Below are 461,373 nucleotides of genomic sequence, written 5' to 3'. Positions count from 1 at the left end.
TTTGCAATAGTATGTGCATCGATATCATGCCCAGATCTAAAGAGAACTGCCTATCGTGGAGGAAATTTAGAAAAACAGCTTTTGGAACAAAAGCTAAAATTTTTAGATGAAAAAAATAAAGGGGTTTATACAGTGGGAGATACTATATATATATCTAAAATTTTTAAATGGTATAAAAGCGATTTTGGAAATATAAGGAAATATCTAGATATTTCTCCAGATAAAAAAATAAAATATCTGGACTATAATTGGGAATTAAATGAGATGAATCAATAAAAATTTGTCAAGTAGATTAAATTTACAAAAACACTTGAATTTATGTGGTTTTTCTGATATAATTACTCTCGTGAATAAAAAATTTTTTATAAAGGAAGGTGACTAGAATGAAAAAAGGTATTCATCCTGATTATCACTTAATTAACGTTGAGTGTTCATGTGGAAACAAATTTGAAACTAGATCAACATATACAAAAGAAACTTTAAATGTAGCTGTTTGTTCTGAGTGTCATCCATTCTATACAGGTAAGGCGAAATTCGTTGATGCTGCTGGTAGAGTAGATAAGTTTAACAAAAGATACAACCTTAAGAAATAATAAAAGTAGGACTTTTTTTAAAGTCCTATTTTTTTAGGAAAAAATAAGTGTAAAAAAATTAGGAGGAAAAAAATGTCAGTAATAGAAATTAATCACCCATTAGTACAACATAAATTAACTTTACTTAGAAATAAAGACGCAGAAACAAAATTATTTAGAGAAACTTTAACGGAAATAACAGGGTTAATGACTTATGAAGCTACAAAGGACTTTAAATTAAAGGATGTAGAGGTTGAAACTCCTATAATGAAGACAACAGCTAAAGTATTAGCTGACAAGGTAGCTGTAGTTCCTATCTTAAGAGCTGGATTAGGAATGGTAGAAGGTGTTACTACATTTATCCCAACGGCTAAAATAGGGCATATAGGGGTATACAGAGATGAAGAAACATTACAACCAGTATACTACTACTGTAAATTACCAGAAAATATAGCTGATATGAAAGTTTTATTAGTAGATCCTATGCTTGCAACTGGTGGATCAGCAATCTACTCAATCGATTACCTTAAAGAAGCAGGTGTAAAAGATATTTCATTTATGTGTATCATAGCAGCTCCTGAAGGGATCGCAAAAGTAATCGAAAAGCATCCTGATGTAGATATCTTTGTAGGAAAGATGGATCAAGGATTAGATGAAAATTCATATATCTATCCAGGATTAGGAGATTGTGGAGATAGAATATTTGGAACTAAGTAATAAAAATTAGTGATTAATAGAAAAATAAAATAACATAATTTTAAAGGATTTCCCTTAAGGGAAATCCTTTTTTTTTAAGTTTTTATTATGAAAATTAACAATACTGGTGTTATAATGACTTTGGTATAGATATTATTATTTAGAAATATATAATATCAAAACAAATTGAAGTGATTTAAAAGAAGAAGAAAGCTTTCATTAAATTTTCATTAATGCAGGTTATCATAAAATATATTAAAAAATAATAAGGGAGAGACTAGATGAAAGTATTGTATATAAAAGCAAGTCCAAAACCGAAAGACAAGTCAGTTTCCCATAGAATTGCAGAAGCATTTATAGAGGAATATAAAAAAAATAATCCAAAGGACGAAATAACAGAATTAAACCTTCATGATGAGGGATGTCCATATGTAGATTATAAGATCCTATGTGATTCATTTGAAGGAAAGGGGCTTATGGTAGAAACTGCAAATAAATTTGTGGAATATGATAAATTTATAATTAGCTCTCCCATGTGGAACCTTTCAATACCAGCGATTTTAAAATCTTATATAGATCTTATCACTGTAAAAGGAATTACTTTTGAATATAGCAGGTTAGGAATTCCAAGAGGCCTTGCAAAGGGAAAAAAAGCATTTTATTTAGGATCTAGAGGAGGGGGGTATCCGTTCCCACTTTCCTTGATTGCATTTGATATGAGATATATAAAATATATCTTTAGGTTTATAGGGATAAAAAACTTTAAAAGTTTTATCCTTGAAAACGTAGACAAATCCCCAGAAAAAACAAAACAAAATTTTGAAAAAAGCCTAGAAAAAGTCAGGAAATTGGCAAGAAGATTTTAATTTAAAAAGAATAGGATGGTAATAGATGTATACGACTGGTAAATTTATGAAACAACTTTTAAAATCAAATAAGATGTACAACACAGTGGTCAAAGAAATAAGGAAAGACCTCTCTGAACTATCTTTTTTTGATAAAATAGAGGTAAAGGAAGAAAATTTAAAAGAGAATTTTAAAAAGAATTTTTTCTCTGTATTCATGCTGAGTTTAATAGAGTTTTTAGAAGCTGAAAGGGAAGATATAGTTAAATATGGAAAATGTTTATTCTATCTTAGAGGAATAATAACCTGTACAGACAATATTATAGATGATGAGAGTAAGGGAGTTATATTTTTAAATGGGATAGAGGAGAAAACGACGGAAAATACCCTCTTGACCCTAGTACTCCAGAAAAATCTAGAAAAAATTATCTCTGAATTAGATGAAAAAAATACAGGAATAAGCAGCAGAGTACTTGAAAGTATATATTTGATAGCTAAAAGTGAGGGGATGAGAGATCGGTCTATATATGAAAACTATCCAGGTTATAATTTTATTTCCCATGAGACCCATAGCGGAATTGGAGGAGAGTTGTTAAAAATAGGTGTTCTGGTTCCACTATATAGGGAAAAAAATGATAAATTTAAGGATATATCAAAGGCACTATATAGTTTAGGGATGTCCTTACAGGGATTGGATGATCTCTGTGATATGGGGGAGGATTTTTCTGCTAAAAAGATAAACTTAGCCACTTCATTTTTCATGGATAGATTAAAAATAGATGAGGAGAGTGCTGCTAGTTTGGATATCTTAAATACACCTGTTACAGGGGAATATTTACAGAAAATCATGAGTTATTCTATGAAAAGTTTTAATATATTGGAGGAGATCGGTTATCCAATCAATAAAAAATTAGGGATGAAATTACTATTTCATCTATTTAAGATAAGGGGATTAGAAGACCTTTGGAGTATTTATAAAGAGGAGGAAGAAAATGAGAAAAATGATTTTGGGATTTATGCTTTTAATAACTAGTTTAACCTTTGCTCAAGAAGGATATACAGGGTATTGGATGATGCCGGAAGGGAAATTTATCATCCATATTCAAAAAACTGGAAACGATGAATATATAGGTCAGGTTGCCTGGCTGAAAGATCTGTATTATCCTAAGGGAGATAAGATGGAAGGGATAGAGCAATATGATAGGAACAATCCCGATAAAACTATGAGGAGAGAGAGCAGAAAAGTTATGGGGCTGCCAGTTGTAGGAGAACTATTTGAAAAAGATGGTAAATTAGAAGATGGATGGATCTATGATTCTTGGAATGGGAAGATGTACCATGGAAGTGCTAAATTATTGGATGAAAATACTCTAAAGCTGAGAGGATCTTTTGATAAATGGGGGATTCTAGGATTGAGTCAAAAGGCTAAAAGGGTAGTGGATCTGAAAAAATACGGGATACTAACCGATGAAAAAAAATAATTATAGTGAAAGATCTAAGATTTTTTTTAATAGAGTTGCAGATACTAACTATGGCAATTCGGAAAAATTAGACAGGTATATCTTAAAAAATATAGTTATAGATGATGAAACAACTGTTCTTGATTTAGGTTGTGGTGATGGAAGGTTTTTACAAAAATTAAGAAGTTTGAATTCAAATAATATTCTCTATGGGCTGGATATATCTCAAAAAATGCTGGAGATAGGTAGGTCTAAAAATATAGAAAAATGTGAGTTTAGTCTTGGGGACAGCAGTTATTTACCTTATAGTGATGGAAGTGTAGATTTAATAGTCTGCCTGAATTCATTTCATCATTATTCGACTCCCAATTTGACTCTAAAGGAGATAAAAAGAGTTTTAAGTTCAGATGGAAGGGTAGTAATAGGGGATATATTTACCCTGCCGATTATCAGAGAGATGATTAATTTATATCTGCCATACAGCAGAAGTGGAGATTATAAGATGTATTCTAAGAAAAGTTTAGATAAAATTTTTAGTGTAGAAGGATTTAAAAATCAAAACTTTTCTATAGTATCTCCTTGGCTATTTGTTTCAGAATATAAAAAGAAATAAGAAAAATCATCCTCAATTGGATGATTTTTTTGATAAACTATTAATTTTTTTAGTGGGAAATAATATTTTTTTTAATATAGTAATAAGTATAGAATGGTGATATACTTTAAACATTAATTTTTTTTAATATATAGGGGGATTACAATGGATAGGGAAAGGATACGGGAAAAATTAAATGATGGGATAATAGGAAGAGAAAAAAATTTTAATAGTGCAGTACTTGCTAGTATTATAGAGATAGACGGAAAGTATAATTTTATTTTGGAAAAAAGATCGAAAAACATAAGGCAAGGTGGAGAGATAAGTTTCCCCGGAGGAGGATGGGAAGAAACAGATAAAAATTTTGAGGAAACGGCTATAAGGGAAACTGTAGAAGAACTGGGAATACTCTCTAAAAATATAGAGATACTGGGGAAATTGGGGACTCTGATAATTCCTGCCGGTGTATTGATAGAGGTATATGTAGGTGAGATCCTATGCAGGATAGAAGATTTAAATATAAATCTAGAAGAAGTGGATGAAATTTTGATAATTCCCATAGATTATTTTAGAAATAATCCTCCTAAGCTTGAAAAAATAACTGTACAGATGCATCCCCACTATGAAATAGACGGAAAAAGAGTAGAATTCCCAGCTAAATATTATAATTTACCTGAAAAATATCACAAACCTTGGAATGGAAGGGAGAGAGAGGTATATATATATGAATATCATGGAGGAGCTATTTGGGGAATTACAGCAGATATAATCTACGAAATTATAAATAAAATAATTTAATAGATAGGAAAAAGTATTTAATGTTCGTAAATTATTGAGGTAAAATAAAAATAAAGGCGGTAAAATATGATAAATGAAATAAAAGTACTGACAACAATAAAATTTTTGCTCTACTTGGTGTTGCTGGGAGTATTTCGAAATGGGATGACCGATGCAGTAGTAATAGATATAGTAGTTACAATGGTTATCTACTATCTCTTCAACAGTTATTTTATAGAGAGGGATATAGACAAACTACTGGTGATTGCATTTGTTAATATAATCAACTTCATAATAACAATAAATAGTTTACCCCTAACGATAGGGATAACTATCTATAGCTTGATGTTTTTATATCAAATTTTGAGTAATAAATTTCTAAAAAAACATCTAAAACAGGAAAAGTCTATCCTTATAATTGGGGAAACAGAAAAAAAACCTGAAGCACTAAAACTGATAGAGGAGAGCGATGATTATAAGGGGGTTCATCATTTTTTCAAAGATGATCTAACCCTATTTGATGAAAAAAACTTCATGAAATTTATAAAGGAAAAAAAAATCCATGAGATTTTGGTATTGGATAAAGATTTGAAAAATCAAGTGGTAACAAATATATTGAATGTAAAGGTTACAGGGATTAAAATTTATAATTATTATGAGTTTTTTGAGTATATAAGAGGACAGCTTCATCTAGAAGAGTTAGATGAGAAAAAACTCTTATTTGACCATGGGTTTGGTGTCTATCATAATCAATTTCAAAAACAATTAAAGAGAACTGTAGATATAATTTTAGCTATATCAGTGGCTATAGTAGTAGCTCCAATTGTAGTGGTAGCCGCACTGATTGTAAAGCTGGAATCTAGAGGGCCTGTATTATTTAAGCAGGATAGGGTAGGAGAGGGAAATAAGGTTTTTAAGATGATTAAATTTCGTTCAATGAAACTGCATGATGAAAATGCCCACTCAAAATATGCAGGGAAGACTGATTCTAGAATAACTAACTTTGGAAAGATAATGAGAAAAACCAGGATAGATGAACTGCCTCAACTTTGGAATGTTATAAAGGGAGAGATGAGTTTTGTAGGTCCGCGGGCTGAGTGGGTTAAGTTAGCTAATGAATATGAAAAAAATATTTCTTTTTTCCCGCTTCGACATACAGTCAGACCAGGGCTGACTGGCTGGGCTCAAGTAAACTATCCATATGGGGCTTCAGAAGATGATATGAAAAAAAAATTGATGTACGATCTTTATTATGTAAAACATCAGACTGCAGGGATAGATCTAGTGATCTTATTAAAAACTGCTGGTGTAGTATTTTTAGGGAAGGGGCAATAATATGAATAAAAAAAAGGGAACAGGTGGGAAAAAAAAGATAGGAATGGTAGTAAATGAAGCTTGGAATATGTATAACTTTAGAGGTGGTTTGATAAAAAAGTTGATACTGGAGGGGTATGAAGTTGTAGTGATTGCTCCGACAGATAAGTTTGACGAAAAATTAAAGAGTTTAGGAGCTAAAGTAGTAGATGTTCAGATAAATTCCAAGGGAACTAATCCAATGGAAGATTTGAAATTGATATTTAGCCTCCGTAAAATATATAAGAGGGAAAAATTAGACATAGTTTTTAACTATACTATAAAACCAATAATCTATGGAACTATTGCGGCTAAACTTGCAAAAGTCATACCCATAGCCGTGACAACGGGTCTCGGATATGCGTTTATAAAGGAGGGAAAAGTAACCAAGGTAGTTGAAAAATTATACAGGTTTTCTCTCAGGTTTGCCAAAGAAGTCTGGTTCTTAAATGAAAATGATAAGAAGGTATTTTTAGAAAGAAAATTAGTGGATTCAGATAAAACATTTGTTTTAAATGGAGAGGGAATTGATACCGACTATTTTAAACCTCTGAAAGAAACAGGATCAGACCGTAAAATAAAGTTTTTGATGATAGCCAGAGCCCTCTGGGATAAGGGAGTAAAGGAATATTGTGAAGCAGCTCAAATTATAAAATCTAAACACAGGGATAAGGAGATAGAATTTCTATTTTTAGGAAAGGTAGGAGTACCGAATCCATCAGCTGTTCCTAAGGAATATATAGAAAAATATCATAATGAAGGGATAATTAACTATCTAGGAGTGGTAGATGATGTAAGTGAAATAATTGAAGAATCATCTTGCTTTGTGTTGCCTTCGTATAGGGAAGGAATTTCTAGAGTGATAATGGAAAATGCATCTATGGGGAAACCTATAATAGCGACTGATGTTCCTGGATGTCGTGAATTGGTGGATGATGGGAAAACTGGATATCTTTGCACACCTGGGGAGTCTAAAGATCTGGCTCAAAAATTGGAGTGGTTTATAAATCTGCCTGAGGAAAGAAGGGAAAAAGCAGGAAGGTTAGGGAGACAGAAGATGATAGATGAATTCTCTGAAAAAATGGTAGTAGAGGTCTACTCAGATAAATTAAAAAAATGGCTTAATTAATCTTTAGGTTTAAAACTAAAATAACCAAGCTGAGTTTATGTAAACTCAGTTTGGTTATTTTTTATTATATATAAAAGTGCCTATCTGGATGCAACGTTACGTAGCTTTTTATGCTTGCATCTCAGTATTTAAAGCTTCTTCTAATTTATTTTCTTTCTTTGCAATCTTAGGAAGGATAAACCCTAGACCTACTAAAACCACAGGTGTTAAAATATTTAGAGTGATTTGGAAAAACCATTCAGATGAAAATAATACAAGACCCTTTGGGAAAACTCCCATTAAACAAGCAAAGGCTGTAAAAGCAAAACACCAAGCTCCTACAAGGTAGGCAACTTTATCATTTTTTATAAAGATGTAATCACTGTTTTTAGATATATCTTTGTTCCTCTTAAATCCTCTAAGTGCCATATAAGCTAGGAATACCCATAAATATCTAAGAGGCATAACTATAGAGTTAAGATCTAGCAGCCAGTTATATAATGTATTCATATTTCCAATCCCAATAGCAGGAATTATTATCAGGATACTTACCAGAATACCTGTTAATTTATATCCATTAATTGGAGCTCCGTGTTTATTTAGTTTAGCAAATGATTTTGGAATAAAGTTTCTGTCTGCATCTCCTATAAGGATCTTAAGAGGGGCATCTATAGAAAACATAAGAGCTGATATTTGAGCTAATGTATTTGCTATTGCAAATAGTATGATTAAGAAATTCCCAACACCATAATATTCTCCTAATAATTTAAATGCATAATATTGTCCATTCATCTTTAAATCAGCAGGGATGAGATCACTATTAAACATCATTCCCATAGCTACCGAACCTAAAAGTGCAGAAATTCCTACCATGATAGCCAAGGCTAACATTCCCTTAGGGAAGTTTTTAGAAGGGTTTTTAATTTCTTTTACATAGGGAGATAATTTTTCACACCCTCCTACAGCAAACACTAACATTGAGATAGTAGTGAAATACTTAAAATCAAATGAAGGCATAAGTGTAGATGCGTCCCATGTTGTAGTAGCCGATTTAAGGTCTACAAGAGATGGGGCTGCCAGCATCATTAGAATATATAAGATTCCCATGATAAACATAGCTGTTCCTGCCAATGCTCCAATTCTTTTTAAAGAAGTGACACCACGGGAAGCGATCCAAAGAAAAATTATAAAAATGACTAAAACAATAGATTGTAATAAGATAGGATTTACACCTTTAACTAAATCACCGTCTTGAAAAAATACCCAGCTGAGAGCTACTAATATACTCTGTGGTTTTTGAGCTAAATAAGGTACATGCACTACCCAGTATGTCCATCCTGCAAAGTATGCTAACATTGGTCCATATGTAGAACCTATCCAACTAGAGACTCCTCCACTCTTATCCTTGAAAGCAGAACCCATCTCTCCAACCATCAATGCATAGGGAATAAAATATAATGATAATATCAATATCCATGAAACAACAACTGCTAACCCTTGATTAGCATAGTTATTTACTACATTCCCAAATCCCCAAACAACTGTAAATCCCATTAAGGCTAACATTTTCCAACTTGTTTTCTTACTACTACTGTCCATTTATATCTCCTTTTGTAAGTAATTTGTGCTATATAAATATCCTATCATGATGAATTATAATAATAAAAATATATTATTTAAATGATTTAGTTATTTTAATCAAGTTTTAAGAATCTTTATAATTTATCCGTTAAAATCGTATTTCTTTTCTAGTATCAAATTTGATAAAAGTTGTATATAAAGAAACTTTTTCCAATTGAAAATAATAACAATATATTCAATATATGTAATTCAATAAAAAAACTTAATAAAACTATTTAAAAAATTAAATTTTTTTATTAAATCTTTCCTAATCTAGTCAACTTTTAGAGGGTGTGATATAATAGAAGTAAATATAATTAGAAATTAAACCTCAATTTTCTTTGGGATCAGACAAAAAAATCAATGATTGTTATTTTGATTTTTTCTGATTTTAGAGAGTTAACGAAAAGATGAGATTTTTAAATTACCGATGGAGGAAGAATTTTGAATAAAAATTGTGAGATATTAGATGTGGAAAATACAGATTTAAATGGATTTGAGAGTCGTGGAAAGATGGCAACTGACAGCTTGAGAAAAACTTATAGAAAAGAAATATGGAGGAAGTTTGTCAAGGCTATAAAGGATTTTGATTTGATTGAAGATGGGGACAAGATAGCTGTAGGAGTATCAGGAGGAAAGGATAGTCTACTACTTTGTAAATTACTTCAGGAATTAGCCAAGGATAGAACTAAAAATTTTGAGCTTAAATTTATCTCTATGAATCCGGGGTTTGGATCTATGGATATAGAGCAGTTTAAAAAAAACTTAGAGGAATTAGAGATCCCATGTGAGATTTTTGATGCCAATGTCTGGGAAGTAGCCTTTGAAGAAAATCCGGAAAGCCCGTGTTTTTTATGTGCAAAAATGAGAAGGGGAGTACTATATAAAAAAGTAGAGGAATTAGGTTGTAATAAATTAGCCCTAGGACATCATTTTGACGATGTAATCGAAACTAGTTTGATAAATATGTTTTATGCTGGAACTATAAAAACTATGATCCCCAAGGTAAGTTCTACCAGTGGAAAACTATCTATAATCAGACCTTTAGTCTATGTGAAGGAAGCTAATATAATAAACTTTACTAAATGGAATGGGATAAAACCAATGAGCTGTGGCTGTCCTGTAGAAGGGGAAAAAACTGATTCTAAAAGAGCAGAACTGAAAAAATTATTGGAGACTTTAGAAGCTACAAATCCAAATATAAAGCAGAGTATATTTAATTCCATGAAAAATATAAACTTAGATTATGTGTTTGGTTATACAAGGGGAAATAAGAAGGATAAGTAGAAATTGAAAGGGTATTACCTAAAAAGCAGATGAGGAGTCAGAATGAAAATAGAAAGAATTGAAGATTTAGATAATTTAAAATATGAAAACTTTAGGTTTCAAATTATAGAGGATGAACTGATTATAAAAAATATTGGGGAAAACTATGAGATAAAGTTTCCTTTAAATGAAAAAAGAAGGGTAAAAACAGCTGAATCCATAGAAAAACTTACAGGTTTAAAATTAAGATTTTCAAAGTTAGATGGAAGGGAGGTTACATCTTATATTGAATCTAAGGGGTTTAATAAAAGTATCTGGAGTCTGGCTGGAAAGGCTATGTGTGACTATAATATGGTTGAAGAGGGAGACAGGATAGCGGTAGGAGTATCAGGAGGAAAGGACAGTCTTACCCTTCTAAATGTATTAGTTCGTGTAAAGATGATAACCAGAGTGAACTTTGAGATAATCCCTATTCATATCCACCCTAAGCAAAAAAGCATTGCAACAAATGAAATTGAAGACTATTGTAAATCTTTAGGGTTAGAACTGATCGTAGAAGAAACTAATTTAGAGGATATCTTATTTGGAAAGGATAAGATGAAAAATCCTTGTTTTATGTGTGGACGTATGAGAAGGGGAATCCTCTATAGAATGATGAAGGAAAAAAATATCAATAAATTAGCCTTGGGGCATCATAAAGACGATATTATTGAAACATTTTTATTGAATACCTTTTATCAGGGAAACTTAGGAGTAATGAAACCTAGATATATGTCAAAGGAACATGGGGTAGAGGTTATAAGACCTATGGCGTATATAGAGGAAAGTACCATAATTAAGTATGCTCGTAGGATAAAATTGCCGATATTAAAATCTGAATGTGAATATGAGACAAGTAAAGATTCCAAGAGGTTAGAAGTAAAGGAAATGATTGAAGAGCTGAGTAAAAAAAGTGAAAATATCAGAAGTGTAATTTTAAATAGTATAAAGCCGTTATTGGCAGATTAAATAAAAAAGAGGTATTTTCTAGTTATAGAAAATACCTCTTTTAAAATTACTATTTATTTTGAGTTGATTTCATCTAATCTTGCTTTAACTGTATCTATAAACCATTTCCTGTCCTGGGGATTTTCTTTTATATCTACATTATCCACATTGATTCTCAAGATGTTTGAAAGATTATAAGAGTTGAAATAACTTTCATAATTTTGATTCAAACTTTCCCAATAAGTCCTAGGAACAACCTTTTCGTAGTCTCTACCTCTTCTAGAGATCTTTTCAATAGCACCTTCTACAGATGACTCTAGATAGATCATTAGTTTAGGAGGAGAAAGATGTTCTAGCATATTATAAAGTAATTCTTCATAGAGTTCAAACTCTTCAGGAGTCATATCTCCATCTTCCATAAGCATCCTAGCAAAGATTACGTCACCATAGATACTCCTGTCCATAACACAACCATCTAATAAGTTAGCTTCCTTTATCATCTTAAATCTCTTGTTCAAGAAAAATATTTGAAGAGGAAAACTATATCTTTTTTTATCATAGTAGAATTTATCCAAAATAGGGTTATTTAAGACAGGTTCTTCAAATAATGAAATTCCTAATTCTTTAGCTAAAATATCCCCTAGAGTACTCTTTCCAGCTCCTACAACACCATCAATACAAATAATTCCGTTCATGTCATCTCCATTTAATTTAGTTTTTTTAAAATATTCATTATAATACATAATTTCCTCACAAAATTTATTAATATAAAATTATTTACTTATCTTTCTTAAGATATCTTTTATAGCCATTTCTATAGTGTCATATGATTCTATATCCTTAGAAGTGACAAATTTATCGATATCTTTTTTAGAATATCCAAGAGCACCTAAAGCCAGGTAGATATCTTCTTCTAACTGAGCCTTGATACTACCAGTACCAGTATCAATATTGTCTACAAGTTGAAGATTTTTCATCTTATCTTTCACATCAACTATTAGTTTTTGAGATTTTTTAGCTCCTAATTTAGGAACCTTAGTAAGTAATTTTGTGTCCTCATTGGCAATTATCTGTTTTAGATCGTTAATAGTGAATGTAGATAGGATGGCCAAACCAAGGGACATCCCTATTCCATTTACATTGATAAGGATCTCAAAGAAATCTCTTTCTCTCTCCTCAGCAAATCCAATTAACTTAAACATATCTTCCTTTACATGATTGTAGATATACAGTCTTGTAGTTTCATCTAGTTTAATTTTATCTAAAGTTTGAAGGGATACAAATACCTTGTAACCTAAACCATTTACATCTATGGCAACATAACCCATTTTTTTTATGGTGATCTTACCATCTAAATATTCAAACATTTTAACCTCCTGTAAGTTAGGATAGAGATATAAGAAAAGAGTTTGATTATCTCTTTCTCATTCTTTTAAACACTTTTTCAAAACTAGCAGGGATCTTAGTTTCAAACTTATATTCTTTTCCTGTTATTGGATGAATAAACTCTAATACTCTAGCATGTAATCCCATTCTTTTGATTGGATTTCCATCAGCACCATACTTTTTATCTCCTACAATTGGATGCTTTAGGTCTTGCATATGTACTCTGATTTGGTTTTTTCTTCCAGTCTCAAGGGATGCCTCTAGTAGTGTGAAGTTATTAGTTTTTTTGATAACTTCATAATTTGTGATGGCTTTTTTTCCACCGTTATCTGTTTTACTTGAGTAAACTACAAATGCAGTATTCTCTTTTAACCAAGATGTGATAGTTCCCTTATCATCTTTAATTTTTCCCTCTACTAATACAGAGTATTTTCTGCTGACAATATATTTCTTCCAGTCACTTTGTAAAAGCTGTTGAGCTTCGGCGGTTTTAGCGAACATCATTATTCCAGAGGTATTTCTATCTAATCTGTGAACGATAAAGATCTTATTCTTAGGATTACTTGATTTAACATGATCCTTCAATTTATTATAGGCAGTATTTTCATCTCTGCCACCAGTAGATACTGACAGGATACCTGCATCTTTATTTGCAACGATGATATTATCATCTTCAAATAAGATTTGAACTCCCTGCATCTTCTTTACATCTCTATCCTTATTCCAGTTAATTTTAACCTCTTGACCAACTGCTAAAACATGATTAAACTGACTGACAATTTGGCTGTCTACAGTTATTTGACCATGGGTAAGCAATGATTTTAAGTTATTTTTACTCTTTCCTTGTAGGTGGAAAGTTAAAAATTCCATTAACTCCATTTTTTCCTTTACTTTTAATATTGTATCTCTTTTTATTTTCATATTTTTTTTCAAAATAAATCTCCTTGTCTTACATTTTTTTATTTACCTATAATTATATCATTTTATCAATAGTTTAGCCATGAAATTTTAAGAATATAAAAATGCTGATGATTTCCACCAGCATTTTTATATTCTTATTTATTTTTTATTTATAGTCACATAAGAGCGTCTATTAGGAACAGTCTATCTCTTTCTAAATATCATAGAATAAATTAATATTAAAACTGAATATATCTCCAGTCTACCTAAAAGCATACAAAAGATAAGGACTCCCTTGCTGTATGGATCAAAGAATCCAAAGTTTTCAATAGCTCCTACTCGAGCTAGCCCTGGTCCAATATTTCCAAGACAAGAGATAGCAGCAGTAAAACTTGTGATAATATCATATCCCATTCCCGCCAGGAAAAGTGTAGATCCAGCAAAGATAAATACGAATAATATTGAAAATCCCAAGACATTTCTAACTACGTGATTCTCCACATGTTCCTCTCCTACTCTCAGGGAGAAAAATGCTCTAGGATGTGCTAATTTTTTTATTTCATTGTATAGGTGTTTAAATAGTATTAATATTCTAATTTGTTTCATTCCGCCCCCTGTAGATCCGGCACAACCACCAAAGAACATAAGTGCCACCAAGAGAAGGGCAGAAAATGAAGGCCATAGGTTAAAATCGGCAGTCATAAATCCAGTTGTGGTAGTAATAGATACCACTTGAAATGCAGAATCAAGGAGTGCACGACCATAATTTACGGTATATTTTTCTATTCCAGAAGAAAAATATATATTCAACGAGATTAGGATAGTTGTAATAGTAATTACCGCTGTATAAAATCTCAGTTCACTGTCTTTAAGAAAATCTCTAAATCTTCCCTTGATAAGGTAAAAATGAAGTGCAAAGTTAACTCCAGCTAAAAACATAAATACAGTTATAACTATCTCTATATAAACACTGTTAAAACCTGATACAGAGGTATTTAATGTAGAAAAACCGCCTGTAGCTACAGTAGCAAACGAATGGTTAACAGCTGTGTAAAGATCCATTCCGCCAAACATCAAAAATATAGTTTCAATAATAGTAAGACCGATATAGATGAGCCACAATATCTTAGCAGTGTCCTTTATTTTAGGACTCAACCTATCTTTTGTAGGTCCTGGAACTTCTGCATTGTAAAGCTGCCCAGGAGCGATTCCAAACATAGGTAAGATAGCGATGGTGAATAAAACTATTCCCATTCCACCCAGCCAATGAGTCAATGATCTCCAAAACAATAACCCTCTGGGAATAGATTCAATATCGGATAAGATAGTAGAACCAGTAGTAGTAAATCCTGACATTGCTTCGAAAACACAGTTTATATACGGCCCAAAGGAACCATGAAAAAAATATGGCAGGCCTCCAAAGAGAGCGGCCAAAATCCAGCCCAATGAAACACTTGCAAATCCTTCTTTAGCTTTAAATTTTTTATCCGATTTAAATATAAATATAAAAGCTAATCCGGTAATTAAAGTTATTGCAATAGAAAGAGCTATAGCCCCTAGATCTCCTCCACTATAATGAAATGAGATCATAAGAGGAAAGGTCATCATAATTCCTAAGATAAGTAAAAGATAACCCTGTACTTTTATTATTAAGCTCCAGTTCATCTTCTACCTCCAAATTTTGGGGCAGTAAACATCTTTTCTACCTCATATATTGCCTCTGGAAGTAAGAATACAATGACTTTATCTCCCATTTTTATTAGATCATTTCCAGTAGGGATGATAACGTTATTGTCTCTGATTATCACACCAATTATGGATTTTTTAGGGAAATTAATATCCTTTATAGGAGTATCTAGGATAGGTGAATTTTGGGTAACATTTATACCTATTGTCTCTGCATCAATCTCTGTAAATGGAGAGACTGAGAAAAGGTCAGTTTTTCTAGTATATTTTAAGATATCTCCAATTGTAAGTGCATGGGGAGAAAATACAGTATCGATGGGATCAAGGTTGTTGATCAAGTTTACGATAGAGCTGTTTTTTACCATACACATAGTTTTAGAAGCACCGTATTTTTTTGCTGTAAATGCCGATAAGATATTATATTCATCGTTATCACTCATACTGATTACACAAGAATCTTCTATAGAGACTTCATCCATCAAGTGGGAATCAGTAGCCGATCCATTCATGACTAGGACATTATCTAATAGGAAACTTAATTTTTTACATCTGAATTTATCCTCTTCAATGATTGTGATGTTCTTTTTTGATTTATTGAGAGCCTTAGAAAGTTCGATGGCATGCTTAGTTCCGCCAACAATAATTATATTTTTTAAATTCATAGGGCTGGAAAAATGTTCTTCAACTATATTTTTCACAATGTTTGTCTTACCGACTAAATATAATTTATCTTTAGGATAGATTACATCCTGCCCCTTTGGAACGATAACTTTCCCTTCTCTTTGTATGGCTACTAACCTAACTTTGGAAAAGATATTATCTTTTGAAGAAATTTCAGAGATAGGTATTCCCTTATGTTTGAAATCTCTTTTAACTTTAACCCCTACTAGTTGAGCCATATTGTCTGCGTAGTTCATGATTTCAAATATATTTGGATTATTCATAAGTTCCATAATTTTTGCAACAGTAATTTCTAGCGGCTTTATAATAGTTTCTATACCAAAATCATTAGGAGAAAGATATTTCTCATTAAAATACTGGTAATAACTGTCGATCTTACAAGTTATAGAGATGTTATTTTTACAGCATTTTTTAACAATACTGCAAGCGATAAGGTTATCCCCGTCACTGTTTGTAACTGCGATAAAAGAATCGGCACTTAAGATGTTTGCCTCAATAAGGGTATTGATATTAGTTGCATCTCCCTGTATGATCATGGCATCCAACTTACTTTGTAATGTTCTGATTAATTGTGGATCTTTTTCTAAAATTGTAACGTCGTGGTTTTCATAGATAAGTTTCTCGGCGATCTTTACTCCGACATCTCCCCCACCAGCAATAACTATTTTCATTTCATTCCTCCAGTATATATATGTACATAATGTTTTTAAGTGTGACATAAATAATAATTTCAATCATTTATTATATAGTCATTTTTGATTACTGTCAATAATATCAATATTTAAAGGATTATTGATGAGCTCATAAACGTCATATAATGTTGAAAAAAATTAAGTACAAAAAAATCTCCGCGAAAAGCGAAGAATTTTAATGTTTTTTTATTAATCACCTATAATCTGAATCCATAGGGGAAAAGGTCGGTAAATTTGACTACTTTATATTCTTTTTTCATGTTTGCCATTATGACAATGGTATCTTCAGTAGAAAATTCATTTATAACTTGTCTGCAGGCACCACATGGTGAGATAGGACCCTCTGTCTCTCCTACAACAGCTATAACTTTAATCTTCTTCAGCCCTTTGGAAACAGCGTGGAAGATAGCGTTTCTTTCGCCGCACATAGATAACCCATAAGAGGAGTTTTCTACGTTACACCCTGAATAGTGGTTACCTCTATCGTCGATTAGAGCAGCTCCTACCTTAAAATTTGAAAACTTTGCATATGCACCTTCACGAGCTACGATAGCTTCGTCGATTAATTCTAATATCTCTTTTTCATTTAACATACTCTCACCTCTTTTTTTATTGTCTAAGAAATTATAAATTTAAATTATGTATAACTGGATACAACGTCATGTTGCCCAAGGGTATCAAAAGGCACACCAGATGGTATGCCCTTTGTATTATAACATATAATTTTATTTTTTATGTGTGCAGAGTCACTCTATTTTTATAAAGTACCCAGTGCTATTTCGATCATTCCACCAAAAGTAGTTTGTCTTTCAGCAGAGGTAGTTTCCTCTCCAGTCACCAAATGATCAGAGATAGTAAGTAGAGTAAGAGCTTTTACTCCGTGTTTAGCTGCTACAGTATATAGACCAGCTGTTTCCATCTCTACACATAGTACACCATATGATGCCCATTTTTTATAGTCATCGAAGTTATCTCCGTAAAATTCATCTGAAGTAAATACATTCCCAGCTTTTACTTTGATATCTTTTTCCTCAGCAGATTTGATAGCCTTCATCATTAGATCAAAATCAGCTGTAGGGGCATAGTCTGCACCATTAAACCTGATTCTGTTTAATCCTGAATTTGTAGAAGCTGACATAGCTAAAACGATATCTCTTACTTTAATATCTTCTCTATAAGATCCGGCAGACCCTACTCTGATTAAGTTTTTTACTCCAAAATCTTTAATTAATTCATTTACATAGATAGAGATAGACGGAACACCCATACCAGTTCCCTGAACAGATACTCTTTTTCCCTTATAAGTACCAGTATATCCATACATTCCTCTAACTTCATTATAACACACTACATCTTCTAAAAATGTGTCAGCGATCCATTTTGCTCTAAGTGGATCTCCTGGTAGTAATACTGTTTCTGCGATATCACCTTTTTTTGCGTTAATATGTATACTCATCTTCTATTTCCTCCTAATTTTGTGCTCTTTCCTTCTTATGTTTTCTCTCTGAGAAAACATAAGAAGGAGGAGTTTTATTTTTATTTACATTTGCATTTATGATTTTTTCCATGATTATGGTGACCATTATCACAACATTTAAATAGATCTTTAGCAAAACTAGTTCCAGGAAGTTCATTTGAATCTAAGATCAGCTCTTCGATAGTGGAAGCTATATCGGCAAATGACTCTCTGTCTCCTAAGTTTACTCCTTTTTTTAATCCGTGTCCATATGTAAGAACAGGAATATATTCCCTGGTATGATCTGTTCCTTCATATGTAGGATCGCATCCATGATCGGCAGTTAATATCAGAAGATCTCCTTCTTTCATAGCATCTACAATCTCAGGTAATTTATTGTCAAATTCTTCTAGTGCTTCTTTGTATCCTTCTGGATTTCTTCTGTGTCCAAAATTCATGTCGAAGTCAACTAAGTTTGTAAAAATAAGTCCCTTAGTATCCTCTTTGATGGCTTTTATAGTCTTATGAATACCATCCATGTTATCAAGGTTTGTTCCACGAGTATCGGTTACTCCTGCACCTGCAAAGATATCATTTGTTTTTCCAACAGCGACTACATCTAAACCTTTATCTTTAATCTTATCTAAAAGTGTAGCTTTTGGTGGAACTACTGAATAGTCATGTCTGTTAGGAGTTCTTGCATAGTTTCCTACGCCGTCTCCAAGATAAGGTCTTGCAATTACTCTAGCTACAGGAGCCATCTCATCGCATATTTCTAATGCTATTTCACACGCTTTATACAGCTCTGCCAGAGGAATATCTTCTTCGTGGGCTGCTATCTGAAGTACAGGGTCAGCTGAAGTATAAACTATCCAAGCTCCAGTTTCTTTTTGTTCAACTCCATAATCATCTAGAACTTTAGTCCCTGAATATGGCATGTTGCAAAGAACTTTTCTTCCTGTTCTTTTCTCTAATTCATCCAAAACTTCCTTTGAAAATCCATTTGGATACGTTGGGAAAGGTGTTTCATTGATAATTCCAGCAATTTCCCAATGACCTGTTGTAGTATCTTTTCCTTTAGAAGCTTCTTTTGCTTTTCCATAAGCTCCAAATGATTTACCACTACAACAATCTGTAGTTTCAGCTACTCCTTTTATATCTGTTAAGTTTCCTAGACCTAATCGTTCCATATTAGGTAGACTAATACCACCTGTAGAACTTGCAATATGACCAAAGGTATTTGCCCCTGCATCTCCATAATCTTTAGCATCAGGTAATTCTCCTACACCAGCACTATCAAGTACGATGATTATAGCTCTATCTATGTTTTTCATAACTACCTCCCTGTATTTTTATACTTTTAATCATTCTATAACGATTAATCTATGATATATAGGACAAATGTCTTTGTTTCTTTAAGTTGGTACCTATATATGTGTAATTTTAAAATATTCATTCTTTTCCATTCTAATTCACTATTACATTCTACTCTTTTTTTTATAAAAATTAAGAATTTATTTTAAAAAATACTGGAAAAAGGAATGAAATTAAATTTTGGTATATTTTATATGGAGGAGGTGATTAGTAGGATGGAAAATCAAATTATGATTAGTGGGAAAAAATTGTTCTATAAAAAAGGTTATTTTAAAACGAAGGTCTCTGATATAACAGCTGATATAGGAATATCTACGGGTAATTTCTATACTTACTATAGCTCCAAAGAGGTACTTTTGGATAAAATTTTGAGGGAACAATTGAATGTTTTAAATAGGGAATTTAAGATAGCTGTAGATATAGATGGAAATTTACCGGAGATATTAAATAATTTTTTTATTACAACGATTAATTTTGTAAAAAATATGAGCCCGCTGTATATTTTGAAGGAGGAAGTTGAGGGAAATATCAATAAATTCAAAGATTCAACTATTAAAATAATAAGGGAATATGATGTGATTTTATCTCACTATATCAAGATAATTATCTTGAAAGAATCTGTAAATTTAAAACAGTTAGATATAATAGTATCTCTTATAAATATTCAAACCAAAACATATATAGCCCACCTTATAAAGGAGAGAAAATTAGAATATTTAAATGCTAAAAATATGAAAAAAAAGGCTGAAATCTTGACGTCGTTATCCCTTTCAACCTGTACTATATTTAATTTGAATTTTGAAAACATGAACAAATATGACAGTTTAACAGGAGTATATTCGGAGGAATATTTCATTAATTTTTTGAAAGAATTAACCTTAGTTAATGAGATGGATGATACAGCTTTGTTTTTGGTCTATCCGCTGAGGTTAATAACGAATAAAAAAGATTTCTTTTCAGATTCAATATTAAAGGGAATATCTGATATTTTGAAAAAATATACAAAATCAGATGATGTTATAGGTATTCTAAATAAAATATATTTTATTATATATATGAAAAAAATAGATGGCGGAAAAGTTAGAGAATCTATTGAGGACAGGTTGAAAAAGATGTTTGAAAAGGTAGAGGAGAAATATTCTAATGGAGGAGATTGTGCAATACAAATAGAATTTATCTCTCTGAAAGAATCGATGTCTTACACTATAATTAAATCAAAGATAGATGAAATTATATATGGTGAAACAAAAGAATAAAAACTAAGGGGGTCTAAAGGTTATTCTTTTTGCCCCTTTTTATTTGTAAGATTAAATGTGAATGGTGTAAGATAGTTGTAGACATAAAGATTATAAAGAAGGAGGAAATTGTGAATAATAAGATTATTATTAAAGGAGCACGAGAACATAACCTTAAAAATATAAATTTAGAGATACCCAAATATAAATTTGTAGTTATTACAGGGGTAAGTGGCAGCGGAAAATCATCCCTTGCCTTTGACACAATATATTCTGAGGGGCAGAGAAGATATGTAGAGAGTTTATCAGCCTATGCCAGGCAGTTTATCGGGCAGATGACAAAACCGGATCTAGACAGCATAGAGGGGTTGTCTCCTGCAATTTCAATTGAACAGAAAACAACCAATAAGAATCCAAGATCAATAGTAGGGACTATGACCGAAGTATATGATTATATGAGGCTGCTCTATGCTCATATTGGGACGGCATACTGTCCCATATGTAATTCTCCGGTAAAAAAACAGAGTGTAGATGAGATTGTAGACACTATTATAGAGAAAGGAAAGTTAGGGGATAAACTCCTCCTCCTGTCTCCAGTTATAAAAGACAAGAAGGGTACTCATAAGAATTTATTTATCAATTTAATAAAAAAAGGATTTGTGAGAGCCAGAGTAGACGGAGAGATCCTGTATTTAGAAGATGAGATAGACTTAGATAAAAATAAGAAACATAATATAGAGGTAGTTATAGACCGATTGATAATAAAAAAAGAAAATGAATTTTTAACTCGGCTGACAGATGGGATAGAGAGTTCGATCGGATTATCTGAAGGCAGAGTCATAGCCAATGTAAATGGTATAGATCATTCATACAGTGAAAATTTTACCTGTCCTAATCATGAGGATATAGAAATACCTGATATCAACCCTAGATTATTTTCTTTTAATGCTCCTTATGGAGCGTGCCCAGAGTGTAATGGATTGGGAAAAAAATTAGAGATAGATGAAAATAAGCTGATTATAGATGAAAATAAATCTATTAATGATGGAGGACTTTATATACCTGGAGCTTCAAGTGCAAAGGGGTATGTATGGACGATATTTTCTGCTATGGCAAAAGCTTTTAAGATAGACCTAGATAAACCGTTTAAAAAACTGACAAAGAAAGACAAAAATATCATATTTTATGGAAGTTCTGGAAAAAAATTCAAAGTTGACTATATTGGACGGGAATTCAGCTATAATGGGATGAAAAATTTTGAAGGAATAGTTAAGAACTTAGAGAGAAGATACTATGAAACCAATTCTGAGTCTATGAAAGATGAGATAGAGAACAAATACATGATGCGTAAAATCTGTAACAAATGTCACGGGAAGAGGCTCAGAGACGAAGTTTTGTCAATTACAATTAATAAGATGAATATAATGGATGTGAGTTTTTTAAGTATAAAAGACTGTTTAGTATTCTTCAATGAACTAATTCTGAATCCTAAGGAAGAAACTATCGCTAAAGATATATTAAAGGAGATAAGAGAACGTCTTAACTTTATGATAAATGTAGGTTTAGATTATCTGAGTCTTGCCCGGGAGACAAGAACGCTATCTGGAGGAGAATCCCAAAGGATTAGATTGGCTACTCAGATTGGAAGTGGATTGACAGGGGTACTCTATGTATTGGATGAACCGAGTATAGGTCTTCATCAGAGGGACAATGATAAATTGTTGAAAACCCTTAATAGACTTAAAGAATTAGGAAATACTCTGATAGTGGTAGAACATGATGAGGATACCATGATGCAGTCGGATTATATCTTTGACCTAGGGCCCGGGGCTGGAAGGTTTGGCGGGGAGATAGTGGCTAAAGGGACCCCTAAACAGATTATGAAGTCTAAAAAATCTCTTACTGGAAAATATTTAAAGGGAGAGATAAATATAGAGGTTCCTCCAAAAAGACGTAGATCCAAAGAATATTTGGAATTATTGGGAGCTTGCGGGAATAATCTAAAAGGTATAGATGTGAAAATACCACTGGGGATAATGACAGCTGTTACAGGAGTCAGCGGCAGCGGAAAATCTACCTTGATCAATCAAACTCTATATCCTGTACTGTTCAATAGTTTGAATAAAGGGAAGTTATATCCATTGAACTATAAAAAAATAAAGGGATTAGACCACCTAAATAAGGTGATAGACATAAATCAAAGTCCAATAGGCCGGACTCCCAGATCAAATACAGCTACTTATACCAAGATGTTTGATGATATTCGTGGGATATTTGCTGAAACTCATGAAGCTAAACTTCGTGGATATCAAAAAGGAAGATTTTCATTCAATGTAAAAGGAGGAAGGTGTGAAGCCTGCCAAGGGGCGGGGATCATTAAGATTGAGATGAACTTCCTGCCTGATGTTTATGTGGAATGTGAAGTGTGTAAGGGGAAAAGGTATAATCGTGAAACTCTAGAAATAGAGTATAAAGGAAAGAATATCTCTGAAATTTTGGATCTCAGTGTAGGAGATGCTTATGGACTCTTTAATAAGATACCGTCTCTGGAGAGGAGACTAAAGGTATTGATAGATGTAGGATTGGATTATATAAAATTAGGTCAGCCTGCCACTACCCTGTCTGGAGGGGAAGCACAGAGAATAAAGCTGGCAACCGAGCTGTCGAAGATGAGTAGGGGTCATACAATCTATATATTGGACGAACCTACTACGGGTCTTCATTTTGAAGATATAAGAAAGTTACTGGAAGTATTGAATAGATTGGTAGATAAGGGGAATAGTGTAATTATAATTGAACATAATTTAGATGTGGTGAAAACAGCAGATTATGTGATAGATATCGGGCCTGAGGGAGGAGACGGTGGTGGAGAAATCATAGCCATAGGAACACCTGAAGAGATAATAAAATCTAAAACTTCATATACTGGAAAGTATCTAAAAAAAATATTAGGTTAGGTAAAAATTTAAAACTTCAACTTTACAAAATGTGATTATTTTGTTATAATACTTTAAATTCATATCTAGGTTTTGGGGTGTCGCCCTTGGCTTGGTTTGGATAATTTAATTTTTAGGAGGAACAAACAATGGCAATGAGAACTAAAGCAGAAATCATTAAAGATTTCGGAAAAACAGCAACTGATACAGGATGTACTGAGGTACAAGTAGCTATATTAACTGAAAGAATCAATCACTTAACTGATCACTTAAGAACTAACAAGAAGGATCACCATTCTAGATTAGGATTAATGAAAATGGTTGGTAAAAGAAGAAGATTATTAGACTACATGATCAAGAAAGATTTAGATGGTTACAGAACGTTAATCTCTAAGTTAGGAATCAGAAAGTAATTAATTAGACAGGTCTTGGACCTGTCTTTTTTTTATTGTACAAACAGTTTTTATGTTGTATAATTTTGGTAACAGACGGAGGGTGATTAACATTAATATGATAGAATTTTTTATAGCTAAAAAGCATATTTTAGAGAGAAAAAGACAGAGTATAATAGCTATATTAGGTGTGGCTATTGGTGTAACGGTACTTACGGTTTCCATAGGAATAGCCAACGGATTAGATAAAAATATGGTTGACAGCATACTGTCTATAAGTTCCCATGTAGTGGCTACAAAGAATGGAGAAGCTATAGATGATTATAGGGAACTCCAGACCCAGATAGAATCGATAAAAGGTGTAAAGGGTGCAGTACCTCAGATATCCACCCAGGGGATCTTAAAATATAGTGGTATTTTTGGTTCATATGTTTCAGGAGTAAAGATAAACGGGTTAGATTTTGATGATGCCAAAACAGCCATGAATATAGATAAAAAAATAGTTGCAGGAACGATGGAAATAAAGAAACCTACAGAATTTCTCATAGGAAAAGAACTGTTTGATCAGCTGGGAGCAAAATTAGGAGATAGGATAACTGTGGTATCTGCCGATAATAGAGAGATGCATCTGACTATAGTAGGAGTCTTTCAATCAGGGTACTATGAGTATGACACTACTATGATAATAATTCCGCTCCGTGCAGTACAAATTTTATCCTATACTGGTGATACAGTCACTAGTTTAGAGGTTTTTTTAGATGATGTATACAGTGCCAACAAAGTAGCGGGACAGATTCAAATGAAAACCAATATGAGCACAAGAACTTGGGGAGATCTAAATAGAAATTTACTGGCTGCCCTATCCCTTGAAAAAACAGTGATGATACTGGTATTTTCATTGATTGTAATTATTGCAGGTTTTGTAGTATGGGTAATATTAAATATGCTGGTTAAGGAAAAAACAAGAGATATAGGGATAATGAGGTCTATGGGATTTAGCAGTAAAAATATAATGAGAATATTTATGTTGGAAGGACTTTTTTTAGGATCTTTTGGAATTGTAGTTGGACTGAGTATATCAGGAGGGATTCTTTGGTATGTAAAGGACAATGCAATAAATCAAATAACTAATATTTACTATTTAAACAAAATACCTGTAGAGATAACTTCTAAGGAAGTGTTGGTAATAGTTGCGGCAAATATAGTTATTATATTTTTATCTAGTATTTTTCCAGCTTATAAAGCGGCAAAATTAGAGGTAGTTGAAGCGTTGAAGTATGACTAAAAGGTAGAGGTTACTAAAGATTAAAAAAAATGCGGGTAAAGCAAAATGTTTGAAAAAATAGGAGATGAAAGATGTCTGATATAATATTAAAGATAGAGAAGTTAAACAAACGTTATAAGGATAAAAAAAGAGATATACAGATATTGAATGATTTGGATTTTGAGATAAACAGGGGAGAATTTGTTTCAGTACTTGGTAAATCCGGTTCAGGGAAAACTACATTTTTAAATATGATAGGGATGTTAGATAAACCGGATTCTGGAGATGTTTATTATGCAGGTAAAAATGTAAGTGTGGCACACAGCTCAAAGATAGACCTTTTAAGAAATGAGATGTTAGGATTTATATTTCAATTTCATTACCTCTTACCGGAATTTTCAGCTCTTGAAAATGTTATGCTGCCGGGACTTATAGGGAAAAAGAAAAATCGTGAAGAAGTAAAGAAAAAAGCCGTAGAATTACTTACAGAGATGCAGTTAGGGGAAAGATTAGATCATAAACCTACCGAGCTGTCTGGTGGAGAAAAACAGAGGGTAGCGATAGCACGGGCAATGATAAATGAACCTAAGATAATATTAGCCGATGAGCCTACAGGAAATTTAGATGAAGAAACCAGTGAGGTTATCCATGATCTTTTGAGAAAAATCTGTAGGGAAAAAAATCAAACGATAATTGTGGTGACTCATAGCACAGAACTAGCAAACATAACAGATAAAAGGTATCATCTGACCAAGGGAAAATTAGAGCTAGTAACTGATTAATTAAAAAGGGATTACGAATTAAAATCTTATAATTACTCCACTTGGAGTAATTATAGGTTTTTAGTTTGTATGAAATATAACCGAGGGGGGCAAGATGAAAAATTTTGAAGAAATACTATCTAAGGCACAACAGCAAGGGGAAAAAAAAGTTATTTCTGTAGCTGTAGCTCAAGATAGGGAGGTTTTATTATCTGTAGAGGAAGCTAGAAAAAAAGGTGTAGTAGATGGAATATTGGTAGGAGATTCTGCCAAGATAGAGAAGGTCGCGAAAGAGCTGAACATAGACCTGTCTAACTACAAAATTATCGACAAAACAGATGATGTAGAAGCTGCTAGACAAGCTGTAATAGAAGTATCTAGTGGAAGAGCAGATATGTTGATGAAAGGATTAGTGGATACAAGTGTAGTTTTAAAAGCTGCATTAGACAGGGAAGTTGGTCTTAGAGGAGACGGAATACTATCTCATGTTGCTGTATTTGAAATTGAAAATTATGACAGATTATTTTTTATTACGGATGCGGCGATGAATATAGCTCCAGACGTGGAAGCTAAGAAAAAAATAATAGATAACTCTGTAAAGGTAGCTCGTGCATTGGAGATAGAGGTTCCAAAGGTGGCTTGTATTTGCGCTAAAGAAAAAATGAATCAAAAAATGCCAGATACAGTGGATGCACATGAATTAGAAGAGATGAATAAAAGGGGAGAGATAGAAAATTGTATAGTAGGAGGACCTTTTGCACTAGATAATGCCGTATCATTAGAGGCTGCTAAACATAAAGGAATCGATCATGAAGTAGCTGGAATGGCGGATATTTTATTGGCTCCAGATATCGAAGGTGGAAATATCTTATATAAATCTATATCTTATTTTGCAAGATCTAAGGGAGCAGGGTTGATAGTAGGAGCTACAGCTCCAATTATTCTTACTTCCAGAGCAGATAGTGAAGAAACTAAGTTAAATTCTATAATCTTAGGAGCAATGACAGCAGGAAAATTATAAATTTATATATGGTCCATAGGGGGGATAAAGAAATGAGTTACAAAATATTGGCAATTAATCCAGGGTCTACATCTACAAAGATAGCGATCTATGAAAATGAAAAGGAGATCTTTGAAAAAACTTTGAGACATACTAATGAGGAATTAGCACCATTTGAAAACATTTCAGATCAATTGGAGTTTAGAAGGGAAGTTATCTTAGATGCGGTATCTGAATCAGGTATAAAAATAGAAGAATTAGCAGCTATAGTAGGTAGAGGTGGATTGTTAAAACCAATTGCTGGTGGAACTTATGAAGTGAGTGAAGATATGCTGGCAGATTTAAAGGTTGGAGTATTGGGAGAACATGCTTCAAACTTAGGTGGAAGGATAGCTCATGAGATAGCTTCTACTATCTCTAAACCTTCATACATCGTAGATCCTGTAGTGGTAGACGAGTTAGATGAAGTAGCTAGAGTATCTGGTATTCCTGAATTAGAAAGAAAGAGTATCTTTCATGCATTGAACCAAAAAGCAGTGGCTAGAAGAGCTGCTAAAGAGATGGGAAAATCTTATGATGAATTAAACTTAATTGTTGTACATCTTGGTGGGGGAATCAGTGTAGGAGCTCATTCAAATGGTAGAGTTATAGATGTAAATAATGCACTGGATGGAGATGGACCATTTTCACCTGAAAGATCAGGACAGTTACCTATTGGAGATCTTTTAAAGATGGCTACAAGCGGTAAATATGATCTGGATTTCATAAAAAAAAGGATCAAAGGAAATGGCGGGGTAGTAGCATATTTAGATACCAATGATATGAAAGAAGTTACTGATAATGCTGAAAGCGGAGATGAAAAATCAAGTTTAATTGTAAAAGCTATGGGTTATCAAGTGGCTAAAGAAGTAGGAGCTATGGCTGCTGTACTTTCTGGAAAGGTAGATGCAATAATCTTAACTGGGGGAATCGCTTATTCTAAGAAAATAGTAGGGGATATCACAGATAGGGTTTCATTTATAGGAGAGGTAAAGGTATATCCTGGAGAAGATGAGATGTTAGCTTTAGCTGAAGGTGGTTTAAGGGTATTGACAGGAGAAGAATCTCCTAAAAAATACTAATATATATAATTTATTAGAAAAAGGGCTCCCACAATGGGAGCCCTTACTTTTATAATCTAGCAATTACACTCCCGATGGGTATCACCAAGATTTCTATTTAAATAAAGGTATTACTAAAGGATCTAAAAAAATATGAAATATACAAAAAAATAAAAATCTAGACTGTGCCTATCTGAATGTGATGTTACATTACTTATTTTTATATAGAAAATTTTTTTTTAAAATTAAAGTAGGAAAATCAAAAAAATGAGGTATACTTAAATTAAGAGGAACAGTTAAAACCTCTAAATACATAATTTCTAATAAAGGAAGTGAAGTCTATGAGAATGATTATAAGCGGGAGACATTTAGAAGTTACACCAGGAATAAGAGCGCATGCTGAGAAAAAAATAGGAAAAATCAAAAAATATTTTGATCAAATAGCGGAGGTGTATATCACTCTTTCAGCACAACACGTAAAAACAGGAAAAGTTCATACAGCAGATGTATTAGTTTATGTAAATGGTTCTAAAATAAAAGCTACAGTAGAAGAGGTAGATTTATATGCTGCTATTGATGAAGTAGTAGATGTACTTGAAAAACAATTGACTAAATATAAGGAAAAATTAAGAGACAATAAACATGCTAAAGCTCTTAAGAAATTTGACTATAATGCTGAGACTGGAAATATAACAAGGGAAAAAACAAGTAAGGTCATTCCTACTAAGATAATGGCTAAGCCTATGGAAATAGGAGAGGCTATCTTACAGATGGAAACAATGGGTAAAAAATTCTACATATTTATGAATGCTGAAACAGAGGAATTAAATGTAGTATATAAAAGAAGAGACGGAGATTACAGCCACGTAGAAGCTGGATGGGAATAGAAATAACTTAAAAGGGGTTAATCATACCGATTAACTCCTTTTTTTCTTGTTTTTATCACTGTAAATAAACCTTAAATCATGGTATATTTTGATATGTTATAAATATTTAAAGAAAAAATGAAATTTTTTAGTTTCGCTATAAGCGATGGGGGGAAAAAATGAAAGAACATAAAAATCTAATGGTTCAGGGAACAGCATCATCAGTGGGGAAGAGTTTGATAACTACTGCGTTATGCAGGTTGATATATAAGAAGGGGTATAGTGTTTGTCCATTTAAATCGCAAAATATGGCACTTAATTCATATATAACTGAAAACGGACTGGAAATGGGAAGAGCTCAAGTAGTGCAGGCAGAGGCTTGTGGGATAAAGCCAGAGGTATATATGAATCCAATATTACTAAAGCCTACCAGTAATAAAAAATCTCAAGTGATTTTAAATGGTAGAGTTGTAGAAAATATGGGAGCTGTGAAATATTCAGAGTATAAAGAAGGATTGAAAAAAGAGATCTTAAAAAATTATGATTATATAAAATCTAATTATGATGTATCTATAATTGAAGGGGCGGGTAGTCCCGTAGAAATCAACCTTACAAAGGGGGATATAGTGAATATGGGGATGGCCCATATGGCAGATTCACCTGTAATCCTAGTGGCAGACATAGACAGGGGAGGAGTGTTTGCAAGTGTAGTAGGAACTATGACACTTTTTAATCCTGAAGAAAGAGCCAGAGTAAAGGGGATAGTTATAAATAAATTCAGAGGAGATGTGAAGATCTTAGAACCTGGACTCAGACAGTTAGAAGAAATTATAGGAGTTCCTGTTTTAGGAGTAGTGCCTCACACAAAATTAGATATAGAAGATGAAGACGGAGTAACTGATAAATTTAAAAGAAAAACTATAGATAAAGACATAAGAATATCGGTGATAAAATTAAAACATATGTCCAATTTTACAGATTTAGATGCATTTAACCTATATGAAGATGTATCTATAAAATATATAGACAGGGTAGAGGATTTAGGGGATGAGGATATGATAATTATTCCTGGGTCTAAGAGTACAATAGATGATTTGAAAGAATTAAAAGAAATGGGAATAGCAGAGAAGGTAGTGAAATTAGCTAAGAGTGGAACTATAATATTCGGTATCTGTGGCGGGTATCAAATGCTAGGAGGTAAGATAGAGGATCCTCAGAAATTAGAGGGGAATGTCAGTGAAATATCCGGGTTAGGATTACTTGACCTTACTACTACTATGGAAAAATCAAAGAACACCCTTCAATATAATGGTGAAATATTAACAGATGACGGGTTATTTGACGGACTTTATGGTAAACCAATAAAGGGATACGAGATCCATCAAGGTATAACTAACGGTAAGGAAAAGGGAATATTTTTAGATGGAGAAAAATATATAAATGGAGTTATAAAAAATAATATAATCGGGTGTTATATCCATGGTATTTTTGATAATACTGAATTCACTCGTGGTTTTTTAAATAACATAAGAGCACAAAAAGGTTTAGATGGAATAGATGCTACAACTACTTTTGAGGAATTTAAAGAAAGAGAATATGATAAATTAGCTAAAGTTGTAGAAGAATCCCTAGATATGGAAAAATTATACAAGATAATAGGGGTATCCCGTTAATTGAAATGTCAGTCTATAAGTGATATACTAAACTAAAGCCATAATCTTTAGGTTATGCAAAGTATACAGGGGGAACAATGGGAAAAATTATATATATAACAGGAGGAGCTAGGAGTGGGAAGAGTACTCTGGCTGAAAGTATAGCTCTGAATAATTATAAAACGAGAACATACCTTGCCACAGCGATCCCATATGATGACGAGATGGTGGACAGGATAGATAAACATCTGATTCAAAGGGGAGAAAAATGGCAGACTGTAGAAGGATATAAGAATGTAACGAAACTTTTAGAGGGCAAGATAGAAAGTGATGTGGTTCTTCTAGATTGTCTGACTAATATGGTAAGTAACCTTCTTTTGGATAACCATGTAGACTGGGATATGGTGACTCCTTCAGAGGTGAACGAGATGGAAGCTAAAATAATCTTAGAGATAGATAACCTTTTGGCATGCATAAGTTCACACAGAGGGGATTTTATAATTGTCAGCAATGAATTAGGGATGGGGCTGGTACCGCCATATCCCCTGGGAAGATATTTTAGAGATATTTCAGGCAGGATAAATCAAAGAATTGCTGAAGAAAGCCATGAAGCTTATATGGTGGTTTCAGGACTTAAAGTTAAATTAAAATAGAGAATTAATAGGAGGAATGTGATGAAGGGATTTTTACTTCTTTTACAGTTTATGACAAGAATACCTACTCCAAAAATGGAGTATGAACCAAAAAAATTAGGGAAGGCTATGAAGTTTTTTCCAGTAGTTGGAATGATAATAGGAGCGATTTTATATTATTCATTTATAGTTTTAAATCAATTTTTTGACAGCCCAGAGGTAATAGCAATATTGATAATCTTAATAGATATAGTACTTACAGGTGGACTGCATCTAGATGGTTTAGCTGATACATTTGATGGGATATTTAGTTATAGAAGTAAAAAACGTATGCTAGAGATAATGAAAGACTCTAGGATTGGAAGTAATGGAGCATTATCTTTAATAATTTATTTTGCTCTAAAAGGAACACTGTTAAAAGAGGTTATATCGGTAGATGAATCACCTTATTTTTTACTTGTAATGCCTGTAATAGCAAGATTTAACAGTACTTTAAACTGTGGAGTAGGAAAATATGCCAGACCTAGTGGAATGGGAAAACACATAGTAGAGGAAACAAATATGGTAGGTGTGATGATCTCGTTTGCTATAACAGCTGCTTTTTCATATTATTTTATAGGTATGACAGGAATATACGCTCTTTTAGTAGTTAGTATCTTGGGAATATATTTTGCTAAATTAATGGAAAGAAAGATCGGTGGGATAACAGGTGATACCCTAGGTGCTGTAGTTGAGATGTCTACAATAATTGTACTTCTGGTTGGAGCTATAAATGGGTAAACTAGTTTTGGTAAGACATGGAGAGAGTGAACTGAATAAAGAAAATATTTTTTTCGGGCATTTGGATCCTAAACTTACAGAAAAAGGACAGGGTCAAGCTCTGAGAACAAAGGAGATATTATCTAGTATAGAGTATAAAGAGATCTATAGCAGCCCATTAAAAAGGGCAGCAGAAACAGCTGAGATAATAAATATAAAAAATTATGATTTGAATTTGGTAGAGGAACTGAAGGAACTGAATTTTGGGGTTTTAGAGGGTCTTACCTATGAAGAAATATTGGAAAAACATCCTGAAGATGCTGTGGAATGGAAAGAAAATTGGCAGTCATACGACTATAAAACAGGGGAAAGTGTCCAGCAATTGCAGGAAAGATGTGTGAGTTTTGTAGAATCATTGGACCTATCTGGTGGGAATATAGTGGCAGTATGTCATTGGGGAGTAATAAATTGTATCTTAAGTTATTATTTTTCTGGCGAATTGAATGGATACTGGAAATTTGCTCCTAATTATGCCGGAATAATAGTTATAGAATTTACAGATGGATATCCAATCTTAAAGGGGATTAATATAGGAGATGTCGATGGAATTATATAAGACAACATTAAAGAGGATAAAACCTTTGAATATCGAGGTAGCTGAAGAGGCCAAAAAAATATTGGATGGAAAGATGAAGCCTTTAGGCAGTCTCGGAAAATTAGAAGAGTTAGCTATTCAAATTTCTGGAATAACCGGAAGGCTGGATAATGCGATTTTAAAAAAATTACATCTAGTGGCTTCGGCAGACAATGGAATAGTTGAAGAAGGAGTTTCGTCTTGTCCTATTGAATATACTAAGATTGTTTCTGAAGCGATGCTGTCCAAGGTAGCTGCTATTGGAATTTTATGTGATACATTGGATGTTGATTTTAAATTAATAGATATAGGGATAGCAGGAGAGATAGACAGAAAATACCCAAATCTATACAGAAAAAAAATAAAGAAAGGTACCAATAACTTTGTATATGAGCCGGCTATGTCCTATGATGAATGTATAAAAGCTATAGAAGTAGGTATATCTATCGTTGAAGAAAACTTGGATTATGATATATTCTCTAATGGAGAGATGGGGATAGGAAATACTACTACAAGTAGTGCTATTCTATATGCATTGACAGGGGAAAATTTAGATCTGATTGTGGGCCGTGGTGGCGGACTGAGTGATCAGGGACTTATGAAGAAAAAAAAGGTGATAAAGGATGCTGTAGAAAAATACAACCTCTTTGAAAATGATCCTATAGAGATCCTACGATGTGTAGGAGGTTTAGATATTGCTTGTATGGCAGGGATATACCTTGGATGTGCAGCTAATTCTAAACCGATATTGATCGATGGATTTATATCAAGTGTGGCGGCATTGGTTGCTCAAAAAATCGCTCCTAATACAGTGGAATATATGATTGCTACCCATAGAAGTGAAGAACCTGGAATGGCAATTATAAGTAAAACTTTGGGGAGAAAAACATTTTTAGACATGAATATGAGGCTTGGAGAAGGAACAGGGGCAGTACTTGCCTATCCAATAGTAACCTCAGCTTTAGAGGTTATGAAAAGGATGAAAACTCCAAAACAAGTCTATAAAATCTTAGGATAGCAGGGGGAATGTCGTGAAAGCTAAAGAACATTCAGGGCATAGAGACAGGATTAGAACTAAAATTTTAAAAAATGGTCTGGATGGATTTCTAGAATATGAAATTTTAGAGGCACTATTGTTTTATACCATCCCAATGAAAGATACGAAAGAATCAGCCAAGGAGCTTTTAAATGAGTTTAAAACTTTAGAGAGGGTTTTGAGCGCGTCTAAAGATGAGATATTGTCATTAAAAATAAAAGGAATAACCGAAAATACCTGTATTTATTTTAGACTCCTACACGATTTAAATAAAAAATTATACAAGGAAAAATTCAGAGAACAGATTGTTTTAAATTCTGTAGAAGCTGCATATGATTATTTAAAAAGTAGTATAGGACTCTTAGAGAAAGAAGTATTTAAAATTATATTTTTAAGTGCTGATAACAAGTATTTAGGAGATGAAATTATATTTTTAGGAACGATAGATAGGAGCCAGATATATCCTAGGGAGATAGTGAAATGTGTATTGAAATATAATGCGAAATCGGTTATATTTTCTCATAATCATCCTTCTGGGAATCCAAAGCCATCTCAGGCAGATCTTGAGATGACTAAAAAGTTAAAAAAGATACTAGAACCTTTGGAAGTGAGGGTTTTAGATCATATAATTATAACCCCGGAAAAATATTATAGTTTTTCAGAAGAGGGGATTATATAGAGGAGGCTACAATGAATAAATCTAACAAGATGACTATAGAGGAAAAAATGGCCATGAGATTAAGGGAAAAAAATAAAAAAGAAACTCCGAAAAAAGAAATAACAGATGAAAATCATAAAAATAAAGTAGAAAACAAAAAAGATGATAAAAAAACTAGACCGGAAGTAGAAAAAAAAGAGATAAAAAAACCAAATAAACCGAATAAACAAAAAAAAGTAGAGAAAACGGCAAAAGCAGAGAAAGTTAAAGAGGAAGAATTATCTATGCCGGCACCTGCTGCGTGTGGGACAGAACCATGTGATGAAAATTGTGTAAAAAAGAAAGCTGCCAAAGAGGAATTAAATAAAGATGTTTTAGATGAAAAATGGGAAGCAGAAAATAAAGCAAAAGAAGAAAAGGTAGAAAAAAAACAATACAAAATCTTGGGGATAATGTTTGAGATAACTAGAAAAAGGTATTATTTTGAAGTAGTGGATGATATTGATTATGTAGTAGGAGATAGAGCTGTAGTTGATACTGCAAGGGGTAAGGAAATTGGTTTGGTATATATGGCTCCTAAAATGATGGAAGAAGAGTCACTGGTATTACCATTAAAGCCGGTAATCAGAAAGGCTACTTCAGAGGATAATCATCAATTTGAAACTCTCAAAGCAGAAGCTGAAAAGGCCAATGTTATAGGAAAAGAAAAGATAAAAAAACATGAATTGCCTATGAAGTTAGTGGCTACAGAATTTACCTTTGATAAATCAAAACTAATCTTCTACTTTACAGCAGAAGGTAGAATAGACTTTAGAAACCTAGTAAAGGAATTAGCTACAATATTTAAACTTAGAATTGAATTACGTCAAATAGGTGTAAGAGATGAAGCTAGAATATTAGGAAGTTTAGGAATCTGTGGAAAAGAACTCTGCTGTAGGGTTTATATCAACAAATTTGACTCAGTGTTAATTAAGATGGCAAGAGATCAAGGTTTAGTAATAAATCCTTCGAAAATTTCTGGAGCCTGCGGTAGACTGCTTTGTTGTATTAAATATGAATATCAACAATATGCCGATGCTCTATTAAAATGCCCAAGTATGGGTCAAATAGTAAGTGTGGAAAATAGCAGAGGAAAGGTAGTCGGAATAAATCCATTGAATGAATATCTATATGTAGATGTAGAGGGTAAAGGCAGAATGAGATTGAATTTAGATGAGGTAAGTTTTGACAAAAAAGAAGCTAGAAAACAACATAAATCTAAGAAAAAAACACCTGAAGAAGCAGCTGTGAAAGGATTGGAAGCAAAATAATGAGAGAAGATGAAAATTTAGAACCCCTAGATCATGGGATGGTTATTTTACAGAAAAAAGATGGATTTAGATTTGGAGAAGATGCTGTCATGGTGGCAGATTTTTTTACACCGACTAAAAATGGAAAGCTGCTGGATATAGGAACAGGAACAGGGATAATCTCCCTTATCTTGTCTAGAAATCCAAAGGTAGATAATATTACATCGGTAGAAATCCAGGAAGAGATGGCTGGTATGGCCAAAAGAAGTGTGAAAAAAAATGATCTTACAGAAAAAATAGAGGTTCTCAATATAGATATAAAAAAATTGAACAGAGGAAATACCTATGATTACATAGTAAGTAATCCACCCTATATGAAAAGCTCTAATGGGAAGGTCAATCCCCACTCTATGAAAGCGATCTCTAGACACGAGATTACTTTAAATTTGAAAGAATTAATAGATGAGAGTAAGAGGCTTCTAAAACCAGGAGGTACTCTGACACTGATCTATAGAAGTGAGAGGATGGTAGAACTACTTAATAATCTATCGGAATTGGGATTTTATCCAAAGAGGATACAAAATATATTCAGTGAAAACACTAAAGTTTCTAAACTTTTTATGATAGAAGCTGTTAAAGGGAAAAATAAAGGTTTTGAATTTTTAGAGCCCCTGTATATAAAATAAAAAAGATATAGAGTGTTAGTTTATATCTAAAATTTTAAACTATATATTTTTAATTTTTAACTAAAAAAGAGGCATTGCCTCTTTTTTATTATTCAGAAAATTCTAAATTTTTCATAAAAATAAAGTTAAAAAAATGCTGTATTCTGCACAACTGGATGAAACATCACGTTTCTTTTATTTTGTGGTATAATAGGAGAATAGAAGGTGAATAAATAATGATATTAGAAAAAATTTCAGAAAATATAATAGAAAAAATGAAAGAGGAAATTGAGAACGCCCATGGAAATGAGGTGTTTTTTCGTGGTATACCAAATGATGAAGGAATAGTAGATGAGATAGAGGTAATTGCCAGAGGGAATAAAGGAGCAGTCCCGGCTCTCCTCAAGAGGATGAAAAAAAGGGAAGTAATAATCCACAACCATCCTTCAGGGTATCTATACCCTTCTGATGCAGATGTAGCTGTGGCTTCTATGTATTCTGATCAAAAAGACGGGGCTTCGTATATTGTAAATAATAGTGTAGATGATATCTATGTTATGGTAGAGATAAATAAAACAGAGATTCAAAAGATCGATATAGGACCCTACTTCGAGGAGAAAGGTCTTTTAGCAGGAATATTTAAGGGATTTGAGTATAGAAAAGAACAATTTCATATGGCTAAACATATTGAGGAAGGTTTGAACAATAAAACTAAGGTTGTAGTAGAAGCAGGGACAGGAACTGGAAAGACCCTCGCTTACTTAATTCCTAGTATAGAATGGGCTATAAAAAATGAGAAAAAAGTAATTATTACAACAAATACTATAAATTTACAGGAACAGCTCCTCCACAAAGATATTCCTATAGTTAAAAAATTGCTGCCACAGAAATTTACCTATGTCTTGGTTAAGGGTAGGGGTAACTATCTGTGTAATAGAAAAGCTGCTAATATAGGGATAGGAGGAAGTTCAGAGATCGATGAGATGAGTAGTTCTCAGAAAGATCAAGTGAGCTATATATTGAAGTGGTTTAAATCTACTGAAACCGGTGATAAGGGAGAACTTCCCTTTGAGGTAGATTACATAGTCTGGGAACAATTTATGAGTGAGACAGATATATGTGCAGGGAGTAAGTGTGCTTTTAAAGAGAGCTGCTTCTTTTTAAAATCCAGAGAGGAAAAGAAAAAGGCTGATGTGTTGATCACCAACCACCATATGTTTTTTGCTGACCTATCCATACGAAAGGAAGTAGGGTTCAACACAGATTATTCTATATTTCCAGACTATGACTTGGTAGTATTTGATGAAGCCCATAATATAGAGAATGTAGCCCGGGATTATTTTTCCTATGAGGCATCTAAATATTCATTCAATAAAACGATGAACAACATCCATCATATAGGGAAGAAAAAAGATGCCAGCAAGTATACAGGTCTTTTGAATTATTTAAGAAATATAAATTATAAAGGGTATGACTCTATAAAAAAGGAGATCATAGAAGAGTTGATATCCCGGCATATAGATCTGTCTAACCGTGGGAATGAATACTATCTAAAGGTTATAGAAGCCTTTGCAGGACAGTCCCAGGGGAATATCAGTCTTCGTCTGAGAAAGGAAGAGCTAAAACACTGGGAACATTGGGAGACATTGAAGGAATTGGAGGAGGAGATGCTCCTGACTTACAATGCTTATATGAGAAGGTTAAAGAGTTTAACTCGGGTAATAAAGGATATTGATGATGAAACAGGAATAATAAGTGATTTTACAAAATATACTGAGAGGCTGGAAACATATTTTTCTAACTATAATTTTATAAAGGAGATGGATGATAAAAACTTCATCTATTGGATATCTCTGAATCAAAAAAAGAGTAACGTAAAATTTGTAGCAACACCTTTAAAAATAAGTGATGAATTGGATGAAAATTTATATTCTAACTTGGAACATATGGTGTTTACATCTGCAACTATAGCAATTAATGGTAGTTTTAAATATTTCAAAGAATCTATAGGCCTACATGAGGAGGTCTTGGAAAAAATTATCGATTCACCCTTTGATTATGACAGGCAGATGAAAGTATATATTCCAAGAGATCTCCCATCTCCTACAGATCGTGGATTTTTAGATGGGATAAAAGATTTTGTAGAAAAACTTATAAAGAGGACAAAGGGGAATACATTTTTATTGTTTACCTCATATTCTACATTAAATTATCTATATTTTATGTTAAAAGATAGACTAGAAGAGGAAGGATATGACTTATTTATCCAGGGGCAGGCACCGAGGAATCAATTGGTGGATATGTATAAAAAAAGCAATAAACCTGTACTCTTTGGAACAGCATCATTTTGGGAAGGTGTAGATGTGAAAGGAGATAAGCTTAGCTCTGTAATCATAGTTAAACTACCATTTAAAGTACCCAGTGATCCTGTGGTAGAAGCCATTATAGAAAATTTAAATGATGAGGGGAAAAATGCCTTTATGGAATACCAGATACCTGAATCGATAATTAAATTTAAACAGGGAATCGGGAGGCTTATCAGAAGTTGTGATGATAGAGGTGTAATAACAATTTTAGATAATAGAATTATAAAGAAACGATATGGAAGTCTATTTATAGATTCCATTCCAACAAGAAATATTCATATAAAAAACAAAGATAATATCATATAGGAATGGTATTGGAGGCAAAATTATGAAGAAAATTGAACTTTTTGGTAGAAGGTTGACAATTGGATTTGAGAAAAAAGAAAAAATGAAAAAAGAGATTAAAGATCTAGAATATTCTGCAAAGGAAGTAGTTAATGAGAAAGTAGTATATCTTATTCTAATCTTAGTGCTGACTGTAGTCAGTGCAAATACATATTTATTTAACGGTTATTTAAAATTAGGAGACGTAGCCATAAGGGATGTAGTCGCTCCTACAGATATAATTTACAACGATACAGCGGCTAAAGAAAGGATAATATCTGAGATAATAGAAAGTTCTCAGAAGGAATATATAAGTGTAGGAAGTGTAGAAGAAGAGACAATTCAGAGGGTAAAAGTTTTTTTTCAACAAATAAAACAAGAGAAAAAAGTAGAATCAGAGCTAGCCTATCAGAATATAAAAAATAGTTTTAATATCAAAATTTCATCTGAACTTTTCATGTATTTATTTGAAAAATCAGATAAGGAGTTAGATGATCTAAGGGATAAATATTTAAATGATATAAATATCTTATATAAACAGGGAGTCAAAAAAGACGGGAACTTATTGAGACTTAATAAGTTGTTTGAAAAGATTGATGACCTGGATTCCTATGAAGAAAATTTTATGAAAATTTTTATCAAACCTAACTATATCTTAGACAGTGAAAAAACTGAAGAGTTACTCAACGAAAAGATAGAACAGGTAAAAAATGTTTCAGTGCGTATAAATGCTGGTGCTGTAATTTTGAAAAAAGGTGAGGCAGTTTCAGAGAGTAAGGTAATCATATTAAAAAATGCAGGACTTTATGGGAAAACTAGTAAGGTAATAAAATTTATGGGGACACTTATCTATCTATTTATATTATCTATAGTATTTAAAAATATTTGTACGAAGTTTCTATTCAATGAAATAAGAAAAAAAAGTTATTATAGCGCTATAATGTTATCTATTGCTGTGGGAATAATCTCTTTCAGGGTTATAGACCCCAATTGGAAATATATCCTGCCTATAGAAACAGTATTTATTTTATTGGGAATCTTAGTAAATGTAAAAACCAGTTTAATTATAGGTGGTTTTTTGATCCTTTATGGTATACCATTAAATGGATTCAGCATAGAGTACCTAGTTATAGAAATATTTAGTTTGATAGTTTCATTATATCTGATAACAAAAATAAAAAATAGAACTAATATCATTAATACTGGTATCTATATAGGGATGACCAAGGTGTTTATAGTCTTAACCATAGCAGTTGGAATGAATATGGAGTTTATAGACAGCCTGATTAAGAGTGGGGTATTATTTTTGTCGGGAGCTTTTACAGGGATGTTAACTATAGCACTTCTTCCATATTTTGAAAGGACATTTAATATTTTAACAGATATAAAACTGCTGGAATTAGGAGATTTATCCCAGCCCTTGCTCAGACGGTTATCAGTAAATGCTCCTGGGACATTCCATCACTCTATGATGGTAGCAACCCTATCAGAGCAGGCTACAGAAGCTATAGGCGGTAACCATGTATTGGCTAGAGTAGCATCTTATTACCATGACATAGGAAAGATGAAAAGACCGCAGTTTTATGTGGAAAATCAGGCTGATGGAGTAAATCCGCATAATAACCTGAGTCCTACTTTGAGTACCCTTATAATAACATCTCACACTAGAGATGGTGATGAAATGGGAAGGGAGTATAATCTGCCCAAAGAAATAAGGGATATTATGTATGAACATCAGGGGACAACTTTACTGGCTTATTTTTATAATAAAGCAAAACAAAGTAATCCGCATTTAGAAGAAAGTGACTTTAGATATAGTGGACCTAAGCCTAGGAGTAAGGAGTCAGCTGTAATAATGCTGGCAGATTCTATTGAGGCAGCAGTAAGGTCACTAGATGAAAAGACACCGGTAACGATAGAGAAGATGCTCCGAAAAATTATTGGGTCAAAGATCGAGGAGCAGCAGCTTTCAGATGCAGACCTTACATTTAAAGAGATTGAAATTATAATCCAAAGTTTTACAAAGATACTTATGAGTATCCATCATGTAAGGATAAAGTATCCGGGACAGAAATAATTAAATGATATGAATAAAATAAAAGAATAAAATTGCAGGAGGAAAAATGGAAATAACTGTTGAATTAACTAAGGGAATAGAAGGGTATGATGAATTTATAGATTTAGAGACTGTAGAAGATTATATAAAAACTGTCATAGAGGATGAGTACACTAACGAAAGAGATGTTTATATGTCACTTTTACTTACCAATAATGAAAATATACAAGCTGTAAATAGAGATTACAGGGATAAAGATCAGCCTACAGATGTGATCTCATTTGCATATCTAGACAATGAAGATGACTTTCAATTAGGACCTTACTTGACTCTAGGTGATATAGTAATATCTTTAGAGAGGGTAGAAGAACAGGCCAGTGACTATAATCATAGTTTTAAAAGAGAGTTTTACTATGTATTGACACATGGTATCTTACACCTCCTGGGTTACGACCATATAGAGGATGAGGATAAAAAAATAATGAGAAAGAAAGAGGAAGAAATCCTAAAGAAACACGGATATAGCAGAGATATTTAAAGTTATTTTAAATATCTCTAGACTAAAAAAGTTATGGGGATCTAAGTAGAATTTTATGTCTGAGCCACTACTGATACTGATTAAAACCAATAAGAAAAAGGAAATTATTCAATATAGAGATATAATGAATTAAAAGTTTTTATTTTGAGATTAATAAGCTGGATAGTTGGTGAAATAGATCTGAAATTTATTTTATCGCTTTTAAAGTTATCGGTTTTTAAGTTTCGCTGTAGGCGATTTGGGGTGGTTTTATGACAAAAAAAATAACTAAAAATGGTAAATTTAGTGAAAGTATAAATTATGCTCTAGAGGGTATAGTTACAGCTATAAAAACAGAACGAAATATGAGGGTTCATATATTTGCCGGGATCTTAGTGGTTATATTGAGTCTTATATTTGGTGTAACAGGATCTGACCTGAAAAGCCTTTCTTTTGCTATATCCCTGGTGTTTTTTGCAGAACTTATGAATACCGCTATAGAAGCTGCAGTGGATATTAGTACAACTAGGTATCATCCACTGGCTAAAAAAGCCAAAGATGTAGCAGCTGGAGCGGTACTGGTGGTATCTCTCAATGCTCTGGTGATAGGTTATATAATTTTTAGTAAAAAATTAAAAAAAGATACTTTTGAGGTCTTTAGATTGTTGAAATCTTCCTATGTGGACACTGTTTTACTCATAATATTTATAGTGGTAATTGGAGTTTTTATAATTAAATCTTATTACAAAAAAGGAAAATTACTGCATGGAGGAATGCCCAGCGGGCATTCAGCAGTAGCTTTTGGACTCTGGGTAGGGGTATCTTATGCTACAGAAAATATAGTGGTAACAATACTAACTTTTGGAATAGCACTTTTAGTGGCTCAATCGAGGATTGAAGGCCGGATTCACTCTCCTAAAGAGGTTATGGCAGGAAGTATTTTAGGGACATTTGTTACCTATATTTTATTGAGATTGATATTTTAAGGTGGTAAAATTATGATAACAGAATTAGATTATTTAGTTCTCAGTGGTCTTTCATATGGTGATTTTAAAGAGGAAGATATAGGATTTTCCTTGGAGGAAATCTTGTTTTTAAACAGTGAATCAAAAAAAAGGCTACTTTCTTTCCCCAATGAGGTTTGGTCCTATGGGGGAAGTGAGATATTTGAAAGAACATTCCATACTTTTTTATGTGAATGGAAAATCATAGGTATAATGGACGATACCTATAAACAGGGAACAGAAAAAACAGGCTTTTATGCTATAGCTTTTGAAAAAAATAAACAGATAGTTATCTCCTATAGGGGGACAGAACTCAGTTCATTTGGTGAAGCATATAAAGATTTTATAGAAACTGATCTTTTACTAGGTGTGGACAGAAAACCAAAACAATTAGAACAGGGAGTAGAATTTTATAAGAAAATGTTAAAGATAGAGCATGAAAGTATAGCTCTGACTGGACATTCCCTAGGGGGAGGAATAGCTCAATATGTTGCCTTGATCTCTGACTTAGAAGAGTATGGGATCCCAAAGGTTTACACGTGGAATGCTGTTGGAATCAATAAAGTTGGGATCTTAAGTTTAGAGGATTTTTTAGAATTTGATTTAATAGCAGAGAGGAAATGTCCGTCTCTAAGAAATAACGAAGTTCTGTATAAAAGGGTAAAAACTTATTACTACAGTTACCTTTTGAAACTTTTGAAAAGAAATAACTATATAAAAGATAAAGAGAGTATAAAAAAAATCTCTAAATTAGAGTTTAAACTGGAATTAGATGAAGATGCAGAGAAAAGGTTGGAAAATATATTTACAACAACTAATAAGCCTTTATTGCCCTTTTTTGCTAAAAAAGAAGAACAAAAAAATGAATTGGTAATGAGTCCTAAAGTTTTTATAGATGACTTCTTCAATGAAGATATGATCTATGAGGAGCTGACCAGGGCAAGGAAATTTATTAAGAAATTCAAAAAAAATAATAAATACGACGAACACATAATTAATTTTGTTCATTCAGAAGACTTTACAATTACACTTTATCCTCATTTGGGAAGTACATATGCAATAAATAAAGGACTGATTAGGTCAGATGAAAAACTACATCCCCTTTTAAAGAAGATGTATGCCTTTACCAAATCTATGAGAAGTTATCATATGTACCAAGTATTCTTACCTTTCTTTAGTTTTGAAGGGGAAGACAGGGGACAGATAAAAAAAGAATTAAGTATTGACTATATAGCTACTGAAGTTAGAAGAGTTATCTATCAGGAAAAGAACTTATCCGATGAATTTTTGGGATTTTATTATAATGGTTTAGAATTAGACAGTGAAAATTATTATAAAATTAAAAAAACTCTCCTCCATGGAATGGGAATGACCAAGGCGGATATAAAATATTTGAAGGAATCAACCCTAATGATAAAAAGGATGAACTTTGAAAAATTTAGAGAATTATGGAAAAAAGTTCAAAATAAGGTAGGGAGTCCCTATATGAAAAAAGATATATATGACCTGATAAGCTTTCATGAAAGACATAAATAACCCTTATTTATCTTGAAGATTCTTACGAATTATTGTATAATTAATTAAAAATGTCGATCATTTTGATCGGCTATCAAGGAAAAAGAAAAAATATGGAGGAATAAAATGAAATCGGCAGATAAATTAAGAGCAGGAAGTACATTTGAAGTAAATGGAGTACCATTTTTAATATTAAAGGCAGAAAGATTCCAATCAACATCAGGAAAGAGACAAAGAGCACCTGAGATCACTTTTAAAGTAAAGGATCTTATCAGTGGAAGAATCAACGAAACTACAGTAAAGGCATCTGATATGATGAATGACATCATGTTAGATAAGCAATCTATGCAATTTTTATATGAAGATGGTGGAGAATATAACTTCATGAATCAAGAAACATTTGAGCAAATTGGATTACAAAAAGATGACTTAGATGGTGCTGTAAACTACTTAAAGGAAGAAGTTATCATCGATATCTTATTCTATGAAGGAAGACCAGTAGGAGTAGAATTAGAAAACCATATGGTATTCAAAGTTACTTATACAGAGCCTGGATTAAAAGGTGATACTACAGGAAAAGCACTTAAATCTGCTACAATTGAAACTGGCTATGAATTAATGGTTCCATTATTTATTGAGATGGATGAATTAATCAGAATTGACACAAGAACAGGTAAATATGTAGAAAGAGCTAAGTAAGAGGTATTTAAACCTAGAAAATTTTAATTTTCTAGGTTTTTTTAAACTAAAATGAAATTCGTAAGTTTAAAATATCTGGATAATTATAGAAAAGAAAAGTTAGGGATAAGAAGAAAATAATAGAGGATATGGGAGGGGAAGCTATGAAAAAGATATTAAAATTAATAGTAATATTTCTGACTATTGGTATATTTGCCTTTGGATCAACAGCACATATTGCCAGTTTTAATACCCTTCATCTAGGATGGAAAAATGATCACAGGCAGGAAAAGATAGAGGGACTAGCTAGTATCATATCTTCCTTTGATCTGACAGGAATTCAAGAGGTTATGAAAAAAGATGAAGTGAAAAAACTGACCAATGAACTGAAAGCTCAGACAGGGGTAGAGTGGAGGTATCATATCTCTCCCTATGCAGTAGGAAGTAAGAAATACAGGGAATATTTTGCATATATCTATAGAACAGACAGGGTAAAACTCCTAAAAAAAGGTAAATTTTATCCAGAAGAAAACAGAGGAAAATACTTTATGAGAGAACCATATGGTGCTAAATTTCAAATGGGAGACTTTAAATTCACCTATGTTTTGGTACATTCAATATTTGGAAAGAAAAAAACTGAAAGGCAGCTAGAGGGCATGCAGATGATCGATGTATATGATTGGTTTAAAGAAGAATATGATAAAAGTGATGAAGAAAATATAGTTATAATTGGAGGAGATTTTAATATCCCTTCATATGATGATGCTTTTTCTGGATTCTTAAAGCATTCTGATGTGATTGTCGATGCAATACCTCCTAATCAAAAGACGACCATAGGAAAAAGTGGTCTGGTATCTAGTTATGATCACATCTTTTATCCCTATGAATTGATGCAAGGATGGTATACAGGAAGAAGTGGGGTATTAGATTTTACAGACAACAATTACAGGGAGATAAGAAAGGTAATTTCAGATCATCTACCTGTATTTATAGAGGTAAATACCAAAAGAGATGAGGGAGAATAGGATGAAAAAAAAGGCAATAATATTTTTAAGTGGAAGGGTTAACTTAAAAGCAGATTATTATAAAGATATAAAATACAATGAATATGATATATATTGCGCAGATGGTGGAGCAAACCATGCCTATAATTTGGGAGTAATTCCCAAACTTATATTGGGAGATCTGGATTCTATTACAGAAGAGGTAATAACTCATTATAAAAAATTAGACGTGAAATTTGAAAAATTCCCTGTATCTAAAAATTTTACAGATGGAGAATTGATCTTAGAGAAAGTAACCACTGAATATAAAGATGTTTTAATCCTGGGAGGGTTAGGAGGGAGAACAGACCATTTTTTAACGAACTTGAATCTCTTGGAAAAGTACAAAAATGTTACATATGCAGACGAGAATGAAATAATTTTCTGGATAAAAAAAGATATGGAAATTTGTGGTCAAAGGGGTAAAACTATCTCTTTTATTCCACTTACTTCCATAGATTCATTGACATTGGAAGGATTTGCCTATCCATTGGACAGGGTTGATATTCCCAGGTCTAGCTCCCTCTGTATGAGTAATATAATAGGTTGTGAAGTTGTACGAATAAAGTACGATAACGGTTCTGTTATAGGAATAATTCAGAAATAGTTATCAGCATTTATAGGAAAAACAGAAATAATATAGTATATATATAATATAAGATTAGGAGGTGATTGTGATGATGTATATTACGCTGTTGTTAGTAGTATTGGCTATTATAATATTTTATTTGGCAGCACTTTTGGTATTTACGCCCTATGAAGAAGATGATAAATACGTTCTTAAAATTTTGGAATCAGGATACAAACTTCATCTGGTCGCTACTGAAAAACACGGAATAATAAAAAAAATAACGGATAATGGTGCTAAATTGATATTGACCTTGGTATACTATATCTTAAAGGATAGAAAATATACCGATAGTATTGAAACTAAAAATGAAGATGATGATGATACTAATTAAAAAAATCCCAAAATAGTAATCTACTATTTTAAGGGATTTTTTTAATATATAGGATGTAACATCATATTACTTTTTTTAATATTCGATAGATTTAAAAATTTGACCATCCAAATCTTTAATATTCCAAGAGGAAGAAGTTAAAATTCCATATGAATTGGAATTTCCTCCTTTGGGAAGGGTAATAGACCCTGGATTAAATATAAAGATATCCTTTTTTTCTGCCAATGGCAGGTGGGTGTGTCCTGAGATCAGGATATCTCCCTTACCTATGGGAAGTTTTCCCTCTGTAAAGAGGTGACCATGGGTAGCAAAGATACGTTTGCCTCCTAAAAACAAATTAGTGAAATCACTCATAATAGGAAATTCTAAAAGCATTTGGTCTACCTCACTGTCACAGTTTCCTCTCGTAGCTATGATCTTGTCTTTGTATAAGTTCAATTTTTCAGCAACTAACTTTGGGTTGTAATCTGTAGGAAGAGGATTACGTGGTCCATGATAAAGGATATCTCCTAATATCAGGATGTAATCGGCCTCCTCCATTTTAAAACATTCCAATGCTTTTTCTAGGTAGTATATTGAACCATGTATGTCTGACATAACAAATATTTTCATCTTAATATCCCTCTGGGTTATTAGACTGCCATTTCCATGAATCCCTGCACATATCTTCTAAAGTTTTTTCAGTTTTCCAGTTTAGTTCTTTTAGAGCTTTTTCAGAGTTAGCGTAACAAGTAGCCACATCTCCAGCTCTTCTTTCGACTAATTCATATGGGATCTTTACATTATTTACTTTCATAAATGTATTTACTAGATCTAGAACACTGATCCCGTCTCCAGTCCCTAAGTTATATGCTTCTACACCAGTTTTATCTTTGAATCTTTCCAGTGCTCTGATATGACCAATAGCTAGATCAATGACATGAATATAGTCACGGACTCCAGTTCCGTCATGGGTATTATAGTCAGATCCAAATACACTTAATTTTTCTCTTTTTCCTACAGCTACCTGAGTAATATAAGGCATTAAGTTGTTTGGAATACCATTTGGATTTTCCCCAATCCTTCCACTTTCATGAGCTCCAATAGGATTAAAATATCTTAGAAGGGCAATTCCCCACTGATCATCAGAGATATACAGGTCATTTAAGATCTGCTCAATCATAAGTTTTGTACTACCATATGGGTTTGTAGCACTTAATGGCATAGTTTCTAGTAGCGGTGATGTATTATTTAATCCATATACAGTTGCAGATGAACTGAAGACGATCTTCTTAACGCCATGGTTTTTCATTACTTCACACAGAACAAATGTAGTTGTCAGATTGTTGTGGTAGTATTCGATAGGCTTGGCTACCGATTCTCCTACTGCTTTATATCCTGCAAAATGAATTACAGCATCTATCTCATTTTCTACAAATACTTTGTTCAAATTTTCTTTATCTAATAGGTCGATCTCATAAAATTTAAAATCTTTACCTGAAATTTCTTTTATCCTGTCCAATACCTTTGGATTACTGTTGGAAAAATTATCTGCAATAACTACCTCATAGTTTTCTTTTAATAATTCTATCACTGTGTGGGAACCAATGTATCCAGCTCCTCCAGTTACTAATATTTTCATAACTTTACCTCCTGCCTATGGCAAAATATTTTGTATTGATTTTAAAATTATTATACCACAAAGAGAAAAAACTTTCTTGAGGTATATAGGAGTTTTATATGAAATGTTTTGTAATTTTATGGGAAAAGTGATATAATCTTTTCAATAAAAAAAACTTATATAAATTTCGGATATGGCGAAAAGTTTCTACCAGCTACCTTAAACAGCTGACTATAAGAAGATAGATACCTAATATTTTAATATATATAGAGGTTCTGTTTTCCTGAAACAAAGGGAAACGGGATCTTTTTTTATTATCTAGGGGATTATACTCGTAAGGGGCATCACCAAAATGCTATTACTTTACTACATAAACATAGGATTTTGAGATAAAATTTACGGGATAAATGATTATAAAAACCTGAATTGTGCTTATTTGAATGCAACGTCACGTTGCTTTTTTATTTAAAAAAAGTATAAAATTATTAGATACTACCTATTAAAAATTTAAGGACGGGGGAAGTAGAATGTTGGAAAGAATGTTTAAATTAACCGAAAGAAAAACTTCGGTAAAGCAAGAGGTTATTGGGGGACTTACTACATTTATGACTATGTCATATATTATATTTGTAAACCCTTCAATAATGGCAGATACAGGGATGGATAAAGGAGCTCTTATTACTATTACATGTTTAAGTGCCGCAATAGGTAGTTTGATAGCAGCTTTTTGGGCAAATGCACCATTAGGATTAGCACCAGGAATGGGACTTAACGCATTTTTTACATATACATTGGTTATTGGAAAGGGAATACCTTGGGAAACAGCATTGGGAGTCGTATTTATATCTGGATTATTCTTCTTAATTATGTCTATTGGTGGGATAAGAGAGAGGATAGCTCAGGCAATTCCAGTAGAACTAAAGATAGCTTCTACAGCTGGAATAGGACTTTTCATAGCTTTTATAGGACTAAAGAGTATGGGACTTATAGTAGCTAACCCGGCAACATTTGTATCTCTCGGTAAATTTACTCCTACAGTTGTTTTAGGAGTGATAGGAATAATGGTATCGGCTCTCTTAGAGCTTAGAAATGTAAAGGGTGGAATGTTGATCGGGATGATCACTACGACTGTTTTAGGGATGATGATAGGGGTAGTTGAGCTTCCTACACAGATAATGTCTATGCCGCCGTCAATAGCACCTATTGCGTTTAAATTAGATATATTAGGAGCTTTACAATTTGCGTTGATCGGGCCTATATTCTCATTTATGTTTGTAGACCTGTTTGATTCATTGGGAACTCTTATTGCCTGTGCAAAGGAGATGGGAATGGAAGATGAAGACGGGAATATCCTATCTCTAGGTAGAATGATCCATACAGATGTAGCCTCTACAATAGTAGGGTCAGTATTGGGATCTAGTACAGTTACCACGTTATCAGAGACTACAGCAGGGATAGCAGCAGGAGCCAGAACAGGGTTAGCTTCAGTTGTCATCGGAATATTATTCTTACTTTCACTGTTATTTACACCGATTGTAGGGATTGTACCGGCTTATGCTACAGCACCAGCTCTTATTATTGTTGGAATCTATATGTTTAAAAATCTGAAGGAATTGAATCTTCATGATTTTAAAACGGCACTACCTGTGTTTGCAACAGTTATCATGATGCCTCTTACATATAGTATCAGTACAGGACTTAGTTTTGGATTCTTATCATTTATAGTAGTCCATGTAGGAACAGGGGAATATAATAAAGTTTCTCCGGTTTTATGGGCTATAGGGGGACTTTCACTTCTAAGTTTAGTGGTATAAAGGATAAAAAAAAAGAACTCCATGGAGTTCTTTTTTTTATAACTTTTTAAAATTTAAAGCTATTTTTTTCTAGTATAAAAATTTGATATAGTTTTCTTAATATAAAGGGTAGTGCAAACATAAATAGAAAAATAAATTTATTTGGTGAGTCGCCAGAAATATAATTAATTCTTGGAAAAAGAGACATGAAGTTAGAAACTCCATGAAAAATAATAGGATACAATATGTTTTTTTCTTTATAGTATATATAAGCTATATAAAAAGTACCGCCACTTAAAAAAATATTTAACCCATCAGAAAGACCATGAATAAAACTAAAAATAATACATGTAGCTAAAATAGCTACTTTTAAACCATATCTAAAAATTAAATTTTTAAAAAGGACCCCTCTAAAGACTATTTCTTCTACCACAGCAGGAAAAATAGTTAAAGAAACAAAAAAAATTAACTGACCAAGATGAGTTTTACTATAAGGCTTTAAATTTTCAGTTTCGTTATAAAATTTTAAATGAGTGTAGGTCGATAAAATCCAGTACACGAAATTTGACATAATAAAAAAAATAATACAGTAAAATAAGATTTTAAGGATTTTTAAAACTTCTAATTCTCGGATTTTAAAATTAATATCTTCTAAGACTCCTTTTTTTAATTGAAAATAACAAAGTAAAACTAAAAAAGTTACTGTATAAGCAATAATACCTATTAAATCGTCATTATCAGTTATCATATAAGCGATAACAACACCAACAGCGCTAAAAACGAAGAATAAAAATAAAGTTATAAAGGTCGATGCTTTTTTTTGTTCAATAATTTGTTCCATGACTCCTCCAATAATTTATTACTATAGAAAAAAGATTTTTAATTATTTTAAAAGAAAATAATCTTGATATCAAAGTTACTTGCCCTATATAGCTTTTTCTAAATTTATTTTTATTTCTTTCAAATCCAACCTCCTTACCACTACAATAGAGTAAAAAATAAAACATAAGCCACAGGCTATAAGAGATAAATAAAATGGATTAACTTTGTCTATAATTCCTGCTACTAAAAAATAGCCAATAGGAGTTAAAATAGACCCAAATATCTCTATCAATGAAAAAGCTCTGCCTTTTATTTTATGGGGTATTATTATCTCAAAATATACAAACAAAGTTTCAACATATATAATATTAGTTGCCCCAAAGATAGAAAATAAGCTGACTATACTTAACTGACATAACAGTAAATTATTGCTGAAAATATACAGTGAGATAGGGATGCCTGCGAAAGTTATAAAATTAATTACAACCATTTTTTTCCAGAACTTCCCTCCCAATTCAAATTTTTCAGTGTATCTAGCTAATATTCCTCCTCCTACAATACATCCTATTGCAGAACTAGACATAGTATACCCTAAAAATATTACAGGAAGTTTTAGGTAGCTGGTAATAATAAATGGAAAAACAACTGATACTATAGGATTAAAAAAGAAATTTATAGATAGTATAAACAATATAAGACCTTTAAAACTCGAATTAGAATCTTTTATATATACCAATGGTTCTTTATATTCTTTAATAATATTTAGCTTTTCTCTTTTGTTTTGTTTTGTTAAATGTGACTTATACCTAATAAAAAATTCTAAAATCCCAGAGACTAGAAATGATATTAGATTAATAGTTAGAATAAAGTTTAATCCTAGTTTCGTATAAAGAAAAATTCCTATAGGTGGAGCTGAGATATTTATGATTCTAATCACAGTTTTCATAACTGATTTTCTCTTTAACAAGTCTTTACTTTTTACAATTTGACTAAAAATAGTTGCAGAAGCTGCAAAGAAAAGTTTGTTCACTGAATTTTGTATAAAAATAAGAGCAAAAAGGTAGCTTATATCTCCTTGAGCTAAGAGTATGTATCCACCTAATAAAGCTGCATTTATTAGATCACAAATGATCATTATATATTTCCTATTAAATTTATCTGCTATAAACCCTGCTATAAATGAAGTTAATAAAAGTAACACTTCTTGTACACCTAAAACAGAACCCAGTGCTCCACCAGACCTCGTTCCCTCTAAGATTACAATGGGAATAATAGCATTTTGTAATGATCCTCCTAAAATTGAAGCTATCCTACACCCAAAATATAACCAATAATTTTTCATACTTCCTCCCTACACTACAATATAATTTTAAACAGGGGATTTTATATCAAAACTAAACTCTTTTAAATTTTAAGATTTGAAATATCTAAAGAATAAATTTTACTTTTCCTTCTTTTATCCAGCCAACTCCAATCATTAGCAACAAAATAAAGGTTGTTTTTATCAATTATAGGTGTTGATAATATCTTTCCATTAGCAATAAATTTAGAAATGACTTTCTTACTATTTAGATCTTTAAAATATATAATATTTTCTATACCTGAAATTTCAATATTTTTATAGGTTATTTTATTTACCTTTCCTTTATAGGGCTGGAATTCTTCCTCAAACTCATATCCACCTTTTTTACTTAAGATAATTCCCTTTATAGAGTCTAAAATAAATGTTTGTGGTAAGTTGTAGTAATTTTTCCTATAAAGATCATTATTACCTAATACTTTAATATTTGAATCTAAAATTTTTATATTTGATGTAAGAGCTCCATTTAGAGGAGTCTCCCAATTTATTCTATTTTGGTTGTTGTAAAAATTTGTACAATAAATATTTACTAAAATTATGAGTGTAAAACCTAAGGAAAAGTAAATATCAATAATTTTTATTCTCTTATCATTGCTTTTCTCTTTAATAGGTATCTTTTTTAAAGAAAAATAAATTCTAACAAGGAATATAATTATTCCTATGAAAGAGCCTATATAGAACCCTTCTGTATTATTATTCAAAAATAAAAACACACTACTTGGAATTAATAACATTACTAAAGAATAATATTTTTTAAAGCTATTTTTAAATAAAAGTTCACCTTGAAATTTAGCCAAAACAGCTTCAGTAATTCCAATAAAAGTAAGTAACCTAATTGCAATAGAATGGCCTAAAAATACATAGCTGATAATACTAGTAACCATTAAAATTGATATTAATGGTATGCTCATAATGTAATAATTTCTTTTCATAATAATATCCTCCAAAATTTTATTGATGTTATTTAAAAAAATAACAAAAAGAGATTTTTACTCCTTTTTAATTTGTTTGTACCTTATTCCAAGTGTTAATATAGTATATTATTTTGTTAAAACAAATTTTTCAATTTTTTTCAAAAAAAACGTAAAAACTGAATTTTAAGGACCTTTTTATTCAGTTTTTATCAAAAATTGAATTTTAGTGGAAAAAACTGAATATTAATCATATAATACGGTTACATTTCAGGAGGTCAATATGGAAGATAAAATATTTGAAATAGCCAAAATATATAAAATAACTTTTAAAGAACTGGGATGTAAAGGGATTACCTCTACTTATCTCACTAAAATAAAAAAAGGGCAAAATTCTTTTAAAGAAAAACATATCCCCCTGTTGGTTGATTCTTTTAATAGAATTTTTCAGGAAAGAAATATAAATAAGATTATTACTATGGAAGAGCTGTATATCACTCCCCAGCAGGAACTGGATAAATTAGTTGATGAAAGCTTGATAGATAAAACAATCTATTCCAAAGAAAAACAAGAAGAAATAGAGAATTTTGGAAGAGAGAAAGAAGTTCACAGCTGTAAATATCGGTATATTATAGCCAAATATAATCAAAAGATAGGCAAGGAAGAAGAAGCTTTAAAGATCTATTATAACCTGTTAAATCACTTCCCTTGCTTTAGTTTTTTTTATTCCATTCTAATTGAGATAATTCGTTTGGAAAAAGCAGAGCTTACCTATGAAATATATCTGAAATATCAAAAGAAAACCGATAAAGCGCCATATAAAACAAAAGCACTCTTAGCTTATAATACCGGAGTAAGTCTTTTAGAAACTAAAAAATGGAGTAAAGCTATTACGTGTTTTGAGGTTCTTATTGAGATGGAAAAAATTACAAAACATTACTATCATTCCTACAATAACCTAGGTATTTGTTATCAAAAATTAGGTAAATATGAAAAAGCCATTGAATTCTTTAAGAAAAGTGTTAGCGACCCATTAAATTATAATGATTTAGAAATTTGTTATACTAACATTATTTCTTGTGCTAAAGAAATGAAAAATGAAATACTGATAAAAATTACTGTTAATAAACTTGAAAAGATCCTTAAAGAATTACAAAACAAAACTTTATATCAAACTTATTGGAATTTAGGGCTATCTTATCTATATTTAGGTGAGAAAAAGGAAGCTATTGTTGCTTTTGAAAAGGAAATTTCATTCCCTTTAGATCTTAACCATCATCACTTTAGTCCTACTAAATATTTAGACTCTATAAAGCAGCTTGTTTTACTCTATGGTCATCAGCCATTAAAACAACAAAACTTAATAAAAATAATTTGTGAAATACCAAAACAAATCATGTGTTACGACTTTTCTATGTATATATTAAAATTTTATTTTAATAACAATATGGAATATGAAGCATCGCTTCTAATTAAAAGTATTAATTTATAAAAAAAGGGATAGCTATGAATAGAAAAATATTGATTTGCATCGGATTTTTAATACTTTTTACCTTAGTTTTGTGTAATGAATATATTGGTCAAGGAAGAAGAATACCTAAAGTACTAACTAATATATCTAAGTTTATATTTGAACAAAACTAAAAAATAACCCTTAAATCACATGTGATTTAAGGGTTATTTTTTTTATTCTTTAGGACCACAACTAGTAATTTTTATCTCATCGGCAGGGACAACTTCCTTGATAGAGATCTCCTCTTTGATCAATTTACTTCCACTTTTTTTATCGTAAAAATAAAAACCTAAAAATGAGATTACCAAGGTAGCGAAACTGACAAAGATTCCTTGTCCTTCACTGGCGCCTAATTTAGCAGCTATGATATAGCTTAGAATCATTAAAATTACAGGGAGGATATAGATGAGAAGAGCTAAATTCAAGATGAATTTATTGTTTATCTCAAAGGTTATTAGGTCTCCTACATTAACTTTGATATCCTCATTGAGTTCATATTGATATAGGTCAGCGATAGTTTTATCTTTCTGCCCGCACCCAGAGCAATGAGCACAAGAGCTGTCTCTAAATAGTTCTATATATAAGTTTTTTTCTTCAATTTTTCTAACAATACCTTTATTTTCCAAGGTGATTCCTCCTCAATATATTATAAAAATAGTATATCATATTTTCTTCTATCTGTAATTCATATATAGGAAGCGTATAAAAAATATATAAAAAATGGAAGGGAACCCTTCCATTTTTTACTACTATAATTAAGTTACTTTAAAATTAATATTTTAAAATAAGATAATCTGTTTTTCTAAGAGCGTCTATATTATTTCCACCTGCATAGGAGATAGAACTTTGGATATCTTCTTCCATTTCAATCAGAGTATCTATGATAGGGCCTCTATAATCTACTAATATTTTTTTACCTTCAACATTTTTCCGCTCACCTTTATTGAATTCAGAAGCAGAACCATAATATTCTTTCAATTGGATACCATCTTTGACAACTAGCTCACCAGGGGATTCTTCGTGTCCCGCAAACATCGATCCTACCATACACATAGTAGCTCCAAATCTGATAGATTTCGCGATATCTCCATTATGTCTTAAACCACCATCGGCAATAAGAGGTTTTGTAGCAACTTTAGCACACCATTTCAAGGCTGATAGCTGCCATCCTCCAGAACCAAATCCAGTTTTAAATCTAGTAATACAAACCTTTCCTGGACCAATTCCTACTTTTATGGCATCAGCACCCCAATTTTCTAAGTCGATTACCGCATCAGGGGTAGATACATTTCCAGCAATAATAAAAGTTTCTGGTAACTTCTCTTTGATATATTTAATCATGTCTCTAAGATTATTACTGTGTCCATGTTTGACGTATTATAAGCGTTTATAACCTCTAAATCATTGTAAAGAATAATTTCGATATTCTTTTGTATTGTTTCGATACTTAATGGTTGACAATTTAGAGAAAATGAACTAGACTAATACTAGAAGCAAATGAAACGTTTCCAAAAACTTTTAAAGGGGGAAGAAAATGAAAAAATTTTTATATGGGATGATGATTTTTATCTTATCATTTGGGATGATGGCATGCGGAGGAAAGGAAGAAAGCAAAGATGCTCCTAAAGAAGCAGAGGCTACTCAAACGGCAACTAATGAGGTTGTACCAGAAGAGGGAGCGGTATTAAAAATATGGGAATCTAAGGGAACAGTTGGAGAATATATTAAATTTGCAGCAAAAAAATATGAAGAGAAATATGGTGTGCATGTTGTTTTAGAAGAAAACAACATCTCTACTATTAAAAATAAAGTAATTCAAGATGGACCGGCAGGAACAGCAGCAGATGTCTTTGTTGCACCTCATGATCAAATTGGTGATCTAGTTCAATCGGGACTTATTATGGAAAATTTAGTGAGTGCTGACAGGGTAAAAAATGACTTTTTACCTGCTGCAAGGATAGGAGTAACAAATAAAGGGAAAGTATATGGATTCCCTCTAGCAATTGAAACATACGCTCTATATTACAACAAGGATCTTTTAACTGAAGCTCCAAAGACATTTGAAGATTTGATTAAATTTGGAGAAAACTTCACAGATAAATCTAAAAATAAATTTGGAATTTTCTGGGATATTCCTAACTTTTATTATGCTCATATGTTCATGGCTATGGACGGAGGATATGTTTTCGGAAAAGATGGTACAGATGCTAATGACATAGGTTTAGATAATGAAGGATCTATTAAGGGGATCAATAAGATGTTATTATTGAAATCTATCTCAGTTCAAAATGCAGGAGATGTAAGTTATGACGCTATGACAGGTTTATTTGCAGAAGGAAAGGTAGCTGCTATTATAAATGGACCATGGGGATTAGAAGGAGCAGAAAAATCAGGAGTTAACTTTGATGTTGCACCAATTCCTACATTTGATGGAAAACATCCAGCTTCTTTTTCTGGAATCAGAACTTTATTAGTAAACTCATATACTAAATATCCAAAGGCAGCTCAATTATTCGCTGAATTTGCAACTTCTGATGAGATGTTAATCGAAAGATTTAAGATGACTAATCAATTGCCACCAGTTAAGGCTTTGATCGATGCACCTGAGATCGTTAACCACAAATATACAAAAGCTTTCTTAGAGCAGGCTCAATATGCAGTACCTATGCCGGCAATTCCTGAGATGGGGTTAATCTGGGAACCAGCAGGAGCAGCAGTTACAGATATTTGGAATGGAAAAGTAACCGCTGAAGAAGGGTTGAAAAATATGACTAAAATCATAAAAGAGCAAATGGAAACTAGAAAATAATTGTAAATGTAATGAGCACTTGTTTTAACAGGTGCTCAAATAATATATAGAAAAGAGGTAGGAGATGAATAGGGAAAAAAGATCAATGTTGCTGTCTTGTCTTTTTATGGGACTAGGGCAGTTATATAATAAATATTTTCTTAAGGGAATAATTTTATTTATAATTGAATTATTATATCTTATAAAAATACCAAGAATTATAAAGGGAATTTGGGGTGTTGTAACACTGGGGGAAACTACTCAGAAAATGAATGGATTCCAAATTATACAGGGAGATCATTCGATTTTTTTACTGATTGAGGGTGTTGTAACTATTATAATGTTGTTTATTTTCTTAGGAATATATATATGGAATATTAAAGATGCCAAGAGAATAGGACATGAGATGGACAATGGACAATCTTATATGACAACAAAACAATATTTAATAAAGGTATATGATCGCAGCTTTGTATCTATAATGTTAACACCGGCTACAATGGGTGTCTTATTTTTCATTTTGTTACCGATATTAGTAACTGTTCTAGTAGCTTTTACAAATTATTCAGCACCAGATCATATCCCTCCTAGAAATTTAGTGGATTGGGTAGGGTTTAAGAACTTTATAGATATCTTCCAATTAAAAATATGGAGTAAAACATTTATTAAAATAGGAAGTTGGACAGTAGTATGGGCGATACTTTCAACACTGTTAAATTATTCGTGTGGGCTGATCATGGCTCTTATGATGAATAGAAAGAATATTAAATTCAAGGGGTTCTGGAGGACCATATTTATCCTGCCTTATGCTGTTCCGGCATTTATCTCTTTATTGGTATTTAGATTACTATTTAGTGGAGTTGGACCTATTAATAACTTAATTGTCAGCTTCGGCTTTGACAAAATACCTTTTTTAACAGACCCATTATTGGCCAAAGTTAGTCTGATATTAATCAATACGTGGCTTGGAGCACCTTATTTCATGGTGTTATTATCGGGATCTCTAACAAATATTTCAGATTCAATATATGAAGCAGCAGAGATTGATGGTGCATCTAAATGGATTCAGTTTTGGAAGATAACCTTACCACTATTATTATTTCAGACAGCACCTGTATTAATATTAACTTTTGCATATAACTTTAATAACTTTGGAGCAATATACCTATTAACAGACGGGAAACCGACTAATTCAGCCCTGAGATATGCAGGGGAAACAGATATTTTAATAACCTGGATATTTAAATTAACCAATGATCAAAGTCAATTTCATATGGCGGCAGTGATATCAATAATTTTATTTATTTTTATAGCATCATTTTCCACATATCAATTTATGAAAAGTAAATCATTCACAGAGGAGGATATGATGTAATGAGTAAAACAAAAATTATAGATAAGATTTTAGATGGATTAACATATCTTGGTTTAATATTGATAGCACTTAGTGTACTTATGCCCTTAGTATGGATTGTATTGTCATCTATGCAGGTTGGAAACAGTCTTTACAGTTCGACCTTCCTGCCGAAATCATTGACCTTGGATCATTATAAAACTTTGTTTACAAAGACAGACTTCCCTATTTGGTATATGAATACATTAAAAATAGCAACATTGAATATGATTTTAGGAGTTATTATTACAACTCTTACAGCCTATACATTTTCGAGGTATAAATTTAAGGGAAGAAAACAAGCTATGATAGGGATGTTGGTATTACAGATGTTTCCGTCATTTTTAGCTATGACAGCTATCTATATCTTAATCACTAAGATGGGACTTATGGATACCCATGCAGGACTTCTAATAGTTTATATTGCTGGACAGATTCCATATAATTCATGGTTAGTAAAGGGATATTTTGATGGGATACCTAAGAGTTTGGATGAGGCAGCCAGAGTAGATGGGGCAGGTCATCTAACTATATTTTTAAAGATAATTATGCCTATTACAAAACCGATAGTTGTCTTTGTTGCATTGACGAATTTTATTGGACCATGGTTTGACTTTATCTTTCCAAAACTACTGCTTAGAAGTGCAGAGAAGAAAACTCTAGCTGTTGGGATTTTTGAATGGATCTCAAGCAGGGCAAATGACAATTTTACACAGTTTGCAGCAGCGTCGATCTTGATCGCTGTACCTATTGCCGTTTTATTTATGTATCTACAAAAACATATCGTGGCAGGATTATCTGCTGGAGCAACTAAGGGATAGGTAAAACCTTCTAAATTATTGATTTTGATAATTTAGGAGGTTTTTTTATTAAATTATATTTTGAAGAAACCAACTCTTCGATTCTAAAGACTTATATAACAGGAAAGTTTAGTTACTAAGTTTTTTTATACTATGTTATAATAAAGGCTATAGAAGAGGTGAAAAAATAATGAAAAAAGAGATGAAAAAATATAAAAAAGTATATATAGAGATAACTAATAGATGTAATTTAAAGTGTAGTTTTTGCCCTCAAGGGGTGAGAATTCCTAAGGTTATGAGCCTGGATGAATTCAGGCATATCTTAGATGAAATAAAGCCATACAGCGACTATGTCTATCTCCATGTAAAAGGGGAACCTCTGTCGCATCCAGAGATAGCTGGTTTTTTAGACATTGCAGAGGAAAAGAACATAAAGGTGAATATAACTACCAACGGAACCTTGATAGGCAGAGTAGGAGAGAAGATAGTAAATAAAAAAGCATTCAGGCAGATTAATTTTTCCCTTCATTCATTTGATGGTGATATAGATAAGATAGACAAAGATGATTACCTGAAAAAAATATTAGATTTTACAAAAAAATCACTTTCTTTAGAAAATACCTATATTTCCCTACGGTTATGGAACTTCCATGATGGAAATAAAAGTAAGGTTCAGATGGAGGGAAACAGGAAGATCTTAGAGAAGATAGAAAGATACTTTGATTTAGATTATAAGATAGAGGATAAGCTGGTTCCAGGTCGTGGACTGAAGATAAAAAACAGGTTATATCTCAATACAGATTTAGAATTCAAATGGCCTGAACTAGCTGATGAATATGAAAATGAAGATGGTTTTTGCTATGGGTTGCGTACTCAAATAGGAATCTTAGTGGATGGGACAGTAATTCCATGTTGTCTCGATGGTGAAGGGGTAGTAAATCTCGGGAATGTTTTTGAAACGTCATTTAAAGAGATAGTAGAGGGAGAAAGAGCAACTGCAATTTACGATGGATTCAGCAATAAAAAAGCTGTTGAGGAACTCTGTAAGAAGTGTACTTTTAAGGAGAAGTTTTAAATATAAGATTGTTGTAATTTAGGAGGAAACTCTATGTATGAAAAACTGAAAAAAATAATAGATAAGAGTGAGAATATTGTGTTCTTTGGAGGAGCTGGTGTTTCTACAGAGAGTGGGATCCCTGATTTTAGGAGTGCTAAAGGTCTGTATTCCCACAGCCCTGAATATTTGGTCAGCAGAACATATTTCGATAAAAATAAAGATGGTTTTTTTGAATTTTATAAGAAACACCTGGTGTATGAAGATGTTAAACCAAATGATGCACACAGGGTATTGGCATATTTGGAAAAAATAGGTAAATTAAAGGCAGTTATTACCCAGAATATAGATGGCCTGCATCAAATGGCAGGAAGTAAAAATGTTTTAGAGCTCCATGGGAGTGTCCATAGAAACCATTGTATGGACTGCGGAACTTTTTACACTTTAGATGAACTTATGGATAGGAAAGGTGTTCCCTACTGCTCTAAGTGCAGTGGGATAATAAAACCAGATGTTACTCTCTACGAAGAAATTCCAGATATGAATAGCTACGACAGAGCCATGCATTATATTGCCAATGCAGATGTTTTAATCGTAGGTGGAACTTCATTGGTCGTTCAGCCTGCGGCTTCACTGGTAGATCTTTATAGGGGAAATAAATTAATTTTGATAAATAAAGATTCCACAAGGTATGATAAAAGAGCTAATCTGGTTATTTCAGATAAGATAGGGAAAGTTTTAAAGGCAGTAGAATAAAAGATTAAAGGATCTTTAAATTATAAAGAAAAGTAGTTTTAAAATAATAGGAGGAAAAATATGTACGATTTACAGGAATGTGTAGAAAAATTAAATAGTTATTTAGAGGAGTTATTGCCTGAGATAGATGGTGAGATAGATATTGATATGAGTGAGGAAAAAGACAACTATTATTGGAATTTTGACTATGATAAAAGAAGTTATATGCTTACTTGCAATAAAGAAACAGGAGCTATTCTAGGGGAAAGCTGGAGAGAAGGAACTAAAGCACAGTATAAAAGACATTAAAAATAATGGAAATTTTTACAAAATAAGAAAATCATCCCTAAAATTTGAGATATGTTAAAAAAAAGTTGTAATTTTGGGGTATTCTGATACAATAAAGTACAAATAAGTATTGCAGGAGCTTTTGCTGAGAGGAGATGTTATAGTCTCGACTGTTAACCTGATCTAGATAATGCTAGCGTAGGATGAATTTTTATAGGGTATGAATAGTATATTTGTATTTAATAAGGCTTCCTTCGGGAGGTCTTTTTTGTTTGAATTATAGGGGTAATTATTGATTACCCCTACGTATTATTAATTTCGCAAAAAGCGATTAAGAGGAGGAAGGAAATGGCATTGGCAAACATGGATATTCAAATATTACCTACGATAGAGGGTGGAGAAAAGGAAAAGTATACTGTGATAGACAGGGTAATAGAGCATATCATAGGAACAGGTCTAAAATATGAGGTAGGAGGACTGGGGACAACTATAGAAGGGGAGTTCAAAGACCTTTTGGGGATATTGGAAAAAGCCCAGGAAATTTGTTTCAATGAAGGTGCTGAAAGGGTAACAACTATAGCAAAATTTGATCATAAAAAAGAAGGGATAACTATAGATGAAAAAGTCGGTAAATACAGAAAGAAATAACTTATTTTTAATAAGTTTATTGGTATTAGTAGTGGGATGTGAGGTATTAATCAGAATCTTGGAGATACCTGGATATATCTTGCCCGCTCCTACAAAGGTAATTAAAGCGTTATACAGCCAAAAAGAGGTTTTATTCAGCCACTCATTAGTTACTCTTTTTGAAGCTTTAACAGGGTTCATCCTATCAATTATATTGGCTCTGATTATAGGAGGTATTGTATATCCATTTGAGAAGGTAAAAAAAATGCTGTATCCATACCTTTTAATCAGTCAAACGATTCCATTGATAGCCATAGCACCTGTTATATTGATTTGGTTTGGGTTTGGAATTCTGCCTAAGATAATAATTGTGATGTTAATTTGTACCTTTCCTATGCTTCTCAGTTTTTTAGGGGGATTGGAGGAGGTAGACAGGGAAATACTGGATCTATTTCAGGTTATGGGAGCCGATAAAAAGTATATATTTTTTAAAGTTATCCTGCCCTCAAGTCTGCCTAGTTTTTTTTCAGGGGTAAAGATATCGGCGACGTATTCTATCATGGGAGCGGTAATAGGAGAGTGGCTGGGAGCTAAAAGCGGGTTGGGAATATATATGACCAGAGCTATCAGTTCGTTCAAAACAGACTATCTTTTTGCAGCGATAATAGTTGTGGTTATCCTCAGTCTGTTAATTTTTAAGGGGATAGAGTGTGTAGAAAAAGCAGCTATGCCCTGGAAACAGTTGAAAAAATAGAAAATTGTAGAAGAAATAGGGGGAAGAATGAAAAAAAGAATTATAAGTTTATTGTTAATTTTAAATGTTGTGAGTGTATTTGCACTGGAAAAGGTGGATATAGTTTTGGACTGGACACCTAATACAAATCATACGGGGATATATGTAGCGAAAAAAATGGGATATTTTAAAGCAGAGGGGATAGAGGCGGATATATTACAGCCGGCCAATGGAACTTCTACCCAGTTAATAGCCACAGGAAGAGCTGATTTTGGTGTAACCTATCAGGAAGCTGTAACTTTTGCTAGATTAGAAGGGCTGCCTGTAGTTTCATTGGGAGCAATAATCCAGCATAACACATCTGGTTTTGCTTCGTTGAAGGAAAAGGGGATAGAAAAACCATCGGATTTTAAAGGTAAAAACTATGGTGGATGGGGGTCACCTGTAGAGGAAGCTACCCTAAAGGAATTGATAGAAAAAGATGGCGGTAAGGTTGGAGATATAAATATTCTTACAACAGGCTCTATGGACTTTTTTAAATCCAGTGTAAATGATGTGGATTTTGCCTGGGTATTTGAAGGGTGGACAAATATAGAGGCCAAATTGCAGGGGAAAAAGCTAAACTATATTAGACTTAGAGATTATTCGAAAAATCTAGATTATTATACTCCGATATTTGCAAGTAGTGAAAAACTTATAAAAACAAATCCAAAATTAGTAAAAAAAGTAATGAGAGCTATAAAAAAAGGTTATGAATACAGTATAGAAAATCCAGAGAAAGCTGGAGAGATCCTTCTGAAGGATGTTCCTGAATTGGATAGGAATTTAGTTATTGAAAGTCAAAAATATCTGGCTTCTAAATATACCGATGATGCTCCTTACTGGGGACATCAAAGATTAGAAGTATGGGAAAGATATCAAAAATGGCTCTATAAAAATAATTTGATAGACGGGACTACAGATATGAAAAAAGCTTTCACCAATGAATTTTTAAAAGATTAAAAATAGGAGATTTATGATATTAGAAATAGAGAAACTATCAAAAAAATATGGGGATGTAGAGGTAATAAAGGATTTAGATTTACATATAAAAAAAGGTGAGTTTATCTCCATAGTCGGGCCTTCCGGGTGTGGGAAAAGTACTCTTTTTAAGATAATCACAGGGCTTTTGACAGAATATAGCGGCAGAGTCAGGATAGATGGAAATATGATCAAAAATAAAGTTATCTCCTACCTGCCTCAAAAAGACCTACTGCTACCATGGAAGACTCTCTATGAAAATGCTACGATACCATTGGAAATAAGCGGAATAAAAAAAGAATGTTGGAAAGAAATTATAGATCCACTGATGGAAGAATTTGGTCTTTTAGGGTTTGAAGACAGATATCCTCATGAATTGTCTGGGGGGATGAGGCAGAGGGGAGGCCTTCTCAGAAGTTTTTTAATCGATAGTGATCTAATGTTATTGGATGAACCTTTTGGGGCCTTGGATGCTCTGACTAGGTCATCTATGCAGGACTGGCTTTTGGAAATCTGGAAAAAACATAATCATTCTATCTTGTTTATAACCCATGATATAGAGGAAGCAATCTACCTTTCAGACAGAGTATATATTATGTCAGCCAGACCAGGCAGATTTTTAGATGAGCTGGAGATCAAATTTCCCAGACCGAGAAAAAAAGAAGTTATCCTGTCACAGGAGTTTTTAGAATATAAGGGAAGAATATTAGAAAAATTAAAATAGGGGGAAGAAGATGAAAAAAAGTATTTTATGGATTTTAATGGTATTATTAGGAGTAACAAGTTTTTCAAAGGAAAAAATAGTGGTCTATGTACCTAGTTCTATGACATTTTTACAGGAAGAAATAGGACAAGATTTCTATGAAAAAACAGGGGTAGAAGTAGAGATTGTAGGAATAAAAGGAATTCCTGCCAGATTAAAATTAGAAAAAAGAAGACCAAAAGCTGATATAGTTTTGGGGTTATCAGAGATAAATGTAATTCAGGCAAAAAAAGAAGGGACTATAGCTAGCTATAAACCTAAAACAGCCGGGAAGATAATGAAAGAGGAGTATATGATAGACAATGAATGGTACTCTACTCCATTTGATTTCGGATCGTTGGCTATAAATGCAAATAAAGACAGCTTAAAGAAGATGCCGGCATCTTTTGAAGATCTGAAGAAGCTAAAAGGGCAGTTAATCGTTTTGGATCCCAATTCATTTACCGGTCAGGAGTTTATGATGTGGACAGTTGCAGTATATGGAGAAAACTGGCTAAAATTCTGGGAGGAGTTAAAACCTGCCATGAAAACAGTGGCTCCAGGATGGAGTGAAGGATGGGCAAAATTTACAACCAATGAAGCACCTCTTATGGTAGGTTATGCTACCAGTGATCTTTATTTTGACGAAAAGAGTTCATATAAAAGTTTTATTCCAAGTGAAGGGGGATATATCTATGTACAGGGAGCTTCTATCGTGGCAAAAAAAGATATAAAGGACGGAGCAAAGTTATTTATGGACTATATCTTAGAGGATAAATTTCAAAGAGCCATGGCAGAAAAAAATTATATGCTTCCAGTAACAGATATAAAATTAGGGGATGAATATAATAGGGTTCCGACATCGGCGAAACTAGTAAAAGTTAAAGCCAGTGATTTGGAAAAGATAGAAGAATACAAGAAAGAATTAATTAAATTATTGAAGAAATAAACTGTGAATTTCAAAAAAATCTAAGAAAAACTATGTAATCTGAGACAAAGTATTAATTGAGTATAAATAATTTTAATAATCATGAATAGAAAGTTCCAAAGTTTCTGCCTTTGATACGGGACACTTTTTCTCAACAGCTAGAAAAAGCATCTAAAAAGAGCCAGAAGTTTCTAATTGTCTTAGTGGGGAAGTGCCAGTGATTCCCGTTTCTTAGTGGGATGCCTGACGGACATAGTAGGGTCGACGAAACTCGTAAGGTGTTTATGGTATAAGCTGGACGACTAGAAACTTCAAAAGTCAGATTTTAGTCTGCGTCAGAAAAAGGTAGTAAAAATAGTAAAAAAGTGAGGGAGAAAAAAGATGAAAAAAGCTAGAATTTTGAATATAGGGTATCTGATATTATGGATATTTCCTATCTATATATTTGGAAGGGATTTCTTCCATGTAGAAGACTTAATAGGAATTATGGATAGAGAAACTTTGGATCTCATCTTTATGTCCTTTAAGCAGGGGATTCTATCTTCAATTTTAGCTTTTATTGCAGCCATCCTTCCTGCATATTATGTAACTTATAGAAGGGGATTACTTAGCACTCTATTGGAGGGGACTATATTTATCCCCTTCTTTTTTCCTGTAATATCTACAGTAATAACATTTTCATTGGTATTCAACCTGCCTTTATTAAAGAATTTGGGAATCTTATATAGTTTGAAAGCTATCTTGATTGCAAATGTATTTTATAATGCACCGATATTTGTCAAATATCTGTCTCTAGGGTTGAAGAGGATCCCCAATGAAGTAATAGAAGCTGGTTTGGAGTGCGGGGCAAGTAAGTGGGTTATTTTTACAAGGATAAAACTGCCTCTTATCTTACCTCAGATATTCAGAGGTTTTTTCCTGGTGTTTACCTATTCATTTACCTCTTTCGGGATAGTATTATCTTTAGGAGGATTAAAATTTTCCACTCTGGAAGTAGAGATAGTAAATTCCCTTATGGGAAGTGCTGATTTTTCTAGGATGTTTGCTCTGGGGATAGTTCAGTTTATAATTTTGACTGGGGTGAATATTATCGGTGAGAAGATTACCGGGTATGAACTGGAAGAGGATGAAAAAGTTGGAGAAGTATCTCTGATTACAAAGGTATATAGTTACCTGTTTATTCTCTTTGAATTTGGGATTGTGGGAATAAATTTAGTTTTTTCCTTCTACAACTATTATGATAAGAGGTTCTCTTTTAGGGCCTTTATAGATATTCTTTCACCTGCCTTCAATAAAAAATACCCAGTGGTAGAATCTATTATAAACTCAGGGATGATAGCTATGGTAACAGCTTTTATAGTGGTGATATTTACCTATCTATTGTTGAAATTATCCGGTAAATTTAGTACATATATAATATTTTCTACCTTTGGAATCTCTAGTGGATTTTTGGGAATAACCCTGGTCTATACAAATATCATCTATGATATTCCCTATATACTTTTACTTATAGGAGGATTTTTTCTGACTACGGTTCCCCTGGCTTATTCATTTATGTATCAATATATAAAGAAATTTAGATTAGATATATTGGAAGCCAGTAGTATTGATGGAGCAAATAAATTCCAGACCTTTATCTATGTGGAGTTCCCAATTTTAAAGGAAGTTCTGACAGGAACCTACCTGCAGATCTTTGCTGTTATCTATGCAGAGTTTACTATAACCTATACCATGCAGCTGGGAAGATATCTTCCATTATCGTCAGTTGTAAACTATAATCTGTATACCAATAAATTATTTTTAGAGAGTGCAGCCATGAGTAGTCTGAATATAGTTATAATAGGAATACTATTTATGATTCCTTATATGAAAAAAAGAAATAAGAAAGCCTAAGTCCTTTAAAAATATCTTCTATGAACTAATAGTTTTTAGGAGGTTTTTTTATTTATTCAATTCTTCTTCTTTTAATGTTAATATTATAGAATACAAATAAGGAGGTTTAATAAAATTATGAAAAAAGTATTATTATTAATTTATATTTTTACTGTTTTAGCAACAACAACTTTTACAAAAGATATAAATATCCAGATATCAGAGGAAACTATCAACTCTTTTATTAAAGCTACTGGGCCCATAACTACAAAAAAAGAGGCTAAAATTTTAGATCAAAAGACTTTGATTGAATATACTGTGAAAGATATGGTCGTTAGTTTAAAAAAAGAAGGAATCGACATTACTGGTAAAATTGATGTGAACTTAAATGGTTCTACTATAAGCGCTGCTTTAAGGGGAGAATTAGAGCCTGTAATAGATGATAAAACTGGTCAATTAGCCCTTAAATTAGCTAAATTTGACATTGTAGGATTAGAATTTTTGAAGCTTGATAAGGTCATAAAAAAAGATTTGTTGATTCCACTGGATTTTACAGATATGAAGCCTATTAAAGTTAAAATAAACGAGAATAAATATAAAGAGATCTATCCTCAAATAACCAATGCTAATATAGTTGTTGAAGATAAAAATATCAAGATATTAGGAGATATTTATTTTTCTGACAAGGGAACAAATTTAAAAAAGAAGTAATTATACTTAAAAAAAATTCCCTAGAAATCTTTAAATTTCTAGGGAAAAGTGTATTATTTTTTATATAATGTTATTGATTCATAAGCCCTTAATTTCACGATATTTTGTTTGAAATTAGTATTTTTATAATTTGAAATTAAAATATCATATTTTTCTAATTCCTCAATTTCTATCTCAATTTCTTCTTCATAAAAATTATTTAAACAAATTAATTCTTCAGTGTTTAATTTTCTTTTATATCCAAATATCGATTTATGGTTTTCTAAAAATCTATCGAAGCTACCATTAGATATTATTTCATAATCTTTTCTTAATTGTATTAATTTCTTGTAGTAATAAAAAATTGAATTTTTATCTTTTAATGATTTTTCAGCATTTATTTCTTTATAATTTTTTATACACGATAACCAAGGTTTAGCTTCACTAAATCCACCATTAAGGCCATCATTCCACTGTACAGGAGTTCTAGAATTATCTCTAGAACGTTGATTTAATATGTGGAGTGTTTCCTCTGTAGTCTTTCCTTGTGATTTTAAAATTTCATAATAATTTAATGATTCGACATCACTGTATAATTCTATGTTGTCATATTTTGCATTGGTCATCCCAATCTCTTCACCTTGGTAGATATACGGAGTTCCTTTCATCATGTGTAGTGTAGAAGCTAACATTTTTGCAGATTCTAATCTATATTTTTTGTCGTTACCAAATCTTGAGACAGCTCTAGGTTGATCATGGTTACACCAAAATAATGCATTATAACCATTGTTTTTATCCATCTCAACCTGCCAAGTAGATAAAAGGTCTTTTAATTCTAAAAAGTCAAAATCTTTTAATGACCATTTATCGTTATCTTTATAATCTACTTTTAGATGATGAAAACTAAATGTCATAGACAGCTCTTTTTCTTTTGGATCACTGTATTTTATACAGTTTTCTAGTGTAGTAGAACTCATCTCTCCTACAGTAATAACATCATTATATCTCCCAAAAGTGTTTTCATTTAATTCTTTCAAGTATTGATGGATCTTAGTTCCATCAGTATAAAATCTTCTACCATCTCCTATGAGATCATCCTCATATTTTTCAGGTTTACTAATTAAGTTTATTACATCTAATCGAAATCCTTTTACACCTTTTTCTAACCAAAAATTTGCAACTTTATAGATCTCTTCCCTCAATTCTGGGTTTTCCCAATTGAGATCTGCTTGAGTTTTATCGAATAAATGGAGGTAGTATTTATCTAAAGTTTCTATATATTCCCATGCATTCCCACCAAACTTTGATGTCCAATTTGTAGGAGGAGTATTGGAGTTGTTATTATCTTTAAAAATATAATAATCTTGATATTTTTTTTCTCCTTGTAATGCTTTTTGAAACCAAATATGATCTGTAGAAGTATGGTTAAATACCATATCTAACATCAACTTTATCCCTCTTTTATTTGCTTCCTCTACTAATATATCAAAATCTTCCATAGTTCCAAAGTCAGGATTTATATTTGTGTAATCTGCAACATCGTAACCATTATCATTCATTGGAGAAGGGTATATAGGAGTTAACCATATATATTCTACTCCTAATTCTTTTAGGTAATCTAATTTTTCTATAACACCGTTTAAATCTCCGTGAGTTTTATTTGTTGTACAATTAAAACTCTTTGGATAGATTTGGTAAACTACTTTATCTTTAAAACTCATACTATAACTCCTCTAAATTGGTTTTTAATTTATATTTAATAATGGATCGTTTTTAGCTAATTTTCTCTTGTAAATTATCATAGTTAAGACTACAGGAACAACTATAGCTACTAAGATACATATGAGATAAACAGCCCAATATTGTGGTTTAATAGATAATATTCCTGGAATACCTCCAATACCTATACCGTTGGACATCACTCCAAAAAGTCCTGCTATAATTGCTGCACAAGCTGAACCAACCATAGCACATAACATTGGAAACTTGTATTTGAGGTTGATACCGTACATTGCAGGTTCTGTTACACCTAAATAGGCTGATATTACTGCAGGTATAGATACTTCCCTTTCTTCTTTATTTTTTTTATTAGCCAAAATAATACCTAACACAGCCGAACCTTGAGCAATATTTGATAGGGCGATTAATGGCCACAACATTGTTCCTCCTAAATTTTGAACTAGCTGGAGGTCGACTGCGTTTGTTGTATGATGAATTCCCGTTATCACTAATGGTCCGTAAATAAATCCAAATAATGAAGACCCTATAACAGCAAATGGTCCTGTTAATGCTGCTTTAGCTAAAAACGCTACTCCATCTCCTAAAGATCTACCTATTGGTCCGATTATAGTATGGGCTAAGATTACTGCTCCTAATAATGCTACAAATGGAACCAATATCATTTGGATAGAGACTGGTGTTATTTTTTTCATCTTGTTTTCAATCCATGCAAGTGATACTCCTGCTAACATTGCTGGTATTACTTGAGCTTGATAACCGACTTTTGGAATATTAAAAAATCCAAAGTTCCATACATCTGGCACTTGAGAACCGATAAGATAGGCATTCATTAACTGTGGTGACACCAATGTAATCCCTAAAACAATACCGAGAATTGGTGTTCCCCCCATTTTCTTTACTACAGACCAGGTAATTCCTACTGGTAAGAAATGAAAGATCGCTTCTCCAATCAACCATAAAAATGAGTTTGCACCTGCCCAAAACTGACTTATTTCAACCAATGTTTTCCCATCAAACATCTTTATGTCACCAATAATATTTCTAAAACCTAAGATTAATCCTCCGGTTATGATGGCAGGTAAAAGGGGTACAAATATTTCGGCTAAGTTCGAGATAATTCTTTCTAATAACTTCATATTCCCCTTAGCAGCTTGTTTAACCTCAGCTTTATCCATAGAGCCTAATTTTGCAGTCATTATAAATTCTTTATAAAACATATCTACTCCAGGTCCAATTATTACTTGGAATTGACCTGCACTAGTAAAGCAACCTTTTACTGACTTTAATTTTTTTATTGAATCAACATCTGCTTTATTCTCATCTTTTAAAGCAAATCTCATCCTTGTAATACAATGTGTAACACCAGAGATATTATCTTTCCCACCAACTAATTCAATCAAATCTTTGATCTCTTCTTTATTTATCTTATTCATATAAATCAACAACCTCCTAACATTTTCGTGGGAACGTTCCCACTGATTAATAAAAATATACATTATATTCCATAAGAAGTCAAATTAAATTAAATTAATACAAAAAAGAGATTTCTTAAAATCTCTTTTCCTGTGAAATAGCTATATTTTTTATTATAAGGTTATATTTCCATCTATGATAATATCTTTGACATCTTTTTTATTTATTTTATCTAATATAGCTTTTCCTGCTAAATTTCCTATTTCATCATATCCAAAACTTATAGAGATATAGTCATCGTATAAAAATTTGATCAGTGGATCATTTCCTACACCTGTAACTAAAACTTCTTTTATTTGGTGTTTATCTAAATATTTTTTAACTCCTAGTGCTATACTATCACTGGCACAGACTATAGAATCTACTTGTTTTTCTTCTAAAAATAATTGTTTTGCTAAGTTATATCCGCTATTATATGAAAAATCACCAAAATAAGAGATGTTTTCTTTATTATATTTGATTGTATAATCCCGATAAGCAGAGTATCGTTGAAATCCTGTAGTGATATCCTTATTATCCACTCCTATATAAGCTATATTTTTATAGCTATTTTTAATGAGGTAGTTTAATATAGATTCTATTGCCCCATAATCATCATAGGCAATACTGGTAAAACCGTCTACTTTTTTCGCTACCATGATAATTGGTATTTTTAATTTCTTTAAAAAATTATATTCTAGAGTACTTATAGCAAAAATTATGATCCCGGCAATATTTTTATTTTTTAATACCTCAATATGTTCTACTGTTTTTTCTTGAGAAAATAAACTTTCTAAAATAATAGCATCATAATTATCTTCGTATAGTGTATTTAATATATTTTTAATTACTTTTGTCTCTGATTTTGACTCTAGACGGGTATTTATAATTCCTATGACTTTATTTTTTTTTGATCTCATATTTTGAGCACTTTGGGAAGGTTTATAATTATTTTCTTTTATAACTTCTAATACTCTTTCCTTGGTTTCTTGGCTGACTTTTTTATCATTGTTTATAACTCTAGAAACAGTAGATTTACCTACTCCTGCTAATTTAGCTATGTCTATTATTGTAAGTTTTTTCATAATTATATTTTAATTTGGATAAAATCCAAAACCTCCTATATATTTAAGATATAATATAATATATCATTTTTTAAATGATTTTAAAATTTATACTAAAAAAAATAAATTTAAAGTATAATTATATAGTCATCTACTGTTAAAAGGTGTCTATTTAAAATTGACAAAAGTTAAAATTAATGGTAACATTTATGAATAAATTTAGAGGGAGGAAATACATTTATGAAAAGAGTAGAGGTCAAAGTTAATCACATTTTAATCAAATTGATATAGGTGATAGCTATGGTTTTGAATTTTTATAAAACCCTTGAATAATATAAAGAGATTAAAGTAGCTATTTTGAATTAAATAGCTACTATTTTTTTGTAAAATAAACTTAGGAGGTCAGTTATGACGGAATTAGACAAGATATATTCTCCGACGGAGATAGAAAGTAAATGGTACAAAACATGGGAAGAAAATAAGTATTTTAGAGCAACAATGGACGATGAAAAACCTAACTATACTATAGTTATGCCACCACCAAATGTTACAGGTGTATTACATATGGGACATGTTCTAAATAACAGTATCCAAGATACTATTATTAGATGGAAAAGAATGAGTGGATACAACACTCTTTGGATGCCGGGAACAGACCATGCAGGAATCGCTACTCAAAACAGAGTAGAGAGAAAATTAGCAGAAGATAACCTAACTAGAGATGACCTTGGAAGAGATAAGTTTATCGAAAAAGTTTGGGAATGGAAGAATGAATATGGTGGGATAATCACTAATCAATTAAGAAGATTAGGAGCGTCTCTTGACTGGGAAAAAGAAAGATTTACAATGGATGAAGGTTGTTCTGAATCTGTAAAAGATATATTTGTAAAACTATATAATGATGGATTAATTTATCAAGGTGAATATATGGTAAACTGGTGTCCACAATGTGGAACTGCTTTAGCTGACGATGAAGTAGATCACAGTGAGCACAAAGGTCATATGTGGCATATAAAGTATCCTGTAAAAGATTCTGATATGGAGTTTGTAGTAGCAACTACTAGACCAGAAACGATGATAGGAGATACAGGAGTAGCTGTAAACCCTAATGATGAGAGATATAAAGATCTAATAGGTAAAACGGTAATTCTTCCTCTTACAGGAAAAGAAGTTCCAATTATAGCTGACGATTATGTAGATATGGAATTTGGAACTGGTGTAGTGAAGATGACTCCAGCTCATGACCCTAATGACTTTGAGATCGGAAAAAGACATAACTTAGAGATTATGAATATATTTACTCCTGATGCTAAGATGAACGCTCTTACTGGAAAATATGAAGGTATGACCCGTGAAGAGGCAAGAGTTGCTATCGTTGCTGATCTAGAAGAGCAAGGATTCATGGAAAAAATAGAGGATTATGACAATAAAGTCGGTGGATGTTATAGATGTAACACAAATATAGAATCTAGAATATCTAATCAATGGTTCGTTAAGATGGAGTCATTGGCTAAAGACGCATTAGAAGTAGTTTATAATGGTGACGTTAAGATCATGCCAAAAAGATGGGAAAAAGTTTACTACAACTGGTTAGAAAATATAAGAGACTGGTGTATCTCTAGACAGATCTGGTGGGGACATAGAATACCTGCATACTACGGACCTGATAACCACTTATTCGTAGCTAAATCTGATGAAGATGCAGCAGCTCAGGCTCTTGCACACTACGGAAAAGAAGTTGAATTAGTTCAAGAAACAGATGTATTAGATACTTGGTTCTCATCTGCTCTATGGCCTTTCTCAACATTAGGATTACCTGAAAATAAAGATTTAGAAAGATTCTACCCGACAAATACATTGGTAACAGGAGCAGATATCTTATTCTTCTGGGTTGCTAGAATGGTAATGGCAGGAATGTATGAGATGAAGGAAATCCCATTTGAGAATGTATTCTTACATGGAATAGTTAGAGATGAGCAAGGAAGAAAGATGTCTAAGTCATTAGGAAACTCTCCTGATACACTAGAATTAATAGATAGATATGGTGCAGATGCTATCAGATTTACTATGATCTACAACACATCTCAAGGACAGGATGTACATTTCTCTGAAAAATTATTAGAGATGGGAAGAAACTTCTCAAATAAAATATGGAATGTATCTAGATTCGTATTGATGAACTTAGAAGATTTCGATATCAACAGTGTAAATAAAGATGAATTAGAGTTAGAATTAGTAGATAAGTGGATCTTCTCTAAATTAAATAAAGCTTCTAAAAAAGTAAATGAAAACTTAGATAGTTTCACATTAGATGAAGCTGCTAAGGGAGCATATGAATTCTTAAGAGGAGACTTCTGTGACTGGTATGTTGAGTTAGCTAAGACTAGACTATATAACAGTGAAGATGAGAAATCTAAGAAAACTGCTCAATATGTATTATGGACAGTATTAGAAGAAGGATTAAGATTATTACATCCATTTATGCCATTTATTTCAGAAGAAATCTGGCAAAAATTAGGAGCGAAAGGTGAAACAATCATGCTTGAATCTTTCCCTACTTGTAATGAAACTTTAGTAGATGAAGAAGCGGAAGCATCTTTCGAATACTTACAATCTGTGGTTTCTGCCCTTAGAAACATAAGAGCTGAGATAAATATATCTCCTGCAAAGGAAGTAAAGGCAATCTTAAGAACAAGTAATGAATCTGAACTTAAAACTTTAGAAAACAATAAAACATTCCTAACTAAGTTAGCTAAATTAGAAACTTTAGAATTTGGAGATGTTGAAAAACCTACAGGTGCAGGATTCAGAGTAGTAGAAGATTCTGAACTATATGTACCACTAGCAGGATTATTAGATCCTGAGGTTGAGATCAAGAAGATCGAAGCACAAATGGTTAAGGTAGAAAAAGACCTAGCTAAGGTAAATGGTAAATTATCTAATGAGAAATTTACTTCTAAGGCACCTGCTCATATCTTAGAAAGAGAAAGAAAAATACAAAAAGAGTACCAAGATAAGTTAGATAAATTAACTGAAAACTTAGAAGCATTTAAATAAAAGCAACCTAACGTTGCATCTAGATAAGAAAAAAACTCAGGGAATCCATTTGGATTCCCTGTTTTTTTATGAAATTATTAAAGATTTTTCTTAAATGAATATTTTTCTGAATGTATGACCATACATTTAAAATGAAAGCACGTACATTTTATTGTTGATATAATAATTTTAACGAGGTGGAGTTATGAAGAAATACTTTAAAATTTCAGAAAAAGAAAATATAAAAATAATAAATATTATTAAGTCAATGTCTATAGAGGACAAGATTGGGCAGCTTTTATTTTTAAAGCAGGAAGGTGAAGAAAATTTTTCATTTACCCCTGGAGGGGTAATGTTTAGGCCTTTATCAGAAGGTGATTTAGGAAAGCTAATAAGAAAGAATAATTCAAGATTTAAAATTCAATCTTTTATATCAGCTAATCTAGAAAGTGGTCCTAAGGGAATGATATTGGACGGTATTGATGGAGTTACACCACTACAAGTTGTAGCAAGCGATGAGGTAAAAAGTGCTTATGATTTGGGAAAAATCTCCGGAGAATTCGGTAAATTAGCAGGAGCAAATATGACATTTTCTCCCATTGTGGATATAAATATGAATATGAATAATCCTATGGTGAATACAAGAAGTTTTGGAGATAGTGTAGAAAAAATTATTGAATATGGAGAACATGAGTTTAATGGATTTTTAGATAATGATGTTATTCCTGTAATTAAGCACTTTCCTGGAGACGGAGTTTCCGATACCGATCAGCATCTATTGACAGCTGTAAATGATTTAGACTATGAAAAATGGAAATCGACCTATGGAAAAGTATATAGTAAATTTATTGACCTAGGAGCAGAAGTTATTATGGTAGGTCATATTTCACTGCCAAAATATGTTTCTAAATTTAATGAAAAAGAATCATATCATCCTGCATCGACATCAAAATATATTATAAAAAAACTTTTAAAGGAGGAGTTGGGTTATGATGGGTTGATCATGACTGATTCCACATTGATGGCTGGTTATACCAGTTACCATTCCCGTAAAGAAGCAATTATAAGATCTTTAAATTCAGGTGTGGACATGATTTTATTTTCCCGTGATGGAAATGAAGATTTTGAGTATATTAAAGAAGGTTATGATGAAGGAAAAATATTACTTAAAGAGATAGATGAGAAAGTAAAGAAAATCCTAAGTTTAAAAATAAAATATGATATTTTAGAAGGAAAAATAAAAGAAAATTCTATTAGTAAGGAGTTAAAGGAAGAGGGGAGTGAAGTATTTAATAATATTATTGGTAATTCTATTACCCTATTAAAAGATTCTCAAAAATTATTGCCTATTAAATTTACAGGTAAGAAAATTTTATTAATTCCTATAACAAGAACAAAGAACAAAAAAGATATAGAGGTAGAATATTTTATAGATCTATTAAAAAAAGAGAATGTAGATGTGAGTGTAAAAAAATATAGAGGAACGGGCTGTAATGAGATGGAAGATTTAAAATTATCTGTTAAAAAATTCAAGGAAAAATATGATTTGGTTATCTATTTAGTTAATGTAAAGGTTCTTTCAAATAGAACATCTATTAAAATGGAATACAATGCTTTTAATGGGGTAGATGCTCCATGGTTTATAAATGAAGTGAATACGATGTTGATATCTTTATCTAATCCGTTTCATGACTATGATGCACCTATGATTAAGACAGTTATTAATGGATACAACGATACAAAAGGAACTATAGATTGTATTATGAAGAAGATTAAAGGAGAGGATACTTTTAGAGGGGTAGACCCTTTTGGATTAAGGAGGGGTTATGAATAAAGATTTAATAATATATGAAATATTTCCTAAGTGTATTTCAGAGAAAAAAGAAGGGAAATTAATAGATGTTATTAATAGATTACCATATTTATCTGAATTAGGAATAAATACTATCTGGATAACTCCCATATTTAAATCGCCTCAAAAAGATAGTGGTTATGATGTATCAAACTACTATAAAATTGATCCTATTCATGGAGATGAAGAAATTTTAAAAGTACTTATAGAAAAAGCTCATAGTTTAAATATCAAAATAATTTTAGATTTTGTTCCAAATCATACTAGTAATTTACATGAATGGTTTATTAAATCAGAAAATAAAGATTTATTTTATAAAGATTTTTATATTTGGAGAGACCCTAGAGATGGAAAAGAGCCAAACAATTGGATCAGTAAAAAAAATACTGGATCAGTATGGGAGTATTCAAAGAAAAGAAAGCAGTATTACCTGCATTTATATTCTAAAGAACAGCCGGATTTAAATTGGCAGAATGAAGGTGTTAGAAAAGAAATATATTCTGCTATGGGTCATTGGCTGGATATAGGGATAGATGGATTTAGGCTAGACGTTGTAAATAAACTTTCAAAGGTTAATTTAGATAAGGATACAGATCATGCAGAAATTTATTATCAAAATATGCCAGATACCTTTGAATATATAAAAGAGATGAGGGAATATTTCTCTAAAAAATATCGTAGAAATATTATTTTAATTGGACAGGCTGAGGGGATAGATTTTAAATTAGGAGAGAAATATCAAGAAAATTTAGATTTAGTTTTAGAATTTGCCAATAACCATATGGGAAGGGGAAAAAACTACAGGACTTTAAAGAGTAATTTTGAAGAAATAATAAAGGTTTATTTACAGTGGCAGCAAAATCAAGAATATTGGCCGACTTTATTTTGGGGATCCCATGATCTGCCAAGGGCTGCATCGAGGTATATGTTAGATGATGATGGAGAAAATACTGGCAAGATCATAGGAGTATTTACTTTAATAGGTAGGGGAACACCTATAATATATAATGGTGATGAATGCGGGACACTGAATTGTAACTTTAATTCAATTGAAAAATACAAGGATGTTCGATCGCAAAATATATATAACTTAAGGTCACAGGCTGAAAATAAAAATAAAGTTTTTAGTGATATTAGAGCCTGGTCACGGGACAATGCAAGACAATTGATTGATTGGGAAAATAATTTGCAAGTAAGTAAATTTTATAAAAGTTGTATAGAGATAAGGAAAGAATATAATGATGTTATCAGCTTTGGAAAATTAGAGTATGAAACTTGTAAAGACATGATTATATATACAATTAAAAAGAATGATAAATATATTAAAGTTACATTTAATAATTCGAACAAAAATAAAAAAATTGATTTAACTAATATTTTATTGAGAACAAAAAATAACGATGGCGAGAATATAGCTTCTTATGAAGCAATAATAGAGGGGAATTTATGAAGATATTTTATATTGATTTAGATGGTACACTGCTAAAAAAACCAAACTATAATTTTACAAAAGATGATGTTGAAGCATTGAAAAAATTACAAAATTCAGGAAATAAATTTGGGATTGCCAGTGGTAGATCTGAAGTTGAGATTGACTTTTTAGAAAAACAACATAGTCTGAAATCTAATCTGACTATAGGATTGAACGGAATGGTTGTAAAAAAAGATGATCAGATAATAAAAGTAGACTTAGATCAAGATGTTTTGGATATATTATTACATAATGGTATAAAATTTGAGGCACAAGATGGAAAAAATAGAGTGTTTTCATCCCAGGAAGAGCATGATTTTATACCCAAAATATTAGGTACTGAGATGATAGTAACTAAAAAGATGGAAAATTTTAACATCAGAAAAATAGTTGTAAGACAATTATTTAATGAGATGCCATTATCTCAAATAACAAAGATAATTGAAAAAAAAAGTGAAAATAAATATAACTTTTTCTGTGTAGATAATAAATCTTTAGAAATTGTAAAAAAAGATATATCTAAGGGGGAGACGATAAAAAAACACTTTAATGAAAATAGTGTGATAGCCATAGGAGACAGCGTAAATGATGAAGAGATGATTTTACTGGCTGATCAAGGGTATGTTATGACAAATGCTTTACCTGAACTAAAAGAGAAATTAAAAGCTCAAGGTGTAATTGAAATTAAAGAAGTATTTGAAGCCATAGAGGTGGAGTTAGCAGAGATAAAAGGAATTTTATTTGATCTAGATGGAGTTATAGCAGATACTGCTAGATATCACTATTTTGCATGGAAGCATGTTGCTAAAAATCTTGGAATCGAGATGGATGAAGAGTTTAATGAAAGCCTTAAAGGGGTAAGTCGTGAAGAATCATTAGAAAAAATATTAGCTTTAAAAAATATTGTTTTAAATGAAGAGGAATTTAAGAGTATTCTTTTAGAAAAAAATGAATTATATTTAAAATATCTGGAGGAAGTTGATGAAACTTCGATCCTGCCAGGGATAAAAGACTTTATGATAAATTTAAAAAAGAGAGGTAAGAAAATAGCTGTTGCTTCAGCCAGTAGAAATGCACCTTATATACTAAAAAAGCTGAATTTATTGGGATATATAGATTATATAGCGGATCCAAGTGTAGTTAAAAATGGAAAACCAGAACCGGATATCTTTTTGGATGCAATGGAAAAAATTGGATTGAAAAGAGAAGAAGTTGTTGGAATAGAGGATAGCCAGGCAGGGGTAGATGCATTGTTAAAAGCAAATATTTTAGCTATAGGAATAGGAGAGTTAAAAAATTCATTATATAATTTAAATTCAACCAATGAATTAAATAATAAAAAAACTACAAGGTTAATATTTTAAAGGGGGTAAGATGAAAAAAATAATAATAGGAAAGTTGGAGAAGTTTGGCCGGGCGTTTTTGGTTCCAGTTGCCATACTACCATTTGCAGGAATTATTTTAGGAATAGGTAATGGTTTTACAGGGAACGAATTAGTAAGGGTAGTGCCGTTTTTAGGAACACCAATAATGGCATTTATTTTTGGGTTATTTAAAGTTACAGGGGGAGCTGTATTTTCAAACTTACCAATTATATTTGCAATTGGTTTAGCAGTTGGACTGAGTAAAAGGGAAAAAGGAACAGCCGGTTTATCTGCTGGTCTTGGTTACTTTGTATTTATCAATGTAATGAACTTTGTATTAAAAGGGCGTGGGTTGTTAGTATCTGAAGATTTAGCCAGTCATGGGCAAAAATTAGTTTTTGGTATTCAAGTGTATGATGTAAATGTATTTGGAGGAATTATAATTTCAATCCTTGCATATTATTCAATAAAACATTTTATTGATATAAAGTTACCCTCTGCACTATCATTTTTTGAAGGTCCTAGATTTGTACCTTTAATAGTTATGTTATATAGTATTTTAGCAGGAATTGTATGTGCATTAGTTTGGCCAAGTATAGCTGGAATGATAACTCAAATATCTATATTTTTAACATCTTTAGGAGCTTTTGGAGCTTTCTTCTATGGAATGATAGAGAGGTTGTTAATACCATTTGGTTTACATCATGCTCTTAACTCAATGATGAAATTTACTGAATTAGGTGGATCAGCTACAATTAATGGAACCACTTATTATGGTTTTGTAAATGTATTTGCAGGAGTATTAGAAAATGCAGGGGCCCCGTTTACAAGGGGAATGACTCAATTTTACGCTGGTCAGTTTATAGTTAAAATATTTGGACTGACAGGAGCAGCTTTTGCTATGTATAAGACTTCATTTTTACAGCATAGAACAAAAACAAAAGCAGTGTTGATTGCGGCATCAATAGCGTCAATTTTAACAGGAATAACTGAACCACTTGAATTTACATTTTTATTTGTTGCACCAGTTTTATATTTGATTCATGCTTTTTTAGCAGGAACAGCATTTTTCGTAATGTATATAACTAATACAGTAGCCTTTGGTATACAAGGTGCAGGCCTGATTAACTTTATTTTATATAATGTATTAAACTCATCTCGTGTAGGTTGGTTTGGTGTTTTATGGATTGGCCCGTTATACTTTTTACTATATTTCTTTATCTTTAAATATATGATTTTAAAATTTAATTATAAGACACCAGGAAGATCTGAAGAAATGACAGGATTAGCATCTAAAAAAGATGCCAGAGAAAAATATGGGATAAAGGCACAGAGTTCAGCTAAAGGTGGAAGTAAAAGTAATGAAAAGAAAGAAAGAGCTTTAAAATTGATTGAAGTTCACGGAGGAAAAGACAATATTGTTGATGTAGATGCCTGTATAACAAGATTACGTATAGATGTTAAGGATAAGAGTATTGTAAAAAAAGAAACTATTACTGAAGAACTTGCAGCCATGGGAGTTACAGAATCTGGAATGCAGATTCAATCGATCTATGGTGGAGATGCAAAAGATTATAAATTATTGATTAGAGAACAATTAGGAATGGAAATATAATTTTAAAATGGCTATGAGTATTTTACTATAGCCATTTTTTCTTATTTAGTGTATTATGTTACCAAATAAGTTATAAAATAATTTTTATGGAGTAGATATATGGCGAAAAATATATTAGAAAATATAAGTAAAAAAGCGTTTACAGAGCAAGATAATATAATTTTTGATTATATTTCAAACAATAATATAACTTCTTTAACCTCTCATGAGTTGGCACAGGAGTGCTACTGTTCAACTGCTACCATCAATCGTTTTTGTAAAAAAATAGGTGTAGATGGGTTTGGAGAGTTGAAAATTTTATTAAAATTGAATCAAAAATATGCTCAAGGTTACAACGATAATAAATTGAATACTAGAAATATTTCTGAAATCAGAGAAATTTCAAGAGAGATAAAAAAAAATAAACCTATATGTGTTTTTGGAAGGGGAGCCAGTTCTATTAGCGGCCAATATCTGTTCAGACAATTATTAAAATTGGGATATCATGTTTCATTCGTTATGGATATCGAGTTATTCTATGAGTTAAAAGGGTATAATTTAATAATTATATCTAATTCGGGAGAGAATCAGTTTGGGTTGAGATTGATAGATATTGTTAAAGAAAATGATGTAAACATTATGTCTATTACTTATAAAAATTCTTCAATTGATAAAGCGAGTAAGTATTCACTAACTCATATGAATAAACAAAATTTTAAAAACTTAATTGAAAGGGAACAGCAGTTACATTTAATATTACTGATAAATCACTTAATTAATGCATTAAATATCAAAGACTAAGAACAGGGAATCCATTTGGATTCATTGTTTTTTTTATTGAAAGGGATTTCTAATATTTTGTTGTATACTTGGAGTGGGAACACGGAATATGTTATTAAAGGTAAAGATATAAATAGGAGGGAAGATGAAGAATTTAATAGTAAAAGCTATAGAAGAGAAAAGATTGATATCATTGACCTATGATACTTTAGACAGGGTTGTAGAGCCCCATGCCTGCGGTATATCAACTAAGGGGGATCAAACATTACGTTGTTTTCAGATAAAAGGAGAGCACGCTTCTAAAAAACATCATGACTGGATGCTCCTAAAGTTTTCAAAGATAAGTAATTTACAAATCTTGGAGAAAAAATTTGATAATCCAAGAACAGGATATAAAAAAGGTGATAAAGCATTTGAAATTATCTATAAGGAGTTATAAATCGTGTATAAAAACAAAAACTTCACTGCTGTTTTACTTGTAAAATTCATAAAGTTATAGTAAAATTTCGGGATAAAAGCAAGTAATTGGAGGAGAATAGATGAACTATAAATTAGAACATGGATGTATCAGAGTAATGGATTTGGATAAATCACTGGAATTTTATAAAAAAGCACTATCTTTGGAGGAAGTAAACAGACTGGACTATTCGGAGTATGAATTTACTTTGGTATATTTAAGTGATAAAAACAGAAATTTTGAAATAGAGTTAACATATAATTATAACACTGAAAAACCCTATGAGATGGGAAATGGATTCAGTCATTTTGCATTGACTGTAACTGACTTGGAAAAATCCCATGAGTTCCATAAAAATATGGGGCTGGAAGTAACTGACCTTAAGGGATTACCTGGGGAAAAACCAAGATATTATTTTGTTACAGATCCCGATGGATATAAGATAGAAATTATAAGAGGGTAGATACCTCATCTCTTTTTTCCTCTTTACTAAAAAGGGGGAGTTTGGGAATAGAGTTTATAGATAGGGGTTCCAATAGGGATCTCTTTTTTTATGTGATTAATAATTATATTTGATCCTCTGTAATGTATATTTTTATTTCAAGTTAACTTTTTTAACCTTTGTATGAATAGAACTTACTCTATATTATCGTTGAATATATTTAGAAAAATCAGTTATAATACCTTATGCACAACATTTAAAGGATAAATTTCTAGGAGGAAATATTTTGATAAAATTAATAGCAACTGACATGGATGGGACTTTATTAAATAGTAAACATGAAATAAATCCTGAATTTTGGGAAGTTTGGGAAAAACTCAGAGCAAAAAATATTACTTTTGCTTGTGCCAGTGGAAGGCAATATTATAATTTGGTTAAAAAATTTGAAGATATAAAAGATGATATTTATTTTATTGCAGAAAATGGAAGTTTTGTAGCTTATAAAGGTGAAATTTTACATATAAATACTCTGGAGAGGAAGAAAACTTTTGAATTTATAGAACTTGCGAGAAAAATAGATGGTGTAAATATCGTATTATGCGGAAAAAACAGTGCTTACATAGAATCAAATGACTCTAAATTTATAGAGGAAGTTAAGCCATATTATGAAAAGTTTGAGATAGTTAATTCTTTAGAGGAAGTAGAAGATGATTTTTTAAAAATTGCTCTATGTGATTTTAAGAATTCAGAAGAAAATAGTTATAAATATTTTAAAGAGTTTGAAGATAGATATAAAATCACTGTTTCTGGGGGAGTCTGGCTGGATATTTCTAATTTAGATGCCAATAAAGGAAATGCTATGAGAAAATTACAGGGGATATTAGGTATAACTCCTAAAGAAACTTTAGTTTTTGGAGATTATTTAAATGATGTGGAGTTACTGGAAAGTGGAGAGCATAGTTATGCCATGGAAAATGCTCATCCTAAACTAAAAGAAATTGCAAAAAACATAGCTAAAAGCAATGAAGAAAATGGAGTAGTTGAAAAAATAAAAGAATTATTTGAATTATAGGAAGGTAGAAAATAGAATAAAAAATCTAAAAGCCAGGAAATGGGTTAACCCAATTTTCCTGGCTTTTTAAGCTATGAGACCACTATCTTCTTTGCTATCTTAGCTACATGTTCACCTTGGAAACGTGCAATTTTCATTTCTTTGTCATTAACATCCTCCTCATTTTCATGGGTAAAAACATCTATAGATATATTGACCAAAAACAAAAGAATCCTTTTAAATTTACGATGAGAAATACTGATTAGGAGATTTTAAATAGCAGGAAAAGAAAATATAAGGAGTAGTTATTAAGGTATGGATGAATATTGAATTTAAGGTGGTGTAAGTCATGAAAAAACAAGAAAAAGAAGCACTGGTTAAGTTTTTGAGTGGATTAGGATTTATAGTTTTGTTGATTGGCTTATTCACAGATTTATATGAATTTACTCACGGTTTAATCGGAGCAATTGCAATAGGGATAATAGCGGGAGTGATTGCCAGATATTTAGGTGTTAAAAAAAAATAGGTGAGCGATTTAATAAATCGTTCACCTATTTAATATATATTTCTAGATTGATTATATATTTAGTTTTTTTCCTCTAGAAAAAAATTTAAACATAAGTATAGAAAGAACAGATATAACTGTCAGGATAGTTGAAAGAGCTGCTGCACTTCCAAAACTATCTCGAATAACTTCTGTATAGATGGCAACAGCAATAGTTCCTGTTTTCCCGGTATATAATATAATACTTGAACTCAGTTCATTTATAGTAGATATCCAGCTGAGGATTAATCCAGAAAATATACCTGGTCCCATCATAACAGCTGTTACCTTGAAGAAGGTCTTCATAGGAGAGACTCCTAAATTTATAGAAGCTTCCTCTATACTGGGATCTATCTGGTGCAGAATGGCAGTTCCGGATCTAACGGTATATGCTAATTTTCTGATAACATAGGAAACTATAAGGATAAACCCTGTTCCACTTAGAAGTAATGGTCTCTTATTAAAACATACCAATAATCCTATTCCTAGAACTGATCCCGGAATAACATATGGGAACATAATTAAAATATCCAGGATAGGAGCTAATCTATTTTTCTTTTTAAAGATAATATAAGAGAGTACAAGTCCTAATAACAGCATAGCCAATATAGATATAACAGAATACAGGAAAGTATTATAGATATTAGATGAAAGTTTATTCATAATATTATAGTAGCTGTCCAGACTAAATCCTGAAACAAATAATGGCCCGTTTGTTTTAAGAAACGAAGTATAGATAACAACTAACTGGGGCAGGAATGCTATAAATGATATAATTCCTACAAATATAGTAGCTAAAATTCTTTTCCTAGGTGTAAGGCTGGCTTTTTTCGGCGGCCTAAGAGCATTCATCTTATAATTTTTCTTGGAAATAAGATATTTCTGGAGGAAAAGTATGATGGTAGAACAAGCTACAACCACAACACTGATAGTACTTGCAACAGTTGTATCTCCACCCATTTCACTCATGAATTCATCGTATATCATAACAGGTAAAACCTTGTATCCTTCACCAATCAGCATGGGAGTACCAAAATCAGCTAACGAGGTCATAAAGACCATAAGAGCTCCGGCAGTGATAGAAGGCATAACTAGTGGAAAAGTTACTGTAAATAATCTTTGTAACCTGCTCATACCTAAGTTTTCAGAAGCCTCCTCCAAAGAGGCATCGATACTATTTAGAGCTCCCGAAGTATAGATATATACATAGGGGAAAAATTTTAGAGTAAATACAATTACTATTCCTGTAAATCCATAGATAGTTGGCATAACTATTCCAAATGGGCTCAACAAATTAGTGATCCATCCGTTTCTTCCCAAAAGTAAGATCCAAGAATATGCTCCGATAAATGGAGGAGACAGAAGGGAAATCATGATAACCAGATCTAAAAATCCCTTAAAATATATATTGGTTCTACTCATAAAATAAGCTATAGGAATCCCTATCAAAGTAGCAAAGATAGTTGTAACAAAACAAACTGCTAAACTATGCTTTAATGCATTAAAATAATATGGCAGGGAAAAGAAGTCTATATAATTTTCTAAAGTTAATTTTCCTGTTGTAGAACTTATAAAACTTTCACTTACCAGTGAAAATGAAGGATAGATCAAAAATAAAAATATAAGTGCTAAAGATATTATGGAAATAATATTCCAAAAGTTTAGATGTTTATTTATCTTCATTAACACTCCTCACTTTTATCAAAATGTTTCCTCTTATCTTCAGGGAAAAGAATTCCAACTTTCTCTCCAATTCGTTTAATTCCTATATTTTTAGAAAATACTTTTACTTCTATATCTTCTTTATTTTCCAGTGTGATCTCGTAGGAAACACATTCACCTAAGAATGTAGTCAAAGTGATCTCTCCATTGATAGTCCCGGAATCTGTATCTACAATTAAGGTATCTTCCGGTCTTACAGAGAGGATCTTTGTTTTATCTCCTGTAAGAGCGCTATCATAGATAAAGTTTGAAGTACCTATAAAGTTCGCAACAAATGCATTGGCTGGGAAAGAATAGATCTCTTCTGGAGTCCCGATCTGTTGAACTACTCCTCTGTTCATAACTGCAATCCTATCTGAAACAGCAAGTGCTTCTTCTTGATCATGAGTCACGTAGATAGTTGTTATATCCAAAGAAGACTGAAGTTTTTTAATGGTGGCTCTCATCTTAACTCTAAGTTTCGCATCCAGGTTAGAAAGAGGTTCATCCATTAAAAGGATCTCAGGATGGATGACGATAGCTCTGGCAAGAGCTACTCTTTGCTGTTGCCCACCGGAAAGTTCAGCAGGTTCTTTTTCTGCCTGGTCTCTCATCTCAACCATGTCCAGAGCATTTAAAACTCTTTCTTTTATCTCTGTTTTAGAGACCTTCCTGGCTTTTAATCCATAAGCTACATTATCAAATACACTCATATGAGGGAAGATAGCATAGTTTTGAAAAACCATCCCAATATTTCTTTTGTGAGCAGGAGTATTGTTTATTTTATTCCCGCTTATAAGAACATCCCCAGAAGTGATCTCGTTAAATCCTGCAATCATCCTTAAAAGAGTAGTTTTCCCACAACCAGAAGGTCCTAGTAGTGTAAAAAACTCTCCTTTTTTAATATCTAAATCAGCTCTATTAACAGCTATAAAATCATCATATTTTTTAGTTATATCTTTAATATTAACACCCATTTTTATCTCTTACTCCTTTCCTGAAACTATATTTTTCCATCTTTTTACTATTGTCTTTTTACTTTCTGAAGCCCAACCAAAATCATAGTCAACTAACTTGATCTCTGAGAGAGGAAGTAAACCTTCTGGAGCAGCAACATCGCTTCTTACTCCTCTGATTTTAAAGTCGCTTGCTAAAGTTTTTTGAACTTCTTTACTTACGATGTAATCTAAGAATAATTTAGCGTTTTCTTCATTGACAGCACCTTTTATTAAAGCTGCAGCATCAGGAACAGCAGAAGTTCCCTCAGATGGATATACTATTCCTAGATGCCCACCAGCATTTTTATATTTAATAGCTCCTTTTTCATGAGCTAAACCAATGTAATATTCTTTGTCTACGACACCTTTAGGAACACCAGAAGAACTTCCTAAAATCTTACCATCTAAATTAGCTACAAATTTTTTGATGAAATCAAATCCAGATTCTGTATCTTTTCCAAAGGCAGTTAATAAAGTAGCTGTGATCGTGTAAGAAGATCCAGATTTAACAGGAGAAGCCATAGCAACTTTCCCTTTCCATTTAGGATCAGTTACATCAGCCCAAGAAGTAGGAATATCGTCTCCAGTTACAAGGTCAGTGTTATATATAATAACCATTGGTAACAATGCAAAACCAAACCACTTATCTTCAGGGTCTCTGAATAAAGGGTCTATTTTATCGTGACTTGCAGTTTTATATGGTGCAAAGTATTCCTTGAATGAGTTAAGAGATTCAGCTCCTCCACCCCAGATAACATCTCCCAAAGGGTTTGTACTTTCAGCTTGAATTCTCTTAAGAATTTCTCCTGTTCCAGCTGCGACAACATTTACTTTTATTCCTGTTTCTTCAGAAAAACTATCTGTAATAGTAGTTAAAAGTTGAGATGGGTGTGATGAATATACAGTCACCTCGTTACTTTTAGTAGCAGTTTCAGTAGTTTTTGTTTCTTCTTTTCCACAGGCTACAGCCAATAGAAGTGATAGTGCTAGCACTATCTTAAAAATTTTTGTTAGATTTTTCATATGTTTCCTCCCTAGTCTTGTTTTATAATAAGTCTAATAGTTATTTTTTTAGACAGTTATATTAAATAATATCAAATTTAATTCATGATTGCAATTGAATGTTTTACTTTACTTTAACTATATTTTAATTTTATCTTAACTTAAATTATATCTCAATAATTACTCTTTTTCTGAAACGATGTTTTTCCATCTTTTTATTATTTTATTTTCTGATGCCCAGTCAAAATCATAATTAAGTAATTTGATATCTGAAAAGATCTCTATTAAGAGTGGTTATTTTTATGTTATACTTTTCTATAGTTTGAAAAATAGAAAATTTTTATATAAGATGATGAAGGAGAATTAAGATGAAAAAAAGACCTACATTGGTTATTATGGCAGCAGGTATGGGAAGCAGATACGGAGGATTAAAGCAGATTGATCCGGTCGGTCTAAACGGAGAGATTATAATGGATTACTCTATCTATGATGCAAGATTAGCAGGCTTTGGGAAAGTAGTATTTGTTATAAAGGAAGAATTTTATGATATATTTAAGGAAAAAATTGGAGACCGAATATCAAAGTTAGAAAATATAGAGGTTAAATATGTGTTCCAAAATATAAAATCTATTCCTAATAAATATAAACTTCCAAAAGATAGGATAAAGCCTTGGGGAACAGGTCATGCTGTTTTATCTTGTAAAGACGTGATAGATGAACCTTTTGTAGTTATAAATGCCGATGATTTTTATGGTTCTACAACTTTTAAATTGATCTATGATGAACTTATAAATCAGACAGATGAATATGGGTATTCAATGGTAGGATTTCAATTAGATAAGACAATCAGTAAAAATGGTAGTGTTGCAAGGGGAATATGTACTTTAGATAAGGAAAATCACTTGATTACGGTGGAAGAAAAAACTAAAATAGAGGAAGTTTCGGGAACTATTTATTCCTTTGAAGATAGACAAGATTCTATTAGTGGAATAGCAGAACCCCTGAAAATAGAGTTAGAAAGGAATATCCCTGTATCTATGAATATTTGGGGATTTATGCCATCAATATTTAAAGAATTAGAATTAGGATTCGAGAAATTCTTAGATGAAAATATAGGGGAATTAAAATCTGAATTTTATATTCCCAGCGTTGTAGATGATTTGATTAAATCTAAAAAAGCTACTGTAAAAGTGATTAAAACTGTGGAAAAATGGTATGGAGTAACTTACCAACAGGATAAAGAAGACGTTTCGAAAGCTTTACAAAGTATGACACCCAATGTGTATCCAGATAGATATATAAATAGTTAAAAAAGTGGAAATAAAAAGAGATAAAGATTTAAATTTTTATCTCTTTTTATTTTTTTCTATATTTTGAATCATAGAAAAAAAGGGTATACTAAAGGTAAGGTATTAAAATATATTAGTCAAAAAATTAATACGTATTTTATAGATTATTATAGAAAGACTAATTTTTTTAATTATTTGAAAGAATCTAAATACCTTAAGAAGGGGAGAGAGATTATGAGGGGATTAGTTGAATCAATTCAGGATAAAAATGCTATTTTATTTGTTGGTGCCGGTGTATCTATGAATTTAGGTCTGCCTTCTTGGAATTCATTGCTGGATTATATTGCAAAAGAATTGGATTATGAGCCTGAAGTATTTAAATCTTTTGGAAATGCACTGACCCTGGCAGAGTTTTATAAGATAAAAAAAGGTGATATCGGCCCTCTGAGGAGTTGGATGGATAGAAACTGGCATAGCGGGGATATAAAAATTGAAGATTCCAAGATACATAAACTAATATTTGATTTGGACTTTCCTATCATATATACTACAAATTATGACAGGTGGATTGAAAGAACCTATGATTGTTATAAAAAAAATTATAAAAAAATAACCAATGTAGGAGACCTGGTAAATTTAAATAGTATGCATACCCAGATAATTAAATTTCACGGAGACTTTGACGATGAAAAATCCATTGTATTGACGGAATCCAGCTATTTTGAAAGATTGGATTTTGAAACACCACTGGACATTAAACTCAGGTCAGATATACTGGGCAAATCAATTTTATTTATAGGATACAGCCTTCACGATATCAATCTTCGTTACCTTCTGTATAAGTTGAATAAACTTTGGGAAAACAGTACCCAGTCCAGTTCGAGGCCTAAATCTTATATATTTTTAGTGGATTCTAACCCTGTAGAAGACTTAATTCTCGAAAAGCGGGGAATTAAAACATTTACTTCAAAAAATAAAAACCCCAGTGAGAGTCTGCTGGAATTTTTGGAAAAATTAAATAATAATTTATCAGAATAGGAGTGCAAAAAAAGTTATAATAAGGAAAAAAGGATCACAAGGGCGTTCAAAAGCTTTGAGGTGATCCTTTTTTTAGTATAAAAATTACTGTATTTTAGAAGGACTTATATTACGATAAAAAAACAGTTGTAATTCAAAAAAAACGCCATCTTAATGTAATGGTTTTAAATTTAAAGTTGTTGTTGACTTTTGTTTATCACAGTGGTAAACTAAGTCTCATTAAATATGGAAATCAATATATTTATATTGAAATATGTATGAAGTGTGATGGGGAAAATGAAAAAAATTTGGGAGGGAAAGAGATGAAAAAGGGAATTTTATTTTTAGGGGCGATTTTATCAGTTGTAAATATCGCGAATGCAGAAACAGGAGATTTCGAACTAAAAGTATCGTATAAAGAAATGGCAAAAACACAATCAGTATCAGAATGGATAACAGAACATCAAATTAGAGTTGTAGATAATCATACTGGAATAGGTAATAATACTGAAGATATAGGTAAGAACTTTGTGACCTCTAATAAAAATAAGGAAGAGTTGGTTGAAGTTAATTCTAAAATAAAAGTGGTTGAAAAAGGTATATCGAATAATACAACAAATATAACAGATAATAATGAAAAAATAGTGAAAAATAGTGAAAATATAGCAAGTAATACAGCAGATACAGGTAAAAATACAAGTTCAATAACTGCAATAAATAAAGAATTGGGTGATCATAAAATAGAGTCAGATAAGGCTATAGCTCAACTTAAAGAACAGGATAGGCAATTAAAAGCAACAGATACAAAGGTAAATACTGCAATTGACAACCTTAAAGAAACAGATAAAAATTTGCAGACGACAGATGCTAAACTTGTTCAAACAGATAAAGAATTGAAAGATACAGTAACTACATTGGAAAAACATCATGATGCAGTCTACGAAACTATTGGAACAACCAGGAGTGCCTATGCAAAAGATATAAAAGTTGTTAAGGCTGATATTAACAGGGGTAGAATAATAGCTCTAGAAGATCAGACGAAGTCAGTAGCAACAAATGAAGCTGAGATATCGAAGAATACGACAAACATAGAGGGGAATAAAACAAATATTTCTAAAAATACGACAAATATAGAGAGTAATAAAACAAATATAGCAAGCAATAGAAATGAAATTTACAACAACTCAGAGAGAATAGGTAGTTTAGAAGGAAAGGTAGACGGTCTTGAAACTGAGATGAAAAAAGGATTTGCCATGGCAGCGGCCATGTCTTCTATAGATTTTCAGGTACTGGATGTAGGAGATGCAGGATTTGGTTTTGGTGTAGGAAACTATAAAAATTCAGACGCGGTGTCTCTTGGTGTAGGAGTAAGACCTACAGAAAATATGACTTTAAATGTGAAGGGAGCAATGTCTACAGGAAAAGGTCAGGAAACAATGGTAGGGGGAGGAGCGGTCTACAAGTTTAATTTATTTGGTGGATAAAATAAATGTCAATCCAACAGCTTTCTATGATCTAGAGATTTTATATGGGAAAAAAATGAGATAAAAGATGTGGTTGTGAGGGAAAAATAAAACTTGTAAAGTTTAAATAAAAAGGCAGGGACTCCTAATTAGGAGTCCCTGATCTTTATATTTCACGTAAATCAATAAATAGAAATACCTAAATTTTCTTTCATTTTACTAAAATCAATTCCTCTGTGTTTTGCTAAAGATTCTACCTGGTTTTCATCGATTTTTCCTAGATCAAAATATTTTGCCTTTTCACTAAAAAATAATAGGCCACAGACGCTATGAATAGGTGTCATAGTATAATTTGGACTAAGAGTTATTCCTAATTCCCATACATTCATCAGATCAAAAACCTCTTTTTTCATAGAATGATCGGGTAAAATTGGATAACCTATTGCTGGCCTTATACTAACTGGAATTATTTTACTCACATTTTTCTCTAGATACTCTGCTGCAGCTTCTGTTAATCTGTTTCCGAGTAATTTATACATAATATCTTCATATTCTGTTTTTCCAGATACGGTATCTATCGACACAGCAAAAGTTCCAATATAATCCTTGTCTTCTACAAAATCTGCTAACGACAAGGAAGTTTCCCATTGCTGGGTTCTAACCATTGGAAGGTCAATATCATTAATCTTTAGAATATCCATCGGTTTCTTCTCCACGTCAAAAATCCCATATCTTGCAGATATTTTTATTTTTTTATTTTTTAATATTTCTAGATATTTTTTACCATCTATTAAAATGTCGATCTCTTTAGAGGTATCCTTTATTTTCCAATCGTGTAAAAATATATCCCAGTTGATAGATTTTTCGATATCTGTGATATTAATATTTAGATCGAATACACCTGTTTTAGCTGGCTCTATTACCTTGTTATCGATTTTTTCCTTTCTTTTAAAGGCTTCTTCTAAACTTAGATAGGATCTATCTTCTTCAGTTTTTTGATAAGCTTTTCTCAACTCTTCATATGAATTTAATACAGCAGATTTATATTCTATATCTCCACCTAAGATCTTATCTAACACAACTACCGTGTTAGAAGCATCTGTCAGATGAAATACACGTCCACTATAATTTGGTTCTATTTTTATGGCAGTATGAAGGCTGGATGTAGCAGCTCCTCCAATGAAAATGGGGGTATCAAATCCCTCTTTTGCCATTTTCTCAGCTACCCTTGCCATCTCATGTAGAGAAGGTGTGATGAGTCCGCTTAATGCAACTGCATCTACATTTTCATTTTTTACTGCAGCTATAATATCATCCATAGAAACCATCACTCCTAGATCGATGATCCTATAACCGTTACATTCTAGAACTGTTTTTACTATGTTTTTTCCGATATCATGGACATCGCCATCTACAGTTGCCATAACTATGGTTTTCCTGTGTCCCATATCTATTTTTTCATTTTTAATTTTGGGAGTTAAGTAAGTTACGGCTTCTTTCATAATCACAGCACTTTTGACTACCTGGGGGAGGAATAATTTACCATTATTAAAATGTTCTCCTACTTTTTCCATCCCTTCCATCAATATATCCTGTATTATTGAGATGGGAGAGTAATCCTTTAATAACAGATCTATAAGAATTGTTAAATTCAATTTACTTCCATTAACCAAATTATCTATAATCTGAACCCTTGGATCAGATTTTTTTTCTGTTGTTTTAGGAGTTGTTATTTTTTCTATCTGTTCATCTAACAATGAATCCAAGATATCTTCTGTATTTATGATCAGGCTGTAGATCTTATCTTCCAGAGATTTTGTTATCTCCATTGTTTTTTCTGCTGGATTCATTATTACCATATCTAACCCGCTTTCCTTGGCTAACCTCAAAAATACTTGGTGAATAGCATGTCTTAATGGGTTATTTCCCCTGAACGCAAATGAAACATTGCTTAATCCACCACTTGTTTTGGCATAAGGTAAATTTTCTTTTATCCATTTTATAGAGTTTATATAGTCTCTTGCATAATTTCTATCTGTTTTTTCCCCCGTTCCGATAGTTAGAATGTTTGTATCAAAGATAATATCCGCAGGAGAAAAACCTATTCCTAACAGCAAATCATAGGATCTTTTGGAAATTTCTATCTTTTTTTGAAATGTATCTGCCTGACCACTTTCATCAAAGGCCATAACTACCAGAGCAGCACCATATTTTTTTACTATTTTGGCTCTCCTAATAAACTCCTCCTCTCCGTCTTTTAGACTGAGTGAGTTAACAATTCCTTTAGAGGGTAGATTTTTTAATCCTTCCTCTATTATCACAAAATCCGAGGAGTCAATCATGATAGGAATATTCGCAGTATCGGTAGAAGATAGGAGTAACTTTATATATATTTTCATTTCTGCCTTAGAATCTATCAATCCATCGTCTAGGTTGAGGTCTAGGATATGAGCTCCTCCACCTACTTGAGTTCTTGAAATTTCTAAAGCTTCATCATATTTTTTTTCCTTTATCAGCCTTGCAAACTTTTTAGACCCTGCTACATTATTTCTCTCTCCTACGATCAAAAATCCCTCTTCACCTAAGACTTTATTTCCTGAGATACTAAACTCTAAGTTTTTTATCTTTGGAATTCGAGATTTTTTATCTTTGACTGCTTCTGCTATGAGTTCTATATGTTTAGGGGTTGTACCACAGCACCCTCCTATAATATTTATTCCTGAATGATTTATTAAATTTTTTAAAATTTCTGTCATCTCTTCCGGAGTCTGACTATATTCTCCTATTTCATTGGGTAATCCAGCATTAGGATATATAGAGATAGGTTTATGGGTAAATTTCCCTAATTTATGAATCAGTGGTATAAGCTCAGCTGCTCCAAAGGAACAGTTCAAACCAAAGGATAGGATAGAATCTCTGTCTAAGGAAACAACCAATGATTCCATGGTCTGCCCAGATAATAGTCTACCAAATTTATCCACTGTAGCTGAGATCATAATCGGAAGTGTCCCTCCCTCCTCCTCAAAAACCTCCTCTGCTCCGACAACTGCCGCCTTTGCATTCAAACCATCAAATATAGTTTCGATAAGAAGCAGATCTCCTCCTCCATGAAGGATTCCTCTGATTTGATTTTTATAGGCATTCTTTAGGAAATCAAAATTCATTTCCGATGAATCTATACTTATACTTTTGTTGGAAGGACCTATAGAACCTGCTATCCATACTTTTTTTCCAGTTTTTTCAAAATGATCCAAAACTCTAAGTTTAGCAAGTTTAGTTCCCTCTAAGGAAACTTCATATGCCAGCTCCCCTAGATTATAATCTGCCATAGATATAGTATTTCCATTAAAAGTATTGGTCTCTATAATATCAGCTCCGGCCTCTATATAGCTGTTATAGATCTCTTTTATAATATCAGGTCTGGTCAGGTTGAGAAGTTCGTTAGCTCCTTTTAATTTAGAAGGGAAATCTTTAAACCTCTCACCTCTAAAATCTTCCTCGGTTAAATTATAGTTTTGAATAGATGTTCCCATAGCTCCATCTAAAACCATTATTTTTTCTTTTAAAATCTGTTTTATATCAATATCTATATTTATATTCATTTGGCCTCCTCAATTAATTCTCTATGAAGGAGGGATACCGCCTTTTCTAGATTTTTCTGGTGGATGATACAGGAAATATTTATATCTGATGAAGATACCATCTCAATGGAAATATTATTTTCAGACAATACTTTAAAAACTTGTGCTGCTACCCCCTTTGATTTCACACCTATTCCTATGACAGATACCTTTCCGAGATTTGGGATATGAATTAGGTTTTTTCTACTCTCAGGGTATTTGTCTTCTAAAACTTCAAAAGCACTCTCCAATAACTCCTGTTTTAAAATACATGAGATTGTAGCCCCCCTTTCAAGGTCAAAATCATGGGTAATAATATCGATGTTATACCCTTTATTAGATAAGGTGTTTATAACATCTACCAATCTATGGGGGGTATCTCTTAAAGTTATTTTAGATAAATTTTTACTGTGGGTAATTCCTCGGATTACTTCTTTTTCCATCTCATCTTCTCCCTTGACAATACTCCCTTCCTTCCATGAATATGAGGAACGTAAATGTATTTTAATATTGTATTTACAGGCCAGTTCCACACTTCTACTGTGGAGGACTTTAGCTCCGTTTCCAGCCATCTCTATCATCTCACTATAGTTAATTTCATCTATTTTCTTAGCATCTTTAACTACCCTTGGATCCGCGGAATAGATACCATCAACATCTGTATAAATCTCTACTTCTTGTGCATCTAAAGCTACTCCTAATGCTACAGCAGTAGTGTCAGAACCTCCCCGTCCTAGTGTGGTTATATTTCCATATGGATCGACTCCTTGGAATCCTGCCACAACAACTATATTCCCTTCCTTTAATGCTTCTTTTATCTTTTTATTCTCTATATCCAAGATCTGGGCACAGTTGTAATTACTACAGGTTTTTATCCCTAGTTGTGTTGCAGTAAATGAAATCGCACTTTCACCTAGTTCCTCTATTGCCATAGCCAAGAGAGCTATAGAGATCTGTTCTCCAGTTGATAACAATACATCTAATTCCCTTTTTTTAGGAGTTTTGGATATATTGTGTGCTTTTTTTAAAAGGGTATCGGTATATCCTCCTTGGGCAGATAATACAACAACTATATCATCTCCCAGCTTTTTTCTTTCTACAATTTTTTTAGCAATTTCTAATATTCTTTCTGTATTTTTTACAGAGGTTCCTCCAAATTTCTGAATAATAGTTCCCACTCTTATCTGCCTCCGTTAATATTATATTTATTTGATTATCATATCTAACCAATTTTTATAAAAAATATCCCTGTGTTTATCCCAAGTAAATAATATTTCTTTAGTTGGGTCATTACCTCTATAGTAGTTTTCAGGGAGGTTTTTCAGGTCTCTTCGATATTCTTTATCTAAAGTATTTATTTGATATTCACCATGCCCTGAGATATAGATTTTTTGCAAGTTTTTTGTAGTCGCCATGTATACTCCAGCTTTTTCATTTTCTGCGACTATCACAAGACCTGCCTCTAGAAGATCTTCTTTTTTATTGTAGGTATTTCTAGAATGTGGTGCATGAAACTTATCTAATTGAATTAACTTATTTTTATTAACACTATGATTAAAAATCCCGAAGATCTTCTCTTTTAGCGGGTGTTTTGAAATCTTATAATGGTGATATAATGCTCCCTGACTGGCCCAGCAAATATAGATACTGGGAATATCCAAATCAAATATAGGTTTTAATTTCCCCCAATACTTTACATCTTCAAACTCTCTATTCTCTATAGGAGCCCCTGTTATAATCAGACCCTGGTAATTCCTTTCCTCTAATTTACTGAGTGGAATATAGTTTTTTTCTAAATATTCCATTGAGGTGTGTTTTGAAATATGATTGTCCGGGTATAAAAATTCGACCTCTACTGCTAGACTATACCTACCTAGGAGGTTAAAAAATTGAGATTCAACCTCTACCTTAAAGGGCATTAAATTTATAACTCCGATCTTTATCTTAGCAGTAGATTTTTTTTTATTTTTAAAGAGGATACCGCTGTCTTTAGAGTCTGCTATACCTCTCAAATTATTATTACATAGAATAGATATTTTACTCGGCCTCCCCGATTCCTTTACGAATATATTTTATATTTTCTAATATTCTTCTGGTCACGTCGACCTTATTCATTGTATAAATATGAATTCCTTCTACACCAGAAGCTATTAAATCTATGATCTGTTCTGTGGCATAGGTTATTCCAGCCTCTTCTAATGCTTTTGGATTGTCCTTGAACTTATCTAGTATAGCCTGAAATTTCCTTGGGATCCTTGCATTACATAGTTCCCTTACTTTTTGGATCTGTTTATAATTTGTTACAGGTAGGATTCCTGCAACTAGTGGAATATTTAAATTTAATTTTTGAGTTTTTTCTTTAAATGCATAAAAATCTTCATTATCAAAAAACAGTTGTGAGACTAAAAAATCCGTTCCAGATTCGACCTTTGTTTTCAGATGGAAAAGATCTAATAGATCATTATTTTCAAAGTGAACCTCAGGATAAAAGGCTCCTGCCACAGAAAAAGTATTTTCTTTCTTTATATGTTTTACCAGGTCACTGGCATAGCTAAACTGTGAATCATAGACTTTATCTCTGGGAATATCCCCTCTCAGGGCTAAGATGTTTTTTATTCCATTATTTTTTAACTGGGTTAAAGTACTATTTATAGACTCTTTGGTAGCGCCTATACAGGTTAAATGAGCCATGGTTTCTATCTTATTTATATTTTTAATTCTCTTGGTGATCTCTACAGTTCTACTCTGACTGGTTCCCCCTGCTCCATATGTGACACTTATATAATCCGGTTTTAGTTCTGCTAGTTCATCGATAGTTTTATATATTTTTTCTATGGGGAACTTATTGTTGGGTGGAAAGATCTCAAATGAGATTACTGTATCTTTATTTTTAAATATGTCTTTTATCTTCATAATGTCTCCCTGTTAGTAAAGTTATGATTTTTCTATTATATATGTCTAATAAAATTAGTTTATTTGGAGTTTGTTATTGCATTTTCAAGATCTCCTATGAGATCATCTATATTTTCTAATCCTATTGAAATTCTTATCATATTTGGTTTTATCCCTGCTGCTTTTAATTGTTCATCACTTAACTGGCCGTGAGTTGTACTTGCAGGATGGATAATTAAAGATTTGGCATCTGCTACATTGGCTAGATGGGAAAAGATCTCCAAACTTTCTATAAATCTTTTGGCTCTTTCCTTTCCACCATGTAATCCAAGGGTAAATATCGATCCGACACCTTTTTTATAATATTTATTGGCTAATTTTTTTTGTTCTTCAGTCGTAAATTCTGGATGAGTTATCCAATCCACTTCCGGATGAGAGTTTAGGTATTCAGCTATTTTTTTTGAATTTTCTACATGTCTTTCTACCCTGAGAGAAAGTGTTTCAATCCCCTGTAAGATCAAGAAAGCACTAAAAGGAGAAAGAGCTGCTCCTGTGTCCCGTAATAATCTCACCCTAGCTTTTAGTATAAATGCCTGTTCTCCTAAATCTGAATAGACCAGATTATTATATCCCGAATCAGGAGTATTAAATGATTCAAATCTATCATCTTTCCAATCAAAATTTCCACCATCTACGATAACTCCTGCTATTGTAGTTCCATGACCGCCTAAAAACTTTGTAGCTGAATGAACTACTATATTAGCCCCATGTTCAATGGGTTTTATTAGATAGGGTGTCCCAAAGGTATTATCTACAACTAGGGGTAATCCATGTTTTTTAGCTACCTTTGATATGGCATCTAGATCGACTATTTGTCCTGTGGGATTTTCCAATGTCTCTATAAAAACCACCTTTGTTTTAGGAGTTATAGCATCTTCCAAAGTCTTTAAATTAGAGGTCTCGAAGAACCTAGTTTTTATCCCAAAATCCTCTATTGTATTGGACAAAAAGTTGTAGCTTCCCCCATAGATCCCCTTGGCTGAAACTATCTCGTCTCCTGATCTAGCTATAGTCAGAAGGGCATAAGTTATAGCTGCTGATCCCGAGGCGACTGCCAATCCTCCTACCCCTCCTTCTAATGCTGCTACCCTTTTTTCTAACACTTCAGTTGTAGGGTTCCCTATTCTTGTATAGATGTTTCCCTCCTCTTCTAGGTTAAACAGTCTAGCTCCGTGATCAGCATCTTTAAAAGTATATGATGCAGTTTGATAGATAGGGACTGCTCTAGCTCCTGTTAAGGTATCTTTTACTTGTCCTGCATGTAGTTGTAATGTCTCAAATTTAAAATTCATAGTTGTTCCTCCTTATATTTTGGTTATACGTTCTAAATATTTTATCTCTGCCAACTTTTACTGTTTATCACCTTATAGAGATCTGAAATCACTGCATTTGCTGTAGCATTTCCTCCTGCCCCTTCCCCATAAAAAATTGTTTTTCCTGTATAACTTCCCTCTATTTCTATAGCATTGTATATTCCGTTGACCTCGTAGAATAGGTCACCTTTTCCCACTAATATTGGTTTAACGGCTAGGGTTATTTTTTGTGTATCTTCATCTATGGCAGCTTCACCTAACAATTTATATTTCTGGTTGTTCTTAGCAGCTTTTTCTATATCTTTGGCTGTTAATCCTGTGATCCCATCTATTTTTATCTCTTTAAATTCTTTTATTTCTCCCCAAGCCAGATAACTCAGTAAACTGATCTTATGAGCAGAATCAATTCCTTCAACATCAAATGTTGGGTCTGTTTCAGCGTATCCTTTTTCAGTTGCATCTTTTAAAGCTTGTTCATAACTGGCTCCTTCACTCATCTGTGTCAAAATATAATTTGCTGTTCCATTTAATATTCCTCTTATTTTTTTAAAATTATTGGGAAAGAGAGATTCTTTTAGGGGAGATAAGATAGGTATTCCTCCTCCTACAGCAGCTTCAAAAAAGATTTTTACATCCTTTTCTTTTGCCAGCTGGAATAACTCATTTCCATGGATAGCTAAAAGCTCCTTATTAGCTGTAACCAGATTTTTTTCTGCTGTCAGAGTTTTTTTAGCTATCTCCAATGGAATCTTTATCCCTCCCATTAATTCAATGACAGTATCAATAGATGGATCCTTTAGGATCTCTTTATAGTCATGAGTGAATGAATAATCTTCATATTCTTCCCTGGGCGTTCTATTACATATCTTTTGGACTTCGATCTTTTCTCCCAATAATTTTTCTATCTTTGCCCTCTGGCAGGAAATAATATTGATAACCTCCCTTCCTACGGTACCTATTCCAATAATTCCAACTTTCATCTATTACCTCCAAATAAATTTTGTAAAATAAAAAAGCCTGTGGAGTTTCCCACAGGCTTTCTAGTTAAAGATGCTTGTGAACAAACTCGTAAGTTACTACAAAACGAGTCTGTTCTTAAATTTAAAAAATTTAAGTTACAAACCCTACCAAAGCATCATCATTAGCATATTTAATTGTCCGATTCTTGAATTAACCATCTTAATCAGCTCACTTATTTTTATTTTTTTCTCTCAGATTAAAACTTTTTTGTTACTAAAGTTTTAATTTTTAAACATTCTAGCATATTATTTTCTCTATGTAAAATTAATTTTTTTGATTTAGTTATTTTTTATTATTTCAGGATATCTTTTCTCTTAAACTTTTTACCCTTTTTTTCAGGTAGAATTATCCTGATCAAAGAATTATAAAGGTGGAAAAAAATTATTTTTTTTATTCTACAAGAGAACTCTCTAACTCTAATAGTGTCAATAATTTAACCCGTTAGTTTAAATATTTGGTATAAAATAAAAATTTTATTTTTTAAAAAAATGTTGACAGAAAAAAATTAAACTGTTATTATCTTTCTTAATTACAAAACGAGGAGGAAAAGAATATGATTTTAACTAATATCTTATCTATAAATTTATTATTATTGCTGCTGTTATTATTATTGCCGTTAGGCTGCAAGCAATTGAATAGATTACAAATGATATTGGGAAAATTATATACTTTTGAACACCCTGTTTTAAAATAATTGGGAAGAGTATAACTATGATGGCAGCTGATATTATTGGCTGCTTTTTTTTATAAAAAATTATAAGAGAAAATATAAATTTTTTTAGGCAGCTATAATTATAGCTGTTTTTTTTATAGCCTAAGGAACTGGATGCAGCTTCACGTTGCTTTTTATAATCATTGAAGGATAGATAATTGGGAGGATAGAACTATGGAAAAGATGATAAAGATATTTGATACAACATTGAGAGACGGGGAACAATCACCAGGATGCAGTATGAATATAGGAGAAAAAATAGAGGTTGCCAGACAATTGGAAAAATTAGGAGTAGATATCATAGAGGCAGGATTCCCAGCTTCATCTAAGGGGGATTTTAATTCCGTCAAAGCAATAGCTGAAAGCGTCACAAATGTAAAGGTTGCAGGACTTGCAAGAGCATTAAAGGGGGATATAGATACTGCATGGGAAGCCATAAAAGATGCTAAATATCCAAGGATCCATACATTTATCGCTACATCTGATATCCATATGAAATATAAATTAAAAAAGACACCTGAAGAGGTTTATAAACAAGCAATAGAGATGGTTACATATGCCAAAACTAAGTGTGATGATATAGAATTTTCAGCAGAGGATGCTACAAGAACAAGACCAGAGTTTCTTTATAAAATAGTAGAGGGAGCTATAGAAGCAGGAGCTACAGCGATAAACATACCTGATACGGTAGGATATACTACCCCAGACGAGTTCTATAAGATAATCAAAGGGGTAAGGGAAAATGTAAAAAATATAGATAAAGTAGATATATCGGTACATTGTCACAATGATTTAGGACTGGCAGCCGCTAACTCACTAGCCGCAGTAAAGGCAGGAGCAACACAGATAGAGTGCACCATAAATGGGATAGGAGAAAGAGCAGGAAATGCAGCTTTAGAAGAAGTAGTTATGGCTATGGGTGTAAGAAAGGATATCTATCCCGGACAAAATAGGATAAATACAGAGGAGATATACAAAACCAGTCAGCTTATCACAAAAATAACAGGAGTTGAGGTACAACCTAATAAAGCCATTGTAGGAGAAAATGCTTTTGCCCATGAATCAGGGATCCATCAGCATGGGGTACTAGAAAACAAAGAAACTTATGAGATTATGACTCCTGAATCCATAGGACTGAGTAAAAACAAGATGGTCCTTGGAAAACACTCAGGGAAACATGCTTTTGAAAGTCATTTAAAGGAATGCGGCTATGAAATGAGCAGGGAAAAGATGGAAGAAATCTTCATACGGTTCAAAGAATTAGCAGACAAGAAAAAAGATGTATCAGCAGAAGACATCGAAGCTCTGATAGACGGAACAAAGGAAGTAAAAAATAAGACCTACATATTGAATAGGTATACTGTAAATACAGGTAATACAATCACTCCTATAGTTTCTATAAATATGGAAAAAGATGGTGAAAACATAGAAAATGTAGCCATTGGAGACGGACCTGTAGATGCAGCATTTAAAGCTATAGATAAGATTGTCGATGTAGATTTCAAACTAAATAAATACGTTATAAAAGCAGTGACTGAGGGTAGTGATGCTCAGGGAGAAGTCTTCATAAGGCTGGGTAAAGATAAGAGAAATTATAACGGTAGATATACAAGTACCGATATAGTAGAAGCCAGTATCAGAGCATATATGGGAGCCATAAATAATTATTTTAACGAAGAAGGGAGAATATAGATGACTATAGTAGAAAAAATTTTAGCAAACAGGTCAAATAAAGCAGAAGTAAAACCCGGAGATAATATCTGGGTAGATGTAGATATTCTAATGACTCATGATGTGTGCGGTCCGGGAACTATGGGAATATTTAAAGAAAACTTTGGTGAAGATGCCAGGGTATGGGATAAGGAAAAGGTAGTTTTAATTCCAGATCACTATATATTTACAAAAGATAAATATGCCATGAGAAACATAGAGTATGTAACTAAATTTGCCAAAGAACAGGAGATAAAACACTTTTATGAACCATTTACCGATGACTACAAGGGTGTATGTCATGTAGCTCTTGCAGAGGAGGGGCACAATAAACCGGGAGATGTATTATTCGGAACAGATTCCCATACATGCACCTCAGGAGCCTTTGGACAATTTGCTTCTGGGATAGGGAATACCGATGCAGGATTTATTATGGGAACAGGAAAACTTTGGGTGAAAGTTCCTGAATCAATTAAATTCCAGTTTGATGGTAAATTTCCCAGCTATATTATGGGAAAAGACGTGGTGCTACAGACAATTGGAGATATTGGATTTGATGGTGCGACATATAGATGTATGGAATATGGTGGAGATGCCATCTCAGGGTTAAACATGGAAGAGAGGATGACAATCTGTAATATGGCCATAGAAGCCGGAGGAAAGTGTGGAATAATAGCTGCTGATGAAGTGACTAAAAAATATCTAGAGGAAAGAGGTGTAACAGGTTATGAAGTTCATAACTCTGATGAAGATGCAACTTATCATTCTGTTCATACCTATGATGCTAGTAAAGTAGTTCCGGTAGTTGCAAAGCCATACTCTCCAGGGAATGTAGAACCTGCAGAAAACTTATCTCATATAGAGGTAACAAGATCATACATCGGGTCTTGTACAGGGGGGAAAACAACAGATTTTATAGCCGCAGCTAAGGTACTTAGAGGAGAAAAAGTAAAGATAGAAACCTTTATAGTCCCGGCGACAAAGAACGTAGAAAGAAATTTTGAAACGATTACCATAGGGGGAGAAACACTAAGAGAGATCTTTGAAAATGCAGGTTGTAAGATAGGACCACCATCATGTGCAGCATGTTTAGGTGGACCAAAGGACACATTTGGAAGAACTCATTCAGATGAGGTAGTAATATCTACAACTAATAGAAATTTCCATGGAAGGATGGGTTCTATGGCATCCAAGGTATACCTGGCTTCTCCTTATACAGCAGCCGCATCAGCATTGACAGGAAAGATAACGGATCCAAGAAAATATATTGAAAAAATAGAGGTGGAAATAGATGGATAAGATAAGGGGAAAGGCATATGTAGTAGGAGATAATATCGATACGGATCAGATAATTCCGGCTATTCATTTGGTATATAGGACAGATATAGAGGAGGAAGCTAAAAATTATGGTAAATATGCCATGTCTGGGATGGATCCTAGTTCTATCAAAGTTCCTTTTATAGAGGGTGACAGATATGAATCGAACTATACAATAATGATTTCAGGAAAAAACTTTGGATGCGGATCATCTAGGGAACATGCTCCTCTATCACTTGATAAAGCTGGGATAAAAGCTGTAGTAGCTGAGAGTTATGCAAGGATATTTTATAGGAATTCCGTAGACGGAGGTTTTTTAATTCCATATGAAACTAAAGACAGGTTAGTAGATGAGGTTAAAACTGGAGATGAGATAGAAATCTCAGGAAATGTATTAAAAAATATAACTACAAATAAAGAATATATCCTGGGAGAACTAGGAGATATAGAGGGGATAATAAAAGCTGGTGGGATATTTAATTACGCTGTGGAAAACGGGTTTATAACTAGATAGGTATACATTAAATTAGGAGGCTAAAGATGGAATACAAAATAGCAATTATGCCGGGAGACGGAATCGGTAAGGAGATATCAGAAGGAGCAGTAAGTGTCATAAAAAAAATAGGGAAAAAATATAACCATGAATTTAATATAAACTATGCTGATATTGGAGGAGTTGCTATAGATAATCACGGAACTCCTCTTCCAAAAGAAACTATAGAAATATGTAAAGATAGTGATGGAATAATTTTAGGAGCAGTAGGAGGTCCTAAATGGGATCACCTTAAGGGGGAAGATAGACCGGAAAAAGGTCTTTTAAACATCAGAAAAGAATTAGGGCTATATACTAATTTAAGACCAGCTATAGTCTATGAACCATTAAAAAATGCTTCTCCACTAAAGACAGAGATAATCGGTGAAGGCCTTGATATCTGTATAGTCAGGGAACTGACCGGGGGGATTTATTTTGGTGAAAAAGGTGTAAGAGAAGATGGAACAGCCTATGATATTCTTTCTTATAACGCTGAGGAGATAAAAAGGATAGCAATCAAAGGTTTTGAAACAGCCATGAAGAGGGACAAAAAAGTGACAAGTGTGGATAAATCCAATGTATTAGAAAGTTCGAGACTGTGGAGAAAAACTGTAATAGAAATTTCAAAAGACTATCCAGAGGTAGAGTTAAATCATATGTATGTAGACAATGCAGCTATGCAGTTACTGATAAATCCGACTCAATTTGATGTGATCTTAACGATGAATATGTTTGGAGATATCTTATCCGATGAAGCCAGTATGATAACAGGTTCTATTGGGATGTTACCATCAGCCAGCATAGGAGAAAAATATGGATTATATGAGCCTATCCATGGATCTGCACCAGATATAGCGGGACAAGATATAGCCAATCCAATAGCTACTATTTTGTCGGCAGCTATGATGTTTAAGTACTCTATGGGATTAGTGGAGGAGGGAGTTGCGATAGAGAAAGCTGTGGAGAAGGTTTTAAATGATGGTATGAGAACAAAAGATATCTATACAGATTCAACTAAATTAGTTGGGACCAAAGAGATGGTAAGTTCGATAGTAGAAAATATTTAATAGATAATATATTTAGGAGGAAATTATGATAGATACTAAAAAGATATGGATAAATGGGGAGATGATAGATCATGATAATGCCAAGGTCCATGTTTTATCCCATGCAATGCACTATGGAAGTAGTTTTTTTGAAGGAATAAGAGCGTATAAAACAGAGGAAGGAACAGCTATATTTAGATTAGATGAACATATTGACAGGCTATATAACTCTTGTAAGATATATAGAACTGAAATTCCTTATACTAAGGAAGAGATAAGAAAAGCAATATTCGATACTATAAAAATCAATGGGATAAAAACAGCATATATCAGACCATTGGTATACAGGGGATATAATTCTTTAGGAGTAGATCCATCCAGCTGTCCAGTGGAAACAATGATTGCCACTTGGGAATGGGGAGCATATCTAGGAGAAGAAGCTTTAACTAAGGGAGTAGATGTCTGTGTTTCATCATGGAGGAGGTTAGCTCCAAATACAATGCCTACAGCGGCTAAAGCGGGAGGAAATTATCTGAGTTCCCAGCTTATCAAGATGGAAGCACTGGAAAATGGATATGATGAAGGGATAGCATTAGATTATTCTGGAAATGTAAGTGAGGGAAGTGGGGAAAATTTATTTGTGATCTCTAATGGGAAGATATATTCTCCTCAATCGGGGTCATCTGCTCTTATTGGAATTACCAGGGATTCTGTTATAACAATAGCCCGTGATCTAGGGTACGAAGTTATGGAAGAAACGATTTCCAGGGAATCGTTATATACAGCAGATGAACTATTTTTTTCCGGGACTGCTGCTGAGATAACGCCAATAGCCAGTGTCGATAAGATAAAAATAGGAAAGGGTCAAAGGGGGCCTATTACGGAAAAAATTCAAGAAGCGTTCTTTGAGATGACCAAAGGGAAGGATAGTAAATATGATTCTTGGTTAACTTTGGTTAAATAGGTTTGATTAAAAAAATGAGGCGGATCTAAAAAGATCCACCTCATTTTTTTAGTCTAGAAACTTACAAAGGTCTAGTTTACACCTGTCTGAATACAACGTCACATTGCTTTATTTTTTTAAAATATAGGCTTTTAAAAGAACGGCTTCATCCTTTATATTCCTATGGGTTACCGATTTGACGTCAAAATCAAACATTTTAAAAACATACTGTATAAAACTGCCGGTGAATACTGCTGTAATCACGGTACCTACTCCTGCATATCCTCCTAAAAAATATCCTATAACTAAAACAGTAACTTCAATTGTACTTCTTATAAACATTATAGAAAAATTAGTTTTTTTTGTGAGAGCAACCATCAATGCATCTCTGGGACCGCATCCAAGACCAGTAGAGATGTAGAGGTAACAGCCGACACCTAAGATAAACAATCCCATAAACATCATGGGAACTCCCAGAAGAGGAGTGTGGCTAAGAGGAATCAGTTTGGAGAAAAGGATTAAATCCATAAAAACACCAATGAATATAATATTAAATACGGTACCGCTGCCGATCTGTTCCCCTAAGAAAACATCCAAAGTTATAACCAAGATTCCAACAAGGATGCTGGCCTGGCCGATTGTAATATTTCCGACTTTTGAAATACCTTGATGGAGAACATCCCAGGGAGAAAAACCTAGATTGGATCTTATAATGAGAACAATTCCTAAGGAACAGACGAAAAAACCTAAAAATAATTTTATATATTTTAAAATTTCATTTTTCATTGAATACCTCCTGTATATATTTTTAATATTGTTGTAGTATAACTTGTTTTTTATTTAATCACAAGGTGAAAAAAGATAAGAAATTTATTTTGGAATAAAAAAACTCATAATTGTTTCAAAAGAAGAATTTTTTATAGTATAATCTATCATAAAATAAGAGAGGTGAAAGATATGAAGAAGATGAAAAAAATGTTGATAGCTTTAGGGTTAGGTTTAGGAATCTTAGGATGTACAAACATTGCAGAGAGCACAGTGAAGGCAGATACACTTAAAGTAAGAGCAGAAAAGATAGTAGAAGGGATGAGTGACCGTGAAAAATTAGGACAGCTGATGATGATAGATTTTAGAAATTGGAATGAAAGACCATTTACTGCAATGAACTCAGAGGTGAAACAAATTATTCAGGATTATGAGGTAGGAGGTATTATCTTATTCAGGGAAAACTTGGCAAATACAGAGCAGACAGTAAAATTGATAGATGATATGCAGAGGTCCTCTAAAAATATGCCGCTATTTATAGGTACAGATCAAGAGGGAGGATATGTTACCAGATTACAGGAGGGAACAGAGATGCCGGGGAATATGGCTTTGGGAGCGAGCAGAGATCTGGATTTAGCTTATGAGGTGGGAAAAACTATTGGAACAGAGCTGGATGCATTGGGGATAAATTTTAATTTTGCACCAGTTGTAGATGTAAATTCCAATCAAAAAAACCCTATAATTGGAGTGAGGTCTTTTGGAGATAATCCTAAATTAGTAGGAAATATGGCAGCTTCTTATATAGATGGACTTCAGGGTGAGGGATTGATCTCTACAATAAAACATTTCCCGGGACATGGAAATACAGAGGCTGATACCCATATTGGACTGGCTACAGTAAATTATAATAAAAGACAGTGGGAAAATATAGATAAGATACCTTTTCAAATGGCTATTGATAATGGGGTAGAGGCTATAATGACAGCCCATGTTATTATTCCTACCTTAGATGATACGAAAATAAGGTCTCAAAAAGATGGAACTTTGATTGGAACTCCCGCTACTCTTTCTAAACCAATAATGACCGGAGTATTGAGAGATGAAATGAATTTTCAAGGAATAATAATAACAGATGCTTTGAATATGCATGCTATATCTGAAAATTTTGGAGAAGCTGAAAGTGTTGAAAGGGCAATATTGGCAGGGGGAGATATCATGCTTATGCCGGTAATTGTGTGGAGGCAGAAGGAGGTTAAAAAATTAGATATCTTATACTCTACTATATTAAAAGAGATGAAGAGTAATAGAGAACTGAAAAACAGGGTAGAAGAATCAGCAGAAAGAGTTGTAGAGTTGAAATTAAAAAAAGGATTAGATAAAAAAATAAATGTTGAGAAAAAGATAAAAGATGCAGAAAAAATTATAGGAAGTAAGGAAAATAAAGGTATAGAAAAAATAGCAGCTGAAAGAGGGATAACCCTTATAAAAAATGAGAATATTTTACCTATGAATCTGGCAAAGGGTAAAAAAATACTATTGATTGCTGAAACTAAAACCCGTGGAAACATGATGGAAGATGAAATCCTCAAGATAGAAAAAGATATGAAGATAGAAAAACTCACAGTAGATTATAGGGACGGATTAACAAATGAATTAAAAAATGGAATAAAAAATTCCGATTATATACTTTTAGCCACTTATAATCTGAAAAACGATACTAAGATCAATGAAATAATTGAATTTTCCAATAAGAATGAGAAAAAAATGGTGAGTATATCCACAAGAAACCCCTATGATATCATCTATACTCCTACAGTAAAAGCAAATATAGCCATCTATGGAATAACCGGGTTTGACCAAACTAACTATGGAAGAAATTCGTTGGAAGCCAACATCAGAGCGGGAATAAGAAGTATATTTAAAGGAAATGACGGTTCTTTGGTGGTTCCAAATGGGAAATTGCCTGTAAATATAAGGAATGAAAAGGGAGAAATAATTTATAAAATTGGTCATGGATTGAGTTATTAGGTGAAGAGTAGTGTTACATTTTATTTAATTTGAAAAATTTAAATTTTGATTGTAATATTTAAAGCATTTTAGCGATAAAAAATCTTTTTCTATTTGACTTTTGGAATAATTTATTCTAGAATAGTGGTATATTTAGTTTGGCGGAGGAAATCATGGAATTAAACTTAAAACAGATGGTAACGGAGAGCAGGAATGAAAATACTACAAATATAGACATGTTAAATACTATGGAGATGGTAAGGGTAATAAATAACGAGGATAAAAAAGTTGCTTTAGCAGTGGAAAAAGAATTAGGAAATATTGCAAAAGCTATAGATAAGATAAGCTCTGCATTCTTAAATGGAGGCAGACTCATATATATAGGGGCTGGAACATCTGGACGATTAGGAATCTTAGATGCCAGTGAGTGTCCTCCTACATTTGGAACACCGGCAGAATTAGTAGTGGGACTCATTGCAGGAGGAAAAGATGCAATCTTAAAAGCTGTAGAAAATGCTGAAGATAGTAAAGAGCTGTGTGTGGATGATTTAAAAGGGATCGGGTTTAATTCTAAAGATATATTGGTAGGAATAGCAGCAAGCGGAAGAACCCCATATGTAATGGGAGGAATTGAATATGCCGAAGAATTGGGAGCTGTAACTGTTGGTGTCAGTTGCAACCCTGACAGTATATTAGCTGAATCTGTAAAGATACCAATATCTCCAGTAGTAGGAGGAGAGGTGGTGACAGGATCGTCTAGGCTAAAGGCTGGAACAGCACAAAAATTGGTGTTGAATATGCTGACCACTGGATCCATGATAAAGATAGGAAAGGTATATGGAAACTTAATGGTAGATGTAGAGGCTACAAATGAAAAGTTAGTGGAAAGACAAAAGAAAATAGTCATGGAAGCTACTGATTGTTCTAGAGAGGAAGCCAGCTCTGCCTTAAAAGATACAGGAGGACACTGTAAGACTGCTATCCTTATGATCTTAGGAGGCTTAGAAGCAAAGGAAGCTAAAATACTGCTTTTAGAAAAAAAAGGTTTTATTAGGGAGGCACTGAAAGCAGTCAAATTTATCTGAAAATAGATATTTAAATGTATGAAGAGGAATGATTACCTGTATTTATAAATTTAAATTATCGATTATATATTCGACTAGGAGTCGTTATAGGGGGGGAAGATGGATTATAAGGAAGTTGTAGAGAAAATAATGAAGCTTGTGGGAGAAAAGAAAAATATCAGTGGGTATACAAGCTGTATGACACGTTTGAGGATATCGATAAAGGATTTAGAAAAAGTAGATCTGGAAAGATTAAAAGCCGTTGAAGGAGTATTGGGGTTAAAAGAAAATGGTGATGAATTACAGCTGATATTTGGTCCTGGAAAGGTAAAAAAAGCATATACAGCAATGGATCAACTCTATAAATCAACTGATGAAAATCAAAGCGATCAAGAGGAAAAATTTGAAGATACTATAAAAAAACAAAAAAGTGCTGTAAAAGCCAAAAGGACAAGTAAGTTTCAAGGATTTATGGCAAATTTTTCTAATATATTTGTTCCATTAATTCCGGGATTTATCGCAGCAGGAATGCTGGCAGGATTAGCAGGACTGTGTAAGGAGTTAAATATAACAGGTGACTGGGTTAATTATATAAATGTCTTCAATAAATCGCTGACTAAATTTATGTATATAATGATAGGGTTTAATGCTACTAAGGCATTTGGCGGGTCAGGAGTAATAGGAGGGATGTTGTCGGGGCTGTTTTTACTTGGGTATGGTGATGGTGGAAATAGTGGTATGGCAGAATTTTTTGGTCAAACTATTGAACCTCGTGGAGGCATGATAGGGATATTATTCACTACAATAATTGCAGCTAAATTTGAAATATTTATCAGGGAGAAATTTTCATGGGAACCGACGGATATAATTACCACTCCTATAATTACCCTATTAGCTATGGGAACGTTGACTTACACATTGATTATGCCTTTATCATTTAAATTATTCGGTCTTATGAACTTTGCCTTTGCAAATCTAAATGGAAATCCAATTGGAGGGGGAATTTTGGCAGGATTATTTCTCCCCTCAGTTATGATGGGAATACACCAGGGATTTGTACCGGTATATCAGGGATTGGTAGAAACAACAGGGATGAACTCATTATTTCCAATCTTAGCCATGGCAGGAGCAGGACAGGTAGGTGCAGCACTAGCTCTCTATGTAAAATCTCCTAAAGAATCCAATTTACGAGAAAATATCAGAGGGGCAATTGTACCGGGATTCTTAGGAATAGGGGAGCCGTTGATCTATGGTGTTACTCTGCCCAGAGTCAAGCCATTCTTTACATCTATGGCAGGAGGAGCCATTGGAGGAATATATATAGGTATAATGTCTCAAATGGGCTTTTCCTTTGGATTAAATACTGTATTTGGATCTTCAGGAATACTAGGGTCATTTGCTATGACATCTAACAGCGGAGTATTCACAGCAATAATTCTATATATGTCAGCATTGGTAATTGCATATATTTCAGGGTTTATCCTTACATATCTATTTGGATGTAAAAATGTAGATCTATCCTAAAAAATAAAAAAGATTTAAATATTTTAAATTAGGGGTGGTATAGGTGATAGGAATTTCAGTATTTCCTGGAATGGATATGGAAATAGAGGAAAACATAAAGTATATGAAAAGAGCTAAGGAAAACGGAGTTGAGATAGTATTTACCTCTATGCATATTCCAGAAGCGGATGAAGAAAGAATTTTATTTGAGTTTGAAAAAATTTTAAAACAGACAAATGAATTAAATATGAAATTAATTGTAGATATTTCAAAAAAATATATAGAGAAGTATAAATGGGAGGATTATAATATTTTTGCCTTGAGGTTAGATTTTGGTTTTTCAGATGAGGAGATAGTGAGGTTAAGTAAAAAATATCCTATTCAATTAAATGCCAGTACTGTATCCGAAGAATGGATGGAAAATCTCATGAAAATGGGTTTGGACAGTTCTAAGATAACAGTTTGTCATAATTACTATCCCAGAAAGGATACAGGGATATCTATAGAATTATTAAGGCGGAGAAATAAATATTACAAATCTTTAGGGATGGAAATAATGGGGTTTATATCAAGTGACTTTAAAAAAAGAGGGCCTGTCTATGAGGGGCTTCCCACTGTGGAAGCTCATAGGGGGCTTCATCCTATAGTAGGAGCTCAAGAATTATTGGGAGAAGGCTGTGATCTTGTTATTGTAGGAGATCTTATGGCAAGTAAGGAAGAACTATTACTTTTGGGAAAGTTAGACAGAGATTCCTGGCTGCTCCCTGTAAAAAAGTATGAGATGAGTTTAGGGGAAGAAGAGATCTTTAATATTCTTCATAAAAATAGGATGGATCCAGGAGATTTTCTCATAAGGTGTGAAAAATCAAGGGGAATTTTCAAAGATCCCATAAAAAAAAATAATATTATAGATAGAAAACCTGGATCGGTGACAATAGATAATATAGGATATGAAAGGTACAGTGGAGAATTGCAGATATGCCAAAAAGATTTTCCTTCAGACGAAAGAGTGAATGTAGTAGCACAAATTTTAGATGATGAAAGGCTGATCCAAAGGATAGGAGAGGGAGATAAATTTAGATTTTGTGAGGTATAAAAAGCTGAGGAAGTATAGGTACTAAAGGTTGAAATTACTCTTAAATTGTAACTAAATTAAAACTTGTGAAAAAAAGTATTTTTTTTACAAGTTTTTTTAGTTTTTAGGGTATAATAGCACCACGAACAAAATATAGGGGGGAAGAATATGAAAGGCATCAATAAAAATTTAAAAGATAAAGTAGTATATCAGATATATCCTATGAGTTTTATGGATACCACTGGAACTGGGATGGGAGATATCAGGGGGATAATAAGTAAATTAGATTATTTGGAAAATTTAGGAGTGGATCTTCTATGGCTAACTCCTATCTACAGCTCTCCTAAAAATGATAATGGCTATGACATTGCAGATTATTATCAGATCGATCCGGAGTTTGGAAGTATGGAAGATTTTGATCTGCTTTTATCTGAGGCAGAAAAAAGAGGGATGGGAATCCTTATGGATATAGTGGCTAATCATACATCTACAGAACATACTTGGTTTAAAAAAGCTCTTTCAGGGGACAAAAAATATCAGGATTACTATGTCTTCAGGGAAAAAGAATTTGTGGAGGATCATCCTATAACTTCGATATTTGGAGGAGATGCCTGGGAGTATATTGAAAACCTGGATCTATACTACCTGCATAACTTCGATAAAACCCAGGCTGATCTGGATTGGGATAATGATGAAGTAAGGGAAGAAACGTATAAGATGATGAACTTTTGGTTAGAGAAGGGTGTAAAAGGGTTTAGATTTGACGTAATAGATATGATCAGTAAGGTCTGGGAAAAGTGCGAGATGTCCAATGGTCCAAAACTTCATGAATATATAGAAGAGATGGCTAACGCTACCTACAGAAATTATGATGATACTTTTACTGTAGGAGAAACCTGGTCAGCTGATTTAGAGCATGCTAAAAAATATTCTAACCTAGAGAACACTGAATTTTCAACAATTTTTACATTTGAACATACTATGTTTGGACCAGATAAATGGAGCACATCTATTGACCTATTAAAGCTGAAAGCAATTTTTGAAAAGTGGCAAAAAGGAATGCATAATGATGGATGGAACTCACTTTTTTATAATAACCATGATCTGCCCAGGGCAATATCCAGATTTGGAGATGATAGGGAGGAATTCAGAGAACTATCAGGGAAAGGGTTAGCAATCTTACTTCATTTGATGGAGGGAACTCCCTATATCTATCAAGGGGAAGAGATAGGGATGATTAATCGGCCATGGACTAGGGAAGAGATGAAGGATGTAGAAGCTATAAATTATTTTGATATGGCAGTGGAAAAGGAAGATAAAAAAGAGGTGTTAAAGAGAGTAAAGAATATCTCCAGAGATAATGCAAGAACACCGATTCAGTGGGATGACAGTAAAAATGCCGGATTCACAGATGGAATACCTTGGATTGTAGTCAATGAAAGCTATAAAAAAATAAATGTACGAGATGCATTGGAGGATAGAAACTCCATATTCTATACCTATAAAGAGTTGATAGAAATAAGAAAAAAAATGGACCTTATTAAAGATGGTACCTTTGATTTGATCGATAAAAACTCTAAGGAACATTTCTCGTATATCAGGGAATATAAAGGGGAGAAACTCTATGTTTTTTCTAATATGACAGATAAAGACATAGTGGTTACAGAGATGGAAAAGTTAAAAGGTGGAGAAGTGATTATTTCAAATTATAATGAGACGCTTAAAGGTGGGAACTTGAGACCATACGAAACTTTGGCATTGAGAGTTAAAAGCAATAAATAGATAAAAAAAGAAGTAGAAGATGGACAATGTCCCTTCTACTTCTTTTCAATTTTAATAGTTCCATTGGATGTTCCCAGGATCAAAAAATTATTGGTCTTTAATTGTGGGAATTCATTTTTTACATGGATTAGATCACCGAAAATAGAAAAGTTAAAATTATGATTTTCAGGGATCTTTATCGTAAGACTATGATTTGAAGTGACTATTTTTGAATCTGAGATAATATTCTGGAATTCAGCGGAAATAGAAGCATTAGATGTGGATATATTTCCTACCTTTTCAGCATTTTTTATCTTTATTTTCCTATCGGTAGTTTTAATATTGAGGACACCCAGGGTATTTTCAGTAATTACTCGGCTGAATAGACCTTTTACATAGATGTCTCCTACAATATTAGATAATTTAATATCTCTATTTGAGTTCATAACCTCTAGAGTTCCGACCAGGTTATCTATATTGATCTTTCCCTTGGAGTTATCGATAGAAAAATTTCCATTTATCCCGTTTATAGAGATGGAGCTGTTTGTAGTTTTTATAAGATATTTAAAGTTAGTATTTTGAGGAATCAAAAGATCGAATTTAATCTTGGTTTTAAAAAAACTATTTTTTTTCTCATTGTTTAAATTATATTGTAAAGTATCTTTGGTTACATTATTTTTTATTATGGGATTTTTTTTATTTGATAACTGATTTAATATGATACTCTCACCAGCATAGGGAATGATATTAAGGTTGATATATTGTCCCTTAACCTCAATAGTTTTGATACCTTTAGAGGCAATTGTCCCATTGGAAAAGGTGGTGATATTAATCAATATTAAGAAAAAAAACAAAAATATTGAGTTCTTCATAGGTCGCCTCCTAAATTATTTATACTAAATAAATTATAACATTTTATTATAAAAAATGCATGAAAACCTAAAAGAAAAAAAGATATTTAGAAAAACTCTAGAAGGACCCTTATATTATTGAAATTAGTTATTGAATAAGAATATAGATGTGTAGTATACTGAAATATAATTAAATTATTGAGGTGGGGAAATTTGGATTTACACTATTTAAGAATATTTTATGAGGTAGCTAAAGAATGTAGTTTTACAAAAGCAGCACATAATTTATACATAAATCAGTCGGCAGTATCTATACAGGTAAAAAAGTTTGAAGAATTACTAGGAACTAAGTTATTTGACAGAAGTTCAAAGAAGATAAAATTAACTTATTCAGGGGAAGTTTTATATAAGATGAGTGAGGATATCTTCCAAAAAGTTAAACGTGTGGAAAAAGAGATGGCAAGAATAGTAGAAGTGGATAGAGCTAGGATAAGTATTGGAGCTACAACTATCATAGGAGAACCACTACTGCCAAAATTAATGAGAGAATTTTCTAAAGTATATCAGGAGATAGAATATGATATCTTAATAGCTTCTAAGAAGGAAATTTTGGAAAGGTTAAGAGACGGGGATATAGATGTAGCTATCATCGATGAAACCCATATAACAGATATAAATTTAGAGATTATAGATGTAGGCAAATTTCCACTATGTTTAATCAGTGCAAAGGATTATAGAGATATCAAGGAAGTTGCTGATACTCCTCTTATTATACGTAAGCAGATATTAAAACATAATGAAGCTGTAACAGCCATAGAAAATAATCATGAAATAGAATTTAAAACTAAAATTCCAATTACTGGAAGTTTAAGTATGATCAAGTCTTCCGTCAGAGAAGGAGTTGGAAATGTGGTGTTACCTTATTATACAGTCTATGATGAGGTTAAATCAGGAGAATTTAAAGTTATTGAAAAGATAGACGAAGTATCAGATGGGTACCAAATAGCTATCACAAAGGATAAAAGGAGTTTATTGGAAATAATTAAATTTATAAACTTCACGAAGAACTTTAAAATAATATAAGAAAGGAGAAAAATATGAATTTAATTGAGTCATATGAAATAGAACTAAATCTATTAAAAGATTTTATAGAAAAAGAAAAAGAAGAAAAATTAACAGAGAAAGTGGCCAAGAAATTAGCGGAAGCTTTTGGAAATAAAAATAAAGTACTTATCTGTGGAAATGGTGGAAGTAACTGTGATGCCCTTCATTTTGCAGAGGAATTTACAGGGAGATTTAGAGGGAACAGGAGAGCACTTCCTGCAATCTCAATTTCAGATTCATCTCATATAACTTGTGTTGGAAATGATTTTGGTTTTGATGAGATATTTGCCAGAGGTGTAGAAGCTTATGGTAAAGAAGGGGATTTCTTTATCGGAATATCTACTAGTGGAAACTCTGCTAATGTAATAAGAGCAGTGGAAGAGGCTAAAAAATTAGGAATGACTACCTGTATGCTCCTAGGAAAAGATGGAGGAACATTAAAGGGAATGTGTGACTATGAATTTATTATTCCTGGGCAGACTTCAGATAGAATACAAGAGATTCACATGATGATCTTACACATTATCATAGAGGGTGTAGAAAGAATAATGTTTCCTGAGTTATATTAGGAAATAAAATAAAAAAGCTAGGAAATCATTTTGATTTTCTGGCTTTTTCTTTTATCCAATAAATTATAATTATAAGGGCACGTCAAAATATAAACTGTGCCTTTTTAGATATAACGTCACGTTTTTTTTAAGATATTTTAGATTAGACCTTCAAAATTTTTCTCCCTTTAAAGAGATTTTCATAGACTAAGGTTGTAGCTCCTATAGTTGCAGCATCACTGCCCAATTTAGAAGGGATGATCTTTAGATCCAGCGTAGAAGTTTTTAAGGAGTATTTTTTTACTCTATTCATTAATTTTTTATAAAATAACTCCCCTCCGCTATTGATCTCACCAACTATGATTATAACTTTTGGATTTAAGAGGTTGACCAAAAAGGAAAGGGTATATCCAAGATTTTCAGCAATCTCCTCCAATATATTTATTGAAAATCTGTCCCCACCCACTGCTAAATCACATATTTTTTCTATACTAGGATCCTCCATATAGAATTTCCCTTTTTCAGTACTCACATGGTCTAAAATTTTCTTACTTCCAACAATAGCTTCCAGACATCCATATTTTCCACATGAACATAGATGAGGACTATTTTTTTCAATGGTTATATGACCGATCTCCCCTGCACTATATCCCTCACCTCTATAGAGTTGGTTGTTGAGTACAATCCCGGCTCCGATCCCTTCTCCGATATTGATAACTACAAAATTATCTTCATCTATGCCTATCCCGTTTTTATGCTCTCCCAATGCCATAGCCCTAACATCGTTGTCGATAATTACAGGGAGGGAAAACTCTTCTTCGACTACAGCTCTTAAATTAAAATTTTTCCACTTATAGTGGGGTGAAAAGATGGAAACTCCATTTTCATAATCGACCATCCCATTGAGGGCAATTCCGATCCCTAAAATTTTAGCCCTATTCACATTATCGATAAGGTTGGAAATAAGGGTGGATAAATTATTTAAGATATGTTTTTTTCCTTTATTTTCTAATATGAAATTTTCTTTGAATAAGATAGCGCCGTTGACGTCGCTTAAAATCCCCTGAATCTCATTAGGAGATAAGGTGATTCCCAGGATATAGCCGGCATGAGGATTGATATCTAATAATATAGGCGGCCTTCCTCCAGAAATGACGCCAATCCCAGATTCTATAAGGATATCTAAATCTATCAGTTTTTTTGTTAATTTAGTTATACTAGCTGGAGTGAGTCCTGTTAAAACAGCCAGGTCAGCTCTAGATTTTAATCCTTGAGTTTTTAAAATTTCTATAATATTTGAGATGTTTATCCTCTTAATCAGGTCTGAATTACCCATCGTTCGTTTTATCATAATGACTCCTAAAATATATATTTTATTTACCTTAAAATTAGATTTAAAGATTATAAAGATCTAATGGTATCTAAAGAAATTATATGTTTAAAGAAAAAATAAGTCAATAAAAAAGATGACTTGACTTTTAAAAGAAAAAAGCATATAAATATATCATAAACAACCTTTATTAACTTAGTTAATAAAGTGTGGAAAAGTAAAAGAGGGGGAAGATGAGATGTTAGAAAAATTAATAGGGGATTTTAAAGATAGATTCGGACTAGGAGAAGTGAGAACTTTTTTTGCACCTGGAAGGGTAAATTTAATCGGAGAACATACAGATTATAATGGGGGACATGTATTCCCGTGTGCACTTTCATTTGGAACCTATGGGCTAGTAAGACCCAGAATGGATAAAAAATTAAGATTTTATTCGAAAAATTTTGAAGAGTTAGGAATATTAGAGGTAGATTTAGAGAATTTGACCTATGATGAGGGAGATCATTGGACAAACTATCCCAAGGGAGTGGTAAAGATCTTTAAAGACAGCGGGTACGACCTTGAGACGGGTTTTGATATGCTGGTATTTGGGAATATCCCAAATGGGGCTGGACTATCCTCCTCTGCATCTCTAGAACTTTTGACATCTGTGGTATTAAAGGGGCTTTATAATTTAGATATAGATATGATTGAGATGGTAAAAATGAGCCAGAAAGCTGAAAATGAATTTGTAGGGGTAAACTGTGGAATAATGGATCAATTTGCCATAGGAATGGGAGAAAAAGATAGGGCAATATTACTGGATTGTAATACACTGGAATATATATATGCACCTGTAGAATTAGGAGATGCATCTATCATAATAGCCAACACAAATGTTAGGAGAGGACTGGCTGACTCCAAGTACAACGAGAGAAGGGCAGAGTGTGAAAGATCCTTAGAAGAACTTCAAAATAAATTAGACATAAAATCTTTGGGAGATCTATCTGTAGAGGAATTTGAAGAAAATAAAGAGCTGATAAAAAGTGAAATAGACAGGAAGAGAGCACGGCATGCAGTCTATGAAAACCAGAGAACAATTGAAGCTGTAAAGAAACTAAACAATGGGAATATCCAAAGATTTGGGCAATTGATGAATGAGTCTCATATCTCATTACGGGATGATTATGAAGTGACAGGAATAGAATTAGATACTATGGTTAGACTGGCATGGAGTGAAGAAGGAGTGATTGGAGCCAGGATGACAGGCGCAGGATTTGGAGGGTGTACGGTAAATATCGTAAAAAATAAAAATATAGATAGTTTTGTAAAAAATATAGGTGAAAAATATAAGAATGAAATAGGTTTAACAGCAGACTTTTATGTTGCTAGTATTGGTGATGGAGCCAGGGAACTGATTTAAATTTATTAGAAAGGGGTAATTATGAAAATATTAAGAACAGAATTTGGTGTTTTAAAAACAGGGGAAGAAGTTTTTAAATATATATTAAAAAATGACAGGCTGGAAGTCAGTATATTAAACTATGGTGGAATAATAACAGAAATTCTGATGGCTGATAGGGATAGGAAAAAACAAAATGTAGTCCTGGGGTATGATAATATTAGAGACTATGAGGAAAAATCACCATATTTTGGAGCTATCATAGGGAGGATCGCAGGCAGAATAGAAGGAGGCAGCTTTGAATTAGGAGGAGTACGCTACAATCTAGCTGTAAATAATGGAAAAAATAACCTTCACGGAGGAATAAAAGGCTTAGACAAAAGGATTTGGGATGTTTTTGAGGTAGAAAACGGGATAGAATTGTCCTATACAAGTCCTCATATGGAGGAGGGATTTCCTTCGAAAGTAGAATTCAAGGTACGGTATACTTTGCTAGAAGATACTTTGGAAATTTCATACTTAGGAACTCCTGATAGAGATACCATCTTAAACCTCACCAATCATAGTTATTTTAATCTTTCGGGAGATTGTCAGGAGGATATACTAGACCATGAGTTGTGTATAGAAGCTGACAGGGTTTCATTTTTAGATGGAAATGCCATTCCCCATGGACAAACTTTTAATCTGACGGGAACACCATTTAATTTTAAAACTCCTAAAAAAATAGGAAAAGACATAGATTCAAATAATCTCCAATTGAGATCTGCCAGAGGCTATGATCATCCATTTATCTTAAAAAAAGAGAAAGAACTGGAAATATCTCTATTTCATGAAAAAACAGGCAGAAAATTAGATGTATATACAGATCAAAAGGCAGTAGTGCTCTATACAGGAAATTATTTGGGAGATAATGAGGGGAAACTATCTTGCGGAGTCACTGCTAGACCTAGATTAGGTGTGTGTCTTGAGACCCAAGACCTGCCAAATCATATCAACGTAGATGAATTTAAAACTACTGTATATACACCAGATAACCCGTATAGAGCCGTGACGAGATATGTATTTACCAACAGTTAATTAATTGTGTAGCAACGAACAAAATTAGGGGGAGAAAATTGATAGATATAAATTATGAGATAGAACGTCTCCTGCAATATGGGATACAGAAAAAATTATTGGATAAGATGGATCTGATCTATATTAGAAATTCCATCTTAGAAGTATTGGAAATAGAGGAGTTTAAAGGTGTAGAAGTGAGAAATGAAACTTTAGATGATCCGGTAGAAATCTTAGAAAATATAATGGATTGGGCAGACAAAAATAATAGGTTGACCGAGAATACAGTTACCTATAGAGATCTTTTAGATGCAAGGTTGATGGGGTGCTTGATGCCCAGGCCATCTGAAGTAGTAAAAGAATTTTATGAAAATTCAGAAAAAAAAGGGATTAAATATGCTACTGAAAATTATTATGCAATGTCCAAGGCATCCAACTATATAAGAACTGAAAGGACAGCAAAAAATATGCACTGGTACTCTCCTACAGAATACGGAGATTTAGAGATAACTGTAAACTTATCTAAGCCAGAAAAAGATCCTAAAGCCATAGCAGCAGCAAAGCATATTAAAAACAGCACTTATCCAAGCTGTGTACTGTGTAAGGAAAATGAAGGGTATAGAGGGAGGGTAAATCATCCTGCCAGACAAAATCATAGGATAATCCCCTTGGACTTAAGTGGTGAGGAGTGGTTTTTACAGTATTCACCCTATGTTTATTACAATGAGCATAGTATCGTATTTTCAAGTGAACACAGACCCATGAAAATTTCAAAAATTACCTTTATGAGATTACTGGAATTTGTAGAGAAATTCCCCCATTACTTTATAGGATCTAATGCAGATCTGCCGATTGTAGGAGGATCTATCCTGTCTCACGATCATTTTCAGGGAGGGAATCATGAGTTTGCTATGGCTAAGGCTCCTATAGAAAAAAAGATTAAATTTCAAAAATATCCAAATGTAGAGGGTGGAATAGTAAAATGGCCCATGTCAGTAGTAAGACTCTCTTCTGAAAACAGTTCGGATTTAGCAGAATTAGCAGATGAGATACTCTGTACTTGGAGAAATTATTCAGATGAAGAGGTCGGTATATTTGCTGAGACCGGAGGTGAACCCCATAACACAGTAACTCCCATTGTTAGGAGGAGAGGTAAAATATTTGAGTTAGATATGGTTTTGAGAAACAACAGGACTTCAGATGAACACCCATTGGGTATATTTCATCCCCACGAGGAAGTCCACAATATAAAGAAGGAAAATATAGGGCTTATTGAAGTCATGGGGTTAGCGGTGCTTCCAGGTAGGCTCAAAGAAGAATTGGCTATATTGGAGGAAGTTCTTTTGAAAGATAACTATATAGAGGAAATAGAAAATAATAAAACAATAGAAAAGCACCTAAACTGGGCAAAGGAAATTAAAGAAAATTATGATAACCTTACTTCAGACAGTGTGAAGAAAGTTTTACACGAAGAAGTAGGAGTGGCATTTTCTAAAGTATTAGAGGACGCAGGAGTGTATAAAAGGGATGAAGAAGGGCAAGATGCTTTTATGAAATTTATAAAAATATTCTGCTAAGGCAAAATGAATGCTGTAGAAACCTTAGTATTTAAAATATACCTGATTAAACTACAGCTTAAATTTTTTATTTGTTGATGAAAAATGATCCTAAAGAGATCTTAGGAGAAATACACTGCACTGAGGGCATAGTAGATAGCCAGTAGGCCAGAAAAAACAGCGCTAGAAAAAAACCTAAATTTTATAGGGATAAGGTTTTGTATGATGAAATTACCAAAAATACTTATGGGGAGAGCTCCTATAAAACTTTTTAACCCAATATTTAAGATAAACCATCCGATTTTTCCCATAGAAAAAAGCTGAATGAAAAAAATGTGTCTAGCTATCCAAATAGGATTAAAATAACAGAGAGCTAAAACTGTTTTTATGATTTTTTTATGTTTAAAAGGGGCAACTTTTTTATCGATCCAAATGAAATAATTTGGGACTTCAAAGGCATAGATTGTGCCACCCAATAACATCATGCCTAGTATTCTTAGAGGGGAAACGTCGCCTCTTATAAGAGTTGCTATAGTATCTCCAGCAGAGTAGATAAGCAGCCCTCTCAAGATATTGTTTTTAGTGTATATTAACTTCATAAGATACCTCCCGGGGACAGAATAAATCATTATAAAATATTTTTAACAGAGATTAAATTTGGAAGTTTTTATACTATAATTTACCGATAATATAAAAAAATCCTTTTAAATAGTATAGGAAGGATAAATAAAGCTTAACCTCTAATAAATTTCTAAGAAAAAGTATTGACACCACCAATATCTTGTAGTATTATTAAATTAACAAGAGACCTTACCTATTAGCGACCATCTTGATGTTTTGGGCCTAATGTCGTCGCCGGGGTCGGCGCTGTATATGATAGATCAGAAAAATCACGAGGGTATAACGAGCCCCTACGGATACTGTATATTATATATATCTGACTACCACTTTTTGAACCAGGCGACCAAAACTATACAGAGGGCTGTAGGTCAGGGCTTGTTTAAAGACTTCTATGAGGTCTTTTTTTTTATGTCTATTAAGTTTTAAATTATTTACAAAAGTAAAAGTTAAAAAACGTCACATTACTCCTAATTGGATGAAACGTTACGTTTCTTTTTTATTACCTATTAAATTGAGCTTTATTTTGATAATATATAGATATAAAATTATTTGAGGTGAAATAATGGAAATATTTATTATAACGGGAATGAGTGGTGCAGGAAAATCAACGGCACTTAATTATTTTGAAGATCGAGGATATATGACCATAGATAATATGCCCTGTTTTTTTATAGATGGATTTAAGCTGTCTGTATATAGAGAAAGGATAAAAAATGTCGCAATAGGGATGGATATAAGGTCCTTTGAAAGGACAGATGAATTTTTAGAGTTGTTAGAGAGTTTGAAGGGAGAGGGAGTTTCTTACAAGGTCCTTTATTTAGATGCCAAAGATGAGGTGATATTAAACAGATATAACCTAACTAGAAGATCCCACCCCTTGAAAAGGTCTAATTCTATCGTTGAAAATATCTATTTAGAGAGAAAAATGCTGTCTGAAATAAGAGAATTGGCAGACATAGTAATAGACACCAGTGATTTTACACCTAAAAAAATGATTGAAAATTTAAAATCTAGGTTAGAATATAAAAAAATAAGGGATTTGGTGCTAACCATAACTACATTTGGATTTAAATATGGAGCCCCTATAGACCTGGATATGATGTTTGATACCAGATCACTGCAAAATCCATACTATATAGATGAATTGCGGCCTAAAAATGGGGATGATAAAGTTGTTCAAGAATATGTGATGAGTGGAAGTGGCAGTGAAGAATACTTAAAGAAGATAGAGGAAATGTTGGAATTTTTATTACCACATTTTATAAAAGAGGGAAAGACCCACCTGACTGTTGGAATTGGATGCAGTGGTGGAAAACATAGATCGGTGACTATAGCTAATAAACTTTATGAATATTTTAATAAAAAGGAAAATATTAAGGTGTTATTAAATCATAGGGAGCAGGAGAGATGGAGTCTTTAATAGATAGGTATGAAATTCCAGATCTTCCTGGAGTTTATTTGATGAAAGGCAAAAAAGAGGTAATATATGTAGGGAAGGCTAAAAATTTAAAAAAAAGAGTCTCTTCATATTTTAAAAAAGTTCATATAGATAAAAAAACAATGGAATTGGTAGATCACATAGAGGATCTAGAGTTTATAGTCTGTAAAAGTGAATTAGATGCACTTATTTTAGAAAATAATCTAATAAAAAAATATATGCCGAAATATAATATCCTTCTAAAGGATCAAAAGACCTATCCCTATATCAAAATATCGCTAGAAAAATTTCCTAAGGTTTCTATTATTCGAAGAAGTAAAGATATGGATATAAAGAATGGAGATTATTTTGGTCCCTATCCCAATGGGAGCGGATTTTTGCTAAAGACCCTTATAAAGATATTTAAAATAAGGGATTGTAATAGAGATATGAAAAAAATATATCCTAAACCTTGTTTAAAATATTATATGGATCGATGTATGGGCCCTTGTGTTTATAAGGGGGTAGAGGAGAGTTATAAACAAAGTGCTGAAAATGCTAAATATTTTTTAAAAGGTAGGGTAGATAATCTCTTAAAACAGATGAAAGAAGAGATGGAAAAATCCAGTAGATCTATGGAGTTTGAAAAAGCTATCCAGTATAGGGAACAGATTAAAGCAATTGAAAATTCATTAAAAACACAGGTAACAGAAGTTTTAAAAAATATAGACGAGGATGTCTTTGTGTGCAGACAGGATGGAGATCTATTATTTTTGACTATATTAAAGATCAGAGACGGGAAGATCTTAGGAGTTAACAATTTAAGAGTAGACATCCCCATAGAAGATGACATATTGGTCGAGAGTTTTCTGAGGTATTATTCTAATGAAAAAATGCCTAAGAATATAATTTTAGACAGTTTGTTTGCAGAAAAAAAAGAAATTCTAGAGGGATGGGGTAAAAATTTTCTCCATATAAATTTAAAACTATACTTTCCTGTAGTTAAAAGCAGAAGGAAAAAGCTTTTAGAGATGGCATACCTTAATTTAGAGGAAGAGATTAAAAAATATTATAATCAAAAAGATGTATTGGAGGAGGGGATGAAAGTCCTCTATGAAACTTTAAACTTAAATAAATTTCCTCGAAAAATAGAGTGTTTTGATATATCTAATATCTCAGGGAAAGATGCGGTAGGAGCTATGAGTGTAGCTGTAGAAGGAAGGCTGGCAAAGAAGCATTATAGAAAGTTTAAGATAAAAACTAAAGACACTCCAGATGACTATCATATGATGAGAGAAGTGATTCAAAGAAGATACTCTAAGTTAGCTCAGATAGATCTACCGGACCTGATCCTGATAGATGGTGGTTTGGGTCAGCTAAATGCAGTGGAAGGAGTTTTTATAGGGTTAAAAAAGGAAAATTTGGTGGATATAATCAGTATAGCCAAGAGGGAAGAGGAAGTGTTCAAAGCAGGAGAAACCAGCTCCTACATCTTTTCCAAAAATACAGAGGCTCTAAAAATATTACAGAGGCTGAGAGATGAGGCTCATAGATTCGGAATAACTTACCATAGAAATTTACGAAAAAAAAGGGTAATATCTAGTGAGTTAGATGAGGTAGAAGGAATAGGTCCAAAAAGAAAAAAAGACCTCCTAAAAAGATTTAAATCGGTGAAAAGGATAAAAGAAGCAACTTTAGAAGAATTATTAGAAATCGTACCAGAGAAAATAGCATGGCAGATAAAAAAGGTTTTGAACTAACTTTATTTGTTAGTTATTAGTTCCATTAAAGGTAATGAGGGGGAGAGAGATGAAAAAAGTGTTAGTTGTAGATGATGAGTTAAGCATTAGATTGTTACTGAGAGAGATAATTGAAGACCTGGGTATGGAGGTTTTTGAAGCTGAGACTGCTATAGTAGGTTTACAGATGATAGAGACGGAAAAATTTGACCTTATCATCATGGATATTCAGATGCCACAGATGAATGGATTGGATGCCATGAGAAAATTAAGGGAGATAACAGATACTCCGGTGTTTATTTTGACTGCATTCAGTCATTTAGAAGGTGTTGTAGAAAACTTAGGGGTAGAGATCCAAGGGTTTGTAGAAAAGCCATTTGATATAGATGAACTAGCTCAGAAGATACAAAAACAAGTGGAAGGTAATAGTAATCAATAATTAAAAATAGTTATGGAGTTATAGATTTAGAATAAGAAACTTTGAAAGTAAAAAAATTAAGAAAAGAAAGGAGAAAAAAACGTGTATAAATATATATTGCTTTTAGTATTAGCGCTAAGCACTACTGCCTGTACAGGAGTGTCCAAGGTAAAGGAAAGGTATCACAGGGCACCTTTTGAAAAAGAGATAAAAAAAGGGGATTATGAGCTGACACTCTATAGTATTAACTATCCCTTAAAGTATGAAGAGAAAATAAAGTTTTATAATGACTTTGATATTCTTATGAGGAAATTATTAGTTTATGATTCAACGATAAATATTATGTACTCTGAGAAATTAAAAGATGACATTATTCATCTAAAAAATAGCTATATCCTCCCAGAAGAGGTAGCTTTTTCAAAATCTGCATCGGAACTATCTCAGGTAGACAGGGATAGTATAGATAAAAAAGTGACAATAAAATTAGATGAAAAAATCGGAAGGACTCAATACTATTTAAATAAACAGGTTTATTTTTGGAAAAAAATAATGATGAGTGACAAGAAATTTAACAGTTCGATAAATTATACAGAATTAGATAAAGAAAAACTTGTTTTACAGATGGAAGATAAGAGAAAAAAATTATTTAAAATAGTAGAGCAGGTAGAATTAAATTTAATTCTAAAGGTAGAGGAGCCTTATTCTAACAATAAAAATGAATATTGGCAGGAAAAAAACGTCTATATAGATAGAAGTACGGATTTAACTCCTAAAGTCTTTAAGGAAGAGGGATATCTATACTTAAATGCTGTACAGGAAAAAGATGTGAAAAAAATAATGGGGAATCAATTGAAGTTTGATTCAAAAATTGTAGTAGTAGAAAATAAATTATACAATGGTTATACAGTTACAGATGGAAATTATATCTTTTTTTATGGTGGGAAATACAGAGTTAGTTACTATGATGGTTATAATTTGAAGATAAAAATAAAAGATGTATCTTTGGAAGATTTATTGACTATAGATGAAGAATTTTTGATAGATGATTTTTTAAACCCAAAATCTTATAAAGAGAGGCAGGATAAATAATGGAATATGTTTTAATTGTTTTTATAGTAGGAGTGTTATCGTTGATCCTGCTGAAAAAAAATGAAAGAAAGAATATAGACGAGATGCATACACTTATAGAAAAAATAGGTAAGAGGGAAGATTATTCAGAGATAATGGATGAACTCAAAGAATCTTATGAAGAAACGGTAAAAACCATAAGATTTCAGGAGGCTCAGTTGAATAACTCGGTCAAGGAGTTGAAAGAATTTAAAGAGGAATTAAATGTTACCTATGACTCCCTTTTAAAAAAATCAGCTCAATTGGAGTATTCCAACGAGGAATTAGAAAAAAAAGTAGCGAATTTATCTAATATAAATGCAGTAGCAAGGACAGTTCTGTCAACCTTGGAATTAGATAAGATTATAGGCGTTATCCTAGATGCTTACTTTGTTTTAACAGGGGTAAAAAAAATAGCAATATACCTGTGGAAAGACGGGGAACTGGAGTTGAAACAGACAAAGGGGAAGTTTATAAATACAGGAAATGTAAATTTTTCACTGGAAGAGCTGGCTAAATATACAAGAAGTGACTATAAAAATATATATACCCAGATATCTAAATCCATAGAAGCTACAGAGGATGAAAGTATCGTTATCTCTGATCTGGTAGTAAAAGGGAAGGAACTAGGAGTAATCTATATAGTAGAAGATAGAGAAAAGCTCAGCTATAGTGATGAGGCGACAATTTCAGCTCTGGCTATCCAGGTAGCTATTGCCATAAATAATGCGTTGATATATTCAGAATTAATAATAAAGGAACGTCTAGATAATGAACTAGAAGTTGCCTCAAACATACAGAAAAAATTATTACCTCAGTCATTGGGGGATATAAATGGTGTTGAGATAGCTCAGTACTTTAATCCAGCCAAGGAAGTGGGAGGAGATTATTATGATTATTCTCTTTCAGGGGACAACAAACTTTGGATAACTATAGGAGATGTAAGTGGAAAAGGAGTTCCAGCTGCATTTTTGATGGCTTTAATAAGGTCTGTATTGAAAACATTAGAATATAAGGATTCATATCCACTTGAAGTTTTAACTGATCTAAATGATATTATCTATCCAGACATAAGTGAAGACATGTTTGTGACTATCTTCCACAGTCAATATGATTTCTTAACTAAGACACTTTATTACTCCAATGCAGGACATAATCCACTTATCTTGTATAGAGCTAGAACGGGAGAAGTTTTAGAGGAAAATATTAAAGGGGTAGCAGTAGGATTTTTAGAATCTTATGAGTATAAGATGGGGAAGATAAAATTAGAGAAGGGGGATGTCCTTCTGTACTATACTGATGGATTGACAGAGGCTGAAAACCCAAGAAAAGAACTTTATGGAATTGAAAGGTTAAAGGAAGTTATCGGAGAAAATTATGAGATGACTGCTGAAGGAATAAAGGTTGAGCTCTTAGATTCTCTCAATGAATTTGTAGAAGAGAAGGAACAGATAGATGATATGACATTTGTCATTTTAAAAATCGAATTATAAAAAGGACTCATGTCCTTTTTATTTTTGTTTTTAAACAGTATCATTTGTTTAGAAAGAGAGCTAAATTTTGATTAGTGTGCACTTATAGCCTTAGATGTTGGTTAATTAAGTGGAATAGCTTTGACTTGCTCTTTAAATTTTAGTATAATATAAAAACTGTTTATAGGAGGTTATTGGGTGGAAATTAACTGGATTGACTGGTTTGGTTACTTAGCTTCATTAGTAATTCTTGTATCTTTAACGATGAGTTCAATTATTAAACTTAGATGGATTAACTTTGTAGGATGTATATTGTTTGCAACATTTGGATTTTTAATCAATTCGTTGCCGACAGCATTGATGAATGTTGGGATAGCGGTTATAAATTTATATTTTTTATATAATATTTATAATACTAAGGAGGAGTTTCAACTGGTAGAAGCTGAAGCTGATTCTAAATACTTCAATTATTTTTTAAAGGTGAATATGCAGGAGATAGAAAAACAAATATCTAAAGAGGAACTAAAAGCTCAAAATAAAGGTTTATACATGTTGAGAAATAACAATATAGCTGGAATTTTATTGGGAGAAAAGAGTGCAGATGGTGTATTTTTTATAAAGGTAGACTATGTAACTCCCCGATATAGAGATTATAAACTAGGTAAATACTTCTTTGATGAACACACAGAGTATTTTAAAAATAATGGAATTGATAAATTAATGACAGAAGGTATGGAGGATTCCCATAGACAGTATCTGAAGAAAATTGGGTTTAAAGAAACAACAAAAGATCTATATATTAAAAAAATTTAAATGGAGGTAAAATTCATGTATAGTAAAGTAGTTGAAACAACAAGCTTTTTAAAAGAAACAACAAAATATAGACCAAGAGTAGCTATAGTATTAGGTTCAGGATTAGGAAACTTAGTGGACTTTATAGATGATAAGATGGAGATTGATTATAGTGATATTCCAAATTTTCCTGTATCAACTGTAGCAGGTCATGACGGTAAATTAGTATTTGGAAAAATTGCAGGAGTAGAAGTAGTAGCGATGAAAGGAAGGTTTCATTTCTATGAAGGTTACGACATGAAAGAAGTAACTTATCCTATGTATGTTATGAAGCAGTTTGGAATTGAAAAATTAATAGTTAGTAATGCTGCTGGTGGAAGTAACAAAAGTTATGATCCGGGAACATTGATGTTAATAAACGATCATATCAATGCATTTGGAACTAATCCCCTTATCGGTAAAAACGATGATAGATTTGGACCGAGATTTCCAGATATGACAGAAGCTTATAAGATATACCTTAGAGATTTGGCTAAGGAAGTTGCAGATAATTTAGGTATAGCTTATAAAGAAGGTGTATATTTAGGAACTACAGGACCTACATATGAAACTGGAGCAGAGGTAAGAGCATTTTCTGGTATGGGTGCAGACGCTATAGGGATGTCTACAGTACCAGAGGTAACAGTAGCAAACTATTTAGGAATAGATGTACTGGGAATATCTTGTATCACAAATATGGCTACAGGAATAGCAAAAAAAGCACATTCTCATGAAGATGTAGTGGATGTAGCGAAAAAAGCTGGAGAAAATTTCTGTAACTGGATAGTAAATATAGTAAAAAAAATAGGATAAAAAAATATAAAGGGTTCTAGGAGGATCAGAGTGACAAACTATATTTTAGAAATGAAAAATATGAGAAAAACTTTTTTAGGTGGGAAAGTCGTAGCAAATGATGATATCACTTTAAACATAGTCAAAGGGGAAAAACATGCCATTGTAGGAGAAAATGGTGCCGGTAAATCTACATTGATGAAAATACTAAACGGATTATACACTCCTACATCGGGAACTATATCTTTAAATGGAAAAGTTGCAGATATAAAAGGGCCTGGAGAAGCGGCTAAATTAGGGATAGGAATGGTATATCAGCATTTCATGTTAGTACCTACCCTGACAGTTGCAGAAAATATGATCTTAGGTGTAGAGCCTACTAAAGGAATGAACCTTGATATAAATAAGGCTCGTGAAGATGTAAGAAAAGTATCTGAAAAATATGGTTTAGCCATAGACCCAGATGCTATAATATCAGATCTTTCAGTTGGTATCCAGCAGAGAGTAGAGATCTTAAAAATATTATTCAAGGGAGCTAACCTGCTTATATTTGATGAACCTACAGCAGTATTGATCCCTCAAGAAGTAAAGGAATTATACAAGATAATGGATAACCTTATTGAAGAGGGGAAGACTATTATATTTATATCTCATAAACTTCAAGAAGTATTGGATATTTCAGATAATATCACAGTAATCAGAAGAGGAAAAGATGTGGCTAACTTTGAGACTAAAGATGCTACAAAGCAAAAAATTGCAAATGCCATGGTAGGTAGACCAGTATTATTTACTACTGAAAAACCAGAAGTTACTATTGGTGACAAGATAGTTGAGATCAAAGACCTAGAGGTGAAAAATAACAAAGGGTTACCGGCAGTAAAAAATATATCTCTTGATATAAGAGCAGGAGAGGTATTAGGAATTGCAGGTGTAGAAGGATCAGGACAATCGGAACTTGTAGAAGCTATTACAGGATTAAGAAAGATAGAATCTGGAGCATTTACTCTAAATGGTGAGGATCTGGCAGGAAAGACTCCTAGACATATTACATTAGCTGGATTAGCCCATGTACCAGAAGACAGACATGCAAGAGCAGCAGTATCAGAATTTTCAGTTAGAGATACATTTGCTTTTGGGGTACATAGAGAAAAATTTACAAAGAGTAAGATATTATTAGATGTAGATAAATTAGAAAAAGAAGCAGAATTCTTTATGGAAGCTCATGATATAAGACCTAGAGGAACAAAAACAGCCTTTGGAAAATTATCAGGTGGTAACCAGCAAAAAATAATTGTAGCTAGAGAATTGGAGAAAAAACATGATTTCATCATAGCTTCTCAGCCTACAAGAGGAGTAGACATTGGAGCTATTGAAGCAATCCATAAGTTGATCTTGGAAGAAAAGAAAACTGGAAAAGCAGTGATGGTAGTGTCGGCAGAATTATCTGAAATCTTAAACTTAAGTGACAGAATAGCAGTTATGTGTGGTGGAGAGATTACAGGAATTCTAGACAGAAAAGATGCTACTGAAGAAAAGATCGGAATCTTAATGGCTGGAGGGAAGTTATAATGAATAGAAAATTACAAGGATTGTTAGTTCCTATATTAGCGGTGTTTATTGCACTACTTTTAGGGGCAGGAATAATCGCTTATTTAGGAGAAAATCCATTAACAGCATATTACTATCTGTTTACAGGAGCTTTTGATGGTAAGAGAGCCATTGCGAGAACACTCTTAGAAGCAACACCTATGATATTTACCGGGTTATCTGTAATGGTAGCTTTTAAAGCAGGATTATTTAATATCGGTGCTCAAGGTCAAGTTGTAATGGGTGGATTAGCAGCAGCAGCAGTTGGAGCTTTTGTACACAGTATTGGAATAAATAATGTATTTGTAGTATTAATCATAGCAGCAGCAGCAGGTTTTGCTTGGGCAGGAATTGCAGGTTGGTTAAAGGCAAAATTAGGAGTGCATGAAGTAATATCTACTATCATGTTAAACTATATAGCATTAAACTTTGAGCAATACGGATTAAACTATCCATTGAAAGCTGGTGGACCTAATGGACCGAGTCCTCAAACTCCTCCAGTATTTGAATCTAGTAGATTAGCTATGTTGATGCCTGATACTAAGGTAGCACTTAACGTAGGATTTATCATAGCAGTAATAGCTGTGATAGTTATCTGGTTTATGTTTGAAAAGACTATCACTGGATATGAGATCAAAGCCGTAGGACTTAACCCTACAGCTTCTGAAAATGCAGGAATAAATGTAAAATGGAGAATATTATTTGCCATGGGATTAGCAGGTTCATTATCTGGATTAGCAGGTGCTGAAAGAATCCTTGGTGGAGTAGGACAATATACCTACAGACAGGGTATCATGGGAAGTTATGGTTTTGACGGTATCGCAGTAGCACTACTGGGGAAAAATACACCAGTAGGAGCACTATTTGCAGCAATACTATTTGCGGCACTTAGAACTGGTGGTAGATCGATGCAGTTTAATACATCTATTCCGAGTCAAATCATAATAATTATTCAAGCTATAATAATCTTATTGATTGCAGCAGAGAATATGTTCCATGCAATATTAGATAAAAAGAAGAAGGTGAGTAACTAATGTCTATCTTTATAAGTTTAATCTTAGCTACAATCAGACAAGCAGCTCCTATATTAATTACGGCAATCGGTGGAATGTTCTCTGAACTTACAGGTGTTGTAAATATAGGATTAGAAGGAATGATGTTGATGGGTGCATTCTCAGCAGCAGTAGTTTCATACTATACAGGAAATCCATATGTTGGAATCCTTGGTGGTATGATGGCTGGTGGAATCATGGCATTACTTCATGCAGTCCTTAGTATTAAATATAAGGGAAATCAAGTAGTATCAGGGGTAGCGATCAATTTATTCGCCTCTGGATTTACAGTATTTATGTTAAGAGTATTATTCAATCAATCTGGAAATACTCCTACAGTACCTAAAACAGCTACATTCTTTGGAATGTCTATAATAGTATTTATCATCTATGCAATTGCATTTGCATCTCACTGGTTTATCTATAAAACAGTATGGGGTCTTAGGATGAGAGCTGTTGGAGAACATCCATTAGCAGCAGATACAGTAGGTATCAACGTATTAAAAGTAAGATATTTTGGTGTAATCATGTCAGGACTGTTAGCTGGTCTTGGAGGAGCTTACCTATCTATCGGTGCATTATCACAGTTTACCAAAGAGATGTCGGCAGGTAGAGGATTTATAGCCTTAGCAGCCTTAGTATTTGGTAAATGGACACCAGGTGGAGTATTAGGAGCAAGTTTACTGTTTGGTTTTGCAGATGCAGGACAGACTTTAATACAACAATATGTAACTGGGGTACCACCTCAATTTATTCAAATGTTACCATACATCCTTACACTATTAGCCTTAGCAGGAGTAGTAGGAAAGGCAGTGGCACCAGCAAGTTCTGGAAAGCCGTATGACAAGAGTGACGACTAGAAACCCTCTTCCTTTTTATGGATTTCTCCCTATTCAGGGAGAAACCGAGGCAGGAGATGAGAGTTAAAATATAAAAAAGCAGTAAATCTAATTAGGTTTACTGCTTTTTTTAATGGTAATGAATAGATTTTTTTGTGGTATACTAAGAGAAAATGAAGGATAAAGGAGGAAATTATGCCATATGAAGGAGCAATATTTAGACCACCAAGTGAGGCCAACAGTCTGATATTACAAGTTACCGTAGGGTGTTCCCACAATAAATGTACTTTTTGTTCTATGTATAAGGAAAAATCATTTCGAATGAAATCTAAAGAAGAGATATTTGCTGACATTGATACTTACACTAACGACTTTTATACCAAAGCTTTTTTGGCTGATGGAGATGCGATGCTGCTTTCAACCGACCTGCTCATTGAGATAATCAGACGAGTTAAAAGTAAAATGCCGAAGATAAAAAGGATCGGGATCTATGCCCACGCCAATAATCTAAAGACTAAATCTGTGGAAGAACTGAAATTACTTCACTCTGAGGGATTGAATATAATCTATGTAGGGATAGAAAGCGGCAGTGATAAAATTTTAGAAAAAATAAACAAGGGGATTACCTCCAGTGAGATGGAAAAGCAATTGATGAAAGTTTCAGAGAGCGGGATAAAACTTTCCATAATGATTATTTCAGGACTAGGAGGCAAAGAATTAACCCATGAACATGCTATTGAATCAGCGAAACTCCTCAGCAAAGTAAAACCAAAATTTCTCTCCCTCCTGACTTTGATGTTAGACGAGGGGACACAGTTTTATAACGATGTCAAGGAGAATAAAATAGAATTATTGAATCCCGAGGAGATCTTATTAGAAACCAAACTAATGATAGAGAACTTGGAGTTAAAGAACACTATATTTCGGGTAAACCATGCTTCTAACTACCTGAGTTTAGAGGGAGTACTGAACAAGGACAGGGAACGTATTTTAGAAGAGATAGACACAGCTGTTAAAGATAAAGACTATATACCTGAATATTTTAGAAGGTTATGATCCTTTTGTTCTGGAGTCATATAATTTTGTGAAAGCTAGAATAGTTTACAAGAATATATTGTTTAATTTAATTTGAAAATTTAGATAAAAAAGTTGACAAAATCATAGATTTAAACTATTATTAATCATAAGTGAACCAAAAATGAAATAAATTGTTTAAAAATTTCATATCTATTATAAAAAAGTAAGATATCTTAGAATATACGATATTAAGTTATTCGAGTCAGATTTACTTCCTCAAGGGAGTAGTCTGATTTTTTTTTTGAAAAATAAGGGGGATAAATTGAAGAAAAAAAATGTATATGTATCGGGGTACGGAAAAGCACATGAAAAATCAGCTATAACAAAAATATATGGAATTTTTGCTCTAGGGATGATAGTAGATCCAAATACAGATGAGATCTTAGAGGTGGAGGGATCTTTAGTTTTGGATATAACTAAAAATTTTTTAAAATGTCTGTTTGTAGGAGAGAAGATCACAGATGAAAAAAAAATAATTGAAAAGATTAATGATCTATATTTTGGAGCCTCAAAAAAAGCATTTATTATAGCTTATAAAGATGCATTGAGAAGGTATAAGGAGAAAATTAAATATAATATTTAAAATGATTTTGTCTATGGATTTTTAGATATGGAGTAAATTTTATATAGTGCTATTATCATAATGGAGGTAGAAATAATGTATAAAATCGGTATATTTGATTCTGGGGTAGGAGGATTAACGGTTCTTAAAGAAATTCAAAATATAGTTCCTTCAAGTCATATACTTTACTATGGAGATAATGGGAATGCTCCTTATGGGGATAAAACAGAAATAGAGATAAAAGAACTTTGTTTAAAAATAGGAGAGTTTTTATATGAAAATGAAGTTGATATTATAGTGATAGCCTGTAACACAGCCACTGCAGCATCGATAAAAGCAATGAAAAATAAATTTCCTATTCCTGTCATAGGTGTAATAGAACCTGGAATAAGAGCAGCATTAGAAGTTACTCAAAATAAAAATATAGGTGTAATATTAACCCCTGCAAGTGCCAAAATGGGAGCATATAAAAATGTATTTGATGTGGTAGCCCCTAAAACTATTTCTTTAACAGAAAAAGGATGTAAACTTATCTGCCCAATGATAGAAAATGGATGGGAGGATCACTATGGTAGTTATCTAACTGATGAAATAATCAAACTTTATATAGAGCAAGTTTCCCCTGAAATAGATACCCTTATCTTGGGCTGTACCCATTATCCTATTGTAGAAAGAAATATTGCTAAATACTTTAAAAAAAATATAGTGAATCCGGCCAACGAAACTGCAAATGAACTGTTGAAAAAACTTTCGATGATTAAGTCGAAAAAACAAGACAATATTGATGCAAAGATTGAATTTATAGTCAGTGGAGACAGTAAAAAATTCCTTGATTTTGCTGAAAAATTCTTAGGAGAAAAGATAGATAATATTTATGAATTAGATCTGCACAAAGAATACAAGGGTTTACTCTATAATGCAGTATAATAACTTTTATTTTCTTATTAAATCTTAATTACGGAAAAATAAACGAGGCTCTCAGAATAATATTCTGAGAGCCTTTATTTATATTTAATTTTTTTATATTACCAGTATCGATTAAAAAAATAGTTTTTATTTTATTCTTTTTATAAAGGGTCAATTTGTGGAATTATTAAATGTGAAATAAAGGAAAATAAATATAATCTCAGTAGGATATATCAATGGGAAAATAAATTATATCAGATAAAAATAATGAAATAGGAGGCAGATATGAAAAAAATATTAATTATTTTGACTTTGTTGACATTGATATTAAGTGGATGTAATAATAGTCAGACTAAAAAGGAAGAAGAAACGGGACAGGTAGAAAAAATAAGATTGAATCAACTGGAAAATAGAGAAGATGTATTTTATAAAGTAGGAGAAGAACTGCCGTATACAGGATTAGTAATTGGAAATTCTATTGAAGGGATTAATTTAGTAGAGAGAAGTTATAAAGATGGAAAATTAAACGGTAAATATATAACTTATTATGAAGATGGAGAAATGAAGGAACAAATAAGCTATACGAATGATGAATTAGATGGTCAAAAAATAACTTACTATGAAAATGGAAACAAAAAAAGTCTATCTAATTACATTGAAGGTGTATTAGAAGGACAAAATATCAGATTTTACGATAATAAACAAGAGAGAGAGGTAGAAAACTATATAAATAATAAATTAAGTGGTGAAAAAATAGTTTATTATAGAGGAGGAGAATTAAAAGAAAAAAGTAATTATGTAGAAGGGCAGTTAGAGGGAGAATATTTATCATACTATGAAGATGGTCAAATCAAATCAAAGATAAATTATAAAAATAGTGAGGTTGAAGGGGATTATATAATCTACTATGAAGATGGTCAGATTAATAATAAAAAAACTTATTTAAATAGAAATTTAAATGGAGAAGCTTTGGGATATTATAAAAATGGAAACTTGAGGGTTAAAAAAAATTATAGTAATGGAAAACTAGATGGAGAATATATAACTTACTATGAAAATGGCCAAATAAGGGATGCAAGTAACTATGTAGATGGAGAATACAATGGGAAAGGTCTAGCATATTATATGACAGGGCAAATAAAAAAAGAAGTAAATTATGTAGAAGGACAATTAGATGGAAAATATATTCAATATTATGAGAATGGAAAGATAAAAAATGTTTATAATTACCAAATGGGAACAGAAGAGAAAAATATAGAAAAAGAATCTGAGGAAGCTTCAAAAAAATTATAATTTATTTTAAAGGAGGTGAAAATCTCCTTTTTTTTACTTCTAAATGTGATAAAATTAAAAGAAAAATTAGAATTCAGGAGAGAGAATGAATACAGAATTAGAGAAAAAAAAGATATTGCCCCTACTTATCAAGTTTTCCATACCATCAACTATAGCTGTTTTGATAAATATGATATACAACATTACCGACAGATATTTTATAGGACAGAATGTGGGAAGGGATGGGATAGGTGCCTTAGCTATTATATTTCCGATAACTATACTGATAGGTGGAATTGGGATGTTTTTTGCCATTGGAGGAGCTTCAGCAGCAGGGATAAAATTAGGAGAAAGGGATAAGGACGGTGCCGAAAAGGTCTTAGGGACTACGATATTTTGGATAATCATGATAGGTTTGAGTTTGACAGGTTTAATCCTTTTAAATTTAACTCCTATCTTAGAAATATTGGGAGCAAGTAAAAATAATATAGGTTATGCTTATACTTATTACGCATATATAATTCCAACTCTTGTGCTTCAATTGGTGTTTATGTCTCTCAATGCTTTTATCAGGACAGAGGGAAATCCTATGTTGTCTATGAAGATTAATCTACTTGGAGCAGTTTTAAATACAATCCTAGATTATATCTTAATTGTAAGGTTTGGAATGGGAATAAAGGGTGCAGCCATTGGAACAGCTGCAGCTGGTGTAGTTCCTGCAATAATACAGTTATATCACTTTTTTAGATCGGATATAATAACTTTAAAATTAAAAAATATAAGACCAAATTTAGAAGTAATGATGGAGATTTCAAAGATAGGTATAGGGTCATTTTTAAATCAATTTCTAAATGGAGTTTCAGTGTATATTATGAACATTAAGTTAAACTATTACGGGGGAGATCTGGCTATAGCAGCAGTTGGAATAGTATCTACTTCAAGAAATTTTATAAATACAAGTTTTATAGGATTTAACCAAGGAAGACAACCCATACTATCCTATAATTATGGGGCAAAAAAGTTTGATAGGGTAAAGGAAACTTTTATATTGTCTACGAAGATTACATTTACGGTGGCCTTAATCCTTGTTTTTGTAGTTGTAGGGAATGCAGATACAGTAGCTAGATTTTTTGTGAACGATGAAAAACTTATAGAATTTACAGGTCATGCAATAAAATTGAATCTGTTTATGATGGTGTCTACAGCTCTCTATCTGTCGGGAACAAATTATTTTCAGGCAGTAGGAAAAGGGAAAAAAACTACTCAGTTATTAACAATAAGGTTAGCAGTCCTGACTATTCCTCTTATATATATATTACCTGTATTTTGGGGGTTAAATGGTGTTTGGCTGGCATTTCCAATTTCAGATACTATAGCAGCAATAGTTGCTATGTATTTTATGAAGAAAGAATTTAAGGAGATGGAGAGTAATTCTTCAGTGGAATCGATTTCACTTTAAGATGAAATTTTTTTAAAATGACTGTTGATATTATGGGAAATTTGTTTTACCTTGTATTTTTAATAAAAAGTAGTTATAATTATAGATATAAAAACATTAATTTTAAAAAAATGATTCTTAAAGATAAAAGGATGGTCTGCAATGAAAAAAAAGATTACAACAGATGAAATATATAATATTTTAAAAGATAGAATTATTCAAATTAAATATGAACCTGGAATAGTTTTAAATGAGGTTGATATTGGAAATGAATTTGAAATAAGCAGGACACCTATAAGAGAGATATTTCAAAGGTTAAACAGTAATAAATTACTTAAAATTATACCAAGGTATGGGGCTCAGGTCTCACATATTGATTTTAAATATATGAAGTCAGTATTTGAAATAACCAGAGAATTTGACAGCCTTGCCACAAAGCTGTGTGTAGATAAAATTTCAGAAGAAGAAATTTCTAAACTTGAAGAAATATATAATAACCTTCTCCAATATAATATTGAGGAGGACTATCAAAAAGCTATTTCAGAGGATGAAAAATTTCATAAGATAATTTTAGAGAATTGTGGGAATACATGTCTAGAAGAGATACTTTCTAATTTGCATATTCATACTGAAAGATTGTGGCATTATTCTGAAGATCATATAGACTCAATGGAAATTTTCACCGAAACATTGGGGAAGATTCTTACAGCTATAAAGGAAAAAGATAGAGACAAAGCAGAAAAATATGCCCGTGAGCATATAGATGTTTTTGTTGAAAAAATCAAAAAAGAGATGCTTTAAATAAAATTAATAAAAAAAATCCGAGAATTATTTCTCGGATTTTTTTATTGTCCTGGGAATTATAAAATGATTTAATACATTAAACATTTTAAATACTGTGGTTGAAGCCAACATAGATGTTGATTTTTATTAACTTTAATTATGTGAAAAAAAAATCAAAAAAAATTTGGATAATATAAAATTGTAATGTATACTCCTGATATAAGATAAAAATACAACAAGTATACAACAAATAGAATAAAAGTATTTTTAGGAGGAGGGTTCTTTGGAATGTTTAATAGTAAGTAATAATCCAATGGTTAAAGAAAAATTTGATAATGTTTATTTTATTGAAGGTACATCGAGGGAGCTACTAGAAAAGGTAAGAGATTTGGTTCATAGTGGGAGTGAGTTGTTGACTCATCCATTGGGGGCCAGCTTGAGAATGATGTTTTCACCATATTTTTCTGTAATAGTTAAGGAAAAAGAGGGAAAGTTAAATTGTTTTCATACTGAAATTATTGAATCAAGTATTGAAAAATATAATCAGCATATGGGGGTGAGAGAAGAGGATATTAAAAATTCTAAAGATTATGCAATCGTTGACTATAAGCTTTTAGAATCTGCACTTGGGGAAATTAAATAATAATGCAATGTCTTTTTAAAAATTTTGGAGGTGTCATTTTGAAGTTAGAACATAGAAAAATTAATATTAAGGATATACAGTTTGGAGAAAAAACAGAAGTAGTGAATGGAGTGTTATTTGTAAACAAGGAAGAAGTAGTAGCTGAGTTAAAAACAAATAATAAAATTAAAGAAGTAAAGATTGATATAGCAAGACCGGGAGAGAAGGTAAGAATTATTCCTGTAAAAGATGCTATTGAACCAAGGGTAAAAATTGAAGGGGAAGGAGATCAATTTCCAGGTGTATTAGCAAAAGTAACTCAAGCAGGAGAAGGGAAAGTTAATATATTAAATGGTGTTGCAGTGGTAACCATAGGAGATATTGTAGGATTTCAAGAAGGTGTAATTGATATGTGGGGCGAAGGTGCTAAATGGACTCCCTTTTCTAAGACATTAAATCTAGTAGTAGAGATTATTCCTATAGATGGTTTAGAACCTCATGTTCATGAAGATGTTGTCAGAATGGCGGGACTAAAAGCCGCTGCATTTATTGGAGAAGCAGGAAGAGAGATAGAACCAGATGAGGTTGAAGTTTATGAAACTGGAAGCATGGTGGAAGAGATTGCAAAATATCCTGACTTACCAAAAGTTCTGTATGTAGAAATGTTGATATCTCAAGGATTATTACATGACGGTTATATATATGGTGTAAACAGTCAACAGATATTACCGACATTATTACATCCAAATGAAGAGTTGGATGGAGCGGTTATCAGTGGGAACTGTGTAGCTGCCTGTGATAAAATAACAACTTACCAACATCAAAACAATCCGGTTATGAAAGATTTATATGCAAAACACGGAAAGGAATTAAACTTTTTAGGTGTTGTATTAACTCCAGAATTAACAACTTTAGCGGGGAAGATCAGAACATGTGATTATACAGCTAAATTATGTAAGATGGTAGGAGCTGACGGAGTTATTGTATCGGAAGAGGGATACGGAAATCCAGATACAGATCTATTGATGATCTGTAAAAGATTGGAAGATTCAGGAATAAAAACAGTTTTAATTACTGATGAATGTGCTGGAAGAGATGGAATGTCTCAGTCGCTTGCAGATACAGCAAAAGAAGCAGTTGCGGTAGTTTCAGGAGGAAATGTAAGTCACTTGGTTACTCTACCACCTGCAGACGTAATTTTAGGAAATATGGAAGCCATATCTACCTTAGCAGGAGGATGGGAAGGTTCACTTCTAGAAGATGGAAGTTTTCAATGTGAGTTAAACGCAATAATAGGAGCAACATCAGAGATTGGATATCATAATTGTACATCTAAATTATATTAATAACTATGACTGGAGGGGAATATATAATGGAAAAAAAGTTTAAAGTAGTATATTATTTGAATCAGTTTTTTGGTCAAATAGGTGGAGAAGATAAAGCAGGAATGAAGCCTCAATTTATAGAGGGAAATGTAGGACCGGCAACGGCTTTTGATGCTTTATTAAAAGGAGAGGGAGAAGTAGTTGGAACTGTAATTTGTGGAGATAACTATTTCAATGAAAAAAAAGAAGATGCTATGGCACAGATTAGTAAAATGATAAAAGACGCTAAACCAGACATAGTTGTAACAGGGCCAGCTTTCAATGCAGGAAGATATGGGATGGCGTGTGGAGAAATTGCCAAATATGTGATAGAGGAATTAAAAATTCCAGCAATAACAGGAATGTATATTGAAAACCCGGCAGTTGAACTTTGCAAAGCTAAAGTTATAGTTGCTGAAACAGGGGCTTCGGCCGGTGGTATGCGTAAAGCTTTAAAATCAATGGCAGCAATTGTGAAAAAAATAGTAGCTGGAGAAGAATTAGGATTACCTAAAGAAGATGGGTATATTCCTCAAGGGAAGAGAAAAACAATCTTTGTAGAGAAAAGAGGATCTGAAAGAGCTGTAGATATGCTTTTAGACAGATTAAATGGAAGAGAATTTACAACAGAACTTCCAATGCCTGTGTTTGATACAGTAGATCCGGCAGATGCGATTAAAGATATAACTAAGGCGACTATTGCTTTAATTACAACTGGTGGAATGGTACCAAAAGGTAACCCAGACAGGATTCAATCAGCCAGTGCCCAAATATGGGGAAGATATGATATAAATGAATTTGATAGTCTCAAGGAAGCAGGATTTATTACTATTCATGGAGGGTTTGACCCTGTGTATGCAAATGAAGATCCAGATAGAGTAGCACCTCTTGCAATGTTAAAAAAACTTGAAGCTGAAGGTCAAATAGGAAAAGTAGAGAAATATTTCTATACGACTACAGGAACAGGAACATCTGTAGGGAATGCCGTTAAGTTTGGAAAAGAGATGGGTGAGTTACTCAAAGCAGATGGTGTGGATGGAGTAATCATGACTTCTACCTGAGGAACTTGTACTCGTTGCGGTGCAACGATCTTGAAAGAAATAGAAAGATTTGGAATAGCGGTAGTTCATATGTCTACAATTACCACTATATCTAAATCAGTAGGTGCAAATAGAATTGTTCCGACTATTGCAATACCACATCCAGTAGGAAACCCAAAACTTTCTTCTAAGGAAGAGGGAGAATTAAAATATAGTCTTGTAAAAAGAGCCGTAGATGCTTTATCTACAGAGGTTTCTGGTATAACTGAATTTGAATAAATAATTGATTATTTTTTCTTGAGCCCGTGGTAAAGGGCTTGAGAAAAAATATTTTTTTCTCTACTTAAAAATGCCCTACTTAGGAAGACTACACAATTATCGATTATTCCCTTTTAAAATCAGTCTTTCAGAGATTAGGGGTAATAAAGTGTCTTTTGAAAAAAAGGAGGTTTGGATGGTAAACGAAAAAATCAATAAAAAAACTGTCATGATGTTTGGTGGAGCTATAATTGCTTTTCTGATAGGTTCAGGATTTGCGACCGGACAAGAAATCTTACAGTATTTTGCCGGTTATGGTTACTTAGGATTAGCGGGTTCTGCTGTTGTTTTTCTACTCTTAGTATATGTCTGCTCTAGTTTTTTAGAGGTTGGGCACAGGGAGAAATTTGAAAAAGGTAACGACATCTATAAATACTATTGTGGAGAAAAATTAGGGTTCTTCTTTGATTATTTTTCAACAATATTTTGTTTTATGTCTTTTGTAGTCATGGTAGCAGGTGCATCTGCTACCATGACTCAGCATTATGGGACACCGGCGATAGTTGGTGGACTTTTAATAGTTTCTTTGTCTTTAATCACAGTACTTAGAGGATTGTCTAGGATAGTTGAAATCGTTGGAAGAGTCGGGCCTATTATAGTTGCTATCGCAATTTGTGTAGGTCTTGTAGCTATCGTCAAGAACTATGCAAACCTAGATCCCAAAACAGTGTCCTTGTCCATAGAATCTTTGAAATCTTCCGAAAAACTGGTGAAGGCATCATCATCATGGTATTTAGCTGCTTTTTCATATGTTGGTTTCTGTATGCTTTGGTTAGCCGGATTCCTGGCTTCTTTAGGAGCAAAGGCTCAAAGTTCGTTAGAAGCTAAATCTGGAGGGATCCTTGGAGGAGCTCTGTTCTCCCTGGCAGTAGTGGTTATCACCTTGGGGCTACTGTCGTCTATCAATACGACAGCCGGTACACAAATCCCAATGCTTTACCTTGCTAACAATATTCATCCACTGTTTTCCAGTATATTTGCTCTAATAATCTTAGCAGGAATTTTCTCCACAGCAGTTCCTTTACTTTGGAGTGTCTCAGCGAGATTTACTGTAGAGGGCACAAAGTCATTTAAAGTTCTTACATGTTCACTAGCTACTTTAGGTTTCTTTATTGGAATATGGCTTCCTTTTGATAAACTTGTGAACATTGTTTATGTTATCAATGGGTATCTTGGTGGTATCCTGTTGGTGATAATGTGTTACAAGAGTATTAGTAGAAGGTTAAAGAAGAAAACGGTAATTCTTATTAAAGAAACTGAAAAAAGGGTGAAACAATAATTTATGCAGCTAAAAGGTGATTTCTGTATTTTACAGGAGTCATCTTTTTTAACTTTTTTCTTTATTGATAATATTAGCTATAAGATCTCTGAATCTTTCCAGTGCTCTGGAGGGGTTAAGTTAAAGATTTTTTAACTGATGGATTCCATTAGTAAGAGTTATAAGACCCGATGCCATAATGACAATATTTATAGCAGATTTATATTAAAATTAAGCTAAGAACTGTAATGAAGTTAAAAATTTAAAGGATCAGATATGTTGAATCCAGATTAAAAGCGGCCATTATTTTTCTAAAATTGGTCGCTTTTTCATTTTTCTTGAGTTATACTTGAATTAAGACAAAAAATAAAGGTTAAATATTAGGAGGGGGAGAGATGAAAAGATTAATAATATTAACTATGATATTAGGGACGATGTCTACTATGGCAATGGCAGACGCAAAGGGAGGTCGTGAAGGACAGCTTAGTTTTATTCCTAAAATTTCTATGGGAAAAGATGTTGGAAGCGGATTTACAGACGATACTTTTAAAGGGATAAATGCTGATATACTATATGGTGTAACAAAAAACTTTGAGATGGGTGTAAATATAGCTTGGGTTCCCTATGGTTTGGATATGAAAGACACTACAGGGGTAAAAAGTTATGACGATACTTTAGATACTTTTGGATTGATGGGTGTAATGAGATATAGCTTTAATCAATTGGATCTATTGACTCCCTATGTCAGTGCTAAAGGTGGATGGGTATTTGGGGATGCCAAAGTAGTTTCAACAAGTGATGAAGTTGAAAAAATCGAAGGTCAATGGGCAGCAGGTGTAGCAGCAGGGCTGGAATATAAAAATGTTAATTTAGAGATAGGATATCAGATGACAGAATTCAAGGAATCTACTAACCCAGGGTTTCAAAAAGGGACGACTCAAGAAGAGTTAGTATATGTATCTTTAGGGTATAGATTTGAATAATAAATTAAAAAAGGAGAAAATTCAATTGAATTTTCTCCTTTTAATATTAAGAAAGATATAAAATTTATAAAAATCTTAATTTATGACTATTTGGATGTAATGTTATGTTGCTTATTTTCCTTCAAAATGTCTTTCTAATAAACCTTTGAAAGCTTTTCCATGTCTAGCTTCATCTTTAGCCATCTCATGTACTGTATCGTGGATTGCATCAAATCCTAATTGCTTAGCTCTTTTAGCTAATTCAAATTTACCAGATGTAGCACCGTATTCAGCTGCAACTCTTAATCTTAAGTTTTCTTCAGATGAATCACAAACAACTTCTCCTAATAATTCAGCAAATTTAGCTGCATGTTCTGCTTCTTCAAATGCAATTCTCTTGTATGCTTCAGCAACTTCAGGATATCCTTCTCTGTCTGCTACTCTTGACATTGCTAAGTACATTCCAACTTCTGTACATTCTCCTGCAAAGTTAGCTTTTAATCCTTCGATGATTTCAGCATCTCCACAAGCTAATCCTTCTCCTAACTTATGCTCAGTTGCCCACTCTTCAGTTGCATTTTCATCATAAGCTACGAATTTATCTTTACCAGCTTTACATACTGGACATACTTCAACATTTGCATCTAATATTTCTCCACATACTGTACATCTTACTTTTACCATTTTTAACCACTCCCTGTATATAATTTTTATTTTAATTTAACAACTTTGTATTGATTACAAAAGTATAATAACTCGTTTAGCAGATAATGTCAACAATTATTTTATAGGAATTAAAAGATAATAGACTGACTCAGGATTATCTATACCCAGATATGATTCGTCATAGAGTTCAAAGGAATTTATTCCTCTTTCCATATCCGGAGTAATTTCTCCTCCTACCATTGTAAAGGTAAATACATCGGTATAAAATTTTTCTATTGTTTTGTCATTCATAATCCCCTTAGAACTAAATTTAGCATACTTTCCTCCAGGGATAGTTATATCTTTTCTTGTGAATTCTTTTAAAATAGGTGTGTTTATATCGGCACAAGCTGAATAATCAAACTCCTGGGTAGTTATGTCAAAATTTTTAGAGACTCCATAGAGAGCTCCAGCAGCTTTATAATCGATAGATTCTACAAAGGTCATCCATAAGTTATTGATAAGACCTTCTTTTTTATTTGTTGTTGTAATATGCTCTTCAATACCAAAACATTTTTGTTCCTTAAATTCTACATTTTCAAATTTCATCCTGCCTCCTAATTAATTATATATATTAAAATACCTTTCATTATAAATATACTCCCATTTATAAAAAATACCAAGAATAATAATTTTGACAATTTAAAAGTTAGGTGGTAAACTTCTTGTATAGGGTGTGGGGGTATATTTGGGAGGCGAAAAATTAACTGATTTAAAACTATATATGACTTTAAATGTTGGTTAGATTTCAAAAGGTTATAATATTTGTGTTAAAAAACTATTTTTGAATTAATTATAAATTATTGATTTTATATTGGGCCAAAAGGTCTCCAAGGGGTGAGGAAAATGAAAACTTTGGTACTAAAGTTAACGGGTTTAGGATGCGGGAAGTGTAAGAAGAAAGTAGAGGGCATAGCAAATAATATGGATGGGGTAAGTAAGGGGGTAATAGATTTAGAAAATTCTACTTTGACCATTAACTTTGAGAGTGAGATTTTAGTTGATTTAGACTATCTAAAAAAAGAGATAATAAATGCAGGCTATGGAGTTTTGGAACAAGGGGAAAATAAGAAAGATAAGAAAGAAAAGAATGAAAATGTTGAGCCTGAAAAAGAGCAAACTATAATAGAAGGTAAAGTTTTAACAACTGAGATTATTGAGGTAGGTGGTATTACCTGCCAGGCATGTGTGAGAAGTATTGAGACTAAAACAGGGAAATTAGATGGAGTAGAGAAGGCGGACATAAATTTTTTAACGAGTAAATTAGAGATAGTTTTTGACTCTACAAAGGTAAATCTGGATACCATAAAGAAAACAATTGAATATGCAGGATATGAAGTTATAGAGAAAAGCTTCATGGAAGATATAACTCTGAAGATTGAAGGGATGACATGTCAATCGTGTGTTAGGAGTATAGAAGTGAACCTGGGGAAGGAACAAGGTGTCGATGAAGTTGTAGTAAATTTAACCACAGAAAAAATGAGGATAAAATTTAATAAAAAAGAGATAAAATTATCTCAAATCAAAAAAAAAGTAGAGTCTTTGGGGTTTAAAGCCGTAAAGGATGAGAGAGATTTGGATTTTGATAAGAAAAAATTAGAATTGAAGAAAAAATGGTATGAATTGATGGGAATGCTGTTTTTTGGAGGGGTAATATTATATATAGCAATGGGATCTATGCTGGGAGCTTCTCTGCCTGGAGTTATTGATCTGGATAAAAACCCAATGAATTTTGCAATGATCCAGCTGTTGTTTACAATACCAGTAGTTTATTTAGGAAGAAGATTTTATTTAGTGGGGTTCAAAGTTTTATTTAGAAATCCCAATATGGATAGCTTGATAGCCATTGGTACAGGAGCAGCTATACTGTATAGTCTGTATGGAACTCTTGAGATCTATATGGGGAATATAACTATGGCTCACCATCTGTACTATGAATCAGCAGTGGTAATCTTAGCCCTTATCTCTTTGGGGAAATATTTGGAGGATGTAAGTAAGGGGAAAACCTCAGAAGCAATTAAAAAATTAGGAAGTTTAAGGCCTAAAATGGCAGCTATATTGAAAGATGGACAGATTATAGAGGTAGAGGTAGAAGAGGTAGAAGTAGGCGACATTGTATTGGTTAAACCTGGAGAGAAAGTTCCGGTAGATGGGATAGTTATAAGCGGTCAAACCAGTATAGATGAATCTATGCTGACTGGTGAAAGTATACCTGTGAAAAAAAGGGTAGGAGATCGTGTGGTCGGAGCCAGTATAAATAAAAATGGAAGTATCCAGATAGAAACAAAGGCTACAGGAGAAGATACTACCCTATCCCATATAATAAAATTAGTAGAAGATGCCCAAGGTTCTAAAGCTCCTATTGCCAGGATGGCAGATATAATATCAGGATATTTTGTACCAGTAGTTATAGTGATTGCTATGATTTCATCAACTCTCTGGTATTTAGCAGGGAAATTAGGATGGATGGAGTTAAATAATGATCCAAGTATATTTGCTCTCACTATATTCATTGCAGTATTGGTTATAGCTTGTCCATGTTCTTTAGGTCTTGCCACTCCTACAGCTATCATGGTAGGAACAGGTATGGGAGCTAAAAATGGAATCCTTATAAAAGGTGGAGAAGCACTAGAAACTACCCATAAACTAGATTATATAATTTTTGATAAAACAGGAACTATTACCCTTGGAAAACCTGTGGTAACAGATGTAGTGGAGGGGGAGGAAAGCAGGATAATAGATAGAGAGAAATTATTGCAGCTGGCTGGATCTCTAGAAACTCATTCTGAACATCCACTAGGAGATGCCATAGTAGAAGAAGTAAAGACAAGAGGAATGAAACTCTTAGAAGTAAATGGATTTAATTCAGTGACAGGAATGGGAATAGTAGGAGTAGTAGAGAAAAAGAGCATCTTGGTTGGAAATCAAAAATTGATGGTAAAAAATAATGTAGAAGTGCTAGAAGAAGATAAAGAGAAAGTAGATCAATTGGCTAAACAAGGGAAGACACCTATGATGGTTGCTATAGATGGAAAACTTAGCGGGATAATAGCAGTGGCTGATCCAATAAAAGAAAGCAGCAGAAAAGCCATTCAAAATTTAAAAGATATGGGCATCCAGGTGGCAATGATAACTGGAGATAATAAGAAAACAGCAGATGCCATAGGGGAACAGGTAGGGATAGATATGGTTTTATCTGAAGTTATGCCAGAAGATAAGATAGAAGAGGTAAAAAAATTACAGGAGCAGGGATATAGAGTAGGGATGGTAGGAGACGGGATAAATGATGCTCCTGCACTGGCTCAGGCAGATATAGGAATAGGAATAGCTTCTGGAACAGATGTAGCTATGGAATCAGCGGATATAGTACTTATGAAAAGTGACTTAAAGGATGTAGCTGTGGCTATAGAGCTCAGCCGTGCTACCATTAAAAATATTAAGCAGAACTTATTTTGGGCATTTGGATATAATACTTTGGGGATACCGGTAGCAGCAGGATTACTCTATATATTTGGCGGACCATTACTAAATCCAATGATAGCAGGAGCAGCCATGGCAATGAGTTCAGTTTCTGTAGTGAGCAATGCATTGAGATTAAAATTATTTAAAAGTAAATATTAGATATTATTCTAATGTGGATAAGGGACTATCTTTCTTTTGGAAAGGCTAAGGGAAGTTTTTTAGAGGAGATAATTAAATTAAATTTTAAATGTGAGGAAACCATAGAAGGAGGGATGAGATGTCAACATGCTGTGCAGATAAGAAGTCACACCATAATGAGGAGTTAAAGAAAAAATTAAAAAACAGATTAAACAGGATCGAGGGCCAGGTCAGAGGGATAAATAAGATGGTAGAAGAGGATATATATTGTGATGATATATTGACTCAAATATCATCGATAAGGAGTGCTCTCAGCGGGACAGCTAACTTGCTACTAGAAGCTCATATGAAATCATGTATGATCGAGCAACTATCTGAGGGGAAAACAGAGGTTATAGATGAACTCCTGGTAACTATAAAAAAAATGATGAAATAAAGATAAATATATTGAAAGGCTGAGTAATTAATTTTACTTGGCCTTTTTTATATTATTTAATCCCTTGATAATATTAGGAAATTAACATATAATTTTAGTAATAAACTATGAACATTTTAGGAGAAATTTATGATATTAATGATAGATAACTACGACTCCTTTACCTATAATTTAGTTCAATATTTGAATGAATTAGGGGAAGAGGTAAGGGTGTATAGAAACGACGAGATAAGTATAGAAAAAATCAGGGAATTAAACCCTGATATGATAGTGATATCTCCCGGGCCTAAAACACCAGATGAGGCAGGAATAAGTGTAGAAGTAATAAAAAAATTCTATAAAACTATACCTATATTAGGAATTTGTCTAGGACACCAATCCTTGATTCAAATATTGGGTGGAGAGATAATAAAGGCTGAAACACCAGTCCATGGAAAGGTAGAAGAGATACCTCATATTGGAAGAGGAGTTTTTAAAGGCCTTAAAAATCCAATAAAAGTGACAAGATATCATTCCCTTATAGCCGATAGAAATAAATTACCGAAAGAATTGATTATTACAGCAGAGACTGTTGATGGAGAGATAATGGGAGTAAGGCATAAAAAATATCTTTTGGAGGGAGTGCAGTTTCATCCGGAAGCTCTCCTAACAGAGTGTGGACATGAGATGCTGGCTAATTTTTTAGCAGAAGCAAAAGGAGATTTTAAATTAGGAGAATAGTCGATGAAAAAAGCAAAGATAATAGAGTTTGAAAGTGATTTAACTAGTATGGAGTTATTCGAAGCTGTTAAAAAAGATGGGAACTACCCATTTTTTTTGGATAGCGGGATGGATAGTCAAAAATTAGGGAGATATTCATTTATAGGTGTAGATCCATTTTTAATGATAAAATCAGAAGGAAGTAAAATAAGGTTAGAGGAAGATGGAAAAATAGAAACAATAGATGGGAATCCTCTAGATATTTTACAGGAGAAATTAGATCTTTATAAAATCGAGAGGGAAGAGATTCCCTTTGTAGGTGGAGGAGTTGGTTATTTTTCCTATGAATTGGCCCACCTGATGGAAAAGCTGCCAAATACAGTGAATAAAGAAGTGGACATTCCTGAAATGGTAATGGGTTTTTATGATGGGATAGTAATAATAGATCATAGAGATGATAAAAAATATATAGGGGCAATAGGATTTAAAGAAAATATAGAGGAAATAATAAAAAAAATAGAAAATAGTATAAAAGAATATGAAAAAAATTTAAAAATAAAAGAAATAAAAAAACAGATTCTCAAGAATAGAGAGATAAGTTCTAACATGACAGAGGATTATTATCTGTCATCCATAAAAAAATTAAAGGACTATATCTATTCCGGGGATATCTATCAGGTTAACTTCACCCAGAGGTTCGAGTGTGATTTTGAAGGGGATTCCAATGAGTTATATAAAAATTTAAAATCGATAAACCCGGCTCCATTTGCTGCATATTTAAATTTTGGAGAGGGAGAAATAATTTCCAGCTCACCGGAAAGGTTTATAAAATTAACTGATGGGATCATAGAAACCAGACCTATGAAGGGAACGAGACCTCGTGGAAAGTCTGAAGCAGAAGATAAAAAGTTGAAGGAAGAGTTGGTAAACAGTGAAAAAGATAGGGCTGAACTCCTAATGATAGTAGACCTTATGAGAAATGATATCAGCAGAGTAGCTGAAACAGGAAGTGTAAAGGTAACAGAATTATTTCATCTAGAAGAGTATGCTACTGTATTACAGATGGTAGCCACAATACAGGGGAAATTAAAGGGTGAATTATCGGCAGTAGATATAATAAAATCAACATTCCCGGGAGGTTCTATCACAGGTGCTCCTAAGATAAGAGCCATGGAGATAATAGATGAACTAGAAACAACAACCAGAAATATATATACCGGGAGCATAGGATATCTGGGATTTGATGGGAATATGGATCTGAATATTGCTATTAGAACAATAGTGTTAAAGGATAAAAAGGCATATTTTCAAGTAGGAGGAGGGATCGTCTGGGATTCAGATCCCCATGAAGAATATGAAGAAAGCCTGGTAAAGGGCAGGGCATTGGTGAAGGCATTAAACATAACTTAGGAGTTGAGTATGATGAATTACATAATTTCAAATAATAAATTTATATCATCAGATGAATTTAAACTGGATATAGAAGATGGTTTGCTATATGGGTATGGAGTTTTTGAGACGATTTTATTGGAAAATAAAAAATTAATTTATTTGGAAGAACATTATAATCGATTGATTAAAGCGGTTAAAAGACTTAAGATAAATATGGATCTTAATTTTGAAAAATTAAGCCTGTATTTAAACCTTTATATCCAGAAAAACTCCTTAGAAAATTCTGTTTTGAGGGTAACGGTCCTCAAAAACGCTGACTCCTTTGATATACTGGTTACCCACAGGGAAAACAAATATAAGAGTTCAAAATATCGAGAGGGATTTAAGATGGAAATATCTGAATTCAAAAGGAATCCCAACTCTATCATATCTGGGATTAAATCAGTAAATTATCTAGAAAATATATATGCCCTTAGAGAAGCCAAAAACATTGGCAGTGATGAAGTATTGTTTTTAGATTGTAAAAATTATATATCTGAAGGGGCAACATCTAATATATTTTTTATTAAAGATGGGATGATCCATACGCCTACAAAGGAATGTGGTTTGTTAAAAGGGATAATCAGAGAAAAACTTATAGAGATTATAGATAAAAATAAACATTTAGAGTTGAAGCAGGGATTTTTTTCCTTAAAAAAACTATTAGATGCAGATGAAGTATTTTTGACTAATTCTATAATGGGGATTATGCCGGTATCAAAGATAGACCACACAACTTATGATTTAAAAAAATATCGTATAACAGATCTATTGGCAGAGGAACTTAGAAAATATTAGATTTGAAAGAAAAGACAGACCAAAGATGGGAAACTCTGAAAAAATAAGATACTAGGAGGCATAATATGAAAATATACAGAAAAATAACGGTATTAATAGGGATACTGCTTATAGCAATAGTTTCTGTTGCTAAAGTAGACACAGAAAAAAAGGAGCAGATGAATAGGGTATTATCGGATATATCTTTTTCACTGGAAACAACTCACTATAAGGATTTAGATATAGATGATCAATTTTCTAAAAATGTATTAAAAAATTATCTGGATACATTGGATTATAACCATCAATATTTTACCCAAGCTGAGGTCGATGAAATTTATAAAAAGTGGGGAAAACAATTAGATGATGACTTTTTAAACGGAAACTCCAGAGCAGCTTTTGAAATCTATGATATCTATAAAGAAGCTGTGGAAAGGGTAAATAAATATCAGACTAAATTATTAGAAAATCCTAAAAATTTAGATTTTACTTTGGATGAAAAATTAGTTTATGACAGGGAAGAAGAACCATATTTTGTAACAAAAGAAGAATATGAAAGCCACTGGAAGAAGATGTTGAAATCATCTATCTTATCTTTAGAGGATTACGAAGAACTGACGTATGAAAAAAGTATTGACAGGATGAAAAGTAGGATGGAGACAAGACAAAAATTATTGGAGAAAAAAACTACAGATGATATATATTCGTATTTTGTAAATGCTTTTTTAAAGGAGTATGATCCTCATACAACATATCTTTCGGCTAAGGAAATAGCGGACTTTAATATAAGTATGAAATTGCAGCTTTCAGGAATAGGAGCTGTACTTACTGGGGAAAAAGGGGTTATTAAGGTAGTAAAAATTATGCCTGACGGGCCGGCTGCAAAGGGGAAAGAACTTCAGCCTGAGGATAAAATAATAGCTGTAGCTACAGATGGAAAGGCTTTTGAAGATATAATGGATTGGCCCTTGGGAGATGCAGTAAACCTTATCAGAGGAAAAGAGGGGACAACTGTAAAGTTAAAAGTAATTCCGAGTGGCAGTAAAACGGCTAAAGAATATACTTTTGTAAGGGAAAATGTGAAATTAGAGGATAGGGGAGCCAGATATTTTATAAAGGAAGCTAAATCTAAGAACTCTAATTATAAAATAGGAGTAATCAATCTGCCTTCATTTTATATGGATTTTGATGCCTATAGTAAGGGAGATAAAGATTATAAGAGTACTACCAGGGATGTAAAAAAAATAATAGAAAAATTAAATAAGGAAAATATAGATGGGTTGATCATAGATCTTAGAAATAATGGAGGCGGATCTCTCAGCGAAGTGAATAATCTTATGGGATTATTTATACCTTACGGGCCTGTAGTTCAAGTAAAAGAAGGAGGTCGTGTAAGTTATTTAGGAGATAGCGACATGACAACTTATTTTGATAAACCAGTGATAGTAATGGTAAACAGACTCAGTGCATCTGCATCTGAAATTTTTGCAGCAGCAATGCAGGATTATGGACGTGGAATAATCGTAGGGACTCCTACTTTTGGGAAAGGAACAGTACAGACTATAAAACAATTAGATCTTGGAGAGCTAAAGTATACAAATGGTAAATTTTATCGTATAGACGGTGGCAGTACGCAGCATAAAGGGGTAACGCCGGATATCTTATTTCCGCCTACATACGACAGTGCGGAAATAGGAGAGAGTTCTCTAGATAACCCGCTTCCTTGGGATGAGGTAGAATCTCTGATAAATGGAGAAAATAGTAAAAATAACATTAAACTGAAAGAATATTTAACTAAGAAACATAATGAAAGGATAGCAAATAATCCTGACTTTATCTATAATGTCAAAAGATATGGTATTATAGAGGAGATAACAAAGGACAAAGAGGTATCTTTAAATAGAGCAGTCAGAAAGATGGAAACTAAGGAATTAGAAGATAAATGGCTCGCTATAACCAATGAGAAGATGAAGGGGAAAAATGAACCACAACTTAAGGATTATAAGGCCTTGGAAGATTATAATAAAGGTAGAGCTAAAAAAGATGAACTTGAACTATTGAAAAAAGACGGTGAGATTATAGAAACTGTTAAGATATTAGCAGATGAGTTAGCTATAGGAAGAAAAAAATAAAAATTAAAAGCCTGAGTTTTGTATGTCACAAAACTCAGGCTTTTAAAATGAAAAAATACCAATAAACTACTACAAAACTGTCATTAGAAAAAACTTAGAATGAAATTAAAAAAAACTTAGAATATTTTTTTGAGAACTATTGACTCCAATAAAATAGGGAAGTATACTTAATTTGTAAGATACAGATAAGGAGGGATTTTATGACAACAGTTACAGGGAAAAAAGAAGGGCATCCAAAGGGATTTTGGTTGATGTGTTTCACTATTTTATGGGAAAGATTTAGTTATTATGGAATGACAGCTATATTGGTCTTATTTTTTACAGCGAACTTAACTCAGGGCGGATTGGGGATGGACGTAAAAACTGCGACTTCTCTTTTTGGTTTTTTTACTGGATTTATCTACTTAACACCAATAATTGGAGGGTGGCTGGCAGATAATTACTTGGGGCAGCAAAAATGTATATTTATAGGGTGTGTGCTCATAGGAATAGGAGATTTTATATTATTTGGAAGTCAGAGTCAGACAGGACTATACGTAGCCTTGATAACTATAATAATAGGAAATGGTTTTTTTAAAGCCAGTGGAACCAATATTATAGGGAACTTATATCCCAAGGGGGATACTGCCAGGAAAGATGCAGCTTATAGTTTACAATATACGGCAGTAAATTTAGGAGCATTTTTAGCCCCTTTAATAATAGGTTTAGTTGCAGATAACTTATTTTCTGTAGTTGGAAGAGATGGGTCTATCATATTTTATGGATATAAAGTAGCTTTTGCATTTTGTGGTGGAGGAATATTGTTGGGTGCTTTTGTATTTAAGATGCTGGCTCCAGGATATCTAAAAGAAGTTGGAAGAGATCCTATAGCTCGCAGCCACAAAGGTAAAGATGGAAAGGTTATTAAGGAACCTTTAACAAAAAGTGAAAAAGATAAAGTGTGTGCTCTATTAATAATATGTGTTTTTGTAACTGTATTCTGGACTGCATTTAATCAATCTTATACCTCTTTTGCTCTTTACGCAAGGGATTTTGTAGACAGAGGTGTTGGAGGGTTCGATATACCTGTTCCTTGGTTTACATCACTTAATTCAATTTTGTGTGTGACAATAGCTCCTGTATTGGGGATTATTTGGATTAAATTATCCAAAACAAAAAGAGGCGACCTGTCTATTCCTGTAAAGATGTCTCTTGGGATGCTTCTTATGTCTTTAGGTTTTGGAATTATGGTACTTTCTGTATTATCAACTAATGGAACTTCGGATCCTAGTGTCAAAGCTGGATTGATATTTATAACAGGAACTTATTTTTTCAATACTGTAGGAGAGCTTTGTTTATCTCCAGTAGGAAATGCCATGGTAAATAGGCTGGCTCCGGCTAAATATGCTACTTTGTTTATGGGACTATGGTTTTTAACAAACTTCTTTGCCAGTATATTTTCTGGTATAATAGCAGGGTTTACTCAAAATTTTGGATTCTCTACAATATTTAGTGGAATAGGAATTCTATTACTTATAATGTCAGTTTCATTATTTAGTTTAAGAAAACCTCTTCTTCGATTGATGGGAGAAGGAGAAAGAGAAGCTGTGTTGAAAAAAGCATAAAAAAAGGTGTTTTCCCGCTGGGAAAACACCTTTTTTTAATTAATAAAATATACCGCTAGAAAGATATCTCTCTCCTGTATCCATAATAAGAGTTAAGATTTTTTTACCTTTATTTTCAGGACGTTTAGCTAGGTTTAATGCCGTAGCTAAATTTGCTCCAGAAGAAACTCCTCCTAAGACTCCCTCTTCCTTGGCTAACCTGTTAGTGATCTCCTGAGCCTCTTCATAAGAGATGGTAGCTATCTCGTCCATAACAGATGAATCAAATGTAGAAGGGATAAATCCGGCACTCATACCCATTCCCTGAATGTCATGGGGACCAGTAACTCCTGTAGAGATGAATGGAGCTCTCATAGGTTCCACAGCAACAGTGTAAATGTCTTTATTCTTTTCTTTTAAATATTTTGAGACCCCTGAAAAACTTCCGCCAGTTCCTGTTCCGCAGACAAAAATATCCAATTCATCTTTAAAAGTTTCCCAAATCTCAGTTCCTGTAGAACTGTAGTGTGCCATAGGATTAGCTGGGTTTGAAAATTGATCGGGAGCAAAACTATTTGGATGCTGTTTCATAAGATCATCGAGTTTGCATAAACAGCCTTTCATTCCTTGAGACCCGTCAGTTAAAACTAATTCAGCTCCATAGGCTTTTAAAAGCTGTCTTCTCTCTACACTTACACAGTCAGGCATTACAATGATCAACTTATATCCCTTCACAGCACAGACCATAGCCAGGCCGATTCCTGTATTCCCACTAGTTGATTCGATAATAGTATCACCTTTTTTTAATTGCCCATTTTTTTCGGCTACCTCTATCATATTTAAAGCTACTCTGTCCTTTACAGAACCAGCAGGGTTAAAAGATTCCAATTTGATATAGATATCTGCATGGGTATCGTTGATGTTATTTATTTTTAAAATTGGAGTTCTTCCAACAGTTTCTAAGATGTTATTTAATATTTTCATTTCTTATCACCTCTATTAGTTATTTGATACTTCTCTTATTAGTATAACATCTATATATAGAACATTAAAGCAACAAAAATAATTATTTTTTGTTCCATAAATATATTGAAAAACTTAATAAATAGGAGTAATATGTATTATAAACTGTTCTAATAAGATGAATTTTAAAAGAGTGGGGGGGAAAATGAAAAAAATAAGAGTTACTATCCCAAAGTATATGGGGGATATACTAAAATATGATGCTGTAGAATTTGGTGTAAGTAAAAATTACCTGTTAAATTATTTAGTTAAAAATTATAGCCTGTTAAAGGGGAAAAATATACCTGTATTTGAGGGAGAAAAGGAAATTGTTCAGTTTAATTTAAATAAGGAAAATGAAGACTTTTATACAGAGGTATATAATAGAAGTGAATTTGAAACAGAAGCTTCCCTTATAAGGACTTTAATATACGGGTATATATCCCAGTCGAAAGTTATAAGGGAAAGATTTATATTTGAAAAATTAATAGGGAAGATTGAAAGAGGGATAAAAGACAAAAAAAAGATAAAGATCAAATTTGAGACAGCCGAAAAAATTGTAAGTCCATATAATATTTTATATTCTAGTATGGAAGTGAGTAATTATTTATTTTGTTATTCAGAGGAAGATGAAATATACAGGAACTATAGATTATGTAACATTAAATATGTATATATATTGGATGAGAAGAGGTACCCAGGAGACAGAGAGTATTTGGGGAAGGTCAGGGGAGATTTTGACCCATTTTTATCCTATGGTATGCCGGTTGTGATAAGATTAAGTGATAAAGGCCAGGAAAAATACGATAGGATAAAAACCAACAGACCTAAATTAATAGAAAAGTTAGATGACAGGTGGGTAGTAGAAGGATCAGAGGAGAAGATAAAGAGATACTTTGCCTATTTTATGAGTGATGTAGAGATATTATTTCCTCTAAGCTTGAGGGAGTGGTTTTCTGCTGAAGCTAAAAAGATGGTAGAAATGTATGGCTAGTTAAAAAATAAGGTTAAAAAACATTTCCTTATTTAACCTAAATTATGGTTTGCAAAAAAGGTCTAAGGATTCCATCCTTAACTGGGTTCATTTCTTTTGGTGAGCAAAAGAAACGAACCAAAGAAAAGCTCACTATTTTTTAATGATGTTATTTTAAGTAAGTCAAAGGTCATGTCCGTCTTTTTATAGCTACAGTCCTCGTTACACTGCGGAACTTATTCTGTTTGACGACTGAGTAAAATATTTACTGAGAAGCCAGATAACATCTAAAAAAAGTTTTTTAAAAGCTCAAAAATGATTTCTTAGTGTTCTCTTTCTCTGATAAATTTTCAAAGTTCTATGCCCTTTGCGGTTATTTTGTGATGAAGAGTTAAATATCTTAATTAAAATAATAACTTGGATTAATTAAGGTATCAATATATAATCAAGAATATATTGTGAAATAATAAGAAAATGGAGGAAGAATATGGAAAATCAGATATTAGTTAGAATGTATTTAGGTGTTGTAGCAAAATCTAACGGGACATTAAATATTGGATTTCCTTATTTTTTCGATCCCTCATTTTACATTGAAGATTTTAATGGGAATATGGTTTTATATAAAGATAAGTTCGATGATCACAATCAAATATATATTGATATTAAAAATGGAGAGACAAAGAATATCAAAATTGAATGTTTATGTGAAGGAATAAGTGACGTTATAGAAATATTAACACCACTCTACATAGATGCTAAAATTGTTAAATTAGAAGTGAAAAATTATAAAAAAGGAAATAGTAGATCTTTATATTTTAGGGAAATAAAAAGAAAAATATGGGAAAATTTTGATATTCATGCATTTTTAAGAAATCCAGTAAATAATAAAAATCTTTATAAACTAGAAGTTCGTTATCGGAAAATTAGGTATAAAACAGGTTGTGACAGTGATTTAGTGTATGGTAAATTAAAAAAGGAAATTTTTAAAATATTTTAAAGAAGACTCTTAAAAATCAGTATTATTTATCTTTTTATAAAAGATTGATGATATAAAGTTTAGTCTTAATTATAGACATTATAAAAATTATGTAAATGGAATATGAAAATAAAATTTCTAAAAATAATCGACGACTTACTAACAAAATTTAACTTCGATTCGATTTTTTATAGTTTTATAGAATATGAAATAATAATTTTTATACAGTCTTGAATTTTTGGTTACTTTTATTTCAAGAAAAAAGTAACAAGAAGCTTTTTTAATGGTAAGATGAAATAAAATAGTGGTAATTATGCATTTATAAATTTGAAAGAATAAAATGGAGGAATAAGATGAAATTTGGTAAAAATATGACTGTAGAGATAGTAAATATAGAAAACGGAGTGAAATTGACAGTAGGAGGGGTAAAGAGCGGAATCTCTATTACTCCTACAGATTTTGGAATGGATCTTCACAGGAGAAAGATGGAGGGGGTTACTGTTGACCCCAGAGAAGAGATCGATGTGTTACAAGGAATAAAGGATGAGGTCACTACAGGAGAGAATATTATTTTTGAATATCTATATGGAGACAAACTTTCAGCTGTGGTTTTAGCCGGGACCATAGCTAAGAAACATATACCGTATGAATTACAAGCATTAGCTGCAGAGATAGGTGGGATAAGTACTGCCGAACAGAATAAAGATTATATAACTATTGCTATTCAAAAAATGTTAGGGACAAATGACTCCATAGGAGGAGTAGTAGAGTGTGTTCTGCCTTATAATTTAGACCTAAATCCTATTAAAGGTGAGTTTTCGTGGATTATCCACAGCCTTATGGAGGAGGTTAGTGCTATTGAGTTTGGAAATGGTATAAAGGACAGGCGGTCAAGTGCAAAGGATTATGAGCTGGGGAAGAATAAAATACAGGTAACCTTTGGACCTCATATGAAAAATATGAATAAAATACCATGTTTAGCAGGTGTAAGAGATGTAATAATAGATTCTGTTTTAGCAATAGTTCTGTTATAGTTTGAAAAATTCAGAAACGGGTCAACACATAAGGAAAATGAAAAACAATTATATATATAATAAATGTTTATCATTAAATAGAGGAGAAAATTAAAACAACTAAAATGTCGCAATGTGTTATTTTAGCAAACAAAATGAAATATATGTGGACAAACAAACGTTGCATTAGAAATGTATTAGAAAAATTAATTTTAATCAAATACCAACTATATACTAAGTGAATAATTAGTATATATTGGTATTTTTTTTTTGAATGTTTTCACATATTGTATTTTTTTTTGAAATTGATTAGAATAGTTTCATAAAGAAGTAATTAAAAAAACTAAAAACAATTTTTGGAGGTCAAAAATGAAAAATGGAAAGACTATAGTAATCGGAGTAATTGGATCGGACTGTCATGCAGTTGGAAATAAGATTATTGACCATGTATTAACACAACAAGGGTTCAATGTAATCAATGTAGGAGTTATTTCACCACAAGAAGATTTCATAAATGCAGCAGTAGAAACTGACGCAGATGCAATCATCATCTCTTCATTATATGGCCATGGAGAATTAGATTGTCAAGGATTTAAAGAAAAGTGTAATGAAGCAGGATTACAAGATGTTAAATTATACGTTGGTGGAAATATCGTAGTAGGAAAGCAAGTTTGGGAAGATGTAAATAAAAGATTCTTAGATATGGGATTCGATAGAGTATACAAACCAGGAACACCTATTGAAGTTACAGCTGAAGATATGAAAAAAGATTTAGGAATGATTAAGTAATAAAGAAATAAAAAATGATGCACTATAAAAATTAGGAGTGGTAGAAATGAATGCCTACTTATTGATTGACTTTGGAAGTACCTATACTAAATTAACAGCCGTTGATGTAGAGACTGAAGAGATATTGGCTACTGCTAAAGACATAACTACAATTGAAGATGACATAATGATCGGATTTGAAAAAGCATATCAAAAACTTAAATTATGTATAGAGAAAAAAAATGTAATATTTGAGGATATTAATTTTATAAAAAAAATAGCTTGTTCTTCGGCTGCTGGTGGATTGAAGATGTATGCAATAGGTCTTGTGCCTGAGCTTACAGCGGATGCTGCCAAAAAAGCTGCCCTAGGTGCAGGAGCTAGAGTTATGAAAACTTATTCTTATGAATTAAATCATAGTGAAATTGAAGAAATAAAAAATTCAGATGCCGATATATTATTGTTAGCAGGTGGAACAGATGGCGGAAATAAAAAATGTATCGTACATAATGCTAAATTGATAGCAGAAGTAAAGATAAAGATACCTGTATTATTAGCTGGAAACAAAAGTGCTAACGACGAAATTATAGAGATATTTGATGATGCAAATATAGATTATATAGTAACAGAAAATGTTATGCCAAAACTAAATAAGATAAATGAAAAACCAACAAGGGAAGCTATAAGAAAGATATTTATGACAAGGATAGTAGAAGCTAAAGGGATGAAAAATGCCGAAGACTTTATATCTGGAATACTTATGCCTACCCCAGCAGCTGTATTAAAAGCTGCAGAAGTACTTGCTCTTGGTAGTGATGATGAAGAAGGGTTAGGAAACTTAATGGTTGTAGATATCGGTGGTGCTACTACAGATATCCATTCATTGGCAGAGGGTGACCCTAGTAATGCAGGTGTAATTCCAAAAGGTTTAGAAGAACCTTTTGCTAAAAGAACTGTTGAAGGGGATCTCGGTATGAGATACTCTGCACTATCACTATTAGAAGCAGCAGGAACAAAAAAAATAAGAAAATATCTACATGATGATCATAAAGAGATTGATGTAAAAGCGCACTGTAATCACAGACATGAAAATATTATGATGGTTCCACAAACACCTGAAGAAATATTTTTCGATGAAGGGATGGCAGGAGCAGGAACTGAAATTGCAATGATAAGACACTGTGGATGGTTAGAAAGTGTATTTACTCCAATGGGAGTAATGTACTATCAACATGGAAAAGACCTTTTAGATGTCAAATATGTAATTGGAACAGGTGGAGTATTGGTACATAGTGAAAACCCTAGAAACATATTAAAAGCAGGGGAATTTAATAAAGAACAGCCTATACACCTACTACCTAGATCACCAAATTATTTAATTGACAGTACATATATATTGTCTGCTATGGGACTCCTTGCAGGAGAAAAACCGGATATGGCAGTAAGAATAATGAAAAAATATCTTGAGAGAGTTAATTAGGAGGATAATATTAATGAATATTAAAAATAAAAAGTGGACAGAGGAAGAATTTTTTAAAGTAAGAGAGGAAGTTTTAAAGCAATGGCCTACAGGTGAAGAGGTAGACCTAGCTGAAGGTGTTCAATACCTAAAGGAATTACCTGATCATAAAAACTTTGCTAAAAAATTATGGACAGCTAAGCAAGAGGGAAAAACATTAGCACAACCAAGAGCTGGAGTAGCATTATTAAACGAACATATAGAATTATTAAACTTCCTATCTAAAGAAGGTGGAGCAGATTTATTACCATCAACTATAGATTCATATACTAGATTAAACAGATACGAAGAGTGTGAAAGAGGAATTAAAGAGTCTGAAAAAGCAGGAAGATCATTATTAAATGGTTTCCCAGGTGTAAACTACGGAGTGAAAGGTTGTAAAAGAGTATTAGAATCAGTTGACAAGCCGCTACAAGTAAGACATGGAACTCCTGATGCAAGATTATTAGCTGAGATCACAATGTCTTCTGGATGGACTTCATATGAAGGTGGAGGAATTTCTTATAACTTACCATATGCTAAATCAGTATCTATGGAAAGAACAATAAGAGACTGGCAGTATATAGATAGATTAGTAGGATGGTATGAGGAGCAAGGAGTTTCTATCAATAGAGAACCTTACGGACCATTAACAGGAACATTAGTTCCAGTATCAATCTCAAATGCAGTACAATTAATAGAATGTTTATTAGCAGCAGAGCAAGGAGTTAAGAGTATCACTTTAGGATACGGACAATGTGGAAACTTAGTTCAAGACGTAGCAGCTATCAGAACATTACAAGAATTAGCTGAAGAATACTGTGAAAAATTAGGATATAAAGATATGCAATTAACTACAGTTTTCCATCAATGGATGGGAGGATTCCCAGAAGATGAATCTAAAGCTTATGGTGTAATCTCAAACGGAGCATGTGCAGCTAGATTATCTGGTGCAACAAAAGTAATCGTAAAGACTACTCATGAAGCTATCGGTATCCCTACAAAGGAAGCTAATGCCAACGCTATAAAAGCAACTAAGATGGTATTAAACTTATTAGATGGTCAAACATTACCTGATTCTGAAGAATTAGATAAAGAGATCAAGCAAATAAAAGCAGAGATCAAGTGTATCATGGATAAGGTATATGACCTTGGAAATGGAGATTTAGCTCTTGGTACAATCGAAGCAGTTAAACAAGGTGTAATTGATATTCCATTCGCACCAGCTAAGATAAACTTAGGAAAAATGTTACCAGCTAGAGACAACCAAGGTAGAATTAGATATTTAGAGTGCGGAAACCTTCCATTCACAGATGAGATCAAAGCATTTAATAAAGCTGAATTACAAAAAAGAGCTGATTTTGAAGGAAGAGAGATTGGATTCCAAATGACAGTAGATGATATATTTGCAGTAGGAAAAGGAAACTTAATCGGAAGACCTGAAAAAAATTAATAAAAAATAAATAGCTAACAAAATTTTTAATGAAAAGGTAGATTTATAGTCTGCCTTTTCTTGAAAAAAAGGGGAGAGTGAAAGTCACAAAAATACACATACATAGAATTAAAAGGGGGAAAAAATGCAAGTATTTCAAATGGACAATATAGCGACATTATTTATGGCCGTTATAGTATTATTAGTAGGTAGATTTGTAAGGAGTAAAGTTGGGGTATTGAGAAGATTCTTTATACCAGTACCAGTTATTGGGGGAGTTATTTTTGCAATATTAACTCTAATTGGTCACTATACGAATACCTTCGAATTTAGCTTTGACGGCACATTAAAAAGTTTATTTATGATAGCGTTCTTTACAACTATTGGATTCATGGCTAGTTTCAAACTGTTAGCTAAGGGTGGAGTACAAGTTGTAATATTCTTAGTAGCAGCAACAGCTTTAGTAATTCTTCAAGATATAGTTGGTATATCACTGGCTAAGGTCTTTGGATTACCGCCATTATTTGGTTTAGCAGCAGGATCGATACCGCTTACAGGTGGACATGGAACTTCAGGTGCGTTCGGGCCGTTATTAGAGCAGGCAGGAGCAGCAGGTGCAACAGCAGTTGCAATAGCATCGGCTACATATGGTTTAGTTGCAGGATGTCTAATTGGTGGACCAATTGGAAAAAGACTTATGAATAAGTTTAACTTGAAACTAAATGAGGAGTTACTGAAGGAAGAACATGCTGACATAACAGATGAAAATCAAATAGTAGATGTTACAGAACATACATTCTTCAATGCAGCTACAGTTATTATTATTTCTATGGGAATAGGATCAGTATTAGTAGGATGGTTAAAGACAGTGGGAATTACTTTACCTATCTATATCGGTCCAATGTTAGTAGCAGCAGTTATTAGAAATATATCGGATTCAATGAAGAAAGAATTAAATCATAAAGAGATCACTATTATTGGAAATACTTCATTATCATTATTCCTAGCTATGGCACTTATGTCTATGAGATTATGGGATTTAGCGGCTTTAGCAGTACCATTAGTAACTATATTATTAGTACAAACTGTATTAATGGGAGCATTTGCATACTTTATTACATTTAATGTAATGGGTAGAGACTATGACGCAGCAGTAATGGCTTGTGGTCATTGTGGATTTGGAATGGGTGCTACACCAAATGCAATAGCAAACATGGAATCATTTACAGCAGCAAACTATCCATCATTTAAAGCGTTTTTCGTAATACCGTTAGTAGGGGCATTATTTATTGACTTTGCCAATGCATCGATAATTACTTTCTTCATGAATATGTTTGGATAAACCTGTTAAAATTTTATTAAAAATAGTATAATTTTTATACAATAAAAATTATAATATTAGGAGATAGGATTTATGGTAGATAAAAGAGCAATAGGGATATTTGATTCTGGGGTAGGAGGACTGACTGTTTTAAAAGAGATAGAAAAGATCTTACCCCATGAAGATTTAATATATTTTGGAGATAATTTAAGAGCTCCTTATGGATCAAGAGATCCTGAAGAAATCTCAAATTTTTGTCTAAACATAGGTAAATTCTTAGAAAGTCTGGATATCAAACTTTTAGTGATAGCCTGTAATACAGCTACAGTAGTGTGTTTAAAGGAATTACAGGAAAAGATATCGGTTCCTACAATAGGAGTAATAGCCTATGGGACAAGAGAGGCACTGGAATTAACCAAAACAAATAAAATAGGCATTCTCTCTACACCGCTTACGGCAAAGGTAGATGCTTATAAAAATGAAGCCCAAAGGATAAACAAAGAGGTAAAAGTCTATCAGATTGGATGTGAACCACTTGTTCCAATGATAGAATCTGGATGGGAAGATACAGAAAAAAATCAAGCATTAATAAGATCTTATGTGGATCGCTTGCCCACAGAAATAGATGTTGTGGTATTTGGGTGTACCCACTACCCCATTATAGAGGAATACTTTATAAGGGAATTAAAGGGGAAAAAGATTGTAGATCCAGCCAAAGAAACAGCATTAGAGGTAGAGGAACTCCTAAAAAAGCTAAAACTCTTAAATAAAAGAGATTCAAAGGGGAAGGTTTCTTTTTACACCTCGGGCAACATCAACAAATTTCAAAAGATAGCAGAAAAAATATTGGGAAAACCGATAAAAAAAATCAAACAGGCATTAAACTAAATTAATCGAATATAAAAGGAGATGTATCACATGAAAATTATTGATATCATTTGTTCAGCAGGAAAGACAGGATTTTATTTTGACGACCAAAGAGCTATAAAGGCAGGAGCAGGTCATGACGGTTTTGATTACGTAGGAGAACCAGTTACTGAAGGATTTACAAGAATCAGACAAGCAGGAGAATCTATCTCTGTAATGTTTATCTTAGAAGACGGACAAGTAGCTCACGGAGATTGTGCAGCAGTACAATATTCTGGTGCAGGTGGAAGAGATCCATTATTCTTAGCATCTGATTTTATCCCAGTTATCAAAAACGAAATCGCTCCAAAATTAATTGGAAGAGATGTAAATGAATTCAGACCATTAGCTGAAGAAGTAGATACAATGGAATTAAATGGAAATAGATTACATACAGCTATTAGATACGGATTAAGTCAAGCTATCTTAGATGCCGCAGCAAAAGTAAACAAGATGACTATGGCAGAAATAATTAAAAAAGAATATGCAACTGACGTAACAATCAAAAGATTACCATTATTCACTCAATCTGGAGACGACAGAAAGAACAATGCAGACAAGATGATCATCAAAGGTGCAGACATCATGCCACATGCATTAATCAACCATGTTGAAACTAAATTAGGTAAAGACGGATCTATCTTAAGAGACTACGTAAAATGGTTAAGCGACAGAGTATTAAAATTAAGAGAATCTGAAGATTATATGCCTATATTCCACATTGATGTATATGGAACAATGGGAGTAGCATTTGATCAAGATATCACAAAGCAAGCTGATTTATTAGCTGAATTAGAAGAAGCTGCAAAGCCATTCCACTTAAGAATCGAAGGTCCTATGGACTTAGAAGAAAGAGAAGGAACTGTAGAAGCTTTATCTGCTTTAACTGCTGAATTAGACAGAAGAGGAATCAACGTAGAATTAGTTGCTGACGAATGGTGTAACACATTAGAGGATATTAAATTATTCGCTGATAGAAAAGCAGGACATGTAGTACAAATTAAAACTCCAGATTTAGGAGGAGTAAACAATATAGCAGAAGCAGTATTATACTGTAACGAAAAAGGAATCGGTTCTTATGTTGGTGGAACTTGTAACGAAACTAACAGATCAGCTGAAGTAACTACAAATATAGCAATGGCTTGTGGAGCATTACAAGTATTAGCTAAACCAGGAATGGGTGTAGACGAAGGTATCATGATCGTAGGAAACGAAATGAACAGAGTAGAAGCATTAGTTAATAGCAGAAAATAATTAAAAGTTTTAAGATTAAAGGTAGTTTTTAAAACTACCTTTTTCTTAGTTTTTAATAGATGGAATAAATTACAATTGGATATGAAAATAAAACTTGAAATCCCATTTCTTGGTGATAAAATTTCAGGTATTAAAATATAGAGGTGAAAATAATGAAAATATTAAAACCAGCTAAGGCAGGGACATTAGAATCAAATGATATCTCAATAATGTTGATGCCAGGGACTAATGGTATAGAGATAGAGTTAGAAAGTATTGTAGAAAAACAGTTTGGTACAGAGATAAGAACTTTAATAGAAAATAGTTTAAAGGAATTAGGAGTAGAAAATGCTATGATAAAAGCTATCGATAAGGGAGCTCTTGATTATACAATAAAGGCTAGAATTGAAACAGCAGTAACTAGGGCAGGTGAGATGTAATGTTAAGAAGAAGTATGCTATTTATGCCGGGAAATAACCCAGGAATGTTACAGACAGCTGAAGTTTTTGGATCAGATTCAGTTATATTAGATTTAGAGGATGCTGTATCATTAGGAGAAAAAGACGCAGCCAGAATCTTAATAAAGGGAGCATTGAAGACTTTTAATTATGGAACTACAGAAGTGGTAATAAGAATAAATCCATTCTCAACTCCGTATGCACTAGAAGATATAGATGTAATGGCTAGATTGAAGCCAAACGCTATCTTATTACCAAAAGCAACACCTGAAGATATGAAACAATTAGATGAGATGTTAACAAGAATAGAAAAGGAAGAGGGATTCGAAGAAGGAATTATCAGAATCCATGCATTGGTTGAAACTACATATGGTGTAGAAACTGTCTATGAGACAATCCAAATGAGTAATAGAGTAGACTCAGTTTGTTTAGGTGGAGAGGACCTGGCAGCTGACTTAGGAGTTGCAAGAACAAAAGATTCAGAAGAGTTATTTTATGCGAGAACAAAGGTAGTAAATGCTTGTAAGGCATTAAAAATAGATGCGATAGATACACCATTTACAGATACTAATGATGAAGCAGGGCTATTAGCTGATACAATTCATGCAAAAAAATTAGGATTTACAGGAAAACTATCTATAAACCCTAGACAAATAAATACAATACATAAGGTATATTCTCCTACAGCTGATGAGATTTCATGGGCTAACAGAGTTATGTATGCTAAAGATGAAGCAGAAAAAGAGGGATTAGGAGTATTTTCTTTGGATGGAAAGATGATAGATGCACCTATTATAAGTAGAGCTATGAATACATTGAATACAGCTAGGGTAATAGGATTAATAAAATAGACTCTTCCTTTCTATAGTTTCTCTTCGCAAAAGAAACTAAAGCTAAAATATTTAGCTATAGTTTTCCTTTATGAAGGGAAAACGACAACAGGAAAGAGTATAAAAAGGAGAATTAAATATGAAAAATATCTTAGGTAGAGAAGTACCTGATAACATAAAAGGTTATGGAGAAGTAAAACACTATGGTGGATACTTGGCATCTAAAGGAACAAAAACTAAGAGATCAATCAAGATGACAAACGTTTTACCTGGAGATGAAAAATTACACGATAATTTAGATACAGTACTGGATAAATTACCGTTAAAAGACGGGATGGTAGTTTCATTTCATCATCATTTAAGAAATGGAGACTTTGTCTTAAATATGGTAATGGAAAAGATAGCAGCGAGAGGTTATAAAGACATAACTATTGCAGCAAGTTCAATTTTCCCGTGTCATGGTGAATTAGTAGAATTAATAGAAAAAAAAGTAGTAACTAGTATATATGCTGCATATATCTCAGGACCAGTAGCAGAAGCTATATCAGCTGGGAAATTAGAAAACCCGGCAGTAATGCATACTCATGGTGGAAGAGCTAGAATAATGGAATCTGGAGACTTAAGTATCGATATAGCCTTTATAGCAGCTCCTACATCGGATGATTATGGAAACATAAATGGTGTAGACGGAAAATCAGCTTGTGGAGCGTTGGGATATGCATATACAGATGCAGAAACTGCTGATATCACAGTGGCTATCACAGATAACTTGGTAGAATATCCAAATACAACTATTGATATTCCTCAAACACTTATAGACTATGTAGTAGTGGTAGGTGCTATAGGAGATCCAAACGGAATCGTATCTGGAACTACTCAAATCACTAAAAATCCAATTGGATTAAAAATAGCAAATATGACTACAGAATTAATTAAAAACTCTGGATATTTTAAAGATGGGATGAGTTTCCAGACTGGAGCCGGAGGAGTATCTCTAGCAGTAGCGGCAGACATGAAAGCTGAGATGATTGAAAATAATATCAAAGGAAGTTTTGCTTCTGGAGGGATAACTGGTTATATCGTAGACATGTATAAAGAGGGGTTATTTAAATCACTATTTGATGTACAATGTTTTGATTTGGCAGCTATAAAATCAGCTAAGGAAAATGCAGGACATATGACTATGTCAGCATCTATGTATGCAAATGCAGATAACAAAGGTTCAGTAGTAAATAAATTAGACATAGTTATATTAGGAGCTACAGAGATAGATACAGACTTTAATGTAAATGTAACTACTACTTCTGATGGTACTATCATGGGTGGTTCTGGTGGACATGCAGATACATCAGCTGGAGCTAAATTAGCTATAATCGTAACACAATTAGCTAACTCTAGAATATCTGCTATAAAAGACAGGGTAACTGCTCTGACTACTCCAGGGGAGACTGTGGATGTAATAGTAACTGAAAGAGGGATAGCAATCAATCCTAAGAGAACAGAATTAATCGAAAGATTGAAGGAAACTAACTTACCGATTATGACTATCGATGAGTTAAAAAATATTGCTGAAACTATGACAGGTAAACCAAGAGAAGTTGAATTTACCGATGAGATAGTAGCAGTAATCGAGTACAGAGATGGAACTGTATTAGATGTAGTAAGAAAGGCAAAATAAGAGACCCTCTTCCTTTATATAGTCGATTTCACGAGTATTGAAATTAAGTATATTTAATACTTAATTTTAAATATGAACCTCGTAGGGAGAAACTGAGGTAGAGATAAGGGGAGTGGAAATAAAAAAAGATTAGGTTGTAGGTAGAGTGCTACGATCTGGTCTTTTTTTGTTGTAAAAAACCGGAGCTACTAAGATGATTTTAGCTCCGGTTTCTCTGATTTTCTTTCCCCCTTATTTTATTATCAATCACTTTCAAAATTATTATTTCTAATAATTCATAAAATTGGTATTAAAAAAAAGGAGTTTATCGCAATTAGCGATAAACTCCTAAACTTTTAATTTCCTTTTTTTATACTTTTAGGTTTTCTAGAAGGACCTTTTTTACCTCTTCTACTTGGTTTTTTTCTCCCTGTAGAAGTACCTTTAAAGTCATACTTTTTCTTATTTCTCTCTTCTCTAGCGGTCTGTAAGTCACCGAAAGAAGGCTTTGTATCTCTAAGGTGGTAAGGGTGATCCTTCTCCACATAGATAGTTCTGTCTATAGTTTTTTGGATAGTTCTAAGGAATCTTTTTTCTTCAACATCACAGAATGAGATCGAAATCCCTTCACTTCCTGCTCTACCTGTTCTACCAATTCTATGTACATATGTCTCAGGAATACTGGTAAGATCGTAGTTTATAACGTGAGATAGGTCATCGATATCTAAACCTCTAGAAGCTAAGTCTGTAGCTACTAAGATCTGAATATTTCCACTCTTTAGATCTCTGATAGTTCTCTGTCTAGCAGACTGAGATCTTTCTCCATGGATAACGTCTGATTTATATCCTGCTTCTAATAACATCTCATTGATATCGTTTGCTCTAAATTTTGTTCTAGCAAAGATGATAGCAGAACTTACCTTCTGTTTTTTTAAAACATGAAGTAGAAGTGCCGGCTTATCTCCCTTGTCTACTAAATATATACTTTGGTTAACAGTATCTACAGTAGAAGATGTAGGAGATACTGAGATATCTACCGGGTCAATCAATGCAGTTTTTACCAGGTCTTTTATCTCATCTGGCATGGTAGCAGAAAAAAGCATAGTCTGTCTTTCTTCTGGTAATTTTGAGATGATCTTACGAACTTCGTGGATCATACCCATATCTAGCATACGGTCTGCCTCATCGATTACTAATTGGTCTACTAACTCTAAGTTAAGGTAACCTTTTGAAATTAAATCAAGTAATCTACCAGGGGTAGCTACGATGATGTTTGGTCCTGTTTTAAGTTTGTGGATCTGCTTTATAGGTGAAACTCCTCCAAAAATTACAGCACTGGTAACTCTGGTATTTTTCCCATATGAATGTACACTTTCTTCTATTTGGAGTGCCAATTCTCTGGTAGGAGCTAAGATCAATGCTGTCAGATCTTTTGTCTTACCATCTAAAGCAATTTTCTGTAGTATTGGAAGGGCAAAGGCTGCTGTTTTACCTGTTCCCGTCTGGGAAGAGCCTATGATATCTCTACCATCCATAATAAGCGGGATAGCCTGCTCCTGTATAGGTGTAGCCTCTATATAGCCCCTTTTTTTAACGGCTTCTAATAATGGTTCAATTAAATTTAATTCATTAAATAACATGTTTTTTCTCCTTGATCTATAAAAATTTATTATTCAATATTTTATCATATATACCTTAATAAGACAAAATTAAATAAATAATAATAAACTGATGGCCATGACTCCCATACCGCTTATCAGTCCATAGATAGAGAGGTGATGCTCTCCGTATTTTTGTGCTGCCGGGAGAAGTTCATCCAAGGATATAAAGACCATGATACCTGCTATGCCGGCAAATATAATCCCAAAGACTGTATCGGATAGAAACGGCATCAGGATCAAATAACCTACCAAGGCTCCTACAGGTTCAGCCAGTCCGGAAAGAAAGGAATAAAAAAACGCTTTCTTTTTGTTTCCTGTGGCGAAATAGATAGGAACTGAAACGGCTATTCCCTCTGGTATATTATGGATAGCGATGGCAACTGCAATGGGAACTCCCAATGAAGGATCTTTTAATGCTGCTACAAAGGTAGCCAGTCCTTCAGGGAAATTATGTATCCCTATGGCAAGAGCAGAGAACATACCCATCCTCATCATGGCATGATTAAATTCATGATGTTCTCCTGTACTCTTATGGCCTTTTTCCATCTTTCCCAAGTCATCTTCTAATTCAGTAATTTCACTGATCTCCTCAATTTCCTTTAATTCGTGGGGGTTTTCAAAAGACGGAACCAATTTGTCGATAACGGCTATGAGAAATACTCCTCCAAAGAACGAAACTACAGTAACCCAGGTTCCTTTTACTACCCCTAAATCTGCGACTAAAAATATCTTGGCCTTGACGAAGATCTCTACAAAGGATACGTAGATCATTACTCCGGCCGAGAATCCAAGGGCTAAAGATAGGAATTTTTTATTCGTTTGTTTTGTAAAAAAAGCTAGTGCACTACCTATCCCTGTGGCTAATCCTGCGAACAAGGTGAGGCCAAAAGCGATGTAAAAATTTTCATGCATAAAAAAATCCCCTCCTAATTGATACTGTTATAGTAATACCAATTAGGAGGGGGAAATCCTCTTATTATATATATTTATTTATCCTTCAAATCCTTCATAGATCTCATCATCAAAAGAAAAATCTTCTAAGATCTCCTCTATAAATTCTTTGCAGTTTTCCAGCTTATATTTAGCCGGCAGGGGAGTAGAATCTAAAAATTTAAAATTCTCATTCTCTAAGATAGGTAAAAATGCAGCAATAAGGGGTCTGTCAAACTCACTGATATAAGTATGAGATCCAAATTGACCACTGTTTTTCATCTTATTGATCTCTCTGGCATACTTAGTATGGTTAGAACAGTCATGAATCAGTATATCCCAATTTTCTTTTACGGCAGTTTCCATAAATTTAAGAGTTACCTTTCTAGACCAAAGAGGTGAAAGGTATCCGTTTCTATATGTATAGAAGTTTTCTCCCATATAGTTATTCAAGTTGTCTGTTCCCAGGTGGAGTTCGGCACAGTTCATATAATCTAAACCGATAGAAAGGATCTCCTCCTTTTTAGCCATGAAATCCTCATAGAATTTAGGAGTCATAGGAGTTTCTATCCCTACCCATTTAAAATACTTACGGGCAGTTCTCATAGCTTCTATAACCTGATCACTGGTATCAGAGGCATTCAGGTTAAATCTGATCTCGTCCAGTCCAGCTTCAGCTAATTTTTTTAGATTATCGTCTGTACAAAGGGTACCATTGGTATACATATGCTGGTGAACACCTGCATCAGAGAATTTTTTTACGACACTATAGTATTTTTCTATCTCCATAAATGGTTCTAGGTATACATAGGCAATTCCAGATGGTTTCTTCTGAATAGATAACAATAAATCGATATCTTCAGGTTCATATAGTTCTTCTCCAATATCCCACATATCCTGAGGGATAGGATCTACTGAATCCAGTGAATCGTGGTAGTAACAGAACTCACATGTAAGGTTACAGGTATGGGTTTTTCTGATTCCTCCAAGTCCGTCACCGAATAGGCAAGAAATACATCCTGGAGGGAATTTCTCCTTCTTCCCTACATAGTATGTACGTCCTCTCATATCTTTTAATCCATCTATCTTACTTTGGATCTCAGCTATCTCATTCATGTATGATCTCTCGATCTGTCTTTGGGTAGATCTGATTATATCCTCATACTCCTCAAAAACTTCCTTTGCATCTACAGGAATGTCTGCTAAATATTCAAACCATTCCAATGCTTCTTGCTTACTTATTTTCATCTTTACCTCCAATGTGTTGATGCTGTTTTATTTTTATATTTCATAAACACAATTCTTAAATATTATAATTTTATTTTTACTCTTAATTATATCATAAAATGAAAGATATTGTTTACTAAAGAACTTGTTTTATCTCCTAAATTTGATTTTGAAAGATAAATTCAGGCCATGGTTTGGGGAGTTAATGGAGGATTAAGAGATCTAGTGATAGCTGAAAATTTAAGTATTTTTTAATTATTATTTTGAAATTGATTTTAAGAGGGGTATACTCGTAAGTGAAGAAGTAGGTAACCCTCTTCCCTTTTTATAGGTCTCTCCCTCGCTAGGGGAAACCTAAAGTAGAGGATTGGAGTTTTGAATACTGTTATGCTTGATTGTAGAAGTAAGAAGAAATAAAAAAATATGATAAAGGAGTTATAAAAATGAGAAAATTTGAAACTTTTGATAATAAAGCAGTGATTAATAATTTTCAGGAGAGTTGTAATGAAAATATTTTTAGTAAAAAAATATATGGAAATGAAATTGTTTGGACTTATCTTACAGGTCTTTTAGCAAAAGAAAATAATGAAATTTATAAATTGGTTTCAGGGTTTAAAATCAATAATAATCATAGTATATTTTTTGAAGGACAACCAATGACACCTTATAAAAAAAAAGAAGGGAATTCATATATAGATATGGCTCTAGGCTCAATTAATATAAGAGAAAAAACTAAATCAGGATTAGAATATTTTAGTGAGTTTGGAAATCGAATTTGCTTTGTTGAAGCCAAATATTTTTCTGATTTAAGTGGTATGACAGAGCATTCATGTACGAGAAATCAAATGGATAGAGTAATTGAAAATTTACTATGTATGCAAGAAAATAATAAATTTCCTAATGAAGTTGTTTTTACTTTGTTGACACCTAGAAAATTTAAAAAAAATTATGGATCAAGAATGTATTCGTATAAATATTATGAATATGAAGAAAAATTAGATAAAGAGAAGGGTACTTTAGCAAAAAAAATTGAATTAAGTTTAGAAAATAAAAGGGAAGAATATACTAAAGAAAAAGGCTTTATAGAGGAAAGGTTGAAAAAATTAAAATTAAATTGGGTAACATTTGAAGATATATTTGAAGAATTTCTTAAAGATGAACTACTTGACTTATCTAAAATTGATATTACTGATAAATCAAGTGCATATTCAGTATGGGTGAAATTAAATGAAAAAATAAGGAGAAAACTATGAATATCAGAGAAATAAAAGAAAAAGATGCGGAATTATTTTCAAATTTATTGCTGGAATTAGATAATGAAACCAAATTCATGATGCTGGAGCCGGGAGAAAGAAAAAATGATCCTGAGGTAACAAAATCAATAATTAAAAGGAAACTTGAAGATTCCTTTATGTATGTTGCAGAGGAGGAGGATAAATTAGTCGGATTTTTAACTGGTCAAAGGGGAAGTGCCAACAGGATAAAACATACTGCCTATATAGTTATTGGGATCCTAGGTGGTCATCATAGAAAAGGAATAGGGAGGAAACTTTTTGAGGAACTGGAAAAGTGGTCTGGAAAAAACAACATCAAAAGACTTGAATTGACTGTAATGACCCACAATGAAAAAGCGGTTAACTTGTATAAGAAGATGGGATTTAAAATAGAGGGACTCAAGGAACACAGTATCTTAATGGATGGGAAATTTATAGATGAATATTATATGGGAAAAATACTATAAATAAAGGGGCGTAATATGGAAAATCAAGCTAGGGAAGGTAAATTTGAGTTATCTGTTTTAGGAGCTGTATGGATGGTAGTATTTTATAGTTTCGTAGTTACTTTTATTATAGGAATGTTATGGGCTTCTTTCAGTCTTATAATTGATTTTAAAATAACAGAAAATATTCAAGTAATTATAGATTTATTGAGAAGTACTATTATGGATATCATAATAATAGTATTAGCTTTAAAAAAAGTTAAAAAGATAAGTAATGGGAATTTTAAACTGAAATATCTGGATAAATTTAACTATAAATTATTGTTTTCTGCTATGTTCTTGATTGGAGGATATTATTTATTCTATGAAAGTTCAATAGGGAGAATTATGGAAAAAGTTCCAGTACCCCAATTTATAGAAGAAGGGTTTGAAGAAATGTTCTTACATCCCTATGACGCTTTTATATTTGCAGTAATAAAAGCACCTATCTTTGAAGAGATTTTTATGAGGGGAATCGTCCTGGGAGGTTTATTGAATAGATATAGTCCTAAGAAAGCTATAATTGCCTCTGCACTGATATTTGGAGCATGGCATTTTAATATTCCACAGTTTGTTGATGCAACATTGGGAGGATTGATTTTAGGGATGATCTATTATAAAACTAATTCTTTGTTTCTCTGTATTGCTGCACATATGACCAATAATACTATATCTGTGATTATGGAATATACAGAGCATTCTTTTAATGCGATAACTTTTTTTATAGGAGTAATAATATTCGTAGGTTCAACTATGTTATTTTTTCGATACCTCAAGGAATTGAATGAAAAATTAGAAGTAAATAAATTATATAAAAATCAGGAGGTACTATGAAGATATATTATTTCAGCGGATCGGGAAACTCCTACTACATAGCCCAGAAGATAGCTAAAAAAACTAAAGGAACATTGGTAGATATAGCAAAAATAGAAGGGACCCTAGTTTTAGAGGAGAAGGTAGGAGTTGTAGTTCCCTGCTATGCCTTTGGAGTACCGGATATAGTGATTAAATTTTTAAAAAGAGTTGAAGATAAATCTACATATTCTTTTTTTATCCTCACATATGCTGGTTATTATGGAGGAACATTCAAACAGGTAGATAATCTGATGTCATTTAACTACAATAAAGGAATCAAGATGCCAGGGTCAGATACGGTATTTACCAGTAAAAAAAGTAGAGATGAAAAAAATGAGGGAATTTACAGGATAGCAGATGAAGAGGTCGGGAAAATTATAAAAGAGATAAAAACTATGAAAGAGAATAAGATAAGCAGGAGCTTTGAATATTACCTGTTGTTGCCTGTATATAAATTAGCTATGTGGTATTTTAGAGGAGCCAAAAGAGGGTTTAAAACCAATGAAAAATGTACTCTGTGTGGGTTCTGTGAAAAAATCTGTCCGGTAGGGAATATAAAGGTAGGAGATAAAGTTGTTTGGAGTAATCACTGTGAAGGATGCCTCAGATGCATTAACTATTGTCCCTTTGAAGCCATAGAATATAAAAAATATACAAGGGGAAAGTTAAGATTTAAAAATAAAAGGATAGATATAAGTGAAATATAGGGAAGAGAGAAGAAACGTAATTTAATGGGGGAAAAATGCTGGAATATAAAGAAATTTTAGAGATACTGGAAGAAGTTGCAGAAAAAAATGAAAAGAATTTAAAGATGATTTTAGAAGAAAAATTAAACGAAAGGGAAAGAAAAGTTTTTAAGTGGTTGTTTAAGGAATATGAGGATCTTTCAAAGAGGCGTTGGTTTGATCCCCACCATATAATATTTTCAACAAATTTTGCCCTGAGTTTAGTCGAGGAAGAAAATCTTGATAGGCTGATAGTGACAGCAATAATATTACACGATATTGGTTATTTTGCTATAGCAGATAAAAAAAATTGGATCAATTCAAATAGCAGAATTATTCATATGCAGGAAGGAGCGGCGTTAGCATCTAAAATTTTATATGAACATGGATTTAACCCAAAAGAGGTAGAAAAGGTTGTGGGGATGATAGCTGTTCATGATAATCCATATATTGGGATACCGATTATAGGTGATGACAGACTTGGTTTAAGAGATTGTGACAGGGCCTGGGTAATGCATCCCCTCTCTTTTTATAAAGATCTGAGTGAAACAGGGAGAAATTATGAAAATCCAAAGGAGTTATTGTTAGATAGAGTTGTTCAATTTTATTCCCATGAGCATCCATTTGACAGATCGGAGTGGAAGATAGATCTACAGGAATTAAAAGATAATGGGATGTATATTGAGAAGCCTGCTTATGAATTTACAAAACAATATATAGAAAAACAATTTAAGGTTAGGATAATGGAGAATAACGACATGGAGTTATTAAGTAATAGAGAGTTGTTCACAAAATATTTAGAAGAAAATATTATAAATTCAATGAAGGGGAAGATATGAATATTAGAAAAGGGACGATAGAGGATGTAGAGGAAGTCTATAAACTATATAAAGAAGTCTCTCAAATAGAAGGGGGAATAGCCAGGTTTGAGGATGAAGTTACTAGAGAATATGTGGAAGGATTTATAAAGAGTGCGTTGAATGATGGTATTTTTATAGTGGCAGAAAAAAACGGGAATATAGTAGGAGAGATCCACGGATATAAGATAGGAATTAAAGTGTTTGACCATATATTGTCAAATATAACCATAGTTGTATCTCCTGATTTTTGGGGGGAAGGGATAGGGAAGAAAATATTTATGAAGTTAATAGAGGACAGTAAAAAGGTAGAAGGAATTTCGAGGATAGAATTAGTTGCTATGGGCAGCAATAAAAAAGCTTTAAAATTTTATGAAGGTTTAGGTTTTGAAGTAGAGGGAAAGATGAAGAATAGGATTAAAAACTCCAAGGGGGAGTTTGAAGTTGGAGTTATGATGGGAATGATATTTTAATAGAAAATAAAAATAGGGGTGAAAAAACAATGGGAAAGAATCAAAATGTTTATGACAATGAAATATTTTTTGAAGGGTACAAGGGGATCAGAGAACAGGAAAATAATTATAATAAGTTACAGGAACAGCCTGCAATAAAAAGTTTACTACCGGATCTAAAAGGAAAACGAGTATTGGATTTAGGCTGCGGTTATGGGGAAAGCTGCAGTTACTTTATAGAGAAAGGAGCAGAAAAAGTTGTAGGTATCGATATCTCCAAAAAAATGTTAGAAGTTGCAGAAAAAGAAAACTCCCATGAAAATATCGAATATTTAGAAAAGAGTATGGATAATATAGAAAACCTGTCGGAGAAATTTGATCTGATATACAGTTCTCTGGCACTTCACTATATAGAGAATTTTAAAAAATTATTGATGGATATAAATAGTCTCCTGAGGGAAGATGGGCTATTTATATATTCTCAAGAGCATCCCTTGAGTACTGCACATGGGAATGGTCGGAGATGGACCAGGGATGAGAATGGAGTGGCAGTCCACTATAACCTTGCTAACTATATGAAGAGTGGTAAGAGGGAAACAATGTGGTTTATTGACGGTGTTATTAAATATCACAGGACCTTTTCTGAGATAATAAATACAGTGAATGAATGTGGATTTCAAATAGAGAAAATTTTGGAACCGCTACCCAGTGAAGAGGATATAAAACTTATTCCAAAGATGGTACAGGATTTTCATAAGCCTAATTTTTTAGTTATAAAGGCAGGGAAAAAATAAATTATCAAGTTTTTAAATAGAAAATAAAATTTATAAGAAGAGGGTGTAATATGGAAAATCAAACTAGGGAAAGTAAATTTGAACTATCTGTTTTAGGAGCTGTGTGGACTGTAGTATTTTACAGTATTATTGTCGGGGTTATCATGATAGTGTTATGGACTCCTTTTAGCCTTATAATTGATAGTATTTACAGTACATATTCTTTTGAAAACATTGAAAATGTTAAAGCAGTTATGAATTTAGTAGGGAATACTATTTTAAAGATCATAATAATAGTATTAGCTGTAAAAAAAGCTAAAAGAATGAGTGATAATAATTTTAGGATAAAATATATGGGAAAATTAAACTGTAAATTATTGATATCTGTTATCTTCTTAATAATAGGATACTATTTTTTTTACCAGAGTTCTATTGGGATAATAACAGATAAGATCCCCCTTCCTGAATGGTTAAAAGAGATAGAAAGAGAGATGGAGCTTCATCCCTATATTACATTTGTTTCTATGGCGATAGTAGCACCTATTTTTGAAGAATTTTTTATGAGGGGAGTTATTTTAACAGGGTTATTAAATAGATATAACCCCAAGAAAGCTATAATTGTCTCTGCATTGATTTTCGGGATATGGCATTTTAATATTGTGCAATCTGTCAATACAACATTGATAGGGTTGGTCTTAGGAATTATCTATTATAAAACTAACTCATTGATCTTGTGTATTACTTTGCATATGACTAACAATATATTTGCTGGGATTATGGGGGAAGCGAAAGAATATATGGGATATTCTCCTACTATCATTTCATTTTTAATAGGAATGATGATATTTATAGGTTCAGGAGTATTATTTTTTCGATATCTCAGGGAATCGGATGAAAATTTAAAAATAAATAAATTAAGTAAAAAAGGGGAGGTTTAGATGATAATACCAGAGAAATTAAAAAATAACGATGAGATAAGGATAATCGCCCCATCGAGAAGCTTAAAGCTGATAAGTGAAGAGTGCAGAGATTATGCAAACAGATGTTTTGCTGAGATGGGATTAAAGGTAACTTTTTCTAAAAACTGTGAGATAAGTGATGATTTTATGTCCTCATCCATAGAGGAAAGGATAGAAGATCTGCATGAGGCTTTTGCCGATAAAAATGTAAAGTGCATCCTCACCGTAATAGGAGGATTTAATTCAAACCAGCTGTTGAGATACATAGACTACGATCTGATAAAAAGTAACCCTAAAATATTGTGCGGTTATTCGGATATAACAGCTCTTTCCAATGCTATCTATAGTAAGACAGGTTTGGTTACTTATTCCGGACCCCACTATTCCACTTTTGGGATGAAAAAGGGTATTGATTATACTATTGAATATTTTAAAAGGTGTTTGTTTTCAAAAGACGAATATAAGATAGAGCCTTCAAAGATGTGGAGTGACGATCTCTGGTTTTTGGAGCAGGAGGAGAGAAATTTTTATAAGAATAGTGGTTATAAATCCTTGGGAAGTGGAAGGGTAGAGGGGAAAATAATCGGGGGTAATCTATGCACGCTGAACCTCCTACAGGGAACAGAATTTATGCCGGATTTAACGGAGACACTACTCTTTATAGAGGATGATGGGATGACTTCACCTGAAATTTTTGACAGAGATCTACAGTCTCTGATCCATCAGCCAAACTTTGAAAAAGTTAGGGGAATAGTATTCGGGAGATTTCAAATAGAATCAAAGATGGAAGAGAAGTTGTTTGAAAAAATAATAAGCACAAAGGCAGAATTAAAAAATATGCCAATTATTTATAACGCCGATTTTGGACATACTACACCTCACATTACTTTTCCTGTAGGAGGGTATGGAGAGATCTCATCAGGTGAAAAGATAGAGATAATAATTAAAAAGCATTAGATAAAGATCTAATATTTTTAACTGATAAAAAAAACATAATGGGGAGGGGGAAATGTTAAATATTAAATTAATTAAGCCAAATGAACATTATAAAATTTCATTTTTAAACTATATTAAAGAAATAAAAAAAAGTGGTTCAGAAACATATGAATTATATAAGGATGCAGAAGAAGATTTTAAATTATATATAGAAAAATTAAAAAAGATAGAATTAGGGGTTGGATTGCCAAAGGGGTGGGTTCCATCTAGTAGTTACTGGCTTATTGACTCAAGGTGTGAAGTCCTTGGTGTTATAAGAATCCGTCATAGAGTAGATAATGATTATCTGCAAACCATCGGTCATATAGGTTATGAAATTAAAATGACTCGAAGAAAAAAAGGGAATGGAAGTCAAATTTTAAAGATGGGATTATTAGAAGCTAGTAAGCTGGGAATGACTAATATATTGATAACTTGTGATGAGAAAAATATTGGTTCTGTCCGAATAATTGAAAAAAATAAGGGTAAATTAAAATCTTCATTTATAGATGGAGATACAGGTGAGAAAGTATTACAATATATTATTGAATTGTAGTTTAGAGTAAAAAGAATCTTTAAAATACTGTTATAAAAGTTTATATAATGATTAAAAGGAGGGGTTGATGAAGTATAAATATATTTTATTTGATCTAGATGGGACTCTTACAGATCCGGGAGTAGGGATAACGAAAGCAGTACAATATGCATTAAAAAAAAATAATATAGTAGAAGAATCATTGGGCACTCTGGAAAAATTTATAGGGCCTCCATTAAAAGATTCTTTTGTGGAGTTTTATTCCTTCGATGAAAAGATGGTTTCAGATTCAATCCAATATTTTAGGGAATATTTCAGGAAAAATGGAATATTTGAAAATGAAGTGTATTCTGGGATCCGAGACCTGCTGGGTGAATTAAAAAACAGAGATTGTAAAATTGCAGTAGCAACATCTAAGCCCACAGTATTTGCCAATACCGTTTTAAAGCATTTTGGAATGATGGAATATTTTGATCTGGTAGTGGGGAGTAATTTAGATGGAACCCTTGGAAATAAAGCAGAGATAATTAATTGTGTAATTGAGAATCTAAAGATAAAAAACTTGAAAGAAACCATTATGATAGGTGACAGAAAATATGATGTTATTGGAGCAGAAAAAAACAATATAGATTCAATAGGAGTCCTATACGGATATGGCAGTTTAGAAGAATTAGAAGCGGCCAGTCCGACATATATTGTAGATTCTATAAGTCAGTTGTATAAATTACTGACTTAGATTCTATAATTATAAAATTTGAGGAGTAAGAAAATATGAAAAAAATAGGAATAATTGGTGCTATGGATATAGAGGTTAAACTGCTGCTGGATAATATGAAATCTCTGAGAAAGGAAAAAACAGGGGGATTTTTATATTATACGGGGGAATTATGTGGAAAAGATGTGGTTATAACATCCTGCGGGGTGGGAAAAGTAAATGCTGCTTCCTGTACCCAGACGTTGATTAATAAATTTAGAGTAGATGGAATCATAAATACTGGTATTGCAGGAGGATTGCATGAAGATGTAGAAGTCTGTGATGTGGTTATCTCTAGTAATGTAACCCATCATGATGTACGTAAAAAGCAGATGAAAAATTGGTTTCCTCATCAGGAATATTTTGAAGGGGACAGAAAATTAATTGAAGCTGCAGAGAGGGCCTTTAAAAGTAGTAACGTTATAGGCAGTTCTTGTCATTTGGGAAGAATTGTAAGTGGGGAATGTTTTGTAGACGATACTCAGTTAAAAGAACAGATTATGAAAGAGTACTCTCCTCATTGTGTAGAGATGGAAGGGGCAGCCATTGGGCATGTGGCTCACATAAATGAGATACCTTTTGTTGTGATAAGAAGTATTTCTGATAAGGCAGATGGAGAAGCAACTATGAGTTATAAAAAATTTGAACAAATCACAGCACAAAATGCAGCAACAATAGTTATGAATATGATGAAGGTACTGTAAAAATAATTTTTTTGGTAGGGGGAAATCATGATTAAAAATATAGTTTTTGATTTGGGAATGGTGTTGATTAACTTTAATCCTAAAGAATTTTTAGAGATAAATAACTATGAGAAAAAAGATGAGATTATGGAATATATATTCGGACATGAGGATTGGCTAAAACTAGATCGAGGTACTCTGACGGAAAAAGAACTGGCAGAAAAATTAGATGAAAGTGGCAGTTTCACCTATGATGAAGTAATGAATATTATGAAAGTAAGAAAGGATATTATGGTTCCATTTGATTTTAACAAGGAGATTCCTAAAAAACTGAAAGAAAAGGGATACCACCTTTATATACTGTCAAATTTTCCAAAAGTTCCATTTGAGGAGATAAGAGAAAGGGATGAATTTTTTAAGTATTTCGATGGAGCTGTCGTCTCTGCCTATGTAAAACACCTAAAGCCTGAAAAAGCGATCTATGAAAGTTTGCTGGCAGATTATTCTTTAAATCCAGAAGAGACAATTTTTATAGACGACAAGTTAGATAATATAATATCGGCTGAAAAACTTGGGATATCCGGGGTACATTTAAAAACACCAGAGTCTTTAAAAGAGAAACTGAAAGAATTAAAATTATTATAAAAATAAAGAACACATAAAAAATTATTGAGGAGAGGGGATAATTATGGTTGAAATTTTTGATATTTCTTATGCTGAGATTGAAGTAATAAGGGATCTTTGGGAGAAAAACAGACTGTATCATGAGGATAGTTCGGAATATTTTAAGGAATCATATAGTTCTATTAAATTTGATGAAAGGATAAAAGTTTTCAGTGGATACAGTGAGGAGAAGATAAAAATAAGTGTTGTCAAAGAAAAGGAAAAATATATAGGGTATTGCATATCAATAATAGACAGCAATAAGGGAGAGCTTGGAACTCTCCATATCGATGAGACTGAAAGGGGAAATGGAATTGGGAAAAAACTTGTAGGGAAACATATAGAGTGGATGAATGAGAAAAAATGTGGAGAAATTGGGGTAACAGTATCCCAGGAAAATGGCCTTGCTATAGGATTCTATAAAAAACTAGGATTCTATCCAAATACCCTCTATATGGAGAAAAAATAGAGAAGTTAAAGGTGGAACAGATTTCATTATCTTAGGTACAAAGTTAGTCTATTTCATCTTAATAAAGGAGAAAATAATGAAAAATATAACTATTGAGATAATATCCAAATCACATGCAGAAGAGTTGTTGAAGTTTGAGAAGGAAAACAGGGAGTTTTTTGAAGAAAATATTCTTCCCAGAGCAGATGAATATTATTCATTAAAAAACATTGAGAAAATATTAGATGAAATTGTAATGGAGCAGGAAAATGGACTTTGTTATATGTATTTAATTAGAAATAAATCTAAAGAGATAGTGGGGAGAGTAAACCTATATTCAATTGTTAGGGGATTATTTCAAAAAGCAGAGATAGGATACAGAATTGGGAAAAACTATAATGGGCGAGGATATGCAACTAAAGCAGTTAAATTAGTTATAGATAAAGCTTTTAATAAATATAATTTACATAGAATTGAAGCCGGAACATCTCAAAGCAATATTGGTTCACAGATAGTTCTGGTTAAAAATGGATTTGAATTTGTTGGAAGGACAAGACAGGTTATCAAAATAAATGGAGAATGGAAAGATGGAATAATTTTTGAAAAAATTAACGGATAAATAAAATAGGTCAAAGTCTTATTGAATATAGGACTTTGACCATTTTAATTCTACTGGTCTTTTAAGTTTATAAGGTAGGTGCCGTTTTTTAATTTATCTAAAACGACTTCTAATCTTTCTGGTTTACCGAAATAATATCCCTGAAAAATATTAACTCCTATTCCCCTTAAAAAATCTACCTCTTTCTTTTCCTCAACCCCCTCTACTACCACTTTTAAATCCAGGCTTTTCCCCAATTCAATAATAGTCTTTATAATCTTCATATCTCTGCTGGTTTTAAACATATTAACCACAAAAGATCTGTCAATTTTTAAAGTTGTTATGGGAAGGGTCGATAGAGATGAAAGGGAAGAATATCCAGTCCCGAAGTCATCAATCAAACAGTTAACCCCTAATTTTTTTAGAATTTTGATTTTTTTTATAGATTCCTCTACGTTTGTTATGAAGTTTTCTTCGGTTAATTCAAACTCTATATTATCTAAATAATTGTATTTATCCATAATTTCTTCTAAAAAGAATTCTTTGTTGAAATGGTTAGGAGATATATTTAAAGATACCTTTGTTTTGAGCATCTGGATATCTTTTTTAACCTGCTTGATTAAAAATTCAGTCAGAGAAATTATCAAGGAAGAATTTTCGGCTATGTGGATGAATGAATTAGGTGAGATCATGCCTTTTTCTTTATGGTTCCATCTCATAAGAGCTTCAAATTCTATATTATGAGTTATAATATTCACCTTTGGCTGATAGTATATCTCAAATTCATTTTCACGTAATCCCCTTTGGATATCAAGTTCTATAATAGCAATTTCTTTTTTATCGTTACCTTTTTTAAATCGGAGCTTTTCAAATAAAACCCTTAACATGGAGTTTAAATTAGTTTCATTATTCCACTCTAAAAATACTTTTCGTACACTCATATGGAGTTTTCTTTTCTTTTCAAAATCATATTTCTTTAGAAAAATATCAAATCTTTTTTCTAATTCTTTTATATCTTGCCCGTCTAAAGGTTCTATAATAGCAACTAAAAATTGATCTCCACTTAACCTTACTATTTTATCGCTCTCTCTAAAAGTCAGTTTTAATATTTCAGTCAACTTTTTTATCATATTGTCTCCAACTATGGTTCCAAATTCCTCATTGATATAGGTCATATCCATGATATCAAATAAACCCAAAAACATTTTTTTATTCTCCAAGGGTAACTCTTTTATTATTTCATCTATCTGTTCCATTCCATTTTCCCTCTTTAAAACCCCGGTAAGTTTATCAAAATTCATATTTTTAATCAGAATTTTTTGAAGTTTTTTTTGCTTTTTTATATTAGTTAGTATAATAGCCAGAGATACTACCAACACTAATGAAATGAGTAAAGCATATATTGTTAGAGTAAAGAGGCCATTAATTATAGAGTTTTTTAGATTAGGAACAGTAGTGTCAGCACCTGCTATATATCTTCGGCCATCCTTTGAAGTCAGCATGAGATATACAGATCTATAACTGCCAATATCATCGGAACTATCGATATAATAAATATCTTTATTGTTAAATGCTTCAACAGTCTCATCGATAGAATCATCTTCTACATCTTCAAAGGTCAGCCAATAAAGTTTATCGATATTTTTATTTTCTATATATTCATGATATTCATAGCCGCCACCGATAGAAGTGTAGGTAGGCATCCCGTCTTCAATTATAATAGTGTAGAGAAAATCAACGTTATTTATCTCTGCTAATCTTGTTATTTTTTTTGAAGTTTCTAAAATTTCCTCCTGTGTATATGAAGTTTTATTCATTCCATGGAAGTTATACTCTTCCTTCAATAGGTACTCCAAATTTTTAGCAGCTCTATAAAGGTTATCATCTATTTTTTTTATCTCATCTATATATATTGAATTTCCCTTATAAAATAAGAATGAAAATATCACAGTAAATAAAAATAAGTATATATATATATATTTAATTTTAAATTTTTTAAACTTCATAAGCTGATTCTCCCCGATAAGATATAGTAGTGTTTTTCTTGTTTATATTTACTCGATTTTTATAGATTTCCTTTTTATTAGGAGATAGAATAGGGTTTAAGTTTTTAATAAATAAAAAGAAAAAGTCGCTGAATTGAATCATTATAAGGTTTCTATAATCTTTTCTGCCCACTTTTTAGCTTTCTCAATATTTTTATCGGTGTTATTTTTTAACGGATCTTGAAAATCAATCTCTCCTAAGATTTGATTGTCTTTTAACGCATCGTTCATATGATCAAATATTTTTCCCTTACCGCCACCGTGGCAGCAGAACAATGCTATTTTTTTATCCAATAATAGGTGGGCAGAAAAAAAAGTATTTAATGCTGGAGCATATGTCCAAGCCCATACAGGTGTACCGATAAATAAAATATCATAACTGTTGATATCTTTATTTAAAGGGAGCAGTTCTGGCTGTTTATGCGTTATAGCCGCTTTCCCGCCCCATACATATTTCATAAATCCTTTCGACTTTAAATCTTGTTTTGGCTTTAATTCCAAAATATCTGCATCTATTGCCTGGGCTATATTTTCAGCTATCATTTTTGTATCACCTTCAAAAGAATAAAAAATCACAATTTTTTTCATAGATCTTCCTCCTCATACTATAATTTTGTTATATATACTTTATTTTTAAAGGGCTTCTAATAAATACTTCATTATAAATTCAATCTTGTCAATTATTTTTGGATTATTATTTTCAACAGGGTATACTGTTAGATAAGGAAGGCTTAAATTTTTCTGAAAGATATTTATACCATTTATTAGAAACAGGAGTTGGTAAAAGTGAGTCAGGTACTGAAAAAATTAAAAGGCGGCGACTTAAGATCTATCGGTAAATCTGATGAAGTAGTTCAGGAAATCTTAGATAACCCTTCTTTATTCAGCGAAGTTTTTGAAGGAATGTTAAGTAATGATCCGATTATAAAAATGAGATCTGCTGATGCTGTTGAAAAGGTATCTGCAAAACACCCAGAATATCTTCAGCCTTTTAAAACTAAGTTGATTAATGAAATTTCAAAGGTAAAACAACAGGAAGTTCAGTGGCATGCCGCTCAAATGTTTTCCTATATAAAAATTGATAAAACAGAGAGGAATAAAATCATAAATATATTATTGTCTTATATAAAGACGACTGACAGCAATATTGTGAAGGTCTTTTCAATGCAGACACTGGCTGATTTTGCTGAAAAAGATCAACAGCTTCAACCTCAAATAGTAAAATTGATTAGACAAATGATGGAACAGGGGACGCCCTCGATAGTTAGCAGGGGGAAAAAACTCATTAACAGGTTGAAGAGGGAGAAATAATATGAAAATAATAACTATCGATAAAAATAATATAGATTGTGAACATATCTGTTGTGCCATTGGAAATGATAAAAAAAATAAGAACAGGGCACAGTCGAAAAAAGAATGGATGAAAACAAAATTTGACGAAGGGTTAGTCTTTAAAAGATTCGATGAAAGAGGTAAAGTTTTTATTGAGTATATGCCTATTGAAAAAGTATGGAAACCCATAAGGGGAAAGAATTTTATGGTTATCAACTGTTTATGGGTTTCGGGTAAGTTCAAAGGTAAAGGGGTAGCAATAGAATTGTTAAATGAATGTATAAAAACCGCAAGAACAGAAAAAATGGATGGAATTACTGTCGTTACAAGTAAAAAAGTAAAACCATATTTGACCGATAAAAACTTCTATTTAAAACATGGTTTTGAAGTAGTCGATTCAGCTGCCCCTTATTTTGAATTATTGGCATTAAAGTTTGATAAGAAAGGAGAGAATCCAGTATTTTCAAACAGTGTAAAAAATAATTGTTATTCAGATGAAAAAGGATTTACTTATATTTATTCAAATCAATGTCCTTTCATGGAAGAATATGCAGGATTACTTGCTGAAATTTCCGGTAAAAATGAAATTCCCTTTAATATTAAAAAGTTAAAAAATTGTGAGGAAGCCCAGGAAACCGGAAGTGCTTTTGGAACCCTGGGGATTTATTATGATGGTGAATTTATAACTCATGAATTGATGTCTGAAAAAAAGTTTGAAAAATTTATAGAAAAATGGAAATCATAGGAGAAATAATAATGAGTTTTGATAATTATGCAAAAAATTGTAGAGCTATGGAGTTTGGCTGTGGAACCGGATTTATAAGTTTTAATCTTATAGATTCGTTTAAAAGTATTACACTTATTGATTCCTCTAAAAACATGATAGATATATTAAGTAATAAAACAAATAGCCTTTAAAATTTTTATAACAGGGGCTATAATTATAGAAAGTCAATGATATTGAAAAAATATTTAAGTAATAAAAAGGGGTGAAAAATATGAATGGGTACGATGGTATATTATTGGAGTTAGTGGATGATTTTTCAAAGTGTGAATCGGTGGAGGCTATTCTTTTATCGGGGTCTAGGACTACTCCTAATTTTGATAGTGATTCAGACTATGATTTGTATATATATTCTAAAGGGGGAGTTCCGCTGGAATTCAGAGAAAAGATAGCGGACAAATACTTTAATTATGCCGAATTAAACAATACAACATGGGAGCAGGAAGATCAGGGGTTTTTCAAAGGTATCAATGTCCAGGTAGATATTGTATATAGAGATGTGGAATTTATAGAAGGGATGTTGGAGGAGATCGTTATTAAGTGCACAGCCTCAACAGGTTATACAACATGCTTTTGGGGCAATCTTATAAAGTCAGATATCCTCTATGACAGAAATGGTAAATTAAATCTACTGCAAAAAAAGTTTGATGTTGACTATCCGGAACAATTGAAAAAAAATATAGTTTCAAAAAACTTTCCCCTGTTAAATAAGATCATTCCGGCTTATACCAACCAGATAAAAAAAGCTTTAAAAAGAGGAGATCTTGTGAGTGTTAACCACAGGATAAGTGCATTTTTTGAAAGTTATTTTGATATTATTTTCGCAGTAAATATGAAACTCCATCCTGGAGAGAAAAAATTATTGAAGATTACTGGAGAACAACTGGAGTGCCTTCCGGAAAATATGGAAGCGGATATAAGGGAATTTTTTGAAAATCTGCATAGGAAGGAGTTTGATATTGTGGATAAATTAGATATGATTACCGATAGACTGGAAAAGTTATTGGAAAAAATGGATTTAATAACAGACTAAGATAATATTGTAAGTATTGAGAGTTTGTATAGAGAGGAGACCATATGAGATTAAATTACATTGTATTTATTTTATTTATACCTTTTTTGTTTTCAGCCTGCAACTCAGAAAACGATCGATTACAAAAAAAAGTGTAGATAAATTTTTAGGGAAATATGTTTCTGAAGATTATTATCAACGTTCAGATGGTTATGACTGGATAAATATTTTAATTACTAAAAAAGATGATAATGCTGTTTATATAAGTATTAAATCTCGTTCAGATAAAAAAAAGCCGACCTGTACCTTTGATGGAGAGGGAATTATAGTGGAGAGTAATACTTTAAAATCAATATTTAATGAGAAAGTTATTTTATTTGATTTAGAAGATGGAATCTTAAAAGTTTTCATGGAAAAGGAAAAAGATGGGGATCTACTTTATTTTTTCTGTTCTGGAGGTGCGACTTTAGAGGGAAGTTATAAAAAGACAGCTGAGAAGTAGTTAAAAATGGAGCAGATAAATATCTGCTTCCTTTTTAAATTACAGAGTTTATATTTATTGTAGATATTGATTTTTATATAGTATACAGGGGGATAAGATGAAAAGGTGTGATTGGTGTGTGGGAGATGAACTCTATGAAAAATATCATGATGAGGAGTGGGGTAAAGTAGTCTATGATGACAAAATCTTATTTGAATTCCTTGTTTTAGAATCTGCCCAGGCAGGGCTAAACTGGCTGACCATATTGAAAAAAAGAGAAAACTATAGAAAAGCCTACGATGATTTTGATTATAATATAGTGGCTGAATACGGAGAAGGAAAATTTGAAGAGTTGATGGGGAATAAGGGGATAGTAAGAAATAAATTAAAAATAAGAGCGTCTATAAACAATGCAATTAAGTTTATGGAGATACAGGGTGAATGGGGAAGTTTTTATGATTATCTATGGAGTTTTACAGATGGAAATCAGATAGTAAACAGGGTAAAAAATATAAAAGAAGTACCAGCAAAAACTGATTTATCTGATATAATAAGTAAAGATATGAAAAAAAGAGGGTTTAAATTTATCGGAACTACAATCATCTATGCATACTTACAGGCGGTAGGAGTAGTAGATGATCATGTAGATGGATGCTTTTCAAAGAAAAGCTAAAAATTTGTGGTAAAAAGGTCGGGTGTTGGAGGAAATATGAAATTAAAAATTGTAGAATTGACAAAAGAAAAAGATAGATATCTAGCAGTAGTTGAATACTTAGACGGAGGTATAGAATTTTATCCTGATGGTAAGGGTGGTCAGTTAGGAGACAGGGGAAGTCTAGGAGAAGCTCATGTAGTGGAAGTAGATAGAGAGGGGAACCTCTTTTTAGATATGGAGTTAGGTTTAGGAGTCTATGAATACCTCATAGATATGGATAGAAGATGTGAGATAGGAAAAAATCATACAACACAACATATAATATCAGCATATTTAAAGAAAAAATATGATTACGATACTGTAGGATTCCGAATGGGAGAGGAATATTCTACTGTAGATTTTCCTAGTTTAGATCTTATAGATAGTGGAAAAATAAAAGATTTGGAAGAAGAGGTAAATAGGATAATTGGAAAAGATATGAATATAGAGGTACTAGAACTTTCCAGGGAGGAAGCTGGCCAAATCGAATCACTTAGAAAATCTATAAGTGATAAGATAGTAGGGAAGATAAAGGTTGTAAAAATAGAAGATTTTGATATGAATGCCTGCGGTGGATTTCATATACAGAGTACAAAAGAGATTGGATTATTTAAAGTTGTAAATTATGAGAAAGTAAAGAAAACGATAACTCGTGTCTATTATAAAGCGGGAAAATTAGCCTACGAAGATTATTATGAAAAACATAATATAATAAAAAAATCTACAACTCAACTGAGCTCTACTGTGGAAGAGGTAAATGATAAAATAGATTGTTTGTTGGAAGAAAATAAATCTAAAACTAAAGAATTGAGCAGCCTGTATCATGACTATAGTGAATTGTTGTGTGAAAAATTAAAGGCCAATGCAAAAATTCAAGGTGAAAATAAAATAATTATCTATAAAAAAAATGATGCAGTAACAAAATTTTTTCCTAAGTTTATAGGGAATGAAAAATATTCTGTTATACACGGCGAAGATGGCAATTTTACTGTAATGAGTAGGGCTATAAACTGTGGTGAATTAAAGAATAATTTAGAAGAATTAGGGTATATTGTGAAAGGTGGTGGGAATTCCACAAGAATTAATTTGAGAATAGATATAAATATAGAAAAAATAGTTGATATTTTTATGAAATTACTTTAAAATTAAGAGTAAAATTAAATTTTTTATAATATTTCAAAAAAATGAAATTTTGAGATAAAAATATAGAATAATATGAAAGTTTAGTAAGTAGGTAGAAAAAGCGTTTAACTATATGAAAATTTAATTGAAATTATGAATATAAAGATTGTGGAGGAGAAAAATGAATAAGATAAACTTATTAGAGTTAGAGTACAATGAATTAGAAGGTGTTGTAATAGATTTAGGAATGAAAAAATTTAATGCAAAACAAATATATGAGTGGCTTCATGTAAAAATTGCCAGAAAGATAGAGGATATGACAAATATATCTAAAAAAAATAGGGAATTATTGGAAGAAAAAACTTATATACCTTATTTAAACCTATTAGATCATCAAGTGTCTAAAAAAGATGGAACTGAGAAGTTTTTATTTAAATTAGAAGATGGAACTACTATTGAGACTGTGTTATTAAAGCATAAAGACAGAAACACAGTATGTCTGTCTACTCAAGTAGGGTGTCCTGTAAAATGTAGTTTCTGTGCAACAGGTCAAGGTGGGTACACTAGAGATTTATTCAATCATGAGATTGTAAACCAGGTATACACTATCCATAGAAGATTAGTTAAAAAAGGTGAAGGAGTAAATAACTTAGTGTATATGGGAATGGGAGAGCCATTATTAAACATAAATAACACTATAAAATCTATAAGAATGTTATCTGATGAAAAGGGAATCAATATCTCAAAGAGAAGAATTACAGTATCTACTTCTGGAATTGTACCGGGAATTGAAAAGTTATTAGAAGAGAAGATGCCTATAGGACTAGCTATCTCACTTCATGCAGTAACTGACCAAAAGAGAAATGAAATTATACCTATAAACAGAAGATATCCATTACAGGATCTATATACAACTTTACAACAATATCAAATGTACACAAAGAGAAGACTTACTTTTGAATATATCTTAATAGATGAATTCAACTGTTCAATGAGAGATGCTGATATGTTAGCTGAATTTATGTATGGATTTGATCATATAGTAAACTTAATTCCTTACAATGAAGTAGAGGGAACTGACTATAAGAGACCTGATAAAGAGAAGATAGAGAAGTTCTACAACCAATTGAAGGAAGTAAGAAAAATCAATGTAACTTTCAGAGGAGAAAAAGGTTCTGACATAGATGGAGCTTGTGGACAACTAAGACAAAAAAACAAAAGGTAGGATACTATGAAAAAATTATTTCGTAATATATTATTTATATTTATAGGATTATTCATATTAGGTGGAGTAGGAGCTACAGTTCTTATTGTGAAGGCATATAGAGAGCTGCCGGACCTAGGACAACTAATAGAAGGGTATAACCCAGTAGTACCAAGTAAAATATATGATACAAATGGTGAAGTAATAGATATTCTCTATAAAGAGATCAGAGAAACTGCAACTATAGAGGAGATGCCTAAATCACTGAAAGATGCTTATGTGGCTATAGAGGACAGAAGATTTTATAGTCATCATGGGTTTGATGTTCTGGGAATGGGTAGAGCTATGGTAGTAAATGTAGTCACTATGAGTAAAGCCCAGGGAGCCAGTTCTATAACCCAGCAGCTGGCTAAAAATGCCTTCCTTACCAATGAAAAAAGGATAATGAGAAAGGTAAAAGAAGCTATAATTACAGTGGAATTGGAAAGAGGATATACCAAAGATGAGATTCTGGAAAAATATATGAATGAGATATATTTTGGATCAGGGGCCTACGGAGTAAAAACAGCAGCCAGAGCATTTTATGGTAAATCTGTGGGAGATATAAATATAGCTGAATCTGCACTTTTAGCAGGAGTACCTAACAGACCTAATAAATATAATCCTAGAAGGCATCTAAACAATGCAATAGCCAGAGGGAAATTAGTTCTAGCTCAAATGAGAAGATATAACCTCATAGATGAAGAAGAATATCAAAAAGCACTGTCTCAGAAATTTTATAATGAAGGGCAGCTGCCAGATGAATTAAAAGACCTGTCTGTGGAGGAATTATCCAAATTAAATGTTACTGTAATAAAGAGTGTGAGTAAAAAAAGGAGTTATAAAACTCCTGATTTTACTAATATAGTAGAAAAAAAATTATTTGAATTGTTTACAGAAAAACAGATATATGAAGAGGGGTTAGAAGTTTATACGACCTTGGATATAGGTATGCAGAAAGCAGCTAAATTAACATTTGAAAACTATAAGCCGTTGAAAGATAAAAAAGGTTTAGATGGCGGGATGGTCACTATAGAAGCTGATACAGGTTATGTAAGAGCTGTTATAGGTGGAAAAGGTTTTAAATCTGGAGATTACAATAGAGCTATCTATGCCAAAAGGCAGCCAGGATCCGCTTTTAAACCATTTGTATATTTCACAGCTTTGAGACTTGGTTATCCTATGAATACAGTGATTGAGGATACTCCGCTGGAATTTGGCGAGTGGAAACCAAGAAACTACGGGGGTAATTTCAGAAAAAATTTCACCCTCTTAGAAGGAATGGAAAGATCTATAAATATAGTCGCAATAAAAACGCTGCAAAAAGTTGGACTTAAAAATGTAGGTGAAACTGTAAAATTAGCAGGTGGGGAAGATATAAAGATCCCTCAAAATTTAACAGCGGCACTTGGAACAATGGTAGTGACACCATATGAACTTTCAAGTTTATACCTGCCATTTGCAAATGGCGGATATAGGGTTAAACCTCAGTTTATTACCCAGATAAAGAATAGATATGGAAAGGTAATATATCAGGAACAAGCTGAGCAACAGAGAGTTTTTAAAGGTGAAGATGTAGCTCTCATAACCCATATGATGGAAGATGTTGTAAACCTTGGAAGTGGTAGAAATGCCAGGGTAAAGAAAGATGGAAAAAATATTGTGCAAGGTGGAAAAACCGGTACAACCAACAGACAGAGAACAGCTTGGTTTGCGGGAATAACTCCTAAATATGTTACTACAGTCTATATTGGTTATGACGATAACAGACCTATGGATAAATCAGCTACTGGTGGCGGTCTCACAGCCAAATTGTGGGGTAATTACTATCAAATGTTGGTAGATGATGGGTATGATACCGGTAAAGAGTTTAATTATATTACTGATGGATTAAAAAATGGTAAACTGAGTAAGGTACTGATCGATTCCAAAAATGGTAGATTAGCAGATTCTACATCTGGATGGAATAAGAGATGGGCACTATTTAAAAAAGGAACCGAACCAGTAGAGATGGCATCTATATATAACTCAGATTTCAATGATTTTTTTATGGGATCCGATGAAATTATGATGGATAAGGTAGAAGAAACAAGGGAATCAAAAAAAAATATGGAACAGAATGAAAAAAATATAAATTCTGATTCTATGTTTAAAGATCTCTTTGGGAATTAAAAAAATTAAATATTTAAATCCACTTTTGTGGTAGATGTTCGAAAAATCCATCTATAAAAAACCAAAGACTATGTGTAGAGGTCGAAACAAATCTACGCTTTTTTTGGTGTACTTTTAGGAGGGATTTTTTATCCCTCCTTTTATATTTAGAAAAATAAAAGGAAGATATAAAACTAAAAAAAATTAATAGTTATTTTAGGGCAGTCAAAATCAGCCCATAGAATAGAGAGTAAAGAATAAAAAGGAGAAATAAATATGCAAAATATAATACTTTGGTTTGTAATGTTACTAGTTAACTTTGGATTTATCCTATATTTTTATAGAGCTTATGGGAAAAATGGTCTCTATGCCTATATACCGATAACTATAATATTGGCTCAGATACAGGTAAATAAAGCCATAGAGATAGGCGGAATGTCATCTACTTTAGGAAATATAATGTTTGCATCAAGTTTTTTGGTGACAGATATATTGTCGGAAAAATATGGATTGAAAGCAGCCGCTAAAGGGGCTAAAATAGGACTTTTAAGTAATATAGCAGCGACTATATTACTCCAAGTTTCAGTAGCTTTTGAACCTAGTACAGCGGATTATTCACAGGTGGCCATGGAAACATTATTTGGACCATTATCTAGGTTTACAGCAGTGGGGCTTATATGTTATTGGATGTCACAAAATATAGATATCCATCTATTTGAAAAGCTTAAGAAAAAATTCCCAGAAAATAAACATCTATGGCTTAGAAATAATGGAAGTACTATGCTGAGTCAGTTTGTAGACACAGCAATCTTCACTTATTTAGCCTTCTACTTAAGTTTTGACTTTTTAGGATTCTCATATGCAGGATTTTATGACTTTAAAACATGTTTAGAGATATTTACAACGACATATTTGATGAAGATTGTAATAGCTACCTTTGATACGCCATTTTTATATCTGGCTAAAAAGATGCACAGAGAGACGGCAATTGAAGACGGAGAACTTAAGGTTGAAAATATATAATTGAGAAGAAAAAATTACTCACGAATAGACACGAAAGAAATTTTATCTCTGAAAAAGAGAATAAAAGACTTGGACACGGAAATACACTGAGGAGGGGAAGAGAGAGCACAGAGAAAAACTCTATGGGACTTCTAATCTTAATCTCTATGAATTTTTGTGTTCCAAGAAATGTAAGTAAGAATTTAACCGCGAATGACGCAAATGGCATGAATAAACAAGGTTCTAACTAAGAGAAAAGAATGAAAAGCTTCTGTGATGTAGCAGTAAGAGTTTTAATTCGTGACAGATGTTTAGAGGTTTTATTCTGTGGTAAAAATAAAAAACAAGAGGTGAAATGTGAGATATAATAAGGTTTTAGATAAAAATATTAGAGAAATAGTACTTCTTAAAAGCTTTCCCTGCAGTTATGGGAAGTGTAAATTTTGTAACTATATAGAGGATAATTCTATAGATGAAAGGGAGATAAATCAGGTCAACTTTGATGTCTTAAAAGAAGTAACCGGAGAATTTGGAGTGTTAGAAGTTATAAACTCCGGTTCTGTTTTTGAAATCCCTTTTGAAACATTAAAAAAAATCAGAGAAGTTGTCAGGGAAAAGAAGATAAAGGTCTTATATTTCGAAGCCTATTACGGTTATATAAAAAGATTGGATGAGATCAGAGATTATTTTGATGGGACAGAAATAAGGTTCCGTATAGGAGTGGAAACCTTTGATGATAACTACAGGATAGACTCCTACGGTAAAAACTTTGTGATAGATGAAAATACTTTAAAGAAATTAAGCAATGAATTTTATTCGGCTTGTTTACTGGTATGCACCGTAGGCCAGACTGAGGAAATGATAACGAAAGATATCGAGACAGGGCTGGCAAACTTTAAGCAGATAACCATAAATGTATTTATAGATAATGGAACTGAGGTAAAGCAGGATAAAGAATTAGTGAACTGGCTTATGGAAAATTATAGTTATCTAAAAGCTGATCCTCGTGTGGAACTTTTATATGACAATAAAGATTTAGGAGTATTTGAACAGTAAAATATTTTAAATGGAATAAGGTATCAAAGGAATAAAAAAGACTGTAGAGAAAAAAATCTACAGTCTTTTTTTATTTAAGCTAATTTTAAACTTTTTATTGATTTATTTGTCAGATAATAACTTACAATTAGACAGCAAACTTCAGAGAGAGGAATAGCCAGCCAGATTCCCTTATCACCGAAAAAACGAGGAAGTGTAAATAAAAATACCGATACAAATATAAGAGAACGTAAAAGAGCTATCAATGCTGATTCAAATGGTTTTTCAATGGCTGTATGAAATGCAGAAGCAATTACATTTATAAATGAAATGAAGTAAGCTAAGATAAAATAACTGGTGGCTGTTAATGCTAACTTAGTTAACTCAATATTTCCTTTAGTAAATAAATTTATAAGTGACACACTGTTGAATTTCATTATAAAAAAAGCAGAAATACCCACAAAAGCTCCAGTAAAAAGTGAAATTTTTAAAATTTCTTTTATTTTATCAGGCCTGTTTGCACCTAAATTATAAGAAACAATGGGCTGAAGAGCCAGAGATAGTCCGTATAATGTGATGTTTACGAGATTATTTACATAAAATACAATAGTGAGAGCAGAAACACCCAGTTCACCAATATATTCCATTATAATTCTATTGAATAAAAATGCTGCTATTGCAGTGGATATAACTGATAACATCTCAGAACTCCCATTATAGAGTGCTGTTTTTAATAGTGTTAAATCTCCTTTAGGTTTGCAGAGTTGGATTTTGGATCTGCCTTTGGAAAATAAGCCAAATAATGCCATTGTTCCAAATAAGTTAGCTAAAATAGTTGCCCATCCGGCCCCTTCTATTCCCCATCCAAATTTTACAATAAAGATGTAATCCAATATGATATTAGAAAGACAGCAAGTAAATCCACTTAAAAAGATAGCATTTGGTTTTCCACCGATCCTTGCGAAAGTTTCTGTAAATATTGGTCCGGTAAAAAATACCGTAAACAAAAGAAGAGGAAATAAATAACCTTTGACTAAATTAAAAAGGGTAGCTCCACCAAGAAAAATTACTATTTTATCTATAAAAATTAAACTAAATAAAGATAAACCAATAATAATAACAAGAAAAGATATAAAGATAAAACTAGTGATCTCATTGGCTTTTTTAGTATTGCCTTTTCCCATCTGAATATTTACTACAACTGATCCACCTATAGCAATCATCATGGCTATACTGGTTAGTGTGTTTACATAGGGCATAGCTAAGTTTATAGCTGCAAGCCCCTTTGGTCCTACAAAATTTCCTACAAACATCCCATCAATCATAGTCTGCATAGAAACTATTAAAAGACCGAGGATACTTGGGATAGCAAATTTAAAAAATGTTTTTGTTGTTGATTCGTTTTTCATAAAATTTCCTCCTTAATATATTCACAGTATAAACTATATAGTTAACTATATAGTCAAGAGAAGAATAAAAATAAACAATCCAAATTTTTCCAAATAAAATATTGAAACTATAAAAATATTACTTAAATATGTGTTGATAATAGATTTTTAAAAAGAAGATCTGTGACTTAGGAATAAGAAAAATACTTTCTGGCCAGTTTGAACAGAACTATATAGATCATAATTAAATTTTGATTTACTTTAAATAAGGGGTTACAATAGAATGGAAATAAAATTCATTAAGGGCTAGGGAGGAAAAAATGTTTGATGAAAACCTTAAAATAATCATGTGGGAACTCTATGAGATAATATATACATATGACAAAATAAGTACGATGGGAATTATATCCTATGAAAAAGACAGTGATAGAGTTCTTTTTGAATATTTTATAAAAGATAATTGTTGGGTTGAAAAGATGAATGGCAATAAAAATTTAATAAAGAAGTGTATTGAGAAAAAAGAAGAAATAATTATAAATGATTATATTGATAACAATATAGTTTTAGAGGGGGATAAAGTACAGTCTGTATATTATTGTCCTATATCTTTAGATGAGGAAGTTGCAGGAATATTTTTTTTAGAGAGCAGGAAAAAAGGTGTATTTGCAGATGAAATTTTAAAAAAAGTAGCGATTCTAAAGAAGATGACAGGGGTACTTTTTTACAAAGAGAAGGAAAAAGAGCTGTTAAGGGAGAGCAATGAAAGGGTAAAAAAATTACTAAAACAGCGTTCTATAGTGAAAGAAGCTAGTAAGGCAGTAGTTTCGACATCCTCTGTGCAGAAGATGTCCCAGAGGATTTATACTATAATGAGGGGAAATTATGGGGAGTGTGCCATAGGGATATTTATAAATGATCCAAAAAATAAAAAACTAAAAGATGGGTTTTGTTATGAATTTGGTGAAAAGTTAGAATTTTGTGATATACCTTACTCTAAAAAAAATAGCTTTATGATAGAATCAATTTACACAAAAAATGAAGTGATAAAAGAAGATATAATAGACAGGGATACCAGTCTTCTGGTAGGGGAAGTCCCTAAATGTGTCTACTGTGCTCCCCTTCTGATGGAGGAAGAGGTAATAGGAGGTTTTACATATCAGATATATGAGAGAATTATCTTTGAGAAAGAGGAACTTGATATATGTCGGGAATTGATTTCTTTTATGACCATTGCATTGAACAATACCCTAAAACATGAAAAGTTGAAGGAAACCAATAACCTGTTAAAAGAATATTCCGAAATGGACCATCTTACTGGTATTTGTAATAGAAGACATTTTTATGAAACCTTTGAAAAAAAGATAGAGAGGGCTAGAACAGATAATAAAAAAATATTCATATTTTTATTTGACCTGGATAATTTCAAAGGGATCAATGATAATTTTGGACATATCCAAGGAGATGCTGCACTTCAAAAAGTGGCTGAAATATTGAAGGAGGAGCTTAAGATGGGTTATATAGCCCGTTATGGAGGTGACGAATTTATTGGAGGAATGCAGGATTGTAATAAAGGTGATTCTAGGATAGCGGTTGAAAATATACAAAAAAGAGTAGAAAAACTAGGAATACCTACAAATAGAGCGGGAATTCCATTGACTATAAGTATAGGAGTTTTAGAGTTTATACCTAAAAATTCAATTGAATCTTATTTCGTAATGGTAGATGAAGCACTTTATTTGGCTAAAAAAACTGGAAAAAATAAGATGATCTTTAAAGAATATAAAAATTAGGTAAATAAAAAAATGAGCGGGAAACCACTCATTTTTTCTATCTTTTAAATATAATTTAATTTTGATCTTTAGAATTGAAAAAAGTAAAGAGATTAGCAAAAACATAGTATAGTCCCAATGGGAATAATGAATATTCTGCCGTACCTAAGATAGCTATTGCTACGAATAAGAGCATCTTTTTAGGTATAAAACTAAATACTTTTTGTGGAATCTTAAATGGAATTGTACTTACCATAAGAACTGCTGAACCTAAGGCAACTATAGCTAATATTTTTGGATCTACTCCTAATCCAGTAACTTCAGCAAATAAGAAATAAGATACTACTAAATTTGCACCGTTTGGAATAGGCATTCCACTAAAGTCGTCTTTACTGTCACTGGCAGTAGTGACTACATTAAATTTAACTAATCTAACTACTCCTGCAAGGGCATATATAAATGCAAGTGGTGTAATAAGTTCCTTGGGGAAATTATTTGCTGTATTTGATAAGACTGAAAAAATTAAGATACCAGGTGCAAGTCCAAAGGATACAGAGTCACAAAATGAATCAAATTCTTTACCAAATTCACTGAAGGCATTTAATTTTCTAGCTGTAAGACCATCTAAAGCATCGAAAACCATAGCTAACAAAATCAACCATGCAGCTAGCTGGTAATTTTCTTTGATGGACATGGTAATACTCAAGAAACCTAGAAACATATTAGTGGCTGTGATGGCGTTGGGCAGAATGTATTTTCTTTCAATTTTGTTCATAAAATCTCCTTTTCTATCTGTAATAATATAATATAAAATTTAATAACAATTGATTTTACCATACAAATAATATAAAATCAATTATACTAAAAAATACTTAAATGAAAACTACTGTTTTTTTTACAAAGAATTAATAGATTTATAATATTTAAATTTTGGATTTTTTTCTAAATTTTATAGTTTATTAGTTGATAATTTAAAGTGAGCATATGGAGGGAAAGATGGATAAGAAAAAATTTAAAAATTACTTTATAGATGAAGATGAAGGAATTATATCTAGTATCTACGATAAGATAGAACTCTCTAAAAAAATAGATGGAATCGTATATACAGATATATTTTTGCCACCTCAAATCTGGTCAAAATTAATTGAGATAGAGGCTGAATTAGGTGTGCTGGTAGAAGTGAAGGGTCTTTCTATGGAGAGTAAAAAGAAGATGACAGCCTTTAAAAGTTATTATTCTGAGGACAGAATAGATTTCCCTTCTAAATTGATAGTTGTAAAAACCAATTCTAAATTTGAAAACTTAGAACACAGACATTATCTGGCCGGGATCCTATCTACAGGTATAAAGAGGGAAAAATTAGGAGATCTGATAGTGGAAGATAAAACTTGTTATACGATTGTTTTTGATGGGTTATTTGAATTTTTAAAACTTAACCTTTTGAGTATTGGGAGATCCAAGGTGGAGATAGAAGAGATAGGAGACAAGGAGATTCCTCAGTATAAATTTGAAGTGAAAGAATATCTGATAAACTCCTACAGACTGGACGTAATTGTTTCGGCACTTATAAGTGGTTCTAGAAATGAAGCCCTAAAGATGATAAACTCCTCCCAGGTTATGGTAAACTATAGATTGAAAACAAATAAATCATTGACTGTTAAAGAGGGAGATGTTATTTCTATCAGAAGATATGGGAAACACATATTTACAGGGAGTGAAGGGGAAACAAAAAAAGGGAAAATTAAAGGAAAATTTAAAAAATATATTTAGAATAATAAAAAGTTAATAGTACAGAAAAAAGAACAAGGGGTAATTCATAAATTACTTGTATAGTTGCTTTGCCGTTGGCAAGAGGAGGAAGAATGAAAAGAATAAAAAAAATATTAGGGATAATAGTAGGAACTATAGTTTTAGTGGTATTAGGAGCCTATCTTTTTAGAAACACTCTCATAGAGTATTTTGGTGAGAAAATAGGGAGTCAAAAATACGGAGCTAAAATAGATATAGATGATGTAGATTTAGATTTATTTGGTGGTAATCTAAAAATTGGCAGAGTTCAAATTACCGATAAAAATAATACTATGAGAAATATAGGAGATATTCAAAAGGTTAATTTGGAGATAGAATATAAACCTCTCCTAAAAAAACTTATAATAATAGATGATGCAACTCTAGGGCTGGTTGAGATATTTACTCCCAGAACAGTTGACGGGGCTCTTATAAAAAAAGAATTGTCTTCTTCGACGGACCTTCCTAATACTGGTGGGACTAAAGAAAAAAAGAAAGGAAAATTAGATCTAGGTAGTTTAGACATAGATCTAAGCGGGGACAATTACAAGAAAATTTTAGATGATTTAAATATTAAAATAGTAAAGGAATATGAGGATGAGAAGGGAAAAGTAGAAAAGATTTACACTCATTGGGATAAAAAATTAAACGAAGAAACTTATAAAGCCAAATTAAAAAATATAGAGGCTAAATACAAGGTAGTGGAAGAAAGGATAAAAGATGAGAAAGATCCATTGAAACTGTTGAATGAACTGGATAAGTTAAACGATTTGATCGATGAGATAGATGAATTGGTAAAGGAAGCGGAAAATGATAAAAAGCAATTTGATAAAGATATAAAAGTTATTAAAGGTATACAGGATAAAGCTTTCGAATATATTAATAGCGAAGATCCTTTTAAGGACATAGTAGGATGGGATGAAAAACAGCTAAAATCAGAGATTAATCTTATTTTAAATAATTATCTAGAAGAATACATAGGGAAAAATATAGATTTTTTTAATGAGCTTAATAAGGAAGAGGAGGCTCCTAAGGGAGATAGCTATGACCTTTGGTTGAAAAATGCCAGTTTAACATTTAAACATCTAAACTATACTTTAAAAGGGAAAGTAAAAGATATAACTTCCAAGGCGGGAATTACTCCAAATCCCATTAAGTTTAATTTAGATGCAGATGATAAGACTATTAAAGGTGATATTCGTGGAGAGTTGAACAGGGAACCACAGACAGCACAGGTTAAATTAAATCTATCTGGATTAACAATAGATGATAAAATGATAGGTGGAAATAAAAATTTAATTATAATAGTTGGAAGTAAGATGGATTTAAGTTATAATATGAGTTACGAAAATAAAATACTAGACCTAGATGGCAGGGTGATTTTAGATAATTTAAAAATTAATCCTGATGAGTTGGAGATGGATCCGAAGATCAAAGAGGTACTAGGTGAAGGTTTACAAGGAATAGACCAACTTATTATCAACTATACCTATGATGGAGCAAAAGAACAATTAGACTTTGACACAAATATAGGGACTATTTTATCTGGCTTGATAAAGGAAGTTTTAGATGAGAATATAAAAAAATATAAGACAGAAGCAAAACTCATGATAGATAAGGAGATAAAAAAATATACAAAAGAATTGAATATAGAGGTAGAAAAGGTAGAAGGATTAAGAAAAATAATGGGTGAAAGTTCAAAGGAATTAAAGAGTTTAGAAAAAGAAACAAAATCAAATAAGGATTCTAAAAGTACAAGAAATCTAATCGATGGATTAGGAGACGGCCTTAAAAATCTTTTTAACTAAAAAGAAGGTGAAATTATGCAAAAAGAAAAAGAAATACAGCAATTGGTGGACAGCCTAGAGGGATATCTACATCAAAAAGTCAAGGCAGACTTACATTATTCAGATTTATCTAAAATTTTTAAGCGTATGAGAAGGCTGGATGAAGAGAGGTTCTCCGAGTATATCAAGAGGATGCCGACACATATCTTAGGGGATGTATTAGAAACATTTAACGAAAGGATGTTAAAGGAAAGTTTGCAAATTTTAAGTCTGAAAAAAATGATTGGAACAATTAAAAAGATGGATTCAGATGACGCAACAGACCTTATGCAGGATATAGAAGAACTGGATGAAGAATTGGCAGAGAGTATTCTAGCTGGATTAGACAATAAGGAACAGGAGGAGATTCAAAGGCTTAAAGGCTATGAGGAAGATGAAGCTGGAGCCTATATGCAAACTGAGTTTTTTGCAGCTAATCACAATGAAACAGTTAGGGAAACTATTGAAAATTTAAGGAAGTTAAAGTACAGTGAGGAACTAGAGAATGTAAGTAGTGTCTTTATTTTAGGAGATTATAACAATCTGGTAGCTACAGTACAATTAGAAGATATGCTGTTATTTGACTTTGATAAAAGTTTTAAAGAGATAATAAGTAAGCGTCCTGAAAAATATAAACCGAGATACGTAAATGATAAGGAAGATATCGAGAAGGTAGTAATGGATTTTAAGGAGTATGATCTGCAGGTTGTCCCTGTAATAGATAATGATAATTATCTAGTGGGTAGGATAACTGCTGATGATATCTACGATCTATTACAAGAGATGGCAACAGAACAGATCTATAATCTTGCCGGAGTAGATGATGATGCAGAAGGGGAAAAAAAGGCTATAGATATCTCTAGAAAAAGAGGGAAATGGCAGTTTTTAAATATGTGTACAGCTTTCTTTTCAGCTTCTGTTATTGCCAGATACCAAACTAGTATAGAAGCACTCCCAGCTCTAGCTGTTTTGATGCCTATAGTTGCTAGTATGGGAGGAAACACAGGTAATCAGGCTCTAACAGTAATGGTGAGACAGCTGGCTATGGGTGATGTAGATGATACAAACTGGGATCAGAGTTTCTTCAGAGAGATAATTGTAGCTATTCTAAACGGCCTGATATTTGCAACTCTTGTGGGCCTTGGATCGTATATGTGGTTTAAAAATACTAAAATTTCCCTGGTTATGTCCTTTGCTATATTTATGAACTTTACAATAGCGGGACTTTGTGGGACTTTGATACCATTACTATTAAAGAAATTGAAAACAGATCCGGCAGTTGGAAGTTCGATACTTTTAACGATGATTACAGATGCTTTAGGATTCCTAATCTTCCTTGGATTAGCTAATCTTTTCATTTTTTAGATGAAAAAGTTGAATCAAGGGGAGGACTCTAATAGTTCTTAAAAAGTTATAGATCCAGCAGTTGGAAGTTAGTTATCCTGATAGATTCTCTTATATTCTTAGGGTTAATAGAGATGTTTATACAAAACTAGGTTTTTATAATCTTACTTTTTTATGTTATAATGTGTATATTCGTTTATTAAAGATTTACATAACATTAAAAAGAAGGTGCTATTTTGAACAGAAAAGGACAAAATTTAAATGTATTTTTTAGAAAACTTTTAAAAGATTTTAGAGAACAAACAAACCTAACTCAAAGAGAAGTCGCTAATTTAATTGGTACGGGGCAAGCTAGTATTTGTAATTTTGAAAATGGAAAGAAAGGAATAACTTTAGATCTTGCGACCAAACTTTTGAATCTCTTTGAAAAAAGATTATTCGTGGTAGACTCTAAAAAAAGAGAGAATTCTAAAAGACCTCTTAGAGTTTTTTATGTTGAAAGTATTAAAAATAAATTTTCTTTTGAGAATTTTGATGAATTTAGAAAATGGTTGTTCAAGGAATTTTTAAGTGAACTGATTATACTTCAAGTAGATTCTGGAAAAGTTTTTGATGTTATTAAATTTTATGAGAGGGATTCTAATGGCGACATTTTTAATGTTGAGGAACCGACCCTCACAGAGGAAGGAGAAGATTTAGTTGTTCTTTCTCTCACTAAAAAGAAATTAAAATAAAAATTATATATATGAAAATACCGCCTATTAAAAAATAGACGGTATTTTATTTTCAGAAAAATTTAATTTATTTTTGTTTGAATCTTCCAGTAAAGAACCTTAAACAAGGTGGTTCATAAACCCACTCTAACCCTTTAATAGTCTCTCTTTTATTATATAGGTCTATAATAGTATCTGCTACATAATCTAAATGAGCATATGTATAAACTCTTCTCGGAATAGTTAATCTGACAGTTTCTAATTTCGGTTTATGATTTTTTCCAGTTAGAGAATCTCTTCCTGCTGAAATTATTCCCCTTTCCATTGAACGAACACCTGATTCTACATAGATAGCTGCTGCCAATGCTTGAGCTGGGAAATCTTCTTGATCTAAGTGAGATAAAAATTGCCTGGCGTCTAAGAAGATGGCGTGTCCTCCATATGGTTTTACCATAGGAACTCCTCCTGATGCAAGTTTTTCCCCTAAATACCTGATTTGATTTACTCTATGACTGATATAATCATAGTTCATAGCCTCTTTTATTCCTATAGCCATAGCTTCCATATCTCTTCCTGCTAATCCACCATAACTTGGCATCCCTTCGAATTGGACTACCATGGCGGTTGCTTGGAGGTATAGATCATCGTCGTTTACACAGAGAAATCCACCGATATTTGTAATACAATCTTTTTTTCCACTCATTGTACATCCGTCTCCATATGAAAACATCTCATGCACGATATCTTTGATGGAAACATCAGCATACCCTTCCTCTAAATCTTTTATAAAATAGGCATTTTCAACACACCTAGTTGCATCATACATAACAAGTATTCCATTTTTATGAGCTAATTCAGAAACTTCTTTGATATTCTGCATAGAAACTGGTTGACCGCCAGCTAGGTTTACAGTAACAGCCAGGCAGATATATGGAATATTATTTGCCCCTACTTCATCTATAAGATCCTGGAATTTCTTTAGATCTACATTTCCCTTAAAGAGCACATCTTCTCTATCAGGGTCATGTGCAGCATCACAAATTACATCTCTAAATTTTGCTCCATTTCTTTCCTGATGAAATCTAGTCGTCGTAAAATACATGTTCCCAGGAACCCAGTCACCATCTTTAATAGTCAGAGATGAGAGAATATTTTCCGCTCCCCTTCCCTGGTGGGTAGGAATTATATGTTTAAAACCAAAATATTCCCTTACTGTATCTTGAAGATGATAGAAGTTCTTACTGCCGGCATAAGCTTCATCCCCTACCATAAGACCTGCCCATTGCTTATCACTCATGGCGTTGGTTCCTGAATCCGTCAATAGATCCACATAACATTCATTAGATTTTAATAAAAAAGTATTGAATCCAGCTTCTTCAATAGCTTTTTTTCTCTCTTGTTCATTTGGCAGGGTCATAGTTTCCACAGATTTGATCTTAAATGGTTCTGGCATAAATCTTTTTTTCATAAAAAACCTCCTAAATATATTTTTAAAAACTTTATAACTTGATATTAAAAACGATATTTTTAAGATGATTTAATTCTTATTTATGTATTCCTGTCCTTTAATATTACCTTATTTTTTTTATTTGTCAATAGTTTATGATCTTTAATAGATAACAAAATAATGCTTTTTTTATTTAGAGTCGAATGTCTCCCTTATTGTAAAAAAAACAACTAAAAAAATGAGAATTTATTTTTAAAGAAAATTCTCATTTTTTAATGTGATTTATTAAATTTTATTTTTAAGGTTTGCACTTTTATCTACATCATCTCCTAATAATTAAAATTTTTGTAGGGTTAAATCGTTAAAAAATATCTCTTTGCATGAAATATTTTTTTAATAGATTAAAGAAATTTGAATTTGTTTTTTTCATTTTTATTACCTCCGAAAATAATTTTTTATTACTCTGTTTTACAAAATTATTATACCATAACATCACTTAAATGTATCTCTAAAATAGGACGATTTTTCATATAAGTTTTAAATAAAAAAACAAAGTATGATATATTCAATTCATGATTTAAGGGATAGAAAAATAGGATAAGGGAGGAGTATCTAATGTTAGAAAAAAATTAAATAAGATATTAAAAAAATATAGATAAAATAGAATAATCTTACTGTATAACAATTATCCAATGAAAATATAACGGTAATGTATAAAAAAATAACAACTTTGTTGGAAATAGGGTGGATTAGGGAAATTAATTTGCATTAATATAAAAACCATGATATACTCATTTTGTCGTACTAACTGGGGAGCTAGCGGTGCCTTGTAATCTACAATCCGCTTTAGTAGAGGTGAAGTCGACCTGAGGATCAATCTGTCATAGCAGGTCCTTTTAGAAGATGTTGAGAGTAAAGTCCTATACGGCGAAATGCCAGTGAACCGTGTCAGATCTGGAAGGAAGCAGCACTAAGTTGGTTATTTTGGGTGTTATAGGGTAGCTTTATTTGAGTTTTCTAATTGGGTGCCGTGTGGTTGGAATGTTTTCGAAGGTCGATGTACGGCCTTTTTTTTTACCCAAAAATATAAAGATTTTATTTACGTGAGATAAAATTGTTGTTTTTAATATAAAAACGCCATAGTTTTTCTTTGTACTCTTTTGCATATTCTATTCCAATTCTTCTGCACTCGACTATGAATTTTGGTTTATAGCCATCATCTTCTATCCATAAATTTTCCTGAGTCGTCAAGTCGCAGGCATTGTCGTTTATACTTATATTAAATGCCTGGCATAATTTCCTCGGTCCGTTTAAAAGTTCACGATTTGTTTTGGGATTTCTGTTTTCATACATGAATTCTATACCATCTAATGGTTCTAAAGCTCTGATTAAAACAGCATGTGGAATACCTTTATGGTTTGCAACGACATTAAAACAGGTATAGATGCCGTGGTAAACATAGGAATGTCCACCTTTCATAAACATGGCTTTTGTTCGTTTCGTTAATCTGTTGTTATATGCATGGGAGGCTCTGTCTTTAGGAGCAAGATATGTTTCTGTTTCTACAATTCTTCCCCTCATGATATTTTTTTCTGTCTTTTTGACGAGGATCTTTCCCAAAAGTTCCCTTGCCACTGAATGTCCATCCCAGATATAAAAATTTTTATTTAAAACCATAACTTTTTTCAATTTATTCACTCCTTTTTATTTTTACTTACTGCATAAAATCTTCTTTCCTTCTCCTGTGTTTTTTCTTTAATCTGTTTTGGTTATTTAAATAAAAGGATTTTTATTGTTATTTTGAAATATCTATTAGTAGATGTTGATTTTAGTATAGATCTTAAATTAAATAATAATCTTAAAGGAGGTTAGAATGATGCAAAGAGAAAAAAATAAAAATCCAGAGAATTCAAAAATATATCTTATAGGGAGTGGGATAGCATCGTTAGCAAGTGCAGTTTATTTAATAAAAGATGCTGAGGTACCCGGACAAAACATCCATATATTGGAGCAGAATAATATTTTAGGAGGTGCCCTTGATGGTATAGGAGATCCAGAAAAAGGATTTATTATTCGTGGCGGGAGGATGCATGAGGAGCATTTTGAATGTTATTGGGATCTTTTATCTAATATACCATCCTATGAAGACCCAAATATTTCTGTTAAAGATGAATCTTTTGAATTTAGTTCTAAATTTGTTTCAAATGCAAAAGCTCGCTTGCTTAAAAATGGAGAAAAAATGGATCTCACATCTTTCGGACTTTCATTAAAAGAAAAAATGGCTCTATTAAAGTTGACACTTACACCTGAAAAATTAATAGACAATAAACGAATTGAAGACTGGTTTGAAGATGAATTTTTTGAAACCAATTACTGGAAACTATGGACAACGATGTTTGCATTTCAAAAATGGAGTAGTTTAGCAGAGATGAGGCGTTACATGAGGCGTTTTATACATCTGGTGGATGGGCTGCCTAGACTTGGAGGCATTATGCGTACTAAATATAATCAATACCAATCGGATGTTATACCTCTTAAACGATATCTCCAAGAAAGAGGAGTTCAGTTTGAAATGGAAAAACAGGTCGTAGATATCGACTTTAATTTTTCTGCTGACGGAAAAAAAGCTCAGGTTTTACATGTTTTTGATAAAAATAGAAAAAAAGATGAGATTATCTTGAGGGAAAATGATTATGTATTTATAACCAATGGTTCTATCACAGAAAGCACAGACAATGGTTCTTGGACAAAACCTCCAGTTTTAAAAAATAAATCAACTTCAGGGTCGTGGATGCTTTGGGAAAAGATAGCAAAAAAAGACAAAGAATTTGGTAACCCGGGAGTTTTCAGTGATAATATCGATTTACAGAAATGGTATTCATTTACTGCCACACTGAAAGATAAAACATTTCACGATTATATGGAAAATTTTTCTGGTAACATAGACGGAACTGGCGGTTTGGTAACTATGACAGATTCTAACTGGCTGATGTCAATTGTAATTTCCCGTCAGCCGCATTTTTCCAATCAACCAGAAGGCATAAAGATTTTCTGGGGGTATGGTTTATATCCTGACAAAGTGGGCAATTATATAAAGAAAAAAATGTCTGAGTGTAACGGTGAGGAGATCCTTGAAGAATTATGGTATCATCTTAAAATTCAAGACTTAATGAAACCTATTGTAAATTCAGGATTAGTTAATTGTATTCCAGTAGCTATGCCGTTTATCGACAGTTTATTCATGCCCCGTGCAAGAGGGGATCGCCCTGAGGTGTTGCCGGAAGGAGCAATAAACTTTGCTTTTTTAGGACAGTTTGCGGAACTTCCAAAAGATTGTGTATTTACAGTTGAATACTCTGTCCGGTGTGCTCAAACCGCAGTTTACGGGCTCTTTGAAACTGGAAAAGAAGTATTACCTGTTTATGATTCAATTAATAAGCCACAGGTACTGATAAAAGCCATGAAAGCAATAAGCAGGTAGGAAAATTATAGAAAGTGATTTAAACTAACTCAGTTTTTAGATATTAAAATAAAAAGTCAATGGGAATCCATTGGCTTTTTAATATAAATTGGAGTAAATTTAAAATTTGTATTATAATACATTAACTAAAAACAACTCTATATGGAGGAGGGAAAATGTATAGAATATTAAAAGGAAAAACGTTAGAAAAATTTACAGAAAAATTGAAAGAATTGAATCCTGATATTATAATGAATTCAAACGATAGAGTATTTATAATTTTGTTTGAAGAAGAGATTATAGGGTATGCTGTGTTGGGGAAAGATAAAATTTTGAAGGATATATTTATAAAAGAGGAACGAAGATATAGTTCTTTTGGAACCAGGTTAATAGAATTTATTAAAAATTATCTCTCTGCTAAGGGAGTAGATGAGGTATATTTAGACAGATATTTAGAAAATGCCATATTTTTTAAAAAGGTGGGCTTCAAAGAGTGGTCTGGGAGCCTTTATAAGGTAGATGGTCTTACGGCCAGGGAAAAAAGAAAAAGGGATGGGGTAAGAAGTACTGTTTTATCTATTGGGATCAATATATTTTTAGCAGGTATAAAAATCTTTTTTGGAATGCTAGGGAAAAGTAAGGCGTTAGTAGCCGATGGATTCCATTCAGTTTCAGATATAGTAGGATCTGTGGTAGTTTTAGTAGGAATATATCTAGGAAATAAGCCGGCAGATGAGGAACATCCCTATGGGCATGGCAAACTAGAGAGTATAGCGGGAAATATAATTGGAGTAATACTTGTGATTACTGCATATAGTTTGATTGTAGAGAATGTGCTGGATTATTTTAGAGAGACAGAACGTTTGATTCCAGAAAATATTACCTTGGTTATTGTTCTTATTTCTATAGCTGTTAAGTATGTGTTGTATAGATATAAATATAATATAGGGATAAGGATAAAAAATGATGCTGTTTTAGCTGATGCTAGGGAACATAAGAGTGATGTATTGTCTTCTGTAGGAGTTTTAGTAGGAATATTGCTGTCGATCTATGTAAATCCAATATTTGACCTTCTGCTGAGTGTTGTGGTAGGTTTGATCATTGGAAAGGAAGGGCTGCATATAATTTTTCAGACTTCTAATAATTTAATGGATATACAGGATAGAAAATTAATAGAAGAGGTAGACAATTATGTCAGCTCATTTGGATATATAGAAAATGCTCATGATATAAGGATGAAAACATCGGGGAATATGGTATATCTTTCATTGCATATTAGATTAGACGGAAAGATGACCATCTATGAGGGGCATGAACTATCCGATGATATAAAGTACTCCATCTTAAATAAATTTGAAGACGTGGGAGATGTGACAATCCATATGGATTGTACCATATAATGTTTTGATTAAAATAAAGTAAATATAAGGTCTATTTCCCTATAAATTGAAATAGAAAAAGAGATATGATATACTTTAAAAGAGTGTAAAAAAGAGTGTAGGGTGTGAATTATGAGTATATTAAATGGATTAAATAACGAACAGAGAAAAGCAGCAGAAAAAATAGACGGACCGCTACTGATCTTAGCAGGAGCAGGAAGTGGAAAGACAAGAACAGTTACATACAGAATAGCCCATATGGTACTGGAAAAAAGTATCAGTCCATATAAGATTCTGGCTGTAACATTTACAAATAAGGCAGCTAAAGAGATGAGGGAAAGGGTAGAGAGCTTAATTGGATTAGAAGCTAAAAAAGTTATGGTATCTACATTTCATTCATTTGGAGTTAGACTGCTCAGAGTATATGCTACAAAGTTAGGTTATGATGCTAATTTTAATATCTATGATGCAGATGACCAGAAAAAATTAGTAGGGAGATTGATGAAGGAACTGGTAGTAACAAATAAGCAGTTAACACCAGCATCTGTAGTTTCGAAAATCTCTAAATATAAGGAAGACGGTGATGAACCAGCAGATATATCTAAGGATGTTTATAATGCAGACACAAGAGTTGTAGCAGCTGTATATGAAAAATATGCCGAAGAGCTTATAAAAAATAATGCTATGGACTTTGCTGATCTACTTATAAATACCAACAAATTATTGGATGATCCAGAAGTACTAGAAAAGATACAGGGTAGATATGAATATGTAATGGTAGACGAATATCAGGATACCAACAATATTCAGTATCAGATAATAACTAAGATAGCTAAAAAGCACAAAAATATATGTGTTGTTGGAGATGAAGACCAGAGTATATATGGATTTAGAGGAGCTAATATAAAAAATATTCTGGATTTTGAGAAGGAATATAAAGGTGCCATGGTAGTTAAATTGGAGCAGAATTATAGATCTACTCAGAATATATTGGGAGCAGCAAACAGTATTATTAAATTAAATACAACTTCCAGGGGTAAAAATCTTTGGACTGAGAAGGAAAAAGGTCACCTAATTGAGATATTTTCTGCATCAGATGGAAGAGCAGAGGCAGACTATATATTACAAGAAATTATAAAGGGTAAAAATAACGGCAGATCATATAAAGATTATACTATTTTATATAGGACTAATGCTCAGTCAAGGGTATTCGAGGAAGCTTTTCTAAGACATAGGATCAGTTATAAAATATTTGGCGGGATGCAATTCTATCAAAGGGTAGAAGTAAAGGATATCCTTTCGTATATGAGAGTAATAAACAATCCTAAAGATACTGTTAGTTTATTCAGGATAATCAATGTTCCTAAAAGAAAAATTGGAGCAAAAACTATTGAAAAAATCAGAGATTTTGCCGATGGAAATGAGATTATATTCTTTGAAGCCATGGGTAGGATAGAGGAAACTAAACTAGGATCAGCTATAAAAGTAACTGTACTTAGGTTGTATGAGATGTTAAAAAATATAATGGAAGAAAGTCAATTTTTAACAGCCTCGGAGATATATGATATGATCTTAGAGGGAACTAATTATATGAACTATTTAACTACCTACGATGACAAATTTGAAGCTAGAATGGATAATGTAAGGGAACTTCGAACTTCGATACAGGAGATGGAAGATTCAGAACAGTATGAAGGGTTCATAAGTGTAGGAGAATTTTTAGAGCAGACTGCATTAGTAGCAGCTACAGACGACTTAGAAGAGGACACAGACTATGTAAAACTGATGACTATTCATAACTCTAAAGGGTTAGAATTTCCAATAGTTTTCTTAGTGGGGATGGAGGACGAGTTATTCCCAAGTTCTAAAGCTGATTTTTCTGATGATGATCTAGAAGAAGAGAGAAGACTCTGCTACGTAGCTATAACTCGTGCTGAGGAAAAATTACATATATCCCATGCATCTGAAAGGATGGTATATGGAAGAATCTCATATATGAGAGATCCGTCTAGATTTTTAAAGGAAATAGATGACAGGTATGTGGATTATATAAATAAAGCAAAGGTTGCTCCTAAAAAGAAAGAAAGTAAATTAGGAGGATTAAATTTAATCACAAAAGCAGACTTTAAAGTGGATGAAAAATCACCGTTTAAAATTGGCGAAAAGGTAACTCATAAGAAGTTTGGTACTGGGATTATAAAGGACGTAGAAGCAGGGAAAAGACTTGTAATTAGATTTAGAGATGGAGATAAAAAACTTCCACTCGTTTTAGCTGAAAAGTTTTTAGTGAAAGAATAAAGAAATTACAATGAAAAATGCTGCAGGGAGAGAAAATATGAGAAGAAAAACCATTGCGAAAGAGATAACCTATGAGGGAATAGGTCTTCATAAGGGTGAATTGATAAAGATAAAATTAATACCGGTTACAGAAAAAACTGGAATCATATTTAAAAGAGTAGATCTAAAAGAGGGAGAGAATGAGGTAATAATGAACTTAGAAAATACCTTTGATCTGACTCGTGGAACAAATTTAAAAAATGAATATGAGGCTAAAGTTCATACTATTGAACATTTTTTATCGGCGTTAGCCATATTCGAAATAACAGATTTAATGGTAGAGATCGATGGTAATGAATTGCCCATTGGAGATGGAAGTGCCAAAATATTCGGAGAACTGATGAGGGATATAGGAACTTGTGATTTAGACTCTGAGATAGAGGAACTGGTAATAACAGAGCCGGTATATCTGACTAAAGGCGATAAACATATAGTAGCATTACCCCATGATGGATTTAAAATAACCTATACAATAAAATTTGATCATACATTTTTAAAAACACAGATGTTGGAGATAGACCTCAATCAAGATAATTATTTAAAGGAGATAGCACCAGCTAGAACCTTTGGATTTGATTATGAGATAGAGTATTTAAGAAAAAATAACCTGGCTCTAGGGGGAACTTTAGAGAATGCCATAGTAATTAATAAAGATGGTGTGGATAATCCTAGCGGTCTTAGGTTTGAAGATGAATTTGTAAGACATAAAATTTTGGATATAATAGGTGATTTAAAAGTAATCAATAGACCTATAAAAGGTCATATTATTGCTATAAAAGCAGGACATGCACTGGATATAGAATTTGCAAAATTATTAACTAAATAATTAATTAAAATAAATAGGAGTGATTAAAAAATGATGAATATAGCTGAGATAAAAAAGAGAATACCACATAGATACCCGTTTTTATTGGTAGATAGAGTTACAAAAATTGGAGAAACTACTTTGGAAGCCTACAAAAATGTAAGTGTAAATGAAGAATTTTTTAATGGACATTTTCCAGATTACCCAATTATGCCAGGAGTATTAATAGTAGAAGGAATGGCTCAAGCGCTTGGATTATTAGTAAATGCAGATGATGAACCTATTACACCTCTTTTTGCCTCAATTGAAAGTGCAAAATTTAAAAAACCTGTAGTACCTGGAGATAGATTAGTATATGAAGTGGAAGTTATAAAAGCTAGAAGATCTATAGTAAAAGGTAGAGGAGTAGCAAAAGTAGATGGAGAGGTAGTAGCCACAGCAGATCTAATGTTTGCTATTATGAAAAAGTAGGGAGGAAGTTCATGGCTAACATACATAAAACCGCAATCATTGGGGAGGGAGCTGTACTTGGTAAAGGTGTAGAAATAGGTCCCTACAGTATCATTGGTAGCGAAGTAGTAATAGGGGATAATACTATAGTTGAATCTCATGTTGTGATAGACGGAATTACTATAATAGGTAAAAACAATAAGATCTACTCATATGCCTCCATAGGAAAGGAATCACAAGACCTTAAATATAAAGGGGAACCTACTAAGACCATAATAGGTGACAACAATAAAATAAGGGAATTTGTAACTATCCATAGGGGAACAGATGATAAGTGGGAAACTGTAATAGGGAGTAATAATCTGCTTATGGTATACGTACATGTAGCCCATGATGTAATCATAGGGGATAACTGTATTTTGGCTAATAATGTAACTTTAGCAGGACATGTAACTGTGGGAGATTTTGCAATTATAGGTGGATTAACGCCGATACATCAATTTTGTAATATCGGGGCTCACAGTATGACTGGAGGGGGATCCCTTATCGTTCAAGATGTACCGCCGTATATTCTGGCAGAAGGATCTCGTGCAGTAGCTCGTGGATTAAATAGTGTAGGTCTTTCTAGAAGAGGATTTTCAAAGGAAGATATATCTACATTAAAAAAAGTATATAGATTAATATTTAGATCTAAGATGTTATTAAAGGATTCTTTAGCTGAGATAGAAGAAACATATGGTGAAAATGAGTATGTAAAAAACTTTTTAGAATTTGTTAGGAATAGTAGTAGGGGGATTATCAAATAATGGAGAAGATAGCTGTTATTGTAGGAAATGGAGAACTTCCAGTAAAATTTTTAGAATCTGCTAAAGAATATGGAATAGATCCATATCCAATAGGGCTATTTGATACAGTATCTGATAAGGTCAAGTCTCATTCTAATTATGTAGAGATGAATATAGGGGAGATGAAAAAAATTCTCCTATATTTATTGACTAATAATATTGAAAAGATGGTTATGCTAGGAAAGGTAGAAAAAAAATTATTATTTAATGACCTTAAGTTAGATGAAGTAGGAGAGGAACTTCTAAAGAAGATGCCTGATAAAAAAGATGAAACTTTATTATTTGGTGTAATCTCTCTATTTAGGTTAAATGGTATAAAAGTATTACCTCAAAACCACCTTATGAAGGATATGATGTTTTCTGAAGAGGTATATACAAAGACTATCCCTAGCGATGATGAAAATAAAACTATAAAAATAGGTATAGAGGGGGCGCGAGCTCTCTCTATTATAGATGCAGGCCAGTGTGTGGTATGTAAAGACGGTTCTATCATTACCCTAGAGGGGATAGAGGGAACCGATAAAACTATCGAAAGAGCCTATGAATATGCAGGAAATAATTGTATTCTGGTAAAGATGGCTAGACCACAGCAGGATATGAGGGTGGATATACCAGCAATTGGTTTAGATACCATAAAAAAAATAATATCTATCGGTGGAAAGGGTATAGTTGCAGAAGCTGACAGAATGTTATTTTTAGATAAAGAAGAGTGTATAAAATTAGCGAATGACAATAACATTTTCATTGTAGGAGTGAGGGTATAGAGGAGGGACAGTATGAAGTATTTTGTTTCGACAGGTGAGATCTCAGGGGATCTTCACCTATCATATCTTGTAAATGCAATGAATAAAATTGACAACAATGCCAGTTTTTTTGGAGTAGCAGGTAAACATTCCAAAGAAGCTGGTGTTACTGTTATACAGGATATAGATGAATTAGCTGTAATGGGTATTTGGGAAGCTCTAAAAAAATATAAATTTTTAAAGAATAAAGTCTATGAATATATAGAATTTATTAAAAAAGAGGAGATCAAAAAAGTAATCTTAGTAGATTATGGAGGATTTAATCTGAAATTTATGGAACTCCTGAAAAAACATATAGAGGATGTAGAAATATACTATTATATACCGCCTAAAGTTTGGGTTTGGGGAGAAAAACGTGTTGAAAAATTAAGACATTTAGATCATATAGTGGTTATATTTCCATGGGAAGTGGATTTTTATAAGAAACACGGAATAGATGTAATCTATTACGGGAATCCATTTTTAGATATCTATAAACGGATAGACAAAAGGGGAGAGAAGATCCTTCTACTCCCTGGCAGCAGAAAAAAAGAGGTACAGAAGCTCCTCCCAGTAATGTTAGAAGTTGTGGAAAAATCTATGGATGAAAATTTTATATTAAAATTAGCCAAGAGGGAACACCTAAATTGGGTGGATTTGGATATAAGCAGATATAAAAACTTAGAGGTTGTAGATAATTCATCACTTAAAGATGTAGTAAAACAATCTAAATATGCCATAGCAGCTTCAGGAACGGTAATATTGGAGCTAGCACTTTTGGGGTTACCGGGAGTTGTAATCTATAAGATCGACAGATTGAGTGGATTGATAGCAAAATATATATTAAAGTTAAAATATGTCTCTTTACCTAATCTAGCTTTGGATAGGGAAGTTTATAGAGAACTCCTCCAAGGAGATTGTAATAGAGATAATATCTTAGATGCTATACAGAATATAGAAAATAATAGGGAATATTTTGAGGAGCAGATAGGTGAAATAATAGAAAAATTAGGCGGGAATAATATAATAGAAAAATACGCTAAATTCTTTTTGAAGGGGAAGTAATATGGATAAAATAGAATTAAAAGTTCAAAAGACATCATTAAAAAAAATGGTTGATTATGGGATGAACTATAAATATAGATTTATGATTATAGTAGTATTATCTTTAATCGTAGGGTTAGCAAAGGCAGCACCGGCATACTTTTCTAAATACCTGATGGATAATGTACTTATAGATAAAGATGTAAAGATGCTGTTACTGGTGTCCGGTGGGTTAGTAATTGCAACTGTTATAAAGGGTTTTTCCATGTATTATAAGGAAATTTATTCTTCCTATACAACGAGGTTAGTAGTTAGGGATATCCAACAGGATATCTATAGACATCTTCATAAACTAAGTCATTCTTACTTTGATAAAACTCCCCAAGGGGAAATAATGGCAAGGATAAGTGGAGATGCAGGAAATCTAGGTAAAATTGGATTTATGATATTTCAGATCCTGCCGGAATTTTTGACTGTAGCAGTACTTCTCATAGGATTATTTAGGATTGATGTAATCTTAGCTCTAATGACCTTGGTATTGCTCCCTGCAATGATGATGATACTTAAGAAAATTTTGAAAAAAATAAAGAAAACCGCCAGAAAAAGGCAAGATCAGCGAGGAGAATTAAATTCTCTTATTCAGGAATCACTATCTGGAATCAGAGTAGTAAAAGCATTTGCTACTGAGCAGGATGAGATAAAAAAATATGAAGAAAAAAATATGGAAGTATTAAATACTGAATATAGAAATAAGAAGGTAGAGGCTAGAATTTCACCTATAAATGAAGTTATGACTACTACTATAGTAGTGGGAGTACTACTATATGGTGGAAATAAAGTTATTGTGGATGCTAACTTTACAGCTGGAGACCTTACTTCATTTGTAACTTCATTAGGGCTTATGTTTGAGCCACTAAAAAAAGTTATTAAAAGAGGTAGTGAACTAATGTCTATCATGCCATCAGCTGACAGGGTAATGGAGCTGTTGGAAGAAGTACCAGAAGTAGTGGAAAGAGAAAGTGCCGTAGACTATGGAAAACTTTCACCCAAAGTAAAATTTAAGGATTTAAAATTTAAATATGGGAAAGATTTAGACTATGCTATAGATAATATTAATTTTGAAGCAAATGCCGGAGAGATCGTAGCATTAGTTGGAAGAAGTGGAAGTGGAAAAACAACCTTAGTAAATTTAATTCCTAGATTTTATGAGATTGAAAATGGTTCTATAACTATAGACGGGATGGATATAAGAGATCTAAAAATGAAAGAATTAAGAGATCATATAGGAATAGTTCCCCAAGAGACATTCTTATTTAGTGGTACTATCTATTCTAATATCTTATATGGTGCAGGAAGAGAAGTGACAAAAGAGGATGTTATAAATGCTGCTAAGATGGCCAATGCTCATAACTTTATTATAGAGTTTGAAGATGGGTATGATCAAGAGGTAGGAGAGCGTGGAACATTACTATCAGGTGGTCAAAAACAAAGAATTGCCATAGCTCGTGCACTCCTAAAAAACCCAGAGATTATGATCTTGGATGAAGCTACATCTGCTCTAGATACAGAATCTGAAAGACTGGTTCAAGACGCTTTGGAAAAATTAATGGTTGGGAGAACAACCTTTGTAATAGCCCATAGATTGTCTACAATAGTCAATGCAGATAAGATTGTAGTTATGGATAAGGGGAAAATTGCAGAAGCTGGAAGTCATGAGGAGCTATTATCCCATGGAGGGATCTATAAAAAGCTGTATGAAACACAATTTGGAGAAGAGTAATCTTATACTTATTTTTTTCTGAAGTGGAAAGAGAAAGTAGATAATTTTGAATCTAAATTTAATAAAAAAAATAATAGAAAGATTATAAAATAATCTTTCTATTTTATAAAAGGAGAAATAAACAATGAGTATTTTAAGAGATGACAACAGAACTAATGAAGATTTAAGACAAGTAAACTTAATAACAGGATTCACTATTCATGCTGAAGGATCTGTATTGATAGAGATGGGAAATACAAAGGTAATTTGTACTGCTTCTGTAAGTGAAAGTGTACCTAGATTTTTAAAAAAATCAGGAAAAGGATGGCTTACAGCAGAATATTCTATGTTACCAAGAGCCACTGAAGATAGAAATAGAAGAGAAGCTTCGATGGGTAAATTAGGTGGAAGAACTATGGAGATCCAAAGATTGATTGGGAGATCTTTGAGAGCATGTTTAGATATGGGTAAATTAGGTGAAAGAAGTATAACTATCGACTGTGATGTTATTCAAGCTGATGGAGGAACAAGAACAGCTTCTATAACTGGTGGATATGTAGCTCTTGCTATAGCAATAAAAAAATTAATTGCAGATGGTAAGTTAGAAGAATCTCCATTAATCTCAAATGTAGCTGCTATCAGTGTAGGAGTAGTTGGTGGAGTTCCTATGTTAGACTTAAAATATACTGAGGATGCTAATGCCGATGTAGACATGAATGTAATAATGAACTCTGAGATGGAATTTGTAGAAGTACAGGGAACAGGAGAGGAAACTACATTTACAAGAAAAGAATTAAATGGCCTTTTAGATCTAGCTGAAAAAGGGATCAAAGAACTATTTGAAATGCAGAATGAGGCAATAGAGAAAGCATAGAACTCTCATTTCTTGTTATAGATTTTACCCTAATAAGGTGAAATCTATAGTTAAAGGTGAAAGTAAAAAATCTTCTACATAGATTTGTAGGAGATTTTTTTTTTAATAAACCCTTGATGTGTTATAATTAAGATATAGTTTCAATGATAAATATTGAATTAGATTTTAATAAAAAAATAGATTAACAGCTAGAGAGGTGACAATTATATTTAATACTAGAGAAATAGCTATATTATTTTGGTTTGGGGTGCTTTTTATTTGGTGTATCATAAATGCCAATAAAGAAGACTAAAATGTAAATAAGGAGAAAAAATATGAAAAAATTATTTTTAGCCACAGGAAATAAGAAAAAAATAAAAGAAATATCTGAGATCTTAAAGGGGTATGAGATACTTTCAATAAACGATGGATACACAATTCCAGATGTGGTAGAGGATAGAGATACCTTTGAGGGAAATAGCCAGAAGAAGGCCTTAGAGATAGCTAAAGCTGTAGGTATGCCTGTTATCGCAGATGACAGTGGGTTGTGTGTAGAGGCTCTAGGAGGAGCTCCTGGGATATATTCAGCTAGATATTCAGGAGAAAATGCTACAGATGAGAAGAATAATAATAAATTGATCCAGGAACTAAAGGGAAAAGAGGATAAGAGTGCTAAATTCGTATGTGTGATAACTCTTGCGAAACCAAATGGTGAATACCATAGTTTCAGAGGAGAGGTAGAAGGGGTAATAGTAGAAGAGCCAGGTGGAACAGATGGTTTTGGATATGATCCTCATTTCTATATTGAAAAATACAAAAAGACTTTTGCTGAGATTCCAGAGATAAAGAAAGAAATTAGTCATAGAGCTAATGCATTGAAAAAATTACAGGCAGAGATTGATAGATATTTATAACTATTAGAAGAGAGCTATTGAAGGCTCTCTTTTTTATTTATTTTTAAACTTTCCCATACTCTTTTTCTAGTGCTTATTTTGTAAAACCCATTAATTTTTTAATATTGTCTTTATTTTCTTTTGAAGTAAGAAGCTCTAATAGAGTAAAAGCAACATCAAATGCAGTAGATGGATTATATGACGTAATTATATTCTTATCAATAACTATAGGCTGATCTGGTATTACATTTACTCCAAAATCAGATAATTGCTTCTGACGTTTTTTATTATTTAGGTTATAAGTAGTTGCATTTCTTTCATTAAGAACACCACTTTTTCCAATAGGAAGTGCAGCAACACAAATGGAAGCTATAATTTTACCTTGTTTATCAAACTTTTTAATAATATTTAAAAACTCTTCACTAAAAGCATCTTTGTAGAATCCTGCCTCTTCAAAACCACCAGGAATTGCCAGTGCATCAAATTCATCAACATTTATATCTCTGATATGCATTTCTGGTGTAACTGTAAAATTCCACGTACATTTCAATGTGTCTTTCGTACCTACTGTAATTAACTCTGTATTACCATTTCCTTCAAGTTGATTCCAACCCATTACATCTGTAAAAACAGCTGCTTCAACTGCTTCAAATCCATCAGCAAGTAATAAACAAATTTTCTTCATAATATCATCTCCTTTTATTAAAAAACATTTACAAATAAAGTAATTTATATTAGCATGATAACATAAGCTATTAGTTCGGTAAAATCAAAATAATAGAAATTAATGTTCGTGAAAAGCGAACTTACTAAATGAAAGGAGATGGATATATGGAAATTCGTAAATTTAAAACATTTAAAAAAATAGTTGAACTTAAAAGTTTTTCCAAAGCAGCAGAGAGTTTATATTATGGAAAATCCACTGTTAGTGAGCACATACAATCCCTTGAAAGAGAGGTGGGAGCACCTCTTTTTGATCGTCTTGGGAAAACAATAAGTGTAACAGATACAGGAAATGAACTATACAAGTATGTAGTTGAGTTACTAAATACTTATGATATGATTAAGAATATTTCAGTAGATAAAATAGATACAAAAGGAGAGTTAAATATTGGTATTTCGGAGTCATTGGTCATATATCGTTTAAATTCAGGATTGTCTCAATTTAATCATGTCTATCCCAATGTTAATTTGAAAATTATAAGTGATAATTGTTCTAAGCTTAGAGAAAGATTATACACTGGTGAACTTGACCTTATCATTACGTTGGAACCTAAAATGGATTTTGAAGATTTAATAACTCATAAAATTAGTGAAGAAAATCTTATATTTATTAGTGGTAAAGAGTTTGATGTTAAAGACATCAATAGAGAAAATAAAAGTGAAATAGAGAAAAAATGTTTTATTTTTACAGAAAAAGAATGCTCTTTAAGGCAATTCTTTCAAAATTATCTCTATAATATAGATGTTTTACCATTAAGAATATTAGAATTTTCGAGTATTGAAGCCGTAAAACAATGTGTAGTAAGTAACCTTGGAGTAAGCTTACTGCCTAAATTTTGTGTAGAAGATTTGATAGAAGCTAAAAAAATTAGAGTTATTAAGGGAAATGGGGATGAAATTAAATTTTCAACACAGATATCATATCATAAAAATAAATGGTTATCACCACTGCTAAATGAATTCATGAAGTATATTATTAAAACGAGCTAAATATATGTATATAACCTATGGAGTAGATATTAAAAAGAGGAGATTCTAACTAGAACCTCCTCTCTTTTTTAGACCTTTAATTAATAGATCTGTGTTTTAGATAAACTTTTCTTCCCATGAAACTTCCCTCATAGCTTTGGCAATTTTCATAAGATCCATATCAGGATGGATGGTACCTTCGTAGGAGATGGTAATTATAGACATTGTCATAGAAAATTTTACAATTTCCTCTATATCCATATCATTCATATATCCGAATCCCAGACCAGCTACAAACGAATCTCCTGCCCCTGTTACGTTTTTAACTACTACGTCACAGGCTTTGACCTTTCCACTAGCTATTCCATCGGTATAGTATACACCTTCAGAATCTAAACTTATAAATACTTTTTCCACACCTAAGTTTAAAAAATATTGTCCAGCTTTCTTTAAATCTTCATCTGTATCTATAGGAAATCCAGTTAAGATCTCAGCTTCATTTTTATTTGGTTTGATTGTGTGAAAATAACCGATTAGGTGTTTTATCTTATCAGCCTTTTCAGAGGATACTGGGTCTAAGATAAATTTAGTTTTACCAGTAAACTTTTTTAACAGATACTCTAAATTTTCGGGGTCATCGGCATCTAAAAATGTGTATTCAGCATTTTCAATTAAATCAGATTTAGAATCAATAAAATCTGTATTCATAGCACTGATACTTTCCATATCAGCTACTGCTGAAACCATCTCTCCAAATTGATCTAATATAGCTAGATAACTCGGTGTTCTCCCCCCTTCTAAGATAAGAGAATCTTCCATATCATATCCTATTAATTCTGAATGATCCAACATAGCACGACCTTTTTCATCGTCTCCTAAGATAGAAATAAACTTGGTATTTAGACCAATTCTAGCCATATTTTCTGCAATGTTTCTAGAGACACCACCAAAGGCCATCCTTACTTTACCAGGATTAGAGTCTTTCACTCTATATTTTACTCCAACATTACAAATACCAAATATGTCTACAACTGATGCTCCAAATACCAAGATATATGGCTTTTTTTTCTTATACATAAACTACTCCCTATTTCTTTATTTTAAAAAATACTCTATATTTTATCATGTTTTCAAAATAATTTAAAGACGTATAATATGCTGAAGACCTGTTGTAAAAAACAGGTCTTCAGCATATTATATTACTCATTATTAGTTTTTTTAAAAAACAGGTTTTATTTCTTCCTCTTCATCATATCTTAGATCCACTAAATTCATTTTATTTTTATTTTCTCCACCCTCTTCACCCCATGAAAATGAAGTTTCCTTTGGTATAGAAAGATAGATGTTTTCTGCTGGATTCAATAATTTTGCATCCTTTAAATAGACTGCTCCGCTTATAAAATCTAAGACTCTTTGGTACATTTTTTTATCTGATGAAGTTAAATTGATATGTAAAATTTTATCTTCTACAATATAATTTACTATTCTTTTAGAATCTTCAAAACTTTTAGGCTTTATAAAAATAATATCGCTCATATTGTCACTTCCTCTTTAATTTAATATTGGAATAATTTCTTCCAACACCTCGGTTTTTTCCTTCTCCTCTATATACATCTCATCGGTGACTATAGATTCTTTATTACTAATTTTTTCCCGGAGATATTTTATCTCATTTTCACTTTGTTTTACATAAGCTGAATCAGCCCGGCTTCCCTTTGGAATGACACTGGATAACTTTTTACTTACCAAAGCCATCTCAGGGGCTAACTCATGGTCAAATCCAGCAATAGTAGCAAATTTTATACCTTGATGGACGGCTATATCTATCCCTGCTTGAGTCATTCCATCATTTAATTGGTCGGAGTCCCCATTGACTGCTCCACTTATAGTATCCAGTGCCGAGCTGACTCCAAAATATTTGATAGCGACTCTGATTGGCTTTACCCATATTAATTTTTCAAAATTATAGAGGAGAAAAGTTCCTTTGACAGACCGAGTATGATAGTAGGGATAGGTCATAAAATCTAACTCATCCAAGTCTATATACAGGAGACCGTCTACTCCTAAGATTTCAGCTAATTCGATGGGTCTTAAAAATTTTAATTGTCCACCGTCTGTTATACCTGCTTCATTGAGGAGTTCATCGGTTTTTTTTATATCCTGGATATCATATCCACGATTGTTCTGTTCAAAATTATTATAAACTACTCCCCGGAAGATAAATCCTCCAGCTACATCATTTGTGTTGTTATTGATAGGTAAAATAGCCAATTTAGCTGGTGATATTGAGGGAGTAGCTTTTAATACAAAATCTTGCTTTGGTGTACAACCTATAAATATTAAGAGAATAAATAATAAAAATAACTTATACCTCTTCATACTACTTCATCAACTTTACTACACCAGGAATACTGAAAGCTTCACCTTTATATTCTAAGATAGCAGCATCTTCACCTAGATAATCCACTACCTTTGCTTCTCCTACTTTATTCTCTTCAAATCCTAAGAATTTACCATTGAATTCAATCTTCTCTCCCTGTTTGTAGACGCCTAATTTTGTACCTATTTCCACATTACTTTTTTGACCTGCATTGATATAAAGTTTATTTCCAGATATCTTAGCTACATTTGCCATCCAAGGTGTTTTATCCACAGTTTTTATAATGTTGTCCATAACGTTTATAGCTGCTGCTCTAAAGGCTTCTTGCTCTAGACCTTCATCATATCCACCTGTACTTCCAATACCTAGAGTAGTGCCATATTCAACGTCTGAGACACCTTCTCCTTGATCAGAGAGAACTACTTCTCCAGTTCTTACATTTATCATTTTCATGTCAAATGAGATCTCAGCTCTTTGAGTTTTACTACTAGAGACAAGTCCCTTATTTCCAGTTGTATTTACAGAATATTTAGTAATTGCACCTGTTATAACGTAATCTGCATCCTGGAATTTTCTTTCAGATGCTAACTGCCCCTGCCCTAGAGTATTAGAAAAGTTAATTTCCTGCATTACTTTAGATAGATCTTCCCTCTCTAAAACAATAAATCTATTACTCTTTACAAGTTCTGTAGTGATAACATCAGTTAAGCTGCTTCCCAATCTTCTGCTTCCAAATCTAGTTTGATTCTTAAATTCAGCTATGACAACTTTTCTCTTAGGAGATACTACCCCTTGTACAGAATCGTAATCTCTCATACTTTGGATCTTATCATCTTTCCTTACGTTAGATACACCGTCGTTTGAACAAGCACCCAGTGTCAACGCTAATAGAGCAACTATTAATAGTTTTTTCTTCATTATTTGCCTCCTAAACTCATATTTTTAATTATTATGTCCAATATTTCATGGGAATTTTTGTCAGTTTTAAATCCAGCAGCCTTAATATGACCACCGCCTCCAAAAAGTCCTGCCAAGGCATTTACATCTACAGCATATTTAGATCTGAAACTTCCTTTGATATGCCCCTTATCCTCTTTGAGAAAGAGGGATACACTTGCATCTTCATATGAAAGGAGAAGTTCCCCTAAACCACTGGTATCATCTTTACCAGCCCCTAACTCAGCTAGTTCTTCCTCACTTATATAATAATACACCAACTTCAGACTATCTACAAATTTAAAATCAGACAGAACTTTCCCTGTTAACTTTAATTTTGCCATAGATTTAGTGTTGAAAAAATTCTTTATAACTTCGTTTGGTTCCACTCCATACTCCACTAATTCAGAAGCTGTCTTAAAGACCTTTTTAGTAGTGTTTGAATGTTTAAAATTACCGGTATCATTGACTATACCTGTGTAGAGAGATTCTGCTATTCCATGATCTAATTCAATACCTGCTTCTTTAATAAAATCGAATAAAATTTCTGAAGTAGATGAAATATCTCCTACGTAATTATAGTCTCCGAACCTATCATTGCTGATATGGTGATCGATATTTATAACTTTAGTATCTTCACCTTTTAATTCTCCTACCCTTCCAACCCTGTCAAAATTACCGCTGTCAAGACAGATCATGAGATCAAAATCATATTTAGAATTATAGTTTTCAAATTCTTCGATTAGGATAGAGTGAGTTAAAAACTTTAAATTTTTAGGAGTTTTATCATCTAAAATAAACCTTAAAGTTTTATCTAAGTAGATCTCCCCCCTACTTTCAGTTTCTTTTCTTAAAGCTTCATTTAATTTATTGAGGGCTAAAAGAAGAGCTAAACCACTCCCTATGGCATCTCCATCAGGGCTGGTATGTCCTGTAATTAATATTCTGTTGCTTTTTTTAATAACTTCTAATATCTCACTAAACTTATTGTTCATCCTTGTTCACCTCGATTATGTCTATTCCTTTCAGCAGGAGTTTATCTGCTGTTATTCCATTTCCAGGAATGATATTATGATTGAAAGTGCCATCATATATAGTATCTATTCCACAAGATGGACTTTTTCCTTTTAATAGTGCAAGTTTTATATTATTTTTTAAGGCTTTTTCCAGAGCTTTTTCTGCCCCTGCCTCAAATTCATCGGTGACATCTATACCCTCATTATTGATTACCTTATTAGCGTTTCTTTCAGCTGGCAGACGGGGGATACTAAGTCCTCCCTCTACTTCAGGACAAGTTTCTATAAATTCAAATCTATCCTTTAGAAGTTCAGCTACGATATAATTATAATTAGCGGTGCCTTTATATGAAGTTTTTTTCCCAACAAGACAACTGCTGATTAGGAGCTTTTCTTTTTTCTGAACCCTTACACTTTTATCGCTATAATCTATGATAGAACTGATATAGCTTTTATCTCTAATAACGTCTAAAAGAGGGATCAGAACAAAATTTCTCTCCTTATATCTAGGGTGAGGTATAACTAAATCCTTATTATTCAGCTTAAAATTTCCATAGGATATAATATCTATATCTAAAGTTCTAGGACCCCATCTGAATTTTCGTACCCTCTTTAACTTTAACTCTATCCTTTGAAGTTCTCTTAGAAGTTCATAGGGGAGCAGCTGGGTTTTTATCTCAATTGTACAATTTAAAAATTCATCCTGATCTAAGTATCCTACTGGATCTGTTGAATAAAATTTTGAAACAGCAGTGACTTTAGTTTTTTTTAGTTGAGATATGGCAAAAATACCTCCTAGAAGATAGTAATATTTATTCCCTATATTAGATCCCATACTGAGATAAACTCTAGTCCATCTCATAATCTTTAGCCTCTCTAGTTATTGCTACTCCTACATAGTCAAAACTTCCATTTATAGGAGCACCGGGTTTTCTAATCTCTACTTCTACCTTTTCTATACTGTATTTTACCAATAAAGTATGAGCAATCATCTCAGCCAAAGCTTCTATCAATTTAAATTTTTTATTCTTTATGATATCTTCAACATCATAATATACATCTACATAGCTGATACTTTTATTGAGGTCATCTGTAAGACCTGCCCTTTGTAATGGTTTATATAGGGTTACATCGGCATAAAAGTTTTGTCCCAGTATATTTTCTTCAGTTAAAGCACCGTGATATCCGTATGCTTTTATATTTTTTACGATAATTTTATCCATTGTTCTCCTCCAAGAGTTTTTATTATTATTTGGAAAATTAAAACCTCTTTCAATAAATTAAAACATTACAATGTTTTAATTTATGCTTAACTGGATGCAACGTCACGTTGCTAATCCAGTGATTTAAAACCTTCACCTAATACTTCATAAACCTCTGATATAATTATAAATGCACTTGGGTCCACTTGTTTTATAAGAGCCTGAAGATCTCTGATTTCCTTATTTTTTAAGACAGTCATAATCATTGATTTACTCTCATCTGTATAGAGTCCCTTAGCTGATAAAGCAGTTCCACCTTTTTTAATATCTTTTAATATTATTTCTCTTATAAGTTCGTATTTATCACTTATAATATAGACCATCTTAGTGTATCCGACACCTTCAAAGATCTTATTGATAACTACGTTAGTTGTAAACATTGCGATGATTGCATAGAGTCCTTTTTCAATTCCAAAGATAGCAATTCCACTGACAATGATAATCGTATCATTGATCATCATACAGTAACCTACTGGTATCTTAGTAATTTTATTGACCATTTGAGCTACAATATCGGTTCCGCCTGTGCTGCCACCAAATTTTAAAACTAGTCCCAAACCTACTCCTAGTAAAATACCTCCAAAGAGTGGTGCCAATAAAAAATTACTTCCTTTTGTAAAATCTATTACGTTATCTATTCCTACAAGTTTCCTGAAAAGATCTATATAAAATGATAACATTATGATTCCAAACAATGTCTTTGCACCATACTCCTTACCAAAAGTTTTAACCCCTACTAAAAATAGCGGGATATTGATAAACAGCATACTGGTTCCAACAGATAGATTAAATGTATAGTATAGGATAGTTGCTATTCCTGTTACCCCCCCACTAACTATCTTTGCAGGTACGATAAATAATCCTATTCCTATTGCAGCTATAATAAGCCCTAAATTAATTACAAAATAATCTATTGCCAACGTTTTTACCTTTCTTTTCATTCCCTTTTTGCCCCCCTAGTGTATCTTATATAAATTCTTGATGTCTTACTTTACCCTTATATGCCTTCTCAGGATCATAACCATATTTGATAGCTATTAAGTTCATAATAGTAGTCTCTACCATGGTAGCAGCATTCCTTCCAGAACTTATATATAGTTCTGCATGGTCTACAGGATGACCTAAAACTTCGACTTCGATACTCTTAGAGGTAGAAGTTTTAGTCAGGTAATCATCACTTTTCAATTCCTTTAGTTCTATGATTGCATCTAATCTTTTTTCTTTTCTTACAGACCCTAATCCATAAAGAGCTTTGATATCTATGATACCGAGACCTCTAAGTTCCATGAAATAAGGGATTTTATCCGCTTTTCCTATCACCATTCCACTGGGATGTTCATGAAAAGTTACTTTATCATCCGTAATCAATCTATGTCCTCTATGAATTAACTCTAGAGCGGTTTCACTCTTACCAATTCCACTTTTACCAGTAAGAAGCACACCAAATCCAAACATCTCAACAAAAACTCCATGCATGGTGATTTTAGGAGCAAACTTTTTTTCTAAAAATTGGTTTAAGTCTGCTGTTAGTTGAGTAGAAGTTTTATCGGAAAATAACATGATCTTCTTTTTTTCCCTAGATAGATCGATAAAACATTGCTCAATCTCATCTGCATCTGCTATTATCATAGCAGGGAAGTCAAAGTCAAAAAAATTGTTTAAATTTCTATATTTAACATCATCATCCAGGCTCTTTAAAAAATTTAATTCTCCCTGGGAAAATAGTTGTAAACTCTTAGAACCATTTTGATAAAATACTTCATAAAATCCAGAAAGTGCCAAGGCAGGGTTGTGAAGTGCAGTCTTAGTTATATAAGTTGTTTCTAAAAACTCCTCTCCCGTAATAACTTTTAGACCAAATTCATCGACTATTTTCTTTACTGTCAAAATATTTTTATTCATCTTATCACCTTTCTTATTCTCTTTGTTAAAAGCGATCATTTTTTTAGTTTCCTCTAAAAAATATTCAGAAGAATTCATTCCAATTTGCTTCAACCTTTCATTTATAGCTGCCGTTTCAATTATTACAGCTAGATTTCTTCCCCTTCGTACAGGAAGACTTAGCTTAGGAATTTGAACTCCCAGGATCTCTTCGAATTGTTTATCTATTCCCAACCTGTCATAGAACTTTCTTTTATCCCATTTTTCCAGATTGATATATAGGTTTATCTCCTTAGTTCTCCGAGTTGCAATAATCCCATAGTTATTGGTAATATCTATATTCTCACTGCCTGTTCCCAAATAAAAATGTGTTTTGACGTTACTCTTATCAAAACCATTTTCTCCTAAGAGGATATCGGGTCCGATTTTTTTAATAATTAAATTTTCATCTGTAATATATTTGTGGCCTCTTTCGATTAATTCTAGGGTAGATCCAATCTTTGCATCCTCATAACCACCTATCAAAACACCTATTCCTAGGATTTCGATTAAAACATGATCCTCTACCCTTATTTCAGGTGCTAATTTTCTTTGGAGATAATATTTTAATTTCCTTATGATAACTGCAGTTTTATTTTTAGTGGTCAAAAGAGGTTTATTATGTTTTTTAGCATATTCTATAAAATCAGGATGGATATCCTTATCACAGGCTACAATGATACAAGGAAAATTATAGGAAAAGTATTTTTTCAATCTGTCTTTTCTCACTTCCGAGGAAAGGGAATCGATATACCTCATCTCCTCTGTCCCTAAAACGTGTAGCTGCTTATTGAGTTCATCTCCTTCTACCAAAAATCCAGTTAATTCAGCTCCTACTCTATGCACTGTAGGGAGTAAGATCTTTCTTTCTAGATTATCTAATCCCCCATAGATTACAGTGAATTCAAAAGCTTTCACTAGTTTTGATAACCTTACAAATTTTTTAATCATAAGCCCCCCTATTATTTATCGGTGTTATTTCATAGTTAGTTTTTCTTTTTTTTATAAAAATCATCTGGTCTGATACTTAACTCTACCTCTTTTTCAACTGTTTTTTCATCATTTTTATTGATATCGATATCTTTTGCTGTTTTTTTAACCTCTACTACCTGATCTATACTTTTATTTTTATTACCTGAGATCTTTTGAGTTATAAAATATCCACCTGAAATAACAACCAAAATTAAGGTGAATCTCCAGAATAAAACTTGTTTTTTTGTCATAATTCTACCTCATTTGAATAGATTTTTTAAATTTAGATAACAAATAAAATGAGCCGCAGATAACGATAACTTTCTTTGTTTTTTTAGCCAATTCAAAAGCTTTTATGAGGTTATCCTCTACTATTTGATCTTTAAAGTCAGACACTAGATCCAGCAATTGACTTCCAGAAGTCCCCCGGTGAAAATCTTCTAATGATGTAAATATTATCTCATCACTAAACTTTGAAATTTCCTCTAGGATTCCATCTCTGTCTTTATCTTCTAAGATGGAGACCAAAGTAACAACACCGTTCTTTCTATATTTAGAAAGGATATTTTCCTTTAATCTAGATGCAGCATCTACATTGTGAGCACCGTCTAGTATTACGATTGGATCCTCTTTGGAGTAAATCTCAAATCTACCAGGCCAAAAAACTTTGGAGACTGCATCCTGTATATTTTTATTTGATATTCCTATTTTTTTCAGGGCTTCATATGCTCCTAAAAAATTATTTATTTGATACTCTCCATAAAGAGAAAGGTTAAACTCCATATTATCTATATAAATTGTAGTTCCAAAATCTTCGGTTAGTTCAAATTTTACATTTCTATATTTTTTTAGCACATCGACATAGTCTTTAGTTTTTTTCTCAACAGCAGTTATCAATTCTGGTTTAGAATCAGCAATTACAACAGGACTGTCTTTGATAATACCGCATTTTTCACGGGCTATATCGGTCAGATTATCTCCTAAGATATTTATATGATCCATAGATATATTAGTGATTATAGAAATTTCAGGATGACACACATTAGTTGCATCAAAACGTCCCCCTAAGCCGGTCTCTAGAACTACGTATTCACAGCCGCAATCTTTGAAGTAATCAAACATCATTGCAGTGGTGATCTCAAAGAAGGTTGGGTGTAAATCATTGACTTCAATTAAGGTTCGAATTTTTTTGTAGTAGGAGCATATCCTTTCATCTGATATCTGCTCCCTGTTTACCACAATTCTTTCATTAAATTTTTCAATATGAGGTGAGGTATACTTACCTACCTTATAACCTGCTTCTAATAAACTGGCTTCTAAAATAGTTGCTGTAGAGCCCTTACCGTTGGTTCCTGCAATGTGCAGGATCTTATAGTTATCCTGGGGGTTCCCCATTAATTTTAAGATGTTTTTTATGTTGTCTAGGCCTAATTTTATTCCCATATTAGTAAGGGAATAAAGTTCTTCCAAAGTTTTATCTATATTCATAATTTGACTTCCTTTTTTAATTATAAATTAAATTTCTTTATTCTTATACTCTTTTCATCATTTCTACAATTAAGTTTTTAGAGTTCTTAGCTGCTAATTTTACAAATTCTTGGAAATCTGTTTTAGCGTCGTCATTTGCCTTATCTGAGATAGATCTTATAATCACAAATGGTATTTTGAATAAGTGGCAGACATGAGCTACTGCTGCTCCTTCCATCTCTGTACACTCACTATTAAAAGTTTCTCTTAACCAATTTATTTTTGCAGGTTCAGCTACAAAGACATCTCCACTTACTATTCTTCCTGTATAGATATTTTTTTGGTCAAATAATTCTAAAGCACTTTTCTCAGCTATTTTAATCAATTTTTTATCGGCTTTAAAGATAGAAGTATCCATTCTAGGGATCTCTCCATGTTTCATTCCAAAAGCTGTACAGTCAAAGTCATGCTCTATAAGTTCGTTTGATATAACGATATCTCCTACCTCTATACTAGGATTAGTTCCACCTGCTACTCCTGTAAATATAAGTTGATCTACTTTGAATCTATCGATTAATAAAGTAGTACATACAGATGAATTTACTTTACCTATTCCTCCCTCTACTAATACGATATCTTTACCTTCTAAAGTTCCTTTAAAGAAGGTAATATCTAGTATTTTCTCCTCCTCTAAATTTGAAATCATATTTTTTAATTCTATTATTTCCTCGTGCATAGCACCAATTATTCCTATCATTTTTATATATCCTCCTAAATTATTTATTCTATAAAATTATATCAAATTAAATTGAAATAACACAATTTTTTTTAATTTTAATAGGATTTTTTTTAAAATATATGTATAATGAAGTTAAATATAATATAAATTAGGAGGGCATCATTATGAATATAAAAAAATCTATTTTAATTTTAACTATTTTAACTGCTACAGCATTTGGCGGATGTAGTGCCAAGGAGACAAAACCAGAGTTAGGAACTAACGTGAACTATGAAAAGATGAAGGAATATCCTAGATGGGTAATTCAGCCTACTTATGATAAGGGAATTGCCGGAGTGGGGTCAGCTAAAATGACAGACCTTGGGTTTGATTTTGCAAGAAAGGAAGCTATGGCCAGTGCAAGACTTGACCTGGGAGGACAGATTAAGACTAAAGTTGATGGTTTATTTAAATCGTATACCAGTAAAATAGGAGTAGGAGATTCTACTAGTGTAGACGCTCTTTCAGAAAATATAGTAAAAGAATTGGTTAGTGTAGACCTAAAGGGGGCTTCACTAAAGGAAACTTGGATATCTCCTCAAGATGAATTGTTTGTTTTAATGACTGTAGATAATGAAAGATTGATCGAGACTACAACAAAGGCTATAAACAATCCAAACAATTACACCGATGAAAATTTAAAGTTAAAAATAAAAGCTGAATCTTCACAAGCTGAACTAGAGAAGGAATTAAATACTTATTTTGGCAGTTCTAATGATGAAGATTTTCCTGGTGTAGATAAAGAAGTAAAAGAAGTTGAAGAAACTCAGGATGAAACTATAGAAACAAATTAGGAGGATAAAGTATGAAAAAATTAATGATATTATTTTTAGGTGTTCTTATGACCATCACAAGTTTTTCTAAAACTTTGGAAGGGGTAGGGATGGGAAATAGTGAAGTTACGGCAAAAAAAGAAGCCTTGGCAGATCTTTCTAATCAAATACAGGTTACTATCAAGAGCAATTTTACCAGTAATAAAAGCCTTACTAACGGGCAGTCGAATAGAGAGGTTTCATCTGGAATATCTACTATTTCAGAAACTAATCTTTTAGGTGTAGACTTCAAAGTTAAGAAAAAATGGTTTAGATCGAAATATACTGCTACAGCTACTTTAGATGACACGAAGATATCTCTATATGAGAAAAAAGCCAATGAGCTTAGAGGTCTGATTAACAGTAACTATACTCAGTTTTCTCAGACAGAAGATTTAAATCTTAAAAAGAACTACTTAACCAGTGCCTTAAAAAGCTATGATGAGTTCGACTCATATAGAAATGTAGCTATTATATTAGGAAGTACTAAAATTTATAACCTTCCATATACAAAGACTCAAATAAAAAATGATCTTCAATCAGTGGAGAAAAAAATTAATAGTGACAGCCTTTATAATGGGGTAAATATTCTATATGTTAAGAGCAGTGGGAAATTTAATGATGGTTCTAAGGAATATTTTGATAATTATTTCTACTCTATGTTAGCATCTATCTCACGTGAAAACGATGATAAGGTAGCTGTGAGCAGTGACAATGATTCTACAGTAAACACCCTGGTGAAAGTGGTATTGAACAGTATTCATACATCTACTAAACCAGCAGTTTATTACAATAAAAAGATGATTACCCCTGAATCTTTTGTAACAACATTAAATATTACAGTGGAATTATATAATAAGAAAAAAGTAGAAAATTTACTTACCATCACTGCTACTGGAGAAGGAGACGACGAAAATTCAAAGGAAGCTGCCTATGAAAAAGCAGTAAAAAATGGATTTGAGCAGATGAAAGAAAAATTAAAGAAATCATTAATAAAGTAGATCATAACTAAAAAAACCTAGGAAATTTTCCTAGGTTTTTTTTAATATTTATTCCATTGAAGACCTTCAGTGCTATATTTTTCTATATTATTATGTGTATACTCAGAAAAAGGCTCGAGAGTGATTATTTCATCAATAGGCTGAGGCTGACTTTCATAAAAAATATTTTTGGTATCATGAGCACTACCTGACATCAGATGAATTGTACCGCTATATCTTAATTCAGAAGTTAGATTTTTTTTAGAACCACCTACTCTTAAAAATCCCCATATATGATCGATAAGTGGAGAAGCCTTTGAGTCTAGTTTATCCAAGATTTCGCTTAATTTAACTGTTGGAACTACAGAATCATCTGAATTATTAATCATTTTTTCCATAGATAAAACCTGATATCCGGTTCTTGACGCTCCCAGAAAACTAACAACTTTTGCATCTTTTGCTTTGGCTAATTGTGCCCTTAATTTTGGAGCTAACGTTGTTGCTAAAATGCCAATGATAGCTATAACAATTAATAATTCAATTAATGTAAATCCATATTTATTGTTTTTCATAAAAATTTCCTCCATATATATATATTTCTTATATAAAGTTTATCATATGAAAATATAAAAAGTCATTTTAATTTAATTTTTAACACTCTTTAATCTTCTTTCCTATTAGCTTTATGGTGCTGACAGCTAATATTTTTGTAGGGTCAAGAAATTCTCCTTCTATCTCCAGTCTTCTAAAGGCTACAGGAAGTTCTGTACATCCTAAGATGATCTTGTCTATTCCTAAACTAGAAAAATAATCTAATACCTGGTCTATAGGAACTTGATCTATATCATCCTTACCTTCTTTTACCCTGTAGATAAGGTCGGTTACAATTTCCTGCATATCTATAGGAGGTATTTTTACATCTATTCCGTATCTGTTGAATATATTCTCGTAGATATGCCCTTTATAGGTTCCCTTTGTTGCCAAAAGGCCTACTTTTTTAATATCATTCAATTCTTTGGCTACCTCATCTATCATATTTATAAAGGGTATCTTTACTGCACCACAGACTTTTTCATAAAAATAATGAGCAGTATTACATGGCATAACTATAAAACTAGCACCCATAGCTTCTAATTTTAAGGCTGAGTCTATGAGGTGTTGTTCAGGATTTTCTCCCTGCCCTAAAATATAGGCAGTCCTGTCGGGAATCTCTGTATAATTGTCCACTAAGGTATGGATATGATCACTATCTTTTTTTGCATCGGTATATTTTACTATTTTATTTAATAGGTCAATTGTGGCAATGGGTCCCATACCACCTAAAACTCCTGCTATCTTCATGATTTGACCTCCCCTGTTCATTCGGTTAATTATTTGTTATAATTATACTAAAAATGTATAAAAAATAAAAAGATATTAAAGATATCATATTAATATGATATAGATATAAATAAAAAATTCGCAGAAGGGAGAACTAATATGGATATCAGACAATTAAAATATTTTTTAGCCATTGCAGAGGCAAAAAATATAACTAAGGCAGCAAAAAAGCTATATATTTCCCAGCCACCATTAAGTCAGCAGCTAAAACTGTTGGAGGAAGAATTAGGAGTAACTCTGTTAGAGAGAAGTACTCGGAAAATGAAACTTACTGAAGCCGGTAAACTATTACAGCATCGAGCTAAGCAGATTATTGAACTTATGGAAACTTCTGCAAAGGAGATTAAAAATTTGAATTTAGGAGTTAAGGGAATTCTTTCCATTGGATTTGTTTCCTCAGCAGGAGCAATGCTTCTACCAGAACAAATTCATAATTTCTATAAGGAATATCCTGAGATTAATTTTCAAATGAAGGAGGGGAATACATATAAGATTTTAGATCTTTTAAACAATGGGATGATTGAGATTGGAATAGTGAGAACACCATTTAATACAGAAAATTTTAATCTTATATATATGCCTAAGGAACCTATGGTTGCAGTGGCTAGAGAGGACCTGTTTTTTCCTAGTTCTTTAAAGTCTATATCTTTAGAGGAACTAAAAGATAAACCCATAATACTAGATAAAAGATTTGAAAATTTAATTACTTCTAGTTGTCACCAGGTAGGGTTCCAGCCTAATATTATATGTGAGGGAGAAGACAGTAAATCTATCCTTTTATGGACATATACTGGTATGGGAATAGGGATAGTGCCTAAAAGTGCGGCTAAACTTATGCCTAATAAGAATTTGAGATCGATAATAATAGAGGAGAGTGAATTAGAGACTCAAACTGTTATTGTCTGGGTAAAAAATCGTCCTCTATCTCAAGTAGCAGAAACATTTTTATTAAACTTTAAAGAATAATTAATAGAATACTGGATTTTTGATCTATAATAAAAAATTAGTTGAGTTCTATAAAAAAGAGGCTTTATCCTTTTGTGGGGAAAGCCTCTTTTAATAGTATTATACTGCTGCTACGATAGAAATTTCTACTAATAATTCTTCTCTAGCCATTTTTGCTTCTACACACGCTCTGGCAGGAGCAAATCCTTCATTTGTCCAGCTATCCCAAATTTCATTCATATCTTGAAATAATGACATATCTTTAACATAGATTGTAGCAGATAGGACTTTATCTTTATTTGACCCTACACTGGCTAATAATTCGTCTATTTTTTCAAGGGTTGTAACTGTTTGATCTTTGATTCCTTTAGTAGCGTCTTTTGCTACTTGTCCACATAGGTACACTGTATTGTTGTGTATTACTACTTTGCTTGTTCTTTTGTTAGTTTCATATCTTTTGATTTCCATATTATTTCTCCACCTTTTTATTTATTTTTATCTTTAATCTGCTTATACAGCTTAAAGTTGTTTCTCTATTTTTATATTTTGTACAGTATTTAAAAAAATATAAAAATCTAAATTGTGCTTTTCTGGATACAACGTCACGTGACTTTATTTACCAAAACTACAATTTGGGTATCTGCATATATCGCAGTCTTGACAAAGGCCACCATGACCATACCTCATGATATCTTCCACACTCAATTTTTCTCCACTGAGAACCCTAGGTAAGACCAGATCAAATACAGTTTTTTTACAATACATCACACAGCCGGGAAGTCCCATAATTGGAATCCCATCCAAATATGAAAGCAGAAACATAGACCCAGGAAGTACTGGGGATCCATAACTTACTAACTCTCCTCCCAGTTCGATTATAGAACTAGGTGTGAGGTCATCTGGATCTACAGACATACCACCTGTACATATTACCATATTTGCTCCATTATTTATATGGGTTTTAATAGCATCCTTTATCATATCTTTATCATCAGTTACTACAATTTGACCGATTACATTACAATCATATTCAGTCACTTTTTTTTCAACTACAGGTCCAAACTTATCTACTATCCTTTTATGAAAAATCTCGCTCCCTGTAGTTACTATACCAATATCCATCTTTTTAAATTCTTTTACATCTATTAGTTTATAGGGAGTTATTTGTTTAGCTGACTCCATTTTATCTTTTTTTATAATAAGGGGGATTACCCTGGCTCCGGCTATCTTATCTCCTTTTTTTACAGGAATATTTTCAGGAAGTGTAGCAAAGGAGATCTGGCCTAGCATATTTAATTCAAAAAGTTTCTCCTTGTTTATTTTGAGGAGTCCGTCAACTTTTGCATAGAATTCTATCTTTCCCTCTTTAATATCTTCACTTAAATAGATATTTTCTCCACAGCCAATCTCGCCTAAAATTAATGCGGCATCATTTTCATGAAGTTCGTCTTCCCCAATTTCAAAGATATAGATGTGTTCCTTTCCTAATTTTAGGAGTTTTTCTATATCTTCTTCTTTTATTATATGCCCCTTCTTAAAGGCTCTTCCTTTAAATTTTCCTGGGATTATCTCTGTTATGTCATGGGAAATAACATGGCCGACTGCATCTTTTGTATCTATCCTTTTCATAACTCAACTCCTATAAATTTATGGTTTTCACTTCTCTCATATGTTTTCCTGTCCCATTATTTTTTACTTTTAATATCTCTGCCATTATTCCTAGAGCAATTTCAGCAGGCTCACCACTTGATATATCCAATCCCACAGGAGAATAGATCTCTAAGAGATCGCTTTTTTGTATCCCTTCATCCATAAGATCTCTATAACTTTCAACAACTTTTTTTCGACTTCCAATCATACCTACATAGGCTGTTTTTCTTCCTACAACAGCTTTTACTGCACTTTTATCACCAAGATGTCCACGGGTTACTATAACGAGATAGGAACTGTCATCTAATGGGTAATCTTTTAAGATTTCTCCTATGTCTCCCCAGAGAAGTTCGTCGGCTTCAGGAAATCTCTCCTTAGTTACGTATTCCTCTCTATCGTCTATTATTACAGTATACATATTGAGGTATTTTCCCAGTTTATAAAGGTCTATTCCAAGGTGTCCCCCTCCAGCAATAATCAGTTTTTTTCTCCTTTGAAAGACCTTGATATACCCCTTGACCTTTCCACCACAGATCATATCCAGACTGCCATCTGCTGCCAATGTAAGTTCAAACTCTCTATTTTCACCGATTTTCATAGCTTCTATGGCAGAGTTAATTACTTGAAATTCTAAGTTTCCACCACCTATTGTACCGATGGTTGTTCTATCAAAAAAAACTCCCATGATACTCCCAGATTTCCCAGGACTGGACCCATTTACACTCATAAGAGTTACTAGAGCGACTTTTTCACCGCTGTCTATTCTTTTGGCTATTTCCTGCATGATTTTCCCTTCCATAATTTTCCTCCTGTATTACTTTATCTGACGTCTATTTGATTCATATTAAATATTTTGTCTAAATTCCACTTTATTTTGAATAGAATTTATCTTCTATTATAGTTTGGCAGAAGAAGTTAAGAACGATCTCTCTGCTTGGGATTATTATTTAACCAATAGTGATTATAGCACCACATAACAGTAAAACTAATACAGGTTACTATAATTAAGAGAATATTAGCTGAATGATTATCTCCTCTTTCTACAGCATAATAGATAGCCATAGGTATGGTTTGGGTTTTCCCTGGGATATTCCCAGCAATCATAAGGGTAGCCCCAAATTCTCCAAAAGATCTGCCGAAGGAAAGAACTACACCAGCGCCAATATTTTTTCTGATCAATGGGAAGAAGACGTACCTGCACATCTCTAGCTTAGTAGCTCCCATTTCAAAGGCTGCTTCTATATGCTCACGATCTATCTCTAAAAACCCTGCTTTAATACATTGATATGCCATAGGAAGAGATACAAGTACACAGGCAATGACTCCTGCCTTCCAAGTAAATATTATCTCTATTCCGTAGATAGCTAAAATTCTGCCTAGAATTCCATTTTTCCCTAGGAGGATAAGGAGTATGTATCCCAAAACCGAAGGGGGGAAAAACAGTGGGAAACTTATAAACCCTTCAATTAGTTTATCTCTTTTTCTATTACCTTTGGAGATAAAAAGTGCAAGGATAAAACTTAAAATAATAGTTATAAGTGTAGATATAAGAGCGATCTTTAAAGATAACTTACTTGCTTCTAATATCATCTATCTCACCTTAAATCCATATTTTTTAAAGAGTTCTATATTTTTAGTCAGGTAATTGCTGAATTTCTTTCCTGGAATACTTCCTACTTTTACTCCTGATCCATATACTATTGGGGAGTGAAGGGAAGTGTCAATATAATAGATCTCTTTGTCCTTTAGGAGGAAGGCATCGGTTTTATAAACTATAGAATAATCTACCTCACTTATCTTTACATAAAAAAGTGCCGACCTGACATCTTTGGTAAAGAGGATATTGTCGTTAAAACTTTTCCATAATTTTAACTTTACAAGTGCTTCACGAGCATATCTGCCTGCTGGGACAAAATCAGGATCTCCCACGGCTAGTGGTTTTTCTGTATTTGTTAAAATATCTTTGAGATTATTTATTTTTTTGTTTCCTATAACCACCAGACTGTTTTTCAGGAGATATTTACTCTCATCAATTATTTTCTTCTCTGCAAGCTGGTCTATATGATCTTTAGAAGCTAAGAATATAAAATCTACCGGGGCTCCTTCTTCCATTTGCTTTCTGAGGGAACCAGATCCACCTAGATTTATTCTAACTTCTATACCTGTATCTCTTGTATAGTTTTTTGCAATTTCTTCGATACCATCGGTGAGACTGGCTGCTATACTTATAGTAACAGTTTCCTTTTCTTTCTTGCCTTTATTACAGCCTATCAAAGATGAGATTACAATAAGCACAAGGAGTATTTTTTTTATCATTTAAATCTTTCTCCTTAGATATAACACTGCTTCTAAAGCTGATCCACCAATACTTCTGGCTTTGTCTGATATGGTATAGCAATTTTGCTGTTGATCTATACGGGGATCCACATCTCCTATCTTAAATCCATTGGGAACTTGATATCCACCTCTTATAAGTCCCCTTAAAACTCCACTCAGAGGGGCCTTTACCTCTGTATTACCTATGAGGGCAATTACTTCATTTTTTTCCACAAGATCTCCGATCTCTTTGATATTTTTAATAATCCCATCAACTTCACTGTAGATAACCCTTTCCCTTCCATAACCCTTTATAACTCCCGGAATACCAGTGTTCTTCTTGGCTTTTCCAGAAAAAATTAAGCGTCCAAGATTGTGACCCCTCATTGTTTCTATGACAATATTTACATCTTGTCCTGCACTAAATCCTGGGCCAATACCTATAGTGATAGGAGCCATTTGGATATTTGTTCCCAAGTTTTTTTTAGCCAGGATAGCATCCACTACAGCCAAAGGCTTCAATTTTTTTATTGTATCGCCAGAAGGGTCCACAATTACAGCTATATTTCCGCCATCTAATATTTTATCGACCTCATCTATTTTGTGAGCCAGTATAGCTTTACTCTCCTCTAAGATTATTTCTTTTTCATATACGGCCTCACCGTAACAGACTGCTCTTCTTATAAAAGAAGGCTTTTCTGTCTCTAAGACTAAGACTCTAAATCCACTTCTATGAAATTTTTGTATCACACCAGAAGCGAGATCTCCTCCACCTCTTACTATAACTAATTCAGACATTTTTAGTGATTCCTCCCTCTATTTATGCTCTTATGATTCTATCCAATAATTTTTGACGGCATTTTAATTTTAAAATAATCTTAAAAAATAAACTCCTACTTAAATAATAGGAGTCTTCTTTTTGATATTTTGATAAATTATAAAAAAATTATAATTTCATAGGATTCATAGATTGTTTTTTATACCTGATCTCATAGTGCAGGTGGGGACCAGTAACTCTACCTGTCTTTCCAGATTTAGCTATAACTTTTCCCTTAGTGACTCTCTGCCCTTTTTTTATCAAAATTCTATTTAAGTGTGCAAATCTTGTTTCATAATTATTTCCATTATCTATAATAATGATCTTCCCATATCCGTTCATCCAGCCTGCATAGGTAACTACTCCACTATAGGGTGAATAGACAGGAGTATTCATAGAAGCTTTTAGATCGACTCCTGTATGTAATATTTTTCTACCTAAAACAGGATGATCCCTGTATCCATAGGGACTGTTCACTGACATGGTCTTTAATGGTTGTCCAAAGTTTTTTAAGGTAGAACTTTTGGAATTGTTTTTATATGTTGTGGAAGAACTAGAGCTGTAGTTTAGATCTCCCTTACTTACCATCTTACCTAGGTATATCTTGTTGCCTCTATAGAGTGTATTGCTTTTCAAATTATTTATCTTTTTTAAACTGTTAACTTTTACATCGTATTTTTTTGAGATACTATAAAGGGTGTCTCCAGATTTTACTATATGATAGCTGCCTTTATAATTTTTAGAAGGCTTAAGGTATATCTTCTGACCGGAGTATAATAAGTTGCTCTCTAAATTATTTATTCCCTTTAATTCTGAAACTGAAACATCTCTTTTTTGGGAAATTGAATACAGTGTATCTCCTTTTTTTACTGTATAATATTTACTGTTAGAACATGATATTAAGATAACCGAAGTTATTATTATAAAAAGTAACTTTTGTATGGGTCTCATAAACTCTCCTAAAATCTAAGTTTTCTATTAAATATAAAAATAATAGTTATTAAAATTATACTCTATTTCACTTGTTTCTGTAAACCGATGAAGGGAAGAATGTTAAATTTTTTTAACGAATATAATATCTTTAATCAAAATTAAAGCTAATTTTAACTAGAGAGGGCATTTATTCTAAAAAATTGCTTTTTCTAAAGAAGTGTTGTATAAATGGGGTAGGTTGAAATAACGGTTTTTTAAGGGGGCTTCAAAATGAACGAGATTCAAAAAAAAGGGTTTGGAACAAAAGCGATACATGGAGGAGCAGAAAAAAATCCATTTGGGACATTAACTACACCAATATACCAAAGTTCTACATTTGTATTTGACAGTGCAGAGCAGGGTGGAAGAAGATTTGCTATGGAGGAGCCAGGATATATCTATTCAAGATTAGGTAATCCGACATCAAGTGTTGTAGAGAAAAAGTTAGCTTTATTAGAAGGAGCAGAAGGAGCATTGGCTACGAGTTCTGGAATGGGAGCTATATCTTCAACTATGTGGACATTATTGAAATCTGGGGATCATCTATTGGCAGATAAAACTTTATATGGGTGTACTTATGCTTATTTCAGTCATGGATTAACTAAATTTGGAATCGATGTAGAATTTGTAGATACCTCTGATTTGGAAGCGGTAAAAAAAGCTATGAGATCGAATACGAAGATAGTTTATTTAGAAACACCGGCAAATCCAAATTTAAAAATTGTAGACATTAAGGCAGTTTGTGAAATAGCACATAAAAATGAAGGGACTAGAGTAGTTGTAGACAATACATTTGCAACACCATATCTTCAAAGACCACTGGAGTTTGGAGCCGATCTGGTAGTTCATTCAGCAACTAAATATTTAAATGGTCATGGAGATGTAGTGGCAGGATTTGTAGCAGGAGATTTAGAGACAGTAACCCAGATAAGACTAATAGGTGTAAAGGATATGACTGGTTCAGTTCTGAGTCCGCAAGATGCTTTTCTTATGATTAGAGGGATGAAAACTTTGGAGCTTAGGATGGGAAGACACTGCAGTAATGCATATAAGGTAGCAAAATTCCTGGATGCTAATTCTATGGTGGAGAAAGTATATTATCCGGGCCTTGTATCTCATGAGGGACACGAAATAGCAAAGGAACAGATGGATGGATATGGTGGAATAATTGCCTTTGATGTAAAGGGTGGATTAGAAGCAGGGAAGAAATTATTAAATAGTTTGGAGTTGTGTACTCTGGCAGTAAGTTTAGGAGATACAGAAACTTTAATTCAGCATCCGGCATCTATGACCCATTCCCCTTATACAGTGGAAGAAAGAGCGGCAGCAGGAATAACTGAGGGATTGGTTAGAATGTCTGTAGGTTTAGAAGATGCAGATGATATTATAGCTGATCTGGAGCAGGGGTTGGCAAAATTATAAAATTATTCAAAGGCGGTGGGGGAAACTCTACTGCCTTTTTTTATAAATATTAAAATTTTAAGCAAGACATCAATAGGGAGGGAATATTATGTTAAACAGAGAGGTTGTTGCAAAAATATTTAAAACGGCTTTGGTCAGTGGTGACTTTGCAGAGATATTTTTTGAAGAGAAAGACACATTTTCACTTAATCTATCATCACAAAAGATAGAAAAAGTTCTATCTGGAAATGATTTTGGAGTTGGAATTAGGATTTTAGACGGATCAAATGTAGTCTATGGGTATACAAATAATTTAAATGATGAGAACTTACTTTTGATCACAAAAAAATTAGCTGATTCATTGGAGAAAAAAGAGGATTTGGTAGAAGGGAGAATAGGTGAAGCTACAACTGAAATAAATCAGCATGAGATCAAAAGGATGCCGGATACAGTACCTGTAGAAGAAAAGGTTGCATTGTTGAAAAAAATAGATAAGGCAGCCAGAGAATATGATGAAAAAATCACACAGGTAGAAGTATCGTACTTTGATACTGTACAAAATATTAAAATAATCAATTCAGAAGGGTTAAATACAAGTGATACCAGAGTTCATACTAGAATAAGTACAAGCTGTATTGCAAAGGATGGAGAAAATGTACAAACTGGTTCATCTGCTCCAGGAGGACAGAAAGGATTTGAATTTTATAGTGAGGATGTGGATGTAGTAGAAGTTGCAAAGGAAGCAGCCAGGCAGGCTATAACACTTTTATCCGCTGATGATGCTCCCAGCAGAGAGATGATAGTTATTATGGAAAATGGATTTGGTGGAGTAATATTCCATGAGGCTTGTGGACATGGACTAGAAGCTACATCTGTAGCTAAAAAATTGTCTGTATTTACAGATAAGATTGGGGAGAAGGTAGCCAGCAGCTGTGTGACTGCCATCGATAATGGGACTATCGCCAATGGATGGGGATCTATGAATATCGACGATGAAGGTAATAGGGGTCAAAAAAATATCCTGATAAAAGATGGAATACTCCAGGGGTATATGATAGATAGATTAGGAGCTAGAAGGATGGAAGGAGAGTCATCTGGTTCTGGAAGAAGACAATCGTATAAATTCGCTCCTACTTCTAGGATGACAAATACATTTATTGCACCTGGAACTTCTACTTTAGAGGATATGTTAAAAGGCGTAGAGTTCGGATTATATGCAAAATCAATGGGTGGAGGAAGTGTAGACACTACAACTGGAGATTTTAATTTCTCAGTAAGGGAAGGTTATTTGATAGAAAATGGAAAGATTACAACTCCTGTAAAGGGTGCTACATTAATTGGAAGCGGTCCTAAAATTTTACATAAGATCGATATGGTAGGAGATAACCTGTCTTGTGCTCAAGGGATGTGCGGATCAGTAAGTGGAACTATCCCAGCTGATGTAGGTCAGCCTAGAATAAGAGTTTCATCTATCACAGTAGGAGGGAAAAAATAATTATGAATTACACTAATTTATTTAATATAGCTAAGGAAAAAAAAATAGAGGAGTTGGAAGTTTATTTTTCTAGAAGCGGTTCTACTTCAATTAAATTATTTGATTCCGCAGTAGAAGAATATAAAGTTTCGGATGTTTCAGGAATTTCATTAAAGGGAAAATATAATGGGAAAGCAGGTTCTGTGTATACTGAAGAGATATCGGAAGAAAAAGCAGTAAAGTTATTAGATCAATTAATATTAAATGCTTCGGTTATAGAAACAAATGAGGAGTTTTCTCTCTTTGAAGGAAGTGAAGAATACCCAGAAGTAAGAACATTTAATGGAGATATAAAAAACATAGAAACTGCCGCTAAGATTGAATTGTTAAAAAAAATAGATGAAAAAGTAAGGAGTTATAAAAATATAGATACTATTCAGGCGTTGGTTTTCGTTGAGAGTGAAACAGAAACTGTGATAGTTAACTCTAAGAATTTAAATTTAGATAAAAAAGATAATTCTATTTTGGTCTATTGTTATGCTGCTACTAAAAAAGGTGATGAAGTCACAACAGGTGGAGATTTCATCTTAACAAATGATATTAACAGTATTGACGTAGAAAAATTTGCTGAAAAGGTAGCTTTAAATGCAACAAATAAATTAGGTGCAGAGAAAGCTGATTCTGGCAAGTATAAAACTATCCTTTCGAATGAAGTTGCGGCTGATCTATTGGAGGTAATGAGTTCTAGTTTTTCAGCTGAAAATGTCCAAAAAGGATTGTCTATGTTAGAGGGAAAGGTGGAAAGCAATATTTTTTCTAAAAACATTACTATAGTTGATAAACCGCTAGTGGATTTTGGTCCTAATTCAACGGCATTTGATGACGAGGGAGTAGCTTCATCCAATAAAATTGTCGTAGAAGATGGGGTATTAAAGACGTTCCTACACAATAGAAAAACAGCTGAAAAAGATGGTGTAGAGAGTACAGGGAATGGATTTAAAGGAGGGTTTAAAGGATTGGTGGCAGTTAAACCAACTAATTTTTCAATTGAAAACGGAGAACTATCCTTGGAGGAGTTGACTGCCAAGGTAGAAGATGGGATCTATATAGATGATCTATCGGGAATTCATGCAGGATTAAACCCGGTTACCGGGGACTTTTCCTTACAGGCAGGTGGATTTTTAATTAAAGGTGGGAAGTTAGACCGACCTGTTAATCTAATAACCGTTGCAGGAAACTTCTTTGAGTTGTTAAAGGATGTAAATGACCTTGGGGATGATTTTAAGTATGGAGGCTCTGGAGTAGGTTCACCATCACTATTTATAAATGAATTGAGTATATCGGGGAAATAAAAATATCTACGTGATTTTAAAATTAAAGGGAGAAATAGGTGAAAAGTGAATTTAGACAGATATAAATGATTGAGAGCAAGGAATAAAAGAATTATAGGGTATATAAAAGATAGTAGGGAGAGATCTCTACTATTTTTTTATGGAAAAAATTATTGAGACAATCGACAGATTGCCATCTAAGTTTGAGAAAAAATATAGGAGGAGAGGATGAGAAATTTATTTATAATTGCCTTTATATTTGGTATAGTAATAATGTTTTGGCTGAGACCTAAAAAGTATAGCTATATAATTCCTGCATATATACCGTTAGGAGAGAAATTTGATATTGGTTTTGATGGGATAGCTGAATTTTCAAAGAAAAACAAGGTGATAACAATAGTTAACCCAAATAATGGGCCTATAAGCAGGGAGGAGAATGAATATTATTTTGAAAAGTTAGAGGAGAAAATAAAACGGATACAAGATAATGGTGGGAAAGTGATTGGGTATGTGTCTACGGGTTATGGAGAAAGGGGACAAAGGGAAGTAAGGAAAGATATAGACCTTTGGAGGGATAAATGGAATATAGACGGGATATTTTTAGATGAAGGGATGGGGAGCTGCAGTGGCAACTGTGAAAGGCTGATAAAAAAATATCAGGATTACTATGAGTATATAGAAGACCAAATTATCGTGACCAATGCAGGATATATAGATGAAGATTATGAAAAATTCTTAAAAGACGGGGTGATTATGATAATTTTTGAGAATACCTATGAAAAATTTATATCTCCTACTAACTACCTTAATAATATGAATCTAAGTAAGGGGAAAAAAGGAATCTTACTCCATACAGCTCCTAAAGATATAGATGGAAAAGAAATAAAAAAATTATATAAAAAATATGATTTGAATTATATATACTTAACTTCTGAAAATTGGGATACCATATCATTGAAACTTTTGAAGGACTTATAGTATACTGTAAGAAATAATGGAGGACGAATAATGAATGATATTTTAAAAATAATTAAAGACAGAAGAACCACCAGATCCTATAAAAAAGAGATGATCACAGAGGAGGAGTTAAATAAAATAATTGAATCTGGTATGTGGGCTCCTAGTGGACACAATAGACAACCTTGGCATTTTACGATAGTAGAAAATAAAGAGATAATGAAAAAGATAAACTTTGAAACAAAGGAAGTCTGTAAAAATATAGAAGATCCGCTTTATTTTGGCTGGGCCAATAACGATAAATATGATGCGTTTTATGATGCTCCAGTTTTAATATTACTTTCCTATAGTGATAATGGATTTTCACCAATTGATGATCTAGGAGCTGTAAGTCAAAATATGGGATTAGCAGCAGAAAGTATCGGTATCGGGAGCTGCTGGATTGGATTTATCAATAAACTATTTGAGAGTAGTGGTGAAAAACATGAAGAGTACGCAAAATTGCTGAAGATACCGAATGGTTATACTCTGCATCATGGGATAGTGCTTGGGTATCCAGCTAAGGAAAAATTGAAATCACAACCAAGAAAGGGCAGCTATAATAGGATAAAATAAAAGCAGCGTGACGTTGTATCCTGATAATAAAAAAATGGAGGTTAAATTATGAAGCATAAATTAAATAAAAAAGCTATAAGGATAATAATTTTAATATCGGTAATATTTTTAATGTTTAATGTAATAAACTCAAAGCAACCAAAGGAAGTAGGGGTAAGGGATTATATGCCGGATAAACCTATGGTTAAGATCTTTGATGGAGGATTTGAAGGAGCTGGAAGTGTAGAAATAATAGATAAGATAAAGGGTGAATTTTATCAGAAAAAAACTATGGATACTGCTACTATGGGAGCTGCTGTTTATCGTGTAAATAAAGATGGCTACATGTTGGTATATAGAGAAGGGGAAACGGATCAATTAAAAGATAATTATATAGATGAGAAATCAAACAATAATTTGATCTTACTCAGATCACCTATAAAAAAAGGTATTTCTTGGATAAACGATGACAAATCTACATATAAGATCTTATCTGTAGATGAAAAGATAGAATTGATGGGGAAAGAGATAGAGGCAGTGAAATTAAGATATAGAAAAGATGGATCTGAATATTATATCTATTTTGCTCGTGGACTGGGGATCGTTGGGATAGAGTCTGAAATGGGGAACAGTAGATTGACAGAGGTAAAGTATGATGTGGAGGAATACCTTTCAAAGTTAAAATTAAACCAAGAATAACGCCGAGGAACAGAATTAATAGAATAAAAAAGTAGAGCGCGGATACTGAAGCATATATGGATGAAAAACAAGTTAAATAGAATTTAAAAATAAAAATAGTTCTGTTTGTTAGGAGTGGTGTAATTCATGATAGAGAGGTTTTGACTTTGATTTGAGATAATTAGTTACATTAGTTGTTTAAAAAAGGCAGAAGGTTAGTGGTAAATAAGAATTTCTCAGATTGTTTAAGGCCAGTAAATATGATATACTGTTATGAAAATAAATAATATAGGGTGAATAAAATTGAATGGATTAATTAATGTAGATAAACCCAAAGGATATACTTCCTTTGATGTGATTAGAAAACTAAAAAGAATATTAAATATGAAAAAAATAGGACATACTGGGACTTTAGATCCACTGGCAACAGGGGTACTTGTAATTTGTCTTGGAAGGGCTACTAAACTGGCTAATGTAATAGAAGCTAAGGAAAAGACCTATATAGCTGACTTTATTTTAGGGTCAAAAACAGATACCTATGATACTGAAGGGGAAGTTATAGATAGAAGTGATGTTAAAGTAACAAGTGAAGATGTAAAGAATATATTATCTAAATTTAGAGGAGAGATAAAACAAGTTCCTCCTATGTATTCGGCACTTAAAGTAAATGGAAAAAGACTCTATGAACTAGCTCGTGAAGGGGTAGTGATTGAAAGAAAAAGCAGAGATGTGGTAATATCAAAGTTAGAGTTGATGGAATTTGATGAGGAAACACAGACAGGGAAACTTTACTGTGAAGTATCTAAGGGAACTTATATCAGATCATTAATATTTGATATGGGAGAAGAACTTCAAACCTATGCACATATGAATGGACTGAGAAGAACTCAAGTGGGAGAATACCTGGTAGAAGATGGATTTACCATTGAGCAGATGGAAGAGATGGGAGAAAATGAAGACTTTTCTTTTGTAACCAGTGTAGAGGACAGTTTTAATTTTGAAAAAGTAGAGTTAAAAGATGAAAAACAAATAAAATTATTTTTAAATGGAAATACAGTAGTATGCCAAAAACCAAATGACAGATATAGAATTTATGTAGATAAAGAATTTGTTGGTTTAGGAGAAGTTATTGATAATAGATTAAAAGGCTGGAAAGTATTTTAGACAAAATTTGTGAGGTGAAAGAATGAAATTGATAAAAGCAATGAGAGGAACTAGAGATATCTATGATGTAGAAGCTCTAAAATTTAACTTTATAGAAGATACAGCAAAAGAGTTATTGGAAAATTACGGTTTTGGTAGAATGATAACTCCTACATTTGAATCTACAGACTTATTCAAAAGAGGAATAGGAGAGGGAACAGATATCGTAGACAAGGAGATGTACACATTTTCTGACCGTGGAGATAGAAGTATCACTCTAAGACCGGAAGGAACAGCTCCAGTAGTAAGATCGTATTTAGAAAATAAGACCTATGGAAAGGAAGATCTGACTAAATATTATTATATCAATAATATGTTCAGATATGAGAGACCACAGGCAGGAAGATATAGAGAGTTTTATCAAGTAGGTGTAGAAATCTTAGGAAATGCATCACCAATGGCAGATGCTGAAGTGATATCTATGGGATATAGACTGATGGAAAAATTAGGGATAGAAGATCTAAAAGTTAACATAAACTCTGTAGGAGGAAATGAAACAAGAGCAAAATATAGAGATATTTTAGTAAATTATCTTACTCCTAAAAAAGACGGACTATGTGCTGACTGTCAGACTAGATATGAAGCTAACCCTCTTAGAGTTTTAGACTGTAAAAATAAAGGGTGTCAAGAACTAACAATAGACGCTCCAATGTTACCTGATAACTTGAACGCTGAAGAGAAGACGCATTATGACACTGTAAAAGAATACTTAGACATGTTTGGTGTAGAATATATAGAGAACCCAAGATTAGTTAGAGGATTAGATTACTACTCAAGTACAGTATTTGAAATTATAACTGAAAAATTAGGATCTCAAGGAACTGTCCTAGGTGGCGGAAGATATGATAACTTAATCAAGCAATTAGGAGATAAGGAAGTTCCAGCAGTAGGATTTGGATCGGGCCTAGATAGATTGATGATGTTGTTAGGAGAAGATAAGATCATAAATACTCCTGATGTATATGTAAGCTGGATGGGAGAAGAAAATATAGATTATGCTTTCTTAGTAGCTAATAAATTAAGAGATAATGGAGTAAAAGTTTATATTGAATATGCACCAAAATCTGCCAATGCTCATAGAAAAAAAGCATTTAAATTAGGAGCTAAAAGGGAACTAATTATAGATGTTGATTCAAAAGCTAATAAAACATTAGGATTGAAAGAATTAAGTAGCAGAGATGTAGAAGTAGTAAAGTTTGAAGAGTTGTTAGAAAAAGTGAATAACAAAAATAATGAAGTAAAGAAAGACTTTATTAATCTATAGAAAAAGCGACATTATAAAAATTATGTAAAGTGAAATATGAAAATAAAATTTATAAAAATATTCGATGACTTACAAGAGTATGTACAATCAATTCGATTTTTTATAATTTTATTGAGTATGGAATAATAATTTTTATATAGTCTTGAACTTTGGTTACTTTTTTTCAAGAGAAAGTAACCAAGGGAATTAAATTGTGAAAAAAGTTCTAAAGATTCCATCTTTAATACGGGTCTCTTTTCTCTTGAAAGAAAACGAGACATAAAAGTTCAAGAAGATTTATAATTGTCTTAGTTTAGTAAAACACGATTGTCATTGTAGAAAAAGTACTGCTGAAGTAGAACGACTATAAACTTCGTTTTAAACCAAGAAAAAAACTTCTGTGCGGAACAGTAGGATCTTATAGATTAGTTAAAATCAGTGTAAATTAGTGGCAAAAAAAGATTTAACTCTGCGAACCTCGGAGACCACTGTGTCTCTGCGTTGAGAGAGTTTATTAATTCGTGACAAAAAAAGTTTTAAAGTTAGACATGTAGTGTGTGTCAATAAATAAAAATATTTTATATAAATAGAGGTGTAAAGATGAATATGTATAGAACCCATAAATTGGGAGAATTAAGAGCAGAAAATATCGGTGAAGTAGTAACTTTATCTGGTTGGGTAGCAACTAAGAGAGACTTAGGAGGATTAACTTTTATCGACCTTAGAGATAGAGAGGGAGTAACTCAAATAGTAGTTCCTCAAGATGCTACTGAAGAGATGAAAGAAATAATATCTAAAGTTAGAAGTGAATATGTAATCAAAGTAACTGGAGAAGTAAAGGAAAGATTTTCTAAAAATGACAAGATGGCTACTGGAGATGTAGAAGTATTCATCACGAACATAGAAGTATTAAACTCAGCAGAAGTATTACCATTTGAAATATCAGATGATGCTAATGTAAACGAAAATTTAAGATTAAAATATAGATATTTAGATATAAGAAGACCTGCTATGATGAATAATATCAGAAAAAGACATGATATGATGATGGCTATTAGAAGATTTATGGATGACAGTGAATTTATCGAAGTAGATACTCCTCTATTAACTAAATCAACTCCTGAAGGAGCTAGAGATTTCTTGGTACCAAGTAGAATGAACAAAGGTAAATTCCATGCATTACCTCAATCACCACAATTATTCAAGCAATTATTAATGATTGGTGGAGTAGAAAAGTATTTCCAAATTGCTAAATGTTTCAGAGATGAAGATTTAAGAGCAGACAGACAATTAGAATTCTTACAATTAGACATGGAAATGTCATTTGTAACAATGGATGAAGTAATGGAATATGTAGAAGGATTATGTAAGAAAGTATTCACTAGAGTAACTGGTGAAGAGGCTAACTATTCATTCGAAAAAATGCCATACCATGAGGCTATGAGCAGATTTGGTTCTGACAAACCTGATGTTAGATTTGGAGTAGAGTTAAAAGACTTAACTTCTATAATGAAAGAGTGTGGGTTTAAAGCGTTCTCTGGAACTGCCAACTCAGGTGGAATAGTAAATGCTATCGTAGCACCAGGACAAGCGACTAACTTCTCTAGAAAAGTTTTAGGAGATTTAGAAACTTATGCAAAAACTTATTTCGGAGCTAAAGGTTTAGCTTGGATCAAAGTAACTGAAGAGGGAGTAAACTCTCCAATCGCTAAATTCTTCTCAGAAGAAGAGATGGCACAAATCTTAGAAACTACAGGAGCAAAAGTAGGAGATGTAATATTAATCTTAGCTGATAAAGCAAAAGTAGTTTACGGAGGATTAGGAGCACTTAGATTAAAATTAGGAAATGAATTAGGGTTAATCAATAAAGATAGTCATAAATTCCTATGGGTAGTAGACTTCCCTATGTTTGAGTGGAGTGAAGAGGAAGAAAGATATAAGGCTCAGCATCACCCATTCACATCTATCAAAGAAGAAGATATGGAGATGTTCTTGGCTGGAGATCAAATGGATAAAGTAAGAACTAACTCTTACGATATCATCTTAAATGGTTTCGAAATTGGTGGAGGAAGTATCAGAATCCATGATAGAGAAGTACAAAAAGTTGTATTTGAACAACTAGGATTAACTGAAGCTGAAATCAATGAAAAATTTGGTTTCTTCGTAGAAGCATTTAAATATGGTGCTCCTCCTCATGGCGGATTAGCATTTGGTGTGGACAGATGGTTAATGGCAATGTTAAAGCAAGACTCTATAAGAGACGTAATTCCATTCCCAGTAACTAACAAAGGTCAATGTCTATTGACTGAAGCTCCTGGAAATGTAGATATAGATCAATTAGAAGAATTATCGCTAACTAGTACTTACGAAGAAGCGACTAAGTAATAAACATATGAGGAGTGGTGAAAACTGCTCCTTTTTTATATATAGATATCAGACATCACCTTACTTAAGAAAAAATCATAAAAGGAAGTTCTAAAGGTTTCTCACACCTACTTAATTATGTTTTCCCCTAAATGGGGAAGACGAAGCAATAACCTCTGTCACAATCGTAATCGTAGGAACAGTGGGCTGAAGCATAACGACTATAAACTTCGCTTTTAAACCAAGAAAAAAATCTTAGTATACTTACTGGTTTTGCTTCTAAAAATGTGTGTAATCTGTGGCAAAAAAATCTTTGTGGAACTCTAATCTAGATCTCTGTGAAGCTCTGTGTCTCTGCATTAGAAGGTTTTTAATTAGTGGTGAAGAAGGTTCAGAATTCTTCTTTTTTTGGAGCTCCTTTATATGCTATAATTATCTAGAAGAATTTTAAAAAATCAGGAGGAAGATATGTGGAGAGGTTTGATAACGGTGATACTTGGAATTTTAATGGGTGTCTCTGCCATGGCAGTCAATATAGCAGGAGTAGATGTAAAAGAAGACTTTATTGCTGTAGATAAAAAAATGGTATTAAATGGTGCAGGGATAAGGAAAAAGTTATTTTTTAAACTCTATGTGGGGTCATTGTATTTACCGGAAAAAACAATGGATGCTGTGGCTATTGTAGAAGGGGATAAAAATATGACCATTGAATTAAATATCATATCTAAATTGATTACCAGTTCTAAGTTAAAGGAAGCGCTAGAAGAGGGATTTTCTACTGTAGAACCTAAAAAGATGGAGCAGATCAAGGATAGACTTAAAATTTTTACCGGTATATTTGAAGGTGGAAAGGTTAAAAGCGGAGATGTATTCACTTTTAATTATATAGATGGAAAAGTGGAAACATATAAAAATGGAAAACATATTTTGACTACAGAGGGGCAGGATTTTAAAGAAGCTTTATTCGGTATTTGGCTAGGAGACAGAGCCATAGATAAAGGTTTAAAGGCAGAGATGCTGGGGAAATCTTAGATCAAAGAATGCTGATTCTATAAAGTCTTAAGTTTATTGGAGAAATAGGAGGAAAAATGAAAAAGATAAATTTTGGAATAATTGGGACTGGAAGAATAGCCCAGCAGTTTCTGGATGAAGTACAAAAGAATGAAAAAATAGATGTAGTTGGGATATGTGCTAGAAATTTTGAGAAAACGGCAGAGATAGCCAAGAAATACAATATAGAAAAACCTTATGAAAGCAGTGGTGAGATGTTAAAGGATGAAGATATAGATGCTGTTTATATTGCTACTATGCACCCGACCCACTTTGCTTATACTATGAAAACTCTAAATGCGGGAAAGCATGTATTGTGTGAAAAGCCGGCAGTATTAAAGAAGGAGGAGTTGGAAGAGGTAATAAAATTAGCAGAAGAAAAAAATCTTTTGTTTATGGAAGCTATGGTAGTAGGGTTTAATCCCCTTTATAAAAAAATGAAAGATCTAATAGAAAATGGTCAAATAGGGAATGTAGTACATGTAGAGTCATCTTTTGGGAGTAAGAGTACCAAAGTGCATAAGCATAACTCTAAACAGGCTGGAGGGGCTCTCTATGATATAGGAATCTATAATATATTTTTATTGACTGATCTATTGGGAATCCCTGCTGAGATAGATGTGAAAACAAGGAAGAATGAGTGGGGAGTAGAGGGAAGTGTTACCGGACTCTTGGAATACAAAGGAGGAGTTAGTGGTAGTTTTTATGCTACTATGGATTCTATCTCTGGGAACAGTGCCAAGATAATAGGCACAGATGGCATGATAGAGATACCTGATACCTGGACTGTAGCTGAAAAATTTGTTTTGAAGAGATTGGGAGAAGAAGATAGAAGTTTTGAGTTGAAGGAAGATAAGTGGCTAGGTTATGAAATGGAGTCCTTTGTGGACACTCTCCTAAAAGGAAAGAGACAAAATGAAATTATGACCTATGAAAAATCTCTAAATCTCCATGTGACTATAGATATGGTTAAGGAGAAATTAGGGTTTAAATATGATAATTTAGAAATAGAAGTGAATTAGGAGGAGAGATGGCAGGAATAAAATTTGAGATAGAAGAAAAATTAGGAGTACTAAGTGAAAGAAAGGGATGGACTAAGGAGCTGAATCTGGTTTCGTGGAATAATAGAAAAGCTAAAGCTGATATTAGGGAATGGGATGAAACCCATGAAAAGATGGGGAAGGGGATAACCCTCTCATGGGAAGAATTGGTAGAATTAAAGAAAATATTAAATGATATGGATCTATAAAAGATAGAATTAGTGTAGGATAGAAAGGACGATATTTTATCGTTCTTTTTTATTATCTAGGAAAGTGTTCCTGCAAGAGGTGTCATTAAAATGCAAATTGTGCCTATCTGGATGCAACGTCACGTTGCTTTTTATTAGAATCTAAAGGTTGTGTTATAATTAAGAGAAATAAAATAAAATTTGGGGTGGGAAATGTTTTTTAAATATCTTTGTGCTGAGGTTATTGGAGGAGTTATTGGTTTAATAATAGGTGTTTTAGGTCTTTTGATAGGTGGAAGAGAGATCTTTTGGAATAAATATTTTTTGAGTATAGTATTTGTAGTGGCTGTAGGAGCGGGGTTAGTTGTTTTTAATTTGATAATCTAATTGGAGGGTGGAGTGGATAAGGTATAGAACCTCTGCTCTAGATTTTATATTGGATTCGTGATAAAATTATTCTAAATGTCTGAGAATGTTTTAGTGCGTAATATAGAGAAAATTAATATATAGGAGATAAAATTTTATGAGTATTTTAGATGTAAGCAGGGTAAGCCACGGATATGGGGCTAGAACAATTTTAGAGGATGCTTCCTTTAGATTGTTGAAGGGAGAACATGTCGGTTTAGTAGGAGCCAATGGAGAGGGGAAATCAACTTTCCTAAATATAATAACGGGGAAACTTATGCCTGATGAAGGAAGGGTAGAGTGGTGTAATCATATTACCACAGGATATTTGGATCAGTACAGTAGTCTGGAGGCGGGTAAATCTATCAGAGATGTCTTGAAGTCAGCCTTTGCTCCTATGTTTAAATTAGAACAAGAAATTATGGAACTCTATGAAAAGATGGCTACATGCAACGAAGTTGAGATGGAGATGATCTTAGAAGAGGTAGGAGAGATTCAAAGTATTTTAGATGGATCAGAATTTTATAACTTAGATTCAAAAATAGAATCCTATGCAGCCGGATTGGGATTGATGGATATAGGGCTGGAAAAAGATGTAGCAGAGTTATCTGGTGGTCAGAGAGCTAAGATTTTACTTGCTAAAGTTTTACTTGAAAATCCTATGATCTTGATCTTGGATGAGCCTACTAACTTTTTGGATGAGAATCATATTATCTGGTTGAAGAATTTTTTACAAAATTATGAAAATGCATTTATCTTGGTATCTCATGATATTCCATTTTTAAATGACGTAACCAATGTAATCTATCATATTGAGAAAGCAGAACTGACTAGATATACAGGTGGTTATCATCAATTTTTAGAGATGTATGAATTGAAAAAACGTCAAATAGAGCAGGCTTATAAAAAGCAACAAAAGGAAATAGCGCATTTAGAAGATTTTGTGGCACGTAATAAAGCCCGTATAGCAACTACTAACATGGCTAAGAGTAGACAAAAAAAATTAGATAAAATGGATGTAATAACTCTAGAGCGGGATAAACCAAAACCGCAATTTTATTTTAAAACTGCAAGAACTCCATCAAGAGAAGTTATTACGGTAAAAGATCTGGTGATAGGGTATAATGACCCATTAACTAGAAAGTTGAATTTTACTATAGAAAGAAATGAAAAAATTGCAATCAAAGGGGTAAATGGATTAGGAAAATCTACTTTGATAAATACTATATTGAGAAAGATTAAGCCTATTTCTGGTGAGATAGAGCATGGTCAGTTCTTAGAAGTGGGATATTTTAAGCAAGAGGAAGACAGTAGTGGAAAGACTGCTTTAGATGAATTTTGGGATGAGTTCCCATCATTAACTAATGGAGAGGTAAGGTCTGCTTTAGCTAAATGTGGTTTGACTAAAGATCATATCGGGACAAAGATGAGAGCTCTGTCTGGAGGAGAAAATGCAAAGGTAAGATTAGGTAAGATTATGAATCATGAGATTAACTTTTTAGTATTGGATGAGCCAACAAATCATTTGGATGTAGATGCTAAGGAAGAATTGAAAAGAGCCATAAAAGAGTTTAAAGGAACTGTATTTATAGTAAGTCATGAACCTGAATTTTATATGGATATAGTAACAGATGTTTGGAACGTTGAAGATTGGACAACAAAAATTATATAAATTTTACTATAGAAAGAAATAAAAAAAGGAAATCCAATTGGATTTCCTTTTTTTATTTTTTATCTTTCATTGCTATTTTTAAGCAAACTGCGAAACCGCCCCAGAGGAGAGTTATGCTGCAAACAGCAACGATGATAGCACTACTACTCATATAAATGACCTCCTAATTATTGTTTAAATAATAACTTTATTATTCTAATTCTAACTCAAGTTCGTTGTTTAGAGGTTCATTGTATATTTTATCTTCAAATTCTTGAGAACCTTTTTTCTTTGTCAGAATAAATGCTCCAATTGTCATAATTATCATAACACCCAGACCATAAACTCCCAATGCAGTTAAAGAATAACCACCATATGGGCTGATAATCTCGCCTTTAATCTTAAGTGCCAGCATAACAACTAAAATAAATGAAGTTCCTTTAATTGCCCAAACCCACCATTTTCCAACTGTGAAATCAGACAATTCATTGACATAAACTCTAACGCTCTCAAGGTTGAAAATCCAACCTAAGATAACTAATTCTAAGATACCTGCAATAACTATTCCGTATTGGTTGGTAGCATAGTCTACGATATCTAATACATATAGTCCGCCGTTAGTGGCAACCAATAGTGATAAGGTCCCCGAAGCAAGTGTAAATCTATTTAAGGCCTGAACCCTGGTTAATTTAAACTTATCCGAGATAGCAGCTACAACTGCTTCCATGATAGACATAGATGATGATAATCCTGCAAAGATAAGTGTAGAAAAGAAGATTCCACCAATTAATCCATTCATTCCTGGTAACTGATTGATGGCTTCAGGGAATACGATAAATGCTAATCCTACACCGGCAGTAGAAACTTCAGCTACACTGACACCTTGAGCTTGAGCCATAAATCCTAAGATAGAAAATACTCCGATACCAGAGATTAAACTGAAACTACAGTTTCCTAAACCAGTCATGAAAGCGTTGTTAACGATGTCTGATTTTCTAGGCAGGTAACTTGCATAAGCAATAATGATAGAAAAACAAATGCTAAGTGAGTAAAAGATCTGTCCATATGCAGCTAACCATACCTTTGGGTCAGTTAATTTAGAAAAATCAGGAGTAAAGAAATAATCTAATCCAGCCATAGCACCAGGAAGAGTAACTCCTCTAACAACTATAATTAATAATGCAACAACTAAAAGGGGCATAAAAATCTTATTGGCTTTTTCCAATCCATTTTTTATACCTAATCTAAGAACACCATAGTTGATTCCCCACACTAATAGTACTGGAGCTGCGACTTTAAGGTTTAATCCGCCTAGATTCATAGGAGAATCAGTTAATTGTAAATAGTCACCGAATAAAAACGCCTTTGTATCTGTACCCCATGCACCTGTAAAAGCGAAGAATAGGTAACTGAATGACCATCCGATAATAACCACATAATATGTAGCTATAAAAAATGAAATAAGTGTTTGGAACCATCCGAGAGCTTCATATTTTCTATTCAACTTTGCAAAAACTCCAGGAACACTAGAACGAATCTTATGTCCCATAGCAAATTCTAAAATCAATAATGGTATACCTGCTGTAAATAGTGCAATTAAATAAGGGATTAAAAATGCTCCTCCACCATTGCTTGCAGCTACATATGGAAATCTCCAGATATTACCTAATCCAATTGCTGAACCTATAGCGGCTAGGATAAACCCTGAACGAGAACCCCACTGGCCTCTATTTTCTTCTTTACTCATAAATATCACATCCTTAAATTTTTAATAATAAAGTAAAAATTTACTAAATTATTGTTATATTATATACTATTTTTTTAATAAGTCAATACTGATTTTTAAATACGACCATAAAAACAGTAAAAATGTATAATTTTATTGGTATGAACTCATGTAGTTTTTGTATAAAGACTATTTTTTTAGCAAGTAAATGCTTAAAAAATAGTTTATCCTTAAAAAATGATTGTAGTAATGAAAGTGAAAATTGTTGAGGAAAAATCAAAGATCCTAAAAATAAAAAAAATCTGTAAAATTTGACACTTTTTTAATGTCTAATTTACAGATTTTTTGTTCTTATGTGATTTTATTTATTTTCTTTTTTCATTGCTATTTTTAAACAAACAGCGAACCCACCCCAAAATAGGGTTATGCTGCAAACAGCAACAATGATAGACTGGTACTCATATAAATACCTCCTAATTAATTATCTAAACAATACTTTATTTATCTTTCATCTTCATCGGCGTGTTCAAGGTGACTACCGATAGGATCGTGATATATTTTGTTTTCAAATTCTTTAGAAGCTTTTCTCTTTGTCATAATAAATGATCCAACTGTGATGATGGTCATAACTCCTAGGCCGTAAACTCCTAGTGCAGTCCAAGAATAACCTTCATATGGGCTAGCAATCTCACCTTTAACTTTAAGTAACAGGATAATAATCAAAATAACTGAGGTCCCTTTGATTGCCCAAAACCACCATCTTCCAACTCTGAAATCAGATATTTCATTGACATAAATTCTAACACTCTCAAGGTTGAAGAACCATCCTAGGATGATTAATTCTAATATACCAGCAATAACTATTCCATATTGATTGGTAGCGTAGTCTACTATATCTAATACATATAACCCGCCATTAGTTGCAACCAATAGTGATAAGATTCCAGAAGTGATTGCGAATCTATTTAAAGCTTGTACTCTAGTTAGATCAAACTTATCTGATATGGCAGCTACTACCGCTTCCATGATAGACATAGATGATGATAACCCGGCGAAGATAAGTGTAACAAAGAAGATTGCGCCAATCAAGCCATTCATTCCAGGTAATTGGTTGATCGCTTCCGGGAATACGATAAACGCTAAGCCTACACCGGCAGTTGAGACTTCAGCTACACTAACACCTTGAGTATGAGCCATAAATCCTAAGATGGAGAATACTCCGATACCAGAGATCAAGCTGAAACTACAGTTTCCTAGTCCGGTCATGAAGGCATTGTTAACAATATCTGACTTCTTAGGCAGATAACTTGCGTAAGCGTACATGATAGCGAAACAAATACTAAGAGAGAAAAAGATTTGTCCGTATGCAGCTAACCATACTTTCGGATCGGTTAATTTAGAAAAATCAGGGCTGAAAAAATAATCCAGACCATCCATAGCACCAGGAAGGGTAACTCCTCTGATTACGATAACGAATAAAGCCATAATTAAAAGTGGCATAAAGATCTTATTTGCTTTTTCTAATCCATCTTTTACACCCATTCTAAGAACACCATAGTTGATACCCCATACCAGTAGTAGTGGAGTTGCGACTTTGAGATTTAGCCCACCTAAACTTGAACCTAAGTTACTAAAAGTACTAGGAGCGTCTCCTAATTTCAAATATTCACCAAATAAAAATGCCTTTGGATCTGTACCCCATGCCCCGGTAAAAGCATAAAAAAGATAACTGAATGACCAGGCGATGATAACAACATAATATGTAGTTATAAAAAATGCAATAAGTGTTTGAAACCATCCAATAGCCTCATATTTTTTGTTCAATTTTGCAAAAACTCCAGGAGCACTAGAACGTATCTTGTGTCCCATGGCAAATTCTAAGATCAATAGCGGGATACCTGCTGTAAATAGTGCAATTAGATAAGGTATTAAAAATGCACCTCCACCATTACTAGCAGCTACATATGGAAATCTCCAGATATTACCTAATCCGATAGCTGAACCGATAGCGGCTAGGATAAACCCTGAACGGGATCCCCATTCACCTCTGTTTTCTTCCTTACTCATAAATATCACATCCTTTTTTTAATATAAAATATAATAGAAGTTCTCATGCCAAGGATTTTCTATGTTTTTTTTGTTACAACTAATTATACAATATAGGCGTAAAAATTCCTTTTGAGGAGATGAAAAAAGGTGGGGATAGTTCGGTAAAAAATTAATTTATTTAATTTTTATTTTCAGTATAGAAAAAACCTGTAAACTTTGACACTAATGTCTAATTTACAGGTTTTAATTCATTTTATTCTGTTTTTACTTACTTTTATTTATTTTCGTCTCTCATTGCTATTCTTAAACAAGTAGCAAATCCACCCCAAAGAAGAGTTATGCTGCAAACAGCAACGATGATAGCTCCAGTACTCATATAAATACCTCCTAATTATTATTTAAATAATGTTCCTATTAGTCTAAATCTAGATCCAACTCAAGCTCGTTGTTCATAGGCTCATTGTATATTTTATCTTCAAATTCCTGAGAACCTTTTCTCTTTGCCAGGATAAATGATCCAGCTGTTATGATAAGCATAACTCCTAATCCGTATACTCCCAATGCAGTCCAAGAATAACCTTCGTATGGAGCGGCAATTTCACCTTTTATCTTAAGAGCTAAGATAATTACTAGAAGAACAGAAGTTCCTTTGATTGCCCAAATCCACCATTTTCCAACTCTGAAATCAGATAATTCATTTACATAAGTTCTAACACTCTCAAGGTTGAAGAACCAACCTAAGATAACTAATTCTAATATACCAGCAATAACAATTCCATATTGATTAGTTGCATAGTCTACGATATCTAATACATATAATCCACCATTAGTCGCAACTAATAGTGATAAGATTCCAGAAGTAAGTGCAAATCTATTTAAAGCTTGTACTCTAGTTAATTTAAACTTATCAGAGATAGCGGCTACTACAGCTTCCATGATAGACATAGATGATGATAATCCTGCAAAGATAAGTGTAACGAAGAAGATTCCACCGATTAATCCATTCATCCCTGGTAATTGATTTATAGCTTCTGGGAATACAATAAATGCTAGTCCTACACCAGCAGTTGAAACTTCAGCTACGCTGACACCTTGAGTATGAGCCATAAATCCTAAGATAGAGAATACTCCGATACCAGAGATTAAACTGAAACTACAGTTTCCTAATCCAGTCATAAATGCATTGTTAACAATATCTGATTTCTTAGGTAAATAACTCGCATAAGCATACATGATAGCAAAACAAATACTAAGTGAGAAAAAGATTTGTCCGTATGCAGCTAACCATACTTGTGGGTCAGTTAATTTAGAAAAATCAGGGCTGAAGAAATAATCCAGACCATCCATAGCACCAGGGAGAGTAACTCCTCTGATTACGATAACGAATAACGCCATAATTAAAAGTGGCATAAAGATCTTATTTGCTTTTTCCAATCCATTTTTTACACCCATTCTAAGAACACTGTAGTTTACTCCCCATACTAGTAATAGTGGGAGTGCAACCTTAAGATTTAATCCTCCTAAACTGGCACCTAAGTTACCTAAAGTACTAGGGGCATCTCCTAATTTTAAATACTCACCGAATAAAAATGCTTTTGGATCTGTTCCCCATGCTCCTGTAAAAGCGAAGAAAAGGTAACTGAATGACCAAGCGATAATAACAACATAATATGTAGTTATAAAAAATGCAATAAGTGTTTGAAACCATCCAATAGCTTCATATTTTTTGTTTAACTTTGCAAATACTCCAGGAGCACTAGAACGTATCTTGTGTCCCATGGCAAATTCTAATATTAATAATGGTATACCTGCTGTAAATAGTGCAACCAGGTAAGGGATTAAAAATGCTCCTCCACCATTACTTGCAGCGACATATGGAAATCTCCAGATGTTTCCTAAACCGATTGCCGAACCTATAGCGGCAAGAATAAACCCTGAACGAGAACCCCACTGGCCTCTGTTTTCTTCCTTACTCATAAATATCACATCCTTAATTTTTTTAAATGATAAAATAAAATTTATTGAAATTATCATTATATTATATACTATTTTTATAATATGTCAATACTAAAATTTGAGACACACCTTTTAGAATAGTAAAATAAACAACTTTCTTATTAGAAGTATATACTATAATTTTAATATGTCAATACTAAAAAACTAATTCATTTTTTCACATAATGCAGAAAGGGTAGAAAAAGTCTGTAAAAAGCACACTATATTAAAAAAGTTAAAAAACGCTAAAAATAGAGTGAAAATTAAATTAAAATGAAAAAAAATAAAGAATTTTGTGCGTTTTTTATGCCTGTTTGTCCCTAGAAAAAGAATAAGAAATCTTGCTATTTTGTGTTATTTATGTTAAAATCTAGGAAAGAATTAAAATAAATAATAAAGGAGGGAGAGAGCTGAGAGGTTCTCTCCCTATTTGTTACAAAAGAGAGGTGAAAAATATGGCAAAAAAAGTGGATGAAAAACTATTGGAAAGAGTAGAAAAATTACTAATTCCAGTATTAAAACCCATAGAATTAGAATTGGTTGATATGGAATATGTTCAAGATGGAGCTTATTGGTTTTTAAGAATATATCTTGAAAAAATTGATGGTGAAATTACTTTAGATGAATGTGCTAAGGTGAGCAATAGTATTTCAGAAGATGTAGATAAGATGATAGAGGATAAATTTTTCTTAGAGGTGTCTTCGCCAGGTTTAGAGAGACCACTCAAAAAAGAGAAGGATTTTGTAAGATTTGCTGGGGAAAAAATCAAAGTTATACTAAAGCATAAACTTGAAGATTCAAGAAACTGGACTGGGGAATTGGAAAAAATAGAAGGATCTGTAGTTTATTTAAATACTGAGGAAAAAACTTTAGAAATTCCTTTTGAGGAAATAAAAAAAGCTAATATAGTTTTTGAATTTAAAGATAAATAGAGATAAGTAGGAGGTCAAAAGTGACAAAAAAAGATTTTAAAATTTTCTTAGAAGCTTTAGATGAGTTAGAAAAAGAAAAAGGAATTAGTAAGGAAGAATTAATAGAGACAATAGAGCAAGCTATCCTTGCAGCATATAAGAAAAATTATGGTGAATACGATAATTTATCAGTAAGAATAGATGAAAAGAAAGCAAAAATAATTATTTTTGTTCCTAAAACAGTAGTAGCAAGTGTTCAAGATGATGAGTTAGAGATAGAGTTATCTGAAGCTCAAATGATACCTGGAAAGAAAAGATCAAAAATCGGTGACGTAGTAGAAATCGAAGAAAATTGTGAAGAGTTCAAGAGAAATGCTATCCAAAATGGAAAACAGATTGTTATCCAAAAAGTAAGGGAAGCAGAAAGACAACATCTATATGATAACTTTAAAGAAAATGAGCATGAGATGTTAAATGGTATTATCAGAAGAATAGATGAAAGAAGAAACATCCATATTGAATTCGATATGAAAGAAGCGGTATTAACTATACAAGAACAATCACCGGCTGATTTATATAGAGTTGGAGATAGACTTAAGGTATATGTATCTGAAGTTGAAAAGACAAATAAATATCCTAAGATAATAATTTCTAGAAAACATGATGATTTCTTAAGAAAATTATTTGAATTAGAAGTTCCTGAGATAGAAGAGGGAATAATAGAATTAAAATCAGTAGTAAGAGAAGCAGGATCTAGAGCTAAAGTAGCAGTATACTCAGATAATGAAGATATTGACACTGTAGGAGCTTGTATCGGTCAAAGAGGACTTAGAATCAAGAATATAGTTACTGAACTTAATGGTGAGAAGATAGATATCATCGAATGGAAAAAGGATAAAAAAGAATTCGTTAAAGCTGCTCTTAGCCCGGCTAAAGTAGAATCTGTAGAGATCTTAGACGATGAAGAAACAGCAAGAGTAATAGTAGAAAAGAGTCAACTGTCTCTTGCAATCGGTAAAGCAGGTCAAAATGCAAGGTTAGCAGCAAAATTAACAGGAATGAGAGTAGATATTAAAACTCTTGAAGATGTAATGGCTGCTGAAGAAGAAGTAAAATTATCTAAAGAGCTTTCTTTAGAAGATAACAAGATAGAGGAAACAGTTGAGGGAGAAAATGAATAATACTCCTACTAGAACATGTCTTGTATGCAGAGAAAAAAAAGATAAAAGCGAACTTTTTAGGATTGTAGAGATAGATGGTCAATATATATTCGATGAAAATCAAAATATGCAGGCAAGGGGTACATATGTATGTAAAACCCATGAGTGCATAAAAAGATTGTCTAAGAATAGAAAAATAAACCTGTCTAACGAAGACTTATACAAGATGGCTATAACAGTAAAAAGAGCTCAGAAAGATTATTTGAGTTTATTAGAAACTATGAAACGTTCTGAATTTTTAAGTTTTGGAATTAACATGGTTACAGAGGACATAAAAAGAATACATTTTTTAATAATTGCTGAAGATATCAGTGAAAAAAATGATAAAAGAATTATGAGATTAGCACGAGAAAACAATATAAAATTCATTCATTACGGATCGAAGGCACAGTTAGGTGCTATTTTTGATAAACCTGAAGTAAATCTGATAGGTATCAAAAGTAAAAAGGTGGCTCGTGGTATGACGGAATAGATACTAGGAGGAATATATGAGAGTACATGAAATAGCAAAAAAATATGATAAAACAAGTAAAGAATTCTTAGAGATATTAAACGAATTAGGTATAGAGGGAAAAAAGAGCGTTTCTGGATTAAATGAAGACGAAGTAATTAAGGTAGAGGCTTACTTCAATTCAAATGAAGGAACTGCAGAAGAAACAGATAAAAAAAGTAAGAAGAAAAAAAAGAAAACAACTAAGGTAAAAGAAAAGAAAGAAAAAGTAGTAAAAGAAAAGAAGGAAAAAAAGAAAAAAGGTAAAAGAAACGAATTTACTATGAATAAAGCAGAAGAAGTAGAAGATGAAGTTATCGAAGAAGATGGAGTAAAATTAATAAAGATAAGAGGTGAAATTACATTAGGTAACTTCGCTGAGAAATTAGGAATAAATGTTTCTGAACTTATCAAAAAGTTATTCTTAAAAGGACAAATGTTAACTATCAACAGTGTTATAGATATGGATTTAGCTGAAGAATTAGCTGATGATTATGATGCTATGGTAGAGCAAGAAGAAGTAGAAGAGATGGCATTTGGAGATAAATTTAACTTAGAAGTTGGAGATAAAGAAACTGACCTTGTAGAAAGAGCTCCAATCATAACTATCATGGGACATGTTGACCATGGAAAAACTTCATTATTAGACGCTATCAGAGAAGCTAATGTAGCAGATGGAGAAGCTGGTGGAATCACTCAAAAGATCGGTGCTTACCAAATAGTAAAAGACGGTAAAAAAATATCTTTCGTAGATACTCCAGGACATGAGGCGTTTACAGAAATGAGAGCAAGAGGAGCACAAGTTACAGATATAGCTATCTTAGTAGTAGCAGCAGACGATGGTGTAATGCCTCAAACTGTAGAAGCTGTAGCCCATGCAAAATCAGCTAATGTACCTATCATAATTGCAGTAAATAAGATAGATAAAGACGGAGCAGATCCATCTAGAGTTAAAAATGAATTAATGGAACATGGATTAGTACCAGTTGAGTGGGGTGGAGATGTAGAATTCATCGAAATTTCTGCTAAATTCAAACAAAACCTAGAAGGAATCTTAGATACTATATTAATTACAGCAGAGATGTTAGAATTAAAAGGTAATCCAAAGAAAAGAGCAAAAGGTGTAGTTATGGAATCTAGATTAGATCCAAAAGTAGGACCAATTGCTGACGTTTTAGTACAGGAAGGAACTCTTAAAGTTGGAGATATAATCGTAGCGGGAGAATCTTATGGAAAAGTAAGAGCATTACTTAACGATAAAGGTGAAAAAACAGAAGTTGCTTCACTTTCTCAACCAGCTGAAGTTATAGGATTCAATACAGTTCCAGAAGCTGGAGATGTAATGTATGTAGTTCAAAATGAACAACATGCTAGAAGAATCGTAGAAGAAGTAGAAAAAGATAGAAAATTAAACGACCAAAACAAGAAAAAACATATCTCTTTAGAAGTTTTATCTCAACATATGGATGATATTAACTTAAAAGAATTAAACCTTATTATAAGAGCAGACTCAAAAGGTTCTGTACAAGCTCTTAAGGAATCATTAAATAAATTATCTACATCAGAAGTAGCAGTAAATATCATCCAAGCTACATCTGGAGCAATATCTGAAAGTGACATTAGACTAGCAGAAGCATCTAATGCAATCATCTTAGGATTTAACGTAAGACCAACTACAAAAGCTATGAGAGATGCAGAAAAAGCTGGTGTAGAGATCAGAACTTCTAGTATCATCTATCAAATTGTAGAAGATATAGAGCAAGCTTTATCAGGAATGTTAGACCCTGAATATAAAGAAGTTTACTTAGGAAGAATCGAGATCAAAAAAGTATTTAAAGTATCTAAAATTGGAAACATAGCTGGTTGTTATGTAGAAGATGGAAAGATCTATGCTGATTCAAAGATCAGAATTCTTAGAAATGGTGTAATGGTATACGATGGAGAATTAGCTTCATTAAAGAGATATCAAGACGATGCTAAAGAAGTTATCGTAGGTCAAGAATGTGGATTAAATATCAAGAACTTTAATGATATTAAAGAGGGAGATACTGTAGAAGCATACAAGATCGATGAAATCCAAAGAACACTAAAAGATGTGAAATAATTATGAGAAAACAAAGATTATTAGGCATCGAAAAACAAATGACAAGAATAATATCTACAGCTTTATTCATGGAAGTTAAAAATCCAAAAATTCAAGGGATGGTATCGGTAACTAAGATAGAAGTTACTCAAGACCTAAGATATGCAGATGCATATTTTAGTGTTTTATCTGTTGGAGATAATAAAGTAGATGAACTTATGGTTTTAGAAGGGTTAAATGAGATCAGAAAATACTTAAGAAAAAGAGTATCGGAAGAAACTAACCTTAGATATGTACCTGAAATCAGAGTATTTTTAGATGATACAGTGGCTAGAGCGATAAAAATATCTAACTTAATTGATAAAGTTAACAATTAGGAGGATATGGTATGTATTGGGAATATAATACATATGATGAGTCCCAGGTGAAAGACAAAGTTGAGAAGCATAATTTATCCACAGAAGTGGTAAAACTCCTGCTATCACGGGGGATTGATTCCGATGACGATATCCAGAAATTTTTAAATGCAGGTGTAGAAGATCTAGAAGATCCATTTGATTTTGAAAGGATGGAGGAGGTCGTAGAAAAGGTAATCAGGGCTAAAGATAGTAAAAGTAAGGTATTTATCTATGGCGATTATGATGTAGATGGTATAACAGCCTCTGTTTATCTGACTATTGTTTTTAATCTTATCGGGATAGAAACCTCATATTATATTCCAAATCGTATGGATGAGGGGTATGGTCTGAATAGGCAGGCAATAGATTATGTCAATGAAAGAAGTGGAAAGGTAATCATAACGGTAGATACAGGAATTAATTCAGTAGAAGATTTTGAATATGCAAAATCTCTAGGTATCGATGTTATAATTACCGATCATCATAAAATAATAAAAGATAAAAAAGAAAAACTTTTAGTAATTAACCCCAAATTAAGTAAAAATTACAGATTTAAATATCTATCTGGTGCTGGAGTAGCTTTTAAAGTAGCTTGTGCTGTATATAAAAAACTAGGTATGGATCCAAAAGCTCTATATGAACATTTGGACATAGTGATGATAGGAACTATAGCAGACGTAATGCCTTTAACGGATGAAAACAGAGTTATAGTGAAAAATGGGTTGATAGCTTTAAAAAATACTAAGATAAAGGGACTCAGGTCCCTGCTTAGATATTTGAAATTATCACCTAAAGATATAAGCACAACAGATATCAGCTTTTTTGTATCACCGTTATTAAATGCCTTGGGAAGGATTGGAAAATCAAGAACGGGAGCAGACTTCTTTTTAGAAGGGAATGACAGTGAACTTTATTCTATTATTGAGGATATGAAAAAATCCAACAATAAAAGACGTATTTTAGAGAGAAAAATTTTTAATGAGATTAACGATGAAGTGGAGAAGATAGAGGATAAAGATAGTTTGAAATATCTATTTTTAAAATCCCATGATTGGCATCCAGGTGTTATTGGAGTTGTAGCCAGCAGACTTTCTGTCAGGTACAACATTCCAGTTATCCTTATCTCGTTACAAAATAACTTTGGAAAGGCGTCTTGTAGAAGTGTAGCAGGGATAAATATATTTAATATATTAAATAATATGTCTGATACCTTGATTAGATTTGGAGGGCATGATTTAGCTGCTGGATTCATAGTAGCTAAAGATAAACTGGAAACAGTTGAAAAAGCTATTGCCAAAGGTATTGGAGAATCTACAAAAAAGTACAAAAAAGATATTATAAAGATAGATTATAACTATCCATTAGAGATGGTAGATGATAACTTTATAGGTGAACTTGCTAAGATTTCACCCTTTGGAGCAGCTAATCCATATCCACTATTTATAGACAGAGATCTAAAATTTGTCAGAGTGAAAAAATTTGGAGTTGAAGATAAACATTTTAAAACTTTTTTAGAAAAAAATGGGAAACTTTACTCTGCTGTAGGATTCAATCTGGCTCATAAGATCGATGAAGATAATTATATGGATAAAATCTATGAAATAGCATACTATCCAGAAAAAATTTGTTATAATAATAATAAAATTATTCAAATTAAAATAAAAGATATAAAAATAAAAGTGTAATAAGTAAAGATGATTTATGAATTACCCACACAAAGTAATAAGTGCTTAGAGCATTTAAATATATATAATCACATACAAGGAGGAACAAAGAACATGAATTATGAAGTAAAAAAATTAGATAACTCAGTAGTTGAAATCACATTAAAGGTAGAAGGTGCAGAAGTATCTACTGCTAAGAAAGACGCTGTAAAAAAAATAGCTAAGGATGCTGAAATTCCAGGATTCAGAAAAGGACATGCACCTGAATCAGCTATCGAATCTCATTATGAAGGTGTAATCAAAGAAGAGATTACTGACGCTATCTTAAAATCTCATTATGAAGCTATCTTAAAGGATGGACAAATCAATCCTGTAGATTACATAAAGACAACTAAAGTAGACTTAGATGGAGAAAAATTTGCTGTTACATTTATGGTAGATGTATTCCCTGAGATCAAATTAGGAGAATATAAAGGATTAGAAGCTACAAAAGAAGCATTCGAAATGAATGATGAAATTGTAAACAAAGAGATCGAAATGATGGTATCTGCTAAGGCTAACTTAGAAGATGCTGCTGAAGGTCACAAAGCTGAAATCAACGACACTTTAGATCTTGCATTTGAAGGATTTGTTGATGGAGTAGCTTTCGAAGGTGGAAAGTCTGAATCACACATGTTAAAATTAGGAACTAAATCTTTCATAGATACATTTGAAGAGCAATTAGTAGGATATGAAAAAGGTCAAGAGGGAGAAATAGTAGTAACTTTCCCAACTGAATATAATGCAGAACACTTAGCTGGAAAGGAAGCAACTTTCAAAGTTAAAATAAACGCAATAAAAGTAACTGCTACACCTGAATTAAATGAAGAATTCGCAAAGGAAGCAGGATTTGAATCTGTAGAAGATTTAAAAACTAAGAAAACTGAAGAGATCAAAAACAGAGAAGAAGCTAGAGTAGAGGGAGAATATAGACAAACTTTATTAAACCAAGTTTTAGCTAACACTGAAATGACTTTACCTTTATCTATGGTAGCTAGAGAGATCAAAGGAAGAATTTCTGAGATGGAAAACCAATTAAAATCTCAAGGAATGAACTTAGAGATGTACTTACAAATGTCAGGATCTACAATGGAGCAATTAAACGAGCAAGTTAGACCTATGGCAATTGAAAAGATCAAATTAGACCTTATCTTAGATGAGATCGCAAAGATCGAAAAGATCGAATTAACTGAAGAAGAGTTAGAAGCTAAATTAGTTGAAGTTGCTTCTATGTACAAGATGGATGCAGACAAGTTAAAGGAAGAATTAACTAAAGCAAACAACTTAGAGAACTTCACAATGAACTTAAAAGTAGATGCTACTATGCAAAAAACTGTTGAATTCATTCAAGCACAAGCTAAATAATTAAATTAAGTGTATAGACTTTTGGGACAAATTTTATTTGTCCCTTAAGCTATATATATAGACCACCATTTTTATAAGTTATATAAATTTAAAGGGAGTGGGTTTATTGTATAAATTATTAAATGTTATTTGATAATTTATATGATAAATAAAAAAACATTTGGAGGTAAAAATTTATGTATAATCCAACAGTTATTGAAAATAACGGAAAAGGTGAAAGAGCCTACGACATATATTCGAGATTATTAAAGGATAGAATAATCTTTTTAGGAACAGAGATAAACGATCTAGTAGCTAACTCAATAGTGGCACAATTATTATTTTTAGAGGCAGATGCCCCGGAAAAAGATATAATTATGTACATTAACAGCCCAGGAGGAGTTATAACTTCAGGAATGGCAATATACGATACTATGAAGTATATCAGACCAGATGTACAAACTGTGTGTATAGGTCAAGCTGCATCTATGGGAGCACTTTTACTAACAGCAGGAGCAAAAGGTAAAAGATTTGCACTGCCAAATGCTAGAGTAATGATCCATCAACCATTAGGAGGAGCTCAAGGTCAAGCTACTGATATCCAAATTCAAGCTAAAGAAATTCAAAGAATGAAAGAATTAACTTCTAAAATAATATCTGAAACGACAGGAAAAAGTATAGAGCAAGTAAAAAAAGACACTGAAAGAGATAATTTTATGACAGCTGAGGAAGCTATGGAATATGGATTGGTTGACAGAGTATTCGCAGAAGGGGAGAGATAGAATGAAAAGAGAAATACAAAAATGTTCATTTTGTGGAAAATCAGAAAATGAAGTAGCGAAATTAATAACAGGTCCAGATGCAAATATATGTGATGAGTGTATAGAAGCTTGTGGGATGCTTATAGAAGATATGCAAATAGAGATGGGAGAATCTGTAGAAGATAACAGCTTTGATGATGTTACTCTGATGACTCCTAAAGAGATAAAGGCAAAATTAGATGACTATGTAATAGGTCAGGAAGCTGCAAAGAAAGTATTGGCAGTATCGGTATATAATCACTATAAAAGAATCAGACATAAAGGAAAAACTGGAGATGTAGAATTACAGAAATCAAATGTTTTACTTATTGGTCCTACAGGAACAGGTAAGACTCTTTTAGCTGAAACTTTGGCTAAAACTCTTCATGTACCATTTGCTATAGCAGATGCAACTACCCTTACAGAAGCAGGGTATGTAGGAGATGACGTAGAGAATGTATTGGTAAGATTGTTACAGGCAGCTGACTATGATGTAGAAGCGGCCGAGAGAGGAATAATCTATATAGATGAGCTAGATAAAGTAGCTAGAAAATCAGAAAATACCTCTATAACTCGTGATGTATCAGGAGAAGGAGTACAGCAGGCACTTCTTAAAATCGTAGAGGGAACTGAAGCACAGGTACCTCCTCAAGGTGGAAGAAAGCATCCAAACCAAGAATTAGTAAAGATAAATACAAAGAACATCCTATTTATTGTAGGAGGAGCTTTTGAAGGTCTAGAGAAGGTAATCAAATCTAGATCAAATAAAAAAGTTATGGGATTTGGAGCTACTGTAATAAATGAAAAGAATGAATCTGAAGGAGAAGCTTTCATGAGGGTTTTACCAGAAGATCTAGTAAGACAAGGTATAATTCCTGAACTTATAGGTAGATTCCCAGTAATTACTACTCTAGCTAACTTAGATGAAGAAGCTTTGATGAAAATATTGACTGAACCTAAGAATGCATTGGTAAAACAATATAAAACATTCTTTGAATTAGAAAATGTAGAATTAGAATTTGAAGAAAGTGCCCTTAGAAAAATGGCAGAGTTAGCTCTAAAAAGAAAGATAGGAGCCAGAGGACTACGTGCACTTATGGAAAGTGCAATGTTAGATCTAATGTATGAGATCCCGTCTAATCCTGCTGTAGAAAAAGTAAGAATAACAGAGGAATCAGTGATGGATAATAGCAAAGCACTGATAATAGAAAAAACTAAAAAATTAAAATAATGATCGGGAGGGAAAACGATGACAAAGATTACATTTATACCTACTAGAGATCTAGTGGTTTTTCCGGGAGCTATAATGCCTCTTTATATAGGAAGAGAAAAAAGTGTTAATACATTGGAAAAATCACTGGCTGAGGACAGTAAACTAATCCTGTGTATGCAAAAAGACTTTTTAGTGGAAGAACCAAATTACACAGATGATATACATAAAATAGGGGTAGAAGCTACTATTCTACAGACAGTAAAGATGCCGAATAATACGGTAAAAGTATTGGTAGAAGCTTCTCATAGAATTATTTTAGGTGATATAGAGGAAACTGATGGAGTAATCTACGCTGAATCTACAGCTGTTGAGACAGAGGAATTATCCGAAAATGTAGGAGAAGCTATAGTTAGAAGGGTATTAAAATCATTTGAAAGATATGCTAAATTAAGTGGTAAGATCCTACCAGATCTTTTAGTTAGTATAAAATCTATGAAAGATACAGACAAAAAGTTTGACCTAATAAGTGGAAATTTAAATATTACATCTGAAGAAAAACAAAAACTTTTAGAGATATTTAATTTAGAGGAAAGAGGTTATAAACTAATAGAGATCTTAAAGAAAGAATTAGAGATCTTAAACTTAGAGAAAAAAATAGAAAATAAAGTAAAAGAAAAGATGAATTCAGCTCAAAGAGCGTATTTCTTGAAGGAAAAATTAAGTGCTATAAAGGAAGAACTAGGAGAAGATCAGTCTGATGACGATGATATCTTAGAATTAAAAAAATTAATAAAGAGCAAGAAACTTCCAAAAGAAGTAAAGAAAAAAGTAGAAAAAGAGATCTCTAAATTATCTAAGATGCCGGCATTTTCAGCTGAAGCTAGTGTAGTACGTAACTATGTAGAAACAGTATTAGACCTGCCTTGGAGCAAGAAAACAAAGGATATCTTAGATATAAAAAAAGCTCATGATAAGTTAGAAGAAGATCACTATGGGTTAAAAGAGATAAAAGAAAGGATCTTAGAGTATTTAGCAGTTAAAAAATTAAATCCAAATATGAAGGGTACAATCCTTTGTTTAGTGGGACCTCCAGGTGTAGGTAAAACTTCACTGGCTAAATCTGTAGCAGATGCTATGGGAAGAAATTTTTCAAGAATTTCTTTAGGTGGAGTAAGAGATGAATCAGAGATTAGAGGACATAGAAGAACTTATATTGGTTCTATGCCAGGGAAATTAATAAAAGCTATGAAACAGGCTAAAACTAAAAACCCACTTATATTATTAGATGAGATTGATAAGATGTCTAGCGATGCTAAGGGAGATCCTAGTTCTGCAATGTTAGAGGTTCTTGACCCGGAACAAAACAAGAACTTTGAAGATCACTATCTAGACATACCATTTGATCTTTCCAATGTATTCTTTATAGCTACAGCAAATGATTTGAGAGGTATCCCAGGACCCCTTAGAGACAGAATGGAGATTATCGGTTTAAATTCATACACTGAATTTGAAAAGATGCATATAGCTAAAAAATATCTATTAGATGAAGCTAAGGTAGATAATGGATTATCTGAAATAGATGTTAAAGTATCTGATGAAGCACTCCTAAGAATTATAAATGAATATACTAGGGAAGCTGGTGTAAGAAATTTAAAGAGAGAGATACACAGCCTATATAGAAAATTAGCTAAGTTAGTCTTAGAAAAAAATAGGAAAAAAATAACTGTAACAGTAAAAAATCTGGAAACATATCTTGGAAAGGTGAAATACAGACCTGATAAGATCAAGGAAAAAGAGCCTAAATTAGGTGTAGTAACTGGATTGGCATGGACAAGTGTCGGAGGAACTACACTAGAGGTACAATCAGTTTCTATGAAAGGTAAGGGTAAGATCTTATTAACTGGAAAATTAGGAGATGTAATGAAGGAGTCAGCACATGTGGCTTATTCTTATGTTAGATCGGTTGCTGAAGAATTAAAAATAGATGAAAAATTCAATGAAAATACAGATGTACATCTTCACTTTCCAGAGGGTGCTGTACCAAAAGATGGTCCATCTGCAGGTGTGACTATTACTACAGCTTTAATCTCAGTATTGACAAAGAAAAAGATAAGACAGGATATTGCCATGACCGGAGAGATTACAATTACTGGAGAGGTATTACCAGTAGGAGGAATCAAGGAAAAGGTAATCGGAGCACATAGAATTGGAATTCACGAGGTAATATTACCATTAGACAATGAGTCTGATGTAGATGAATTGCCTAGAGAAGTGAAAAAAGATATGACTATTCATTTTGCAAAAACTTATGAAGATGTCAAAAAAATAGCATTTGAAAGATAAAAAGGAGAAATATGAACACAGTATTAGAAAATATAAAAAAACGTAGGTCTATTAGAAAATATAAGGAGATGCAGATAGAGCAGGAAAAAATTGAAGCAATTATCGAAGCAGGGCTTTATGCTCCTAGTGGACACAATGCTCAACCATGGCATTTTACTGTATTACAAAATAAAGAGACAATAGATCAAATAAGTGTAGGAACAAAGGAAGCATTAAAAGATTGTGAAACACCACTATTTAGAAGAATGGCAAGAAATGAAAGTTTTCATATCTTATACGAAGCTCCTACAGTAATAGTAGTAGCTGGAAAAAAAGAGGGAGCTTATTCTATGAAGGCAGACTTAGGTGCTGCTACACAAAATATGCTTTTAGCTGCTGAATCATTGGGAGTTTCAACTTGTTGGATAGGATTGGTAGTTGAATATTTCAAAGGTGAAGAGAAAGAAAAAAGAAATGAAGAAATGGGAATTCCTGAAGGGTACGAAGTTCAATATGCGGTAACTTTAGGTTATTCGTCGTTAGAAGGAACTCCAAAGCCCCATGCAAGAAAAGAAAATACAGTAAATTATATTAAATAATTGAAAATTAGGATTGAAGAATTCAATATTGGTTAGATCTATAAAAAGTTTGATTTTTATAGTTTCAACCAAATTGGATAGAGGAGAATAAAAAATGGAAATAAAAAAATCTGATTTTGTAAAATCGGCAGTATTTGAAGCTGATTATCCAGAACCAATAAATAATTTAGAGTTTGCCTTTGTAGGTAGATCAAATGTAGGGAAATCATCTCTAATAAACAGTTTAACAAATAGAAAAAAAATGGCTAGAACATCAAAAACACCAGGAAGAACTCAACTGATAAACTACTTCATCATAAATGATGAAACTTATTTAGTAGACCTCCCTGGATATGGATTTGCCAAAGTTCCAAAAGCTATAAAAGAAGCTTGGGGAAATACTATGGAGAGATACCTAGCTTCTAAAAGAAATAAATTAGTATTTGTATTACTAGATATTAGAAGAGTTCCAAGTGGAGAAGACCTTGATATGTTAGAATGGTTAGATTATTATAACGTACCATATAAGATCATCTTTACTAAAGTAGATAAGATGTCTAATAATGAAAAATTTAAGCAGTTAAAAGATATTAAAAAGAAGATAGAATTTAAAAATAGTGATGTATTGTTCTATTCTGCACTTTCTCATAAAGGGAGAGAGGAATTAGCTGAATATTTAGATGAGGCTTTAGAAGAATATAAAAATCATGTTGCTCCTGTAATTGATCAGGAAGATGAAAATACAGAAGATTAAAAAAAAAGCTAACTATGGAATTTCCATGGTTAGCTTTTTTTAGTGTTACAAATTTTTAATGAATAAGAACTCTAATTCTATTTTATTAACTGGATGCAACGTCACGCTGCTTTTTTCTCAAAAATTCCCACTTGGTTTCAGCAGTGATAATAGCCATAAAGATAGCAGCTCCTCCTATAATCATCTTAAATGTAAGAATTTCTCCTAGAAGCATTATGGAAAAAAGTGTCCCAAAGAGTGCCTCTGTAGATAAGATAATAGCAGTTCTAGAAGCAGTGGTATGTTTTTGTGCTGTAGTCTGAAGGAAAAAAGCAATCATAGTACTAAAAATCCCAAGATAAACTACAGCTAAAATACCCGTAGACCCAACCTCTGTAGGAAGAGTTTCAAAGAAGAAACCAGACACAAAGGATAGGATAGCAGCGACAGCCATCTGTATAAGTGTGAGTAATGTTGTATCTACTTTTTTGCTGTAATACCCAGTCAAACTGATATGGCAGGCAAAACCAACGGCACAGATAAGAGACAAAGTGTCTCCAAACCCAAGGGCGAAGTTTCCATCAAAAGATAGGAATCCTATACCTAAGAAACACATTACAGCTGCAAGGAGTGACCACATATCGGGTTTTATTTTTGTTATTCCCCAAAAGATAAATGGAACCATAACGACATTGGTACCTGTTAAAAATGCATTTTTAGAAGCTGTTGTAAACTGCAGTCCCACTGTTTGGGTGGCAAAAGCAAAGAAGAGGAAAAAACCAACAATAGATCCCGCTATAAGATCTTTTTTTTCAATGTTCTTTATCCTTTTATAGAAAACAATCCCCATAATAACTGCTGCAATCAAGAATCTGAATGCCATCATATAAAATGGTCCCAGTCCGCTGTCCAGTGCCATCTTAGAAGCAGTAAATCCTGAACCCCATATGATAGCTACAATAACAAGGGTAAGGTCTGCTATTATATGTTTTTTGTTTTTTTCCATTATCTTTCCTCCTTTTGAAAGTTATTTTGGATCTTTATTTTATAATAGAGTATACCCTATTATAAGTTTATTGTGATATTGATATAAGTAAATTAAACTCCAAAATCTTTCTATTCCTTTTATTTTACCTTTATATCTATGAAAAGATACTTAGTTTCCTTGGCGGCAGCGACATCAAGGGTTCCTTGATCAATTTTTTCTGAGAATTCATTTAATCTATTCATAGATAGGCATTCCTTATTTGTTTTTGTACAAACCTAGTTATATATTTAATGGTTTAGCTTTACCTTCTTTTTCTAACTGTTCTAACTTCTTATTAAATGAGAACAGTATTCCTGCAATAACTAATAGATATATTACTATAGAAATAAATGCCTCTAATGCCCCCATTTTTTCAACGAATAATTGAACATATCCACTTAACTTACTCGCGACCATTACTGATAAGAAAAACACAGACATCATCAATCCTTTAAGTCTAGACGGAGCTAATTTGTCTACCATAGAATACGCTATTGGTGAGAATGATAATTCACCCATTGTCATTAATACTATAAATCCGATCAACCATAATATAGAAGCTTTTCCTCCTCCAATAGTTTGAAGCATGGATACAGCCATCAATGCGAATGCTGAAGCTAATAATACGAAACCTATAGTTATCTTAGTAGCCATATTAAAATCTCCATTCTTGGTAGTTGCCTTCCATTGCCAAAACTTAGCAAATACTCCAGCTAATACTACACATAATATCGCATTTAATGTATCCATCCATGTAAGGGGGATTTCAAAGCCGCCATATGTTAACTGTATGTGATTTCTAGCATATAATACTACTGATAATGCATTTTGATAATATGCAATCCAAAAGAAACTAGCTACAAATGATACGATACATATAACTAATACATTTTTCTTCTCTGCTTCGGTAAGTGGTTCTTTGACACCATTCTTTTTCTTCGCTGCTAATGGTTTAATCCCCTTTCCATTAAGGCACGAGTTCTGTAATGTCGATAATAATATAGTAGCTAATAATAGAACCATTGATGTAGTTAAGAATACATATTTATAACCATATATCGCTACCGATCCGTCAGTATTAAATGTAGCCATCCATTTAGTAGCTATAAGACCACATACTAAAGTTCCTATGAATATACCTACATTAATATATGAGTATACTATAGAGAATCCTGCATCTTTCAGACTTTCTTCATCTTCATCATACATGAGTCCAAGAAGGTTTAATAAATTTCCTTTGTATAGTCCAGCTCCTAATGCTACTAATCCTGTCATTATATAAATACCATTAATACTATTATATACAAATCCTGTGAAATATCCTATGGTACACAATATAAATCCTATCAATGTAGTCTTTCTAAATCCTAGAACATTATCTGCTAACCACCCACCTAACATAGGTGTAAGATATGCAAGAGCCATATATGTTGCTAAAATAGAAGCCCCCTGTGCGTTCATGAGTCCCAATCCACCATGTTCAATTCCTGCTACCATAAATAATAACATTACTATTCTACTTCCATAATACCCAAAATTAGAACACATCATTAATGATCCTAATAAGTATAAACCTTTCGGTTGTTTTTTCTTATCCATTTTCTCTCCCCCATTTAATTTTTTAAATATTATGTTCAACTTCTCGTTATTCTTTTAATGCTCCACCTAATATCCCAGATATAAATTGTTTTTGAAGGATCAAAAATATTGCAATAACAGGGAGAGTAGATAAACTAGCTCCTAAAAGTACTTGTCCATAATCAACTCTAGAGAGACCAACAAGAGATGAAAGAGCTACTGGTAAAGTCTTCATACTAGAATCATTGAGAACGATAAGTTGCCACATGAAGTTACCCCATTGAGCCATAAACATATATATTCCAAGTGCTGCAATAGATGGTCTCATAGTAGGAAGAACTATCTTATAGAAAATAGCAAACTCTCCACAACCGTCTATTCTAGCTGCTTCAATAAGTGAATCAGGCACTTTTAACATATTCTGACGCATTAAAAATATACCGAAGGCACTGGCAATTCCAGGAATAATAACAGCTTTATATGAATTTAACCATCCAAAAGCTTTCATAATATCAAAAAGAGGTATCATAGTAGCCTGTCCCGGGAGCATCATAGTTAAAAGGATAGCTCCAAATAAATAATTTCTGCCTTTAAATTCAAATTTTGCAAAGGCATAACCAGTAATACTACTAAGGGCCAGGGTAAATATAGTGTATGTTATAGCTACAAAGAATGAATTAAAGATAACTCTTTGGAGATCAATTTGTTCATTTAAGGCAGTTAGGTTTTTCATAAAACTTTTCCCAGGAACCATCTTAGGCGGGAATGAAAATATATCTGCTGAGGAGTTAGTTGCACCTATAAACATCCAATAGAATGGGAAAAGTGAAACAATAACTCCTATTATAATTATACTGTAACTTAATATTGTTTTTATTTTATTTTTAGAGTCCACCATTATCTTTTCCTCCTGCTTTCATTTGTATAAAGGACATGATAGCTGTGATTATTAAAAGTACAACTGAGATTGCTGATGCATATCCAAAATTTAAATTCATAAATCCTTGATTATACAGGTAAAGTCCTAAAGATATAGTTGAGTTACTAGGACCACCCTTAGTAAGGATAAATGGTTCGCTGAATAGGTTAATAGTACCTATTGTAGACATGAGCATAGAAAATAAGATGATTGGCTTCATTTGAGGGACCGTTATATGGAGAAATTGTTGAAATTTTGAAGCACCGTCAATTTCTGCAGCTTCATATAATGTATCTGAAATCCCCTGTAAACCAGCAAGCATGATGATCATATTATACCCAGTCCATCTCCAAGTAAGAGCCACCATGATGGATACTTTGGCCCAAAAAGGATGAATCAACCAAGGGATAGACTCTATTCCTAATATAGATAAAAGATAGTTTAATAGCCCTTTATCGCTTAAAAAAAGTGAAAATATTATGGAATATGCAATCATCTCTGTTACAGAGGGCAGAAAAAATGCAATCCTGAATTGAGATTTCCATTTAATAATCTTTGAGTTTAAAGCAACTGCTAAAATCAAAGATAACGTAGACATAAGGGGAACCTGTATCAGAAGGTATGTAAAGGTATTTGAAAGAGCCTTAAAGAAAATAGCGTCTGAAAAAAGCCTTTGATAATTTGAAATACCAGAAAAAACATAACTGCCTCTTTGATAGCTATAAAAACTCAATAAGATTGTCCTAAAAAAAGGATACAGGGTAAATAATAGAAAGAGTGCTACTGCTGGAGCTATAAAATAATAGGGAGCAGTTCTCTTATTTAGTTTGAATTTAGAGAGAAGGTTAGTCCTTCTCTCCTTTTCTCTTATGATACTTATATCCATGAAATCCTCCTAATTAGCAATAGATCTACCAGTTGCAGTTTTTATAGCTTCTGCTGCACCTTTTAATACTTTATCAACGTCAGCATTTCCAGTGAGTACAGCTGCTTGAGCATCCAATAAATAGTCACTGGCTTCAGAATCATCTTCAGTACCATATTTTTTATTGATCAAAGGAACCATGTCAGCGAAAAGCTCAGATACTTTTTGACCTGCAAAATATGGATCCCCTTTTTTAAAATACTCATCTTCAAAAGCTGGTAAATATGAAGGAAAAAGATCATACTTTTTATACATCATAACTTGATTTTCCTTCGTAGCGACAGCATTCTTAATGAATTCCCATGCTAATTCACCATTTTTAGATTGAGAAGGGATAGCTAAAGACGCTCCACCTGCATAACTTACTCTTTTACCACCCTTTTCAAAATTAGGGATGGGAATAATTCCCCATTTACCATTTTGTTCTGGCATCTGGTCTTTTAGAGTTCCCCCCCACCATCCACCATATAAGACAGTAGCTACTTCGTTATTTTTAGTAGCGATAACTAAAGTATTCCAAGAGTCAGCATTATATGAAATACCTTCATCGATAAATTTTTTCTGCATTTTTAAAGCTTTTATATTACTTTTATCTGCCACAGTGATCTGTCCCTCGTTGTTAAAACTTCCAGATCCAAGAGAATTGACCATCATAGAATGGATAGCGGTTCCCTTAGCATAGTTGATAGGGATCATCTTAACCCCTGGATTAGCAGCTTGTACTTTTTTACCAGCTTCTATAAAATCATCCCAAGTTTTTATATTATTTGGGTCTATTCCTGCATTTTCAAAAAAATCTCTTCTGTAGAATATACCGGCAGGAGCTGAGTCCCATGGAAGCGCATAGAGTTTGTTTTCATACATACCCAGCTGCCACTTACTTGGATCGAAGTCATTTTTAAAATCAGTAGTAACCTTTGTAAGATCGTAAAATCCATTTGGGAAATTAGGTGGATACTTTATAAAAGCATCAGTTTCAATAGTCATAATATCGGGTAAACCTGTGTTAGAATTTAAACCGATAGTTAATTTTTGATATGTGTCGCCAGTCCCTACTTCCTCTACAGTAACTTTTACATTAGGATACTTTTCATTAAAACTAGGGATGGTATCCTTAAGTCCTAGTGCTGCTACGTCCCATGACCAAATTTTTAGTTCAGCTTTTATGTCGCTCTTGATCACTTCCCCTGTTATTTCTGAATTTTCTACAGGCTTAGAGCCACCGCAACCAGTTAAAAATACAACAAGTAATCCTACAATTAAATAAAATATTTTTTTCATTTTGTTTCTCCCCCTTTTTATTTTAGTAAAAAAATTAGTATAATTTTACCTATATTTCGATTATAGTTCTTATTAACTTCAATGTCAATAACTTTATAAAAATTATTACAATCCCTTTAAATAGTGCTCACTAATTGGAGATTTAAGATTTTTTGTTTATTTTTAACAGGAATTAAAATAATTTTTTAAACTACTATTTAAATATATAACTTGACAATGAAGGAAACATAAAATACAATAATGTAAAATATTTACTAAAATTTTTACTTGAGGAGGGGGATATATGTTAGATTGGGAAAATCAAAATCTTTTGCATAAAAATAGGATGGAGGCTCGAGCTGATTTTTATACTTATGGAAATAGAGAGGCTGCACTTAGATCTATGAGGGGCAGATCAGAGGGGTTTAAATTATTAAATGGTATATGGAAATTTTCATATTATGAAAATCCAAAATTCGTACCTTCAAATTTTTATACAGAGGAATTTGATAGTAGTAAATTAGATGATATAGAAGTTCCTAGCTGCTGGCAATTAAAAGGTTATGGTCAGATGCAATATACAGATGAGGGTTATCCCTTTACTGTAAATGCTCCCTATGTACCTAGTGAAAATCCAACAGGGATCTATATAAGAGAATTTTATCTGAGTAAAGATGAGGTAGAAAAACAAAATATTATTAGATTTGATGGAGTAGATTCTATTTTTTATCTATATATAAATGGTAAAGAAGTAGGAATGAGCAAGGGAAGCAGGCTGACTGCTGAATTTGATATTACAGATTACGTTAGAGAGGGAATGAATAAAATTGTTGTTAAAGTTTTACAGTGGTCAGATGCTTCCTATATAGAGGATCAGGATATGTGGTGGCTATCAGGAATATTTAGAGATATTTTTATTGTATCTAGAGATAAAATCTCTATCCATGATCTCTTTGTCAAAACTCATTTAGATTCAAAATATGAGGATGCTAAATTAGAAATAAATTTAGAATTAAAAAACCTAATGGAAGCTGTAGAAGTAGAAATAGAATATACATTGTTAGATGAAAAAAATAAAGTTATAGCAGCAGATAAAAAAACTACGATGTTAGGTAAAGAGGGATCATTAAAAAATCTAATGGACATAAAAAAACCATTAAAATGGACAGCTGAAACTCCTAATTTATATAATTTATTAATAACTCTTAGATTTGAGGGGACAGAAAAAGTTGTACCCCAAAGAGTCGGTTTTAGAAAAATTGAATTAAAAGATGGAAATTTTTATTTAAATGGTGAATATTTCATGTTAAAAGGTGTAAACAGACATGATCATGATCCTAAAACTGGAAGGACAGTATCTAGAGAGAGGATAAAAAAAGATCTCCTTCTCATGAAACAGCATAATATAAATGCAGTTAGAACTGCCCACTATCCAAATGATCCATATTTTTACGACCTCTGTGATGAATTAGGTCTATATGTAATGGCTGAAACAGACTTGGAATCTCATGGATTTATGTGGGTAAAAGATCTATCGAGATTAACTACAGATCCTACTTGGAAAGATGCATACGTTGAAAGGATCGAAAGGGCGTTTCACAGGGAAAAAAATCATGCGTCTATAATATTTTGGTCTATGGGAAATGAATCAGGATTTGGAGACAATATGAAAGCTATGGTGGCAAGGTGCAGGGAGTTAGATGACACGAGACTCATTCATTATGAGGAAGATAGGGAAGGAGAGGTAGTGGATATAATTTCTACCATGTATTCTAGAGTTCATAAGATGGATGAATATGGGAAAGATCCACATCCAAAGCCTAGAGTTATCTGTGAGTATGCTCATGCTATGGGAAATGGTCCTGGAGGTCTAAAAGAATATCAGGATATATTTTATAAGTATAAATCAATTCAAGGTGGATTTGTCTGGGAATGGATAGATCATGGAATAGAAGCGGTAGATGAAAATGGAGATACTTACTATCTATATGGAGGAGATTATGGAGATTATCCAAATAACTCAAATTTTTGTATAGACGGCCTTGTATTTCCAAACCAAAAACCTTCTCCAGGTTTAATTGAATATAAAAAAGTTATAGAACCTGTAAAAATAAGTGAGGAAAACTTAGAACTAGGAGAGGTAAAAGTAAGGAATATGTATGACTTTATATCGTTGGATCACTTAGAATTAAAGTGGGAAGTGGTAGCCGGTGAAACTCTTTTAAAGAGTGGAGTAGCAGATATAGATGGCATCTCTCCGGGGATGGAGGGGATAGTAAAGGTTCCTATTACATATATAGATATAAATTTAGTCAATACAGACTATTATCTAAATTTTTCTATAGTGACTAAAAAAACTTCTTCTTGGGCTGTAGGTGGGCATGAATTGACAAGGGAACAGTTACTGTTACCTTTTAAATTAGAAGGAGAATATTCAAAAAAAACAAAGAAAGATATCAGATTTGAAATTACTGAAAATGAGTTTGAACTTTTAGTTCAAGGGGAAGACTTTCAAGCTAAATTTTGTAAGGTAAGGGGAAAACTTCTAAATTATAAATTAAAGGGGAGAGAAGTCATAGAAAAAGCGCCATTTTTCAATATGTGGAGAGCCCCTATAGACAACGATATGTATATCAAGGAAATTTGGACAAAGAATTACTTCAAACAGATGCAGGAATCAGTTAGGAGTATAGAGACAGAAGTTAGGAATGAATATATAGAATTAAGGATGACAGCTAGGGTAGCGCCTCCAGTATTTGAATATGGATATGATATTAATTATAGATACAGGATATATAATACAGGTATTTTGGAGATAGGTCTTGACGGAATACCTAAAAATGAATTCCCAACAATGATTCCTAAGTTAGGATTACAGTTAGGTATAAATAAAAGTTATGAGAATGTATCTTGGTATGGAAGGGGAGAGGGAGAGTCATATAGTGATTCTAAACTTGCCAATCAATTTGGGGTATATAGAAAAACTGTAGACGAATTGTTTACTAACTACGTATATCCTCAAGAAAATGGAAACAGGACAGATACAAATTGGGCTGCCTTTACCACTCAAAAGGGAGATGGATTTTTTGTTAAATCAGATAGGAGTATAGATTTTTCAGCACATTTTTATACAATGGAAGATTTAGAGAGTGCAACTCATTCAAATAAGTTGAAAAAAAGGGATTTTATAACTCTCAACTTAGACTATGCTCAAAATGGTTTAGGAAGTAACAGTTGTGGGCAGGAGCAGCTTCCAATTCATAGATTAGATGCAAAAGAATTTAAATACAATATGATTTTTGTACCGTTCTCTAAAGATGAAATAGATGAAGGGGAGTTAGATAGAAGATATAGAGTGTAAATAAAAAACCAGACTTTGTAGATACAGAGTCTGGTTTTTATTATGATCTAGAAAATTATACCCGCAAAGGGCATTACTAAAATCTAGATTGTGTCTGTCTAGATGTAACGTCACGTTACTGATTTATTTAGAGCTGTTTCTTAAAATTAATTTAGTCGGAACTAATATTTTTAAAGGAATCTCTCTATTCATCTCTAATTTTTGAAACATAAGTTCTACAGCTTCAATCCCCATAAATTCAGAATGAATTCTGACAGTTGAAAGGGAAGGGAAAGTAAATTTAGCATTTGGAATATCGTTTACACTGATAATAGACAGATCATTTGGAATATTGATGGCATTTTCATTGAAAGCTTTTAATGCTCCAATTGCCATAGAATCATTTGCGATAAACAAAGCTTCAGGAATATTTTTTTCTTGGATAATCTTAGATGCCAAATTATACCCATCAAGAGTAGTAAAACTTCCAATATATATATCTTTTTCAGAGATTACACCTTTAAACTTTCCATATTCTCTAAAAGTACTTTCCCTAGAGTCCATATTAATGGTGCCATCATAGGCTGTATCTTGTCCCCCAATAAATCCAATCCTATTATATCCAATTTTAATAAAATAATTTATTACATTTTCTACAATTTTACGCAAATCCACTACTACTGAATCAAACTTCTCTTCATCAGGACAAGAATCGACAAATATAATATTTTTTGAAATTAAATTTAATTCTTTGATCTCTGCTGGGGTAAACCATCCAACTGCAATAATTCCATCTACTCTGTGCAATTTTTTAGTGGTGGAATCATCTATATCAGGGTAGTATGATTTCACTATATCAAACCCTCTTTTTTTACACTGATTTTCAATTCCAAATTTAATGGAACGGTAGTAGGAGTCTTCTAATTCTACTTTTTCACTATGACTAAAAACTACACCTACTTTATATTTTCTTTGTATTTTTTTATCTAAATATCGTTCAGCTATAGTTTTATAGCCTAATTCTTTGGCGATATTAAAAATTTTAATCCTTGTTTCTTCCTTAACACTTATATTTTTATCTTCATTTAAGACTCTTGATATAGTTGCAGGAGATACACCTACCTTTTCAGCTATTTCTTTGAGTGTGGCCATATACAGTCCTCCAGTAAAAGTTTTATTATTATAGTAATTATTATACCTTTAATTAATCATTAATTCAATGGAAGCTTTTAAATATAATGGATTAAAAAGGTAAAATTTTTACTATATTGAGGTTACTAGAGATAATAGGTATCCACCTAACAATAAAAAAGAAAGTTTTTCCTTTTTATAATATAAGCTTATACTGAAGATACCTTGAATTAAAATAGCTGCACCGACAACAGAAAAGTTAAAACCTCCTAAATAGTTGTAGAGACTCCCCTTAGATAGAAATTCAACTACCATAAGGGTAGCCAGGTTAAATAAGTTACTCCCTAGGATATTTCCCATAGCCATCTGAAAATCCCCTTTTTTTACCGCTTCTGTAGAAACTATCAATTCTGGAAGGGAGGTAGAGACAGCCAATAAAAAACCTCCTATTATTGATTGGCCAAGGACAATACCCATTATAGGTGTAACAGCTAATTTATCCGCAGTCTGGGATAAGACATACCCTAAAATAACTACCCCTATAGAATCGATTAAAAATATTTTTAATGGTTTCATTACTTTCGTATAATCAATCTTCTTTTTTTCCTCCTCATTACTACCCTGGGATTTCATGAAGAAGATATAACCTCCAAAGATAAAAAGGATAAATGGACTTTGTCCTAAAAGCTGAACCTCTTTAAAGAATGAACCCAATATGAAGATACTGCTTAAAAATAAAGTAAGAAGAGATAACTTTAATCCCTCTTTTCTATCGATATTTTTTATGAAAACAAACTTTCTTAAGATAATAACATCCAGGATAAAAATTATAAAGAGATTAAAAGTATTGCTCCCAAAAATATTAGCTATAGCCATAGTCTGGTTCCCTAGATTAGTAGATGTGATCCCGGTAACCAACTCAGGCAAGGATGTGATAGATGCAAGTAAAACTACTCCTACCCACGAGGATTCCATTCCCAGAGATTTCCCTAAGTTATCCCCTGAATGAGTGAGTCTTTTAGCGAAAAATACCATCCCACCAGCAACAATAAAAAATAATATTAAATAAACCATATTTATTCCTCCTTTTGTAGATCAAAATAAAAAAAGAGACTTCTGTTAGAAAAAAATTCTAACAAAAGTCTCACCATATACTTTAGTATATTGATAGGTCCAGGCTTTTAGAGCCATGCATGTTGAACCTACCTGCTCTATTGAGCCGGTTACTCCCCTTTGATCATTATTATAAGAAATAGTACCATATTGAACTTTTATAATCAATAAGTATTTTTAAAGAAGTATCCATTTATTCATGTTTCTTATTTAGCTAATCTATAGATAGCTTCTACATAGATCTTTAATAGTGTATCTAACTTGCTGATCTCTAAATACTCATTTTTTTGGTGCATATTGTCCTCTTGATCGTGTAATAATGCTCCAAATGCTACACCATTATCTACGGCTCTGGCATATGTTCCCCCACCGATAGCTACAGGTTCAGCATCTGCATCTCCTGTGATCTCTTTGTATACGTCCATAAGTGTTTTTACTAAGACAGTGTCTTTAGGAGAATAAAGTGCATTGGTGTGGCTCTTTACAGTTAATTCAAAATTATTTTCTGCAGCAGCTTTTTCTAACCCTTCTAAAACAGCTTCTTTTTTAGTTGTTACAGGGTATCTCATATCGATGCTTAATTCTACCTTACCATCCTGGATAGATACTTTTCCAATGTTTAAACTTAATTTTCCAGAGTCTGCATCTTCAAATCCAATTCCCATAGAAACACCGTTGTACTCCATTCCTATCTTAGAGTTATAGAAAGTTACAAATTCAGAGATCTCTCCTAAATCTACTCCTTCTAAAGTTCCCATCAATGCAGATATAGCATTATATCCACTTTGTGGTCTAGCTCCATGAGATGATTTACCATAAGAGATTAATTTTCCATCTTTGATTTCCATCTTATATTCATTGTTTTCATTGTATTCTTTTATTTTAGCTTCTAAAGTGTTTAAAAGTTCAGCTGGGAATGTCATTTCACAACTTTCTGCTACGGAGTTAAATGCTTTTCCACCTTCGATAGTGATGTTTTTAGTATCGATATTTTTAGTCATAGTCACCTGCATAATTCCTTTTTCTGCAAATGTAACTGGAAAACTTGAATCAGGAGTAAATGCTAAAGTTGGTTGCGGCATCTTTAGAGTACCAAAGTAGTGGTCCATACATCCCCAGTTAGTTTCTTCGTTAGCTCCTAAGATCATTCTAATTTTCTTGTTTAGCTTTAATCCAGAATCTTTTAATGCTTTCATAGCATACATACACATGATCATAGGACCCTTGTCGTCTAAAGTTCCTCTACCATAGATCTTACCGTCAGCAATAATTCCACCATATGGATCGTGATCCCATCCTTCCCCTTCAGGTACTACATCTACATGTCCAAGGATAGCTAGAGTTTCCTCTCCATCTCCGAAATCAATATGACCAGCATAGTTATCAAAGTTAGTAGATTCAAATCCTAATGTTTCTCCTAACTCTAAAAAGTGAGCTAAGGCCTTTGCAGGTCCTTCTCCAAATGGCATCCCAGGTAAAGCAGCTTCCTCTACACTCTTAATTCTAATAGCTTCCTGTATTGATTTTACTACGTCATCTTTATAGTTTAATACTTTATCTTGTAACATTTAAAACACCCCTTCGATTTAATTATTTATTCCATTAACTTTTTTTCATATTTTACCCTCTTAGTATATAACCTATTTTCGTTTTTTTCAAGGGTTATAATTCATTTTCTTCGTAAAAAGTACAATTATTATAGGAGTATTTTATATAATCATTCTATTTTTTCATTATTTTTTAATTTTTCTCTCCCTGTGTTTTTATAAAAATTATTCAAATTTATTATGGTTAATATCAGACTCATTGACTCTTCTTTTATTAAATTTATTTAAATTATTTTTTATAGAATTTAATATAATTATATATTCGTCTACTTTTTTTTCAGGAAACTCCTCAAACATAATACTTCCTAGGAGTTCTAAAATTTCATTAAAACTTTTATAGATCTCCACACCTTTATCTGTCAGGTAAACTTGTTTTTTATTTAAATCAGCTTCTACTTTATATATGATCTTTTTTTTCTCTAAACTGCTGATGTGTTTTATTGTAAGGGTTTTGCTCATGTGGAGAGATTTTGCTATCTCATACTGGGTTAGTCCTTCTGCCTCATAGATCAGCTTGATATATACACTTTCTGCCTTGGTTATCCCTAACAATTTTAATCTTTCTTTGGCCGTATAATTTATTTCTTTATCAATAGATGAAAATATTTTAACCAGTCCAGCAAATTTACTTGTTATTTTCTCCATAATTCCTCCATGATTTTTGTTATATTAATGAATATTAGCACAAATAATTAAAAATTCAAAACGAGTTATTGGTAGGGATATTTTTTTATTTCAAATTAAAGGATGAAGTATTCACCCGTTTTCAGAGGAGATAAATTTTGTTAGAATTTTTTCATAAAACTTAGATTTATAAAAATTAATTGATAGAATAAGGAGGAAAAGATGAAAAAGATGAAGTTTGCAATAGTGGCACTGATGCTAGTAGCAGTTACTGGATGTAATGAGACTAAGACAGAGGTTAAAGGAGAGGAGAAAACAGAGGTTAGCTCTGCCCATTTTGATCCAAAGGGAAAGGGTGCATCAAAATATACAATTGAAAAATGGGAGGAGCAAAAAAATAAACTACCATTTGAAGATAAGAGAGATTTTGATGAGCAGAGAAAAGGGTTTATAGCTGCCCCAGATTATAGGGAAATTAAAGATAAAGACGGAAAAGTAGTTTGGAATATAGGAAGTTATGATTATTTATTAAAAGAAGGGGAAGATTATAAATCAATTCATCCCTCATTACAGAGACAAGCAATTCTTAATATGAACTATGGTTTGTATAAGGTAGCAGACGGGATTTATCAGGTTAGAGGTTTTGACTTAGCAAATATAACATTTGTTAAAGGTGATACAGGGTGGATAGTAATGGACCCTTTGACATCACCAGAGACTTCATCAGCAGCACTTAAATTTGTCAATGAGCAGTTAGGAGAACGTCCTGTAGTAGCAGTAATATATTCACATTCCCATGCAGATCATTTTGGAGGCGCTAGAGGTGTAGTTGACGAAAAGGATGTAAAGAGTGGAAAGGTAAAAGTAATTGCTCCAGTTGGATTTATGGAACATGCTGTATCTGAAAACCTTGCTACAGGAAATGCTATGAATCGTCGTTTATTCTTCCAATATGGTGTACTTTTACCGTCAGATCCTCATGGCCATGTAGACCAATCAATAGGAAAAAACATATCAAAGGGTCAGGTTGGATTAGTAGCTCCAAATGTAACAGTTTCAAAGCACATAGAAAATATGACTGTAGATGGCGTAAAAATGGTATTCCAAAACACCCCTGGAACAGAGGCACCATCGGAAATGAATACTTATTTCCCAGAAACAAAAACTTTCTGGGCAGCAGAAAATATAACTGCAACAATTCATAATATCTATACATTGAGAGGAGCATTAGTAAGAGATGCATTATTATGGTCAAAGAACATTGATCAAGCTCTATATATGTTTGGACAAGATGCAGAAGTAATGATGGCATCCCATACTTGGCCTAGATTTGGAAATGACAGGATTCAAGAAGTTATGAGAGATCAGAGAGATACCTATGCCAATCTAAATAATGGAGTATTAAATTTAGCAAATAAAGGTGTAACAATCAACGAAGTTCATAATGAATATGAGGTTCCTGAAAGTCTTCAAAATAAATGGAGTGCAAGAAGTTATCACGGATCAGTAGAGCATAACAGTAGAGCTGTAATAAATAGATACTTAGGATACTGGGATGCCAATCCAGCTACATTGATTCCACTATCTCCATCAGATTCAGCACCGCTATATGTAGAGATGATGGGTGGAAGTAAGGAAATTATTAAAAAAGGACAAGAACTATATGATGCTGGGAAATACAAATTAGCTCAGGAAATATTAAATAAATTAGTATATGCAGAGCCTGAAAATCAGGAAGCAAAAGATCTCTTGGCAGATGTGTTTGAACAAATAGGATATCAGCAGGAGAGTCCAAGTGTAAGAAATAGTTTCTTAGAAGGGGCTTATGAACTTAGAAATGGTATACCAACAGGAGGTTCTGTAGATACAACTGGACCTGACTTTATTAAGGGGATGGAAACAGAATCATGGATAGATTTCTTATCAATTAGATTGAATAGTAAAAAAATCGGAGATACTAAGTTCGTTGCTAATCTAAAGACACCGGATAATAATGAGGAATATATTGTAGAGTTAAATAACTCAACTTTGACAACAATAAAAGGGTTTCAACATAAAGGTCCTACATTCACTATTACAGTAGATAGAAAGGATTTGAATCCTGTATTGATGGGTCAAAAAACGATTGAGCAATTGATAGAAGAAGGTATCGCAAAGAGTACAGGAGATATATCAGCAATAAAAAAAGTAAGAGAATCTTTAGATACATTTGAAAAAGGATTTGAAATCTTACCAGGGACTAAAAAATAAAAGTTAAAAATAAAAAATAAGAAGCATGAGTAAATTCTCATGCTTTTTATATCTACAATGAAATTATTAAGAACATTGAAAAATAAAATTTTATAAAAATAGAATTTACAATAAATTATCTTTAGAATAGTCAGATAAACCCAATGTTCTTTGACTTTTATTTTTTAACCAATTTTTTAATTTTTTTATATTTTCTAAAAATTTTTCAGGATCATCTATTCCAATTTCTTCGACAGCTTCATTAAAAAATAATACTCTCATTTGTAAAAGCTGAGTTACAATATTTTTTCCTTTTTCAGTTAGAAAAATCGACTTCTTTCTTTTCTCTATTTTAATTTGAATAAGATCCATATCATGCATTTTATTTATTCTATTTCGAGTAGATTTTTTATCTAGATTATAATTTTTTATCAAAAAATATTGATGAGCACCTTTATTTATGTCAATTCTCTGCAAAAGAAAACATCACCTTTATTTAGATTGAACTTTGCGACTTCCTTATTAATAATATATTCTAATTCAATATTAATAGTGATCATACTTTCAAAAAAATCTAAATGATTTTTTAAATTGTTATTATTTTTCATCATATCCTCCTTACTATGGGGAGCCCCCCCACTAGAGTTTTTTTTTCTTATATTTTACTATTAATGTAATCTATAAGAATTAAATTGTCAATAAAATTAAACAGGAGGAATAAAATGAAAAAACATTGATTAGGTATGGGATTAAAGAATATTATATCAGTTGAGGAAGGTTGGAACACATTGATGAGATTTTATGTTCCCAATATAGAATCAGTTGAAAATTATAAATTGCCTGAATTAAAGTTAGTTGAAATAAAGCAATTTTTAGGTTCTTATAGAAGGTTGAAAATAAATAATTAAGGAGATGGTTATTTTGAAAAAAAAGAACATATTAAAAAGTAGTATATTAATAAGTGCTATAGTATTAGTTTTTACTGGGTGCACGAATAAATCAAGTAAATCAAGTGAATTAACGTTTCAGCGTCACAAAACCTTAGCAAATTTAGAGTTTGATCGTGGTTATCCAACGGCTGATTCAGCTGAAGCTCTTCAACAGGAGCTAGCTTTTCAAAGAGCTACCCAAGCATATCTTTGGGCACTTCCAATTACAAACATGAGAGCTATGCAAGAAGGACACGCAGAGCTTATGGGTGGCACATCTTATAATAAAATTGCTATTTACGAAGACAGGTTAAAACCAAATACGATTATTGCTACACCTAATAGTGATGTAATCTATGGTTTAGCATGGTTAGATATGAAGGATACAGGACCTTTAGTTATTGAAGCGCCAGCTGGATTACAATCTCTTGTAGATAATATGTTGCATGATGCATTGGTTGGTCCTAAAAAGAAAGATGGTACCCATTATTCTGGAGATATAGGAATTGCTGGTCCTGATCAAGGTAAGGGTGGAACATTCTTAATTCTTCCTCCAGGGGAATCACGAGCGAATTATGATTCTAATAAATATTTCATTTATGAATCAAATACATATGAAGTATTCTTGCTCCTTAGATCATTTTTTATGGATATAAATAACACAGCTCCTGCAGTTGATCTTATGAAAAAAACTAAGATTTATCCATTAATTGGAGAAGCTAAGCCAATGGAATATTATGAAGTTTCAGATATACCAAGTAACTCTCTCTCCCCTAAAGACTGGACTTACTTTGAACAGTTGGATCGTACTATTCAAGCTGAACCAATATTAGAGGTTGATCCTTACATGAATGGTATTCTTGCTTCTTTAGGTATCAAGAAGGGATATAAGTTCAACCCATCGGATGCTGAAAAAGAAATGTTAACACTTGCAGCACAAACTGGTTGGAAAATAGCAAAAGAAGTTGCATTAAACTTTGATGAAAAAGGACGTGATACTGTTGGGCGTACAATCTTTTGGGAGGAATCTCCTTCATGGGTAGCTCATGCCTTAGTTGATGAGGATGGTAATCAGTATGCTTCAATGTCTGATACTTCGTATAATTCAATTGAAACAGGGCACACAAATGTAGATGCTAAGATACATATGTACATCAACCACTTCTCTATATCCGATGGAATGATAAATGCTAAAATTGGCAGAGGAGCTAAGTATGCAGGGGCATATAAAGATTCAAATGGTGAATATCTGCGTGGTGAACGAACATATTCAATAACACTTCCAAAGAACGTACCTGCAGGACTATTTTGGTCGTTAACTGCATATGATGCAGAGACTGCTGCTGGAGTGCCAAGTAATAATAAGTATCCATCGATTGGTGACCGAGACAACCCTATTAAAAATCCTGATGGTTCGACAACTTTATGGTTTGGCCCATCATTACCTGAAGGAGCTTATACTGAAAATTATGTTCATATTCCAAAAGACAAAAATTGGTTCTCTTTAATACGACTATACGGTCCTAAGAAGAGTTTGTTCACTGGAGAATGGATTCCTGGTGAGTTTATAGAAATAGAATCTAATTAATAGACATGGAATAATATTTACTTATAAATGATTTCAAAAAAAATCAGAAAATGAAAGTACGAGATTTTTTTGTAATAAGTGAATTGCTTCCTGCTAGAAACTTAAATTTAACTAGGATTTTCATGGTCCTATATATCATTAGCATAGTATTTAAATTTTAGCATGTCAAGAACCCTCTCATTAAGCATTAGAGGTTCTGGCATGCTTTTCTTTACTCGGAGAAAAAGGGTTGAACCAAAATTCTAGCGAAATTATTATAAAAAATAGATCTAAATCAATGGGATTATTAAAACATAACTAAAAAAATTAAACGAAATTAGAAAAATAGTCCGTAGTACACTAGGAGGAAGAATATGAAGAAGATAAGTCGAATGTTATTGTTATTGATAGTTATAAATAATTTTTTATTTGCTGAAAATTTAAAAGAAATAGACGAGAAAAAAATAGAGATAGTGAATAAGGAGCAAAATGAAGAAGTTAATACTGGTCAGGATTTTACTAAGCCACTTACAAGATTTGATATCAGAGGGAAATATCAAAGTTTTGACGGTAATGAATCAAATGCACTTACAGTATTCAGAATGGATAAACCAGTTGTTTTGGAAAATGAATGGAAATTGGCATTTAGAACAGATATACCAGTTGGATTTTCAAATAGATCAAATGAAGATACATTTGGTTCCGGGGATCTATTGGGACAGCTAATAGTAATAGCTCCTCAAGGAGATAAAAATTGGACTTGGGGTTATGGTGCTCAGACTGTTTTTAATACTGCAAGTGAAGATAATTTAGGAACAGGTAGAAATCAGTTAGCACCACTATTAGGAATTAAAGCAGATTTTAAAACAGAGAGATTAAAAGGATTTACCTATTTACTAATAAGGGATCATAATGATATTGGAGGAGACAGTGATCGAAAAAAACAAGATTACCTAATAGTTCAACCAGCGATTAACTTTAATTTTTCCAAAGGAAGGTTTATAACAATTGCACCTGAAATGAAATTAGAGGATGGAGAATGGTTTGTTCCATTTAGTATTTTAGTTGGAAAGATGGTAACACCAAAAACTGTAGTTTCTTTAGAGTATAAAACACCAATATACGATAAAAATAAAGAATATAATAATGAATTAGAATTTAGAATAGGTTACTTTTTTTAAGTGGAAATAAGGAGGGAAAATGAAAAAGATAGTATTAATATTAATGTTAACAATAGGATATATTTCTATGGCAAGTGGAATGGATGAATCAAATACAGGGGCAAGATTAAATGTTTTATTTTGGACTGCAGGGGGGACTTTAGACGGTGAAATCGAAGCAGGAGAAGGGAATAAAGAAAGAGACTATCATGGATTAGATTTAAATCTAGTTTCTTTATCTAAATCAAGAGATTTTACTGGGTATCAATTTTCAATTTTTGGAATGAATAAAGTTGAAGGAGATTTTACTGGTTTAGGTCAAGGAATGGTAAATTATCATAAGGGGAAAAGTGAAGGAGTACAGATTGGAGCTATTAACATAGGGAAAAGTGTTAAAGGTGCTCAGTGGGGATTAATAAATACAGCAAAGAAATTAAATGGTTTTCAAATAGGTTTCCTAAACTATTCACCAGATGGATTTTTACCAATATTCCCATTTTTTAATATATCTAAATCAATAATTGATTAAGTTTTGAAGTGTATAATTAAATCAGAAAATTCGGGAGTGAAGATGAAAAATAAAGTAATATTATGGGTTTTAATTTGTACATTAGGAATAAGTGCATATGGATCAAATGGCTCAAAAATGATTGGACAGACAACTAGATCTTCAGGGATGGGAGGCTCTGGGATAGCTATAAATGAAGATGTATCTAGCTCAGATTCTAATCCAGCATCATTATCATATATAGAGGGGTCAGTTCTTCAATTTGATCTTGGATTAATCTCCCCTAAAACTTCTTTTGAGGGACCAAATCAAAAAATTAATGGTGAGTCTATGATCATACCATTACCTAGTTTTTCCTATGCTCATAGGGTAGAAAATTCAGATTTGGTATTAGGAATATCTCTAATAGGAGAAGGGGGCCTAGGAACAGAATATAATAGTGGTGTTTTAAATCAAAAATTTTCTTCTGATTTAGCCTATGCTACTTTAAATTTTACGGCAGCTTATAAAATAAACGATAAATGGTCAGTAGGAGTAACTCCGTATTTGTCATATTCAGCTATGAATATGGAGATAGGAAATCAAATAAAACTAGAGGAGATGAAGGCATCTGGTTATGGAATAAAAATAGGAACAATATATTCTATTAACGAGAGATGGAATGTTGCTCTTAAATATACAGTAGAAGATCAATTGGATTATGAAGGTAAGTATTATGCCATAGGAAGTAATGAAGGAAGTGCCGAGACTAATCTTTCATGGCCGTCAGAATTAGCTTTAGGAACTTCATATAAATTAACTGAGAAATTACTTTTGGCAGCTGATATCAAATTTATTGATTGGTCAAATGCTATGAAAAGTATGGATATAAAGTTAGAAGGTGCAAAAGATCAATCTATTCCATTAGATTGGAAAGATCAAATTGTATACGCTATAGGTCTTGAATATAGTGCTACAGAAAAAATAAAATTAAGAGCTGGTTATAATTATGGAGCCAATCCTATTCCATCCGCTACAGTTATGCCTATTTTATCTTTAATAACAGAACACCATATTACAGCAGGTATAGGATATGAATATTCTGAAAATCTAACTGTAAATGGGTCATTGGAATATGCATTTAACAATAATCAAAAGAATACAAAAAGCTTGATAGGTGGGACAAGTGAAACGGGGATAACAATAGGTAGTTTAGGAATATCGTACAAGCTATAATCTCTTGTATAAAATCAATCTGTTATAAAAAGGAAATAACATTTTAGTTAGTAATTAATAGTTGTAGAAGTAAATAAAGTTATTTTCATAGGAGGTAAGAAATGAAAAAAATTAAATTTGCATTATTGGCTTTAATGTTAGTATCAGCTGCAGGGTGTAATAACCTAAATATGGGTAAAAATACACAAAATACTGCTGAGGTTCCTAATAACCATTTTGATGCTAAAGGGAAGCCTGCATCGACATTTACCGTTGCAAAATGGGAAGAACAAAAGAATATTCTGCCATTTGAGGATAAGCGGGATTTCGAAGATCAGCAAAAAGGATTTATAGCTGCACCTGATTATAGGGAAATTAAAGATAAAGATGGAAACGTTGTATGGAGTATGGGAAGCTATGATTTTTTACTGAAAGAGGGAGAGGAGTATAATACTATTCACCCTTCACTGCAAAGGCAGGCAATTCTCAATATGAATTATGGATTATATAAAGTAAGGGATGGAGTTTATCAGATTAGAGGCTTTGATCTAGCCAACATCACATTTATTAAAGGTAAAACAGGATGGATTGTATTTGATCCATTGACATCACCAGAAACTTCATCAGCGGCTCTTAAATTTATAAATGAACAGTTAGGAGAACGACCTGTAGTTGCAGTAGTATATTCTCATTGTCATGCAGATCATTTTGGTGGTGCTAGAGGAGTAATCGATGATAAAGATGTGGCTAGCGGAAAGGTAAAAGTAATAGCTCCAGAAGGATTTATGGAACATGCTATATCGGAAAATTTAGCATCAGGAAACGCTATGAATCGTCGTTTATATTTTCAATATGGAGTGCTTTTACCGGCAGATCCCCATGGACATGTAGACCAATCCATAGGTAAAAACGTATCTAAGGGTCAGGTCGGGTTATTGGCTCCAAATGTAATTATATCAAAGGATATAGAAAAAATGACTATAGATGGTGTAAAAATGGTATTCCAAAATACACCTGGGACAGAGGCACCAGCTGAGATGAATACATATTTTCCTGATTTAAAAACATTCTGGGCAGCAGAAAATGTTACAGCAACAATTCATAATATTTATACATTAAGGGGGGCCTTGGTAAGAGATTCCCTTCTGTGGTCAAAAGAGATCGATAAAGCTCTATATATGTTTGGACAAGATGCAGATTATATGATGGCATCTCACAGCTGGCCGAGATTTGGAAATGACAGGATACAGGAAGTCATGAGAGACCAAAGAGATACATATGCTAATTTAAATAACGGAGTATTAAATTTGGCTAATAAAGGTGTAACAATCAATGAAATACATAATGAATATGAGGTTCCTGAAAGTCTTCAAAATAAATGGCATGCAAGAAGTTACCATGGATCGGTACAGCACAATAGTAGAGCGGTAATAAACAGATATTTAGGTTATTGGGATGCCAATCCAGCCACATTGATTCCGTTATCACCTGGAGACTCAGCACCACTATATGTAGAGATGATGGGTGGAAGTAGAAAAATAATTAAAAAAGGACAGGAATTATACGATAAGGGAGAATATAAATTGGCTCAGGAAATATTAAATAAACTGGTTTATGCAGAACCTGAGAATCAAGCAGCCAAAGATCTATTAGCAGATGTGTTTGAACAGATAGGATATCAGCAGGAAAGTCCAAGTGTAAGAAATAGTTTCTTAGAGGGAGCATCTGAACTTAGAAATGGTGTACCGACAGGAAATTCAGCAGACACAACTGGTCCTGATTTTATTAAAGGGATGGATACAGGATCGTGGCTGGATTTCTTATCTATTAGGCTGAATAGCGATAAGATAGGAGATACTAAATTTATTGCAAATTTAAAAACACCGGACAATAAAGAAGAATATATTGTAGAATTAAATAATTCAACTCTAACTAATATAAAAGGATTCCAGCATAAAAATCCGGATTTAACTATTACAGTTAACAGAAGTGACTTAAACTCAGTTATGATGGGGCAAAAAACTATTACGCAGCTTTTAGAAGAAGGGGCAGCGAAGAGTACTGGGGATACATCGGTAATTAAAAAATTAGAAGATTCTTTAGATACATTTGATAAAGGTTTTGAAATCTTACCAGGAACTAAGGGATAGTAACTCAATTAAAAAGAGGTGATTTCTGTATTATCAGAAATCACCTCTTTTTTTTAAATAATTTTTACATCATTATATCTATCTGTTTTTTCAAATAGTCTTACTGCAAATGAGCATACAGGGGAGATTTTAAATTTTTCTTCTCTGGCATAACTTACACACTGATCCAATAATTTTTTTCCTAAAAATCTATTTCTATATTCTGGATCTACATAGGTGCTGTTGATGTAGATAACCTTATCTTTTAATTGATATCCTAATTGTCCCACCTTGACGTCTCCATCCATAGCTAAAAATTTCTTCTCGTCCAATGAGTGTATAATTATAATTTTTTCCATATAAAAGCCTCCTAAAAATCAATTTTTTATTCTATATTTTTTAAAAAGGAGGAGTCTGCCTAAAACTAGGCAAACCCCTCTGAATCTTTTATCCTTCTATAACTTCATCTTCATCTTCATATTCATATTCCTTGTAGGAAACTCTATGAAAAATTGCAAATAAGATAGGTACTATACCTAGTGTTATACCTAAACAGAAAATAAGTCCAAAAATCATAGTTACGGCCATTCCTGCGAACATAACTCCTCCACCTAACCATAATGGAATCAGTCCACACACTGTAGTAGCTGTAGTAAGAACTATTGGTCTAAATCTTGCTTGTGCAGCATGTACTATTGCATCTGGGAGTTCCCGTCCCTCTTCATCTCTTTCAATATTTATCCTGTCTATCAATACTATGGCATTGTTTATCATGATACCAACTAGAGATAGTGCACCTAATATCGGCATAAATCCAAATGGAAGCTGAGTTAACCCCAATCCAAATGTTATTCCTGATAAGATAAGTGGCAGTGCTGCTAAAATTGTGATTAATATAGTATATGAATTAAACTGGATTATAAGTAATAATAATATAAAAATTCCTGCTATAGGGAATTTTGAAGATAATGCATCGTTTGCTTTTTTACTGTTATAGTATTCTCCTTTAAATTCATAACTGTAACCATAATCCCATTTAGATGCAGCTTCATCTAATAGTGGTTTAATTTTTAATGTCTGTTCCATAGCTGTTGTGGTATCTCTTAATCCTACTTGGTATAGGATAGCTTTGATCTTATCTTTTCTAACTATTTTAGGGGCTTCCCAAACGGTTTTTATATCAGCTACCTGTCCTAAAGCAACTGATTTACCTGTAGTCTGGTTATATATAGGTGTATTTTTTAATACCTCTATATCTTCTCTAGAAGTTCCTTGAGATCTCAACATTACTGGAATCAGTCTGTCTTCCTCTCTATAGTCTGTAAGCTTTATCCCGCTTAAGATACTGTTTAAAGATATTGCTATATCTTGACTTGTAAGCCCAGCTCTAAGTGCTCTTTGCTGGTCGATATTAACTGTGAATTTTCTATTTTTTACACCCCAATCAGTTTTTATATCAGCCAAACCTACAATATTTTCTTTTACTATTTTTTCTATTTGGTCAATATATTCGTATAATTTATCTGTATCTCTACCCTTTAATCTAATTTCTATTGGACGGTCACTTGGAGCTCCATTTTGCAGAGTATCGATCTTAATATTAGCATCTGGATAGTTTTCTTCAAACCAGGTTATAAGTTTAGGCTGTATCTCAGATTTTATAATATCAAAACTGGTAGCATTGATTATTGCAAAAGCTAAATTTGGCTGACTCATCTTAGGAGTATGAGATAATATATATCTTGGTGCACTCTCTCCTATAAATGTTCCTGCATTTAATATTCCTTCTTTTTCGTATTTAACTAAAGTTCCACCTGCTAAGATATTTGCAATTAATGGTGGTTTTACTTGTTTTGGATGATCTAATAAATATTCTTTTCGGATATATTTTTCTGCATCTAATATCATATTAGTTGTAGTTTCTATAGAAGTTCCGAATGGAAGTTCTGCTTCGACTGTTAAAAGTGGTATATCTTTGTCTGGCATAAATTTTACCTTAACAAAGGTTTTAAATCCAAATAAAGATATGAAGAATATCCCAAGGATAATGATTCCTGCCATAAATTTATGTTTTAGTGCTTTTAGAAGAGAACCTCTATAAAGTCTATAAAACTTACTGTTATAACCGGCTTCTTGTTTCTCTACCTTTAAAAATAATACACAGAGTAGAGGAATAAGGGTTATCCCTAATACCCATGATAATGCTAAACAAATGGCAACTACATAGGTTATAGGTCCTGTATATTCTCCCATAGTTCCTTCTGCCAGCACAATTGGTAAAAATGCTGATATGGTAACCATAGAAGATATCATAAGTGGTCCTTTGAGAGTTCTTGCTGCTTCCAAGGCTGCATCAATTTTCTCCATTCCTTTTTCCATATTTACCATGATGGCTTCGGAGATTACTATTCCGTTATCTACCAGCATTCCCAATACAATTATCAGGGCTGCCAGTGAAATTTGGTCCAGACTCAGTCCGAAATAACTTAAAAACACCATACATGATGCCATTACTATAGGAATTAATGATGCTACGATAGCTCCGATTCTAACTCCTAAAAATACTATTAATACTACCATTACTGTGAGTATAGATTGGGCTACATTAGATAGGAAACTTTGAACACTCTTATCTACCCTTGCAGCTTCCTGTGTTAAATATGTAAAATCTACTCCTATAGGGTAACTAGATTCTACAGCTCCAATTTTTTCATCTATCTCTTTTTGAAGGTCTAAGATATTTCCTCCCTCTTTTAAAGAGATTGCAATGAAGATAGTATCTTTTCCATTAAATTTTTCCCTTGTAAGAATAGGTTCCTGATATGCTCTTCTTACTTTGGCAATATCTTCTACCCTCACTAAATTTCCCTTTGGAAGTCTGATAACTGTATTTCTTATATCATCTACAGAATCAAAGTTTCCACTAGGTTCAAAACTTAATCTTTCTTTCCCTAAAAGTATTTGTCCTCCGGGAGATAGTATATTTGTACTCTCTAGAGCATTTTTTAAATATCCTGGAGAAATTCCAAACTGTGCTAGTTTAGCATTATCATAATCTATAAATACATTTTCCGGTCTAACTCCATATTTAACTACCTTACCTACATTTTTCATAGTTAATAGTTCTTCCATTGTAAATTTTGCGATCCTTCTCAGATCTTCAGGTGAATATCCATCAGCTGTTACAGCTATCATTGTACCGTAAACATCACCAAAATCATCATTTACAAATGGTGACATTGCTCCGCTAGGAAGATCTTTAACAGCGTCATCTACCTTTCTTCTTAACTTATCAAAGATTGGTCTCATTACTTTATACTCGTCCTTAAATTGTACAGTAATATATGAGAATCCTTCTCTACTTTCACTGTCAATATAGTCAACTTCCGGCATCTCTTGAATTCTTTGCTCAATTTTATCTGTCACTAAGTTCTCTACCCTGCTTGGGCTGGCCCCTGGATATAGAGTAGCCACTGTAGCAGTTCTTACTACATATCCTGGATCCTCTGCCTTTGGTAATTTAAAGTAGGTAGAAACTCCAGCTAATGCTAAAAGCAATATAAAAGTAAATGTGACTACTTTTTTCTTAATTGCTATCTCTGTTAAATTCATGTAAATTCCTCCCTATTTTAATTTTACCTGTTGACCGTCTTCTAATTTAGTCATTCCAGCAGTAATTAATTCGTCTCCCTCTGATAAACCATCTAAAATTTCCAAACCTTTGTTGGTAACCATTCCTGTTTTAACTTCAACTTTTCTGACAACTCCTACACCTTCTCCATCTTTTTCTACGATAAAGACGTAGTTAGTATTTACATCCTTTAAGATTACATTTAAAGGTATGAATATCTTATTCTTTTCACTTAATATATCTTTATTAAAATCTACTACAACAGACATTCCACTTCTCAAGCTTTTATCCATACCTAAGATAGCTACTTTTACAGGGTATGTAGATCCATATTGTAGAGATGAAGTACCTACTTCTACAACCTCACCTAAATAATTTTTCCCTATAGCTCCTGCATATATATTAACCTGTGATCCAATATTTATTTGCCCGATAGCACTTTCTGGAACAAATGATATTGCTTCTAAATCTGTATCAGTATTTAAAATATACACAGATTGACCAGCAGCTACATTTTCATTTACTTCTGAGACTTTTACAGCCACTGTTCCATCTATAGAAGATTTTAATTCAGTATATTTTAATTGACGTTTTGCATATTTTATACCTTCCGATGCAACTCTTAGAGATGCAGATGTAGAATCCATCCTAGCTTTTGCACTGTCAAATTCACTTTTAGAGACACTGTCATTTTGATATAGTTCTTTTATTCTATTGTAGCTTGATTGAGCTTCTATTTGTGATGCTTTTGCCGTTTCATAAGAACTTTCTGCCTTTCTTAATTGAATTTCATAGTCAATCTTATCTAAGGTAGCTAAAACATCTCCTTTTTTCACAGACTGTCCTAATTTAAAATTCATTTTTTCAATGTTTCCAGGTACTCTGAAACTCACCTCAGGTTCTACAGCAGATTTTATATCTCCTGTAAAGCTAAGAGCTTCTACTGGACTTTTTAATTCTATAGTTTCATGTCTAACAGATCTTAAATTTATTTTTTCCTCTTCCTTTTTAGTCCCGCAGCTTGCAAGGGTAACTACTATAAATCCAATTAGTAATGTTTTTTTATATAATGACATTTGTTTCCTCCTCATTTTTTGATTATTGTACTTTTAAATTAGTTTCATCTAATAATTCTGAATATGCTTCAGGATTTAATAGGTGATAAGCTCCTACTGCTCTTTCTGTTATCATCAACTTAGTATAATAATCATATTTAGATGCACTTTCACTTTCTTTAGCTTGAATTGCGACATTTTGAGAATCTAATAACTCAGTTATAGATACCTCTCCTCTTGAATATGAATCGGTTACTAATTCAAGAGTTTTAACTGCTGCAACTCTTGCATCTTTTGAAGTTTCAACACTTATTTTAGCTGTTACTAAATCTGTTAGAGAAGCTCTGATATTTTGTTTTACACTATTTTCAACATCTTCTTTTTGAAGTGTTAATTTTTGGACCTGTTCTGTAGCCGTATTTCTTTTAGCTATCCTTTCTCCGCCTTCTAATAATGGGATACTTACCTGTACTCCTACAGTCCAAGCTTCCTTTCTAGGGTCTCCATCAGTAGAATATAATTCTCCACTACCCTTTCTATCCATATAGTAGTTATAGTCAGCAGTTAATGCTACTTCAGGACTGTAGAAATTTCTATTAGCTTCCTTCAGTTTTCTTTCAGCTGCTATCGTATAATTTTCAATTTGTTTGATCTCGGTAGAGTTTTCAAGACCTAATTTTATTAATTTATCTAGGGTATCATCCATTACATTTTTCTTAGTTAACTCCAAACCTGCTATTCCTAAAAACTCTTCAGTATCTAAGATATCTATCGGTTGAAAGTTTGTATTAAGATCGTTGTTTAAAATTCTCATCAACTGTTCCTTGGCATTTTGAAGTTTAGCCTGAGAATCACTTAACTTGCTGATATCTGTAGCTAGCTTACTTTCCCATCTGTATACATCTGACTTTCTAGAATATCCAACTTTTTCTCTCACTCTGGCTAATTCTAAATTCTTTTTAGTCAGTTCTAAGTTGCTGTATTGAATGCTTTGAGAAGCTTTTAGTTTCAATACATTAAAATAAGCTGTAGAAATTTTTAAGACTGTATCCAGTTCACTTTGCTTATAACTCTCTTTTTCTGCATTATAAATACTTTTTTCTATAGATACCGATGAATTTAATTTATCGTTCCATATTACCTGTTTTAATCCTACACCTACATAAGTATTATCTTTTTTTACATCATTTTGAGCATCTGCCTGCCCCTGGTCTACTGCCTTGTATCCACCTGCTGCCACTACTTGAGGCAGTCTAGATGACTTAGCTGCATCTACTTGATATTCTTGGATATTCAGGTCATTTTTATTTATTGTCAGTTGCAGGTTATCTTCTAATCCTTTTCTTATAGATGAATAAAGGGTTAGTTCTTCTCCTAAATTTTCCTTTCCAACTATTTTAGCTGCTACTGTTGTTCTCCAATTTGGCCATTTTTCTATTTTTTCAGCCACAGATTGATTTATAACTGGTCTCATCTCTCCACCAACTACATAAACTTTCTGATCTTTTGCACTTCCTCCATCTAATATTTCCAAGAGGGAGATAGCTGATTTTCGAAGTCTTCTTTGGATATTTGTATCTACTTCAAAAGATAGATAAGCTTTTTCACTGATGCCTGTGCCATATCCATCTGCATATGTTACTATCTTTTCATTGTTTAAAACATCCATAACTTGGACAAATTTATCTTGATCTGAAAAGCCGCCTAAAAGTGCCACAGTTTCTCCTTTAACATCTGCAGCTAATTTTTCATAATCTCCATTAAAAGGAATCCATTTGACCTTGGATACCCCATTTTTTTTGACCTCTTTCTCTATATAAGAAAACATTTTTTGATCTACATCAAAAAATTCTTCTGGAGCTATAAGGGCAATTTCTGAGAAATCCTTATCCACACTTCTTAGAAGTTGGAAGATCTTATCAAATCCAATCTCTTGGACACTGTAGGTAAGATTTTCGACCTGACTAGTTTCACCGTGGGATATATATTGAGCAAAAGGCATAATACTCAATTTTTTTACACTCTCTTTGCTTATGATTTGGTTAGACACTGAGTGATCTCCACCTATAATTACATCGACCTTTTTATTTTTAGTTAAAGCTGAATAACTTTTATCAATTTCTTCATTTCCTTCTTTGGCTATAACTTGTAATTCCTTTGGAAAAACTATAGTATAATTTCCTCCTAAAACATCTGTAAATTCTTTTTCGATGACACTTTGAGAATTTTTTATATTATTACTGCTTTTTTGACTGTATAATACAGCAATATTCACAACTTCTTTAGCAAAGGTGCAAACATTTATGATGAATAACATAATGATTAAACTTATTTTTTTTATCAATTTTATCTCCTCCTATATGTTCTTTTTATTTAAATTAGTAGTTAACTTTTTTTCGCCCCCTTTTATAATTTTTCTAATTTATATTATATGGGAAATATTTGAATTTCCTATAAATTAATTAATTTTAATCTGTTATGCTGTTAGTGATATACTTGCCGATATCTAAATCTAGATCATCAAAGACTCTTCCGTAAATATAGCCTCCAATACTCATAAGAATTATTCCTGTTGTAGTTTCTTCTAAATCCTTTGTTATATTAAATTCTTTTTTTTCTGTTCCTCTTTTTAATATTTCCAAGACAAATTTATGAGTTCTAATAGAATGCTCTCTTATTTTGTTTTGAAGTTTTAAGGGTAACCCGTTAAAATCAAAACTTAATTTTGCGATGACCTCATAGTATAATGTTTCTTCTGTATTCGCTTTTATTAAAAAGGCATCTAATTTTTCCTTTTCACTTTCATAAGTTAATATTTCCTCCTTTTTCTTTTGTACCCTTTGCTCTATCAGTTCCATTATCGCAATTCCTAAATCTTCTTTCCTTTTAAAATAGTGATAGATACTGGATTTTGCAATCCCTACCTCGTCTGCAACTTTCTGAAAACTTAGCCATTCGTATCCCTTTTCACTGACCATCCTCAGTGCTACTCTGATTATTTCCCTTTCTGTGCTGTTCATTCTTCCCCTCCTACAATAACTTAATCATTATAGCCTACCTATCGGTCGGTGTCAATTTAAAAGATTAATTTTTTTTAATGTTTGTTTTTCTTATCTCCATAGATCTTAAATAAAGGAGCCTAACATATTCATATTCAAATGGAGTTCCAAGGCTGTAATATCGAAAGTCAACTTCACTTCTAACATCTACTGCTTCTAATCCTTTGATGGAAAGGTCTTTCCATAAGGTTTCGGAACCACCATAAACATTAGTAGGATCGAGAGGAGCTCTTAAAACAAAGGTTGTTAGCAGGGAACTGGCATTCCTGAGGTCGCTGGGTCCCAAAAATGGAAGAATTAGATATGGACCGTCCTTTACTCCATATATCGCCAGGGTATCGTTTAAAGTAACCTTGTGTTCAGGGATCTTTACAAGGGTTGCTACATCAAATAAACCAGCAACTCCTACTGTGGTATTTATAAAAAATCTTCCTATTCCTGTAAATACAGTTTTATAATCTAAAATTAATACTCCGTTTATTGCACTAATAGGTTCATATAAATTGCTAAAAAAATTACCTACACCAGTTCTAATTGTTTGCGGGAGGAAAAATTTATATGAATTAGAGACAGGTAAGGCTACCCAGTTATCGAATTGATAGTTAAAATAATATATTCTTCTGTTTAGTGGTTCAAATGGATCATATGCATCCATGATATTAGATTCCCCATCATTTAAATGAAGTTTAGGTTTCTCTGCTACATCTATTTTTCCTCCTCTATTATAAGAAATGTCTTCCTCTACTTTTACATTGCTGCAACCTATAAAGATTAAAGTTACTAAAATAAGTATTTTTTTCATTTTAACTCACCTCTTTTAAGGTAATCTATCATAGAAACTATATTATCCTTATAGAACATATTTCCACAGTGTCCCCCATAGGGATAAACTTTTATCCTGCTGCCCATAGTTTCCTTTAAATAATTTATATTTTCTGATGTCAATATCAATTCATCTTCATTGGTAACTACTGCAATATTTTGAGCCCCTTTTAGATAACTTTCTATAGATTTTAGACTGCTGTTCTCTATCATTTTCTCCATAGTAAGGGTTTTATCTAGTTTTTTATATGTTTTAAATCCAATTCTGTCTATGTAATTTTGAAAGTTACTGTAATTAACAGCACTGTAGTACTCACTCATACTCTGGAATTTAGTTAGTTTTTTATCAGGATCTGTGTATACTCCGCTTTTAGTCATGAGATCACTGATATAGTTGATGTCTATCGCTATAAATCTAAATGCAATGCCGATAAGAATCTTTAACTCTTCATCATTCATATTTAATTCTTTAAAGAGGGCATAAATGGCAGCTTCATCTATCTTCATCTTTCCATTTTGCTCACTATATTGCATTATACCTAAAATTATCCTCTGTAATAATCGATCTAATTCTTCTTCGGTTTTCATATTATCATCCAGTAGATGGTCTAAAATTTTAGCAGATTCATATAAATTTACTGTTGGATTGACAGACATAATCCTCTTAAAGTTGAAATGCTTTTTTCGACTGTCTATCTCTCCTACTGCAAGTGCAACAGTGCCTCCAAGACTGTACCCGGTAACATAGGTTTCCTTATACTGAATCTTGTCCTTTATTTTATCCAGAGCTAAACCCATGATATCGTATATCTCATTGCTGTCTTTTTCTAAAAAACCGGGAGCATGGGTTTTCGAAGCAGAAATAACAAAGTTATAATCAAAGCTGGTAGGGAGCATAATAACACTAAATCCATTTTGATATAGGATCCTGCTCATGGTCAGCATCTTAGGAGAATTATATTTAGACCCTGTTCCAGCCAATAAAAATATCAGGGGTGCTTCATGATCTTGAGCCATCAATCCAAATCTAAATCCATCTAAATACCACAGATTAGGCGGTGCTTTTTCATTCTTTAAGTTTAATTTTATCTCCTTGAAACTTGTATTTTTAAATGGTGCCATATCTTTAGTAGGAGTGGCTAACACTGTTGCTAAATATGGATCTTTATATGGATAATCATATCCATAGCTCCATAAACTTATAATTATATATATCAATATTATTTTTTTCATATAAAATCATCCTTTTTTAATTTATTTTATCCCTATACAGATATTTATTCTATTTGACCTATCAGTTTCCTTTTTTTCATTATGTTTATGTGGATCTTTATTCCCACTGCATTACTTTGTATTTAAGATTTTATCTTCGAAGTTTATTTATACTCATATAAAAAGGGCATAAAGTATGCCCCTAAAATCTTATAGATATTGAATTTTGTAAGATATAGCTGTTAAAAATAAGGTTACATAAAATGGATTCTCTTCTACAGGTAAATTTAATTTATAATAGATGATTTCTTCTAGACTTTTTAAGTCATCCTCATCAGCTTCTTTAGCAATTTCAAATATAGTTTTATTTAATAAAGTTCTATTTTTTTCTTCACTTAATATATCTTTGACCCCTTTAGAAATAATGTCACTTATATCGGCATTTGGTCCATTTTGATCCATCAAATTTTTGATTTCAAGAGCATATCGTTGGATATATTCATTTGTATTGTTAACATTGAAGTATGATATTTTTTTCTTTATAAAATCACTCATATTAGAAATTTTTTCTTCTACTGCATCGATAGAGATGATCTCTAAAAGTTTATCATGTGTTTTTTCAAAATGGAGATAAACATTTCCATCGACCTCTTTTAATACTTCAACTAACCCGTTTTCTTGTAATTTTCTTAAAAATTTAGAAATTATTTTAATGTCTATTTCCATTTTATTGGAAAGATCACTTATAGATATACTATAATTCAATGTTTCATTTCCTAATTTTGGTGCAATTAATCCCTTTAACAAATTAAAAAAAGCTATATCCTCGGATATATTTTTATTCATTTTTTCACCGCCCTATTATTTCAAAACAATACTAATTTAACTAAAATATCTTTATTTATTACATTATAAATATTAACTCTTAATAAATCAACAGTTAATTTATTTCCCCTAAATAAAAGATCGCTAATTAGTATACTCTAAATAAAATCAACTTCCTTTTTTTTTAGGCAATTATATTGTATAATTAATAAAAAATTATAATTGGAGGGAAATATGAAATTTTTAGGAGTTATTCCGGCACGATATGCTTCAACGAGGTTAGAAGGAAAACCTTTAGCTGATATAGATGGTCATTCTATGATTGAGTGGGTATATAAACGTACCCTTTTATCGAACTTAGATATGGTTGTTGTAGCGACGGATAATCAACTTGTATATGATAAAGTAAAATCTTTTGGAGGGGAAGTTGTTATGACCTCTGAGAATCATCCTAACGGAACCTCTAGAATAGCGGAAGTTGCAGAAATTTATAGTGAATTTGATGTGATTATAAATGTACAGGGAGATGAACCCCTTATAGAAAAAGAGATGATTAATGCTTTGATTACTCCATTTTTAAAGGAACCAGAATTAAGTATGGCGACTTTAAAACATAGGATAGATACTCTAGAAGAGGTTGAAAATCCAAACAATGTAAAGGTGGTTACAACTAAAGATGACTATGGAATTTATTTTTCTAGATCACCTATTCCGTATCCAAGGGAATTGGATATGAAAAACTACTTTAAACATGTAGGAATATATGGATATAGAAGAGACTTTGTTATCAAATATTCACAGATGGATCAGACACCTTTAGAGATTTCTGAATCACTGGAGCAGCTTAGAGTTTTAGAAAATGGTTATAGGATAAAAGTTTTAGAAACTCCCTATAAAATTGTAGGAGTTGATACTGCGGAGGATCTAGAAAGAGTTAAAAAAATAGTGAAAGAAGGTAACATCACTATATAAAAACTTTGTATAAGTTAATAAAAAAGATGATCTCTTAATATAGAGATCATCTTTTATTTTAGTCAATAGATGGCTATTAAAAGTTTATTTTGTAGGGATTGTTAATACTTGACTAGCTTCAATAACGTCTGGATTAGAGATATTATTTTCTTCAGCTAATTTTTCCCAAGACATATTGTATTTTAATCCTATTCTGAATAAGTTATCTCCCTCTACAACAGTATAGCTAGTAGGAGCTTCTTCTGTCATTGGAACATCTTCAACAATAACTTCTTCTTCCATAGTAGTCTCTTCAACAACAACTGGAGCTTCTTCTTCAACAACTGCTGGAGTCTCTTCAACAACAACCTCAGTAACTACAGGTGTAGTTTCAACCTTTTCTTCCTTTGGCTCATTACTGCTACATGCTACAAGTGATAGAGCTGCTAATAATATTAATAATTTTTTCATTAAAATCCTCCTAATTAATTCGATATTTATATGAGTATAGTCCATAATTAGGAATTAGTCAATTTAAATCTTAAGTTTATTAAATTATTTTAATGTCTCTAAAATTTTAAATGCAAGGTCATCTTTTTTCATTTGTGGAATTTCTAAAATATTTTTTTCCTTGTCAATGAAAAATACTTCATTGCTGTCATTTCCAAAAGCATTGGTGGAATTAGCAACTATTAGATTTAGATTTTTTTTCTCTAATTTTTTCATGGCATTTTCAATTAGGTTATCTGATTCAGCAGCAAATCCAATAAGAGTTTGTTCTTTTTTTCTCTTACCCATTTCCATTAGAATATCAGGGTTTCTAGTTAATTCAAAAACTAGATCTCCATCATTTTTTTTGATTTTAGAAGATGAATACTCCTTTATCCTATAATCTGCAACAGCTGCACAGCCAATGGCAATATCCATATTTTCAAACTTACTAAAGACAGCCTCATACATATCGATAGCACTCTTTGCAGATATAAATTCTACACCATTTGGAACTTCAAGATTAGTAGGTCCGCTGACCAAGGTAACGTTAGCTCCTAATTGAGCACCTGCAGCTGCCAGGGCATAACCCATCTTACCTGTAGATCGGTTACTCAGATACCTGATAGGGTCGATAGCTTCTTCAGTAGGACCGGCAGTAATCAAGATATTTTTTCCCTCTAAAAACCTTTCCCTTTCTAAAGATTCAAAATAGTTATTTACTATATCGACTATATCGACTTCCTTCTTGAGTCTCCCTTTGGCAACCCAGTCACAGGCAAGCTGGCCTGAATCTGCATCGATAAAGTTGTATCCATATCCTTCTAATTTTTTAATATTATCTTTTAGGATAGGATTGTTATACATATTTACATTCATAGCCAGGGCAAAATAAGTAGGAGCACAAGATGCAGAGATTACAGTAGAGAGCATATCATCAGCGATACCATTTGCAACCTTTCCAATGATGTTATAGGTAGCAGGAGCTATTAAAACTAAATCAGCCCAGTCAGCTAAGTTTATGTGTTCCACATCTATGTTTGATTTTTCTGCCCACATGTCAATGGCTACTCTGTTTTTAGAGAGAGTTTCCAAGGTAAGAGGGGTAATTATTTCAGTAGCATTTTTGGTCATTATGACCTTTACATTGTATCCATTTTTCTTTAAAAGAGAACAGATATTAGCAGACTTATAGGCTGCAATACCTCCAGTAATTCCTAATAGTATATTTTTTTTCATTGATATATCTCCTTTTTTATAGTTTTTCATTTAATTTGAATTTTTTATATTTATAAGTATAGCATACTAAAAAAAAAAGGAAAAATATGATTTTAGCGAATAAATCCTAACAATGAGGGGTGGTTAGATGAGTCTTAAAAGAAAAATTTTTACATTAACTTTTTTTACAGCAACAATACCTATATTGATCATTTCTGTAATTACATTTTTTATATTTTCTGGGGAAATGAAGGAAGTACAAAGTCAAAAAATGGACTTAATCAGTCAAAACATAGAGCAGTCTATTCAAAATAAAATCAATTCTATCGGAGAAACTATTGAACATGTAGCAGATACATATAACGAAGAGCATGAAGGGTTAACCTCTTTAAACTTTCAAATAAATGATAAGTATAGACTTAAACATATGACTTATCATATGCAGAATCTGGCAGAGGAAAAAAAGGCTATAAAATTTATAGCCTTTGGAAGTTCTGATAAAAAAATGATATTTGATAATCTGGCGGAGGATCAAAATTTACCACCTAATTATGACCCAACAACAAGGCCGTGGTATAGAGGGGCTCTTAATTCTAAAGGAACCTATCTATCGAAAGTTTTTATCCATGCAGGGACAGGGAATCCAATAGTAACTCTGTCTAAAAAAATTGAATTAGATGGTGAAATAATAGGCGTGTTGTTAGCGATGATTGATTTGTCTTATATAGGGAATGAAATTTCAAAATTTAAAATTGAGAATACAGGATCATTTTTCATAGTGGATAAAAATAATAAAATTTTAGTAGATGGAGGAGACAACAAGAAAAATTTTGATTATATTTCAAAAATGAACTTATTTTCAAGGGATCATTTTAAAATTATAAAAAAGACTCCTATGGGTAAAAAACTGTACCATATAAAAAAAATCAAAGATTTGGATATTCTCCTAATTGGAAGTGTCGATGAAAAAGATATAAATAATACAATTTTAAGGTTGAGATTCTACATCATTGGTATAGTTATATTGACTATAGTTTTTATTCTCATTGTTTTATCTGTTCTAAGTAAAAATTTTGACAGCTCTTTAAATCAATTATCTTGTGTTATCGACAGTATTTCTCAAGGGAACTATAGTAAAAATATAGATAAATTAACTGAGGTAATAGATGAAAAAAATGAATTAAGTTTTATCAATAGTGCCATAAAAAAAATGAATTATGAGGTAATAAAAAGAGAAAATAACTTGAAATATATCTCTGAAACAGATCCGTTGACAGGATGCTATAATAGGAGAGCCATCATAGATTTAATTGAAAAAGAAATAGAACAGTCAAAAAACTTTAATTTGAATTTTTCTTTAATTATGTTTGATCTAGATAAATTTAAAAAAATAAATGATACCTATGGCCATCTATTTGGAGATACAGTTTTAAAAGACATATCTAAGGCTATATCAAATAACATAAAAACTACAGATATATTCGGTAGGTACGGTGGGGAAGAATTCTTAATCTTATTACCTAATACAAAGTTAAGAGAGGGGATTATAATTGCAGACAGACTGAGACAGACTATAGAAAAAATGACGTGGGAATACGATACTATAATTACAGTTAGCATGGGAGTTATAAAAAACACACCCAATGATACTCTAGATTTAATCCTGGGAAGAGTCGATAATTTATTGTATAGAGCAAAAAAAAATGGAAGAAACAGGGTGGAATATCAAGAATAAAAATGGTGCCCTGATGGGCACTATTTTTATTCTTATAGTTTATTTTACAAATATAGAATGTTGCTTGTGTATAATGTTACTTTGCTTTTTAATTGATCATAATGAGTGGATTTAAGAACTAAATAGAGCAATAATTCAAGTGAATTTCATTTTTTAATTGATAAATCAAGCAAAAAGTGGTATAAGTTATGTAAATAAATTTTTAAAGGAGAGGAATTATGTTTAAATTAAGATTTAATTGAGCCTGAGTAGCTGATAAACTTCTGGATGAAGTTATAATGGAACTTTTAGAATCTGAAAAAAGGATATATTAGGTAGTGCTAACTATTTCAATATGATAAACATTTATTCCAATTCACTCTTTAACTTCCAATCCATTTTAGAATTATTGTGGATATAAATAAAGATATTAACGAGATATTATGACCTTAATACTTTATCTATTCCTAAAATAATTACTTTCGGAACAACTCTGTTCCAACTAACAATCATTGTAAAAAACGAAGAAAATTTAATTTGAATGCATATTAAACTATTAAATTATACTGGTTATTTATGCCATATTTTTTAATGCAAAAATATATCCTCTCTGGTAAACCAGGGGGTCACTTGTTATGCATTAAATTCAAAGTTATCATAAAAATATAAATTATTAATTTTAAATTTCATTCATTTTTTCAAACCTCAGTTGATTTTAGAAGGGTGTTATTGAATTAGATATTAAAATTTAATAAACTTTGTCAATGCTAACTATTGTATTTTAAAGCAATTCTGATAAATTATTAATTTTAAAAATTTATCCATAACTTTCAAGCCTCAGTTGATTCTGGAAGGATGTTGCCAGGATAGATTAAATTTATAAATCTTGAGTGATAAGAGCCATATCTTCAAATAATTCAGAATATTTCATATAACAATAAATATTTTAAGATTAAATATAGAAAATGAATCAGGCATTAGCCTTTTTCTCGTTACCTGTTTGTGCCTTAAAATAAACAGGTAATAAGAAAAGGAGAGGAATGTGAAATAAAAATAAAGTGAAAGAAAGAACTATCTGTATCTAAAAAGAGAGTGGTTGCTTTAAATATTCATAAATAGAGTAAATATATTATCTTTTTACATAAAACAAAAAATAGGGAGGAAAAAATGAAAAAAATATTAGCGTTAATATTGTCGATAGTTTTATTGACTGCAGTAACAAGTACAGAGGCCATGGCTTTTTGGGGGAAGAAGGAGAAGAAGGAAAAATTAGTTGTATGGTTACCACCTATCGGAGAAAATGATCAAGCTGTATGGGGACCAATCATGAAAGAATATGGAGAAGCAAATAATGTAGATGTAGAATTAGAGATTATTCCATGGGAAAATTATTCTGAAAAATATGCTGCTGGAATAGCTTCAGGACAAGGTCCGGATATCGGGTATATGTATGCTGAAATGTTCCCACAATTTATAGAAATGGGAGCAGTTGAAGATCTTACACCTTACCTTACAAAGGAAGACTATGAAAATTATATATACATCAAACATGGAAAGATGATGGGGGGGATGTATGGACTTGGGATAGAAGCAGCTAACCCTGCAGTTATTTACTATAATAAAGATATCCTTGCATCTATAGGTGAAGATGTTCCTGTTACATGGGAAGATTTTATAAGATGTGCAGTAAAAGCAACTCAAGATACAAATAAAGACGGAAAAGCAGATCAATGGGGATTCTCTCAAGGATGGGGAGCACCTTATTTTGGAGATCTTAACTGGAACTGGTATGGATTCCTTTGGCAGGCAGGTGGAGACATATTCAATGATGATTTAAAATCTGTAAAATTTAATAATGAAGCTGGAGTAAAAACTGCTAAATTCTTAAAAGACTTAAAATTTAAATATGATGTATTGCCTTCATACTATATGGCACAAACTAATAAAGAGATGTTACAAACAACATTTGGTCCTGGAAAATCACTATTTTCTATATATTTATCTTCAGCAGCAGGAGAGATCTTAGATAAATCATTTCCTGATTTAAACTATGGAATAATTCTTTCCCTTGAAGATGAAGATAAAGGAACTTTTGCATCAGTAGATCAATTAGTACTTATGTCAGGTGCTAAAGATAAAGAATTAGCTTTTGGATTAATCGAACATATGTTAAGTACTGAATCTATGACTAAATTCCATAAACATCACCCAAGAGCACCTATTGCTAAGGGAGAGCCATATCAAGGAGACCCAAGATTACAAAAGATGATCGAAACTCAAGAAGGAGTATATAGACCACTTGTAGTAGGACCTCATGGAGTAGAGATATATGAATATCTTTGGAAACAGCTTCAAATGATGATGGCTGGAGAAAAAAGTGCTAAGGAATCTTTAGATGAAGCAGCAGAGTATTCTAATAGATTATTAGCTAAATAATAAGGAGCTGGATATGCAAAACGTAGAAATTCTTTTAAGTAATGAACAACCTAAGAAAAGATTTTGCATAAAAAGGTTAGCAGGTAAAGGAAAGCCCTATGGTTTTATAGGGCCCCTCAGCCTCCTACTGTTTACTTTTTATGTGATTCCTATTTTTCTTTCAATATATTTTAGTTTTACAGACTATAACATCATAAAGGCGCCAGGATTTGTAGGCCTTTCAAATTATAAAGATCTTCTTTTAGATAAAACTTTTAAGGCATCTCTGAAAAATACTTTTTTATTTACATTGGGAGTAGTTCCTGCTCAAACTATATTTTCTTTATTTATGGCTAGCTGGCTGGTAAGCAGAGGGAAAAGCAGATTGACAGAATTTGTAAAGGGAGCTATGTTTGTTCCTGTAATCTCATCTATGGTATTAGTAAGTATTGTATGGAGAATACTATTAAATGGAGAAAGTTCTCCCCTTAATATGATCCTTAATATATTAAATATAACACAACCTAACTGGTTAGGAGATTCGTCTATAGTGTTATTTGTTCTTATGGGAATAACAGTATGGAAGAATACAGGTTACTTTATGATCCTATATATCGCCGGGTTGATGGAAATCCCTAAAAATTATACAGAGGCTGCCAAGGTAGATGGAGCAGGTAGGTGGAGTGTTTTTTATCATATAACTCTTCCATTATTAAAACCTACGACAATTATGGTAGTTTTTTTAGGTATGGTTTGGTCACTTCAGACCTTTGATCTAATCTATACATTGACAGGAGGAGGGCCTGGAAATTCTTCTATGACCCTTGTCCTCCATATATATAACAATGCATTTAAAAATTTAAATGCAGGGTATGCTATGACAATCGCCAATATATTACTTTTCTTTTCGGCTCTTGCAGCGATAGTTCAGAAAAGATTTTTAAAGAAAGATAAATCAGAAGTTTATTAGGAGGAAAGGATGAAAAAACAATTAGGCAGGCTGATTTTAATATTAATCTCCAGCTTTATGATAATTCCATTTCTCTATATGTTTATGACATCTCTAAGGGTAACTTATACGGCTTATAATTTTAAGTTTGCTCTAGACGATTTGACATTGAGAAATTATAAAGAGATTTTTTATAACACAAATTTTATTAGATATTTTCTAAATAGTTTATTTATTTCCCTGAGCGGAGTAGTTTTAAATGTGATATTTAGTTCTATGGCAGGGTATGCCTTTGCAAAATTAGAGTTTAAGGGGAGGGAAAAGATATTTTTCTTTATGTTATTAACTCTTATTGTACCTTCCCAGGTAACTCTCCTGCCTCTCTATGTAATAATGAGGCATCTAGGGTGGTTAAATACTTATATGGCGTTAATACTTCCTCTTCCAACTGCTGTGGGAGTATTCATAATGAGACAGAGTATCTTAAAGGTACCGAGAGATCTCATGGACTCTGCCAGAATAGATGGATGCTCAGAATTTAAAATATTTATGGAGATAGTGCTGCCGCTTATAAAACCGGCAATAATAGCTCTTTCAATATTCACATTTATAGGGGCTTGGAATGAATTTTTGTGGCCTCTTATAGCTACTACATCAGATCCTATGAGAACCCTTACAGTGGGGATGGCCAGTATGAATGCCCAGTATACTGTTAATTACGGGTTGGTCATGGCGGGAGCTACTATGACATTTTTACCTTCATTTCTATTTTATATCCTCCTTCAGAGACAGTTTGAAGAGGGGGTGGCACTATCAGGATTAAAGGGATAGAAACTATAGAGGTAAGAGGAACCGAAAAAAATGAGGTGGAAGAGGTAATCGATCTTATAAATTGTGTATTCAGGACCGGCAGGGGAGATCTTCCTCACACAATGGAGAAGGAATTCCCGTTGCTGCTTTTATCTGAAAATAGGGAAAATATGAGGATAATAAAAGATGATAAAGATATAATCTCTATTGTAAATTTCCTCCCTCAAAAGATCTTGATAGAGGGAATACCCATATCGGCAGGATCTATAGGGGCTGTATGTACCCATCCTAATTATAGGGGAAGGGGATATTCTTCAAAAGTTTTAAAAGATGTGGAAAATAGAATGAAGGAGATAGGAGTAAATCTATGCCTTATATCCAGCACGAGAAGTTTGTATAAAAACTGGGGAGCCAGTGAGGTAAAAAATTGCAGGAGATACAAAATTTCTGCTGGTCTTCCGACTTTAAAGTTTATTGTTAGAGAGTATAGGGAAGAGGATATTTTACCTATAAAGAAGATCTATAATTCTCAAGGGACCAGGTATTTAAGGCTGGGTAGAGATTTTGAAACTCTTATAGATTCAGGAACCTTTCCCTTTGGAAATACATCGTATAAAAGATATGTACTGGAAGATAAAGATGGTCTAAGGGGATATATAATCCTGAAAAAAATACCTGAAAGAATAGTAGTAAAGGAAGCTGTCGGAGACAAGAGTGAAATATTTGATGCTCTGGCTCTTCTAGGAAATCAATTAGGAGTGGATAAAATTGATTATATTCTACCTCATGGAGAAGTAGCTCCTGCAGGATACCGAGGAGAAGAGGAGTATCTTTCGGGAGTTCTAAAGATAGTAGACTTTGTGGGCCTCATGGAGGAGTTAAAGCCATATTTTAAACAATACTGTATAGATGAAGAGATAGAAAAATTACAAGTTATGGAAAAAAATGGTAAATATCAACTGAGTTTAGGATCAGAAAAATTGGAAATACAATCTCATAGGGAACTCCTCGAATTAATTTTTGAGAAAAAAGAAGATAAAAAAAGTATAGATGGAGGGAAATTGGATGAGTTAATAGATACGGTATTTCCACTTCCCTTTCCATGGACAGAAAATTTAAATTACCAATAGGAGAAATCGATGAATATTCAATATAAACTTTATAATTCAGCATTCAAACATATAGACGGTACCAGTCTTCCTGTGGAAGATAAATTAAATTTAAGGGTATTAAAGGGTGAGAAATTTGCATTTCAGATAGCCCTAACCAGTGAAGAAAGTATACTGCTCTCTCTGGGATCTCATAACCACATAGGTTATAAAGGATTGAAAAAAAGGGTGAGAATAGACCTTGAAAAAAGAGAAAATACAGACCTTAAAGGATATTTTCTGGGATATGTATTGGATGATGATTCAAAGACCCTCATAACAGATCCTATATTGAAGAAGGAGTATCTATACAATGAGGCAGGTAAACCGACTATGATCTGGGTAGAGGGAAGAGTGGATAAAGAATATTGTGGAGATAACCTGAATATTACCATAAATTTATTGAGTCAGGAAGGGTATGATACAGAGATAAAGGAGCAGGTTATAAACTTAGATATCGCTGTAGTAGATAAAATTCTCCCTGAGTTGAAAGAATCTGACTTTCACCTGGATCTATGGCAGCACCTTTCATCTTGGGCAAGGATGTATGAGGTAGAATTTTGGAGTGATGATCACTTTAAGATAATAGAGAATTATACAGCGGAGCTGGCTTCACTGGGAGAAAAAGTGATCACTGTGGTGGCTTCTGATTTTTCCTGGGAGGGACAGGGATGCTTCCAGGTAGAGGAAAATTGTTCAAATCTCTTTGAACATAATATCATAGGAGTAAAAAAAGATATAAAAGGGAAGATACAGTGTGACTTTACTGCCTTGGAAAGATATTTGGAGATTTGCTTTAAATACGGGATGAAAAATGAGATTGATATCTTTGGTCTTTTGGCAAGCTGGCAGAGGACAGATTTTGGGAACCCTCTAAAGGATTATGACGATTATATAAGGATAAGTTTCTTTTCAGAAGAGAGTCGAACCCATGGCTACATAGACAATAAAAAAGATCTGGGAGAATATATCAGACAGGTATTTGAATTTTTTAATGAAAAGAACCTTATGGACAGAGTAAGGGTAATCAGCGATATGCCTAAAAATCCAGAGTCCTTTAAAAAATGGTCAAAATTTTTAAAGGATTCAGCTGAAATGGATCTTCTTATAAAAACTGCCCTCCATGAAGATAGTTTTACCGATAGATTGGATGGGATTTCAGATGTATCTCTTTCTCTGCCTCTACTATTAAAAAGTAAAAACATTTTAAAAGATATAGAAGAAAAAATAAAAGGAAAATTAACCTGGTATGTATGCTGGTTCCCGGATAAATTAAACCACTTCATAAGTTCACCACTGATGGAAAGTAGGTTGACAGGCTGGTACTCCTACTATATGGGACTAAATGGTTTTTTAAGATGGGACTATGCACTCTGGACAAGCAAGCCCTTTGAAAATGTCAGCTATAAATATCCCAGATGGAAGGCAGGAGATATGTTCTTTGTTTATCCTGGGAAAGATATGAAACCTATAAGATCTATAAGGTGGGAAAATCTGAGGTTTGGAATTCAGGATCAGGAAATAATGAAGATGGCTGAAAAGAAGATCGGAAGGGAAAGAATAGAGACTCTTATGATGGAAGTTTTAGGAGATAAAAAAGACATGAAAGCTACGGAAGAATTTACTGTAGATATGAATTATTCTGTAGATTACAACAAATATATGGTTATAAAGGATAAACTTGTAGAAATTATAAAGAGGAGATAAATTATGACTTTAATGGAATATATAAATCGGGAGGAAAGGGGATATCTCCTGCCATTTATGGGAGCCAATGGACCTATTATGGTAGAAAAACCCATGGAAGAGATCTATGCTTCTCCCGAAGAGCAGTTGATGCTGGCAAAGAAGATGGAGGAAAAATTTCCTAGTGATTTTATCTATGCTTTAGATGAAGGAAATCTATTCTGTGATGTTATGGGAGTTGCTCTTAAAAAGCCAGGGTATGACTTTTCCATGGTAATGGATCATCCGATAAAAACTGTGGAAGATTTAGAAAAATTAGAGATTCCTGATCCATATACAAATAAAAGGATGAAAACTAATTTGAAATCGTTAAATCTTATTTCAGAAAATATAGATAAACCATTGTTTGTATCTCTACAAGGACCTTTTACGATGGCTGTACAGTTAGCTGGAGCCACAGGATTACTCAAGGCAACCATAAAAAATCCTGACTTTGTAAAAAAACTTTTAGAATTTACAGGTGAGGTAGTGGATAGATATGCAAAAGCCATAGTAGGAGCAGGTGTAAAGATGATATCTATAGCAGAACCATCTACAGTTATGTTGGCACCAAAAAAGTTTCCTGAGATGGTATTAGATAATCTAAATAAAATTTTCAAAAATTTAGACTGCTGGAAATGTGTGCATATATGTGGAGATACAAGTAGGATTTATCCTTATATATTAGAGACTCCAATAGATGCATTTAGTTTTGATCAAATAATGGATATGGAAGAGATTATAGAAATTTTTCCTAAAGATAAAGTAGTTATAGGAAATCTAGACCCTATATATCTTCTTGGAAGGGGTAGTGTGGATGAGGTAACTGATAAAACCGCTGAACTACATAATAAAATGAGAAAATATGACAATTATCTTATGGCATTTGGGTGTTCTTGTATCAATACGACTCCTATCGAAAATTTAGAGACTGTATCTAAATGGGGAAGAGCTAGTTATGAAGAGATAAGAATTTTTATAGAAAATAATAAATAAAAAAAAGGTTTGTATAGATGGGATTATAACAATATCAAAGTAGGTGATGAGGATGATTAAGGTTGAAATTGTTTCTGGATTTTTAGGAGCGGGGAAAACCACTTTTATAAACAAGAGATTAAAAGAGTTGAAAGAAGAGTTTAGTGAAGAAAAAATAGTTTTAATTGAAAATGAATTCGGGGATATATCCATAGACAGTGAATTTATAGTGGAAGGGGTAAAAATAGAAGAGATCTCCAGCGGATGTATCTGCTGTGTCTTAAAGGAAAACTTTAAGGAATCTCTGGAAAAGATAATAGAAAATGATATCGACAGGATAATAATTGAGCCTACAGGCTTGGGGATATTAGGAGAAATATTAAAGATATTAAAAAGTAAAAAGATATCCAAAAGATGCGAGATTGTTGCGGTAACTACGGTTATTGACGGAAAAAATTATCTGGAGCAGATAGAGATATTCGGTAGTTTCTTCATGGATCAAATAGAAAATGCCAAAACCCTCTATATAAGTAAAATAGATGATCTAGAAGTTGAAAATATCTCTGAAATAGAAAGATCACTGAAAGAAATAAACTCCAAAGCAAAAACTATTTTTGAAATTAAAGACATAAAAAGTATGTCTATAACGGATTTTAAAATAGACATAGAAAGATTAAAACAGATATTGGAAACATTGTCCTCTGAGCAGTATGGAAAGGTCCTCAGAGGAAAGGGTTTTTTGGGGAATTGTTCATTTAATATTGTAAATGGAGAATATGAACTAGTTGAAGAAAGGGTGAAAAGAAACAATAAATTAATTCTTATAGGGGATTTAGATAGGGAAAATATAAGAAAATTATTTAAATAAAGAGAAAAAGACCACTAAAAACTAGTGAGAAAATCCTAGTTTTTAGTGACAAGTCGGGAAAAAAATGGTATAAATTATGTAAATAAATTTTTAAAGGAGAAAACTATGTTTAAATTAAGATTCAATTGAGCCTGAATAGATTATAAACTTCTGGATGAAGTCATAATGAAATTTTTAGAATTTGAAAAAATTATATATTAGGTGGACCTATTGCTTCAATATTATAAACATATATTTCTTTTCACTCTTTAACTTTCGACCCATTTTAAAATTATGATGGATATAAATAAATATATTAACGAGAAATTTTGACCTTAATATTTTATCTATTCCTAAATAATTATTTTCGGAACGCCTAGTTCCAACAATCATTATAAAAAGAACAACAAATAAACAATACAATATTACAACTAGTTATATAAATTAGTTAAAATAGAAACCTTTATATTTTTTAATGCAAAAATATAAAACACACACAATACATATGAAACTATTAATTTATAGTAGTTATTTATGTCACCTTTTTTGATGCAAAAATATAAAAATAAACCAAAGGTGAAGTGAAAGAAAAAGGCTTAGTCACGAATTAGGCAAAGACTAAGCAGAAACAGGTTAGAACGTGAAGAAAACAAAAATATCTAAAACTTAGTGAGTTTAGTGTGGTTAATAACGAAAAGGTTGTAAGGTTTAAATCTATAGGAATGCTGACATTGTAATGTCATAACAATCTGAATGTATCTGACTAAGTTCAACTATAGAGTCATATTTATAACTCTAAGTTTCAGTTATGTGTAAAAAAATAAAATAAAAAAAAGGGAGAAAAAATGACTAAAAAAGAATTATTTGAAGAAATTAAAAACAATTTAATTGAGATGGAAGAAGAAGTTGTAGAGGAACTATGTAAAAAGTCACTTGAAATGGGAATACCGGCAAAAGAAACTATCCAGGAAGGTTTGATCGCAGGAATGGAAGTTGTAGGTCAGCTGTATGAAGAGGAAGAATATTTTCTGCCTGAAGTGTTAATCTGTTCAGATGCTATGAATATGGGAATAGACGTATTAAAACCTCACTTAGAAGGAGATGTATCTAGCGATAAAATAAGAGCAGTAATAGGTGTAGTAGAAGGGGATACCCATGATATCGGAAAGAATTTGGTTAAAATCATGTTAGAAGCCGGAGGTATAGAGGTCCATGACCTGGGAAGAGATGTAATACTAGATGAATTTGTAAATAAAGCAAAGGAAGTAGAGGCTCACTTTATTATTATGTCTACCCTCATGACAACTACCATGGAAGGTATGAAAACTGTTATTGAAAAATTAAAATCTGAAGGTATGAGAGAATCTGTAAAGGTTGCCATAGGAGGAGGGCCTATCTCCCAGAGGTTTGCAACAGAGATCGGAGCAGATCTGTATACTAAGGATGCCAATGAAGCTGTCAGAAAGATAAAAGAAATACATGAGGCTGCATAGATGGAAGTAAAAAATGATATATTGACATCTAAAGAAAGAGTTATGGCATTTTTACAGGGGAAGCCTATGGACAGGGTTCCATGTATGCCCATAGTAACATCAAATGCATCTCATCTAATAGGCAGAACTATCAATGAATTTCAACTAGATCCGAAGGTTATGGCTGACTCCTATATTGCTGCATATGAAAGATATAAGTATGATTTGTCATATTTATTTACCAATACTTCTTATGTTGCAGAAGCCATGGGGCAGGAATTAGTCTATTATGACGATGAACCAGCATGCACTCATAATCCTGTTATACAATCAAGAAAAGATCTGAATAAGATTAAGGTCGCAGATAAAAATGACGGGAAATTCCCTATCTTTTTTGAAGCTTTGGATATATTAAGTGAAAAAGTCGGAGATGAGGTAATTTCAGCTGTATGTTTTTCTGGTCCGTTATCTACTGCTGCTACTTTGAGAGGAACTCAGGATTTTGTGAAGGAGATGTATAATGATCCTGAGTTTTGTATGGATTTACTTAAAATGACAACCGAAAGCTGTAAAAATTTCATGAAGGAATGCATAGATCATAATGCGTTGCCTATAATTTTAGAGCCGATTTCTTCTGGAAGTATACTAAGTCCTAAATTATATAAGAAATTTTCATTACCATTTACTAAAGAATTAGTAGACTTAGCTCATGAGATGAACTCCCTTATAGCTCTTCATATCTGTGGGAAGACACATAAAATTATTGATCTCATGGCAAATACAAAAGCAGATATTTTAAGTATAGATATCTGTGATTTAAGTGTTGCCAGGGAAAAGGTAGCTGGGAAATCAGCAATACTGGGAAATATAACGCCGGCAGATGAATTATTATTTGGAACAAGGGAAGATATAATGGAGGTCTGTAAAAAAGTATTACAAGAGATGGAAGGGTATGAAGGTGGTTTTGTATTGTCTTCAGGGTGTGAAATTCCAAAAAAAGTACCATTTGAAAATATAGACGCAATGATGGATGCAGCGAGAAGTTATGGTGCTTATGATTTTAAGAGTGAGACCGAATAATTTTTAGCAGAAGATAAAAAAACTTTTTATCCTAAATATGGAGGGAATATGACTGAAAAACAAAGACTAATAGATGTCTTAAATGGAAAGAATACAGACAGGCCGCCTGTTATCTGCCCGGGAGGGATGATGAATGCTGCGGTAACAGAAGTTGTAGAAGGGATGAAAAAAAATCATAACAGTGATGTAGATGCAATGGTAGAAGCTGCTGTAAAAGTACATGAAATAACAGGGTTTGAAAATTATGGAGTCCCTTTTTGTATGACAATAGAGAGTGAACCTTTTGATGTGGAAGTGGATTTGGGAAGTAAATTAGTTGAACCGAGAATAACTAAATATAATGAGGATATCTTAAATCATTTAGATGTGATAAAAGTAAAACATTCTAAAAGGGCCTTGGTTGTGCTGGAAGCAATCTCAAAGCTAAAAAATGATGAGATCCCGGTAATCGGTAATATAACAGGTCCCATGAGTGTGGTGACATCTGTTATTGAACCAACGGACTATTATAAGATGATGAGAAAAGATAAAGTTATGGCTATGAAATTTTTAGAAGTCGTTACAGATTATTTAATCAAATTTGCCGCTGAGATGATAGAAAGTGGTGCTGATCTTATAGCTATGTCTGATCCAAGTGCTACAGGGGAGATCTTAGGGAAGAAAAATTTTGAAGAATTTATGATACCTATGTATAAAAAGATCTCAGAAGCAGTACATGAAAAAGGAATAAAAATAATTATTCATATATGTGGCAAGAGTAAGAGTATTTTAGAAAGCTTAAATGAATCTGGAGCAGATTCCCTCAGTTTTGATTCAGCAGTAGGGGTAAGGCAGGCTAAAGAAATAATCCAGGCTCCAATCATGGGGAATGTGAGTACTCAGCTTTTAGACCAGGGAGAGGATGAAAAAGTTAAATTACATACAGAGACAGCTATAAAAGACGGAACCAGCATTGTATCGCCAGCCTGCGGACTGGCCATGAGTACATCTATCAAGAATTTAAAAGTAATGACAGATACAGTAAAGAGTAAAGGGTGAGTATGGGTGAGAGATAATTATAAGAAAGAGAATCATAGTCTGGTAACAGTCAGATATAAAAATAAAAAAATAAAGGTAGAAAAAGGAATTATATTAAGTGACGCCATAAGATTTATGGAGGAAAAAATAGAGACACCATGCAATTGTATGGGGATCTGTAAAAAGTGTCAGATAAAAGTCAATGGGAATCTATCTCCTAAAGAAAAAATAGAGGAAAATCTCCCTAAAGAAGTTCGATTAGCCTGTATAACAAAGGTATTAGGAGATGTAGAGGTTTTTGAACTTACAGACTCGGAATTAAAAATATCTGAAGAAGAGATAAACCTTGATATAGATACCGAGGAGAAGGGAAGGGTACTTGCTATAGATGTAGGGACAACAGGTGTTTCGGCCAGGTTAATTGATTTGGATAAAAAAAGAATAACAGGAAATTATTCAGGTTTAAACTATCAGAGTGAATATGGAGCAGATGTACTATCCCGAATTACATATTGTATACAGAATGATGTTTCAAACTTACAAAATGCGATCTTAAGTCAAATAAAAGATATCATAAAAAAAGTAGGAACTACAGACAGGATAGCAATTGCCGGAAACACTACGATGCAGCATCTGATCTATGGAGAAAACCCTAAGTCACTTGCGATCTCACCCTATGAACCTGTATTTTTAGAGGAAAAATCATTTTTTATAGATAATATACAGACAACCTTACTTTCCAATGCTTCCAGTTATGTGGGAGCCGATATAGTTTCCGGTGTAGCAGCTATAAAATTAGAGGAAAAGAATAATACCCTGTTTATAGATATTGGAACAAACGGTGAGATGGTTTTATCTATTGACGGGAAACTACATGGGACATCAACTGCTGCCGGGCCTGCATTTGAAGGTATGAATATAGAGTGTGGAATGAGGGCAGGAAATGGTGCTATTGAAGGTTTTGAGATAGATGAGACAGATAATAAGTTTAATATAAAAACAATAGGAGAGACTCCTACAGGAATATGTGGAAGCGGATTATTAGATATCATGTCTGAATTTGTAAAACACAAGATTGTCTTAAAAAGTGGAAAGCTTAATCCCCGAATGAAACCAGAATTCAAAGAAAAGTTAAGGGATAAAAAGTTTTATATAACTGAAAATATATATTTGAGCCAGGGGGACATCAGACAGATACAATTAGCCAAGGGAGCCATCGCAGCAGGAGTAAAATTACTCCTTTTAAAAGTAGAAAAAGATATATCTGATATCGATGAGGTAATAATAGCTGGATCATTCGGATACCACCTGAATGCTGAGAGCATATTAAATATAGGTATTATCTCTGATTTTGACGGGAAAATAAGTTTTGCAGGGAACACATCATTAAATGGTTGTATTGGGTACTTGGTCAATAAAGAGATGAGAGAAAAAATAAGGACTACTAAGATCGATGTAATGGAGCTATCTAAGAGTGCAAAATTTCAAGATGTTTTTATAAAAGAACTACAATTTTAGGAGAAAAATATGAAATGTATCAGACAGAACGACCTGGAAATATCAAAACAAATAATGGACAGATATAATTTAGAAATACCTGAGGGTAGGCTAGATTATATTCTACAGGAAAAAGAAGGGTTCTTTCCTTTATTCTCTAATTCATTATTCAGTGCCATGGGAGGCATGACAGAATATAATAAGGTAAAAGAAATAATGTGTAGTAATGTAGATGAATTCTTAAATCTGGAAGGTTTAAAAAAAGAAAATATAGATATTGAAGCCATCTCAAAAGCAAAGGTTTATTCCCTGGATGGAATATTTACAACCTTAATTTCATTTATTGAAATGAGTAAAGTGTTGAGACTTATGAGAAAAGATACAGATAAATTAGAAACAGCATTTGAAAAAATAGAAAGGAATTTTATTTTATTTGTAGAGACCCTGAATTTAAATGGTGTAAGACACTTTTCTTATGCCGATCCATCTGCCATGCCTGAAATATTAGGAAAGCACCATGAAAGATGGATTGTAGAGAGGTTTATAGATCTTTTGGATAAATTATCCCACCTGGATATAGTGGTTCATATATGCCCGGTTTTATTCAATGACCTAAAAAAAAGACTGGATATGAAAAATTATCCGGTGGAATCTTATCAGGATGAATTTTTCAATGAAAAAGGTTTTAAAGTAGTAGGAGGCAGCTGTATTAAAAATAAAAATGAAGCATTATATTTTTATTTTTAAATGGAGTTAATTCATATATCGTTCTCGGTAGAATAAAATTTGTAGAAGCGATATCGCCTTTAAAATTAAACTAGATAAGTATTTTGAATTTGTAAATCAGTAAAAAGAGGGAGAGAGAGTATGAAACCGTTAGAAAGAGAAAAGATGATAGAAAAAACAGGAAGTGCAGACAGGATTTTAACCTGCCCCTTTATAGATATGTTTGGAGCTCAGCTCATCAATAAAAATATCAGGGAAGTAAATTTATCAGGAAGACTCATGGCAGATCTTGAAATAGAAGCTTATAAAATTTTTGGCCATGACGGTGTCAGTGTAGGACCTGGATTATATGGAGTACCAGAGGCTTTAGGAGTAGTTTTGGATCTGCCAGAGACCAGTTATCCATATGTAAAAAGATGTGTAGAAGTAGACTATGATAATATAGACCTCCTACCTATATGTGACTCTAAATCAGACGGAAGGTTGCCTATTTTTTTAGAGGGAGTAAGGATACTCATAGACGAAGTTTCAGGTGAAGTTTCTGTGGGAAGTAGCGTCGCAGGACCATTTAGTACTGCCGCAACGATTATAGGAACAGAAAAATTCTTAAAGGATATAAGAAAAAATCCAGAGGGTATTCACAAGCTTTTGGAGAGAGTCACCAAAAGTGTACTCAACTATATGGATGCTGTGATGGATATGGGAATAGTTCCTAGTATGCCTGATCCTGTAGCTTCGGGAACCCTCATAAGTACAAAAACTTTCAGAGAATTTGCACTGCCCTATTTGGAGATATGTGTAGAACATATTAGGAATAGGATGGGAAGGGGGCCGGCTCTTCATATATGCGGGACTACAAAAAAACATTGGCTGGAGATAAAAAAACTTAATTTGTCAGCTCTCAGTCTGGATAATATCGACGATATAGGGGAAGCCTGTGAAACTCTAGGGGATAAATTTTGTATCATAGGAAATGTTGACCCTGTAAATGTCGTGTTAAATGGGACAAGGGAAAGTATCTATAGGGAAGTAAAAAAGTGTATAGATAAAGCGTACAATAATCCTAAGGGATTTGTTCTGGCTACAGGATGTGATATACCTATAAATGCATCTCCTAAAAATGTAGAATATTTTATGGAAGCAGCCAGACTGTACAGTCGTTTTAGAGAAAAATAAAAACAGGGGGATAGCAATGTATCAAATTGGAATAGATATTGGATCTACAGCAGCCAAGGTTGCGGTTATGAAAAAAACAGACATCTTGGAAACTTTTGTTCTGCCAACGGGGTGGAGCAGTATAGATACCGCTAATAATATAAAAAAAAGATTGAGTGATATGGGGGTAGAAGAATCAAACTCTAAAGTTGTTGCTACAGGTTATGGAAGGGTTTCAGTTCCATTTGCTGATAAGACAATTACAGAAATAACCTGTCATGCAGTAGGGGCAAAACACTTTATTGGAGAGAATACAACAGTTGTAGACATTGGAGGACAGGATACCAAGGTTATTTCATTAGAAGATGGCGTGGTTAAAGATTTTACCATGAATGATAAATGCTCTGCCGGAACAGGTAAATTTATAGAGGTTATGTCAAACTCTCTAGGGGTAGATATAGATACTTTGACAGATTTAGCCAGGGAAGGTAATGGAATAGAGATAACTTCTATGTGTACTGTTTTTGCTGAATCAGAGGTTATAAGCCTTATCGGAAGAGGAGAGAAAAGAGAAAATATAGCATTTGGAATAGTGGATTCTGTAATAAAAAAAGTAAATTCATTGTGTTCAAGACACGGGGAATCAGAGGCATACTTCCTTACAGGCGGACTTTCAAGAAATCCATATATATTGGATGAGCTGTCTAAAGCTATGGGAAAAAAAGTTGTAACCCATGAATTGGGAAGATATGCAGGAGCTATCGGAGCTGCTATTTTGGCTAAAAAAATAAAGAAGTAAAAAAATAAAGGGGGAAGATAAAATGAAAAAATTATTATTGGTTTTAGGAATTATGGTTGTGATGGCAGTTCAAGTAATGGCATCAAATGGAATTAAAATTGTGGACATGAACTATGTAACGGAAAGATTAAATACTGAAAATGTAGTCATTATAGATGTGAGAAGTGAAGAGGTATACAATGGGAAAACACCTGGAAGAGGAATAAAAGGTGGACATATTTCAGGAGCAATAAATGTACCTTTGGACACATTTATGGATATAGAAGATGATTCAGCAAAACTAGAACTCCTCAGGTCTAAAGGGGTGGATATGAAAACTAAAATTATTACTTATTGTAATACAGGTAGAAAAAGTCAGGTTTTAGCAGAAGAATTAGTAAGGTTGGGATATTCTGATGTAAATAATTATAAGGGAAGTATGAAAGAGTGGGGAGGAGTTTCTACAAATATAGTTGTAGTTAAATAACTAAAAATAGAAACTTTTAGAGAGTAGTTATGATAAAAGAGGGAGAGGTGGATACCACCAATTTTCACCCCCCTCTATTTTTTCTGCAAATATTTAGATAAAAAAGCAAAATGATGGTGTATTCAATTAGTTAAAGGGGTTTCATAAACTTGATTAATTAAGAAAATTATAATTATTTAGATAATAAAAAATAAACTTTAGGGGGATAAAAAATGAAAAAATTAAATGAAAATAGCTTACCGGAAAAATTTGAGGAATTCGGGGAAAAAAGAAGGGATGGATTTCTTACTGTAAAGGAATTTAAAGACAGAGGTGAAAATGTTGTGGGAACTTTTTGTACATATACTCCAAAGGAAGTTATATATGCAGCCAATGCTCATCCTATATCACTTTGTTCTGTCAGTGAGGAGACTATTCCGGCAGCGGAAAAGCATCTGCCAAAAAATCTATGTCCACTTGTAAAAGCCAGTTATGGATTTGCTCTTACTGATAAATGTCCGTATATGTATTTTGCCGATATGGTAGTTGGGGAAACGACTTGTGACGGGAAAAAGAAGATGTATGAACTCTTAGGAGAGATAAAAGATACCCATGTAATGCAGCTGCCACAGACCCAGGATAAGGAACATGCAATGGATCTTTGGAAGAGTGAGATCAGGTTTTTAATAAAGAAATTAGAGAATAAATTTGATGTAAAGGTTACAGAAGAGGGATTAAAAGAATCGATCAAATCATGCAATGAAGATAGAAGATTATTAAAGGAGTTCCACGAACTTGGGAAGATAAAACCATCGGTTATATCAGGATTTGATATGTTTACTGTTTTAAATGGTGCCAACTATACATTTGATAAGGAAAAGATGAGAAGTAATGTAAGGGAACTTATAGGAGATTTAAAGAAAAAACAGGCAGAAAATAATAGTACATATACAGAAACAACGCCAAGAATACTGGTAACAGGATGTCCTATAGGTGGAGTTGCTGAAAAAGTTATAAAAGCCATTGAAGACGCAGGAGCTGTAGTAGTAGCATTGGAAAACTGTCAGGGATATAAGGAACTTCATGAGGAAGTAGATGAAACTATAGATCCTGTAGAAGCTATTGCCAAGAAATATCTAAATATTCCATGTTCTGTAATGACTCCAAATAAAGGGAGGGAAGAGTTATTAAAAGATATGGTAGATGAATATAAGGTAGATGGTGTAGTAGATATGATCCTTCAAGCCTGTCATACCTATAGTATCGAAAGTCATAGCATAAAAAGATTTTTGACAAAGGAAAGAAATGTTCCATATATTGCTCTTGAAACAGATTATTCTACAGGAGATGCAGGACAGATAAAAACAAGGATGGAAGCATTTGTTGAGATGCTGTAAGAATTGAAATTAAAACAAATCGATGTTAAAAAAAGTTTTTGAATTTTTTTAATACTACAGGAGTATCATTGATAATTTAAGTTCATCTTATTTGAGGTAAGAGGAACTTAAATCTATTACTTAACTATATTTGAAATACAAAATACAGGGGGAGTTATGAAACAGGAAAATATAAAAGGGAGTTTTAAGGGGTTGATACCTTTCTTTATCTTTATTGGTCTTTATTTAGGAAGCGGTTTGGTTCTCCAATCCCAGGGTGTAGAGTTAGCATTTTATCAGCTGCCTGCTCCTATTGCGGCATTTGCAGGAATTGTCAGTGCGTTTATTCTTTTTAAAGGAACGATTACTGAGAAATTTAATACATTTATCAGCGGATGTGGTCACCAAGATATAGTAATCATGTGTATAATTTATTTACTTGCCGGGGCATTTGCCGGAGTATCTAAGGCCATGGGAGGAGTGGATTCCACGGTTAATCTGGGACTTACTTACATTCCTGCAGAGTATATAGCTGCTGGATTATTTATTATAGCTGGATTTATTTCCACAGCTACAGGAACTTCAATAGGAGCCATTGTTGCTATTGCTCCTATAGCTGTAGGATTAGCTGAAAAGGGAGGTCTCTCTCTGCCATTGGTTCTTGCAGCAGTTATGGGTGGAGCTATGTTAGGAGATAATCTTTCGATAATTTCAGATACTACGATTGCTGCGACGAGAACACAAGGTGTAGAGATGAAGGATAAATTTAGGGTGAATATCTTAATTACGGCTCCTGCAGCGGTTATTACCATAATACTCTTAATTGTTTTTGGAAGACCAGAAGTCTTGCCTGAAGTTCAAAACTATGATTTCAATTTAATTAAAATTTTGCCTTATATCTTTGTATTGGTATTTTCTTTGATAGGGCTGAATGTTTTCACTGTTTTAACCGGAGGAATTGCTCTTTCAGGAATACTAGGGTTTGTCTATGGAAGTTTTAATTTTCTTGGTTTTTCAAAGGAGATTTATAATGGATTTACAGGGATGAATGAGATCTTTCTTCTTTCTTTCCTTACAGGTGGTCTGGCTACTATGGTTGCTAAAGCAGGAGGGATTCAGTGGCTCCTTGATAAGATACAAAAAAGTATTAGAGGGCCTAAAACTGCACAGTTAGGGATAGGGGCATTGGTAGGACTTACAGATATGGCTATTGCTAACAATACTGTTGCCATCATTATAAATGGTCCTATAGCTAAAAAGCTATGTAGAAAATATGATGTAGATCCGAGAAAAAGTTCTGCAATCTTAGACATTTTCTCATGTATAGCCCAGGGGTTTATTCCATATGGAGCACAGATGCTTATTTTAGTTGGATTTGCAGGTGGAAAGGTAACACCACTAGAAGTTATGCCGCTATTATGGTATCAACAGTTACTATTGATATCTGTGATAATTTCAACTCATATACCTTTTGCAGATGGTCTAATGAGGAAAAAACCATGGGTATGGGAAGCAGATATAGAAAAGGGGTAGAATTGTTCTTTTGAATAATTTTGTATTAAGGTAGAGACACTATAAAACACACTAGGGGGGGAAATGAAAAAAAGGGATAAAAAAAATATAAATGTATTTATAATCACTATTTTGATAATTTTAGGTTCTGTAAATTATGGGTGCAGAAGAGCTCCTGTTAAAGAGGTAAGCAATCAAGACGCCATAAAGGCAGTAACTAAAGAATATATAAATTTAAATCTTAAAAGTGATGATTTTATAATAATCGATACTAGAACAGATGAGGAATTTAACGGGTGGAGTTTAAATGAAGGAATAAAAGGCGGACATATTCCAGGCGCTATAAACCTTTCTGCTAAATTATTAGAGGGATTAAATAATGATGAAATGAAAAAGATATTTGAAAAAAATGGATTATCACCAGAAAAAAATATAGTTGTATATTCTAATTACGGGAAAAAAAGTTTAAAACTTTATAATACCTTAAAAAAGTCAGGTTATAAAAATATAGCTAATTATGAAGGCGGTATGCAGGACTGGAGCAGTGATAATTCTTTAGAGGTGGAAAAGTTAAAGAACTATGAAAAATTGGTCTATCCTCAGTGGATTAAGGATTTAACAGAAGGGAAAGAAGTAAAAAATTATGATGGAAGGGAATATATCATTGTAAATGTAAACTATGAACAAAAAAAAGAATATAAAAAAGGACATATAAAAGGTGCTATTTATATAGATACAAACGATATAGAAAGTTTACCTCTTTGGAATGTGGTTTCAGATGAGAAAATAAAAAAATTATTAAATGAAACAGGGATAACGAAGGATAAAATGGTTATAGTTTATAGCGATGAAGCTATGGCATCAGGTAGATTAGCGCATGTTCTTATGTATGCAGGGGTTGAAGATGTCAGAATAATTAATTCTAATATAAAAGGATTGATAGATGCTGGATTATCTCTGGAGAAAGGCGAGAATATTTGGGTTTCAGACGGTGATTTTGGTGGACAGATACCTATGCACCCGGAATATACAAAAAGTTTAGAAGAAGCAAAAGAATTAGTTGAAGATCCCAATGGAAGATTGGTAGCAGTAGTTTCATGGGAAGAATATGCAGGAATAAATAATGGAGGGTATTCTTATTTCACTGAAAAGGGTCGTATACCGGAGTCTGTATTCGGGCACGGTGGTTCAGATGGATATCACTCAGAAGATTTTGTGGATTCTGACGGGACAATGAGGGACTATACCCAAATACAAAAAATGTGGAAAGAATGGGATATCAAAGCTGAAAATGAATCTTCTTTTTTCTGTGCCACAGGGTGGAGAGGAGCATTAGCTTTCTTTGATGCTTATTTAATGGGATGGGAAAACGTGAGTGTATATGACGGAGGATTCTACGAGTGGATACAAGATCCTAAAAACCCTATCGTAACAGGAGATCCTAGAGGAAATAAAAAACTATAAAAAGGGGAGCAGCGATGAAAGACATCAATAAATTACCAGAAAATTTTCAAGATTTTGAAGAAGCCAGACGAGATGGTTTTTTGACTATAAAAGAACTCAAAGACAGCGGGAAACATATAGTAGGGACATTTTGTACCTATACACCTAAGGAATTAATCTATGCAGCAGGAGCTGTCCCAGTATCACTTTGCTCATTAAGTGAAGAAACTATACCGGCAGCAGAGAAACACCTGCCTAAAAACTTATGTCCATTAATAAAAGCCAGTTATGGTTATGCTCTCACGGATAAATGTCCCTATATGTATTTTTCGGATATGATTGTAGGGGAAACAACGTGTGACGGAAAAAAGAAGATGTATGAACTCTTGGGAGAGTTAAAAGACACCTATGTAATGCAGCTCCCCCAGACTCAGGATAAAGAGAGAGGGTTAGATCTTTGGAAAGAGGAAATATCCAGATTTAAGGAAAAATTAGAGAAAAAATTTGAAACATCTATCTCAAAGGAAAAAATATCAGAGGCAATCTCCCAGATTAATGATGAGAGAAAACTTCTAAAGGAGTTTTATAGCCTGGGGAAACTAACTCCTCCGCCTCTTTCAGGGTATGAGATGCATAAGGTTTTGAATGGTGTAAGTTATACCTTTGATAAGAAACTGCAAAATGAAAAAATTAGAGAAATAATAGAAAATTTAAAGGAGATTGACAGGAATAACAGTTCTAAGGTTTCTGTGAAAGCACCGAGAATATTAATTACAGGATGTCCTATAGGGGGAGTAGCAGAAAAAATAATAAAACCTATTGAGGATGCAGGAGCCGTGGTAGTTACATATGAAAATTGTGGTGGCGCTAAGAACTTAGATAGGCTTGTGGATGAAACGATAGAGCCTATCCAGGCACTGGCGGAAAAATATTTATCTATTCCCTGTTCTGTTATGTCGCCGAATACAGATAGAGAAGATCTTTTAAAGAGACTTATCGAGGAATATCAGGTAGATGGAGTTGTAGAAGTAATTCTTCAAGCCTGCCATACTTATAGTGTAGAAACTCACATGATAAAAAGAGTTGTAACTAAGGAAAAAGACGTTCCGTATATGTCCCTTGAAACAGACTATTCAATTGGGGATACAGGGCAGATAAAAACAAGGATAGAGGCATTTATAGAGATGTTGTAGAAAACTAAAATCTAGACAATTGAACGAGGTTATGCACACTATATCTAAATAGTGCAAATTATACCTTTGATAAAATAGAACAAAATGATAGAATAATAGATATAACTGCTGAAATGAAGGAAAAGCATGATAATGCATAAAATTTTAGAAGTTGAGACATAAAAATATAAACTGGGGTGAAGATCATGAAAAAATTGTTTGTTATACTGACACTGACGATTGGTTTAATAGGATGCGGCAGTAAAGTAGAGGAACCAAAAGATCAAGTTATTAAAAAGGGTTCTGTTAGTGTAAAGGAAGTACAAAAAGCAGAAAAAGATAAAAATATAGTTTTAATGGATACTAGAAGTTATGATGAATATAATGGTTGGGATTTAGATGGAAAAGGAATTAATGGTCATATTCCTGGAGCAGTAAATTATCCTACCAGTGCTATAAAAGACGGGGATATAGAAAAGGCTCTTGAGAGAAAAGGAATTGTAGCGGGCAATGAGATAATTCTTTATGGTAAAGAGTCTAAAACTATGGCAGCAGCTCTTATAGAAAAGGGATATACAGTATCTATCTTTGACGGAGGAGTAGATAAGTGGGCAGAAGATTCATTATCTTTTGAAAAATTAAAAAAATATGAAACTATCGTACCTGTGAGCTGGGTAAAAGATCTTTTAGAGGGAAAAAAAGTGAATCACTATGATGGAAGACCTGTAAAAGTATTTAATGTAGGATGGGGTGAAAAAGGAAAACCTCATAAAGAGGGACATATTCCAGGATCTTACTGGATGCATACAGGATGGGTAGAGGAAGGGCCTCTTTGGAACAGAGTTGATGATGTAAGAATTAAAGCTGAGATGGAAAGACAAGGGATCACAACAAATACTCTTGTGCTTATCTATGGTGACCCTCTAGCTGCTACAAGATTTGGAGTTATAGCTAAATATGCAGGGGTAGAAGATGTAAGAATGATAAATGGCGGACTTAAGGGATGGAAAGATGCAGGATATCCCGTGGAAACTGAGATGAAAACTCCAAAGCCGGCAAAAGAATTTGGTGCAGAGGTACCTCAAAACCCAGAAATTATTATAGATCTTCCTGAAGCTGTAGAGTTATTGAAAGCTGAAGATGGAGACCTTATCAGTATTAGAAGCTGGAGAGAGTATCTAGGGAAAGTTAGTGGTTATGATTATATTAAACCCAGAGGAAGAATCGAAGGAGCGAAATGGGGGATGGCAGGATCAGACCCTTGGCACTTAGAAGATTATAGAGGGATGGATCAATTTCATATGAGACCGTATACTGAGATTCAAAAGATGTGGGAAGGATTGAAAATAAATTCTAAAAATCATTTGGCATTTTATTGTGGAACAGGATGGAGAGCAAGTGAAGTATGGTTCTATGCACAGGCTATGGGTCTTCAGAGAATTTCTGTATATGATGGTGGATGGAAAGAATGGTCTGAAACAAAAGAAACACAGAAGAAAGTTTTAAAGGGTGAACCTAAAGTATTAAATGAAGAGAGTTTTATGAATTAAAAAACAGATAGTGACTTCTGCATAATGCAGGAGTCATTTTTTATTCTACAACATTACAAAACTGATATAATAAATAAAAGATTATAAAAAATTAGATTACGCCTGTCTGAATTCAATATCATGTTGTTTTTTATTTTACAAAAATAAATTTAAATGCTAAAATTTATTAAAAAATATTAATTTTTTTAATGACAATAATAAGGGGCTACTAATAAATGAAAAATAAGAACAATTATCTAAATTTGAGAAAAATTTATAAAAAAACTATCATTTTGTTATTTTTGCTTAATCTAAGTATTATTTCTTTTTCAAAAACACATCGTGTAAGACCGGGGGATACTTTAGATGTGATTAGCAGAAAATATAATATAAGTATTAGTCAGCTGCAAGCAAGAAATGATTTGGCTGCGAATAAAATTATTGCAGGAACAAATATAGATGTTGGTGGAGATGGGTATCATATTGTTGTATATGGAGAAAATCTTTCATTGATAGCATCTAGATATAATCTGACTCCTCCAAAATTAATGGCTTTAAACAATATGAAAAATCAAACTATTCATCCTAACATGAAGTTGAAAGTTTCAGGGAATTCGAGACAGAAAAATGTGGTTAAAACTACTTCAAACAATAGACCAAAAGCTTCTGGACACAGGAGTAAAAATCATTTTAGTATTAAAGAATTTGTAGACAGAGAAACTTATCGAAAATATGGGTCAAGAAGTATTTGGTTTGTAGATAAAGAGCTTATCGATCAAATGAATCAGTTAAGGGAATTGTTTGGCCGTGAGATCACAATTAATAACTGGGCAACTGGAGGTCAATTCCAGTGGAGAGGATTTAGAACTTCTAGGTCTCCAGAATATACATCTTATTCTTCTCATTCTTTTGGAAGAGCTGTAGATTTTGATGTCAAAGGACTTTCGGCTGCCCAGGCCAGGAAAAAAATTATTGGATGGTATAACGAGGGAATTTTAATCTCTAAATCAATAAGTCTGGAAACAGAAGTCTCATGGGTACATCTAGATATTAGAAATGGAGGAGGGCTGAGAACTTTCAAGCCATAAAAGTTAATATGGGTATTTTTTAGGAGATGATAGAGTTGTCATCTCCTATTTTTATACTTAACCAATAATAAATTTTTAGCTCTATATCTTTCTGTTATTTACATAAAACAAAGTTTTTATGTTTATTTTGTTTACATTTTGCTTCATTCGTCATGAAAAAAGACGTTTGTGAATAAAAAACTGAGTGTATTAATCATGAAAAAACAAAAATGAAATGTGTGAGTATTATATTTTAAAATATAATATTGAAAAAAACTAAGAATTAATGGTAAAATATGAGGTAAATTATTAACTTTAGGAGGAAATAAATTGAATAAAAAGCCTTGGGATAAAGGAATTGCCACAAAAATGCTTACAGAGGACCAAATTGCTGCAAGAGTTGCTGAGTTAGGAGCTCAAATCACAAAAGATTTTAAAGAGAAAGAGGAAGATATAATCGTAGTATGTTTATTAAAGGGATCGATTATATTTATGGCAGACCTTTGTAGAAAAATTGAATTACCACTAAAGATGGATTTTATGACTGTATCTAGTTATGGAAATGAATTTGTATCAACAAGAGAAGTTAAGATCAAAAAAGATTTAGATGAAAATATCATGGGGAAACATGTAATCGTAGTAGAAGATATAATTGATTCAGGAAATACATTGAAAACTGTATTAAAGATGTTAGGACATAGAGGACCTAAATCAGTATCACTATGTACACTTTTAAACAAACCTTCTAGAAGGGAAGTTGAGATTGATGTACAATATATTGGTTTTGAAATAGAGGATGAGTTCGTATTAGGTTATGGATTAGACTATATGCAAGAATATAGAAACATCCCTTACGTAGGTATCATGGGAAATTTAGAAGAATTAGAAGACTAAGGAGATAATAGAAAATGAAATATTCAGTAGATGTAATGATCTCAAAAGAAGAGATCGCAGGGAAAGTAGCAGAATTAGGAGCTAGAATAAACGAAAAATATAAAAACAGTGAAGAGTTAGTATTGATCGCTCTTTTACGTGGATCAGTAATATTTATGGCAGATATTGCCCGTGAATTAAAATTAGAGAATGTAAGATTAGACTTTATGACTGTATCTAGTTATGGAAATTCTATGACTTCATCTAGAGACGTAAAGATCAAAAAAGATATTGAAGATTGTATTAAAGGTAAAGACGTTCTTATTGTAGAAGATTTAATAGATACAGGATTTACTCTGAGCAAAGTTGTTGAAATATTAAAAATCAGAGAACCAAAATCACTTAGTATTTGTACACTTTTAGACAAACCAGCTAGAAGAGAAGCAAATGTTGATGTGGAATTTTCAGGATTCCAAATTCCAGATGAATTTGTAGTAGGATATGGAATTGATTACGCAGAAAAACATAGAGAACTACCGTTTATCGGAAAAGTAACTATAGAAAAATAAACTATAGGAAAGCAGGTGAAAGATGGGATTTAAACATAAGAAAAAATATGGACAAAACTTTTTAACCAATGCAGGTCAGGTTTTAGACAGGATTATAGAAGTTTCAGATGTAAATTCTGAAGATACTATAGTGGAGATAGGACCTGGTGAGGGAGCACTTACAGAGCTATTATTGGAGCATGGAAAAAAAGTTACATGTATGGAGATAGATACAGATCTAGAAAAAATACTTAGAAGAAAATTTGATACCAACCCTAAGTTTACTTTACTTATGGGAGACGTTTTAGAGCAAAATTTTCAAGAAAAAATAGGAGAACCTATAAAGGTAGTAGCTAATATTCCTTACTATATCACTTCTCCAATTATTCATAAATTAATAGAAAATAGAAATATTATAAATGAAATTTATATAATGGTACAAAAAGAAGTAGCTGAAAGAATATGTGCAAAATCGGGAAAAGAGAGAAGTGTTCTTACACTATCTGTTGAATACTTTGGTGATGCAGAATATTTATTTACTATTCCAAAGGAAGATTTTGATCCAGTACCTAAGATTGATTCGGCATTTATGTCAATTAAACTTCGTGCTGATAATAAGTATGAAAAATTAGTAGATGAAGCTACATTTTTTAAATATGTAAAAGCAGCCTTTGCTAACAAGAGAAAAAACATACTGAATAACTTATCTAACCTAGGGTTCAGCAAGGCTGAATTAAAAGAAAAATTAGAAACTATAGGTATAGAGGGAAACAGAAGAGCTGAAGCAATAAGTATCGATGAATATATGGAGCTTATCAGAGTCTTAGAAGAAAAATAATAATTAAAGGATTGAGAATGGAGATAAAAATCCATTCTGAATTTTTTATTATGGGGTAATAAATCGCTAGAAGCGTGAAGGAGGTAAAAAATTATGATGAGAAGTTACGAGTTTTTCATTCAAACAGAAAGAAAACACATCGATTTTATAAATAAGGTAATGGAAGCTTATGAAGGTTTAGGAATAGTTAGAACTTTAGATGCTAAATTAGGAACAATAAAGATTATATCTACTGAATTTTATGCTGATGAAGTAAGAGTTGTTGTAGAAGACCTAGATAAAAATGGAGTATATGCCAAGATAACCTATGAAGGGCCTTGGAAGGGTGTATTATAAAAGAAAAATGTAAAATAAAGATCAAAAGGAGGCAATAATGGAAAAAAGTTGTCATACGATAGATCACAGAGTCTACTATAACGAAACTGACCAAATGGGAAGGGTATATCATTCAAACTATGTTATCTGGATGGAAAAGGGAAGAACTGAGTTTATTAGAACTAAGAAGATCTCTTACAAATCTTTGGAGGAAGATGGAATCTTTCTTCCTGTATCGGATATAGATATAAAATTTTTTAAAGCCATAGAATATGATATGGAATTAAAGATAAAAACTATCTTGACGGAGATAAATAGAATTAAAGTTAAATTCAGATATGAATTTTATGACAGTGGGATGGAAATTCTTTTTGGAGTTGCAAATACCACAAATATATTTACAGATAGGGATGGTAGGCCAAAAAGAGTCACTAAAGAATTAGTAGACAGGATAAAAAATAATTAAAAAAATTGATAGATATTGAACAGATAATTTAATTGAAAGATAAAAAATTATCAATTTAGCCAAAAGCCAGGGAGGAATATAAAGATGGAAAAATTAGAAGCGTTATTAAAATATATAGTTTCAGAAATGGTAAAAACACAAGATGCAATCGATATTACATATGAGGAAAAGAAAGACCTTATTGTGTTTAAAATCAGAGTAGCTGATGGTGAATTAGGGAAAGTAATCGGTAAAAACGGTCTGACTGCTAATGCTATCAGAGGAGTAATGCAGGCAGCAGCAGTAAAAGATAAATTAAATGTAAATGTAGAATTTTTAGATTAATTAGGAGGTAAGAATATGGAATTAATTTCAGTTGGAAAAATTTCAGGAACTCATCACTTAATGGGAACGGTCAAGGTTTCTTCAAACTTTGAAGACCTAAGTATAATAGTAGGATCAAAGGTCATCGTAAAAAACACCAGTGGAATGAGCAGAATATTAACAGTAACAAATATAAAAAAAATAAGTCCTAAAAGATTAGCTTTTGACTTTGAAGAAATAACTAATAAAACCGAAGGAACTGCTTTATCTGGATATTCTATCTATGTGAGAAAAGATATCTTAGGGTTGGAAGAGGATGAATATTATGCCTCTGACATCATTGGGATGATGGCTGTCACTGTAGAAGGAGAAGAATTAGGAGAAATTACTGACTTGATGGAAACAGCAGGGCATGACATCTATGTAATTGGTACAGGGAAGGAAGAGATAATGGTTCCTTCAGTAGACGAATTTGTAAAAGATATTGATTTCGAAAAAAGGGTAGTTACTTTTGATCTAATAGAGGGAATGAGACCATGAAAATAAATATTTTGACTCTTTTCCCTGCTATGTTTGCTGGATTTAAAGGTGAAAGTATAATTAAAAGAGCTATAAACAGTGGGTCACTGGAGATAAATATCATAGATATAAGAGATTATACCTTTGATAAACATAATACTGCTGATGACACTCCATTTGGTGGAGGAGCAGGTATGGTATTAAAAGCTGAGCCTATATTTAGGGCATTAGAAAATACATCTGGTAAGGTAATCTATACCTCTCCTCAAGGTGTGACCCTGAACCAAAACTTATCCAATGACCTCAGTGCTGAAGAGGAAATAACTATAATAGCAGGTCATTATGAAGGTATAGATGAAAGGGTTATAGAGGAAAAAGTAGATTTAGAGGTCTCCATTGGGGACTTTGTATTGACTGGAGGAGAGCTACCAGCCATGGTTATAGCTGATTCCATAGCCAGACTCCTACCTGGTGTAATAAAAAAAGATTCCTATGAACAGGATTCATTTTATAATGGCCTATTAGATCATCCCCACTATACTCGTCCGGCAGAAATTGACGGATTGAAAGTACCGGAAATATTACTTTCTGGACACCATAAAAATATAGAGTTGTGGAGAAAAAAGGAAAGTCTTAAAAGAACCTATCTGAGAAGACCGGATCTATTAGAGGGCAGGGAATTTACCAAGGAAGAGAAAAAGTTATTAAAAGAGATAGTAGAAGAGCTTTAAACTTTTAGGCTTTTTTATCGATCTAAAATTAATTTTCTAGGAAATCATAAAAGGAAGGTAGTTTACTGGTTTTAAGGGATGAAAAGCATAAAAGGTTTTGACTTTAATAAAAAGAATAGAAAATTGCTTTAGCAATTTTTCTATTCATATTAATTGGTGTCCCTTTAGGGAAACCTCTAAGGAAAGGATGATATATTATGATATATTCTTTAAAAGATAAAACACCAAAGATTGGAAAAAATAACTATATAGCTCCTAATGCTACTTTAGTAGGAGACATTGAATTAGGTGAAGATGTAAGTATATGGTTTGGAGCTGTACTACGTGGAGATATGAGTAAGATCACCATTGGAAACGCCTCTAATATCCAAGATAACTGCACTGTTCATGGAGATGCACCTTATCCTGTTACACTAGGAGAGGGAGTTACAGTAGGACATAATGCTATTGTCCATGGATGTACTATAGGAGATAATTGTGTGATTGGTATGGGATCTATTTTGTTAAATGGTGCAACTATACCTAAAAATTGTCTTGTAGGAGCTGGATCTGTTGTAGGAGCTAACCTAGAGATTGAAGAGGGAAGCTTAGTAATAGGAAATCCTGCTATAGTTAAGAAAAAATTATCAGATAAATATATTGAATATCTAAAGTATGCAAAGGATGTATATATAAATGATATTGATATCTATACAAAAGAATTAGAAGAACTAAAATAAAAAACTTGATCATGAACAACACTAGTTAAAAGATTAAAATAATTGGTGTCAATTAGTGGGAAAAACAGAAAAAAGGAGATAATAAATGAGAGATAATATATATTTAGGGTTAGTACACTATCCTGTATACAATAGAAACCAAGAAACAGTAGCAACATCGGTAACAAACTTCGATATCCATGACATATCTAGAAGTTGTAAAACATATGACGTAAAGGGGTACCATATAATAACTCCAGTAGATGCTCAAGTAGAGTTAACTAGTAGAGTAATAGGATACTGGAAAGATGGATTTGGTAGAAACTTCAATAAAGATAGAGAAGCAGCATTTTCTAGTACTCATGTTACTGAAAGTATTGAAAAAGCGATAGAAGAGATTGAAAAAGCTGAAGGGAAAAAACCAGTAGTTATCACAACTTCTGCAAGAGTATATGATAACTCAATCTCATATGAAGATATGAGTGAAAAGATCTACAATGATGACAATGTTTACTTGTTATTATTTGGTACAGGACATGGTTTAGTAGATGAGATCATGGATAGCTGTACTCATATCTTAGATCCAATAAGAGGTAAGACAAAGTATAATCATCTGTCAGTAAGATCGGCAGTAGCTATAATCTTAGATAGATTATTAGGAGAAAAGTAGAATTAAAAATCCCCCTATTATAAGTAGGGGGATTTCTTTTATTATTTAGAAGATTATATCCGCAGAGGGCATAATCAAAAATTCAGATTTATCTGGATGCAACGTCACGTTGCTTTTTATATTTGTCTAGTTTTTTCTTTTAACCAGTTTGTTTCACCTTCATTTAAATATGGAGACAGCTTACTAAATGTAGTGGCATGGTAGGAGTTGATCCATTCCAATTCATCGCTATTTAATAGAGCAGGATCGATAGAATTTATATCAATCGGGAAGAATGATATAGTTTCAAATTCATAAAAAGTCCCACTTTCATTGGTGAAAGCTTCCTTTACTATAACTGTATTTTCAGTACGAATACCATGTCTTCCTTCTTTATAGACACCAGGTTCAATAGTTAAGTTCATCCCTACTTCTAGTGGAAGATCATGACTCTTTCTAACAGAAAAACCTTGTGGCCCCTCATGGATGTTTAGAAAAAATCCAACTCCATGACCAGTTCCACACTTATAATCTATTCCTTCTAACCATAGTGGATATCTAGCTAACATATCCAATTTATAACCGGTAGTTCCCTTTAAGAATTTGGCTCTGCTAAGGTTAATTACACTTTTTAATACCAGAGTGAAATCTTTTTTCTGCTCAGGAGTTATATCTCCCAATGAAAATGTTCTAGTAATATCTGTAGTTCCATTGAGGTATTGACCCCCTGAATCTACCAATAAAAATCCACAAGAATCCAGAGTATATGTGTTTTTTTCATTGGCTTTAAAATGCATAAGAGCTGCATGCTCTTTGTGACCTGCAATAGTATCAAAACTTATTCCTTTAAACCCATCTATTTTTGATCTTTCATTTTTAATAATATCCTCTACATCTAGTTCAGTAAGAGGAGTTACTTTAAAATTTTCTTCAATATGTTTAAATCCTTTTAGGAGAGCTATAGAGTCATTTAAATAGCATTCTCTTGAATTTTCTATTTCTATTTCATTCTTAACAGCTTTTAAATGAGTAGTGATCTCCTTATTATGGATAGTTTTATTATTTTCAAGTAATGACTGGATATAGATACTTGTTCTTTCCGGGCTGAGATAGATATTCTTGTTTTTTAAATTAGATAGAACATCCGTAACCTCATCGTAGGATTCTAAAACTACATTATTTTCTTTAAGGTAGCTTTTAGTTTGTTCATCCAGTTTATCTAGATCTATAAATAAAGTAGTCTTATCATCTTCAATAAGTGCATATGCATAGAAAGTAGTGTTATTCAATACATCGCTTCCTCTTAGGTTAAAAGTCCATGCAATATCATCTAAAGAGCTGAGAATATAACTATCAGCCCCATGGGAATGGTATATTCCACGAATAATATCAATTTTTTGAGTAACAGACTTACCAGCATAGCAAAGATCATGAACAAATATATTCTCTTTTGGGAAACTAGGTCTGTCATCCCAGATAGATTCCAATAGGTCGTGCTGAATTTTGAAGTTGTCTTCATCAAATCCTTTTTTTAATTCATTGTAGGCAGAAACAGAGATAACTTTTCCATCAAACCCAATAATACTATCACTCTTTAGAACGCTTTTTAACCATTCAGGATAGGTAGGGACTCCATCTTGAGCCATTTTAAAAAGATCAAACCCACTTCCTTCAAGTTCTTTTTCAGCCTGGATAAAGTATCGTCCATCTGTCCAAAGACCAGCAGAATCAGAGGTGATAACAGCAGTTCCAGCACTACCTGTAAAGTTACTGATCCATCTTCTACCTTTAAAATACTCTGCCACATATTCACTTTGATGTGCATCTGAACTAGGAATAATATAAGCGTCTATCCCATTTTTACTCATTTCATCTCTAAGTTTTAAAAGTTTATCATTTAACATCTGTACCCCCTTTAGTAAATTTTAATATTTTATTCAATCCAAGTATACTCTATTTTCTAAAAGAATCAAGTCAAAATCTAATAAAAAATTAAAAAATCAAACTATATTTTATGGAAATAAAATTTGATAAAATATAGTTATAAAAAGTACCTTGAGGTTACCTCCAGACATGTACAACTTAGTTTTTTATAGTTTTCTAGACTATAAAAAAGTGATCTTTTTGGTTGAAAAGATCACTTTAATCTGTTTTACTCAATATTTTATCTCTGAACCTCCTAAAATTTCAATTTTTAGTTTTTCATCTACTGGAGTATTTCCGATCCATAGCTGGATCAATCTTCTACTGAATAGGTTTCCCTGTATAGATTTGATCAGTTTATTATTTTTATAAACTTCTACTCCTATATTGGGAATTATATTAAAGATAAATTCATCTCCTTTTTTTATTTCCTCATTAAATGTAGATAAAAAAATGTCTATCTCATCCTGAAGTTGATCCATCTCTTCTTTGGTAGAGGAGTTTTTCAATTCAGACCGGAGAGCACTTTTTAATAATCTGCGATTGATCCAGTTAGATATAATATTAAGGTGCATACTTTTAATGGTATTGGAGTTAATTATAGATACGGCATCATTTGTAGGAAATACAACATATAAAGATCCCACATATATATCCATAAAAAATTTATTTCTAGTCCCGGCACCGTTTAAAACAAGATCCTGGCCGTGGACTTTAATTTTATCCTTTAAAATTACACCATTGATTGTCTGGGAATATGAAAGTATAGAAAAAATAGACAAATACAAGATAAGTTTTTTCATATAAAGCTCCTTAAATTTTACTCAAAGATAATTCCCATAATATATGAATCATAATATTTACCATCGGCAAAGAAATTTTTTCTGATGGTTCCCTCCAATTCAAAACCTAATTTTTTATACAGAGCAATAGCACTCTTATTATCTTCCCGGACTTCCAGATTAATTTTCTTTACAACCTTATTATCTTTAGCCCACTCAATGAGGTGAGCCAACAGGTTATATCCAATTCGATTACCCCAATAATTTTTTAAGACACTTATTCCAAATTCACCTGCATGTTTGGTTCTCTGACGCTCTCCCCCTCTAAATTGGAGGTTCCCTATGATTACTCCGTTCAATTCTGCAACAATAGAGTATTGATTTTCATAGTTTATAAAATTTTCAATAGATTTATTTTGAACTTCTAAATTGAGGTTTAATTCCGATCTGGAAGCTCTCATATAAGTAGTCTCATCTGCCAAAGTAGTTCTATAGTTTATAAAATGTTTAGCATCTCCAAGATCTATCTCTCGAATTGTGTAGTTCCTGTTATTTTTTAAATAATATTCTTTCATATTAGTATTCCTCCGAATTAGTTCTGTGACATTAACTTTGATTCTTTATCCCGGGTAAATTGATGGGTGTAAAGGGTGAAGTAGCTACCTTTTTTATCCATCAGAAAATGATGATTTCCTTCCTCTATAATCTTTCCATCCTTTATAACCAGGATCCTGTCAGCATTGATTATAGTTGAGAGTCTATGAGCAATTATAAAGCTGGTTCTTCCATGTAAAAGGATATCAGTAGCATCTTGAATCATCTTTTCACTCTCTGCATCTATAGAGGAAGTGGCCTCATCCAAGATAAATATACTGGGATTTTTTAGAATAGCTCTAGCAAAGGAGATCAATTGTTTTTGTCCTGTAGAAAGGTTATTTCCTCCCTCTCCTACTTCTGTGTCGTAACCATGTTTAAATTTATGAATAAAATCATGTGCCTTTACTAATTTGGCTGCTCCTACAATCTCTTCAAATGTAGCTTCCCTCTTTCCGTAGGAGATATTATCTTTGATTGTACCACTGAATAGATGAGGAGTTTGGAGGACATAACCGAGGTTATGGTGGAGCCAGCTCTGAGATCTTTCCTTATAATCGGTACCATCTATAAGAACACTCCCCTTTGTAGGTTCATAAAACCTGCATGCAAGGTTTACAATTGTGGACTTTCCAGATCCCGTTTCTCCTACCAGGGCGATGGTTTCACCGGAAGATATTTTAAGATTAAAGTCTTGGAGGATCGGTTCTCCATTATTATATTTGAAATCAACATCTTTAAATTCAACATTACCTTCTATTTTTTCCCAGTTATGAATTTTTTTCTCACATAGGTCTCCATATTTTTCAATTATTTCTTTAGAATCTTCAATTTCAAGGTCTGAATGAATGAGCTCTAATACCCTTTCAAAGGAGGCGTGAGCTGACTGCATCTCTGTAAAGACTCGGGAAAATTGTTTTATGGGATCAAAGAACATGGTGGTATAGTTAATAAAAAGAACCAAGGTTCCTACACTGATTACTCCATTTAAAATAAAATTTTTACCTATTCCTAAGACTGCCACAAGGCCGACACTGTTCAATCCTATTATCATAGGAAGGTAGAGTGCAGTAATAATAGCTGCTCCTACAGATGTTCTATTCATTCGAGAACTTAAATTCTCAAATTCATCGATATTTTTTTCTTCATTTACCAGGATCTTAGATGTTTTAGCTCCTAAAATACCCTCGTTGTATGCCCCGGTAATAAGGGAATTGATTTTTCGTACATCTCTTTGGCTTCTCAAAATTTTTCTTTGAAAATAGATACTTATTATAATTAAAATTGGAAGTAAAAGGGTAAGGACCAAGGCCAGTTTATAGTTTAATCTAAACATCATTACCAAGATACCACTTAAAAATCCGATACTCCAGATCATATCTACAAATCCCCAAGCTACAATTTCTCCAATTTTTCTAATATCAGAGGTCATTCTTGCCATGATCCATCCATCAGCATTGATATCAAAGTATGAAAATGATTGATATTGTAATTTTTCAAAGGCTTTTTCTCTGAGAGAGTAAACCAGTGCCATTTCGACTTTTCCCCCAAAGGAGATAAAGATGTAGATTAAAATCAGTAGACTCATGGTGATTGCAATATATTTTATTAAAAATAAATTTATTCCCTGGGTAGTTCCCCGGAGAATAAAGTCATCGATGGCAATTTTTTGCATGACTGGAAGATAAGCTTCCAAGCCAGAGATAATAATTATACTGATAAAGATGACAGCAATCTTTCCCTTAAAAGGCTTTAGAAAGAGCAAGATATTTTTTATGATATTTATAGATGATTTTTTATTTATTGTTTCCACTATTAAACCCCTTCCTTCATTCCATCCTCTTGGATCTTTAAAATTCGTTTGTAGAGCCCATCCCTATTTTTTAACTGATTGTGAGTTCCATAGTCAGTAATTTTACCATCCTCTAGGACCATTATTTTATCGGAGTCCATTATCGAAGATATCCTATGAGAGATGATTATTGTTGTTGAAGAATCATGTTTTTTCTTTAATTCCTGTCTGATTGAAGCATCTGTTTCTATATCTACTGCACTGAGAGAATCATCAAAGATCAATATCTTATGGTTATTAATGATTGTTCTAGCTATGGCTATCCTTTGTTTTTGACCTCCAGAGAGGGAAACACCTTTTTCTCCTACCTGAGTGTTGTATCCCTCTTTAAAATTTAAAATCCCCTCATGGATAGATGCAGTTTTAGCTGCAGTAAAAATATCACGGTCATCTAAAGTTTTTTTAGTGATTCCGATATTCTCTTTGACATTTTTTGCAAAAAGAAATGTTTCCTGCAGAACCAGTCCAATATTTTTTCTGATCCATTTTTTATCTATCTCCTTTAGCTCTACACCATCAATCTTTATGGCACCGCTGTCATAGTCGTATAACCTTGTGATAAGGTGGATAAGGGATGATTTTCCACTCCCTGTTGGTCCTAAGATACCTAAGGTCTCCCCGCTATCTAAATTAAAGGAAACTCCATTTAATATCGGTTTATCTCCATAAGAAAATTTAACGTCTTCAAAAACTATCTTCCCTTTAATTTTGGGTTTCTTTAAGTCTTGTTCACCATTAAAGTCAGTTTCACTGTCTAAGATCTCCTCTATCCTCTCAAATGAGATAGCAGCCTTACCAAAATCACTGAGTACCCGACCTAAATTTCTCACTGGGAACTCTAACTGCCATACATACATTCCAAAAGCAATTACAGTACCAATAGTAATGGTGCCGCTGACAGCCCATCTAATACCTAAAAATAGGACTAATCCCATCTGTATAAAGGAAAAAAATGACGAGACAGGCCAATAGTAGGCAAATAACTGGATGAGTTTGTAGGTGACATCACTATAATGTTTATTGGAACGTTGAAATTTTTTTATCTCTAAATCCTCACTAGCAAAGGCTTTTACTACCCGGACACCATGGATATTCTCCTGAAGGATGGTCGATAATTTAGCTTCAGCCTCATCGGAAACTTTAAAATGTTTTTTTACTACAATAAAAAAATATAATGAGAATATAAACATCAACGGGACTATAGACAGAACGATGATAGAAAGTTTTAAATTTAAATTGATCAGTGTGAAAAAAATGATTGTAATCATTAAAATTATATTTACAACTTCAACTAATTGTATGGCTAAAAATTTTCGAATTGTCTCAACGTCAGAAGTACACCTTTGGAGAAGGTCTCCTGTTTCAGTATCATTAAAATAGCTGTATTTGACATTTTGAAGTTGGGTATACAATTTATCTTTGATAGTCTTTGCCATCCCTTCAGAGGCTATGCTGGATAACTTTCCTTTAAAATATGTGCAGCCACCTTGGAAAATAGCAATAAAAATTATAAGGATACATGCATTTAAAAGACTTTTTCCTATAAAAAAATCCATAGATCTCTCAAAAAAAGAGTTGGATAGATCAGAATTTTGTATGATGATATCTACTGTATATTTAATGATAAGGGGATTAAGCAGAGAAAATATAGTAGCTCCAAGAACAGTAAGAGTGGAAAGTAAATAAACTCTGCGGTATCCCATTGTATAAGTATAGATTTTGTTTAAATAATTCATTATAACCTCCTTGTTCATAAGCAGAGTATACTATGTTTTTTGACCCCTTCAAAATTTTAATAGTTAGGGGAAAAATCATCTCATTTTTAAAAAGACCGATAATTGATAAATATAACATTTAAATCTAAAAAAAGTATAAAAAAATTAATTTTGAATTTTTTAATTGTTATGTAATAATAAATATAATAAAAAAGAGTAAAATAAAGATAATGGAATATTTTAAATAAGAATATTAGGAGGAAAAAATGTCAGCAGATGTAATAGATTATGAAATTAAAGGTGAAGGAATCCAATTAGTGGAGATAGAGTTAGATCCTAGAGAGGGAGTTAGAGCAGAAGCAGGAGCTATGACTTACATGGAAGATGGGATAGATATGCAGACAAAAAACAAGGGTGGACTCTTTGGTGGTTTTAAGAGGATGATAACTGGAGAAAGTTTCTTCATCACAACATTTTTGAATGAAGGGAATCTAAAATCAAGAGTTGGATTTTCTGCACCATATCCAGGGCAGATAATTCCTATAGATCTAAAAAAATTCAATGGAGAATTTTTATGTCAGAAAGATTCCTATCTATGCTCGGCAAATGGGATAGATATAGATGTAGCTTTCACTAAAAAATTAGGAGCAGGATTCTTTGGAGGAGAGGGATTTATCCTTCAAAAATTGAAAGGAGATGGGATGGCCTTTATCCATGCAGGAGGAACTATAATTGAAAAAAAATTAGCTCATGGAGAAACGCTAAGAGTAGATACAGGGTGTGTTGTAGGATTTGAATCTAGTGTAGATTATGATATTAGATTTGTAGGAGGCTTTAAAAATGCTATGTTCGGAAAGGAAGGGCTATTTTTAGCAACTTTACAGGGGCCAGGGACTGTATATATACAATCTATGCCAATATCAAAATTAGCTGAGAGATTAAGTGCAGCAGTAGGAAGCAACAGAGGACAGAGTAACAGTGGTGGAGATATGCTGGCTGGAGGAATAGCAGGAGGTATATTAGGAAGTATGTTTGGTGGGGACAATGATTAATACTCGTGTAAAAAAAACTAGAGCTGTGATTGATATTGGAACTAATTCATGCAGGTTATTTATTGCCTGTATGGAAGATGGGAAGATCACAAATAAAATATTAAAATTAATGGAAATAACAAGATTAGGGCAAGATGTAGATAAAACCAGGATTTTAAGTCAGGATGCTATGGATAGAACCATAGAAACACTGAAATTTTATAGAAAAAAGATAGATGACTATGGTGTAGAGGAGGTAAAAGTTACTGCAACTTCTGCTACCCGTGATTCTAAAAATAGGGAAGAATTTATCTCCCGGGTAAAGGCAGAAACAAATCTCGAGATCCATTGTATTACAGGAGAAGAAGAGGGAAGGCTTAGTTTTTCTGGTGCGGTATCTGAATTTGATGAAAAAATTATGGTGTTTGATATAGGCGGTGGGAGTACCGAATTTATCCTAGGGGATAAAAATAATATTGAATATATAGAGAGTTTCAATGTAGGTGCAGTAAGGCTGGGGGAGAAATTCTTTAAGGAGAAAGAGGAACTTTTAAATGGCGAAGTTTGGGTAAAAGAAATTTTGAAAAAACTATCTAAGTATAAAGATCAGTCATTTAAATTGGTAGGAGTAGCTGGGACTGTTACTACCCATGTAAGTGTACTTTTAGAGATGGAGGAGTATGATACAGATAGGATCCATATGTATAGGCTGACTAAGAAAGATATCTTAAAAAATTTGGATAAGTTTTCAAAACTGTCACTGGAGGAGAGAAAAAAAATAGCAGGTTTACATCCAAAGAGAGCTGAGGTAATTATTCCAGGAACATATTTATTGTTGTGGATAATGGAAGTTTTAGAAAGGGATGAAATTATAGTTTCAGAGGCCGATATCTTAGAGGGCATGATGACCAATGATTAATAAATATATTGTTTATGGTCGTGTACAGGGAGTAGGGTTTAGGTATTTTGTCTATAAATTATCCGAGAAGTTAAAATTTAATGGGAGTGTAAAAAACTTGCCTGATGGAAGTGTAGAAATAGTCATAGACAGTAACAGGCAGGAAGAGATCCTAAAGGAGATAAAAAAAGGTAACTTTTTCAGTCATGTTGAAAACATAATAAAAACAGAGACTCTAGAACTTAGTTACGATGATTTTAAGATTTTATATTAATAGTTTTAATTAAAAAAATGCTCCTAAATTAGGAGCATTTTTGGATAGTTAAAAATTATGTTTTAGTTAGGTTCTCCCAATAAAATAATCTTTCTGAGATCTTTAATCTTTTCTAAACTGGAATCTGTTAATTTATAGATTTTTTGTATCTCTAAAATATCTTCATTTAGTAGGAGTAAAAATGTTAAGACAAAAGAACAGCTGGAATTAACCACATAATTTATTTTTTTTAAGGTATCTTTATCTAATTTATCTAGAATAATGTCTGTATTTTTGTAGATACTGTTAACTAATTCTTCAATATAAATTACTCTATTCTTATTGAATTGAAGTGCAAATTTAATCAATTTTTTCTCCAAATGTTCCTCTTTTGCGACTTCAAAATTATTGAAATGAAAGACCCCTAATTTTTTGCAGATAGAACGAATGAACCTATCATTATATTTTAGATAGAAATTGATGCTGGAAAGATCCAAACGAAGGCTGTATTCTTTCTCATTAAATCTGTCCTTATAAAAATTCTCGACTACTTGAACGTCGTGTTTAATAGAATCAAATTCATCATCGACACTTTCTAACATGGCACTTATTCTAAATAATTTTCTTTGAACTTTATTTGGTATATTGGCAAGGGTTTTATATCTTAACTGATGATCAATTTGAGCCCAAATATGCTGTAGAGCAGTTCGTATCTGTACTTCAAATTTAAAATCAGTGCACCCATAAAGATTTTTTTGGCTGGGTTTACATTTGCAGATATAGTGGAGAGACAGATAGCCCATCTCGTTATATTTTAAACTTTGAAGTTTATTTGTTGAATTTTTATAATCGATCTTAAAGTTTTCTTTGAGAAGTTTTAAAATCTCATCGAGGTCTTCCCTATAATATGTGATTATACGGATGCCTAAGATATCAGTCATCTCTTCCAAAGGGTTTTGATATTTATTTTTTTTCATTTCTAATTTTCTTTTAAAACTATCCAGACTTTTTACACGAGCCTCTGTCTTTACATAGAATATATTATTGTCTTTTAGAATCCTTTCAATTTTTTGCTGTAGGTGAAATATAAATATTTCATATTCCTGCATATTATCTTGAAACTCTTCAACCCAGTGGGTAAGATCATCCATCCTGTCTCCTTTTGTTAATCTATAGATACGGTATCTATTATAAAAAAATTGTGTTACATCTTATTTATACACTATAATATGAAAAATGGCAAGAAAAGTGCTTTATTGAGGGTTTAAATAAAGGGTATTTTGTATCTATATTTAGATACAAAATTATAGTATATTCTAGCGGTTTAATAGATAGTTACTGATAAATTTTATGGAGATATTGAAATTATAAAAATGTTGAAATAAAAAACTTGTATAGAAAGATTAAAAAGGATAAAATAAAAAATGAATGTAAACAAAATTTTAAATTTTATATGGGGGGCAAAAATGAAAAAAATTGTTTTAATAACAGGAGCTAGTTCAGGAATAGGTAGAGCAGCAGCACTTAGATACGCAGACAAATCTTATGATTTAATTTTGGTGGCAAGAAGGTTAGATAAGTTAGCGGAACTTAGAGATGAGATATTAGGACTAAAAAATATTGAAATTCAACTTCTACAGATAGATATATCTAATTCAAAAGAAGTTGAAAATAGTATTAATTCACTAGAAGATAAGTGGAAAAAGATAGATATTTTGGTAAACTCAGCCGGATTAGCATTGGGGATGGATAAGATCCATGAAAGTGAATATAATTCATTTGACAATGTTGTAGATGTAAATATAAAGGGATTATTATATATGTCTAAAAAAATAATTTCTCTTATGTTGGAGGCCAAAGTGAATGGTCATGTGGTAAATTTAGGTTCCACAGCAGGAAGGGGAGCATATGCAGGTGGAGGAGTTTATTGTGCCAGCAAAGCGGCAGTAAAAACATTATCCGATGCCATGAGGATAGATCTTATAGATACTCCTATCAGGGTAACTAATATAGAACCGGGTATGGTAGAAACTCCGTTTTCAAATATTAGGTTTAGAGGAGATGACAAAAAAGCAGAAAATGTATATAAAGGGATAGAAGCATTAACTCCAGATGATGTAGCGGAAGTTATTGTATATACAACTTCACTGCCACAAAATGTACAGGTGTGTGAGCTTATGCTGACTCCTAATAAACAAGCTACAGGGCGAGATATCTATAAGCTCACAAATCTGGACGAAAAGTAAAAATAACCAATAAATTAAAAGCAGGATGGGCTTCATCCTGCTTTTTTAGTTCTTATGTATTCAGCTAGGCAGCCGTTAAAGGCAAGATGCCAGGACTTTCTGTATGGCTCATACCAGAGCTCCCATTTGATGCCGTATCTATTCCTAAAGTTTTCCAGGTCCTCTTTTTTTCCAAAGAGCTCTACATGAGTTTTATATAAATCTACTGTAAAGGGAGAGGTATCTACTACAATCCCTAAAGAATCAAAAGCTAGATGCATGTTTCTAGTGAAACCATTATAATCAAAACCCCGGATTAAATATGCATATATTTGGGTTTCTAAATCAAATTTATTTTTAATATAATTTATAGTTAAACCCCTTAAAAAAAGGTTATAATACATATTTTTTTCTATATATTTATCAGTGATTTCCTTATAATCAATAAAAAAATCTTCCATTGTATAGCAGAGTTCCAATAAATTTATTTTTGAGCTTATGGAGCTGGGATTCACATTTATTTCATTTCGAATTATTCTTCCGCCAATAGAAATGCCTAAGAGTTCTTTTATTTCTTCTTTACTATATTTTGCTTTGATTTTGTCATATAAAATCATGGCTCCTCCTAAATAAGGTTAGTGATAACTACAGCTCTAAAATTATTAACGTATTTAATTTCATAAATTATTAAATTCAATATTTTCTTTATCTTTTTTCGGTCCTTTTCATTTTTAATTTTTTTCAGGTACTTTTTTAACAGAGTTTTGTTATCTATATTAATAGTATTAGGTTTGTATTCTTTCAATGATTTTATTTCTTCCTGGATCCCTTTCTTTGTTTTGGATAATTCTAAACTAGTAGAATCAAAAAGGGATTCAGTAACTTTTCCATCCAGGTATTTAGTTAACAAGTTTTTTTCCTTGGTTATAATTTTTTTTAGTTCATTTTCATAGAGGGTAATTCTTACTTTTGGATTGTTTGGATCATCATCTTCTAGGGTCATTTTTTCCATCTCTTTTTCTAAGATATCAATAACCTGTTCCTCCAACATAGCGCCACTATGCCAGTGTACGTGGTTCAAACAATCATATGTGAGGTGACCATGTTTATTTCTGCAGGGATAGGCTTTTTTTCCACATTGGCAGATTACATTATTGAATAGATAATGATCTTTATAACTCTTAGGTTTATTACTTTTCCTGATTTTATTGATGGAATAGAATAATTCTTCAGAGATGATGGGTTCATGGAGCCCGTCTATTAGTTTAGGGGGGTTGTATACTTTAGTTTTTCCATTGACAGATTCAGTGGCTATAACTATTTTACCGGTATATAATGGATTTTTTAATATTCTGCCTACTCTTTTTCGATCATTCATTCCAAATTTTCTAGCTATAGCTGCTATAGATTCACCTTTTGAATAGAGATTAAAGATCTCACGAACTAAGGGAGCATCATCATTTATAAATAATTCAGGGCCATTACTGGAGTATCCAAGGGGAGTTCTCCCTCCTCCCCATCTACCGGAATATCTGAGGGAGTCTTTTCTTATTTTTATCCTACGGCCGACGATCTTTCTTTCCCTCTCGTTTAGGAGAGCCATAATGTCTATACCAAAGTTTTTATCTATATCATCATCAGTAGCCAGGATACCTTCCTGAAGGGAGTGAAGTTCTATATCGGCTTCTTTTAGACTCTGGAATAGAAGTCGATAGGTTATGAAATCCCTGGTGGCACGAGAAAGTTCCCATAGGATTAAGATATCAAATTCAGCATTTTTTATATCATCCTGAAGCTCAAGGAATCCTTTCCGGTCGTTCCTGGCTCCGGACATCTGATCTACATATTCCTTTACAACTTCGATTCCCAGTTTAGCAGCATAATTTCTACACTCTATAAGCTGAGCTTCCCAGTCCTGGTCTTTGGTGGATTCTCTGACATAAATTATTCCTTTTTTATTCTTCATCATCTAATTCCCTTAAAAGTTCCATGACTCTTTTGGAGATCTCCCTCTTTTGTTTTTTAGTTAATTTTTCGTTTCCTAATAGCATAGTTTATACCCTCCTTAATAAATTTTACTTTTCCCATGGAAGCCTTCTTTCGACATATGAGAACCATAGAGCTCTTTGCATAAGATTATAAAATTTATAATCTCTAATCTTTATTTTATATTTAGGATTAATCATTGAACTTACCACTTTTTTATATTTGGGATTAATTATTGAACTTATTGCTTGCCCATTAAGAAGACTTAGATCTAAATGTCTTTTTTCAACTAAATAAGATAATATTTCAAATTCTTCCCGAGTTACTTGGTCTTTTTTAAATATTCCTTTATTTTTTACTGTGTGATCAATAAAAGGTAAAAACCTTAATAGTTTTAAATGCTGAAATGGGAGATATTCAGGGATAATCTGCTCTAGTTCAACTAAAATATCATCGTTTAAAACTCCTCGTTTCATAAAATCAACTCCTCTCTACTTCAAATTCAATAGCTTCTTTCTGCAGATATGCTTCAAAGTACATTCCTTGGATATCAACTTGATCGGTATATTCCACATCGTGCAGCACTAATTTTTTAATATCAGGCAAGGTCTTAATCCTAAAATAATCCCAATTTTTAATCAATGTTCGTTTCATTCCACTCCTCCTTGAGTTTTTAGCTTATTGTATTTTTTACACAGCTGATTCCCCAGATCATCATCTACACCTTGGCATTCACAGCCAATCTCTTTTAAAATAGCATTTCTCATAGATCTGATTTTAAATTCTCCTAATTCTTCAATCATGAAGGCTATTTTCTCTTTTCTAGGGACCTTTTTTATATCTACAGGCTCAACTATCTGATGATCTTTATCTTTTAAAATTGCCACTAATATTTTAGAGTTCATATTTTTATTTTTAAGTTTTATAAACTCAATTACTTTTTTAACCTCACCGATATCTCCATTGGAATAATTTTTAATATTTTTCAAAGTATTAGAATTATGATTTTTAATACTGGCATCTGAAAGAATAGTTTTTAATTCTTTAAAAAAATCATCATCAGAGGCAGCAGGATTTGTTTCTGTGCTACTACTATCTTTTGATGGGAGAATGCTATTGGGAGTATTATGTCTCGACTTTTGAGTCGGTGTAGTCTCTACTTTTGAGTCGAAACCACCCGACTCAAAAGTAGGTTCCTCATTTTGTTGGTCTAGAAGCCCCATCTTTTCTTTTATTTTTTCTAACTCACTATCATCCTTTTCTACTTTTTGAATTTCAAACATAGTATTAAACTTTTCTTCAAGATGGAAAAACGTATATGACCCATAAGCCATAGTTTTATGGATATGTTTTTTAATTAATCCGATTTTTTCATAATTGGCCATCCTCCTAGCAATCACATCTTTAGAATTAATTTTTAATGCCGGAAGATAATCAATGAGACTTTGATAATCTATCCAAACATATTTCTTACCTGCAATTTTTTTGTTTATTAATTTCTTAGAAGTAGTAATCTCTTTTAAATAAGTGATAATAAAAGCATCTTTAATATCCAGGTCATGTTTTATGAGTTGGTGCTGCTGGACAGCCCCAATGGTGTACTTCATGTTTTCTTTTTCCATAATTTTTACTCCTTTCCAGGAGGTTGTTGGACACTCCTAGTTTTTATTATTTCAATGTCGGGATCCAAGGATCCCTGAGTGCCCAACATTCAAATAATAAAATTTTAATAAAAGCTTTACTTTGTCTGAAATGTAATTTATAATTAGCACGGAGAGAGTTAATTGTAATAAATTAGAAGGAAGAAATTGTCTTTTATTGGAGAACTCCTCCTTCTTTTTATTTGTTTTTAATTCTCAGTCTTTACATTTTTATCTACCATTAACTCTAGATCACAAGGCTCCAAAGAAAACGTGATGCCCTGTGTATCGCTTCTTTTCCTTAACTCAACCTCAGCTACTAAATGATCCTCAAAAGCCACTACTGGAACGCCATTGCACACAATGACATAAATAGTTTTACTCAGCATGGCTCTCACCTTCTAAAATTTCAATCAATTCTGAAAGACTTATATTCCCATATTTTTCTAAATATTTTTTTACATCTAATTTTCTAAAATCTTTAAAACTCATGATAGATCACCAGACTTTAAATCTTCCAAGGCACAACCTTCACAAACATTTTTTCCGATAGATCCATAAAGAAAGTAATCTTTTTTTACTTGCTCAATAAAAGAAACATTTAAACCTTCAAATTCAATAAGCAAGTTTTCAAGATCTTTATCACCTGTTTCCTTTATTAAATTAAAAATTTTATTAAATAACCTTGAGAACTCTCTTTCCAAAGAATTGTCTTTTAATTTTCCATTAGTTTCTAGCTCACCGAGAAAGCCTAGAAACTTTTCTATATCTTTTTTATCCATTTTATACCCCCTAAGTAAAAACATTTTTTCATATTATTAATCAGTTGATAAGAATGATTAATAAGTTTAAAACTTTGTTTTCTCAGTTGAAGTATATTATATATCATATGACTTGTCAAATGATTTTACTAAACTAATCATATGATTACCTTGTTTAACCATTATTTTCGTAGTATAATCAAAGAAAATAAAGGAGGTAAATATATGATTAAAAATCACCTATCAAAACTTATGGGAGAAAAAAGATATTCTATAGTTGAAGTATCAAGGTTGACTGGAATGAGTCCATCGACTATTTCAAATATTTATAATGAAAAAATCAAAAGAATGGATTATGACACGATAGATAAGCTTTGCAAATTATTCGATTGCAAAATTCAAGACCTAATCGAGTACATTCCAAAAGAAGACTCAAAGTAAGATTAAAGTCTCAATGGTACAGTTCAATAAGTGCGTATTGAACCATACTATTCAGAGTTTAAGGAGATGATTTCTATGAGAGCAATAAGTAAGTTCAAAAAGACATTTTTTATTCTTTCTTTTATTTTTTTTGCTCCAGTAGGATTATATGCCCTTTTAAGGGAAGAAAAAGGTAAAAAAGGGAATCCTTCTTATGATCGATTAGTTACACTTTTTAGCTTCAGAGCATTTTTCGATGCAGTTATATATTTTGAAAATATTCCAATTCATTTTTTTGTAACCTTTGGATATACACTCTTTTGGATTATATTTTTAGGTTTTATGTGTAGAAAAATATATTATAAATAATAAATTAAAATCTCAATGGTGCAGTTCAAGAGCAGCTTGGGGGCTATTTCTTTACATCTTGAACCACACTATTCAGAATTTAAAGGAGAAAAAATGAAATTAAAAACAAAAGATTTAATAATTATAGGTCTAATGGGATTATCTTTATTAGGATATTTAAATGAATTCTATATATCTAAAGAAAAAAAGGATCTTAGCTATAAGAAGATACTTTTACAAAATAAAGATACAAATTCTTATTTTCTTAATGGAAATAGTTATAGTAATCAAAATTGTTGTTAATATAATAGATAATTTAGAGCAGAATATTCTGCTCTTTTTTTATTAAATGGGTTTCAAACTAAAAAAATATTTAATTAGCTATTCGGTTGTTGCTAATAAACTATTTATAATTTTAGTATATTACCTTTTTAGCTTTAAAGCAACATTTTTTTTTATTTTGTTTTGAAAAGTAGCTAAAAAGCTATAGAATGTAAGTGAGGTGATTTCATGAAATTAAATAATGACCAAATGATTAAATTAGGAGAATTATTGAAAAATGGTCGTTCAAATAAAAAATTAACATTAGAACAGGTAAAAATAAAATTAGATTTTTTAAATCTAAAAATTAGTAAGAGTGATGTTCAAAGGTTGGAAAATGCAGAGAGAAAAGTTCCCAATGCAATATTGCTAAAAAGCTTATGCAAAATATACGATCTTGATGTAATTAAAGTATTTAACGAGATAGGCTATTTAAACATACCATCAAATGTAAAAAGAATAAATTCTAGAATCGAAACTCAAAAAACTACAGTTCCAATGTATGGAACTGCAAGTGCAGGTCCAGGATATATAAATTTATCAGATATGATTGATGAAGAATTTGTTATTCCGGCAGAAGACTATGCTCCAGGAAGATTTGCAGTGAGGGTAGAAGGAGATTCCATGACTAGGATGGGGAAAAAATCTATTTTTGATGGATCAGTAGCGTTGGTAGACCCTGGAATGTGTGAAGACCCTAAAGAACTGAATAAAAAAGTTTGTGTGTTTACGTATAATGAGGAGACTTTTATAAAACAATTATTAATAGATAGTCAGAATATTATCCAATTAGTATCATTTAACCCTGATGTTCCTGCATTAATAATTTTAAATAGTGAGGAATTAAAGTGTGAAGGAAAGGTAATAAAAACATATTATGAGGATGAATGGAATTAAAAATAACTAAAACTTATAAGGAGTAAATTATGGAAATAAAAGATCTAGAATCTTTAATGACTAGGACAAGGATACAAATTCTACCTATGAGCTCTAAAGAAGAATTTAAAGAGTGGGGGATAGAAGATTTACAAGAAGAATTTTTTAAAGGAAGGTTAAAAGAAAGAGAAAAAATAACTGGAAAGATGTTTTATAACTATGAAGGGCAAGGAATCGCCCTCCCAGATGGAGAAAAAGCACTCATATTATTTCAATTTAGAGCTTCAATTGTAGCATGTGGAATTTTAGATAAAGTTGTTAAGGACGTATGGGAAGAGAAAGGAAGATATTTCTTTTCAAAGGGAACTATTAAAACATTTAGTCCAATTTCTAGTGAAGAGTTAGGGGATGTTTTTTCTAGAAAGGTAACATTTAATCAATCAAAAACGCTATTAGATGTCAATAAATTAGATGTGTTGCTAGAGTTAATAGAGGAAAAAAACAATCTTTAATTAGGAAATTCCAATGATAATTTTAAATGGTGAAGAATTAAAAAAATAAAGGTTTTAGGAGATAAATTATGTGCACACAATCAGAAGCAGCACTTGAAAATAAACTTATAGATCAGCTAGTATCACAAGGGTATGAAAAAGTTTGTATAGATGATGAAGCCAAACTTCAAATAAACTTTAGAAAACAGCTTGAGATTCATAATAAGATATATCTTTCTGACAGAGAATTTGAAAGAGTTCTTATCCATTTGTCTGGAGGGAGTGTATTTGAAAAAGCCAAGAAAATAAGAGATAAATTTGAATTAAACCGAGATAATGGAGATATTTTTTATTTAGAATTCTTTAATCAAAAAGAGTGGTGTAAAAATATATTTCAGGTTTCTAATCAAATTACCATGGTAGGAAAATATAAAAATAGATATGATGTGACTATTCTTATAAATGGAATTCCCATGGTACAGATCGAACTAAAGAGAAGAGGGATAGAACTTAAAGAAGCATTTAACCAGGTAAACAGATATCATAAACATTCTTATCAGGGATTATTTCACTATATCCAGCTGTTTGTAATAAGTAACGGTGTAAATACAAAATATTATGCCAATAACAGGTATCAGTCGTTTAAGCAGACTTTTTATTGGACTGACATTGAAAATAACAGATATAGTGAGTTAAATAAATTTACAGATATATTCTTGGAAAAATGTCATTTAGCTAAGATTATAGCTAAATATATAGTGCTTCATGAATCGGACCAAATATTGATGGCACTGAGACCATATCAGTATTATGCAGTAGAAAAAATCTTGAACAGAGTTGAAACTTCACCAGGTAAAAATGGTTATATCTGGCATACTACCGGGTCAGGGAAAACCCTTACTTCATTTAAGGCAAGTCAAATTCTTACTCAGAATAAAAATATAGAAAAAGTATTATTTGTAGTAGACAGAAAAGATCTGGATTATCAGACTATAAAAGAATTTAATGCTTTTTCAAAGGGAAGTATAGATGGTACAGATAACACCAATCACCTGGTAAAACAGATAACAGATAATAAAACTAAACTAATAATTACCACTATCCAAAAATTAAATAATGCTATTAGTAAGGGAAATTTAGAGAAAAAAATGAGTATAGCAAAAGATAAAAGGATGGTATTTATATTTGATGAGTGTCACAGATCCCAGTTTGGAGATACACATAATAAGATAACTGAATTTTTTAATCAAAAACAATTTTTCGGATTTACCGGTACACCTATATTTGCAGATAATGCAATAAAACATAAAACTACTGCAGATCTTTTTAATGACTGTTTACATAAATATGTGATTAAAGATGCCATAAGTGATGACAATGTATTGGGATTTTCAGTGGAATATTATAATACATTTAAGTCCAAGTGTCTCATCGGGCCTGATGGAGAAGATCTCCCGGTAGATGATCTCAAAGTTCAGGGTATAGATACCAAAGAGGTCTTTAATGCTCCCCAAAGATTAGAAAATATTTCAAAATTTATAATTGCTAATCATACCAGGAAAACATATGGTAAAGAGTTTACATCTATTTTTGCAATTAGTTCTATCGATACATTGATTAAATATTATGATTTGCTTAAAAGCCAGGACCATAATCTAAAAATAGCTACAATATTTACATATTCAGCTAATGAAGAAGATCTGGAAGCAGATGGTTATACTGAAGAAGAGAAAGAAAAAACTAATAAGCATACAAGAGATAAGCTAGATGAAATAGTTACTGAGTATAATACTACATTTGGAACTAACCATGACCTAAACAAAGATGGCGGGTTTAATGGGTATTATATTGATATTTCCAAGAAAGTAAAAAAACAAAAGATAGATATTCTATTAGTAGTAAATATGTTCCTAACAGGTTTTGACAGTAAAGGATTAAATACACTTTATGTAGATAAAAATTTAAAATATCATGGACTTGTTCAGGCATTTTCAAGAACTAATAGGTTATTAAATGAAAAGAAAAAGCATGGAAATATAGTTTGTTTTAGAAATCTAAAAAATAGAACAGATGAAGCTATAAAATTATTTTCTAATAAAGAAGCTTTAGAGACTGTATTAATGAAAGAATATTCTGCATATGTAGATGAATTTAATGGTTATTTAGAAAAACTAACAGCAATAACTCCAAGTGTAGATTCAGTAGATGACCTGCAGAGTGAAGATGATATAGCACATTTTGTCCAAGCATATAGAAACCTGCTCAGAGTTATGACTAGATTAACTAGTTTTAGTGAGTTTTCTTTTGATGTATTAGATATAGATCATCAGACATTTGAAGATTATAAAAGTAAATATCTAGATATTTTTGAAAAATATAAAAATACAAATGAAAATGGAATTGAGAAAACGTCTATAATAGATGAATTGGATTTTGAAATAGATCTTATCAGAAGAGATGATATAAATGTGGCTTATATCATGGCTTTATTAAAGGAACTTGATCCTAAAGCTGAAGGTTTTGCCAAGGATAAAGAGTTTATACTAAAAGCTATAGAAAATGCACCTGAACTTAGAAGTAAGAAGAAACTTATAGAGAAATTTATAGAAGAAAATGTACCTCATTTGGATAATCCGGAAAATATCGAAGATGAATTCGATAAATTTATACAAGTAGAAAAAGAAAGTGCGATAAATAACCTTGTAGAAGATGAACAGTTGGATAGAGAGGGAATGGAAAATATAATGAGTGAATATGAATATTCCAACAAGTTTGACAGAAAACAGATAAAGGGAGCTTTCACACAAAAATTAGGATTTAGAGATGGAAAAGCAAAAATAGAATTAATCAAAGACCAGGTTGCAGAGATTGTACATAAGTATACTTGGTAGGGACTTACTGCCAGAGGAGGATTTATGGAATTGGATTGCTTTCAAGAAAAAACTGAACTTATAAATGAGATGAGTAAGGAATTTGTATCTATAATAGATGAATTATTCAGAGATTTTTATAAAGTATTTAAAGAAATAAATAAAATTAAAATTATTGGGGTTACGGAAAACCTTACATTAATGCTGAGTAGAGAAGCTTTAGAAAAAATAGATGGGATAAAAATATTAGGAAGTTATGCTTCGGCAGATAATATAAATATTTTAATGCGATGTCTTATCGAATTGACTTGCGAAATTTTGTTTATTTTAAAAAAAAATTCTGAAAAGAGAGCTATGTCATATTTATATTTTAAACAAGAAGACTTTCTTAAATATAAAAAAAAGGCACTCGATGAACTTGATAAAGAATTCAATAAAGAATATAAAGACTTGGAAACTTTTAAAGAAAGTATAGAAGATAAATCAGCCAAGGAAAAACAACAAAAGAAACTAAAAGAGGCCCGAATAAATTATACTGTAATGGTTGAGGACTTAAAAAGTTTTAAAGAAAAAATAAAAGATGAATTAGTCAAGGTGAATAAAAAAAAGAAAGGGAGAGTAAAATGGTATGACCTTTATAATGATAATAGTAATTCTTATAGAGGACTTTTTAATGGGCCATTTAAAATTTATTCTATGAGTGTTCATGGACAAACTTCAATTATACACAATAGAATGAATGAGTCTGGGATATTAGAACTAAGATCTTTAAGATATCCAAAAGATATAGAACTTGCTCTAGAAGGTGTTTTTACTGCAGTAAATGAACTGATCAAAGCAATCGAAGAAAAATTATTAAAAAAAGATACTACATACTTAAAAGAATGGGCTAAAGAGAAAGATATAAAAATTAAAAATTTCAAAAAAAAATATGAGAATAAATTCAAATAAATAGGAGATAAATAAATGTCAGAACATAAGCAGGAATTAGAGAAAAGACTATGGGCAATAGCCAATGAACTAAGAGGAAATATGGGAGCAGATGAATTTAGAGATTATATTTTAGGATTTATATTCTTTAAATTTTTATCTGAAAAAATAGAAGATTTTGCAAATGAAGAATTAAAAGAAGATGGAATTACATTTATAGATGCTGTTAAAGACAGTGAGTTAATGGAAGAATTAAAAGAAGCTATTATAGATGAATTAGGATATTTTATTGAACCAAAATACTTATTCCATAATCTATCTGAAAGAGCTAGAAATAAAGAGATGGTTATAGAAGATCTAACTAAAGCTTTAAAACTTGTAGAAGAATCAGCATTAGGTCATGACAGTGAACAGGATTTTACAGGTTTATTTGAAGATGTAGACCTTACATCCAGTAAATTAGGAAGAACTGTAGAACAGAAAAATACATTAATATCTGAAGTAATAAAACATTTGGATGAAATAAAATTTAAACATGAAGACACAGAGATAGATGTATTAGGAGATGCCTATGAATACCTTATAGGAGAATTTGCAAGTGGAGCAGGTAAAAAGGCAGGAGAGTTTTATACTCCTCAACAGGTATCAAAGATACTTGCAAAATTAGTAACAGCAAATAAAACAAAATTAAAATCTGTATATGACCCTACTTGTGGATCAGGATCACTTCTTCTAAGAGTAGCTAAAGAAAGCAAAGTAAGTCATTTTTATGGGCAGGAATTAAATACTACCACATATAACTTGGCTCGGATGAACATGATATTACATGATGTTAAATTTAGTGATTTTGATATCTTACAGGGAGATACACTAGAAGAACCTCATCACAGAGAGGAAAGGTTTGAAGCTGTAGTGGCTAATCCTCCATTTTCTGCAAAATGGTCTGCTAATCAGATATTTTTATCTGATGAAAGATTTGCTAGTTATGGTAAGTTAGCACCGAAAACTAAGGCTGATTTTGCTTTTGTACAACATATGATCCATCAATTAGATGATAACGGGACTATGGCAACTGTATTACCTCATGGAGTATTATTTAGAGGAGCAGCTGAAGGAACTATCAGGAAATACCTGTTGGAAGAAAAAAACTATCTAGATGCAGTAATCGGACTACCGGCTAATATATTTTATGGGACATCTATCCCAACTTGTGTTTTAGTTTTTAAAAAGTGCAGGGAAGTATCGGATAACGTATTATTCATAGATGCAAGTAAATTATTTGAAAAGAATAAGAATCAAAATATGTTGAAAGACAGTGACGTAGAAAAAATAATTGAAACTTACAAAAAAAGAGAAGGGATAGAGAAGTTTTCCCACCTAGCTACTATGGAAGAGATAAAAGAAAATGACTATAATCTCAATATCCCAAGATATGTTGATACATTTGAAGAGGAAGAGGAAATAGATTTAAAAGAAACAGCTAAAAAAATAAAAGCATTAGATGAAAGTATGAAAGATATTGATGAAGAAATAAAAAGGTATTGTGAGGAGCTTGGAATAGAAGCTCCAATGGTTTAGGTGGTAGCTATGGAAAATAAATTACAACCTAAATTAAGATTTAAAGAGTTTAATGGGGATTGGGAGAGTAAAAATTTATCTGAAGTTTGTTCAAAATTGAATGTTGGTTTTGTAGGGACTTGTGAAAAGTTTTATACTACGTCAAGTAAAGGTGTAAAACTTATTAGAACAGGTAATCTAGTTAATGGAAAAGTTGTAACCAAAAATATAAAATATGTAACAAATGAATTTCATGAAAAAAATAAAAAATCACAGATTTTAAATGGAGATATATTAATTGCTAGACATGGTTCGAATGGTCAAGCATCATTATATACAGACATAGATAGTGCAAATACTCTTAATATAGTCATTCTTAGGGCCAAAGAATTTATGAATAATATTCTTCTGATTAATTTGATTAATTCTGACAGAGTAAAAAAACAAACATTAGCAGTTACAGCAGGATCAACTCAGGGAGTTATAAATACTAAAGAAATAGCTAAATTAAAGATAGTGTATCCTACTATATTTGAGCAAAAAAAAATAGCTTCATTTCTATCATCTGTAGACAACAAGATAGGAAAATTGGAAGAAAAGAAAGAATTATTAGAGGAATATAAGAAAGGAATAATGCAAAAAATATTTTCTCAAGAGATTAAGTTTAAAAATGAGAATGGGAATGAGTATCCTGCTTGGGAATTTTTGAAAGCTAAGGAAATATTTAAGAATCAATCTAATAAAGAACACAATGGAGATTTACCCATATTAGCAGTAACACAAGATAAAGGTGTAGTTTTGAGGGATAACTTAAATCTTAAAATTAATTCTTCAGAAGCAGGGATAAAAAATTATAAAATTATTGAACCGGGAGATTTTGTAATCAGTTTAAGATCCTTTCAAGGAGGAATAGAATATTCTAATATTTTAGGTATCAGTAGTCCCGCTTATACAGTATTAAAACCGAAGTTATCTATTTCAGATGTTTTTTATAAAAATTATCTAAAAAAAGAAGATTTCATTTCTAGATTGAATAGTGCAGTTGTAGGAATTCGTGATGGGAAACAGATTAGTTATTCTGTTTTTGGAGATCTTAAATTATTTTATCCATGTCTTGAAGAGCAAAATAGAATAGCTAATTTTCTATCGATGATTGATAAAAAAATAGGGGTAGTTAATACCAAAATAAATGAAATGAAAGATTTTAAAAAGGGATTATTACAACAGATGTTTGTGTAAAAATAATACTGAAGTGATTAGAGGAGGTTAAGGATGTCTAAATTAAACTTAGTAAAAAATCAACATTACATTCCACAAGGATATTTAAGAAAATTTCAAATAAACTCAAAAAATAAAGATCGAAAAAAAGCTAAAGTTTATGTACTAGATGTTGATAATTTAAAAATATTAAAAAAAAGAATAGAAAAAATTTGTTCAGAACATTATTTTTATGAGGTTGATAAGGATGCTCCCAATAACGAACTAGAAGACTATATAAGCAAATATATTGAAGTACCTTTTTATAACAGAGTTTATCCAAATGGATTACTTAATATACAAAATATTTTTGATTCAAAAACAAAAGGTCATCTGGCATTTTATCTCGCTTTTCAAATAAGTAGAACAGATAAATTTAGGGAAATGGCAGCTGAAATTAATTCATGGGCATTTAAAGGGGCTTATCAAATATTAAAAGAAAAAGGTATGTTTAATAATGATATTCCTGAAAATAAAATAAAATTTAGTATAGATAAACAATTATCACACTTAGAAACATTAAAAAATTTTCCATTTAATGAAATAAGTCGATTCTTTTTACAAAAAAAATGGGTTATTCTTGAGGCAAAAGAAAATTCTAAAATAAAATTTTGTGCTTATTCTAGTGGTGTTTCACTAGACTCATACACGCAGATACATTTTTTCCCTTTAAGTAAAGATTATTGTTTAGCTTTATATCCTAATTATCCAGACTTAAAAAATAATTGTATTCTTCCTGCAGATTCTAAAATGATTTCTTATGCTAACGATGTAGGGAAAAATTGCTCGAAACAGGTATTTTCTTCAAACGAAGAGAGTTTATTTAATTTAAAAAAATAAAGGAGACATAACTATGCCATTATTTAATCAAGAAAATGGGGTTCTTAATGTAGTAAAACAAAAGAATTTTCCACTAGAAAGAGAGCTCCAACAATTAGTTGAAAATAATTTAGAAGAAATATTTAATTGTAAATTTGTAGCTTCAGAGTTTTATACTGGTAGTATTCACTCTGGAAGGATAGATACTATAGCTATATCTGAAGATAATAACCCTGTAATCATTGAATATAAAAAAGAAGAATCTTCAAGTCTTCTTAACCAATCACTATATTATCTGTCTTGGTTAGAAGACCACAAGGGAGATTTTCAAATGGCTGTTAATAAACAGCTTGGATATATAGATATTGACTGGAGTAATATAAGGGTTATTTGTATCGCTCCAGGATATAAAAAATATGATCTTCATGCTGTAAAAGTCATGAATAAATCAATAGAACTCTGGAAATATAAAAACTTTGAAAACGGGATGTTTAATCTTGAGGAGATATTTGTTAACATGGAAAATAACAAATGCAAAGAAAAAGTAGTTCGTGTAGATGAAAAAGAAACAGAAAAACCTGTTTGGACATATGAACGAATATCCAATAAATTAGGAACTACTGATTTGAAAGAATTTATAGATGACATAAGGGACTATACAGTTAACTTAAGTGAAGAAGTAGAAGAAGTCCCTCAAAAGAATTATGTGGCATATAAGATAGCTAAAAACTTTACAAGTCTTGAATGCCAAAAGAAAAGAATAATAATAAACTTAAAGTTTACTAGTAGTGAGTTAGAAAAGTGGAAAGACGTTGGAAGAGATGTAACTAATATAGGACATTTTGGAACTGGAAATTTTCAGTTTTATATAACTGAGGAAAAGGATTTAGAAACAGCAAAGGAATTAATAAAGATTTCTTTTGAGAATGTAGGAGGATAATTATTTAAAAAATATGGAGGGGTAACAATGGTAGATAAATTAGCTATAAAGACAGTTATGAAGGCTTTGGACAATGGTGAAATTTCAACAGAGGAACTACTTTCAGAAAAATTTTTTAAAGAATATTCAACTCTTAGGTCAATGGAGGAGTTTGAGGAGAAAGTTAATATCAAACTTGGAAAGGGAATGACCCAGGAAAAGCACCTACAAAATATGATTACAACTTATACTAAGTTTAAAAATATTGAAGATATGAAAAATAAAGCTATTGAATTTTATGCTTTAAATAAATAATAAAAGTAATTAATGAAAACTTGGTGAGATATCCAAGTTTTTTTATTTTTTAAAAATTTATTATTGCTAATTAGCTTTTTTTAGTGTAATATAATTTATGAGGTGAAATTATGAGCGAACATATGAAGGAAATCAAAAAACAATTAATTGATAAGAATGTTACTTTTACTAAACTAGTTACACTTTCAAAGTTTAAATCAGCCTGGGGATTAAGAAAAGCAATTAATAGAGGAGATTTAAAAGCTCTATCTGAAATTAGATCAATTTTAGATGTTATGTAGTTAATAAGCATTTTAAAATTGAATGTAGGAGGATGGATGACTAAATTAAAAGATGAGAAAAAAGAAATAAGGTGTAAAAAATGTAATCGAAAATTAGCTACCATAGAAAATGATTATTTTATGATAAAGGGAAAAACAAATTATTCTTCTAATGGGATAGAATCAACTATTATATGCTCCAATTGTAACTCAATAAATAAATTTAAAACAAAATAAATGATATTCGAGGTCTTGAACCCATTATCGATAATTTAGTATGTATTTTACTAGATTGTCTTTAATGGGTTCTTTTTTTTAGGGAAATAGTTAATTTAACGGGAAACTATTCAACATTGAGAAGGTGGGAACTCAATTACCCAGCAGGGGAGGAGATATGAATTGGAAAGAGCAAAGAGAGCTTAGACAAACACAAATAAAAGCCCTGGAAGATGAAAGAAAGGATCTTGCAAAGATAGGATGGAAATCCATGGGGAAGGTAGAAAAAGAAGAGCTATACACTAAAATAAACTTTGATTGGGATAATATGCAGAGATTTATAAGGGACAGAATACCTTCCAAAGAGGGATATGTAGCATTAGAGATAGAAAACTATTGTGTAGAGAAAGCCAGGAAACTAAAATAAAAATTTTATGTATTTTTAAAGATATTGCAATGAAGTGGACCTCCTAAAACAAATCACTATTGCAGTATCTCTATGAATACATAAGTTAAGAAGGAGGGGATATGGTAGGGCTAGATAGAGCTTCTATATGGGTATTAGTTGATGCTCATATTGAGTTAATAGACATAGGAATACGAAAAAAGTACCGTCATATCCTAGGCAGAAAAGCATTAGGAGATACACAAAATTACTCCATAGGAAAAGAAAACATAAATGAGATCAAGGTTATAAGTCATTTAAATAAAACTTCTACAATAAAAATAGATTTTTCTTATCCCAGGAGTAATGCAGCAACTAACCTGTATCCACTAACCTCAGAGATAGAAAAGAAAATTGTAGATGATAAGATCTTAAATTTAGTAAGAGAAATATCCCTGGATAATGAGATAACTATCCATGATCTATTCTATGATTATTTTGAATTAGCTGTTCAGGAGTATATAGGTTCATTCTATAAGTTTAATAATCTAATTATGATATTTTATAGGGCCTTAGCCAGGGAATATGATACTAAAGACAGCCTGGTCTATTCAAACTATAGATCAACTATGGACAGGTTTTATTCTACAGGGTTCTTATTTAAGATCATGGTTGGATGGCAGATCAGATTATATTCAAAAGCACATGAACACAATAAGAAAAACTTGAAGAAGCAAAAAGGTGCATTAATTAAATTAGAGCATAAGATAACCCAATCTATAATCAAAAGAGTATGTCAGACAAACAGTGTCAATGATCTTACCATAAAAGATATAACAAACTCAGTTAAAAATCATATTGGAGAAAAACTATTTAAATTGATAGTAAATGAATTATCCCGGAACGACAAGATCTTAGAAAAGAAATTCTTTGATTTTGATTCGAGAGAACTATCTAACCTGGTTAGAGATTATGAAGAATGGATCTACGATGAAAAGATATTAAATTCAATTATAACCAGAAATAGTAAGAGATCTAGAGCACAGATAGAAAGATATCGAAGGACAGTTAAGATAGCATTGAGGGAAAGCCAAATAAGGAGTTCTCCATATAGAGATAATTTTAAAAATATAGAACGGCTAGAGTTATTTATAAATAAATTACTTCTAATCGAATGTGAAGTTAAATGTAGTTACAAGAAACATTTAACTTTTAATCAGCTTAAAAACCATCATAAACATGAGGGGTTTTTGGTAAAAAAAAAAGTAACATCTTAATAAAAATAGTACCTAGAGACATTTGCCTCGCGTAATAATAAGTAGAAAGTATCTAAGTCCTGAAAGAGTATTTAATATTAAAAAGATTTTAGCTAAAACAAGTAACGACATTTTACGAAGATGGAGGAGCTATCATGAATCAAATTATTGTAAATATATCAGAGATAAGCATAGGTTATACCTCAAGAATATATACCGATGCCCAGGTAAAGCTATATAAGAATTTAATTAAAACTTACAATCAGTATATTCCATTAGTCATTGATAAGAACAATGTAGTTGTAGGAGAGCCGGCTAGGTATGTAGCATTGGTAGAATTAGGGATTCAAGAGATTAATTGCTATCGAATAGAAAATCTATCTGAAGAAGATATACAAATAATCAGAATAGGAGAATCAAGAGCAGCTGAATTAGGTGAGTGGGAGTTTGAAAAACTATATGAAGAATTAAAATCATTAGGAGATAAATCATATCTTACCGGTTTTGATACTGAAGAAGTTCAAAAACTGATTGAAGAGGAACTGGAAAGCTCTGAAAACATAGAAGAGATAGATGCACCAGAAGTAGAAGAACACAAAGAACCTTTCACTAAGCAAGGTGACCTATGGCTGTTAGGAAGACATAAAGTTTTATGTGGTGATTCTACTTCCAAAGAAGATGCTAAGAGACTGATGGATGGGAGCAAAGGGAAGCTATGTATAACTGATCCACCATATAACATAAATTATGAGTCAGAGGATGGAAAGAAGATCATCAATGACAATATGAATTCAAAAGATTTCTATGATTTCCTATTAAGGTTTTATAAGAATATGCATAAGTATCTGGAACCAGGAGGAGCATATTATATATTCCATGCAGATATAGAGACAGAAGCATTTAGAGGAGCATTAAAAGAAGCTAAGCTAAAGATATCTCAGTGCCTCATATGGGTTAAGAATGGATTCAATCTATCGAGGCAGGACTACAACTGGAGACATGAACCAATACTCTATGGATGGAAAGAGGGAGCAGCACACTATTTTATTAAAGACTACACACAAGACACAGTACTAGAACTACCTGGAACTCTTAACAGTATGGGCAAGAGTGAACTTAGAGAATATATAGTGAAAATGACAAAACTACTAGAACAGCACTCAACAATCATTAGAGAAGATAAACCAACACGAAATGATGTTCATCCTACAATGAAACCATTAAAGCTATTAGCCAGGCTAATTTTAAATAATACTAAGCCGGGAGATCTCGTAGTGGATTGGTTTGGAGGAAGTGGAAGCACTCTTATGAGTTGTGATCAGATAGATAGAACAGCATATTTAATGGAGTTTGATCCAAAGTATGTAGATGTAGAAGTAAAGAGGTATGCAATAGCCAAAGAAGATATAACACTCATCAGAGATGGTCAAGAATATACTTGGGATGAAGTAAAAGAAAATTATAAAGAATAAAAAGAGCCAATAAATGGCTCTAATTACTATTCCAAGCTACCATTCCACCAAGTTACAACAGCAAGAATCGGCACTAGCATTAATATAACCTTTATTTATAGCCTTAAGTACTGCAGATTCTAAATTCTTATGGAGTCCTAAACTAAGATAAAACCTGAGTTTAGTACGAAGGGCTAACGGTAAATCAAGGTACCTTATCAGTTGTAGACATTTCTTAGTGTGAATCTTTTGGGTTTTCATATCGATGTAAAAAAGCATATTTGTTCCTCCTACGTATTGTTTGCTGAAAGTATAACATGAAAACCAAAGTAAAACTTAAGAAACTTATATTAATTTTAAGTATAAAGTTGAGAATTAGGAGTAAATATATGGCCAGAAAGAAGATAGATAAACTAACTAAAGATCAATTAGCAGCACTGGAACTATATGTGCAACTTACAGCTAATAAGTTTGGAAAGACTAAGAAGGCTAAATACCAAGAGATATCCAAGAGGATGAAGTTACCGGTAAATACAATCACTGCCTGGATCTATAGACATGAAGTTCATTACAGAGAATACATAGCAGAGATAGTAGAAGAAAAAAATGCAATTAAATGCACCTTTAATGGGTTGACAGAAAAACAGACCAAGTATGTCAAAGCCAGGCTGGAAGGAAATGGGACAGAGGAAGCTAAGAAGATAGCCGGCTATTCAGATAAGACTAAGACCTATGATGTGGAACGATCTAGAAATCTAACTCAAACCATAGAAGAACTAAGAAAAGATCTTATCACAGATACAAAGCTAGGAGCATACGCACAGATCAATGACCTGAGAGATATCAAAAGAAGAGCCAAGGAAGGTGTGACAGAGACAGAGTATGTAGAGGAGAATACACCAAAGGGCAGGAAAACAAAGAAGATTGTAAAGAGTAAGAAGTCCCTGGACACAGAGATCAGTGCCATAAGAGAGATCAATAACATCCTTGGATATAGTTATGCAACAGAGAAGAAGCACAGTGGAACAACAGCTTCAGGCAAAGAAGTAGTTAGGATAGATGAGGAAGATTAAAAAAGGTACTGTGAGCGTTCTACAGAGAGCTTTGCGGGGATAATTTGCGGAAGTTTTTCCGTCTGAAATTTTTTATTCGAGACTTCCAAAATTTTTAGGAGGATATATGGGACAGACAATTTTAATCAGTGAAAAACAATTAGCTAAGCAGTTTTTAATCACTGAAAGACAAGTGAGATCTCTATTTAAAAATTTCAAATATGCTCCTGGAGAATATTTGTATAAAGAATGTGTTAAAGAGTATATCAAGCAGATAAAAAGTAAACATGGAGACCATAATCTTGAAGATCAGAAATTAAAAAAAGCAAAAAGAGAAACTCAAGAATTCAACTTAAAAATTTTAAAAGATGAATATTATCCTGATCATATAGTTAGAGGGGCCTTGTCTGACATGTTAATTAAGTTTAAGTCACAGCTTCTCAGTGCTAGTAGAAAAATTATTATTGAAATAGAACAAAAAGAAAATCCGGATATTAAAAAGATCGTAGAAAAACATGTATTGAAATCCCTGGAAGAATTAGAAAAATATAATCCTCCAAGTAACAAAGGTGATAAATGATGAATGAAAGAAAAAAAGTAAGAAACTTGTTCAAGGAATGCCTTGAGTTATTGAGACCACCACTTAATTTAAGTATAAGTGAATGGGCAGATGCAAATAGGATCTTATCTTCAGAGGGCTCTAAAGAGATCGGAGCCTGGGAGACAAAGAGAACTCCATACATGATAGAGATCTATGAAAGATTAGAATCTGGAGACGTCAGAGAAGTAATTCTTATGATGGCTTCGCAACTGGCCAAATCAGAATTCATAAATAATATTTTTGGGAAAAATGCACACTTATCTCCCTGTCCAATGCTCTTGGTTCAACCAACAGATACCATGGCAATAGCTTATTCAAAGGAGCGGATAGCTCCAATGATAAGAGATACCTATGTATTGAAAACTAGAATCAAGGATGCCAATTCTAAGAACTCAGGGAATACGGTTACACACAAGATGTTCCCAGGAGGATACCTTGCTTTTATAGGATCTAACTCACCAAGTAAATTAGCAGCTAGACCAATCAAGATAATTTTCTTTGATGAGGTAGACAGGTATCCGGAGTCTTCAGGTAGGGAAGGAGATGTAATATCTCTTGGGCGAAAAAGATTAACTACCTATGGTGATGAGAGTAAATGTATTATCACCGGAACACCAACTGTAAAAACTAAGAGTGCTATAGAAAAAGAGTTTGCTAATGGGTCACAGGCAGTATGGAAGCTTCCTTGTCCCCATTGTGGAGAATACCAGGTATTAGATTTTAAAAACTTAAAATGGATTGATGATGATCATGAAACTGTAGAGATGCTTTGTACTGAATGTGGAGCTTTATCCCATGAAAAAGAATGGAAAAAAGGAAACCAATCTAAAGGAAAATGGGTGCATAAATTTCCTGAAAAGAAAAAGAAGTTAAGTTATCACCTAAGTGCATTAGCTAGTCCATGGAGAACTTGGGAATCAATAGTTGAAGAATGGATAGAGTCCCAGGGAGATATGGAAAAAATAAAAACCTTTAAAAATACTGTCTTAGCAGAAACATGGGAAGAGCAAAATATTAAAACTATCGACTATATGACTCTATATAAAAGAAGAGAAACATATGAAGCAGAAGTTCCTGAAGGTGTTTTACTTTTAACTGCAGGAGTAGATATTCAACATAACAGGATTGAAGTAGAGGTCAAGGGTTGGGGATTAGGTCGTGAAAATTGGGGAATCATATATCAAGTATTTTATGGAAACCCATCAAAAGAAGAAGTTTGGAATGAACTGTATGAATTTTTAAAATCTGATTTCTATTTTGAATGTGGAACTCCATTAAAAATCTTTGCAACTTGTATAGACACTGGTTATAACACACAAAATGTATATAATTTTGTTTCTGATAAAGAGCATGAAAGAATCTATGGTATTAAGGGACAAGGTGGAATAGTTCCAATAAATAACGGATTTAGAAAAACTAAAAACAATGAAATAAATCTTTATTCAATAGGGGTTAATGCATTAAAAGATTCAACTATGAGTAAATTAAGGATCAAGAAAAAAGGAAAAGGATATTGTCATTATCCTAAAAATCCAACTAGGAACTACACCGAGGAATACTTTATGAGTTTAACTGCCGAAGTGCGAGATCCTAGCAGTAACAAATGGATAAAAATAAGAGATAGAAATGAAGCATTAGATCTACATAACTACAATGAAGCAGCATTAGAAATATATAATTACGACATGAAAACTTTAGCAAAATTATCCAAAGAAGATTTAAGTTTATTATCTAAACTTGGATATCTAGAAAGGGAGGCAGAATGAGTATCACAGGAATAACCTTGGAAATGTGCCAAGAGAAACTAAAAATGTATTTAAAAGCTGAAGAAAAAGTTTTGTTAGGTCAGGCATATAACATAGATGGAAAAGAAGTTACAAGAGCAGATTTAGGGAGAATACAATCAGGAATTAAACTCTGGGAAGAAAGGTGTAGAAAATATGGTAATTCTGGTAACACAGGAATGACAATTGAGAATGTAATCCCAGGAAGACATTAGGAGGGACAGATGGAAATATCATTTAATAAAATGGTTTCTGGGTTAGGAGCTATGAAAATAAGAGCAGAGACATTTTTACATAAGAGTAAAGAAGTTCTTCAGTATCATAACCATGGGGCAGGAACTCAAAATGCTATGGATTATGACGATGAAATAAATAGTGCTGATGTTGATATAGGAGAATCAAAAGAAACTCTTATGGCTAGATCTAGAGATGAATATATGGGAAATGCCATAGCAAATGGAGCTATTAAAAGAATCAAATCTAATGTTGTAGGTGTAGGGATAAAACTAAAATCATCTATAGACAACAACATCCTAAATCTAGAGCAAGAGAAAAAAGAAGAGATAGAAAAAAATATAGAGAATTTATGGAGAATGTGGGCGGAATCAACTGAATGTGATTGGGGAAGGCAATCTAAACTAAGTCATATTCAATCATTAGCTATCTTAACAGCATTAATAGATGGTGAATGTTTCGCAGCTTTATCATTTAAACTTAATCCAGGAGAGCTATTTGGATTAAAAGTAAGGTTATTAGATCCGGCTAGTTGTATTAATCCTTCAGATGTTGGAGATAAAGACATAAAAAACGGTGTAGAAAAGGATAAAAACGGGATAATAACAGCTTATCACTTTAAAAAGAATAAAACTGGTTCTGAAACTACTAAGATTCAAGTCCATGGAAATAAGACTGGTAGAAAGAACTTATTGGTCCTTATGGAAAAAGAGAGGATAGGTCAGAGAAGAGGAGTTCCAATAATATCACCAGTCCTTGAGATCCTCCATCAAATGAGAAAGTTTACCCATGCAGAACTTATGGCAGCAACAGTAAATTCATATTTTGCAGCCTTTGTAGAAAATGAAACTGAAGAAACCAAACAGCAAAGTCCTTTTAGAATCATAAATGGTAAACATGCAACTTTAGAAAGCGGGATCATAAGTCAAATGGCTCCCGGGCAAAAGATTAAATTTCCTGATTCTAACAGGCCTAATTCAGGATTTACCAAGTTTATGGAAACTATGAGTACTCATATAGGCGCGTCTTTAGAGTTAGCACCAGAGCAGCTATTACTAAAGTTTTCTAACAACTATTCAGCTTCAAAGGGAGCTCTATTAGAATCATGGAAGATGTTAAAAGCTAAAAGACAATGGTTTACAGATGATTTTATGCAGCCTATCTATGAGGAGTTTTTAGATTATTGTGTAGCCATGGACTATATAGATCTTCCTGGATATGAAGATCCCTTTAAAAGAAAGGCATATCAGAAAACCCAATGGTTTGGACAGGCTCAGGGGTCATTAGATCCTTTAAAAGAAGCTAAAGCTGCAGAACTTAGAATTAAAAACAATCTAAGTACAAGCGGACGAGAAAGTATGGAGATTAACGGCAGTGATATTGATGATAACATCGAGCAGAGAGGTCGAGAGGTAAAGAAGATGAAAAAATATGGATTAATAAATAATGGAAAATCTAAAAAAGAAAAAACTAAAGAAGGTGAAAAAAATGAGCTTACTTAATGCGGTAATGATGAGTAAAACTAAAGCTGAGATACGAATGTATGGTGTTATTGGTGAAGGTTGGATGGCAGATGTTACTCCTGAAGACATAAACAGAGAATTAGATGCATTAGGAGATATAACGGAGATTGATGTCAGAATTAATTCTAGAGGTGGAGGAGTATTTGCAGGATGTGCCATATACAACAGTTTAAAAAGAAGTAAAGCTAAAGTAAACATGTTTATCGATGGTATCTGTGCTTCAATTGCCACTGTAGTAGTCATGGCAGGAGATACGATACATATGAGTAAAGTTTCTATGATGATGATCCATAACCCATATTATGGTTGGACAAGTGGAGAAGCTCGTGAGCTTCGAAAACAAGCTGATGAACTAGATCAGTTTAGGGAAACTTCTATAGAAGCATACCTAACTAAAGTCAATATCCCTCGTGAAACCTTAATTGAAAAGATGGATGAGACTACTTGGATGACTGCTAAAGAAGCTTTAAAAGATGGGTTTATCACTGATATAGAAAACGATAGTAAAGCTCAAATGAGTTTTCAGAATAATATGCTTATGTGTGGAGATGAAGAGATAAATGTCTCTGACTTTAAAAATTTAGATAGTTTTCTAAATAGAGAAAATCTTAAAAATAGTATGAAGAAAAAATTAGAACCAAAAAATAAGAATTTAAAAAATACACAAGGAGTTGAAAAGATGGATTTAAATCAATTAATGCAAGAACATCCAGATCTATACAAACAAATAGTTCAAGTAGGAGTTAACCAGGAAAGAGAAAGAATTCAAAATCTAGAAACAATAGAACAAAGAGCAGGAAGATCATTAGAATGTGTTCAAAAAGCAAAGTTTGAAACTCCTTTAGAAGCTACTAATCAGGAATTAATGACTGATGTTCTTCAGGAGATGGCAACTCAGCCTAAAAATACTGAAAAACAACCTAACGCTCAAAATAAAATGGAAATTTTACTAAATAAAATCGATGATGCAAAAGCTGGAGGAGTCCAGGACCAAGTATTAGATGGAATGACTCAGGAAGAAATTAAAGAAAAACAGGAAAAGGATGAGATAGATGACATAGTAGCGTTAGCAAATGGAGAAGAATAAGGAGAGTGACTTTAAATGGAAAAAGAAAAAAGAATGCCTGAAAATCTAAAAGCTGGAGGAGTAGTTCCCTACCTAGTAGAACCTATGGGATTTGTCGCTGGAACTTATACTAGGGGGATGCTCTTAGAATTAGATCCCACTACTTTAAAATTATCTAAGTGTACAGATGAAACTAAATTCTTTGGAATTTTAAGTGAGGATGCAGTAGTTAAAACAACCGAAACAGCAATGGTTTACGTTAGTGGAATGTTCTATAAAAATGGAGTAATCAAAGAAGATGCTACAGATATAGAAAAAATAAGAATAAATGGTATTCCTAAAAATATCTATATGAGATAAAAATTTAAATAACAAAAGGAGTGGTTAATAATGCCAAAAACATATGAGGCAAGAAAGATAACGGATGCAATAAAAAGAATAAAAAGACCAGTAAATTTCTTATGGAATATTATGATTGGTAAAGAAATAGAGGAAGTAGTACAAGAGATAGAGATCCACTCTAAGGATAATGGAAGAGTAAGAGCAGCATTTGTAGGTCCTATGTCTAATGGGATACTTATCGAAAGAGAAGGATTCGAGGTTGCAAGATATAAGCCTCCATTTATTTCATTGAAGATCCCTGCGACTGCTGAATCAGCATATCAACAGCAATTTGGTGAAGGTATCTATGTTACTGGTAAAAAAGATCTGAATAAGATCTTGAAAAAACAGGTAGCAGAGGATTTAAAAACATTAAAAACAATAGCTCATAGGACTAAAATTTGGGCATTATCTCAATTGGTAATGAGTGGTGTTTTTCCTATGGGAAATGGGAAGGAAGGGATTAGATATGGAGACTTTACTTTAAAGGTATTAACTGGATCAGATAAGTTTGATGCGGAAGGTTCAGATATCATTGGATGGTTAAGTAATCAAAAACTTGAGGTCCAAAAGAACACAGGAAATGTAGTTGATACAGTAATAGTTACCCCAGATGTAGCGAGATCTATTATCAACAACAAAAGTTTGATGGAAAAGATAAGAATCCTTAATGATACTCTTATCAATCTTAAACCAAAGGAAAAAGAACCAGGAGTTTCATACATCGGATATATTCCAGAAATAGACACCAAAATCTATTCATACATGGATTGGGTAAAAGAATACGGTAAACCTACTGAGGAACCTATCCTTCCAGATGGAACACTTTTATACTTTAAAGCTAAGAGTTTTAGAGTAAATTACGGAAGTTTTCCATTCAGAGAAAAGCTAACAGATAAATCTAAAATATTTGTTGGAAAAGAGGCAGTAAAAACTATTCCTTCAGATGAAGGTAATACAGATCTATTAGAAATTAGATCTTCACCATTAATCATACCAGAAGATGCTCAAGGCTGGATTGCAGCTAAAGTAATATAGGGGGTAACAATGAAAAAATGTAAAGTTAAAATAACGGCTATTGAATATAAAGAGAAAATCTATAAGCCAGGCGCGATCATAGAATTAGAAGATAAAGATGCATCAGATCTTATTAAATCTGATTTTGTAAGAGAGATAAAATCTCTTTCTTTAGAAAAGAAAACTCCTGGAGAACTAGCCCAGGAAGAAAGAATAAAAGAATTAGATGAGCATACTATTCCGGAATTGAAAGAGATGGCAGCAGACATGGAACTTCAACTTGAAGTGACTAAGAAAGCCGACATAATAAAAGCAATTATGGAAGCTGAAGATAAACTTTAAAGACATGATGGATGAGGACCTAGATCTACTTTTTGACCCGGATGAAATAGGAGAGAAGGTTACCTTTGAAGGAAAAGAAATTATAGCAATAAAATCATCTGAAGAATTTAATAAAAAGTATGAAGGAAAAAATAATGATAGATACAGTGAAGCAGGTATCTATCATGGTGGAATTACTTTATCAATGAAAAAGGAAGTTTTTCCAGGGGATGTCTATATAAACAGCACTGTAAATCTTAACGATGAATCATATGAAGTTATAGATATTGAAGATAAAGGAAATACCATTAGACTATCTCTTATTTCTAATTACAAATAACCAATTTCGAGAGTTACGAAATATAAGAGGTGAAACCTATGATTGAATTTGATAGTGAAGCACTAGATAAAATTAGAGAAGAATTAGAAGGTATCACAGATGGTGTTGAAGAAGTTGTTTCCAAAGCTTCGAATCAAACTGCTAAAAGAGCTAAAAGGTACATAGTAGATCAAATTATAGAAGATTTCTATATCAATAAAGATAAAGTTAATCCAGGGATCTCTATGAAGAAAGCCACTCTGCAGAATACAACAGCTGAGTTAGCAAACAATAGAAAGAAAGATTATTATGGATTACAAAACTTTAGGGTAGATGTTCCAGATGATGGACCGATTAAAATTGGATTAAGAAGGAGCGGAGGGCTGATAGATTTAAAAAGAGCCTTTCTTCAGTCTCCTAGAAATCAACCAGGAAACATAATGGTGTTCAGGCGTTTATTTGCAGAATCTAAATTTAGAAAAGCTATTGAAAGGCAGTATGGATATAGTGTTGGCGGAATGATAGAAAATAATCCAGAACTCATAGAAAAATTTATCAATGAAGACTTAGAGAATGAATTTGAAATCAAATTAAATGATTTCTTTGAAGAATAAAAAATTAGGAGGACAAAAATGATAGTTAATGGAAAAAAGTTTAGCGCAGTAGTCGTGGTAGTAATTATGGTCATATTAATGATGTTTAAATCGTGTCACAAAATATCTGCAGGATATGTAGGTGTTGTTTATAGCCCTAATGGAGGAGTTCAGGAAAAAGTATTAACTCAAGGATACAACTTTATCAATCCATTTAAAAATGTAACTGAGTATACCATAGGAACAGAACAAGCGTATCTATCTGCAGATGAAAGGGAAGGATCTGAAGATAATGATTCATTTATGGTTCCTACATCAGATGGGAAGATGGTTAATGTAGATTTAGAATATTCATATAGATATGATGAAAATAAGGTAGCTAAGATATTTACAAGGTTTAAAGGTAAAAGCGGAGATATTATTCAAAATACATATACCAGGGTAAAGATAAAAGCATATGTATCTGAAGTAACTTCTAAATTTAGTGTTCTTGATATTTATGGATCTAAACGGGCGGAATTAAATTTAGAGACTTATCAACATATTAAAGATAAGTTTGCTAAAGATGGAATAATCATTGAATCTGTAAATTTCTCAAGAATAGGATTAGATCCTGCTACAGCAACAGTTATACAACAAAGGGTGAATACTCAACAAGAATTAGAGAGACAAAAGATAGAAAAACAAAAAGCTCAAATTGAAGCTGAAAGAAATGCTATCCAGGAAGAGGGAAAAGCTAAGGTTAAATTAATTCAAGCAACAGCTGAAGCAGAAAAAATATTAACTGTAGCTAAAGCCCAGGCTAAAGCTAACGATCTTAAGAAAAAATCTTTATCTAGTGAATTAATTAAATATGAACAAACCTTAAGATGGGATGGTCAGCTGCCTAAAGTAACTTCTGGAGGAAGTCCACTAATAGATATTAGGGACTAAGGAGGTATTTATGACAGTTAAAAATATAGAAAAAACAAACTTAAACAGAAAAAATCCTCCATCTAAAATGGCAGAAATTTCAAATGTTATTAAAGATGTTTCGAATGTAGTTAAAGAGTTCTCGCCAAAAGATATTAGTAAAAAGGAGTAGTTTATGTCTATAAGAAATTTAGAGCAAGAAATTAAAAACAGACTTGAAAATGCAATAAAAGGTATTCAGTTAATAGATGATGAAGGGAACGAAGTGATTCCTTTAGTTGTTACCGGTGTATTGCCAATGGATACAGTAAGAGGTAAACCATATATATTAATTCAAACAACTAATATCCAAGATGAAGAGATGAACGGTAATGTTGATATTAGTATTCTCTATGCAACTATTGGAGCCAGTAGAGAAGGGAGAAATGATCCGGAGACTAAAAGAGAAGCTCTATCAACGGGACACTGGGATACTCTTTCGGTAATAGATAAAATCAGAGAAGATTTCTTTAAAGATACAAACTTCCAGTTTGGGATCCTTAAGAGATCTATGAAACATGAAGTATTTGGTGCGGTAAAAACACCATATTACCTTGGTGAAACTAAATGTTCATTTGAAATAGCAGTAACGCAGCCACAAGATGACTATTTGTAGGGAGGAATGATGGCAGTAAAAAAAGTAACCAAAAAGAAAAAAAAAGAAGAACCAAAAGAAGAAAAGAAAAAAGAGAGCATATTTTACATAGGACCTGGAGTACAAAGGGGGATTTTAGATAAAGGGACTGTATTCATAGGAAATCTTCCTAAAGAAGTAGAGGAACTAAAAAAGACATATCCATCCATAGTTCCATTGTTTGTCTCAGAAGATGAATATGTAACAGCTTTCAACGAAATAAATCAACCAGGAACTGTAATAAATATACTTTTTAATAAGGCAGTAGAGGAGGTAATGAACTAATGGGAACTATAAATCATGGAGTAAAAACAAGTGAAACTTCTACCTCTATGGCTAGTGTAATAGAAAGTGGTAATTGTGCAGTAATTATAGGAACTGCACCAGTAAACTTAGCAAAGTCACCTAAGATAAATACCCCGGTTCTCTGCTATTCAGAAAAAGAAGCAATAGAAGCATTTGGGTATTCAGACGATTGGGCAAGCTATACTCTTTGTGAAGCTATAGATGTGTTCTTCAGGCTATTCAAAGTAGGACCAGTAGTATTTATAAATGTCTTAGACCCTGCTACTCACAAGGAAGCAGTGGCAGATACAGCTATTACATTTACTAAGAAAAAAGGAACCATCACAGATAAAGGGATCCTATTACCTAGTTTATCCCTAAAACAATCTGATGATACTGTAGTTCCTAAAGATAAATATACAGCAGTATTTAATGAGGATGGTTCTGTAAGTATCATAATTACAGATACAGCCTTAGCAGGGACACTTAACGCAGGAAAAGTTAGTTTTGATAAATTAAAACCTATTTTAGTGAATGAAACAGATATTATTGGAGGGATTGATACAACTACCCTTGAAACTAAAGGAATTTCTTTAATAAATCAGATATTCCCTAAATACAATAAAGTCCCTAATATTGGATTGGCCCCTGGATGGACCGATAAGAGTAAAGTAATGACATCTCTTGTATCAGGTATGAAAAGTATTAATGAGGTCTTTACCGGTATAGCATTAGCTGATATAGATGCAACTACTATTGATAAATACAATAAAGTTCCTGCATGGAAAAACGACAATAGTTATATCCATGAAAACTTGTATAACTTTTGGCCAATGGCTTTAATCGATAAAACTCTTTATCATATTTCTACTTTGGTAGCTGCCTCTATGTATGCAGTAGATACTAAAAATGGAGATATTCCTTATGAATCACCTTCCAATAAGCCTCTAAACATTACAGGAATCTGTCTGAAGAATAAAACGGAAGTAGATCTTCTATTAACCCAGGCTGATTATCTAAATGATAATGGAGTAGCAACTTCTATTAACTTTAATAACGGTTGGAGATTATGGGGAAATAGAACTGGATGTTATCCGGCTAATAGTGATATTAAAGATAATACTATTTCTTGTAAGAGGATGTTTATCTGGGATAACAACAACTTTACACTAACTTATTGGTTAGATGTAGATAAACCGGCCAACAATAAGCTAATGGATAAGATAGTAGATAGCTATAACGACTACTACAATGGATTAGTAACTACAGGAGCTATTCTAGGTGGAAGAATTGAATTTAACAAACAAGATAACCCCACTACTAAACTAATGGATGGAAAGTACAATTTTAAAAGATATATGACACCGGTAGGAGTAGCAGAAAAGATAGAATCAGCTCTAGAGTATGACACAGAATACTTAAAGAAACTATTTGGAGGTGGTAAGTAATGAATGGATTTCCAATATCTCTACAAGGATTTAGTTTGTATCTAAATGCATTGAAAGAAGTAGGAACAGTAGACGTAGAGCTGCCTAATATCCAGTTTATGACTGATACAGTTACAGGATCAGGAATAGCAGGAGAATTAGAAGTTCCTATTGCCGGATTAACTAAATCTATGGGAATTAAAATAAAGAAAAGGGCGGTCAATGCTCAATTTACAACACTTCTTGCTCCTATTACACATCAGCTTGCTTTTAGAGGTAATCTTCAGATGGCTGATCCAGGAAGCCCTATAGGAAGGATGAGGAATAGAAAGATAAGAATCATGGCTAAAGTAACTCCTAAGAATAAGAACTTAGGGAAAGCAGAAACAGCCAAGGCAATGGACACAGAAGCAGAATTTGAAGTAATTAGTTTAAGAGTATTTGTAGACGAGATAGAAAATCTTCATATTGATAAACTTAACAATAAATTTGTAGTAGATGGGGTTAATTATCTAGAAGATGATGATTTTCTATAGAAAAGAAAAAAGTAAAAAGTCCTCGTAAAGTCGACGAGAGCTTTTTACTTTAAAGGCGGTATGTATGTTTGGTCTAATAAACATCAATACAGTCATATTATTACTTCAAATATTATGAAAAGTCAAATTAAAAACTTAGGAGGTTCTAATGAAAAGTAAAGATGAAGTGCCTGAAGGTGAGAAAACAGTAGTAAAAACAGAAATAAAAACAATTAAAGAAAAAACAAAATTAGAAATAAAAAACGAAATCGTAATTATTACTCTAGGAATTCCTATCAACTTCAATGGTGAAATAATAGAGAAACTAGAATTAGATTTTAATTCTCTTACGGGAGTAGATATTTGTGAAGCTGAAAGTGAGGCATTAGGAAAGTTCTATACTCCATTACCAGATACAAATTATTCAACTGCATATCAAGGAGCTATTGCGGCTAAAGCTTCAGGGCTACCATTTGAAGCAATATTAGAGATTAAATCTAAAGATTTTAAAACGATAACAGAATGTACCAAGGGTTTCTTGCTAGGGTAGATCTCAACTCTAAGAAAAAAATTAAGGACTTAAGAGAATCTATCCTAATGGCAGGTAAACTAACAAAAAGTGGAGCTGATTTTTTCTATAGGATGAGATTAGAAGAATTGGTTAATTGGTTGGAGGCGATCCCTAGTGAGCAATAGAAATTTTATATTAAAAATTGGAGGAAAGGTTGATCCCTCTTTAACCAAGAGTTTTAATCAGAGTTCAAAAGAAGTAAAAAAACTTAGCGATCACATGAAAAAAGTTAAAGATATAAACTTTGCTAAAGGTTCTGAAGAAGTCAAAAAATTAAGTAATGAAATGAAAAATCTTAAAACTACCAGTCGTGAGATCTCAAAGTTAGAACAAAAAAGTAAAAAGCTAGAAACTCAATTTACTAAAGGTAGAAAAACTTATTCAGAACAGCAAAGATCTCTATTTGAAATGACTAAAAAAACTAAAGATTTGAAAAAAATTTTGGAGAGAACATCTAAACCTACCAAGAAAATGATTAATGAGTTTAAAAAGGCTAAATTAGCTGAAGATAAACTAAGAGCTAGTACAGACAAAGAAAGAAAATCTTTAACTGACTTAATGCGTAAAATGAAGTCAGTTAAACAGGAAACAAATAAATATGGTAGAAGCCAGGAAGAACTTTCTAAACAAATAAGCCAGGTATCTAAAAGACAGAACACATTAGCTAGAAGTAACGAAATGGCCAAAAGATATAAGGAACAGATCCGATTATCTAAAGAGATGAAAAAAGCTTTATACCAGGAGAATCAAGAAAGGTTTAAAAAGTTTAGAGCCTCTAATAAAGAAAAAGGAAGAAATTCTCTTTATAGAGGAGTTGGGCAGGCAGTAGCCCTTGGTGTAGGGGTTAAGTTTGCAATAGACGATGAGTCAGCTTTTGCGGATGTAAAGAAAACTACAGGATTACAAGGAAAAGAAGCTCTTAAATTTAAAAGGGATATCCTCAGTGCAACTAAGGAGTTGCCTTTATTTAATAATCAAATTTATGAGATAGCAGCTGCAGCAGGACAAGCCGGGATAAAGATGAATGAACTTACAAAGTTTACTAAAGATACAGCTATGGTATCTGTAGCCTTTGATATGGAGACAGGTCAAGCAGGAGATATGTTAGCTACCTGGAGACAATCATTTAAGATGACCCAAGGTGAAGTAGTAGATCTAGCCGACAAAATGAACTATCTAGGAGCTAAGATAAAAGCTTCTCCTGCACAAATTGCAGAGCTGACAACAAGAGTTGGAAGTTTAGGTAAGATAGCTAATTTCTCTGAAGCTGAAACAGCAGCATTAGGTGGAACCTTAGTAGCACTAGGAGTATCTGATACTGGAAGGGCAGCTACAGGATTACAGAAAGTATTTACTACTTTAAGCGCAGGAGCTTCAGCTAGTGGTGATAAATTAAAAGCTCTACAAAAGTTAGGATTAGATCCAGTAGATCTAAGTATAGAACTACAAGATAATGCTACTGGAACAATGTTTAAAGTATTTCAACAGATAAAACAATTAGATAAATCAGAGCAGCTAGCAGTAACCAAACAGCTATTTGGCGAAGAGGCACTCTCTACAGTTCCACTCTTAACAGACAATTTAAAGTTTTTAGGAGAGAACCTAAAATTAGTTAAAGATAAAGCCGGGTATTCCGGCAGCTCCATGTCAGAACTAAAAAATAAGATGGATACAACTGCCAGTTCAATGAAAGTAGCTATAAGATCTAGCAGGCAGTTAGTTATGTCATTTACAAGCTTAATGTTACCGGCTATTAAATCTACTACATCCGGAATAACTTCTCTAACTGATGGTATTAACTCTTTTACAGAAGAACATCCTCAGATGTCTAAAGCATTAGCTTACGGTATTACAGGGTTAGTAGGATTAAGATTAGCTTCAGGTGGAGCCAGGTTAGGGTTAGAACAAGTATTTAAAATGAAAGATGACTATAGGGCATTTATGTCTGCAGGTAAAAAAATAAAGGAATGGAAACAATGGGGTCCCACTTTTAATTTGATAACTACTAATGGTAAGAAATCTTTTCAAACTTTAAAAGCAGGTGCTTCTATAGCAGGGACAGGATTTAAAACTTTAGGAAATGGAATAATATCCTTGGGTAAATCAGGAATGGCACTTTTATTCTCTCCATGGGGAATAGCCTTAGCTGCATTAGCAGGAGGAGTATATTTAATATACAAGAATTGGGATAAAGTAAAAGAAGGATTGACCAAGACTAAAACTAAAACAATTGAATTATGGAATGCATTTAAAGAAAGTCCTATTAGTAAGATTTTTGAATACTCTCCTTTAGGAATGTGGATTAAAGGCATTAAGAAACTTTATGGATACTGGAAAAAGATCAAAGGGGAAAAGGATAATGAAATGCCTCCTCTTCAACAAGTTAAGACATTAAATTTAACACAAGATAAAAATGGAAAAAGACAAAATACCTCTATAAATTCTGGTCTATCTGGTAATTGGAATGGTCCTGCTTATGCAAAAGGTGGAGTAGTAAGTAATCCTCATTTAGCATTAGTAGGAGATGGAAAAACTCCTGAATCAATTATCCCTCATGATGGTAGCGGAAGATCTAAAAATCTATGGTATAACGCAGGAAATAAATTAGGAATGTTTGCGGGGAAAGGAATTCCCGCCTTAGCTTCTACTGTTAAAGAAAAAATATTAAAGACAAATATAGAGAATAAATTTGAATTTAACATAGAAAACAAACCTACAATCATAGGAAACATGGAAAACATAGGTGACTTATTGAAAAGCTCAAACGAAGACTTAGTAAAAATGATAAAAAAGGTTGTAAAAGAAACAATAGCAGAGGGAATCAAATCTGAAAGGAGGATGGCTTTTGACTAGAGAAGTGGATATATACAAAACTATCCAAGGTGATACCTGGGATAATATTAGTTTCAAAGTATACGGAGAAGATAAATTTTCTAAATCATTAATACGAGCTAATCCCAGATATATGAATATAGCTATCTTCAGTGGTGGAATAGAGTTAATATGTCCTGATATACCTAATACTAAAAACTTATCCCTTCCACCTTGGAGGCAGCCATGATATCCAGGAGAACATACTTAACTGTAACCTATGAAGGCAAGGATATCACAGGAGACACATCACCATATATCAAAGGGTTTTCATATACAGATAACCTGGATAAGGGCGACAGTGTAACTCTCAGCCTCACAGGTGATAAATGGATAAAAGAATGGACGATCTTAAAGGGAGATAAGCTTAAAATCGAATTAGGAGTTATTAACTGGAGAAATGAAGGAGATAACAGAACCTTAAAATGTGGAATATTTACCATAGATGATCTTTCTTTTTCTGGAACTCCAGACACCATGAGTATCTCAGCAACTTCTATAGATGTAACCAAAGACCTTAAAGGAGTGAAAAAAGATAATACTTGGGAGAATGTATCTCTGAGAGAGATCGCACAGGAAATATCAACTAATTATTCCATGGATCTATTCTATGACTGTCCTGAAGAGTTTACTTTTGATAAGGTAAACCAATTAAAAGAATCAGATGCCAGTTTGCTGGCTAGGCTCTCAAAAGAGCAGGGAATGGCTTTAAAGATAACTATGGATAAAATTATTCTTTTCGATGAAAAGACATATGAAGATAAAGAAACAGTTATTACTTTTAATAAATCAGATCTGGAGAGTTATGACCTCCAATGTGATGATTTAGAGGTCTATGATGGATGTGAACTAACATTCTATGATCCAATTTTAGGAGAGCTCTTAAAGGGGGAATACGAAGCCCCTACGAGTTCTTTCTATAAGGTGAAAACAGGAAAGATTCTCTATAAAAATGTAGATACAAAAGTTACTGGAACAACAAAAGAAGAAAAAGAAAAATTTTTAAATGAACGTGCAAAAAAGATACTTAGAAATATGAATAAAAATGAAACAAAGATGAAAATATCTCATATGGGAGATCCAGAATACTTAGCAGGTTTAACAACTAAAATTTTAGGATTTGGAAGATATGATGGAGTGTATTTAATAACTTCAGTTACCCATGATATTACCAGGGAATATATATGCAGTTTAGAAATGAGAAGGAGGTTGAACTTTTAATGGAGTTTAGGTTTTTAAGGACTGGGAAGATATCATCTATAAGTTATAAGGATACTACAGCAAGGGTAGAGTTTGATGATACTCCTGGAGAAATATCTAAACCTTTACAAGTTTTAACAGATCATACTAACAAAGAAAAAAATTATTCAATGCCCAGCTTAAAAGAAGATGTAGTTTGTATATTTTTACCTGGCTCAAATGAAGGAGCAGGCTTTATTTTAGGGAGCTACTCAACTGAAAAAAACCTACCTAAAGATTCCGGGAAGATGAAATATATTATCTTTCCAGATGGAACTAAGGTCAAATATAACTTTGAAAGCCACCTATTAGAAGTTGATTGTGTAGGTGATATAGATATAAAGGGAGCTAAAAACGTAAATATATCTTCTAAAAATATAGTGATTACTACAGACAAACTAACTATTAATTCAAAAGCTACTTCCATTATAGGAACTTCATTAAATATAGATGCAATAACAACTGCCAAGAATATTACCGCTGAAGAAGTAGGAGTAACTAAACTTACCACTCCTAAAGGCGATGTAGACCTTCATAAACATAAAGATGCTGAAAATAGACCAACTACAGTCCCAGAATAATAAAAGCCTTAACTTCGCGAGTTAAGGCTTTTAAAAGGACAATAACATGAAGACAACATCTCTTCTTATTTAAAGTCTTCATCATAAATTGCAAAAAGTCAAATTTAAATGAGGTGATAACAATGATAGGAAGATTAGGAGATATTCCTTTTGAGGTCTCCTTTGATGGAAAGAATAAGAAAATATTGAATTTTATCAATTTAAAATTAAGCGGCGGAGCTAATTATGAAAAACATAGCCGGAAAGGGCAGAAACCTGCTCTGGAGTTTATAGATCTGAAAACCGATATTCTTACATTCAAAATGGTTCTTAGGAGTGACTTTGGAGTAGATCCCCTGGAACTAGTTAAAAAATTAGACCTATACAAAAATACTGGAGAAACTTTAGATTTTAATTTAGGGGATAAACCCATAAGAAGTGGTCAGTATGTTATTACCTCCTATGATGCCGGATATGAGTATATAACCAATGGCGGAAAGGTAAGGAAGATTGATGTCTCCCTTACATTAGAAGAGTATGTGGAACTGATATACAAAAATACAGATGTAGTTATTAAACCTAAAAAAGCTACCAAGAAAAAGAGTGTTCCTCAAGGATTTAACCAGGGAATGATAGACAGAGGTGAGGCTTAATGATCTATAGATTAGAACCGAAAAATACAGTTAATCTAAAAGCTACCGGAATAGATAGGATTCTTCAAAATGGGAGAAACATCCTTTCAGTAGTCATAGGAGAAGTTATCCTGGCCAGGAGAATTGGAATAAATGGAGATATAGTTGATTCACCACTTAATAGGAGTGCTGCCTTGATGAATATCCAAACCCAATTTAAAAAATATGAGCCTCGATTAAAGATACATAAGATTGAATATATAACAGATCATCAAAGGGGAACTTTAAAGCCCATTATGGAGGTGAGTATTATTGAATGATTTAAATATACATAATGAAAGTTCTGAAGAGATACTCGGAAGGATGGTTAAAAAGTATGAAGAGTTAAGCGGTGTTTCTTTAGGGTTAGCAGATGAAAGAAGGTGGCTACTGCAGACAGTTGCTTATTCTTTATTTATCAGAAATGAAGCCACTAATGAGGGACTCAAGATGAATCTACTCAGGTATACAAAGGGAGACTATGCCACTGAGATGGGAGCCTTTACAGATACAGAAAGATTGGGAGCTAAAAAAGCCAGTGTACTCTTAAAGTTTGAGATAGAGGAAGCAAAGGAACACCTTTTAGGAGTTAATCCGGTAAGGGTAACACCAGGGAATAACATGTATTTTCTAACACCATATTTTGAATTTAAACCAGGAGAAACTATTAAAGAAGTTATTGCTGTTTGCACCGAAGAAGGGATAGTTGGAAACGGATACCTTCCAGGAGAAATAAACAAGATAGTTGATCCTTTTCCATTTTTTAAATCAGTAATAAATATGGAGATCTCCCAAGGAGGAGCTGAGATAGAATCCGATGAAAGTTTAAAGGAAAGGATCCGAACTGCTCCAAGTAAGTTCTCAACTGCAGGTCCGGGAGATGGATATATCTATTGGGCCAAAACTGCTAACCAGGAGATCATAGATGTAAATGTAGAGATGACTACTCCAGGAACAGTCCGTATAACTCCTCTAATGAAGGGTGGTGAACTTCCTACTGATAGTGTACTTCAAGATGTCCTGACTATTTGTAGTGCAGATAAGAGAAGACCCTTAACTGATAATCTAGTAGTCAATAAACCTACGCAAATAAACTATGATATAGATTTTACCTACTATATCTCTAATCGAAATATAGGGTTAGTAAATGAGATCCAGGAACAGGTTAATAAGGCAGTTAGTGAATATGTAACCTGGCAAAAAGGAGCTCTTAAAAGAGATATAACTCCTACTGAATTAGTTTATCTAGTTAGAAGCGCAGGAGCTAAGAGAGTTACTGTTGTATCTCCAACTTTTAAAATTGTTAACTCATTTGAAGTGGCCAAGGAAATAAATTTAAATATCAGATATGGGGGAGTGGAAGATGATTAAAATAGATGATATTTCAATCTTAAGACTTCTTCCTAATTTCCTTCAGGAAGATGAAGAGATAAAGTTTTTAGTTCAGATTATCCAGGAAGAATTAGATCTGATTAATACCAGGGAAAAGAACCTTTTTCTCTATGGAAATTTCAAGATATTAGATGAGCCTGTCTTGGATGAGTTAGCATATCAATGGAGAGTTGAGGGATACGAGCAGACCTTATCCAAAGATATTAAAGCTAGTTTAGTAGAAACTGCATATATTGTCAGAAAAACAAAGGGGACCAGGTATGCAGTTGAAAAAACAATGAAAGATATTCATGGTGATTTTGAACTTTTGGAATGGTCAGAATATGATGGGAATCCATATCATTTCAAGATCATTGGAAGTGTCCCGCCAACAAGTGAAAAACTAAAAGAACTATATAAATCAATTAATATGACTAAAAATGAAAGGAGTTCTCTGGATGGAATTATAGTCAGTAGCCAATGGGAAGGGACAAACTACTCAGGAACTGTTTTTCATTCATCACTTTATGAGGTTATTCCATTAGATCCTAATGTAGCTTCAGATTTCGAAAAATATTTAGGAGGAAGAAATGGCTAAATATACAGGTACAGTCCTAACCAACAAAGGGAAAGAACTATTAGCTAGAGCTATCTTAGGAGAAGCTATAGTCTTTACTAAGGTCGAAATTGGGAAAGGGATCCTTCCTTTAGGAACAGATAAAGAAGCTTTAACTTCTCTAATAGATAGTTTTAAAATTTTAAGTATTACCAGTTCATCCAAACTACCTAATGGAGGATATAGGATAAGGATATCCTTTAATAATAAGGGTTTTATAGAAGATACATATTTAAGAGAAGTAGGAGTTTATGCCAGGGGAGAAGATGGAGTTGAGATCCTTTATTCATATTGCAATACAGACACACCAAATTTAATTCCCAATGAATCCAGTGGGGTCATAGAATCAGTAGAAGACATTATTACCTATATTTCAAGTGCAGCAACTATCAATGCGGTTATAGATCAAAGTAATGTCTATGCTACCATAAAAGACCTTGTAGAAGGTCTAGCAACTAAAGAAGATAAGTTTAATAAGAATGACGCTTTTAACAAATCATTTGGAACTATTACCGGAACAGTAATGGAAGGAGATAAAAGGGCTAGTGATCTAGGAGGAGAGCCTGCATTTACTAAAAAAGATGCTTTTAATAGAAGTTTTTCTCATGTAATTAGTTCAACAAGTAAAGTCTTAATAGCTTCAGCATATGCTGTAAAAATTGCTTATGATAAAGGCGCAGCTGCGTTAACTAAAGCTACATCAGCTCAAAACACAGCTAATTCGGCGCAGACAAAAGCTAACCAGGCTTATACTTTAGCAAGTGAAAAAGAGCCTAAATTTACTAAAAAGACAGGATTCAACCTTAATATAACCCATCTAGTTAATTCAACAAGTAAAACTTTAGTAGCATCAGCATTAGCAGTGAAAACCGCTTATGATAAAGCATTAGAAGCTCTTGGGTTAGCTAATACAAATAAAAATGCAATACAGAATAATACAGAACAAATAGAGAATTTAACAAAAGTAGTAAAAGTGAGTGGGAGTGATTTTCAAAAGTTAATTAGTATTCCTTATCCAACAGGATTCACAAGAAATAACTGTAAGGTGTCTTTTCAAGACATGGGTTCAGTTGTACATTTCATACAAGGATATAAGGTTACAACAGATGGAAGGAACTACATAGTTAATAGATTATTAGGAACTTCAAGTGATTATATTGCAGAGATTACTTTTACAAAACAATTCTAAATTTGTTTTGGTTGAGAGATAAAAAGTGAGGTGAAAAATGAGATATAACTTATTTAAAAAAGAAGCAGCCAATACATGGGAACTAGCAAAAGAAAAACATATAAAATCTGTTTCTTTGGATGAGAATAGAATTGATGGGAAATATGAAAAAGCATTCCCATATGACTATGATCCAGAGATCCATTTTGTATACGAGGGAGAATTAGTAGAACCATATACTATTCAATCTGATTTTACTCTATACTTTCTAAACGATAGAGAGCAAATAGAAAAAGGGTATAAAATCCTTGGAATTGGTGAAATCTTAGAAGAGAATATGATAAAAACTATTCCCTCTCCTGGAGAATTTTATACCTGGAACGCTAATATCTGGATCTATGATAAACAAAGTGAGATCGATAGTATAAATAATAGGATTAAAGCAATCGAAACTGATTTAGAAAATAGACAAACGAGGTTAGATTCTAGAGAAAAACTAGGGATGAAAATAATTAAACCAGATCCTGAAATAGTAAGATTATTACAACTTCATGCTGATACTTCTCAAGAACTTACTCTAATTTAAATAGGAGGCGGAATGATACCATTATTTAATTTAATTCTAGATGACCCATTAAAAGGGTTGATTGTCATCATTATCTTATTTAGTTTATATCTCTGGAGGGAACAAGGGAAAATTAAAATAGAGATTAAAACCATGGAAAGATTCCTGGATGACAAGAAGGTAGATAAGAGTGACTTTAAAACATATATTAAAAATCATCAAGAAGATCATAAAAGCCTTTTAGAACATATAAAGATAGCTATTGATCTATTAAAAGACAGGAGGTGAAAAATGAATAAAATATCGAATAGAAGCATCAAAAATATCCAAGAAATAGATCCTAGACTACCTCTAATAGTTGGAATGGTATTAGCCAGAGGGAAGGTAGACCTGACTATTACGTGTGGCTTAAGGAGCTTAGAGGACCAGCAAAAAGCATTTAAAAATGGATTTAGTAAATTGGATGGAGTCAATAAAAAATCTAAACATCAAATAGGGAAAGCTATAGATTTTATTCCGTATCCATTTAATGGGTGGAACGACATAGAAAGTTTTAAAAAGGTTGGTGAGGAATTGAAAGTTTGTGCTGATTATCTGGGTATAAAAAATAGTTATGGCGGGGATTGGAAGACTTTTAAAGACTATCCACATTTCCAGTTGGATTAGGAGGTAACATGAATAAAATTATAAATTTTTTCAAAGATAAAGGACTTCCGGCACTAGCCCAGGCAGTCATTGGAAACCCTGTAGGAGCATTAACAACTCTTACAGGACTTACAGGCTCTAACACAGCAAATGGGATCCTAGAAGCCCTACAGGGAGATCCTCAGCTGGTTTTAAAATTAAAAGAAAAGGAAAATGAATATATAAAATTTATCTTAGATGACAAGAAAAATGCCAGAGATATGAATTTTAAAATAAATAATTCTAATAACTCATCTTGGCTTCAAAAGAACATCAGTGCCTTGATAGCACTTGTATGGGTATCATTTTGTATTTATTTATACTGGATAAGCCTAAAAGGAGAAGTAGGTAGTGACAAACAGATGAATAGCATGGTAGTTGGGTCTATTACTAACATCACCATGCTAATAATAGGTTTCTATTTCGGGAGTTCCGAAATTAATAAAAAGTGAGATTTTTAGGAGAGGATTAAACCTCTTCTTTTTTTATAAAAAAAGGAAATAAAAAGAAAGAAAGTATAAAAAAATAACAAATAGATCTTAAATTTAAATTAATTTTTAAATTTTATAGCAAAAATGTGATACATTAATACTTAAAATAACATAAATGTCGAAGAGGTGATACTAATGGAAAAAAAAGAAGTTATTTGTTTAAAGTGCAAGAAAAAATTTATTACTGAAATTGATTCAAAGGGAATCCCGTATAGAAGGATATGTAGTAAGTGTAAAAAAAGTATTCAGAAATTTGGAAGAGGCGTAAGTGGGACTACTTAAATGAAAATTGGAGGGGAATATGGTAAAAATAATCTTAGTTATAATTTTAATTGGAATCATTTTTTTGATTATAAAAAGGGAAGAAAAAGAATTAATAAATTTTGTTTTTATAAATAAGAAAACTAAAAAATATCATCAAGAGAAATGTCCATATTCTGAAAACTTAGAACCTATAGCTTTAAAAGTAGCTATTAAAGAAGGGTATACTCCATGTAAAATTTGTAATGAGGAAAATATATAGAAAAATAAAAGGGATATTTTAAATATTCCTTTTTTTATTCTTTTTAAATTTATATTGAAATAATTAGAACATAGTAGTATAAATAGTAAAAGACAATTAATAAGAGAGGAAGATGGAATGGATGAAAAAAAATCACAATTATTTTTAGATTTGATAACACAATATTTAACTGGTAATTATTCTTTTTTAGATAATTATAAAATAACTTATTACTTAGACAATAAAAAAGTTGGAACCATCTCAGCATTAGAATACATTAAAAATTTTCATCTAAATGGTAAAGTTAGAGTTTCATACAGTATAGAAATAAAGAGAAAATAATGTCATTTTTAACTATTCTATAAACTGTGTCAAAATACGTAAAAGAACACATAAAATAGTATGATCACTTAATATGATACTTTTAACGAGCGATAAAACTAATATGCTTTTTATTAAATTTAATAAAATTGACTTCTTAGAAATTTAAATATAATATTAATTAAAAATAAATATAAAAAATCTGAATTTTGATGTATTATTTACTTAAGATTAAGTAAATAATACAATTTAAAGGAGGAAAAAATGAAAAAAATAATAGTTATATTGATGTTGGTAGTAAGTTGTGTTAGTTTTAGTAAGTCTATTTTTAAAGATGTTGGATATTTTAAAACAAAACAAGGGCTTCCTAGTGTTAGTAGGAGTTTCACAGTCTATACTAATTCTAAAAGTACAAAAGAAATGATTGAATATGCTAGAAAAAAAATGTATACAGAAAGAGGAAATACATTAGTTCATTTTTTTAATAATGAAAACATGACACCTCAAAATAGTACTATTACAAACTATGATGTTGGGATGTATTTAGAAGGGGCTACAGATTACTACAAATATATGATTGGGACATATCAAAGAGGTCTACAAAAACAAGAAACGTGGTGGCGTAAAAATTCAATTACTATGGCAGATGATACAAAAACTAATAAAATATCAAAAGATGGAACGTTAATTAAATAAAATCAAGGCTCTTTTTGAGAGTCTTTTTTATTTTAAAATTATTTCATATATATTTTAATGAAATAAATAATTAAATATTACATGAAGTAATCGAAATAAATATAATAACGGTTATATAGCATATATTTTGTTGAAATTACTGATGTTGAAAAAAATTGAAGTGTTTTAATTATCTCGGACAAGCTATAGCTCAGTAAAATAATATAGTTACAAATAAAAATCGAAATAATACTAAATAAATGTACAATAAATTATTTGTTGATTTACTCCCTTTTCATATTTTATTTAAAAAATTGACTTACCTAAAAATTAAAGTTAAAATTGAATAAAGTAAAAAGAAGAGGTGCTATATGAAGAATCAGTCTAGTGATTTTAAGGTTGAAAATTTAGAGATATCTTTTCAAAGAATGAGAAATGCATATTCTACCGTTATAAAGTGTCAAGATATAATTGTAGCTGCAAAAGATGAGATGGAGATATATACAAAAATTTGCAAAATTCTAGTTGACGAAGGTCCATATAAGTTAGCCTGGATAGGTTCTATTGGCAACGATTCCGAGAAAAAGGTCATACCAGTTGCAGAAGCGGGTTTTAAAAAAGGGTATTTATCCTCCATAAATATAAGTTGGGGCGATAATGTCTACGGTCAGGGCCCAACAGGAAGGGCCATCCGTGAATGTAGGGAATATTTGATGAAAGATATCATGAAAGGTACGGATTATTTGCCTTGGAGAGAAAAAGCTAAGGAATTCGGCTATAGGTCAAGTATTGCATTACCTATTGAATCCGAAGGGGATATAATAGGAGCATTAAATGTATATTCAAATAGTAAAGACGCCTTCAAAAATGAGGAGGTGGAGCTTTTTCATAGGCTCACTAAAAATATTGCCCAAGGAATTTATGTCTTAAGACTTAAAAAAGAAAGGGAACAAGCTCAGAAAGCTCACTATGAAATTCTGTTGAAAACAATAGATGCTTTTGTACTTGCCATAGAAAAAAGAGATCCTTATACTGCAGGGCATCAGAAAAGAGTGACAAAGCTAGCAGTTGCTATTGCTAAGAAACTTGGGTTGAGTGAGGAGCGTATAGAGGGGCTACGTCTTGGGGCTTTGATCCATGATATAGGGAAGATCTATGTGCCTGGAGAGATACTAAATAGGCCTGGGGAGATCACTAAACCTGAATTTGATTTGATCAAACTTCACTCAGAAATAGGGCAAGAGATAATAAGTGGTATCGACTTTCCATGGGATATAAAAAAGATGATAATCCAACATCACGAGAGATTAGACGGTTCTGGTTACCCCAACGGGTTGATGAAAGAAGAAATTATTATAGAGGCAAAGATAATCGCAGTCTCAGATGTGGTAGAAGCAATTAGTTCCCATAGACCTTATAGGCCTGCCTTAGGAATAAAAGCAGCTTTGGATGAGATAAAACTAGGCAGAGGGAAATATTACGATCCTGAAATAGTAGATTTTTGCGTGGAACTTTTTGAGAATGAAAATTTCCAATGGGAAGTTTTATAAACGGAATATTTTTTAAGTTCATTCAACATATTACAAGAAAGTTACAAAATAATTTTTTCGTAACTTTCATAATTGACATCAATAAAATAAACCTTTGAAGGACAGTATAAATTTACTGTCCTTTTATTTAGTATTATTTATTGATTTGTTTTCGATTTTCTTAGAATTTTGTCCGTGATTAATTGAACTCTAATGATAAGCTTTATAATGAGCTAGATAAATATAAGGTATCGGTGGGTTTGAAAGATTTTAAATCAAAGGAAAAGGATAGAGTTAAAAGTAAATCCATGGAATCATAGAACAAAGTTATTTTTTAGGAAACTAATTCAATAAGAAAGTAACTTTAGAGAGGGTTAAACCTTTTTTTATAAAAAAGGAAATAAAAGAGAAAAAGGTATAAAAGAATAATAAATAAAATTAATTTTTTATTAATTTATAGTATAAACGTGATGTGAAAATACTTAAAATGAGTGTTGAAGAGGTAATACTGATAACAAAGTTTAAAGTGCAAGAACAGTAAATATTTAAATTAGAAAACTACCCAAGAAAACTTTTAGAAGAGCTAAGTATTAAATTGCATTTAATCTAATAATCTAGAGAATAAAAGGAGTAAGTAATATGAAAAAATTTAAACGGGTTAAGAAAACTATACCTTACTTAATTTTAGTGATAATAACTATAATATTAATCTACTTTGATATGTCATTTAAAAAAATAGAAAACACAGAATTGTCGGATATTTTAAGTGAGATTTTGATATGTATTCAACCTCTAATATGGATATATTTTGGAAAAGTTGATTTTAAAAATAAGAATAACTATTATTTAATGACCAGTGGATTCATTTTGTTTTATTTAGGAAATTTACAAGATGTAATGGATAAGATTTATATCCTAGAAGGTCCTTTATCTAGAATAGAAAATATTTTAATACCAACTGGATTGATTACTATATCAATTGCTATTATTTGGCGTTTTATGAACGAAAAGAAAATTAAGAACACCCTGTCAGAAGAAAATAAAGTCATATATGATAAAAGTATAAAAGATTCCCTAACAGGACTATATAACCGATACCATCTAGAAGAACGTCTAGATAATATACTAAATGAATTGAGTGAAATATACTCAGATATATCAGTGGCGTTTATTGATATAGATAATTTTAAAACTATTAATGATACTTATGGTCATATAAAAGGAGATATGACATTAAAAAACTTGGGTGAACAAATAAATAATTCTATAAGGGAGTCTGACTATGCTTTCAGATATGGTGGAGATGAATTTTTAATTATTTACCCTAATACAAAAGTAAAGACAGCGCTAAAAATAACTGAAAGGCTTAAACAAAATGCTTCTATGTCATCAGTAAAAGAAAGTGAAATAAAATTAAGCTTGAGCATTGGAATCACTACATATAGAAAATTTGAAAATCATAAAAAATTGATAGATAGAGCTGATAAAATTATGTATGAATCTAAAAAAAATGGTAAAAACCAAATAACTCTAATGAATAGACTATAATAAATTGGATAGTTTTTTAGTCATATAAAATGATTTGAAAGTTCCATAATAATTATTTATTATTTTATCTTAGATCATTATTTGATTACAAAGGAGGAAAGTATGAGAGTTAAAAAAAATAGAATTATTAATTTATGTTTAACAGTGATCTTAATTTTGTTTACAGCATGTGAATCCTATAAAGAGCCCATTAAAATAGGTATAGACAGTTGGCCTCCTTGCGAATTATGGTATATTGCTGAAGAAAAAGGTTATTTTGGTGATACACCTGTAGAAATTGTCAGATTTTCTAGATGGTCGGATAGTATGGACTCTCTTTATATTGGAAAAGTTGACTTAGTGCATTCATCATATTTTAATACTGTATACTATGATTCTAGAGGAGAATCCGCAAGAATAATACTTTCTTCAGATACAATTAATGGAGCAGATGGGTTAGTAGTTAAAGACTATATCAAAAGTGTAAAAGATTTAAAAGGCAAAAAAGTGGCAGTAGAAATAGGAACCGATGATCATTTTTTACTATATAAAGTTCTAAAAAGAGAGGGATTAAAAGAAAATGATATAACAATAATATCTGTAGGTTCAGAGGAAGGAATGGAGAAATTTATCTCTGAAGAGGTGGATGCATGCTTTATTTATGAGCCTTATTTAAGCAATGCAGCTGATAAAGGCCATGGTAAAATAATAGCTGCTACTGACGAGACCTTAAATTATATTGATGCTTTAGTAGCTAGGAACGAGAGTTTGGAAAAACGAAAAAAAGACTATGCCAATATTATCCGAGCCTGGTATAGGGCACAGAAATTTGTAAAAAATAACCCCCAAGAGGCTTATGAATTGATGGCTTCCAAAGAAGGGATGACCTATGATGAATTTAAAAATTTTTATGAGGATTTTAAATTTTTTACTTTGGAAGAAAATAAAAATATTTTTTCTTCAGAAGACTTCAAGGATGAATTAAAAAATATTGAAATGTTTCTTGTAGAAAATAATTTAATATCAAAGGATGTTGAGATAAATAACCTCTTTGATGCAGACCCTGTCGCTCAAGAGGCAGGCGATAAAGATGATTAGGCAATGGAATAAATCCTTTATAAAATTATATTTTAAAATTGCTGCTGGAATAATAGTAGCAGTAACAGTAAATATTATTTTTACTTTTTCTTTGACCGATAACCTTTTTCGTAATTATTTTGAGAAACAAGTTAAAGATCAGATTTCCTCTACATTATTTAGTTCAGATTTTGGGATTTCAATCCTTTTAGATAAAGGGGACCTCAAGTCAGTACAGAGAATGGTTGAAAAAATTGGAGCATATTCCTTTATAAAAATAATACGTGTTTATGACCTGCATGATACGATTCTTTCTTCCAACAACAAAGCTGAAATCGGTAAAATACTCAAAAATGAACATGTAAAAAAGGTTATTAAAGAAAATAGATTACAATATTTTCATTCAGATTTTAAAAAAAAGAAATTTGAAGCTGCAGCTCCCATTAAAGGAATCGCCTACAGCCAAATAAATAAAAATGATATAATAGGTGTTGTTTTTGTAGAAGCAAATACTAGTTCTTTTGAGGGAGTCCTTTTGAAAAATCATGATTTATTCCTTAAAAAATATATTATAAGCGGAACTTTGTTACTTCTAGGGATATTAATTTTATTGGTATATATAATATTTTTACCGATAACTAAATTATCTAATGCAGTAAATGAAGTCTCTAATGGTGATTATAAACATGAAATTATTCATAACCTCAATGAAGAATTTGGTTACTTAATTCAAAATTTTAACTCTATGATTAAAAAAATTAATATAAGAGATATGGAGCTAAAAGAGGTTAAATATAAATTAGAAGAACAAAATGAAATTTTAGAACAAAAAGTTGATGAACGTACAAAAGAAGTAAAATTAACTCAAGAAGTTACCATCAAAAGTCTCGCTGTTTTAGCTGAGACCAGAGACAATGAGACTGGTATGCATATTTATCGTACAAAAAGCTATGTAAGAGTTTTGGCAGAGCATCTTAAAGATCATCCCAAGTTTTCAAATCATCTAAATAAAGCAACAATCGAATTAATTGTCGATTCAGCCCAGCTACATGACATTGGTAAGGTTGGAATCCCAGACAACATCTTAATGAAACCAGGAAAATTAACAAAAGAAGAATTTGAAGAGATGAAAAAACATACAACTTATGGAAGAGATGCTATATTAAAAGCAGAAAAAATTATGGGAACTAACTCTTTTTTACGCTTTGCGAAAGAAATAGCTTATTCTCACCATGAAAAATGGGATGGATTAGGATATCCTAGAGGTTTAGTCGGAGAGGAAATTCCAATTTCTGCAAGATTAATGGCAATGGCAGATGTATATGATGCTTTGATGAGTAAAAGGCATTACAAAGAAGCATTTACTCATGAGAAGACTATGAAAATTATTTTAGAGGGAAATGGTAGAACTATGCCAGAACATTTTGACCCTCATGTATTAGAAGCTTTTAAAAAGTTAAATCATAAATTCCAAGAAATTCATTTAGAATTCCCTGATTCAAACGAGTAATTAAATTTTTATAATTAGATAATTATACGTACAAGAAGAAAAGAGATCGTATAGTATAGGTTGAAGTAAAAAAGATTTAGAAATTCATTTCAATTCTAGTAGATCACATGGTGGAAAACCATTAGTGTACTACTAGGGTAGAGATAAAAAAATATAATAAAAAATCAGGCCATTCTTGCCTGATTTTTTATTTACTTTTAAAGACAGAGGCTCTAACGTGTGCTCCGAATTTATCACATAAAATCTACCACTTAACCTTAGTGGACACGGAGTGTTTAGTGTTATATAATTACTTTATGCATAGAAAATAAAAGTCTATATTTATAATTATACAACTGTATGAAAAGATAGAAATTACTCCCGCTAGTACAAGCTACAGGGACTAATATCTATAAGCAGATGGATTAGTCCGAAAAGTAATTGAGGGAGATGAAATTTTGAAAAATAATGTATTTGTAATTTTAGTTATTATGATTTTAGCTTTTTATAGCTTGGCTTTAGGTGAAGAACAAAACAGTAGATGTTCAGGCGTTTACACAATTGCAGATATTAATTATGATAAATCACTTGAAAATGGGAAGCCTGTTATAAAATTAGGAGTTATTCTGGCTGATCAAGTGCCTCCAACTTTCCCTAAGTCCTTTTTAGAGGCAGATGGAAGCTATGGTGATGGTGTGGTTTATTGCAGTGTTGAAGAAGCAATTCAAGGTTTAAATAATCTTCTCGAAAAAAAAATTCTCCCCAAGGAAATGGAATGGCATATCTATGAATTGGGAGCAACCTGGGAAACAGATGTTTATCAGTTAAAAACAAATGATTTCCGTTTGAAAACCCCATCTAAGGTAAAAAAACGGGTAGACTAATTAGGAAATTATTTATTTTAGGCTATGTTAGCTTAATTTACAAAAAAAGCAGGATGGGCTTCATCCTGCTTTTTTAGTTCTTATATATTCGGCTAAATAGACATTTTTATTGTTAAAGTTAATTTTGATTTACTTATTTAATTCGTGTTGATATGCACCTGCACCATAGTGAAGTTCATATGAATGAGAGTAAATTTCTATAATATTTCCAAAAGGATCTTCCATATAGACCATTCTGTATGGCTTATCTTCTGGATAGTATTCTCTTATTGGCATTCTTTGTTTTCCCCCACCTTCTACTATTTTAGCTGCCAAACCTTCTACATCTGGATCTTTTACCGAAAAGTGAAATACACCAGTTTGGAAAGGTTTAAACTCAGCCTGTGGTTTAGTGTTATTAGGAAATTCGAACAGCTCAATTCCTATACCATCTGCAGTAGAAAGGTGAGCTATTCTAAATGTACCCCATCCTTCACCAAAGACATCTATACACATCTGACCTATTGCCGTTTCTTTTTCTTCTACTACTTCACTGGGTTTCATAATAATATACCAACCCATAACCTCTTCATAAAACTTAACCGCTTTATCTAAATCTGACACTGTAATTCCAATATGTGAAAACGCTCTTGGATATCTCATTGTTACCTCCTAAATTATATATGAACACTAATAAATTCCTTGCTACTCTTCTAATATAGAGTAAGAATAACATAGATAAAAAAGTTTATGAAGAAGGCACTTTTTAGTAGTCAGGTTACCTAAAGGTTCCTTTTATGAAAAAGACTGTCTTAGAAGGAAAAAACTTTTTTGAAAAAAATAATGAAATGGAATAAATAGAGGAAAAGTTATTATATCATGATAGAATAATAGTAAATAATGAAGGATTAGGAGGAAAGTTATGTATAGGTGGAACAATAAGGAGTATAAATGTCCTATAGAAACTACAATAGATGTATTAGGCGGTAAGTGGAGGTCGCTTATTGTATGGCACCTTAATAAAGAAATTTTAAGATTTAGTGAAATACAAAAAATAGTTCCTGGCATAAGTAAAAAAGTATTATCCGAACATCTAAAAGAATTAGAAAAAAATGGGTTTATAGAAAGGACTGTTTACCCGGAAGTTCCTCCTAGAGTAGAATATAAAATAACTTCTAAAGGAAAAGGACTAGGAGAGATATTAGACCTTATGGAAAAATGGGGAAGAAATATTCTTGAAACAGAAGGAGAAAAAATAGATTAGATGGTTTAAAAACAAAAATTATGAATGGGGACTAAAAATTTAATATGAATTATTAAATGTATAAAAATAGTGAGTAAATTGAAAGCAGGGTGTAATCACCCTGCTTTCATTGTTATATTTATTTAGCTATAAAATTAATTTCTGTTCTTCTATTAGCTTTTCTTTGTTCAAAAGTAGCGTTATCATTTAAGAAATTAGTTTCTCCTAATCCTTCTGATATAACTTCAATATTTTCATTAGTAAGGTTTGATTTGATTTTGTCAGCTACCTTATCGGCTCTTTGTTGGGAAATAGATTGATTATATTCTTCAGAACCTCTGTTATCAGTATAACTAGTCACTTTAAGTGTTCCTGATTCTGCAGTTAAATCATTATCGATGTTTTTGAAGAATGATTCATTATTACTATCAGACTCTAATTTATTAGTTTCATAATTTTCTGTAACTACTAAAGAGCTGTATTTATCAAGCATGGTTTCTCTGAGAGCTTTTTCTTGAGCTAATCTATTTTGCTCCTCTACCTGCCTTTCCTGGGCTAATCTATTCTCTTCTTCTAATTTTTTTATTTCTGCCTGCTGTTTTTCATATTCAGCTTTAGCAGCGGCTTCTTTTTCTCTTGAGATTACATCTCTCTTGTTTTCACCAAATTTATAACCAAACTTGATAGAAGCTAAGTTAGCTCTATCACCTGAATACATGTTAGAAGAACCACTTAGATCCATAGTTTCATAGAGAGCTTCTAGAGTGAAGTTTCCAAGTTCTTTTCCTATACCAACAGCACCATAAAATCCATCTTTAGCACTAGAATTGTCATAGATTGACCATCCAGCTCTACCGACTAAATAAAACAAATCTTCTCCGATTCCATATTTACCTGTCAAATATATAGGGAAAGCATTTGCTTTTGTTTCTGCTAATACATTATTTCCATCTCCACCAGAGAATTCAGATTTCCATTCCATACCAATACCGTAATCAAAAGGCATATTTTCAGCATTAAATAAAAGCTCAGCTCCTAAACTTCCTCCGTTATCAAAGCTTGAGTACGAATTGTTACCTTCTCTCCAAGGTTCAAAGCCGCCTTTAAGTTCTAATTGAGCTCCATAAGTTATTCCGCTGATTGCTATAGCTGCAAGCATAATCGATAGTTTTTTCATATTATTCCTCCTTGTATTTGAAAGCGTTTGCTTAATATTTACTTAATAATTAATTGTAGCAAAATTAAAATAAAGTTACAATATATTAAAAAATTATTTTGTATGCGATAAGTATTGCTGAACTCCTATTTACACAACGATTATATCTTAAATGTTTTGTTTTCTGTGTTATCTTATGATTTTATAAAGGAAATTATGGAAAAAATTGTAAATCAGATAAAAGGAAGAAAATAACTAAATAAAATTATTTATTTTTTAATATCCGAGATAAGCATGGAGGGACTAAATGAAAAAAGTTTTAATTTTAGGAGGGAATCAATTTCTAGGAAGACATATATGTGAAAAGTTAATAGCTGAAAAATTTCAGGTATATGCTTTTAATAGAGGTACAAGAAGTAATCCTACAGGAGCAATTCATATAAAGGGAGATAGAAATAAAAAAAAGGAGTTGTATAATATCTTAGATTTACATAACCTTCTGGATTTACATTGTCTTTTAGATTCACATAAGTTTGAAGCTATTATTGATGTATCTGCTTATGAGCCAGAGCAAATAAAAATGTCTTTAGAGGTTCTTAAGGGAAAGTATAAAAAATATATACTTATAAGCAGTGCTTCTGTTTATCAAGATATAAAAAAAGCACCGGCAAAAGAAGAGGATGAAATAGGTGGGAATTTCAGATGGGGAAATTACGCTTTAAATAAGTTTTTATGTGAAGAGACGCTTAAAGAATTTTCTATGAGGAATGCTTCTAATTTTATTGTCTTTAGGCCTTTTTATATTTTTGGTGCTGGAAATAACTTGGATAGAGAAACTTATTTTTTTAATCGAATTTTAGATGGAAAAACAATTTTTGTACCTTCAAAGGATACAATTATTCAATTTGGATATGTTAAAGATCTAGCGAATAATATTTTTAAAGCTGTTAGAGATCATAATTTCAATAACAACATTTTCAATATATCAGGAAATGAATATATGAATTTTAAACAAATGATAAATGTTATGGAAGAAGTAATAGGGAAAAAAGCTATAATTAAAGAGGTAGATGATAGTAATATTAAAGTAAGAGAATGGTTTCCTTTTAGGACCGAAAATTTATATGGGGATATTTCCAAACTCGATGAAAAAGGCGGATCAATAGACTACAGTTTTAAAGAAGGGGTGGAAGAAACTTTTAAATATTGTTTAGAGAATAATTTGTTGGGGAAATATAAAGTTTATCCTTTAGAGAAAAAGTTTAGTGAGATGTTAAAAAGTAAAATTTAAAAATAAACAGGTCATCTAAAAAGGAGGTGAAATATGGAAATTACATTGAATCATACAATTGTACCTTCAAAGAATAATGTTGAGTCTGCGAAGTTCTATGAAAAAATATTTGGATTTAAATTTATTAAAGAGTTGGGTCACTTCGCAGTAGTAGAGGTTAATTCAACATTAACTTTAGATTTTGATACACGAGATCATTTTTCTAAAAACCATTATGCTTTTAAAGTTAATGATCAGCAATTTGATAAAATATTTAAACATCTAAAAACTGATAATATTGCTTTTGGTAGCGGACCGTATTCAGATAAAGATGGTAAGATCAACAATCGCCATGGTGGCCGTGGAGTTTATTTTAGAGATCTAGATGGTCATTTGTTGGAAATATTAACAGCAGACAATGAAGATTGACTCAATAAAAAAATGTCCAAAATATTTTGGGCATTTTTTTATACAAGAAGTTTAAAACAATATATGTGGTTAAAAAAAGATTAAATTTGTTGCGAAAACACTAAAAAAAAGTTAAAATATCCATAATTATCTTAATTAGAAGTAGTGGAATAAAAAATATTAAGGGGGAAAGTAAAATGATTAAAAAAATGTTAATGATTTTAACAGTAGTGTTCATATTTGTTGCGTGTGGGAAAAAAGATGAGTATATAGAAAAAGTTAAAAGTTCTCATTTGAATATGTACCCCAAAGTTGAGTTTGGAAAAGTATTGGATAAGGTAAGCAAAAATGAACAGTGGTTACATTTTGAAGATGAAGAAGGAAATTTTGTAGAATTTAAAGGGACCTTAGTTAATCCTAATACAAAAAAGAAAATAGATCTTTTAATTCAATGGAAAGTAACAACAGATGGTTACAATCCATATTATTTAGGAGTTGATGGAGAGTCGGTCGCTCTTCTTGGATACGGTATGTTCATTCCTATGGTATATGCTATGTATTTAGGTATTGATGTGGAAGAATTAGGGATTTAAATATTTTTACTAATAAACTAAAAATTCTGTAGAGGAAAAAATAGAAAATACAAAAAGGAGATAGATTTTACTGTCTCCTTTTTATATTACTTATTTAAAGTTTTTTAAAGGAAATAATGCGTTACTTCATTATAATTTAGATAGAGTTAGGGGGAGAAATAGAGCTAAAATTTTTTATTATTAAATGATGATAAATCAAGTAAAATCTATGGAGGTTATTATGAGATCAAATACTAATAAAAGTTATATACCATCTTACTCTATTTTTTTTGTTGGATTTTTATTATCCTATTTAATATTTTATGAAATTAGAACTATAGAAAATAAATTTATTCAGCATAAATTTAGAGTAGAAAGAGAAAATTATTTGAGGACTTTTAATTCAGAATTGACTAAAAATGTAGATACTTTAAATACTGTAAAACAATTATTTATAACTTCTAAAAATGTAGATAGAGAACAATTTAAAAAATTTACAAACTATTTTTTAGAGGAAAATAGAAGAATTCAGGCTTTTTTATGGGTACCTCTAGTCAGCGATGACGAAAGAAACAGATATGAGAGGTTAGCTCAAAAACAGGGATATAAGAACTTTAAATTTACTGAAATAGGGAATTCCGGTGAGATCAAAAAAAGAGAAAGATCAATGCAATATTATCCTATATATTACATTGAACCGTTTAGGGGATATGAGGGTATTTTAGGATTGGATTTGTTTGCTAATAAAAATAGATCAGAAGCAATTTTGAACTCCTCAAAAATCGGAAAAGTAGTAGGGACATCAAAGATTAGGTTAATTCAAAGAAAAAGAGAGAAAGATATATTTCTTCTTTTAAACCCTGTATATAAAAATGGATTTAATTCTAAAGGAGAAGTATTGGGTTTTATCTCAGGAGTTTTTAAAATAGATGATTTTATAGATTCTTCTTTAGATCTATTAAAAATAAATAATTTAGAGTTTCAGATCTATGATGCCACAGAAAATAAAAATATTGAAATTTATACAACTGAGAATTATTTTAAAAGGTTAGAACTGTATCAATATTCAGATCTCTATTTTGAAAATTTTGTAGATTTTCCAAATCGAAATTGGAAAATTAGATTTATCCCAGGAAAATCATTTTTTGTAAATAAATTTATAAAATGGGATTGGATAATTTTTATTTTTTTTAATACTATAGCTTTAATGTGGAGTATATATGTCTATAAAAAAATTAAATATACCAATAAAATTGGAAATTTAGCAAATAAATCTGAAGAATCTCAAAAAAAATTAAATTTATTTACTGAAATCTTAGAAAATACACCTGAAGGTGTGATAGTTACAGATAGATACAATAAAATTGTTTCTGTCAATAAATCATTTTTAAAAAATAGCGGATATTTGAAAAGAGATTTAATTGGGTATGATCCTAAAATTTTAAGATCCAATCATCATAAACCATATTTTTACAAGGAAATGTGGAAGTCGATTAAATATAATGGGAACTGGCAGGGTGAAATTTGGGATAAGAAAAAAAATGGCAAAATTTCTCCTGAATGGTTAAATATAATAACAATACGAAATAATAAAAATAAGATAGATTATCACATTGCTATGTTTTCAGATCTTGCAAATCAAGAACATATAAAAAAGCAGATTCAACATCTGGCATATTATGATTCATTAACAGATCTGCCCAACAGAGAATTTTTTAATAGTAAGGCAGAAAGTTTAATTATAAATGCTGACCCAGATCAAACAAGGATAGCTTTTATGTTTTTAGATTTAGACAGGTTTAAAAATATAAATGATACATTGGGACACTCTTCTGGGGATGAACTTTTAAAAAAAGTATCAAAGTCTTTAAAAGAAATAAAATTAGAAGATGAAATCATCGCAAGGTTTGGTGGAGATGAATTTGTGGTTTTAATACCATCTTTTGATTCTATCGATAATTTAAAAAAACTAGTAATGAGCATATTAAATGTTTTTAAATTTCCATTTAATATTGGAGGAAAAGATCTTTTTATAACTACCAGCATAGGTGTAAGTCTCTATCCTTTAGATGGTAACTCTTTAAATGAACTCATAAAAAATGCAGATACAGCTATGTATCATGCTAAAGAATCTGGAAGAAATAACTATAAGTTCTATACAGAAAATATGAATTCTAAATTTATGAAAAATCTTGATCTTGAAAATAGAATGAGGAAATCGTTAAAAGAAGATGAATTTTATCTTGAGTATCAGCCGCAAATAAATGCAGTAACAAAAAAAATTATTTCCTGTGAAGCACTTATTCGTTGGAAAAATCCTGAATTTGGAGTTGTTTCACCGAATGAATTTATAAGTATAGCAGAAGACAGTGGACTTATAGTTCCTATGACAAGGTGGGTCTTAGAAAAAGTTTTCTCTCAAGTAAAAAAAGTTGTTGAGATAGATCCTGATATATATATATCTATTAATATCTCTGGGTATCAGATAAAACACAGTGATCTACCTAAAATGATTGAAGATGTTTTAGATAAAGAAAAGATAGATTTGAAACACATAGAACTAGAATTAACAGAATCTATACTGATGGATGATATATCTAAGAGTATGGATACTATGTTAAAGTTAAAGGATTTAGAAATAAAATTGGCTATAGATGATTTTGGGATCGGTTATTCATCTCTAAGCTATCTTAAAAAATTTCCTATAGATAGGTTAAAAATAGATAAAAATTTTATAGATGGAATTGCAACTAATGAAGAAGATAAAGTAATGGTAAAAACTATAATTTTAATGGCTCATAATTTAGGTTTTAAAGTTGTAGCAGAAGGAGTAGAAACAAAAGAACAGTTTGATTTTTTAAAAACTTATAAATGTGATGAAATACAGGGATATTACTTTAGCGAACCTGTACCAATAGAAAAAATAAAAGAATATTTAGAAAAAAATACATTTAATTTATAAAAATATTAACAGGGAGGCAGAGGATGAAAGATATATTGATAATTGGTGCTGGCCCTGGTGGCCTTTCAGCTGGGATGCTGCTGGCATCTATGGGATATAAAGTAAGTATATTTGAAAAACAAGCCTACATAGGAGGAAGAAATTCATCGATAAATTTAGGTGATTATACTTTTGATATGGGCCCTACATTTTTTATTATGAAAAGTATATTGGAGGAAATATTTGAAAAAACAGGTCGAAAATTAGAAGGTTATGTAAAACTCACAGAAATAAACCCTATGTATAGATTAACATTTGGAGACGGGAAATCATTTAATCCATGGTCCTCTAACCGCAAAGAAAAAATGATTGAAGAGATTGAAAAAAAATTCCCGGGAGAATCTTCAGGCTACCTATCATATCTTAAAAGGGAGAAAATTAAGTGTAAAAAACTAATACCCTGTCTTCAAGTACCTTATAGTTCTTGGAAAGATTTTCTTAAACTTAGATTCTTAAAAGCTCTCCCATATTTAGATGCTCACATGTCTTTATATAGTGCTCTAGAAAGATATTTTAAAGATGACATGCTTAAACTAGCTTTTACTTTTCAAGCTAAATATATAGGAATGTCACCTTGGGAAGCTCCTGGGACATTTAGTATAATATCATATTTAGAACATAGTGATGGTATTTATCATGTAGAGGGAGGGTTAAATAAACTTTCTCAGGCAATGGCAGAAGTTATAAAAGAACAAGGAGGAGATATAAAGCTTTCTTCTCCAGTAGAGGAGATAATTTTTGAAGGTAAAAGGGCTGTTGGAATAAAACTAGACGACGGTAAGATTGTCAAAGGGGATCATATAATAATGAATGCTGATTTTGCTAAAGGAATGTCTAAACTTTTTCCTAAAAATCTAAGGAAGAAATATTCTGATTCCAATCTATATAAAAAGAAATATTCATGTTCTACATTTATGCTATACCTGGGAGTAGATAAGATATACAATCATATACCTCACCATAATATTGTGTTTGCTGAAGATTATAAGTCAAATATAGATGATATAACCAAAAATAAGGTTCTCTCAGATGATTTTTCACTCTATGTCCAAAATGCCTCTGTGTCAGATTCTACTTTGGCACCAGAAGAAAAATCAACTCTCTATATTCTTGTTCCAGTACCTAATAATAAATCTGAGATAGATTGGGAAAAAGAAAAAAAAATCTTCAGAGATAAAGTTATTAAAGCCTTGGAAACAAAGGGCGGATTTAAGGATCTTTCTCGTCATATTGAAGCAGAAAAAATAATCACTCCAAAAGACTGGGAGGAGGAAAAAGATGTGTTTTTAGGAGCTACATTTAATCTAGGACATCAAGTATCACAGATGCTCATATTCAGACCTCACAATAAGCTTGAAGGTTATAAGAATCTCTATTTAGTAGGAGGAGGCACTCATCCTGGAAGCGGGCTGCCTACTATCTATGAATCAGGAAAGATAACAGCTGATTTAATAAATCAGGAGGAATGATTATGAATATCTTTGGATTTGGAAGACTTATTTTTTCCTTCTATAGAAAAAAACCACCCAATCTCTATAAAATTCAAAAACAGGGCCTTTTAGCCGTAAAAATAGCTCAGCACTACGCTCTTAGGGTTGATTTTTTAGGAGAAGAGATGTGTACCCATCTTTCACAGCTCTACACTCATAGTTTTCCGGCAGAAGAAAGGACTTTATCAGAACTATTAGAGGGAGATGATATTTTGCTAAAAAATCTAGCTTCTTGGGATGAAAAGCCTTTTTCCTCGGCTTCTGTGGGACAGGTTCACAGAGCTATTTTAAAAAGCGGAGAAGAAGTAGCTATAAAAATTATAAGAAGCGACTTCAAAGAATCTTTTTTTAGAGATATTTCAAAGGTAGAGAGGTTTGTGACCCTCATAGGTATGGTATGGCCAAAGTTTAATAAGATCTTTGATCCCAAAGGGATTCTTGAAAACATTAGGTATTATACCGGTAGGGAGTTAAATCTTATAAATGAATATACAGATATGGAAAAATTGAAAGAAATAAGGGATTTAAGTTTGAAAAACTTTGATTTGAAAACTCTAAATTTTCCCTGGGTATACAAGGAGCTATCATCTCAAAGGATTCTTGTATCTGAATATATCGAGGGGAATACATTGGATCACCTTTTAACAGAGGAATGTCTTACGTATGAAAATCTTTTGGAGCTTTTTAGAATTCATAGTTTCTATATATTTAATGAAGGGATATTTCATGGTGATATTCATCCTGGAAACATTATTTTAGGTAGTGACAAAAAGCTTTATTTTCTTGATTGTGCAGGATTATCAACTATCTCTCCAAGGCTCAGAAAAGGTCTGTTTTGGTTCTTTTATTATCTTAGCCGATACGATTATTCAAAAGCGGCTGAAAATTTAAATATGATGTCTGAAATAATCATTGAACCTGATAAGTATAGTATTTTCTTGAAAAAATTTATGGAGCTTTACAGTGATTTTACCCATGCTACAGTTTCAGAGGTTAGTCTCACTAGAAGAATGATGGAAACTATAAAACTTGGAATAAATTCAGGAATGGATTTTGGAAGCGGAATGTTTCCAGTCATAAAAAGCCTTATGTATTTAGATGGAATGGTCATGAGGTGCAATCCTCAGGCTGTTTTGATGGAGGATGTGAAGGGGTTTACAGATATACTTTTGGAGAAGTTAAACTTCTAAAAGATTTTATGAATAAAAAAAGGACACTATTCATAGTGTCCTTTTAGGATTAAAATTTATTAGAGTTGATTATGATTACATATTTTACATGGTGTATATCCATTTTTAACTGCATCTTTTAAAGAAATACCCTTTAAATTTTTAGCATATGGACATTCTTCTAAATGATATTTTTTCGTTTTTTCATTTATATATACATATTCAACTTTATTATTATTTTGATTTTTTAAATATAAAAATAATATAGTTATCAAAAGTAAAATTGTAGCAATAGTTATCATAAGGTCACCTCCATTTTTCTATTGAAATTAAAAGCTGAGTCTAAGTTTATTATTCTTTTTCTATTCTCACTACAGCTTAAACATTTTTTAAATCAGCAAATAAAAAATACTTCTAAACTAATATACTTATTTTTTATAGGGTTTCCTTTATATCTCTCAAAAAATCTATATTTTATTTGATTTTATTCAAAAATTCTTGAATTATTGAGTTTACACTGTTTGGATTTTCTAAATTTGAAATATGTCCTGCACCTTCAATCACTTTAAAGTTTGAGTTTTTTGTAAGATTCCTCATCTCTTCAGATTCCTTTATTGGTCTAGGGATATCAACTTCTCCGGCTAAATATAATGTTGGAATATTTATTTCTTCTAACCTGTTAAGAGTGTCTTCTCTCCCAAATATTCCAAATCCAGTAGCTACAATGGTATCGATATTTTCTTTCGGTAGATTCAATAGATGATTATGAAAATTTAAATATAATTCAGTTTTTTCCTGCGTTGTTTTAGGAGAAAAAAACATAGGAGATATTAATTCTGCCATAGGTTCAGGGATATATTGTAAGTTTTTTATATTATTTAATAGTTGAAAATATGTTTCTTGGGTCTCTGAAGGTTCAGCTCCTACATATGAATCCATTATAACCATGCTGGAAGCTCTAATATCTTCTGCAATATAAGGGGCTAACATTCCTCCTACAGACAGTCCTATGTAGTGGTATTTTTTTATATCCAAGCTGTTTAAAACTTCTAAAATGTCATCAGAAATCTCTTTCAAAGAGTAGTTTTCTTTATTTTTACAGAGGTTAGAAGAATCTCCGTGGCCCAGTAAATCAATGGAGATACATCTAAAATTTTCTTTGAAAAAATCTATTTGAGGTCTCCACATCTCCTTATCCCATAAAAATGAGTGGATAAAAACTAATACTTCTCCTTTCCCCTCGGAGATATAGGCTAATTTTTTATTGTTTTTTAAAGTTATGTAATTCATGTTTCCTCCCAGTATACTTTTATATCTAAAAAAAAGACTTAATACCTATAATATAGCACAACATTTAAGATTTTAGTAGGAAATTTACAATGACCAATAAATTAAATCTATTTATATCAATTCTAAATTGAACTTTATTATGACTTTATAGAGGGAACTTTTCCATCATCGTTGTATAATATTTGACTTTTGTAGTAAAATTTTATACAATATGGATGTGATGAAATACAGATGTTTTTTTAAACTACACTCTCTCCCAAGAGATTTCATCACATAGGGAGCTTTTTGGAGCTCCCTTATTATATTTAATAGAATATTATAATAGTAATTTTTTAAAGGTGTTTTTCATTTCTATTTTATTTAAGTTGACTTTAGTTTGAATTTGAGTTAAAATTAATTTATAGTTGGTTTTGTAAGATATTCCATTAATCTTCCCAGGGATTGATCGGTAGAAACCTCCTTAGTAGATTTATTTTAGATGATAAATTTACTTATACTTTCCTCTGAGTCTCCCACTTTGCAAATAGTGGAAGACTCTTTTTATTTTTAAATAAAAAAGCAAGGTGACGTTGCATCCAAACAAGCACAATTCAGATTTTTAAAATTTTCTAGATAATAAAAAAAGGAGAATAAAATAGACTAGTATCGCAGTCTAATATTCTTTCTCCATAAAAAATATTTTTTAAATTTCCTGTTGGTCTCTCACTTCGATCTCTGTACCCTCCGGAGCTTTCACCTTAAAAAGATAACCGTTTTCAACCTTATAGATCTCTTTTTCATTTTTAAGTTTAAAATTATTATATCCCTTAGATTTGATCTCCTCATATGCCTCATGAATATCTTCTACAAGAAATGAAATGTGTACCGGACCTTCATTTAAGGAACTCCATTTATTTAAATTTGTCGATATTTTAGCAGTTTGAAGTTCTATCATGATTTCACCTAATTTTAACCATGTATTGTATTCCCTTTTGTGAAAATTTGGAGTTTCTTTTATAACTTTAAACCCTAAAATTTCAGTATAGAATTCTTTAGATTCTTTATAGCACTCTGTTTGGATGCAGATATGGTGTAATGATTTTATTTTCATATATTAATCTCCTTTATAATTCTTTATCTTATGGTACTAAATTTTTTAAAAATTTCTGGAAGCTTCTATAACTTTTGCAAGAATATAAAATTCATCCTTATCTTCTACATTGATATCAGAATAATCTTTATTAAAAGCCTCTAAAACAGCATTTTTCCCTGAAATTTTTAATCTTCTGACTATACATTCTCCATTGTATGAAAAAATACCTAAGTTACCTTTTCTTACTGGAGTATCCATCTCACCTAGTATAAAATAATCTTTAGGGATGCTATTTTGCGGGTCATCGGAACTCATTGAATCATCTGTATTTAATATTGCTACCAACGGCTCATTATAATGACTGTAACGGGTTTTAACGATTGTATATGTCCCAACCTCTTCTCCATAGACAAAAGCACCATCGATTACTTTTATATTTTCATATAGTGGAATTTCTTCCATCCCTAAAATCTTAATTTTTTCCAACCTCTTTCCCCCATTTTTTAAATTTTTACTTCAATCTTATCCCATTGAATGGCGATAAAAATTATATTATTTATTTTATCATGAAATAAAAGTTTTTTTAGTTAAATATTTTTATGAGGGGGGGAATATAAATTGACAATACTAAACATTAGGTATATACATTAATAATAATATAAAAATAAAAAGGAGAAAGAGATGAAAATTATAGCACACAGGGGGGCATCAGGATATGCCCCAGAAAATACTGAAGCCTCTATTTTAGAGGGATTAAAACGAGGATGTGACGGCTTTGAAGTGGATGTTCAGCTGACAAAAGATAATAAGGTTGTAGTCTTTCATGACTGGTCATTGGGGAGAACTTCTAACGGGAATGGTTTCTTAAAAGATCAGACTTTAGCGGAATTAAAAATTTTAGATATTGGAATCTGGTTTTCAAAGGAGTTTAAAGGGGAAAAAGTACTGACCTTAGAAGAATTATTAGGTATTATTCCAAAAGAAAAATTACTGAATATAGAAATTAAAGTTCGCCATGGAGAGGTCAACCAAATAGAAGAAAAAGTTGTAGAAATTTTAGAAAAAAAATCTAGAATTAACAGCAATATAATTATCTCATCCTTTGATCATAGGATCATAAAGAGAATCAAAGAGATAAAGTCAGAAATACAAGTAGGATTACTTATAACTGCAGGTTTATTGGACATAACAAATTATACTTCTAATTTTGATCTGTATAGTGTTCATTGTGGAGGGGAATTTATAAGTAAAAAAAACGTGGATGAACTAAAGAAAAATAATATCAAAACTTATGCCTGGACAGTTAATACAGTAGAAGAAGCAAAAATCTTAGATTCTTTTGGTATAGATGGGATAATTACAAATTACCCTGATATTTTTAAATAATTATCAAAAATACTAGAAATAAAAAAGGTAGTTAAGAAAGAATAAAATCTTTTTTACTACCTTTTTTATAAAAACTTAAAATTTTTATATAGTTTTACTCATTTTCTGTTTTGATGTATTTACTAGGTATAGCCACATCTTCATTATTACGGTGAACCCTGTAGTGTGGTGACATAATTTCTATCCCTTCTCCATGGAAATTATCCTGGATATTAGCATGAAGATCTGACATAATCTTCTGCATCTTTTTTTCTTCAGAAGTATATAAATTGATCTCATATTCAACATAAAAATCTCCCAATGCTTTTTGCAGGACAAATGGTTTTGGAGTACTCAATACACCATCGATTGACTGAGCAGATTTCACAAGTAGTTTGTGAACCAGTCGCCAGTCTACATCATATCCAATAGTTATATTTGTATGCAGTATTATATTATATTTTCTAGCAGAATAAGTATAATTTATTATATGTCCCGATAAAATAGAGGCATTGGGGACAGTTACCCTTTCATTTTTAGGAGTTTTGATCCTGGTTACAAGGATGGTTTTTTCTACGACATCTCCTGTTATTTCATTTACTTTAATACGGTCTCCCACTTGGTAAGATCTCATATAAGTTAGAATAAATCCAGCAATTACATTTCCTATATAAGTACTAGATCCCAGTGAAATTAATATCCCTGCAAATATCGAAATACCTTTAAAAGCAGGTGAGCCAGCTCCTGGGAGGTATGGAGATACTATTGTTAGTGTCAGTATATATATAAATAGTTTGGATAGATTAAATGTAGGATTTGCCCACTCCGGATAGAATCCATTTACTTTCATTGAACCGCTTGAGATCTCGTCTGCTAAATATCTTAAAAATTTTAAAAGGTACTTAACAAATAATAAAATGATAACAATAGTTATAAAATTTGGTATGATTCCTATGATATTTAATAATATCATCTTTATGGGATCGGAAACAAAGGTAAATAAACTGCTTACCATATCTTTTGTAGTGGGGTTAAAATAAAATAAACCCGGTAAACTAAAGATTAATATTATCCCAAAGATTAAAAATTTAATACCTTTTAAAACTATCTTTATAAAGGCAAATTGCATCTTACTGTTTATAACCTCATAGTTTCCTATCTTTATCCCTGTTATTTTATCTCCTAATTTAATTTTATAGTAGACCAGGGACCTTCTAGTTAGTTTATTTAATAACCGGTAACATATCCTCATTAAAATGACATAGATGATAAATAAAATTAATCCTAATATATACGGGTAATTTTTATTTTCTATTAATTTTTGTAAATTAAACTTCATACAATACTCCTTCTATTTTTAGATAATATAGAATAACCTTAGACCTCCTCAGTTGTCAATTTTAAAAATCTACATATTGAGATCTAGGGGTTTTTCGAATGATGATTTCGAAAGAATAAAAAACAGGGAAATTAATCCCTGTTTTTACTATCTGTTTTTTAATATTAAAGCGTTGCTTTCCAGTATCCGTGTAAATTGCAGTATGCTTTAGCTTCTACTTTTTTTCCTGAACATGCTTTAAAAGTAACTTTAGGCTCATCTCCAGGCTTTAAGAATGCAGTAGTTACCCAGCAGTCATCTACAATTAGTTCTATCCATTCGATATAGTGAGCTTCAGTCATAGGATGGAGAGTTTCTCCTACTTTAACTTCAAATCCACCTTCTATTTTAGTTATAACCGGAACATGTTTTTCAACTGCAGCATCTGTTGTATTCTCTACCTGAAGGACCATTTCTGCCCCACAGCAACTTAAAGTACCACCAGCTTCATGATAGATCTTAGTAATGTTTCCACAGAGTTCACACTTATAAATTTCAAATAATTTTGCCATATTTTGCCTCCTTGTTTTATAAAAAAATGTTACAAATATCTATACCAGTACAAGAAAAAAATTCCTTTTTTTAATTTGTTTTTTTCTCTGAAATAAATTATTATTATTTTTAAACTACTTGCTTTTTATTTTTTTAATATATAATTTATAAGGGCTTGACCTCAATAAGGGAACTTTTATTCAAAATTTTCTTTTATCTTTAACCTGGCTCAGGAAAGCCTTATTTCAATCTGTACAGCTGCGACATACATAGTATCACTTCCTGTTTCTATCGGATCTCTTTACACCTTATATCCAGATCAAAAATATTTTTTTGACCATCACAGAGGTTGTTAAAATTTTCTATGGCTCTTATTAGTTTTTTATAACCATTAGTGGTATGATCTGTAGATCTAACTGCTAAAAAAAGTTCATACATGTTATTGTCAAAACTTTCTAAGATTGCATTATCAAACTCTGTGTCCTGCATAGTATAGATATGACCTTCATATTCATAATCTAATTTCTCTTTCCAATTTTGTTTTTTATTATTCATATTATTACCTCCGCTTTTATAATTTTAAAATTCAAGTACATTTTTCCTGGTAAATTTTTAACTGTTGATATTATTTTCTTTAAAATTCTAAAAATTCCTTTTTTTTGGATTTAAATTATAAAAAAATTAAGAGGTATGAAGTTTGTAATAAAGTCGTAGTATTAAGTTAAAATACTATTTTAAATGTAGATTTATAAATGATTTATTTGGAATTTATGTATAGAAATAAATTAAATCAGGAAATTTGAACGAGATTAATTGTTATAATAAAACATAAAATAATATGTTATAATTATAAGCGATACAATTAGGTATTTTTTATAAAATTATAGTTAACAAGGAGTTTAAAATGGAATTATGTGATTTAGATAAGTTAAAAATAATATTGGACACTAAAACGGAACTGGAACTACTAAAATTATCGGTGAAAGCCAGAGAATCATTATTTAATTTAGACAAATCTATCTATAAATCAGGAATAAAAAATCAATATTATAAAATGGCTACATATAATGGGACAATAAATGCCGGTAAATTATCCGGTTTAAAAGTTGATTTAAGATCTTTTTTAGAAGGCAGGTTAAAAAAACATTGCTCTGCTTCAGTGGAGAAAACCATAAACTATAATATAGCACTCACAGCAGGGAAAAAATATTCATGTGACAAAATTGATTCTAGAATCCTGGATATTTTGGAGTCGAAAATTTCTTTGGGAAGTGTGAAAAATGAAAACATATTAAATTTAGAAAAAGATGTTAAGACAGCAATAATTGAACTTGAAGAATTTGTTAACAAAAATAAAATAGCTAATTTAGACTCTCTGGTGAAAGCAGCTGTGATCTATGCTAAATTTCATATTTTAAACCCCTATGGGACTGATACGGATAATATTGGGAATATTCTCTTGTCACTGTATGTCGGTAAAGCCGGCATGGTTGATAATGGGTTCTTTATTTCAGAGGAATTTGAAGATGATTTTTATAATTATTATAGTCTATTGGACCAGGTAAAGGACAACGATAATTGGGAACCTTGGATAAGGTTTTTTTTGAACTGTATAATAAAACAGTGTCAAAGATCTGAAAAGAAAGTAAGAGAAATAGTTAAATTATATAAAGAGATGATAAAATTTGCTGAAGAGAATAAAATCTTAAAGGAATATGTGGATTATATAATTGCAAATCCCGTATTTACTAACAGACTTATTTCGGAAGATGTAGGTATTTCAATGTCAACGGCTTCAAAGGTCAATTTCTTTATGGCTGAACATAAAAAAATAATTATCGGTGGATGTCCTAATTCAAAGGTATTCTATCTAGATGAAGTTTTAAGAATTATGGAATAATAAGGGGCTTTGGCCCCTTTTTTTTATAAAAGAGCCCCGAAGGGCTCCTGGCTTTAGCTTCCAAAGATGTTAAACTTGTAACCAACACCGGCACCGTACATAGTATCTGAAGTATCAGAAGTAGATACATTGGTATTTATTCTTACATTTTCAGTTGGCTGCATAGCTACTCCAATTGCGATAGCCTGTGAACCACCATATCCACCTATCCCTGCTCCAATTCCTAAATCTCCTTTTCCCAGGTGTGGATAAACTATTGAAGATGTAGCTGCTGCCATAGCCAACCCTTTATTCATCTTACTTTCTAATCCATCCACCTTTTTTTCTAATCCATCTATTCTTTTGGAGTTATTCTCAATATATTCAGAATTGTGATCTGCCAGTTCTAGGGCTTGATTTATTTGTCCAGCATTTCTATCTATTTCTTCTTTATTTTCTTCTGTCTTAGCTTTATTTGTTGCTATATCACCAGTGTTTTTAGTTGTCTGTTCTTCTGTAGTTGCCCTAGCAAGTTCAAGAGTTTCTATTCTACCTCTGTTAGCATCAGCCTTTACAACTGGTGCTCCATCTCTATATGTTACGCCTTCTTCATAAATAGCTCCGTTATGCTTGGCGATATCTCTCATGTTACTTTGCATTGTCGCATCTACTATTTCAAGTTTTTCGTCTTTTTCTTTAAGATCAGCATCCACCGCTTCAAGTTTTTTATCTTTATCAGCGAGCTGTTGATCCACATCATCCAATCTAGCTAATTCTTCTGCGTGCTTTCCTAAAGTAGTTTCTACATTGTCTATTCTACCACTCTCTATATCTAATCCTACAGCCATACCATCTATTGCATGAGAGTTTAATTCTGTTTTCAAATCAACTCCGTCAATCTTTTCATTTACTCCGTCCATATTTTTCCCCAAAGTTGCTATATCTTCTCTATTAACACCAGACTGTGGCACAAGGTCTCCTTCTTCATTTCTAGTGAAAAGGTCTGATTTCATTGATTTGAGAGTAGCTTCATTTGATTCTATGGCATCTTTATTTCCAAGTACTCCATCTACTACCTTATCAAAAGCTTCAGATTGGGCTTTTTGATCAGCTTCTTGTGCTTTACCGAATCCTTTTATTGCATCCGATTCACTTACTTTATCCCTCACCACAGTAGCTCCTAGTCTCTCTACCGAATCTATCATATTTTCCGTCTTCTTGAAATTCTCAAGGTTAGTTTTACGAAACATCCCATATGATTCCATGTCTATCCCGTAAGATCCTGTTGATAAGATTGCCAGTGTTCCTAATAATAATACTTTCTTTTTCATAATTTTTACTCTCCCTAAAAATTTATTTTATTTTTTATTTATAACAGATTATCTCTATTATTTTATAAAAATTCTAACTCAAAATTATTTACTAAATCAATAGTCTCTATAGCCAGAGCATTTAAAGACTCTTTGTCTCTGGAGTTTAAGATGATATATGTATATATATCATTAAACTCACGTACATAGATAAACCTTTTTTTCCCCTCTGAATAATAAACTTCAAAATAAATAGTATCTAAAACTTCTAATTCACTGAGGTGTTCAAAATCCTGAAGATCTCCAATCTCTCCTTTGCCGATCAGATACCCATTATCACCTGTTATTTCTTTTATAATGTGACCGATAGAACCATTTTCATATCTTATAAATTCAGCTCCATGGGTTGGTTTAGCCATATCTGCACCTATCGATACTAAAGATCCTAAGAAAAATATACATATAAGCGTTTTAAAATATTTTTTCATACTTCCTCCATCCTTAGAAAACTAATAGGGAACAAGGTATATCCCCTATTCTATTCGGTTTAGTTTACACCATATTCTGAACCTAATCTTTTACCGGTGGTATTCCATACCTTTCCTCCAATCCCGCTTTCTTCTTTGATCCTTGCAGCTATTTTATTCATTTTAGCAAGGGAACTATTACCAAAGTCCTGAGTCATGTCTATATATGTAGTTTTCTTTGTTACGATCTGATCCTTTACATTCTTCAAAGTTCCGTAGAGATACATCTTTCCATCATCTAAAACAAAATTTAATTTAAACTCATCAGTTCCCACTAAATACTTAAGGGCCATCCCCACTACCTGCTCACTGGTACTGGATTTTCTTTCAGTATCTACTATATGTGATGCCTTTACCATTTTGAATGTTTCTTGTTGTTCCCTGTTGGAAACCATCATTCCTTCTTCAGCTAAGATTTTTTCAACGATAGTTAACACCTGGTCTTCACTTAACTTTGTAGATTCAATATCAAAAGTTGTCCTGGTTGCTACCACATTACTACACCCTGTAAAGATCACCATCGATAATACTACTAATAACACACTAAATTTCTTCATAATTTTTACTCTCCCTAAATTTTATTTTTTACACTATTTTTACATAGTTTTTACACTACTTTTACATTGGATAGTTATTTATAGTATATTATAAGCAAAAAAAATGCAAGTTTTCGAAAATGAGTTTTTTAAAAACTAAATGTTTGTTAAGCGAACTTAAAATTATTAGAATTTATTAATAACAAACTAAGATTTCTTATTTTTTTATTATAAATACTAGAACCAATTAAAAGATCCAAATTATAAACAGGACAATATTTTACTAAATGCTGTTTTACTGTTTTTTTCACAAAAAAAAGTTTAAAAATATTAAATTAATTTTTTTTAATGTTTTTAAACTTTTTTTTATTTACTTTCGTCAAATGAAATGAAAAAAGGAAGGATAGACTAAATTTTTTAAATTATTCAGTGGATATAAAAGGTTTACGGTTAAAAAATTATAGAATGATCTTTCATTTTTTAGAATAGATAGAAAAAAAAGAATAAATAATCAAGGAGAATATAGATGACAAAATTAAAAAATGAAATTCTTGAAAAAGAATTAAAAACAGTAATGAAAGAAATTAAGGAACTCAGAAAAGAAAATGAGGATTTAATAAAAGAAAATAAAAATTCACAGGAAAAAATATTCGATTTAGAAAATGAAAACGGTATAGACGACAATAATTATAGATTATTATTATTTATTATTGGTTTACTTATAGTGGGAATAATAATGAAATAAGTAAAACTTATAAAGATAATTTGATATACCTTACAATGAAAATATAGAATAAAAAAATACTCTCATCTAAATTTGAGAGTATTTTTTTATTTACCTATTAACTACATATCTTTTCAGTAAAATAGCTTCACTTCTTATATCCCTATGAACTACTGATTTCACATCAAATTTGAAAAGTCTAAAAACCCCCTGGATAAAACTTCCTGTGAAGAGGGCAGTGATAACCGTTCCGACTCCTGCATATCCTCCCATAAGATATCCCGCAATCAAGACACTGATTTCGATGATATTTCTCACAGTTCCTACTGAAAACTTTGTTTTTTTAGTGAGGGCAACCATAAGTGCATCTCTAGGACCGCATCCAAGACCGGGAGAAATATAAAGGTAGCATCCTATACTGAGTATAAACATTCCTAAAAACATCATAAAGATTCCTGTGAACATATTATTACTTAGGGGTACAATATCTAGATAGAGGATCAAATCCATAAAAGTTCCCAGAAAAATAATATTCAATATGCTTCCGCTTCCTATCCGCTCTCCCAGAAAAAAATCTAGGGTTATAACTATGAATCCCACAAAAATACTGGCCTGACCTATTGTAAGATCACTGATTTTGGATATCCCCTGGTGTAATACATCCCATGGAGAAAACCCCAGGTTGGATTTAATAATAACTATTATTCCTAGGGAACAGATAAATAAACCTAAAAATAATTTCAAATATTTTAACATCTCTTTTTTCATGACTTCTCCTCCGCATTAATTAAAACATATTTTTGTATTGTATAACATCTTTTCAAGCTAGTATAGCATACAAAAATATTTTGTGCTATACTTATTATATAAAAATTTAAGGAGTAAATTAATATGAAAGAATTAAATATATTAATCGGACAAAATTTAAAGTCCATAAGAAAAAGTCAAAATTTAAGTTTAGATGAAGCTGCTGCTGCTACAGGAGTTAGTAAGCCTATGCTGGGGCAGATTGAAAGGGGAATATCCAATCCTACAGTAACAACCCTTTGGAAGATTGCTTCAGGCCTGAAAGTCCCTTTCTCAGAATTCATGAAGGAGCCGGAATTAAGTTACCAATTTGTTTCTCCTTTAGACATAGAACCGATAATGGAATGCGATGAAAATATGAAGATTTACACCATGTTTTCCTATAACGATAACTTTGAAATATTATATGTAGATTTAGAGCCGGGGTGTGTTCACTTTTCTCCTAAGCATCCAAATGAAGTAGAGGAGTATGTATTTGTTTTCGAAGGAGTTTTGAGGGTGAAGATAGGGAAAGAATCTATAACTTTAAAAACAGGGGAAGCCTTAAAATTTAGAGCAAATGTAGATCATGAATATTCAAATTTAGAAAACGTAAAGTGTAGATTCCAAAATATAAATGTTTATCATAAAAATTAATTTATATTTTGATCCAATGAAATAAGGAATACTCTCAAATGAGTTTGGGAGTATTTTTTATTTTTTTCAAGTTTTATGGACACAGAAGGGATAAAGATTTATAATAATAAATAGATTTTATACAAAGCTAAAGGAGGAATTAAAATTTTTAAAAAATTATATGAAAAATTAATGCTGTGGGAGGCATTTAAAATATTACTTATAGGAGTTACGGCCTATGGGATATCCTCTTACCTTTTAGGAGGAATACCTTCATTTTTAAGTGCTATATCAGCAGTGGGAGGATATTTTTTTAATTTAAAGGGTTTGAATAAAAAAAGGATAACCATCAGAACTATAAATCTATGGATAATTTTTAGTCTGGCTGTATTCATACCATATATTGCTAAGGAAAATACCACAGCTCTGGTAGTCTGTACTTTTATATTTGTAGGGGTTACGGCTTTTTTCTCATTGGAGGAGTACCTGGGGGGATTTTTAGCTCATGTTCCAGCTATGTATATCTATATCTATTCATTTTTTAATAAGGAACCAAATGATTACTTAAAAAGTTTAGCCGGGGTTTTAATAGGAATTTTAGTGGGGTATCTATATATTCGAATATTCTGTAAAAATAATCCCAATGATAAGATGGAACAGGCGGTGGAAGAATATTTGGATTCCCTCATAGAAGAGGTGAAATCCTGCAGAAGTGGAAAAGATATTCAAAGGGCAAGGGAAGAGGGACGAAAATTTTATAAAAAATTTTTAGATGAATTTTATAAAACTTCCTATGGATCATATTTAGGAGATGAGAAGGGGAAAAAAAGTTTTGAATTTGTCCTTTCTCTCCATCAGCTCATTGAAAGGTTTAGGATAAAGAATAAAAAAGAGCCTTTTACTTACGATAAATATCTGGAACTTGAAAATTTTTTAAAGGATGTAAAGAATAATCAAGATATAGATATAAAATCATTGGGAGTTCCTATAAATACAGCAAAAGTTATCTTAAAAAATCGAAAAAATTTATTAACTAAAGAAGTAAATGAGGTTGATGAAAAATATAAAAAAAATCGTAAGACATTATACTATCTGAAAGAGAGTTTATCTCTGAATACCACCAGAATGAGGCATGCTATACAGCTTGCGATAACTTTTACAATAGGAATATTTATATTTCAAAAATTTGGGATGGTTAAATCAGTCTGGCTGCCGACTGCTATGGTAGTTATAGCACAACCCTATGGAATGGATTCTAAAAAGAAAATTTGGGACAGAATACTGGGAACAGTATTCGGATTAATCCTTGTAAGTATTATAATTTTAGTAGTTCCAAGTACTGAAGGCAGATTGATTATTGCAATCTTATCTTTTTATCCATCTTTCTGTCTGATGAGAGTTTCATATGTTCCGGTTGTAATGTTTGCTACAATCAGTGCGGTACTCATGAGTTTATCTTATCTGTCACCAGAAAATAGCTATATGCACAGGATGTTATATACAATTATGGCAGGAGGGATAGTGTACATTGTAGAATTTTTATTAAGGGATAGAGCTAGATCAACTATAAAAGGAAGGGTAATTCGAATGGTTGAAAATGATGTCGTTCTTTTGGATGAGATGGTAGAACTTTTAAAGAATGAAAATAATAAACATTTGGATGAATATATTATGAGGGGTTATATGTTTAGAGAAATCCTTATGAAAGATCTTGAAAATGCAGGGGAAGAAAATAGCAAAATGATACTAAAAGACAGTCTTGTATTTATGGATAAATTAAAATTGATATATTCTAGAATAAAAAGTAATGATATGGATGTAAGATATGTAGAAGTTTTGATTTTGCTAAGTGATTTTATAAAAAGTTCTATAGTTTCTATAAAAAAAGAGAGTTCACATGAAATATTGAAATATAAGAATAAAATTGAAAATTTATTAGAAAGTTCTATAGATGATACTATGATAATAGAAATTTTAGAATTGATGAAATACTACATAGAAAATTTTAATAACAGAAATTATTTTTGGAAAAATGAGGGGAAATAGCCCTTATTTTTTTTATAAAAATTCTGTTTAAGAAATATATGGAATATTAAATTAATGGTACAAAAAGAATATGGAAAAGATGGCAAAAAGGATTTATAGGTAAAAAAAGGTATAACTATATTAACAGCAGAGTACATCATCAAATAATAGTGAGGTGATTGTAATGAGATATACAGAAAACTTTTTTGAAGAAGGGATAGTAGTGGATAAAAATGAAGATTTTTACTTAGTGGTAGATGATACAAGTGACTTCCATGTCATAAAATCTTTGGAAAAAATACAATTACAATCGTATATTTATTGGAATAAAAATGAGCAGATATATGGAAGGTTTCCAACAAGGATAATTCCCGCAATGTTTTATTCTAGAAATGAACCGGTAGAAAACTGGTTTGAGACAATGCCTATTAGTAGTTAAGTTATAAATTTAATATGAGGAATAAAAATATTTGAAAGAGTCAGTTTAGTAAAGTGGCTCTTTTTTATATATAATATTTTTTTTGAAAAATTGAATTATTAATTGGATTTATAGTATGATCTAATTACTGAAATAATGTTTATTCAAAAGACAGAGGAGGAGATGAAAATAAAATACAGTATAGGAGAGGTCAGTAAACTTTTTAATATACCCATAACCACATTGAGGCACTACCATAATAAAGGGATATTTAAAGCTGGATATATAGATAAAGATACAGGATATCGATATTATTTTTCAGATCAATTTGAACTATTAAATAATATTTTAAATTTAAAATACAGCAAGATACCCCTGGATAGAATAAGGGAGTGTACAGAAAATGGAGAAATTTCCCTCCTAAAAACAATTTTTTTAGAACAGAAAGAAGAGTTAGAAAGGACAATAAATGAACTGGAGTGTGCTAAAAAAAGTGTGGAGGAGAGACTATCTTATATAGAAAAGGTAAAAAATATTCCTGATTTTGAAAAGGTATTGATTCAGCATATGGGGCCGGAAAAAATATTTACCATAGATAAAGAATTCTATAAAGAGTGTGAGTTGGAGCTTTTAGTGAGGGAGTTAGGAGAGAAAACAGAATTTTCCCACTCATTGACATTGGGAAATGTAGGTCTTTTGATGAAATCAAATTCTAATTATACAGAGTATACAGGTGTTTATTTAATCAATAAAAATTTTAAGAACCTTTCAAATGCTTCTATAAAGTCGGAAGGGGAATATTTAACGATATACTTTAAAGGGAAAAGAGATGATTCTCCTAAATATTATAAAATTTTAGAAAGGTATATAAAAGATAATGATATAGAGACAGAGGGCTTATTCTATGAGATAGCTCTAGTGAGTACTTCCATATCACCTGCTGAAAAGGAATATATTAGGAGGATAGAGATAAAGAAAAAATAATTTAGCATTGACTCTCTACCAGGTGGAGACTGTATACTTCAAATTATATAAAGTATCTAAATGGGAGGAAGGAAAATGCTGGGAACAATAGTAAATACTGCGACTATAGTAGCAGGAGCAACAATAGGGAGTTTCCTTAATAAGGGAATTGAAGAACGATACAAAGAGAGAACCATACAGGGAATGGGGTTTGTCGCTATGGCCATAGGAATATCTAATATTTCAAAGGGAATGACCCTTATAGATAATCCACTGGTATTCATACTCAGTATAGGGATAGGAGCTGTATTGGGAGAATGGATCAATTTGGATAAAAAGGTAGACCTTATAAGTAAAAAATATGAAGGGACCCAGAACCCGGTACAGGGGATAGTTATCGGAGTTATATTATTTTGTGTAGGAGCATTGTCTATAGTAGGGCCTATAGAGAGTGCCATTAGAGGAGATAATACCATGCTTTATGCCAATGCTGTATTAGATGGAATAACTTCTATAATTCTTTCAATTAATTATGGAATATCCATAGCACTAGTAGGAATCATACTTTTTCTTTGGCAGGGAAGTATATATCTTGGAGCTAGTGCAATGCAGGAAATAGTCACTCCTGAGCTCTTAAATCAGCTGACTATATTGGGAGGGATCTTTATCTTAGGAACGGGAATAAATATTCTGGGGATGGCTAAAATAAAGATCTTAAACTTTCTGCCTGCCCTTTTAATTCCATTTATAGCAAAAGTTTTTGGAATTATTTAGATAAAAAAATGCTGCTTTTACTTCCATTAGGAGGTGAGCAGCATTTTTTAGTTAATTTATTACAGCTAGTTGCATATTGTTTTCGATTTTTTTGAAAGATTTCATCATCATAAAGGTACTTATAATCAGGCAGGTAACTTCTGCCATAGGAATAGCCATCCATATCCCCTTGGCTCCAAATATAGAAGGGAGGGTAAAAAGGAATATTCCTACAAAAATAAGTGACCTAAGACATGCGATACTTGCAGATTCCAACGGTTTTTCTATAGCTGTATGAAATGAACTGGATATTATATTTATAAAAGAAAATATATAAGCAAAAACAAAGTAAGCAATAGCTTCGTTGGTAAGACTAGTTAATGAAGCATTTCCATCGGTAAACATATTCACCAGGGGAGCGCTATAAAACTTCATTAGAACGAAGAATGTGATACCGATAGATCCTCCAGTTATGAGAGAAACTTTCAATACATCGTATATCTTTTGTATTCTTTTGGCTCCTAAATTATACGAAATTATAGGTTGTAATGCCTGGGCCAACCCATAGAGGGAGATATTTACAATGGTATTTACATAAAATACTATTGTAAGGGCTGAAATTCCTATTTCTCCTATTTCTTTCATGATTATCCTATTGAACAGGAAAGCTGCCACTGATGTAGAAACCACTGTCAACATTTCAGAACTTCCGTTATAGAGTATATTTTTTAACAGTTTAAAGTCTTGCTTAACCTTATAAAATTGTATCTGTGATTTTCCGTTGAAAAAATAACCAAATAGTGTTAATCCACCTAAGAGGTTTGCTATTGCTGTGGCATAAGCTGCTCCAGATATTCCCCAACCAAATTTTACAATAAACAGGTAATCCATGATTATATTACTCAGGCAGCATACAAAACCACTTAAAAAAACAGAGTTTGGTTTTTCTCCAACTCGAGCAAATGTTTCTGTATAGATCGGAAGATTCAAAACTATACACAATAATAATAAGGGCTTCATATAAGCTTTTACTAGGGGTAATAATCCTGCGTCTGCACCTAAAAATAAAATTATTTTATCTAGAAAAAGTAGACTGCCCATGGAGATTACACCGACTATTATTAAATATGATACCAAAGTAAAGGTTGCGATCTCTCCCGCTCTTTGTTTTTGATTTTTTCCTAAAGAGATTGAGGATAATACAGCCCCACCAGCTGAAATCATCATGACGATACTCATAATGGTATTCATATAGGGCATTGCTAAATTAACCGCTGCAAGACCCCTGGGTCCTACAATATTTCCTATAAACATTCCATCTATCATTATCTGTATAGATACAATCAATAACCCTGCTATACTAGGGATTGCAAACTTAAAAAATACTTTTTTTACACAGCCATTTTCTAGGCTTAAATTTTTCATAACTAACCTCCTTATTTCTCTATACATTATAAACTATATAGTATAATATATAGTCAAGAGTATTTAGGAGGTTTTATGAAAAAAAAATATAAGATAAATGATATAGCCAGTTTTTTTAAAATTTCTCGTCAGACCCTTATCTATTATGATAATATCGGGCTATTTAAACCTAGGTTTGTAGATAGCGAGACCTCTTATAGGTACTATGGAGAGGAACAATTTTCTAATTTGAGATTTATACTTACACTGAAGGAAGCTGGATTTTCATTGAAGGAAATTAGAGAGTATACTAAAAGTCGTTCTCCTGAGGAAAGTTTGGACTATTTAGAGGAGAAGAAAAGGCAGGTAGATCTAAAAATAAAAAAAATGATTGAATCTAAGGTCAAAATAGATAGAAAAATATCTGAAATAAAAAATATAATGAAAAAAGATGATATCGAACCACAGATGATATACTTTGAATCGATGGAAGCCATTGCTATCCAAATAGAAAAACCCTGTGATTACTTAAAATATGATAAAACATTTTCCGATTTAATGGATATAAGGGAAGAGTTGAATATTCAAGGAGATGATTATTTTGTGAGAATATCCAAAGAGGAAATTGCTTTAGGAAATACAATGGAAGTAAAAACTATTGGTTTTTTTACTCCTACTTTCTGTGATCATAAAAACAGCTTAAAAATAGAGGGAGGTTGGTTTGCTTCTATAATGCATAAGGATACATGGGACACTATAGAGGTAAGTTATGAAAGACTACTTAAATATGTAGAAGAAAATGGGTATGAGGTTGTTGGAGACTCGATAGAGATTTTCAATGAAGTTATAGTTCATTTAGGGAATGGAGAGGGGTCAATCACTCAGATAACTTTTCCCGTTAAATATAAGAAAAAATAGAGGTAACTTTCCCTAGTTTTTTTGAAAAAAGAAGAAGATGAGGTATACTTAAAAGATATATTCTAATAATAAAGAAATTTATCAAAAGTTATAACGGGAGGAAAAATGGAGATAATAGATTTAACACATGTTATAGATGAAAAAATGCCTGTTTTCCCAGGGACAGAACCACCTAAAATTATTCAAAAAAATACAATAAAAAAAGATGGATTTGCCGAAAAACTATTGACAATGTATTCACATACTGGAACTCATATAGATGCTCCTGCCCATATGATACAGGGGGGATATTCATTGAATGATTTTCCTATTGAAAAATTTATAGGAAGGGGGATTATAATCCCTTTGGAATCAAACGATATAATAGAATTAAATTACCTAAAGAAATTTGAATTTCAAATAAAAAAAGCTTCTTTTGTATTATTTTATTCTGGTTGGGATGATTTTTGGGGGAGAAAAGAATATTTTAATGGATTTCCATCACTCAGTATAGAAGCTGCTAAATACCTTGTGGGGTTTGATTTAAAAGGTGTAGGCATAGATGCCGTATCTATAGATGCTATGGATAGTAAAAATTTTGATGTCCATCATATCTTGTTAAAAAAGAATTTAATAATTATAGAAAACCTAAAAAATCTAAAAAAATTGATCAATAAAAATTTTGAATTATATATTACTCCTTTAAAAATAAAAGATTTAGACGGGTCACCAGTGAGAGCCTTTGGAAAGAAACTTTAATTAAAGGCTGTATAATCTAGATATTAAAAAAAATTAATTTGACATTTTACGGTAAAATTTATATTATATTCTAAATCCACAAGGGGTGGACACAAGATTAAAAAAATGCACAACAGAGGAGAAAAACTATGTTTATTAAAAATATGATAACAACCATAATAACCCTGACCTAAGTTTGCTTTCGAAAAACAGAAGCAAACCTCTTTTAGTTATTCCAACAAGAGATGCTTCTAATATAGGGTTTTTATAAGTCTATTTAGAATTTTTGTCTAAATAGACTTTTTTATTTATCTAGAAATCATGAAATTTATTAAAAAATTTAAGTTTGAGAAAATTTTGATTATGACTAATTGGATGCAACGTCACGTTGCTTTTTATTACAAGTTGGAGGAGTGACCATGAAAAAATATAACATCGCAATTGCAGGAGCTACTGGGTTAGTGGGACAAACTTTTTTACAGGTATTGGAGGAGAGAAAGTTTCCCATTAAAAATTTATACTTAATGGCATCATCTAAAAGTGCAGGAAAAATAATAAAATATAGAGGGAAAGATATAGTGGTCGAGGAGTTGGATGAAAATTCTTTCGATAAGGAGATCGATATTGCACTTTTTTCAGCAGGAGGGGAGATATCAAAAAAGTTTTCACCTATAGCAGCCTCAAAGGGTGTAGTAGTGGTAGATAACAGTAGTGCTTTCAGGATGGTTGAAGGGGTTCCATTGATTGTTCCAGAAGTTAACCCAGAGGAAGTATGGAATCATAATGGGATTATAGCAAACCCCAACTGTTCAACCATACAGTCTGTAGTACCTCTAAAAGTTCTAGATGAAAAATATGATATTAAAAGAATTATATATTCCACTTATCAGGCAGTATCTGGTTCTGGATTCGCAGGAATTAAAGATTTAGAAGATGGATTAGAGGGAAAGGCTCCTGAGAATTACCCCCATCCAATAGCTGGCAATTGTCTGCCTCATATAGATATATTTTTAGAAAATGGTAATACAAAAGAGGAACAAAAGATGATAGATGAAACGAAAAAAATATTGGGCAGAGATGTCAGGGTGACGGCTACTTGTGTGAGGGTACCTGTATTGCATTCCCATAGTGTATCTATGAATATTGAATTTAAAAAAAATATTGATATAGAACAGATCAAAAAAGACCTAGCTGGTGTAAAAGGATTAGTTGTAGAAGATGATGTAAAGAAAAATATCTATCCCATGGCAATCAATACAAAGGGAAGAGATGAGGTATTCGTAGGAAGGGTTCGGAGAGATGAGAGTGTTGAAAATGGGATAAATTTATGGGTAGTTGCTGATAACATAAGAAAGGGAGCAGCTACAAATACAGTTCAAATTGCAGAATTATTAATAGCTGGAAATAGAGGGAGGAATTTATGAAATTAGGAGTTATTGGTCTTGGAACAGTTGGAATGAATGTTGTAAAGATCTTATCAGATGAAAAAAATAGGAAAAATAAAGAGATTGGGGATATAGAGGTCATAAAAATTTGTGATATTCAAAACAGTAACATTATGGGATATGATTTTACAGATGATTATAAAGAGGTCCTCAATGATTCTAGAATAGATACAGTAGTAGAATTAATCGGAGGAGTAGGAGCTGCGTATGAAATTTCTAAAAGTACTCTGAATTCAAAAAAAAATCTGGTTACTGCAAATAAACATCTTTTGGCTCTCCATGGAAAGGAATTATTTTCACTGGCTGAAAAAAATAAGGTAAAATTACAATATGAAGCTTCTGTAGGGGGAGGTATCCCAGTTATCTCACCGATAAAAGAAAATCTATTTGTAAATAATTTTAAAAATATTCGTGGGATTCTAAATGGTACATGTAACTATATTTTGACAAAGATGGAAGAGGGCCTGTCTTATTCAAAAGCTTTAGAAGATGCCCAGTTCAAAGGGTATGCTGAAGCTGATCCGACATTTGATGTAAAAGGAATTGATACAGCCCATAAGATCAGTATTTTAGCTCATTTGGCTTGGGGAGAATTAAAAGAATTTTCTAAAATTTCTATTGTTGGAATCGATGGATTGACTAAAGATGATATTGAAGCAGCTAAATCTCAGGGGTTGAGGTATAAATTACTGGGAGAAGCCAACTTTGATGGGGAAAAATTAAATATAAATGTGGCTCCTATAGCTGTAAAAAAAGATGAATTATTATACAGTGTAAATGGAGTTTATAATGCTGTAGAATTAGATGGAAACTATACAGGGAAAACGGTCTTTTATGGTGAAGGTGCCGGAGGAGATGCCACAGCTACAGCAGTAATTTCAGATATCTATAAGATTAAATTAGGAAGATAGATATGATAGTCGTTCAGAAATTTGGTGGGACAAGCCTGAAAGGCAGTGAGAGACTGCGTGAAGTAGCCAAATGGATAATAAAAAATAAACAAGAAGGGAATAAGATGGTAATTATTGTATCAGCTCCCGGAGGGATGACTGATTCCCTTATAAATGAAGCTAAGGAAATGAATACTAATCCAAGGGGAAGAGAGCTGGATATGTTACTTTCGGTGGGAGAACAAATTTCCGCAGCTTTACTTGCCATGGGAATAGAGGAGTTAGGAGAAAAAGCTGTTTCATTTAATGCATCACAGTTACAGCTAAAAACAAACGGTGAACATAATAATGCCAAAATTTTAGATATTTCTTCTGAAAAAATCGCTGAAAAATTAGACGATGATTATGTGGTTATCGTGACTGGATTCCAAGGGGTTGATGATGAAGGAAATATAACTACCTTAGGAAGGGGAGGCAGTGACACCAGTGCTGTAGCCATTGGAGCTGCGATCAAGGCTCACAAGGTTGAAATCTATACAGATGTAGATGGTGTCTATACCTCAGATCCAAGAATTATAAAGGATGCTAAAAAAATTAAAAATATTTCTTTTGATGAAATGATTGAAATGGCGGATAAAGGATCGAAAGTTTTACATTGCAGGAGTGTGGAATTAGCTTCTAAATATGAGATCCCCATCCATCTGCGTTCAGCCTTTACATGGGAAGAAGGAACTTGGATTAAAAAGGAGAAAACTATGGAAAATTCAGTTGTGAGAGGAATCTCAAATCTAAATAATTTAGCAAATCTAAAAATAAATTTAAAAAATATGGATGAACTTGTAGATCGTCTGGAAGAAAATAATATCAATGTAAAATTATTTCAGCAGTTGAGTGATTCTAAATTTTCAATCTTAACTGAAAAAGAGGATGCTCTGAGGTTTTACAAGGTCTTAAAAAAAGGTGGTTATTCTTTGGAACTAAATGATGATCTAGGGATGATATCTGTAATTGGATTGGGGATTGCATCGAATAATATCCCTAGAAAATTAGCTAAGATTTTAAATTTAAACGAGATAAATATTGATTCAATTACTTCGAATCAAACGAGCGTATCCTATGTGATATCTCAAAATAAATTAAAGAATGCTAATGCTATTTTTCATCGTGAACTATTTGAATAGGAGATCTTATGGCTGTATATACAAACTTAACTAATGAACATAAAAAAGATATAAGAACTCTTTATAACTTAGGAGAAAAAGCTGATTTTATTGAAATTTCTGAGGGGATATTAAATACAAATTACTTGATTGAAGATAGGGATAAAAAATATGTATTCAGACTCTTAGAGGGAAGACGAAATATAGGCGAGGAGTTAAAAGAACTGGATTTTTTAAACTTCTTAAATGAAAATGATGTTTCATGTCCCCAGGTATTTGTAAATAATTCTGGAAAAAATCATATGTTTATCCAGGAAAAAATGGGATGTCTATTTGATTTTATCCACGGTAACAAAGTAAATGAGATTGATTGCGATGTTTTAAAAAAGATTGGATCTACCCTAGGAAAACTGCATAACCTGTCTAAGGGCAGATCTATTGAAAGAAAAAGAAAAATAGATTTAGATTTTTTCTATGAGAAAATATCAAAGATAGACCTGAAAACTGTATTGAAAGATGACTATGATCTGATCATGGGAAGGTATAAAGAAATAGAAAAAGTTGATTTTTCAAGACTTCCAAAAGGAATAGTTCACAATGATATATTTCCTGATAATGTATTTATGGGAGAAAAACTTTCATTGATTGATTTCAATGACTGTATGAATGCTCCGCTTATTATAGATTTAGCTATTGTAATAAATTTTTGGATTAAAATTAAAGAATTTCCTAAAGAGAAAGAAAAGAATCTTATAAAAACATTTTTAGGATCATATGAGTATGAGCGAAAACTATTACCTGAAGAGAAAAAACTATTAAAAAAAATGGTCTTAAAGATGGCTCTTACCTTTATTTTTTTAAGGATAAACAAATCCTATGTAGAGGATAATAGGGGAAAAAATATGGAAGTAAAGACTTATAAAGAGCTTTTAATCTTACTTGAGGAGGAAATGGATGAAATATATTAGTACTCGGGGGAATCCTGAAGAATTTACGGCTTCCCAGGCCATTGAAAAAGGTATTTGTAGTGACAGGGGTTTGTTTGTTCCTAAAGAATTTCCAAAGGTCTCTTTGGAAGAGATTGAACAAATGAAGAAGCGTGACTATAAGGAGATAGCTTTAAGTATATTAAAAAGGTATCTTATGGATTATAGTGAGGAAGAGTTGAAGGAGTGTATAGGGGTATATGATGAAACTTTTTCCCACCCGGAAAAAGCTCCAGTAGTAAAACTAAAAGATGGAGTCTATGTCTTAGAACTTTGGCATGGACCGACTCTGGCATTTAAAGATATGGCTCTTCAAATTATGCCTCGTCTTTTTACTTATGCAAGAAAGAAAAATAATGCCGAAAAAGACAGTCTTATCTTAGTCGCTACATCTGGAGATACAGGAAAAGCTGCATTGGAAGGGTTTAAAGATCTAAAAGGTGTAAAGGTAGTTGTGTTTTATCCAGCTGATGGTGTGAGTGATGTACAGAGACTTCAGATGCAGACATCTGCAGGTAAAAATGTAGAGGTAGTAGGGGTCAATGGAAATTTTGATGACTGCCAAACTGCCGTTAAAAATATATTTTTAGATGAGGAGTTAAATAGATCCTTGGATAAATTTAAACTTTCTTCAGCTAACTCAATTAATCTAGGAAGGCTCCTCCCTCAGATAGTTTATTATTTTAAGGCCTATCTTCAATTACTCAGAGATGATGAAATTACTCTGGGAGAAGTGGTAGATTTTTCCGTTCCTACTGGAAATTTCGGAGATATATTGGCTGGGTATTATGCCAAACAAATGGGACTTCCTGTGGGAAAATTGATCTGTGCCTCCAATAAAAATAATGTATTATACGATTTTTTAAAGACAGGGGTTTATAATAAACAGAGGGAGTTTTTTAAAACTATGAGTCCCTCTATGGACATTTTAGTTTCCTCAAATTTAGAAAGACTTCTATATCATACTTTAGAAGACGGTAAAGTTTTAAATGAAATATATAATAAATTTGAAGAAAATGGAGTGTTAGAGTTAGATACAGTATCTCTAAAAAAGATCCAGGAGACAATAGTTCCTGACTACAGCAGCGAAGAGGAGTGTTTAGAAACTATCTATAATACATTTGATAAAAATAATTATATGATTGATCCCCATACTTCGGTTGCCATGAATGGAGCCTTAAAAAATAAATCACGTAAAATAGTGGTTCTTTCCACTGCCAATATCTATAAATTTTCTTCTAGTATTTTAAAAGCATTTGATTTAGAAAAAAGTAATGAATTTGAAAATATTCAGGCCTTGGAAAAATTATCTAAAGAAGATATCCCGTTAAATATAAAAAAATTGAAATCACTCAAAATATTACATACTAAAGTTATTGATAAAGATAAACTTAGGTATATTTTGAAAAGTTTATAGATATATATGAAACTACAAAAGGGACACTCAGTGTCCCTTTTATAGTTCGGAATTAATGTTTATCTTTTAATACCATTTTTTTTCTGTAAATATAACTTCACTCCTGACTGTATCTATCTTCTCAAGATTTTTCTGAACCTTAGTTCTTATTGCATCCATCTCTGCTGCTGTGACAGCTTCCAAAGGTTTTAATAGTGTAAGAGCGTGGTAATGTCGTCCTACTTTCAGGATTTTTAGGTCGATAAAATGATATTTTTCAAAATTAACAGCTAATTTTAAAAGAACCATGACCTCTTCTTCTAATTTTTTCCCCAATGATTTTCCTAAAAGTTCTTGAAGACTTCTCTTGAAAAGTCCCAGTGGTTCCTTTATCATCCAGGTAACTAAAACTAAAACAACTATAGAATCAGCAATGGGAACTAAAAAGTCTAAGGCGGTTCCCTTTAAAAAAGCTAACGCCATAAGAGCTCCACCAGCTCCTAAACTTATCATACCATCAACTACCGCCGCAGATTGTTCCGCTTTTAATATCTCACTTTTATTCCCGGTTTTTCCGTAATTTTTCTTATGAATTCCTGCTAAAGTGAAACAGAGAATTACATTTATTACGGTGTAAATCAGTATAAATCCAGGTTTTATTTCCGCTATAGGACCTCCTGTTATGTAGGTGATGATCTTAGATACAGCGCCTAAAAATGAAAATAACATGATACCCAAAAGTACAAGAGCTCTAAAAGTTATATAAAGAGCTTCATAAAAGTCATATCCAAAGGGCATCTCTTCATCGGCCTCCATGGCAACTTTTGCCGAAACACCTGCCGCTATCATAGAGGAAACAAAATTCACCATGGAATATAAACCGTCTACCATAAGGGCACTTGATTGTGACAGGATAGCAAAGGTAACTCCCATTATACCCATAATAATATTTAATCTTCTTCCCTGTTTGAGGGATTTTTTTTCTATTTCTAAAACATTCATAATTATCACCCCTTTGGTATAGAGTAAACCATATAGTTATTACAGTGTCAATAAAGTGGTTATAATTTTTTGTTTAAAGTTAAATTTGGGAGAAAATTGACATAATTAAAAAATATTGTTATAATCCTAATTAAAAATAAAATCGGACGAAGGTATGGGGAGAGAGCTTAGAATATAAGCCACCGAAGAAGTAAAACTTTCAGGTTTCTGCAAAGCAGATATGGACCCTTACTGGACGAGCCTCTGGAGAGACCCAAATTGGGCACCGAAGGAGCAAAACTGGTCTACGGACTGGACAAAACTCTCAGGTAAAAAGGACAGAGGAAGGAAAACATATGCGTGCATATGTTTTATTTGCCTTCTAAAAAATTCTTATGGATTATTTCCACTTCAGAGGTTATGCTGCAGACTGCAGTCATAACCTCTTTTATTTTTGCTCAAAAATTTTTTATGAATCACAGGAGGAAAGAAATGGAGAAAAAAAGTTTTGCAAGTGACAATTACAGTGGTGTTCATCCAAAAATAATGGAGGCTATTATAGAGTGCAACGTAGGTCATGCAAAAGCATATGGGGAAGACAGACATACACAAAAAGCCATAGAAAAATTTAAGCAGATATTTGGTCAGGAGATCTATGTTGATTTTTTATATAACGGTACCGGAGCCAACACGGTGGCTTTGGATGCTATGACTGAATCATTTCAGTCTGTAATATGTCCGGAGCAGGCACATATAAATACATATGAAGTAGGAGCTCCTACAAAATTTACAGGATGTCCCATGATAGGTATAAAAGCTTCCGATGTAGGAGGTAAATTGAAAGTGGAAAGGGTAAGGGATTATCTGGAAATTCCCAAAGGGAGTATACATCATTCTCAGCCAAGAGTGATCTCTATAACCCAGCCCACAGAGGTAGGAAGTGTCTATACCCTGAAAGAGATAGAAGAAATAGCAGATTTTGCCCATAAAAATGGAATGCTTCTCCATATGGATGGAGCAAGGATATTTAATGCGGCGGTGAGTCTGGAGTCTGGATTTAAGGAGATGACCATGGATCTTGGAGTGGATGTACTTTCATTTGGTGGTACAAAAAATGGAATGATGTTTGGAGAAGCTGTGATATTTTTTAATACAGAATTGGCTGAAAACTTTACTTATAGAAAAAAACAATGTACACAGTTAAACTCTAAGATGCGTTATATAAGTGCACAGTTTACAGCACTTTTAGAAGATGGATTGGGATTAAAAAATGCAAGACAGTCCAATAACATGGCAAAACTCTTGGCTGAGAGTGTATCTGATATCCTTGGAGTTGAGCTGACAAATAAAGTGGAAGCCAATACTGTATATGCCATCCTTCCAAAAGAAATAATCCTGATTTTGCAGGAAAAATATTTTTTTTATGTCTGGGATTCAGTTTGTTCAGAGGTCAGATGGGTAACATCCTTTGATATAACGAAGGAAGATGTAATGGATTTTGCAGAACAGATAAGGTGTGCCCTGGGAAAAATAAAAAAAGCCGCATAACAATTCCAGGAAGAGTTTAAAAATTTACCTGTTATATTTTACAAAAGAGGATTTTGCAGGAGTTTTGGTATAAACATAATAAGATATAAGGAGATATTTAACAAAAGGCAAAAAGAATAAAAAAAACGGATGAGAGGAGATAAATACCATGAAAAAAAATGAATTAGAGAAAGAAATTTTTAAGATTGTTCCTCAACTTTCATTTTTTGGAGGAACGTCACATGAGGAGATCCATAATATAATGGAGTATATTCATGAGGAAAAAGTAGAGGCTGGGAGCTACGTTTATAAAGAGGGAGATTCTCCAGAAAATATTTATATTCTTTTAGAGGGGGAGATGGATTTTTTTATCTTAGATGAAAAAATAGCCCATGGAGAGATAGGTCTTTTATTTGGAACATCGGCTACCATAGGTATTCAAAAACAACTGGTATCTGCAATGGCAAAAACAGATATTAAACTGGGTGTAATTGCCAAAAGTTTTTTTATAGAGATGAGTGAAAAAGACCCGAAACTTTTTGTAAAGATAATACTAAATGTGGCCAGAGATCTAGCTAGAGATTTAAAGTTTTTAAAAGAGTATGTGAAAAAACAAAAATCTAAACAAGGTATATAAGGTTTTAATTGCTTTGTACAGGATAAAAACCAAAAAGGATGGTTTTGATATGAAAATAAAAATAGTTACTGCATTGACTTTAATCATTTTATTATCTGCCTGTGGAGGTAGAGGAAAGGATAAGGAAACTCATGTTAAAATTTTAGGTCTTGTGGGGAAGGTTAAATCAGTTAAATATTCCACCTATGATGCAGAGTTAAAATTTGGAGAGATAAAAAAAGGCGCCAGGAGTAGTTCTAGAGAAGATAATAGGTACTACTGTTTTAATGAGGAAGGAATTAAAATAGAGGATGGAGAATATGACTCCTACGACCAGATACAAATGAAAAGGTTGTACAGGTATAACGATAATGGAAAGTTAATCGAGGTAAGGAACTTCAATTCTAAAGATAAATTTATAGGTAAAACAATATACAAAATAGATGGTAAAGGAAATCTGGTTGAGACCAATGATTTTAATTCTAAAGGGGAATTCGTGGATAAAATAATATATACGAGGGATGATAAAGGAAATGCCATTGAAACAAATAGTTATGATTCAATGGGTAGTTTGATCTCTAAATTTAAATTTGAATATGATAGAAAGGGAAGGGTGCTAGAATCTATATATTATGAATCCGGCGATGAAATGGAGGAAAAAACATATATTAAATATGATGGGAAAGGAAGAACGGTGGAGATAAAGGTAATAACAGAGGGGAATGTTATTATCAAAAATTTAAAATATGAAAATAAAGAAAAAGATGAAGTGACTACAATGATTAAATTTGAGAATTATTTAAATATGTCAAAAACAATATACAAATATAAATATGATGAAAATGGTAACTGGATTGAAAAAATTAGTATTGAAGGTGAAAAACCTAAAGTAATTGAGGAGAGAGAGTTTGAGTATTATATGTAGGAGTAGCGCTGAAAGAGAGATCGATTTAATCGATCTCTCTTTTTAGTATTTAAAAAAACTAATACATTATTTTCAGTGCGAGGTATGGTACGATATTAAATATTATTGTGGCAGTTTTGTATTGACCTAAAAATTGAAAATATGCCTTGGATAAATCCCTCTCATCTAAATTAAATATTTTGGAATGAATATGTAAAATTGGGCCCCGGAGTGAGGTAATAAAGATTACTGAAAATAAACCTAATCCAATATTGATTATAGAGCACCAGCCAAGAAATTCTCTTATTGTTTCTATATTATTCATATATATCCTCCTCTACTACTTTGATTTTAAAATATGTTTATAATATATATTTCACTATAAAATCAATCTTGTCAAATAAATCAACTATGAACTATTATTTAAAATTTAAATTTTTTAGAACTTTTTAATAAAAATCCAGTAAAAAACAGTTTATCGATTTTAGTATATCTTTGAAATAAAGGTATAGCATTAGTATTTTCTGGCTTTAGAAAGATTTGACAATTCATTCGGAATCGTATACGATATTACAAATAGATAAAACGGAGGTAATAATATGGTTTTAGCGAGTTCTATAATAGGAATGATATATCATATAAGTAACAGTTATGCTGACTATCTGAAAGTGGAATTAAAAAAAAGAGAGATACCCATCGAAGGGAAACATGTGGGTTTATTTATGGTACTTTTTACTAATAATAGTTTAGAGTTTAAAGAGATAGCACATCGTTGGAGGAAATCTAAATCAACACTCTGTGATATTTTACATAAATACTCTGAGCAGGGACTTGTTGAAAAAATAAGCTGTACTCTGGACAAGAGACACCTGTATATAAAGCTTACTGAGGAAGGGTTAAAATATGCAAGAGATTTTGATGAAATAGCATCTGAATTTTTACAAAAAATCACATCCGGCTTATCTAAAGATCAGAAGAGGGAATTAAAAATGATACTTATGGATATGAAAGGCAATTTAAAGAAGGATAGTTAAATAAAAATTAGAAAGTATTTAAAATTAGTTTGACAAAACATTCGGAATCGGATATAATTTTCTTGTTCAATAAAATAATTTTTTTAGGGGGAGATCATCCCCTTTTAATTTCCAAATAACGTTCGGAATCGAATTTTTTTAGAAGAATCATCCGAAAATGAATGATTTTGATGTAAGGTTAAAAATAAATTGTATAGCTGTAGGAGATGTAAAATGAAAAAATTAATATTAAGTATGATGTTGATAATGGTTTTTTTATCTTTTTCTAGTAATAAAGATATGAGTAAACCCGACTTTAATAATCAAAAATTATGGACTAAGACTAGTTGCAATAGATCACTTTTTAATGATATAGATAGACATGATTTTAGTGATTTAAGACTGAGAACTGGAGCTGGTTATAATAGAGAGGAACAAAAGAGGAAAAGAAAAGTAATGTTGACTAATGTTTTTAATAACGAAAGCCATTAGGTGTAAATAATTAATAATGCAGGATAAATTTTTTTAAAATATTTATCCGAAAATGAATAAATTTTAGAAAATAACTAAACAGCTGTAGGAGGCATAAAAATGAAAAAAATAATATTAGGTATGATGTTGGTAATGGGGTCTTTATCTTTTTCAAGTGAAAAAGGAACGTCGGTAAAAATAAGTAATATATTTGATAACTATAAAAAGGAGAAACCTCAAGAGCAAGATACTTCTCAGGGAAAATTGAATACAGAAAGTTCAGTAAAGATAAGTGGTATTTTTGATAATTATAAACCATTAGATAAAAATAGTTAAGAATATTTTACTCGACTCATACAATCTTTTTATCACAATTTATAGTTACTAAATGTAGGTTGATTATATTTGGATGAAGAGAATAATAAAAAAACCAGAAAATAATCTGGTTTTTTTATTATCTAGGAAATTATACCCGCAAGGGGCATCATCAAAATACAATTACTTTACAACATAAATATAGAACTTTCATATAAAACTTATGGAAGAAATAGAAAATTATAAAAATCTGAATTGCATTTATTTGGATGCAACGTCACGTTGCTTTTTAATCGTTAACGCTTATATCTATAAATTTAAAATTAACAACATCAAATAAACCTTTATCTGTAACTTTTATTTCAGGAATAACGGGTAAGGCTAAAAATGCCAAGGTCATAAATGGATCTAAATCTCGATTTACACCCAATCTATCATAAGCTATCTGGAGCATCTCCTCTAAAATGTCTTTTACTATCTCAATAGGTTTATCAGACATCAATCCCGCTATTGGCAGTTCTAGTTTCTTTAATACCTTACCATTAGAGACTATGACCACTCCTCCCTGTATTTTTTTAATCTCCTCTATAGCAAGATACATATCGTGGTCATTATCTCCTATGACTAAAATATTGTGGGAATCATTTGAAACACTAGAAGCTATAGCTCCTCCTTTAAGATTAAAGTTTTCTACCAAGCTGAACCCTATATTTCCCGTGGCGTTATGCCTTTCAATTACTGCTAATTTTAAAAGGTCTTTATCTTTGTTAAATTGAAAATAGCCTTTATTATCTGTTTCTACTTCACGGATTACTTTTTCAGTTAAAAGACTATGGGGCAATAATTTCATGACATTTACACGATTACCTGTCAGCTTAATTTTAAGATCTTTTTCATGGATTTTTTTGAAATTTATAGTCCCGCTAACCTCTGTAATATCTTCTTTTTTTACCTGGAAGAGTGGCTGGTCATCTTTTGCTACAAACTTTCCATTCTTTATAACTTCTAATACGTTAAAATCTTCTAAAGAATCTACAATTATTAAGTCTGCGTCATATCCGGGAGCGATTGCTCCTAAGTTTTTTATTCCATAACATTCGCATACATTGATGGTGGCCATTTTAATTGCTGTTATTGGGTCTATCCCATTTTTTATAGCAGTTCTTACATTGTTGTCAACATGCCCAGTTTCTATTATGTCCTCTGGATGTCTGTCATCTGTGCAAAACAAACATCTTCTTTCATTTTCTGGAGTTATCCCCTCTATTAAAGTTTCTAGATTTTTGGCTGCACTTCCCTCCCTTATGGAAATATACATCCCTTTTCTCAGTCTCTCCTGCATCTCATCTACAGTGGAACACTCGTGATCCGTTTTTATTCCGCCTATTATATATGCATTCAGTTCCTCACCTCTGATATCAGGTGAATGGCCATCTATTATTTTATTATGATCTTGAGCTAATTTTAATTTGTCTACTATCTTACTATCTCCCTGTATTACGCCTGGATAGTTCATCATTTCTCCTAATCCTAATACTATAGGATTATCAATTAAGCCCTCTAATTCTTTGGCCTCCAGTATTGCTCCTGAGTTTTCAAAAGGTGTTGCCGGGACACATGAAGGGAGCATATAATAGACATTAAGTGGAAGGTCTTTACTGGATTCAATCATAAATTTTATACCTTTTAAACCACAGACATTAGCTATTTCATGGGGATCTGCAATTACACTGGTTGTGCCTTTAGGAACTACTGCCCGTGCGAACTGACTAGGAGAGACCATAGAACTTTCGATGTGAACATGGCTATCAATAAGTCCAGGGGATAGATATTTTCCATTTAGATCGATTTCATGTAAACCAGAATAATCTCCAATCCCTATTATTTTTCCTGAATCAATTGCCAGATCCCCTTCTATTATTTCTTTTGAAAATACATCAACAATCCGACAATTCTTCAGTAGAAGTTCAGCTTTTTTTCGTTTTGATGCTACATCAATTAAATGTTTTATTTTGTTATTTATTTTATTCCCTCCGTTTATATAAATTTTAGCTATAGTTAAATAAAAAAATCCCATCACAAAAATGAGTTGCTCTAGAAGCATTCATTTTGTAATGAGAAATTAAGGTTTCCCGTAGAAACCCCCAAACCAAATTATTGGGGTTATACGATTATTTTATTTTGTATACTATATATTTTATTTTGAAACTTGTCAACTTTAATTTTCAATTGTAATCGATAATTTTTATTATTTTGGGTCTTATTAAATTTAGATTTTATAAAGGATAGTGTAAAAAACAGTTGTAAATAAAATAAAAGGAGGTGAAAAAATGAAAAATAAAATTATAGGAATAATTTTATTACTTTTAGTCTTGGCAGGCTGCTATAAGTTTGATAGTGATGAAAAGCCAAAGGGAGAAAATCAAACAAAAAAAGAATTAAAAGGAAGAGATATCTACCTTAATAGTGGATCAGCAAAAAATGAGTCAGGGGATTATCGTGGGGCAATAGAAACTTATAATGAGGGAATAAAATTAAACTTTTATATAAAAGAAACTTATAATTTCAGAGGAATAGCTAAAACAAATTTAGGAGATTATAAAGGGGCTATGAAAGATTATAGTGAAGCGATAGCAATAGATCCAAATTATAGAGATCCCTATCACAATAGAGGGAATATAAAAATTATATTAGGAGATTATAAAGGAGCAATAAAAGATTTAGATAAAGCAATAAAACTCGATCCAAATTATAAAGAGGCATACTATGACAGAGGGATAGCAAAATTAATGTCAGGAGATCTTCAAGGAGTGATAGTGGATTGCGACAAAGTAATAGAGTTGGACCCAAATTATGTAGATGGGTATTACTTTAGAGGGTTAGTAAAAGAGATGTTGGAAGATTACAGTGGAGCAATGAAAGATTATGTAAAGGTGGTAGAACTCGATCCAAACTATGTAGATGGATATTATGGCAGAGGATTAGTGAAAGCTGAATTAGGAGATTATAAGGAAGCAATAAAAGATTATGATAAAGCATTAGAACTCGATCCTGACTATTTGGATATATACAACGACAGAGGTAGAGCGAAGGAAAAAATAGGCGATTACGAAGGAGCAACAAAGGATTATGATGAAATGATTAAAAGACAAGAATTTTAAAGAAATTTAAGTTACAAAAAGAAAAATAGAATTGAGAGTATATCAATTATTTAAATAATCAAAAGGAGGGAGTGATGAAAATTATAGAACTTTTAATAGTGCTTTTTCTGATATTTATCCTGGCAAAATTTTATACAGGAGGATCTCAAAATGAAAAAGGCGGTGAGGTTATTAAACATCAAAAGATCTATATGGAATCCCAGGAAAAATTGAAAAAAGCTACAGAAGCCATGGAGGAGGAGTATGAAAAATATAAGGATTGATTCCCAAATTTACAGCTGCATAAAAATAAGAAAGCAGTGATTATAATCACTGCTTTCTTATTTAAAATTAAACGTTATATGTCTAAAGTAATATTTATTTGTCTCTTCTTTTAAAATAAATTCTCTATCAATTAATAAATTTAAAATATTATCGAGATCTTCTTCAGGGTTAAAAGTAATATTATTTTCAATCAAGTTTTTTTTAAGTTCTTCATTGTCATAATAAATAAAAACTTTATTATCTTTATCTACCCAATTATTTTTTATTGATGAACTTAAAAGTTTGTGAAGCATTTCAATATATACATATAATGAATTATCTATTAAGCCCAGTTTAAGTACCCAATTGGGGAAAAGAAACTGACCATAACGATCGACTTCGTATATATACTTATTATCTTCTTCAAGATCTTTTTTTGTTATTATGAGGTTTTTATCTATTTTCCACATTATTTTCCTCCTTTTAATTTTCTAATGACTTCTATTTTAGCTTATTAGAAAAGAGAGTTTATAATCCTTTAATAAATTTATAATTTTTTATCTAGCTTACCACTCCTGCCAGTTTATTTCATCTCTTATCTGCCCGTCTTCATAATAAGAGATCATCTTCCCATCCAATTGTCCCTCTTTGAAATCAAGTTTCATCTCAACTTGTCCATTTTTATAAAAAGAAAAATTTTCTCCTTCCTGTTTACCCTGCTTAAAATTGAATTTAGCTTCAACCTGTCCATCTTCATAGAAGGAGATCACTTCTCCATCTAGCATATCATCTTTAAAATTAAATTTTTCTTTTATCTGCCCATTTTTATAATAGGAGAAATTTTTTCCATCGTATCTACCTTGTTTAAAACTAAGTTTTTCCTTGACCTGTCCATTTTCATAGTGTGTAAGTAAAATACCTGTATATGGTTTTCCTTCATTTGTGATATAAATAAGGCCATCTCTTTTTTGTGTTTTAGAAAATAATTCTTCTCTTTTATCACAACTGATTAAAATTAAACATAAAATAAATACAACTAATAATTTCTTTTTCATTCTTTCACTTCCCTTATAATCTTTTTCTATTAAAATAATATATCTTAATTTTAAATAAGTCAAGGTTAAGTTTATTTTAATTTTCCTCATATTAATATAAGAGAATTATTTAAAAAATAAACAATAATATTTTATGAATTTTCTATATTTTTTATTCAGATACTTTGAAATAATGAAAGATAAAAAAAGAGATATTAATTAATATCTCTTTTTTTATCTAATTAATTTTATATGAAGAAAATATTGAAGATGAAAACTAAAAGAAAAATAAACTTTTATCAAATCTATTTTTCATGTGTAATCAGAATACCACCGATAAAAGTTCTTAAGAACTTAAAAAAACTATTGAGGTATAAAGGAAGTGTATTTAGTTCTAGTTCATAAAATTTATATTTTTTATTATCATCTATCCTGAGCTGAATATTTGATATGTTGAGTTCTTTTTTCAGATGATCGGTAAGATTTCCCCCTGAGAAATTATTATTGGAATTTAATATTTGTTTTATAGAAAACCCGCCTCTAAAGCAAAGTAGTTTTAAATTTTCCTTTTCTTCTAAAATAGCATATCCTTTCAAAATTTAAGCCCCCTCTTTATTTTAAAATTATAAAATCATTTAATATATTATATATATATAATATTAACTTATTATTGATTAAAACACTAATTAAAATATATTAATGGAGATTAAATTAAAATAATATAAGGTAGAGACTATAAAAGAAAGAATTGGTTCATATTAAAACTTTGTGGAAAAAAATTACAATGATGGTAAATTGAATTAAGAAATATAGATATATAAAAAAAAAACTTAATTTTTGCCTGGATTCTCTGTTATAATAGTCTGTATTAAATTTATTTTAGGAGGTACATCATGAAAAATATAGATTTTGACTATCTATCAAAACTTTTTGTAGATTATGGTCTTAAACTTCTATACGCTGTCATAATATGGATTATAGGGAAGTTTGTTATCAGTAAATTAATGTTGTTAGTGGATAAAAAAATGGAGATTACGAAAACAGAGATAACTCTGAGAAAATTCTTACATTCTATTGTTAATACACTTTTATATACTTTTTTATTTATTGTCATAATTTCAACTTTAGGTATTCAAACAGCTTCTTTTGTTGCAGTGTTAGGTGCGGCTTCTTTAGCAGTTGGTTTTGCCCTTCAAGGAAGTTTAGCTAACTTTGCAGGGGGAGTATTAATTATCCTATTTAAACCTTATAAAATTGGTGATTTCATAGAAGCCAATGGAGTAAATGGGACCGTAGTAGAAATTCAAATTTTTGCCACGCTTTTAAATACACTAGATAACAAGAGAATCGTTATTCCAAATGGTAAATTATCTAATGAAACTCTTATCAACTACTCTAAAAACTCAACAAGAAGGGTAGATATTACCTTTGGTGTGGGATATAATGACGATCTGGATAGAGCAAAGGCAGTATTAGTTGAAATAGCAAAATCCCAGGAAAAAATCTTAAAAAATTCAGATGTTTTTGTGGAAATAATAGAGTATGCTGATTCATCGGTAAATATTGTATACCGTGTTTGGTGTAATACCCCAGATTATTGGACTGTATATTTTCAGTCTATGAAAATGGCAAAAGTTGAA

452 protein-coding genes, 1 other RNA gene, 1 pseudogene and 3 riboswitches (2 of these 457 only partly in view) are annotated in these 461,373 nt (G+C 32.2%); of the genes and pseudogenes, 327 read left to right on the top strand and 127 right to left on the bottom strand.

Annotated elements, in window-relative coordinates; all coding sequences use genetic code 11:
- The 10 genes from K337_RS18165 to K337_RS0109550 all read left to right on the top strand — a co-directional run.
- Positions 1-276, top strand: partial view of a DUF547 domain-containing protein gene (locus K337_RS18165; protein WP_051251701.1) — the final stretch only. It extends 426 nt beyond the left edge of the window; 276 of the gene's 702 nt are visible here — the last part of the coding sequence; its start codon lies off the left edge, out of view; the stop codon is at positions 274-276.
- Positions 277-383: 107 nt separating this feature from the next.
- Positions 384-593: a 50S ribosomal protein L31 gene (rpmE, locus tag K337_RS0109590; protein WP_028856419.1), complete on the top strand. Its 210-nt coding sequence runs from the start codon at positions 384-386 to the stop codon at positions 591-593.
- A 72-nt stretch (positions 594-665) separates the two neighbouring features.
- Positions 666-1,289 carry a uracil phosphoribosyltransferase gene (gene upp, locus K337_RS0109585; RefSeq protein ID WP_028856418.1) on the top strand — a complete coding sequence of 208 codons (624 nt, stop codon included), beginning with the start codon at positions 666-668 and terminating at the stop codon, positions 1,287-1,289.
- 260 nt (positions 1,290-1,549) lie between these two features.
- A complete protein-coding gene (locus K337_RS0109580; protein WP_028856417.1) occupies positions 1,550-2,134 on the top strand; it encodes an FMN-dependent NADH-azoreductase in 585 nt (194 codons plus the stop codon).
- Positions 2,135-2,180: 46 nt separating this feature from the next.
- Positions 2,181-3,146, top strand: coding sequence for a hypothetical protein (locus K337_RS0109575; protein ID WP_156877354.1), 966 nt, complete (start codon positions 2,181-2,183; stop codon positions 3,144-3,146).
- Positions 3,106-3,594 carry a DUF2147 domain-containing protein gene (locus K337_RS19200; RefSeq protein ID WP_051251700.1) on the top strand — a complete coding sequence of 163 codons (489 nt, stop codon included), beginning with the start codon at positions 3,106-3,108 and terminating at the stop codon, positions 3,592-3,594. The genes K337_RS0109575 and K337_RS19200 overlap by 41 nt, the downstream gene beginning before the upstream one ends.
- Positions 3,581-4,186, top strand: coding sequence for a class I SAM-dependent methyltransferase (locus K337_RS18155; RefSeq protein ID WP_051251699.1), 606 nt, complete (start codon positions 3,581-3,583; stop codon positions 4,184-4,186). The genes K337_RS19200 and K337_RS18155 overlap by 14 nt, the downstream gene beginning before the upstream one ends.
- Before the next feature lie 144 nt (positions 4,187-4,330).
- Positions 4,331-4,963, top strand: coding sequence for an NUDIX hydrolase (locus K337_RS0109560; RefSeq protein ID WP_028856415.1), 633 nt, complete (start codon positions 4,331-4,333; stop codon positions 4,961-4,963).
- A 66-nt stretch (positions 4,964-5,029) separates the two neighbouring features.
- On the top strand, positions 5,030-6,277 hold the full coding sequence (locus K337_RS0109555) for an exopolysaccharide biosynthesis polyprenyl glycosylphosphotransferase (protein ID WP_037029308.1): 1,248 nt from the start codon (positions 5,030-5,032) through the stop codon (positions 6,275-6,277).
- 1 nt (position 6,278) lies between these two features.
- Entirely contained in the window at positions 6,279-7,424 is a 1,146-nt protein-coding gene (locus K337_RS0109550; RefSeq protein WP_028856413.1) for a glycosyltransferase family 4 protein, read from the top strand.
- Positions 7,425-7,532: 108 nt separating this feature from the next.
- Here K337_RS0109550 and K337_RS0109545 read toward each other — a convergent pair whose 3' ends face one another.
- On the bottom strand, positions 7,533-9,002 hold the full coding sequence (locus tag K337_RS0109545) for an amino acid permease (protein WP_028856412.1): 1,470 nt from the start codon (positions 9,000-9,002) through the stop codon (positions 7,533-7,535).
- Between the two features lie 534 nt (positions 9,003-9,536).
- Here K337_RS0109545 and K337_RS0109540 point away from each other — a divergent pair.
- Entirely contained in the window at positions 9,537-10,310 is a 774-nt protein-coding gene (locus K337_RS0109540) for a tRNA 2-thiocytidine biosynthesis TtcA family protein (RefSeq protein WP_037029680.1), read from the top strand.
- A 42-nt stretch (positions 10,311-10,352) separates the two neighbouring features.
- Positions 10,353-11,297, top strand: a complete 945-nt coding sequence (locus K337_RS0109535) for a tRNA 2-thiocytidine biosynthesis TtcA family protein (protein WP_084140844.1) — start codon at positions 10,353-10,355, stop codon at positions 11,295-11,297.
- 53 nt (positions 11,298-11,350) lie between these two features.
- Here the strand turns inward: K337_RS0109535 and K337_RS0109530 are convergent, their stop codons facing one another.
- The 8 genes from K337_RS0109530 to K337_RS18150 all read right to left on the bottom strand — a co-directional run bounded on the left by K337_RS0109530 (position 11,351) and on the right by K337_RS18150 (position 19,411).
- Complete coding sequence (locus K337_RS0109530; RefSeq protein WP_028856409.1) at positions 11,351-12,019, bottom strand: deoxynucleoside kinase; 669 nt, start codon at positions 12,017-12,019, stop codon at positions 11,351-11,353.
- Between the two features lie 30 nt (positions 12,020-12,049).
- Positions 12,050-12,643: a Holliday junction branch migration protein RuvA gene (gene ruvA, locus K337_RS0109525; RefSeq protein ID WP_028856408.1), complete on the bottom strand. Its 594-nt coding sequence runs from the start codon at positions 12,641-12,643 to the stop codon at positions 12,050-12,052.
- A 46-nt stretch (positions 12,644-12,689) separates the two neighbouring features.
- Entirely contained in the window at positions 12,690-13,595 is a 906-nt protein-coding gene (locus K337_RS0109520) for an RluA family pseudouridine synthase (protein WP_245584880.1), read from the bottom strand.
- 171 nt (positions 13,596-13,766) lie between these two features.
- Positions 13,767-15,227 carry a TrkH family potassium uptake protein gene (locus K337_RS0109515; RefSeq protein WP_028856406.1) on the bottom strand — a complete coding sequence of 487 codons (1,461 nt, stop codon included), beginning with the start codon at positions 15,225-15,227 and terminating at the stop codon, positions 13,767-13,769.
- Positions 15,224-16,600: a Trk system potassium transporter TrkA gene (gene trkA, locus K337_RS0109510; RefSeq protein WP_028856405.1), complete on the bottom strand. Its 1,377-nt coding sequence runs from the start codon at positions 16,598-16,600 to the stop codon at positions 15,224-15,226. Before trkA ends, K337_RS0109515 begins: the two co-directional genes overlap by 4 nt.
- 218 nt (positions 16,601-16,818) lie before the next feature.
- Positions 16,819-17,214, bottom strand: a complete 396-nt coding sequence (cdd, locus tag K337_RS0109505; RefSeq protein ID WP_028856404.1) for a cytidine deaminase — start codon at positions 17,212-17,214, stop codon at positions 16,819-16,821.
- A 164-nt stretch (positions 17,215-17,378) separates the two neighbouring features.
- Positions 17,379-18,077, bottom strand: a complete 699-nt coding sequence (gene deoD, locus K337_RS0109500) for a purine-nucleoside phosphorylase (RefSeq protein WP_028856403.1) — start codon at positions 18,075-18,077, stop codon at positions 17,379-17,381.
- Positions 18,078-18,157: 80 nt separating this feature from the next.
- Entirely contained in the window at positions 18,158-19,411 is a 1,254-nt protein-coding gene (locus K337_RS18150) for a phosphopentomutase (protein WP_051251698.1), read from the bottom strand.
- 255 nt (positions 19,412-19,666) lie between these two features.
- Here K337_RS18150 and K337_RS0109490 point away from each other — a divergent pair, with 255 nt between their 5' ends.
- The 25 genes from K337_RS0109490 (at position 19,667) to K337_RS0109370 (ending at position 46,795) form a co-directional block, all read left to right on the top strand.
- A complete protein-coding gene (locus K337_RS0109490) occupies positions 19,667-20,707 on the top strand; it encodes a TetR/AcrR family transcriptional regulator (protein WP_028856402.1) in 1,041 nt (346 codons plus the stop codon).
- 110 nt (positions 20,708-20,817) lie between these two features.
- A complete protein-coding gene (gene uvrA, locus K337_RS0109485) occupies positions 20,818-23,643 on the top strand; it encodes an excinuclease ABC subunit UvrA (RefSeq protein WP_028856401.1) in 2,826 nt (941 codons plus the stop codon).
- Between the two features lie 134 nt (positions 23,644-23,777).
- Entirely contained in the window at positions 23,778-24,035 is a 258-nt protein-coding gene (gene rpsO, locus K337_RS0109480; RefSeq protein ID WP_028856400.1) for a 30S ribosomal protein S15, read from the top strand.
- Between the two features lie 97 nt (positions 24,036-24,132).
- Positions 24,133-25,299, top strand: coding sequence for an ABC transporter permease (locus K337_RS0109475; protein ID WP_028856399.1), 1,167 nt, complete (start codon positions 24,133-24,135; stop codon positions 25,297-25,299).
- Between the two features lie 71 nt (positions 25,300-25,370).
- Entirely contained in the window at positions 25,371-26,060 is a 690-nt protein-coding gene (locus K337_RS0109470; protein WP_028856398.1) for an ABC transporter ATP-binding protein, read from the top strand.
- Between the two features lie 94 nt (positions 26,061-26,154).
- Positions 26,155-27,060, top strand: a complete 906-nt coding sequence (locus K337_RS0109465) for a phosphate butyryltransferase (RefSeq protein WP_028856397.1) — start codon at positions 26,155-26,157, stop codon at positions 27,058-27,060.
- Positions 27,061-27,092: 32 nt separating this feature from the next.
- A complete protein-coding gene (gene buk / locus K337_RS0109460; RefSeq protein ID WP_028856396.1) occupies positions 27,093-28,160 on the top strand; it encodes a butyrate kinase in 1,068 nt (355 codons plus the stop codon).
- A 320-nt stretch (positions 28,161-28,480) separates the two neighbouring features.
- A complete protein-coding gene (gene hpf, locus K337_RS0109455) occupies positions 28,481-29,026 on the top strand; it encodes a ribosome hibernation-promoting factor, HPF/YfiA family (protein ID WP_028856395.1) in 546 nt (181 codons plus the stop codon).
- A 158-nt stretch (positions 29,027-29,184) separates the two neighbouring features.
- Complete coding sequence (locus K337_RS0109450) at positions 29,185-30,678, top strand: cobyric acid synthase (RefSeq protein WP_028856394.1); 1,494 nt, start codon at positions 29,185-29,187, stop codon at positions 30,676-30,678.
- A 77-nt stretch (positions 30,679-30,755) separates the two neighbouring features.
- The gene (cobU, locus tag K337_RS0109445; RefSeq protein ID WP_028856393.1) at positions 30,756-31,310 is read left to right on the top strand and encodes a bifunctional adenosylcobinamide kinase/adenosylcobinamide-phosphate guanylyltransferase; all 555 of its coding nucleotides are present in this window, start codon (positions 30,756-30,758) and stop codon (positions 31,308-31,310) included.
- Between the two features lie 21 nt (positions 31,311-31,331).
- Positions 31,332-32,069 (top strand): adenosylcobinamide-GDP ribazoletransferase, encoded by a 738-nt coding sequence (gene cobS / locus K337_RS0109440; RefSeq protein ID WP_028856392.1) that lies wholly within the window; start codon positions 31,332-31,334, stop codon positions 32,067-32,069.
- A complete protein-coding gene (locus K337_RS0109435; RefSeq protein WP_028856391.1) occupies positions 32,062-32,664 on the top strand; it encodes a histidine phosphatase family protein in 603 nt (200 codons plus the stop codon). The genes cobS and K337_RS0109435 overlap by 8 nt, the downstream gene beginning before the upstream one ends.
- Positions 32,651-33,700, top strand: a complete 1,050-nt coding sequence (gene cobT, locus K337_RS0109430; protein WP_028856390.1) for a nicotinate-nucleotide--dimethylbenzimidazole phosphoribosyltransferase — start codon at positions 32,651-32,653, stop codon at positions 33,698-33,700. The genes K337_RS0109435 and cobT overlap by 14 nt, the downstream gene beginning before the upstream one ends.
- Positions 33,701-33,713: 13 nt before the next feature.
- On the top strand, positions 33,714-34,397 hold the full coding sequence (gene radC / locus K337_RS0109425) for a RadC family protein (RefSeq protein ID WP_028856389.1): 684 nt from the start codon (positions 33,714-33,716) through the stop codon (positions 34,395-34,397).
- A 431-nt stretch (positions 34,398-34,828) separates the two neighbouring features.
- Positions 34,829-35,686 (top strand): PSP1 domain-containing protein, encoded by an 858-nt coding sequence (locus K337_RS18145; RefSeq protein ID WP_425414018.1) that lies wholly within the window; start codon positions 34,829-34,831, stop codon positions 35,684-35,686.
- Positions 35,686-36,351: a tRNA1(Val) (adenine(37)-N6)-methyltransferase gene (locus tag K337_RS0109415; RefSeq protein WP_051251697.1), complete on the top strand. Its 666-nt coding sequence runs from the start codon at positions 35,686-35,688 to the stop codon at positions 36,349-36,351. Before K337_RS18145 ends, K337_RS0109415 begins: the two co-directional genes overlap by 1 nt.
- A gap of 215 nt (positions 36,352-36,566) precedes the next feature.
- Positions 36,567-39,002 (top strand): ATP-dependent DNA helicase, encoded by a 2,436-nt coding sequence (locus K337_RS0109410; protein WP_084140840.1) that lies wholly within the window; start codon positions 36,567-36,569, stop codon positions 39,000-39,002.
- Positions 39,003-39,024: 22 nt separating this feature from the next.
- Positions 39,025-41,097, top strand: coding sequence for an HD family phosphohydrolase (locus K337_RS0109405; protein WP_028856386.1), 2,073 nt, complete (start codon positions 39,025-39,027; stop codon positions 41,095-41,097).
- 46 nt (positions 41,098-41,143) lie between these two features.
- Positions 41,144-41,614 carry an rRNA maturation RNase YbeY gene (gene ybeY, locus K337_RS0109400; protein ID WP_028856385.1) on the top strand — a complete coding sequence of 157 codons (471 nt, stop codon included), beginning with the start codon at positions 41,144-41,146 and terminating at the stop codon, positions 41,612-41,614.
- 251 nt (positions 41,615-41,865) lie between these two features.
- The gene (locus tag K337_RS0109395; protein WP_028856384.1) at positions 41,866-42,579 is read left to right on the top strand and encodes a diacylglycerol kinase; all 714 of its coding nucleotides are present in this window, start codon (positions 41,866-41,868) and stop codon (positions 42,577-42,579) included.
- A gap of 12 nt (positions 42,580-42,591) precedes the next feature.
- Entirely contained in the window at positions 42,592-44,133 is a 1,542-nt protein-coding gene (locus K337_RS19195; protein ID WP_051251696.1) for a Tle-like phospholipase domain-containing protein, read from the top strand.
- A 105-nt stretch (positions 44,134-44,238) separates the two neighbouring features.
- Positions 44,239-44,811 carry an elongation factor P gene (gene efp / locus K337_RS0109385; RefSeq protein WP_028856383.1) on the top strand — a complete coding sequence of 191 codons (573 nt, stop codon included), beginning with the start codon at positions 44,239-44,241 and terminating at the stop codon, positions 44,809-44,811.
- Positions 44,812-44,954: 143 nt separating this feature from the next.
- Complete coding sequence (locus K337_RS0109380) at positions 44,955-45,815, top strand: endonuclease/exonuclease/phosphatase family protein (RefSeq protein WP_028856382.1); 861 nt, start codon at positions 44,955-44,957, stop codon at positions 45,813-45,815.
- Between the two features lies 1 nt (position 45,816).
- Positions 45,817-46,440, top strand: coding sequence for a thiamine diphosphokinase (locus tag K337_RS0109375; protein WP_037029302.1), 624 nt, complete (start codon positions 45,817-45,819; stop codon positions 46,438-46,440).
- Positions 46,441-46,510: 70 nt separating this feature from the next.
- Positions 46,511-46,795 (top strand): hypothetical protein, encoded by a 285-nt coding sequence (locus K337_RS0109370; RefSeq protein ID WP_028856380.1) that lies wholly within the window; start codon positions 46,511-46,513, stop codon positions 46,793-46,795.
- Positions 46,796-46,870: 75 nt separating this feature from the next.
- Here the strand turns inward: K337_RS0109370 and yfcE are convergent, their stop codons facing one another.
- Positions 46,871-47,407 carry a phosphodiesterase gene (yfcE, locus tag K337_RS0109365; RefSeq protein ID WP_028856379.1) on the bottom strand — a complete coding sequence of 179 codons (537 nt, stop codon included), beginning with the start codon at positions 47,405-47,407 and terminating at the stop codon, positions 46,871-46,873.
- A gap of 1 nt (position 47,408) precedes the next feature.
- Positions 47,409-48,416, bottom strand: a complete 1,008-nt coding sequence (gene galE, locus K337_RS0109360; RefSeq protein ID WP_028856378.1) for a UDP-glucose 4-epimerase GalE — start codon at positions 48,414-48,416, stop codon at positions 47,409-47,411.
- 135 nt (positions 48,417-48,551) lie between these two features.
- Positions 48,552-48,649, top strand: a riboswitch (purine riboswitch).
- 273 nt (positions 48,650-48,922) lie between these two features.
- Between galE and K337_RS0109355 the strand changes: the two genes are divergently transcribed.
- Complete coding sequence (locus tag K337_RS0109355; protein WP_028856377.1) at positions 48,923-50,209, top strand: NCS2 family permease; 1,287 nt, start codon at positions 48,923-48,925, stop codon at positions 50,207-50,209.
- 46 nt (positions 50,210-50,255) lie between these two features.
- Here K337_RS0109355 and K337_RS0109350 read toward each other — a convergent pair whose 3' ends face one another.
- The 3 genes from K337_RS0109350 to K337_RS0109340 all read right to left on the bottom strand — a co-directional run bounded on the left by K337_RS0109350 (position 50,256) and on the right by K337_RS0109340 (position 53,302).
- Positions 50,256-51,029: a CPBP family intramembrane glutamic endopeptidase gene (locus K337_RS0109350; RefSeq protein ID WP_028856376.1), complete on the bottom strand. Its 774-nt coding sequence runs from the start codon at positions 51,027-51,029 to the stop codon at positions 50,256-50,258.
- An 84-nt stretch (positions 51,030-51,113) separates the two neighbouring features.
- Positions 51,114-52,352 carry an MFS transporter gene (locus K337_RS0109345; RefSeq protein ID WP_028856375.1) on the bottom strand — a complete coding sequence of 413 codons (1,239 nt, stop codon included), beginning with the start codon at positions 52,350-52,352 and terminating at the stop codon, positions 51,114-51,116.
- A 62-nt stretch (positions 52,353-52,414) separates the two neighbouring features.
- A complete protein-coding gene (locus tag K337_RS0109340) occupies positions 52,415-53,302 on the bottom strand; it encodes a hypothetical protein (RefSeq protein WP_028856374.1) in 888 nt (295 codons plus the stop codon).
- Positions 53,303-53,564: 262 nt separating this feature from the next.
- Here K337_RS0109340 and K337_RS0109335 point away from each other — a divergent pair, with 262 nt between their 5' ends.
- Entirely contained in the window at positions 53,565-54,773 is a 1,209-nt protein-coding gene (locus K337_RS0109335) for a tetratricopeptide repeat protein (RefSeq protein WP_028856373.1), read from the top strand.
- 194 nt (positions 54,774-54,967) lie between these two features.
- Here the strand turns inward: K337_RS0109335 and K337_RS0109330 are convergent, their stop codons facing one another.
- Both K337_RS0109330 and K337_RS18135 read right to left on the bottom strand, forming a co-directional pair.
- Positions 54,968-55,420, bottom strand: coding sequence for a SoxR reducing system RseC family protein (locus tag K337_RS0109330; RefSeq protein ID WP_028856372.1), 453 nt, complete (start codon positions 55,418-55,420; stop codon positions 54,968-54,970).
- Between the two features lie 145 nt (positions 55,421-55,565).
- Positions 55,566-56,156, bottom strand: a pseudogene (locus tag K337_RS18135) (GMP reductase); the annotation flags it as partial.
- 172 nt (positions 56,157-56,328) lie between these two features.
- On the opposite strand from K337_RS18135, the gene K337_RS0109320 reads away from it, so the two are divergent.
- The 13 genes from K337_RS0109320 to K337_RS0109260 all read left to right on the top strand — a co-directional run bounded on the left by K337_RS0109320 (position 56,329) and on the right by K337_RS0109260 (position 68,485).
- Positions 56,329-57,603, top strand: coding sequence for a sugar ABC transporter substrate-binding protein (locus K337_RS0109320; RefSeq protein ID WP_028856371.1), 1,275 nt, complete (start codon positions 56,329-56,331; stop codon positions 57,601-57,603).
- 64 nt (positions 57,604-57,667) lie between these two features.
- Entirely contained in the window at positions 57,668-58,957 is a 1,290-nt protein-coding gene (locus K337_RS0109315; protein WP_028856370.1) for a carbohydrate ABC transporter permease, read from the top strand.
- A complete protein-coding gene (locus K337_RS0109310) occupies positions 58,957-59,796 on the top strand; it encodes a sugar ABC transporter permease (protein WP_028856369.1) in 840 nt (279 codons plus the stop codon). Before K337_RS0109315 ends, K337_RS0109310 begins: the two co-directional genes overlap by 1 nt.
- Positions 59,797-59,965: 169 nt before the next feature.
- A complete protein-coding gene (locus K337_RS0109305) occupies positions 59,966-60,850 on the top strand; it encodes a radical SAM/SPASM domain-containing protein (RefSeq protein WP_245584878.1) in 885 nt (294 codons plus the stop codon).
- Positions 60,851-60,883: 33 nt separating this feature from the next.
- Complete coding sequence (locus K337_RS0109300; RefSeq protein ID WP_028856367.1) at positions 60,884-61,585, top strand: NAD-dependent protein deacylase; 702 nt, start codon at positions 60,884-60,886, stop codon at positions 61,583-61,585.
- Positions 61,586-61,645: 60 nt separating this feature from the next.
- Positions 61,646-61,873: a hypothetical protein gene (locus K337_RS0109295; RefSeq protein WP_028856366.1), complete on the top strand. Its 228-nt coding sequence runs from the start codon at positions 61,646-61,648 to the stop codon at positions 61,871-61,873.
- Positions 61,874-62,200: 327 nt separating this feature from the next.
- Entirely contained in the window at positions 62,201-62,500 is a 300-nt protein-coding gene (locus tag K337_RS0109290) for a thiamine-binding protein (RefSeq protein WP_028856365.1), read from the top strand.
- Positions 62,469-63,233, top strand: a complete 765-nt coding sequence (locus K337_RS0109285) for an ABC transporter permease (protein ID WP_028856364.1) — start codon at positions 62,469-62,471, stop codon at positions 63,231-63,233. Before K337_RS0109290 ends, K337_RS0109285 begins: the two co-directional genes overlap by 32 nt.
- A 27-nt stretch (positions 63,234-63,260) precedes the next feature.
- Positions 63,261-64,214 (top strand): ABC transporter substrate-binding protein, encoded by a 954-nt coding sequence (locus tag K337_RS0109280; RefSeq protein ID WP_028856363.1) that lies wholly within the window; start codon positions 63,261-63,263, stop codon positions 64,212-64,214.
- Between the two features lie 13 nt (positions 64,215-64,227).
- Entirely contained in the window at positions 64,228-64,956 is a 729-nt protein-coding gene (locus K337_RS0109275; RefSeq protein ID WP_028856362.1) for an ABC transporter ATP-binding protein, read from the top strand.
- 10 nt (positions 64,957-64,966) lie between these two features.
- Complete coding sequence (locus K337_RS0109270) at positions 64,967-65,923, top strand: thiamine ABC transporter substrate-binding protein (RefSeq protein ID WP_028856361.1); 957 nt, start codon at positions 64,967-64,969, stop codon at positions 65,921-65,923.
- 360 nt (positions 65,924-66,283) lie between these two features.
- Entirely contained in the window at positions 66,284-67,795 is a 1,512-nt protein-coding gene (locus K337_RS0109265) for an ABC transporter permease (protein ID WP_028856360.1), read from the top strand.
- Between the two features lie 117 nt (positions 67,796-67,912).
- Complete coding sequence (locus K337_RS0109260; RefSeq protein ID WP_028856359.1) at positions 67,913-68,485, top strand: hypothetical protein; 573 nt, start codon at positions 67,913-67,915, stop codon at positions 68,483-68,485.
- 53 nt (positions 68,486-68,538) lie between these two features.
- Here K337_RS0109260 and treC read toward each other — a convergent pair whose 3' ends face one another.
- The 3 genes from treC to K337_RS18130 form a co-directional block, all read right to left on the bottom strand.
- Entirely contained in the window at positions 68,539-70,185 is a 1,647-nt protein-coding gene (gene treC / locus K337_RS0109255; protein ID WP_028856358.1) for an alpha,alpha-phosphotrehalase, read from the bottom strand.
- 24 nt (positions 70,186-70,209) lie between these two features.
- Positions 70,210-71,637, bottom strand: coding sequence for a PTS trehalose transporter subunit IIBC (gene treB, locus K337_RS0109250; RefSeq protein WP_028856357.1), 1,428 nt, complete (start codon positions 71,635-71,637; stop codon positions 70,210-70,212).
- Positions 71,638-71,790: 153 nt separating this feature from the next.
- The gene (locus K337_RS18130) at positions 71,791-72,741 is read right to left on the bottom strand and encodes a LacI family DNA-binding transcriptional regulator (protein WP_051251695.1); all 951 of its coding nucleotides are present in this window, start codon (positions 72,739-72,741) and stop codon (positions 71,791-71,793) included.
- 387 nt (positions 72,742-73,128) lie between these two features.
- On the opposite strand from K337_RS18130, the gene K337_RS0109240 reads away from it, so the two are divergent.
- The 9 genes from K337_RS0109240 (at position 73,129) to K337_RS0109200 (ending at position 84,788) form a co-directional block, all read left to right on the top strand.
- Positions 73,129-75,777 carry a valine--tRNA ligase gene (locus tag K337_RS0109240; protein WP_028856356.1) on the top strand — a complete coding sequence of 883 codons (2,649 nt, stop codon included), beginning with the start codon at positions 73,129-73,131 and terminating at the stop codon, positions 75,775-75,777.
- 184 nt (positions 75,778-75,961) lie between these two features.
- Positions 75,962-77,590 carry a glycoside hydrolase family 3 N-terminal domain-containing protein gene (locus K337_RS0109235; protein WP_028856355.1) on the top strand — a complete coding sequence of 543 codons (1,629 nt, stop codon included), beginning with the start codon at positions 75,962-75,964 and terminating at the stop codon, positions 77,588-77,590.
- A complete protein-coding gene (locus tag K337_RS0109230) occupies positions 77,583-79,058 on the top strand; it encodes an alpha-amylase family glycosyl hydrolase (RefSeq protein WP_028856354.1) in 1,476 nt (491 codons plus the stop codon). Before K337_RS0109235 ends, K337_RS0109230 begins: the two co-directional genes overlap by 8 nt.
- Complete coding sequence (pgmB, locus tag K337_RS20265; RefSeq protein ID WP_245584877.1) at positions 79,055-80,443, top strand: beta-phosphoglucomutase; 1,389 nt, start codon at positions 79,055-79,057, stop codon at positions 80,441-80,443. Before K337_RS0109230 ends, pgmB begins: the two co-directional genes overlap by 4 nt.
- Positions 80,444-80,453: 10 nt before the next feature.
- On the top strand, positions 80,454-82,058 hold the full coding sequence (locus K337_RS0109220) for a PTS transporter subunit EIIC (protein WP_028856352.1): 1,605 nt from the start codon (positions 80,454-80,456) through the stop codon (positions 82,056-82,058).
- A gap of 99 nt (positions 82,059-82,157) precedes the next feature.
- Positions 82,158-82,838, top strand: a complete 681-nt coding sequence (locus tag K337_RS0109215) for a MurR/RpiR family transcriptional regulator (protein WP_028856351.1) — start codon at positions 82,158-82,160, stop codon at positions 82,836-82,838.
- 124 nt (positions 82,839-82,962) lie between these two features.
- A complete protein-coding gene (locus K337_RS0109210) occupies positions 82,963-83,256 on the top strand; it encodes a WYL domain-containing protein (protein ID WP_028856350.1) in 294 nt (97 codons plus the stop codon).
- Between the two features lie 100 nt (positions 83,257-83,356).
- Positions 83,357-83,737 (top strand): lactoylglutathione lyase, encoded by a 381-nt coding sequence (gene gloA, locus K337_RS0109205; protein WP_028856349.1) that lies wholly within the window; start codon positions 83,357-83,359, stop codon positions 83,735-83,737.
- 265 nt (positions 83,738-84,002) lie between these two features.
- On the top strand, positions 84,003-84,788 hold the full coding sequence (locus K337_RS0109200) for an HAD family hydrolase (RefSeq protein ID WP_028856348.1): 786 nt from the start codon (positions 84,003-84,005) through the stop codon (positions 84,786-84,788).
- 71 nt (positions 84,789-84,859) lie between these two features.
- On the opposite strand, the gene K337_RS20375 is transcribed toward K337_RS0109200, so the two are convergent.
- A complete protein-coding gene (locus tag K337_RS20375) occupies positions 84,860-84,994 on the bottom strand; it encodes a hypothetical protein (protein WP_281168330.1) in 135 nt (44 codons plus the stop codon).
- Between the two features lie 122 nt (positions 84,995-85,116).
- On the opposite strand from K337_RS20375, the gene K337_RS19870 reads away from it, so the two are divergent.
- Positions 85,117-85,293: a hypothetical protein gene (locus tag K337_RS19870; protein ID WP_156877352.1), complete on the top strand. Its 177-nt coding sequence runs from the start codon at positions 85,117-85,119 to the stop codon at positions 85,291-85,293.
- Positions 85,294-85,344: 51 nt separating this feature from the next.
- Here the strand turns inward: K337_RS19870 and K337_RS0109185 are convergent, their stop codons facing one another.
- From K337_RS0109185 to K337_RS0109175, 3 genes are read right to left on the bottom strand one after another with little or no spacing between them, the layout of a single operon-like run.
- Positions 85,345-86,994 carry an ABC transporter permease gene (locus K337_RS0109185; protein ID WP_028856347.1) on the bottom strand — a complete coding sequence of 550 codons (1,650 nt, stop codon included), beginning with the start codon at positions 86,992-86,994 and terminating at the stop codon, positions 85,345-85,347.
- On the bottom strand, positions 86,994-87,989 hold the full coding sequence (locus K337_RS0109180) for an ABC transporter ATP-binding protein (protein WP_037029298.1): 996 nt from the start codon (positions 87,987-87,989) through the stop codon (positions 86,994-86,996). The genes K337_RS0109185 and K337_RS0109180 overlap by 1 nt, the downstream gene beginning before the upstream one ends.
- 9 nt (positions 87,990-87,998) lie before the next feature.
- Positions 87,999-89,033 (bottom strand): ABC transporter substrate-binding protein, encoded by a 1,035-nt coding sequence (locus tag K337_RS0109175; RefSeq protein ID WP_028856345.1) that lies wholly within the window; start codon positions 89,031-89,033, stop codon positions 87,999-88,001.
- Between the two features lie 347 nt (positions 89,034-89,380).
- On the opposite strand from K337_RS0109175, the gene K337_RS0109170 reads away from it, so the two are divergent.
- The 3 genes from K337_RS0109170 to K337_RS19190 all read left to right on the top strand — a co-directional run bounded on the left by K337_RS0109170 (position 89,381) and on the right by K337_RS19190 (position 92,802).
- The gene (locus K337_RS0109170) at positions 89,381-90,322 is read left to right on the top strand and encodes a nucleotidyltransferase family protein (protein WP_028856344.1); all 942 of its coding nucleotides are present in this window, start codon (positions 89,381-89,383) and stop codon (positions 90,320-90,322) included.
- Between the two features lie 213 nt (positions 90,323-90,535).
- Entirely contained in the window at positions 90,536-91,339 is an 804-nt protein-coding gene (locus K337_RS0109165) for an SIR2 family protein (RefSeq protein ID WP_028856343.1), read from the top strand.
- Between the two features lie 302 nt (positions 91,340-91,641).
- Complete coding sequence (locus K337_RS19190) at positions 91,642-92,802, top strand: YadA-like family protein (protein WP_028856342.1); 1,161 nt, start codon at positions 91,642-91,644, stop codon at positions 92,800-92,802.
- Between the two features lie 161 nt (positions 92,803-92,963).
- Here the strand turns inward: K337_RS19190 and metH are convergent, their stop codons facing one another.
- The 6 genes from metH to K337_RS18115 are packed head-to-tail and all read right to left on the bottom strand — an operon-like array spanning position 92,964 to position 101,646.
- The gene (gene metH, locus K337_RS0109155; protein WP_037029296.1) at positions 92,964-96,383 is read right to left on the bottom strand and encodes a methionine synthase; all 3,420 of its coding nucleotides are present in this window, start codon (positions 96,381-96,383) and stop codon (positions 92,964-92,966) included.
- Entirely contained in the window at positions 96,380-97,579 is a 1,200-nt protein-coding gene (locus K337_RS0109150) for an aspartate kinase (RefSeq protein ID WP_028856340.1), read from the bottom strand. Before K337_RS0109150 ends, metH begins: the two co-directional genes overlap by 4 nt.
- 27 nt (positions 97,580-97,606) lie before the next feature.
- Positions 97,607-98,413: a homoserine O-acetyltransferase/O-succinyltransferase family protein gene (locus K337_RS18120; RefSeq protein WP_051251694.1), complete on the bottom strand. Its 807-nt coding sequence runs from the start codon at positions 98,411-98,413 to the stop codon at positions 97,607-97,609.
- Between the two features lie 25 nt (positions 98,414-98,438).
- Entirely contained in the window at positions 98,439-99,314 is an 876-nt protein-coding gene (gene metF / locus K337_RS0109140; protein WP_028856339.1) for a methylenetetrahydrofolate reductase [NAD(P)H], read from the bottom strand.
- Positions 99,315-99,373: 59 nt separating this feature from the next.
- Positions 99,374-100,645, bottom strand: a complete 1,272-nt coding sequence (locus tag K337_RS0109135; RefSeq protein WP_028856338.1) for an O-acetylhomoserine aminocarboxypropyltransferase/cysteine synthase family protein — start codon at positions 100,643-100,645, stop codon at positions 99,374-99,376.
- Positions 100,646-100,686: 41 nt separating this feature from the next.
- Positions 100,687-101,646 carry a homoserine dehydrogenase gene (locus K337_RS18115; RefSeq protein ID WP_051251693.1) on the bottom strand — a complete coding sequence of 320 codons (960 nt, stop codon included), beginning with the start codon at positions 101,644-101,646 and terminating at the stop codon, positions 100,687-100,689.
- A gap of 593 nt (positions 101,647-102,239) precedes the next feature.
- On the opposite strand from K337_RS18115, the gene K337_RS19865 reads away from it, so the two are divergent.
- The 6 genes from K337_RS19865 (at position 102,240) to K337_RS0109100 (ending at position 107,967) form a co-directional block, all read left to right on the top strand.
- Positions 102,240-102,380: a hypothetical protein gene (locus K337_RS19865; RefSeq protein ID WP_156877351.1), complete on the top strand. Its 141-nt coding sequence runs from the start codon at positions 102,240-102,242 to the stop codon at positions 102,378-102,380.
- 192 nt (positions 102,381-102,572) lie between these two features.
- Positions 102,573-104,090 carry a 2-isopropylmalate synthase gene (locus tag K337_RS19860; protein WP_028856337.1) on the top strand — a complete coding sequence of 506 codons (1,518 nt, stop codon included), beginning with the start codon at positions 102,573-102,575 and terminating at the stop codon, positions 104,088-104,090.
- Positions 104,091-105,407: a 3-isopropylmalate dehydratase large subunit gene (locus K337_RS19855; RefSeq protein WP_028856336.1), complete on the top strand. Its 1,317-nt coding sequence runs from the start codon at positions 104,091-104,093 to the stop codon at positions 105,405-105,407.
- Entirely contained in the window at positions 105,400-105,939 is a 540-nt protein-coding gene (locus K337_RS0109110) for a LeuD/DmdB family oxidoreductase small subunit (protein ID WP_028856335.1), read from the top strand. Before K337_RS19855 ends, K337_RS0109110 begins: the two co-directional genes overlap by 8 nt.
- 26 nt (positions 105,940-105,965) lie before the next feature.
- The gene (gene leuB / locus K337_RS0109105; RefSeq protein WP_028856334.1) at positions 105,966-107,024 is read left to right on the top strand and encodes a 3-isopropylmalate dehydrogenase; all 1,059 of its coding nucleotides are present in this window, start codon (positions 105,966-105,968) and stop codon (positions 107,022-107,024) included.
- A 25-nt stretch (positions 107,025-107,049) separates the two neighbouring features.
- Positions 107,050-107,967 carry a branched-chain amino acid transaminase gene (locus K337_RS0109100; RefSeq protein WP_028856333.1) on the top strand — a complete coding sequence of 306 codons (918 nt, stop codon included), beginning with the start codon at positions 107,050-107,052 and terminating at the stop codon, positions 107,965-107,967.
- Positions 107,968-108,075: 108 nt separating this feature from the next.
- Here K337_RS0109100 and K337_RS0109095 read toward each other — a convergent pair whose 3' ends face one another.
- Positions 108,076-108,732, bottom strand: a complete 657-nt coding sequence (locus tag K337_RS0109095; RefSeq protein WP_028856332.1) for a YczE/YyaS/YitT family protein — start codon at positions 108,730-108,732, stop codon at positions 108,076-108,078.
- Between the two features lie 171 nt (positions 108,733-108,903).
- On the opposite strand from K337_RS0109095, the gene nagZ reads away from it, so the two are divergent.
- The 5 genes from nagZ (at position 108,904) to K337_RS0109070 (ending at position 116,142) form a co-directional block, all read left to right on the top strand.
- Positions 108,904-110,739: a beta-N-acetylhexosaminidase gene (gene nagZ, locus K337_RS0109090; protein WP_051251692.1), complete on the top strand. Its 1,836-nt coding sequence runs from the start codon at positions 108,904-108,906 to the stop codon at positions 110,737-110,739.
- Positions 110,740-110,891: 152 nt separating this feature from the next.
- Positions 110,892-111,803 carry an N-acetylmuramic acid 6-phosphate etherase gene (murQ, locus tag K337_RS0109085; RefSeq protein WP_028856330.1) on the top strand — a complete coding sequence of 304 codons (912 nt, stop codon included), beginning with the start codon at positions 110,892-110,894 and terminating at the stop codon, positions 111,801-111,803.
- A gap of 99 nt (positions 111,804-111,902) precedes the next feature.
- Positions 111,903-113,306 (top strand): PTS N-acetylmuramic acid transporter subunit IIBC, encoded by a 1,404-nt coding sequence (murP, locus tag K337_RS0109080; RefSeq protein WP_028856329.1) that lies wholly within the window; start codon positions 111,903-111,905, stop codon positions 113,304-113,306.
- A 43-nt stretch (positions 113,307-113,349) separates the two neighbouring features.
- Entirely contained in the window at positions 113,350-114,381 is a 1,032-nt protein-coding gene (locus K337_RS0109075; RefSeq protein WP_028856328.1) for a MupG family TIM beta-alpha barrel fold protein, read from the top strand.
- A 147-nt stretch (positions 114,382-114,528) separates the two neighbouring features.
- The gene (locus K337_RS0109070; RefSeq protein ID WP_028856327.1) at positions 114,529-116,142 is read left to right on the top strand and encodes an alpha,alpha-phosphotrehalase; all 1,614 of its coding nucleotides are present in this window, start codon (positions 114,529-114,531) and stop codon (positions 116,140-116,142) included.
- A gap of 35 nt (positions 116,143-116,177) precedes the next feature.
- On the opposite strand, the gene K337_RS0109065 is transcribed toward K337_RS0109070, so the two are convergent.
- Complete coding sequence (locus K337_RS0109065; protein ID WP_028856326.1) at positions 116,178-116,993, bottom strand: DUF4097 family beta strand repeat-containing protein; 816 nt, start codon at positions 116,991-116,993, stop codon at positions 116,178-116,180.
- Between the two features lie 192 nt (positions 116,994-117,185).
- On the opposite strand from K337_RS0109065, the gene K337_RS0109060 reads away from it, so the two are divergent.
- Both K337_RS0109060 and gmhA read left to right on the top strand, forming a co-directional pair.
- Positions 117,186-118,055, top strand: coding sequence for a LysR family transcriptional regulator (locus K337_RS0109060; RefSeq protein WP_028856325.1), 870 nt, complete (start codon positions 117,186-117,188; stop codon positions 118,053-118,055).
- A gap of 14 nt (positions 118,056-118,069) precedes the next feature.
- On the top strand, positions 118,070-118,645 hold the full coding sequence (gene gmhA, locus K337_RS0109055; protein WP_028856324.1) for a D-sedoheptulose 7-phosphate isomerase: 576 nt from the start codon (positions 118,070-118,072) through the stop codon (positions 118,643-118,645).
- Positions 118,646-118,787: 142 nt separating this feature from the next.
- Here the strand turns inward: gmhA and K337_RS0109050 are convergent, their stop codons facing one another.
- On the bottom strand, positions 118,788-119,975 hold the full coding sequence (locus K337_RS0109050; protein ID WP_028856323.1) for an ROK family protein: 1,188 nt from the start codon (positions 119,973-119,975) through the stop codon (positions 118,788-118,790).
- A 217-nt stretch (positions 119,976-120,192) separates the two neighbouring features.
- On the opposite strand from K337_RS0109050, the gene K337_RS0109045 reads away from it, so the two are divergent.
- From K337_RS0109045 to galT, 3 genes are read left to right on the top strand one after another with little or no spacing between them, the layout of a single operon-like run.
- On the top strand, positions 120,193-121,356 hold the full coding sequence (locus K337_RS0109045) for a galactokinase (protein WP_028856322.1): 1,164 nt from the start codon (positions 120,193-120,195) through the stop codon (positions 121,354-121,356).
- Positions 121,357-121,377: 21 nt separating this feature from the next.
- The gene (locus K337_RS0109040) at positions 121,378-122,412 is read left to right on the top strand and encodes an aldose epimerase family protein (protein ID WP_028856321.1); all 1,035 of its coding nucleotides are present in this window, start codon (positions 121,378-121,380) and stop codon (positions 122,410-122,412) included.
- A 41-nt stretch (positions 122,413-122,453) separates the two neighbouring features.
- On the top strand, positions 122,454-123,968 hold the full coding sequence (gene galT / locus K337_RS0109035) for a UDP-glucose--hexose-1-phosphate uridylyltransferase (protein ID WP_028856320.1): 1,515 nt from the start codon (positions 122,454-122,456) through the stop codon (positions 123,966-123,968).
- 101 nt (positions 123,969-124,069) lie between these two features.
- Here galT and K337_RS0109030 read toward each other — a convergent pair whose 3' ends face one another.
- Entirely contained in the window at positions 124,070-124,546 is a 477-nt protein-coding gene (locus K337_RS0109030) for a hypothetical protein (protein ID WP_028856319.1), read from the bottom strand.
- Positions 124,547-125,130: 584 nt separating this feature from the next.
- On the opposite strand from K337_RS0109030, the gene rapZ reads away from it, so the two are divergent.
- The 21 genes from rapZ (at position 125,131) to K337_RS0108920 (ending at position 147,445) form a co-directional block, all read left to right on the top strand.
- Entirely contained in the window at positions 125,131-125,988 is an 858-nt protein-coding gene (gene rapZ, locus K337_RS0109025; RefSeq protein ID WP_028856318.1) for an RNase adapter RapZ, read from the top strand.
- A complete protein-coding gene (uvrC, locus tag K337_RS0109020) occupies positions 125,976-127,745 on the top strand; it encodes an excinuclease ABC subunit UvrC (RefSeq protein WP_028856317.1) in 1,770 nt (589 codons plus the stop codon). Before rapZ ends, uvrC begins: the two co-directional genes overlap by 13 nt.
- 49 nt (positions 127,746-127,794) lie before the next feature.
- Positions 127,795-128,163 (top strand): response regulator, encoded by a 369-nt coding sequence (locus K337_RS0109015; RefSeq protein WP_028856316.1) that lies wholly within the window; start codon positions 127,795-127,797, stop codon positions 128,161-128,163.
- 81 nt (positions 128,164-128,244) lie between these two features.
- Positions 128,245-129,231: a hypothetical protein gene (locus K337_RS0109010; protein ID WP_028856315.1), complete on the top strand. Its 987-nt coding sequence runs from the start codon at positions 128,245-128,247 to the stop codon at positions 129,229-129,231.
- Positions 129,231-130,742, top strand: coding sequence for a PP2C family protein-serine/threonine phosphatase (locus K337_RS0109005; RefSeq protein ID WP_028856314.1), 1,512 nt, complete (start codon positions 129,231-129,233; stop codon positions 130,740-130,742). Before K337_RS0109010 ends, K337_RS0109005 begins: the two co-directional genes overlap by 1 nt.
- A gap of 177 nt (positions 130,743-130,919) precedes the next feature.
- Entirely contained in the window at positions 130,920-131,534 is a 615-nt protein-coding gene (locus K337_RS0109000) for a hypothetical protein (protein ID WP_028856313.1), read from the top strand.
- 15 nt (positions 131,535-131,549) lie between these two features.
- Positions 131,550-132,365 carry a purine-nucleoside phosphorylase gene (locus K337_RS0108995; protein WP_028856312.1) on the top strand — a complete coding sequence of 272 codons (816 nt, stop codon included), beginning with the start codon at positions 131,550-131,552 and terminating at the stop codon, positions 132,363-132,365.
- A 30-nt stretch (positions 132,366-132,395) separates the two neighbouring features.
- Positions 132,396-133,913, top strand: coding sequence for an ABC transporter ATP-binding protein (locus K337_RS0108990; RefSeq protein ID WP_028856311.1), 1,518 nt, complete (start codon positions 132,396-132,398; stop codon positions 133,911-133,913).
- The gene (locus K337_RS0108985) at positions 133,913-134,965 is read left to right on the top strand and encodes an ABC transporter permease (RefSeq protein WP_028856310.1); all 1,053 of its coding nucleotides are present in this window, start codon (positions 133,913-133,915) and stop codon (positions 134,963-134,965) included. The genes K337_RS0108990 and K337_RS0108985 overlap by 1 nt, the downstream gene beginning before the upstream one ends.
- On the top strand, positions 134,965-135,843 hold the full coding sequence (locus tag K337_RS0108980) for an ABC transporter permease (protein WP_028856309.1): 879 nt from the start codon (positions 134,965-134,967) through the stop codon (positions 135,841-135,843). The genes K337_RS0108985 and K337_RS0108980 overlap by 1 nt, the downstream gene beginning before the upstream one ends.
- Before the next feature lie 174 nt (positions 135,844-136,017).
- Positions 136,018-136,878: a radical SAM protein gene (locus K337_RS0108975; protein ID WP_028856308.1), complete on the top strand. Its 861-nt coding sequence runs from the start codon at positions 136,018-136,020 to the stop codon at positions 136,876-136,878.
- A gap of 283 nt (positions 136,879-137,161) precedes the next feature.
- Entirely contained in the window at positions 137,162-137,482 is a 321-nt protein-coding gene (locus tag K337_RS0108970) for a DUF3870 domain-containing protein (RefSeq protein WP_028856307.1), read from the top strand.
- 75 nt (positions 137,483-137,557) lie between these two features.
- Positions 137,558-138,388: a glutamate racemase gene (murI, locus tag K337_RS0108965; protein ID WP_051251690.1), complete on the top strand. Its 831-nt coding sequence runs from the start codon at positions 137,558-137,560 to the stop codon at positions 138,386-138,388.
- Positions 138,389-138,652: 264 nt separating this feature from the next.
- The gene (locus K337_RS0108960) at positions 138,653-139,660 is read left to right on the top strand and encodes a toxin-antitoxin system YwqK family antitoxin (protein WP_028856305.1); all 1,008 of its coding nucleotides are present in this window, start codon (positions 138,653-138,655) and stop codon (positions 139,658-139,660) included.
- An 85-nt stretch (positions 139,661-139,745) separates the two neighbouring features.
- The gene (locus K337_RS0108955) at positions 139,746-141,098 is read left to right on the top strand and encodes an MATE family efflux transporter (protein WP_028856304.1); all 1,353 of its coding nucleotides are present in this window, start codon (positions 139,746-139,748) and stop codon (positions 141,096-141,098) included.
- Positions 141,099-141,239: 141 nt separating this feature from the next.
- Positions 141,240-141,878, top strand: a complete 639-nt coding sequence (locus tag K337_RS0108950) for a GntR family transcriptional regulator (RefSeq protein ID WP_028856303.1) — start codon at positions 141,240-141,242, stop codon at positions 141,876-141,878.
- A gap of 265 nt (positions 141,879-142,143) precedes the next feature.
- The gene (locus tag K337_RS0108945; protein WP_028856302.1) at positions 142,144-142,503 is read left to right on the top strand and encodes a GrdX family protein; all 360 of its coding nucleotides are present in this window, start codon (positions 142,144-142,146) and stop codon (positions 142,501-142,503) included.
- Between the two features lie 38 nt (positions 142,504-142,541).
- Positions 142,542-143,828, top strand: coding sequence for a glycine/sarcosine/betaine reductase component B subunit (locus K337_RS0108940; protein WP_028856301.1), 1,287 nt, complete (start codon positions 142,542-142,544; stop codon positions 143,826-143,828).
- Positions 143,829-143,854: 26 nt separating this feature from the next.
- Complete coding sequence (locus K337_RS0108935; protein WP_084140834.1) at positions 143,855-145,165, top strand: glycine/betaine/sarcosine/D-proline family reductase selenoprotein B; 1,311 nt, start codon at positions 143,855-143,857, stop codon at positions 145,163-145,165.
- Positions 145,166-145,340: 175 nt separating this feature from the next.
- A complete protein-coding gene (locus K337_RS0108925) occupies positions 145,341-146,483 on the top strand; it encodes a YkvI family membrane protein (RefSeq protein ID WP_028856298.1) in 1,143 nt (380 codons plus the stop codon).
- A gap of 374 nt (positions 146,484-146,857) precedes the next feature.
- A complete protein-coding gene (locus tag K337_RS0108920; RefSeq protein ID WP_028856297.1) occupies positions 146,858-147,445 on the top strand; it encodes an outer membrane beta-barrel protein in 588 nt (195 codons plus the stop codon).
- Between the two features lie 111 nt (positions 147,446-147,556).
- Here K337_RS0108920 and K337_RS0108915 read toward each other — a convergent pair whose 3' ends face one another.
- The gene (locus K337_RS0108915) at positions 147,557-148,108 is read right to left on the bottom strand and encodes a ferritin family protein (protein ID WP_028856296.1); all 552 of its coding nucleotides are present in this window, start codon (positions 148,106-148,108) and stop codon (positions 147,557-147,559) included.
- A 96-nt stretch (positions 148,109-148,204) separates the two neighbouring features.
- A complete protein-coding gene (locus K337_RS0108910; protein ID WP_028856295.1) occupies positions 148,205-148,678 on the bottom strand; it encodes a GyrI-like domain-containing protein in 474 nt (157 codons plus the stop codon).
- A gap of 297 nt (positions 148,679-148,975) precedes the next feature.
- On the opposite strand from K337_RS0108910, the gene K337_RS0108905 reads away from it, so the two are divergent.
- From K337_RS0108905 to K337_RS0108875, 7 genes are all read left to right on the top strand, one after another.
- The gene (locus K337_RS0108905) at positions 148,976-151,750 is read left to right on the top strand and encodes a heavy metal translocating P-type ATPase (protein WP_084140833.1); all 2,775 of its coding nucleotides are present in this window, start codon (positions 148,976-148,978) and stop codon (positions 151,748-151,750) included.
- 118 nt (positions 151,751-151,868) lie between these two features.
- A complete protein-coding gene (locus K337_RS0108900; protein WP_028856293.1) occupies positions 151,869-152,165 on the top strand; it encodes a metal-sensitive transcriptional regulator in 297 nt (98 codons plus the stop codon).
- 129 nt (positions 152,166-152,294) lie between these two features.
- Complete coding sequence (locus K337_RS0108895) at positions 152,295-152,885, top strand: anthranilate synthase component II (protein ID WP_028856292.1); 591 nt, start codon at positions 152,295-152,297, stop codon at positions 152,883-152,885.
- A gap of 3 nt (positions 152,886-152,888) precedes the next feature.
- Entirely contained in the window at positions 152,889-154,274 is a 1,386-nt protein-coding gene (pabB, locus tag K337_RS0108890; protein WP_037029290.1) for an aminodeoxychorismate synthase component I, read from the top strand.
- 9 nt (positions 154,275-154,283) lie between these two features.
- On the top strand, positions 154,284-155,093 hold the full coding sequence (locus K337_RS0108885; protein WP_084140832.1) for an aminotransferase class IV: 810 nt from the start codon (positions 154,284-154,286) through the stop codon (positions 155,091-155,093).
- 65 nt (positions 155,094-155,158) lie between these two features.
- The gene (locus K337_RS0108880; RefSeq protein ID WP_037029288.1) at positions 155,159-157,204 is read left to right on the top strand and encodes a carboxy terminal-processing peptidase; all 2,046 of its coding nucleotides are present in this window, start codon (positions 155,159-155,161) and stop codon (positions 157,202-157,204) included.
- A gap of 200 nt (positions 157,205-157,404) precedes the next feature.
- On the top strand, positions 157,405-158,808 hold the full coding sequence (locus tag K337_RS0108875) for a peptide MFS transporter (protein ID WP_037029286.1): 1,404 nt from the start codon (positions 157,405-157,407) through the stop codon (positions 158,806-158,808).
- A gap of 39 nt (positions 158,809-158,847) precedes the next feature.
- Here K337_RS0108875 and cysK read toward each other — a convergent pair whose 3' ends face one another.
- Positions 158,848-159,771 carry a cysteine synthase A gene (cysK, locus tag K337_RS0108870; RefSeq protein ID WP_028856287.1) on the bottom strand — a complete coding sequence of 308 codons (924 nt, stop codon included), beginning with the start codon at positions 159,769-159,771 and terminating at the stop codon, positions 158,848-158,850.
- A 184-nt stretch (positions 159,772-159,955) separates the two neighbouring features.
- On the opposite strand from cysK, the gene K337_RS0108865 reads away from it, so the two are divergent.
- The 12 genes from K337_RS0108865 to citF all read left to right on the top strand — a co-directional run bounded on the left by K337_RS0108865 (position 159,956) and on the right by citF (position 172,875).
- Positions 159,956-160,783, top strand: coding sequence for a WYL domain-containing protein (locus K337_RS0108865; RefSeq protein ID WP_028856286.1), 828 nt, complete (start codon positions 159,956-159,958; stop codon positions 160,781-160,783).
- 466 nt (positions 160,784-161,249) lie between these two features.
- Entirely contained in the window at positions 161,250-161,759 is a 510-nt protein-coding gene (locus K337_RS0108860; protein ID WP_028856285.1) for a hypothetical protein, read from the top strand.
- Positions 161,760-162,091: 332 nt separating this feature from the next.
- Positions 162,092-162,772, top strand: a complete 681-nt coding sequence (locus K337_RS0108855) for a hypothetical protein (RefSeq protein ID WP_028856284.1) — start codon at positions 162,092-162,094, stop codon at positions 162,770-162,772.
- A 348-nt stretch (positions 162,773-163,120) separates the two neighbouring features.
- Complete coding sequence (glmS, locus tag K337_RS0108850; protein ID WP_028856283.1) at positions 163,121-163,540, top strand: methylaspartate mutase subunit S; 420 nt, start codon at positions 163,121-163,123, stop codon at positions 163,538-163,540.
- Between the two features lie 46 nt (positions 163,541-163,586).
- The gene (gene glmL / locus K337_RS0108845) at positions 163,587-164,999 is read left to right on the top strand and encodes a methylaspartate mutase accessory protein GlmL (protein ID WP_028856282.1); all 1,413 of its coding nucleotides are present in this window, start codon (positions 163,587-163,589) and stop codon (positions 164,997-164,999) included.
- 13 nt (positions 165,000-165,012) lie between these two features.
- Complete coding sequence (locus K337_RS0108840; RefSeq protein WP_028856281.1) at positions 165,013-166,470, top strand: methylaspartate mutase subunit E; 1,458 nt, start codon at positions 165,013-165,015, stop codon at positions 166,468-166,470.
- Positions 166,471-166,594: 124 nt separating this feature from the next.
- Positions 166,595-167,791 (top strand): sodium/glutamate symporter, encoded by a 1,197-nt coding sequence (gene gltS / locus K337_RS0108835; RefSeq protein WP_028856280.1) that lies wholly within the window; start codon positions 166,595-166,597, stop codon positions 167,789-167,791.
- Between the two features lie 72 nt (positions 167,792-167,863).
- Positions 167,864-168,658, top strand: a complete 795-nt coding sequence (gene murI, locus K337_RS0108830) for a glutamate racemase (RefSeq protein ID WP_028856279.1) — start codon at positions 167,864-167,866, stop codon at positions 168,656-168,658.
- A gap of 30 nt (positions 168,659-168,688) precedes the next feature.
- Complete coding sequence (locus tag K337_RS0108825) at positions 168,689-169,930, top strand: methylaspartate ammonia-lyase (RefSeq protein ID WP_028856278.1); 1,242 nt, start codon at positions 168,689-168,691, stop codon at positions 169,928-169,930.
- A 152-nt stretch (positions 169,931-170,082) separates the two neighbouring features.
- Positions 170,083-170,349 carry a citrate lyase acyl carrier protein gene (citD, locus tag K337_RS0108820; protein ID WP_028856277.1) on the top strand — a complete coding sequence of 89 codons (267 nt, stop codon included), beginning with the start codon at positions 170,083-170,085 and terminating at the stop codon, positions 170,347-170,349.
- Entirely contained in the window at positions 170,349-171,218 is an 870-nt protein-coding gene (locus K337_RS0108815; protein ID WP_028856276.1) for an HpcH/HpaI aldolase/citrate lyase family protein, read from the top strand. The genes citD and K337_RS0108815 overlap by 1 nt, the downstream gene beginning before the upstream one ends.
- A gap of 118 nt (positions 171,219-171,336) precedes the next feature.
- Positions 171,337-172,875 carry a citrate lyase subunit alpha gene (citF, locus tag K337_RS0108810; RefSeq protein ID WP_028856275.1) on the top strand — a complete coding sequence of 513 codons (1,539 nt, stop codon included), beginning with the start codon at positions 171,337-171,339 and terminating at the stop codon, positions 172,873-172,875.
- A gap of 335 nt (positions 172,876-173,210) precedes the next feature.
- On the opposite strand, the gene K337_RS0108805 is transcribed toward citF, so the two are convergent.
- The 3 genes from K337_RS0108805 to K337_RS18110 all read right to left on the bottom strand — a co-directional run bounded on the left by K337_RS0108805 (position 173,211) and on the right by K337_RS18110 (position 176,693).
- Entirely contained in the window at positions 173,211-174,494 is a 1,284-nt protein-coding gene (locus K337_RS0108805; protein WP_028856274.1) for a DEAD/DEAH box helicase, read from the bottom strand.
- Positions 174,495-174,563: 69 nt separating this feature from the next.
- Positions 174,564-175,427 carry a zinc transporter ZupT gene (zupT, locus tag K337_RS0108800; RefSeq protein ID WP_028856273.1) on the bottom strand — a complete coding sequence of 288 codons (864 nt, stop codon included), beginning with the start codon at positions 175,425-175,427 and terminating at the stop codon, positions 174,564-174,566.
- Between the two features lie 78 nt (positions 175,428-175,505).
- Positions 175,506-176,693, bottom strand: a complete 1,188-nt coding sequence (locus K337_RS18110; protein ID WP_037029283.1) for a radical SAM protein — start codon at positions 176,691-176,693, stop codon at positions 175,506-175,508.
- 422 nt (positions 176,694-177,115) lie between these two features.
- Between K337_RS18110 and K337_RS0108790 the strand changes: the two genes are divergently transcribed.
- From K337_RS0108790 to K337_RS0108720, 15 genes are all read left to right on the top strand, one after another.
- The gene (locus tag K337_RS0108790; protein WP_028856272.1) at positions 177,116-177,925 is read left to right on the top strand and encodes a hypothetical protein; all 810 of its coding nucleotides are present in this window, start codon (positions 177,116-177,118) and stop codon (positions 177,923-177,925) included.
- Entirely contained in the window at positions 177,922-178,413 is a 492-nt protein-coding gene (locus tag K337_RS0108785; protein WP_028856271.1) for a GNAT family N-acetyltransferase, read from the top strand. The genes K337_RS0108790 and K337_RS0108785 overlap by 4 nt, the downstream gene beginning before the upstream one ends.
- 15 nt (positions 178,414-178,428) lie before the next feature.
- Positions 178,429-179,265 (top strand): CPBP family intramembrane glutamic endopeptidase, encoded by an 837-nt coding sequence (locus K337_RS0108780; protein ID WP_028856270.1) that lies wholly within the window; start codon positions 178,429-178,431, stop codon positions 179,263-179,265.
- Positions 179,262-179,993, top strand: a complete 732-nt coding sequence (locus K337_RS0108775) for an EFR1 family ferrodoxin (RefSeq protein WP_028856269.1) — start codon at positions 179,262-179,264, stop codon at positions 179,991-179,993. Before K337_RS0108780 ends, K337_RS0108775 begins: the two co-directional genes overlap by 4 nt.
- Before the next feature lie 35 nt (positions 179,994-180,028).
- Positions 180,029-180,850 (top strand): HD domain-containing protein, encoded by an 822-nt coding sequence (locus tag K337_RS0108770; protein ID WP_028856268.1) that lies wholly within the window; start codon positions 180,029-180,031, stop codon positions 180,848-180,850.
- Positions 180,847-181,341 carry a GNAT family N-acetyltransferase gene (locus tag K337_RS0108765; protein ID WP_028856267.1) on the top strand — a complete coding sequence of 165 codons (495 nt, stop codon included), beginning with the start codon at positions 180,847-180,849 and terminating at the stop codon, positions 181,339-181,341. The genes K337_RS0108770 and K337_RS0108765 overlap by 4 nt, the downstream gene beginning before the upstream one ends.
- Positions 181,342-181,370: 29 nt before the next feature.
- Complete coding sequence (locus K337_RS0108760; protein WP_028856266.1) at positions 181,371-182,114, top strand: class I SAM-dependent methyltransferase; 744 nt, start codon at positions 181,371-181,373, stop codon at positions 182,112-182,114.
- Between the two features lie 50 nt (positions 182,115-182,164).
- Entirely contained in the window at positions 182,165-183,031 is an 867-nt protein-coding gene (locus K337_RS19185) for a CPBP family intramembrane glutamic endopeptidase (RefSeq protein WP_051251689.1), read from the top strand.
- Positions 183,032-184,009 carry a S66 family peptidase gene (locus K337_RS0108750; RefSeq protein WP_211226089.1) on the top strand — a complete coding sequence of 326 codons (978 nt, stop codon included), beginning with the start codon at positions 183,032-183,034 and terminating at the stop codon, positions 184,007-184,009.
- 52 nt (positions 184,010-184,061) lie between these two features.
- Entirely contained in the window at positions 184,062-184,583 is a 522-nt protein-coding gene (locus tag K337_RS0108745) for a GNAT family N-acetyltransferase (protein WP_028856264.1), read from the top strand.
- A 67-nt stretch (positions 184,584-184,650) separates the two neighbouring features.
- Positions 184,651-185,298, top strand: coding sequence for an HAD family hydrolase (locus tag K337_RS0108740; protein ID WP_028856263.1), 648 nt, complete (start codon positions 184,651-184,653; stop codon positions 185,296-185,298).
- 35 nt (positions 185,299-185,333) lie between these two features.
- Complete coding sequence (locus tag K337_RS0108735; protein ID WP_028856262.1) at positions 185,334-186,020, top strand: 5'-methylthioadenosine/adenosylhomocysteine nucleosidase; 687 nt, start codon at positions 185,334-185,336, stop codon at positions 186,018-186,020.
- 27 nt (positions 186,021-186,047) lie between these two features.
- Positions 186,048-186,644, top strand: a complete 597-nt coding sequence (locus tag K337_RS0108730) for an HAD family hydrolase (protein ID WP_028856261.1) — start codon at positions 186,048-186,050, stop codon at positions 186,642-186,644.
- A 43-nt stretch (positions 186,645-186,687) separates the two neighbouring features.
- Entirely contained in the window at positions 186,688-187,131 is a 444-nt protein-coding gene (locus K337_RS0108725; RefSeq protein ID WP_028856260.1) for a GNAT family N-acetyltransferase, read from the top strand.
- Positions 187,132-187,207: 76 nt separating this feature from the next.
- The gene (locus K337_RS0108720; RefSeq protein WP_028856259.1) at positions 187,208-187,729 is read left to right on the top strand and encodes a GNAT family N-acetyltransferase; all 522 of its coding nucleotides are present in this window, start codon (positions 187,208-187,210) and stop codon (positions 187,727-187,729) included.
- A 50-nt stretch (positions 187,730-187,779) separates the two neighbouring features.
- On the opposite strand, the gene K337_RS0108715 is transcribed toward K337_RS0108720, so the two are convergent.
- Both K337_RS0108715 and K337_RS0108710 read right to left on the bottom strand, forming a co-directional pair.
- A complete protein-coding gene (locus K337_RS0108715; RefSeq protein ID WP_028856258.1) occupies positions 187,780-189,714 on the bottom strand; it encodes an EAL domain-containing protein in 1,935 nt (644 codons plus the stop codon).
- A 141-nt stretch (positions 189,715-189,855) separates the two neighbouring features.
- On the bottom strand, positions 189,856-190,341 hold the full coding sequence (locus K337_RS0108710) for a flavodoxin family protein (RefSeq protein WP_028856257.1): 486 nt from the start codon (positions 190,339-190,341) through the stop codon (positions 189,856-189,858).
- Between the two features lie 198 nt (positions 190,342-190,539).
- On the opposite strand from K337_RS0108710, the gene K337_RS0108705 reads away from it, so the two are divergent.
- The 11 genes from K337_RS0108705 (at position 190,540) to K337_RS0108650 (ending at position 200,630) form a co-directional block, all read left to right on the top strand.
- Complete coding sequence (locus tag K337_RS0108705; RefSeq protein ID WP_028856256.1) at positions 190,540-191,064, top strand: hypothetical protein; 525 nt, start codon at positions 190,540-190,542, stop codon at positions 191,062-191,064.
- Position 191,065: 1 nt separating this feature from the next.
- Positions 191,066-191,830, top strand: coding sequence for a GNAT family N-acetyltransferase (locus K337_RS0108700; protein ID WP_028856255.1), 765 nt, complete (start codon positions 191,066-191,068; stop codon positions 191,828-191,830).
- An 11-nt stretch (positions 191,831-191,841) separates the two neighbouring features.
- Positions 191,842-192,003, top strand: coding sequence for a methyltransferase domain-containing protein (locus K337_RS19570; protein WP_211226088.1), 162 nt, complete (start codon positions 191,842-191,844; stop codon positions 192,001-192,003).
- An 80-nt stretch (positions 192,004-192,083) separates the two neighbouring features.
- On the top strand, positions 192,084-192,902 hold the full coding sequence (locus K337_RS0108690) for a DUF4037 domain-containing protein (protein ID WP_028856254.1): 819 nt from the start codon (positions 192,084-192,086) through the stop codon (positions 192,900-192,902).
- A 16-nt stretch (positions 192,903-192,918) separates the two neighbouring features.
- Complete coding sequence (locus tag K337_RS0108685; RefSeq protein WP_028856253.1) at positions 192,919-193,383, top strand: hypothetical protein; 465 nt, start codon at positions 192,919-192,921, stop codon at positions 193,381-193,383.
- Positions 193,384-193,480: 97 nt separating this feature from the next.
- Complete coding sequence (locus K337_RS0108680; RefSeq protein ID WP_028856252.1) at positions 193,481-194,035, top strand: DNA-3-methyladenine glycosylase I; 555 nt, start codon at positions 193,481-193,483, stop codon at positions 194,033-194,035.
- Between the two features lie 36 nt (positions 194,036-194,071).
- Positions 194,072-195,199 (top strand): alanyl-tRNA editing protein, encoded by a 1,128-nt coding sequence (locus K337_RS18100; protein WP_051251688.1) that lies wholly within the window; start codon positions 194,072-194,074, stop codon positions 195,197-195,199.
- A gap of 160 nt (positions 195,200-195,359) precedes the next feature.
- A complete protein-coding gene (gene rlmN / locus K337_RS0108670) occupies positions 195,360-196,403 on the top strand; it encodes a dual-specificity RNA methyltransferase RlmN (RefSeq protein ID WP_028856251.1) in 1,044 nt (347 codons plus the stop codon).
- 6 nt (positions 196,404-196,409) lie between these two features.
- Entirely contained in the window at positions 196,410-198,593 is a 2,184-nt protein-coding gene (locus K337_RS0108665) for a transglycosylase domain-containing protein (protein WP_028856250.1), read from the top strand.
- Between the two features lie 255 nt (positions 198,594-198,848).
- Entirely contained in the window at positions 198,849-199,595 is a 747-nt protein-coding gene (locus K337_RS0108660; protein ID WP_028856249.1) for a queuosine precursor transporter, read from the top strand.
- A 336-nt stretch (positions 199,596-199,931) separates the two neighbouring features.
- Positions 199,932-200,630 carry a radical SAM protein gene (locus K337_RS0108650; RefSeq protein ID WP_028856248.1) on the top strand — a complete coding sequence of 233 codons (699 nt, stop codon included), beginning with the start codon at positions 199,932-199,934 and terminating at the stop codon, positions 200,628-200,630.
- A 74-nt stretch (positions 200,631-200,704) separates the two neighbouring features.
- On the opposite strand, the gene K337_RS0108645 is transcribed toward K337_RS0108650, so the two are convergent.
- On the bottom strand, positions 200,705-202,018 hold the full coding sequence (locus K337_RS0108645; RefSeq protein ID WP_028856247.1) for an MATE family efflux transporter: 1,314 nt from the start codon (positions 202,016-202,018) through the stop codon (positions 200,705-200,707).
- Positions 202,019-202,317: 299 nt separating this feature from the next.
- Here K337_RS0108645 and K337_RS19180 point away from each other — a divergent pair, with 299 nt between their 5' ends.
- Positions 202,318-203,787, top strand: coding sequence for a sensor domain-containing diguanylate cyclase (locus K337_RS19180; protein WP_028856246.1), 1,470 nt, complete (start codon positions 202,318-202,320; stop codon positions 203,785-203,787).
- A 55-nt stretch (positions 203,788-203,842) separates the two neighbouring features.
- On the opposite strand, the gene pssA is transcribed toward K337_RS19180, so the two are convergent.
- Positions 203,843-204,541 (bottom strand): CDP-diacylglycerol--serine O-phosphatidyltransferase, encoded by a 699-nt coding sequence (gene pssA / locus K337_RS18090; protein WP_037029279.1) that lies wholly within the window; start codon positions 204,539-204,541, stop codon positions 203,843-203,845.
- 221 nt (positions 204,542-204,762) lie between these two features.
- Between pssA and K337_RS0108630 the strand changes: the two genes are divergently transcribed.
- From K337_RS0108630 to K337_RS19175, 4 genes are all read left to right on the top strand, one after another.
- The gene (locus K337_RS0108630) at positions 204,763-205,536 is read left to right on the top strand and encodes a YlmH/Sll1252 family protein (protein ID WP_037029278.1); all 774 of its coding nucleotides are present in this window, start codon (positions 204,763-204,765) and stop codon (positions 205,534-205,536) included.
- 92 nt (positions 205,537-205,628) lie between these two features.
- Positions 205,629-207,362: a hypothetical protein gene (locus tag K337_RS0108625; RefSeq protein WP_028856244.1), complete on the top strand. Its 1,734-nt coding sequence runs from the start codon at positions 205,629-205,631 to the stop codon at positions 207,360-207,362.
- 15 nt (positions 207,363-207,377) lie between these two features.
- On the top strand, positions 207,378-208,745 hold the full coding sequence (gene mgtE, locus K337_RS0108620; protein ID WP_028856243.1) for a magnesium transporter: 1,368 nt from the start codon (positions 207,378-207,380) through the stop codon (positions 208,743-208,745).
- Positions 208,746-208,960: 215 nt separating this feature from the next.
- Entirely contained in the window at positions 208,961-209,458 is a 498-nt protein-coding gene (locus K337_RS19175; protein ID WP_051251687.1) for a helix-turn-helix transcriptional regulator, read from the top strand.
- 67 nt (positions 209,459-209,525) lie between these two features.
- Here the strand turns inward: K337_RS19175 and K337_RS0108610 are convergent, their stop codons facing one another.
- On the bottom strand, positions 209,526-210,905 hold the full coding sequence (locus K337_RS0108610; RefSeq protein ID WP_028856242.1) for a tyrosine phenol-lyase: 1,380 nt from the start codon (positions 210,903-210,905) through the stop codon (positions 209,526-209,528).
- Between the two features lie 778 nt (positions 210,906-211,683).
- Between K337_RS0108610 and ffs the strand changes: the two genes are divergently transcribed.
- Positions 211,684-211,949: signal recognition particle sRNA large type (gene ffs, locus K337_RS19565), an RNA gene on the top strand.
- Positions 211,950-211,979: 30 nt separating this feature from the next.
- Here the strand turns inward: ffs and K337_RS0108605 are convergent.
- Positions 211,980-212,573 (bottom strand): DNA-3-methyladenine glycosylase, encoded by a 594-nt coding sequence (locus tag K337_RS0108605; protein ID WP_245584876.1) that lies wholly within the window; start codon positions 212,571-212,573, stop codon positions 211,980-211,982.
- A gap of 184 nt (positions 212,574-212,757) precedes the next feature.
- Here K337_RS0108605 and K337_RS0108600 point away from each other — a divergent pair, with 184 nt between their 5' ends.
- From K337_RS0108600 to K337_RS0108550, 11 genes are all read left to right on the top strand, one after another.
- Positions 212,758-214,365 (top strand): oleate hydratase, encoded by a 1,608-nt coding sequence (locus K337_RS0108600; RefSeq protein WP_211226087.1) that lies wholly within the window; start codon positions 212,758-212,760, stop codon positions 214,363-214,365.
- A gap of 155 nt (positions 214,366-214,520) precedes the next feature.
- Complete coding sequence (locus tag K337_RS0108595) at positions 214,521-215,744, top strand: GNAT family N-acetyltransferase (protein ID WP_028856239.1); 1,224 nt, start codon at positions 214,521-214,523, stop codon at positions 215,742-215,744.
- A 111-nt stretch (positions 215,745-215,855) separates the two neighbouring features.
- Complete coding sequence (locus tag K337_RS0108590) at positions 215,856-218,021, top strand: ATP-dependent helicase (protein WP_028856238.1); 2,166 nt, start codon at positions 215,856-215,858, stop codon at positions 218,019-218,021.
- A gap of 37 nt (positions 218,022-218,058) precedes the next feature.
- A complete protein-coding gene (lpxC, locus tag K337_RS0108585; protein ID WP_028856237.1) occupies positions 218,059-218,886 on the top strand; it encodes a UDP-3-O-acyl-N-acetylglucosamine deacetylase in 828 nt (275 codons plus the stop codon).
- A gap of 30 nt (positions 218,887-218,916) precedes the next feature.
- A complete protein-coding gene (gene fabZ / locus K337_RS0108580) occupies positions 218,917-219,336 on the top strand; it encodes a 3-hydroxyacyl-ACP dehydratase FabZ (RefSeq protein WP_028856236.1) in 420 nt (139 codons plus the stop codon).
- An 11-nt stretch (positions 219,337-219,347) separates the two neighbouring features.
- Positions 219,348-220,121 carry an acyl-ACP--UDP-N-acetylglucosamine O-acyltransferase gene (gene lpxA, locus K337_RS0108575; RefSeq protein ID WP_028856235.1) on the top strand — a complete coding sequence of 258 codons (774 nt, stop codon included), beginning with the start codon at positions 219,348-219,350 and terminating at the stop codon, positions 220,119-220,121.
- Entirely contained in the window at positions 220,121-220,924 is an 804-nt protein-coding gene (locus K337_RS0108570) for an LpxI family protein (protein ID WP_028856234.1), read from the top strand. The genes lpxA and K337_RS0108570 overlap by 1 nt, the downstream gene beginning before the upstream one ends.
- Positions 220,925-220,936: 12 nt before the next feature.
- Positions 220,937-222,007, top strand: coding sequence for a lipid-A-disaccharide synthase (gene lpxB, locus K337_RS0108565; RefSeq protein ID WP_028856233.1), 1,071 nt, complete (start codon positions 220,937-220,939; stop codon positions 222,005-222,007).
- 1 nt (position 222,008) lies between these two features.
- Complete coding sequence (locus tag K337_RS0108560) at positions 222,009-223,766, top strand: ABC transporter ATP-binding protein (RefSeq protein ID WP_028856232.1); 1,758 nt, start codon at positions 222,009-222,011, stop codon at positions 223,764-223,766.
- Positions 223,767-223,896: 130 nt separating this feature from the next.
- Positions 223,897-224,619, top strand: a complete 723-nt coding sequence (gene rph / locus K337_RS0108555; RefSeq protein WP_028856231.1) for a ribonuclease PH — start codon at positions 223,897-223,899, stop codon at positions 224,617-224,619.
- A 314-nt stretch (positions 224,620-224,933) separates the two neighbouring features.
- A complete protein-coding gene (locus K337_RS0108550; protein WP_028856230.1) occupies positions 224,934-225,512 on the top strand; it encodes an XTP/dITP diphosphatase in 579 nt (192 codons plus the stop codon).
- A 73-nt stretch (positions 225,513-225,585) separates the two neighbouring features.
- Here K337_RS0108550 and K337_RS0108545 read toward each other — a convergent pair whose 3' ends face one another.
- Entirely contained in the window at positions 225,586-226,176 is a 591-nt protein-coding gene (locus K337_RS0108545) for a DJ-1/PfpI family protein (protein ID WP_028856229.1), read from the bottom strand.
- Between the two features lie 128 nt (positions 226,177-226,304).
- Between K337_RS0108545 and K337_RS0108540 the strand changes: the two genes are divergently transcribed.
- The gene (locus K337_RS0108540; protein ID WP_084140828.1) at positions 226,305-227,204 is read left to right on the top strand and encodes a LysR family transcriptional regulator; all 900 of its coding nucleotides are present in this window, start codon (positions 226,305-226,307) and stop codon (positions 227,202-227,204) included.
- Between the two features lie 96 nt (positions 227,205-227,300).
- Here K337_RS0108540 and K337_RS0108535 read toward each other — a convergent pair whose 3' ends face one another.
- From K337_RS0108535 to K337_RS0108480, 12 genes are all read right to left on the bottom strand, one after another.
- Positions 227,301-228,260, bottom strand: a complete 960-nt coding sequence (locus tag K337_RS0108535) for a carbohydrate kinase family protein (protein ID WP_028856227.1) — start codon at positions 228,258-228,260, stop codon at positions 227,301-227,303.
- 141 nt (positions 228,261-228,401) lie between these two features.
- Complete coding sequence (locus tag K337_RS0108530) at positions 228,402-228,719, bottom strand: cell division protein SepF (RefSeq protein ID WP_028856226.1); 318 nt, start codon at positions 228,717-228,719, stop codon at positions 228,402-228,404.
- A gap of 15 nt (positions 228,720-228,734) precedes the next feature.
- Entirely contained in the window at positions 228,735-229,562 is an 828-nt protein-coding gene (locus K337_RS0108525; RefSeq protein WP_028856225.1) for a GNA1162 family protein, read from the bottom strand.
- A gap of 1 nt (position 229,563) precedes the next feature.
- The gene (locus K337_RS0108520; protein ID WP_028856224.1) at positions 229,564-230,481 is read right to left on the bottom strand and encodes a CsgG/HfaB family protein; all 918 of its coding nucleotides are present in this window, start codon (positions 230,479-230,481) and stop codon (positions 229,564-229,566) included.
- Positions 230,481-231,494 (bottom strand): DHH family phosphoesterase, encoded by a 1,014-nt coding sequence (locus K337_RS0108515; protein ID WP_028856223.1) that lies wholly within the window; start codon positions 231,492-231,494, stop codon positions 230,481-230,483. Before K337_RS0108515 ends, K337_RS0108520 begins: the two co-directional genes overlap by 1 nt.
- Positions 231,484-232,377 carry a 2-amino-4-hydroxy-6-hydroxymethyldihydropteridine diphosphokinase gene (gene folK, locus K337_RS19170; RefSeq protein ID WP_051251685.1) on the bottom strand — a complete coding sequence of 298 codons (894 nt, stop codon included), beginning with the start codon at positions 232,375-232,377 and terminating at the stop codon, positions 231,484-231,486. The genes K337_RS0108515 and folK overlap by 11 nt, the downstream gene beginning before the upstream one ends.
- Entirely contained in the window at positions 232,364-232,738 is a 375-nt protein-coding gene (gene folB / locus K337_RS0108505) for a dihydroneopterin aldolase (RefSeq protein ID WP_028856222.1), read from the bottom strand. The genes folK and folB overlap by 14 nt, the downstream gene beginning before the upstream one ends.
- Before the next feature lie 110 nt (positions 232,739-232,848).
- Entirely contained in the window at positions 232,849-233,718 is an 870-nt protein-coding gene (locus K337_RS0108500; RefSeq protein ID WP_028856221.1) for a YitT family protein, read from the bottom strand.
- A 25-nt stretch (positions 233,719-233,743) separates the two neighbouring features.
- Positions 233,744-235,648, bottom strand: coding sequence for an HPr(Ser) kinase/phosphatase (hprK, locus tag K337_RS0108495; protein ID WP_037029275.1), 1,905 nt, complete (start codon positions 235,646-235,648; stop codon positions 233,744-233,746).
- A gap of 35 nt (positions 235,649-235,683) precedes the next feature.
- Complete coding sequence (locus K337_RS0108490) at positions 235,684-235,920, bottom strand: hypothetical protein (RefSeq protein WP_028856219.1); 237 nt, start codon at positions 235,918-235,920, stop codon at positions 235,684-235,686.
- Between the two features lie 4 nt (positions 235,921-235,924).
- Complete coding sequence (locus K337_RS0108485) at positions 235,925-237,157, bottom strand: bifunctional folylpolyglutamate synthase/dihydrofolate synthase (protein ID WP_028856218.1); 1,233 nt, start codon at positions 237,155-237,157, stop codon at positions 235,925-235,927.
- A 43-nt stretch (positions 237,158-237,200) separates the two neighbouring features.
- Positions 237,201-237,893, bottom strand: a complete 693-nt coding sequence (locus K337_RS0108480; RefSeq protein ID WP_028856217.1) for a 5'-methylthioadenosine/adenosylhomocysteine nucleosidase — start codon at positions 237,891-237,893, stop codon at positions 237,201-237,203.
- Positions 237,894-238,039: 146 nt separating this feature from the next.
- Here K337_RS0108480 and K337_RS0108475 point away from each other — a divergent pair, with 146 nt between their 5' ends.
- Both K337_RS0108475 and K337_RS0108470 read left to right on the top strand, forming a co-directional pair.
- Positions 238,040-238,708 (top strand): LPP20 family lipoprotein, encoded by a 669-nt coding sequence (locus K337_RS0108475; RefSeq protein ID WP_028856216.1) that lies wholly within the window; start codon positions 238,040-238,042, stop codon positions 238,706-238,708.
- A gap of 11 nt (positions 238,709-238,719) precedes the next feature.
- Complete coding sequence (locus tag K337_RS0108470; RefSeq protein ID WP_028856215.1) at positions 238,720-239,727, top strand: LPP20 family lipoprotein; 1,008 nt, start codon at positions 238,720-238,722, stop codon at positions 239,725-239,727.
- Positions 239,728-239,768: 41 nt separating this feature from the next.
- Here the strand turns inward: K337_RS0108470 and K337_RS20105 are convergent, their stop codons facing one another.
- Both K337_RS20105 and cuyB read right to left on the bottom strand, forming a co-directional pair.
- Complete coding sequence (locus K337_RS20105) at positions 239,769-240,278, bottom strand: type II secretion system protein (RefSeq protein WP_028856214.1); 510 nt, start codon at positions 240,276-240,278, stop codon at positions 239,769-239,771.
- A gap of 79 nt (positions 240,279-240,357) precedes the next feature.
- Positions 240,358-241,047, bottom strand: a complete 690-nt coding sequence (gene cuyB, locus K337_RS0108460; RefSeq protein WP_051251684.1) for a cysteate racemase — start codon at positions 241,045-241,047, stop codon at positions 240,358-240,360.
- 138 nt (positions 241,048-241,185) lie between these two features.
- Between cuyB and K337_RS0108455 the strand changes: the two genes are divergently transcribed.
- Complete coding sequence (locus K337_RS0108455; protein WP_028856212.1) at positions 241,186-242,052, top strand: LysR family transcriptional regulator; 867 nt, start codon at positions 241,186-241,188, stop codon at positions 242,050-242,052.
- 99 nt (positions 242,053-242,151) lie between these two features.
- Here the strand turns inward: K337_RS0108455 and K337_RS0108450 are convergent, their stop codons facing one another.
- The 7 genes from K337_RS0108450 to K337_RS18075 form a co-directional block, all read right to left on the bottom strand.
- A complete protein-coding gene (locus tag K337_RS0108450; protein WP_028856211.1) occupies positions 242,152-242,499 on the bottom strand; it encodes a RidA family protein in 348 nt (115 codons plus the stop codon).
- Between the two features lie 144 nt (positions 242,500-242,643).
- Positions 242,644-243,660, bottom strand: coding sequence for a molybdopterin-binding protein (locus K337_RS0108445; RefSeq protein WP_028856210.1), 1,017 nt, complete (start codon positions 243,658-243,660; stop codon positions 242,644-242,646).
- Between the two features lie 10 nt (positions 243,661-243,670).
- Positions 243,671-244,480 carry an XdhC family protein gene (locus K337_RS0108440; protein ID WP_028856209.1) on the bottom strand — a complete coding sequence of 270 codons (810 nt, stop codon included), beginning with the start codon at positions 244,478-244,480 and terminating at the stop codon, positions 243,671-243,673.
- A 116-nt stretch (positions 244,481-244,596) separates the two neighbouring features.
- Positions 244,597-245,271, bottom strand: a complete 675-nt coding sequence (modB, locus tag K337_RS0108435; RefSeq protein WP_028856208.1) for a molybdate ABC transporter permease subunit — start codon at positions 245,269-245,271, stop codon at positions 244,597-244,599.
- A complete protein-coding gene (gene modA / locus K337_RS0108430; RefSeq protein WP_051251683.1) occupies positions 245,272-245,997 on the bottom strand; it encodes a molybdate ABC transporter substrate-binding protein in 726 nt (241 codons plus the stop codon). It abuts the gene before it with no gap.
- Positions 245,998-246,795, bottom strand: coding sequence for a selenium-dependent molybdenum cofactor biosynthesis protein YqeB (yqeB, locus tag K337_RS0108425; protein ID WP_028856206.1), 798 nt, complete (start codon positions 246,793-246,795; stop codon positions 245,998-246,000).
- A gap of 148 nt (positions 246,796-246,943) precedes the next feature.
- A complete protein-coding gene (locus K337_RS18075; protein WP_051251682.1) occupies positions 246,944-247,765 on the bottom strand; it encodes a M23 family metallopeptidase in 822 nt (273 codons plus the stop codon).
- 252 nt (positions 247,766-248,017) lie between these two features.
- Between K337_RS18075 and megL the strand changes: the two genes are divergently transcribed.
- The 14 genes from megL (at position 248,018) to K337_RS0108350 (ending at position 263,386) form a co-directional block, all read left to right on the top strand.
- Entirely contained in the window at positions 248,018-249,208 is a 1,191-nt protein-coding gene (gene megL, locus K337_RS0108415) for a methionine gamma-lyase (RefSeq protein WP_028856205.1), read from the top strand.
- A gap of 88 nt (positions 249,209-249,296) precedes the next feature.
- A complete protein-coding gene (locus tag K337_RS0108410; protein WP_028856204.1) occupies positions 249,297-250,682 on the top strand; it encodes a TldD/PmbA family protein in 1,386 nt (461 codons plus the stop codon).
- A 2-nt stretch (positions 250,683-250,684) separates the two neighbouring features.
- Complete coding sequence (locus K337_RS0108405) at positions 250,685-252,013, top strand: TldD/PmbA family protein (protein WP_028856203.1); 1,329 nt, start codon at positions 250,685-250,687, stop codon at positions 252,011-252,013.
- A gap of 207 nt (positions 252,014-252,220) precedes the next feature.
- Positions 252,221-252,970, top strand: coding sequence for a spherulation-specific family 4 protein (locus tag K337_RS0108400; protein ID WP_028856202.1), 750 nt, complete (start codon positions 252,221-252,223; stop codon positions 252,968-252,970).
- 30 nt (positions 252,971-253,000) lie between these two features.
- Complete coding sequence (locus K337_RS0108395) at positions 253,001-253,564, top strand: nitroreductase family protein (RefSeq protein ID WP_028856201.1); 564 nt, start codon at positions 253,001-253,003, stop codon at positions 253,562-253,564.
- A gap of 48 nt (positions 253,565-253,612) precedes the next feature.
- Positions 253,613-254,242, top strand: coding sequence for a hypothetical protein (locus K337_RS0108390; protein WP_028856200.1), 630 nt, complete (start codon positions 253,613-253,615; stop codon positions 254,240-254,242).
- A 282-nt stretch (positions 254,243-254,524) separates the two neighbouring features.
- Positions 254,525-255,385 carry a tRNA pseudouridine(55) synthase TruB gene (truB, locus tag K337_RS0108385; RefSeq protein WP_028856199.1) on the top strand — a complete coding sequence of 287 codons (861 nt, stop codon included), beginning with the start codon at positions 254,525-254,527 and terminating at the stop codon, positions 255,383-255,385.
- A 22-nt stretch (positions 255,386-255,407) separates the two neighbouring features.
- Entirely contained in the window at positions 255,408-256,688 is a 1,281-nt protein-coding gene (gene hisS, locus K337_RS0108380) for a histidine--tRNA ligase (protein ID WP_028856198.1), read from the top strand.
- A 579-nt stretch (positions 256,689-257,267) separates the two neighbouring features.
- Complete coding sequence (aspS, locus tag K337_RS0108375; RefSeq protein WP_245584875.1) at positions 257,268-259,052, top strand: aspartate--tRNA ligase; 1,785 nt, start codon at positions 257,268-257,270, stop codon at positions 259,050-259,052.
- A 447-nt stretch (positions 259,053-259,499) separates the two neighbouring features.
- Positions 259,500-260,063 (top strand): chalcone isomerase family protein, encoded by a 564-nt coding sequence (locus K337_RS0108370; protein WP_028856196.1) that lies wholly within the window; start codon positions 259,500-259,502, stop codon positions 260,061-260,063.
- Between the two features lie 56 nt (positions 260,064-260,119).
- The gene (locus K337_RS0108365; protein ID WP_028856195.1) at positions 260,120-261,103 is read left to right on the top strand and encodes a Gfo/Idh/MocA family protein; all 984 of its coding nucleotides are present in this window, start codon (positions 260,120-260,122) and stop codon (positions 261,101-261,103) included.
- Between the two features lie 8 nt (positions 261,104-261,111).
- On the top strand, positions 261,112-261,330 hold the full coding sequence (locus K337_RS0108360) for a YdbC family protein (protein WP_028856194.1): 219 nt from the start codon (positions 261,112-261,114) through the stop codon (positions 261,328-261,330).
- Positions 261,331-261,522: 192 nt separating this feature from the next.
- Positions 261,523-261,696 (top strand): hypothetical protein, encoded by a 174-nt coding sequence (locus K337_RS19845; protein ID WP_156877348.1) that lies wholly within the window; start codon positions 261,523-261,525, stop codon positions 261,694-261,696.
- 136 nt (positions 261,697-261,832) lie between these two features.
- Positions 261,833-263,386, top strand: coding sequence for an ABC-F family ATP-binding cassette domain-containing protein (locus K337_RS0108350; RefSeq protein ID WP_028856193.1), 1,554 nt, complete (start codon positions 261,833-261,835; stop codon positions 263,384-263,386).
- A gap of 52 nt (positions 263,387-263,438) precedes the next feature.
- Here K337_RS0108350 and K337_RS19840 read toward each other — a convergent pair whose 3' ends face one another.
- The 6 genes from K337_RS19840 to K337_RS0108325 all read right to left on the bottom strand — a co-directional run bounded on the left by K337_RS19840 (position 263,439) and on the right by K337_RS0108325 (position 269,117).
- On the bottom strand, positions 263,439-263,537 hold the full coding sequence (locus K337_RS19840; protein WP_156877347.1) for a MetS family NSS transporter small subunit: 99 nt from the start codon (positions 263,535-263,537) through the stop codon (positions 263,439-263,441).
- Between the two features lie 39 nt (positions 263,538-263,576).
- On the bottom strand, positions 263,577-265,112 hold the full coding sequence (locus K337_RS0108340; RefSeq protein WP_028856192.1) for a sodium-dependent transporter: 1,536 nt from the start codon (positions 265,110-265,112) through the stop codon (positions 263,577-263,579).
- Positions 265,113-265,452: 340 nt separating this feature from the next.
- Positions 265,453-265,536, bottom strand: coding sequence for a MetS family NSS transporter small subunit (locus K337_RS20480; RefSeq protein WP_425414017.1), 84 nt, complete (start codon positions 265,534-265,536; stop codon positions 265,453-265,455).
- Between the two features lie 56 nt (positions 265,537-265,592).
- Positions 265,593-267,158, bottom strand: a complete 1,566-nt coding sequence (locus tag K337_RS18070; protein WP_051251681.1) for a sodium-dependent transporter — start codon at positions 267,156-267,158, stop codon at positions 265,593-265,595.
- Positions 267,159-267,414: 256 nt separating this feature from the next.
- Positions 267,415-267,516, bottom strand: a complete 102-nt coding sequence (locus K337_RS19830; RefSeq protein WP_156877346.1) for a MetS family NSS transporter small subunit — start codon at positions 267,514-267,516, stop codon at positions 267,415-267,417.
- Positions 267,517-267,554: 38 nt separating this feature from the next.
- Complete coding sequence (locus tag K337_RS0108325) at positions 267,555-269,117, bottom strand: sodium-dependent transporter (protein WP_028856191.1); 1,563 nt, start codon at positions 269,115-269,117, stop codon at positions 267,555-267,557.
- Between the two features lie 485 nt (positions 269,118-269,602).
- On the opposite strand from K337_RS0108325, the gene K337_RS0108320 reads away from it, so the two are divergent.
- The 12 genes from K337_RS0108320 (at position 269,603) to yihA (ending at position 282,951) form a co-directional block, all read left to right on the top strand.
- On the top strand, positions 269,603-270,067 hold the full coding sequence (locus tag K337_RS0108320) for a ribosome maturation factor RimP (RefSeq protein ID WP_245584874.1): 465 nt from the start codon (positions 269,603-269,605) through the stop codon (positions 270,065-270,067).
- A gap of 20 nt (positions 270,068-270,087) precedes the next feature.
- Entirely contained in the window at positions 270,088-271,227 is a 1,140-nt protein-coding gene (gene nusA, locus K337_RS18065; protein ID WP_051251680.1) for a transcription termination factor NusA, read from the top strand.
- Complete coding sequence (locus tag K337_RS0108310) at positions 271,220-271,738, top strand: DUF448 domain-containing protein (protein ID WP_028856189.1); 519 nt, start codon at positions 271,220-271,222, stop codon at positions 271,736-271,738. The genes nusA and K337_RS0108310 overlap by 8 nt, the downstream gene beginning before the upstream one ends.
- 16 nt (positions 271,739-271,754) lie before the next feature.
- Entirely contained in the window at positions 271,755-273,860 is a 2,106-nt protein-coding gene (gene infB, locus K337_RS0108305; protein WP_028856188.1) for a translation initiation factor IF-2, read from the top strand.
- A gap of 2 nt (positions 273,861-273,862) precedes the next feature.
- Positions 273,863-274,216 carry a 30S ribosome-binding factor RbfA gene (rbfA, locus tag K337_RS0108300; RefSeq protein ID WP_028856187.1) on the top strand — a complete coding sequence of 118 codons (354 nt, stop codon included), beginning with the start codon at positions 273,863-273,865 and terminating at the stop codon, positions 274,214-274,216.
- Between the two features lie 11 nt (positions 274,217-274,227).
- Positions 274,228-275,922 (top strand): single-stranded-DNA-specific exonuclease RecJ, encoded by a 1,695-nt coding sequence (gene recJ / locus K337_RS0108295; protein ID WP_051251679.1) that lies wholly within the window; start codon positions 274,228-274,230, stop codon positions 275,920-275,922.
- A gap of 93 nt (positions 275,923-276,015) precedes the next feature.
- Positions 276,016-277,305 (top strand): trigger factor, encoded by a 1,290-nt coding sequence (tig, locus tag K337_RS0108290; protein ID WP_028856185.1) that lies wholly within the window; start codon positions 276,016-276,018, stop codon positions 277,303-277,305.
- A gap of 176 nt (positions 277,306-277,481) precedes the next feature.
- Entirely contained in the window at positions 277,482-278,066 is a 585-nt protein-coding gene (clpP, locus tag K337_RS0108285; protein ID WP_028856184.1) for an ATP-dependent Clp endopeptidase proteolytic subunit ClpP, read from the top strand.
- A gap of 1 nt (position 278,067) precedes the next feature.
- A complete protein-coding gene (clpX, locus tag K337_RS0108280; RefSeq protein WP_028856183.1) occupies positions 278,068-279,315 on the top strand; it encodes an ATP-dependent Clp protease ATP-binding subunit ClpX in 1,248 nt (415 codons plus the stop codon).
- A gap of 18 nt (positions 279,316-279,333) precedes the next feature.
- Complete coding sequence (lon, locus tag K337_RS0108275) at positions 279,334-281,640, top strand: endopeptidase La (RefSeq protein ID WP_028856182.1); 2,307 nt, start codon at positions 279,334-279,336, stop codon at positions 281,638-281,640.
- A gap of 11 nt (positions 281,641-281,651) precedes the next feature.
- On the top strand, positions 281,652-282,218 hold the full coding sequence (locus K337_RS0108270; protein WP_028856181.1) for a nitroreductase family protein: 567 nt from the start codon (positions 281,652-281,654) through the stop codon (positions 282,216-282,218).
- 94 nt (positions 282,219-282,312) lie between these two features.
- Entirely contained in the window at positions 282,313-282,951 is a 639-nt protein-coding gene (yihA, locus tag K337_RS0108265) for a ribosome biogenesis GTP-binding protein YihA/YsxC (RefSeq protein ID WP_028856180.1), read from the top strand.
- Positions 282,952-283,036: 85 nt separating this feature from the next.
- On the opposite strand, the gene K337_RS0108260 is transcribed toward yihA, so the two are convergent.
- The 5 genes from K337_RS0108260 to K337_RS0108235 form a co-directional block, all read right to left on the bottom strand.
- Positions 283,037-283,936: a DMT family transporter gene (locus K337_RS0108260; RefSeq protein WP_028856179.1), complete on the bottom strand. Its 900-nt coding sequence runs from the start codon at positions 283,934-283,936 to the stop codon at positions 283,037-283,039.
- Between the two features lie 261 nt (positions 283,937-284,197).
- On the bottom strand, positions 284,198-285,556 hold the full coding sequence (locus tag K337_RS18060; RefSeq protein ID WP_051251678.1) for a peptide MFS transporter: 1,359 nt from the start codon (positions 285,554-285,556) through the stop codon (positions 284,198-284,200).
- 46 nt (positions 285,557-285,602) lie between these two features.
- Positions 285,603-286,433, bottom strand: coding sequence for a carbohydrate ABC transporter permease (locus K337_RS0108245; protein ID WP_211226086.1), 831 nt, complete (start codon positions 286,431-286,433; stop codon positions 285,603-285,605).
- Positions 286,420-287,340, bottom strand: coding sequence for a carbohydrate ABC transporter permease (locus K337_RS0108240; RefSeq protein WP_037029271.1), 921 nt, complete (start codon positions 287,338-287,340; stop codon positions 286,420-286,422). The genes K337_RS0108245 and K337_RS0108240 overlap by 14 nt, the downstream gene beginning before the upstream one ends.
- A gap of 9 nt (positions 287,341-287,349) precedes the next feature.
- A complete protein-coding gene (locus K337_RS0108235; protein ID WP_028856176.1) occupies positions 287,350-288,660 on the bottom strand; it encodes an ABC transporter substrate-binding protein in 1,311 nt (436 codons plus the stop codon).
- Positions 288,661-288,943: 283 nt separating this feature from the next.
- On the opposite strand from K337_RS0108235, the gene ebgA reads away from it, so the two are divergent.
- Positions 288,944-292,000 carry a beta-galactosidase subunit alpha gene (gene ebgA, locus K337_RS0108230; protein WP_028856175.1) on the top strand — a complete coding sequence of 1,019 codons (3,057 nt, stop codon included), beginning with the start codon at positions 288,944-288,946 and terminating at the stop codon, positions 291,998-292,000.
- 123 nt (positions 292,001-292,123) lie between these two features.
- On the opposite strand, the gene ebgR is transcribed toward ebgA, so the two are convergent.
- The 4 genes from ebgR to K337_RS0108210 all read right to left on the bottom strand — a co-directional run bounded on the left by ebgR (position 292,124) and on the right by K337_RS0108210 (position 296,475).
- Positions 292,124-293,131, bottom strand: a complete 1,008-nt coding sequence (gene ebgR, locus K337_RS0108225; protein WP_028856174.1) for a transcriptional regulator EbgR — start codon at positions 293,129-293,131, stop codon at positions 292,124-292,126.
- 111 nt (positions 293,132-293,242) lie between these two features.
- The gene (locus K337_RS0108220) at positions 293,243-294,184 is read right to left on the bottom strand and encodes a sodium:calcium antiporter (RefSeq protein WP_028856173.1); all 942 of its coding nucleotides are present in this window, start codon (positions 294,182-294,184) and stop codon (positions 293,243-293,245) included.
- Positions 294,185-294,429: 245 nt separating this feature from the next.
- Positions 294,430-295,791 carry a dipeptidase PepV gene (gene pepV / locus K337_RS0108215; RefSeq protein WP_028856172.1) on the bottom strand — a complete coding sequence of 454 codons (1,362 nt, stop codon included), beginning with the start codon at positions 295,789-295,791 and terminating at the stop codon, positions 294,430-294,432.
- Positions 295,792-295,995: 204 nt separating this feature from the next.
- Positions 295,996-296,475 (bottom strand): MarR family winged helix-turn-helix transcriptional regulator, encoded by a 480-nt coding sequence (locus K337_RS0108210; RefSeq protein ID WP_028856171.1) that lies wholly within the window; start codon positions 296,473-296,475, stop codon positions 295,996-295,998.
- A 201-nt stretch (positions 296,476-296,676) separates the two neighbouring features.
- Between K337_RS0108210 and K337_RS0108205 the strand changes: the two genes are divergently transcribed.
- A complete protein-coding gene (locus K337_RS0108205) occupies positions 296,677-298,704 on the top strand; it encodes an alkyl/aryl-sulfatase (RefSeq protein ID WP_211226085.1) in 2,028 nt (675 codons plus the stop codon).
- Between the two features lie 105 nt (positions 298,705-298,809).
- On the opposite strand, the gene K337_RS0108200 is transcribed toward K337_RS0108205, so the two are convergent.
- Entirely contained in the window at positions 298,810-299,118 is a 309-nt protein-coding gene (locus K337_RS0108200; protein WP_169712884.1) for a hypothetical protein, read from the bottom strand.
- A 23-nt stretch (positions 299,119-299,141) separates the two neighbouring features.
- Positions 299,142-299,291 (bottom strand): hypothetical protein, encoded by a 150-nt coding sequence (locus tag K337_RS19825; RefSeq protein WP_156877345.1) that lies wholly within the window; start codon positions 299,289-299,291, stop codon positions 299,142-299,144.
- 135 nt (positions 299,292-299,426) lie between these two features.
- On the opposite strand from K337_RS19825, the gene K337_RS19820 reads away from it, so the two are divergent.
- From K337_RS19820 to K337_RS0108165, 6 genes are all read left to right on the top strand, one after another.
- Positions 299,427-299,591, top strand: coding sequence for a hypothetical protein (locus tag K337_RS19820; RefSeq protein WP_156877344.1), 165 nt, complete (start codon positions 299,427-299,429; stop codon positions 299,589-299,591).
- A gap of 13 nt (positions 299,592-299,604) precedes the next feature.
- The gene (locus K337_RS0108185; protein WP_211226084.1) at positions 299,605-301,200 is read left to right on the top strand and encodes a DUF1254 domain-containing protein; all 1,596 of its coding nucleotides are present in this window, start codon (positions 299,605-299,607) and stop codon (positions 301,198-301,200) included.
- A gap of 353 nt (positions 301,201-301,553) precedes the next feature.
- Complete coding sequence (locus K337_RS0108180; protein WP_028856167.1) at positions 301,554-302,360, top strand: hypothetical protein; 807 nt, start codon at positions 301,554-301,556, stop codon at positions 302,358-302,360.
- Between the two features lie 19 nt (positions 302,361-302,379).
- Entirely contained in the window at positions 302,380-302,868 is a 489-nt protein-coding gene (locus K337_RS0108175) for an LA_2272 family surface repeat-containing protein (RefSeq protein ID WP_028856166.1), read from the top strand.
- A 42-nt stretch (positions 302,869-302,910) separates the two neighbouring features.
- A complete protein-coding gene (locus K337_RS0108170; protein WP_028856165.1) occupies positions 302,911-304,062 on the top strand; it encodes an OmpP1/FadL family transporter in 1,152 nt (383 codons plus the stop codon).
- 101 nt (positions 304,063-304,163) lie between these two features.
- Complete coding sequence (locus tag K337_RS0108165; RefSeq protein ID WP_084140826.1) at positions 304,164-306,191, top strand: alkyl/aryl-sulfatase; 2,028 nt, start codon at positions 304,164-304,166, stop codon at positions 306,189-306,191.
- Between the two features lie 53 nt (positions 306,192-306,244).
- Here the strand turns inward: K337_RS0108165 and K337_RS0108160 are convergent, their stop codons facing one another.
- From K337_RS0108160 to K337_RS0108125, 8 genes are all read right to left on the bottom strand, one after another.
- Positions 306,245-306,529, bottom strand: coding sequence for a GNAT family N-acetyltransferase (locus K337_RS0108160; protein WP_051251677.1), 285 nt, complete (start codon positions 306,527-306,529; stop codon positions 306,245-306,247).
- An 88-nt stretch (positions 306,530-306,617) separates the two neighbouring features.
- The gene (locus K337_RS0108155) at positions 306,618-309,782 is read right to left on the bottom strand and encodes an efflux RND transporter permease subunit (protein WP_028856162.1); all 3,165 of its coding nucleotides are present in this window, start codon (positions 309,780-309,782) and stop codon (positions 306,618-306,620) included.
- 12 nt (positions 309,783-309,794) lie between these two features.
- Complete coding sequence (locus tag K337_RS0108150) at positions 309,795-310,877, bottom strand: efflux RND transporter periplasmic adaptor subunit (RefSeq protein WP_028856161.1); 1,083 nt, start codon at positions 310,875-310,877, stop codon at positions 309,795-309,797.
- A 22-nt stretch (positions 310,878-310,899) separates the two neighbouring features.
- Positions 310,900-313,200, bottom strand: a complete 2,301-nt coding sequence (locus K337_RS0108145; protein WP_028856160.1) for a TolC family protein — start codon at positions 313,198-313,200, stop codon at positions 310,900-310,902.
- Positions 313,201-313,324: 124 nt separating this feature from the next.
- Positions 313,325-313,876: a TetR/AcrR family transcriptional regulator gene (locus tag K337_RS19165; protein ID WP_028856159.1), complete on the bottom strand. Its 552-nt coding sequence runs from the start codon at positions 313,874-313,876 to the stop codon at positions 313,325-313,327.
- A 64-nt stretch (positions 313,877-313,940) separates the two neighbouring features.
- Complete coding sequence (locus K337_RS0108135) at positions 313,941-314,717, bottom strand: MlaA family lipoprotein (RefSeq protein ID WP_028856158.1); 777 nt, start codon at positions 314,715-314,717, stop codon at positions 313,941-313,943.
- Entirely contained in the window at positions 314,714-315,970 is a 1,257-nt protein-coding gene (locus tag K337_RS0108130; protein ID WP_028856157.1) for an alpha/beta fold hydrolase family protein, read from the bottom strand. Before K337_RS0108130 ends, K337_RS0108135 begins: the two co-directional genes overlap by 4 nt.
- 189 nt (positions 315,971-316,159) lie before the next feature.
- Positions 316,160-316,795, bottom strand: coding sequence for a helix-turn-helix domain-containing protein (locus tag K337_RS0108125; protein WP_028856156.1), 636 nt, complete (start codon positions 316,793-316,795; stop codon positions 316,160-316,162).
- 213 nt (positions 316,796-317,008) lie between these two features.
- Here K337_RS0108125 and kdsB point away from each other — a divergent pair, with 213 nt between their 5' ends.
- Positions 317,009-317,746 (top strand): 3-deoxy-manno-octulosonate cytidylyltransferase, encoded by a 738-nt coding sequence (gene kdsB, locus K337_RS0108120; RefSeq protein ID WP_028856155.1) that lies wholly within the window; start codon positions 317,009-317,011, stop codon positions 317,744-317,746.
- Positions 317,747-317,830: 84 nt separating this feature from the next.
- Here the strand turns inward: kdsB and K337_RS18050 are convergent, their stop codons facing one another.
- Together K337_RS18050 and coaBC are read right to left on the bottom strand one after the other, a co-directional pair.
- A complete protein-coding gene (locus K337_RS18050; RefSeq protein ID WP_051251676.1) occupies positions 317,831-318,196 on the bottom strand; it encodes a LysM peptidoglycan-binding domain-containing protein in 366 nt (121 codons plus the stop codon).
- 84 nt (positions 318,197-318,280) lie between these two features.
- The gene (gene coaBC / locus K337_RS0108110) at positions 318,281-319,453 is read right to left on the bottom strand and encodes a bifunctional phosphopantothenoylcysteine decarboxylase/phosphopantothenate--cysteine ligase CoaBC (RefSeq protein WP_028856154.1); all 1,173 of its coding nucleotides are present in this window, start codon (positions 319,451-319,453) and stop codon (positions 318,281-318,283) included.
- A gap of 127 nt (positions 319,454-319,580) precedes the next feature.
- Between coaBC and K337_RS19560 the strand changes: the two genes are divergently transcribed.
- The 32 genes from K337_RS19560 to K337_RS0107950 all read left to right on the top strand — a co-directional run bounded on the left by K337_RS19560 (position 319,581) and on the right by K337_RS0107950 (position 352,266).
- Positions 319,581-321,167, top strand: a complete 1,587-nt coding sequence (locus K337_RS19560) for a sensor domain-containing diguanylate cyclase (protein WP_084140823.1) — start codon at positions 319,581-319,583, stop codon at positions 321,165-321,167.
- Between the two features lie 1,146 nt (positions 321,168-322,313).
- Entirely contained in the window at positions 322,314-323,582 is a 1,269-nt protein-coding gene (locus tag K337_RS0108100; protein ID WP_028856152.1) for an ABC transporter substrate-binding protein, read from the top strand.
- A 13-nt stretch (positions 323,583-323,595) separates the two neighbouring features.
- Positions 323,596-324,531, top strand: coding sequence for a carbohydrate ABC transporter permease (locus tag K337_RS0108095; RefSeq protein ID WP_028856151.1), 936 nt, complete (start codon positions 323,596-323,598; stop codon positions 324,529-324,531).
- 9 nt (positions 324,532-324,540) lie between these two features.
- Positions 324,541-325,341 carry a carbohydrate ABC transporter permease gene (locus tag K337_RS0108090; protein ID WP_028856150.1) on the top strand — a complete coding sequence of 267 codons (801 nt, stop codon included), beginning with the start codon at positions 324,541-324,543 and terminating at the stop codon, positions 325,339-325,341.
- A complete protein-coding gene (locus K337_RS0108085) occupies positions 325,323-326,450 on the top strand; it encodes a GNAT family N-acetyltransferase (RefSeq protein ID WP_084140822.1) in 1,128 nt (375 codons plus the stop codon). Before K337_RS0108090 ends, K337_RS0108085 begins: the two co-directional genes overlap by 19 nt.
- Positions 326,451-326,459: 9 nt before the next feature.
- Positions 326,460-328,175 carry a DUF4091 domain-containing protein gene (locus K337_RS0108080; protein WP_028856148.1) on the top strand — a complete coding sequence of 572 codons (1,716 nt, stop codon included), beginning with the start codon at positions 326,460-326,462 and terminating at the stop codon, positions 328,173-328,175.
- Positions 328,176-328,178: 3 nt separating this feature from the next.
- Entirely contained in the window at positions 328,179-329,189 is a 1,011-nt protein-coding gene (locus tag K337_RS0108075; RefSeq protein WP_037029265.1) for a uroporphyrinogen decarboxylase family protein, read from the top strand.
- Between the two features lie 52 nt (positions 329,190-329,241).
- On the top strand, positions 329,242-330,036 hold the full coding sequence (locus K337_RS0108070) for a CobW family GTP-binding protein (RefSeq protein ID WP_028856146.1): 795 nt from the start codon (positions 329,242-329,244) through the stop codon (positions 330,034-330,036).
- Between the two features lie 824 nt (positions 330,037-330,860).
- Positions 330,861-331,508 carry a corrinoid protein gene (locus K337_RS0108065; RefSeq protein ID WP_028856145.1) on the top strand — a complete coding sequence of 216 codons (648 nt, stop codon included), beginning with the start codon at positions 330,861-330,863 and terminating at the stop codon, positions 331,506-331,508.
- Complete coding sequence (locus tag K337_RS0108060) at positions 331,509-332,567, top strand: uroporphyrinogen decarboxylase family protein (RefSeq protein ID WP_028856144.1); 1,059 nt, start codon at positions 331,509-331,511, stop codon at positions 332,565-332,567.
- 48 nt (positions 332,568-332,615) lie between these two features.
- Positions 332,616-333,605 carry a uroporphyrinogen decarboxylase family protein gene (locus tag K337_RS0108055; protein WP_028856143.1) on the top strand — a complete coding sequence of 330 codons (990 nt, stop codon included), beginning with the start codon at positions 332,616-332,618 and terminating at the stop codon, positions 333,603-333,605.
- Positions 333,606-333,611: 6 nt separating this feature from the next.
- Entirely contained in the window at positions 333,612-335,102 is a 1,491-nt protein-coding gene (locus tag K337_RS0108050; RefSeq protein ID WP_051251675.1) for an ASKHA domain-containing protein, read from the top strand.
- A 9-nt stretch (positions 335,103-335,111) separates the two neighbouring features.
- The gene (locus K337_RS0108045; RefSeq protein WP_028856141.1) at positions 335,112-335,828 is read left to right on the top strand and encodes a uroporphyrinogen decarboxylase/cobalamine-independent methonine synthase family protein; all 717 of its coding nucleotides are present in this window, start codon (positions 335,112-335,114) and stop codon (positions 335,826-335,828) included.
- A 120-nt stretch (positions 335,829-335,948) separates the two neighbouring features.
- Positions 335,949-336,983, top strand: coding sequence for a uroporphyrinogen decarboxylase family protein (locus K337_RS18045; RefSeq protein WP_051251674.1), 1,035 nt, complete (start codon positions 335,949-335,951; stop codon positions 336,981-336,983).
- 16 nt (positions 336,984-336,999) lie between these two features.
- Positions 337,000-337,761, top strand: a complete 762-nt coding sequence (locus tag K337_RS0108035; protein ID WP_028856140.1) for an acyl-CoA dehydratase activase — start codon at positions 337,000-337,002, stop codon at positions 337,759-337,761.
- Positions 337,762-337,783: 22 nt separating this feature from the next.
- A complete protein-coding gene (locus K337_RS18040) occupies positions 337,784-338,227 on the top strand; it encodes a rhodanese-like domain-containing protein (RefSeq protein WP_028856139.1) in 444 nt (147 codons plus the stop codon).
- 212 nt (positions 338,228-338,439) lie between these two features.
- Positions 338,440-339,603, top strand: a complete 1,164-nt coding sequence (locus K337_RS0108025) for a double-cubane-cluster-containing anaerobic reductase (protein ID WP_028856138.1) — start codon at positions 338,440-338,442, stop codon at positions 339,601-339,603.
- Positions 339,604-339,759: 156 nt separating this feature from the next.
- Positions 339,760-341,115, top strand: a complete 1,356-nt coding sequence (locus tag K337_RS0108020; RefSeq protein ID WP_028856137.1) for a Na+/H+ antiporter NhaC family protein — start codon at positions 339,760-339,762, stop codon at positions 341,113-341,115.
- A 63-nt stretch (positions 341,116-341,178) separates the two neighbouring features.
- Positions 341,179-342,558: a rhodanese-like domain-containing protein gene (locus tag K337_RS18035; protein WP_051251673.1), complete on the top strand. Its 1,380-nt coding sequence runs from the start codon at positions 341,179-341,181 to the stop codon at positions 342,556-342,558.
- A gap of 14 nt (positions 342,559-342,572) precedes the next feature.
- On the top strand, positions 342,573-343,730 hold the full coding sequence (locus K337_RS0108010; RefSeq protein WP_037029262.1) for a double-cubane-cluster-containing anaerobic reductase: 1,158 nt from the start codon (positions 342,573-342,575) through the stop codon (positions 343,728-343,730).
- Between the two features lie 185 nt (positions 343,731-343,915).
- Positions 343,916-345,259 carry a sulfurtransferase gene (locus K337_RS0108005; protein WP_028856135.1) on the top strand — a complete coding sequence of 448 codons (1,344 nt, stop codon included), beginning with the start codon at positions 343,916-343,918 and terminating at the stop codon, positions 345,257-345,259.
- Between the two features lie 347 nt (positions 345,260-345,606).
- Complete coding sequence (locus tag K337_RS19160) at positions 345,607-346,326, top strand: LysM peptidoglycan-binding domain-containing protein (protein ID WP_169712883.1); 720 nt, start codon at positions 345,607-345,609, stop codon at positions 346,324-346,326.
- 309 nt (positions 346,327-346,635) lie between these two features.
- Positions 346,636-347,199, top strand: coding sequence for a hypoxanthine phosphoribosyltransferase (hpt, locus tag K337_RS0107995; protein WP_245584873.1), 564 nt, complete (start codon positions 346,636-346,638; stop codon positions 347,197-347,199).
- A gap of 14 nt (positions 347,200-347,213) precedes the next feature.
- Complete coding sequence (gene hpt, locus K337_RS0107990; protein WP_028856133.1) at positions 347,214-347,747, top strand: hypoxanthine phosphoribosyltransferase; 534 nt, start codon at positions 347,214-347,216, stop codon at positions 347,745-347,747.
- A 22-nt stretch (positions 347,748-347,769) separates the two neighbouring features.
- Positions 347,770-348,564, top strand: a complete 795-nt coding sequence (rsmA, locus tag K337_RS0107985; protein ID WP_028856132.1) for a 16S rRNA (adenine(1518)-N(6)/adenine(1519)-N(6))-dimethyltransferase RsmA — start codon at positions 347,770-347,772, stop codon at positions 348,562-348,564.
- A gap of 93 nt (positions 348,565-348,657) precedes the next feature.
- Positions 348,658-348,900: a DUF4911 domain-containing protein gene (locus tag K337_RS0107980; RefSeq protein ID WP_028856131.1), complete on the top strand. Its 243-nt coding sequence runs from the start codon at positions 348,658-348,660 to the stop codon at positions 348,898-348,900.
- Positions 348,901-348,937: 37 nt separating this feature from the next.
- A complete protein-coding gene (locus tag K337_RS0107975) occupies positions 348,938-349,345 on the top strand; it encodes an acyl-CoA thioesterase (RefSeq protein ID WP_028856130.1) in 408 nt (135 codons plus the stop codon).
- Between the two features lie 84 nt (positions 349,346-349,429).
- Positions 349,430-349,669: a KH domain-containing protein gene (locus tag K337_RS0107970; RefSeq protein ID WP_028856129.1), complete on the top strand. Its 240-nt coding sequence runs from the start codon at positions 349,430-349,432 to the stop codon at positions 349,667-349,669.
- 15 nt (positions 349,670-349,684) lie between these two features.
- Positions 349,685-350,188 (top strand): ribosome maturation factor RimM, encoded by a 504-nt coding sequence (gene rimM, locus K337_RS0107965; protein WP_028856128.1) that lies wholly within the window; start codon positions 349,685-349,687, stop codon positions 350,186-350,188.
- Positions 350,185-350,898 carry a tRNA (guanosine(37)-N1)-methyltransferase TrmD gene (gene trmD / locus K337_RS0107960; protein ID WP_028856127.1) on the top strand — a complete coding sequence of 238 codons (714 nt, stop codon included), beginning with the start codon at positions 350,185-350,187 and terminating at the stop codon, positions 350,896-350,898. The genes rimM and trmD overlap by 4 nt, the downstream gene beginning before the upstream one ends.
- A 197-nt stretch (positions 350,899-351,095) precedes the next feature.
- Complete coding sequence (locus K337_RS0107955; protein WP_028856126.1) at positions 351,096-351,617, top strand: gamma carbonic anhydrase family protein; 522 nt, start codon at positions 351,096-351,098, stop codon at positions 351,615-351,617.
- Between the two features lie 85 nt (positions 351,618-351,702).
- The gene (locus K337_RS0107950) at positions 351,703-352,266 is read left to right on the top strand and encodes an RNA methyltransferase (RefSeq protein WP_028856125.1); all 564 of its coding nucleotides are present in this window, start codon (positions 351,703-351,705) and stop codon (positions 352,264-352,266) included.
- A 116-nt stretch (positions 352,267-352,382) separates the two neighbouring features.
- Here the strand turns inward: K337_RS0107950 and K337_RS0107945 are convergent, their stop codons facing one another.
- From K337_RS0107945 to K337_RS0107925, 5 genes are all read right to left on the bottom strand, one after another.
- Positions 352,383-354,149: an aminopeptidase P family protein gene (locus K337_RS0107945; protein ID WP_028856124.1), complete on the bottom strand. Its 1,767-nt coding sequence runs from the start codon at positions 354,147-354,149 to the stop codon at positions 352,383-352,385.
- Between the two features lie 252 nt (positions 354,150-354,401).
- A complete protein-coding gene (locus K337_RS0107940; RefSeq protein WP_028856123.1) occupies positions 354,402-354,971 on the bottom strand; it encodes a chalcone isomerase family protein in 570 nt (189 codons plus the stop codon).
- Positions 354,972-354,988: 17 nt separating this feature from the next.
- Positions 354,989-355,525 carry a GNAT family N-acetyltransferase gene (locus tag K337_RS0107935; RefSeq protein WP_028856122.1) on the bottom strand — a complete coding sequence of 179 codons (537 nt, stop codon included), beginning with the start codon at positions 355,523-355,525 and terminating at the stop codon, positions 354,989-354,991.
- 17 nt (positions 355,526-355,542) lie between these two features.
- Positions 355,543-357,357 carry an ABC transporter ATP-binding protein gene (locus tag K337_RS0107930; protein WP_211226083.1) on the bottom strand — a complete coding sequence of 605 codons (1,815 nt, stop codon included), beginning with the start codon at positions 357,355-357,357 and terminating at the stop codon, positions 355,543-355,545.
- A 2-nt stretch (positions 357,358-357,359) separates the two neighbouring features.
- Positions 357,360-359,132, bottom strand: coding sequence for an ABC transporter ATP-binding protein (locus tag K337_RS0107925; RefSeq protein WP_028856120.1), 1,773 nt, complete (start codon positions 359,130-359,132; stop codon positions 357,360-357,362).
- A gap of 245 nt (positions 359,133-359,377) precedes the next feature.
- Between K337_RS0107925 and K337_RS0107920 the strand changes: the two genes are divergently transcribed.
- From K337_RS0107920 to K337_RS0107910, 3 genes are read left to right on the top strand one after another with little or no spacing between them, the layout of a single operon-like run.
- On the top strand, positions 359,378-360,163 hold the full coding sequence (locus K337_RS0107920; RefSeq protein WP_028856119.1) for a TIGR00266 family protein: 786 nt from the start codon (positions 359,378-359,380) through the stop codon (positions 360,161-360,163).
- Positions 360,156-361,061, top strand: a complete 906-nt coding sequence (locus K337_RS18025; protein ID WP_037029261.1) for a Ppx/GppA phosphatase family protein — start codon at positions 360,156-360,158, stop codon at positions 361,059-361,061. The genes K337_RS0107920 and K337_RS18025 overlap by 8 nt, the downstream gene beginning before the upstream one ends.
- Positions 361,054-361,314, top strand: coding sequence for an acylphosphatase (locus K337_RS0107910; RefSeq protein ID WP_028856118.1), 261 nt, complete (start codon positions 361,054-361,056; stop codon positions 361,312-361,314). Before K337_RS18025 ends, K337_RS0107910 begins: the two co-directional genes overlap by 8 nt.
- Positions 361,315-361,376: 62 nt before the next feature.
- Here K337_RS0107910 and K337_RS19155 read toward each other — a convergent pair whose 3' ends face one another.
- Positions 361,377-362,444 (bottom strand): GTP pyrophosphokinase, encoded by a 1,068-nt coding sequence (locus K337_RS19155; RefSeq protein WP_051251670.1) that lies wholly within the window; start codon positions 362,442-362,444, stop codon positions 361,377-361,379.
- Positions 362,445-362,759: 315 nt separating this feature from the next.
- On the opposite strand from K337_RS19155, the gene K337_RS0107900 reads away from it, so the two are divergent.
- Positions 362,760-363,539 (top strand): SDR family NAD(P)-dependent oxidoreductase, encoded by a 780-nt coding sequence (locus tag K337_RS0107900; protein ID WP_028856117.1) that lies wholly within the window; start codon positions 362,760-362,762, stop codon positions 363,537-363,539.
- A gap of 32 nt (positions 363,540-363,571) precedes the next feature.
- Here the strand turns inward: K337_RS0107900 and K337_RS0107895 are convergent, their stop codons facing one another.
- The 6 genes from K337_RS0107895 to K337_RS0107855 form a co-directional block, all read right to left on the bottom strand.
- Complete coding sequence (locus K337_RS0107895; protein ID WP_028856116.1) at positions 363,572-364,135, bottom strand: hypothetical protein; 564 nt, start codon at positions 364,133-364,135, stop codon at positions 363,572-363,574.
- A gap of 8 nt (positions 364,136-364,143) precedes the next feature.
- The gene (locus tag K337_RS0107890) at positions 364,144-365,487 is read right to left on the bottom strand and encodes a recombinase family protein (RefSeq protein ID WP_084140820.1); all 1,344 of its coding nucleotides are present in this window, start codon (positions 365,485-365,487) and stop codon (positions 364,144-364,146) included.
- Positions 365,488-365,593: 106 nt separating this feature from the next.
- On the bottom strand, positions 365,594-365,980 hold the full coding sequence (locus K337_RS0107880; RefSeq protein ID WP_028856114.1) for a hypothetical protein: 387 nt from the start codon (positions 365,978-365,980) through the stop codon (positions 365,594-365,596).
- 4 nt (positions 365,981-365,984) lie between these two features.
- On the bottom strand, positions 365,985-366,158 hold the full coding sequence (locus K337_RS19815) for a hypothetical protein (RefSeq protein ID WP_156877343.1): 174 nt from the start codon (positions 366,156-366,158) through the stop codon (positions 365,985-365,987).
- Positions 366,155-367,126 carry a hypothetical protein gene (locus K337_RS0107870; protein ID WP_028856113.1) on the bottom strand — a complete coding sequence of 324 codons (972 nt, stop codon included), beginning with the start codon at positions 367,124-367,126 and terminating at the stop codon, positions 366,155-366,157. The genes K337_RS19815 and K337_RS0107870 overlap by 4 nt, the downstream gene beginning before the upstream one ends.
- A gap of 506 nt (positions 367,127-367,632) precedes the next feature.
- Positions 367,633-367,926 (bottom strand): hypothetical protein, encoded by a 294-nt coding sequence (locus tag K337_RS0107855; protein WP_028856111.1) that lies wholly within the window; start codon positions 367,924-367,926, stop codon positions 367,633-367,635.
- Positions 367,927-368,130: 204 nt separating this feature from the next.
- Here K337_RS0107855 and K337_RS0107850 point away from each other — a divergent pair, with 204 nt between their 5' ends.
- The 17 genes from K337_RS0107850 to K337_RS0107770 all read left to right on the top strand — a co-directional run bounded on the left by K337_RS0107850 (position 368,131) and on the right by K337_RS0107770 (position 382,617).
- Positions 368,131-368,346 (top strand): helix-turn-helix domain-containing protein, encoded by a 216-nt coding sequence (locus tag K337_RS0107850; protein WP_028856110.1) that lies wholly within the window; start codon positions 368,131-368,133, stop codon positions 368,344-368,346.
- Between the two features lie 75 nt (positions 368,347-368,421).
- On the top strand, positions 368,422-368,694 hold the full coding sequence (locus K337_RS0107845; protein ID WP_028856109.1) for a hypothetical protein: 273 nt from the start codon (positions 368,422-368,424) through the stop codon (positions 368,692-368,694).
- A gap of 93 nt (positions 368,695-368,787) precedes the next feature.
- The gene (locus K337_RS0107840) at positions 368,788-368,976 is read left to right on the top strand and encodes a hypothetical protein (RefSeq protein ID WP_028856108.1); all 189 of its coding nucleotides are present in this window, start codon (positions 368,788-368,790) and stop codon (positions 368,974-368,976) included.
- Positions 368,977-369,183: 207 nt separating this feature from the next.
- Complete coding sequence (locus K337_RS0107835; protein WP_028856107.1) at positions 369,184-369,891, top strand: S24 family peptidase; 708 nt, start codon at positions 369,184-369,186, stop codon at positions 369,889-369,891.
- 29 nt (positions 369,892-369,920) lie between these two features.
- Entirely contained in the window at positions 369,921-370,382 is a 462-nt protein-coding gene (locus K337_RS0107830; protein WP_028856106.1) for a hypothetical protein, read from the top strand.
- Between the two features lie 68 nt (positions 370,383-370,450).
- Positions 370,451-373,252 carry a type I restriction endonuclease subunit R gene (locus K337_RS0107825; protein ID WP_028856105.1) on the top strand — a complete coding sequence of 934 codons (2,802 nt, stop codon included), beginning with the start codon at positions 370,451-370,453 and terminating at the stop codon, positions 373,250-373,252.
- 24 nt (positions 373,253-373,276) lie between these two features.
- Positions 373,277-374,182 carry a DUF5677 domain-containing protein gene (locus K337_RS18015; protein WP_037029258.1) on the top strand — a complete coding sequence of 302 codons (906 nt, stop codon included), beginning with the start codon at positions 373,277-373,279 and terminating at the stop codon, positions 374,180-374,182.
- 15 nt (positions 374,183-374,197) lie between these two features.
- Positions 374,198-375,739, top strand: a complete 1,542-nt coding sequence (locus K337_RS0107815) for a type I restriction-modification system subunit M (RefSeq protein WP_028856104.1) — start codon at positions 374,198-374,200, stop codon at positions 375,737-375,739.
- Positions 375,740-375,748: 9 nt separating this feature from the next.
- Positions 375,749-376,957 (top strand): restriction endonuclease subunit S, encoded by a 1,209-nt coding sequence (locus tag K337_RS0107810; protein WP_028856103.1) that lies wholly within the window; start codon positions 375,749-375,751, stop codon positions 376,955-376,957.
- Between the two features lie 33 nt (positions 376,958-376,990).
- A complete protein-coding gene (locus K337_RS0107805; protein ID WP_028856102.1) occupies positions 376,991-377,815 on the top strand; it encodes a DUF4238 domain-containing protein in 825 nt (274 codons plus the stop codon).
- 13 nt (positions 377,816-377,828) lie between these two features.
- Positions 377,829-378,734, top strand: coding sequence for a DUF5655 domain-containing protein (locus K337_RS0107800; protein ID WP_028856101.1), 906 nt, complete (start codon positions 377,829-377,831; stop codon positions 378,732-378,734).
- 27 nt (positions 378,735-378,761) lie between these two features.
- Positions 378,762-379,028, top strand: coding sequence for a hypothetical protein (locus tag K337_RS0107795; RefSeq protein WP_028856100.1), 267 nt, complete (start codon positions 378,762-378,764; stop codon positions 379,026-379,028).
- Between the two features lie 110 nt (positions 379,029-379,138).
- Entirely contained in the window at positions 379,139-379,309 is a 171-nt protein-coding gene (locus K337_RS20100) for a hypothetical protein (RefSeq protein WP_169712882.1), read from the top strand.
- A gap of 36 nt (positions 379,310-379,345) precedes the next feature.
- Positions 379,346-379,525, top strand: coding sequence for a hypothetical protein (locus K337_RS0107785; protein WP_028856099.1), 180 nt, complete (start codon positions 379,346-379,348; stop codon positions 379,523-379,525).
- A gap of 157 nt (positions 379,526-379,682) precedes the next feature.
- Positions 379,683-379,931 carry a hypothetical protein gene (locus K337_RS0107780; RefSeq protein WP_028856098.1) on the top strand — a complete coding sequence of 83 codons (249 nt, stop codon included), beginning with the start codon at positions 379,683-379,685 and terminating at the stop codon, positions 379,929-379,931.
- 101 nt (positions 379,932-380,032) lie between these two features.
- The gene (locus K337_RS18010; protein ID WP_051251669.1) at positions 380,033-381,166 is read left to right on the top strand and encodes a hypothetical protein; all 1,134 of its coding nucleotides are present in this window, start codon (positions 380,033-380,035) and stop codon (positions 381,164-381,166) included.
- Positions 381,167-381,300: 134 nt separating this feature from the next.
- Positions 381,301-382,617, top strand: a complete 1,317-nt coding sequence (locus K337_RS0107770; protein ID WP_028856097.1) for a DNA modification methylase — start codon at positions 381,301-381,303, stop codon at positions 382,615-382,617.
- A gap of 36 nt (positions 382,618-382,653) precedes the next feature.
- On the opposite strand, the gene K337_RS0107765 is transcribed toward K337_RS0107770, so the two are convergent.
- A complete protein-coding gene (locus K337_RS0107765; protein WP_028856096.1) occupies positions 382,654-382,875 on the bottom strand; it encodes a hypothetical protein in 222 nt (73 codons plus the stop codon).
- Positions 382,876-382,985: 110 nt separating this feature from the next.
- Here K337_RS0107765 and K337_RS18005 point away from each other — a divergent pair, with 110 nt between their 5' ends.
- From K337_RS18005 to K337_RS17950, 40 genes are all read left to right on the top strand, one after another.
- Complete coding sequence (locus tag K337_RS18005) at positions 382,986-383,669, top strand: hypothetical protein (RefSeq protein ID WP_051251668.1); 684 nt, start codon at positions 382,986-382,988, stop codon at positions 383,667-383,669.
- A gap of 106 nt (positions 383,670-383,775) precedes the next feature.
- Complete coding sequence (locus K337_RS0107755; RefSeq protein ID WP_028856095.1) at positions 383,776-384,228, top strand: hypothetical protein; 453 nt, start codon at positions 383,776-383,778, stop codon at positions 384,226-384,228.
- A complete protein-coding gene (locus tag K337_RS0107750) occupies positions 384,228-386,015 on the top strand; it encodes a phage terminase large subunit family protein (RefSeq protein ID WP_037029256.1) in 1,788 nt (595 codons plus the stop codon). Before K337_RS0107755 ends, K337_RS0107750 begins: the two co-directional genes overlap by 1 nt.
- Positions 386,012-386,248: a hypothetical protein gene (locus tag K337_RS18000; protein ID WP_037029254.1), complete on the top strand. Its 237-nt coding sequence runs from the start codon at positions 386,012-386,014 to the stop codon at positions 386,246-386,248. The genes K337_RS0107750 and K337_RS18000 overlap by 4 nt, the downstream gene beginning before the upstream one ends.
- Before the next feature lie 9 nt (positions 386,249-386,257).
- Positions 386,258-387,769, top strand: a complete 1,512-nt coding sequence (locus tag K337_RS0107740) for a phage portal protein (RefSeq protein WP_028856093.1) — start codon at positions 386,258-386,260, stop codon at positions 387,767-387,769.
- Positions 387,756-388,877, top strand: a complete 1,122-nt coding sequence (locus K337_RS19150; protein ID WP_169712881.1) for a head maturation protease, ClpP-related — start codon at positions 387,756-387,758, stop codon at positions 388,875-388,877. Before K337_RS0107740 ends, K337_RS19150 begins: the two co-directional genes overlap by 14 nt.
- Before the next feature lie 15 nt (positions 388,878-388,892).
- Positions 388,893-389,216 (top strand): hypothetical protein, encoded by a 324-nt coding sequence (locus K337_RS0107730; protein WP_028856092.1) that lies wholly within the window; start codon positions 388,893-388,895, stop codon positions 389,214-389,216.
- Positions 389,217-389,246: 30 nt separating this feature from the next.
- Positions 389,247-390,275 carry a major capsid protein gene (locus K337_RS0107725; RefSeq protein WP_037029252.1) on the top strand — a complete coding sequence of 343 codons (1,029 nt, stop codon included), beginning with the start codon at positions 389,247-389,249 and terminating at the stop codon, positions 390,273-390,275.
- A gap of 9 nt (positions 390,276-390,284) precedes the next feature.
- Positions 390,285-390,596, top strand: coding sequence for a hypothetical protein (locus K337_RS0107720; protein WP_028856090.1), 312 nt, complete (start codon positions 390,285-390,287; stop codon positions 390,594-390,596).
- A 7-nt stretch (positions 390,597-390,603) separates the two neighbouring features.
- Complete coding sequence (locus K337_RS0107715) at positions 390,604-390,915, top strand: hypothetical protein (RefSeq protein WP_028856089.1); 312 nt, start codon at positions 390,604-390,606, stop codon at positions 390,913-390,915.
- A gap of 38 nt (positions 390,916-390,953) precedes the next feature.
- The gene (locus K337_RS0107710; protein ID WP_028856088.1) at positions 390,954-391,508 is read left to right on the top strand and encodes a hypothetical protein; all 555 of its coding nucleotides are present in this window, start codon (positions 390,954-390,956) and stop codon (positions 391,506-391,508) included.
- Positions 391,509-391,526: 18 nt separating this feature from the next.
- Complete coding sequence (locus K337_RS0107705; RefSeq protein ID WP_037029250.1) at positions 391,527-392,420, top strand: prohibitin family protein; 894 nt, start codon at positions 391,527-391,529, stop codon at positions 392,418-392,420.
- Between the two features lie 10 nt (positions 392,421-392,430).
- Positions 392,431-392,571 (top strand): hypothetical protein, encoded by a 141-nt coding sequence (locus tag K337_RS19810; RefSeq protein WP_156877341.1) that lies wholly within the window; start codon positions 392,431-392,433, stop codon positions 392,569-392,571.
- A gap of 3 nt (positions 392,572-392,574) precedes the next feature.
- Positions 392,575-393,054 carry a hypothetical protein gene (locus K337_RS0107695; protein ID WP_028856086.1) on the top strand — a complete coding sequence of 160 codons (480 nt, stop codon included), beginning with the start codon at positions 392,575-392,577 and terminating at the stop codon, positions 393,052-393,054.
- Between the two features lie 9 nt (positions 393,055-393,063).
- Positions 393,064-393,357, top strand: coding sequence for a hypothetical protein (locus K337_RS0107690; RefSeq protein ID WP_028856085.1), 294 nt, complete (start codon positions 393,064-393,066; stop codon positions 393,355-393,357).
- A complete protein-coding gene (locus tag K337_RS0107685) occupies positions 393,357-394,805 on the top strand; it encodes a phage tail sheath family protein (RefSeq protein WP_028856084.1) in 1,449 nt (482 codons plus the stop codon). The genes K337_RS0107690 and K337_RS0107685 overlap by 1 nt, the downstream gene beginning before the upstream one ends.
- Complete coding sequence (locus tag K337_RS17990) at positions 394,805-395,320, top strand: phage major tail tube protein (RefSeq protein ID WP_051251666.1); 516 nt, start codon at positions 394,805-394,807, stop codon at positions 395,318-395,320. The genes K337_RS0107685 and K337_RS17990 overlap by 1 nt, the downstream gene beginning before the upstream one ends.
- A 148-nt stretch (positions 395,321-395,468) precedes the next feature.
- Positions 395,469-395,849 carry a phage tail assembly protein gene (locus tag K337_RS0107675; protein ID WP_028856083.1) on the top strand — a complete coding sequence of 127 codons (381 nt, stop codon included), beginning with the start codon at positions 395,469-395,471 and terminating at the stop codon, positions 395,847-395,849.
- Positions 395,850-395,984: 135 nt separating this feature from the next.
- Positions 395,985-398,723 carry a phage tail tape measure protein gene (locus K337_RS0107665; RefSeq protein ID WP_028856082.1) on the top strand — a complete coding sequence of 913 codons (2,739 nt, stop codon included), beginning with the start codon at positions 395,985-395,987 and terminating at the stop codon, positions 398,721-398,723.
- Complete coding sequence (locus K337_RS0107660; protein WP_028856081.1) at positions 398,716-398,931, top strand: tail protein X; 216 nt, start codon at positions 398,716-398,718, stop codon at positions 398,929-398,931. The genes K337_RS0107665 and K337_RS0107660 overlap by 8 nt, the downstream gene beginning before the upstream one ends.
- Complete coding sequence (locus K337_RS0107655) at positions 398,928-399,962, top strand: phage late control D family protein (RefSeq protein ID WP_028856080.1); 1,035 nt, start codon at positions 398,928-398,930, stop codon at positions 399,960-399,962. The genes K337_RS0107660 and K337_RS0107655 overlap by 4 nt, the downstream gene beginning before the upstream one ends.
- A complete protein-coding gene (locus K337_RS19145) occupies positions 399,962-400,561 on the top strand; it encodes a phage baseplate assembly protein V (RefSeq protein WP_051251665.1) in 600 nt (199 codons plus the stop codon). Before K337_RS0107655 ends, K337_RS19145 begins: the two co-directional genes overlap by 1 nt.
- 122 nt (positions 400,562-400,683) lie before the next feature.
- Positions 400,684-401,193: a phage tail protein gene (locus K337_RS19140; protein ID WP_051251664.1), complete on the top strand. Its 510-nt coding sequence runs from the start codon at positions 400,684-400,686 to the stop codon at positions 401,191-401,193.
- Positions 401,193-401,492: a hypothetical protein gene (locus tag K337_RS0107640; protein WP_028856079.1), complete on the top strand. Its 300-nt coding sequence runs from the start codon at positions 401,193-401,195 to the stop codon at positions 401,490-401,492. The genes K337_RS19140 and K337_RS0107640 overlap by 1 nt, the downstream gene beginning before the upstream one ends.
- Complete coding sequence (locus K337_RS17975) at positions 401,485-402,582, top strand: baseplate assembly protein (RefSeq protein WP_051251663.1); 1,098 nt, start codon at positions 401,485-401,487, stop codon at positions 402,580-402,582. Before K337_RS0107640 ends, K337_RS17975 begins: the two co-directional genes overlap by 8 nt.
- Complete coding sequence (locus tag K337_RS0107630) at positions 402,575-403,180, top strand: phage tail protein (RefSeq protein ID WP_028856078.1); 606 nt, start codon at positions 402,575-402,577, stop codon at positions 403,178-403,180. Before K337_RS17975 ends, K337_RS0107630 begins: the two co-directional genes overlap by 8 nt.
- Entirely contained in the window at positions 403,173-404,387 is a 1,215-nt protein-coding gene (locus tag K337_RS0107625) for a tail fiber protein (protein WP_028856077.1), read from the top strand. Before K337_RS0107630 ends, K337_RS0107625 begins: the two co-directional genes overlap by 8 nt.
- A gap of 37 nt (positions 404,388-404,424) precedes the next feature.
- Positions 404,425-404,952, top strand: a complete 528-nt coding sequence (locus K337_RS0107620; RefSeq protein ID WP_028856076.1) for a hypothetical protein — start codon at positions 404,425-404,427, stop codon at positions 404,950-404,952.
- Positions 404,953-404,964: 12 nt separating this feature from the next.
- Positions 404,965-405,219, top strand: coding sequence for a hypothetical protein (locus tag K337_RS0107615; RefSeq protein WP_028856075.1), 255 nt, complete (start codon positions 404,965-404,967; stop codon positions 405,217-405,219).
- Between the two features lie 3 nt (positions 405,220-405,222).
- On the top strand, positions 405,223-405,597 hold the full coding sequence (locus K337_RS0107610; protein ID WP_028856074.1) for a M15 family metallopeptidase: 375 nt from the start codon (positions 405,223-405,225) through the stop codon (positions 405,595-405,597).
- Positions 405,598-405,605: 8 nt separating this feature from the next.
- The gene (locus K337_RS0107605; protein WP_028856073.1) at positions 405,606-406,067 is read left to right on the top strand and encodes a hypothetical protein; all 462 of its coding nucleotides are present in this window, start codon (positions 405,606-405,608) and stop codon (positions 406,065-406,067) included.
- A 174-nt stretch (positions 406,068-406,241) separates the two neighbouring features.
- Positions 406,242-406,388 (top strand): hypothetical protein, encoded by a 147-nt coding sequence (locus K337_RS19805; RefSeq protein ID WP_156877339.1) that lies wholly within the window; start codon positions 406,242-406,244, stop codon positions 406,386-406,388.
- Between the two features lie 19 nt (positions 406,389-406,407).
- Positions 406,408-406,629, top strand: a complete 222-nt coding sequence (locus K337_RS17970) for a hypothetical protein (protein ID WP_037029247.1) — start codon at positions 406,408-406,410, stop codon at positions 406,627-406,629.
- 117 nt (positions 406,630-406,746) lie between these two features.
- Complete coding sequence (locus K337_RS0107590) at positions 406,747-406,950, top strand: hypothetical protein (protein ID WP_028856072.1); 204 nt, start codon at positions 406,747-406,749, stop codon at positions 406,948-406,950.
- 243 nt (positions 406,951-407,193) lie between these two features.
- Complete coding sequence (locus K337_RS0107585) at positions 407,194-407,625, top strand: hypothetical protein (protein ID WP_028856071.1); 432 nt, start codon at positions 407,194-407,196, stop codon at positions 407,623-407,625.
- 350 nt (positions 407,626-407,975) lie between these two features.
- On the top strand, positions 407,976-409,154 hold the full coding sequence (locus K337_RS17965) for an HD-GYP domain-containing protein (RefSeq protein ID WP_051251662.1): 1,179 nt from the start codon (positions 407,976-407,978) through the stop codon (positions 409,152-409,154).
- Between the two features lie 618 nt (positions 409,155-409,772).
- On the top strand, positions 409,773-410,681 hold the full coding sequence (locus K337_RS19135; protein WP_051251661.1) for a GGDEF domain-containing protein: 909 nt from the start codon (positions 409,773-409,775) through the stop codon (positions 410,679-410,681).
- A 102-nt stretch (positions 410,682-410,783) separates the two neighbouring features.
- Positions 410,784-411,758: an ABC transporter substrate-binding protein gene (locus K337_RS0107570; RefSeq protein WP_028856070.1), complete on the top strand. Its 975-nt coding sequence runs from the start codon at positions 410,784-410,786 to the stop codon at positions 411,756-411,758.
- Positions 411,751-413,247, top strand: coding sequence for an HD domain-containing phosphohydrolase (locus K337_RS19130; RefSeq protein WP_051251660.1), 1,497 nt, complete (start codon positions 411,751-411,753; stop codon positions 413,245-413,247). Before K337_RS0107570 ends, K337_RS19130 begins: the two co-directional genes overlap by 8 nt.
- 437 nt (positions 413,248-413,684) lie before the next feature.
- Positions 413,685-414,110, top strand: a complete 426-nt coding sequence (locus K337_RS17950; RefSeq protein ID WP_051251659.1) for a DVU_2496 family lipoprotein — start codon at positions 413,685-413,687, stop codon at positions 414,108-414,110.
- A 129-nt stretch (positions 414,111-414,239) separates the two neighbouring features.
- Here the strand turns inward: K337_RS17950 and K337_RS0107555 are convergent, their stop codons facing one another.
- Entirely contained in the window at positions 414,240-414,752 is a 513-nt protein-coding gene (locus K337_RS0107555; RefSeq protein WP_028856069.1) for a lactoylglutathione lyase family protein, read from the bottom strand.
- Between the two features lie 259 nt (positions 414,753-415,011).
- Here K337_RS0107555 and K337_RS0107550 point away from each other — a divergent pair, with 259 nt between their 5' ends.
- Complete coding sequence (locus K337_RS0107550; protein ID WP_028856068.1) at positions 415,012-415,353, top strand: winged helix-turn-helix transcriptional regulator; 342 nt, start codon at positions 415,012-415,014, stop codon at positions 415,351-415,353.
- A gap of 118 nt (positions 415,354-415,471) precedes the next feature.
- On the opposite strand, the gene K337_RS0107545 is transcribed toward K337_RS0107550, so the two are convergent.
- Entirely contained in the window at positions 415,472-416,509 is a 1,038-nt protein-coding gene (locus K337_RS0107545; RefSeq protein ID WP_028856067.1) for an OmpA family protein, read from the bottom strand.
- 286 nt (positions 416,510-416,795) lie between these two features.
- On the opposite strand from K337_RS0107545, the gene K337_RS0107540 reads away from it, so the two are divergent.
- The 6 genes from K337_RS0107540 to K337_RS0107515 all read left to right on the top strand — a co-directional run bounded on the left by K337_RS0107540 (position 416,796) and on the right by K337_RS0107515 (position 424,419).
- Positions 416,796-417,779 carry an NAD-dependent epimerase/dehydratase family protein gene (locus tag K337_RS0107540; protein ID WP_028856066.1) on the top strand — a complete coding sequence of 328 codons (984 nt, stop codon included), beginning with the start codon at positions 416,796-416,798 and terminating at the stop codon, positions 417,777-417,779.
- 33 nt (positions 417,780-417,812) lie between these two features.
- Positions 417,813-418,187 (top strand): VOC family protein, encoded by a 375-nt coding sequence (locus K337_RS0107535; protein WP_028856065.1) that lies wholly within the window; start codon positions 417,813-417,815, stop codon positions 418,185-418,187.
- Positions 418,188-418,363: 176 nt separating this feature from the next.
- A complete protein-coding gene (locus tag K337_RS0107530; protein WP_028856064.1) occupies positions 418,364-418,759 on the top strand; it encodes a hypothetical protein in 396 nt (131 codons plus the stop codon).
- 220 nt (positions 418,760-418,979) lie between these two features.
- On the top strand, positions 418,980-421,700 hold the full coding sequence (locus K337_RS19125) for an EAL domain-containing protein (protein ID WP_169712880.1): 2,721 nt from the start codon (positions 418,980-418,982) through the stop codon (positions 421,698-421,700).
- 23 nt (positions 421,701-421,723) lie between these two features.
- Positions 421,724-423,208, top strand: a complete 1,485-nt coding sequence (locus K337_RS0107520) for a phytoene desaturase family protein (protein ID WP_028856063.1) — start codon at positions 421,724-421,726, stop codon at positions 423,206-423,208.
- Positions 423,209-423,210: 2 nt separating this feature from the next.
- Complete coding sequence (locus tag K337_RS0107515) at positions 423,211-424,419, top strand: AarF/UbiB family protein (protein ID WP_028856062.1); 1,209 nt, start codon at positions 423,211-423,213, stop codon at positions 424,417-424,419.
- 59 nt (positions 424,420-424,478) lie between these two features.
- On the opposite strand, the gene K337_RS0107510 is transcribed toward K337_RS0107515, so the two are convergent.
- From K337_RS0107510 to K337_RS0107495, 4 genes are all read right to left on the bottom strand, one after another.
- Entirely contained in the window at positions 424,479-424,700 is a 222-nt protein-coding gene (locus tag K337_RS0107510; RefSeq protein WP_037029245.1) for a hypothetical protein, read from the bottom strand.
- A gap of 172 nt (positions 424,701-424,872) precedes the next feature.
- Positions 424,873-425,688: an alpha/beta fold hydrolase gene (locus tag K337_RS0107505; protein ID WP_028856060.1), complete on the bottom strand. Its 816-nt coding sequence runs from the start codon at positions 425,686-425,688 to the stop codon at positions 424,873-424,875.
- A 682-nt stretch (positions 425,689-426,370) separates the two neighbouring features.
- Positions 426,371-426,778, bottom strand: coding sequence for a VOC family protein (locus K337_RS0107500; RefSeq protein WP_028856059.1), 408 nt, complete (start codon positions 426,776-426,778; stop codon positions 426,371-426,373).
- Positions 426,779-426,823: 45 nt separating this feature from the next.
- Positions 426,824-427,246 carry a S24 family peptidase gene (locus tag K337_RS0107495; protein WP_028856058.1) on the bottom strand — a complete coding sequence of 141 codons (423 nt, stop codon included), beginning with the start codon at positions 427,244-427,246 and terminating at the stop codon, positions 426,824-426,826.
- A gap of 195 nt (positions 427,247-427,441) precedes the next feature.
- Between K337_RS0107495 and K337_RS0107490 the strand changes: the two genes are divergently transcribed.
- A complete protein-coding gene (locus K337_RS0107490) occupies positions 427,442-428,146 on the top strand; it encodes a glycerophosphodiester phosphodiesterase (RefSeq protein ID WP_028856057.1) in 705 nt (234 codons plus the stop codon).
- A gap of 94 nt (positions 428,147-428,240) precedes the next feature.
- Here K337_RS0107490 and K337_RS17940 read toward each other — a convergent pair whose 3' ends face one another.
- From K337_RS17940 to K337_RS0107475, 3 genes are all read right to left on the bottom strand, one after another.
- Positions 428,241-429,464: a mechanosensitive ion channel family protein gene (locus tag K337_RS17940; protein WP_037029244.1), complete on the bottom strand. Its 1,224-nt coding sequence runs from the start codon at positions 429,462-429,464 to the stop codon at positions 428,241-428,243.
- Positions 429,465-429,628: 164 nt separating this feature from the next.
- A complete protein-coding gene (locus K337_RS0107480; RefSeq protein ID WP_028856056.1) occupies positions 429,629-430,015 on the bottom strand; it encodes a desulfoferrodoxin in 387 nt (128 codons plus the stop codon).
- 268 nt (positions 430,016-430,283) lie between these two features.
- A complete protein-coding gene (locus tag K337_RS0107475) occupies positions 430,284-430,550 on the bottom strand; it encodes a hypothetical protein (protein ID WP_028856055.1) in 267 nt (88 codons plus the stop codon).
- 349 nt (positions 430,551-430,899) lie between these two features.
- Between K337_RS0107475 and K337_RS0107470 the strand changes: the two genes are divergently transcribed.
- Positions 430,900-431,895 carry a Fic family protein gene (locus K337_RS0107470; RefSeq protein ID WP_028856054.1) on the top strand — a complete coding sequence of 332 codons (996 nt, stop codon included), beginning with the start codon at positions 430,900-430,902 and terminating at the stop codon, positions 431,893-431,895.
- Between the two features lie 53 nt (positions 431,896-431,948).
- On the opposite strand, the gene K337_RS0107465 is transcribed toward K337_RS0107470, so the two are convergent.
- From K337_RS0107465 to K337_RS0107455, 3 genes are all read right to left on the bottom strand, one after another.
- On the bottom strand, positions 431,949-433,205 hold the full coding sequence (locus K337_RS0107465) for a YadA-like family protein (protein ID WP_028856053.1): 1,257 nt from the start codon (positions 433,203-433,205) through the stop codon (positions 431,949-431,951).
- 62 nt (positions 433,206-433,267) lie between these two features.
- Complete coding sequence (locus tag K337_RS0107460; protein ID WP_028856052.1) at positions 433,268-433,672, bottom strand: hypothetical protein; 405 nt, start codon at positions 433,670-433,672, stop codon at positions 433,268-433,270.
- Between the two features lie 59 nt (positions 433,673-433,731).
- Positions 433,732-434,268, bottom strand: coding sequence for a hypothetical protein (locus K337_RS0107455; protein ID WP_028856051.1), 537 nt, complete (start codon positions 434,266-434,268; stop codon positions 433,732-433,734).
- Positions 434,269-434,773: 505 nt separating this feature from the next.
- Here K337_RS0107455 and K337_RS0107450 point away from each other — a divergent pair.
- Positions 434,774-434,992, top strand: a complete 219-nt coding sequence (locus tag K337_RS0107450; RefSeq protein ID WP_028856050.1) for a hypothetical protein — start codon at positions 434,774-434,776, stop codon at positions 434,990-434,992.
- Positions 434,993-435,082: 90 nt separating this feature from the next.
- On the opposite strand, the gene K337_RS0107445 is transcribed toward K337_RS0107450, so the two are convergent.
- Positions 435,083-435,739 (bottom strand): YczE/YyaS/YitT family protein, encoded by a 657-nt coding sequence (locus K337_RS0107445; protein ID WP_028856049.1) that lies wholly within the window; start codon positions 435,737-435,739, stop codon positions 435,083-435,085.
- Positions 435,740-435,862: 123 nt separating this feature from the next.
- Between K337_RS0107445 and K337_RS0107440 the strand changes: the two genes are divergently transcribed.
- The 5 genes from K337_RS0107440 (at position 435,863) to K337_RS0107420 (ending at position 440,573) form a co-directional block, all read left to right on the top strand.
- Positions 435,863-436,414 (top strand): helix-turn-helix domain-containing protein, encoded by a 552-nt coding sequence (locus tag K337_RS0107440; protein WP_028856048.1) that lies wholly within the window; start codon positions 435,863-435,865, stop codon positions 436,412-436,414.
- 171 nt (positions 436,415-436,585) lie between these two features.
- Complete coding sequence (locus tag K337_RS0107435) at positions 436,586-438,439, top strand: FUSC family protein (RefSeq protein WP_028856047.1); 1,854 nt, start codon at positions 436,586-436,588, stop codon at positions 438,437-438,439.
- Positions 438,440-438,602: 163 nt separating this feature from the next.
- Complete coding sequence (locus K337_RS0107430) at positions 438,603-438,857, top strand: hypothetical protein (protein WP_028856046.1); 255 nt, start codon at positions 438,603-438,605, stop codon at positions 438,855-438,857.
- A gap of 162 nt (positions 438,858-439,019) precedes the next feature.
- On the top strand, positions 439,020-439,820 hold the full coding sequence (locus K337_RS0107425) for a MerR family transcriptional regulator (protein WP_028856045.1): 801 nt from the start codon (positions 439,020-439,022) through the stop codon (positions 439,818-439,820).
- A 75-nt stretch (positions 439,821-439,895) separates the two neighbouring features.
- On the top strand, positions 439,896-440,573 hold the full coding sequence (locus K337_RS0107420; RefSeq protein ID WP_028856044.1) for a DUF554 domain-containing protein: 678 nt from the start codon (positions 439,896-439,898) through the stop codon (positions 440,571-440,573).
- A gap of 51 nt (positions 440,574-440,624) precedes the next feature.
- On the opposite strand, the gene K337_RS0107415 is transcribed toward K337_RS0107420, so the two are convergent.
- Positions 440,625-441,977, bottom strand: coding sequence for an MATE family efflux transporter (locus tag K337_RS0107415; protein WP_028856043.1), 1,353 nt, complete (start codon positions 441,975-441,977; stop codon positions 440,625-440,627).
- 75 nt (positions 441,978-442,052) lie between these two features.
- On the opposite strand from K337_RS0107415, the gene K337_RS0107410 reads away from it, so the two are divergent.
- The 7 genes from K337_RS0107410 (at position 442,053) to thrC (ending at position 449,489) form a co-directional block, all read left to right on the top strand.
- Positions 442,053-442,874 (top strand): MerR family transcriptional regulator, encoded by an 822-nt coding sequence (locus K337_RS0107410; protein WP_028856042.1) that lies wholly within the window; start codon positions 442,053-442,055, stop codon positions 442,872-442,874.
- A gap of 105 nt (positions 442,875-442,979) precedes the next feature.
- Entirely contained in the window at positions 442,980-443,612 is a 633-nt protein-coding gene (locus tag K337_RS0107405; protein WP_028856041.1) for a cyclase family protein, read from the top strand.
- 398 nt (positions 443,613-444,010) lie between these two features.
- Positions 444,011-445,015, top strand: a complete 1,005-nt coding sequence (locus K337_RS0107400) for an aspartate-semialdehyde dehydrogenase (protein WP_028856040.1) — start codon at positions 444,011-444,013, stop codon at positions 445,013-445,015.
- Positions 445,012-445,947 carry a homoserine dehydrogenase gene (locus tag K337_RS17935; RefSeq protein WP_051251657.1) on the top strand — a complete coding sequence of 312 codons (936 nt, stop codon included), beginning with the start codon at positions 445,012-445,014 and terminating at the stop codon, positions 445,945-445,947. The genes K337_RS0107400 and K337_RS17935 overlap by 4 nt, the downstream gene beginning before the upstream one ends.
- A gap of 2 nt (positions 445,948-445,949) precedes the next feature.
- A complete protein-coding gene (locus tag K337_RS0107390; RefSeq protein ID WP_028856039.1) occupies positions 445,950-447,107 on the top strand; it encodes an aspartate kinase in 1,158 nt (385 codons plus the stop codon).
- Between the two features lie 8 nt (positions 447,108-447,115).
- Positions 447,116-448,054 carry a homoserine kinase gene (locus K337_RS0107385; RefSeq protein ID WP_028856038.1) on the top strand — a complete coding sequence of 313 codons (939 nt, stop codon included), beginning with the start codon at positions 447,116-447,118 and terminating at the stop codon, positions 448,052-448,054.
- Entirely contained in the window at positions 448,041-449,489 is a 1,449-nt protein-coding gene (thrC, locus tag K337_RS0107380) for a threonine synthase (protein ID WP_028856037.1), read from the top strand. The genes K337_RS0107385 and thrC overlap by 14 nt, the downstream gene beginning before the upstream one ends.
- 66 nt (positions 449,490-449,555) lie before the next feature.
- Here thrC and K337_RS17930 read toward each other — a convergent pair whose 3' ends face one another.
- Positions 449,556-450,470 (bottom strand): cation efflux transmembrane domain-containing protein, encoded by a 915-nt coding sequence (locus tag K337_RS17930; protein WP_051251656.1) that lies wholly within the window; start codon positions 450,468-450,470, stop codon positions 449,556-449,558.
- Positions 450,471-450,703: 233 nt separating this feature from the next.
- A riboswitch (glycine riboswitch) is annotated at positions 450,704-450,801 on the top strand.
- A 140-nt stretch (positions 450,802-450,941) separates the two neighbouring features.
- Here K337_RS17930 and K337_RS0107370 point away from each other — a divergent pair.
- The 3 genes from K337_RS0107370 (at position 450,942) to K337_RS0107360 (ending at position 453,517) form a co-directional block, all read left to right on the top strand.
- Complete coding sequence (locus K337_RS0107370; protein ID WP_028856036.1) at positions 450,942-451,997, top strand: threonine aldolase family protein; 1,056 nt, start codon at positions 450,942-450,944, stop codon at positions 451,995-451,997.
- A 148-nt stretch (positions 451,998-452,145) separates the two neighbouring features.
- A complete protein-coding gene (locus K337_RS0107365; protein WP_028856035.1) occupies positions 452,146-452,613 on the top strand; it encodes a cyclic nucleotide-binding domain-containing protein in 468 nt (155 codons plus the stop codon).
- A 49-nt stretch (positions 452,614-452,662) separates the two neighbouring features.
- The gene (locus K337_RS0107360) at positions 452,663-453,517 is read left to right on the top strand and encodes a hypothetical protein (RefSeq protein ID WP_028856034.1); all 855 of its coding nucleotides are present in this window, start codon (positions 452,663-452,665) and stop codon (positions 453,515-453,517) included.
- 58 nt (positions 453,518-453,575) lie between these two features.
- Here K337_RS0107360 and K337_RS0107355 read toward each other — a convergent pair whose 3' ends face one another.
- A complete protein-coding gene (locus K337_RS0107355) occupies positions 453,576-453,821 on the bottom strand; it encodes a DUF6868 family protein (RefSeq protein ID WP_028856033.1) in 246 nt (81 codons plus the stop codon).
- A 274-nt stretch (positions 453,822-454,095) separates the two neighbouring features.
- On the opposite strand from K337_RS0107355, the gene K337_RS17925 reads away from it, so the two are divergent.
- The 3 genes from K337_RS17925 to K337_RS0107340 all read left to right on the top strand — a co-directional run bounded on the left by K337_RS17925 (position 454,096) and on the right by K337_RS0107340 (position 455,316).
- A complete protein-coding gene (locus tag K337_RS17925; RefSeq protein WP_051251655.1) occupies positions 454,096-454,530 on the top strand; it encodes a MarR family winged helix-turn-helix transcriptional regulator in 435 nt (144 codons plus the stop codon).
- Between the two features lie 213 nt (positions 454,531-454,743).
- On the top strand, positions 454,744-455,001 hold the full coding sequence (locus K337_RS0107345) for a hypothetical protein (RefSeq protein ID WP_028856032.1): 258 nt from the start codon (positions 454,744-454,746) through the stop codon (positions 454,999-455,001).
- Positions 455,002-455,100: 99 nt separating this feature from the next.
- A complete protein-coding gene (locus K337_RS0107340; protein WP_028856031.1) occupies positions 455,101-455,316 on the top strand; it encodes a hypothetical protein in 216 nt (71 codons plus the stop codon).
- Between the two features lie 268 nt (positions 455,317-455,584).
- Here the strand turns inward: K337_RS0107340 and ade are convergent, their stop codons facing one another.
- Positions 455,585-457,372, bottom strand: coding sequence for an adenine deaminase (ade, locus tag K337_RS0107335; protein WP_084140874.1), 1,788 nt, complete (start codon positions 457,370-457,372; stop codon positions 455,585-455,587).
- Between the two features lie 15 nt (positions 457,373-457,387).
- Positions 457,388-457,486: riboswitch (purine riboswitch) on the bottom strand.
- Positions 457,487-457,625: 139 nt separating this feature from the next.
- Between ade and K337_RS17920 the strand changes: the two genes are divergently transcribed.
- Together K337_RS17920 and K337_RS0107325 are read left to right on the top strand one after the other, a co-directional pair.
- The gene (locus tag K337_RS17920; protein WP_084140813.1) at positions 457,626-458,456 is read left to right on the top strand and encodes a tetratricopeptide repeat protein; all 831 of its coding nucleotides are present in this window, start codon (positions 457,626-457,628) and stop codon (positions 458,454-458,456) included.
- Between the two features lie 74 nt (positions 458,457-458,530).
- Positions 458,531-458,719 (top strand): hypothetical protein, encoded by a 189-nt coding sequence (locus tag K337_RS0107325; RefSeq protein WP_028856029.1) that lies wholly within the window; start codon positions 458,531-458,533, stop codon positions 458,717-458,719.
- A gap of 57 nt (positions 458,720-458,776) precedes the next feature.
- Here the strand turns inward: K337_RS0107325 and K337_RS0107320 are convergent, their stop codons facing one another.
- The 3 genes from K337_RS0107320 to K337_RS0107310 form a co-directional block, all read right to left on the bottom strand.
- Positions 458,777-459,169: a replication initiator protein A gene (locus K337_RS0107320; RefSeq protein WP_028856028.1), complete on the bottom strand. Its 393-nt coding sequence runs from the start codon at positions 459,167-459,169 to the stop codon at positions 458,777-458,779.
- Positions 459,170-459,265: 96 nt separating this feature from the next.
- Positions 459,266-459,754 carry a toxin-antitoxin system YwqK family antitoxin gene (locus tag K337_RS0107315; RefSeq protein ID WP_028856027.1) on the bottom strand — a complete coding sequence of 163 codons (489 nt, stop codon included), beginning with the start codon at positions 459,752-459,754 and terminating at the stop codon, positions 459,266-459,268.
- 284 nt (positions 459,755-460,038) lie between these two features.
- On the bottom strand, positions 460,039-460,329 hold the full coding sequence (locus K337_RS0107310) for a hypothetical protein (protein ID WP_028856026.1): 291 nt from the start codon (positions 460,327-460,329) through the stop codon (positions 460,039-460,041).
- 297 nt (positions 460,330-460,626) lie between these two features.
- Between K337_RS0107310 and K337_RS0107305 the strand changes: the two genes are divergently transcribed.
- Positions 460,627-461,373 carry the 5' portion of a mechanosensitive ion channel family protein gene (locus tag K337_RS0107305; protein WP_028856025.1) on the top strand. The gene runs 60 nt beyond the window's last position, so 747 of the gene's 807 nt are visible here — the first part of the coding sequence; it begins with the start codon at positions 460,627-460,629; its stop codon lies off the right edge, out of view.

Origin of the sequence: Psychrilyobacter atlanticus DSM 19335 (assembly GCF_000426625.1) — a bacterium.
GTDB classification, from domain to species: domain Bacteria; phylum Fusobacteriota; class Fusobacteriia; order Fusobacteriales; family Fusobacteriaceae; genus Psychrilyobacter; species Psychrilyobacter atlanticus.
The sequence above is the reverse complement of the archived record's forward strand: the minus strand, read 5'-3'. Positions and strand labels throughout refer to the sequence as shown.

Bases quoted from the DNA above. Each gene is read 5' to 3' on its own strand.
- K337_RS0109135 (WP_028856338.1), bottom strand. From the start codon at position 100,645: ATGAATTTTAAATTTGAGACATTACAACTACATGCAGGACAAGTAAAA.
- K337_RS18130 (WP_051251695.1), bottom strand. From the start codon at position 72,741: ATGAAAAAACTTACAATAATAGACATAGCTAAATTAGCAGGAGTAGGT.
- K337_RS0109375 (WP_037029302.1), top strand. From the start codon at position 45,817: ATGAAAAAAAAGGCAATAATATTTTTAAGTGGAAGGGTTAACTTAAAA.
- K337_RS0107630 (WP_028856078.1), top strand. From the start codon at position 402,575: ATGATTAAAATAGATGATATTTCAATCTTAAGACTTCTTCCTAATTTC.
- K337_RS0107470 (WP_028856054.1), top strand. From the start codon at position 430,900: ATGGAATTATGTGATTTAGATAAGTTAAAAATAATATTGGACACTAAA.
- K337_RS0107870 (WP_028856113.1), bottom strand. From the start codon at position 367,126: ATGGAAAAAGAAAACATGAAGTACACCATTGGGGCTGTCCAGCAGCAC.
- K337_RS0107740 (WP_028856093.1), top strand. From the start codon at position 386,258: ATGGAAATATCATTTAATAAAATGGTTTCTGGGTTAGGAGCTATGAAA.
- K337_RS0109550 (WP_028856413.1), top strand. From the start codon at position 6,279: ATGAATAAAAAAAAGGGAACAGGTGGGAAAAAAAAGATAGGAATGGTA.
- K337_RS0107320 (WP_028856028.1), bottom strand. From the start codon at position 459,169: ATGTGGAAAATAGATAAAAACCTCATAATAACAAAAAAAGATCTTGAA.
- K337_RS0108610 (WP_028856242.1), bottom strand. From the start codon at position 210,905: ATGAAAAAAAGATTTATGCCAGAACCATTTAAGATCAAATCTGTGGAA.
- K337_RS18155 (WP_051251699.1), top strand. From the start codon at position 3,581: ATGAAAAAAAATAATTATAGTGAAAGATCTAAGATTTTTTTTAATAGA.
- K337_RS19185 (WP_051251689.1), top strand. From the start codon at position 182,165: ATGGAAAATCAAACTAGGGAAAGTAAATTTGAACTATCTGTTTTAGGA.
- hisS (WP_028856198.1), top strand. From the start codon at position 255,408: ATGAAATTGATAAAAGCAATGAGAGGAACTAGAGATATCTATGATGTA.
- K337_RS0108765 (WP_028856267.1), top strand. From the start codon at position 180,847: ATGAATATTAGAAAAGGGACGATAGAGGATGTAGAGGAAGTCTATAAA.
- K337_RS0109275 (WP_028856362.1), top strand. From the start codon at position 64,228: ATGATATTAGAAATAGAGAAACTATCAAAAAAATATGGGGATGTAGAG.
- K337_RS0108340 (WP_028856192.1), bottom strand. From the start codon at position 265,112: ATGAGTAAAGAAGAAAATAGAGGCCAGTGGGGTTCTCGTTCAGGGTTT.
- K337_RS0107465 (WP_028856053.1), bottom strand. From the start codon at position 433,205: ATGAAAAAGAAAGTATTATTATTAGGAACACTGGCAATCTTATCAACA.
- K337_RS0107425 (WP_028856045.1), top strand. From the start codon at position 439,020: ATGAAAATAAAATACAGTATAGGAGAGGTCAGTAAACTTTTTAATATA.
- K337_RS0107610 (WP_028856074.1), top strand. From the start codon at position 405,223: ATGAATAAAATATCGAATAGAAGCATCAAAAATATCCAAGAAATAGAT.
- K337_RS17920 (WP_084140813.1), top strand. From the start codon at position 457,626: ATGAAAAATAAAATTATAGGAATAATTTTATTACTTTTAGTCTTGGCA.
- K337_RS19830 (WP_156877346.1), bottom strand. From the start codon at position 267,516: ATGAGTACTGGAGCTATCATCGTTGCTGTTTGCAGCATAACTCTTCTT.
- K337_RS0108370 (WP_028856196.1), top strand. From the start codon at position 259,500: ATGTGGAGAGGTTTGATAACGGTGATACTTGGAATTTTAATGGGTGTC.
- treB (WP_028856357.1), bottom strand. From the start codon at position 71,637: ATGAATAAGATAAATAAAGAAGAGATCAAAGATTTGATTGAATTAGTT.
- K337_RS19125 (WP_169712880.1), top strand. From the start codon at position 418,980: ATGAGATCAAATACTAATAAAAGTTATATACCATCTTACTCTATTTTT.
- K337_RS0108245 (WP_211226086.1), bottom strand. From the start codon at position 286,433: ATGGTGGACTCTAAAAATAAAATAAAAACAATATTAAGTTACAGTATA.
- K337_RS0108390 (WP_028856200.1), top strand. From the start codon at position 253,613: ATGAAGCATAAATTAAATAAAAAAGCTATAAGGATAATAATTTTAATA.
- K337_RS18000 (WP_037029254.1), top strand. From the start codon at position 386,012: ATGAGTATCACAGGAATAACCTTGGAAATGTGCCAAGAGAAACTAAAA.
- K337_RS0107890 (WP_084140820.1), bottom strand. From the start codon at position 365,487: ATGATGAAGAATAAAAAAGGAATAATTTATGTCAGAGAATCCACCAAA.
- K337_RS0109535 (WP_084140844.1), top strand. From the start codon at position 10,353: ATGAAAATAGAAAGAATTGAAGATTTAGATAATTTAAAATATGAAAAC.
- K337_RS0107840 (WP_028856108.1), top strand. From the start codon at position 368,788: ATGAAATTAAAAACAAAAGATTTAATAATTATAGGTCTAATGGGATTA.
- K337_RS0108775 (WP_028856269.1), top strand. From the start codon at position 179,262: ATGAAGATATATTATTTCAGCGGATCGGGAAACTCCTACTACATAGCC.
- K337_RS0108590 (WP_028856238.1), top strand. From the start codon at position 215,856: ATGAGTATATTAAATGGATTAAATAACGAACAGAGAAAAGCAGCAGAA.
- K337_RS0107850 (WP_028856110.1), top strand. From the start codon at position 368,131: ATGATTAAAAATCACCTATCAAAACTTATGGGAGAAAAAAGATATTCT.
- K337_RS19810 (WP_156877341.1), top strand. From the start codon at position 392,431: ATGACAGTTAAAAATATAGAAAAAACAAACTTAAACAGAAAAAATCCT.
- K337_RS0109345 (WP_028856375.1), bottom strand. From the start codon at position 52,352: ATGAAAAATTATTGGTTATATTTTGGGTGTAGGATAGCTTCAATTTTA.
- mgtE (WP_028856243.1), top strand. From the start codon at position 207,378: ATGCAAAAAGAAAAAGAAATACAGCAATTGGTGGACAGCCTAGAGGGA.
- K337_RS0108125 (WP_028856156.1), bottom strand. From the start codon at position 316,795: ATGAATAAAAATATATCCGAGGATATAGCTTTTTTTAATTTGTTAAAG.
- K337_RS0108395 (WP_028856201.1), top strand. From the start codon at position 253,001: ATGAATGATATTTTAAAAATAATTAAAGACAGAAGAACCACCAGATCC.
- K337_RS0109515 (WP_028856406.1), bottom strand. From the start codon at position 15,227: ATGAACTGGAGCTTAATAATAAAAGTACAGGGTTATCTTTTACTTATC.
- K337_RS0109040 (WP_028856321.1), top strand. From the start codon at position 121,378: ATGAAAATATTAAGAACAGAATTTGGTGTTTTAAAAACAGGGGAAGAA.
- K337_RS0108805 (WP_028856274.1), bottom strand. From the start codon at position 174,494: ATGTTATTTAATGAATTAAATTTAATTGAACCATTATTAGAAGCCGTT.
- K337_RS0108885 (WP_084140832.1), top strand. From the start codon at position 154,284: ATGATGAATTACATAATTTCAAATAATAAATTTATATCATCAGATGAA.
- K337_RS0108690 (WP_028856254.1), top strand. From the start codon at position 192,084: ATGAATGGGTACGATGGTATATTATTGGAGTTAGTGGATGATTTTTCA.
- K337_RS0109050 (WP_028856323.1), bottom strand. From the start codon at position 119,975: ATGATAAAACGAACGATGGGTAATTCAGACCTGATTAAGAGGATAAAC.
- K337_RS18150 (WP_051251698.1), bottom strand. From the start codon at position 19,411: ATGAAAAACATAGATAGAGCTATAATCATCGTACTTGATAGTGCTGGT.
- K337_RS19805 (WP_156877339.1), top strand. From the start codon at position 406,242: ATGGAAAAAAAAGAAGTTATTTGTTTAAAGTGCAAGAAAAAATTTATT.
- K337_RS0108530 (WP_028856226.1), bottom strand. From the start codon at position 228,719: ATGAGCGATATTATTTTTATAAAGCCTAAAAGTTTTGAAGATTCTAAA.
- rpsO (WP_028856400.1), top strand. From the start codon at position 23,778: ATGAGAACTAAAGCAGAAATCATTAAAGATTTCGGAAAAACAGCAACT.
- K337_RS0107365 (WP_028856035.1), top strand. From the start codon at position 452,146: ATGAAAAAAAATGAATTAGAGAAAGAAATTTTTAAGATTGTTCCTCAA.
- modB (WP_028856208.1), bottom strand. From the start codon at position 245,271: ATGATATTAGAAGCAAGTAAGTTATCTTTAAAGATCGCTCTTATATCT.
- K337_RS0107710 (WP_028856088.1), top strand. From the start codon at position 390,954: ATGATTGAATTTGATAGTGAAGCACTAGATAAAATTAGAGAAGAATTA.
- K337_RS0108175 (WP_028856166.1), top strand. From the start codon at position 302,380: ATGAAAAAGATAGTATTAATATTAATGTTAACAATAGGATATATTTCT.
- K337_RS0108350 (WP_028856193.1), top strand. From the start codon at position 261,833: ATGAGTATTTTAGATGTAAGCAGGGTAAGCCACGGATATGGGGCTAGA.
- modA (WP_051251683.1), bottom strand. From the start codon at position 245,997: ATGATAAAAAAAATACTCCTTGTGCTTATTGTAATCTCATCTTTGATA.
- K337_RS0108440 (WP_028856209.1), bottom strand. From the start codon at position 244,480: ATGGAAGGGAAAATCATGCAGGAAATAGCCAAAAGAATAGACAGCGGT.
- K337_RS18035 (WP_051251673.1), top strand. From the start codon at position 341,179: ATGAAAAAAAGGGATAAAAAAAATATAAATGTATTTATAATCACTATT.
- K337_RS18010 (WP_051251669.1), top strand. From the start codon at position 380,033: ATGGTAGGGCTAGATAGAGCTTCTATATGGGTATTAGTTGATGCTCAT.
- K337_RS0108920 (WP_028856297.1), top strand. From the start codon at position 146,858: ATGAAAAGATTAATAATATTAACTATGATATTAGGGACGATGTCTACT.
- K337_RS0107520 (WP_028856063.1), top strand. From the start codon at position 421,724: ATGAAAGATATATTGATAATTGGTGCTGGCCCTGGTGGCCTTTCAGCT.
- gmhA (WP_028856324.1), top strand. From the start codon at position 118,070: ATGAATTTAATTGAGTCATATGAAATAGAACTAAATCTATTAAAAGAT.
- K337_RS0109290 (WP_028856365.1), top strand. From the start codon at position 62,201: ATGGCATTGGCAAACATGGATATTCAAATATTACCTACGATAGAGGGT.
- K337_RS18070 (WP_051251681.1), bottom strand. From the start codon at position 267,158: ATGAGTAAGGAAGAAAACAGAGGTGAATGGGGATCCCGTTCAGGGTTT.
- ade (WP_084140874.1), bottom strand. From the start codon at position 457,372: ATGGGATTTTTTTATTTAACTATAGCTAAAATTTATATAAACGGAGGG.
- aspS (WP_245584875.1), top strand. From the start codon at position 257,268: ATGAATATGTATAGAACCCATAAATTGGGAGAATTAAGAGCAGAAAAT.
- K337_RS18005 (WP_051251668.1), top strand. From the start codon at position 382,986: ATGGCCAGAAAGAAGATAGATAAACTAACTAAAGATCAATTAGCAGCA.
- K337_RS0107315 (WP_028856027.1), bottom strand. From the start codon at position 459,754: ATGAAAAAGAAATTATTAGTTGTATTTATTTTATGTTTAATTTTAATC.
- K337_RS0108825 (WP_028856278.1), top strand. From the start codon at position 168,689: ATGAAAATTATTGATATCATTTGTTCAGCAGGAAAGACAGGATTTTAT.
- K337_RS0107345 (WP_028856032.1), top strand. From the start codon at position 454,744: ATGAAAAAATTAATATTAAGTATGATGTTGATAATGGTTTTTTTATCT.
- gloA (WP_028856349.1), top strand. From the start codon at position 83,357: ATGAACTATAAATTAGAACATGGATGTATCAGAGTAATGGATTTGGAT.
- K337_RS0107515 (WP_028856062.1), top strand. From the start codon at position 423,211: ATGAATATCTTTGGATTTGGAAGACTTATTTTTTCCTTCTATAGAAAA.
- hpf (WP_028856395.1), top strand. From the start codon at position 28,481: ATGAGAATGATTATAAGCGGGAGACATTTAGAAGTTACACCAGGAATA.
- coaBC (WP_028856154.1), bottom strand. From the start codon at position 319,453: ATGAAAAAAAATATACTATTAGGAATTACTGGAGGTATTGCAGCCTAT.
- K337_RS0108360 (WP_028856194.1), top strand. From the start codon at position 261,112: ATGGCAGGAATAAAATTTGAGATAGAAGAAAAATTAGGAGTACTAAGT.
- K337_RS0109315 (WP_028856370.1), top strand. From the start codon at position 57,668: ATGAATAGGGAAAAAAGATCAATGTTGCTGTCTTGTCTTTTTATGGGA.
- K337_RS0108815 (WP_028856276.1), top strand. From the start codon at position 170,349: ATGTTAAGAAGAAGTATGCTATTTATGCCGGGAAATAACCCAGGAATG.
- K337_RS0109235 (WP_028856355.1), top strand. From the start codon at position 75,962: ATGAAGAAATACTTTAAAATTTCAGAAAAAGAAAATATAAAAATAATA.
- K337_RS0108855 (WP_028856284.1), top strand. From the start codon at position 162,092: ATGAAATTTGGTAAAAATATGACTGTAGAGATAGTAAATATAGAAAAC.
- rpmE (WP_028856419.1), top strand. From the start codon at position 384: ATGAAAAAAGGTATTCATCCTGATTATCACTTAATTAACGTTGAGTGT.
- infB (WP_028856188.1), top strand. From the start codon at position 271,755: ATGAGAGTACATGAAATAGCAAAAAAATATGATAAAACAAGTAAAGAA.
- K337_RS0107825 (WP_028856105.1), top strand. From the start codon at position 370,451: ATGTGCACACAATCAGAAGCAGCACTTGAAAATAAACTTATAGATCAG.
- K337_RS0107895 (WP_028856116.1), bottom strand. From the start codon at position 364,135: ATGATTTTATATGACAAAATCAAAGCAAAATATAGTAAAGAAGAAATA.
- K337_RS19200 (WP_051251700.1), top strand. From the start codon at position 3,106: ATGAGAAAAATGATTTTGGGATTTATGCTTTTAATAACTAGTTTAACC.
- K337_RS0107620 (WP_028856076.1), top strand. From the start codon at position 404,425: ATGAGATATAACTTATTTAAAAAAGAAGCAGCCAATACATGGGAACTA.
- K337_RS18115 (WP_051251693.1), bottom strand. From the start codon at position 101,646: ATGAAAGTTGGAATTATTGGAATAGGTACCGTAGGAAGGGAGGTTATC.
- K337_RS0107640 (WP_028856079.1), top strand. From the start codon at position 401,193: ATGATCTATAGATTAGAACCGAAAAATACAGTTAATCTAAAAGCTACC.
- K337_RS0109045 (WP_028856322.1), top strand. From the start codon at position 120,193: ATGTTAGAAAAATTAATAGGGGATTTTAAAGATAGATTCGGACTAGGA.
- K337_RS17940 (WP_037029244.1), bottom strand. From the start codon at position 429,464: ATGAAGTTTAATTTACAAAAATTAATAGAAAATAAAAATTACCCGTAT.
- K337_RS0108455 (WP_028856212.1), top strand. From the start codon at position 241,186: ATGGATATCAGACAATTAAAATATTTTTTAGCCATTGCAGAGGCAAAA.
- K337_RS0109095 (WP_028856332.1), bottom strand. From the start codon at position 108,732: ATGAAAAATGAAATTTTAAAATATATAAAATTATTTTTAGGTTTTTTC.
- ebgA (WP_028856175.1), top strand. From the start codon at position 288,944: ATGTTAGATTGGGAAAATCAAAATCTTTTGCATAAAAATAGGATGGAG.
- K337_RS0107355 (WP_028856033.1), bottom strand. From the start codon at position 453,821: ATGAATAATATAGAAACAATAAGAGAATTTCTTGGCTGGTGCTCTATA.
- K337_RS17930 (WP_051251656.1), bottom strand. From the start codon at position 450,470: ATGAATGTTTTAGAAATAGAAAAAAAATCCCTCAAACAGGGAAGAAGA.
- K337_RS0109540 (WP_037029680.1), top strand. From the start codon at position 9,537: ATGGCAACTGACAGCTTGAGAAAAACTTATAGAAAAGAAATATGGAGG.
- K337_RS20105 (WP_028856214.1), bottom strand. From the start codon at position 240,278: ATGAAAAACAATAAATATGGATTTACATTAATTGAATTATTAATTGTT.
- K337_RS0108020 (WP_028856137.1), top strand. From the start codon at position 339,760: ATGAAACAGGAAAATATAAAAGGGAGTTTTAAGGGGTTGATACCTTTC.
- deoD (WP_028856403.1), bottom strand. From the start codon at position 18,077: ATGAGTATACATATTAACGCAAAAAAAGGTGATATCGCAGAAACAGTA.
- K337_RS18100 (WP_051251688.1), top strand. From the start codon at position 194,072: ATGAAATTAAAAATTGTAGAATTGACAAAAGAAAAAGATAGATATCTA.
- metF (WP_028856339.1), bottom strand. From the start codon at position 99,314: ATGAAGATAAAAGACATATTTAAAAATAAAGATACAGTAATCTCATTT.
- K337_RS0109350 (WP_028856376.1), bottom strand. From the start codon at position 51,029: ATGGAACAAATTATTGAACAAAAAAAAGCATCGACCTTTATAACTTTA.
- K337_RS0107955 (WP_028856126.1), top strand. From the start codon at position 351,096: ATGATATATTCTTTAAAAGATAAAACACCAAAGATTGGAAAAAATAAC.
- K337_RS0107410 (WP_028856042.1), top strand. From the start codon at position 442,053: ATGAAAAAAAAATATAAGATAAATGATATAGCCAGTTTTTTTAAAATT.
- K337_RS0108080 (WP_028856148.1), top strand. From the start codon at position 326,460: ATGAATATTCAATATAAACTTTATAATTCAGCATTCAAACATATAGAC.
- K337_RS0109405 (WP_028856386.1), top strand. From the start codon at position 39,025: ATGAAGAAAATTGAACTTTTTGGTAGAAGGTTGACAATTGGATTTGAG.
- K337_RS0108745 (WP_028856264.1), top strand. From the start codon at position 184,062: ATGTTAAATATTAAATTAATTAAGCCAAATGAACATTATAAAATTTCA.
- K337_RS0108470 (WP_028856215.1), top strand. From the start codon at position 238,720: ATGAAAAAATTAATGATATTATTTTTAGGTGTTCTTATGACCATCACA.
- zupT (WP_028856273.1), bottom strand. From the start codon at position 175,427: ATGCATGAAAATTTTTACATCGCTTTTGGCCTCACCTTGTTCGCAGGA.
- galE (WP_028856378.1), bottom strand. From the start codon at position 48,416: ATGAAAATATTAGTAACTGGAGGAGCTGGATACATTGGTTCCCACACA.
- K337_RS0109310 (WP_028856369.1), top strand. From the start codon at position 58,957: ATGAGTAAAACAAAAATTATAGATAAGATTTTAGATGGATTAACATAT.
- K337_RS0109185 (WP_028856347.1), bottom strand. From the start codon at position 86,994: ATGAAGATAAATAAACATCTAAACTTTTGGAATATTATTTCCATAATA.
- K337_RS0108165 (WP_084140826.1), top strand. From the start codon at position 304,164: ATGAAAAAAATTAAATTTGCATTATTGGCTTTAATGTTAGTATCAGCT.
- K337_RS0107765 (WP_028856096.1), bottom strand. From the start codon at position 382,875: ATGCTTTTTTACATCGATATGAAAACCCAAAAGATTCACACTAAGAAA.
- folK (WP_051251685.1), bottom strand. From the start codon at position 232,377: ATGAGATGGACTAGAGTTTATCTCAGTATGGGATCTAATATAGGGAAT.
- K337_RS0109285 (WP_028856364.1), top strand. From the start codon at position 62,469: ATGAAAAAGTCGGTAAATACAGAAAGAAATAACTTATTTTTAATAAGT.
- K337_RS0109215 (WP_028856351.1), top strand. From the start codon at position 82,158: ATGGCGAAAAATATATTAGAAAATATAAGTAAAAAAGCGTTTACAGAG.
- K337_RS0108750 (WP_211226089.1), top strand. From the start codon at position 183,032: ATGATAATACCAGAGAAATTAAAAAATAACGATGAGATAAGGATAATC.
- K337_RS0109335 (WP_028856373.1), top strand. From the start codon at position 53,565: ATGGAAGATAAAATATTTGAAATAGCCAAAATATATAAAATAACTTTT.
- K337_RS0107530 (WP_028856064.1), top strand. From the start codon at position 418,364: ATGATTAAAAAAATGTTAATGATTTTAACAGTAGTGTTCATATTTGTT.
- K337_RS0108445 (WP_028856210.1), bottom strand. From the start codon at position 243,660: ATGAAAAGGATAGATACAAAAGATGCAGTCGGCCATGTTATTTCCCAT.
- K337_RS0108625 (WP_028856244.1), top strand. From the start codon at position 205,629: ATGAAAAGAATAAAAAAAATATTAGGGATAATAGTAGGAACTATAGTT.
- K337_RS0107420 (WP_028856044.1), top strand. From the start codon at position 439,896: ATGCTGGGAACAATAGTAAATACTGCGACTATAGTAGCAGGAGCAACA.
- K337_RS0109220 (WP_028856352.1), top strand. From the start codon at position 80,454: ATGAAAAAAATAATAATAGGAAAGTTGGAGAAGTTTGGCCGGGCGTTT.
- K337_RS0107570 (WP_028856070.1), top strand. From the start codon at position 410,784: ATGAGAGTTAAAAAAAATAGAATTATTAATTTATGTTTAACAGTGATC.
- K337_RS0109295 (WP_028856366.1), top strand. From the start codon at position 61,646: ATGTACGATTTACAGGAATGTGTAGAAAAATTAAATAGTTATTTAGAG.
- ybeY (WP_028856385.1), top strand. From the start codon at position 41,144: ATGGAAATAACTGTTGAATTAACTAAGGGAATAGAAGGGTATGATGAA.
- K337_RS0109270 (WP_028856361.1), top strand. From the start codon at position 64,967: ATGAAAAAAAGTATTTTATGGATTTTAATGGTATTATTAGGAGTAACA.
- lon (WP_028856182.1), top strand. From the start codon at position 279,334: ATGACAAAGATTACATTTATACCTACTAGAGATCTAGTGGTTTTTCCG.
- K337_RS18110 (WP_037029283.1), bottom strand. From the start codon at position 176,693: ATGAAAATAAGTAAGCAAGAAGCATTGGAATGGTTTGAATATTTAGCA.
- K337_RS0107415 (WP_028856043.1), bottom strand. From the start codon at position 441,977: ATGAAAAATTTAAGCCTAGAAAATGGCTGTGTAAAAAAAGTATTTTTT.
- K337_RS0107830 (WP_028856106.1), top strand. From the start codon at position 369,921: ATGGAAATAAAAGATCTAGAATCTTTAATGACTAGGACAAGGATACAA.
- K337_RS0107925 (WP_028856120.1), bottom strand. From the start codon at position 359,132: ATGAATTATTTAAACAAAATCTATACTTATACAATGGGATACCGCAGA.
- K337_RS19560 (WP_084140823.1), top strand. From the start codon at position 319,581: ATGAGTCTTAAAAGAAAAATTTTTACATTAACTTTTTTTACAGCAACA.
- K337_RS18050 (WP_051251676.1), bottom strand. From the start codon at position 318,196: ATGAAAAAATTATTAATATTATTAGCAGCTCTATCACTTGTAGCATGT.
- K337_RS19180 (WP_028856246.1), top strand. From the start codon at position 202,318: ATGTTTGATGAAAACCTTAAAATAATCATGTGGGAACTCTATGAGATA.
- K337_RS19135 (WP_051251661.1), top strand. From the start codon at position 409,773: ATGAAAAAATTTAAACGGGTTAAGAAAACTATACCTTACTTAATTTTA.
- cobS (WP_028856392.1), top strand. From the start codon at position 31,332: ATGAAGGGATTTTTACTTCTTTTACAGTTTATGACAAGAATACCTACT.
- K337_RS0108995 (WP_028856312.1), top strand. From the start codon at position 131,550: ATGTATAGTAAAGTAGTTGAAACAACAAGCTTTTTAAAAGAAACAACA.
- K337_RS0107715 (WP_028856089.1), top strand. From the start codon at position 390,604: ATGGATGAGGACCTAGATCTACTTTTTGACCCGGATGAAATAGGAGAG.
- lpxB (WP_028856233.1), top strand. From the start codon at position 220,937: ATGAAGTATTTTGTTTCGACAGGTGAGATCTCAGGGGATCTTCACCTA.
- pabB (WP_037029290.1), top strand. From the start codon at position 152,889: ATGAAAAAAGCAAAGATAATAGAGTTTGAAAGTGATTTAACTAGTATG.
- K337_RS0108975 (WP_028856308.1), top strand. From the start codon at position 136,018: ATGCCATATGAAGGAGCAATATTTAGACCACCAAGTGAGGCCAACAGT.
- K337_RS18145 (WP_425414018.1), top strand. From the start codon at position 34,829: ATGTTTGAGATAACTAGAAAAAGGTATTATTTTGAAGTAGTGGATGAT.
- cdd (WP_028856404.1), bottom strand. From the start codon at position 17,214: ATGTTAAATGAAAAAGAGATATTAGAATTAATCGACGAAGCTATCGTA.
- K337_RS19130 (WP_051251660.1), top strand. From the start codon at position 411,751: ATGATTAGGCAATGGAATAAATCCTTTATAAAATTATATTTTAAAATT.
- K337_RS0109370 (WP_028856380.1), top strand. From the start codon at position 46,511: ATGATGTATATTACGCTGTTGTTAGTAGTATTGGCTATTATAATATTT.
- murI (WP_051251690.1), top strand. From the start codon at position 137,558: ATGTATAAAATCGGTATATTTGATTCTGGGGTAGGAGGATTAACGGTT.
- K337_RS0109070 (WP_028856327.1), top strand. From the start codon at position 114,529: ATGAAAGGCATCAATAAAAATTTAAAAGATAAAGTAGTATATCAGATA.
- K337_RS19860 (WP_028856337.1), top strand. From the start codon at position 102,573: ATGGAAAAGATGATAAAGATATTTGATACAACATTGAGAGACGGGGAA.
- K337_RS0109280 (WP_028856363.1), top strand. From the start codon at position 63,261: ATGAAAAAAAGAATTATAAGTTTATTGTTAATTTTAAATGTTGTGAGT.
- K337_RS0109465 (WP_028856397.1), top strand. From the start codon at position 26,155: ATGAAAAATTTTGAAGAAATACTATCTAAGGCACAACAGCAAGGGGAA.
- K337_RS19865 (WP_156877351.1), top strand. From the start codon at position 102,240: ATGATTTTAACTAATATCTTATCTATAAATTTATTATTATTGCTGCTG.
- K337_RS0108235 (WP_028856176.1), bottom strand. From the start codon at position 288,660: ATGAAAAAAATATTTTATTTAATTGTAGGATTACTTGTTGTATTTTTA.
- K337_RS19140 (WP_051251664.1), top strand. From the start codon at position 400,684: ATGATAGGAAGATTAGGAGATATTCCTTTTGAGGTCTCCTTTGATGGA.
- K337_RS0107880 (WP_028856114.1), bottom strand. From the start codon at position 365,980: ATGAAACGAGGAGTTTTAAACGATGATATTTTAGTTGAACTAGAGCAG.
- K337_RS0109450 (WP_028856394.1), top strand. From the start codon at position 29,185: ATGAAAGAACATAAAAATCTAATGGTTCAGGGAACAGCATCATCAGTG.
- folB (WP_028856222.1), bottom strand. From the start codon at position 232,738: ATGGATAAAATTATCGTAAAAAATATAAAAGCATACGGATATCACGGT.
- K337_RS0107605 (WP_028856073.1), top strand. From the start codon at position 405,606: ATGAATAAAATTATAAATTTTTTCAAAGATAAAGGACTTCCGGCACTA.
- K337_RS19195 (WP_051251696.1), top strand. From the start codon at position 42,592: ATGATAACAGAATTAGATTATTTAGTTCTCAGTGGTCTTTCATATGGT.
- K337_RS0108270 (WP_028856181.1), top strand. From the start codon at position 281,652: ATGAACACAGTATTAGAAAATATAAAAAAACGTAGGTCTATTAGAAAA.
- K337_RS0109015 (WP_028856316.1), top strand. From the start codon at position 127,795: ATGAAAAAAGTGTTAGTTGTAGATGATGAGTTAAGCATTAGATTGTTA.
- K337_RS0107385 (WP_028856038.1), top strand. From the start codon at position 447,116: ATGGCTGTATATACAAACTTAACTAATGAACATAAAAAAGATATAAGA.
- efp (WP_028856383.1), top strand. From the start codon at position 44,239: ATGAAATCGGCAGATAAATTAAGAGCAGGAAGTACATTTGAAGTAAAT.
- K337_RS0107800 (WP_028856101.1), top strand. From the start codon at position 377,829: ATGCCATTATTTAATCAAGAAAATGGGGTTCTTAATGTAGTAAAACAA.
- K337_RS0108720 (WP_028856259.1), top strand. From the start codon at position 187,208: ATGAAAAATATAACTATTGAGATAATATCCAAATCACATGCAGAAGAG.
- K337_RS0108515 (WP_028856223.1), bottom strand. From the start codon at position 231,494: ATGAACAATAAGTTTAGTGAGATATTAGAAGTTATTAAAAAAAGCAAC.
- K337_RS0108875 (WP_037029286.1), top strand. From the start codon at position 157,405: ATGACAACAGTTACAGGGAAAAAAGAAGGGCATCCAAAGGGATTTTGG.
- K337_RS0107690 (WP_028856085.1), top strand. From the start codon at position 393,064: ATGGCAGTAAAAAAAGTAACCAAAAAGAAAAAAAAAGAAGAACCAAAA.
- rapZ (WP_028856318.1), top strand. From the start codon at position 125,131: ATGGAAATATTTATTATAACGGGAATGAGTGGTGCAGGAAAATCAACG.
- K337_RS0108160 (WP_051251677.1), bottom strand. From the start codon at position 306,529: ATGGAAAAAATTATAATTATACACTCATTGGACGAGAAGAAATTTTTA.
- K337_RS18045 (WP_051251674.1), top strand. From the start codon at position 335,949: ATGAAACCGTTAGAAAGAGAAAAGATGATAGAAAAAACAGGAAGTGCA.
- citF (WP_028856275.1), top strand. From the start codon at position 171,337: ATGAAAAATATCTTAGGTAGAGAAGTACCTGATAACATAAAAGGTTAT.
- nagZ (WP_051251692.1), top strand. From the start codon at position 108,904: ATGAAGAAGATGAAAAAAATGTTGATAGCTTTAGGGTTAGGTTTAGGA.
- K337_RS0108900 (WP_028856293.1), top strand. From the start codon at position 151,869: ATGTCAACATGCTGTGCAGATAAGAAGTCACACCATAATGAGGAGTTA.
- ebgR (WP_028856174.1), bottom strand. From the start codon at position 293,131: ATGGCCACACTCAAAGAAATAGCTGAAAAGGTAGGTGTATCTCCTGCA.
- K337_RS0107445 (WP_028856049.1), bottom strand. From the start codon at position 435,739: ATGAAAAAAGAGATGTTAAAATATTTGAAATTATTTTTAGGTTTATTT.
- K337_RS19825 (WP_156877345.1), bottom strand. From the start codon at position 299,291: ATGAAAAATAATAACAATTTAAAAAATCATTTAGATTTTTTTGAAAGT.
- K337_RS0107795 (WP_028856100.1), top strand. From the start codon at position 378,762: ATGGTAGATAAATTAGCTATAAAGACAGTTATGAAGGCTTTGGACAAT.
- K337_RS18015 (WP_037029258.1), top strand. From the start codon at position 373,277: ATGGAATTGGATTGCTTTCAAGAAAAAACTGAACTTATAAATGAGATG.
- K337_RS0108960 (WP_028856305.1), top strand. From the start codon at position 138,653: ATGAAAAAAATATTAATTATTTTGACTTTGTTGACATTGATATTAAGT.
- K337_RS0107550 (WP_028856068.1), top strand. From the start codon at position 415,012: ATGTATAGGTGGAACAATAAGGAGTATAAATGTCCTATAGAAACTACA.
- K337_RS18060 (WP_051251678.1), bottom strand. From the start codon at position 285,556: ATGGATAAGAAAAAACAACCGAAAGGTTTATACTTATTAGGATCATTA.
- K337_RS0108570 (WP_028856234.1), top strand. From the start codon at position 220,121: ATGGAGAAGATAGCTGTTATTGTAGGAAATGGAGAACTTCCAGTAAAA.
- rsmA (WP_028856132.1), top strand. From the start codon at position 347,770: ATGGGATTTAAACATAAGAAAAAATATGGACAAAACTTTTTAACCAAT.
- upp (WP_028856418.1), top strand. From the start codon at position 666: ATGTCAGTAATAGAAATTAATCACCCATTAGTACAACATAAATTAACT.
- K337_RS0108205 (WP_211226085.1), top strand. From the start codon at position 296,677: ATGAAAAAGATGAAGTTTGCAATAGTGGCACTGATGCTAGTAGCAGTT.
- yqeB (WP_028856206.1), bottom strand. From the start codon at position 246,795: ATGTCTGAATTAGTTATAGTAAGAGGTGGAGGAGATCTCGCTTCTGGT.
- K337_RS0108070 (WP_028856146.1), top strand. From the start codon at position 329,242: ATGATTAAGGTTGAAATTGTTTCTGGATTTTTAGGAGCGGGGAAAACC.
- cysK (WP_028856287.1), bottom strand. From the start codon at position 159,771: ATGAAAATATTAAATAACATCTTAGAAACTGTTGGAAGAACTCCAATT.
- K337_RS0107480 (WP_028856056.1), bottom strand. From the start codon at position 430,015: ATGGCAAAATTATTTGAAATTTATAAGTGTGAACTCTGTGGAAACATT.
- K337_RS0107435 (WP_028856047.1), top strand. From the start codon at position 436,586: ATGCTGTGGGAGGCATTTAAAATATTACTTATAGGAGTTACGGCCTAT.
- leuB (WP_028856334.1), top strand. From the start codon at position 105,966: ATGGAATACAAAATAGCAATTATGCCGGGAGACGGAATCGGTAAGGAG.
- K337_RS0108540 (WP_084140828.1), top strand. From the start codon at position 226,305: ATGAAAGGAGATGGATATATGGAAATTCGTAAATTTAAAACATTTAAA.
- trmD (WP_028856127.1), top strand. From the start codon at position 350,185: ATGAAAATAAATATTTTGACTCTTTTCCCTGCTATGTTTGCTGGATTT.
- K337_RS0108595 (WP_028856239.1), top strand. From the start codon at position 214,521: ATGTATAGAATATTAAAAGGAAAAACGTTAGAAAAATTTACAGAAAAA.
- K337_RS0108645 (WP_028856247.1), bottom strand. From the start codon at position 202,018: ATGAAAAACGAATCAACAACAAAAACATTTTTTAAATTTGCTATCCCA.
- K337_RS0107770 (WP_028856097.1), top strand. From the start codon at position 381,301: ATGAATCAAATTATTGTAAATATATCAGAGATAAGCATAGGTTATACC.
- pepV (WP_028856172.1), bottom strand. From the start codon at position 295,791: ATGTTACAAGATAAAGTATTAAACTATAAAGATGACGTAGTAAAATCA.
- K337_RS0109005 (WP_028856314.1), top strand. From the start codon at position 129,231: ATGGAATATGTTTTAATTGTTTTTATAGTAGGAGTGTTATCGTTGATC.
- K337_RS19165 (WP_028856159.1), bottom strand. From the start codon at position 313,876: ATGAACAGCACAGAAAGGGAAATAATCAGAGTAGCACTGAGGATGGTC.
- K337_RS0108310 (WP_028856189.1), top strand. From the start codon at position 271,220: ATGAATAATACTCCTACTAGAACATGTCTTGTATGCAGAGAAAAAAAA.
- K337_RS0107340 (WP_028856031.1), top strand. From the start codon at position 455,101: ATGAAAAAAATAATATTAGGTATGATGTTGGTAATGGGGTCTTTATCT.
- K337_RS0107555 (WP_028856069.1), bottom strand. From the start codon at position 414,752: ATGAGATATCCAAGAGCGTTTTCACATATTGGAATTACAGTGTCAGAT.
- K337_RS0107455 (WP_028856051.1), bottom strand. From the start codon at position 434,268: ATGAAGAAATTTAGTGTGTTATTAGTAGTATTATCGATGGTGATCTTT.
- K337_RS0107625 (WP_028856077.1), top strand. From the start codon at position 403,173: ATGGCTAAATATACAGGTACAGTCCTAACCAACAAAGGGAAAGAACTA.
- K337_RS0108895 (WP_028856292.1), top strand. From the start codon at position 152,295: ATGATATTAATGATAGATAACTACGACTCCTTTACCTATAATTTAGTT.
- hprK (WP_037029275.1), bottom strand. From the start codon at position 235,648: ATGATTAAAAAATTTGTAAGGTTATCAAAACTAGTGAAAGCTTTTGAA.
- K337_RS0107980 (WP_028856131.1), top strand. From the start codon at position 348,658: ATGATGAGAAGTTACGAGTTTTTCATTCAAACAGAAAGAAAACACATC.
- K337_RS0109475 (WP_028856399.1), top strand. From the start codon at position 24,133: ATGATAGAATTTTTTATAGCTAAAAAGCATATTTTAGAGAGAAAAAGA.
- K337_RS0108735 (WP_028856262.1), top strand. From the start codon at position 185,334: ATGAAAAAAATAGGAATAATTGGTGCTATGGATATAGAGGTTAAACTG.
- K337_RS0108010 (WP_037029262.1), top strand. From the start codon at position 342,573: ATGAAAGACATCAATAAATTACCAGAAAATTTTCAAGATTTTGAAGAA.
- K337_RS0107505 (WP_028856060.1), bottom strand. From the start codon at position 425,688: ATGAATTACATAACTTTAAAAAACAATAAAAAATTAGCCTATATCTCC.
- K337_RS0107855 (WP_028856111.1), bottom strand. From the start codon at position 367,926: ATGGATAAAAAAGATATAGAAAAGTTTCTAGGCTTTCTCGGTGAGCTA.
- K337_RS0107975 (WP_028856130.1), top strand. From the start codon at position 348,938: ATGGAAAAAAGTTGTCATACGATAGATCACAGAGTCTACTATAACGAA.
- K337_RS0107540 (WP_028856066.1), top strand. From the start codon at position 416,796: ATGAAAAAAGTTTTAATTTTAGGAGGGAATCAATTTCTAGGAAGACAT.
- clpX (WP_028856183.1), top strand. From the start codon at position 278,068: ATGAAAAGAGAAATACAAAAATGTTCATTTTGTGGAAAATCAGAAAAT.
- K337_RS0108955 (WP_028856304.1), top strand. From the start codon at position 139,746: ATGAATACAGAATTAGAGAAAAAAAAGATATTGCCCCTACTTATCAAG.
- K337_RS0109170 (WP_028856344.1), top strand. From the start codon at position 89,381: ATGAAAAAAAGACCTACATTGGTTATTATGGCAGCAGGTATGGGAAGC.
- K337_RS0108680 (WP_028856252.1), top strand. From the start codon at position 193,481: ATGAAAAGGTGTGATTGGTGTGTGGGAGATGAACTCTATGAAAAATAT.
- K337_RS0108740 (WP_028856263.1), top strand. From the start codon at position 184,651: ATGAAGTATAAATATATTTTATTTGATCTAGATGGGACTCTTACAGAT.
- K337_RS0109260 (WP_028856359.1), top strand. From the start codon at position 67,913: ATGAAAAAAGTATTATTATTAATTTATATTTTTACTGTTTTAGCAACA.
- K337_RS0108130 (WP_028856157.1), bottom strand. From the start codon at position 315,970: ATGAAAAAAATAATATTGATATATATAATTATAAGTTTATGGAGCTAT.
- K337_RS0109355 (WP_028856377.1), top strand. From the start codon at position 48,923: ATGTTGGAAAGAATGTTTAAATTAACCGAAAGAAAAACTTCGGTAAAG.
- K337_RS0107810 (WP_028856103.1), top strand. From the start codon at position 375,749: ATGGAAAATAAATTACAACCTAAATTAAGATTTAAAGAGTTTAATGGG.
- K337_RS0109530 (WP_028856409.1), bottom strand. From the start codon at position 12,019: ATGTATTATAATGAATATTTTAAAAAAACTAAATTAAATGGAGATGAC.
- K337_RS0108405 (WP_028856203.1), top strand. From the start codon at position 250,685: ATGAATTACACTAATTTATTTAATATAGCTAAGGAAAAAAAAATAGAG.
- K337_RS18040 (WP_028856139.1), top strand. From the start codon at position 337,784: ATGAAAAAATTATTATTGGTTTTAGGAATTATGGTTGTGATGGCAGTT.
- K337_RS0107440 (WP_028856048.1), top strand. From the start codon at position 435,863: ATGAAAGAATTAAATATATTAATCGGACAAAATTTAAAGTCCATAAGA.
- K337_RS0108925 (WP_028856298.1), top strand. From the start codon at position 145,341: ATGGTAAACGAAAAAATCAATAAAAAAACTGTCATGATGTTTGGTGGA.
- K337_RS0109560 (WP_028856415.1), top strand. From the start codon at position 4,331: ATGGATAGGGAAAGGATACGGGAAAAATTAAATGATGGGATAATAGGA.
- K337_RS0109210 (WP_028856350.1), top strand. From the start codon at position 82,963: ATGAAGAATTTAATAGTAAAAGCTATAGAAGAGAAAAGATTGATATCA.
- K337_RS0108450 (WP_028856211.1), bottom strand. From the start codon at position 242,499: ATGGAAATCAAAAGATATGAAACTAACAAAAGAACAAGCAAAGTAGTA.
- rimM (WP_028856128.1), top strand. From the start codon at position 349,685: ATGGAATTAATTTCAGTTGGAAAAATTTCAGGAACTCATCACTTAATG.
- K337_RS0108980 (WP_028856309.1), top strand. From the start codon at position 134,965: ATGTCTATCTTTATAAGTTTAATCTTAGCTACAATCAGACAAGCAGCT.
- K337_RS0107585 (WP_028856071.1), top strand. From the start codon at position 407,194: ATGAAAAAAATAATAGTTATATTGATGTTGGTAGTAAGTTGTGTTAGT.
- tig (WP_028856185.1), top strand. From the start codon at position 276,016: ATGAATTATGAAGTAAAAAAATTAGATAACTCAGTAGTTGAAATCACA.
- K337_RS0109435 (WP_028856391.1), top strand. From the start codon at position 32,062: ATGGGTAAACTAGTTTTGGTAAGACATGGAGAGAGTGAACTGAATAAA.
- K337_RS0108500 (WP_028856221.1), bottom strand. From the start codon at position 233,718: ATGAAAAGAAAGGTAAAAACGTTGGCAATAGATTATTTTGTAATTAAT.
- K337_RS0108045 (WP_028856141.1), top strand. From the start codon at position 335,112: ATGAAATGTATCAGACAGAACGACCTGGAAATATCAAAACAAATAATG.
- K337_RS0108240 (WP_037029271.1), bottom strand. From the start codon at position 287,340: ATGGATATAAGTATCATAAGAGAAAAGGAGAGAAGGACTAACCTTCTC.
- glmS (WP_028856283.1), top strand. From the start codon at position 163,121: ATGAAAAATGGAAAGACTATAGTAATCGGAGTAATTGGATCGGACTGT.
- cuyB (WP_051251684.1), bottom strand. From the start codon at position 241,047: ATGAAGATAGCAGGAGTTTTAGGTGGTATGGGACCCATTGCCACAATT.
- K337_RS0108410 (WP_028856204.1), top strand. From the start codon at position 249,297: ATGTTAAACAGAGAGGTTGTTGCAAAAATATTTAAAACGGCTTTGGTC.
- K337_RS0108055 (WP_028856143.1), top strand. From the start codon at position 332,616: ATGACTGAAAAACAAAGACTAATAGATGTCTTAAATGGAAAGAATACA.
- K337_RS0107720 (WP_028856090.1), top strand. From the start codon at position 390,285: ATGAAAAAATGTAAAGTTAAAATAACGGCTATTGAATATAAAGAGAAA.
- K337_RS0107695 (WP_028856086.1), top strand. From the start codon at position 392,575: ATGTCTATAAGAAATTTAGAGCAAGAAATTAAAAACAGACTTGAAAAT.
- K337_RS20100 (WP_169712882.1), top strand. From the start codon at position 379,139: ATGAGCGAACATATGAAGGAAATCAAAAAACAATTAATTGATAAGAAT.
- K337_RS0107945 (WP_028856124.1), bottom strand. From the start codon at position 354,149: ATGTTAAATGATAAACTTTTAAAACTTAGAGATGAAATGAGTAAAAAT.
- K337_RS0109555 (WP_037029308.1), top strand. From the start codon at position 5,030: ATGATAAATGAAATAAAAGTACTGACAACAATAAAATTTTTGCTCTAC.
- K337_RS0107390 (WP_028856039.1), top strand. From the start codon at position 445,950: ATGATAGTCGTTCAGAAATTTGGTGGGACAAGCCTGAAAGGCAGTGAG.
- K337_RS0108035 (WP_028856140.1), top strand. From the start codon at position 337,000: ATGTATCAAATTGGAATAGATATTGGATCTACAGCAGCCAAGGTTGCG.
- K337_RS0107590 (WP_028856072.1), top strand. From the start codon at position 406,747: ATGGATGAAAAAAAATCACAATTATTTTTAGATTTGATAACACAATAT.
- K337_RS0108220 (WP_028856173.1), bottom strand. From the start codon at position 294,184: ATGGTTTATTTAATATTATTTTTTATTGTTGCTGGTGGGATGGTATTT.
- K337_RS0107475 (WP_028856055.1), bottom strand. From the start codon at position 430,550: ATGAATAATAAAAAACAAAATTGGAAAGAGAAATTAGATTATGAATAT.
- K337_RS0107815 (WP_028856104.1), top strand. From the start codon at position 374,198: ATGTCAGAACATAAGCAGGAATTAGAGAAAAGACTATGGGCAATAGCC.
- K337_RS0108485 (WP_028856218.1), bottom strand. From the start codon at position 237,157: ATGAATATAGATAAAACTTTGGAAGAACTTTATTCCCTTACTAATATG.
- lpxC (WP_028856237.1), top strand. From the start codon at position 218,059: ATGAGAAGAAAAACCATTGCGAAAGAGATAACCTATGAGGGAATAGGT.
- K337_RS0109100 (WP_028856333.1), top strand. From the start codon at position 107,050: ATGATAGATACTAAAAAGATATGGATAAATGGGGAGATGATAGATCAT.
- K337_RS0107755 (WP_028856095.1), top strand. From the start codon at position 383,776: ATGGGACAGACAATTTTAATCAGTGAAAAACAATTAGCTAAGCAGTTT.
- K337_RS0108005 (WP_028856135.1), top strand. From the start codon at position 343,916: ATGAAAAAATTGTTTGTTATACTGACACTGACGATTGGTTTAATAGGA.
- K337_RS0107685 (WP_028856084.1), top strand. From the start codon at position 393,357: ATGGGAACTATAAATCATGGAGTAAAAACAAGTGAAACTTCTACCTCT.
- K337_RS18025 (WP_037029261.1), top strand. From the start codon at position 360,156: ATGATTAATACTCGTGTAAAAAAAACTAGAGCTGTGATTGATATTGGA.
- K337_RS0109175 (WP_028856345.1), bottom strand. From the start codon at position 89,033: ATGAAAAATCTAACAAAAATTTTTAAGATAGTGCTAGCACTATCACTT.
- K337_RS0107845 (WP_028856109.1), top strand. From the start codon at position 368,422: ATGAGAGCAATAAGTAAGTTCAAAAAGACATTTTTTATTCTTTCTTTT.
- K337_RS0108095 (WP_028856151.1), top strand. From the start codon at position 323,596: ATGCAAAACGTAGAAATTCTTTTAAGTAATGAACAACCTAAGAAAAGA.
- K337_RS0108025 (WP_028856138.1), top strand. From the start codon at position 338,440: ATGAAAAAATTAAATGAAAATAGCTTACCGGAAAAATTTGAGGAATTC.
- K337_RS18075 (WP_051251682.1), bottom strand. From the start codon at position 247,765: ATGAGACCCATACAAAAGTTACTTTTTATAATAATAACTTCGGTTATC.
- K337_RS0108480 (WP_028856217.1), bottom strand. From the start codon at position 237,893: ATGATAGGAATAATTGGTGCTATGCACGAGGAAATAATAGAATTAAAA.
- murQ (WP_028856330.1), top strand. From the start codon at position 110,892: ATGGAATTAAACTTAAAACAGATGGTAACGGAGAGCAGGAATGAAAAT.
- K337_RS0108135 (WP_028856158.1), bottom strand. From the start codon at position 314,717: ATGAAAAAAATACTTATTTTAGTAACTTTAATCTTTATAGGTTGCAGC.
- K337_RS0108535 (WP_028856227.1), bottom strand. From the start codon at position 228,260: ATGTATAAGAAAAAAAAGCCATATATCTTGGTATTTGGAGCATCAGTT.
- K337_RS0107940 (WP_028856123.1), bottom strand. From the start codon at position 354,971: ATGAAAAAACTTATCTTGTATTTGTCTATTTTTTCTATACTTTCATAT.
- K337_RS0108950 (WP_028856303.1), top strand. From the start codon at position 141,240: ATGAAAAAAAAGATTACAACAGATGAAATATATAATATTTTAAAAGAT.
- K337_RS0108600 (WP_211226087.1), top strand. From the start codon at position 212,758: ATGATGCAAAGAGAAAAAAATAAAAATCCAGAGAATTCAAAAATATAT.
- K337_RS0109545 (WP_028856412.1), bottom strand. From the start codon at position 9,002: ATGGACAGTAGTAGTAAGAAAACAAGTTGGAAAATGTTAGCCTTAATG.
- K337_RS0107430 (WP_028856046.1), top strand. From the start codon at position 438,603: ATGAGATATACAGAAAACTTTTTTGAAGAAGGGATAGTAGTGGATAAA.
- K337_RS17925 (WP_051251655.1), top strand. From the start codon at position 454,096: ATGGTTTTAGCGAGTTCTATAATAGGAATGATATATCATATAAGTAAC.
- K337_RS0109305 (WP_245584878.1), top strand. From the start codon at position 59,966: ATGAAAAAAGAGATGAAAAAATATAAAAAAGTATATATAGAGATAACT.
- K337_RS17965 (WP_051251662.1), top strand. From the start codon at position 407,976: ATGAAGAATCAGTCTAGTGATTTTAAGGTTGAAAATTTAGAGATATCT.
- K337_RS0108700 (WP_028856255.1), top strand. From the start codon at position 191,066: ATGAAAATAATAACTATCGATAAAAATAATATAGATTGTGAACATATC.
- K337_RS0108785 (WP_028856271.1), top strand. From the start codon at position 177,922: ATGAATATCAGAGAAATAAAAGAAAAAGATGCGGAATTATTTTCAAAT.
- K337_RS0109575 (WP_156877354.1), top strand. From the start codon at position 2,181: ATGAAACAACTTTTAAAATCAAATAAGATGTACAACACAGTGGTCAAA.
- K337_RS0107730 (WP_028856092.1), top strand. From the start codon at position 388,893: ATGGAAAAAGAAAAAAGAATGCCTGAAAATCTAAAAGCTGGAGGAGTA.
- K337_RS0108155 (WP_028856162.1), bottom strand. From the start codon at position 309,782: ATGAATTTAACAGAGATAGCAATTAAGAAAAAAGTAGTCACATTTACT.
- K337_RS19190 (WP_028856342.1), top strand. From the start codon at position 91,642: ATGAAAAAGGGAATTTTATTTTTAGGGGCGATTTTATCAGTTGTAAAT.
- K337_RS0108770 (WP_028856268.1), top strand. From the start codon at position 180,029: ATGCTGGAATATAAAGAAATTTTAGAGATACTGGAAGAAGTTGCAGAA.
- kdsB (WP_028856155.1), top strand. From the start codon at position 317,009: ATGAAATTTTTAGGAGTTATTCCGGCACGATATGCTTCAACGAGGTTA.
- K337_RS0108545 (WP_028856229.1), bottom strand. From the start codon at position 226,176: ATGAAGAAAATTTGTTTATTACTTGCTGATGGATTTGAAGCAGTTGAA.
- K337_RS0108490 (WP_028856219.1), bottom strand. From the start codon at position 235,920: ATGACAAAAAAACAAGTTTTATTCTGGAGATTCACCTTAATTTTGGTT.
- metH (WP_037029296.1), bottom strand. From the start codon at position 96,383: ATGAATATAAATATAGATATTGATATAAAACAGATTTTAAAAGAAAAA.
- K337_RS0108210 (WP_028856171.1), bottom strand. From the start codon at position 296,475: ATGGAGAAAATAACAAGTAAATTTGCTGGACTGGTTAAAATATTTTCA.
- K337_RS0107545 (WP_028856067.1), bottom strand. From the start codon at position 416,509: ATGAAAAAACTATCGATTATGCTTGCAGCTATAGCAATCAGCGGAATA.
- murP (WP_028856329.1), top strand. From the start codon at position 111,903: ATGGATTATAAGGAAGTTGTAGAGAAAATAATGAAGCTTGTGGGAGAA.
- K337_RS19155 (WP_051251670.1), bottom strand. From the start codon at position 362,444: ATGGATGATCTTACCCACTGGGTTGAAGAGTTTCAAGATAATATGCAG.
- treC (WP_028856358.1), bottom strand. From the start codon at position 70,185: ATGAGTTTTAAAGATAAAGTAGTTTACCAAATCTATCCAAAGAGTTTT.
- K337_RS0107370 (WP_028856036.1), top strand. From the start codon at position 450,942: ATGGAGAAAAAAAGTTTTGCAAGTGACAATTACAGTGGTGTTCATCCA.
- rbfA (WP_028856187.1), top strand. From the start codon at position 273,863: ATGAGAAAACAAAGATTATTAGGCATCGAAAAACAAATGACAAGAATA.
- K337_RS0107835 (WP_028856107.1), top strand. From the start codon at position 369,184: ATGAAATTAAATAATGACCAAATGATTAAATTAGGAGAATTATTGAAA.
- K337_RS0107360 (WP_028856034.1), top strand. From the start codon at position 452,663: ATGAAAATAAAAATAGTTACTGCATTGACTTTAATCATTTTATTATCT.
- K337_RS0108090 (WP_028856150.1), top strand. From the start codon at position 324,541: ATGAAAAAACAATTAGGCAGGCTGATTTTAATATTAATCTCCAGCTTT.
- K337_RS0108150 (WP_028856161.1), bottom strand. From the start codon at position 310,877: ATGTCATTATATAAAAAAACATTACTAATTGGATTTATAGTAGTTACC.
- K337_RS0108760 (WP_028856266.1), top strand. From the start codon at position 181,371: ATGGGAAAGAATCAAAATGTTTATGACAATGAAATATTTTTTGAAGGG.
- K337_RS0109395 (WP_028856384.1), top strand. From the start codon at position 41,866: ATGACAAAAAAAATAACTAAAAATGGTAAATTTAGTGAAAGTATAAAT.
- K337_RS0107325 (WP_028856029.1), top strand. From the start codon at position 458,531: ATGAAAATTATAGAACTTTTAATAGTGCTTTTTCTGATATTTATCCTG.
- K337_RS17990 (WP_051251666.1), top strand. From the start codon at position 394,805: ATGAATGGATTTCCAATATCTCTACAAGGATTTAGTTTGTATCTAAAT.
- K337_RS0107935 (WP_028856122.1), bottom strand. From the start codon at position 355,525: ATGAAAGAATATTATTTAAAAAATAACAGGAACTACACAATTCGAGAG.
- K337_RS0107460 (WP_028856052.1), bottom strand. From the start codon at position 433,672: ATGAAAAAATATTTTAAAACGCTTATATGTATATTTTTCTTAGGATCT.
- K337_RS0108365 (WP_028856195.1), top strand. From the start codon at position 260,120: ATGAAAAAGATAAATTTTGGAATAATTGGGACTGGAAGAATAGCCCAG.
- K337_RS19150 (WP_169712881.1), top strand. From the start codon at position 387,756: ATGAGCTTACTTAATGCGGTAATGATGAGTAAAACTAAAGCTGAGATA.
- hpt (WP_028856133.1), top strand. From the start codon at position 347,214: ATGAAATATTCAGTAGATGTAATGATCTCAAAAGAAGAGATCGCAGGG.
- uvrC (WP_028856317.1), top strand. From the start codon at position 125,976: ATGGAGTCTTTAATAGATAGGTATGAAATTCCAGATCTTCCTGGAGTT.
- K337_RS0107785 (WP_028856099.1), top strand. From the start codon at position 379,346: ATGACTAAATTAAAAGATGAGAAAAAAGAAATAAGGTGTAAAAAATGT.
- K337_RS0108880 (WP_037029288.1), top strand. From the start codon at position 155,159: ATGAAAATATACAGAAAAATAACGGTATTAATAGGGATACTGCTTATA.
- K337_RS0108860 (WP_028856285.1), top strand. From the start codon at position 161,250: ATGGAAAATCAGATATTAGTTAGAATGTATTTAGGTGTTGTAGCAAAA.
- K337_RS0107400 (WP_028856040.1), top strand. From the start codon at position 444,011: ATGAAAAAATATAACATCGCAATTGCAGGAGCTACTGGGTTAGTGGGA.
- K337_RS0109415 (WP_051251697.1), top strand. From the start codon at position 35,686: ATGAGAGAAGATGAAAATTTAGAACCCCTAGATCATGGGATGGTTATT.
- K337_RS0109110 (WP_028856335.1), top strand. From the start codon at position 105,400: ATGGATAAGATAAGGGGAAAGGCATATGTAGTAGGAGATAATATCGAT.
- K337_RS0109165 (WP_028856343.1), top strand. From the start codon at position 90,536: ATGAGGGGATTAGTTGAATCAATTCAGGATAAAAATGCTATTTTATTT.
- K337_RS0108665 (WP_028856250.1), top strand. From the start codon at position 196,410: ATGAAAAAATTATTTCGTAATATATTATTTATATTTATAGGATTATTC.
- K337_RS0108065 (WP_028856145.1), top strand. From the start codon at position 330,861: ATGACTAAAAAAGAATTATTTGAAGAAATTAAAAACAATTTAATTGAG.
- K337_RS0107805 (WP_028856102.1), top strand. From the start codon at position 376,991: ATGTCTAAATTAAACTTAGTAAAAAATCAACATTACATTCCACAAGGA.
- pgmB (WP_245584877.1), top strand. From the start codon at position 79,055: ATGAAGATATTTTATATTGATTTAGATGGTACACTGCTAAAAAAACCA.
- K337_RS17970 (WP_037029247.1), top strand. From the start codon at position 406,408: ATGGTAAAAATAATCTTAGTTATAATTTTAATTGGAATCATTTTTTTG.
- K337_RS19570 (WP_211226088.1), top strand. From the start codon at position 191,842: ATGAGTTTTGATAATTATGCAAAAAATTGTAGAGCTATGGAGTTTGGC.
- K337_RS0108550 (WP_028856230.1), top strand. From the start codon at position 224,934: ATGAAAAAATTATTTTTAGCCACAGGAAATAAGAAAAAAATAAAAGAA.
- K337_RS0108915 (WP_028856296.1), bottom strand. From the start codon at position 148,108: ATGGTAAAAGTAAGATGTACAGTATGTGGAGAAATATTAGATGCAAAT.
- trkA (WP_028856405.1), bottom strand. From the start codon at position 16,600: ATGAAAATAGTTATTGCTGGTGGGGGAGATGTCGGAGTAAAGATCGCC.
- pssA (WP_037029279.1), bottom strand. From the start codon at position 204,541: ATGAACAAAATTGAAAGAAAATACATTCTGCCCAACGCCATCACAGCC.
- K337_RS0108475 (WP_028856216.1), top strand. From the start codon at position 238,040: ATGAATATAAAAAAATCTATTTTAATTTTAACTATTTTAACTGCTACA.
- yfcE (WP_028856379.1), bottom strand. From the start codon at position 47,407: ATGAAAATATTTGTTATGTCAGACATACATGGTTCAATATACTACCTA.
- K337_RS0109410 (WP_084140840.1), top strand. From the start codon at position 36,567: ATGATATTAGAAAAAATTTCAGAAAATATAATAGAAAAAATGAAAGAG.
- K337_RS0108710 (WP_028856257.1), bottom strand. From the start codon at position 190,341: ATGAAAAAAATTGTGATTTTTTATTCTTTTGAAGGTGATACAAAAATG.
- K337_RS0107705 (WP_037029250.1), top strand. From the start codon at position 391,527: ATGATAGTTAATGGAAAAAAGTTTAGCGCAGTAGTCGTGGTAGTAATT.
- K337_RS0109265 (WP_028856360.1), top strand. From the start codon at position 66,284: ATGAAAAAAGCTAGAATTTTGAATATAGGGTATCTGATATTATGGATA.
- K337_RS0107675 (WP_028856083.1), top strand. From the start codon at position 395,469: ATGAAAAGTAAAGATGAAGTGCCTGAAGGTGAGAAAACAGTAGTAAAA.
- K337_RS0108790 (WP_028856272.1), top strand. From the start codon at position 177,116: ATGAGAAAATTTGAAACTTTTGATAATAAAGCAGTGATTAATAATTTT.
- K337_RS0108180 (WP_028856167.1), top strand. From the start codon at position 301,554: ATGAAGAAGATAAGTCGAATGTTATTGTTATTGATAGTTATAAATAAT.
- K337_RS0108525 (WP_028856225.1), bottom strand. From the start codon at position 229,562: ATGAAGAGGTATAAGTTATTTTTATTATTTATTCTCTTAATATTTATA.
- K337_RS0107500 (WP_028856059.1), bottom strand. From the start codon at position 426,778: ATGAAAATAAAATCATTACACCATATCTGCATCCAAACAGAGTGCTAT.
- K337_RS0109580 (WP_028856417.1), top strand. From the start codon at position 1,550: ATGAAAGTATTGTATATAAAAGCAAGTCCAAAACCGAAAGACAAGTCA.
- K337_RS0109470 (WP_028856398.1), top strand. From the start codon at position 25,371: ATGTCTGATATAATATTAAAGATAGAGAAGTTAAACAAACGTTATAAG.
- K337_RS0108780 (WP_028856270.1), top strand. From the start codon at position 178,429: ATGGAAAATCAAGCTAGGGAAGGTAAATTTGAGTTATCTGTTTTAGGA.
- K337_RS19845 (WP_156877348.1), top strand. From the start codon at position 261,523: ATGTTTTTTAAATATCTTTGTGCTGAGGTTATTGGAGGAGTTATTGGT.
- murI (WP_028856279.1), top strand. From the start codon at position 167,864: ATGGTAGATAAAAGAGCAATAGGGATATTTGATTCTGGGGTAGGAGGA.
- K337_RS0108730 (WP_028856261.1), top strand. From the start codon at position 186,048: ATGATTAAAAATATAGTTTTTGATTTGGGAATGGTGTTGATTAACTTT.
- K337_RS0109320 (WP_028856371.1), top strand. From the start codon at position 56,329: ATGAAAAAATTTTTATATGGGATGATGATTTTTATCTTATCATTTGGG.
- K337_RS0109230 (WP_028856354.1), top strand. From the start codon at position 77,583: ATGAATAAAGATTTAATAATATATGAAATATTTCCTAAGTGTATTTCA.
- K337_RS0109340 (WP_028856374.1), bottom strand. From the start codon at position 53,302: ATGAAAAGAAATTATTACATTATGAGCATACCATTAATATCAATTTTA.
- K337_RS0107615 (WP_028856075.1), top strand. From the start codon at position 404,965: ATGATACCATTATTTAATTTAATTCTAGATGACCCATTAAAAGGGTTG.
- K337_RS0107910 (WP_028856118.1), top strand. From the start codon at position 361,054: ATGATTAATAAATATATTGTTTATGGTCGTGTACAGGGAGTAGGGTTT.
- K337_RS19855 (WP_028856336.1), top strand. From the start codon at position 104,091: ATGACTATAGTAGAAAAAATTTTAGCAAACAGGTCAAATAAAGCAGAA.
- glmL (WP_028856282.1), top strand. From the start codon at position 163,587: ATGAATGCCTACTTATTGATTGACTTTGGAAGTACCTATACTAAATTA.
- K337_RS0107510 (WP_037029245.1), bottom strand. From the start codon at position 424,700: ATGATAACTATTGCTACAATTTTACTTTTGATAACTATATTATTTTTA.
- recJ (WP_051251679.1), top strand. From the start codon at position 274,228: ATGTATTGGGAATATAATACATATGATGAGTCCCAGGTGAAAGACAAA.
- K337_RS0109065 (WP_028856326.1), bottom strand. From the start codon at position 116,993: ATGAAGAACTCAATATTTTTGTTTTTTTTCTTAATATTGATTAATATC.
- citD (WP_028856277.1), top strand. From the start codon at position 170,083: ATGAAAATATTAAAACCAGCTAAGGCAGGGACATTAGAATCAAATGAT.
- K337_RS0107780 (WP_028856098.1), top strand. From the start codon at position 379,683: ATGAATTGGAAAGAGCAAAGAGAGCTTAGACAAACACAAATAAAAGCC.
- cobT (WP_028856390.1), top strand. From the start codon at position 32,651: ATGGAATTATATAAGACAACATTAAAGAGGATAAAACCTTTGAATATC.
- K337_RS0107450 (WP_028856050.1), top strand. From the start codon at position 434,774: ATGACAAAATTAAAAAATGAAATTCTTGAAAAAGAATTAAAAACAGTA.
- K337_RS0107900 (WP_028856117.1), top strand. From the start codon at position 362,760: ATGAAAAAAATTGTTTTAATAACAGGAGCTAGTTCAGGAATAGGTAGA.
- K337_RS19815 (WP_156877343.1), bottom strand. From the start codon at position 366,158: ATGAAACGAACATTGATTAAAAATTGGGATTATTTTAGGATTAAGACC.
- K337_RS19820 (WP_156877344.1), top strand. From the start codon at position 299,427: ATGGGATTAAAGAATATTATATCAGTTGAGGAAGGTTGGAACACATTG.
- buk (WP_028856396.1), top strand. From the start codon at position 27,093: ATGAGTTACAAAATATTGGCAATTAATCCAGGGTCTACATCTACAAAG.
- K337_RS0108325 (WP_028856191.1), bottom strand. From the start codon at position 269,117: ATGAGTAAGGAAGAAAACAGAGGCCAGTGGGGTTCTCGTTCAGGGTTT.
- K337_RS19145 (WP_051251665.1), top strand. From the start codon at position 399,962: ATGGAGTTTAGGTTTTTAAGGACTGGGAAGATATCATCTATAAGTTAT.
- K337_RS0108630 (WP_037029278.1), top strand. From the start codon at position 204,763: ATGGATAAGAAAAAATTTAAAAATTACTTTATAGATGAAGATGAAGGA.
- fabZ (WP_028856236.1), top strand. From the start codon at position 218,917: ATGATGAATATAGCTGAGATAAAAAAGAGAATACCACATAGATACCCG.
- K337_RS0108170 (WP_028856165.1), top strand. From the start codon at position 302,911: ATGAAAAATAAAGTAATATTATGGGTTTTAATTTGTACATTAGGAATA.
- K337_RS0109030 (WP_028856319.1), bottom strand. From the start codon at position 124,546: ATGAAGTTAATATACACTAAAAACAATATCTTGAGAGGGCTGCTTATC.
- K337_RS0108075 (WP_037029265.1), top strand. From the start codon at position 328,179: ATGACTTTAATGGAATATATAAATCGGGAGGAAAGGGGATATCTCCTG.
- K337_RS0108560 (WP_028856232.1), top strand. From the start codon at position 222,009: ATGGATAAAATAGAATTAAAAGTTCAAAAGACATCATTAAAAAAAATG.
- K337_RS0108725 (WP_028856260.1), top strand. From the start codon at position 186,688: ATGGTTGAAATTTTTGATATTTCTTATGCTGAGATTGAAGTAATAAGG.
- ruvA (WP_028856408.1), bottom strand. From the start codon at position 12,643: ATGTTTGAATATTTAGATGGTAAGATCACCATAAAAAAAATGGGTTAT.
- K337_RS0109490 (WP_028856402.1), top strand. From the start codon at position 19,667: ATGGAAAATCAAATTATGATTAGTGGGAAAAAATTGTTCTATAAAAAA.
- K337_RS0109180 (WP_037029298.1), bottom strand. From the start codon at position 87,989: ATGGGTGTTAATATTAAAGATATAACTAAAAAATATGATGATTTTATA.
- K337_RS0109300 (WP_028856367.1), top strand. From the start codon at position 60,884: ATGTATGAAAAACTGAAAAAAATAATAGATAAGAGTGAGAATATTGTG.
- rlmN (WP_028856251.1), top strand. From the start codon at position 195,360: ATGAATAAGATAAACTTATTAGAGTTAGAGTACAATGAATTAGAAGGT.
- K337_RS0108840 (WP_028856281.1), top strand. From the start codon at position 165,013: ATGAATATTAAAAATAAAAAGTGGACAGAGGAAGAATTTTTTAAAGTA.
- K337_RS0107655 (WP_028856080.1), top strand. From the start codon at position 398,928: ATGATATCCAGGAGAACATACTTAACTGTAACCTATGAAGGCAAGGAT.
- K337_RS19870 (WP_156877352.1), top strand. From the start codon at position 85,117: ATGAAAAAACAAGAAAAAGAAGCACTGGTTAAGTTTTTGAGTGGATTA.
- megL (WP_028856205.1), top strand. From the start codon at position 248,018: ATGAACGAGATTCAAAAAAAAGGGTTTGGAACAAAAGCGATACATGGA.
- K337_RS0108715 (WP_028856258.1), bottom strand. From the start codon at position 189,714: ATGAAGTTTAAAAAATTTAAAATTAAATATATATATATATACTTATTT.
- K337_RS0107920 (WP_028856119.1), top strand. From the start codon at position 359,378: ATGTCAGCAGATGTAATAGATTATGAAATTAAAGGTGAAGGAATCCAA.
- thrC (WP_028856037.1), top strand. From the start codon at position 448,041: ATGAAATATATTAGTACTCGGGGGAATCCTGAAGAATTTACGGCTTCC.
- K337_RS0108060 (WP_028856144.1), top strand. From the start codon at position 331,509: ATGGAAGTAAAAAATGATATATTGACATCTAAAGAAAGAGTTATGGCA.
- K337_RS17935 (WP_051251657.1), top strand. From the start codon at position 445,012: ATGAAATTAGGAGTTATTGGTCTTGGAACAGTTGGAATGAATGTTGTA.
- K337_RS0108400 (WP_028856202.1), top strand. From the start codon at position 252,221: ATGAGAAATTTATTTATAATTGCCTTTATATTTGGTATAGTAATAATG.
- K337_RS0107535 (WP_028856065.1), top strand. From the start codon at position 417,813: ATGGAAATTACATTGAATCATACAATTGTACCTTCAAAGAATAATGTT.
- K337_RS0107490 (WP_028856057.1), top strand. From the start codon at position 427,442: ATGAAAATTATAGCACACAGGGGGGCATCAGGATATGCCCCAGAAAAT.
- K337_RS0107950 (WP_028856125.1), top strand. From the start codon at position 351,703: ATGAGAGATAATATATATTTAGGGTTAGTACACTATCCTGTATACAAT.
- K337_RS0108660 (WP_028856249.1), top strand. From the start codon at position 198,849: ATGCAAAATATAATACTTTGGTTTGTAATGTTACTAGTTAACTTTGGA.
- lpxA (WP_028856235.1), top strand. From the start codon at position 219,348: ATGGCTAACATACATAAAACCGCAATCATTGGGGAGGGAGCTGTACTT.
- K337_RS0108910 (WP_028856295.1), bottom strand. From the start codon at position 148,678: ATGAAATTTGAAAATGTAGAATTTAAGGAACAAAAATGTTTTGGTATT.
- K337_RS0108100 (WP_028856152.1), top strand. From the start codon at position 322,314: ATGAAAAAAATATTAGCGTTAATATTGTCGATAGTTTTATTGACTGCA.
- K337_RS19840 (WP_156877347.1), bottom strand. From the start codon at position 263,537: ATGAGTAGTAGTGCTATCATCGTTGCTGTTTGCAGCATAACTCTCCTC.
- K337_RS0108865 (WP_028856286.1), top strand. From the start codon at position 159,956: ATGAAAAAAATAAGAGTTACTATCCCAAAGTATATGGGGGATATACTA.
- K337_RS0107970 (WP_028856129.1), top strand. From the start codon at position 349,430: ATGGAAAAATTAGAAGCGTTATTAAAATATATAGTTTCAGAAATGGTA.
- gltS (WP_028856280.1), top strand. From the start codon at position 166,595: ATGCAAGTATTTCAAATGGACAATATAGCGACATTATTTATGGCCGTT.
- K337_RS0108520 (WP_028856224.1), bottom strand. From the start codon at position 230,481: ATGAAGAAAAAACTATTAATAGTTGCTCTATTAGCGTTGACACTGGGT.
- K337_RS0108260 (WP_028856179.1), bottom strand. From the start codon at position 283,936: ATGGAAAAAAACAAAAAACATATAATAGCAGACCTTACCCTTGTTATT.
- K337_RS0109240 (WP_028856356.1), top strand. From the start codon at position 73,129: ATGACGGAATTAGACAAGATATATTCTCCGACGGAGATAGAAAGTAAA.
- yihA (WP_028856180.1), top strand. From the start codon at position 282,313: ATGGAAATAAAAAAATCTGATTTTGTAAAATCGGCAGTATTTGAAGCT.
- K337_RS0109380 (WP_028856382.1), top strand. From the start codon at position 44,955: ATGAAAAAGATATTAAAATTAATAGTAATATTTCTGACTATTGGTATA.
- cobU (WP_028856393.1), top strand. From the start codon at position 30,756: ATGGGAAAAATTATATATATAACAGGAGGAGCTAGGAGTGGGAAGAGT.
- K337_RS0107405 (WP_028856041.1), top strand. From the start codon at position 442,980: ATGGAGATAATAGATTTAACACATGTTATAGATGAAAAAATGCCTGTT.
- K337_RS0107725 (WP_037029252.1), top strand. From the start codon at position 389,247: ATGCCAAAAACATATGAGGCAAGAAAGATAACGGATGCAATAAAAAGA.
- clpP (WP_028856184.1), top strand. From the start codon at position 277,482: ATGTATAATCCAACAGTTATTGAAAATAACGGAAAAGGTGAAAGAGCC.
- K337_RS0108905 (WP_084140833.1), top strand. From the start codon at position 148,976: ATGAAAACTTTGGTACTAAAGTTAACGGGTTTAGGATGCGGGAAGTGT.
- K337_RS0107750 (WP_037029256.1), top strand. From the start codon at position 384,228: ATGAATGAAAGAAAAAAAGTAAGAAACTTGTTCAAGGAATGCCTTGAG.
- K337_RS0108985 (WP_028856310.1), top strand. From the start codon at position 133,913: ATGAATAGAAAATTACAAGGATTGTTAGTTCCTATATTAGCGGTGTTT.